Origin of the sequence: Neisseria weaveri (assembly GCF_900638685.1) — a bacterium.
In the GTDB taxonomy this organism is placed as follows: Bacteria; Pseudomonadota; Gammaproteobacteria; order Burkholderiales; family Neisseriaceae; genus Neisseria; species Neisseria weaveri.
In genome coordinates, this window is the sequence record NZ_LR134533.1 from 576,717 (window position 1) to 1,038,089 (window position 461,373).

The following is a 461,373-nucleotide window of genomic DNA, read 5'->3' on the forward strand; positions in this document are numbered from 1 at the left end:
AATACTACCAACAATTACAGTTTCCCCCGCCCATCCTTTATCCCAACCGTAAAACCTGCCTGCCCAAGCAAACGAAAATGCTTTATAGGAAATACAAAGACCATTACACTAACGGCTGTTTTCTTTCTGCAAGCAGGAATTGGCCATGTCTGAATTATTGGAATTTTTTCAAACGGAAAACGCCGGCGATGTTGCCGAAACGCTGGATTTCTGGCTGTACGAATGCAGCATTGACGAAGCGCCCGATGCGGACGAAGTAGCGGTTTGGTGTGAAATTTTGGAAAAACGGGGCGGTAAGTTCGTGAAATTGGCCGATATGTGCCGCCAATGGCTGAAAGAGGAAACGGCATGATGCTCCCGCGCAACCGGTTTATGCTGATGGCCGTATTGTGGTTTGCCGCCGGCATTTACTTTTTGATTTTCCGCGAATCCGATTCGTCCAATCCGCCGCCCTTTCTGCATTTCGACAAATTCGCCCATTTTGCCCTGTTTTTCGCGCAATTCTGGCTTTTGGCCAAAGCGTTTTTTTCAGACGGCCTCACCATTCCCTACGGCAAATTGATGATTACCGCATTATGCTATGCCGTTGCCAGCGAGACGGCTCAAGCCTGGCTGACGGCCACGCGCGAAGGCAGTCTGTTGGACGGCGCGGCCGATCTGGCCGGAGCGGCAACGGCTTTGTGGACAGCGGCAAAAGTGGTAGCGGCAAAATCAACTTAATCAACAACATGCCCGGATTAAGGCCGTCTGAAATTTTCAGACGGCCTTAATTTTTCAGACGGCCTTAATTTTTCAGACGGCCTTAATTTTTCAGACGGCCTTAATTTTTCAGACGGCCTTTTTTTTCAGACGGCCTTTTTTTTCAGACGGCCTTTTTTTTTCAGACGGCCTTTTTTTTCAGACGGCCTTTTTTTCAGACGGCCTTTTTTTCAGACGGCCTTTTTTTCAGACGGCCTGTGCTTTCAAATACTCCGGTATCAAGTAAAGAAAAACGCGTTTAAGCCGGTAACTTAAACGCGTTTTTCTGTATTTCGACAATTTATTGTTCTGCCGTCAAGCCTTTGATGATGTTGTCAAATTCGGCAATATGTCTGTCCCGCAAATAAGGGCGCAGCAGGCTTAGGGTTCGGATAATGCCGCGTGTTTTGGAGTCTTCGCTTAGTTTCGCTCTGCCGCGCAGCGAGCCGTCGAAGTCAAACCAGTATTTGGTCACAATCCACATATTCATTGCCAAATCGGTCATGGCAACTTCGTCTGCGTCGATAACTTTCAATTCGTCCAGTTGTTTCAACAGCGTAACCAGCAACGGGGAAACTTTGGCATGGGTAAAGTTGTTGTGTTCGCCAAGCAGCTCGGCACTGCGCGCCAGCAGGGTGTTGACGTCGCTGAACAGAAAGCGGTAGCGCCACATGACATCGTATATGCCGGACATATAATCTACCGCTTCCGCTACGGTTTCAGGCAGGTTGGCTTTCTGCAGATAGCCGAGCAGGTCTTCGCTGTAGCGTTTGAACAGCTGGATGATGATTTCGTCTTTGTTTCTGAAATGGTAATACAGGTTGCCGGGGCTGATACCGAGGTGCGCCGCGATGTGGTTGGTGCTGATATTGCGCTCCCCTTCCTCGTTAAACAGCATTAATGAGGCATCGACGATGCGTGTATATGTGTTGATTTTTTCTTTTCCCACAATCTGTTTCCTTGTGTGTTCGTTGTTCTAATGTTGAATGGCGGCCTATTCGGATAGACTCCGATAAAGACGGTTTGTTAAGTCATTTTCTGTAAAGTTTTTCCGGCAGCCAGTTGGGCTCTGCAAACAGCGTTACGCCGAACTTTTCTCTGACTTCGCGGCAGATGTGTTCCGCCAACAGGCGCACGTCTTCAGCGCAGGCGTGGTTTTTGTTGACCAGCACCAAAGCCTGTTTTTCATGCACGGCGGCGCCTCCTATTTGGAAACCTTTCAGACGGCATTGGTCGATCAGCCAACCGGCGGCCAGCTTGACCGTGCCGTCTGCTTGCGGATAACGGGGCATATCGGGATATTGCCCGGCCAGTTTGTCTGCGGTTTCTTGACCGACTACGGGGTTTTTAAAAAAACTGCCTACATTGCCCAAGACTTTCGGATCGGGCAGCTTGCTCATGCGGATTGTGCAGACGGCATCGGAAACGTCTTTGGCAGTGGCTTCGCGTCCGGCACATTTTTCTTCCAATACGGCCGCCAAATCGCCATAGCGTACATTCGGGATAAACTGCTCTTTTAGGGCAAATACGACCGATGTAATCACATACCGGCCTTTGCCTTCCTGTTTAAACAGGCTTTCGCGGTAGGCAAAGCGGCAGTCGTCGTTACCCAACACCACAAACGACTGCGTATCCAAATCGAAGCAGCGCACGCTGTGGATCACGTCTTTCACTTCCACGCCGTACGCGCCGATATTCTGCACGGGCGAAGCGCCGACCGTACCGGGAATCAGGCTTAAGTTTTCCAATCCCGACAAACCGCTTTCCAGCGTTTTCAAGACAAAATCGTGCCACACTTCACCGGCTTGCGCTTCGACATAAACCAGGCCGTCCGAACGGGAAAGCTCGCGTATGCCTTTATTGCACATTCTGACTACCAATCCGTCGTAATCGCCCATCAGCAGAATATTGCTGCCGCCGCCCAACCACAACACGTCTTCACGGCTGAATTCGGGCAATGCCGCCACTTTGGGCAAGTCTTCTTCCGACTCGACCACCGCCACGCAAGACGCTTTGGCCTTCAGGCCGAAAGTATTCAAAGAAGTTAAGTCCACATCATGCATCAGCTTCATCAGCACATCCTTTTACGCGAAGCCACATCGCGGCTGCATTGTTCCAAACACCACACCAAAGCGATGGCCGCCGCCGTCAGCGACACGATCAACGCCGTCCAAAAACCGTTAATCCCCATATCCCAGCGGTAAGCCAGAAGATAGCCGGGAATCAGGCCGAAGCCCCAAAACGCCACCGCATGAATCACCATCGGAATTTTGGTGACCTTGTATCCGCGCAACGCATAAGAAGCCACGCATTGGGTTGCATCGCCCAATTGGAACACGGCGGCAAACAGCAACAAAGTTGCCGCGATTTCCAACACCACCGCATCATCGGTATACATCGAGGCCAAAGGATACCGCAGCAACACCAACATCAAAGCCGTCGCCACCGCCAAGCCCCAACACAATACCAGCGACACGCCGGAAATATACCGCGCCCGCACATATTCCCTGCCGCCGAGCGAATAGCCGATACGCACGGTCGAAGCCATGCCGACACTTTGCGGAATCATATAAATCACACTGGTCAGACTGATAACTACCTGCTGCGCGGCCACATAGTTTTCTCCCAGTCTGGCAACCAGAAACACAATACAGGAAAACAGGCTGACTTCGAGAAAAAACGACAAACCGATCGGCGCACCCAATTTCCAAAACTGCTTGAACACCGCCCAATCCGGTTTGCTGAATTTTTCCGTCAATTTAAACTGCTTGAAATAACCCTGTTTGGATACATACAGCCACAATGCCCCCGCATTGAACCAAAACACCAGCGCGCTGGCGATACCGCAACCGGCACCGCCCATTTGCGGCAAACCGAATTTACCGTATACAAACGCATAATTCAGCGGCACATTCAGCAAAAACGCCAAAAAGCTGACAATCATAATCACGCGCGGACGGTTTAAGCTGGACGCATAAGCATGCAGCGAACGGTGTATCATCGCAGCCGGCATCGCCAAGCCGGTAAACAGCATATATTGCGCCATCATGTCTTCAACATTTTCCGCCAAGCCCAACCAATGGCGGAACGGAATAATCAGCGCCCACATCAGCAGCATGCCGATAATGCCGAACATCACGCCGAACCAAATCCCCTGCCTGCCCATTTCACCGATTTCACCGGTTTTGCCCGAGCCGTGCAATTGGGAAAGAATCGGGTTTAACGCCGACATCACGCCCATAAAGGTAATGTAGATGGTCGAAAAAATACTGCTGCCCAAAGCCACGGCAGCCAAATCACCTTTCCCCGCACCGCCGGCCATCACGGTATCCACGAAACCGATACCGACTTGCGCCACCTGCGCCAACAACATGGGAAAAGCCAAAACAATTAATTTATTCATTTCCTTTTTAAAAACCGGAAACGAATAACGGTTGAGATCCAAAAGCATAAATTTACCAATAACCGACTGCCGCCAATATCAAGCCTCTCTTATGGTAAGGCCGTCTGAAAATAAGTTCCGTCAAAATAACCGCATAGTGTATCAAAAATCAGGCGTGAAACTGTACACTTTATTTTGGGTTTAACGAAATATCCTGCCTATGCAGATATCAGATAAAAAAAGGCCGTCTGAAATTTCAGACGGCCTGAATTAACCAAACAGGTTAAGGGATAAAAAGATTACAGGATGCCGTTGTTGGCTTGTGCAGCTTGGGCGATTTGGTCTTGCTGGTAACCGCCGTCCATGCCGTAGCCGGTTTCCAAAGCTGCTTTGATTTCTTTTTGGCCCCAAGTCGTACCGTTGTCGAAAACAAACTGTTCGATACGGTAGTCGCTGTCTTTGAACCAGTCTACAACTTTAACCTGATTGTCTTTGTCTGTGCTGATGATCAAGTCAGAGCCGGAACGCAGGTAGTTCAAATCGGTTATAGAAATGCCGGCACCGAATTTCAGAGTGTCGTGGCCGCCGGTGTCGCAGATAACATCCAGACCCCAGTTCGCATCGAACACGTAGGTATCGTTACCTTGGCCGCCTTCCAAGCGGTCGTTGCCGCTGCCGCCGTCCAGATAGTCGTTACCGTTTTTCGCCAGAATGAAGTCGTCGCCGCCCATACCCAGCAATACGTTGTTACCGCCGTTACCGGTAATTTCGTTGTTCAACTCGTTACCGATACCTTTCAAGTTGGCATTACCCATCAAGATCAGGTTTTCAACGTTGGCAGGCAATTCGTAGTCGATGAACGTGCGTACGGTATCGATACCGCCATTGCGGTCTTCCAACACCACGTCGCCGCGTTGTTCTACCAGGTAAACGTCATTGCCGTAGTAACCGCGCATGATGTCGTCGCCGGCACCGCCGTTCAGGTAGTCGTTGCCCATACCGCCGTTCAGGTAGTCTTTACCGGCTTGGCCGTACAGAGCGTCACCGCGGTCGTTACCGTAAAGGGTGTCGTTGCCCGCACCGCCGTAAATCACGTCGGTACCGTCTTTACCGTAAATCAGGTCTTCGCCGGCCGTACCGTAGATGGTGTCTTTTTCATCCGTACCGTGAATGGTGTTCACTTCGTCTCTGGTACCGCGGATGATGTTGCCCGGATCTTTATCTTTGCTGCCGAAGCTGTTGTTTTGATTGCTGTCGTCACCTTGGCACTCTACGCAATCGTCTTGCGGTTTTGGCTGAGGCTTAGGTTCGGGTTTCGGCTCAGGTTTCGGTTCCGGCTTAGGCTCGGGTTTTGGTTCCGGTTTCGGCTCGGGCTTAGGCTGAGGTTGCGGTTGTGGTTTTTGTCCGCCCTTGCTGCCATCATCATCACGGCCGTCATGTTTATCGTCATTGTCTTTATCGCGGCCTTTGTCTTTATCTTTGCCTTTTCCTTTGCCGCCTTTGTCATCATCGTCGCGGTCGTCGTCTTTGTCGCGGCCTTTGTCTTTATCTTTGCCTTTACCTTTTCCTTTGCCGCCTTTGTCGTCGTCATCGCGGTCATCGTCTTTGTCGCGGCCTTTGTTTTTATCTTTATCTTTGCCTTTTCCTTTGCCGCCTTTGTCGTCATCGTCGCGGTCGTCTCTGTCGTGGCCTTTATGTTTGTTTTTATCTTTGCCTTTTGAAGAGCCGCCCCATTCCGGGTATTTGTGTTTACCTTGCTCCGGAGGGCAGTATTTATTTGTCAAATCTTTAGATTTGTGACCGCCCCATGTGTAGTAACCGGAGTGAGAGGCTTTCACTACTTTAACTGAAGATACAGTGTAGCTGCCTTTAGTGTAAGCATTGGTAGAAGGCACGCAAACCGGTGTGCAGTACGCTTTGGCAGAAGAGCTGCCATAGCCTTTGGCTACTGCTGGTTGGTAACCGGTTGTCGTACCGTATCCGTAACCGTAATATCCGTAACCGTAATATCCGTAAGACATAATAATTGCTCCAATAAAGAAAATAATAAATAGTCAGAGGCAAGCCAAAATATGCAATATTCATAAATAGCCCGCATTTGCATTTTAAATATGTTCAAATCATAATTTTTTTTATTAGGCCAAACGGAAGGTATACATGACAAATGGCTGCATACTAACTATTATTAACTTTATTTAACCATTCCAAAACTTTTTCTCAATTTAAAAAAGGCCGTCTGAAAATTTCAGACGGCCTTGATTTATTTTATTCAATAAAAAACAATTAATTACCTTTAGCTACACGTCTCCAGTGGTGCAGCAGCGGTTCGGTATAGCCGTTCGGCTGTTCCGTGCCTTTAAACACCAAATCGCAGGCGGCGAGGAAGGCGGGGGAGGAGTCGAAACGGCCGACCATCGGCGTGTATGCGGCATCGCCTTCGTTTTGTTTGTCCACCACGCCGGCCATGCGTTCCAGCGTTTCGCGTACTTGCGCTTCGCTGACTACGCCGTGCAGCAGCCAGTTGGCGATGTGTTGGCTGGAAATGCGCAGGGTGGCGCGGTCTTCCATCAGGCCGACGTTGTGGATGTCGGGAACTTTCGAGCAGCCTACGCCTTGTTCTACCCAACGCACCACATAGCCGAGAATGCCTTGGCAGTTGTTGTCCAATTCTTGCTGGATGTCGGCGGCAGACCAGTTGCGTTCGGCGGCGAACGGAATGGTGAGCAGGTCGTCGGTGTAGTTTTTGGCGGGTTGTGCCAACAGGCTTTCTTGTACGTCAAACACGTTCACTTGGTGATAATGCATGGCGTGCAGGGTGGCGGCGGTGGGCGACGGCACCCAAGCGGTGGTGGCCCCTGATTTGGGGTGGCCGATTTTCTGCTTGAGCATTTCTGCCATCAGATCGGGCATCGCCCACATGCCTTTGCCGATTTGGGCTTTGCCGCGCAAGCCGCATTGCAGGCCGGTTTGGACGTTGTTCAGCTCGTAAGCGTTGATCCACTTGCTGGCTTTCATGTCGCCCTTGCGGATAAACGCGCCGCCGTGCATGGAGGTGTGCATTTCATCGCCGGTGCGGTCGAGGAAGCCGGTGTTGATGAACACGACGCGGTCTTTGGCGGCTTGGATACAGGAGGCGAGGTTGGCGGAGGTGCGGCGCTCTTCGTCCATAATACCCATTTTCAGGGTGTTGCGCGGCAGTTTGGTTAAGTCTTCAAACGCGGCAAACAGTTCGTTGGCAAACGCAACTTCTTCGGGGCCGTGCATTTTCGGTTTCACGATATAGACGGAACCGGAACGGCTGTTTTTGTTTTCGCTGCGGTTGAGGTCAAACGGGGCGATTAAGGCGGTCATCACGCCGTCGAGAATGCCTTCGGGGATTTCGTTGCCGTCTGAATCGAGCACGGCGGGCGTGGTCATCAGGTGGCCGACGTTACGGATAAACAGCAGCGAACGGCCGGGCAGTTTGAATTGGCCGCTGCCGTCGGGTTTGGTGTATTCGCGGTCGGCATTGAGTTTGCGGGTGAAGGTTTTACCGCCTTTTTCCACTTCTTCGGTGAGCGTGCCGGTCATCAGACCGAGCCAGTTGGCATATACCAATGCTTTGTCTTCGCCGTCGACGGCGGCTACGGAGTCTTCGCAGTCCATGATGGTGCTCAAGGCGGCTTCTAAGATGATGTCTTTCACGCCTGCCGGGTCTTGGCTGCCGATGGGGCTGTTTTTGTCGATTAAGATATCGAAATGTAAACCGTTGTGCAGGAACAATAAGGAAGTCGGTGCTTCGGCGCTGCCGTTATAGCCGACAAATAATTCGGGAGATGCCAGGCCGCTTTCGCTGCCGTCTTTCAATTTGGCTTTCAGACGGCCTTCGGCTACAGAATAAGCCAATACATCTTTGTGGCTGCCTTTGGCCAAAGGAATGCTGTTGTTTAAAAATTCGCGTGCAAACGCAATCACGGCATCGCCGCGTTTGGGGTTATAGCCTTTGCCGGGTGCCAAGTCGCCGCTTTGGTCAACGGCATCGGTACCGTAAAGCGCGTCATACAGGCTGCCCCAGCGGGCGTTGGCGGCGTTCAGAGCGTAGCGGGCGTTGTTGATCGGCACCACCAGTTGGGGGCCGGCCTGCTCGGAAAGCTCGCGGTCGACGTTTTGGGTAGAAATTTTGAATTCTTCAGGCACATCAACCAGATAGCCTAAGTCTTTCAAAAATGCTTTGTAGGTTTCAAAATCGGCACCGGCATTGTTTTTATGCCACTCGTCGATTTTTAATTGGATTTGGTCACGCTTCTCCAACAAGGCACGGTTGCGCGGTGCGAATTTTTGCACCAATTCGGTAAAGCCCTGCCAAAACTCATCTGCTTTGACATTCGGATGGTCGGCCAAAAGTTTTTCAACAAAATGAAACAGATGGTTGTCGACTTGCAAACCGGCTGCAGTTGTGTAGTTGTATGCCATGACAAAATTCTCCTGGAATATTTTATTCTGATGTTTACTTTGCTGGATATTGTTAACAAAGTCTGACTCAAACATACCACTATTTTCAAGAATAATCCATAGCGTTTAAAGCGATTTTCAATCAAACAGGCCGTCTGAAAATGTTTTCCGTTCAATCGGTTTCACCCGACTACACGAAATTTTTTCAGACGGCCTCATGCTTTGGACCTCATTTCCATATTCACATTACATGGCGAATAAATCTTAAATTTCAGCCGATTAAACTTCAAAAAGGCCGTCTGAAATTTTTATCATCCAACCGGAAACCGGCTTACCCGATTGCTTATTCCCCTGCCGACACCAATCCGTCCAAATATTCGATCCAATGCCGCACCGGTATGCCGCCGTTTTCCGCCAATTGGGTAATGCAGCCGATATTGGCCGTCAAAATCATGTCGGGTTGCAAGGCTGCCAGGTTTTGCCGTTTGGCTTGACCCAAATGCGCCGACAATTCGGGCTGGAAAAACGCATACGTTCCGGCAGAGCCGCAACACAAATGGGCATCGGCCGGCAGCATTAAGTTAATGCCCAACTCTGCAAACAGGCTTTCTACGCTGCCTTTGAGTTTTTGGCCGTGTTGCAGCGAGCAAGGCGGATGGTAGGCAAGCGTTTGAAATTCAAACGGCCTCAGCTTAATGTTTTCAACTTCTGCGCGTATGACTTCCACAATGTCTTTTGCCGACGCCGAAACCGCCGCCGCTTTTGCCGCATATTGCGGATCGTTTCTTAAATGATAGCCGTATTCCTTTACCGTGCTGCCGCAGCCGGAAGCGTTGATTAGCACCGCCTCCGCACCCTGCTCCAACAAAGGCAGCCACGCGTCGATATTGCGGCGCATATTGTCCAAAGCATCGTGTTCGGCATTCAAATGCAGGTTGACCGCACCGCAACAGCCTCCGCCTTCGGGAAAAACGGCACGGATACCGAGCTTGTCCAACACGCGCACGGTCGCCGCATCGATATTGGGCGACAAACTAGGCTGTACGCAGCCCGCCGGCATAATGACCTGACGCCCGTGCCGCTTGGCAGGAATGCAACCGGCCTTCTGCTTGGGCATGATTTTCTGCCGCCACGAAACCGGCAAAACAGGACGGACGGCCTGACCCAAACGGTAAGCCGGTTTGAACACCGACGGCGTATTGATCAAACGGCGCAAGGCCCAACGCTTTGCCGCTTCAAGCGGTTTGCGCCCGATTTGCCGCTCCACTTCCAATCTGCCGATTTCCACCAATTTGCCGTATTCGACTTTGGCCGGGCAAGTGGTTTCGCATGCACGGCAAGTTAGGCAGCGGTCGAGGTGTTTCTGTATCGATTCGGTGGCCGGCGCACCTTCCAAAACCTGTTTGATTTGATAAATGCGGCCGCGCGGGCTGTCGAGTTCGTCGCCCGTAAGCTGGTAAGTCGGACAAGTGGCGGTACACATACCGCAATGCACACAGCGGCGCAGGATTTCGTCTGCCACCGCTCCGGCAGGCGTGTTGTTGATAAAATCGGCTAATTTGGTTTGCATAATGGTTTGTGTTTTATCGGGGCCGTCTGAAAAAAGCGCACATTTTTCAGACGGCCTTTTATTATCTCGGTTTATCTTAAATATTTATTTCAACAGATGAATCGTCTGCACGGCCTGTTGCCTCAGGCCGTCTGAAAATAACGGCGGTTCGGGTTAAATATCCCTTGCGGATCGAAAGTCTGCTTCAACCGCTGCTGTACGGCGGCAACGGCCGGCGATACCGGCGTAAACACCGTTTCACCGTCTCCCAGCCCTCCGCGAAACAGCGTGGCATGACCGCCTGCATTCAACGCAGCAGTCCGGACGACTTTGGCCGGTTCATCGGTCTGATACCAGCGCAAACCGCCGCCCCACTCCATACAATACGAACCGTCCAACGCCAGTTCGGGCGCGGTGTCCGGTACGGAAACACGCCACAAGCGTTTGCCTTCGGCAGGACGGAACACCGGCAGCCATTGTTCGCGCACCGCCGTCCATACACCCGAAGCCGACGGTTCGGACAATACCACTCCGCCCAACTGCGCCACAGCGGCACGCACACCCGCCGCCGAACCGCCAAGCCGCACAAACAGCGCACCGTTCGCCCAAAAACTGCCCGTCAACGGCAGCGGCTTGCCCATCCAACCGTTTAACATACGGCGCGCTTCCGCCGCACTACATTCAAACTGCAACGTGGCTTCCGCCGCCGCTTGCGGACGCAGTGATACGGAAATTTCCGTCATCAAGCCCAATGTCCCCAAAGAACCGGCCATCAGTTTGTGCACGTCGAAACCGGCCACGTTTTTCACCACTCGGCCGCCGAAATTCAGCAAACGCCCCTGCCCGTCCAGCAGCTGCACACCGATAACGAAATCTTTTACCGCACCGGCATGCGCGCGCCGCGGCCCTGCCAAACCGGCGGCAACCGCACCGCCCAAAGTCGCACCTTCGCCGAAATGCGGCGGCTCGAACGGCAACATCTGCCTGCGCTCAGCCAACGCCGCTTCGATTTCCGCCAACGGCGTACCCGCTTTGGCAGTCAGCACCAACTCGTCGGCATCGTAGGCAACGATACCGGCATATCCGCGCGTATCCAGCACATCGGCCTGTTCCGCGCCAAACGGCTCGCCGTAAAAATCTTTCGTACCGCCGCCGCGAACCGACAACGGCAAACCGTACGCAGCGGCATGATGAATCTGCTCCTGAAAACGCAATAAACCAGCTTCCATATTCTTTCCATTACAAGGGCACTTTTTCAGACGGCCTCCATACCCGCAAAGGCCGTCTGAAAATATTAAAACCTTTCCAAATGCGGAAAACGCTCCGCCACGCTGCCGCCGCGCACCTGCCGGTATTCGGCGCAGCGCACTTTGGTCGGCAACACTTTATCCCGATTCAGCAGTTTCGGCGGATCAAATGCGGCTTTCACGCCCCAGAAAATTTCGCGTTCGGCTTCGGAAAACTGAGTACACATGCCGTTGATTTTTTCCAAGCCGACCCCGTGTTCGCCCGTAATCGTGCCGCCCAAGCGGACACATTCTTCCAAAATATCCGCCCCGAACGCTTCGGCCGCCGGCCATTCGCCTTTTTGGTTGTCAAACAGAATCAGCGGATGCATATTGCCGTCGCCCGCATGAAATACGTTGATGCACTGCAAACCGTATTTCTGCGACAAACCGGCGGTAAATGCCAACATCGCGCTGATTTTACGGCGCGGAATCGTGCCGTCCATACAGTAAGAATCGGGAGCCAGCCGCGCCGTTGCCGGAAACACCGCTTTGCGCCCGGCCCAAATCGCCGTCCGCTCGATTTCGTTGCGCGACACTTTCATATCGATTGCACCGCTGCGGCGGAAAATCGCCTGCATTTCCGCCACTTCGGCTTCCACTTCTTCCGCCATGCCGTCTGATTCGCACAGCAGCACTGCTTCGGCTTTGCGGTCGAAACCGGCATTCAGATAATCGTCCACCGCACGCGTAGCCGCACCGTCCATCATTTCCAAGCCTGCCGGAATAATCCCGGCGGCAATCACGTCTGCCACCGCATGGCCGGCCTTGCCCATATCGTCGAAGCTGACCTGAATCACTTTGGCCGTTTCCGGCAGGGGCACAAGCTTCAGCACCACTTCGGTAACCACCGCAAACATGCCTTCGCTGCCGATAAACAGCGGCAGCAATTCCAAACCCGGCGCGTCATACGCCTCTCCGCCCAATTCCAATATACTGCCGTCAATCGTTACCGCCCGGATTTTCAACACATTATGCGTAGTTAGTCCGTATTTCAAACAATGCAGGCCGCCTGAATTTTGCGCCACGTTGCCGCCGATACTGCAAGCCAGCTGGCTCGAAGGATCAGGCGCGTAAAACAAACCGTGCGGCGCGGCGGCTTCGGAAACTGCCAAATTGCGCACCCCCGGCTGAACCGTCGCCGTACGCGCCTGTTTGTCGATATTCAAAATCCGATTGAAACGGCTCATCGCCAGTACGATACCGTCCGGCGTGGGCATGGCGCTGCCGGTCAAACCTGTACCCGCACCGCGCGCCACCACCGGCACACCCAAACGCATACAGGTTTTCAATACCGTTTGCACCTGCGCTTCCGTTTCCGGCAATACCACTGCCAGCGGCAACCGGGTAAACGCCGCCAACGCATCGCATTCATAAGGCGTAATTTCCGACAATTCGGTTAAAACGCGCATCTCCGCCCATTCGCGCCGCAGCTTTTCCTGCAACCCGACACGTTGCCGCATACCCAATCCGCCTGTTTGTTCGCTTATCGACATAACACCATATTCTTTAATCATGTTGACTGAATCCGGGCAGGATAAAGGCCGTCTGAAAAACGGCTGTCTTTTTTCAGACGGCCTCACCCGAAACAGGAATTGTAAACGATTGCACATACCAACCATACCCCTGACGGACACAAAGCCGTTTCCGCCCCTGCCCTTGAAAGGCCGTCTGAAAAAACGGATAATTCCAACCTATTTCACAACCCAACCAAAAAGGCATTGCAACATGGCTTCCCAACTGGCAAACGCTATCCGTTTCCTCTCCGCAGACGCAGTACAAAAAGCCAATTCCGGCCACCCCGGCGCACCGATGGGCATGGCGGACATGGCAGAAGTATTGTGGCGCAGTTTTCTGAACCACAATCCGGCCAACCCGAAATTCTACAACCGCGACCGCTTCATTCTTTCCAACGGTCACGCTTCCATGCTGATTTACAGCCTGCTGCACCTGACAGGCTACAACGTCTCCATTGAAGATCTGAAAAACTTCCGCCAATTCCACAGCAAAACCCCCGGCCACCCCGAATACGGCTACACCGACGGCGTGGAAACCACCACCGGCCCGTTGGGGCAAGGCATTGCCAACGCAGTCGGCATGGCGTTGGCCGAAAAAATCCTCGCCGCCGAATTCAATAAAGACGGCCTTGATATCGTCGACCACCACACCTACGTATTCATGGGCGACGGCTGCCTGATGGAAGGCGTATCGCACGAAGCCTGCTCGCTGGCCGGCACTTTGGGCTTGGGCAAACTGATCGTGCTCTACGACGACAACAATATCTCCATCGACGGCAAAGTCGACGGCTGGTTTACCGAAAACATCCCGCAACGCTTCGAAAGCTACGGCTGGCATGTGGTGCCGAACGTAAACGGCCACGACACCGCCGCCATTCAGACGGCCATCGAAGCAGCCAAAGCCGAAACCGGCAAACCTTCCATCATCTGCTGCAAAACCCTGATCGGCAAAGGCGCGGCCACCAAAGAAGGCAGCCACAAAACCCACGGCGCACCGTTGGGAGCCGAAGAAATCGAAGCCACCCGCAAACATTTGGGCTGGAACCACGGCCCGTTTGAAATCCCGCAAGACATTTACGACGCGTGGAACGCCAAAGAAAAAGGCGCAAAACTCGAAGCCGAATGGAACGAGAAATTCGCCCGCTATCAGGAAAAATTCCCCGCCGAAGCCGCCGAGTTCGTGCGCCGCATGGACAACAAACTGCCGGAAAACTTCGATGCCTATGTTCAGACGGCCTTAAAAGAAGTGTGCGGTAAAGCCGAAAAAATCGCCACCCGCAAAGCCAGCCAAAACAGCATTGAAATTCTCGCCAAAGTCTTGCCCGAATTTGTCGGCGGTTCTGCCGACCTGACCCCGTCGAATCTGACGGATTGGTCAAACAGCAAAGCCGTCAGCAAAAACAGCGGCGGCAACTATATCCATTACGGTGTGCGCGAATTCGGCATGGCCGCCGTCATGAACGGCATGACCCTGCACGGCGGCGTAAAACCCTTCGGCGCCACCTTCCTGATGTTCAGCGAATACGCCCGCAACGCCCTGCGCATGGCTTCATTGATGAAAATCAACCCGATTTTCGTGTTTACCCACGACTCCATCGGCCTCGGCGAAGACGGCCCGACGCACCAACCCATCGAACAAACCGCCACCCTGCGCCTGATTCCGAATATGGACGTATGGCGTCCTTGCGACACCGCCGAATCACTGGTGGCATGGGCGGAAGCCGCCAAAGCCGCCGACCATCCGAGCTGTCTGATTTTCAGCCGCCAAAACCTGCCTTTTATCCCGCGCAACCAAGCCCAGTTGGATAACATCAAACGCGGCGGCTATGTCATCAGTGAAGCCGAAAACGGCCAAGCCCAAGCCGTGGTGATTGCCACCGGTTCCGAAGTCGAGCTGGCTTTGAACGCGCAAAAAGCATTGGCCGAACAAGGCATTGCCGTAAACGTCGTTTCCATGCCTTCCACCAACGTATTCGACCGGCAAGATGCCGCCTACCAAGCTGCCGTCTTGCCTGCGTCTCTGCCCAAAGTGGCGGTGGAAGCCGGTGTATCCGACGGTTGGTATAAATATGTAGGCTTAAACGGCAAAGTGATCGGCCTGAACCGCTTCGGCGAATCTGCTCCGGCCGAGCAGCTGTTCGAACATTTCGGCTTTACTGTCGATAATGTGGTAAACACCGTGAAATCTGTTTTGGCATAACCGCCTGAAAGCAAAAGGCCGTCTGAATTTTCAGACGGCCTTTTTTATATTTATTCCCGTTCACAAACACCGCAATTGACTGCTGTATGTTGAGTTATGAATTGATTGCGGCGTTCCAGTTTATTCAAACGCGCTTCCAATCGGGCAACATCATCGCGAAGCTGTTCGACGCCGTTGCGCCAACTCTCGAAAGTTTCTTTGCCGACGACGGGCGATTCCGGCTCTTGGGCGAAACTGCCGAGCTGCCCGGCCAAACCCCGGCCGATTTGTTTCAACGTCTGCCCCAACCGCTCCGCACGTGACGATACGCTGCCGGCTACGGCATCGCCGAACAGACGGCTCAAATCATCGTTGGCGTAATAACGCAGCTGTCCGACCAACGGCAGCACGGCCATGCCCAATGCGGTATCGCCGTTAACGGCGACATCACCGACACCGGGCTTTTGTCCGCTTAAGATTTTCTGCACGGCAGACGGACGGAACACGATTTCCGTTTCCGCCTGCCCGTCGAAATCCTGCAAAAAACCTTGCCGGTCAAACACGCCTTTAACGCGCAGGCCCGACGCTTCCAGCTGCAGGCTTCTGCCTGCAAACTCAGCCAAATCGGCCTGAATCTCGGTGTTTTGCTGTATCACATGGTTTAACAGCGGAAGCATTGCTGACATAGTTTTCTTTCCTGATGACGCCGCAAAAGCATCATGCCAAAACATTCAAAAAATCGTCGAAGGCCGTCTGAACCACTTTGCCGCCTCGGACATCAGCCATATCGAAGTCTGCCTCCGGCAAGCCCAGCTTTAAGGCTTCGGCACGGTAAAATTCGTGTTTGGGCGGATGTTGCGCTTCAACGATATTGCGGATACGGATGCCGTTTGGTCCGTTTACGGCCTGATACAGTGCGGCAACGGCACGGCCTTGATGTAAAACATTAACCGGCTGGTGCGCGCCGCCGTTTTGCTGCCGCTTAAGCAGACTGTTTAAAGGGTGCCGCTCTGCGGAATACAATCCGCCCAAACGCAAAATATCGATATTGGCCATGCCGCTGTTTAAAAACAGCTGCTCGGCGGCGGCGACTTTTTGCGAAGATGCAGTTTGCGGATTCAACGGACTGCGTTCATCGCAAATGCGCGCTTCACCGCCATACACGCCTATGCTGCTGCCGTATACGATATGCGCCACGCCGCACTGTTTGGCTGCGGTTATCCATTCTGTCAATACGCTTAGATAATCCGCAACGGCAGACGGCGGCAGCAAACAGATCCAAACCGGCTTGTCTGCCCAATGGTTCAAACAGGCCGTCTGAAATTGGCCGCTTTGATTCAAATCGACCGCATCCAGCCGTATCGGCAGATTCACGTCGTCCGAAGTGATGTTGCGTTTCACCGCCGCCACCTCGCGGCCGCTTTCAAACAGCTTCTCCGCCAACGGCCTACCCAAATAACCCATGCCTAAAATGGCGCAACCGTGTCGATTCATGTTTCAGACGGCCTCTTTCTCTTCTGCCAACAACCAAGCAGGTTTGTTCCATTTCGGCACATCGATAAAACGGTATGCCGCCATGCGCTCGAGCAATGCGCGCGGATCGTCGGCCTCGCACAGCAAATTCAAATTTTCAGACGGCATAAAGCCTGCTTCAACCGTCTGCTTCATCATCGCCAGCAAAGGATCGAAAAAACCGCCGATATTCAAAATACCGACAGGCTTGCTATGCAGCCTCAGCTGCGCCGACGACAATACTTCAAACAGCTCTTCATACGTTCCCAAACCGCCGGGCATGGCGATAAATGCATCCGCCAGCTCGATCATTTTATTGCGGCGGCTCGACATATCCGGCATTTCAACCAGCTCGGTCAACCCTCGGTGCGCCACTTCTTTCTCGCGTAAAAAAGTCGGAATCACGCCGACCACTTCGCCGCCGCCGGCCAATACCGCATCGGCAACCGTTCCCATCAGACCGATTTTTCCACCGCCGTACACCAAACGGCTGCCCCTTTCAGCCAATACGCCGCCCAAGTCTTGAGCCGCTTCGAAATACGCCCGTGTGTTTCCCAAATTGGAACCGCAATAAACCGCTATGTTTTTCATATTTAACTATTCTTACTGTTTCGAGTTCCACCAATGGTTAAAGTACGGCGTTCGGATAAGAGCCGATGATTTTCACAAAAGAAGCGCGCTCGCCCAACTCTTGTAAGGCCGTCTGAACTTTTGCGTCCTCGGCATGGCCTTCGATGTCGATAAAAAACAGATAGTCCCACAGGCCGGATTTGCTCGGTCGGCTTTCGAATTTGGTCATGGAAATACCCTGTTCGGTAAACGGTTTCAGCAGCGCGTTCATGGCACCGGCTTTGTTGGGCGTGGATACGACCAAAGACGTTTTGTCGCGGCTGGTGCTGGCGGTTTCCTGATGCCCCAACACCAAAAAGCGCGTGGTATTGTTCGGTTCGTCTTCGATATTGTCGGCCAACTTGATCAAGCCGTAGATTTCCGCAGCGGTTTGCCCTGCGATGGCGGCAACCGAGCCGTCTTGCGCTTCCGCCGCCAAACGTGCGGCTTCGGCATTGCTGGAAACGGAAATACGCACCGCATCGGGCAAATGGCGGTTCAACCACTCATGACATTGCGCCAATGCCTGTGCATGGGCATATACTTTGCCGATACTGTTTTTGTCTGCCGCCTGTTTGGACAATAAATGATGATGGATACGCAACACCACTTCGCCGCAGGCTTTCAACGGCGATACCGACAACAAATCCAGCGTTCTGCCGACCGAGCCTTCGGTCGAGTTTTCAACCGGCGCCACCACATAATCGGCTTGACGCGCTTCCACCATACGGAAACATTCGTCTATGGTCGTGCAGGCCAGCGTATGGGCGGCATGGCCGAAATGCTTGATGGCCGCCTGCTGTGTAAACGTGCCTTGCGGGCCGAGATAAGCAATGGTGAGCGGGCGCTCCACCGCCAAACATTCGCTCATGATTTCGCGGAACAGTCTGGCAACCGATTCGTCGGGCAGCGGCCCTTGGTTCAAATTCTGGATACGCTGCAACACTGCCGCTTCGCGCTCGGGACGGTATACCACGCCGGTTCCCTTCAATTCCCCGATCGCACGCGCGTGCCCGGCGCGTTGGTTTAACAGCTGCAGAATCTGGGCGTCAATTTCATCAATCGCACGACGGTGCGGCAGCAACTTATCATCGGCAGACATAGTTTTCCTTTATTCTCATTTCATCCGGATATAACGGTATGGATTTTAACATTATTGAGGCCGTCTGAAATCACGTTTTCAGACGGCCTCAAGGCTTCTTCGGCATAATCTGCCGTTTTTTCAGGCGGCCTCAGACACTATTGCGGAACAGATCCGTTTTTATGGCTATTCCATGTTTTACCCGAAAAGAACAACAGCAAAATAATGCCGCTCACCGTCGAGGCCAACATCATGCCCGACATCACATTTGCCGTACCGTTGTGCAACCAAGTCGTCAACATCCCCACAGATGCGCCGATAACCGACTGGCATACGCCCAACACCGCATTGGCACTGCCGCCCTCGCGTCGGAAATACATCATAAAACACGCCTGTGTGTTTGCGGTTACCAAACCCTGCGTCCCCACCGAAGTCATCACGCATGCCACCAGCAAAGCCAGCGGCGGAAGCTGCCAAATCAATACCGACGCATACATCAGCATATTGGCCGCCAACTGTACGCCGACGCCCCACTTCAAAATATCCTGAGCATCGCTGCCGGTTTTCAAACGCCAAGCCGTAATGCGGTTAAACAGCGCCATCATCACGATATTCAAGCCGAATATCCAAGCATAGGTATGCGCCGACACGCCGTACAGTTCCATATAAACGAACGAAGATTCGGTAATAAAAGCAAACATCGAAGAAAAACTGAATGCTTGGAAAAACAGATAACCCAATGCCGGTTTGGTAGTCAAAACACGGTAATAACGCTCACCGACATTGCGGAAAATACGGCTGTCGATTTTATCCGTCTGCACCGGCTTGGCCAAAAAACGGAACAGCAAAATCCAAACCGCCGCGCCATAAACCGCCAAAAACACAAAAATCGAACGCCAACCGCCCAAACTCTGCAAAGCCGCCCCGACCACCGGCCCGATCAAAGGCGCAACCATCATAATGATACCGATGAGGGCAAACATCTGCGCCGCTTTACGGCCTTCGTAATAATCGCGTACGGTCGCACCGACAATCACCACCGTCATTCCGCCGCCAAAGGCCTGCACCAAACGCAGAAACAGCAGCTGTTCGGCCGTCTGAATCAAAGTCAAACCGATTACGGCGGCTATATAAACCGCCAAGCCGGTCAAACCGACAATCCGCCGCCCTTTCAAATCGGAAATCGAACCGCCGACAATCTGCCCGAAAGCCACACCGAACAGAAACGTACTCAAACTCTGCTCGATCCGGTGGATATCGGCATTTAACGCGGCCGACATAGAAGGAATTGCAGGCAGATAAGTGTCCACAGAAAACGGCATAATCGCCACCAGCATGGCAAGCAAAACCGCCATCTGTTTATCGCTGAGTGATGAGGGAGGTGTGTGCATAAAAGCTTTCCAAACGGCAAACCGCCCTATTCGGGGCGGTTTTTATAATATATTAACGAGCCGATTATACGCTTGTTTTTACTCGCAATCAAAACAGCACGGCAGAAAAAAAACGGCGATACTGTAAAGTATCGCCCAAGCTGCTTTGTTCTAAGTAGACAACCTCAGAGGAAACTGAAACAAATATTATTTGGCACAGCGGAAGCCCAAATTATTCAGGACAAATCTGGCCTGAAGGCTGGTTCGGATGCCATAGCGCATAAACGCTGCATAATCACTCGGATCGGCCGAACCTGTTGCCGCACCACTGCAAAACATATTGTTGCCGGTATCGTTGGAAGTTAGCAGGCTGCTGTTAAAATCTTCAGTCCACTCCCAAATCAAACCGTGCATATCGTGAATGCCCCAATAGTTGGCACTCCCTTGCGCCACATTCCGCAGACCCCGGCTGCTGCCTTCTGCATACCAGTCCAAAATAGCGCGGTTATAGCCTTTTTCGGCAGTACCGTTTTTCTGCGTTGCCGAAGCCTGTCCGGCAAATTCCCATTCGTCGATGGTCGGCAGGCGTTTGCCCTGTGCCGAACAGTAAGCATTGGCGGCAAACCAGGAAACATTGGTTACCGGTTTTTTCAAATCCGCGGCTTTCGGCGCAAAGCCTTTACCTTCTTTCACCCAATGGCGCAGATAGCCTTGCTCGGCCTGACGGGTTTTGACCGCCCCACGCTGCCATTGCGGATTTTTGCTTACAAATTCGGCAAAATCGGCATTGGTTACCGGCAGTTTGTCGAGTTTGTAAGGCTTAACCGAAATCATCGGCGTATCTTTTTTCAGATACAGAGGACGGTACAAACCGCCACTGATTGCAGCCATGTCGGATGCCGCCGCTATACAGCAAGGCAACGCCAGCAATAAGGCCAACTGCTTTTTCGCTTTCATCTGTATCCTCCTGCGTTTTTTCAGACGGCCTTTATCAAGGCTGATTATGTGTGCCCGAGAGGCCATCTGAAAAAATTATTATGCTTGGTTGATATTTAAGGCCGTCTGAAAACCACACTGCTTTTTTCAGACGGCCTCTCCGATTATTTACCGCGTTCTTTGGCAACGTCTGCTGCGGTAATCTGACCGCCGTTGTTGCCGAAGCTGTTCAGAATGTAAGTCAGAACATTGGCAGTATCTTCATCGTTCAGGGCGATTGAAGGCATTACGCTGTTGTATTCTTTACCGTTAACCGTAATCTTGCCGCTCACACCTTTCAAGATTGCATGAATACCGCGTTTCGGGTCTTTCAGCAGATAGTCGGATTGCGCCAGCGGAGGGAATGCACCTTCCACACCCTTACCTTCTGCACCGTGACAAGCCAAGCAGTTGGAATCGTAAACAGTTTTACCTAATTTGATTTGATCGTCTTTGCTTGCCGCTTTAGCAGGACCGGCTTCTACTTTGGCTTTTTCTTCTTCCGTCAACGGAACGGTTTGGATTGCACCACCTTCAGGTTGGTAAATCGTATCGCTGATCTTACCGGAGTAAATTTCTTTATTCTCCGGGCCTTCCACTTTCAACTGACCCAACGCACCTTTGTTAAACGCACGGAAGATAGAGTGGTCAACCAAAGTAAAACTACCCGGAACATCCAGCTTGAAGTCTACAATTGCAGCACCACCGGCAGGAATCAACGTAGTTTGGATATTTTCGTTAATCAGTTTACCGCCTTCAACATAAACCTTGTCGAAGATTTCGCCGATAACGTGGAAAGACGATACCAAGTTCGGGCCGCCGTTACCGACAAACATACGCACGGTTTCGCCTACTTTGGCTTTCAGGGCGTTGTCACCGGCAATCGCACCTACGTGACCGTTAAATACCACATAATCAGGCTGTTCTTTAATGGCTTTTTCCATATCAAACGGTTGCAAGCCCGGCTCGCCGTATTTGCCTTTGGTATAGAAGTCACCTTGAACCACGTAGAATTCTTTATCCACTTTCGGCAAACCTTCTTTAGGCTCAACCAAGATCAAACCGTACATACCGTTGGCAATGTGCATACCCACAGGTGCAGTCGCGCAGTGATAGATGTACAGACCCGGCTGCAACGCTTTAAAGCTGAACGTAGAAGTGTGACCCGGAGCCGTAAAGGTTGCTTCAGCACCGCCACCCGGGCCGGTTACCGCATGGAAGTCCACGTTGTGCGGAACAGTCGAGTCAGCACGGTTGGAGAATTGCACTTCAACTTGGTCGCCTTCGCGTACACGGATCATCTGACCCGGAACTTGTCCGCCGAACGTCCAATATTTATAGTCCACGCCGTCAGCCATTTTCATGACTTTTTCTACCACTTCCATCTTCACAACTACTTTGGCAGGATAGTCGCGGTCGATAGGAGGAGGCGCTTCCGGAGCGTGCGTCATAACCGCATCGACAACAGGCAGCTCGCCTTGTGTTTCTTGTGTAGCAGCTGTTTGCTCGCTAGCAGCAGGAGCAGGCGTATCAGCCGCTTTTTCCGCTGCCTGTTGTCCGCAGGCAGCCAGAGCAAATATAGAGGTAATCAATGCAGCTAAAGTATGGCGTTTCATGGTTGTTCCCTTTTTTACTGTAAGCCGGCAATTCCGGCCGATTTCACATTTTCGTTGGATTCATTATCTTTTAAGAGGTACATACATTCTTTGACCTAAATCAATAAATTCATAAAATATGAATCTTAAAAGAACAAAAACACTCTAAATCATACCTAATCATAAAATAAAAAATGGTTTATTAATATAAAATCGTTAAATACAGAGTAAAAACCCCAGTTTATTGCAATTTAAAAATAAAAACCGTTATCAAATACACACAAAAATTAATATACCCATTTTATTTTTACCGTGCTACAATTCTTAACATTCATATTTTATGAATTTTTTAAGACACATTCTCACTTCCTAAAGGAGTTCAAAATGGGACAGTATAAAAAGCTGTGGTTCATGCTTCTGGCTGTGCTGCTGACCACCTTCACTATCCTGGGCTATATGGGTAGCGAAGTTTATAAAAAAGCACCGCCCTATCCGGAAAAGTTCGTTACCTCTTCCGGAGAAACCTTTATCAGTAAAGACGACATCCTTGCCGGTCAAACGGCTTGGCAAACCACAGGCGGTATGGAAGTCGGCTCTATTCTCGGACACGGTGCGTATCAGGCACCGGACTGGACGGCCGATTGGCTGCACCGCGAATTGGTGGCTTGGTTGGACATCACCGCCCAACAAGAGCACGGCAAAAAGTTTGATGAGCTGAATCATGAGCAACAAGCCGTGTTAAAAGCACGTTTGTCAGACGAGTACCGTGAAAAAGGCCGCGTCCGCGACGACGGCACGGTATTGTTGAGCGACACACGCGTCAAAGCCATCGAAGCCGTTGCCCCCTACTACATTACCCTGTACGGCGACGATCCTTCCATGGTAACCACACGCGAACACTTCGCAATGAAAAACAATACCTTGCCAAGTGAAGAAGCACGCAAGAAATTAACCAATTTCTTCTTTTGGACCGCATGGTCGGCTTCTGCCAACCGTCCGGGCGAAACCTTTACCTATACCAACAACTGGCCGCACGAACCTTTGATTAACAATGTTCCGACAACGGAAAACTATGTTTGGTCGTTTACAAGTATCGTGCTGTTGCTGGCAGGTATCGGTTTGCTGATGTGGGGCTACTCTTTCTTGACCAAACATGAAGAAGTCCAAGCGCCTACCGAAGATCCGCTGTCCAAATTCCAGCTCACGCCTTCGCAAAAAGCTTTGGGTAAATATGTCTTCTTAACTGTGGCGCTGTTTGTCGCACAAGTTCTGCTGGGCGGCGTAACTGCACACTACACGGTTGAAGGCCAGCATTTCTACGGCATCAATATTTCCGACTGGTTCCCGTATGCCTTGGTGCGTACATGGCACATCCAATCTGCCATCTTCTGGATTGCCACCGGTTTCCTGACTGCCGGTTTGTTCCTCGCCCCGATTGTCAACGGCGGAAAAGATCCGAAATTCCAACGTGCCGGCGTGAACTTCCTCTACATCGCCTTGTTTATCGTAGTTGTCGGCTCTTACGGCGGTAACTTCCTGGCCTTGTCTCACGCCATCCCGAGCCATCTGAATTTCTGGTTCGGCCATCAAGGCTACGAATATCTGGACTTAGGCCGTTTCTGGCAGATTCTGCTGATGGTAGGTCTGTTGTTGTGGCTGTTCCTGATGTTGCGCTGCACCGTCAACGCATTTAAAGAAAAAGGAACGGATAAAAACCTGTTGGCCATCTTTGTGGCTTCTATGGTCGGTGTCGGCGTATTCTATGCTCCCGGTCTGTTCTACGGCGAACATTCGCCGATTGCCGTAATGGAATACTGGCGCTGGTGGGTGGTACACCTGTGGGTAGAAGGCTTCTTCGAAGTATTTGCCACCGCTTCCTTTGCCTTCATCTTCTACAACATGGGCTTTATCCGCCGTACAACGGCAACCGCCGCAACCCTTGCTTCTGCTGCCATCTTTATGTTGGGCGGCGTACCCGGCACGCTGCACCACCTGTACTTTACAGGTACGACCTCTGCAGCTATGGCCATCGGTGCTTGTTTCTCTGCACTGGAAGTTGTACCGCTGATCCTGCTCGGCCGTGAAGCTTACGAACACTGGTCTTACCAAAATGCCGCACCTTGGGCGAAACGTCTACGCTGGCCGCTGATGTGCTTCGTAGCCGTTGCATTCTGGAACATGGTTGGTGCCGGCGTATTCGGCTTCATGATCAACCCGCCGATTTCCCTGTTCTACATCCAAGGTTTGAACACCACCGCGGTACACGCACACGCAGCCTTGTTCGGCGTATACGGTTTCTTGGCACTGGGCTTCGTTCTGCTGGTGGCCGGATACCTGAAACCACAAGCCCAATTTGACGAAAAACTGATGACTTGGGCATTTTGGCTGCTCAACGGCGGCTTGGCTGGCATGATTGTCATGAGCTTGCTGCCTGTCGGCATTATCCAAACTTACGCCAGCATCACTCACGGTTTATGGTATGCCCGCAGCGAAGAATTTATGCAGATTGAAATTTTGGATACCCTGCGCTGGATCCGCACTGCAGCAGACTTAGTCTTCATCGGCGGTGCAGTCTGCATCGCATGGCAAGCAACCAAAATGGTATTCAGCCGTAACAAATAACAGATACCCTAACCTCTCTTCACAAGCATAAAAAGAGGCCGTCTGAAATTTTCAGACGGCCTCTTCCGTTTTAACACTTAAATATCCAAATCATCACTCAAATAAACCTTTTCACTATGGTCGGCAGGCATAATCAGATTCATCACCAGCGCAGCCACACCACCCATACAGATCGGATTTTGGAACAACTCTTTCAAAGGCAGCAAAGCAAACACTTCAGGCTTGAAACTCACTCCCAAACCCAAACCAATCGCGGTCGCAGCAATAATCGTTTCACGGCGGTTAATACCGTTGGTCATCATAATGCGCACACCGGCCACCGTAATCATACCGAACATCAGCACCATCGCACCGCCCAGTACCGGACTCGGAATCGTGGTAAATGCACGCCCTACCACAGGAAACAAACCCAACAACACCAAAATCACCGCAATATATTTACCTACATGACGAGAAGCCACGCCCGTCATCTGAATCACACCGTTATTTTGTGCAAAAGTCGTCAACGGCAGCGATCCCAAAGCCGTCGCAATCACCGACACCAAACCGTCGGCAAACACACCGCCACGCAAGCGTTTCTGAAATTCATCACCTTCATAAGGTTCGCCCGACACCATTGCCGTTGCCGTCAAATCACCCACCGCCTCGAAAATACTCAGCAGATAAACCAAACCGGCCACCAAAAAAGGAACAAACTGAAAATCAAAACCGTATTTAAACGGAACCGGCATCGTCATCACCGGCAGATTTTCCAAAACCGAAAAATCCACCATACCCAAAAACAGCGCCACCACATAACCCGACACCATACCGACTGCAATCCCGCTCATACGCAGCAACGGATTTTTCAGAGTATTGAAAAACAGCACCACAGCCAACACAAAAGCCGCCAAACCGATATTCTGCCAAGAACCGAACGAACCGTTGCCCAATGCCGCAAAACCGCCGCCGAATTCCGTAATCGCCACACCGATCAGACTCAAACCGATCATCATCACCACCACACCGCTCACTGTCGGCGTAATCACTTTTTTCAAATAAGGCAGCAACCAAGCCGAACCTGCCACCAAAAACGCACCGACAAACCCGATACCCATCAGCGCCGACAACATCGCATGCTCGTCCATACCATGCTCTTTCATGCCTGCGCCCAAAGCAATCATCACGCCGACAAAAGAAAAGTTTACCGACTGGATAGACAACATCCCCGAACCCACCGGTCCGAAGCGGTTGACTTGCAGATACGTCCCGATACCCGATGCCACCATTGCCATCGAAACCAGATAAGCCGTCATTTCCGCAGGCAGCTTCAATGCACCGCCCACAATCAGCGCAGGCGTAATCATCGGCACAAAAATCGCCAACAAATGCGTTACCGCACTCAACAACGCATTAACAAAAGGAGGTTTATCCTCCAAACGGTAGACCAAATCAGGCATATCGCCGGTTTTACGGACAGGAGTTGCCATATTCTTAAATCCTTTTAATATTAAATACCAACAAAAAGCTAAAATTTGTAAACCCGGATTGTATACAATTTAACCGAACCCCTCAATTTCCCCAAACACTTTAATATTTCCATAATATTTCCATTACAACTTTTAAAAACAAAGGCCGTCTGAAAAACAATCACCATTTCACACAGCGGATAAAGTAAGCTACAATCGCAATCATTTAGATGTTTCGAGAGAATATAAAGGTTTTATCATGTTACAAGGCAGCTTAGTTGCACTCGTTACGCCTATGCATCAAGACGGCAGCGTAAACTACGGACAACTCAAAAACCTCATCGACTGGCATATCGAAAACGGAACCGACGGCATCGTAGCAGTCGGCACCACAGGCGAAAGCGCCACCTTATCGGTTGAAGAACATCTCGCCGTTATCGAAGCAGCAGTAAAATACGTCGGCAAACGCGTACCCCTTATCGCCGGTACCGGTGCCAACAACACCCGCGAAGCCATCGAGCTTTCCAAAGCTGCCGAAGCCTTGGGCGCAGACTACACGCTGTCAGTCGTACCCTACTACAACAAACCCTCCCAAGAAGGTATCTACCGGCATTTCAAAGCGATTGCCGAAGCCACCACCATCCCGATGATCATCTACAACGTACCGGGACGTACCGTGGTTAACATGAGCAACGACACCATTCTGCGGTTAGCCGAAATTCCCAATATCGTCGGCGTTAAAGAAGCCAGCGGCGACATCGGACGCGAAATCGACCTGATCAACCGCGCACCCGAAGGATTTGCCGTGTACTCCGGCGACGATCCCACAGGCCTCGCATTTATGCTGTGCGGCGGACACGGCGTGATTACCGTTGCCGCCAATGTTGCGCCCAAACTGTTTGCCGATATGTGCCGCGCCGCTTTGGCCGGCGACCTTGCTAAAGCACGCGAACTCAATAAAGCCCTGATTCCCGTTTACGACGTCATGTTTTGCGAACCCAGCCCTGCCGCACCGAAATGGGCACTATCGGTCTTGGACCAATGCGACGCGCATGTACGCCTTCCCATCATCGAATTGTCAGAAAACGGCCAAGCCCAAGTACGCCAAGCATTGGCCGCAGCCAATCTGATTTAATACAGGAAATCAAAATGAAACGTATCCATCCAATCGTATTAACCCTGGCTGCCGTAGGTTTGGCTGCCTGCTCGACCGGAAAAAGCGAGCAACCCAAACTGGATTACCAAACCCAAAACCGTAAAATCGTCAACTTGGAAGTACCGCCGGACTTAACCAATCCCAATCAGGGCAATCTCTACCAAGTGCCGGCAGGCAACGGAGCAGTCCGCGCCAGCGACATTATGCGCACACCTAAAGTACAGAAACCTGCCGACCAAGCCGTCTTAAAAAACGTTAAAGGCGTGCATCTGGAGCGCGACGGCAGCCAACGCTGGTTGGTAGTCGAAGGCAAACAACCTGCCGAATTATGGCCGCTGCTCAAAGCCTTCTGGCAGGAAAGCGGCTTCGACATCAAATCCGAAGAACCCGCCATCGGCCAAATGGAAACCGAATGGGCGCAAAACCGTGCAAAAATCCCTCAAGACGGCTTGAGAAGCCTGTTTGAAAAAGTCGGTCTCGGCGGTATTTACTCAACCAGCGAACGCGATAAGTTCATCATCCGTATCGAACAAGGCAAAAACGGTTCGACTGACGTATTCTTTGCCCATAAAGGCATGAAAGAAATTTATGCCGATAAAAACAAAGACACCACCATGTGGCAGCCTCGTCCGAACGATCCCAATCTCGAAGCCGCATTCTTGGCGCGCTTCATGCAATATTTGGGCGTTGACGCCAAACAAGCCGAAAAAGCCGTCGGTAACAGCCTAAGCAGTAAAAACAGTGCCAACGAATTGGCCAAACTGGAAAACCATACCGTTTTAGTCAGCGGTGATTATGAGCGCAACTGGCGCCGTACTGCCTTGGCACTGGACCGCATCGGCCTGACCGTATTGGGTCAAAACACCGAACGCCATGCATTCCTGGTTCAAATCGCACCACAGGAAAGCGAATCGGTAACCAACACCAAACCCGGCCTGCTGAAACGCTGGTTCGGCAAAGCCAAGGAAAACGCAGCGGCTGCTCCGCAAGAAATGATTGTTTACGCCGAGCCGGTACAAAACGGCATGCGCCTGCATCTGTTAAACAAAGACGGCAGTGCTTACAAAGGCAATGACGCTTCGTCTTGGCTGAACCGCCTGCATATGGAGTTGCGCTGATTCCACCCATCCCCTGCATACCGCAGGGGATTTTTTATTACCGATAAACTTTTTGTTTTGTTGCGAACGGGCACCCCATCATCCGCAGCCTGCACCCCAAGCCCGCAAGCATCCGTTTATCGTCTATACCACCCTTTACCTTCCCTTAAGTTTAGAGGCCGTCTGAAAATTTTCAGACGGCCTGATTCTTCACAACATCAAAAAACTTTCTCCTTTTACCTACAACACCGAGTCTTCCGTCTTCCTCCAACACACAGCCATACCATCATTTATGACCGATATTGCCCGCTTCACCATCCACTCCCAGGCCGTCTGAAAATTTCAGACGGCCTATTTTCCCATCCCGGTAAAATTGACTTTTAATTCTCCGTCCCGTGCAATGTTCCGCTTTTATCAAAAGTGCTTTTGTTTGCTATATAATACCGCTTTCTTTTTTATATCAACGGCATCATGAGCAAACGTAAACTTTATCTGCTGGGCATTGCTTTTTCCACCCTGCTGTTCATCAGCCTGGTTATGGCCGGCAGTTATCTGATTTCTATCGGCAGCAAACAATTCGGCATCGCCTGCTTTCTGTTTGCTTTCGGCGCCGTATTTGTCCAAATCGCTTTTTTAGCCCTATACATCCGCCTGATTGTCTATCAAAAAGCCATGAAAGAACTGGCCGCACAGCAACAAAACAGCAATAAGGAAAAACCGAATCATGTTTGAGCGTATCGTTCTGGCCAGTGGCAATCAAGGAAAATTGCGTGAGTTTTCAAAGCTTTTTGCAGAATACAATATCCAAATCCAACCGCAATCCGATTTCAACGTTCCCGAATGCCCCGAACCGCACTGCACTTTTGTTGAAAATGCGATTGCCAAAGCCCGTCATGCCGCCAAGCACAGCGGTTTGCCGGCTTTAGCCGACGATTCCGGCATTTGCGCCGAGGCTTTAAACGGCGCACCCGGCGTATTATCCGCGCGTTTTGCCGGAGACAACCCGAAATCCGATGCTGCCAACAATACCAAGCTGTCTGCCGAGCTGGCGGATAAAAGCAACAAACGCTGCTATTACGTCTGCATTTTAGTTTTGGTACGCCACGAGCATGATCCTCAACCCATCATTGCCGAAGGTATTTGGCACGGCACATGGCAGGCGCAGCCTTCGGGTGGCAACGGCTTCGGCTACGACCCTCATTTTTATTTGGCTGATCAAGGCTGTACAGCCGCAGAGCTTGATCCCGAAACCAAAAACCGCCTCAGCCACCGCGGTTTGGCATTGCAAGAATTAATGAAAAAAATCCGGCAATCCTTCTCCGAGTAAACCGTATCCGACCGTGTGTCATTTCCATCTTACAACGGTACCGGTCTTATTCTCCGTCATATAAACCGCTTCCGATTATCCTTTATTATGCAGACGGCCAAACCAATACCGCCTCTTAACGCCACAATCCCTGAGGCCGTCTGAAAAACAATCCGTAAATACCATGTCTGAAATCAGCTTTTCCCGTCCGGGCCAACTTTCCGCCCTCCCGCCCCTATCGCTTTACATCCATATTCCGTGGTGTATCCGAAAATGCCCTTATTGCGATTTTAATTCACACCAAGCAAAATCAGAGTTAAATGAACAGGCCTATATCGAGGCGCTGCTTGCCGACCTGCAATCCGAGCTGCCTTATGTATGGGGGCGGCCCGTAGAAACGGTTTTTATCGGCGGAGGCACGCCCAGCCTGTTTCAAGCCGAATCCATCGACAAACTGCTCAGCGGCATCCGCGCCCTAATCAAAATCCAACCGCAAGCAGAAATCACGCTGGAAGCCAATCCCGGCACTTTTGAAAAAGAAAAATTCAAAGGCTTCAAAGAAGCCGGCATCAACCGACTTTCAATCGGCGTACAAAGCTTCAATAACCAAGCCCTGCAAAAACTCGGCCGCGTCCACAATGCCGAAGAAGCCCTGACCGCCATCGAAACCGCACTGAATCTGTTTGACAAAGTCAATATCGACTTGATGTATGCCCTGCCCGGTCAAACCGTTCAGACGGCCTATGCAGACATCCGTACTGCCATTGAAACCGGTGCCAAACACATCAGCGCCTACCACCTGACAATGGAACCGAACACGCCGTTCGGGCATACGCCTCCGCCCGGATTACCGCAAGACGAAGCCGCTATCGATATCGAAGAAACCGTCCACCAAGCTTTGGCCGAAGCCGGTTTCCGACACTACGAAACTTCAGCTTTCGCCCAGGCCGGCCATGAATGCCGCCACAATATCAACTATTGGCAGTTCGGCGACTACATCGGCATCGGCGCCGGAGCACACGGCAAGATTTCCTATCCGACACACATAGAACGCACCACCCGCCGCCGCCATCCCAACGATTACCTGCAGGCTATGGCTTCGCAATCGGACAAGGCTATCGAACGCCATTCCATTGCAGCCGAAGACCTTGCTTTTGAATTTATGATGAATGCCCTGCGGCTCAGCGACGGCGTACCCTCCTCCTGGCTTCAAGAACGCACCGGCATCAACCCGGCAAGCCTGTCCGCCCAAATTCGCGAAGCACAAACCCAAGGCCTGCTCGATCACGACCCCGCTGCATTCAGGCCGTCTGAAAAAGGCAGAAGGTTTCTCAACAACCTTTTACAGTGTTTTCTGTAATGAACCCAAAGCTGCCTACCCGCAGCTTTTTTTGTCCGCACAAAAATCAAAACGGCCGGGAATAACCGTTTATCAACAAAACCACGCAATTTTTGACACTTTATTTACCAAACAGCCTATTGGCAGTTACCATTGCCGCCACCATATCAACCTACCCCACATATCAACCAAGATAGGAATGGCAACATCATGAATTGGAACAATCTGCTCAACCAAGTCCTCAACACCGTTCAAAACAAACAAGGCCACCACCGCAGCCGCCAAAGCAATCCGCTCGGCAGTTTGGGAGGCAGCGCATTGGCAGCCGGTTTGGCCGGTATGTTTATGAAAAAGAAAAACACCAAATCGCTGGTTAAAATCGGCTCGATGGCCGCCATCGGCATGTTGGCCTACAAAGCCTATCAAAATTGGCAAAGCAGTAATCAAAATGTCACAATTCCGGCGCAAAATACCTTCGAGCCGACCGGCATGATTGCAGAAGACCAAAGCCGTATCATCTTGCGCGCCATGATTGCCGCCGCCGCTTCAGACGGCCTTATCGATGATGCGGAAAAACAAATCATTCTGCAGGAAAGCAGCAACGATCCCCAAGCCCAACAGTGGCTTGAAACCGAATTGAACCATCCGGCCACACCGCAGGCTTTGGCACAAGCCGTTAACGGCAACGCCGCACTTGCCGCCGAAGTGTATCTGGCGGCACGCATCGTCTGCGCAGACTTGGACCGCAAAGAAATCATCTTCCTTGCCCAACTCGCCCAAGCCCTGAATCTGGACAATACCTTGGTGGATCACTTGGAACAGCAGGCCGGTTTCTAATGGCGGCACACCGGTGTTTCGCCATTTATGCCCAAACGGCATATAGCCAGACACCGGTGTTTATACGATAATACTGTCCCGATTTTTTACCCGAACAGGAAAAAGATATGTCCAAAACCATTATTCACACCGACAAAGCCCCTGCGGCCATCGGCGCATACAGCCAAGCCGTCCGCGCAGGCAACACCGTTTACATGAGCGGCCAAATCCCCTTGGATCCTGCCACCATGACCATCGTAGGCGAAGGCGACTTCCGTGCCGAAACCCACCAAGTTTTCAAAAACCTGAAAGCCGTTGCCGAAGCTGCCGGCGGCAGCTTGAACGACATCGTCAAAGTTAACGCCTACCTGACCGACTTAGGCAACTTCGCCATCTTCAACGAAGTCATGGCCGAATACTTCGCCCAACCTTTCCCCGCACGTGCCGCCGTCGGCGTTGCCGCACTGCCCAAAGGCGTACAGGTTGAAGCCGAAGCCGTATTAATATTAAACGATTAATTGATAACTCAGTTTTTCAGACGGCCTCCTCTCAACAAGGCCGTCTGAAACGGACACACACATGGCACATTACGCAATCGGCGACGTTCAAGGCTGTTTCGACGAATTGTCCGCCTTATTACAAAAATTAGATTTCAACCATGGCACCGATACATTGTGGCTGACCGGAGACATCGTCAACCGCGGCCCCAAATCACTGGAAACCCTCCAATTCGTCATGGCACACGAAAGCAGTATCCAAACCGTCTTGGGCAATCATGACCTGCACCTGCTTGCCGTATCCTACGGATTCGGCAAAATCAAACGCAACGATACCATCCAATCCATCCTGCTTCACGACGACAGACAAAAAATGCTGGATTGGCTGGCACACCGCCCTTTACTGATCCGCAACGACACCCATACTCTGGTTCACGCCGGACTTCTGCCGCAATGGAGCGTCAACAAAGCCGCCGGACTGGCCGAAGAAGTCGAATGCGAGCTGACCGGCCCGCGCACACGCAAATATTTTGCCAATATGTACGGCGATAAACCGACTTCATGGAGCAACAAGCTCGAAGGCTACGACCGCCTGCGCATGATTACCAACGTATTTACCCGTATGCGCGCACTCAATGCCAAAAACGAATTGAACTACGACTTCAAATCCGGATTGGCCGATATGCCCGGCAAACTGCGCGCTTGGTTTGAAGCCCCGAAGCGCGAAAACCTCGACACCAAAATCGTTTTCGGACATTGGTCGGCACTCGGCTACCAAAACCGCAACAACATTATTGCGCTGGATACCGGCGCATTATGGGGCGGCTCGCTGACCGCCATCAACTTGGATACGGAAGAAGTAACGCAAGTCAAATCCCTAAACGGATTCGCATTGGACTGGAAAAAAGCCTAACCGTCCGATTTTCATATAACATCAAAACCACAGGCCGTCTGAATTTTCAGACGGCCTCATTCATTCCAAGCTGACACACCAGCCTGACGGATACGGCAAACAAACTGATGTTTGATATAACACAGCAAACCGCACAATAAAATTTGTACAAAAACTCTAAAACAAATTTTTTAGAGTATAATGCCTAAAATTTTTCACATCCGCGATACCACTCCGAAACATCAGAGGAATTGCTATGCAAAATGAATTTAATCCATTGATTATCCGTGGAAAATCACTCATTCCCATTGTACAGGGCGGCATGGGTGTCGGCATTTCCGCCTCCAAACTTTCCAGCGCCGTTGCCCGCCAAAACGGCATCGGCACCATCGCCAGCGTCGATTTACGCCACTTGCACGAAGACTTGCTAACCGAATCCCAAATCAATCCGACCGAAGAAAAATATGCCAAACTGAACCATATCGCTTTGGATAGGGAAATTCAGACGGCCAAAGCAGCTGCCGACGGCAAAGGCATGATTGCCGTCAACGTGATGAAAGCCGTTAAAGACCATCAGGCATTGGTTCGCCAAGCCTGCGAATCGGGAGCAGACGCAATCGTAATGGGCGCTGGTCTGCCGCTGGATTTGCCCGAAATGACCGAAGGCTACCCCGATGTCGCCCTGTTGCCGATTTTGTCCGAATCACGCGGCATCGGCATTGTTTTAAAGCGTTGGATGAAAAAAGGCGTGCTGCCCGACGCCATCGTTATAGAACATCCGGCACATGCCGCCGGGCATTTGGGTTCGGCAACCGTCGAGGGCGTCAACGATTCAAAATTCGAGTTTAAACGGGTTATCGAAGAAACTTTCGAGCTGTTTAAAAAACTGGATTTGGAAAAAGAAAAAATTCCGCTGATTTTGGCCGGCGGCATGGCAAATTTTGAAAAAGTCACCACCGCTCTGAAAGATTGGGGTGCTTCAGCCGTTCAAATCGGTACCGCTTTCGCCGTTACCGAAGAAAGCGACGCCCACATCAACTTCAAAAAAACCCTGGCCGGTGCGGAATCCGAACAAATCGTCGAATTCATGTCGGTGGCCGGCCTGCCCGCACGCGGCGTACGCACCAAATTTTTGGACAGCTACATCAAACGCGAAGCCAAGCTGCAGGCTAATGCCAAAGCCGACCCGCGCCGCTGCACCCAAGGTATCAATTGTCTGTCCGTATGCGGACTGCGCGACGGCTTGGAAAAAGTCGGACAATTCTGCATCGATATCCAGCTTGCCGCGGCATTACGCGGAGAAGTCGACAAAGGGCTGTTTTTCCGAGGCAAAGATCCGCTGCCGTTCGGCAAAGCCATACGCAGCGTACAGGAAACCATCCAATATCTGCTATACGGACATCATCCGGAGCGGGCCTAAGCAATACAAAAAACGATATATCCGATAAAGACAAGGCCGTCTGAAATTTTCAGACGGCCTCAATCATCATCAAACCAATCTTATATTAACCAAAGACTGGAATCTCCTCCAACTTAAGGGCATTACACTCAAAATACCGCTTCCAAGCGCAGCTGAGTACCGACATGGTGCGGACGGTCCAGCTTTTTATTGTTGTAATAGCTAACCTCGGTTTGCACAAAAAGCCATTTTTTCCAAACCGGCTGACGCCAGCCTGCAAACGGGCCGTAGCTGTTCAAACTGGGCTTACTGTTGTCGATATCTCCGCCTGCATAGACACCGTAATTCAAACGCTTGTTGCCGTCGAAATCATGCTGACGGTACAAACTATTACCCCAAGTCCACTGCTCGGATTTTTTATCGTGCGCATATTGTGCATGAAGGTGGTTGGCAATCATCGGTTTGTTTTCCGGCGCATACTTCACTTCCCAATTGGTGCGGGCATGATGGCGACTGCGGATACCGTAGCGGTAAACCTGCTCCAAACGCGTACTGTAATCGTTGCCCAAATCCCAATCCTTCGCCGCTTTCCAGCGCACATAAAGATCACGGCCGGAGCGGATACCCAAGTCAATATCGTTTTCGATGCTCAGGCTTTCTGAAAAATCGGAAAAACGTACCGCCAAAGACGCGTTGTCTTTCCTACTTTGCTTGCGGCTGAAACCTTTCTTGTTTTCCTGCTCTTGCGCCACTTCGGGGCTAATGTGGTTTTCATTGTAAATCGCATCGTCCAGCGATTCGTCACCAAACACAACGCTGACTTTTTTCTCCAGCGTAGGCAACTTCACCCGGCCTCTGACTTTCGGCTTATACGATACGCCGTCGTATTTGTTCCATTCGCTGTCTAAAATCAAACGCAGGTTTGCCGTAGCAGGATTGTCGGGATCAGGCTCGCCGAACCAGTCGTCCATGCCGTGCGCCCAACCGTTGATTTTCTTTTGAACGCCGTTATGCTGCTTATCCACCCACTGACCCGAATCCGCAGGCTGCTCTACTTCCGCAGCATAAATACCCGATGCCAAAAACACACCGGAAAGCCCCGCAACATATTGCAATATCTTTCTTTTTTCCATTAACTGACTCCCCACAACCGAATAATTAATCAAACAGGTTAAACAGTATACGGATAAATGCCCGGAAATAACAAGAAGGCCGTCTGAAAAGAGTTTTCAGACGGCCTAACGGCATACTTATTGTTTGTTGATTCTGATTTCAATCATCGGAAAAGCGGTGATAATCTCGATACCGCAGGCGAGTTTGGGCTTCTGACCTTGTGCAAGTGATTTCGAGCCTTGCCCGACACTTACTTCAACCGGGTATATTGCTTTAATGTACTGTTCATTTTCTTTTCATCCGTTCTTCGATAAAACCTCCATAAACAATTCTTATTTGCCGCGCAGCTATTGGGTTACCGTCAGATACCGAGCACCGCTTATCTGTTTGACCGGATACAGTTTTGCGGTTTTTTTATCAAGTAAAAAAACGCCTGCTTAAACGCAGACGTTTTTTATAACAGTTTAAATTATTGAAATACTAATATTTTCCTGTTGATTTTTCTGCTACTTAATAGCCGATTTTCGATTTACTCTTCATACGCGCTCATCGGCGGGCAAGAACAAACCAAATTCCTGTCGCCGTACACATCGTCCACCCTGTTCACGCTCGGCCAGAATTTGTTTTCGCGCACATACGGCAGCGGGAACACGGCTTCTTCGCGGGTGTAGGCGCGGTTCCATTCTCCGGCCACGTTAAAGGCGGTGTGCGGGGCGTTCACCAGTGGGTTGTCGTCTTTCGGCCATACGCCGTTTTGTACTTTCAGCACTTCCTGTTTGATGGATTTCAGCGCGGCGATGAAGCGGTCGAGTTCGGCTTTGCTTTCGCTTTCGGTCGGCTCGATCATCAGTGTACCGGCCACGGGGAATGACACGGTGGGGGCGTGGAAGCCGTAGTCCATCAGGCGTTTGGCGATGTCGGTTTCGGTGATGCCGCTTTCGGCTTTGAGCGGACGCAAATCGACGATACATTCGTGCGCGACGCGGCCGTTTTTGCCGGTGTAGAGAATCGGGTAATCCGCGCTCAATTCTTTGGCGACATAGTTGGCGTTCAGCAATGCCCATTGGGTGGCCTGCTCCATGCCGGTTTTGCCCATCATGGTGATGTACATCCAAGTAATCGGCAGGATGCTGGCGGAGCCGTAAGGCGCGGCGGATACGGCACTCATGCCGTCGGTTGCGCCTTCCACCGGCGATACGGTGTGGCTCGGGGCGAACGGGGCGAGATGCGCTTTCAAGCCGATGGGACCCATGCCGGGGCCGCCGCCGCCGTGCGGGATGCAGAAGGTTTTGTGCAGGTTCATGTGCAACACGTCTGCGCCCACTTCGGCGGGCTGCATGATGCCGATTTGGGCGTTCATGTTCGCGCCGTCCATATACACTTGGCCGCCGTGGTCGTGGATGATTTGGCAGATGTCGCGGATGCCTTCTTCATACACGCCGTGGGTGGACGGATAGGTAATCATCAGCGCGCCTAAGTTTTGCTGATGTTCGGCGGCTTTGGCTTTCAGGTCTTCGATATCGACGTTGCCTTGCTCGTCGGTTTTCACCACCACCACTTTCATGCCCAACATTTGCGCGGTGGCGGGGTTGGTGCCGTGTGCGGATTGGGGAATCAGGCACACGTCGCGGTTAGGCTGGCCGTTGGCTTCGTGATAGCGGCGGATAGACAGCAAGCCGGTGTATTCGCCTTGCGCGCCGGAGTTCGGCTGGATGGAAATCGCGTCAAATCCGGTGATGGCTTTGAGCTGCTCCTGCAAATCGGTGAGCATCTGCATGTAGCCTGCCACTTGGTCGCGCGGGGCGAAGGGGTGGATGCTGCTGAACTCTGGCCAGGTAATCGGCAGCATTTCGCTGGTGGCGTTCAGCTTCATGGTGCAGCTGCCGAGCGAAATCATGCTGCGGTTCATCGCCAAGTCGCGCTCTTCCAGCTTTTTCAGATAACGCAGCATTTCGTGTTCGGTGTGGTAGCTGTTGAACACGGGGTGCTGCAGGATGGCGTCTTTTCTCAAGAGGCCGTCTGAAAGTTTGCTTGAGGCTTTTTCAGACAGGCATTGTGCTTTGCCGGTGAAGAGTTCCACCAGCTTGGCAAAATCGTCGGCGGACGTTTCCTCGTGGAACGCCACGGCCAACACGTTTTCATTCACTTGACGCAGGTTGTAGCCCGCATTTAAGGCGGCCTGATAAATCTCTTTGGCTTTCGCGCCGCAATCTACGGCCACGGTGTCGAAGAACACTTCATGCACCACTTTGAGGCCGTCTGAAACCACCGCGTCGGCAAACGCAGCCGCCAGCGCGTGAATGCGCTTGGCAATGCGTTTCACACCTTCCGGGCCGTGGTAAACGGCGTACATGCCCGCCAAATTGGCCAGCAGAGCCTGCGCGGTACAGATGTTGGAAGTCGCCTTTTCGCGACGGATGTGCTGCTCGCGGGTCGATAAGGCCATGCGCAGCGCGGGTTTGCCCGAAGCGTCTTTCGATACGCCGATAATGCGGCCGGGCGCCGAGCGTTTGAATTCGTCTTTAAACGCAAAATAAGCCGCGTGCGGGCCGCCGAAACCCATCGGCACGCCGAAACGCTGGGTGTTGCCCAAAGCAATGTCCGCGCCCAAAGAAGCAGGCGATTTCAGCAGCACCAAGCTCATCACGTCGGCCGCCACCGCCACAATCACGCCTTGCTCTTTCAGACGGCCTATCACGGCTTCCAAATCCGCTACGTCGCCGTCTTTGCCGACATATTGGAACAGCGCGCCGAAGAAATCGCCTTCGGAGGCCGTCTGAAAATTGCCCACCACCAGTTCGAAACCGAAATATTTGGCGCGGGTTTGCATCACGTCCAAAGTTTGCGGATACACACGCTCGTCCACAAAAAATTGATTCGATTTAGACTTACCCACGCGCTTGGCCATCGCCATCGCCTCGGCCGCCGCCGTCGCCTCATCCAACAACGACGCGCCCGCTACTTCAAAGCCGGTGAGGTCGATACACATTTGCTGGAAGTTCAGCAAAGCCTGCAAACGGCCTTGCGCCACTTCCGACTGATAAGGCGTATAAGCCGTGTACCAGCCCGGGTTTTCCAGCACATTGCGCAAAATCACATTCGGCAGGCGGGTCGGGTAATAGCCTAAGCCGATATAGCTTTTGTTTACCCTGTTTTTCGCCGCCACAGCTTTGAGCTTCGCCAACGCATCGGCCTCGCTCAAGGCTTCGGGCAGATTGAGTTCGGACGGCATACGGATGCTTTGCGGCACAGTGTTGTCGATAAAACTTTCCATGCTGCTTTCGCCGAGAGCTTCCAGCAAAGCCGCTTCGTCTTTAAAGCTGATGTGGCGTGCGGAAAACTCCGCAGCATTGAATAAGTCTTTGAAATTCATTTTCTTTCCTTTGTGGATGAATGCAAACTTGATGGGAGGCCGTCTGAAAATTTCCGATTGTTTCAGACGGCCTGATTCTTTAATAAGCCGGTATCCGGTTGTTATTCTTTCTTTTTCAGACGACCATACAGCCAGCCGAATAACGCAAGCAGCATGCCGCCTGCTGCAACCCAAAGCGCCGGTTGCATATGCTTCCGCAACGTTCGCTCGAAAACCGCCGCTTCCTGCAACACATTATGTCTGTTATCGACATGCAGTGTTTCACCGCCGGACGGTAATGCATATCGGGCGCGGACGACACGGTATTCGCGCCGCTGAAAACGTGCCAAAGTCAAATCCACTTGCGTCAATTCGACATTTCTCATACTTTCGCTGCACAGCGTATCTTCAAGACCGTGACAGGCAACCGGTACGGCACCGCCTTCCGGCAGATACCAACGCAAAAAGTGTGTGCAGCCGCTTTTATTGCATTGAAACACGCTGCCAAGCCGCGCATCGGATTGGCTGATTTCCGTAATATTCAGGCCGTGCCGCAACGTTTGCCTGTTCACGGCATACTGAAAACCGTAAACCGCCAAAGCACATACGGCAACCGCCAGCCCCAACACCATCATTCCGACAGCATGATTGCTTTTGGTCGGAGCAGGCTGCACATAGACCAAACGCAAACCCAAACGGCTGCATAAATTTTTTACCAGCGAAACCATCTTTTTTTGCGATATAAAACCTTCGCAAGCAAACCATTCGCCTTTTTCGCCCTGCTGCGCATGAGTCAGATGAACCACCCCAATGCCGCACCATAAACCGTATTGTCCGTCCAGCCGGTATGCTTCATCCAAACGGCCTTTGGTGTAATAAGCAACGGTTTTTTCCTGAAAATCCAAGCAGATACACCGCTTCGGATTCCTATTCCAACCCACATAAAAAAACCACAGCAAGCCCGCAAACACTATCTTGTCTAAAAACGGCCAAACCATACCGCCCGGCGGCACCAACACACCGAACCAAAACAAAGCGTCCAATATCCAGCAAACAGCAAAAAACAGATTGATGCCGCGCAAAACCGCCGCGCTCGCCATAGGCGGATACATGGAAAACCAAAGCAGTGTTTTGCCTTCGGCCAACTCTGCATTCAAACGCTCAAGCATTCGGCGGCTGTTTTCCCGAAACACATATTCGGGAATCTGCCGAGCGGGAATGTTTAAGCTGTCTGTTGATTTATCCATTTTTCAGACGGCCTTTAAAGGTTTGATGGCCGCTCCCTCAGGCGACACTTCCAAATACCCGCCCTGCGCTCCATACCAATCCGGCAATACATAACGCTTCACCGTTCTGCCGTTGAAAACATGCTCGTGTACATCCGGCCGGTGCGTATGGCCGTGAATAATCGCCTGCACCTGCGGATAACGGCTTAAGGCCGTCTGAACACCTTGTTCGGTAACGTCGGAAATCGGGTTGTATCCCATTTGGCGTTTTTTCTGTTTGCTGGCCGCACGGATTTTCGCTGCAACTTCGCTGCGTTTTTTTCTGGGCAGCCACAACATGATTTTTTGCAGCAGCGGATGGCGCATAAAGCGGCGGAAGCGTTGGTACGACACATCATCGGTACACATCTCGTCGCCGTGGCTGAGCAGATAGGGTTTGCCGTACAGCTCGGTCGGATACACTTCCGGCAGCAACACCATACCGGCTTTGTCCGCATAATGCCGTCCCAGCAAAAAATCACGGTTGCCGCAAATAAAGTAAACCGGCGCGCTGCGGCTGAAAGCCTTTAATGCCGACGCCGCTTCTGCGGCAATCAGGCTGCCGTCGTCATCGCCCAACCAAACTTCAAACAAATCGCCCAAAATATATAAGGCATCAACCCGGCCCCGCCAGCTTTCCAAAGCTTGGAAAAACAGGCGGTTCAGCTCCGGCGTTTCGTCGGACAAATGCAGGTCGGCAATAAAAACGGTTTGCTGCTTCATAGGTTAGGATAACGGTTTTTGTGGGTTTTAGCGGCCAATCCGGCTGATTTTCCGCTGTATGCGGGAAATAAACAGGATTGGCCGGCTATGCTTTAAACGACTGCCGGAAGCTGCAAATTTTCAGGCGGCCTTATGCAGCCTGCGCTTTTCCTGCTGTTTTTCCGCCAGCTGCGCCACCAGCTTACGGATATCTTCCTGTTCCGGTACTTCGTGTTTGTGCCAGCGGATTAATTTCAAGCCTGCATCAAACAAGGCTTTGTTTTTACGGCGGTCGGCTTCTGCCCTGTCGGGTTCTTCATGCGTGGCGTCGTCCAACTCGATCACTGCCAACGGATAACTGTTTTTGTGGCAAATCACATAATCATAGCTCATCCGATTGACACGGTTAATCCAATACATCGGGTTGCGGCTATGTTTCACTTTCAATATCCGCGAGGCCTGAACTTGAGCCAAAACAATATAATCAGGCAAAGCCTGTATCAATTTCCAATACACTTCCTGCTCGGCAATACTCATGGCATAAGCCGGATAGAAAGGCCAGGTTTCTTCATAATTCAACGGTTCCGAACGCGATTTTCCGTCTGCGGAAGAGCTGCGCCTGCGGCTGCCGGAATGCTGTTTGCGCGACTGCGCCCGTTTTCTGTTTGAAGCCAAAGCAACAAAAATCATGCCTGCAACAATGCCCAGGCAGATCAGAGCCAAAACGATTTCCATAAATTATCCCGTAAATACTTATTTGATTATTAATAGTTATATTTTTGTTTGAATATATTTTTCAGACGGCCTTTTTCGCCGCTTTTGTTTTTATCATCCCCTTTCCGGCAACCAGCAGCGCCAAAAACTGTACGCACACAAGCACCCAAACCACGCCTTGCCAGCCGTTGTAACGGTATGCCAATCCGCACAGCCACGCGCCGAATGTGCCGCCGCTGTAATAAGCCAGATAATACAGACCGGAAGCCAGCGAACGGCCCTCTTTAACATTTACGGCGATATAGCTGATAGTAGCCGCCTGCGCCACAAATACGCCCGACGACATCAATACCAACGCAGCCACCACGCCTGCCAACGGTTCGGCCAAAGTAGCCAGCATACCGGCCACAGAGCACACCAACGCAATCATCACCGTGCGCGCCCCGCCGATACGGTTAATCAGCCGGGCCGACAAAGGCGTAATCACCATACCGATTAAATAAACGGTAAAAATATTGGCCAAACCGCCGCTGTCCAAACGATACGGTTCGTCGGCCAAATGCAGATTGATATAAGTAAAACAGCCGACCAGCGAACACAGCAAACACGCGCCGATGGCGCAAGCCGTCAACACATAGCGGTTATGCAGATGTCCGCTCAAAGTATTTAAGGCCGTCTGAAAATTCGGCTTGGCAACAAATCTTTTTGAGCCCGGCAACTGCTTCCACACAAAAAACGCACCGGCCAAACTCAGCCCTGCCATCACATAAAACGCCGCGCGCCAACCCACCATTTCACTGAGATGACCGAGCAGAAACCGCCCCGAAAAACCGCCCAACACCGTCCCCGTTACATACAGCGACATCAAACGCGCCAGCGCCGTACCGACAAACTCCTCACCGATATAGGCAATCAGCACCACCGTAATTCCCGGCACGGCAACGCCTTGCAAAAAGCGGTAAAACATCATCTGCTCGATGGTTTGCGACATCGCCAATAAAGCCGTCGGCACGCCGAGAAACAGCAGCGAACCGACAATAAAGATTTTCCGCCCCACCGCATCGGAAAGCATGCCCATAAACGGCGATATCAATGCCACGCCCAACACCGTCGCCCCCACCGCCAAGCCTGCCTGCACTTCGGTTGCATGCAAATCGTGTATCAGCACCGGCAAAATAGCCTGTACGGAATACACCTGCAAAAAAGCAAATACACCGACCAACATGATGGCAAGCATCAATAAAAGGTTGGGTTCGGAATAAGAAGCATCGGTATTCATGAAATCCGCTTTAATCGGTTGGGCACAGCGTTTTGCCTGACTCGGTCAGCGTTCCGCCCATTTCGGCTTATGCCGCAATACTTCCGCATAAACCGGGCAACTTTCCGTATGCGCGCCTTGCAAATAACCCGTACTCATTAAAAACTCGTTTACAATCTCGCCGCCGACAAATTTAAAATGCCGTTTAAACAGCTTCACCCACTCCGGCAAACTCTGCGGATGATGGCAATCGAGCCAATTTTTAAAAGAACCGTACTCGCGCTGCAATGCCTCAATCTGCCGGGCGTTATAAATGGCGGCACGGATTTTCAAACGGTTGCGGACAATGCCTGCATCATTCAACAATCGTTCGCAGTCGGCATCGGTATAGGTGGCAACGGCGGCAATATCGAAACCCGAATAGGCCGTCTGAAAAGCCTGCCGTTTTTTCAATATCAATGTCCAACTCAAACCGGCTTGATTGATTTCCAACACCAGCCGTTCAAACAATTCATTGTCATCATCAATCGGAAAGCCGTAAACCCGATCATGGTAATGCTTATTCGGATTATCCGTATCCTGTGGCAACGCATTGGCAAAATCACAGTAGCTCATTTTTTCAGACGGCCTACTCCCATGCCCAACCCACCGCAATCGGCGCATAAATATTTACACGGTCAAACAGCGGCAGCGGGCAACCGTTTCTTTCAAGATTTAAAATTCTATAAATGCGTTACGAACTTGATTCGAACAACGGTAAAACCAACTCCGTACCGCACTCTGAAATACTTGGACAAAGGCCGTCTGAAAATTTAAATTTCAGACGGCCTATCTCCGTTAGCCGATTTCCGCAGCGTATTGCTCGGCAGTCAGCAAACCGTCCAAATCAGCAGCATTGGCCGGTTTGATTTTGAAGAACCAGCCTGCACCGTAAGGCTCGCTGTTGGCCGTTTCGGGCGCGTCTACCAAAGCTTCGTTGATTTCTACCACTTCACCGGCAATCGGCGCGTACACATCGGAAGCCGCTTTTACGGATTCCACCACACCGGCCTGCTCTTCCGCAGCCAGATTCGCACCCACTTCGGGCAGCTCTACAAATACGATGTCGCCCAACAACTCTTGCGCGTGCTCGGTAATGCCCACGGTTACGGTGCCGTCGGCTTCCAAACGCAGCCATTCGTGGCTGGACACATATTTCAATTCAGCGGGGATATTGCTCATGGTTTGTTCTCCATAGGTTTCAAAATTAATACTGCCGTTATTTCTCGCATTGCTTGGTGGTTTCATTATAGCTGCCGCCTTGATCCAAGCAAGCGTCTTTCGCATCGCAGCCGGTTAAAGCCAGCGACGACAAAACAGCAGCCAAAAATAATATCTTACGCATCGTGCGAATCCTCTTGTATTCGGCCTTATGGTCAGCCTGTTTGAAAATACCGTTTTATCTTTTTCAGACGGCCTCTTGGTTTGGAGGCCGTCTGAAAACGCAGGATTATATCTGTTTATCGGCAGGCGCCAATTTATCCAAGCATTGCACGGTATTTTTCTTTAACGACCCGTCCGGCTCGATAATGTCGTCTATCAGGCAAGCGCCTTGATTGCAGGATAAAACGTAATCCAACACCCGCGCCTCGCCGAAATTCTCAAAAGAAACATAAACCCGCCTGCTTTTCGTCAGCTTGTATTGAATCGTGCGGGCGATTTCCTGCCCGTCGAAATCCTGCCCTTGAATCACATAATCATAATCCATGCAGGCCACACCTTCTGCTTCCGCCGCTTTGGAGTCGCGGTTAAGCACGGCGCGGAAATCGGGCGTAAAAAACTGATCCGGCTTAATCTCTTCCGCTCCGTCTCCTTCCGTATAGTGCGTATACAGTTTTTTCACTAAGTCCAACTTGGCCTCATCAGCCGCATGGCTTTGTTGGGAACAAGCCGCCAAAGCAAACGGCAATAAAACAAACGGGAGTATTTTCCACATAAAGGTTTTCATCATTTCTGCTTTTTATTTAGCCGGATAGCTTATCCGATAAAACGCATATCGTCGGCACCAACCTAACAGGCCGTCTGAATGCGGCACTTCGTTACAAAAGAGAACGAAGTGCCGCGCGCTTCAAATTAAATATTGGTTTCCAAATAAACCATCTGCGTTTGCAGATACTCTTCCAAACCGTGTTTGCCGTCGGCACCGCCGATACCCGATTTTTTCCAACCGGCATGGAAACCCTGCATGGCCTCGAAGTTTTCTCGGTTGATGTAGGTTTCGCCGAATTGCAGGCGGCGGGTTACGTAGAAGGCTTCGTTCAGATTGGTGGTGTACACCGAGCTGGTGAGGCCGAATTCGCAATCGTTCGCCAACGAAACGGCTTCGTCCAGCGTTTCAAAAGTGGCAATCGGCAGCACGGGGCCGAAGGTTTCCTCTTTCATGATGTCCATGCTGTTATCGACATCAGTCAACACCGTCGGCTCGAAGAAATAGCCTTTGCCCTCGGCACGTTTGCCGCCGCACACCAGCGTCGCACCTTGAGAAACGGCGCGCTGCACTTTTTCCGCCACTTCTTTCACCGCGCGCTCTTCAATCAGCGGGCCCATTTCCAACGCACCTTCAGCCGCTTCGGCAGGATTGCCGAAACGCACCGTTTTCATGGCGGCGGTCATCTTCTCGATAAATGCGTCTTTAACGCTCTTATGCACATACACGCGTTCGGCGCAGTTGCAGATTTGGCCGGTATTGCCCACGCGCGAAGCCACGATCGACTTAACCGCCAAATCCAAATCGGCATCTTTCAGCACTAACGCAGGCGCTTTGCCGCCCAATTCCAGCGACACTTTGGTGATGTTTGCCGAAGCCGCTTCCATCACTTGGCGGCCGGCTTCCACCGAACCGGTGAGGCTCACCATCGCCACTTGCGGATGCGATGCCAACGCATTGCCTATTTCCGCGCCCGGGCCGTTCACCACGTTAAACACGCCCGCAGGCAGGCCGACGCTGTGCACGATTTCGGCAAAAATATGGCAGTTGACCGGCGTAACGCTGCTGGGCTTAACCACAATCGTATTGCCCGTAACCAGCGCCGGCCCCATTTTGCGGGCAATCAGGAAAAACGGGAAATTCCACGGCAAAATACCGCCGATCACGCCCAACGGACGCTTAAACAGGAAAATATTTTCTTTCGGACGGTCGCTCTGAATAATCTCGCCCTCATAACGGCGCGCCCATTCCGCCTGATAATCCAGATAATCAGCGGTAAACATCACTTCGATACGCGCCAAATCTTTGGTTTTGCCGCCTTCGGCCACAATCGTATCCGTCAACTCGTCGGCACGCTCGCGGATGCCCGCCGCGATTTTACGCAGATACGCACCGCGCTCCACTGCCGGCACACGTTCCCACGCAGGCTGCGCCGCATACGCCGCCGCCACCGCTTTTTCCACATCGGCACGGCTGCCCTTCGGCTCCTGCGCAATCACCGCTTCGGTAGCCGGGTTCAACACATCGCGGTAGCTGCCTGCAAAATCAGACACAAACGCACCATTGATATACATTGCTAATTGTTTCATGCTGTTACTCCTTTTTCCTTTGTAGTGTCGGATGATTTTTATAGGTATGTGTGGTTTGGGCGTAAAGCGCAAACGACTCTTTTTCTTGTAAATCTTTTTCTTATAAAGTGATTCAAGCTGTTTTCAGACGGCATCTTAGGAACAGATAGATATAGGTTTCGTTAAGAGGCCGTCTGAAAATTTGGTGTGGGTCAAACAACTTATCCCTTATCAACGCAGCAAGCGTGTGGTGGCACACACTTTTTCTTTTTTAGCTGTAAAGAACTATTTGCTTTTAGTTATAACTGATTGTTTCTTTTCTAGCGGTATAATTAGGAACAATGTATTGTCCACTTAAGGGTTGTATGAATTCACTATTAATAGTGAGACATTTTTCAGCTAAAATTTTATTTTTTTCTATATCCTTCGTAAATTTTACATGTTGCGGGCAAAATACTTTAATATTACCCAGATTCCATGCCATATAGCCATACAAAGCATTTTGTCTTTGATTGAGAATATCTGAACAAGGGTTCTTTTTGTTTGGACGACAACGAAAAAAATTTGTTTTCAGTCTTTCTAAATCATAAGTATTTATTCCATTAATTTCTCTATATTTATTATTTATCTGATAGTTATTATGCAAAATATACCAAGAAGAATCCTCAGCAATTTCAACAAATCTTGCCGGATAAAGTAACTTTTGATGAATTCCTGTAACCATCTTGGAAATGACTACAAAAAAGCAAAAAGCTAAAAGCAAGGGAAAACCAAAAACAGCTCCACCTTTTGTAGGAGAATCTCTGTAAAGCAAAAAAGATGCAAGGACTGAGTTTAAAAACATTACAACAATAGATATTCCTAAAATCCACCATTGCAAGTCTTCATCTTCAATCCAAAAACCAATCATCGGTACGAAAATTAAAAAGATAGAAAATACGGTTGTAAACGAGACTAAAAAATTATCAAATGCTATTTCCATTCCTTCATTGAAAGTAAATTTATTCTTGAAATGCCTAAGCTTAACCTTATCAACACTTCCTCCGTTCCTTTTTTTTTCCTGACGAATTTTACTAATAATTTTTTTTGTTTTATGCCATTCTATAAGCCATAAAATACTAAAAATAATAAATGAAGAAAATACTCCTAATAAAAATAATATCGCGGCTATTAAATTTCTGAGCTCCTTTTCCCAAAATTCACAATAAAATATTAACAATATTAAGCATGACATCAATATTGCAATAATACTGGGCAAAAGAAATACCCAAAACAATTTACTTTTGAAATGTATTAAGAATTTTTTATCAATATTTTTCTGTAAAGACAAATAAATGTTATTTTCTTTATAGCTTAATGCAAGTTTATATGGTGTACAAAATCCAAGAAAAAATAAAAAAACAATTAGAGAGAAAACAAAAATTATTGTTACAAAACTTGCAGGCTGGCTAAGGACATTTACAAAAAGACTTTTATGCTGAATAAAATCCAAATACGCATAAGCAACTAACAGACCAAATACAACACCAACTGCAGTAGTTATAGCAATAATTTTCGTTAAACTATCTAAATATTTACTAAATTTATTCATAAATTTATTCTTTAAATAAATTCTTATCATATGTAGCGGGAAGTTCCCGCTACATAATAATAGTTCATTTAAATAAATACTTTTTCAATCAATTCAATCAAACTGCTTCTGCCCATTCCGCACAAACGGCAGTTTCAACACGCGCACGTCCACTTCCTTGCCGCGAATCACCACTTTGGCCGCGTCGCCTTCAAAGTCTTTGGGCACGCGGGCGATGGCGATGGATTGTTTCAGGCTGGGGGAAAACACGCCGCTGGTGGTGATGCCTTTGCCTTGTTCGGTAACGACTTCCATGCCTTCGCGCAATACGCCGCCTTTGGCCAGCAGCAGGCCGACTTGTTTCACGTCCACGCCTTTTTCTTTGAGGGCGACAAGGGCGGTTTTGCCGATGAAGTCGCGGTTTTCGTCTTTCAAATCCACCGTCCAGCCCATGCCGGCTTGCAGGGGGCTGGTTTCGTCGTTCATGTCGTGGCCGTAGAGGTTCATGCCGGCTTCCATGCGCAGGGTGTCGCGTGCGCCGAGGCCGCAGGGTTGTACGCCGGCTTCGCGCAGGGCGGAGAAGAAGGCGGTGGCTTCGGTGCCGGGCAGAATCACTTCTACGCCGTCTTCGCCGGTGTAGCCGGTGCGGGCGACAAACCAGTCGTTGCCTAGGTCTGCGCCTTGGAAGGGTTTGAGCGCGTTAACGGTTTCGGCCCATTCGGGTTTGACGGCGAGCAGTTTTTCAATGGCTTTTGGGCCTTGCACGGCGAGCATGGCGAGGTCGTAGCGGGGGGTGATTTCGATGCCGAACGCTTCGCCCACTTTGGCAAATTGTGCCAAGTCTTTTTCGCGGGTGGCGGCGTTGGATACGATGCGGTATTGGGTTTCGGCTTCGTTGGTGCGGTAAACGATGAGGTCGTCCATCACGCCGCCGTTGTCGTTGAGCATGGCGGAATAGAGGGCTTTGCCGACGAATGAAAGTTTGGCTACGTCGTTGGCGAGCAGTTTTTGCAGCCATTGCTTGGCTTGGCTGCCTTTGATGTCGGAAACGAGCATGTGGGATACGTCGAACATGCCTGCGTCGGTGCGCACGGCTTCGTGTTCTTGGATTTGCGAGCCGTAGTTGACGGGCAGCTCCCAGCCGGCAAAATCAACAAGTTTGCCGCCTGCGTTTTTATGGGCTTGGTTGAACGGGGTGGTTTTGAGGGTAGTCATTGCTCTGGTTCTCCATAGGTTAAGGGCTGCGATGCTTTTCACGCGCCCCTATCTGTCCTTGAACCTGAGATTTTCGGCAACAGGCCGTCTGAATCGAATGCCTGTGTGTCCGCCCGAATGTTTTCAGACGGCCTTTTTCCCTTCGGTGGGCACAGCCGCGCCGCTCTCCAGATGATTTGTGATGAAATGCAGTCCTTTTACCTGAGCGATTTAAGGGTGTCTGCGCCTTCGGTGGCTTGCCGTGTAATACGGTGTAGCACTCTCCTGCATTCGGGAAGATTATGGCTTTATTTTCGACATAGGGCAAGCGATTCTTTACAAACTTCACAATCCTTTCGTCATATTGTTTGCGAAGCAGTTTTTTTGCCGTTCTACACAACATGCCGCCTGTAAATGAAGATTCTCCGCACTCTTAATTTAAAAAATTATGTTTTTTAAACTATTGTGCGTTAAGCCAAATTAGAATATATTTGGGGCGTATTCAAAAATAAATACACACACCAAGTTTGGTTATCTATAAGAAAAAAGGGAAATAGCATGGCACAAATTACATTAGACAAAACCGATTTGAAAATTTTGCAGGTTCTACAGGAAAACGGAAGATTGACCAATGTCGAGCTTTCCGAGCGCGTGGCGCTTTCTCCTTCTCCTTGTCTGCGCCGTCTCAAGCAGCTTGAAGATGCCGGTATTATCCGAAAATATGCCGCTTTGTTGTCGCCTGTAGCAGTTCAATTGGGTTTGCAGGCCTTTATCCGTGTTTCTATCGATAAAGCTAGCGAAGCGCGTGAAGATTTTGCTTCTGCGGTTCAAACTTGGCCTGAAGTACTCAGCTGTTTCGCACTCACCGGTGAAACGGATTACCTGCTGCACACGTTTTTTACGGATATGAACGCGTTTTCCCATTTCGTTTTGGATACCCTGCTCTCACATCCGGGGGTTCAAGATGCGAAATCGAGCTTCGTATTGAAAGAAATTAAGAATACGACTGCGCTGCCTTTGGGTCATTTGCAACAGCAGGATTAAAATCCGTATACCTAAAAGCCCACTGCCTGATCAGCGGTGGGCTTTTGTTTATCTCAATCTTTTTCAGACGGCCTATTTTTGTTATGATTGACAGCCGTTCTCATCTGTAAGTCCGATAATGAATCTTTCCGACGAAACCATCATCCAAAACACCCGGCAATGGCTTGAAAAAGCCGTTATCGGTTTGAATCTCTGTCCGTTTGCCAAAGCGCCTTATGTGAAAGGACGGGTTCGCATTGCCGTCAGCCATGCCAAACATCTTGATGGTTTTCTTGAAGATTTGGATAAAGAACTGCTGTTGTTGTCGGAAACGCCGTCTGAAAAAATCGAAACTTCCTTATTGATCCATCCCACGCTGTTTACTGATTTTATGGTATTCAATGATTTGATGGACATTGCCGATCATGCCGTTATTGAAAACGGTTTGGAGGGCATAATTCAAATTGCCCCCTTCCACCCTGATTTTCAGTTTGAAGGCACAGAAGAAAACGATATCGGCAATTACACCAATCGTTCGCCTTACCCTACACTGCATTTAATCCGGGAAGACAGTATCGCCAAAGCTGCCGAAGTTTTCCCCGATGCTTCCGTAATATTCGAACGCAATATCGCCTTGCTGCAAGATATGGGACAAAAAGGCTGGGACGAATTGGCCATTCCGCGCTGTCCTTTTCCGCACCAATCTCAGGAAGAATCATGATTATTCGCTCGGTATTTTGGCTGTTTGGCGCTCTGGCTCTCTTACTGGGCATTTTGGGCATTTTTCTTCCTATTCTGCCGACAACGCCTTTTGTGTTGCTTGCCGCCGCCTGCTGGGCAAAAGCCTCCCCCCGTTTTCACCGTTGGTTGCACCAACACCGCTACTTCGGTCCGATGGTACAAGACTGGGAAACGCGCCGTGCTGTGCCTAAAAAAGCAAAGCTGTTCGCTTTTACCATGATGACGTTCTCTTGTCTGTTGATGTTGTGGCAATTTCCCGAACGCTGGTGGGTTGCTGCGGTTTCTGCCGTATTCTGCTTATGCGTCGCCATTTGGATGTGGCGTCTTCCCCATGCCTGAATCATCAGCCCAATCGGGCTGTTTTTCATTTTCGGATAAAAAAACCTATCCATGAACGGCTTTTAATTACCGGTTTTTAAAAGCCGTCAAAATCTTCTAAAAACAAGAAATTTATTAACAAAAACCGATAAAACTGGAATACACCTTGTTTTTCTTTTACAATCGGCTGCAAATTAGATGAAATTTCATCTGTTTTTTCAAATCAGCAGGCCGGTTTTTCAGACGGCCTGAAACGCTATCTCAAGAAAAGGAAGGAATGCCTATGCGCCTCCAGTTATCCATGATCCCCCTCTTATTGGCACCGGTCTTGGCACATGCAGCCGATTTCAACGGTGCCGATTTAAGCCTGCTTTGGGGTATCCCTTTTGCATTAATCCTTTTATCCATTGCCACAGGTCCTCTGTTGGTACCCCATTTATGGCATCACCATTTCGGTAAAATTACCGCTTTATGGACCATTATTTTCTTGGTTCCGTTTGTTGCCGTTTTCGGTTTAAGTACCGGTATCCACACCGTCGCCCATGCTTTGGTGGAAGAATACATTCCTTTCATCGCTTTATTATTGGCGCTGTACACGATCTCCGGCGGTATCTTGGTATGGGGTAATCTGCACGGCAGCCCTAAGCTGAATACTGCTATCTTGGCCATCGGCACGGTTTTAGCGTCGTTTATGGGTACGACAGGCGCAGCCATGCTGCTTATCCGCCCGCTCTTGAAAGCCAACGACAACCGTAAACACCGCGTACACGTTGTCGTGTTTTTCATCTTCCTCGTTGCCAATATCGGCGGTGGTCTGACACCTTTGGGTGATCCTCCCTTGTTCTTGGGCTTCTTAAAAGGCGTTGACTTCATGTGGACTGTACAACATATGTTTGCGCCGGTTTTAATCAGCTCCGTTATCCTATTGCTGCTGTTTTATGCTTTGGACAGTTATTTCTATGCACGTGAAGACGAACTGACACCCAAAGATCCGACTCCGGACAGCAAGCTGCAAATTTTCGGCAAATGGAATTTCCTGCTGTTATTGGGCGTAATCAGTGCCGTTTTGATGTCGGGCATTTGGAAACCCAACCATCCCGGTTTTGAAATTTTGGGCAGTACCTATCTGCTGCAAAACCTGGTTCGCGATCTGATTTTATTGGGTCTGACTTTTGTTTCTTTGGCCATTACACCTAAACAGGTTCGTGCCGGAAACGAATTCAACTGGGATCCGATTTTAGAAGTCGGCAAACTGTTCTTGGGTATTTTCATTACCATCGCGCCGGTATTGGCCATCTTAAAAGCGGGCGAAGCCGGCGCGTTCCGTCCGCTAATCGCTATGGTTCACGACAGCTCCGGTGCGCCGATCAATACCATGTATTTCTGGATGACCGGCCTGTTGTCTGCATTCTTGGATAATGCACCTACCTATCTGGTATTCTTCAACTTGGCCGGAGGCGATGCGGCAAGCCTGATGAGTGGTCCGCTGTTCCATACACTGTTGGCCATCTCTATGGGTTCGGTGTTTATGGGTGCCTTAAGCTATATCGGTAACGCACCGAACTTCATGGTTAAAGCCATTGCAGAACAGCGCAAGGTAAAAATGCCCAGCTTCTTCGGCTATATGGCGTGGTCGTTCGGCATTTTGATTCCGGTATTTATTTTGCATACCTTTATCTTCTTTATCTACCAATTACTCTAAGCAATAAACATCAAAGGCCGTCTGAAAATTTCAGACGGCCTTTTTTTATCAAGGTGATCAAACACCTGCCAAACAAAGACTACCACAACCAAATAGGAGGCGCAGGCGTTTCCACGCCCCATTCTTCAGGATAATCTACTCCGGTCAAATACAAACCATCAGGCATAAAAGTCGGCGGCGCTTTCAGACGGCTTTTCTCATCAATCAGGTTGGCAAAACCTTCCACACTTAAGCGGCCGTTACCCACATAAACCAACGCCCCCATAATATTCCGCACCATATGATGCAGAAACGCATTACCGTGCAAATCCAAGGCCATCAGCTCAGCAGAGCCGGACAATTTGGCACTGTAAATCGTTTTAACCGGCGATTTGGCTTGACATTCTGCCGCCCGAAAACTGGAAAAATCCTGCTCCCCTACCAAATATGCCGCCGCCTGCTGCATTAGCGCCATATCCAAAGGCGTATGCGTCCAACCGACTTTTCCGATTAACAACGGAGAGCGCACCGGAGAAGACTGCAAAACATAACGGTAACGCCGCCCGAAAGCATCAAACCTTGCATGAAAGCGATTGCTGACTTTTTGCGCGCGCCACACCGAAACACCTTCAGGCAAAAACGCATTTACACCGCGTATCCATGCCTGCTCGAGACGATTGGCACGCGTATCGAAATGCACAATCTGAGCCGTTGCATGAACGCCTGTATCGGTTCTGCCGGCGACAACCGTGTTGATTTTTTCTCCGGCAATTTGCAATAACGCAGATTCCAATGCTTCCTGCACAGTAGGCAATCCGTCAGCCTGCTTCTGCCAACCGTAAAAACGGCTGCCGTCATAAGCAACCGTTAAAGCCCAACGCTGCAAATTACTGCATAAAATATCGTCTCTATTTTCAGACGGCCTATTGCTGCTTTCCAGCTTTTCTTTCTCAAACATGAATGCCGTTTTTTAACCTATCGTACTTACACTTAAACACCGACCAATAAAAATGCCGTCTGAACGACGGCATTTTTTGTCAGATTCAAGCGTCCAATTCTTCAAGAAGCTTTTTGGCCTTGGCCAAAATCGCACCATCGGACTCTTCTATCAATTCCAACAGAGTATCGCGGGCAGCCTCGGGATCCTGAATCTCAATATACATTTTCGCCAGTTCATACTTCGCCTCCAACGGTGCAGTCATACCGACAGATTCGGAAATAAAGCCGGCACCGCCGTCTGCGGTTGAAACATTCAGGTCTTCCCATTCAACCAGCTCCACTTTTCTATTGGCAGCCTGTTGGTCAATTTGAGCATGAACGGTATCGAAATCTACCGGCTCAAACTCGGAAGAACCGCTGTCTTCTTCTGCCATTTTCAGCCAAGAATTGTCGTCATCCTCATTATCGCCGTACACAACGGCTTCTTCGGTATTCTGAGACGCCTCCTCAACAGAAGGCATAACAAATTCCAAAGGCTCATCGTCTTGCGCAGGATCTACCTCAGCTTCCGCATTAGCACTGTTCCATTGCTCCAAGGCGGCAACTGTTTCGGTTGCACCAACCGCTTCAACGGTTTGATAAGCAATTTCCTCAACAGGCTGATATACCGGCTCGGGATCAGGCTCGTATACGCTCTCTGTAGATTCGATATTGTCCCAATCAGCCTCTTCTCTGGCTTTAGTTTCCGCATCATTGGTCAACGCACCGGTCAAAATACCGGTTTGCTGATTATCGATCCGCCCCATATCCAAATTGATGTCATCGGCACAGCCTTCTGATTTTAATGAAGTTTCCTCAATGAACACATCATCAAAATCGTCTTCAATCTCTAGTTCGCTGGCCGGCTGTTGGGCAGCTGCAGCATTAGTTTTACCGGCAACAGCACCTGCAGCCATAACGGCAGCCGCTTCGGCTTTAGTCAACGGTTTGGATTCGGTGGGACGAGCCACAGGCTGTTCGGTTTTAATGCCATAGTCGTTTTCGATGGCGGAAGAAACCATATCATCGAAAATTTTGGTTTCATCTTCCTCAGGTTCTGCAACAGCAGGAACCACAGCTGCATGCTCTGATTTCTTTGGAGAACGGCGTGCCAGCAGCAACAATGCCAATGCACCTGCCAAACCTCCAATCAGCAACCACTTCCACCAACCGAAACCTTCTTCACCGCCGTCCGTTTCATTCACTGCAACAGGAGCTTCAGGTTTCTCCGCTTCCTCTACAACCACTGCCACTTCTTCCGATGCGGCAACTTCCTGTTCGGCCTGCACTTCCGAAGCGGCTAACTCCTCCATTGGCTGCTGAACTGCAGAAGCTTGGACTTCAGGAGCGCTTGCCGGCTGCTCGGGCTGCTGCAATGCTGCCTGTGCTTCTTGAGCAACAGTAATTTGCTCTACTTGAGTTTGCTCTACTTGCGCAGCTTGGGTTTCAACCGCAGGTTTAGACGCGTCTGCAATATTTTCAGACGGCGTTGCAGCTTGGGGGATTTCCGTTTGTAGTTTGGCACCGGAAGCAGCCAAGCCTTTCAGCTCGTTTGCCGTAGGAATATTTAAAACATTACCGGGCCAAATCTTATCGGCATTGTGTGCGCTGAATAATTCCGGGTTTGCTGCCACCAATGCCTGAACCGTTTGGTATGTAGTCAAACCGCTCGGACGGATGCGTGCGGCAATTTGCGTCAAAGTTTCACCGGAACGGATGATGTGTTTGCCACCGTAAGCAATACGGGCAGGCGCAGCAGCTTTGGCCGCCTGCTTTTTAACTTCCTTATCGGAATCTTTCTTGTTCTCTGCACGGTTAGAGGTATTTTGTTTGGCCGACGAACGTCCGCCGACTACTTCGGCTACACGCTCTTTGGCGATTTTATGCACATTGATATTGGTTGAAGGCGGATTCTTGGAACCCTGTGCCTGCGTTTGCAAAGGCTGGGCATGATACCCGGGAGGGTCAATAATCGCAGTATATTGGCGTGTTTGAGAACCTACGCCCATCTGAAAAATCAAAACGGGTTCTTGAACTGCTTTATTGGAACGGATATTGATAACGGCTTTATCACCGGATGCACTTACCGTACCTTTCAGACTGCCGTCTGAAAATTCGGCCTTACCGCCATCCAATAAATATTTGGCTTCTTCACCGGTTACCGTTACTGTAGCCGAGAAAGGTTCGCCCAAACTTGACTTAATATTCAATCCCCCCAATCCCGCTACGGCAGAAAAAGAGGCAGCCATAGCAACAGACAAAGCAATCAGTTTGATTTGATAATTTTTTTTCAAGATTTATATCCCCCGATTTTGTATTGGAGCATGATAGCCAACACTATTTTTCATCAGCCTACATGATATATTCTAATTGCACATTGTGCCAAGTATTCCGAAGCTTTTATATCAAAAGAAAATAACACTTGCAACTTTATAACCACGTTGACAAATCAAACAAATGACCAACCTTTTGACTTTGAATGTCATGCCGCAATATTTTCAGACGGCCTTTGCAGCCGCAGAAGTGCTACGGATAGCAACGGGTAATAAATAGTGTCAAAGCTTTCCGCAATCAGGTATGATTGTCGGTTACCGATAACCGTTTTCAATAAACCATGAAAATACTCAGTGATTTAATTGCCGTTATTTTATTTTTCATTACTTACACCGTTACCAAAAACATATTTTGGGCAACTGCCGTTGCTCTCGTTATCGGCGTGCTCCAGGCCGGCTTTACTTGGCTGAAATACAAAAAACTGGATACGATGCAGTGGGTCAGTCTGATTTTGATCACTGTATTAGGTGGTGCGACCCTGCTTTTCCAAGACGACCGTTTTATCAAATGGAAGCCCACCCTGTTATTTTGGTTCGGTTCGGCAGCCCTATTAACCGGACACCTGCTCGGCAAAAGCGGATTGAAAGCCTTGATGGGCAAAGAAATGACGCTACCCGACGGCATTTGGCGCAACCTGACTTTTGCCTGGATTGTATTTTTTGCCCTGATGGGCTTGATTAACCTGCTGGTCGCCTACAACTTTACCCAAGCCCAATGGGTTAACTACAAGCTTTTCGGCTCAACCATATTAATGATTATTTTCTTTATCGGACAAGGTTTTTACCTGAGCCGACACTTACCCAATAAGGAATAACTTATGGAATACTTCATGCTTTTGGCAACCGACGGCGAAGAAGTTTACGAAGCACGCAAAGCCGCCCGTCCGCAACATTTGAAAAGATTGGAAGATTTAAAGGCACAAGGCCGTCTGCTGACCGCAGGCCCCAATCCGCTTCCCGATAATCCCGAACAAGTATCGGGCAGCCTGATTATCGCCCAATTCGCTTCTTTGGATGACGCGCAAAGCTGGGCTGAAGACGACCCTTACGTCCATTCCGGTGTTTATGACGAGATTCTGATTAAGCCGTTTAAAGCCGTATTTAAATAAAACTATGGATACCAAACAAGAAATCGAAACCCGCCTGCAAGCCCTACGTCCGACCCTATTACAGCTTCGCGACGACAGCCATCTGCACATCGGACATGCCGGCAACAAAGGCGGGGGACACTACCACATCTTGGTTGTCAGCCCCGCATTCGAAGGCATCAGCCGCATAAACCGCCAACGCATGGTTAAAGATCCCCTGCACGATTTATTTTCAGACGGCCTTATTCATGCCTTAAGCATTAAAGCCGTTACTCCCGACGAACATACCGGTTAATCCGCCCCATTATTGGAGAATATTCATGAAAAAAACCCATTTCGCTTCCGCACTGGTATTGGCTGCTTTATCAACCGGACTTTCCGCAGCCACATTGGTAACCGTTAACGGCACCAAAATCGACAGCAAAGAAATCGATGCACAAATCAAACAAATCACACAACAAACGCAAGGCAAAGTCCAAGACAGTCCGGAGTTGCGTAACGAACTGATTCAAGACCGCATCACTTCCGTTTTGGTCGCCCAAGAAGCCAAACGCCTGAAAATCGACCAAATTCCCGAATTCAAAAAAGCTTTGGAGCAATCACGCGCCCAAGCCAAAAAACAGGGCGCGGACAAACGTCCTACATTCAAGCAGGAATGGGCGGAATATGAATCCGCAATGCTGAACCGCGCCTACATCACCCACGTATTAATGCAAAACCCCTTAAGCGAAGCTGATCTGAAAAACGCCTATAAAGACTTCAACCAATTCTACAAAGGTTCGCAAGAAGTCCAATTGGGCGAAATCTTCACCCAGTCGGCAGAAAAAGCCCAACAAGCCGTCAACGACCTCAAAGCCAAAAAAGACTTCAAATCCGTAGCCCGCCAATACAGCGTTGACCCCGAAGTCCAAAAAACCGGCGGCATCAATCAAGGCTACATCCGCCTGAAAGATCTGGAACAAGGTGCACCCGAAGTTTACAACGCCGTACGCAATCTGAAAAAAGGCAGCTTCACAGAAACACCGATGCGTGAAGAACCCAACTTATTCGGCGTATTCTATATTCACGACAAACGCGAAGTAAAAGTACCTCCTTACGAGCAAATCAAAGACAATCTGACCGAGCAGATCCAAGGTGCGAAAATCAATGAAGCCATCGGCGCTTTATACCAAAAAGCCACCATTCAGCCGGCAAAATAACATCTTGGAAACCCTATCATGATCACAAGAAAAAACCGTATCGCCGTTTCCCTGCTGACACTGGCCGCCCTAACTGCCGGCACCGTTGCAGCCAAAGCCCCTGAAATCGAAACCGCCCGTATCGACAGCATGGTCAGCCAAATCATGAAACAGGCCGATGCCGATCCGCACCTGACCCAAAAACCGGACGGTGCCGCCATCCGCAAAGACGTACTGCTGCAACTGCAAAGCTTTGAAATCCTGAAAAACGAAGCCTTAAAACTCGGTTTAGACAAAGAACCGGACGTGCAAAACCAATGGAAAAACGTCGAAGCACAGTTTTACGCACAGCAATACAGCCAATATTTAGAGCGCAATACCGAAGTTGACGAAGCGGAAATCCGCGCCGTTTACGACCGCGAAACCCGTGTAATCCGCCTGCAGCAGGTCCACTTCGATACAAAAGAAGCGGCAGCCGAAGCACAAAGCCTGCTGTTGAAAGGCTTGAGCTTCGAAGAACTGATGAAGCGCTACCCCAACCCCGAGCAACAGGCTTTAAACGAACTGATCTCACCAAGCCAACTGCCCGGCAACTTGAGCGGACTGGTCGCCCAAATGTCGCGCGGACAAGTTACCGCCGAACCGGTAGAATTGGACGGTAAATACTATCTATTCAAACTTGCCGCTTCGGAACGCGCCGCCGACGCACCTCCGTTTGAGCAAATCAAATACCAATTGACCATGCACGCTAAAGCCCAAAAGGTACAGGAAAAAATTGAAAACTTATTGAAGGAAAACGGAATCCACCCCGACAATCCCAAATAAGCAATACATATTTGACACAAAGGCCGTCTGAAAATTTCAGACGGCCTTAATACATCATACATACATCTAAAAAAACAATCATTTAAAAACTATTAAAGAAGCTGTTTCCGAGCAGTTTGAAATTCGAACAAGACATTAATATTCGGATCTTCTTATCGCTTCAAACCATATAGATTGCGATTTATTTAAAAGAGCCGTTTACACAACATGCTTGCAGGCCGTCTGAAATTTTCAGACGGCCTTAGATTCGCATCAAATCAGCATTGAGCGATTAAGCGGGATCGAATGCTGCTTCGTAGATGCCGATAATCTGCTCTTTGTTGGCTTGAATCGGGTTGGTGAAGCCGCAAACGTCTTTCAAAGCGTTGTCGGCCAACACGCCGAAGTCTTCCTGTTTCACGCCCAGCTCTTTCAAAGATTTGGGGATGCCGACGATACGGGCCAGTTTGGTAATCGCGTCGATCACGTCCAAGCCTTTCAAATCGCTGTTGTATTTACCTAAAATGGCGCCGATTTCGTCCAAACGCTCTTTAGCGGCCTGTTGATTGAAACGCTCAACGTGAGGCAGCAGCAGCGCGTTACACACACCGTGCGGCAGGTCGTAGAAACCGCCCAATTGGTGCGCCATCGCGTGTACATAGCCCAAAGAAGCGTTGTTGAACGCCATACCTGCCAAGAATTGGGCGTAAGCCATTTTTTCGCGGGCTTCTTTGTTTTTCGGCTCGTGAACGGCAGTGGGCAGATAGCCCGCAATCAGTTCGATGGCTTTCAGCGCGCAAGCGTCGGTAATCGGTGAAGCGATGGTAGAAACATAAGCTTCCACCGCGTGGGTCAAGGCATCCATACCGGTAGCTGCGGTCAGCGGAGCGGGCATACCTTCCATCAAAGAAGGATCGTTTACCGACAGCAGCGGCGTTACGTTTTTATCGACAATCGCCATTTTCACATGACGGGCTTCGTCGGTAATCACGGCAAAGCGGGTCATTTCCGAAGCCGTACCGGCAGTGGTATTGATGGCAATCAAAGGCAGTTGCGGTTTTTTCGATTTATCCAAACCTTCGTAGTCTTCGATTTTGCCGCCGTTGGTGGTCACAATCGCTACTGCTTTGGCGCAGTCGTGTGAAGAGCCGCCGCCCAAAGAGACGATGAAATCCGCACCGGCTTCTTTCAAGGCTGCCAAACCGTCGTTGACGTTGGTAACGGTCGGGTTGGGCTGTGCTTTGTCGAATACTGCGTAATCAATGTTTTTTTCTTTCAACAAACCGCCGATTTTGTCGGCAACGCCCATTTTGCTCAAACCGCCGTCGGTAACGATTAATGCTTTTTTCAAGCCCAAAGCGCTAATCACATCCATCGCTTCGGCCAAGGCGTTTTCGCCCAAGATGTTTTGAACGGGCATAAAGAATTGTGTTGCCATGATTGTGCTCCTTTGTGTTGTCGTTATTCATAACCGTTTAAGGTTGTCCGGCTGAAATATTTAAAACTTAATATTTTTAATATTTACTTCCGGTAGCTTCAATCTGCCATAAATAAATTTGGCACTCAATATATGTAAAGATTTATTTGCAAATTTTTCCACAAATCTTTTCCCTAAGGATTAATTCAATACAAAAATATTTTATTATTACCAATTATTAACCATTTTTAAAAGCAATTAACAATTTAAACAGCCACAATACTTATTAGGCATCACGTTTTCTTCGAATATTTAAACGGTTTCTATGGCGTTTTAATCCGCTGGAAGTTTAAAAAATATATGCAAGCATTAAAAAATTAATTACTGCCCGCCAATTTATTTATCTGAGATTCTGAAAAGCCGGATTATGAGCCTGTTAAAATCCAAAACTTTAAGCGAGCAAATTTGCGGCATTATCGAAAAACGCATTATTTCAGGCGAATATCCCGTTTCCACTAAACTTCCGCCGGAAAGAAAACTGGCCGAAGAATTTGATGTTTCCCGCCCTTCCATCAGAGCTGCATTAAAAATGCTGGTGGCACGCAATATGCTCGCTGCCAGACAAGGCGACGGCTATTATGTTTCCCTACAATATCAGGAAGATTTTTTACACAGTTGGAAAAACCTGCTTGGCAGCCACCCCGACTGGGAATCCGACGTATTCGACTTCAACCGCAGCATCGAAGGCTGTATGGCGGCTTTGGCCGCCAAAAGGCGTACCGATACCGACTTGGAACGCATCGAATTTTGGGTAAATAAGTTTGAAGAAGCCTATGTCAAACAAAACCGCGAGCAGCAAGAAGAAGCCGATGTCTGTTTTCATCAGGCCATTGCCGAAGCCTCTCACAATATTCTGTTTTCCCATCTCTCCAACAGCCTGCTGAATATGCTGTATTACCAAACCCGCAGCCGTATCATGTATACGGAGGGCATCGAAGACCCGCGACCCGCACTCATCAGCCAACACAGAGCCATCTGCGAAGCCATTAAAGCGGAAGACTCCAAACAAGCTTCTTTTCATGCGGAACAGCATTTGAATTATGTTGCAGACTGCATCCGCCAAAATCAGGAATACCGCAGCCGCAGCGAATATGCCGGCACACTGGCACAAAACGACCGGCAAAAAACCGATAAATGGTGAACCATCTACTGAAAACATCCGCTGTTATTTTATCCGCATATTTCATTCCCAAGCTCTTAGGCCGTCTGAAAACCGGCTTGACGGGTTTCGCGAAAACCATCCGTCTCCTGAATCCGGCACCGATTTATGGCATAATACGCATACATCTTAAACGGCCGGTAAACCTGCTGCTGCCCATGGCAACCCAAAGCATTATCACAGCAACAAACGTGTTTACCCGCCCGACCTATTCATACAGCATTCCGGCCATGCCCGGAATACATACTCGGAATTTTCAGACGGCCTCCTCTTCTCAATCTCTATTTCGGGTCGTCTTCCACAGAAAGACTGAACATGAACCCTTTTGCCTCACTCGGCCTTGGCAATGAAATCGTTTCCGCGTTAAGCGAACAAGGCTACGAACAACCCACACCGATTCAAGCGGCCGCCATTCCCAAAGCTTTGGCCGGACATGACCTGCTTGCCGCCGCACAAACCGGAACGGGTAAAACCGCCGCATTTATGTTGCCCAGCTTGGAGCGTCTGAAACGCTACGCCAATGCCAGCACTTCACCGGCCATGCACCCTGTCCGTATGCTGGTTTTAACGCCCACCCGCGAATTGGCGGACCAAATCGACCAGAATATCCGCTCGTACATCAAAAACCTGCCGCTTCGCCATACCGTACTGTTCGGCGGCGTAAATATGGATAACCAAACCAAAGAGTTACGCTCCGGCTGTGAAATCGTCGTCGCCACCGTCGGCCGTTTACTCGACCACATCAAACAAAAAAACATCAATTTAAACAAAGTCGAGATTGTCGTTTTAGATGAAGCCGACCGTATGCTCGATATGGGCTTTATCGACGACATCCGCAAAATCATGCAGATGCTGCCCAAACAGCGTCAAACCCTACTGTTTTCAGCCACTTTCGCGCCCCCTATCCGCAAGCTGGCCCAAGACTTCATGCACAGTCCGGAGCAAGTGGAAGTAGCCGCACAAAACACCACCAATGCAAATGTGGAACAACACATTATTGCCGTCGACACCATGCGCAAACGCAGCCTGTTGGAACGGCTGATTTTGGACTTGGACATCAGCCAAGTCATCGTCTTCTGCAAAACCAAACAAAGCGTAGAGCATGTAACCCGAGATTTACAGCGCCGCAACATCAGTGCGCAAGCCATTCACGGCGATAAATCCCAACAGCTCCGCTTAGAAACGCTCAATGCGTTCAAAGAAGGCAAGCTGCGTGTTTTAGTGGCCACAGATGTCGCCGCACGCGGATTGGATATTGCCGAACTGCCGTTTGTAATCAATTACGAATTGCCGACCCAGCCCGAAGATTATGTACACCGTATCGGCCGAACCGGACGCGCCGGCGCAGACGGCATCGCCATTTCGCTAATGGATGAAACCGAACAGAAAATGTTTGAATCCATTCAAGAGTTGATCGGCAAAAGCTTGCAAATAGAAAGAATCGAAGGCTTTGAACCCAAATGGTGGCCGAACGGTCATACCGATCAAACTTCAGAGCCGGCAAAAGAGCAAGCCAAAACACATAACAATAGAGAGCGCCAAACCAAAACACGTCCACATACAGACGACAAACAGCTTGATCCCGGCAGCGCCTGCGGCAAGATTGCCGGACGTTCGCGCCGAAGCCGGAAAGAGCGTGTAACCTGCGCACTTTTACAGCCCAATTTCGGGGCGTAAACGTAAAGTAGCGGAATAATAAAAATATTGATGAAATGATTATTCCAATACTAAAAAACAAAAGGCCGTCTGAAATTTTCAGACGGCCTTTTTACCAACTCAATACTTTAGAACAGGAAGATTGCTGCAACAACCACTGCAATCACACCATAGATAAACATCGGGATAACGGTTTTCTTCAAAATCGCACCTTCTTGGTTATGTACGTCCAATACCGTGCTTACCGCAATAATATTATTGATACACACCATGTTACCCATCGCGCCGCCGACAGACTGCAGAGCCAAAATCAAGGTAACCGACAAACCGGTATCCAAAGCGATTTGCTGTTGAATCGGACCGAAAGTCAGGTTGGATACAGTGTTCGAACCGGAGAAGAAAGCGCCGATCGCACCCAAGTAAGGCGCAAAATAAACCCAATGCTCGCCGGCCATGTGTGCAAACTCACGACCGATGGTTTTCACCATAGAAGCGTCACCGCCGACCAACATCAATTTCACCATTACCAACGCGCCCATCAGAGCCAACAACGGCTTTTTGGTCTGATTAAAGGTAGCAACATAAAACGCTTTAGCATCGGAGAATTTGATACGGTATACCCAAATCGCAATCAATACCGTAATCACAAACGGGATCCACGCCGGAACGTATAAAGTTTGGTAACGGTCGTTTACCGCTTCACCGAGAATATTTTTGAACACAAAAGTCAGCGAACGGGTTACTTCCAAATCAAACACGCCCAAAGGAACATTGAACAAAGGCGTCATATCAGTCAACAACCCTTTGATACCCAATTGTTTGATACGGGTAATAACCAAGAAACCGATCAACATGCCCAACGGTGCCAATGCTTTGGCTACAACGGCAAAAGGCAGCTTTTCGGCATTCGGATCTTTCGGATAATCTTTACTCAAACCAATGCCTTTATTGGCAACGGCAACAGAAATCATCAAACCGATCGCACCACCCACCAAAGACGGAAACTCTTCGTTAACCGTAGCCAACAATACATAAGGAATGGTACAGGACATCACGCTGATGCCGATAAACAGGAAGTTTTTACGGATTTCCTGCCAAGACGTGATAAAGCTCAAACCGATCAAAGGAATCACAAATGCAGCGAAGAAGTGGATAAAGCCGGTTTGACGACCGATATCCAAAATATCAGACTGAGACAATTCCAAAGGCGCAAAACCGAACCAAGTCGGGGTACCTACCGCACCGAACGATACCGGAACCGAGTTCATCACCAACGTGAAAATAGCCACACGCAAAGGATTAAAACCCAAACCCATCAGAATCGGGGCCGCAATCGCAGCCGGTGTACCGAAGCCGCTCGCACCTTCAATCATAAATGCAAACGCCCAACCGATAATCATCAGCTGTGCGACGGGGTTCGGGCTGATATTACCCAACCACTTGCGGATAACATCGATACAGCCCGTGGTTTCCATCATGCGGTTAAACATAATGGCACCAAAAATAACCGTAATCGGCGTCAGTGTAGAAATCAAACCTGAGACTACGTTTGCATTCAGCAACATGAAATCATTGCCGAAATAAGTAATCTGTAAAACGTAAATCAACGCGGCAATCAGCGGCAAAGCAATATAAGACGGCATCCCGTTTTTCTTGACCATCAGCCAAATCAGCAGCGCTATTGGAAAAATGCTGAGAAATAAAGCCATTTTTTTCAATCCTTTGAGGTAAAACTTTTTTGTGTTTGTATCGTCTGTCACCCCGACACATTATATAAAAACGGTAACCTTCTCTCATGAAAAGGCTACTGCCTAATACAGCAACCCTTACAGGTTGCCGTTATCCAAATACCGGCCTGAACGGGCATTGCATTGCTTGCTTTAAACAATGCACCACCCTATCAGGCCGTCTGAATTTTTATCAAACAATCAAGATTGCTTTTGCTTTTCCGCCACCATTTCATGCAGCGTTTTAGTCGCCGGCTTCAACGGTACACGGTTTTGCGTCCAACTCAACTGTTTACCCGGTGTCAATGTACGGAATTTCGTAGCCGCCCAGCCGAAAGCACGGTAAGCTTTTTTACCGCTGAAAATACCATTGAAGGTTCGCCAAGCCATATCTTCGGTAAAGGTATGAGATGCACCCTGACCTTTAATCGGATAAGGCACTACTTCGCTCGGAGAACGCTGTGCTTCAGTACGCAAACGGATCATCTGCTCGGTAATCGGTATCCGAACCGGACAAACTTCATTACACGCACCGCACAATGTACAGGCAGTCGGCAGATCACGTGTCGCATCCAAGCCCAACATATGCGGTGATACGATTTCACCGATAGGACCCGGATAAGTCGTGCCGTATGCCGCACCGCCGATACGTGTATAAACCGGACAGTGGTTCATACAGGCACCGCAGCGGATACATTGCAGCGTGCGGCGCATTTGCTCTTCACCGTAGGCTTGAGAACGGCCGTTATCCAACAACACCAAGTGCATTTCCTGCGGTCCGTCCAACTCCTCACTTCTGCGCGGGCCGGTAATCATATTGAAATAAGTGGTAATGTTCTGACCGATGGCCGAACGCGGTAACAAACTGTACAAAGGCGGGATATCCGACAGCTTGGCCACCACTTTTTCAATACCGGTAATAGCAATATGCACGGGCGGAACCGTTGTAGTCAGACGACCGTTACCTTCGTTCTCAACCAAACACAAAGTACCCGTTTCCGCAACGGCAAAGTTTACGCCGGACAAACCGACATCTGCAGTACGGTACACATCACGTAACGCACGGCGGGCAATCCCGGTTAACTCATCCACATCATCGGTTTTAGGCGTACCTAAATGATTATGGAACAATTCGCTAACCTGCTCCTTGGTTTTATGAATAGCCGGCATCACGATATGAGTCGGCTTCTCACCGGCCATTTGAACGATGTACTCGCCCAAATCGCTTTCAACCGCTTGAATGCCCTGCCCTTCTAAATAATGGTTCAGCTCGATTTCTTCGCTGACCATTGATTTACCTTTTACCATCAATTTACCGTTACGGGCGGTAATGATATTGTGAATAATGGTACAGGCTTCTTCCGGCGTTTCCGCCCAATGTACTTTAACACCCAAGCGGGTCAAATTGCTTTCAAGCTGTTCCAACAAATCAGGCAGTTTTGCCAGTGACCGCTGGCGGATATGTTCGCAAAGGGTACGCAAACCCTGTAATTCAACTTCATCCGACAAAACATTTTTGCGTTTTGTCATCAACATATCCATGGCTGTACGAAGACTCTTGCGCAGCGGTTTGTCTGCCAGCGCTTTGCGTGCATTTTCTTTAAAAGTTTCCGGCTTGGGGTGGATGTGGATAATTTGCTCGGTCATGCTGCGTCCTCCAAATCGGCAGGAGAAATATAGTCAGGCAACAAAGCCAACACCACCATATCGCGTGGGCCGTGTGCGCCATAAGCCAAAGTCAACTGGATATCGGCCGTTTTGGAAGGGCCGGACACCAATACAACATTAGTCGGCATACCGCCCGCCATTTTTTCACCCTCTACCGCTTCATAAAAGTTGTTGTACATTTTCGTGGTATCAAACAAACAGATATGAACAGGAGGAACCAGGCTTTGGCTTCTCGGTTCTGCCGGAGTCGGCCACAACACCAACGTTCCGGTATGTGCAATGCCGCACTTAACCGCTGTAAACCCTGCATCCACATCTTGGAAAAACTCGTCTTTCCAATCTTCTATCGGTTTATCAAACGCTTTTACCTCAATTTCTGAGGCCGTCTGAAAAATTTCTGCCGCTCGCGCACCGTGTTCGGTCTGCAAAGGCAAAACAATATTTCGCAACTGCTTTTCTTTAGCAACGCCGAGCAATGTTTCTGCCCAATTCTGCGCATTTACCCAATAAATTTCCGTTTTAACCGCACGCATGGTTTTTGCCCAATGTTTCAGGCGTTCCACTTCGCTTTCCCACACGGGAGTCATTTCACGGTAATAATCAACGGTATCCGGTTCGCGCATCGGGTAGGCATTGGCCTTGCGCAATTTCGCCAAAATATTTTCACGTGCGCTCATGCTTTGCCTCCCGTTCTTTCCAGAAGGAAAGTAGCAATGTGCTTCGGACGCGGCATTCCCGGCTCGTCTTTAGCGATTTTTCCGCCGATATTCAGCATACAACCGGCATCGGCACTGATGATTTCTACCGCTTCGGTCGCTTTTAGCGAAGAAACTTTATCCGTAACCATCGCGCCGGAAATATCGGGCTGCTTCACAGAAAACGTGCCGCCGAAACCGCAGCATTCGCTTTCGTGGCTGTGAACCACACGCTCCACATTTTCCAAACTGTCTACCAATGCCCAACCCGTCAGGTGAACACCCATCTCTCTGCGTGCCGAACATGAAGTATGTACAGCTACTTTGGCAGGCGCACCGACATCTTTCGGCTGATAACCGATATCAACCAGGAAGTTGGTAAATTCCACCACCCTTCCGGCAATATTACTGGCCGTCGCTTCGTGTTCGGTATGCTTAAACATGGTCGGCCAATGGTGTTTCATCATGCCGCCGCAAGAACCGGACGGAACCACGATAGGCCAATTTTCCGGAAATAAATCCAGCTGCGCTTTAGCAACATCAAACGCTTCCTCCGGATGCCCTGAAGAAAAAGCGGGCTGTCCGCAGCAGCTCTGTTCCATTGGGAAATGAACGCGGATACCTTGCTGCTCCAGCAAAGTCATCGCATCCATCCCTGCTTCCGGCATAAAGATATCCAACAGACAGGTACCGAAAAAATACACGTCCGTAGGCTTACTGCCGCCTGATTGAGGTTGAGTAATAGTAGTTTGAGTCATTTTGGTTTGTGTTTTTTGGTTAATTGGTCAGACCAATTTATGGTTAAAGTAAGCTTACTTTAAGTAATTGTTTGTAGGCGGTCAAGTATGATTTATCAACCCGCCATTAATATAATCAATCAAAACAATCAAATAATAACAAATATTTACAATTAAAATTCAAAATAAAGATAACTTGACTTTTAAAGTGGCTGAAATGATAGAATTTTTTTGAACAATCTTTCAAAAAACACGGGGAGCAGTCTCTTTTACCGCTACCCGTTTGAATATTTTGACATTAATATCTGCTGAAACAAGCCTTACCGACCGCTGCACTCGATAGCAAAACAAAAATTAATTACGGTGAAAACATTTTTTGTTTTGAACACGCAACAACACTTTTTTGCTTCATGTTTTAAGTCAACACCGCTCCATTGATATAGTGCTGAATGCCGTTTGCAATCGCCTGTGCACTACGCAAACGGAATGAGGAACTGGCCAGCAGTTTTTCTTCCACCGGATTGGAAAGAAACGCGGTTTCCACCAAAATCGACGGAATTTCAGGCGCTTTCAAAACGGCAAAGCCTGCCTGATCGACATGACCTTTATGCAAGGTATTGATTTTACCTAATTCTTTCAAAACCTTGCTGCCCAACACCAAGCTGTCTTTAATCGTGGCCGTCTGAACCATATCAAACAATGTATCGTCAATCTGCTTGTTGCCCACTTTTCTCACACCGCCGATAGAGTCGGCACTGTTTTGGGTTTTGGCTAAGAAACTTGCCGCCGCACTGGTCGCGCCTTTAGTGCTGAGGGCATAGACGCCCGTACCGCGTGCGCTCGGGCTGGTAAAAGAATCGGCGTGAATGGAAACAAATACATCCGCTTTCAGTTTGCGTGCTTTCGCCACCCGCACCCCCAAGGGAATAAACACATCTTCGTTCCGGGTCATATAGGTTTTATAACCCATTGCATCCAAGCGTTTTTTCACTTCCCGTGCTATCGACAACACCACATGCTTCTCATACACACCTCCCGGGCTGATAGCACCCGGATCTTCGCCGCCGTGACCGGGATCCAATACCACAATCGGTGCACGTTTTCTTCTTCCCTGAGAAGGCGGTGTATAAGGTTCGGATTCAGGTTCTTTTCTTTTGGCCATGCTGCCTGAAGTCGAGCCGTCTTTACGGATTTTTCCTTGCGAATAATCCTTGAGCAGCGCCATTAAAGGGTCATCTGCTTCGGCAACCACATCGGCAGAAGGATAAAGATCCACTACTAAACGGTTTTTAAACGTCGAAACCGGAGGCAGGGTAAATACTTGCGGATTTACGGCCTGCTTCAAGTCAATCACGATACGGACGGTATTCGGCGTATTCTGTCCCACCCGCACGCCTTGGATATAAGGATCGCTCCTTTGGACTTTGCTGCCGATTTTCTGCAAAACGTCATTGAGCGTTACCCCTTCGATGTCCACCACCAAACGTGAAGGATTATCCAAAATAAAATGCTTATATTTCAACGCTTGCGTGGCTTCCAAAGTAATGCGGGTATAAGCGGAGGCAGGCCAAATTCTGACTGCTACAAATTTTTGCGCGGCAACTTTCGCCAACGCGGCAACCGGGGTAACGGTAAACAGCAAACCTGCGGCGGCGCGGCGCAGAATTGTTCTTCTTGTTAACTTAACCATGCTTCCAAAATCTCCCGTCCGCGCTCCGTGCAGGCTTCGACTGAACAGCTGCGGCCGTTTTCAACATTTTCCAATCTGACGGACAAATCGGCGGCCGGCGCAAACCCTTCGCCCTGCTGCGGCCATTCGATCAGACACACGCTGTCTTCCGTCAATAAATCGTCCAATCCCGCATCCTCCCACTCTTGCGGAGCGGTAAACCGATACAGGTCAAAGTGGTGAACCGTTTTACCCGATAAGGGATAAGACTCGACAATCGCATAAGTCGGGCTTTTTACCGAGCCGGCATGCCCCAATCCGCGCAGCAAACCCCGCGTAAACGTGGTTTTTCCCGCACCCAAATCTCCTTGAAGATAAATCACCAGCGGCGCATCCAACACAGCGGCCAAACTGCCGCCGAATGCCAGCGTAGCTTCTTCATCGGCAAGAAAACGCGGAAATTGTGCGTTTGGGTTCATTTTGTTCACAACCTTTAAACAGAATGTTTAATTATGCTTTAATTCGAAAATCTTGCAAACCTCGCCGGAGTAAATTTCATTTAACGTGCCGATTGCACGCCGGAATCCCGAAACAACGGCATAAAATCAGTTTTATAAGGGCTGGAAAAGATTCCGGTGTCGTGCAGCGCAAAGATACAGGCCGTCTGAAAAGCGGTGTACAATAAGCGCTTCCGGCACAAGCACTCCGCCGGTTTGAAACCGCGCCGTTTTTTTCAGACGGCCTCATGCTGACCTAAAGCAGATTGAAACGGATAACCCGCTATTTCAATATGCAACATCCGAAACCTTATGGATATGAGTATCAACAAACAACGCCCCATCGGGGTTTTCGATTCCGGCGTCGGCGGTTTGACCGTCGTCCGCGCCTTAATGGAACGCCTGCCGATGGAAAACATCGTTTACTTCGGCGACACCGCGCGCGTGCCTTACGGTGTCAAATCACGGGCAACCATCGAAACCTTTACCGCACAAATCGTCGATTTCCTGCTGCAAAACGAAGTCAAAGCCCTCGTCATCGCCTGCAACACCATCGCCGCCGTAGCCGGACAGAAAGTACGTCAAATGGCAGGCAATATGCCCGTTTTAGACGTGATTGCCGCCGGCGCCGAAGCTGCTTTGAAAACCACCAAAAACGACCACATCGGCATTATCGCCACCAGTACGACGGTCAACAGTAACGCTTATGCCCGTGCCATACACAGCATGAACCCCAATGCCCGCGTACAATCGCAGGCTTGCCCGCTGCTGGTGCCGTTGGTGGAAGAAGGCTGGCTGGACCACGAAGTTACCCGCCTGACGGCACGCGAATATCTGAAACCGCTTTTGGCCGACGATATCGACACGCTGGTTTTGGGCTGCACGCATTATCCGCTGCTCAAACCGCTGATCCGCAGCGAAGCGCCGCAATTGGCTTTGGTTGACTCCGCCATTACTACTGCCGAAGCCACCGCGCAGGCATTGGCTGAAGCCGATTTGCTCAATACCGGCAACACGGCAGCCGATTACCGCTTTTACGTCAGCGATATCCCGCTGCGCTTCCGCACCATCGGCGAACGCTTCTTAGGCCGCAGCATGGAGCAGATTGAAATGGTACATTTGGGCTGATGGCTTCTGCCCGCTATAAACAAGGCCGTCTGAAAATTTCTGTATTTTTCAGACGGCCTTTTGCTGTTTTCAGCCGATAATCATCAAACGGCTGAATAAAACAGATTCAAAAGTCCGTTAATCCGTTTAAACCGGTTGCTTTCATCTGCTTGTCAAAACAATAAACAAGGCCGTCTGAAAATTTCCGCATTTTTTCAGACGGCCTTTCAAGCAGTCGGATTGATTGGGCGTTTATGCTTAACGGATATTTTTCCAACCTGTCTGCAACGCCCATTCCATCGCGCCGAAGTAAGCCGGTTTGCGTTCGGGAACGCTCAAGCCGTTGCGGTACAAAACACGGTAGCGGTCGGCATACCAATTGGGCACGGCAATATATTGATGGCGGATCACGCGGTCGAGCGCGCGCGACACGGCAACCAATTCTTCACGGCTGTCGAAATGCTCGAAACGCTTCAGCAGTTTTTCTACTGCCGGATCGCATACGCCCGCCCAATTGCGGCTGCCTTCGGTTTTGGCGGATTGGCAGCCGAAATAAAGCTGCTGCTCGTTGCCCGGGCTTTCACTGTTGCCGTACACCACTACCGTAATGTCGAAATCAAAACCGTTCATGCGCTTCTGATAAACCGCCGAATCTGCCAAACGGATATTCAGCCGCACGCCGATTTTTTCCAAATCCCGCTGCCATTTGACGATAACCTGTTCATATACTTTAGACGGTGCCAAAAACTCCAACACCAGCGGCTTGCCTTGCCGGTCGGTTAATACGCCGTTTTGATAACGGAATCCGGCCTGCAGCAATAATGCTCTTGCTTTCAACAAATTCGGGCGCACACCGAGCTTCGGATCAATTTCAGGCGGCCTCGGTGCATTTTCGGTAAACACGGCGGCCGGAAGTTGTTTGCGGACGGTGTCCAACACCGCCAGCTCCGCTCCTTCAGGTTTGCCCGAGGCCGCCAGACTGCTGTTGGTAAACAGGCTGTCGCTGCGGCGGTACAGGCCGTAAAACACGCGGCGGTTGACGCTTTCGAAATCAAAACTCCACACCAAAGCCTGCCGTACGCGGATATCGTTCAGCGGTATGCGGCGCATATTCATGACAAAACCCTGCAAACCGGCCGTACTTTGATGTTTCCATTCGTATTTTTTCAAACCGCGTTTGTTCAGAATCGAATCGGGATAGGCACGCGACCAGTTTTTCGCCACATTTTCCTGCACAAAATCATATTGGCCGCCTTTTATGCCTTCCAAGCGGATGCTGTCGTCGCGGTAATATTTGAAGCGCACGGTATCGAAATTGAAAAAACCTTTGCGGACATTCAAATCCGCCGCCCAATACGCTTTATCGCGCTTAAACTCGCTCAAGCGGTTGCTGTCGGTTTTGTGCAGCCGGTAAGGACCGGAGCCGATGGGCGGTTTGTTCGGATCGGCCGCCAATCCTTTGGGGTAACTTTTTCGTGAAAACACCGGCAGGCTGCCCAAAATCAAATGCAGTTCGGCGTTTTTCTGCTTGAAACGGAAGCGTACCGTGCGTTTGTCCGGCGTTTCCACCGCCGCTACGTCCGACCAATAAAAACGGTACATCGGTGCCGCGTCTTTATCCTGCGTCAGCAAGCGGAACGAAGCCGCCACGTCTTCCGCCAACACGGGGTCGCCGTTGTGAAACCGTGCCTTTGGGTTTAATCTGAATGTAACGGAAAGGCCGTCTGAAGCCAAGCTGATGTCTTCGGCCAGCAGGCCGTACATGGCAAACGGTTCGTCCTGCCCTTTTTCCAGCAAAGTATCCAAAGTCAGCGTGCTTATGCCCACTTCGCTGCTGCCTTTCAGCATGAAAGGATTCAGGCTGTCGAAGCTGCCGGGTACCGGCAAGGTAAACGTGCCGCCTTTGGGTGCGTTCGGATTGGCGTAAGGAAACGAATCGAAACCGGCCGGATAACGCACGGGCTGCCCCAAACTCATGCCGTGTGCCGCCCATACCGGCAAAGATGCCGCCGCCAGCCAACAGGCAACGGCATAAACCATTTTATTTTTCAGACGGCCTCTGAAATCCATCATCACATTCCTCTACGACAATCTACTAAGCTATTGTTTTCATAATTTTTCATCTAACCAACCGGCTCTATTTAACTACGGCTTAAGGTTTGCTTCGGTACGTCTGCACAATCCGTGTCACCAAAGCATCCAATTCTTCCAGCAAACCGCCTGCTCTCGGGCTGTTCAACAGCACCACCACCGCCAAAGGACGTTTGTCGTCGAGATAATAACCTGCCAATGCCCGCACATTTTTCAGCGTGCCTGTTTTCAGGCGCAGCGGTGGGCCGATATGTTTGAAACGGGTTTTCAGCGTCCCGTCCGTCCCCGCGATCGGCAAACTGTCGACAAAGGCCGTCTGAAAAGGACTGCGGTAGGCTTTGCCGAGCATCTGTCCCAACATTTTCGCCGTAATCCGCTCGCGGCGCGACAAGCCCGAACCATTTTCCAACACCAATGCCTCATCGTCCAAACCGGCGGATGCCAGCTCACGGCGAACTGCCGCTTCCGAGTGTTGCGCCGTCAAACCGTCGGCAGAGCGCTCGCCCATCTTCAAAAAGACCGTGCGCGCAATCAGATTGTTGGAAAACTTGTTCATATCCGACAACACTTCCGCCAAACGTTTGGAACGGTGCCGCGCCACCACTTTGGCTCCCGATTCCGCCCTACCCAATCTCAGGCCATCTGAAATACTGCCGCCCGCCGCACGCCATTGATTGATAAAACTGTGTTGCGCAAACTCTTTCGGCTCGAGCATATTGATAAACATTTCCTTGCCCAAGCAGCTTTCCGGCAGACTGCCGCTGAACGACAACACGCCTTTACCGTATACCGCATTCATGTAGCGTGACAACGAACCGCAAGCGGAAGCCGAACCGCTCAAACTCACACGGTTATCAAAGGCAATATTGGGCAAAGGCGGATTGGTGCGTATCGCCACACCGCCCGATTCATTCCGTTCGGGCACGGCCCACACCACTTTATAGGCCAGCATATGCGGATCAGGCGCCGTCATAAACGGCTCGCCCGAATCGTCCGAAAAACCGTCCGCACTGTCGCGGCCGTTCCAAACGCTGCCGTCCAACACCAGCTGGCCGTTAATCCGGCTAATACCGCCGTCGCGAAGCTGCTGCTGCATTGCCGTCAAGCCGTCCTGATCCAACACGGGATCGCCGCTGCCGACCCAATAAATATCGCCGTCCAACACACCGTTGCGCTGTCCGGCTGCCGTTTTCAACTCCGTTTGCCAACGGTAATCCGAACCCAAGCTACGCAGTGCGGCGAAAGCCGTAACCAGCTTCATCGCCGAAGCCGGATTCAATGCCACGTCTTCCCGATGCGCTTCCAACACTTCGCCGCTGTTCAAATCCTGAACATACACCGCCACTTCTTCGGCGCGGATACGCCCCAAATCCACCGCAGCCGCCTGCAAAACCGTTAAACCCAACAGTAAAGAAACTACGCTTCTCAAATCTTTCAAAACCATATATCCGCATCCGTTATCTGCCTGCACAATACGCAGGCCCTCTCTTATTTATTTTAACTTTTATTCCACTTGCAAGCATTAAGGCCGTCTGAAAATTTCAGACGGCCTTTCTGTATTCTTTCTAAATACAAAACAATCCTTTTCGAAATTAACACAACATCATAAAAACTTTTTCCAAGTTGAAATATCCAAAAAAAATCAAAAAAGTAACTGAATATACCAAAAATCCCAACTGCGCCTTACGTGAAGGAGACAACAAAAATGAGCAGCATGGTTACCCATAAAAATATTTTATCCGACATCCATCTTAATGCAGCAGGCATCGAATTAACCCAACCGTTCAAATCCGCTTCCGTAAGCCGGTACTTCGGCACACCCAAAGACGACGTTTACCATATCTCTTTCCCGTCCGAACACATCATCGAAAAGCAGTATCACGGCATCGACACCGTATACAGCTACACCCGCCACTACACCCTGCCCAAATATGTAGAAAACCTTATCCTGATTCACACCGCACCGAAACTGCCATTAACCCAGCAAGACGGCAGCGGCAATGAAGAAAACAATACGATTACCGGCAACAAATTAAACAACCGCCTGTACGGCTTAGCCGGCAAAGACACCCTCACAGGAGAAGGCGGAGACGACATACTCGACGGAGGTACGGACATCGACACGTTAATCGGCGGCACCGGCAACGACATTTATTATGCCGACCACAGCAAAGACACCGTCACCGAACGCGCCGGCGAAGGCAACGACACCGTATACAGCAACGTCCACTACACCCTGCCCGCCCATGTCGAAAACCTGACCCTCACCGGCAACGGCAAAGTCAACGGCTACGGCAACCGTGACAACAACACCCTGACCGGCAACAACAACGACAACTACCTATACGGCGGCGAAGGTCGCGACACCATCATCGGCAACGGCGGTCATGACGTAATAGACGGCGGTCACGGTGCCGACATCATGGACGGCGGTACGGGCAACGACATCTATTATGTCGACAACCGCCACGACACCATCAACGAAAAAGCCGGCGAAGGCAACGACACCGTATACAGCTCCACCCATTACGCAGCACACAGCCACATCGAAAACATCACGCTTACCGGTAAAGACAACCTGCATGCCATCGGCAACGACCAAGACAATATCCTCATCGGCAACGAAGGCGTCAACCGACTCGAAGGCGGCAAAGGCAACGACACCCTATACGCAGGCAACAGCGGCGACCAGCTGATTGGCGGCGAAGGTGACGACATCTATAAAATCGACGGCACCGTCAAAGGCTTCAATCTGGATATCCACAAAATCTCCGTTCACGAATACGGCAACAACGGTACCGATACCATCCATTTAGGCGTTCCGGCCCAGAAAGTCGAACGCATTGCCGACCTCCCCCCCTATATCCTGCACGGCAACGTAGAAAACCTGTTTGTATCCGGGCACAGCAGCCACATACAGGGCAATAACGCCTCCAACGTCTTACGCGGCGGCAAACACGCCGACTATCTGAAAGGCGGCAGAGGCAACGACAACCTGTACGGACACGACGGTGACGATATTCTCGACGGCGAAGCAGGCAAAGACAAAATGGTCGGCGGCAAAGGCAACGATACTTTTTATGTCGACCACATCAACGATACCGCTCACGAAGCCGCCGGCGAAGGTAAAGACACCGTATTTGCCGGCGTCAGCTACACACTCGGCCAACACATCGAAAACCTGACCCTGCTCCCCAAACACACCGCCCTGAATGCAAGCGGCAACCATATGGACAACACCATCAACGGCAACCGTTTCAACAACCATATTCACGGCGGTCAAGGAGACGACACCCTTTACGGTCATGAAGGCGACGACACCCTCAACGGCGGCTTAGGCATCGACACTCTGGTCGGCGGCAAAGGCAACGATACATACATACTTGAAGACACTTGGGATTCCATTACCGAAAATCCAAACGAAGGCACAGACACCGTTCTCAGCAGTCTGGACGCCAACATCCTTAAAGACAATCTGGAAAACCTGACCCTAACCGGCAATGCCGATGCCAAAGCCCACGGCAACGATGCCGACAACATCCTCACCGGCAACACAGGAAACAACCGCCTGTCGGGCGGCGACGGTCATGACAAGCTCTACGGCAAACAAGGCGACGACAAACTGGAAGGCGAATACGGCAACGACTTTTTATACGGGGGCGACGGCGACGACACCATTTACGGCGACTTAGAAAACGTTCCGACTCCTACCGTATTCAACCAAGAAAACCAAGACGACTTTATCGAAGGCGGTAAAGGCAACGACAAGCTCAACGGCGGCTTAGGCAACGACACCTATCTGTTCGGCAGGGACGACGGCCACGACACCATCACCGAATACAACATGGAAACCCTCCAAGCGGATCACGCCTTCTATATCGGCACCAACAAAGTCAAATTCAAAGAAGGCATCACACCCCAAGACATCCTGTGGGATGCCGCCACCTCCACCATCAGCATCAAAGGTTCAAATGACAAATTAACCATACTCAACCAAGATCAGGCACCAAGCAAATGGAAAGGTCCGGCCGTCGCGCTCTTTGAATTTTCTTCCGGCTTCACCATGACCGCCGCCGAACTGACACCGCCCGGCATTCTGACTCCCAAAGTCGAATCGCGCGCCATCAACCGTTATTCGTCTTACCAGATTGCAAAAAAAGAAACCGCCGACCAAATCATTAAGATCAACAGCATCGAAGGCGGCAGGCTGTTTGTCGAAGATTCGCCCTACAACCCCTATGTTCAGGCTGCCAACACCAACAAACTGAATATTCCGATCAATACGGGCGTCTGGTTTGCTCCGGATACCGATGCAAAATCCGCATCCATACACTACCAAGTGGTGGATACCTACAATTCCACTTACCCCGATATCAACAGAAAAATCCTGTTCAATATAACGGATAATCCCGACCGCACACCCGGCAACCGCTTCGGCGGCAAAACCGACGACACCATTACCGCCTCTTCCGGCGACGACATCGTATACGGCTTAAACGGGAACGACACCTTATCGGGATTCAGCGGCGACGACCGCTTAATCGGCGGCAACGGAGACGATAAATTGTTCGGCCACGAAGGCAGCGACGTATTGAGCGGCGGCAACGGCAACGACATTTTAGACGGCGGAACCGGCAACGACAGGCTGTACGGCAGCGACTACAACGCCCAACTGCCCGACAACGATATCTTTATCTTCGGCAAAAACTACGGCCGCGACACCATCAGCGACATCCACGGCGAAAACAGCGTCCATTTCCGCGAAGGCATTACCGCCGCCGACTTGTCCGTCCGCAGCTTTAAACCTGAAAGCGTATGGCTGGACAACGCCGTCAAAACCGGTTGGGAAATCAGCATCAAAGGCACTGCCGACGTGTTAACCATCGAAAACCAAGACAACAGCAAAGCCGCTTCGGTCACTTCCTTCGTATTTAAAGACGGCACAACGCTGACCAATGCCGAATTGTTCGAAACGGTCACCCGCCCACCTTTCCGTTCCGCCGTTGCGCCTGAAACCGACCAAACCGCGCCCCAACCGTTGACCGTGTTGAATAAAAACATCCCCGCTTCCATTCCCGGCCTCTTGGAAAACAGCAACGCCGAACTGCTTTCCGGCAATCCATATTCAGACGGCCTCACCGGTTTTAGCGGCAGCCAAGTACCGTCTTATGCTATTACCGAGCAGGCCAAAACGGACGATACCGCCGTTATCAACATTATCTGAACTTTTTGATTAAACTTAACAACCCGCCCCGAAAGGCCGTCTGAAAATTTTCAGACGGCCTTTGCCAAGCCGGCCCGACGGTTTTCCAACAGCCTCAGGTGTTTCAATAATAAAAACCGCCCGCCGCAAAGTTCATACGGCACAGGCTTGGCGTTTTGCCGCAAAACGGATATAATGCCCACTTTCTATGGCGGGTCTCCCTGCATGATAATTTGAAGCAACGGGTCAGGTGCGGAAGCAAGCAGCCCACTTTGATAAGTCAGTGCCAGGGGTTAGGCTCGCCCCCTCATTCAAAAAAGCATTACCGGTTTTCGGTAATGCTTTTATTTTTATCTTTTGCGGAAACAGACCCGTACCCACAAAAGCCTGCATAATCCGCACAATTCCCCTACAATATAGCCCTGTTTCCCACAAGGCCGCCTTATGCCCAAACTGCATCAAATTATCGAGCGGCACTGGCAGCAACCCGATTTTTTGCTGACCTTGCTGCTGAAGCCCTTGTCGGTGCTGTTCGGTTGTCTGGCCCGGCACCGGCGCAACCGCTACCTGTCCGGCAAGACCAAAAGCATCCGCCTGCCCGTTCCCGTTGTCATTATCGGCAACATCCACGCCGGCGGCGTCGGCAAAACCCCGATTGCCGCCGCACTGGTGTCCGCCCTGATGAAACAAGGCATCACAGTCGGCATCGTCAGCCGCGGATACGGGCGCAAGCAAACCGGAGTCCACCTTCTCCACCGGAACAGCACCGCAGCCGAAGCAGGAGACGAACCGCTGCTTCTATACCGGAAAACCGGAGCTCCGACAGCCGTCGGCAGCAACCGCCCCGAAGCGGCACAAGCCCTGCTCGATGCCCATCCGGATATTCAACTGATTGTCGCCGACGACGGCCTGCAACATTACGCCCTGCACCGCGATTTGGAAATCATCGTCTTTCCGGCGGCCGATACGGGCAGACTCAACTTGGATCTCTTGCCCAACGGCAGCCTGCGCGAACCGCTCGAACGTCTGCAAACGGCAGATGCGGTCGTAATCAGCGGCAACGGCGAAACTTACGACAACTTCAGGCCGTCTGAAAATATATTCCGCAGCCGTATCGCTTACGGCGGTATTTACCGTTTCAGACGGCCTGAAGAAAAATGGCACTCAGGCCGTCTGAAAAACAGCCGTCCTTATCTGGCCGCCGTTGCCGGCATTGCCAAACCGCAGCGTTTCTTCGATGCCCTTGCCCAATCGGATATCCGTTTGAACGAAACCGTTGCGCTTGCCGACCACGCGGACATACATGCCGGGCTGCTGCCGAAAGCCGATGCCGTATTCATTACCGAGAAAGACGCCGTCAAATTTTCAGACGGCCCGGAATTAGAAAATGTGTGGGTTCTGCCTGTTTATGCGATAATCGAGCCTGACTTGGCCGTATGGATTGCAGGCCGTCTGAAAATAAAACCTCAGGAGAAAAATAAATGAAAACAAAAAGCGCATTATTCCTCGGCTTATGCTTAAGCGCCGCTGCCGCTTATGCCGAAACCCCCAGCCGCGAATCATTGGAAAAACTGTTTGAAGTCCAACAATTCGATAAAATTTTCGATGAATCGACACAAGCCATTCCCTCTGCAACTTTGCAATCCTTACAAGCTCAAGAATGGTTCCGGCGTGAGATTCCCGAAAGCAAACGCCCGGCAGTCTTGGCCAAAGCCCGAATTTATACCGAAAACATGACAGCCGGCATCAACACGCCGAAATTCCGTGAACAGCTGCGCCAACTCGCCATCAGCGGCGGTGCGGCCGTTTACACCCAAGAAGAAGTGGATGCCATGATTCAGTTTTACAGCTCGCCGATCGGCCGCTCCATCAACGATAAAACACCGAAATACCTGTCGGCGGTTATGGCGGATATGGGCATGATGATTGACGCAAAAGTAAAAGAATACGAGCAGAAAAACCTTCCCAAATTCATCCGCGAAGTCAACTTGTTGGTTTGCGGTAAACCCCGATGCACAATAAAAGGCAAATAATTTAATGGAAAAGAAATTTTTAGACATCTTGGTCTGCCCCGTCAGCAAAGCGCCTTTGGAATACAAGCCGGAGTTGCAGGAGCTTTGGTGCCGCGAAAGCAAGCTCGCCTATCCGGTTAAAGACGGCATTCCCTATATGCTCGAAAACGAAGCCCGCCGGCTGAACGAAGAAGAGTTAAGCGCATGACTGCTTTTACCGTACTGATTCCCGCACGCCTCTCCTCATCGCGCCTGCCGCAAAAAGCCTTGGCCGATATTCACGGCAAGCCGATGGTAGTCCGCGTTGCCGAACAAGCGGCCAAAAGCCGGGCGGCGCGTGTTATCGTTGCCACCGACCATCTCGATATTCAGACGGCCTGCCAAGCGCACGGCGTTGAAGTTGTAATGACTTCGGATCAGCATGAAAGCGGCACCACCCGCTTGGCCGAAGCCGCCGCCAAACTCGGTTTGTCTGACGATACCGTTATCGTCAACGTTCAAGGCGACGAACCGCTGATTGCACCGGAGCTGATCAATCAAACCGCAGCAATCTTATTGGCCAACCAAGTCGAAATGGCAACTGCTGCCCACCCCATCCGCGAGTTTGAAGAATTTGCCAACCCCAACGCCGTCAAAGTCGTTTTGGACAAAAACGGCAACGCCCTGTATTTCAGCCGAGCGCCGATTGCTTATCCGCGCGACAGTATGCAGGCAGGCAGCAAAGTCTTGCCGGAATCGGCACCGCCGTTGCGCCACATCGGCATTTACGCCTACCGCGTCGGCTTTTTGCACCGTTACGCCGAGATGGAAGCTTCGCCGCTCGAACAGATTGAATCTTTAGAACAATTGCGCGTCCTATGGCACGGCTTTCCCATCGCAGTGGAAATCACCGGCAACGCTCCGGCCGCAGGCGTGGATACACAAGAAGACTTAGACCGCGTCCGCCGATTGTTTGAGGCCGTCTGAAAAATAAGCGCAACGCAAAAAATATCAAACATACAATAACGATATCTCTACAAAAGGAAGAAATATGAAGATTAAACAGCCGATAAAACACAATACCGCCGCCCGCCCGGATACCCCGTGCCGCGGCCGTACCGCTTCATAAAAAACCACAAACCAAAGCCCGCCTGACGAAACCTGCATTGCACCGTCAGGCGGAAAAACGAATCAATCATTCCAATTGTTTCATCATCAATCCACAGAGGGACAAAATATGAAAGTTTTATTATTAGGCGCACCCGGTGCAGGCAAAGGCACTCAGGCACAATTCATCACTGCCGCTTTCGGCATTCCCCAAATTTCCACCGGCGACATGCTGCGCGCAGCCATCAAAGCCGGCACTCCTCTGGGTTTGGAAGCCAAAAAAATCATTGACGAAGGCGGCTTGGTTCGCGACGACATCATCATCGGCATGGTGAAAGAGCGTATCGCCCAAGACGACTGCAAAAACGGTTTCCTGTTCGACGGTTTCCCCAGAACATTGGCGCAAGCCGAAGCAATGGTTGAAGCCGGCGTAGACTTAGATGCCGTTGTCGAAATCGACGTACCCGACAGCGTAATCGTAGACCGCATGAGCGGCCGCCGCGTACACCTGTCTTCAGGCCGCACCTACCACATCAGCTACAATCCGCCGAAAGTGGAAGGCAAAGACGACGTTACCGGCGAAGACCTGATCCAACGCGACGACGATAAAGAAGAAACCGTTAAAAAACGCTTGGCCGTTTACCACGACCAAACCGCCGTATTAATCGGCTTTTACAGCAAGCTGACCGGCGAACACGCACCGAAATACATCAAAGTGGACGGCACGCAAGCCGTTGACGCGGTTAAAGCCGAAGTATTGAGCGCATTAGGTAAATAAACCTTCGCATCCACTTCATTTTTAACCCCAAGAGGCCGTCTGAAATTTTCAGACGGCCTCTTGCTGCTTATTTACTGTTCCCAACCGAAACAAGCATAAAAAAACGCCCCGATAATCGGAGCGTTTTGCTTTATTTTCAAACCGATATTACTTGGCAGCAGAAGCGGTAGAAGCAGCTTCGGCGGCCGCACCTTCCACAGCCTGCTCACCCCAGGCAGCCGGATATTTGTAACCGGCAAAGCGTTGTTTGGCGTAAGATTTGAACTCGTCTGAATTGTAGGCTTCATTCACATCTTTCAACCATGCGCTGTCTTTATCCGCAGTTTTTACGGCAGACCAGTTCACATAAGCAAAGCTCGGCTCTTGGAACAGGGTTTCGGTCAGCTTCATGCCGCTGCTCATCGCATAGTTGCCGTTTACGATGGCAAAATCAACGTCGGCACGGCTGCGCGGCAATTGAGCGGCTTCCAACTCAACGATTTTGATGTTTTTCAGGTTTTCGGCAATGTCGTTTTTAGAAGCGGTCAACGGGTTCACGCCTTCTTTCAATTTAACCCAACCCAATTGATCCAACATTACCAAAGCACGGGCGAAGTTTGAAGGATCGTTCGGAGCAGATACGGTTACGCCGTCTTTCACTTCATCCAAAGAATTCAATTTTCCGGGATACAGACCCAGAGGTGCAGTCGGTACTTGGAACACTTCGGTAATATCCAAGTTGTGTTCTTTTTTGAAGTCGTCCAAATAAGGTTTGTGTTGGAATACGTTGATGTCCAACTCACCTTCGGCCAATGCCAGGTTAGGACGGACATAATCGGTAAACTCAACCAGTTTTACAGCGTAGCCTTTTTTCTCCAAAGCAGGTTGGATTTGGTCTTTAACCATATCGCCGAAGTCACCGACAGTCGTACCGAATACGATTTCTTTTTTCTCGGTGGCAACGGCAGCGGAAGCAGCAGCTTCAGAAGCGGCTGCAGGTGCTTGCGCTTCCTGTTTTTGACCGCCGCAGGCAGCCAGAGCCAACGCCAACGCGCTCAGAGAGAAAGTTTTAAATAAAATATTTGCTTGCATAATTCAAAGTCTCCTTAAAGTTATATTCAAGCCGCCGAAACAATCCCTTATTTTTCAGACGGCCTCATATCCATTCAAACCAACATTAACGCTTATCCAGCTTACGGGCGATAAAATTACCCGTAGTCTGCATCAAAATCACCAGCAACACCAAAATGGCAACAATAAAAATAATGACTTCGGTCTGGTAGCGGTAATAACCGTAACGGATGGCCAAATCGCCCAAACCGCCGCCGCCGATCATACCGGCCGCCGCGCTGTAAGAAAGCAGACCGATGGCCAACACCGTAATACTCGACACCATACCCGCACGCGCTTCATTCAACAAAACTTTGCGGATAATCGCCAACGGCGTCGCACCCATGCTGCTGGCCGCCTCAATCACACCGCGCGGCACTTCGCGCAGGTTTTGTTCGACCAAACGGGCAAAATAAAACAAACCGGAAACACTCAAAACCAAAGATGCCGCCACCGGCCCGATAGTGCTGCCCACAATCGCCCGCGTTGCAGGAATCATGGCAATCATCAGAATCACAAACGGGAAAGCCCGCATCAGGTTGACAATATTATCCAAGACAAAATTCAGCTTACGGCTGTAATGAAGCTGTCGGTTGGCGGTAACAAACAGCAACACGCCCAAAGCCGTGCCGAATACGGTTGCAAACGTGGTCGACAAACCGACCATAATAAAGGTTTCCCACAAAGCCTGAACAATCTCGCCGCGCATCGCAGTAATATTTTGTACGGCCTGAGCAAAAGTCAAATCCGCCATTTCAGTCCTCCCGAATCAGTTCCTGCCCGATTTCGGACTGTGCATGAATTTGATTGTTGTTCACTTCCACCACTTCCAGCAACTTGCCCTGATGCAGCAAAGCCGCACGGTCGCACAAACGTCTCAACACGCTCATTTCGTGCGTCACGATGACAATGGTCACATTGAAACGCTTATTAATGTCTTCCAAGCATTCCAATACGCTGCGCGTCGTTGCCGGATCCAAAGCCGAAGTCGGCTCGTCGGCCAAAATGACTTTAGGGTTGGAAGCCAAAGCGCGGGCAATGCCGACACGCTGCTTTTGTCCGCCCGACAACTGGGCCGGATAATGCCCGGCACGGTTAGACAAACCCACGATTTCCAAACACTCGGCCACACGCTGGCTGATTTTTTCAGACGGCCATCCTGCAATCTCCAAAGGAAAAGCCACATTATCTTCAACCGTGCGGTTACTCAACAGATTAAACTGCTGAAACACCATACCGATATTCTGTCTTGCCAACCGCAAATCGGCGGCACCCATCGCCGTCAAATCCTGACCGTCGACAATCACACGCCCCTGCTCCGGACGTTCCAACAAATTAATCAGGCGCAGCAAAGTCGATTTTCCGGCACCGGAATAGCCCATCAAGCCGAAAATCTCGCCCTGCTTCACTTCCAAGCTGATGGGCTCGACCGCAGTAAACCAAGACTTATCTCTATGCTGATAACGCTTGGATACATTATCCAAAATAATCATATATTTCTTGCTTCTTTCAAATACAACAAAGCCCGATGTGCAAACACAACGGGCAACAATCACTATCGCTTTAATACATTGGAAAATGAATTACGCTTTAGCTGTTTTACGCCCGCAAGCTGTGTCAAATCGGCGAATAAGTTAGGTAGGGAATTAAACTTGAATTTCACCTATAAGTCAAGGAGAAAATAACCGCACTTTCCAACCTCCCTTCCAAACCGACCCGACTGCGTATCCGCAGGATTTCCGGGGCTGCTTTCCGCTTTCAGACGGCCTGACGGTGTCATTCCCGATAAATATTGTAAACAATATACATCAAATAAAACCATCACACCAAACTGAAAACAATACAAAAAATAAAAACAACATCATGTTTTAAATAAATAAATCCTGCATAAAACCAACGCAAACCAATCAAAACCGCCCAACCGGCCACGCTGAAAAACAGGTTATTTAAAACAATAAAAAAGTTCCTGTAATCCCCAACTTCCTTTAAAATAACGGCCTGCCAATGAAAAATATGATTTTCGGAACCAAACCATGACCACAACGACACAGCAACGATTACGCGAAATTCCCTACAATTACACCTCTTATTCCGACCGTGAAATTGTCATCCGTATTTTGGGCGAAGACGCATGGTTGATCTTGCAAGATTTGCGTACGCAGCGCCGAACCGGCCGTTCTGCGCGTATGCTGTTCGAAGTTTTGGGCGATATTTGGGTGATGACGCGCAATCCTTATTTGGTAGACGACCTGCTCGAACATCCAAACCGCCGCACTGCTCTGGTTAAGGAAATGCGCCACCGGCTCAACGAAATTCAAAAACGCCGCGACGACAATCCCCAAGTCAACCGCCTGTTGCAATTGGCGGAAGCCGCTGTCGTAAAATTTGACGAAAGCTTCGAAACCACCCGCAAAAAGCGCGAACAGATTCTGGCGCGCCTCTCCAAAATCACCAAAAAACACAACATCATGTTCGACGGGCTCGCCCGCGTGGTACACGTTACCGACGCTACCGACTGGCGCGTGGAATATCCGTTTGTGGTGGTGAATCCCGACACCGAAGCCGAAGTCGCACCTTTGGTGAAAGCCTTAATCGAACTCGATTTAACCATCATTCCGCGCGGCGGCGGCACAGGCTATACCGGCGGCGCAGTGCCGCTCGATGCCATGAGCGCGGTCATCAACACCGAAAAACTCGACAAACACAACGGCGTGGAATATGTGGAACTGCCCGGTTTGGAAGGCAAACACCCGATTATCCATTGCGGCGCGGGCGTGGTAACGCGGCGGGTGGAGGAAACCGCCACCGCCTCCAAACTGGTATTCGCGGTTGACCCGACCTCCGCCGATGCTTCCTGCGTAGGCGGCAACGTGGCCATGAACGCGGGCGGCAAAAAAGCCGTATTGTGGGGCACTGCTCTGGACAATCTTGCCTACTGGAAAATGGTCAACCCGCAAGGCGAGTGGCTGAAAATCGAGCGCGTGCGCCACAACTTCGGCAAAATCCACGACGAAAAAACCGCCGTTTTCGATGTACATACATTGGATTCAGACGGCCTCAACATCGTTAAAACCGAACGCTTGGAAATCGACGGCCACAAATTCCGCAAAGTCGGCCTCGGCAAAGACGTTACCGACAAATTCCTCAGCGGCCTGCCCGGCGTGCAAAAAGAAGGCACCGACGGCATCATCACCAGCGTGGCCTTTGTGCTGCACACCATGCCGAAACACATCCGCACCATTTGTTTGGAGTTTTTCGGCACCGTTGCCAACGCCACGCCGTCTATCGTAGAAATCCGTGATTATCTGCTCGGCCACGAACAGGTACAACTGGCCGGTTTGGAACATCTCGACTGGCGCTATGTGCGCGCGGTTGGTTATGCCACCAAAGCGGCGGGCAAAGGCCGCCCGAAAATGGTGCTGATTGCCGACATTGTGAGCGACGATGAAGCCGCCGTTATCGAAGCGGCCGAGCATATCGTCAAACTGGCGCAAGCCCGCGACGGCGAAGGCTTTATCGCCGTTACCCCCGAAGCGCGCAAAACCTTCTGGCTCGACCGCAGCCGCACCGCCGCCATCGCCAAGCACACCAACGCCTTTAAAATCAATGAAGACGTGGTGATTCCTCTGGAGCGTTTGGGCGAGTATTCAGACGGCATCGAGCGCATCAACATCGAACTGTCGATTAAAAACAAACTCGCCTTGTGCGAAGCCTTAATCCAATATCTGCAAGGCAACCTGCCCGTCGATAAAATGGGCACCGACCTGCCCAGCAGCGAATTGCTGGGCGAACGCGCCAAACACGCATTGGCACACGTTCAATCGGTTAAAGAGCGTTGGGAATGGCTGCTTATCAACCTCGACGCGCCTTTGACCGAATACAAACAACGTTACGGCCATGCCGTCCACGCCGCGCCCGAAGCGCGAGACGAAGAAAGCTGCTTCATCGCCTTCCGCGATTTCCGCCTGCGCGTGTCGATTAAAGCCGACGTAATGAAACCCCTGTCTGAAATTTTCAGCGGTAAGGCCGACACCAAAATCATGGAAGGTTTGGCCAAGATTCACAGCCGCGTGGTGCGCGGGCGCGTGTTCGTTGCTCTGCACATGCACGCGGGCGACGGCAACGTCCATACCAATATCCCTGTCAATTCAGACGACTACGACATGCTGCAAACCGCCCACAAAGCGGTGGAACGCATCATGAACATCGCCCGCAGCTTAAACGGTGTGATTTCCGGCGAACACGGCATCGGCATTACCAAACTCGAATTTTTAACCGACGAAGAAATGCAGCCCTTCTGGGACTACAAAGCCAAAGTCGATCCGCAAGGCCGCTTCAACCGCCACAAGCTGATGAAAGGCTCGGATTTACGCAACGCCTATACGCCTTCGTTCGAGCTGCTCGGCGTGGAATCGCTGATTATGGAGCAGTCCGACCTCGGCACCATCGCCGAATCGGTGAAAGACTGCCTGCGCTGCGGCAAATGCAAACCCGTGTGCAGCACCCATGTGCCGCGTGCCAACCTGCTGTACAGTCCGCGCAACAAAATTCTCGGTGTCGGCTTGCTAACCGAAGCGTTTTTATACGAAGAACAAACCCGCCGCGGCGTATCGCTGCGCCATTTCGACGAACTGAACGATGTCGGCGACCACTGCACCGTGTGCCACCGCTGCGTGAAGCCCTGCCCCGTCAACATCGACTTCGGCGACGTAACCGTGGCCATCCGCAACTATCTGCGCAAAGCCGGTAAACGCAAATTCAACCCAGCCGTAGCCGCCGGCATGGCTTTTCTCAACGCCAAAGACCCGCGCACCATCCAAGTATTGCGCAAAGGCGTGGTGGAAGCCGGTTTCAAATTTCAGAATATGGCATACAACTGGGGCAAGAAAGCCCATATCGGTGCAGGCCGTCTGAAAAAAGCCCCCAAAGCCACCACGGGCGGCTCGCCGATTAAAGAGCAAGTGGTGCATTTCATCAACCGCCCGCTGCCGCGCCATGTGCCGATAAAAACCGCCCGCGCTTGGTTGAACATCGAAGACAACAAAACCGTGCCGATTATCCGCAACCCGCAGCTTTCCGAAGACAGCGAAGCCGTGTTCTACTTCCCCGGCTGCGGCTCCGAGCGGCTGTTCAGCCAAGTCGGTTTGGCTACGCAAGCGATGCTCTGGCATGCCGGCGTACAAACCGTGCTGCCGCCGGGCTACCTCTGCTGCGGCTATCCGCAAGACGCAGGCGGCAACAAAGACAAAGCCGAACAGATGACCACCGAAAACCGCGTGCTCTTCCACCGTTTGGCCAACACCTTAAACTACCTCGATATCAAAACCGTGGTCGTGAGCTGTGGCACCTGCTACGACCAGCTGGAAAAATACCGCTTCGAAGACATTTTCCCCGGCTGCCGCATCATTGATATTCATGAGTTTTTATTGGAAAAAGGCATCAAGCTCGACGGCGTGAGCGGCCAGCAATACCTGTATCACGACCCCTGCCACAGCCCAATCAAAACCATGAACGCCACCAAAATGACCAGCGAGCTGATGGGCAAAGAAGTGGTGTTGAGCGACCGCTGCTGCGGCGAATCGGGCATGTTTGCCGTCAAACGACCCGACATCGCCACGCAAGTGAAATTCCGCAAGCAGGAAGAAATCGAGAAAAACCTCAAGCAGCTGCCGCAGGGCGAACCGGTCAAAATGCTCACCTCCTGCCCCGCCTGCCTGCAAGGTTTGAGCCGCTACACCGACGACAACGCCATGCCCGCCGACTACATCGTGGTGGAAATGGCGAAACACATCCTCGGCGACAACTGGCAAAACGAGTTCGTTGAAAAAGCCAATAACGGCGGCATCGAGAAAGTGTTGCTGTAAGCCGCTTAATTAAGCCATAAAAAGGCCGTCTGAATTTTCAGACGGCCTTTTTATAATCCAAGTTTAATGTCAAACACCGCAAGCGGCTTTATCCATTATCGCCGACCGATTCTGCCGCTTGCGGCCGGGTTTTGCCGACATAACACCACAACACCAAGACAAACAACGCCAGCAATACCGACAACACCAGCAGCAGATACGCGGCATCGGCAAACGGCGTACCGATTTGGTTGAAGCGCACCGAAGCTTGAATGCCCGCCGTGCTCGGAATCAGCCAGCGCAACCATTGCAACGGCAGCGGCAGCAATTCGGCAGGCCAAGCATAGCCGCTGAGGAAAAACATCGGAATCGACGTGAACATCAACAACTGCAAAGAACGCTCACGCTTTTGAAACCACAGCCCGAACAAACAGCCGAGCGTGGCAACCGTAGGTGCGAACAGCAGTGTGAACGCCAGCATGCCGCCGATATTCTGTCCGCGCCCGTAGTCTTGGATATAAAACACCCAGCCGAAGTAAAACAGCGACATCAGCCAGCCCATCACCGAAAGTGCGGCAATTCTGCCCGCCCACGCCTGCATGGTGGCATATTGCCGTTTCTGTTCGCGCCATGTACCCACCAGCAACGCCGAACCCATCATCAAAAGCTGCTGCACAATCAGCACCGCCACGCCCGGCACGACATAATTGCCGTAGCCTTGAGTCGGGTTGTATTGCACCTGCATCACAAACGGTATCGGATTTTGCGCGGCCAAAGCTTGTTCCGGAGTCATACCGCCCGCTTGCAGGCGTTTGATTTGAATGCCTGCCGAAACCGTGCCGACCACTTCGGCAAAACCGGTTTGCACTTCTTTGCTGACTAAGAGGTAACTGCCGTTGGCCAACACCTCCGCCCGTGCGGGACGCTGCATCATCACATCGTTTTTCAAACCGGCTGGCAGCACCATATAGCCGCCGATTTCCCCTTCCCACAAGGCTGTTTTCGCATCGTTCTCGCTAGGCATCACCCGAACGTCCAAACGCGGGCTGGCTTCTGCCATGCGGATGATGCGCTGCGACAAAGTGCTTTTGTCGTAATCGATGATTGCCGCCGGAATCCGCCGCGCCGCCTGCGTGCTGTACGGCCACGGATAGAAAAAGCCGTAAAGCACAGGTGCGATTACCAACATCAGCAGCACGCCTTTGTCGGAAAAGATGTTGCGGACAGTGTCGATAAATGCGGCGGTGAAGATTTTCTGTTTCATGTTCGGGAAAGTTTTGCAGTTTGTTTTTGGTACAAGGCACAGCAGAAACTAGAGTCCATTGGTCATCGCGTTTTCAGACGGCCTCCAAGCTGAGGAGGCCGTCTGAAAAACTATCGTGCGCCCCAACGTTCGGGCAGCCGGTAGGCACGTTGCGACAATTTGGTTGCAACCGACAACAGCAGAACGGCGGCCAATGCCGACCACAACAGCGGCGCGGCCGACCATTGCCACGGTATGCCCATTTCCAGCAACCCTTGCTGTAATTCCAGATAATGCGTGAGCGGCAATATGTCCGACCAATTCCGCGCCCATTGGGGCATGGCGATACGCGGAAACGCAATACCCGAAAAGGCGAAAGCGGGCGCGGTAATGAAGCCGGTGGCAGACAGCCCCATACGCAGCGACATCGGCAAAGCGGTGGCGATCACGCCCAGCCACAACGACACCAGCATCATCAAACACAGCCCTAAAAACGCGGCCAGCCACGACAACCCGCCGACATCATGCGTTTGCGCCAGCAGCCACAACAGCATGCCGCTCCATACGGTAAAGGCCAGCGCCGGCCACAGCAGCTTGCCGCACAGTGCGGACATGGCATCGCCAAAGCGGATATGGCCGTCTTTCAGACGGCAGCCTGCCGCCGTCAGCCAATCGTGCAGGCTTTTATCGCGGATTTCCCGTCCGAAAGCCACCGCACCGGCGGTCATGGCCAAAATGTGCAGCAGCCCCGGAATCAGCGTGGCGGCCAGAAATTGCTGGTAGTCGGTGGAAATATTGAACAGCGCGGAAGTGCTCGTGCGTATCGGGCTGAACGTATTTTCCGCCTGTTGCGGCGAAGCGCCGCGTTTGTTGAGGGCTTTCATTTCCACCCCTGCCGAGAGCGTGCCCGCCACGGCCTGCACGTCGCGCACCAATACGCCGGAAAACGAACCGAACTGCCCGTTGAGCTGCAAAATCAACGGTGAAGCCCCGCCTTGCTTGAGCTGTCGGGAAAAACCGTCGGGAATCACCACCACGCCGTATACGTCGATTCTGTCCAAACCCTGTTGTGCGGCGCGTTCGTCGGTGTAAGTCTGCACCACTTTCAAAGCCGGTGCGCCGTCGAGATAACGCACCACTTGGCGCGATAAGGCGCTGTGGTCTTTATCCAGCACGCCGACGGGCAGGTCGGTGATGGCCGCGCGGGCAAACATCCACCACACCAGCAATACGCCGGCAAGCGGCAGCCACAGCAGCAGCGAAAGCTCCCAGCGTTCACGGCGCAGATAGTGCCATTCCAAACGCGCACTTTGCCAAAAGATGTCGGTGAGTTTATTCATAGGTATCTTGGTTTTTCAGACGGCCTCTCCAGCTTGGAGGCCGTCTGAAAATCATTCTTGCCGCAAATAAAGCTGAAAATCCGGTTTGTGTTCATATTAACTTTTTTCAGACGGCCTGTTTTTCCTTTTTAAACAAACAGTCTGCCTGAAAAACAATCAAAAAATCATATCATCAATACCATCTTACCGCACGAAACAAATTAAACTGTTTATTCAAAAGCAATAAATAAGCCCATGCCGATATTGACGTAAAACAAAGCCGTCTGAAAATCCGCGCCTGCCGCCCGTCAAACAACTTTCCTCTTCATAAACAAAGTGATAAATTTAAAACATAAGCCTATGCAATACCCAACAAGCGTTTTCAAGGAGACATCATGACCTATTACGCCGACATCAAAAAAATCCAAGACACCGCCTCCCGCCGCCGCACCGTCGAAGGCCTGCAACGCTTGCGCAGAGCCTTAGCCGAACAGATTCCCACCCGCACCGTTTCCGACACCCTGCTGCTTGCCACATGGAACATCCGCGAGTTCGATTCCGGCAAATACGGCTACCGCAGCGAAGAAGCCTATTACTACATTGCCGAAATCCTCAACCATTTCGACCTGATTTCCATTCAAGAAGTGCGCGACGGCCTCTACCCGCTGCAACACCTGCAACGGCTGCTCGGCGACAACTGGCAGTTTCTCGTTACCGACGTCACCCTCGGCACGTCCGGCAACTCCGAGCGCATGGCCTATCTCTATGACCGCCGCAAAGTCAGCTTCACCGGCTTGGCCGCCGAACTCGTACTGCCCAAAGACAAAAACGCCGAACAGGAACCCTTGCAGCTCGCCCGTTCGCCCTATGTGGCAGGCTTCAAAGCAGGCTGGGCCTACCTCACCCTCGCCACCGTACACATCTACTACGGCAAAGGCGTGGCCGTCGATCCGCGCCGATTCGACGAAATCAAATCGTTCAGCCGCACCATCGCCAAACACGCCGCCAAACTTTCCGGCGCACCACAATATAAGCCCGGCGCAGAAGTGAAGCCCGACAACCTCATCATGCTCGGCGACTTCAACATCTTCAACCGCAGCGACGTCACCATGCAGGCGATTACCGAAGCCGGATTCGTCGTTCCCGAAGAACTCAAAACCATCCCCGGCTCCAACGTCGCCAAAGACCGCCACTACGACCAAATCGCCTACTACAAACAGCTTGCCAAACTCAAGCCCACCGGACGCGCAGGCGTATTCGACTTCTTCGAACACGTTTACCGCTTGGAAGACGAAGCCGCCTACGCCCGAGAACGCGAAACCAAGCCCGGCCGCAGCTTCAAAGACTGGCGCACCTACCGCATGAGCGACCACCTGCCGATGTGGATTGAATTGGGGATTGACGACAGCGATACTTATTTGAGCGGATTGAAATAGTTTTTAAAAAGCCGAAAGCAAGAGGCCGTCTGAAAATTTCAGACGGCCTTAAGTATATATTCGGCAATTAAACGCGATGCATTCATCAAAATTTTGCAAACTATCATTATCTTCTAAATTAACATTTTTTAAAATTACTTAATTCCTAACATAACAGTGATCGACCATGAGCCTTTTTGAAATTGAAAATACCCTAGACAATATCAAAATTGCCAAGCCGGTTAATCAAAAAACATTTATACACTACGGGATGCTGGAAGACGAAATTCAAAAAATCATCATCGGCAGATTAAAACAAGAAGTCGATGAAAAAAGAAGCGATGCACCGAAAATCTTGGGAGAGGAACTGTTATTCATTGCCGAAGAATATTCAGGTTGGCAAGATTCCCGCAAACACTTAGATATCTTGGCACTCGATAAAAAAGGCAATCTTGTTGTCATCGGACTAAAGAGGAATGAAAACGGTTTGCACATGGACTTGCAGACTATCCGCTATGCAGCGATGGTCTCACAAATGACACCCAACGATGTTTATTCCGTTTATGCAAAAACATACGAATGCTCGGAGGAAGACGCCAAATCCAAAATTGAAGAATGGTTCGAAACAACCGAAGACCAAGGAGAAAGCGGTGAACAGGAAGATGTTCTGAACAGCGACGATTTCTTAAAAGATGTCCGCATTATTCTGGTCAATCAAAATTTCAGCTCCGAGCTTACTTCATGTGTTTTATGGCTGCTGGAAAAAGAAATCGATATTTCCTGCATCAAAATTACGCCGTATCAGTTAAACGGCCAATATTTGTGGGATATGGATAAGATTATTCCATTGGCAGAAGCTAATGATTTCAGGCTGAAGCAGAAACAAAAGAAAGAAGAAATTAAAGAACAAAAACAACACAATAGGGATTACACAAAATACAAATTCAAGGACACTAAAAATCCTCTAAAAGAACAATTAATTAACAACCTCCCAAAAAATCAATTGGTTTTCCATATAGTAAAAGAATATGTGAAGAGAGAATCAGGGATAACTTTTGAAAAACTACATGAAAAATTCCCCGATTCTTTGCACAGAATAAAAAGATTCGGTGTTATCCGAAAAATCGAAAATATTGAAGAAAAATACCTAAACCGGTATTTCAGTGAGACTATCTTTCTTGACGATAGAACTGAAATTGCCGTCTGTAATCAATGGGCTGCCGACAGAATATCGGGTTTTATTGCAGCAGCGCATCAGCTCGGATTTGAGATTGAAGCCATGCCGAAGCCTTAACTTATACCAATAATTTTCACAATAAGGCCGTCTGAAATTTTCAGACGGCCTGTTTGCTTCCAATCCCTACCCTTTTGCTATTCCGCAACCACCAGCACGCTCATGCCGGGGCGGACGTTTTGCAAAGGCTGTACGGGGCGGGCTTTGATTTCGAAGGTGCGCATATCGAAGCCGTCGTTATTGCGGGTGGCGCGCCATGTGGCGTAGTCGGCCAGCACTTTGCTGGCAAACACTTTGAAGCGCACGGGCTGACCGCCCAAAGCGGGAATCGTGCCTTCGAATTCTTTTCCCAAAGCGAAAGCGTTTAAATAATCTTCGCGCACGTTCAACACCAGCCATTGGTCTTTCAAATCCACCAACGTAACCACCGGCACGCCTTGCGGCACAACGGTGCCTTCTTCTGCCATCACATCGGCCACTTGGCCTTTAATCGGGCTTTTCAGGTTGGCTTCGGCTTGGGCGGCTTCGGCTTCTTCCACTTTGGCGGCCACTTGTTTGGCTTGGGCTTCGGCGGCTTCTTTGTCTTCTGTACGCGCGCCGGTTTTGGCCATGTCGTATTGGGCTTTGGCGGCGGCGGCCTGTTCTCGGCCGGCGATGTAGTTGGTGTAGGCTTCATCGCGTTTTTGGCGCGACATCAGGCCTTCGTCGGCGAGATTTTTCACGCGGCGGTAGGAGATTTCCGCCAATTCGGCCGCGGCTTGGGCGCGTTTCCATTGCGCGCGCGCCATTTCGATTTCCTGCGGGCGCGCACCGTGTTCGGCTTTGCGGGCTACGGCTTCGGCGGCTTCCTGCGCGGCTTTGGCCTGTTTGATTTTGGCGGTGATTTCGGGGCTGTCCATCTCGATCAGCTGTGTACCGGCTTCGATGTTTTGGCCTTCTTTGACGAAAATTCTGCTGATGCGGCCGGGTACTTTGGCGGCAATATCGGTTTCTTTGGCTTCCATCTGCCCTTGCAGCACGACGGGCGTGGGTTTGGCTGCCAGCCATACGCCGTAGGCCACCGCGCAGGCGAGTATCAGTAAGGCCGCAATTAAGGCGGCGGAGCGGTTTTTGTTTTTGCTTTCTGTCATGGTTATGCTTTCTTTTTTTTCAGACGGCCTCTTGGGCGGGAGCCGGGCTTGCCTGATTGTATTGGTGATTTTCAGACGGCCTTTTTTTCAGACGGCCTGTATTTGACCGGACAGGCCGTCTGAAATTATTGGACGATGCCGTTTTTCATAAACAGTTTGACATCGGCCTGCCGTTCGTAATCGGGCAGCCGTTCGGGAATGCCGCTGCTTTCCAGCAGCTGTGCCAGCGACTGCACATAATCGTTGGCGGCTTTGGCGCGCTCGGTTTTGGCTTTGGTAAACTCGGTTTCGGCTTTCATCAGCTCCGCCACGGTATTCATGCCTTCGCGCAGCCCGGCTTTTTTCAGGCGCAGCACTTCTTTGGCCAGATTGACGTTGCTGCCGCGACGCAGATATTCCATGCGGGCGTTTTCGACATTGCGCCAATGTTTTTCCACCAGCAGCAAAATATTGTCGCGCAAATCTTCACCGCTTTTTTCGGCTTGAATCATTTGCTGTGCGGAAGCGCGCCCCATCGCTTTGCGGTCGATTTGGCTGTATAGCGTCCAATGCAGATTGACGCCTGCCACCCAGTTGGCTTTGTTTTTGATTTCGTATGCGCCGAAAAGATTGAGATTGGGCTTGTAGCGTGCGTGTCCGGCTTTGTGCAGGGCTTCGGCCTGATGTTTTTTGGCGTTCACTTTGCCGAATGCGGGATGTTTTCCCAAGGCAAGCTGTTGGAAATGGGACAGCGGCTCAATGGGCTTGGTATGCAGGAAAATCGGCGTGGCCGGTTTTACCGCCCTTTCGCTGCCGAGCAGGCGGCGCAAGGCGGTTTCGGCTAAAGCGGCATCATGGTGCGCTTTTTCGGCTTCGCGTTTGGCATTTTCAAATGCGGCCTGCGCTTCCAAACGCTCCACTTTGGCAATCAGGCCTTCTTCCAATGCGCGTTTGGCGGTGTAGTCGTAGCGCGAAAGGGTGTTCACGGCCTGATCGTGCAGACCGGCGGCCATGCGTGCAAGCTGTGCGCCGAAATAACGCTCGGCCAAGGTGCTGTTTAAGCCGTTGGCGGTCAGAGAAGTGTCGGCTCCGGCTTCGTCGGCACGGGCTTTGAGAAAATCCTTAGCCGCTCCGGCCGCACCGCCGTTGTAAACCGGCCATACCGCCAGCAGCGCGGCATTGCGGCCGGTCTGCTTGACATCGTAAGGCAATTCGTCGGGAATACCGGCCACCATGCCTTTCGCGCCGGCATTCATCAATGCCAGCATGGAAGGATCAACGCCGGGAATTTTGATGCCGGCTTGGGTATGCTCCGCCGCTTTCTGCTTCAAATCGGCGATGTCGATATCGCCACGTACGCGGTAACGGGCGGCATTGGCCTCCAACATCACGCTCGGCCCGCCCAAATTGGAAGCGGCCTCGCTCTGCAAACGGCGCGCCTGTTCAAACGCTTGTGCAGACGCAAGCTTGGGCGACGAAGCCAGCAAAGCCTGCCTGGCCTGCTCAAAACTAAATACGCTTTCATTCGCCGGTCGGGAGGCCGTCTGAATGTTGTCGGCCGCTCCGTCCGAATCGTGGGAAGCCGCCACCAACGGTGCATATACACACGCAGACAAGGCAAGCGGTAGCAATATTTTTTTCATGAATATCTATACGAAAATGTTTAATAAAGTATTTTTAATATTGGAATTATAGGTTTAGCCCCACAAAGCAGCAATGTTTCAAATAGTGTACAACCTCTATTTGTAAACAGTTTATGCAGCCACCCGTTTGAAAAGCCAATTTTTTCAGACGGCCTCTTAGGCGTACCGTCATCTACACAAAGCATTTCCTGTTTTCTTTAACATCAAACCTGAAATGCCCTGTTCGGCATCCGTGTAAAATTGAAAACAATCTGCCAATTTCCCCACACCCCGCGCAAGCCTGTAAAGCAGGCGCTGCCGAGTTGGTTACTTTAGAACAAATGAACCTTGTATTATGTGTAAAAAATAGTAATAATGCTTCATTCAGCCGATTCCGCCATGCCGGAAAAGTTCCTGAACAGCATAAGCAAAAATTTCTAAAAGCTGCGTCTGCCTTTCCGCCGCAGCTTTTAAAAATCCCGAATATTGCTCCGAAAAGATTTCAAACAGTTATATAAAACCAATCAAGAAAGCACGAAAAATGGCGTTAATCGTACAAAAATACGGCGGCACTTCTGTCGGCTCGGCAGAACGCATTAAAAATGTCGCCAAGCGTGTTGCCAAAGCCCGCGCAGAAGGGCACGACGTAGTCGTGGTGGTTTCGGCCATGAGCGGTGAAACCAACCGACTGGTCGCACTGGCACACGAAATGCAGGATATTCCCGATCCCCGCGAGTTGGACGTTGTCCTCTCCACCGGCGAACAAGTCACCATCGGCCTTTTGGCCATGGCGCTGAAAAACATCGGCGTTCCCGCCAAGAGCTACACCGGCTGGCAAGTTGCCGTGAAAACCGATAACGCCCACACCAAAGCCCGTATCGAAGAAATCGACGATGCTGCCATGCGCGCCGATTTGAAAGAAGGCAAAGTCGTGATTGTGGCCGGTTTCCAAGGCATCAACGAAAAAGGCGATATTTCCACATTGGGCCGCGGCGGCTCGGATACTTCCGCCGTTGCTTTGGCTGCCGCTTTAAAAGCCGACGAATGCCAGATTTACACCGATGTGGACGGCGTATACACCACCGATCCGCGCGTTGTGCCCGAAGCACGCCGTTTGGAAACGGTCACTTTCGAAGAAATGCTGGAATTGGCCAGCCTCGGTTCGAAAGTTTTACAGATCCGCTCCGTAGAGTTTGCGGGCAAATACAAAGTCCGCCTGCGCGTATTGAGCAGCCTGCAGGAAGGCGGCGACGGTACATTAATTACCTTTGAAGAGGACAACAACATGGAAAGAGCTGCCGTATCCGGTATCGCATTCGATAAAAACCAAGCCCGTATCAACGTGCGCGGCGTACCCGACAAACCGGGCATTGCCTACCAAATTTTGGGTGCCGTGGCCAACGCCAATATCGAAGTGGATATGATCATTCAAAACGTCGGTGCGGAAGGCACGACCGACTTTTCATTCACCGTACCTCGCGGCGACTATAAACCGACTCTGGAGCTGCTGAACCAGCTGAAAGACAGCATCGGTGCGGCCGAAATCGACGGCGACGATACCGTATGCAAAGTATCCATCGTCGGCTTGGGTATGCGTTCGCACGTCGGCGTGGCTTCGAAAATGTTCCGCACGCTGGCTGAAGAAGGCATCAATATCCAGATGATTTCGACTTCCGAAATCAAAGTTTCCGTATTGATCGACGAAAAATACATGGAACTGGCCACCCGCATCCTGCACAAAGCATTCGAGTTGGATCAATAAGCATTCGCCCAACCATTGCTCCAAAGGCCGTCTGAAAATTTCAGACGGCCTTATTCAATCAGAATCCCATGCTAAAAATGCTACAATAGCTTTTTAGCTAACAATAACACCGAAAAGATATGAATCCGACTATCGACCATGTTCAAGCCGTAGCTTTCGATTTGGACGGCACGCTCTGCGACTCCATTCCCGATTTGGCCGCTTCCGCCAACGCCATGCGCGGACATCTCGGCCTGCCTCCCCTGCCCCGAGACACCGTAGAAAGTTATGTCGGCGACGGCATCGGCATACTCGTCCACCGCGTGTTAACCGACCGGCGCGACGGTCAAGCCGAAGCCGCTCTGTGGGAGCAGGGCTTTACCTTTTTCGTGCACTACTACCGCGAACATTTGAGCGATTTCACCTGCGCCTATCCCGAAACCGAAACCGGCTTAGGCCTGCTGAAAAGCCTCGGTATTCCATTGGTCGTGATTACCAATAAAAACGAAATTTTGGCCGTCGAACTCTTAAAACAGCTCGGCTTGGCCGACTACTTCAGCCTGATTCTCGGCGGAGACAGCCTGCCCGAGAAGAAACCCAGCGCGCTGCCGCTGAAACACGCCGCCGAAGTTTTGAATATCGACGTTGCCAATATGCTGATGGTCGGCGATTCGCACAACGACATTCTCGCCGCGAAAGCCGCAGGCTGTTTAAGCGTCGGCGTTACGTTCGGCTACGGCGACATGACCGAACTCTCGCAAAACCCGGCCACCAAACCGGACTGGCTGATCGGTTCGCTGCCGGAAATCTACGAAAACCTGCAACCGCAAAAAGAAAACGACGACGAATAATCCCAATATACAGGCCGTCTGAAAAACTCCTTCATTTTCAGACGGCCTCATCCGTATTTATGAAGCCGCAAAAATCACTACGCGCCCGCGCCATGGACATACTTTCCCGACAGGAAATCAGCCGCGCCGAGCTCAAACGCAAACTGTTGCGATACAGCGAAGACGAAGAAGAAATCGACCGGGTTTTGGCAGAGTTTGCCGAACGCAATTGGCAGTCCGACCAACGCTTCGCCGAATCCTATATCCACAGCAAAAGTAAACAACACGGCCGCCTGCGTCTTAAGCATGCCCTCAACGCCAAAGGCGTCAGCGAAGAAGACGCACGCGCCTTCCTGCCCGACCGTCGGCAGGAACTGCAAACCGCCATCAGCGTTTTACGCAAAAAATTCAAACACCCCGACAAAGACCCGAAAGAAATCCAAAAACAAATGCGCTTTCTCGCCTATCGCGGTTTCGATATGGACACCATCCATACCGCCATCAAAAGCGACTGGGCGGAAACCGAAGAGTAAGGCCGTCTGAAGAATAAGGCCGTCTGAAAAAAAGAACACCAAATGAAAGAAACGCTCAACCATATCGACATCGCCCTCAACACCTACGGCAGCCGCGACAACCCCACCCTGATTCTGATACACGGCCTGCTCGGCAACCGCACCTCGCTCGCCCCGTTGGCACAACAATTAAGCAGCCGTTACTTCACCGTTACCTACGATTGCCGCGGACACGGGCAAAGCAGCAAACCGCAACACTATACCTTAGCCGACCACGCCGCAGACCTGGCCGCCCTAATCGACCGTTTCGGCGGCCAAGCCCACGTGTTCGGCTATTCGATGGGTTCGTATATTGCCGCCCAAGCCGCCATCAATACCCCGCAAAAAATCCGCCGCCTGATTCTGGCCGTGACCAAACCGAAAGATGACGGCAACGGCTCCTCCATTGCCCGATTGCTCCAAGCGCACGGCCTGACGCCGAAAACCGCAACGGAAACCCAAATCCAAGCCGTTTTGCAGGCCGCATTGTGGTCACCGCACACATCTCAAGCCCGACGCGATGCCCTCAACGCCGAAGCCGACCGGCGCGGACGCGAAGCCCGCATTCCCATACTCACCGCTGCACAACGCCACGCCGTCAACCAAGCCTTAGTCGGCTTTGATCTCAGCGGCAAACTGCCCGATATCCAAGCCCCGACTCTGGTTATCGCCGGCAAATACGACGGCATTAATCCGCCCGAAACCGTCCGTACCGTCGCCGATCTCATTCCCCGCAGCCGGTTCGAGTTATTCGAACACTCCGGCCATCTTATCCACCGCGAAGAGCCGGAAAAGCTGCTGCAAACCGTTGAAACCTTTCTTACCGAATCTTAAATCACTTGAGGCCGTCTGAAATTTTCAGACGGCCTCATCAACTTCAATCAGCGGCAACCGGCAAAAAAATCTATTTACCGTTACTCTGCCACCCTTCATGGCATGCTTCATACAAAGGCTGCAACAAACGCACCGCCGACACAATCCGCCCGACTGCATCCGTATGCGCTAAATCATCACGCCCGACATGGCAACCGATGCGGAAAAAATCCTTTCCGCCTGCCAACACTTCTTCTTTCCAAGCAAACAGAGCCGATGAGTTTAAATGATCGTCATATTCGCTGTCGCTGCCCAGCCAAACCTCAAAACCCGGAAGCCCGTCTTCGGGTAAAGCCTCTGTCCAACGGTGGTAATCCGCCAATCCGATCACCGACTGTGCGGCGCGGTAAGCATGCCAATCCAAAGCAACCGTCAGACGGCGGCGGTTCAGCAGCAGCGAAAAAATGGCCGCCGACTGCCGGTAACGATGGTATTTGAAATACGCGAAAAAGTGCGCCCTTACCTGCCAGCCGTTACACCAACGCTCGATATGCGGTTCTGCAAACTCCGCACCCAAACGTCCGTAAACCTGCATAACCACATCGCGCCAAACCGCCCAAGCCGCTTTGTATTCCGCTTTCACGGCTTCCACCGAATCCGGCGCATATTTCTTCATTTGTGCAAACTGGAAAAAAGTGCGGTTAAACACATCACAACTTTCAGGACGCAACATATATATCTCCACCGGCGGCATCAAGCCGCCCAATCCCAATCCGACAAAAAAGGAACCTTAAAGGCTCCTTTTTATCCGTTAGTGCATTACCTGCTGCAAAAACTGTTTGGCACGCTCATGCTTCGGATTTCTAAAGAACTCTTCCGGCGTCGCTTCTTCGATAATCTGCCCGTGATCAACAAAAATCACACGGTCGGCTACCTCGCGCGCAAAACCCATCTCATGCGTTACGCACATCATGGTAATACCGGTCGTTGCCAAATCCTTCATCACGCGCAGCACTTCGCCGACCATTTCCGGATCAAGCGCAGATGTCGGCTCGTCAAACAGCATCACGCGCGGTTCCATCGCCAAACCGCGTGCAATCGCCACACGCTGCTGCTGGCCGCCTGAAAGCTGTCCGGGCAGCGCGTCTTTTTTATGCTTCAAGCCGACACGCTCCAACAGCTCCATCGCTTTTTTCTCCGCCTGCTCGCGGCTCTGTTTCTTCACTTTCATCGGCGACAGAATAATGTTTTCCAATACCGTCAAATGCGGATACAGATTGAAGCTTTGGAACACAAAGCCCACCTCTTCACGGATTTTGTTCAAATCGGTTTTCGGGTCGGCCACGTTTACGCCGTCCACCCAAATCTCACCGCTTTCGATGGTTTCAAGTTGGTTGACCGTACGGATAAGCGTCGATTTTCCGCTGCCCGAAGGACCGCACACCACCACCACTTCGCCCTGCTTCACTTCCAGATTGACGCCGTTGATTACATGCAGGTCTTTAAAATATTTATGTACGTTTTTAAACTTAATCATGCTTGTTTCCTACGTTTTTTCAGACGGCCTTTTCAACCAGATAATTACTCAACTCAACATATTTTTCCGGCGCGATATGTTCTGCACGGTCTTGCGGATCGATGCCCACCGCCAGTAAATCCCCATCCGCGGCCACTTCTTTCAAATTATTGCGGATGGTCTTGCGCCGCTGATGAAACGCCAGTTTCACCAGTTTGGCAAAATGGTCGAAATCTAAAGCTTCACCCAAACGGTGTTTTACCGGAATCATACGCACAACTGCCGAATCGACTTTAGGTGCGGGATCAAAAGATTCAGGCGGCACATCCAGCAGATATTCCATATCGAAAAAATACTGCAACATCACGCCCAAGCGGCCGTAATCATTGGTTTTCGGCTCTGCCACCATGCGCTCGACCACTTCTTTTTGCAGCATAAAATGCATATCTGCAACTTCGTCCGCCACTTCGCTCAACCGGAACAGCAGCGGCGTGGAAATATTATACGGCAGATTACCGACAATCTTTTTCATGCCCGGCACGCTGCGGAAATCAAACTGCAATACGTCGCCTTCGTGAATCTCCAACTTACCGGCAAACGGCAGGGTTTTCAAACGCTTGATAATATCTCTGTCGATTTCCACCACATGCAGCTTGTCCAACCGTTTGGCCAAAGGCTCCGTAATCGCCGCCAAACCCGGGCCGATTTCGATTACCGTATCGCCGGGCTGCGGGCGGACGGCGTTAACGATATCGCTGATAATACGCGTATCCTGCAGGAAATTCTGCCCGAAGCGTTTTCGTGCTTTATGTTCTTTCATCATCTTTATTAATATCCGTCGGATTCAGGCGGTATTGTAACTGAAAACCTGCAAAGCCGTCTGAATTTCACACACCGTCTCAAGCTTGGAAACACGGCTTTCAAACAAAGCAAACCGCCGCCGAAACGCCCCCATGCCACATGGAAAAATCCGTATAAAACCGGAAAATTTTTAATTAATATAAAAATAAGTTATTGGAAAAATTTTATAAAATTTTAATAAAATACTTTATTTTCAATAAATTAAATAGAAAAAACAAATTCATTTATTCATACTTTATCCCATCAGGTTTTTTGATGAATCCCATCAGAATTTTGAATTTTACAGACCCATGCTTCATGGATAAACTCAAACGCACAAGAAAAATATCAACACTTTGGAGACTATATTATGACCCTACCTTCTGCCGGTCTGAAATTCCGTCAAGCAGTTCAAGAATCGAATCCTTTAGCCGTTGTCGGCTGTGTTAACGCCTATTTCGCCCGCTTGGCTACGCAAAGCGGCTTTAAAGCCATCTATCTTTCCGGCGGCGGTGTCGCTGCCTGTTCGTGCGGCATTCCCGACTTGGGCATTACCACGATGGAAGACGTGCTGATCGATGCACGACGCATTACCGACAATGTCGACACGCCTCTGCTGGTGGATATCGATGTGGGTTGGGGCGGCGCATTCAATATCGCCCGTACCATCCGCAACTTCGAACGCGCGGGGGTAGCTGCCGTCCATATCGAAGACCAAGTGGCTCAAAAACGCTGCGGTCACCGCCCGAACAAAGCCATCGTTTCCCAAGCGGAAATGGTTGACCGAATCAAAGCAGCCGTTGATGCGCGTGTTGATGAAAACTTTGTCATCATGGCCCGTACCGACGCTTTGGCCGTTGAAGGTTTGGATGCTGCCATCGAGCGCGCGCAGGCCTGCGTGGAAGCCGGTGCCGACATGATTTTCCCCGAAGCCATGACCGAACTGGGCATGTACAAAAAATTTGCCGATGCCGTCAAAGTTCCGGTATTGGCCAACATCACCGAATTTGGCGCAACGCCGCTTTACACTCAGCAGGAACTGGCTGAAAACGGCGTTTCCCTAGTTCTTTATCCGCTTTCTTCTTTCCGTGCAGCCAGCAAAGCCGCATTGAATGTTTACCAATCCATTATGCGTGACGGTACTCAAGCCAACGTGGTAGATACCATGCAAACCCGTGCCGAGCTGTACGAACATCTGAATTACCACGATTTCGAGCAAAAACTGGATAAGCTGTTCAGCCAAAACAAATAAACAACCAATCGGAATAAATGCGAAACAGATGCCGTCTGAAAACGGCGTCGGTTTCGCCCTACCCGAAAAATTTAAGACGGCCTCATCATTTGAATCAGAAACATTTGAATTATTTGATTTAAATAGAGTCCACAATAAGGCTTAAACCATAACGATTGTTTACCTAGGAGAAATAACATGACTACCGAAACCCCAGTAACACCGAAACCGAAAAAATCCGTTGCCCTCTCAGGCGTACCTGCCGGCAATACCGCACTGTGTACCGTGGGTCGCAGCGGCAACGATTTGAGCTACCGCGGCTACGACATTCTCGACTTGGCCAAACATTGCGAATTCGAAGAAGTGGCACACTTGCTGATTCACGGCCATCTGCCGAACAAATTCGAGCTGGCCGCATACAAGAAAAAACTCCAATCACTGCGCGGTTTGCCTATCCGCGTGATTCAAGTGCTGGAAAGCCTGCCTGCGCACACTCACCCGATGGACGTATTGCGTACCGGCGTTTCCATGCTCGGCTGCGTTCATCCCGAGCGTGAAAGCCAACCGGCCAGCGAAGCGCGCGATATTGCCGACAAACTGATTGCCTGCTTGGGCAGTATGCTGCTGTATTGGTACCAATACTCGCACAACGGCAAACGCATTAAAGTAGAAAGCAAAGAAGACAGCATCGGCGGTCACTTCCTGCATCTGCTGCACGGCAAGCGCCCGAAAAAATCCCACGTTAAAGCCATGCACATTTCATTGATTCTGTATGCAGAACACGAATTCAATGCTTCTACTTTCACTTCGCGCGTGATTGCCGGTACGGGCTCCGACCTCTACTCTGCCATTACCGGTGCTATCGGCGCATTGAAAGGCCCGAAACACGGCGGTGCCAACGAAGTGGCTTACGACATCCAAAAACGCTACCGCAATGCCGACGAAGCTGAAGCGGATATCCGCGAACGCATCGGCCGCAAAGAAATCGTTATCGGCTTCGGTCACCCTGTTTACACCGTTTCCGATCCCCGCAACGTTGTGATTAAAGAAGTGGCACGCGAATTGAGCCAAGAAACCGGCGATATGCGCTTGTTTGATGTGGCCGAGCGTCTGGAAACCCTGATGTGGAACGAGAAAAAAATGTTCCCGAATCTCGACTGGTTCTCTGCCGTTTCTTACCAAAAACTGGGCGTGCCCACCGCCATGTTCACACCGCTATTTGTGATTTCGCGCACTACCGGCTGGTCTGCCCACGTTCTTGAGCAACGCCAAGACGGCAAGATTATCCGCCCGAGCGCGAACTACACCGGCCCGGATGATTTGGCTTTCGTTCCGATGGAAGAGCGCTAATTAAATGTTGTAAGGTACGGTCGGTTTTACCAACCGTACCTTTTTGATTTTCAGACAGCTTTTTTTAAACGGGCCGTCTGAAAATAAACTACTCAAGCAAATTAACAACCAAGCCGAAAAAAATTCAGACGGCCTGATTGCAAACAGCGCAAAATAAAACCGTTCTTTATATAATCAATCAAATAACAATAAAAATTCCCAACGCTTCGCTTCATAGAAACCGATAAGCTTAATGCAGAGAATTTTTTTTCAGACGGCCTCCCCTCAATACAGGCCGTCTGAAAACTGAAACGCAAAATTGAAAAGAAAAACACTAAGGAGCAATTTTATGAGCACCAACCAAATCTACCGCAAACCCCTACCCGATTCCGATTTGGAATACTACGATGCCCGCGCGGCGTGTGAAGATATCCAACCCGGTTCTTACGATACGCTGCCGTACACCTCGCGCATTTTGGCCGAAAACCTGGTTAACCGTGCCGACAAGGTGGACTTGCCCACGCTGCAAAGCTGGTTGCGCCAACTGATTGAGCGCAAGCAGGAAATCGACTTTCCGTGGTTTCCTGCGCGCGTGGTGTGCCACGATATTTTGGGGCAGACCGCGCTGGTGGATTTGGCCGGTTTGCGTGATGCGATTGCCGAAAAAGGCGGCGATCCTTCCAAAGTCAACCCCGTAGTGCAAACCCAGCTGATTGTCGACCACTCGCTTGCCGTGGAATGCGGCGGCTATGATCCCGATGCGTTTGCCAAAAACCGTGCCATCGAAGACCGCCGCAACGAAGATCGCTTCCACTTTATCAACTGGACGAAAACCGCTTTTGAAAATGTGGATGTGATTCCCGCGGGCAACGGCATCATGCACCAAATCAACTTGGAAAAAATGTCGCCCGTGATTCAGGTAAAAGACGGCGTGGCCTTCCCCGACACCTGCGTCGGCACCGACAGCCACACGCCGCATGTGGACGCGCTGGGCGTGATTTCCGTAGGCGTGGGCGGCTTGGAAGCCGAAACCGTGATGCTCGGCCGCGCTTCAATGATGCGCCTGCCCGATATTGTGGGCGTGGAGCTGACCGGCAAACGCCAGCCCGGCATTACTGCTACCGATATCGTGTTGGCTTTGACTGAATTTTTGCGTAAAGAGCGTGTGGTTGGCGCATTTGTTGAGTTCTTCGGCGAAGGCGCGCGCAGCCTGTCGATTGGCGACCGCGCCACCATTTCCAACATGACGCCCGAATTCGGTGCCACCGCCGCGATGTTCTCGATTGACGAACAAACCATTGATTATCTGAAACTCACCGGCCGCGATGACGAACAAGTTAAATTGGTGGAAAACTACGCCAAAACCGCAGGCCTGTGGTCGGATGCTTTGGCCAAAGCCGAATATCCGCGCGTGTTGAAGTTCGACTTATCCACCGTTACCCGCAACATGGCCGGCCCGTCCAACCCGCACGCCCGTTTCTCGACCACCGATTTGGCCGCCAAAGGTATCGCCGCGCCTTACGAAGTGCCCTCAGACGGCAAAATGCCCGACGGCGCAGTCATCATCGCGGCGATTACATCGTGCACCAACACCTCCAACCCGCGCAACGTCGTGGCCGCCGCCCTGTTGGCGCGCAATGCCAACAAACTGGGCTTAACCCGCAAGCCGTGGGTGAAATCTTCGTTTGCACCCGGCTCCAAAGTAGCGGAAATCTATCTGAAAGAAGCCGGCTTGTTGCCCGAATTGGAGCAACTCGGTTTCGGTATCGTTGCCTTTGCCTGCACCACATGTAACGGCATGTCCGGCGCGCTCGATCCGAAAATCCAACAGGAAATCATCGACCGCGATTTGTACGCCACCGCCGTATTGTCGGGCAACCGCAACTTCGACGGCCGCATCCACCCCTACGCCAAACAAGCCTTCCTCGCCTCGCCGCCGCTGGTGGTGGCCTACGCGATTGCAGGCAGCATCCGTTTCGATATTGAAAACGACGTATTGGGCGTTTCAGACGGCAAAGAAATCCGCCTGAAAGACATTTGGCCGACCGACGAGGAAATCGACGAAATCGTTGCCAAACATGTGAAACCGCAGCAATTCCGCGACGTGTACATCCCCATGTTCGACACCGGTACCGCCGAAAAAGCGCCCAGCCCGCTGTACGACTGGCGCCCCATGTCCACCTACATCCGCCGTCCGCCATACTGGGAAGGCGCGTTGGCAGGCGAGCGCACCTTAAAAGGCATGCGCCCGCTGGCGATTCTGCCCGACAATATCACCACCGACCACTTGTCGCCTTCCAACGCCATTCTGCCGACCAGCGCGGCAGGCGAATACCTCGCGAAAATGGGCCTGCCTGAAGAGGACTTCAACTCTTACGCCACCCACCGCGGCGACCACTTGACCGCCCAACGCGCCACCTTCGCCAACCCCAAACTCTTCAACGAAATGGTGAAAAACGAAGACGGCACCACTAAACAAGGCTCACTCGCCCGCGTAGAGCCCGAAGGCCAAGTGATGCGCATGTGGGAAGCGATTGAAACCTATATGAACCGCAAACAGCCGCTGATTATCGTGGCCGGTGCCGACTACGGCCAAGGCTCCAGCCGCGACTGGGCCGCCAAAGGCGTGCGCCTCGCCGGCGTGGAAGCCATTGTGGCCGAAGGCTTCGAGCGCATCCACCGCACCAACCTCATCGGCATGGGCGTGCTGCCGCTGCAATTCAAAGAAGGCGTTAACCGCCACACCTTAGAACTGGACGGCACCGAAACCTACGATGTGATCGGCAAACGCGAACCGCGCTGCGACTTAACGCTGGTTATCCACCGCAAAAACGGCGAAACGGTTGAAGTGCCCGTAACCTGCCGTTTGGACACCGCCGAAGAAGTGCTGATCTACGAAGCCGGCGGCGTGCTGCAACGCTTCGCGCAAGACTTCTTGGAAGGTAACGCGGCTTGAGAGATTGATTATTTTATTTAAAATAATTTAATTAAATTCAGGTTATCTCTGATATTAAGAGATAGCCTGAATTTTTAGATTCGGTATTTTCACAAATGATTAGTTTGAAACAGACAGATATTTCCCAAGTGGTTGCCTCTTATAACTCGAATGATTCGATTCATCATCGCTATAAGAGTTTTGATTTTTGCTATGCTCATTTTCATCCTCAATCAAAGGGCAAAAATGATAATGATCTAGAAAAGAGTTGCTATGTACTATGGGGGTATTTAGCGAGCTGGGGAATGCTCCGAGGTTCAAGTCATTTGCTTAACCTAAATCCTGCTTATCTTAAACCTCTAGTAAAATTTATTAATAAACAAAAAGAATCACTTTGGGATATTGATGTTCCAAACTATCCTAAAAATTTTGAAACTATTACAGATCTCTATAACAGAGTGACAGAAAAGCTCAATTGGAATGATAAAAGACATGTGACCTTAGTGACAAAGATCATTTTGGGTGTTTTTGGTATTGTTCCTGCATATGACCAAAATTTTCGAAACACGTTTAAGTGTATAACATCTTGTGGATTTAGCTCATTTAATAAAAAATCATTAGATACTATCTACAGATTTTATGTTGAAAATCAGATGGATATTGATAATTTACATATGCAATGTGTGGTTGTTGATTTTGAGGGTAATTCAACTCTGATTAAATATCCTAGGGCTAAAATTATTGACATGTATGGCTTCCAAAGAGCTGAGACTCATAGATAAACCTTATTCTATTACTATATTCAGTAAAACACCGCCAACCAAATCGTAACTTCCTCTTGATCCGTCATCACCACCCTATGCCTGCAATGCGCCGGAATATGCACATAATCCCCGGTTTGCAGGCTGATTTCTTTGCTGTTTTCAAAACCCAGCACCGCGCTGCCTTGCAATAAAATCACCCATTCGGCTTCGTCTTGGTCGTACCAACCCTCTTCGGGAGAGGATTGTCCGTGCGAAACGATACGTTCGATGCGGATATTAGGCGTGCGCAAGATGTCTTCAAAGGTTTCTATATCGGTGCGTTCGGGCAGCGGGTGGAAGATATTGTGCTTGTTCATGGCGGCTTCCTGTTTTCAGACGGCCTGATGATTGCCTCTAAATATAAATTTTAAGAATAATCAAACAAATCCGGCTGTTTGTGTTCGCTGGTTACGCGCACGTCGGTTTCGCCGTCTGCAAAGGTAATGTGCAGCTTCTGGCCTTGCTTCAAAGCATGGGCGCTGCGGATGACTTGGCCGCGGCTGTTTTTAACCACGCTGAAGCCGCGTTCCAAAATGTGCTGCGGCGACACGGCTTCGAGCAGGGCGGCCTGTTTCTCGAGGCGTTGGCGGTACAGCGCGAACAAAGACAAACGGCTTTGCTGTAAGGCCGTCTGAAAACGCATTACGTCTCGTTTGGACGCCGAAATATCGGGGCGCAGATGGGCGAGGGTTTGCTGCTGGCGGGCGAGCTTCTGCACATTGAAACGATGGTTGTTTTGCATGGAGAAGCGCAGCGATTGTTGTAAGGCGGCAAGTTGGTTGCGTTGTTCGTTTAACTTTTGCTGCGGATGGCGGATTTGGCGGGCGAACCAATCCACTTTTTGGCTGGCATCGTAATAACGCTGCTCCAATGCCGTTTTCAGACGGCCTTGTGCCTGTGCGAGCTTATGCAGCGATTCCAAGCGGTTGGGGCTGACCAGTTCCGCCGCGCCCGTGGGCGTGGGTGCGCGCACGTCGGCGACAAAATCCGCCAGCGTGAAATCGGTTTCATGCCCGACACCGCTGACCACGGGGATTTCACACGCTTCAATCGCCCGCACCACAGGCTCTTCGTTAAACGCCCACAAGTCTTCGATGCTACCGCCGCCGCGGCACACGATTAATACATCTGCTTCGGCACGCGCAGAGGCCGTCTGAATCGCTTGGGCGATCTGCAATTCGCTGCCCGCACCTTGCACGGCGGTCGGGTACACAATCACGGGGATTTCCGGCGCACGGCGTTTTAGTGTGCTGACCACGTCGCGCAAAGCTGCCGCGGCAAGGCTGGTTACGATGCCGATGGTGCTCGGATGGGCGGGTAGCGGTTTTTTGCGTTCCGCCGCAAACACGCCCTCGGCCTGCAATTGGGCTTTCAGTTTTTCATAGGCTTCGTAAAGCTGCCCCAAACCTTTCAGGCGCACTTCGTTCACGGTGATTTGAAACTCGCCGCGCGCTTCGTAAATGCTGATTTTGCCGGTCAGCTCGATGTGGTCGCCTTCTTTCAAAGGGGCGGCCAACTTTGCCGCCGTGCCTTTAAACATGGCGCAGCGCACTTGGGCGCGGCTGTCTTTGAGCGAAAAATAGTAATGCCCACTGGCGGCGCGGGTAAGGTTGGACACTTCGCCCGCCACCCACAGCCCGAACAGGTTGTCTTCCAGCAGGCTTCTGGCTAGGGCGTTCAATTCGGAAACGGAAATGGCGGCAGGGGCGAAGAGTTCGGACATGGCTCAATAATTTATAAATAAAGTCAAATATTATAAGTGGTTCAAGATTGAATTTGTAGCCACGTCCCTATTCTCATACCGTAACCGCCTATTCAGCCTGAAAATGAGAGTTGAGAAATCATGCCCAATGAATGAACTTTTATCTGACCAAATCATCGAATTGATTAATCTAGAATCAATTAAGATCTCTATTATTTTAAAATACGCTTCTTAACAAACCTACCTATTGCAGAGCCAAAGTGCCGGCGGTAACCAATAATTCAGCCTTATTTAGCTTATTTAGGCTTATCCAATAAATATTTACCGCTTTCAGGCGGCTTCTGCAATAAACACAAGAATGGGAAAAACATGAAATATCGCCACGAAATTGACGGGCTGCGGGCCGTGGCCGTTTTGCCTGTGATTTTATTCCATGCAGGCTGGTCAGTATTTAAAGGCGGTTTTATCGGTGTGGATATCTTTTTCGTGATCAGCGGTTATCTGATTACCTCAATCATTTTGTCGGACATGGAAGCCGGCAGGTTTTCCTTGAGAGACTTCTACGAACGCCGCTTCCGGCGTATTCTCCCCGCCCTGTTTTTCGTTTTAATCTGCGTGACTCCGTTTGCCTACGCATGGCTGATTCCCAATGAGATGAAAGCTTACAGCCAAAGTTTGGTCAGCGTTGCCGCATTTTCATCAAACATTCTTTTTTGGTTGACAAGCGGCTACTTCGAAACCGCAACCGAGCTCAAACCGCTGCTGCATACTTGGAGCCTCGGAGTAGAAGAACAGTATTATTTATTCTTTCCGCTGATCATGATGCTGCTGTGGAAAAAAGGCAGAGCCTTGCTGGTGCCTTTCATGTTGCTGCTGATGATTGCCAGCTTTGCGGCTTCCGAATGGGCCGTCCGCCATTATCCGACTGCTGCTTTTTATCTGCTGCCTTTTCGGGCATGGGAACTGTTTTCCGGTGCTGCGGTTGCCTATTATTTTTCAAAATACGACCGCCATGCGCAAAACCAGACCTTAAACCAAATCGGCAGTTTGTCCGGCTTGGCGATGATTGCGGTTTCTATCTTCACCTACTCCAAACACACACCGTTTCCGGGCATTTATGCCATTCTGCCTGTTTTAGGCACGGTTTTGGTTATCGTCTTTACCAATCAAAAAACTTGGGTCGGCAAACTTTTATCCAACAAAATCATGGTACAAATCGGCTTAATCAGCTATAGCGCGTATTTGTGGCACAACCCTTTATTCGCTTTCGCACGCATACGCTCGGAATTCCATGTCGAATTTTCATGGTTGATGATCGGTTTGTCGGCGCTATCACTGATTCTCGCCTATTTTACTTGGAAATATGTCGAAGCCCCTTTCCGCAACCGCAGCAAATACAATCGCAGCTACATCTTCAAACTGTCTCTGCTCGGCAGCGTAATGATGGGCTGCACCGGTCTGGCCGGCCACTTTTATTTCAAAAGCAAAGAACCCCATATCGACTACAAATGGGATCAACTTGCACGCCGCCACGAATGTCTGCTTCAAGACGATCATCAACATATCCATGCAGAAAGCTGTTATGAAAACGGCAACAACAATGTTTTACTATGGGGCGACAGCCACAGTGCCGCCTTATATCAAGGCTTGTCGGACTTTGCAGAAACCAACGGCATTGCCCTGACACAGCTTACCCAATCCGCCTGCATGCCCGTATTGAACGACCGGTTTGCCGACTACTCCACACGCAAAAACTGCCTGATGATCAACCGCCAGATTCTGGAGCATATCAAAGTCAAAAAATACCAAACGATTATATTGCACAGCTTATGGCTGAACGCTCTCAATACCGACGACTACAGCCCGGTTCCCGTTTATTTGGATGACACCGTCAAGCAAATCAAAGCCGCTTCCCCCGACAGCAAAATCGTAATTATTTCCATGATACCGCGCTGGTATGTTTCCGTTGAACGCGCCTATGCCAAACGCCTCAATGAGACCGCCTCCGACGGCACAGCCGGACAACCGGTGTTTGCCAAAGCCATTGCTCCCGAAGCCTTGGCACAAGCGATACGCAAAACCGCAACCGACAACAGCGTTACCCTCATCGAGCCTTTAAAATACCTTTGCCAACCTCAAGCCGAAGATCCGAATCATCCTTACTGCCTGATATCAACAGACGGTACACGAGAAAAAATGCTCTACATCGATGCTGACCACCTCAGCAACCTCGGTGCGGACACCTTAGTGAAAAAAATGGATCAAACGCTTAAACAAATCTTGTTGAAACCCTAACTCCACCGTTTTAAGCCAATCATAAAAAAGAGGCCGTCTGAAAATTTCAGACGGCCTCTTTTATGACGCGTATGACGCGCTGCCGATTATCGGTTTACGCCAAAATTTTGCCCACAATCTCGGCCACATCTTTCGACAAACCTTCTTGTGCCCGAACCCGTTGCAGTTGCGCCTTCACCAACCCGCGGCGGTTCGGCTCGAGCTTATTGCAGATATTGAACGCCTGTACCAAACGGGCGGCCACTTGCGGGTTGAAGCGGTCGATTTCCATCACCTTTCCGGCGATAAATTCATAACCGCTGCCGTCTTCGGCATGGAAATGCGGCACGTTGCGCGAGAAGCTGCCCAGCAGCGAACGGGCTTTGTTCGGATTTTCCAAGCTGAATTTCGGATGGTTTAAGGCCGTCTGAACCTGTTGCAGGGTATCGCTGCGGTGGCTGCAGCCGATCAAAGCAAAATATTTGTCCATTACCAGCGCATCATCGGCATAACGTTCGGCAAACTGATCAAGCAGACGGTTGCGGCCTTCTTCTTCAATATGGTTGACGGTATTGAGAATGCTCATTTCATGAGTCATATTGCGGGTAAGCTGCTCGTAGCGCGTGATGTAGTCTTTCAGGCGCGCGCCTTCGACTTTTTCCACTAATCCCGTTTGCGCCCTGCGTTCGCCGTCATAGGCGGCGGTATTAATCATGGAATGACGCTCTTCGCGGATGGTCAGCAAGCGCACGGCCGCCAACAGGCTGCGCACGCCGGCCAATTCAGGGTGGTATTCGTAAGGCTTGTCGATACCGCCGGCTTCTTCCTGCGCCAACGCCCATGTGCGTACGGCCACCAATTCGTTGATACAGGATTTGGCCAAGGTATTGAGCAAGGCTTCGCGCGCTTGGTAGTAGTGTTGCGGATTAATGTTTTCCGCACCGTCCCACAGCTCGGATTCAGACGGCACGCCCAACAGCACGGCTTTGAATGCGGGGTCTAAATCCTGTTGCCGCAACACCTGTTTCACCGCCGCAGCCAAACCTTCATGCGCGGGCATGGCGGTTTGATTCCCAATGGCCTGCAAATTGGCCTGCACCGCGCGGCGGTAAAGGGTCTGGCCGGCTTCCCAACGGGCAAAGGCATCGGTATCGTGCGCCAGCAGCAAGGTTAAATCTTCGTCGCTGTACGGATAATTTAAATGAACCGGCGCGCTGAATCCGCGCAGCAGCGACGGCACCACGGCTTCGGTTACACCGTGCAACACAAATTCCTGCTCGGCCTGCTGCAGCAACAGCACGGCTTCGGTTTGCGCTTCGGCATTTTCAGACGGCCTGAATGCCACCGCTTCACCGTTGCGGTTCAGCAAACCGATTTTCACCGGCATCATCATCGGCTGTTTTTCCGCCATATCGGGCGTGGCGGGAACGGTTTGTTTGATGTTTAAAACAAACGTGTCGTCAGCCTGATTCAGACGGCCTGACACATCCAGCACGGGCGTTCCGGCTTGGCTGTACCACAAGGCGAATTGGTCGAGGTTGATACCGTTAGCATCGGCCATCGCCGCACGGAAATCATCGCAGGTAACCGCCTGTCCGTCGTGGCGTTTGAAATACAGCGCCATGCCTTTCTGAAAACCTTCTTCACCCAGCAAGGTGTGGTACATACGCACCACTTCCGCGCCCTTTTCATAAACGGTCATGGTGTAGAAGTTGTTCATCTCTTCATAAGAAGCGGGGCGGACGGGATGTGCCGTCGGACCGGCATCTTCGGGAAACTGATGCTGGCGCAGCATACGCACGTTGTCGATACGCCGCACGGCACGGCTGGCGCGGTCGCCGGAAAATTCCTGATCGCGGAATACGGTAAGGCCTTCTTTAAGCGAAAGTTGGAACCAGTCGCGGCAGGTTACGCGGTTGCCGGTGTAGTTGTGGAAATATTCATGCCCGATCACCGATTCGATGCCTTCAAAGTCGAAATCGGTGGCGGTGCGGCTGTCGGCAAGCACATATTTGGTGTTGAAAATGTTCAAGCCTTTGTTTTCCATCGCACCCATATTGAAGTCGCCTACCGCCACGACCATGTAGATATCCAAGTCGTATTCGAGACCGAAACGGGTTTCGTCCCAACGCATGGCATTTTTCAGCGACTCGACCGCAAAACCGACTTTGCTCTTGTCGGCTTCCGTGGTGTAAAACTCAATCGCTACGTTTTTGCCGCTGCTCGTGGTAAAGGTGTCTGCGGTCAAAGCCAAATCGCCCGCCACCAGCGCGAACAGATAACTCGGCTTGGCAAACGGATCCAGCCATTTCACCCAATGGCGGCCGTCTGAAAGCTCTCCGCCGTCAATCTTGTTGCCGTTGGAAAGCAGCACGGGGTAACGTTTTTTGTCCGCCACGATGGTGGTGGTGAATTTCGACATCACATCGGGGCGGTCGGGATAGAACGTGATTTTGCGGAAACCTTCCGGCTCACATTGGGTAAACAGATTGCCGCCCGAAGCATACAAACCCATCAACGATTTGTTTTCAGACGGCTTCATGCGCGTTTCGATTTCAATAATAAAATTTTCAGACGGCATATCGGCAATCGTGAGCTTTTCATCGGCCAACGTGTAGTTTTCCACGGCTTCTCCGTCGATTTTCACGGAAACCAGCTCGGCCGAACCGTCCAACACCAAAGGCTCTCCCGCCCGCTTCGGCTCGACCACCAAACGCGCTTTCACGGTGGTATACGGCTCCTGAATATCGAAATGCAAATCGGTTTTGCGGATATGGTAAGCAGGCGGTTGGTAATCTTTCAGATAATGAACGGTTTTAGTCATAATGTTTTTCCCAATTATTATTCGGTCAATCCCACGCTATATGGTTTCAGACGGCCTTTATTCAATAGAGACCGTCTGAAAAACAAAGCATAACGCAGTTTTTAATCAGTCGAAACGGTTTATCCGCCGATTTATGCCGTCATCACTCAATCCCCGCCCATTTATGCGTTTGCACGCTCAATTGCCAATGTACGGGGGCATCGGAGCGGCTGTTGAGCAGACCGATTTGGCGGATGGTATCGTAAATATTCATTTCGCCATTTTGCTCGCAGGGCGAAAGATAGTAATGCTTGGCACGGATTTTGTGCTCCATACGTTCGCAAAACGCCAGCACGTCGCCGTCGGCCACGATGCGCACTTCGTCGGCGGTTGCGATGCACTGCTTTTCGTATTTTTCGGCGTAGCAGGCTTTGGGGCTGGCGGTGACAAAATCAATCTGCGGCGGCGCAGGGTTGAGGCCGTTGGTTTCGATACAGAGCGTGTAGCCTTCGGCTTTCAGCGTATCGAGCAGGATATCGAGATGCGGCTGGATGGTGGGTTCGCCGCCGGTGATGATGATGTTGCGGGCTGTGTAGCTTTTCAGACGGCCTAAAATATCCTGCAAACTCATCATATTGAATGTGAGGTAGTCGGTATCGCACCACGAACAGGCGAGGTTGCACTTGCCGAGGCGGATGAACACCGCGGGCATGCCGGTGTTGTATCCTTCCCCTTGCAGGCTTTCGAAGATTTCAACGATGCGGTATTGCGGGTTTTCGGGGCGGATTTCGGTCATGGCTTTATTCCCCTTCGTATTCCGCGCAAGACGTAGGTGTTTCCCACAAGCGGATCAGGCTCACGGGCAGGCCGGCGTTTTTCAGACGACCGAACATTTCCACCGTCATGTTTTCGGCGGTGGTGCGGAAACCGAGCCGTAGGGTTTTCATGTTCCAGCTTTCGAGCAGGGCGGCGATTTGGCTTTCGCGCGGGTTGTTGCCGTTGTAGATAAAGGCGTGGTCGAACGGTTCGATAATGGTGCGTTTGACGATGGTTTTAAGGTCGGAAAAGTCCATCACCATACCGTCTTTTGTGCCGCCTTGAATGAGGCCGTCTGAAACCGTGACTTCGAGCTTATAGGTGTGGCCGTGCAGGTTTTGGCATTTGCCGTCGTGTCCGTCGAGCATGTGCGACGAATCGAATGTGAAGATTTTGGTGATTTTCATGATTTGCTGTGTGAGGCCGTCTGAAATTTCAGACGGCCTTGTATTTGTTTTCAGTATTGTTAAATCGGCATATAACCTTGAAAACCGATTTCGTCGGGCTTGCCGTCGGGATTGGGAACAAGGTGGATATGCAGGCCGCCGACTTCGCTTAATTCGAGCAGGTTGTCGACATCTTTCAAGTTGTCTTTATGCTGTTGGCAATAATCGGGCAGCAACGATTTCAGTGCTTTCTGTTTGGCTTCTGCCGGGCTTTCTGCGACAAACAAACCGAAAGCGTGGGCTTCGGCCAAACTGTTTTTGATATAACCGCCGACGTTGACAAAATAAAGCCGCGCCTGATTTTCAGACGGCCTGTCCGACAATCGGACATCATAGCCGTCCGCCCAACCGACCGTCTGCCAGCCGTCGATGTGGATTTTATCGGCATCACCGAACCATGCGGCTTTGAGCGCGGGCAAGGCTTCCCGGTAATCGCTGCATACGGCAAACTGCACGTCGTGTACTTCAATATTCGAGCGGCCTGCGTTGCCGCCGAGATAAAACATATACAGCTGTTTCATGGTTGTTCCTTAAAATAGATGGATTAGGGCTTGGTTGCCGAAACGGTTCGCGCATCAAGGCCTTTGGTCCGCCAAATATTCCGCCAGCCCGCGTTCGCGCAGCACGCAGCTCGGGCATTCGCCGCAGCCACCGGTTACGCCGTGGTAGCAGGTGTGTGTGTGTTCGCGGATGTAGTCGAGGCAGCCCAACCGGTCGGCCAGCGCCCACGTTTGCGCTTTGGTGAGATACATCAGCGGCGTGTGGATTTGGAAGGCGTAGTCCATGGCCAGATTGAGGGTAACGTTCATGGATTTCACGAATACGTCGCGGCAATCGGGGTAGCCGGAAAAGTCGGTTTCGCACACGCCCGTGATGATGTGTTTGATATTTTGGCTTTTGGCGTAAATGGCGGCGTAAAGCAGAAACAGGGCGTTGCGGCCGTCGACAAAAGTGTTCGGCACGCCGTTTGAGGCTGTCTGAATTTCGGCGGTGTCATCCATTAAAGCGTTGTGGGTGATTTGCTGCATCAGGCTGAGGTCGAGCACGGTTTGTGCGATGCCTAAGTCTTCGGCAATCCGGCGGGCGCAGTCCAGCTCGACGGCATGGCGTTGGCCGTATTGGAAAGTGACGGCGTGCACGTTTTCGCGGCCGTAGGTGTGAATCGCCTGAATCAGGCAGGTGGTGGAGTCTTGGCCGCCTGAAAAGATGACCAGTGCTTGTTCGTTTTGCATTTGAGTTCCTAGTTTTGGTATCGCGGGAGGATTTCGAACCGCGTTTGAAAAGAAGCGGTAAATTATACACGAAAAGGCTTAAGGCCGTCTGAATGCAAAACGCCTGTTTAATTAAAACGGCTTATGTTGTCCGAATAAACTGCCGTAACCGCTGTGCCGCCACGAAAACCGGCTATTGAAGTTGCATTCGGTCATATATTTGTTTGAAAATGATAATATCGATATACGGTGATATTTTTTCAGACGGCCTCCTTTTCCAACCGATTGGTTTTTCTATGAGCATCTACGCCCTCAAACCCAAATTTCAAAATCTGTTGCGCCCGCTGGTGCGCCTCCTGTATGCACGGGGTGTAACCGCCAATCAGGTAACGCTGTTTGCCTGTGCGGTTTCGATTGCGCTCGGCGTGTGGCTGAGTATTTTTGCCGATACGCCGGCATGGTTTTGGCTGCTGCCGGTGTGGCTGTTTGTGCGCATGGCTTTGAATGCAATCGACGGCATGCTGGCGCGTGAGTTCGGCCAGCAGTCGAAACTGGGCGGTTATTTGAACGAAGTGACCGATGTGGCCGCCGATGCTGCGCTGTATCTGCCGTTTGCGTTTATCGCTCCGTTTGGCGGTGTGCAGATCAGCTTATTTATCTGGCTGGCGGCAATGAGCGAATTATGCGGCGTGCTCGGTCAGGTGCACGGCAACGGCCGCCGTTACGACGGGCCGGTGGGCAAAAGCGACCGCGCATTTGTGTTCGGCGCTTTGGGGTTGTGGTATGCGCTTTCAGACGGCTTGCCGCAATGGTTGGAGTGGGGTATGTGGCTGTTGGCGGCATTGCTGGTTTATACCTGCGTGCGGCGTATCCGTAACGGTTTGCAAGAGGCCGTCTGAAAACCCGATTTAATTTCTCCGAAAAAGTGGAAACATGATGGAATTTTTCAAGAAAAAGCTGGCTTGGCTGACCGACCAAGCGTTGTGCCTGTTTGTATCCTTTATTACCGGCGTGCGCCCCAAAGCGGCCAACAGCCTCAAATTTTCTCCCGCTAAAAAAGTGTATTACGCCAACCACGGCAGCCACGGCGATTTTGTGCTGGTGTGGATTTCACTGCCGCGCCGCTGGCGGGCATGCGTTCGGCCGGTTGCCGGAGCCGATTACTGGCTGGGAAACAAAGTCAAACGCTTTATTATCCGAAACGTATTCAACGCCCTGCTGATTGACCGCGACGGCAGCGATCCCCGCGCGGTAACAGGGCAGATGTCTGCCGCACTGCAAAACGGCGATTCGCTGATTATTTTCCCCGAAGGTACCCGCAATACCGACGACGATACCGTGCTGCTGCCGTTCAAAAGCGGTATCTACCATTTGGCGCGCGAAAATCCCAATGTCCGTTTCGTACCGATGTGGATCGACAACATCAACCATGTGCTGCCGAAAGGCACGTTTCTGCCCGTTCCGTTATTGTGCAATGTGAACATCGGCGAAGAAATCGCCCTGCAGGAAAACGAAGACAAAGAGGCATTTCTACTGCGCACCCGTGCTGCGTTATTGGCACTGGCGCCGTCTGAAAAACAGCAAAAAGCCTTGTTTCACGATAATCAGGAGAACGCAGCATGAATCCGTTTGTTTCCACCGTTTCCACGCACGCCATCCCGCCGCAGGCCGGTTACATTTTCATGGTGATTTTTGCCGTTTTGGTCTTGGCCGGTGTGATCGGGCAATGGCTGAAGCGTAAAAAAGGTGCGGATAATCCGACTATCGCCAACCTGAACGCCCGCGTTTATGCGTGGTGGATTATGACCATCGTGCTGCTGCTGGCTTTTTGGTTCGGCAAAACCGGCACGGTGATTCTGTTTTTCCTGATTTCCTTTGCCGCCTTGCGCGAGTTTCTCACGCTGGTTTACCAACGCCGCAGCGATTATGCGGTTATGGTGATGTGTTTTTACCTGCTGCTGCCGGTGCAATATTATTTCGTGTTTACCGAATGGTACGGTATGTTTTCCATTTTCATTCCGGTTTACGGCTTTCTGCTGCTGCCGATTATCGCCAGTCTGAGCGGTAAAACCGAACAGTTTTTGGAGCGCACCGCCAAAACGCAATGGGCGGCAATGATTTCGATTTTCTGTCTGTCGCACGTACCGGCGCTGATGAATCTGCATTTGGATGATTTTCCGCACGAGCAGAATGTGTTGCTGTTGATTTTTATGATTGCAGTAGTGCAGTCGAGCGACGTGCTGCAATATGTGTGGGGCAAAACCGTCGGCAAACGCAAAATCATGCCGTCGCTGTCGCCCTCCAAAACCGTGGCCGGCACGGTGGGCGGCATTGCTTCGGCAACGGTAGTCGCGGTGTTGATGTCGCCGATTACGCCGTTTTCTCCGGTTCAGGCGGCCTTAATCGGGCTGGTGATTTGTTTGATGGGCTTTTTCGGCGGTCTGGTGATGTCGGCCATCAAACGCGATTACGGTGTGAAAGACTGGGGCAATATGATTCAGGGCCACGGCGGTATGTTGGACCGGGTGGATTCGGTCTGTTTTGCCGCACCGGTGTTTTTCCATATCGTGCGTTATTTTTGGCACGGCTGACGCTGCCTCTTACCGCCTTTCAGACAAACGCATTATTTTTCGCTAAAATAATGCGTTCATTTTTTCAGACGGCCTCAATTTAAATATGTTAGTTCTCGGCATTGAATCTTCCTGTGATGAAACCGGCGTTGCCCTATATGATTTGGAACACGGTTTAATCGGCAACCAACTGCACACCCAAATGGCTATGCACGCCGAATACGGCGGCGTTGTACCGGAATTGGCCAGCCGCGACCATATCCGCCGTCTGGTTCCCCTAACCGAAAGCTGTTTGGCCGAAGCAGGCAAAACCTATGCCGATATCGATGCCGTTGCCTTTACCCAAGGCCCCGGTTTGGGCGGCGCGTTATTGGCCGGTTCCAGCTATGCCAACGCCCTCGCCTTTTCGCTCGATAAGCCGGTGATTCCCGTCCATCATCTTGAAGGACACTTGCTGTCGCCGCTGTTGGCCGATGAAAAACCCGAATTCCCGTTTGTCGCCCTGCTCGTTTCGGGCGGACATACACAATTTATGGCAGTGCGCGGTATCGGCGATTACACCCTGCTCGGCGAAAGTGTCGATGATGCCGCCGGCGAAGCTTTTGACAAAACCGCCAAGTTGCTCGGCCTGCCCTACCCCGGCGGCGCAAAATTGTCCGAATTGGCCAAACTCGGCTCGCCCGACGCATTCTCTTTCCCCCGCCCCATGCTGCATTCCCATGACTTGCAGATGAGTTTTTCCGGCTTGAAAACCGCCGTGTTAACCGCCGTTGAAAAAGTACGTGCCGAAAACAACGGCAGTATTCCCGAACCGACGCGCAACGACATTTGCCGCGCGTTTCAAGATGCGGTGGTCGACGTATTGACCGCCAAAGCACAAAAAGCCTTATCGGATACAGGATTCCGTACTTTAGTTGTGGCCGGAGGCGTGGGGGCGAACTGGAAATTACGCGAGACCTTAGGCCGTCTGAAAATTTTACCGCCCGCCGTCAAAGGCCGGCCGAAACCCCAACCCGAAGCCGTACGCGTATTCTTCCCGCCTATGGCCTACTGCACGGATAACGGTGCCATGATTGCTTTTGCCGGCACCATGCGCCTGAAGCACGCCCAAACGGCAGGCAGCTTCAACGTCAAACCCAGATGGCCGTTAACCGATATTGTCGATAAACCTAATATTTAGATCTTAAAGAAAAAAGGGATGACTATTCATCCCTTTTTTCCTATCTTCCACACGCTGAAAAACCATACTGATTTTCAGACGGCCTGCCAGATAAACAATATTTACAATAAATAATAAAATACTAACAAACTTTATTATATTAATAATACCTAATTAAATGATACGGAGTTTTTTTTAACTTTGTATTACATAAGAAAGGTGATTTTTAATAAATGCTTAAAGGAGTTAGTGATGAGTGCAGTAAACACAATCAGCGCAAAAGAAATTGATGTTACCGCCAAACTAGACGAGAAATTATCGGTTGATTCCTTCGAAGGACAACCTGCCCTCGCCGTTTCCAGCGAACCTAAAGTCGATACCTTTATCGGCACCCCCAAAGACGATACCTACACTGTCGACCATACCGGAGATACCATCGTCGAGCGCATGTATCACGGCAACGATACCGTTCTCAGTTCCGTCGACTACACCCTACCCGACAATGTGGAAAATTTGGAGCTGACCGGCGACGAGATTCTTAGCGGCTACGGCAACAACCTGAACAACGAACTGCGCGGCAACGAAGCCAATAACGAACTTTTCGGCTTAAACGGCAACGACCGTTTGTTCGGCGGCAAAGGCGATGACGCATTATACGGCGGCAACGGTGCCGACCATATGGAAGGCGGCGAAGGCAGCGACCGCTATTATGTCGACCATGAAGCCGACGCCGTTATCGAAGTGGCCGACGAAGGCACAGACACGGTATACAGCAACATTACGCACACATTGGCCGACAATGTTGAAAATCTGGTGTTAACCGGTTCAGGCCGTCTGAAAGGCTACGGCAACGACTTGGACAACCACATTACCAGCAACAACCGCGACAACTACCTTTTCGGCGGCGCAGGTTCCGACACCCTAATCGGCAACAGCGGTCATGACATTTTGGACGGCGGCACCGAAAACGACATCATGAGAGGCGGTGCCGGTAACGATACTTATTATGTAGACGACAGCGGCGACGTAGCAGTAGAAAATTTTGGTGCAGGCAAAGATACTGTTTACAGTTCCGTTGATTACACTGCACACGACAACATTGAAAATGTCGTGTTGACCGGAGACCAAGACCTGAATGCGGCCGGCAACGATTTAGACAACACCCTTACCGGCAACAGCGGTAAAAACATTTTGGCCGGCGGCGACGGCGACGACGTTTACTATGCCGACAGCAAGGATACCGTGGTTGAAGAAGCAGACGGCGGCATCGATACGGTGCACAGCGACGGCGATTTCACCTTATCCGACAACGTGGAATATCTGTTCCTGAAGAGCGGCAACGGTACCGGCAATGACGGCGAAAACGTGTTGCGCGGCGGCGATGACGACAGCCGCTTGAACGGCGGTAAAGGCAACGACAGCCTGTACGGCCACAAAGGCAACGATATTTTGGACGGCGGCGAAGGCCGTGACAAAATGGTCGGCGGAGAAGGCAACGACACTTATTATGTAGACAATGCCAACGATACCGTTCATGAAAAAGACGGAGAAGGTATCGATTTGGTGATTTCAAACGGCAGCTACACCTTGTCCGACAATGTGGAATATCTGTTCCTGAAGAGCGGCGACGGTGTCGGCAACGATATCGAAAACGTGTTGCGCGGCGGCAATGACGACAGCTACCTGAGAGCAGGCAAAGGCAACGACAGCCTGTACGGCCACAAAGGCAACGACATCTTAGACGGTGAAGAAGGTAAAGACAAAATGGTTGGTGGCGAAGGCGACGACATTTACCATGTCGACCACATCAACGACACCGTTAACGAAGAAAAAGATGAAGGTATCGACAGCGTATTCTCCAGCGTTAACTACGCTTTGGCCGATCATGCCGAGAATCTGACCCTGAAATCCAACGAAGCCGCACTCAAAGCAAGCGGCAACGATTTGGACAACATTCTGACCGGTAACGAATTCTACAACACCCTAGACGGCAAAGACGGCAACGACACCCTCTACGGTGGCGGCGGAAACGACGTTCTCGATGGCGGCAAAGGCGACGACCTTTTAGATGGCGGCAGTGATAACGACCTGTTGAGCGGCGGCGAAGGCAAAGATACATATTACTTTGCCAAAGGCTACCATCATGACGTGGTTTCAGACGGCTCTAACGACAACGTCGTACGCTTTGGCGAAGGCATCACTGCCGACGGCTTGAGCATCGTCGAGTCCGGCTCTGACTGGGTAATTACCATCAAAGAAACCGGCGACACCCTGACCATTCAAAATCAAGCTGCCGGCAGCGTAGCACAATTTGAATTTTCAGACGGCCTCTCTTATAGCGCCGCTGATTTGCTGAAAGCCGTCAACGGCACAACCGTGCCGCAACCGGAGCCTGAAGAAGGGCTGACGCTGGTTGGCGACGATAACGACAACGTATTGAACGGCGGCAACAAAAACGACGTACTGCAAGGTTTGAAAGGCAACGATACCTTGCGCGGCGGCGCGGGCGCGGATAAGGCCGAAGGCGGTATGGGTGACGACAAATTCATTGCCGTCGGCAACGCCACTTCCGGTATCCAAACCGACAACAAAGCATACGATGACGTTTTAGGCAGCGCCGCAAGCAACCTGAACGGCAAAGATTGGGCGGAAGTCGTTAACGGCGACGTATTCGACGGCGGCGAAGGCAACGACACGCTGTATGTATTCGGCACCACTGACCTGAGCGTTGCTGCGCTTCAAAGCATTGAAAAAGTCGACATGCCTTCCGATGTGACTTTCGCTGCTTCCCAATTGGACAAACTGGAGATCAACGGCGACGGTGTGGGCGTATTGAGAATCAAAGGCCAAAGCGCACCTGCGACCGTTGTCTTTGATGCAGGCCAGTTAAACGGCGTGAAACAAATCGATATCGGCGGCAACATCACCGTTAAAGTTAAAAACCTCGATGTTCTCAAAGGCGTGGAAATCATCAGTGGCACAGGCACTCTGATTTTTGAAGAGCCGAGCCAACTGACTGCCGAGCACTCCGTGACTTCTTCGGTAAAAGTAATCAATGCCGACAACAGCCCTGCTGCCGGCAAAGCCGAAGTGTTGGATAACATCGTTTCCGCTTCCGAAGGCAATGCCGAAACCAAAAACGTGCAAGATCTCGACTACCGCGATCTGCTTGCCGACAATGTGAAAAAAGACGGTGCTACCGTGATTTCGCTTAAAGGCTCGCCAGGTAACGACTACATTTCTGGCGGCAACAGCGGCGATGAACTCAACGGAGCAGACGGCGATGACGTTTTAGTCGGCCGTAACGGCAACGATATTTTCGTTATCGAAGGTGCAGGCAAAAAAACCGTTATTGACGGCGGCAGCAGCCAAGACACCGACACCATCGCATTCGGCAACGCCAAACAAGGCGTAGAAATCGATCTGAGTAAATTTGAAGGCCGTATCGGAAGCGATACCGTCATTCAAATCGGTGCAGGCAGCAGCGGCGGTGTTGCAGGCGGCGCAGGCGATAAAACCAACCTGATGCTGATCATCGACACCTCGGGCAGTATGTGGGGCACAAATATGAAGAATGCCCAAAAAGCCGCTATTGAGCTGATTGAGAAATACAGCCAAACCGGCGGCACGGCCATCCGCATTATCGGCTTCAGCGATTATGGTTATGTCGTGTTCAACGGCATGAACAAATGGATGAATAAGGCAGAGGCAATTTCAGCCATCAACACCTTATATGCAGGCGGCGGCACCAACTACTATGGCGCTCTGGATACCGCAGAAACTGCATTTGTAACCAACCGTGGCGATGTGTTTAACGAAAAAGGCCAAAACTTCTCTATGTTCCTTTCAGACGGCGAGCCTAACAGCTATTTAAGTATGACCCGTCAAGCAGAGTGGGAAAACTTTGTCATCAAACACAAAATCGTTTCACACGCCATCGGTTTCGGCGGTATTTACTCCACACACGCCCTTGAACCGATTGCATTTGACGGTACCAAAGTTGCCGATATTGCTGCCGACCACGCGCCCGGCCAAATCGATCCGATTCTGCAAGGCGATATTCACAAACTGACCACAACGGTAAGCAGCACGGCCAAAACCGACTTTATCGAAAACGTGGCAGGTACCGCATTTGACGACAAGATCACCGGCAACAGCCTGAACAACGAAATCCGTTCCGGCGCAGGCGACGACACACTCAACGGCTTGGGTGGTGACGACCGTCTGCATGGCGGTGCCGGCAACGATACCTACTACTTCGGCAAAGACTACGGCCATGACGTGATTTACGACACACAAGGCAGCAATACCGTTGTCTTGAAAGGTGTTTCTCAAGGCGAAGTCAGTCTTCAGGCAGTAGACAAACCTGACGGTACACAAGATTGGGTGATTTCGCTCAACAGCGGTGCCGATACCCTGACCATTGCCGGTCAAACGAATGACGACAAAGCAGCCGTAACCAAATTCGTGTTTGACGACGGTGAAGTCGACAATAGCCAGCTGGCCAAACTGCTTGGCGGTCATTCGGCTGACGATACTTCTGTTGAAGTCATCGACGACTCAGAAATTATCCCGGTATTGGGTGCAGACACAGTTACCGAAGGTAACGCGGCTGCCGTCGAAGTCCGCAGCGACAATCTGCCTGCAACAGCAGACAACACTGCCGACAGCGTTTCAGACGGCCTGCTCGACAGCGGCAACAACCCGCTGGACAGCGCACTCGACAGCCTGCTGCCCGCCTCTTCCGCCGTCGCCGGTACCGGCATGGCAGATACCGCGGTTTACCCGGTTGCCGAAACGATTGCCTACACCGAAGATGCTGCAAACACTACTGCGATTGTGTAATACCGCACCATACAGGCATATCGTTTGGTCAAGTCACATAATTAATGCCTGTATCTAAAGCAGAAGGCCGTCTGAAAATTTTCAGACGGCCTTTTTTCAAACTTCCATGCAAACAAAACTTAAATACCCATTCAACACAACTTAACGGCTGACCTGTGCCATTTAAGCCTGCTGCTTCGGATAATACGACAATCCTACCGACAAACTGTCAACCTCCAAAACATATCCCTGCAAAAATTCCGCCAATATAAAGCCTTTGTAGATGAAGAGGGAGTTTGGTTTTACTGTGGGCTTTTCCCCTGGACACGCGGCATTCGCGGAGTAAGGTGGGAAAATTTTGATCAGGCTCAATTCCGGCCGGGCATGTTCAGTTGGCTGTTTTGTACTTATACTGTTTATCTTAATGACCGTTACGGCCGAACCGTAGTGATAAAGAACCTGTTTAACGGCAGGGAGTGGAGTGGACGGGTAAATGATGCAGTATTCGGTCGGTTAAAAGAATAGGAGATTATCATGCGTTATATTGTCACATTACTACTTGCTATGGCTTGCGCTATGGTAGTAAGGTTTTTCCCCGATTGGTATTTCTCGGCATGATTTTTGCACCAATTGCGCCGCCCTCCTCTGACTATGACGATCGTCCTGCACCCATTTACCGAAACGGACGTCGAATAAACTGATTTTTTGATTATCACTTCGATGCCTGCCTGATTTTATCCGGCAGGCATTTCTTATTTAGAAAGGCAGTCTGATGAAAAAAAACATTACTCGTCTTAGCCACTGTTTCATTTGTTTTCGGGTGTTCCACGAAAGCACCTAAACCTTCCGGCACCCCTTTTCCGATTAATAAAACTTTAGAGGTCAAAAATGCTAGGTAAATTCTTCTCAAAAAAACCGAAAACTGCTGCGGAACGCAAAGAAGCGGCAGAAAAAAACGGGAGCAAAGTGTTAATAAACAAACAGATCAAATGATGCAGATGTCTGCTGATTTTGAAAAATCAAAGGTTGAATCTGCGCTGTCCCAAGCCAAAAGCTGGAAAAAAGGCTTTTTTGGAAGTTTGGCTGTAAGCGCTTTGGCCGTTGGTGCCGTTATGGGACTTACTCCGTTGAAAGAGGCAGTTTCGTTTGTACAGCGGGTAAACGATACAACAGGTGCGGTGGATATCATCACCACGGTTAAAAATAAAGAAATGCACTATGACGAAGTGATCAATAAATATTGGCTGTCACAATATGTGCGTTATCGTGAAAGTTATGATTGGGATTTGATTCAGGCAACTTATGATGCCACGACGCTGATGAGTTCACCGGCAGTTAAATCTGAGTTTACGGCTTTCTATAATCAACCAACCGGAAAGCGGAATTTGACAAGCATTTTGATTTTATTTCGGCATACGGAAAACCGACATTGGCAGATTTTTTCCGTGTGAACGGATTAAATCGAATGGGATTTTTCGATGAGGCTACGGAATACCTCAAGCAGATGTTTGATTCGGCAAACAATACAGATGATCCTGGCTATCTGAAACCTTTGGCTTACATGGGTATGATTTACGGACTTGTTGATGATGCCGGTTACGTTATCGAACGTTTGAAACGGATGGAATCGTTGGAGCCAAACTACCAAGATGACTTGGAAAGAATTTATCTGCTGTTGAAAGATACCGAAGTTTCTCAATCTGCAATGGTTCAGGCTATTTTAGCCGCCAAGAAACTTCTTGCAGAAAAAGGTTTGCAGATCCCAACCTACTCTTTTGGTTATTCAGTGGAATACGATATTTTTATTGAGTTAAAAATGCTCTGTTTTGAAACCGATGTAGAACGGCTCGCCGAAGCAGATGAATCCCTATCCCGCCTATTAGTGGATATGGAAGAATCTGTTGATAAAAATCTGATTAATTTTAATATTTCGTGCCGCCCTTATAATCCGAGTTATGGCATAGGCAGTTGATTATGATTGACCCAAAAGATTTTGTAGATAGTGCAAAAACTATGATAGGTGAAAATGAAATAGGCAACCGTAATGCAGTCAGTCGGATGTATTACGGTGTTTATCATACAGGTTTGCAGTTTGCTTTTAATTGTTTGGGATTTACATATACATCTGGTTACTCCATGCACAAACAGCTTATTGATTTTTTCAAGCAGCAAAACCGAAGAGACTTAAAGGTTATCGGTCGTCAGATGGAAAAACTGAGAAATGCTAGAAATGAAGCTGATTATACGCTTGAGACCTATGTTTCTCCTGAAGATGCCAAACTTGATTTAAGAATGGCGTTTCAGACTATTTCGCAAATCCAACAGTTACAAGAGCGTCCCTAATACTAATATCTTATGTTGCTAAAGGCCGTCTGAAAATTTCAGACGGCCTTTGGTTTGAAAGGATTAAAAATGCCATACATCAACAAAATCGAAGTAATGGGCAACTTGGCCAAAGACCCGGAGCTACGTTACATGCCCGATGGTACGCCGATGACTAAAATCACAGTGGCCGTTGCCGAAAAATGGACAGAAAAAAAACGAAGGAGCTTAAAGAGCATGTCGAATGGTTCCCTGTCTTGCTATACGGTCGGCACGCTGAGGTCGTGTGCCAGTATATGAAAAAAGGCGACTGCATTTTGGTGTACGGTAAGTTGCGGTCGCGAACATTTACCGACAACAGCGGTATCGAGCGCAACGTAACCGAAGTGGTGTGTAACGAAATGCAGATGATCCATACGACCAACCGCCATACACAATCCGGTAATGCCGCTTCACCGGAAGGCGGTATTTACAACATGATTTAAGGCCGTCTGAAAACAAGATATGAGCAGATATTCCCTATCTATCCGATTGCTTTTTCTCCCTGTGGAAACTAAAATGTTCGGACAACTTGATCAAAGGTTGGGAGAATACCATATGAAAACCAAGCAATTACTGCGTTCCATATTGGTTGCTTTCAGTTTGTCGGGTACTGTATTTTGACCGCTGACTTCTGTTTATGCTGCACCATATTTCCCCACAACGGCTGCCGCAACGCGGGCAGCAGAGAAACTCGGTTATAAAAAGACCGGGCAAATTTCTAATGGGCAGGCTGTGTATGAAGCAACGAAATCTGCAAAGGTTAAAGGATTGCCGTATATTACTCCTGATGTGGACAGCCACAAAGGTGGAGCTTGGAAAGCTGCCAAGACCGTTGCGGCTCTTGGCAGCAAGCAAACCAGGTTAGGCACTTACAACGAAGATTTATCAGTACGCGTAGGAGATTAAAAATGAGCGGAACAACAGAATGGGAAGACCGGCAGAAAAGTATTGCCCAAACTATTCAAGAGCTTCAAACCTTTGAAGACCAAGAACTTATCGTTGTGGTAACGGATGATGAAGGGCAAACGTTCAAAACAGTGAAACTGGTAAGTAAAGGTTTTGATGGCGATAAAGTGTATTGTGCTTTACACATTTAACCAATAAAGTAAGCATAGGCAGTCTGAAAACGGTTTTCAGACTGCCTTTCTGTTTTCGGACGCGCCTATATACCGACAACAGCGGTATCGAGCGCAACGTAACTGAAGTAATCGCCAACGAAATGCAAATAATCCATACTGCAAACCGTCATACTCATTCCGGTAATGATGTCTCGCAGGATGGCAGTATTTACAACATGATGTAAGCTGAGCTTGTTTTTTTTAGGCCGTCTGAAATTTTCAGACGGCCTTTGCTTTGGAGTTTGTCCATGAAGAAATATTTGGTAGCGGCTCTGTTGTTTGGCCTGTTGATGGTAGTAGCCGTCTGCGGAGGTTTGTATATCGGAGCCATGCTTTATACACAATGGCTGGGATTAAAAACCGAACCGTCGGTATCTCTGCTTATCAAATATTGGCAGCATATAGAACAGTTGCCTAAAGGCATGGTTTGGCGGCTGCACGTCTCCACCGTTGCCGCTGCCTTATTGCCGGTTTTCGTTGTGGTATTGTTTCTGACAGCGTTGTTTTCCCGTCCGAAAAAAGAACTACACGGCTCGGCTCGCTTTGCGAACCTTCGGGAAATAAAGAAGACCGGGCTGTTTAAAAACGATTTTAAAGATTCAGATCCACCCGATTTGCTGATAGGCAAATATAAAGACGAATACTTGCGTTGGGCAAACGATGGTTTCGTCTATCTAGCCGCGCGAACCCGGAGCGGTAAGGGTGTCGGCTTTGTGATTCCAAACTGTCTGCACTATCGGCACAGCATGGCCGTTAATGATCCTAAAAAAGAAAACTTCCTGATCACGGCGGGCTTCCGCGCCCGCTGCGGTCACAAGGTGTTTTTCTTCAATCCTTCGGGCACCATGCCGTACCACGACCGCGATCCAAATGCTCCCCTTATAAGTCATCGGTGGAACCCGTTGACTTATGTGCGCCGAAACCCGATCAATACCTACAAGGATGCGCTCGCGGTAGCAGCGGTATTTTACCCGTTACCGACGGAAGACCGCGGTAGCGCCAAGTTTTTCCAGCAGGAGGCGCAGAAGTTGTTTACCGGGCTGTTACTTTATTTGATCGAGACTGAAAAGGAGCGTGATTTAAGCCAGCCGGAAAACAAAACCACGATGGCCAACCTGTTTCGGCTTACTGCCCCTACTGACGGCAAGACCCTGCAAGAGTGGATACAGGCAGAGTTTGAATTGCGGGCAGCGCAGCCGGAGACAACACAACTCAGCAGTAACTGCCGAACACTGTTGATGGGCTTCGCTAATGGTAACGCAAAGACCGGCGGTGATGTTTTGTCCACCATGACCGCGCCGCTGGCGATTTTTCTTGACCCTGCGGTTGAAGCGGCCACCGGCGGCGATGATTTTTACCTGGATAATGTGCGCCGTGAACTTACCACGATTTATTTAGGCATTTCGCCGGAAGAAATCAAAGTGTACGGCACGCTGCTGAATCTGTTTTTCAGCCAGTTGTGTGATGTCAACGTGCGACAAGGGCTGCCAAAGGACAATAAGGCGCTTAAATACCAGTGCCTTTTGATGTTGGATGAATTTACGGCACTCGGCCGCATTCCGGCTATCGAAGAGGGTGTCGGCTACTTGGCCGGTTACGGTATCCGCCCAACCATCGTATTTCAGACACCCGGACAAGTTGAGAAGGTTTACGGCAGAACCGGCCGTCAAACGTTTTTCAGTAACTTCACTTGCCGCTTGGTGTTTGCCCCGCGTGAACAGGATGAGGCTGAAGAACTCAGCAAGCTGATCGGTTACTATACCTACAAAGCCAAGTCGTCCTCGCGTTCACGAGGCAAAAACAGCAGTAGCAGCAGTAACAGTGTGAGCGATCAAAAACGCGCGGTCATGAATCCCGACGAGCTCAAAATCATGCCCGATAGTGATGTGATTATCAACATGACCGGTATCCGGCCTATCTATGCCGACAAAATCATCTACCACGAAGACCCGATTTTGCGTGAACGTGCCAATTTACCGGTTCCCCATGTGCCTGAATTGCAACTCACCCTTACCCGGAAGCAACCGCCGAAAGTGATAACACCGGATTATGTTTCGCCTGAAGATATGGCGAGCTTCAAGTGGGAGGAAGCAGCCAACAACGAAGAGATTGCCCGTGCGCTGATTACGGCACTGATTCCGCCGGACAGCAAGCCGGAGTTTGTGGCCGAAGTGGTGCCGGTGATCATCCAAAATTGGGGCGCAGGCAGAATGTCCATCGTGTCGGAAATCCTGAAAAACACTTCGACAGGCAGCAATAATCAACAGCCGGAAGCGGCTTAATAATTAAAGGTAATACACAGGCCGTCTGAAAATTTCAGACGGCCGTTTTAATTTTGGAGAACAGTTATGAGCAACTACGATGACATCCGTAATGCACTAACTTATATCGATGCCCATGACCGCGACACATGGATACAGATTGGCTCAGCCCTGAAAGACGAGCTGGGCGAAGAAGGTTTTAACCTGTGGGACAGCTGGTCTCAAGGAGCGGATAACTATAATGCCCGTGATGCTAAAACAGCTTGGAAATCATTCAAACCCGGGCTGGTGCACATTGGCTCTCTGTTTTATCACGCCCGTGCCAACGGCTACCGTTCCGACAAACCCTATACGCCGCCGTCGCCCGAAGAACAGGCGCGGATTCAGGCAGAGCGGGAAGCGGTGCGTTTGGCTGAAGAACAAGCCCGCGCCGAACGCCGCGAACAGGTCAAACAGCTAGCCCAACGTATTTGGGCGCAGGCATCGCCTGCCGAAGCCCGCCATCCTTACTTGGCGGCCAAAGGCATTACCGGTGCTGCCGCTATCGCCGGGCTGCGCCAAAACCTGTATCAGGGCGACAATAATCTGTTGGTACCGGTGTATTTCAACCGCGAGATTGTCAACGTCCAGTCCATCAATCAGGACGGCAGCAAGCGGTTTTTGGCCGACGGCCAAGTACAAGGCGGTTTTGCGGTAGTGGGCGACGCCGCCAACACCCAAAACGGTATCGTAATCGCCGAAGGTTTTGCGACGGCCGCAAGTATCCACCAAGCCACGGGTAAAACCGTTATCGTGGCGTTCCATGCCGGAAATATGGTAACGGTATCGGAACGTTTATCCAAAAGTTTGCCTGAAAACGTACCTGTTACGCTTGCAGTAGATAACGATGCCAGTCAGACAGGTATGAAAAAGGCTTTACAGGCAGCGGCATACTTCGGCGGTCGGGCACAGGTTGTCGAACCGGAATTTACCATGACCCAAATCAGACAATACCAGCAGGAAAACGGCATGGACGAACAAGGCCGCCCCAAGCTGCCGAGCGATTTTAACGACTTGCACCATTTGGCCGGTATCGAAGCCGTTCGCGAAAAAATGGAAGCGGCTTTCAGACGGCCTGAAGCGGAACTCGCTGTCGCGCCGGAAGTCGGGCAACCGCGCCCCGCCGCCGCATCCGCCATGACAGATGAAGAGTGGGCAGCCGTAGTTGCCGAAGAAGCCCGCTTGTCGGGCTATTCCGCTCCACCGCCCGCCGAACCGCCACACCAAGCCGCCCAAACTGAGGCGGCTTCTGTTTTACAGGAGCAGGAGATGAACAGTAACGAACATGATGCAGTTGGGACGGAAGCCGCAGCGGAAAAGCCGTCTGAAAACGCCGCCCTGTCGGAAAACATCATCGAATACGCCGCGCTGCGCCGGGGAAAAGAACCCGAACCCTATCAGGGTGTGGATCCCGATCACGTTTTCGGCAGAGGCCGTACCGCCGACGGGGTATCCGGCCATTCGTATTATGAAGGCGATTTCAAGCATTATGAAATGTATGATCCGCGCACCGATACCCAGTATTTGCAGGATACACCGGAAAAAATCCAAGCCGATTTGGATAAAGCGGGCGATATAGGCGAGTATGAAGGCGTAACCCACGACGGTGAATTGATTACATTCCGTAAAACAGAAGCGGGCTGGGAATCGCCCCTTCCGGGTAACGCCCCGGAGAAAAACGAAGGGATACCCGAACATGATGCCGCATCAGTCAAAAAGCCCGTAACCGATTTGAATTACCGTATCCCGCCGGAAAGCATTGAGAGCCGTTACGTTGTTGCCGGTGGCAAATATTTGTCGGCGGCCAACCACACTACCGTGATGTTCACGGATGCGGGTAAAAAAATCAGTACCGCCAAGACTGATATGCAAACCATCAACGATATGCTGGAAGTGGCCAAAGAGAAAGGCTGGGACAGCATCAAAATCAGCGGCAGCCAAGAGTTTAAGGCCATGATGTATGTGGCGGCTGAAAGCCGGGGTATCCGCACCACCGGATACCGCCCCAAACCCGAAGACTTGGCCTTGTTGGAGCGGATGCGGCAGGAGCGTTCGTTGAATGCCATCGAACCGCAGCCCGAACGCGCACCGGCAATAGAGCCGGTAAAGGAAAAGGTTGCGCCCGCCCCATATCCCGGCGATAAACGGCAAAAGCCGTCTGAAACCCAAGCGGGTGCAGCGACCAAAACCGCAGCGGCCGCAGAAGTGGGCGAACGGATTGTGGATGTCGGCATGGCACATTACCGCCACAACCCTAAAGAGCAACTCAGTCCGTATATCGTGCTGGAAAGGGAGGGCAAGGAGCGCACTGTATGGGGCGTGGATATTCCCGATGCAATGGCACGCAGCGGAGCCGAAGTCGGCGACCGCATCCACTTGCACAAGTTGGGTAAACAACCGGTTGAGATTGAAGTAGCTGTCCGTGATGAAAACGGCCAAGTTACCGGTACCGAGAAAAAAGAAGTCGAGCGCAACCTGTTTCGCATGGAAATCGTGCAAGACAACCGGCAGCAGCAGGAGAAAGAAACGCCGGCTAAAGGCGAGCAAAAGGTGTCCACCAAGCCCGACGTGGAGATGCTGTCGAAGGCAGATAAGATGATGGCACAGAACGAGTTGCCGTCTGACGCTACGATCAACTCTTCCCATGCCGCCGACACGCAACCGGGTGTGCCCTTGCAAGCCGTCGGACAATCCGAAATCCGCTCCGAAGTGGTCGTACAGGCCAACCGTATGAAAACGGCTGCTTTGGAAACGAACTATCTGTCGGCCAAAGCGGTTTACGCGGATAAGGCAGCCAAGTTGTCTAAAGCGAACAAGCAGCACCTGCAATGGCACGAGCGAAATGTTCTAGACACCATCCGCGGTCTGAAAGGTGATGCCCGCACGTTGGCATTGACCAACTATTATGAGCATACGGCCAAACAGATGAGCGGAAGCAAGCTGAAACTGCCCAAGCCGATAAAGCCCGCCCATCAGCAAACGCCTACCCAGCAAACAACCGAACGAAATCAACGGCATGAACGTTCGCAAGGCAAAGAAATGGAAGTGGAACGTTAACGAAAAGGAGAGTGTATGTCGGAAAATGATCTGTTGCTTGAATTGCAGCAAAAGGAGCCGCTGGAGAATTTCTTCACGCCGGAAGAGGCTGAAGTGTTTTTTAGTTTAAGCCCCGATGAGCAGCAACGCTATTTAGATGCTTGCACTTCAGAAGAAAGCATACAGGCTTATTTGGACAATCCCGACGAGCCGCAGTCAGCAAAACAACTGCTTTCAGACGGCCAGCGGTAAAACCGGTTGAAACATACCCCCGTACTTAAACAGTGCGGGGTATTTTGTTTGGAGGAAGAAATGAGCAAAGAGCAACAGAATACGCAAAATGCACAAGAGCAATACGCCGAAGCCATTGCCGCAGAACTTATCGCGCATTTGAAAAGCGGAACGGCTCCGTGGCAAAAGCCGTGGGAGCCTACCATGAGCGGTCTGCCGTATAACCATCTCACCGGCAAAACCTATTCGGGCAGTAATACGCTGAAATTGATGATGCAGCCGTATAATGACCCGCGCTGGCTGACTTACAAACAGGCGCAGTCGGTCGGCGCACAAGTCCGCAAAGGCGAAAAAGGCGTACCGCTGATACGGTTGATTACCCATGTCGAGCGAACGGTTAAGGACGAAAACGGCAAGCCGGCCTTGGACGACCAGGGCGAGCCGCAGAAGGAGTTTGTCAAACTCGACTTTCCCTATATCAAAACGTTCAGCGTTTTCAATGCGGAGCAAATAGACGGTCTGCCCGAATGGAAACCCATACACTCCCCGCAGCATGAATGGGAAAACCACCAACGTGCTGAAGCTCTTCTCGCCGCCTCGGGCGCGGAAATCAAACACCGTTATGGAGATGCCGCCTATTACTGGCCGTCTGAAGATCATATCGTGCTGCCGCACAAAGAGCAGTTTCCGAATGCCGGTCTGTATTACGCCACCGCTTTGCACGAACTAGGGCATTGGACGGGGCATGAAAGCCGGTTAAACCGCGAGCTTTCCGGCGGTTACGGCACTCTGTCTTATGCCCGGGAAGAGTTACGAGCCGAAATCGCATCCATGATGTTGACGCGGCAGCTTGGATTGCCGCATGACCCGAGCCGCCATGCGGCCTACGTCGGCACATGGATACAGATTTTGACCGACGAACCTACCGAAATCCTTAAAGCCGCCCGTGATGCCGACAAAATTCAGGGCTATGTGATGGGACTTGAAAAAGAGATCAGTCAGGAACCGAAGAAGGCTCCGGCCGCACCGCCGGAGCCGGTCGAAAAAACTACCAACAACACAGCCAGGCCGTCTGAAACCGTTCAGACGGCCTTTTCCAATGATGGGGCGGAGCCAAGCCGTCACGGCAGTCTGAATATGTTGAAACACCAATACCTGATGCAGACGGCCACGTTGTCAACGGCAGACAAACAGCACCGCACCGTTTTGGAACATGCGTTGGAAAAAACCATATCCGGCCTGCCTGCCGATGTGCAGTTGCAGGCAAGGATTAATTTTTACCGTTCGCAAACGCAGGCAGCCGCAAACAAATATGAGGTTACGGCGGAGCGGCAAGCCGAAACCGGCTTAGATCGGTGATTCTGAATAGCGTTTGTAGATTAGCCTGCATCTATACGCGATGCAGGCTTTTTCGGGATGTATGATTTATGAATGAAACAGCTAACCAAGCGAAATCAATACCTGTCAGGGTGTTTGGTCTAAAAGAACACGAATTACAATCTCTTCGCGAAGTGGCCTTTAAACGTTTCGGGAAAGCCAGTGTATCTTTATTGGCCAAAAAACTGTTGCAGGCGGAGTTGGAAGCCGCCGCCGAACCCGATCCGGTACAACTGCCGCCGCCCAAATGTAAAAAGCGCATCACCCTGCGCCTACCGGATAAAGACCGCGCCTATCTTGAGGTGGCAGCGGATACACGTCGCGGCTCCATCAATGATGTCGTCAGAGATATTATCCAATCCCATATCTCGCATCATCCGATTTTATCGGCATTTGAAGCCGATGTGCTGTCGCAGTCTAACTACCAGTTGGTCATGATAGGCAGAAACCTCAACCAAATCGCCCGCCGCCTGAATGCGGGCGAAAACGTATCTTTGAGCAGCCAACAGATTGCTGAACTTAAAAAGTTCATTGATGCCCACGTCGTCAGGGTAAACCATGTGCTGCAAACCAACCGCCGCCGCAAGCGCGAGTAAGCCATTAAGGAGCGTAGATCGATGCACCGTAAAATAGACGATTGGTTTTTAGGCTATAAAACTCGTGCCGTCAAAGCCAAAAAAGACGGCGGGCTGTATTTCGGCAGTAGCCGCCGCAGCAACGCCAAGCCGTTGAAGCCCGGCAGCGGTTTGGCCAACTTGCGCGCCGCCGCACTTAAACATCCCGAAGTGATGGTTAAAATCCCCAAGCGGCTCAGTAACAACTCCAAAGGTATGAAAGGTGTCCGCAACCATTTGGATTATGTTTCGAGAAACGGCGAAGTGCCGCTGGAAACGCAATCCGGCGAAAAGCTGATCGGCAAACGCGCGGTCATGGATTTTGCAGACGACTGGCGCAAACTCGGTATCCCCGAGGAAAGCAAGCACAAAGAAGCCTTGAACATCGTTTTATCCATGCCCGAAGGCACACCGCCGGACGCGGTGTTGAATGCCGCCCGCAACTTCGCTGCCGAACAATTTGCCGGGCATCAATATGTGTTCGGCCTGCACCATGACAGCCACGATCCCGACGAGCCTAAACATCCCCACGTCCATTTGTGCGTATTGATGCGCGACGAGTTCGGGCAGCGGCTCAACCCGCGCAAAGCCGATCTGTTTGAATGGCGTGTCCGGTTTGCAGAAAAGTTGCGCGAAGAAGGCGTGATGTGCGCGGCCACCAAGCGCATACACCGGGGCAAAGTCCAAAAACCGGAAAACAGCCTGTTGCGGGCCATGCGCCAACGTGGTGCGTTGTCCAATGTTGCAAAGCAGCAGGCCGTTGAATTGATAGAAGCCTTGAAAAACAATGACCGCCCCAAGCATCCTTTTTTGCGGGAAACCATGCAGACGCGCGGTATTGTCCTGGAGCAATACGGCCTAATAGCCAAAGAGCTTTATAAGATGGGCAATAAAACCGAAGCCCGCATCATCAGCCAACTGGCAAAAGATGTGGCCGGGCAATCGTTTGATACCAAAGCGCAAAGCAGCTTTGACCGAATACATGGCAATCATAGGTTCGAAAAGTTAGAGCATCCATCGGCGGTGATGGAGAAAGGACACGAAGACGGTATTTCTCGTTGACTTATCGTTTCATTTTCTTAAGTAAAAACTTTTCTTTATTTATACTGTCTGTATTGTTCAATGAATTAAATTCATTGGAGATTGTTCATGCAAAGGATTAAATGATGAAGCTAAATTTATATACTCTAACGGTTTTGGTAGCGGCATTATATTCAACATCCGTATCTGCTCAATGGTCGAAGTATGAATCATGCAACCGCCAGCATAATGCCGATATAGCAGCGTGTAACAAGGTAAAAAATAGTACGAAAAGAGCAGTTTGTTGGTCATCTGCAAACGAACGCCTTGCATACTGTACCAAAAATAACGGGAAAATAGGTTTTCCGGCTTTATTGAATAAGTAATGGATAGGTCAAATCATGAGCGAGAAAATAACCAAAGATACTTGCATTGCACACAGAACACTGGCTGTTGCCGGTTCTCCCGAAACATTGGTAGATGTATTTATTGCCCAACCAGAGAAAGTGCATGAAGAAGAGTGGATTTGCCGGTATCGAATTGTTGGTGCAGGAGAAGACATGAATTTTCAAGTGCATGGAATAGATGCCGTTCAAGCTCTCAAACATGTTTTTGTGATGATAGACGCTTCCCTTGTCAGTACGGGTCTGTCTCTGACATGGCTTGGTGAAAAAGATTTAGGGTTCCTATCTGCTTAAACTAATTGGTAATCATGTATAAACCCGCCCACATTTAAGTGGGCGGGTTTTATTTCATTGGAACAAACCAGTATGGAATATAAAAAATCCAACAATACCTTGTTTACCGGCGACTGCCGCCTTGTGCTGCCCCAGCTGGCCCAACAAGGCGTAAAAGTTCAAACCTGCATTACCTCACCGCCGTATTACGGTTTGCGTGATTACGGTTGTGACGGACAAATCGGCTTGGAGCCGACCGTGAATGAGTATGTTGCCAACTTGGTGGAAGTATTCCGCAGGGTGCGTGAAGTATTGGCCGATGACGGAACCTTATGGCTCAACCTCGGCGACAGTTATGCAGGCAGCGGCAAAGGCCGTAATGCCGACGGCAGCCCGTTTAGCGGGTATCAAGATTCATTTCAGACGAACACCCAACTGGCAGGCCGTCTGAAAAGCACACCGCTGTCAGACGGCCTTAAAGCCAAAGACCTTATCGGCATTCCGTGGCGTGTCGCCCTTGCTTTGCAGGCAGACGGCTGGTATTTGCGCCAAGACATTATTTGGACAAACCAACCCGATGCCCGAATCCGTCACCGACCGCTGTGTCCGCTCACACGAATATCTCTTTTTGTTATCCAAAAACAGCCGTTACTACTTCGATCACGAAGCCATCCGGGAGCCTTCGGACAGTTACGAACGCCCCGGTGCAAACCGGCAAAATGATTTCTGTCGGACGAAAGGAAAATATACGGCGACGCCGAATCCCGGCCAACGTGCAACCCAACACCGCAGTAACCGTGAGCACACCCCTGCCCGGCCGCTGCGTAACAAACGCAGCGTATGGCCGGTATCCACCGTAGCCGCACGCCACGACCATTTGGCGGCTTTCCCGCCGAAGCTGATCGAGCCGTGTATTTTGGCCGGTTCCCGCCCGGGTGATTTGGTGCTGGATCCGTTTTCGGGCAGCGGCACGGTGGCGGAAACGGCCAACCGTTTAGGGCGAAAGTGGATAGGTATTGAATTGAATCCTGCTTTCGTCAATCTGCACGAACAGCGGACGGCACAGCAGGCAATCGGTTTTTAATATTTGGGGAATTTTTATGGCCAACAGCAATATCGAATGGACGGAACGTACATGGAATCCCATAACCGGCTGTACCAAAATATCGCCCGGATGCAAAAACTGCTATGCCGAATCAATGGCGAAGCGTTTGCAGTCCATGAACACGCCCGGTTATGAAAACGGTTTTGCCCTTACCCTGATGGAAGGCCGTCTGAAAGAACCCGCCGACAGAAAAAAGCCGGCGGTTTATTTTGTGAACTCCATGTCCGACACGTTTCACGAAAACGTACCGTTTGCTTACATCGACCGTATTTTTGAAACCGTCCGGCAGACACCACAGCACACTTATCAGGTGCTGACCAAGCGGGCGGAAAGAATGGCGGAATACTTCGCTACGCGAACCGTTCCTGAAAACGTATGGCTCGGCGTATCGGTAGAAGACCGGCGTTACGGCCTGCCCCGGATCGAATTGTTGAGAAACATTCCGGCAACCGTCCGCTTTATTTCCTGCGAACCGCTGCTGGAAGATTTGGGGCCTCTAAACCTTACAAACATCGAGTGGGTTGTCGTCGGCGGGGAATCCGGCTCCAAAGCAAGGCAGATGCAGCCCGCATGGGTGGATAACATCCGGCAACAATGCGAAGCTACCGGAGCCGCGTTTTTCTTCAAACAATGGGGCAGCTGGGGAGCAGACGGCATAAAGCGCAGTAAGCGTGCCAACGGTTGTTTGCTCAACGGAAGTGTCCGGCAGGAATTTCCCATGTCTTTGCACAGGAAGTAAAAATGACCAAACAATACACACTAGACTTGAGATACAAACAAATCGGCGACTTGTTCGCCGGGGGCGGTGGAGCAAGCTGCGCCATCGAGCAGGCCACCGGCCTCTATATTGATTTTGCGGTTAACCATGATGCACAAGCCATTTCCATGCACACCGCCAACCATCCGCAGACGATACATTATCAAACCGATGTGTATGAAGTCGATCCTTATGAAGCCTGCCGTGGCCGCCCTGTCGGTCTGCTGCATCTCAGCCCGGATTGTACCCATCACAGCCAAGCCGCAGGCGGCCAGCCGCGTGACAATGCAACCCGCTCATTGAGTTGGGCGGGTAAAAGATGGGCGGCACAAGTCCGGCCTGATGTTATTACGCTCGAGAACGTCGAGCAGATTACCCGGTGGGGCCGGTTGGTGGCCAAACGCGACAAAGCTACAGGGCGCGTGATTAAGTTGGATAAAACCGTGGCGGCTCCCGGCGAAAGAGTGCCGGTGCAACAGCAATACTTGGTGCCTGACCCTAAACACGCTGGAGAAAGATGGCGGAAATTCGTGCGGGAGCTGGAAAAACTGGGCTACGTCGTCGAGTGGCGGACGTTGGTTGCCGCCGATTACGGCGCACCCACTACCCGCAAGCGGCTGTTTATGGTTGCGCGGAGAGACGGTTTGCCGATAGTGTGGCCGGAAGCTACCCATTTTAAAAATCCCAAGCCCGGCCAGAAGAAATGGCGGGCCGCCGCCGAATGTATCGATTGGTCCGTGCCCGGCAAATCCATATTCGACCGCGAAAAGCCGCTGGCCGAAGCCACCATGCGCCGGATTGCCAAAGGCATCAAAAAGTTTGTCCTGGATAATCCCGAACCTTTTATCGTCAAATTTGGTGGAGAAAGTACGAGCGGCGGCAATCCCGAACGACCGGCTGGTCGTGCCCATGCTTTGGGTGGCGGTTTCCGCCTTAGCCCCCATCATCAGCCATTATCATGCTCCGAAGAATAACGAGTGCAGGGCATCCGATATGTCTGCGCCGTTGAAAACACAAACGACTGAAAACCGGCACGGTTTGGTTTCGGCGGTTTTGGTCAACGCTGCTCACGGAGAAGGAAGCGGCCGCACCAAACGGCGCGGTATCGGCAGCCGGGATATTACCGATGCCCTCGGCACAGTAACCGCTTCCGGCAGCGGCGGACACGCCATAGCCGCCGCATATCTGATGCAGGCAAACGGCGGCTTCAACACCGTACACGGCAAAGACGCAACCGAGCCGATGACGACGATTACCAACAGCGGCAGCCAGCAACAACTGGTATCAGCCTGCTTAATACGCCAGTTCGGAGCCAGCACCGGCAGCGACATTGCCGCACCTATGGGTACGGTGATGACCGACGGTGGCGGCGGTAAAACGTCGTTGGCCGTTTGCGAGCTGGGAGATGCTGAAGACCGCGCCCTGAAGGTTGCCGCATTCCTGATCAACTATTACGGAAACGGTGATGCCCGCAACTTATCGGCTCCGCTGGATACCATAACGACCAAAGAAAAATTGGCTTTGGTTACAGTTTATGTACAAGGCGTACCCCATTACATAGTGGATATTACGCTGCGTATGCTGTTGCCCAAGGAGCTTTATAAAGCTCAGGGTTTTCCTGACGATTACGTCTTTGACAGAGACCATACCGGCAAACCGCTTACCAAAACCGCCCAAGTGCGGATGTGTGGTAACTCGGTGTCGCCGCCGCCGATGGCCGCGCTGATACGCGCCAACTGGCGGCCCGAGCCGGCAGAAATGGCCTGTGCCGCCTAGGTCGGATACCTATAAATATGGAAAGGAATAAATATGATAGGTGAAACAGATAACGAATCAGAAAACAGGCGGAAACTGCCTGATTCTGCGCTGTGGCTGCTCATCGTCTTAAATGCTTTGTTAGTTCTGCTGTTCCTGATAATTGCCGCCTGCACCTTTTACGCCGTTATTTTTTCGGACAGGGCGGCTGATTCCCCCGCCTTCCAATCCGGATTGTTGGATAATTTGATGATTGCATTTTTCGTATTTGGGTTTTCCGTTTACCTTTGGCAGTCATCCCGCTGTTTTGGGTTGCCTATATCTGCTTGATAATCGCCAATTAAGTTAATATCATCTATCGCCCCGCCGCAGCGCAACTTCATGTGCTGCGGCGGGGCTTTTTTGTGTCTGCCACCACTGTTGCTCGTTCTATTTTTTGACAGTAAAGATAGAATTTTACGGATTGGGCTGATAATATAAAAAACCATCGTGTAAATTAGGTGATACTGTCATGAAAAAACTGATTTTATCGGCATTTGTGTCTTTGGGTTTGGTTAGCTTGTCCGCACCGAGCCATGCTTTCAATTGTTTGGAATATAAAACATTTGCCAGCCATCTGAGCGGGAAAGAAGCGGCAAAAGATGCTCCCAGCTGGGTGAGGCAGGCAGGATTAAAGCCGTGCAAAAACCCCAATGAAAGCGGTACCCAGTTTGCAAAACGTGTTTTGGATGCCAAATACGGCGCAGGGAAATGGAAAACCGGCCCGGCGACAGAGCATAATCAAATTAAAAAATACGGCGACAGAGCTTTTAACTAATTGAAAGGTATAGAAAAATGTTTACATTGGATACAGTTTATGTTCTCTACCATACGCGAATAGACGCTCTAGGTCATGAAAATGATAAGTGCTTGGGTGTGTTTTCAAGTCCGGAAGAGGTAGAGAAGGCTAAAGAATACGCATTAAAACAGAAAGGTTTTAAAGATTATCCCGACGGTTTTTCTGCCGTTGAGTATGAAATCAACAAACAAGAGTGGTTGGAAGGCTTCGGAGACTGATATTATTTGAAGCCGCCATGACAAATAAAAGCCCTGCCGCAGCACATGGGATGATGTGCTGCGGCAGGGCTTTTTTGCTTTTGGCAGATGCAAAGCGTATCGTTTTCAACAGATTAGGCGTATATGGTATAATCGGTACCGGTAAAACTTCTCAACAGGAGAACCGGTAATGTGCACCTTGATGCAAAAAGACGCACTGATCGAACGTGTGGCGTCGGTGCAGGCTTTGATTGCCCGCAAAACCCCGCGCACCGGAAAGCGTTCCGCAGACCAAGACAGAATCGTTTCGCTGCGCCGTTTCCTTTATGCTTCGTCTCCCGAAAGCATAGACTTTGAGGCTGTGGCGGATGAATGTAATGCCCTCCATCAAAAATATTCGGCGTTGCCAAAACCGGAGGCGGCCGCATAAATGATGCCCGCACGGGAAGCAGCTGCATTTGAAATGATTTGGGACGACCTGATTTCCGAAAACCAGGTTCGTCCCTCTTCTTTGCCTAAAGGATTCGTGCTGGGCGGGCAGCCCGGCGCAGGAAAATCCAACCTTGTTCGTAAAATCAATGCGGAGCTTGGCGGGAATCTGCTGGTGGTAAACGGTGACGAGTTCCGCCGCTACCATCCTGATTTTGACGATATTCAGGCTCAATATGGCAAGGATGCTCCCAAATATACGGCCGCTTTTTCAGGAATGATGACAGAAAGGGTTATAGCAAAGGCTCTTGCTGAAGGATATAACGTGAGTGTCGAGGGTACTTTTCGCACAGCCGACGTGCCGATGAAAACCTTAGATGATATGCGCCGCCACGGTTATGAAACGGCCGTCTATATCCAAACTACACCGACAGAAGTGAGCTGGCAAAGCACACTCGAGCGATACGAACAAATGGAATTGTTAGGCGAAATGCCCCGATACACCGACAAAGCGCATCATGATTTGGTGGTGGAATTGCTGCCGAAAAATGCGGATACCGTTTTTCTATCCGGCAAAGCCGATCATTTCAGGGTATATAACAGGGACGGCTTGGTTTTTGATGACCGTATCCATGTCGGGCAGATACCCGGCACAACTATCGATTATGAATTACACCGCAATGAGCGGGAACTCGGGAAAATTCGGGAGGGTTTCCAAAAGAACACCCATCTTTTATCCCCTGCCCAAAAGCAAGTGATACAGGCGGGCGAAGCCGTAATCAAAGGGCTTTCGCCTGCCGAACAGATGCAGGCACGGATTAATCTGTATGGGAGTTTGTTAGCCCAAATTAAAGAGCGGCATCCTTCATTGGACGGCTCCGAACCCGAACGTTGAAAGCTGCCGGAACCTTTTCACGCTGCTTTCTTCACTTCATATGTTTCAACAAAGAAGTAACGGTAATAACAATAATCCTCCCGCAGGAGGGGGCAAGTCGGGCTTGGGCTTGCCGGTTGCGTAGGTTGCCGCAGGTGCCGGAGCGGTCGGCATGGTCAAGTCCGGCTTGGGGGCGTGGGGACGTTTCGGGCGGAGGTACGGAGCCGGGAACGGGGCTGCTGCGGGATGGATTTTGACAAACGGGCTTTCCCATCTGCCATATTCAGGCCGTCTGAAACCGTCTCTTTCAGACGGCCTGCTATATTAAAAATTGGAGATTACTTGCTCGATTGTCCACCAAGTCTTAGGGTAGGCTTCCCTAAATTCATCAATTCCCCATTGATTTTCTTCATCATCAATCCCTGAATCATAAATAAATTTTCCATCAGAGCCTATGAAATGTGTTGCTCTTATACAACCATTCCTTATACTGGCCTCCACATTGGCGACATTTTCCAGCATCAGCAGATTAGTTAAAGCTACCGTATCCAGCCTTGTATTGGGAGGAATATCCCCTTTCAAACAGTCTGAAAACAGCTTGTCATACATTGGTCGGGGCAATAACGCAAATGTTTCTGTCATTGTGCCGACCTCGTAATCCGCACATGTTTGAGCCAGTAAGTCGTAAGTAAAATCGGAACTGCCTTTTAAGGCCGAAGCAAAAATTTCTATGCAGTCGTCCGCGGTTAAACCATCGTTTAAACTGTCCATATTGCGCCACATCGTCATAAATACTTCCCGCATTTGCTTCGGGTGAAGTTCTGATATTTGAGTGAGAATGTGGTCAACATTGTTTATTTCCATTGTTCCGCCTCCATAACTTCTTCAACGTTTTGAATCCCTTTCGCTGCAATCTCTTTTTCAAACCATGCTGCGGGGTCAGCGTAAAACTGATTCGGCATGTTTAGATACACACCAAAATCAATCAAAGCTCCATCGCACCACCATCTCGCATCAAGATTCAAATCTCCCTTGTAATAAACTTCTATAAATGTGCCGCGTATTTTGTAGGTTTCGGCCGCGCTCTTACTTTCAATATCCGCTGTCATCTGCACCCGTCCAAATCCGGCATCAATTTCTTTCAGGGGTTTCAGAAGCTGCATCAGCCGTAAATAGCGGTCTATATCGAACGTAACCGTTAAATCTTGATAAACCCGTATATCTCCATCATCATCAGCCCATATGTTGTCTTTTAATGCTGCTTCATCTAAAAAAATAACCATCTCGCGCGTACCTGTGTATCCATATTGAAAGTGGTATTTCATCGCTGCTTCCTTTCTTTCAGACAGCCTGAAGGCGGTCTGAATCATTTGTTGCAAAAATCAGTCTTGCCACAATCGGATTCGGCAAAGTCCGTTATTGACGGCAGATTGAACGGCGTAATATTCAGAGAAACCTTCTTCTTCAGCCCAAGCAAGGTATTTGAACAGCCTGTTTTTAATATCGCTTTTGATTTTCATCAGCCCGCTTTCAGTTAAGACAAGGGGCATACTGCACACCATCCCGCGCTCCAATGTCATTTCATCCACAATCTGAAAGAAATGGCGGATACAGTTTCTGCTCTGAGGTGTCAGCTTTATCAGACAACCCTCCTGTCTGTGATTCGGACGGCCGATATAACAACGTGTACCCATCTCAAATGCCTCTCGATTTGGACGTTTTCATGTATGCGTCGGACAGGTAGCGACTGAAATCGCTGAAACGCCCCCGTACCCATTCATTGTCTGTATTGCATCGCCCCTGTTTAGCCAGCAGTTGCTTTGCCCATGTTTTCATCATCGGGAATTTCTCTGCAAATGCTTCGTTATAACCCACTTGTTTCTCAAAGAAATGTCCGTTTTTCTTGTCGAGGTCAATAAAGAAACAGGCGAGTTCCCGATGGTCGGGGTATTTTCGGTTTTGAATCAGCAGGGTCAGTTTGCCGCCTTTGAGACGGTAATCGGCAATGAAGAAGCGCAGGTCTTCGTACAATGTCGGGTTGTATTTTTTCGATAAGCCCAAACCCCACTCTAGGGTGTACCAGCAATCTTCAAATGCCGCTTTCAGGTTTTTTCCTGCGGTATGACATGCTATCCAGCCCATGATTTTTTTCCTTTTCTGATATATTCTGCTTTTCGGACGGCTACAACAGGCCGTCCGAAACTTGGTTAACGATTACCACCAACTGTCATAAAAGACTGCCAAGCCGTTTGCTATGGCATCGCGAGCGGTTGCAATAAATTTCTTGGTCTCTTCTATGTCTTCGGGGTACACCTCTTCTCCACCGAAGAAAAAGCCCGGCGTATATTCCAGTTCGTCTTTTTCTAACTCCTGCTCTAACCGTTCCAAGTCCTCTAGCTCCAGCCTTACCGTTCGGCAGTTAAACACTTCGTCTTGCCCGCCTTTTTCTCGGTAAAGCTCTTCCATCCATCCGTGCAGGTGGTTGAATTTGCGCCAGTAGGCTATGTCGGTTAGCTGCGCTTGCTCGCGCTCTTCATCGGTTTGCGGCATCACATCGGTTTGTCGGTCGCCCGCAAACTCGGCGCGCATGGTGTAGCCGTACATGTCCAATCCCATAGTCATTCCTTTCATGCGAAATAATTAACAATGCAACGATACAACCATCGGGGGCGGTCGCCGCCGTGTTGTGATGTCGTTAAAAATTTCAAAGCGCAAAAAGTCCAGACTGGCTTTGTGCGGCTTTCATCTTTGTCCGGTGCGCCCGTGGCGTGGTGGAAAAGGTGGAAGACGTGCAAAGACACTCGTCTTGGTCTGGACTTTTTGCGCTTTGAAATTTAGACATCTAGAGGCAACACGGCGGCGACCGCCCCCGATGGTTGTTTACGGGACAGCCGCTTGCGGCGTTTCCGCCTTTGGGCGGAATTTTTAAAAACGCTTTAGGGCGTTTTTTGGCACTCGTTGCCTATCCTGCGTCTAGTTTAAAAATAGGTTTATTTAGGAAATTTTGCGTTTTTAGCAGGGGTGAGGTACGCGCGGACTTGGATAGTAACGTTTGCAATTTTGGATTGCATTAGTTACAAATAGTTTTATATGGATATTAATTAGATAATGCTAGATATTAGTTAGATTATTATTGGTATTTGTTAGATATTTTGCTAGACAAAAATAGATATTAATTGGTATATTTATAGATAACTATAGACTTTATTAGATTAATTTAGATAATAATTGGATAGGATTAGTATGCCGAAAATATCAGCAGCCGAATTTATTCAAGCTCATCAGAAAAAAGGTCGGAGCTCAAAGCTGGAACCGTACCGAGAAGATATTCTGCTGCTTAAATCTCAAGGTTTCACTCAGCAGCAAATACTAGATTTTTTAAAGATGAATGGCATTACTGTGGGGATGACTACGTTAAACTGGTTTATCCGTAGCCGGACAGAAACTGATGAAAAAAAATCTGTGCGGCAGAATCAGAAATTTCCTAGTCATGTGCCTTCGGAAAAACCGGAAATAACCGAGCATTCCTCGGCACAAAATCAGCAGCAAGAAAAAGTGCGAAAATCTCAACTAGATGTAGCGCAACAAACTGAAAAAAACGCTGGTACTGTTGAGCCAAAGAATGCGGCTAATTCAGAAACCCCCTGAAACTCCGCCGGGTGAGCCTCGGAAATTTAAATTTAAACCTTCTGAAGTTGATGCAAAAAAATTGATGTAAATAAGGCCGTCTGAATCTTTTCAGACGGCCTCTTCAAAAAAACTTGTACCTAACGTCCATAGTGAAAGCGGCAAGCATAAACTGTTACCGTATCTTCTTCTACGGAGTAAACCAGTCTGTGTTCCCGATCTATCCTACGCGACCACAAACCTGATTTCTGATGCCTAAGTGCTGTAACTTCATATTGATATTCCGTTTGGTTCGTATCTACATTGTGGATACTTTTAGCTTGAAGCGTCAAAAATATGTCTTCCTAAACCAAATTATCCACAAAAAACGTGAATATCCCCCTGCTAAACACCTTAAACGTCTATTTCTAAATTAAAAAATAATTTGCACAAAAAATTATCAGGCCGAATGGCCTTATTAATATCTGTAATTGGTCTCTGATGTGATCTCTGTATAGATATTGTCCGTCGCGTACAAACAACTTTGCCCGATTTGAGCAAGGTACAATGTACAAATTGTACAAAGATATGATTTATAATGATTTTTTAGATTGGAAAAAATGATTATAGAAATATCTGAAATCGGCTTTTCAGACGGCCTCAAACCTTAGAACCATCAAAAAGGCATAAAAAAACGGCTGACACAGGGTATCAGCCGTAAAAAACTGCTCGAGCAAGGCTCAAAAGCAGGGTGAAGACAGGTTTTGAATGTGTTTGGCCAGCACTAAGGTGCAATAAGGTTTCAGTCCTTATTGTGCTTATTTTCAGCCTTTTTTCCTCAGGTATTGCAGTATGTTTTGATAGTTTTTGTTTTTGCTTATATCGGGCTTGTCGGATGAAGATTGGGTTGTTCGTTCACGCTCTGCCAACTGCTCGGCTAGTTCGCGTTCAATTTGCTTGCGCTGTTCCTGTATGCTTTTTTCAGTGGGCTTGTAGGGTTGGTTTCGATCATCTGCAAAGAAACCTATCCAGCCTTTGAGAATGGATTTTTCCATAATAGGCCGTAGGTCTAGATTTTGATTGTGGAGAGCTGCCAGTTGTTTGATGGCGGTTTTTTTCATGGAATTACCCGTTGTCTTGCCTTTTTCGGCCACCATGTCTAGCCAAGCCTGCCACAGCTTGAGCGGAATAAATTTGGGAATGCGGAAGTTGTCTCTGTCGTAGTGGTAGTTGCTGACGGCTTCCGGTACGGGAACGCCACGCATTTTGCAGATTTTGGCGAGTAATGCTTCGCGATTGATATACCAGTGCATTTTCCCGTGCACGCCGCCACGCCGGTATTGCACCAAGCCTTGTTCGAGCAAGATACGGCGCGCTTTCTCATAGCCGCGTCGGGTGAGGCTAAGTTCTTTTTTCAAATCGTTTGCGGTCTTGTAAATCCAGCCTTTCTTGTGTGGTTCTTTATCGGCTACGTCGCTCCACCAAAACAAATTGGACAGGAACGAGGCCGTCTGAAAATCGTTGGCACACAGTGGCATAAATTCATCAAAGACTTGGATGAATTTGTTTTCAAGGAAATGGCGCAGGTCGGCGATTTGCATAACTAGATTACTCTGAATTCTTCACGATTTTATGAAGTTCCAATAAAGCCGTTCCAGTTTCAAAGGAAATGGCCTTTTTGCTTTTTGTATTTTGAGTTCGATAGTAATTATTTTTGACCTGTGAAATAAAGCCTTGTGAACAACCACAAAAGTCAGCAATTTGCTTTTGTGAATATCCCGCGTCTTGTATATCTTGAATAATCTGTGTCCAGTCCATGAAAAATCCTTTCGATTACGCAAACTATTTTAATTAGAAAGCTAATTTTTATCAATAACCAAACTAATTAAGTAAAACCATAGACTAATCTTTTTGCTAGAGAGCAAGCTATGGAACATATTGGAGATAGAATTAGAGCAGCTCGATTGAATTTGGAGTTAAGTCAAGCTGAATTGGCTAAACGTGCAAATGTCAGCCAGGGGACTATTGGCCAGTTGGAAAGTGGACGTAATCAGAGTTCCGCAAAAATAATAGAGTTGGCTGCTGCTCTCAATGTTTCGCCTGAGTGGTTGCTTTATGGGAAAAATCCCCCGTCTATTGTTCAAAAACCAGAAAACATTGAGAATACGGATTCATATATTACGTCTGAACATTCATCAATAGCTTTGAAAAAAGACTTTTTAAAAGCAAATGGATTTGATGCGGGATATGTTGATTTCATCAAATGTAAAGATGAAAGTATGTCTCCAACCATAAGTATTTTTGATGACGTGGCTTTTAGTCGATTAGATAAAGTAAAACATGAGAATGGGGTTTTTGTGATCAAGCGAAGCTCTGGACTAATATTTATACGTAGAACAATTCTAGATTCATCTCAAAAATGGATTTATCGTTGTGATAATTTGGATAAAACTCGATTCTCAGATGTTGATGCCATAGAATCGGATGAAATTTTGGGGAGAGTAATATGGAGAGGGGGGATTAATTCGTTTAATCTTTGATTGAAACAACCTTATCCAATCAGGTTAGTTTATTTGCCGTCTGAATTGTTTCAGGCGGCTTTTATTTTTTGTTTTGAAGGCTTCTAGGGAGATATAAGAAAGTAAGTATTGCTAAAATTACCATGCTAATAAAATTTTATACTAAATTATTAGAATACTATTTACTAATTAAAATTAGTTTGCTAATATTTATCCAAGCTTTAGATGGACTGCTCTTTAACAGCTTGGTAACGTTGCAACCGACCTTCGGAGTCAAATCCGTATTTTGAGAAGTCATGCAGACTTCAGATTCAAAAACGGCAAGGCAGGCGTAGAAAAGGCGTAGCAGCCTTTGGGTAAATCGGATAAACGGTTGCAGGTATCGTCAACATACCAAAAAGAAAAAAGCCGACTAACCGGGTAGCGCGGGTGCGTCCGGGTTAAGCGGCTAGTTGAACGGAAAGAATCGGAACGTAATTCCGATGTTGAGCAAATCCACGGAGGAGCTCTGACTGACAATTTCACTTTATTAAACTGCCTCTTGTGGGCAGATGTAGGGCGATAATGCCCTGAGCGTGTTCCCTAACACGCATTTTTTCAGACGGCCTCGCACGCCGTCTGAGATCTGTACTCAGACCCAAGCCCGTTTGAAAAAGCGGGCTTCAATCTGCGTATCGTCATTATAACACTAAGACTTGTTGAAATAATGACAAAAGTAATCTTAATTTCTATTGAGAAGATAGTTTCCCCATGTGAATGAATTTCATAATGGCCGGCAACTCAGTGGCTGGGCAACAAAAGACTGAGCGGTTACGATACCGTAGCGTGTGTGATGTCCTGAACAAGCACTTTGGCCGTGAATCAATTATCAGTAGCGGCAGCCTTGGAACAATCGCGGTTTCAGGTCTTATCAGCCTGTTGCCGTTATGCTCATGATGCTCTGATAAGGCTGACTATCGGCAATAGCGTCGGGGAGCAGGTGGGAGCCCTGCTTTTTTATTTCTTCAAGAAAGGAAAAATGATGAAAGCTATCCCTAAAACAACGAAACAGATTCAGGTGGGAATTTATGACAGCCTGAAAGCAGCGTCCAAACAGGTTGATATGCTGTTGAAACGCAATGGTGATTTGTGTGTGAATATCGTCCGACACGGCAGTAAGTTTCAGGTCAATACGGTGGTGTGGCAATAAGAAAACCGCTTTGTTTCCAAAGCGGCCTTTTGTTTGAAAGGATAATTATCCATAGGGTATGGCGATTATCCTTTTCTTACGGCATTAAGTCAAATGGAGATATGTTGATGAAGAAAATCCTTGCAAGTTTGGCGGCATCAGCCGCTATTTTTACATCTCTCCCTGCTCAAGCGGGAGATGTACTGACCGGCGACACGAAATTGGCGTGTGAAGCCATTTTGTGTTTATCCACCGGCGATCGACCGCATGAGTGCGCAGCATCAATTAAACGTTACTTCAATATTCGCCACAAAAAATTCCATAAAACGCTTGAGGCACGCCGGAATTTCCTGAATCTTTGTCCGAGCAGTAATGAATCAAATATGCCCGGCTTGATTGACGTATTGGTCAACGGTGCCGGTCGTTGCGATGCTGCCGAGTTGAACCGTATTAATCGTGCAACCTATACAAAAAAAATCAGAGAAACTGGGGGGCGTTACGCAGATAGATCATGGATTACAGTTGAAGTGCCTTATATCAGAAATGCTAAACCTTCATATTGTTCTGCATATTTTGAACACAGTTGGACGACCGCAGGCGACCATGTGAAGTATGTGGGAGAAGAAAAAGAAGGCGGGCGTTGGGTAAATGTGAAATAGTTCACTCGGCTCCGGTTTCATTCCTCCATCCAGTCCTACCGGAGCAACTTCAACCGGCGGAGTTAGCATTCTCCGCCGGTCTTTTTACAGACTAAAGCGCGCCTGATTTAAGGCGTTTTTTAATGTGTAAAAAGATTGGTCGATAGGCCGTTTTAAAAAGGAAATAAAATGAAAGAAGCACATTTGATTGTCCAGGGCAAGGGTGGAGTTGGTAAATCGTTTACAGCCATGATTATTGCCCAATATTTGGCTGCTGAAGCAAAAAATGAGGTTCCAGTTGTTTGCTTCGATACCGACCCGGTAAACCAAACTTTTAGCAGGTATGCTTCACTGAAACCTGAAATCATTAACATCCTTACAGCAGACAATACTATTGATACCCGTATGTTTGATGGTTTGATTGAAAAGCTAATTGAAACTGATGGCATTGCAGTAGTGGACAACGGGGCTGCAACGTTTGTACCTCTAATGAGTTATATGGCTGAGAACCATGTGGACGAATTACTGAAAGAAAACGGTGTGCGTCTGATTCTCCATGTGCCGATTATGGGCGGGCAAGCATTGGAAGATTGCGTTGTAGGTTTATCTCAAACCATCAATGCCATAGATGCAGATGTTGTTGTTTGGTTGAATGAATATAACGGTGCTATTAAATCTTCCGATAACAAGGTATTTACTGATTTTTCGGTTTATAAAGACAATAAGTCTAAGATTATTGGAATTATTAAAGTCGCACATCGTAATCCTGATACTTACGAAAAAGATATTCAGGCTATGACTTCAGCAAATCTAACCTTTTCTGAAATTGAGGCATCGTCCGATTGGGGCATCATGCCACGCCAACGCTTGCGTACTGTAAAACGCGACTTATTCGCTCAACTAAAAAATCTTCCCATTTGGGTGAATCAGCAAAACGGTGCGGCCGATGAGTAGTGAAACTGACCACATCATATCTGAAGTATTCCGCCTTACAGGTCTTCGTATTTCCAAAGATGATCCGGTAATGGCGGTTCTTCTTATGCAACAGCAGATGTTTGATAAAGCTTTCGCCGAGCTTTCATCTCATCAAGAGCAATACACCGAAGCTATTGCTGCCCATGCCGAAAACATCACGGCAGCCGCCACAAAACTTGAAACCTACCGCGAGCAGCTTTTGGTTGAGCTGGCACAGCAAGCCAACAATAGGATAAAAGAAACTGAAGATCGTGTTTATGCGTCGGTTTCTGAACGTGTTATTCGGGATGTAGAGAAAGCTAATACAGCCTTTATAGACCGTCTGAAAAAGCTGTTGATGCTTGTTTCTGCCGCATGGGGTATAGGATTACTACTTCTTTTAGTAGTTTTGAATCTTAAATAAACATTATTGGTATAGGGAGTAAAGTATGAGAGTCTCTATAATCCTTGTTATGTTATTGGCAGGCGTCGTTTTTACTATTGTTTTATTAGACAGTGTTTTAAGCATTGCAAATGGAGAATCAGATTGGGGCAGTGAAACATTTAAGATGTTGTTAGTAGGCGGAATTTTTGCATTTATGGTGTTAGGTTCTTGGCTTGCAATTTATTCAAAAGCATCCGACGGAAAAAATGACCGTTCAAACGTTGATTTATGAATATCTAAAGTCTTTCCTTACTTTTTATGAAGGCGTATTTATGTTAAGCGAAGCTACTCCGGTAATCCGAACTATAAAAGTCCCGCCAGGCTTTACTCCGCCGGAAAACAACTACCCGCACTACCGGCTGTTGCCGGTACAAACAGAAACAGGCAGATTTTACTGCCTGTTTTTTTACATTACGAGCAATGATTTTTTAATACTGGAGCCAAAAATCAAACGGCATCTTGCCATTGGAAAACTGGCCGAATTTCTGAAAACAGCAACGTACACGGTGTATGAAACAGTATATGAGTGAACAGCTATGAATACATATGATGTTGAAGAGGCTGCTGCGTATTGCAAATGCCATCCCGAAACGATTCGAGAGCATATCCGTGAAGGCCGTCTGAATGCCTCAAAACCAGGACGAAAATATTGCATTACACAGCGTGCACTTGACGCATTCCTTTCTAATCAAGAGAATGAGCAATTGCAGGCTTCACTTGCTAATAGGAGTGAAGAAAAATGCTTAAAAATGAAGGATTATATCGCCGTGGGAACGGCGTTTGGTACATTGACTTTACAACACCCAGCGGAAAAAGAGTTAGACGCTCTGCTCGCACAAAAGACAAAAAATCAGCCGAAGAACTGAGAGATAAACTCAAGCATGATGCTTGGCGGGTTTCTCAACTTGGCGAAAAGCCTAAGCGTTTATGGGATGAAGCCGCTTTAAAGTGGCTTAAAGAAAAGGCAGCAAAAAGAAGTATAGATGACGATAAGTCAAAAATACGAATGCTGACACAATTCAGAGGCGTTTATTTGCATCACATTGATAACGAGTTCGTGATGAATGTGGTAGGCAATCTGAAATGCAAAGACAGCACGAAGAACCGCTATTTATCTCTTATCATTTCTATTTTGAATGCAGCTGCAAAAAAATGGAAATGGATAGACAAAGCACCATTCATTGAAAAATATAAGGAGAATGCAGGACGAGTACGCTGGTTAAAGCCTGCTGAAGCTCAAAGGCTGATAGGGGTGGCAAAACCACGATACTTTGCTGATTTGATTATATTTAGTCTCAATACTGGTTTAAGACAAAGCAATGTTTTAAATCTTAAGTGGGACCAAATAGATTTAGATCGTAAAGTTGCTTGGTGCCATCCTGATGAGGTGAAAGCTGGAAAAGCTTTGGGTGTTGTTTTGAATGATGCCGCAATTGAGGTTTTAAAGCGGCAGATAGGAAAACATTCCGAGTACGTTTTCGTAAACAAACGTGGAAATCCTATTGTTGGTATAAATAGTAGGTACTGGAAGAAAAGTCTTGAGTTGGCCAACATAACAGATTTCACATGGCACGATTTGAGACACACATGGGCAAGTTGGTTAGTTCAACGCGGAGTGCCATTGAGGGTGTTACAAGAGATGGGTGGATGGCAAACACTATCTATGGTTCAACGCTATGCTCACCTGTCATCGGAGCATTTGCAGTCACATGCTAAGATACTGTCTGATTTGGTGAGACATTCGCAAAATGACGACACAAATTTGTCACAGTAACTTTAACCGAAATGTTTTTTGTTCGAGGATTATTTGATACGAGAAGATAATTTTCTTAGGAAAATCATGATGGTTATGGTGCCCGGAGCCGGAATCGAACCGGCACGACCTGTTTAGGGTCGACGGATTTTAAGTCCGTTGTGTCTACCTATTTCACCACCCGGGCTTTTACCTTCAATCCACAAACGGACAAAAGATAAAAAACTTGGAGGCGGGGGCGCGGATTTTAACCGGCCTACATAAGAGTTGCACCTCTTATGGCATAAACACTCTGCCACCCCGCCATGGGATATTATTAAATTAATTTGGAGGCGGGAGTCGGAATCGAACCGGCGTAGACGGCTTTGCAGGCCGCTGCATAACCACTTTGCTATCCCGCCTTAAGGCGTAACAAGCCACTTAAATGGTGTAAACGGCTTGGTGTTTGGAGCGGGAAACGAGTCTCGAACTCGCGACCTCAACCTTGGCAAGGTTGCGCTCTACCAACTGAGCTATTCCCGCATAGGTCAAATGTGTTTTTTGGAGCGGGAAACGAGTCTCGAACTCGCGACCTCAACCTTGGCAAGGTTGCGCTCTACCAACTGAGCTATTCCCGCATTGAAATTACATTTGATTCGGTAAACTGTGGAGCGGGAAACGAGTCTCGAACTCGCGACCTCAACCTTGGCAAGGTTGCGCTCTACCAACTGAGCTATTCCCGCTTAAATTTGTTTTTCTTGCTTTGCTGCATCAGCAAGAGAACGCCATTATAATCCCTGTTTTTTTTATGTCAAGTCTTTTGTAAAAAATTATTCTTTAAATTCTTTCCAAGCCATTTTCAGATAATAAAACATAGACCAAATGGTTAAAACAGATGCTATAAACATCAATATGTTACCTAAATAAATCAGATTCACTCCGTAAAAATCGTGCAATCCGGCGAGCAATAGGAAAATGGCGACCATTTGCGCCGCAGTTTTGAATTTGCCGATTGTGGCAACGGCCACGCTTCCTCTTTTGCCCATCTGCGCCATCCACTCACGCAAAGCGGAGATGGTGATTTCACGACCGATGATAATGATGGCAAAAATAACATAAGTCCGATTCAAACTGACCAAAAGCAGCAACGCTACGGCCACCATAAGTTTGTCGGCTACCGGATCCAAAAAGGCACCGAAATCGGAGGTTTGTTTCCACAAACGTGCCAAAAAGCCGTCGAACCAGTCTGTTATGGCTGCCAACGCAAAAATAAAAGCGGCCGCCCAATTGACGGTTTGCGGGTCAAGCCAGTTTTCGGGCAGATAAAACAATACTGTAAATACCGGAATCAATAAGACTCGGATCCACGTAAGGAAAATAGGGATGTTCCAAGGCATAGTTAGCGCAGCTTTCTTTTATCGTTGTCGTTTCAGACGGCCTGTTCTCTTGGGGCTGCTGAAAGTTTTTCATTATATCTAATTTGATAAGAGGCTTGAAGTTCAATAAGGTTTTATCGAGGCTAAAACAAACCTTATTTTAGAGCCTGTCCGACCTGCATTCTCCATCTTTGTTTTTCATCACAAACAAGCACGATAATTTTGTTACAATAACATGACAATTCTTTCATTATTCAACATCTTTTGCTTTTTGCGAATGTAAGTTATGAAAACGATAAAAATAAGATCTATTCTGATCGGCTTGTTGTTGGCTGCATTGGCTTATAGTTTTTGGTACAGCCCTTCATGGCTGAAACTCTGCTACGGTTTGGCCCTGTTTTTATTCGGTATGCAATGTATTGAGGAAGGCTTGCATAATACGGCCGGCGGCACATTGGAGAAATTGATAGCTAAAAGTACGGCTTCTTCCGGCAAAGGCCTGCTGTTCGGTATCGGAGCGACGTTTATCCTCCAATCCAGTACTTTGGTTTCTTTATTGACCATCGCTTTTTTAAGCACGGGTTTGATTACTTTGGCAGGCGGTATCGCCATTATTCTCGGCACCAACCTCGGTGCGACCAGCGGCATCTGGCTGCTGGCTCTGGCGGGACAAAGCATCAGCTTGAGTCCGATTGCCATACCGGTTGTGGTTTTCGGTATTTTGGCGAGCTTTTTCAACAACAAAACCAAAGCCGTCGGACGGGTTTTAGTCGGAATTGCCTTGATTTTTATCGGTATTGACGCGATTAAAGAAGGTTTCCAGGCTTTCGGCGGCACCATGGATTTCGCTTCGTTCCGTTCGGGCGGTATCACCGAAATCGCGATTTTCTGCGGTATCGGTCTGCTGCTGACCATTGTGCTCCAGTCTTCACACGCTACGCTGATTCTGACTTTGGCCGCATTGGCCGGCGGTCAAATCAGCTTGGCTCAGGGTTTTGCCATCGCCATCGGCTCCAACGTCGGCAGCAGCGCTTCGACTGCTTTTGTCGGCATGTTGGGCAGCAACCGCAACGGTCAACGTTTGGCTCTGGCGCATTTGGTGTTCAATACGGTAACAGCCGTACTGTCTTTGATCTTATGGATACCGCTGACAAAAGCCGTAACCGGATTGGCCGGGCTGACGGGCATGAGCCAACTGCTGCAACTGGCACTGTTCCACACCTTATTCAACTTACTCGGCCTGGCCACATTCTGGAAACTGCAGGACCGTCTTGCCGACCGTCTTATCAGCTGGCTGCCGGAAAAACAGGAAGCCGAGCTGTTGGCCGTTTCCGACGCCGTTGTAACGCCGCGCCATCTCCACAGCAATATGCTGCGATCCGGCGACACCGCTTTGCGCGCGCTGACTCAAGAAGTCCGCCACTTAAACGCATTGGGCTTGGAAGTGATCTGTCACGTTCTCTTTATCCCTGCCCACGAGCTTTATAGCGGCAGCGCGGATGACGGCAAAAAACTGCCGCCGCCTACCCTGCCTTTGGAATTGGACGCGCAAAAACTGTACGAACAACAAATCAAACCTCTGTACAGCCAGATTTTGGACTTTACCAGTAAAATCGACATCGACGGCGAAATGCAGCAGCAACAATTGGCTGCCGTGCATACCGCCGCACTGAATATGATCGACATCATCAAAGAAAGCAAACATTTGCAGAAAAACATGCAGCGTTATCTGCAAGAGCCCGAGTCTCCCGTTTATCAAGACTATATGCGTTTGCGCCGCCACCTGTTCCGCAGCCTGCAGCTGTTCCGCAAAATGTCCGAGCTGAAAGGATGTTCGGAAGAATGGAAAGAGCAATCCGCCCTGCTGACCAAGCATATCGATTCTCTGGAAACCTTCCGCGCACGCATTATGGAAAAACTGCGCAACAACGAAATCAGCGGCTGGGAAACCTCTTCCCTGATGAACGACACCAACTATGCCGGCCGTATCGGTTGGGGCATACAGGAAATCCTACAAACCATGTGTCTGAACCCGGCGGAAGAAAAAAACACCGAGGAAGAAGCTGCAAAAGCTGCTTAAACATCGGCTTTTTCAACACACAGGCCGTCTGAAAATTTCAGACGGCCTTAATTTTCAGACGGCCATTCGGAAAAAACCATGCCTGTCCGAGTATCCGTTCGGGCAGGCATGGTGTATTGCCGGTTAAATCAAATACAGGCGTTTAGTGATGCGTGCAGCCGCAGCTTTTCTTCATGTCGATAACCATACGGCCTTGGATTTTACCGTCGCGCATTTCTTGGAAAATGTCGTTGGTTTCGTCGAGCGTACGGGTTTGTACGACAGGAACGACAATGCCTTCCGCGCCGAATTGGAATGCTTCTTCCAAGTCTTTACGCGTGCCTACCAGCGAGCCGACGATTTCGATGCCGTCCAACACGATGCGGGGGATGGATAAATCCATGGTTTCGGGCGGCAAACCTATGGCTACGACGCGCCCGCCAGCGCGCACGCAGTCTACGGAAGAGTTGAAGGCCGCACGGGAAACGGCGGTAACGACTGCGGCATGTGCGCCTCCGACTTTTTCCTGTATCACTTTGGCTGCGTCTTCTTTGGCGGCGTTAATCACGATGTCTGCGCCCACTTCTTTTGCCAAAGCCAGTTTGTCGTCGTTGATGTCGATGGCGATCACATGTGCGCCGAACACTTTTTTAGCGTATTGCACACCCAAATTGCCCAAACCGCCGGCGCCGTAAACGGCAATCCATTGTCCGGGGCGGACGCCGGAAACTTTGATGCCTTTATAAGTGGTTACGCCTGCGCAGGTAATGCTGCTGGCTTGGGCGGGGTCTAAGCCGTCGGGTACTTTAACGGCATAATCGGCATCTACGATACAGTGCGTGGCCATGCCGCCGTCGGCAGTGTAGCCGGCGTTTAATACGGTGCGGCAAAGGGTTTCGCGGCCGGTATTGCAGTATTCGCACGAACCGCAGCTTTTATACAGCCAAGCGATGCTGACGCGGTCGCCTTTTTTGAGACGGGTTACGCCGGGAGCGGTTTCGGTTACGATGCCGATACCTTCGTGGCCGAGTACGCGGCCGGGTTTCTGGCCGTAATCGCCGGCGGCAACGTGCAAGTCGGTATGGCACACGCCGCAATATTCTACTTCTACCAATGCTTCGCCGTTTTCAAGAGGGCGGATTTCGCGTTCGATAATTTCTACGTTACCGTTGCTGTCGGGGGTGACCACTGCTGCTTTCATTTTCATGATGCTTCTCCTGATTGGGGTGGACGGATGAAAGACGCGCCGGTTTGATGTCAGACGTGAAACCGGCTTCGTCTTGATTGATAATCATGAAATAAGTATGCGCCTGATGTTGGATGAAAGTCAAATGATTTTCATTCCTAAGTCTTTGAAATTAAATAGAATTGTTATACTATAACATTCATTTAGACATTAATGGCGGCAGACTGTGCCTACTGTTTTCTTTTCGCTGTTGTCGGTTTGTCTTTCATCGCTAAAACCAACTGCCGGGGCCGTCTGAAAAATACAATATTTTCAGACGGCCCCGGTTTTCCGAATGATCTCAACTGCAAACTTTACCGCCCAATCCGAAACATACCGTAAAACAGCAGGCAGAATCGCTGTTTTCCGCCCACAAAATCATGGAATGATGGTTCGTGCCTTGTTATGATGCGTTTATTTATCCGCCGGTACGACACCATGTCTCCTAGCCCGTCCTTATTCAAAAACCTGCCTTTCCTGATTACGCCGCCGCTGCTCTGGGCGGGCAATGTGATTGTTGCGAGAATGGTGCGCAACGATATTCCGCCGTTTACGCTTTCGTTCGGACGTTGGGTGATTTCGCTGCTGATTCTGCTGCCGTTTGCCTGGGCGGCAATGCGGCGGGACAAAAATCTCTACCGCCGGCATGCCAAGCCGGTTATCGGTACGGCGCTGACAGGCGTGGCGGCGTTCAACACGTTGGTTTATACGGGGCTGCACAATACGACAAGCACCAATGCGCTCTTGCTCAATTCGTGTATTCCCGTATTGATTATGCTGATCGGTGCGGTATTTTACGGACAAACGCTAAACCGTTTTCAGGTATCGGGTTTATTGCTGTCATTGTGCGGCGTGCTGGCGATTATCCTGCGCGGCGATTTGGAAAACTTGTGGGCGTTGCGGTTTAACTCGGGCGATTTGTGGGTGTTTGCAGCGGTGGTCTGCTGGGCGTTTTATACTTTGTGGATGCGGCATATGCCGTCTGAAATCAACCGTACGGGGCTGACGGCAGTACAAATCATGCTGGGTTTGCCGGTGCTGCTGCCTTTGTGGTTATGGGAACGTGCAGGCGGAGCGCAGGTGAATTGGAATACGGACGCGCTGCTGGGATTTGCGTATGTAGGCGTGTTTCCTTCGGTGGTGGCGTATTTGTGTTACACGGCAGCCATCGCACGTGTAGGAGCGGTGCGTGCCGGATTAAGCATCCATCTGATGCCGGTATTCGGCACGCTGCTGGCGGTAACGCTGTTGGGCGAAGCATTCCACCTTTACCACTTTATCGGTATTCTGGCGATTTTCGGCGGCATTTTGCTGAGCAACCGCCGTTCCGCTTAAACTGTTTCCATCACGACCGACAGAGGCCGTCTGAAAAATCACCATAATTTTCAGACGGCCTCTGTCTTTTTCCGCGCTTCCAATCACAAGCATTCATGAAAAATAAATATTTACCGCTTTTATCACGATAAAAAGGCTTTTGTTCCGCTATGTTTTTCTTTAGAATCGGTGTACAAATAATCGACAGCCAACCGACAGCGGTTGCGCCGGTAAAACAATAAATTCAAGGAGAATAACCCCATGCAGATTAAAATTCCTGCAGTCTACTACCGTGGCGGCACGTCCAAAGGTGTCTTTTTCAAACGCAGCGACCTGCCCGAAGCGGCGCAAAATCCCGGCGAAGCACGCGACAAAATCTTATTGCGCGTTTTAGGCAGCCCCGATCCCTACGGCAAACAGATCGACGGTTTGGGCAACGCCAGCTCTTCCACCAGTAAAGCCGTTATTCTCGATAAAAGCAGCAAAGAAGGCCATGACGTCGACTATCTGTTCGGACAGGTGTCCATCGACAAACCGTTTGTCGACTGGAGCGGCAACTGCGGCAACCTCACCGCCGCCGTCGGCGCATTCGCCATCAGCAACGGCTTGGTCTATCCGGGCAAAATTCCTTCAGACGGCATCTGCACCGTTTATATCTGGCAAAAAAACATCAGCAAAACCATCATTGCCCACGTTCCCATGAAAAACGGCGAAGTTCAGGAAACCGGCGATTTCGAGCTGGACGGCGTAACCTTCCCGGCTGCAGAAGTGCAAATCGAATTTCTTGATCCGGCCGACGGTGAAGGCAGCATGTTCCCGACCGGAAACTTGGTTGACGAGCTGGACGTTCCCGGCGTCGGCAAACTGCAAGCCACATTAATCAACGCCGGAATTCCGACTGTATTCGTCAACGCCGCCGACATCGGTTACACCGGCAAAGAGCTGCAAGACGACATCAACAACAGCACCGAAAAACTGGAATTTTTTGAAAAAATCCGTGCATACGGCGCACTGAAAATGGGTCTGATTCAAGATTTGGGCGAAGCGGCCATCCGCCAACACACACCTAAAGTCGCTTTTGTCGCACCGCCGCAAGATTACGTTTCTTCCAGCGGCAAAGAAGTCAAAGCGGACGATATCGATCTTTTGGTACGCGCACTGTCTATGGGTAAACTGCACCACGCCATGATGGGTACGGCTTCCGTAGCCATCGCAACCGCCGCGGCCGTTCCCGGCACATTGGTGAATTTGGCCGCCGGCGGCGGAGAACGCGAAGCCGTGCGCTTCGGCCATCCTTCCGGAACATTGCGCGTCGGTGCGGCCGCCGTATTGGAAAACGGCCAATGGACGGCGAAAAAAGCCGTGATGAGCCGCAGCGCGCGCATCATCATGGAAGGTTGGGTGCGCGTTCCCGAAGACTGCTTCTGATCTTCCGTCTCCGTCAGACCGTTTTTTTTTCAGACGGCCTGACGGAAACGTTCTGCTGTTTAATGCTTCCGACAAGCAAAAACGGAACAGGCCGGACACTGCGCAGCTTGCCCGAAACGGGCATTCATGTTGTAGAATCAGACGGTCTATCCACAACAAAAACCATGTACCACAAGGAGAAATAGTAATGTCTAATCAATTGATTCTGGTTTTAAACTGCGGCAGCTCTTCTCTGAAAGCAGCCTTGATCGATCACGCCAGCGGCGAGTTGATCTTAAGCTGTCTGGCTGAAAAACTGACATCCAACGATGCTTTCGTTACCTTTAAATATTTCGAACATCCGCATGTTCAGCCTATCGACCGCCGCTCTTGGTTCGTCGGCAAATCCGACGGCGAAAAACACCAGATCGAAATGGGCGAAAACAACGACCATAAGAGCGTGGTACAGGCTTTGCTCGACGAATTGAAAGCCCACGACCTGCACACCATGATCAAAGCCATCGGCCACCGCGCGGTACACGCCGGTGAAAAATACAATTCTTCCGTTTTGGTGGACGACAATGTTATCGCCGCTTTGGAAGAATGTATCCCGTTGGCACCGCTGCACAATCCGGCCAACCTGATCGGTATCCGCGCCGCTCAGGAAGTCTTCCCCGACCTGCCGAACGTTTGCGTGTTCGACACTGCTTTCCACCAAACCCTGCCCGAATACGCTTATACCTATGCCGTACCGCAAGAGCTGTATAAAAAATACGGTTTCCGCCGTTACGGCTTCCACGGCACCAGCTTCCGTTATGTAGCACCGACCGCTGCCGAACTGTTGGGCAAAGATGTCAACAACTGCTCGATGGTCATCGCCCACTTGGGCAACGGCGCATCGGTTTGCGCAGTGAAAAACGGTCAATCCGTCGACACCAGCATGGGCATCACGCCGTTGGAAGGCTTGGTGATGGGTACGCGAAGCGGCGACGTTGATGCCAGTGCCTATCCGTTCCTGGCGGAAAACGCAGGCATGGACATCAAACAAGTCAACGACTTGCTGAACAAAAAATCGGGCCTGTTGGGCATTTCGGGTTTGTCTAACGACTGCCGCACGTTGCAGGAAGCCGCTGCCGAAGGCCACGAAGGTGCGAAATTGGCATTGGAAGTGATGACTTACCGCTTAGCCAAATACATCGCCGCCATGAGCATTGCCACCGGCGGCATCGACGCTTTGGTGTTTACCGGCGGCATCGGCGAAAACTCCGACCTCGTCCGCAGCAAAACCGTTGCCCGTCTGCGCTCAATGGGCTTGGAAATCGACGAAGCGGCCAACCAAGACGTACGCTTCGGCAAAGCCGGTTTCATCAGCCCGAAAGGCAAAACCCCGGCAGTATTGGTGGTACCGACCAACGAAGAACGCATGATCGCCATCGATACCGCCCGTTTGGCCAAACTGTAATCTTTCATTGATACAGGCATAGCAAGAGGCCGTCTGAAATTTTCAGACGGCCTCTTGCTTGTTTTCAACCCAATCCGTTGATATCCCCATATACAAACGCAATTCAAAACAACGCCCGGGCCGCACCCAACAAAAAACCGTAGCGCAAAAACTTGCCTGCTACCAAAACCACACTGCTCAACCACGGATTCAGACGCAGCCAGCCGGCAGCCAAAGGCAAACCGTCGCCGACCACCGGCACCCACGCCAACAACAAAGTCCACACGCCCCATTTCTGCAAATAAGCCATGATTTTTTCAGACGGCCTTTTTTTAACCGGCAGCCAATATCCCATCGCATACGACACCATACTGCCCAATCCGTTGAATAATCCGGCAACCAGCAAAGCCGCCAACCAATGTTGCGGATAGGCGTGCAGAAACGCCAAAAACGCCGCTTCGGATGTTCCGGGCAGCACCGTGGCCGATGTAAACGCCGAAGCGGCCAACGCACCGTATTGCCACCACAATTCCACGCCCTACTCCGCCGTCGGCCGGTTGGCCAGACGCAAAAGCAAAACCATACAGAGCGAACCGATCAAACACCACAACATATCCGACTGCGTATCCCAAACATAACCCTGCGTTCCCAAAAACGCATCGGCCGCCTGCTTGCTCAACACCGCCACCAGCCACTCAATCAATTCATACACCGCGCTGACCGCCATGCACACGCACACCGTCAAAAACGCCAGCCAACCGCGGCTGCGCACCACCTGCCGCTTCCACAAAATCTCCGCCGCAATCACCGCCGGCGAAAAACCCTGCATAAAATGCCCTACCTTATCGTAATTGTTCCGGCTCCAGCCCATCGGCTCGCGCAGCCAGTCAAACAGCGGCACTTCCGCATAAGTGTAATGACCGCCGACCAGCAAAACCACGGCATGCACCCACATCACAACATAGGCAAAATCGCTGAAACGGAAACGCCGGTATGTCGCCGACAGCAGCACCGCACCGATAACCGCAGGCGACACTTCCAATGCCCAGACAGCATAATCTTTAGGCTGAATGCCCGACCACACCAGCACCGCCGCAAACAGCAGCAACATTCCGACATAACGGTTCATCATTTTCAGACGGCCTCATACAATAAAAGGCCGTCTGAAAAAATATTTAAAATTTCAGACGGCCTGTTGTTGTCAAAAATTACATCACTTCCAAAGTCTCGATACCGAGCAATTCCAAGCCCTGCTTCAAAATACCGCCGGTCAGTTTGGCCAACTGCAAGCGCGTATTGCGCACACTGCCTTCCGCTTTCAAAATCGGGCAGGCTTCATAGAAGCGGCTGAACAGGGTTGCCACTTGGTAGAGATACGCCGCCAGATAATGCGGATAAGACGTTTCCGCCACGCTTTGCAGCACGTCTTCGAATTTCAGCAACTCAACGGCAAGCTGCTTTTCCAAAGGCTCGTTCAGCTGCAGCGGCGCGTCGGCATTCCATTCGCCCGCTTTCTTGAACACGCTTTGCACGCGCGTATAAGCATATTGCAGATAAGGCGCGGTATTGCCTTCGAAACTCAACATCGAATCCCAGTCAAACACATAATCGCTGGTGCGGTTTTTACTCAAATCCGCATATTTCACCGCACCGATACCGACGGTTTTACCGATGTTTGCCGCTTCTTCTCCGCTCAAATCCGGATTTTTCGCTTTAACCAAAGCGGTGGCGCGTTCTTGTGCCTCGTCCAACAACTCGACCAATTTCACCGTATCGCCCGAACGGGTTTTAAACGGCTTGCCGTCTTTGCCCATCATCGTACCGAACGCAATATGCTCGGCAGCCACCTGTTCCGGCAACCAGCCCGCCTTACGCGCAACCGTAAACATCTGCTGGAAATGCAAGGCTTGGCGCGCGTCAACCACATACAGCAGACGGTCGGCATTCAGACGGCCTACACGATAACGCACACAAGCCAAGTCGGTGGAAGAATAAAGGAAACCGCCGCCTTTTTTCTGCACGATAAACGCCGCAGGCTCGCCTTCTTTATTTTTGAACTCATCCAAAAACACCACTTTGGCGCCGTCGTCCTCAACCGCCAAGCCTTTTTCAGACAACTCATCAATCACCGGCTGCAAATCGTCGTTATACATCGATTCGCCTGCCACATCTTCCGGAGTCAGCTTCAAGCCCAAAGTATCGTAAACATTTTGCGCGTGGCTCAAAGAAATTTCTACAAACTGTTTCCACAAAGCCAAAACGGCTTCATCACCGCCCTGCAACTTCACCACATACTCGCGCGACGTATCGGCAAAGGCTTCGTCTTCGTCAAAGCGTACTTTGGCATTGCGGTAAAACTGTTCCAAATCCGCCAGCTTGAATTCGGCGTCGGCTTTTTGCTGCTCCACCATATACGCCACCAGCATACCGAACTGCGTGCCCCAGTCGCCCACATGGTTTTGCGCCACCACGCGGTGTCCCATATAAGCCAGCACGCGGGCGATGCTGTCACCGATAATGCTGGAGCGCAAATGGCCGACGTGCATTTCTTTGGCCAGATTGGGAGAAGAATAGTCAATCACCACAGTTTGGCTCTGTGCCGTTTCTTTCACACCGAAACGGCTGTCATTTAAGGCCGTCTGAATATTTTCAGCCAAGAAATCCGCATGCAAACGCAAATTGATAAAACCGGGGCCGGCTACTTCGGCGCTTTCAATCACGCTGCTGCCGGATAAGGCAGCGGCGACGGTTTGCGCCAACTCGCGCGGATTTTGCTTGGCCTGTTTGGCGGTTCCCATCACGCCGTTGATCTGAAAATCGCCGAAATCGGCATTTTTGGCAGGCTGCAACACCACCGGCGCGCCGCCGATACCGGCAGCTTCAAAAGCTTTCGCCGCTTCTGCGGCGACGGTTTGGTATAAATTCATTTGATTTTCTCTAATCACTTCTAAACTATCGTCTGTTAAAGCCGTCTAACGCAAACTAACCGAACATTTCAATCGGCACGGCTGTTCCCTGTCAGGGCATAAAAATTCATTAAGGCGGTATTTTAAAATAAATTACCGATATGAAACACCTTTTTATATCGCTGCACCGGCCTGCCGGAAATGGAAATAATCGGCTGTTTGCCAGCAAAATAAACCGGCTTCAACAGCTTATGCGCAAAGAAAATGTACTTATAATGAAAAATTATTATTTATTAAATAAAAATTACTTATATAATCAATTTTGATTTAGAATTATGCAATTATGATAAATATTTCACTCATCAGCGAATCCGCCATCTGCTGCACGCTCCCTCCGCCTGCGGCTTTAGACAAACAGCAACGCTTATGGGTGTTTGCCGACCGTATCGGGCAGCTGGCCGAAACCGCCGAAGTCGTGGTCGGCATGAATAATCTGACCGTATTCATACAAGGCGGTACGGATATCCGCCGTTTTTCAGACGGCCTGCCGAAGCTGTGGCAGCAAACCCAAGCAGGCAACCATAAAGGCAAACATATCGATATCCCCGTGTATTACGGCGGAGAATACGGCCCGGATTTAGCCGAAGTTGCGGCTTACCATTCAACCGGAATCCGCGAAATCGTAAAGCGTCATACCGAACCGCTTTACACCGTATTCATGATGGGTTTTCAGCCCGGATTCCCGTATTTGGGCGGACTGCCCGAACATCTCCATACGCCGCGCCGCGACAATCCGCGTACTTCGCTGCCTGCCGGTTCGGTGGGTATCGGCGGCGTCCAAACCGGCATTTATCCTTTCGCTTCGCCGGGCGGTTGGCAGATTATCGGTCGCACCGAAACCGCTTTATTCCGTGCCGACCTTTATCCGCCTACCCTGTTGGCGGCAGGCGATACCGTGCGTTTTGTAGCGGAAAGGATTGAAGCATGATGTATATACGCTCCATTCAAGCCCACGCGCACATTCAGGATAACGGCCGCTACGGGCTGCGCCGCTACGGCATAGGCCATGCCGGTGCTATGGATATTCTGGCGCTGCAGGCCGGTAATACGCTATTGGGCAACGACGAAAATGCACCGGCCGTTGAAATTGCTTTGGGCGGTATGCGTATCGAATTCGGTTGCGACACGGTTTTCTGCCTGACCGGTGCGCTCTATGAGGCGGAATTGGACGGACAAGCCATCCATTCTTATTGGCGCTACCCCGTCAAACGCGGACAAACTCTGACACTGACCCGTGCCATACAAGGTATGTACGGTTATCTGTGCGTGGCAGGCGGCGTTGAAGTACCTGAAGTTTTGGGCTCGCGCAGCACGGATTTGAAAGCAGGCTTCGGCGGCTTTAACGGCAGACTGCTGCAAAGCGGTGACGAACTCCCCATCCGCCCTGCCGACTTTTCATGCAAACCGTTAGGTATTGCGCCCATCGCGTTCACCAAAACCATACATGCCCTGCCGTCTTCGGAATACGGGCATTTTACCCTGCGCAGCCATTACCGTTTTTGGCAGAACCTATGGACATTGCAAAGCGACAGCAACCGCATGGGCTACCGCTTCGATGGCGACGGCTTGGAATTGTCCCAGCCTTTGGAAATGTTGTCGCATGCAGTGCAGGCCGGAACCGTCCAAGTGCCGCCCAACGGCAAACCCATTATTTTGATGGCCGATGCGCAAACGACCGGCGGTTATCCTAAAATTGCCAGCATTGCCGCTGCAGACTTAGGCAGATTGGCACAAAACCGATTCGGCAGCAAAATCCATTTCCGCATGGTCAGCCACCATGAAGCGGCGCAACTGCAACAAAAAAACCGTATTTACCTCAACCAGATTAAAAGGATAGTCGAACATGCACGTTGATTTAAATGCCGATTTGGCCGAAGGCTGCGGCAACGACGAACTGCTGATGCAGCGGATTTCTTCCGCCAATATCGCCTGCGCCCTGCATGCCGGCAGTGCGGCCGATATGCAGAAAGCTTTATTGTGTGCCAAACAAAACGGCATCCGTATCGGCGCCCATCCCGGCTATCCCGACCGCGAAAATTTCGGCCGAACCGATATGCAGCTTCCCGAAAACGAATTGCGTGCCTGGCTGCTGTACCAACTGGGGGCATTAAAAGCATTGTGCGATGCGAACGATTTGCCCCTCAGCTATGTCAAACCGCATGGCGCACTGTACAACCGTGCTGCCAAAGACCGCAGGCTGGCCGACGTGATTGCCGATACCGTCCGCCGTTTTGATCCCGACTTAAAACTGATGGCATTGTCCGGCAGCCTGCTGCTGGAAGCCGGAAAAGCCGCCGGACTGAGCGTCATTTCGGAAGTATTCGCGGACCGCCGCTATATGCCCGACGGCTCGTTAGTACCGCGCAGCCGCCCCGATGCGCAAATCGACAGCGACGACGAAGCCGCCGCACAAGTACTGCAAATGATACGCGACCACTGCGTAACGGCTGTTGACGGCTCGAGCGTACCGGTGCGTGCAGACAGTATCTGCCTGCACGGCGACGGAGGACACGCTCTGGCGTTTGCCGACCATATCCGAAAAGCATTGAAAGAAAACGGGATTGATATTCAGGCCGTCTGAAAAAATCCGACAAGCAAAAATCGAAATAAGGAGAAAACAATGTCTTTAAACAACCGTAAAAGTGCTTTGGCAGGTGCGGCGTTCCTGATGGCCACTTCCGCCATCGGGCCGGGATTCCTGACCCAAACGGCCACTTTTACCCAAAGCCTGATGGCCAGCTTCGGCTTCGTGATCCTGATTTCCATTTTGTTGGACATCGGCGCACAGCTGAACATCTGGCGCATCATCACCGTAGCCGAAAAACGGGCGCAAGACATTGCCAATCAGGTTTTGCCCGGGGCGGGTTATTTTTTGGCCGCCTTAATCGTGATGGGCGGTCTGGCATTCAATATCGGCAACGTCGGCGGTGCCGGTTTGGGCTTGAACCTGCTGATCGGCATTTCTCCCGAAATGGGCGCCATTCTCAGCGGCTTGATTGCCATCGGTATTTTCCTGTTTAAAGAAGCCGGACGCGCCATGGACAGGCTGGCGCAAATTCTCGGCTTCATCATGATTGCGCTGACGGTTTTTGTCGCATGGAAAGCCTCTCCGCCCTTGGGCGAAGCTGCCGTACGTACATTTATTCCCGAAAAACTCGACGTAATCGCCATCGTTACACTGGTCGGCGGAACGGTCGGCGGCTACATTACCTTTGCCGGTGCACACCGTCTGCTGGACGCAGGTATCAAAGGCCGAGAATCTTTGCCCGAAGTAAACAAAAGCTCGGTTTCGGCCATTCTGATTGCATCCATCATGCGCGTTATCCTGTTTTTGGCCGTATTGGGCGTGGTATCGCAAGGCATAACGCTCGACCCGAAAAATCCGGCTTCCACACCGTTCGAATACATCGCCGGAAACTTCGGTCTGGTTATTTTCGGTGTGGTAATTTGGGCCGCCTCCATCACTTCGGTTATCGGTGCAGCCTATACTTCCGTATCGTTTATTTCCAGTTTCCACGCCTCCATCGAACAAAACCGCAACCGTTGGATTATCGGCTTCATCATCGTTTCCACTGCAGTCTTGGCCACCATCGGCCGTCCGGCGCAGGTATTGGTATTCGTAGGCACGCTCAACGGCCTGATTCTGCCGGTTTCACTGGGCTTGATTCTGCTGGCTGCCTATAAAACCAAAATCGTCGGCGACTACAAGCACCCGGCTTGGATGACGGTTTGCGGCATTATCGTGGTAATTTCCATGGCGGTATTGAGCGGCATGACCTTAATCAAATACATCAACGGCTTAATCGGTTAATCATTACCCCGATGATGTTCCGGCAATAGTAAGAGGCCGTCTGAAAATCTTCAGACGGCCTTTAGGTTTTTATCGGCAATATCATTTAAATAAACCCTATTAACAGCTTAATCGATGAATCCTTGCTCCAAATAATGTTCCGGCAATACAAAAGGCCGTCTGAAAATTTTCAGACGGCCTCATACGCTTAATCCGTTAAGGATTCATAATCCGCGCAACCAAAGCTTTTTCTTTACCCTGCATATTCGGGATTTTGACTTGAATGCCGTTGCCCGGTGCCACATCCACCGCTTCGCCTTTCCGCTCGATGGCTTCCAATACGATGGTTTGGTTGCCGCTCGGATGGATGATTTCCAAAGTATCGCCGACGGCAAAACGGTTTTTCACCTCGATGGTCGCCCAACCGTTTTCATCGATATCGACTGCCTGGCCGACATATTGGCTCTGCTTCGCCAAAGAATGGCCGTTCAAATAATTTTGATATTCTTGGGTTTGATGGCGCTCCAAAAAGCCTGAAGTATAACCGCGGTTTGCCAAACCTTCCAATTCTGCCAGCAAACCGTAATCAAACGGACGGCCTGCCACCGCATCGTCAATCGCTTTACGGTAAGACTGCGCCACGCGGGCAACGTAATAAATCGACTTGGTACGACCTTCGACTTTCAAACTGTCCACGCCGATTTCCGCCAGCTTCGCCACCTGCTCGATTGCACGCAAATCTTTCGAGTTCATGATATAAGTGCCGTGCTCGTCTTCCATAATCGGCATCAGCTCGCCCGGGCGGTTGGCTTCTTCAATCAGGAACACTTTGTTGGCTTCGGGATGGCGGACTTGACCGTTGATGCCTTCAAATGCAGAGTCCGCTTCTTCTTGGGCGCGGTTGAAATTAAAGCCCTGCAATAATTTTGCATCGCCCATTTCATCGGTTTCCGCATCATGCACTTTATAATCCCAGCGGCATGAATTGGTACAGGTTCCCTGATTGGGGTCGCGATGGTTGAAATAGCCCGACAGCAAACAACGGCCCGAGTAGGCAATACACAATGCACCGTGAACAAACACTTCCAGTTCGATATCCGGGCATTCTTGGCGGATTTCCGCAATTTCTTCCATCGACAGTTCGCGCGACAGGATAATGCGCTCCACCCCCATTTTCTGCCAGAATTTCACCCCCCAATAATTGGTGGTGTTGGCCTGCACGGAAAGGTGAATCGGCATATTCGGCCATTTTTCGCGAACCGTCATAATCAAACCCGGATCGGCCATAATCAGGGCGTCCGGATTCATCGCAATCAGCGGCTCCATATCGGCCACAAAGGTTTTCAGCTTGGAATTGTGCGGTAAGGTATTTACGGTCAGAAAGAATTTTTTACCGCGTGCATGCGCTTCCTGAATACCTTGTTCCAACACCGGCAATTTGGCAAATTCGTTGTTACGGGCGCGCAGCGAATAGCGCGGACTGCCGGCATAAACGGCATCGGCACCGTAGTCATAAGCGGCGCGCATACGCTCCAAGCCGCCGGCAGGAAGAAGAAGTTCGGGTGATTTCATAAGTTTCTTTATCGGATAAAACATTTCAGACGGCCTGATGAACAACAGGCCGTCTGAAATTACATTAGGTTTAAAACATTGAAATTATCCGCTTTTTATTGCGGATTTACAACCTCTGCAACCTGAAAAACCGTTTCCGCGCCCACAGGCTCTACGGCATATCCTGCCTGACGCAGATAGCTGATTAAGCCGTCTTTGCCGAACAAATGCGCCGCACCGACCGCAATCAAAACTTCTTCTTTCGGCAACAGCCTGTTCAAATGCCCCATCCACAAACGGTTGCGCTTTTTCAGCAGAATTTCATAAAAATAATGCGTCCAAAACGCATGATCCTGTTTATCGACGAAACGCATCTGCTTTTCAGAATCTTGAATATCGCGCCAAATCTTGCCGACCTGCTGCGTATGGTAATCGTCTATCAGCAGGATTTCTTCGCGCCACACATCTTCATGATGGCGGATAAAGCTGTCCACACCGCGCTGAATGACCTCTGCAGGAATTTTGGCCATATCCGCCATCGGTTCCACCGTTTCCAAAGCCACCACCGGCTTATCCGCTTTTTTCGCCTCGCCGATCAACAGGGCGTCAATACCCGTATCCAACGAATAACCCTTAGGCACAACCGCCGTATACAGTGAAATCCACGTTACCCACGGCTTCATATAATCGTTGCCGTCGATCTCAAAAGTGGTATTGCCTTTTGCCAACGCCGCCTGAAGCGCGGCTATCCTGTCACTGCCCAAAGATTCGGCCAAAGTCTGCTTGCTGCCCATCAAATTAAACAAAATCAAACGCTTCAACGGCGGCAGTTCATCAATATCATCGGCATCCGATTCCACCACCAACATCCGGCTTTGCGCCAAAGCCCGGGCATAATGTTGCGGCAGGGTTCCGTTTTCTTTTCCGAAATGAACCGTACCCAACAAATACGCACCCGGAATGTTTTTACCGCTGACTTTCCATAAAAATGTTTCCGCTTCAGGCAGATCTTGTGCCCAAACCGGTAAACAGAAACACATCAGCAAACACACCGAAACCCAACGGTAAAAACGATTTTTCATAACCATCCGCTTCCATCGACGGCAAACAGCTTCATACGAACCATTGAGCCGTCCACCTGATACACAAATTTCAGACGGCCTTTATTCCGATATAAAGGCCGTCTGAAAATATTACCGATACCTACCAACGATACCAGGGACGGTAAAACCACGGATGATAACCATCGTCCCAATACCGCCAACGGTAAGCCTGTTCCAGCTGCTGCTGGGAAATATAATTCTGCCAAGCCATACGGTAGCAAGCCTGGAACATCGAATCCGATGTTTTATCGACATATTTCAAGCGGAATGCCTGCCGCTCTTTTTCCGTCGCACCCGTATTGCCGTCAAAATGATCACGCAACAGCCGTGCCGTTTCCGTGTCGCACTGTGCCGCCAACGCCACCTGCAAATCCTGCTGCTGACGCAACGCCAAAGCCTCTCTGGCCATTTTTTGCTCCGGCGTGACCGCACAAGCCGTCAACCCGAGCAAAGCCAAACACACCCAACCAGTCAGTTTCATCACAGCTCCTTTCGTACTAAACCGCTTAAAACAACACCGATACAGGTTAGTAAGATAGCTCAGATAAAAATAAAATCCGTCCGGCCGGCAATATTTACAAACAAAAAAACAACATACCGGATAAATTTTATGCCACCTGAAAATGCCGAGCTTTCCATACCGTTTTCAGCCGGCAGCGCAAATCATCATACACCAATTAAGTATACTTGTATTGACAGTAACATATATTATTTTTATATTGTACTGAAAAGTAAAAAAACCTAACAAAAAATACATAAAAAAACGATTCACCAAACAACGGAAAAACTTTTTTATTCACTACAAACTCTTGCGGAGGCCGGAATGCTTAACCGTTTCGTACCCATCTTCGCCGTTATCGGCTTTTTATCCACCATCGGCTACTTAGGGCTGATTTTCTGGACTGTTTACAGCAGGCTGAAAAAATACCGTCATCCTGCGGTCTATAACCGTATCAATAATAAAACACACTAAGCCAAACACATACACGTAAAAAGGCCGTCTGAAATTTCAGACGGCCTCCGACCCTTTATTTCTTACTTTGACTGATTCTGCAGCTTAACGGCAACCGCCCGTTCAATCACTGCTTCCCGAAGCTGCGCCAAACCCAGCCCTTCCGTTACCGAAATATTGACTGCGGCGGCAACCCCTTCCGCATCACGCAGAATGCCCGGTGCCCGCGGCAAATCAGACGGCAAATCGATTTTGTTGTACACCACCAGCTGCGGCACTTTGTCTGCACCGATTTCTTTCAACACCAAATTTACATCGTCCATCTGCCGTTCAAAATCAGCATTGGACGCATCGACCACATGCAGCAAAACATCGGCCAAAGCCGTTTCTTCCAAAGTGGCCGAAAAAGCGGAAACCAATTTATGCGGCAAATCGCGGACAAAGCCGACCGTATCGGTCAGAATCACGCTGGCTTCGGGAGAAAGATACAGCCGCCGCGCCGTCGTGTCCAAAGTGGCGAAAAGCTGGTCTTTGGCCAACACATCCGCTTTGGTCAAACGGTTAAACAGGCTTGATTTGCCCGCATTGGTGTAGCCGACCAGAGCAAAAGTCGGCAATGCTCCCGACAAGCGCGATTTCCGTCGGGTTGCACGCTGCTTCTGCACGTTTTGCAGCTGTTTTTTCAATGCGGTAATTTTTTGACCGATCAAGCGGCGGTCGGTTTCCAACTGGGTTTCGCCCGGACCTTTTAAACCGATACCGCCCTTCTGGCTTTTCAGATGGCCGTAACCGCGCACTAGACGCCCGCTCAAATGCGTCAACTGCGCCAATTCGACCTGCAGCTTGCCTTCCTGCGACTGCGCCCGACGGGCAAAAATCGCCAGAATCAAACCGACGCGGTCCAACACCCGGCATTGCAGCGTTTTCTCCAAATTGCGCTCTTGGGTCGGGGTCAATTCATGGTTAAACACCACCAATTCGATTTCATGCCGAGCCACCGCATCGGCCAACTCCTCGGCCTTACCCGTACCGACAAACAGCGCAGTATGCGGCTTATCGCGCTTGGCCGTTTCAATATGCACCAAATCGCCGCCGGAAGCACGAACCAAATCCGCCGCTTCATCTAAGGCCGTCTGAAAAGAACGCTCCCGCGTTTCGTTCGCACCCGAAAAATCGGCACTCAACATCACGCCGACCAGCATAACCCGCTCGGGCTTTTCCAACGACTTATCCACTTGAAACAATGCCGGACCCGCCATAAAACCTTCTCCTATTTTTCAGACGGCCTTTTCAAACTTTCAGACGGCCTTATCCAAACACAAAGCCGCCCGACACACTTTATTTCACTGCCCAAACACAAAACCTGAAAAACAGGATTTATCGGCCATATAAACAAAAAAGGTTTTCAGGCCGTCTGAAAACCTTTTTAACGCTCGGAAAATTATTGCTTGCCGAACTCTTTTTCCACTGCCGCACGGACTTTGTCGGCAGAAGCTTCAATCTGTTCCTGTGCCACTTCGACACCCGTTTCTGCAACCGCATTCACACTTTCAACCGCTTCGGCTGCCGGTACGGCTGCGGCCGACGGCCGAACAACGGTTTCAACCTGGCTCTCTAGCGGTGACTGTTCCGGAGCAGTTAAAGGCAAGCGTGCCAAAATCGTGCTGCTGGCAGAAACTTTATCGCCAATCGCTACATTTGCCTGCGCGTCCAACGGCAGATAAACGTCTACGCGCGAACCGAAGCGGATAAAGCCGTAACGCTCGCCGCGCGCCAACGATTCGCCCGCTTTGGTGTAGCACAGAATGCGGCGTGCCACCAAACCGGCCACTTGGACAAACGTAACTTCCCTGCCGCTGCGCGTGGTTGCCAACACCGCATTGCGCTCGTTTTCTGTGCTGGCCTTATCCAAAGCGGCATTCACAAATTTACCGGCATTGTATTCGACACGGGTTACCGTACCGTCAATCGGAGAACGTTGCGAGTGGACGTTAAACACGTTCATAAATACGCTGATTTTCAAAGCATCGACATTGCGGTACGGGTCGCGTGCACGCTCAACCACCACGATACGTCCGTCTGCCGGACACAAAACGGCATCGGCATCTTGCGGAATGGGACGCGAAGGATCGCGGAAAAACTGCAGTGCAAACACCGTAAACACCCAAAAAGGCAGCGACCACCAGCCGGCACACGCCGTAACCAAAATACTCAGAATCAGGCCGCCGGTAATAAACGGCCAGCCTTCGCGCGCAATGATGGGATGCGGATAGAAACGGGGCATAGTTATGTCCTTATTGTTCATTCTATGGTTAATGGCACGATTATAGCCGATAACCCGGCAAAAGGATAACCGCCCACTCAAGCGGCTGTAATGTTTTCGCCGTCAAAACGCAAAGCTATCTGTCGAATTCCCGACTTCTCCAGAGCCTGATACACCTCGTCAACCGTCCGCTCCGGCAAAGCATAGTAGCGGTTTTCCAACCTAAAGCAAGTAACGCCGACATTCGGGATATGCTGCAAATGCAGGGCTGAAGAACTGAAAAAGGTATAAAGTTCAAATCCGACATCGGGATGCTGTTCGATTTGACCGATAATATAATCTTCTATCAGCAGCGGCGTATGGATGCACGGAATTTCAGACGGCATCTGCTGCTGTTCTCTCGGATGGGGAACGCAAGCCGTCATTCCGTATTGTGCAAACAGTTGCTGCAACATTTCATGATAGGCAAGCGGGGATTCGGTACTCAATATGCCCGGTTGGCTGACAAACAGTTTGCGCGTTTCTTTAACCGACTTATTTTTTTCAGACGGCCTCTTCCATAGTGTTAACGCTTCCAAAGGCTCGGCAATATTGCCCAAACCCGGATACAGCGTGTAATGTTTTGAAGAAAGTTTGCGCAGGGTTTCAACATTGTGTTTACCTTTTAGCCAATGACAAAACCGCTGCCATTTTCTGCGGCGCGGAGCTTTATACAGAAAACTGCCGGGACATAAATTGGCCGTACCGTCATCAAATGTTTCCAACACATCGAAATGCAGCTTCCTAATCAGCTCCTGCCCGAACGGCTCATGTATCGCACCGATGAGAACCGTTTGATAGTTTGAACGGGGAAGTGCTTTCAAACACGCCCTAACCGCTGCCTGCTCGTTCTGCCAACCGGATAAAATCCATTTGCTGCCGTATTGGTAATCGCCGACAAACTTCTCGTAATAAAAACAGATTTTCTCCGTCTCCACATGGCTTGCCATTACCAAATGAAATGTTTCATCCGGTTTTTTATTCATAATCTGCCGGGCAATCAACAGATGCAGAGGCGTAAACGCAATCACTAAATTCATTTGTATCTCTCCGGTTCAGGCAGAAACAGGGAAACAGTAAAACATTAAGCCCTAAAAATACGGCGCAGGATCAGCCGGATTCAAGGGCTTAGAATCTTATTTATCTGTCCGACCCGATCACTCTGCCACATCGGCTTTTTTCAACTGCGTGCCTTTGGGAATATCACGCGCTGCGGTTTTGCCGAATAAGACTTCATAATCACCGGCATTGAAATCCCCCGTTCCCGGACGTTTGACCCACAGATTTTCCGCCGTAAACACTTCGCCTTGACGGATTTCCTTATCGGCCACCACAGAAGCAAACGCAAAATCTTTAGTCGGTTTTTCGCCTGCGATTACCGTATCTTTTCTGCCGCCGCGTGCTTTCTTCAAAATACCGGCACCCTGCTTCAGCTCTTGAAATGCCTGCGGATCCATCGAACATACGATATCCGGCCCGGGGCGGTTCATATGGTCGGTAAAATGACGTTCCAGAATACTTGCTCCCAATGCAACGGCTCCCAAACAGGCGTAATTGTCCAAAGTATGGTCAGACAGCCCGACAACCGCATCGGGAAAAGCTTGAGCCAATTCAGTCATCGCTCCCAAGCGTACGTCTTCGTAAGGTGTAGGATAAATGTTGGTACAGTGCAGTAAAGCATAAGGCACGCCTGCTTCACGGATAATGTCCACTGACTTACGGATACTCTCAACCGTATTCATACCGGTAGACAGGATAATCGGCTTGCCAAATGATGCGATTAATTTAATCAGCGGATAGTTATTGCACTCCCCCGAGCCGATTTTATAAGCGGGAATATCCATTTTCTGCAAACGCAGCGCAGCCGCACGGGAAAACGGCGTACTGATGAAAATCATGCCCTTCGATTCGACATATTCTTTCAGTTTGATTTCATCTTCCTCGCTGAGCGCACACCGTTCCATAATTTCATAAATCGAAACGTCGGCATTACCCGGAATCACCTGCTTGGCCTCATCAGACATCTCGTCTTCCACCACATGGGTTTGATGCTTGATGATTTCCGCACCGGCTCGATGTGCCGCATCCACCATCTCAAAAGCCGTCTGCAGCGAACCTTCGTGGTTAATGCCGATTTCGCAAATAATCAAAGGCTCGTGCATAGCACCCACGCTGCGATGGCCGATTTTGAATTCGTTTTGGTTATTCATAAAAAATTTATCCTTTTTGTTGCAATATCCGTTCCGCCCGCTGCAAATCCGCTTCCACATCGATATCGACGGAATCTTCGGCCGACATGGGATAAAAATGCAAAGGCTGTGCAAAAAAATGACGGTTTTGCAATAATGTTTCGATATCGTTGATGTAAACGGCACCGTTCGGCCGATACGCTTTAGGCAGCTGCTGGCGTGCCTGTTCGAGATCCGGCCAACTGCCGACCGGATAATATTGTCCGGTTTCTGAAAGCAGAAGCATTTTCAAGGGATGGTGTTCCGCTTCGCAAACCGACACCACCGCTCCTTGGTCTCCAAATTGTCTGAATAATGTAAAAGCTTCACGGATGTGGTTTGCGTTTCGTAACGGACTGGTCGGCTGCAGCAAAGTTACCGAGCCCGATTCAGCCGCCAATGCTTCCAAAACATGGATTACGCCTGAAATCGAGCTGGCATGGTCATCGGATAATTCAGACGGCCTCATTAGTGTTTCCGCACCGTATTTGGCAGCTTCTTCCAGTATATCCGCACCGTCACTCGACACAATAATCCTGTCAAAACACGCCGACTCCACAGCCGCCGAGACCGCCCGCCCCACTAAAGACAGCCCGCCGACCTGTCTCAGGTTTTTCAACGGCAGGCCTTTGGAATGACGCCGTGCCAAAATCACGGCAATATTTTGTTCGGACAACTTCATTTTAAAATCTATCTATAAATTGTTTTTGCGCCGGTGTGGACCAAAGCTCGGGTAACAACATCACTTCTTTAAAGCGCTCAACGCTGCTTTTCCCGTTTCCGCCTTGAAAAGTATGGTCCGGCTCGCTCCTGCGGCAATGTCCGGCCTGTCTGACGGCATTCAAAATTTGTGCTTTTTCATAACCGCTGTGAATAATCGAGCTGCCCGAATGGCGGTTACGCTGCCGCGTTCCGACATCTATGCTGGGAATGCCGTATAAAGGTGCTTCCCTGATGCCCGCGCTGGAATTGCCGATGATAAATTCGGCGTGCTTCAACAACACCAAGAAAAACTCGAAACGCAACGATGGGAAAATTTTCCATTTCGGCGATTTGATTTTACCCAACTCCGCTTGGATATATTCGGTTCCCAAATCATTATTCGGATAGATGGCAATAATGTTTTTCCCGCTCTCCTGCAAAGCTTCAAAATACATCTGGGCATGATACGCCGTCCGCTCCACTTCAGTCGTAACGGGGTGGAAAATCGAAATACCGTACTGCTCGAATTCAATACCGTAATGCTGCTTTGCCGCAGCCAGAGAAGGCAGCTTATCTTCGTTCATTACATCCAAATCCGGCGAACCGATGATATGTATGTTTTCCTTTTTCTCGCCCAATTGCACCAAACGCCCGACGGCCTGCTCGTTGGCAACCAAATGCAGATGGGAAAGCTTGGTAACGGCATGGCGTATGGAATCGTCTATCGTTCCAGACACTTCGCCGCCTTCGATATGACAGACCAGACAGTTATTCAACGCACCGACCGAAGCCCCGGCCAACGCCTCCACGCGATCGCCGTGTATGATAATCATGTCGGGCCGCAATTCTTCGACCAATCTGGAAATCAAAGAAACCGTATTGCCCAACACCATACTCATAGAATCATTTTGCGTTTGATTCGATAATAAATAATAGTGTTTGTATTTCTCTTGAATCACTTCGTGATAAGTGTAGCCATATGTTTTCAACATATGCATACCGGTTATCACCAAATGCATTTCAAAGTCAGAATGCTGCTCCAAGAACGCCAGTAACGGCTTAAGTTTGCCAAAATCAGCTCTTGTTCCGGTAATACAAAGAATTTTTTTCTTCGGCATCAATATTCCAACATAGACAAATTCACCCACAAACGAAAACGGGGATATTCCGCTATCCCCATTTTTGCAACTCAATAACCATTGATCGAAATTATAAACCAAATAAGCATTAAAGCAATCTACAGCATAAGATTTATTTGACATATACAAATAGGCCGTCTGAAATTTCAGACGGCCTCAATACGTTTATTCCTTATCAAACTTCATCTCGAAGATGTTTACTCTCCGGGGCACTCGGAACAATCGCTATGCTTGGTACCCAAATTCAATTTGGCCATGACGTCACGCAATGCCGTACGCAAACCTTCCTCGATAACCGGATGATAGAAAGGCATATCCAGCATTTGCGGAATCGTCATTTTCTGTTGGTGCGCCCATGCCAGCAAATGTGCCAAATGTTCGGCTGCCGGGCCCACAATTTCCGCGCCGATGAATCTTCCGGTACCGTGTTCGGCATAAACGCGCATATGTCCTTTGTTTACCAACATCACACGGCTTCGGCCTTGATTGCGGAAGGATACCTCGCCGACTGCCACACAATCGGCAAAGTTTTTATACCGTGCCTGTACCTGAACAAATTTCAAACCGACGGAAGCAATTTGCGGGCTGGTAAACACCACACCGATCACGCTTCGGCGCAAGCCGGGTTGAATATCCGGGTAACGGCCCGCATTGTCACCGGCAATCTTGCCCTGATCGCTGGCCTCATGCAGCAAAGGCAGCTGATTAGACGCATCACCGGCGATAAAGATATGCGGAATACTGGTCTGCATGGTTAACGGATGGGATTTCGGCACACCCCTTTCGTCCAAATCGATATTCAGGTTTTCCAAACCGATTTTATCCACATTCGGCGTGCGGCCGATGGCTGCCAACAGATATTGCGCCGTGAAACTGTGGTTTTGGCCGTCCTCAACCCAAGTAACTTCAACATCACCGTTTTCATTCAAACACGTTGTCGTAACCGCATCCAAATGCAAAGACAACTCTTCACCGAATACCGTCTTGGCTTCTTCCAAAACTACCGGATCGCTAATGCCGCCCAAAGCGCCGCCACGACCGAAAATATGCACTTTAACACCCAAACGGTGCAACGCTTGCCCCAATTCCAAACCGATAACGCCCGGACCGAACACGGCAACGCTTTCCGGCAAAGTATCCCATGAGAATACATCGTCATTGATAATCAGACGGTCACCCAACTCCTGCCATTGCGGCAAAATAATCGGACGCGAGCCGGTTGCAATCACAATGCGTTCGGCTTTAATTTGGGTATGGTCGTCAACCTGAACAGTATGCTCATCGATAAATTTAGCCGCACCCATAATGCGCTTGTCTGCAGGCCATTCTTCTACGTCACCCACCACAAAACCGACAAAACGATCACGCTCGAATTTCACTCGATCCATTACCGCTTTACCGTCGACAGTTACACTGTTTTTATCGACATGCACGCCAAACGGCTCGGTATGCAAGGCATGATGACGTGCTTCCGACGCGGCAATCAATAGTTTTGAAGGCATACAGCCTACACGGGCGCAAGTAGTTCCGAATACATGGCTTTCAACCAAATATACATTGTCGGTATGCAAACGCGCATTACGAAATGCACCCATACCGGCCGTACCGCCGCCGATTACGACAACATCAGCTTGAATCTGTTTCATATCGCTTTTTCCTTCTTCAATTTATCCGTTGATATTAATTTCGAGAGATCCGCAAAACTACTCAAATATTGTTTCTTCGGAAAAACATTATTTGAACAGTCTTCAATCCTTTCCTGAAACTCGGTCAGCTATGTCTATATAGAAAGGCTGCTATATAAGCAGCCTTATCAGTTTGAACCGATTTTACACTTAAACCGATTTTACAGAGAATCAGTTAGCCGCCAAATAGGCTTCCAACTCTTCGCTGCCACCGATGTATTTACCGCCGATAAACACTTGGGGAGCAGTGGTTTTACCGGTAATCGCACGAACCGAAACGGTAGTCGCATCTTTGCCCAAAACGATTTCTTCGTAAGACAAACCTTTATCTTCCAGCGCTTGTTTGGCTTTGGCGCAGAATTGGCAACCGGGCTTGGTAAATACGGCAATAGACTCTTGCTCTTTCCAGCTCGGATCTACGAATTTCAACATGGTATCGGCATCGGAAACTTCAAACGGATCGCCTTCTTTTTCCGGCTCGATAAACATTTTTTCGATTTTGCCGTCGTTAACCAGCATTGAATAACGCCAAGAACGGTCACCGAAGCCCAAACCTTCTTTGCTTACCAACATGCCCATGCCTTTGGTAAATTCGCCGTTACCATCAGGTACAACGATAATGTTTTCAGCTTCTTGGTCAGCCAACCATGCGTTCATTACGAAAGTATCGTTTACAGATACGCACAAAATGCTGTCTACGCCGCGTGCTTTAAACTCTTTAGCCAACTCGTTGTAGCGTGGCAAGTGGGTAGAAGAACAAGTAGGAGTAAACGCACCCGGCAGAGAGAATACAACTACTTTCTTACCTTTGAACAAATCATCGGTAGAAACATCTTTCCAAGAATCACCGGCACGGGTGTGGAATACTACGCTCGGTACTTGTTGACCTGTACGATCTACTAAAGCCATTTTTTTCTCCTGATGGATTGATTAAAGTGGGTGATTAAACTTAAACTGCGTTATTATAGCCCATCCTTTTAACACTTGGATAAGCCATTAATAATCTAAATATCTGCTATAAATATAATCTACCGTAAAAACATATTTATTCAAAACAAACTATATTCTGATGCCGACATAACTATTTGAATATATAAAGCCATCGGCAAACTATCCAACGCCCTTTACTGAAATTTACACTCACACATAAATCATAAATATAGATAAAAGGCCGTCTGAAAATTTCAGACGGCCTTTTATCTTACATTAATTATATGTTTACGCCCAACCGGTTGTTTCCGTTTTCTACAGCCGGACTGTCTTCCAAAACTTTTTGCTGAACAAAATTTTCTGCCAAATCCTTCAATTCATAGCGGTCCAAACCATTATTTTCCAACGTATGAATCAGCGGAGCAAAATCCATCTTAACCGTCAATTCATTCAAGGAAACGATCCGCCACAATGTTGCAAAAAGATTGGCCTTACCTGCGTAAGAAGGCTCTGCCGTTCTCCTGCCGGAGCAATCATAATAACGCAATGCCACCGCCTGAACCGGCGCACTGGCATCTATCGCCGATTGAAACAATGCGGCCTTAAACGGCAAAACGGTTTCTCCCGACGACGTTTTCGCTTCAGGAAAAAAGCTGACATTCTGTCCGTTTTTCAAAGCAGCAGTAATGGCCTGATTAATCGGCTCGACATCTTTGCGAGAATTGCGGTTAATAAAAATCGTACCGGCATTGCGCCCCATTTTTCCGAAAACCGGCCACGAGCTGATTTCTTTTTTTGCAATAAAACTGCTTGGATACACGGCACTCATAGCAAAAATATCCAACCATGAAACATGGTTCGACACCACCAAGACCCCGCTTTCCACTAAGCCTTCCTTCAGCCCGGACGATTCGATACGGATATCCAGAGCAGTCAGCGCACTTCTTCCTAAATGCAAAAGTGCCTCATTCCGCTGCATCTCGTTGCAACCGTTCAAGCGGCTGAGATTGCGGCAGGTCTTCACCAACCAAACAGCCAAACGGCTGATTCGTGTCAAGCGGATAAAAATAGGGGCTTTATTAACGGACATCTCATTCATTTTGCCAACAAAAGAAGCGCTATACTACCGACATTTATTCTGCACGCCAAGTTTTCAAATACTGCAAAACCAAGATTTTCAGACGGCCTTTTCAAAAGCAATACAAATAAAAACAAATCATCACCCAACCATTTACCATAGAAAACAAAAAGGCTGTTTATCCTATTGGATAAACAGCCTTTTATTCCGATACATCAGCCTAGCAAAGCCACCAAAACCGCTTTGATAGTATGCATACGGTTTTCCGCCTGATCAAACACAATCGACGCTTCGCTTTCAAACACATCTTCGGTCACTTCCACGCCGTCCAAGCCGAAAGTTTGGTAAATCCATTCTCCGACTTTAGTTTCACGGTTGTGGAATGCAGGCAGGCAGTGCATAAATTTCACATTCGGATTACCCGAAGCAGCCATCAATGCCTTATTGACTTGGAACGGTTTGAGCAAACTGATGCGCTCTTTCCACACTTCTTCAGGCTCGCCCATAGAAACCCAAACATCTGTATGAATATAATCGACGCCGCGTACCGCTTCTTCAGCATTGTCCGTCAACAAAATGCGCGCACCGCTGGTTTTGGCGATTCGTTTTGCTTCCGCAATCAGATTTTCAGACGGCCACAAATGTTTAGGCGCACCGATACGCACATCCATACCCAAAACCGCGCCAATCAGAAGCAACGAATTACCCATGTTGTAACGCGCATCGCCCACATAGGCATACACAATATCTTTCAAAGGCTTATTACAATGTTCGCGCATGGTTAACACGTCTGCCAGCATTTGCGTAGGGTGAAATTCATCCGTCAAACCGTTAAATACCGGTACGCCGGCATACTTGGCCAGTTCTTCCACGATCTCCTGACCGAAACCGCGATACTCGATACCGTCATACATACGGCCCAATACGCGGGCGGTATCTTTGATACTTTCCTTATGCCCGATTTGACTGCCGCTCGGTTCCAGATACGTCACACCGGCACCTTGGTCTCTGGCCGCCACTTCAAAAGCGCAACGGGTACGGGTAGAGGTTTTTTCAAAAATCAAAGCAATATTTTTGCCTTTTAATTTCTGCTCTTCCCTGCCGGCCTTTTTCGCCGCCTTCAGTTCCGCAGCCAAATCCAACAGATAATGGATTTCTTCGGCAGAATAATCCAACAGCTTCAAAAAATGACGGTTATTCAAAATCATAGTCTTCTTTTCATCCTTTGCAATACAAAACAGAAACCGGAAAACCGAAAATAGCAAGCTGCCGCAACGGGCAGACTTTAAAACAGCTAAATAATCATTCTATAATAAAACGGCAATGTTTAGGAGGTAACATATGCCGTTCAAACCCGGCACACTCTCCCTTTTTTCCGTTATCCAAACCATAAGGCCGTCTGAAAATCCAAACCTACTTTTACAGACGGCATCAATAATTTCAACTTAAAAATCATTCATTCATGATATTTGATATTATAATTACTTAAATTACCGTATGATGAAACGGTAAATATCCATAACAATATCTTACAAACCACTTAAAAACATACAAAAACAACCATGACACAAAACCACATTCACAAATTGCTTCCCCATACCAAGCAAATCTCTTCATTATTTAAATCAATTTCCAATCCGCACCGTTTTATGATTTTATGCCTACTGGCAGAAAGCGAAAAAAACGTCAGCGAACTCATGCAGGAAATCGGTATCAACCAAACGGCAATATCCAATCATCTGGCCAAGCTGCGCAGCGAAGGGTTGGTTGATTTCACACGCTACCACCGCGTTTTACAATACCGCATCCTATCTCCGGAAATCACCCGGCTGCTGCTGGCCCTGCAAGGTATCTACTGCCCCGTTACCGAACCTGCTCAAGCAATGGAAAAAATATGAAAATCGCAACTTGGAACGTCAACTCATTAAACGTACGCCTGCCGCAAGTGCAAGACTGGCTGCAGCAGCACCAACCCGATATCCTGGTTTTACAGGAACTGAAACTGGATCAAGACAAATACCCGGCCGCCACTTTTCAAATGAGCGGCTGGCAAACAGTTTGGAGCGGCCAAAAAACCTACAACGGTGTGGCCGTTATCAGTAAAAACACTCCTGAAGACGTGCACACCGGATTGCCTGGCCTGCCCGACGACCCGCAACGCCGCGTGATTGCAGCTACCATTAACGGCGTGCGTGTCGTCAATGTTTACTGCGTCAACGGCGAAGCCTTAGACAGTCCGAAATTCCAATATAAAGAACAATGGTTTGCCGCACTAACCGACTTCATTCGAGATGAAATGGGCAAACATGAGAAATTGGTTTTGCTGGGCGATTTCAATATCGCTCCCGCTGATGAAGACTGCTACGATCCGGTAAAATGGCACGAAAAAATCCATTGCTCCGCCATCGAGCGTTCGTGGTTTCAAAAACTGCTGGATTTAGGTTTAACCGACAGCCTGCGCCATATCCACCCCGACGGCGCACACTACACATGGTGGGATTACCGCGGTGCCATGTTCCAACGCAAACAAGGCCTGCGTATCGACCATATTTTGGTTACACCGGCTATGCGCGATGCCCTGACGAACGTTACCGTTGATTTGAAAACACGCGCACTGGAACGCCCGAGCGACCACGCTCCGGTTTATGCCGAATTTACCTTCTAATCCGACACAGACCTCTTTATGCAAACCATTTATCTCGCCTCAGGCAGCCCGCGCCGTCGGGAAATCTTAGAAAACTTAGGCTATACCGTTTTACGCTTACCCGCAGAAATCGACGAAACACCGTTTGAACAGGAAAACGCGCAAGATTACGTGGAACGTATGGCACGTGAAAAAAACACCGCCACACTGACCCAATGGCGCGATACCCATGCCGACGAACCCGTTTATCCGATTCTGACCGCCGATACCACCGTTGCCTACAAAGGGCAAATATTAGGCAAACCCGAATCGGAAAAACATGCCGCCGAAATGTTGTCGATGTTGTCGGACAGCACACATCAAGTCTTAACGGCCGTCTGCATTTACTGGAAAGGCCAAACCGAAGCCCTGGTACAGCAAAGCGATGTCCGTTTCCGCAAAATCGACGAAGAAGAAATCGAAGCCTACGTTGCCTGCGGCGAACCGATGGACAAAGCCGGCGCTTACGGCATTCAAGGCTTAGGCGGAATTTTTGTCGACCATCTCCACGGCAGTTTTACCGGTGTCATGGGCTTACCGGTATCCGAGACCGCCCTGCTGCTGAAAAAGCTCGGTTTAACCACTCCGCCTTTTTCAGACGGCCTTAAATTTTCAGACGGCCTCAAATAACACCGACACACCAAAAACAAAGGCAGGATAACCCTGCCTTTTTCCGTTCCTGCAAATACTTTAAATACCTAAAAGCGGCACAATAATCGGCGCCAGCGCCGCCGTCAGCACACCGTTAAAGATCAAACCCAAACTGGCATAAGCAGCAAACTTACGGCTGCGGTCCAAAGCTGCGGCAATTCCCATCGCATGAGAAGCCGAGCCCATCGAAATGCCCTGCGAAGTCGGCGTTTTAATCGTACTCGCACTCAACAGTTTGAAACCGATCATCTGCCCCATCATACCGGCCAAAATCACGGTTGCCGCGGTAATCGCAGGAATACCGCCTATCGCACGGGTAATCTCAATCGCAATCGGGTTGGTTACCGACTTAGCCGCCAACGACAACACCACATCACGATCCGCCCCCATCCATTTGGCGATATAAACACCGGTAATAATCCCGGTCAAACTGCCTGCCGCTTGGGAAGCCACAATCGGCAGCCACTGACTGCGGATTTTGGTCCAATTGACATACAAAGGCACAGCCAAACACACCACCGCCGGTTTCAACCAAAAATCAATCATACCGCCGGCTTTGTAATAAGTCGCATAGTCGATATCGAACGTCTTTAAATATGTAATCACCACCACCGTACTCAGCACAACCGGATTACACAAAATATTTCCGGTACGCGCACGGACCACCGTAGTAATCCAATAAACCGTTACCGTTAAAAACAGCAGCAACGCAGGATGCGACAACATTTCCATTACCAAAACCTCCGCACCAACTCATGCACTTTACCGGTAACAAACAGCACCAAAAACGTACTGACCAACGTCGCCGTTACAATCGACCACAAATCACGCTGCACCAAATCCAGATAACTCATCACAGCCACACAAGGCGGAACCAGGAACAGCGACAGATTACCCATCAGCACATCCACCATCTGCTGCAACCAGGACACTTTCACCCAACCCGCATGCAGCGCGGCAAACAGCAAACCCATACCGATAATACTACCCGGCAGTTTCACACCGCTGAAAAACACCACCGCCTCGCCGACAGCCAAAAAACCGAAAATAACACTAAAAGCCCTAATCACTTGACCGATTCCTAAATTATTTTGTTCTTATCCATCTCACGCTTCAGCCACACCGCAAAATTTTTAGACGGCCTCAAACAAGAAAACCATGAAGATGTTAACTTAAGTAAATCATAACCCCTGTCATGCCGTCTGAAAAGACCTTTTCCCAATCAGGCGCAAAAAAGCGGAACCATTACCCAAACGGTTCCGCCCCATCAAACAGCTTCACAATCACACGCTGCGGTAAGGATTATCCAAAGCATCCATCAAACTGTGCAGATAGTTCCGCACCTGAGATTCCGAGCAACCCATCAGCAACGCATCCTCAAACGCATCTTGTGCCGTCTGAAAAAGCTCGTCCATATTTTCATCCATAACCTTGATTTTTTCCGTACAGGAAACAATCTCACCGTTATCGCTATACCATTTCGGCATTTCCGGCTTGCTCATACAGATCCTTCCCAAACTGAATCACTTAAGAAAACGGGACGGGTCGTTTTTCTTCACCCTGCGGCCAAACGCATACTTAGCACCCCAATACTTATTGCTCAAACTCGTAATTTCAATGGTTTTACCCGTTCGCGGCGCATGGATGAATTTATTGTTGCCGATATAAAGACCGACATGGGAAATCCTGCTCTTTACCGTTCGGAAAAACACCAAATCCCCCGGCTGCAGCCCCGCCCTATCGACATGAACCCCCATTTTTGCCTGCTCGGCGGAGGTTCTCGGCAAATTAATCTGCATACTCCTGCGGAAAATATGCTGCATAAAACCGCTGCAGTCAAAACCCGTACTGACGGAAGTTCCTCCGTAGCGGTAGGCCACACCCAGCAAACCCATCGCGCTCTTAATCAAATCATCGGCATCGCCGCGACTGATCGGACGGCTGTCTTCCGCCGCCTGCACCACTTTCTGCTTAATCAACTCTTCCAATTCATCCGCATGCGCAGATTCCCCCGAAACGGAAAGAAGAAGAACGGCAGTCAATACAGAAAAACATAACTTTTTAAAATGATTCATGTACTAAAATCCGTTTGTTTTCATCATTTTCAGACGGCCTCGGGTTATTCCGACACCCAGAACGGCGGCCAACTTGCCGCAACCGTCTTCTTAAAATACCTAATATTGCAATCTGCACGGGCAGAAATATTCATCCGGCCTGCCCCGTTATAACGCGAACATCCGATCCGTTTCCCCGAATCCGGTTTTCATATTATACATTCGGATGCGGCTGCCCACCGCATTTTCTCCCTATCTGCATACGATACAACAAAAGCGGAAATGATTCCAATTTTATTGCTTTAAGCGTTTTTTCCCTGCAAAAACCGCTCGTTCCGCCTGTTTATTCCGCTATTTTATGTTTCACCGCCGGCCTACACCGTACATCCGCAACAACCGTCCGCACATTTTTCCGGCTGCTTGTCGGCATTGTCATGAAACGTACACAAAAACACGTTATACTCAATATCTTAAGCTTGAATAATAAATAATAAAACGGAGTGAATTATGCCGGATCAAAATCGTCTGCTGTGCCGCGAACTCAGCCTGCTGGCGTTTAACCGCCGCGTTCTCGCGCAAGCCCAAGACACACGTATTCCATTATTGGAACGCTTACGCTTTTTATGTATCGTTTCCTCAAACTTAGACGAATTCTTCGAAGTCCGCATGGCCTATCTGAAACGCGAACAGAAAATGCGGCCGAATATGATTCTGGACGGCGGCAGAACGCCGTCTGAAACCATCGCCCTTGCCGCTGCGGAAGCCAAAAAGCTGATTCGCGAACAATACGACCTGTTCAACCAAGAACTCCAGCCCGAATTAAGCCGCGAAGGCATCCACTTCTACCGCCGCCGCAACTGGACGCCCGAGCAGCGCGAGTGGATTGAAAACTACTTCATGCACGAATTGTTCCCGATCCTGACCCCCATCGGTCTGGATCCGTCGCACCCCTTCCCGCGCCCGATCAACAAATCGCTTAACTTCGCCGTCGAATTGCTCGGCACCGACGCCTTCGGCCGCGCTTCCGGCATGGCCATCGTCCAAGCACCGCGCATTCTGCCCCGCGTAGTCAAACTGCCGGCCGACATCTGCAACGGCGACCACGGCTTCGTATTCCTGTCTTCCATTCTGCACGAATACGTTTACAAACTCTTCCCGGGCATGGAAGTAAAAGGCTGCCACCAATTCCGTCTGACGCGCGACAGCGACCTGACCGTAGACGAAGAAGACCTGAAAAACCTGCGCGCCGCAATCCAAAGCGAACTGCACGACCGCGATTACGGCGACGGCGTACGCTTGGAAGTAGCGGAAACCTGCCCCGACCACATTGCCGACTTCCTGCTCAGCCACTTCAAACTGAAACCGTCCGAACTTTACCAAGTACGCGGACCGGTAAACCTAGTGCGCCTGATGTCCGTACCGGATATGGTTGACCGCCCCGACTTGAAATTTCCCCCGCGCAGCGGCAGCCTGCCGAAATATCTTCGGCAAGGATTGTCCGTTATCGATGCCGCAGCCAGGCAAGACATCCTGCTGCACCACCCCTACCAATCCTTCGAGCCTGTGGTCCGTTTTATCCGCGAAGCTTCGGTCGATCCTGACGTCGTTGCGATCAAAATGACCATCTACCGAACCGGTACCGATTCCGAATTGGCCAAAGCACTGATGAACGCGGCTTTAGCCGGCAAACAGGTTACCGTTGTCGTAGAGCTGATGGCCCGTTTCGACGAAGCCAACAACGTCAACTGGGCACAACGGCTGGAAGACGCAGGTGCACACGTCGTATACGGCGTATTCGGCTATAAAGTACACGCCAAAATGGCCTTGGTTATCCGCCGCGAAGACGGCATTCTCAAACGCTACGCACATTTGGGAACGGGCAACTACCACCAAGGCACTTCGCGCATCTACACCGACTTCGGCCTGATTACCGCCGACGAAGACATTACCGCCGACGTCAACGCCCTGTTTATGGAAATCACCGGCTTAGGACAACCCAGCCGCCTGAACAAGCTCTATCAAAGCCCGTTTACCCTACACACCATGCTGCTGGAAGGCATTCAGCGCGAAGCCGACAACGCCCGCGCCGGACGTCCCGCCCGCATCATCGCCAAGATGAACTCGCTGATCGAGCCGGGCATTATCGAAGCCCTATACGAAGCCAGTGCCGCAGGCGTACAAATCGACCTGATCGTACGCGGCATGTGTTCGCTGCGCCCCGAAGTACCCGGATTGTCCGACAACATCCGCGTACGCTCGATTATCGGCCGCCAACTGGAACATTCGCGCGTGTACTACTTCTATAACGACGGCGAAGAAAACACCTACATTTCCAGCGCCGACTGGATGAGCCGCAACCTCTTCCGCCGCATCGAAACCTGCACGCCGATCGAACATCCCGAGCTGAAAAAACGCGTCATTCACGAAGGCCTGACGCTGGCTCTGGCCGACAACCGCCAAGCATGGCTGATGCAGCCCGACGGCGTCTATGTCCGCGCCGTCCACTCGTCCACCGAAGAAACCGTCGGCTTACAGGATACTTTGTGGAAAGAATACGAAAACCGCTAAATTTTCAGACGGCCTTTGGCCCCAACTTCTGAAGCGGCAAACGGCATAGCGAAACATTTTCCCTATGCCGTTTTCTTAATTCCGGCCATCCGTTTTGATTTCAGACAGCCTAACTTCAGGAGGCCTAATTTTCAGACGGCCTTAATTTTCAGACGGCCTTATCTTGCCGAAAACTTCTTCACACCGATTGGTCTAATTTAATTATCCTGCGGGTTAACCATGACCCCGATTTCATTTTTAAAAACAGTTTAAACCCCATGCTAAAGAAAACTTTTACCTTACTGCTTTTCATCATCGTCACTTTAATCATCACGGCGTTCGCAACCTATAAAAAATTGCCCGACAACAGCCGGCGCAAGCCTTCGCACTATCTGCTGCCCCAATCTGAAAGTGCGCTGGTGCGGCATTTGCTGCCGCAAGCGGAGGCGCATCCCGGTCTTTCGGGTATTTATGCGCTGCGAGACGGGCGTGATGCGTTTTTGGCTCGGTTGGCACTGGCGGAAACGGCGCAGCACACGCTGGATGTGCAGTATTACATTTGGCATGACGATATTTCCGGCCGTTTGCTGATGCAGAGTTTGTACAAAGCAGCCGAGCGCGGTGTGCGCGTACGTCTTTTGCTTGACGATAACAACACCAGCGGCATGGACGAGCTGCTGTCGGCAGTCAATGCCCACCCCAATATCGAAATACGCCTGTTTAACCCTTTCATGCAGCGCGGTTTTCGGCCTTTGGGCTATTTGAGCGACTTTTTCCGTCTCAACCGCCGCATGCACAATAAATCTTTCACTGCAGACGGCATCGTTACCATTATCGGCGGTCGCAATGTCGGTGATGAATACTTCGGTGCAGGCACGGGCGTGATGTTTGCCGACTTGGATGTGGCTGCCGTCGGTGCCGCCGCGAATGATGTCGAGCAAGACTTCGACCGCTATTGGGCGAGCGAATCCAGCTACCCGGCCGAACTGATTTTGGAAAACCATGTCAACACCACATTCGACACCACGCCGTCTGCCAATGCGGAAACCCAAGACTACTTGAAAGCCTTTGCCCAACAGTTGCAAACCGGTACTTTGCCGCTTATCTGGTCGAAAACCCAGCTCGTGAGCGACGACCCCGCCAAAGGCTTGGGCAAAGCTTTGCCGGGCAACACCGTGGTGGCGCACATCAGCCCTGTGATGGCGGCGGCCGAAAAAGAACTGCTTATCGTGTCGCCTTATTTTGTGCCGACGAAAAAAGGGGCTGAACTGCTCAGTAACATTGCCCGAAGCGGTAAAAACGTACAGGTGCTGACCAATTCGCTCTCCGCTACCGACGTTGCGCCCGTTCACGCGGGCTATACCAAATACCGCAAAGACTTGCTTGCCGCCGGTGTGAAACTGTTTGAATTGAAACCGGATGCCACCGTTACCACAGACGACCACGGCGGATTAATCCACGGCAGCAGCGGTGCCAGCCTGCATGCCAAAACTTTTGCGGTGGACGGCAAAAAGCTTTTTGTCGGCTCGTTCAATATGGATCCGCGTTCGGCCGCCTTGAATACCGAGATGGGCTTTATTATCGACAGCCCCGAGCTGGCAACACAGCTTTCAGACGGCCTCAAGCAGCATCACGCCGTGCATACCTACACCGTAACCGAACTTTCCGAAGGCGGCCTGCAATGGCAAACCGAAGAAAACGGCAAAACGCTTGTCTATCAGCAAGAGCCGAAAAGCAGCGTGTTCAAACGGTTTTCGGTGTGGTTCTGCTCGCTGCTGCCGATTGAGTGGTTGCTGTAAACAGCAGAGGCCGTCTGAAAAAACGTTTCTAAAAAATGGCGCTAAAACCAGATGCAGACAGCTCAAGTACGCAAGCCTGTAAAAGCACTCAAGCCCTACTCCGCTCTTCTTTTCAAACCGCAGTCAAACTACCCGTCATGGTCATTATTTAGCGTCTTTCGGGTAGATGAAGATGCCTTTTAAGGCTATAATTCGCGTTCAGACGGCCTGAAGCAACACAGGCCGTCTGAAAATGTATCTAACCTGCCAAAGCCTGCCTGAAACCCTAACCATGCACATATATTCAGCTTGTGTGCATCATTAGTGTTTTAGCGGCTGCGGCATTTACCGAAAGGAACGAAATGTTCAACAAACACGTTAAATCTTTCCAATACGGCGAACACACCGTTACCCTCGAAACCGGCGAAATCGCCCGCCAAGCCGCGGCAGCCGTAAAAGTTTCTATGGGCGACACCGTGGTTTTGGTAGCCGTTACCGCCAATAAAGACGTTAAAGAAGGCCAAGACTTTTTCCCGCTGACGGTTGACTATCTCGAGCGCACTTACGCTGCGGGTAAAATCCCCGGCGGTTTCTTCAAACGCGAAGGCAAGCAAAGCGAAAAAGAAATCCTGACCAGCCGCTTGATCGACCGCCCCATCCGCCCGCTGTTCCCCGAAGGTTTCTACCACGACATTCAAATCGTAGCGATGGTTGTTTCCGTTGACCCCGAAATCGACTCCGACATCCCCGCCATGATCGGTGCTTCTGCTGCGCTGGTGTTGAGCGGCGTGCCGTTTGCCGGCCCGATCGGTGCCGCACGCGTGGGTTATGTGAACGGCAACTATGTTTTGAATCCGAACAAATCTGTGCTGGAACAATCCCAATTGGACTTGGTGGTTGCCGGTACTGCCAAAGCCGTATTGATGGTGGAATCCGAAGCACAAGTTCTGCCTGAAGACATCATGTTGGGCGCAGTGGTTTACGGTCATGAACAAATGCAGGCCGTAATCAATGCCATCAATGAATTTGCCGATGCCGTCAACCCCGAAGTATGGGACTGGAAAGCACCGGAAACCAACGAAGAATTGGTGGCCAAAGTTCGTGAAATTTCCGGCGCCACGATTGCCGAAGCGTTCAAAATCCGCCAAAAACAAGCCCGTTCTGCTAAATTGGACGAAGCTTGGGCAGCCGTGAAAGACGCTTTGATTACCGAAGAAACCGACACGCTCACCGCCAACGAAATCAAAGGCATTTTCAAACAATTGGAAGCCGACGTTGTGCGCGGCCAGATTTTGGACGGCCAACCGCGTATCGACGGCCGCGATACCCGTACCGTGCGCCCGATCAACATCCAAACCGGCGTATTGCCGCGCACCCACGGTTCCGCCCTGTTTACCCGCGGCGAAACCCAAGCTTTGGCGGTGGCCACTTTGGGTACCCAGCGCGACGAGCAAATCATTGATGCCTTGAGCGGCGAATACACCGACCGCTTCATGCTGCACTACAACTTCCCGCCGTACTCTACCGGCGAAGTGGGCCGCATGGGTGCGCCGAAACGCCGAGAAATCGGCCACGGCCGTTTGGCCAAACGCGCGCTGGTTGCCGTGTTGCCTTCGCCGGAAGAATTCAGCTACACCATGCGCGTGGTTTCCGAAATTACCGAGTCTAACGGTTCGTCTTCGATGGCTTCCGTGTGCGGCGGCTGTTTGAGCCTGCTGTCTGCCGGTGTGCCGCTGAAAGCGCACGTTGCCGGTATCGCCATGGGCTTGATTTTGGAAAACAACAAATTCGCCGTGTTGACCGACATTTTGGGCGACGAAGACCACTTGGGCGATATGGACTTCAAAGTGGCCGGCACCACCGAAGGCGTTACCGCGCTGCAAATGGACATTAAGATTCAAGGTATTACCAAAGAAATCATGCAGATTGCTTTGGAGCAGGCCAAAGAAGCGCGTCTGCACATTTTGGCGCAAATGAAAGAAGCCGTTGACGGCCCGCAAGAGCTGTCGCAACACGCTCCGCGCCTGTTTACCATGAAGATCAACCAAGACAAAATCCGCGATGTGATCGGCAAAGGCGGCGAAACCATTCGCAGCATCACTGCCGATACCGGCACCGAAATCAATATTGCCGAAGACGGCACGGTAACCATTGCCGCCACCACTCAAGAAGCGGGCGATGCGGCGAAAAAACGCATCGAAGAAATCACCGCCGAAGTGGAAGTGGGCAAAGTGTACGACGGTACCGTATTGAAACTGTTGGATAACAACGTCGGCGCCATCGTTTCCGTGATTCCGGGTAAAGACGGTTTGGTACACATCAGCCAAATCGCCCACGAGCGCGTGAAAAACGTGAGCGACTACCTGCAAGTCGGCCAAAACGTGAAAGTGAAAGCATTGGAAGTGGACGACCGCGGCCGCGTACGCCTGTCTATCAAAGCCTTGCTGGAAGCACCCGAACGCGAACAACGCGCCGAACCTGCTGCCGAATAACCGGGTTTTACATTAGCTTCAAAGGCCGTCTGAATTTTCAGACGGCCTTTCCTTTTCCAATACTGCAATGATTTAAAAATTTATACCAACAAAATCAAACTATTTAAATTTTTTGACATTTTTTAACCACTAACCTAATATAAGCGGTCTTTTCAAAGCGTGGTTTCCGTATCCACATAAAAAACAACGGCTTGACGCTTCAGCCTGCCTACGCGGCAGCAATTCGGCAAGATGTTATCTCAACTAACACAAGGGCTATATTATGGAACCGATTGTTATCGACCCCTTCTACACCCTCATTGTGGCCACACTGGTATTATTGGTCGGCCGTCTGATGGTAAACAAAATCAGTTTTCTGCAAAACTTCAATATTCCTGAGCCGGTTGCCGGCGGTCTGTTGGCTGCAGCCATCATTTATATCCTATACACCAGCACCGGAATGTCTTTCGCTTTCGACAAGGGCCTGCAAACTGCTTTCATGCTGATTTTCTTCTCATCGATCGGTTTGAGCGCAGACTTTTCGCGCTTGAAAGCCGGCGGTATCGGCTTGGTGATTTTCCTGGCTTTGGTGAGCGTATTCATTCTCGTACAGAATGCTTTGGGCGTCAGCCTGGCTACAGCTTTGGGCTTGGATCCGATAATCGGTCTCGTAACCGGTTCGATTACTTTGGTCGGCGGTCACGGTACGGCCGGTGCATGGGGTAAAGTATTGGAAGAAAAATACAATATCGTCGGCGCCACCGACTTGGGCATGGCCAGCGCAACCTTTGGCTTGGTATTGGGCGGCCTGATCGGCGGTCCGGTTGCCCGTAAGCTGGTAAACAAAATGGGCATGAAGCCGATGACCGCCAACGGCGACAGCGAGCTGAACGATAAAGACGCCAGCAAAGACATCGACGATGCATTCGAGCACGCCGACCAAAAACGCCTGATTACCGCCAACTCCGCTATCGAAACCATGGCTCTGTTTGCAGGCTGTTTGGCATTCTCCGCTTTAATGTCTACTCCGGAAGTGAAATCTTTCTTCCCTGAAAAATTCACTCTGCCGCAATTCGTATGGGCGCTGTTCTTCGGCGTGGTATTGCGCAACGTCTTAACCATCGGCTTCAAATTCAATATGTTCGACCGTGCCATCGACGTATTCGGCAACGCTTCTTTGAGCTTGTTCTTGGGTATTGCGCTGCTGAACCTGAAACTGTGGCAACTGTTGGATTTGGCGCTGCCGATGCTGATTATCTTGGCCGCACAAACCGCTTTGATGGCTCTGTTTGCCTACTTCATTACCTTCCGTGTTATGGGTAAAAACTACGACGCCGCCGTATTGGCCACCGGTCATTGCGGTTTCGGTATGGGCGCAACACCTACCGCCGTTGCCAATATGCAGTCGGTTACCGAACGCTTCGGCCCTTCGCACAAAGCCTTCCTGATTGTGCCTATGGTCGGCGCATTCTTCATCGACTTTGTCAATACTTTCATCTTAACCGCTTTTGCCAACTTCCTCGGCAGCTAATCCCGGCGGAATAAAAGCATAACGAAAAGAGCCTGAACAACTTACCAGTTTCAGGCTCTTTTGCTATCATGCAGACTTGCTAAAAAATCATGAAGCAGGTATTGAGCATGTATCAAAAATTCATCGCTGTCGGCGCAGCCGCCTTTCTCCTTGCCGCGTGCAGCGAACCCCGAAACGAAGCGAAACCGGAAATGGTGTGTCACGACGCCGGCGTTACGCAAAACATCCAAACCAATATTCAGGAAATCATCAAACAAGAAGCGCGAAATTTTGCCGCCGGCGACAGTCGCCAGCTGGTTGATGCCGACAAAGTCATTGCCGCCGCCAGCCAACTTTCCATCAATCTGGCCGACATCCGTCTCGAATATCAGAACAACCAACCTTTCTGTGCCGCCACGCTGAGCATACAAACTCCGTCTGCCATTGCCGCGACCGCAGAAGCCAACAGCCCCCTGCTCTACGGCACACAAACCATTACTCAACTGATTCAGCACCGCACCAACGGCAGCAATCTCAGCTACAACGCAGGCAACCATACTTTCAACACGCCCCTGCAATACACAACCTCCCCGTCGACGGGCCAGCTCAACATCAGCTACCGCGACAACAGCCTGGTTCATACCGCACAAACCCTGTCGGCCGCCTTACTGCCCTACGGCATTAAAGATATTTTGGTCATCAGCGGCGAACCGGTAACCCGCGCCGATGCCTTACAGCAATTAACCAACCCTCCGGCCTCCGAACCCGAGCCTCCGGTTGCCGTTGCGTCTGCCGAAGTCGTCCCGATCCCGGCCGACCTGACCGCATTTCCGGCCGAAGCGCCCGAAATTCTCACACCGGCCAAACCGCAGCAGGAAGAAATCCTGTTATCCGCGGGCGAACTCGACTATGCGCGCAGCAACAACCGTGCCGCAAACGAAGAAATCAATGCCATTTGGCACCGCCTCGACCAACCGGTACAGCAAAGTCTGTTGGCAGAACAACGCAATTGGATAGACAACAAAACCGAAAACTGCCGCCAAGCCGCCGCGCGTGCCAACAGCAGCGTACAGGCCGAATACCTGCAACTGCAGTGCGACACACGGATTACCCGCGAACGCAGCCAATACCTGCGCGGCTATACCATCAACTGATTCCGTTATATTGTGAACCCAAAGGCCGTCTGAAAATTTTCAGACGGCTTCAAACCATCAGCCCGATCTGTCTGCACGCTCAAAAATCCGCAATGATTCCGCCGCATCAGTTCAGACGGCATCTCCGCAGCCTCCCGCATAACCCAACCCCATTTATCCGACACCCAACCTAAAACCCGAATCAACATTTCTGCCTAATCATTCAATCTGTTAAAATACCCCGTTTCGATTTTGAGTCTGCCCGAGCATGAACCCCACACCAGCCGAACGCATCAATGCCGTTCTACCGCAAACCCAATGCCGCGAATGCGGCTATTCCGGCTGTCTGCCCTATGCCGAAGCCTTGGTCTCCGACAACGCCGCCGTCAACCTGTGCGCGCCCGGCGGAGAAACCGTTATGCTCGACATCGCCAACCTGCTCGGCAAACCCCCGCTGGCACCGCAAAAAATCCAACCCAAAGCCCTTGCCTGGATAGACGAAGCCGTCTGCATCGGCTGCACCGCCTGTATCCGCGCCTGCCCGGTTGATGCCATTATGGGCGCGTCCAAACTCATGCACACCATCATCGCCGACGAATGTACCGGCTGCGGTTTATGCATTCCGCCCTGCCCGGTCGACTGCATCCATATGCACCCCGTCGAAACCGACTATCTGCCGGCCGCACGTTTCCTGTCCGACACCGACGACAGCCGTTTTGCCGCCGCATCCCATGCCAAAGCGCGTTACGAATGGCAGCAGCAGCGCAAAGTCCGCGATGCCGAAGAGCGCAAAGCCCATTTGGCAGAACGCGAAGCCGCAACCAAAGCCAAGCTGCAGGCTCAAGCCGCTCAAGCGGCTACGAAACCTCAAGCCGCCCCATTCAATCCCGCCAACTTAATCGCCAAAGCAATGGCACGCGCACAAGCGCAGCAGTCTCAACGGGTCGTACCGGCCAATCGGGAGGACTACCAAGCCAAACAATTGGAAGAAGCCCGGCAACGCTCCACCTACCGCCGCGCCCAACGCGATTTGAAATACGGCACGGAAGCCGAAAAAGCCGCCGCCATCGAATGGCTGCGCGCATATAAAGCCGAACAGGAAGCCAAAGCCGTCGGGAAGTGATTGAATATGCAAGATAAATATTTAAGGCCGTCTGAAAATTTCAGACGGCCTTAAAGTTTGTCTTAAATCAAATTCCCATTAACTATTTAATATATTAATTAAACTTTAACCTGACTTTCCTTCTCTAAGCCCCGTCTCCCGACACGGGATAAAAACCGAAATTTCCCGCCTGTTTGCCCTTAGGGAAAACCATAAGGTTTCATCACAACAGCAATCCGACCCGCTTTAATCGCCGTCGGTTTGCCATACAAACTTTCTCATTACAAAGGAAATGTCATGAAAACAGCTTTACTTCTACCTCTTTCCCTGTGCGCGTGCGTGATTCCCGTCGCCCTTCCGCTGCCGCTGACAAACCCCCAACCGATGCAGATTTACGGTCAATGGCAGCTGACCGAAGTCAACCGCAAGCAGGTCGATTACGCCGATGCCGTCATGACCATCTTAAGCACCGACCGCCAATTCAATATCCGCACCAACTGCAACCATGTTTTCGGCCAATACCAAAACGATTCGGCCGCCAAAAAGCTGTCGTTTCAAGGTCTTTCTTCCACATTGAAAGCCTGCCCGGATATGCGTCTCGAACAACAGCTTTCGCAAACGCTGCCCAAAGTCGGCAGCTACCGTTTCAACGGTAAATTTATAGAAATGACCGACAATGAAAACCGCGTCATTCTTCAGGCACGCCGTATCAACGACCAAGCACCGAAGCTGAAATAATGCGGAAGGCCGTCTGAATTTTCAGACGGCCTCTCTTATCAGCCCGGGAAATACGGTTTACAAACAGCGGTGTGCCAACGCAGGCAAACGGGTACGCACACTGTTTAAGCGCACCGAATCCACATCCGCCACCACCACGCCCTCGCCTTCGGGCAGCTCTGCCACAATATCGCCCCACGGATCGATAATCATACTGTGGCCGAACGTTTTCCGACCGCTTTCATGCAAACCGCCTTGTGCCGAAGCCACCACATAACATTGGTTTTCCACCGCCCGCGCGCGCAACAGCAACGTCCAGTGCGCCTTGCCCGTCGTATACGTAAACGCCGCCGGCAACATCAACACTTCAAACGGCTGCTGCGCCCTGAACAATTCGGGAAAGCGCACATCGTAGCAAATTCCGGCCGCCACATTCATGCCGTCTGCCGCCAGTTTCGGCACGGTTTTACCCGCTGCAATCGTATCCGCTTCGGCATAGCGTTCGCTCAAACCCGAATAGCCGAACAAATGTATTTTGTCGTATAAGCCGATCTGCGCACCGTCCCTGCCGTACACCAGCATGGTATTCAACACTTTGCCCTCTTCGCCGCTTTGCAAAGGAACCGTACCGCCGAACAACACCACACCGTTTTCGCGCGCGGCTTCACTCATGGCCGTCTGCAACACACCCTTACCCAAAGTTTCGGCAAAAGCGAGTTTGTCGGTATCCTTCTCACCCATCACCGGCCAATATTCGGGCAACAATACCCACTGCGCGCCCTGTTCCGCCGCCTGTCTCACCAAACGGTGCATGGTTTCGATATTTTCCTGCGGGCGGGTAGTCGACACCATCTGCACCGCCGCCACCTTGAATGTACGCATCTTTTCTCCTGTCATCGCCAAACAGCCTGTATCCGTAACGGTCAAGCCGCATCAGGCCGTCTGAAAATTTTTAATACCTTACCTGCCTGATTTCGGCTTTATTATGATTTATTTACATCGGATTCTGTTAAACTTTTTTCGTTTATATCCCAAGGATCGTTGCAAATATGAAAGCCTTTGTTCTGTCTGCCGCCGTTTTATCGGCCTCTGCCCTCGCCGACACCCAAATTTACGGCAGCATTCAAAGCGGCATCACCTTTTCCAAAACCGATACCGCCACACAAAAACATACCGCCACTTCCATCAGCGACCTCGGCAGCCATATCGGCATACGCGGCAGCCATCCCATCGGCGGCAACCGCCTGATTTGGCAGTTCGAACAAGATACGCCGGTCGGCAACGGCTCCATGCGCGAATATTTCCGCAATAAAAAAGAAACTGCCCGCTCCGGCAAATAAACCCGCTTCCGCCAAGCGGCAACAGAATTAACGGTAAAACCCATCCGAAAGGCCGTCTGGAATCATCGGCTTGCCAACTTTCAGACGGCCTGAAACCTTGCTATGATAGGCCGTCTGAAATTTCCACTGCCTATCCGCCATGCAAATCATCGACCACGCCCGCCGCCACTCCCAATATCTGTCACGCCATCTCGACAACGGCAATCTCGACACCGCCATACTGCTGCCCATGGCGGATAAAGTACTCGACACCGGAGATTTTCAAAAATTCGCCGACTGGGAAAGCCTTCAAGCAGCCGATAACGAAGCGGAAATCGCACGCCAGCTGCGCATTCTGCGCCGCTATGTCATGGCACAAATCATCATCCGCGACATCAACCGCATCAGCGATTTAAACGAAGTAACCCGCACCATCACCCTGTTTGCCGACTTCGCCGTCAACACCGCCTTAAACTACGCCCATGCCTACTATCAAGACCTTTACGGGACGCCGCTGGGCCGCTACACCCAAACACCGCAACACCTGAGCGTGATTGCAATGGGTAAAGCCGGCGGATATGAATTGAATGTTTCTTCAGACATCGACCTGATTTTCATCTACCCCGAATCAGGCCAAACCGACGGCAAACGCGAACGCGACAATCAGGAATTTTTCACCAAAGTTGGCCAAAAACTCATCGGCCTGCTCGACAACATCACCGCCGACGGACAAGTCTTCCGTGTCGATATGCGGCTGCGCCCCGACGGCGACAGCGGCCCGCTCGTACTCAGTGAAACCGCACTCGAACAATACCTGATCGCACACGGCCGCGAATGGGAACGCTACGCATGGTGCAAAGGCCGCGTGGTCACGCCCTATCCCAACGACATCCGCAGCTTGGTCCGCCCGTTTGTATTCCGCAAATACCTCGACTTCAACGCCTACGAAGCCATGCGCGGCCTGCACCGCCAAATCCGGGCCGAAGTCAGCCGCAAAGGCATGGCCGACAACATCAAACTCGGCGCGGGCGGCATCCGTGAAATCGAATTTATCGCCCAAATTTTCCAAATGATACGCGGCGGACAAAACCGCAGCCTGCAGTTAAAAGGCACACAGGAAACCCTATTGAAGCTGGCCGAACTCGGCATCATCGAATCCGCAACCTGCGACACGCTGCTGGCCGCCTACCGCTTCCTGCGCGATGTCGAACACCGCCTGCAATACTGGGACGACCAGCAAACCCAAACCCTGCCTACCCAACCCGAACAGCAGCAGCGCTTGGCAGAAAGCATGGGCTTTGCCGATTACGTCGCTTTTTCAGACGGCCTCAACCGGCACCGCAGCCAAGTCAACGCCATCTTCAACGAAACCCTGAGCGAACCGGAAGAACAAACCGAAGGCGATGCACACGAATGGCAATGGGTTTGGCAAAACAACCACGACGACGAACAACGCAAAGGCCGTCTGAAAACTCACGGTTTTGATGCCGACAGCATCAGCCTGCGTCTCGACCAATTGCGCCAAAGCCCCAAATACCGGCATTTGTCCAGCCGTGCGCAACCCCGTTTCGATGCCGTACTGCCCATGCTCGCACAAGCCGCCGCCGAACAGCCCAACCCGACCGAAACCCTGCGCCGCCTGCTTGATTTTCTCGAAGCCATCAGCCGCCGCTCTTCCTATCTCGCTTTTCTGCACGAACATCCGCAGGTGGTCAAACAATTGGCAGGCATCATGAGCCAAAGCTCGTGGGTGGCCACCTATCTGATGCAGCACCCGATTCTGTTGGACGAACTGCTCAGCGCACAATTAATGAACACCGAATACGATTGGAACAAGCTGGCACAAGAGCTGGAAGGCCGTCTGAAATCCGTTCAAGGCGATACCGAAGCGCAAATGGACGTACTGCGTCATTTTCAACACGCACAGGTTTTCCGGCTCGCCATTCAAGACTTAGCCGGATTGTGGAAAGTGGAGGCCCTGTCCGACCAGCTTTCCGCCCTGTCCGACACCATACTCGCCGCCGCGCTGCCCGCCGTTTGGGCAGATATGCCGAAAACCCATACCGACACCCCGAATTTCGCCGTACTCGGTTACGGCAAACTCGGCGGCAAAGAACTCGGCTACACCTCCGATTTGGATTTGGTCTATCTCTATGACGACCCCCACCCCGATGCCCCCGACATCTACACCCGCTTCTCCCGCCGCCTCACCAACTGGCTGTCCGCCGCCACCGGAGCAGGTACGCTGTATGAAGTCGACCTCCGTCTGCGTCCCAACGGCGACAGCGGCTTTTTGGCACACAGTATCGGCGCATTTGAAAAATACCAACGCGAAAACGCTTGGACATGGGAACACCAATCCCTCACCCGCGCCCGCTATATCTGCGGCACACCGTCTATCGGACTCGCGTTTGACGCGCTGCGTAAAGAAATCCTGACCCGTCCGCGAAACGGCACCGAATTGGCACGCGAAATCATCGATATGCGCGAAAAAATGTTCCCCACCCATCCGCCGGCCGATACCGATATCAAATACGCACGCGGCGGCGTGGTCGATGTGGAATTTATCGTCCAATATCTGGTGTTGGCCAAATCCGCCGAATGCCCGGAGCTGCTGGAAAACTACGGCAACATCGCTTTATTGAAAATGGCAGCGGAACGCGGCCTGATTGATGCAGGACAAGCAAGACTGTGCCGCCGTGCCTACCGCTATTTCCGTAAACAGCAACACAACACCAAGCTCAGAGATGCCGCCAAAACCGAAGTCAATGAGGAGCTAACCGCGCATTACGCCGCCGTACGCAAACTTTGGCGGCAGGTATTCGGCGAAGAAGTCACATTTTCCTAACCCCCGGCAGCGGAAAAGCAATTGATCCGGCAATAAAAACCGGCGGATACTTCCGCCGGTTTTTATTGCCCTGCAACCATCATTCAAACAGCCGCCCTTGCGCCAGTAAAGCGCGTATCGGCGCGAAGTCGCAGCGGTGCTCCGCCAACACGCCAAATTCCTGCAACGCAGCCAAATGTGCCGCCGTGCCGTAACCTTTGTGTTTGTCGAAACCGTATTGCGGATAGCGTTCCGCCAAAGCATACATTTCCGCATCCCGTGCCGTTTTCGCCAACACCGAAGCTGCCGAAATCTCAATGATTTTACTGTCGCCTTTTACCACCGCTTCGGCATCGACACCCAAATTTTCCGGCACACGGTTGCCGTCGATCCACACCTTAACCGGCTTCACGTTCAAACCGCGTACGGCACGGGTCATCGCCAGCATAGTGGCATGCAGGATATTCAATTCGGCAATTTCCGCCACACTGGCCGAAGCCACGCACCATGCCACCGCCTGCTGCTTAATCCGCACCGCCAATTCGTCGCGCTTCTTTTCCGACAGTTTTTTAGAGTCGGTCAACCCCGGCAAGTCGCAATCGGGCGGCAACACCACCGCCGCCGCAAACACGCTGCCGACCAAAGGCCCGCGCCCGGCTTCGTCCACACCTGCCGTCCAATGCCCGTTTATTGCATTCATGACCGGACACCTGCTTCCGCCAAAACGTTTTCCGCCGCCAAAGCCGCCGTATCTTTGCGCAACATATGGTGCAAACGGTAAAAATCTTGCTGCAGCTCTGCCGTATCCCGCGGCGACTCATACCATTCCGCCACCGCCGCCGCCAGCAGTTCCGGCTTGGCTTTGCCTTGCAGCAGCTCGGGCACCGCGCCCTTGCCCAAAAGAATATTCGGCAAACCGACATGCGGCACTTTAATCTTACCCTTCACATACGCATAAGTCAGCGGAGAGATTTTATAACTGATCACCATCGGCCGCTTGCACAGCGCCACTTCCAACGTCGCCGTGCCGCTGGTTACCAACACCACATCCGACGCCGTGCAGGCCAAATCGGCATGAGCCGACATCAGCTGCACCGGCAAGCCGCTAAACTCCGGCTTAGACAAAATATCCAGCAAACGCAGGCGCGTTGCCACCGTTGCCACCGGCAGTAAGAAACGTGCGCTCGGATAACGCGCCAACAGCAATTTGGCCGTCTTAAAAAACAAAGGCGCCATATACTCGATTTCACTCACCCGGCTGCCCGGCATTAAGGTAAACACGGTTTCCCAAAGCTCGATCCGCATTTTCAAACGCGCCGCTTTCTGATCTGCATCCAGCGGCATGGTCTGCGCCATCGGATGGCCGACAAACTCCGCCTGCCCGCCCGCTTCGCGATACAGCTGCGGTTCCATCGGAAACAGGCACAACACGCGGTTAACCTGATGAATGATGGTATTTACCCGCTCGCGCCGCCACGCCCATACCGAAGGACTGACATAATGTACGGTCGGAATACCGGCTTTTTTCAGCTTTTCCGCCACGCCGAGATTGAAATCGGGTGCATCGATACCGACAAACACATCCGGACGCATGTCCGTCAAATCCCGAACCAGTCCTTTGCGGATTTTCAAAATTTCCGGCAAACGCTTGACCACTTCGGCAAAACCGCGCACCGCCAGTTTTTCCTGCTCATATAAGCTCTCAAAACCTTGCGCAATCATACGCGGCCCGCCGATACCCACAAAACGGGCATTCGGACAACGCTTCTTCAAAGCCTCGATCAAATGCGCACCAAGCAAATCGCCCGATGCTTCTCCGGCACACAGGGCGATTGTCAGCGGTTTACTGGAAGATTGCGGTATGTTCATCTTTGTAACAATTTTTACGGTAAGCGCGTATTGTACCGAAAAAAGCCGCCGTTATGTCGGCAGCTTGCGGCTATTTTTCAGACGGCCTGCTATCGATAAGACCCTGTTTCCGGCATCGGTATTTAAACGGTTTAAACCCGGTATTGGTTTTACCTTCGGAGGCTATGCAAAAGACTCCGGATATCTGCGCCACTTTCATCAAATCCATTCGAGCTTCTTACATCACGCTGCCACGGCCCACAACCGCGACAGGCAATCGGTTCGGTCTGTTTGAAAAAGGCCGTCTGAAAATTCAGACGGCCTTGAAAAAATTGCAGCAATAAAAAATGCCGCTCATCGAGCGGCATTCGGCATAAATAGAATTATTTACGCAGACCCAGACGGGTAATCAGATTGCGGTAAGTATCCGGTTGGGTACGACGCAAGTAAGCCAGCAAACGACGGCGTTGGCTAACCATTTTCAACAAACCGCGACGGCTGTGATGGTCTTTGGCGTTGGCTTTGAAGTGCGGGGTCAAATCGTTGATGCGGAAAGTCAGCAAAGCAACTTGTACTTCAGAAGAACCGGTGTCGCCTTCTTTGCGTTGGAAATCTTTAACAATCTGTGCTTTTTGTTCTACGGTCAATGCCATGATAGAAAACTCCGAAATAAATAAGAACCTTGCGGTTCGGACAAGTTTGCCAAGCCGTAACCTGTGCAAACTCCTAAATTCGTTGCATAACGAACGGGCAATTATCCCACAACTGTTCTGCTTATAGCAACTAAACTTATTTCCGACAGCCGTCGGCAAGGCTTCAGCCCTGCCGCAGCAGAAATAAAGTTTATTTGCGGTATGGGCGGAAACAGACTTAATCGGCCGTATTCATCAAACGCAATACTTTCAACGTGCGGCTTTGCGCGCGGTATTCGACCAGCCCGATAAAGCGCCCGTCTTCGCCGTACGCGCGCAACGGGGCGTCTGTTTGTGAAAGGCCGTCTGAATATTCCGGCTGCCTGCCGTGTTTCAGCATCTGTTCTTGTTGCGGGTTTAACACGAGCTTGGGTAAATGTTGTACCAATACATCACAAGGCAGCAAAACGGCGTCCCGTCCGGCTTCGTCCATTTCGGCCAGTTTTTCCAACGTGTAACTCTGCCCGATAGAGAAGCCGGCGGTTTCGGTACGGCGCAAATCGGTCAGATGGGCAAACGTGCCGATGTATTTGGCAATGTCTTCGGACAAGGTACGGATGTATGTACCTTTGCTGCAACGCACGTCAATCACGGCTTTCGGTGCGTCAAATTCAGTTATTTCAATCGAATAAATCGTAATGTTTCTCGGCTTGCGTTCGATGACGATGCCTTTGCGTGCGTATTCGTACAAAGGTTTGCCTTCGTGCTTCAAAGCGGAAAACATGGGCGGCACTTGGCGGATGTTTCCGGTTAATGCCTGACAGGCCGTCTGAAATTCTTCGGCGGTAATGTCCGCTCTTGCCGTTTCAACCACTTCGCCCTCGGCATCGCCTGTGGTCGTAGCTTCACCCAACTTTAAAGTCGCGGTGTAGGCTTTGTCGGCGTCCAGCAAGTATTGGGCAAATTTGGTGGCTTCGCCGAAACAGACGGGCAGCAAACCGGTTGCCAACGGATCCAATACGCCGGTATGCCCGGCTTTTTCGGCGGCATACAGCCGGCGTGCTTTCTGCAGGGCGGTATTGCTGGAAAGGTTTTTCGGTTTGTCCAACAGCAATACGCCGTTTAATTTGCGTTTGGCAGTCATCGTTATTGTGTCCATTGGTTGTTGCGCAGTTTTTCGTCCGCACTCTGCATGCGCCATTGCAACTGTTTCAAATAAGGGGCCGCAGACGGGGTTTGGCTGATGATTTGGTTGCGGTCGAACTCGGCGGTTTCGCTGCCCGACAACATCACCGTACTTCCGCCTTGATTCATCATAATCGGCAAATCGTCCTGTTTCGGATTCAGCAGGCTTTGCCCGAATGTATAAACCGGCTGTTTCACACCGATAATATCGGCAAAAGTCGGCAGCAAATCATATTGCGAGGCCTGCCAACCGTAGCGCGCCGCTTGCTCGCCCGACTCGAAAATAATCAGCGGAATATGGAACCGCTCGACCGCTTTGCTGTCGGGCGTGCCGCTATTCAGGGTGTGGTCGGCGGTAATCACAAAAACCGTATCTTTATACCAAGTTTGCTGCTTGGCATATTCCATAAACTGGTGCAGCGACCAGTCGCTGTATTTCAAGGTATTCAAAAATCCTTGTTCGCTGCGGTTGTCATGCGGATGAAGATGGAATTCTTTGCCGGGATCGGCAAACGGCTCATGCGTGGTTCCGCTGAAGAAAAAGGCAAAAAACGGTTTGGGCTGTTCGCTGATTTTCTTACCCAAAAACATCAGACTGTCGTAATCCCAGCCGAAAGCCGGAGTCTCCTGCGGATATTCGCGCAGCAGGGGAATGTCTTCCTTACCGTAATACTCTTGAAAACCCAATGCTTTGGCGATACCGTCCATATGGAAAGAGCGGCGGTTGGACGACTGCACCATCAGCGTACGGTAGCCTTGCTTTCCCGCCAACTCGGCAATGCGGCTCATATTGTTCAACTCCAAGCCGAAGCCCAACGGCTGCCTGTCTGGCAGAGCGGGAACCGAACTTAACGATGCCTGAATGCCGATAATGCTGCGTTGCCCTGCCGCATAGAAATGATCCCAAACGCGGCTGTGTCTGATTAAATTATCGGTATACGGGGTCGCTTTGAAATTGTTGCCGGACAAGCCGTCGATAAAGCGGTAGCTCCAACTTTCCAATAAAATAAATACGACATTTTTCCCACCGGCTTGAGCGCTCGGCTGATAACGAAAAGCATCGGGATAGGCCGTCTGAAAATTTTGCATTTCTTTATCATCAAGATATTTCAGCGGAATCTGGTTTTGACGGTCTTTCACTGCGTCCAACGTCACCAATGCGCCGTTCAAAGTCAGATTGGCCTGCTGCTGGCCGGTTCCGTTAAACGCATCCACCGCATTCAGGGGTTTGCCGCTGACCACCATACCTCGGGCCAAAAACACATAACACACCAGTAAAACCGCACTTTGCGCCACACGAACAACAAAGCGGCTGGGCAAGCCGCCGTCTTCCGGCCGAACCACCCACTTCAGCCACAGCCACCACATAACGGCTAAAAACAGCACACCGCCGACGGTATATCCCAAACGCGAGCTGAAGGCCGTCTGAAAAATAAAGCCCACATCACCACCGATGTTCAGCAAATCGCCACCGATATGGCGGTTCACTTCACCGAAATAGGCAATATCCGCCATCTGCAGCCCGACCAATACCGTCAACACCACACCGCACACCAAAGCCGCCCAACGCCGCAAGCGTCTTCCCTGCACTTTTTGCCACGGCAAAACCAGCAACAACAAAAACGGCGAATAAGCCAATACGGCCAGTTTCAAATCAAATCTGCTGCCCGACAGCAAGGCAGCCGGCAAAGAGGCTTCTTGGAAATAATCGTGATGTACCGCAAAAAGTGCGCCGCGCATCAAAGCGAAAACAGCAACGGTAAACAATAAAATACGGAATGGTAGGCGAATCATAATCACACACACAAAACAGGCCGGTTTAAAGTAAGCAGGCCGTTTGAATATTTCAGACGGCCTCTATATACATCAAGCAAACATCGGTATCAATCTTCAACCGGTTTTTCGGCTGCAACCTGATCAATCAGGTGCGAAATACTCATACCGCGCTCCAATGATTCATCATAAATAAAATGCAGTTCGGGCGTACGGAACAATTTAATCCGCTTCGACAATTCACTGCGCAAAAAGCCTTTGGCATGCTCCAAAGCCTCTGCGGTTACCTCGCGCGTCGCATCGTCCAGCACCGTATAGTAAACGGTAGCATGGCTGTAATCGCGGGTTACCTCCACATCGTTAATCGTGATAAAACCGGCACGGGGATCTTTCAAACCCTTGCGGACAAGTTCTGCCAACTCGCGCATTACCTGCTCTTTAACCCGGTCGACCCGTGCATAACCTCGGGTATTCTTTCTCATGTTTTTTCCTTATATTCTGCAATTTTGCCGAAAGCCCTGCCAAAGCGGCCTTGACCGCTGCCGCCCGAACGCGCAACGGCTGATTTGCCGTGTTTGCCTGCGCAGTCAGCCACGCTTTTCTTTGTCCGCCACCAGCACAAAGATGATTCTTTTAAGCCAACTGCGGCAATATACATGGCTGCTTGAGCTTTACCGTATTTTTCAGACGGCCTCTGATTCGGGCTCTGTATTATATAGCATTTCCCCAACCGCCGAGACGGCTGAAATAAAACCGCACTTTTCCAAACAGACAAAGCCTGATGAAAAAGTGCAGTTTGTTCGGATTTTAAAGCCGATAATATCCGCCTGCTTACAGAGAACGTGCCACTTCGACGATTTCAAATACTTCCAATTGGTCGCCTTCGATAATGTCGTTATAGTTTTTCAACATCAAGCCGCACTCGTAGCCCATACGGACTTCTTTAACGTCGTCTTTGAAGCGTTTCAGAGAAGCCAGTTCGCCGGTGTGGATAACTACGTTGTTGCGGATCAAGCGTACATGCGAATCGCGCTTCACGATACCGTCGGTAACCATACAGCCGGCAATATTGCCCACTTTCGATACGGTAATTACCTGACGGATTTCCACTGAACCGATAACCTGTTCTTTCTCTTCCGGCGCCAACATACCGCTCATCGCCGCTTTCACATCATCGATGGCATCGTAGATGATGTTGTAGTAACGGATTTCGATGTCCTCGCCTTCTGCCAACTTACGCGCAGAAGCATCGGCACGGACGTTAAAGCCGATAATGAACGCCCCGGAAGCAATGGCCAAGTTCACATCGCTTTCAGTAATACCGCCCACACCGCTGTGCAATACGTTGACTTTAACTTCATCTGTAGACAGTTTTTTCAAGCTGCCGGCCAACGCTTCATACGAACCCTGAACATCGGCTTTGATAATCACAGACAAAGATTGAGCCTGGTTTTCGCCCATGTTGTTGAACATATTTTCCAACTTGGCGGCCTGCTGTTTGGCCAAACGTACATCGCGGTATTTACCTTGACGGAACAGGGCAATCTCGCGGGCTTTCTTCTCGTCGGTCAATACAATCGCATCTTCACCGGCATTCGGTACGTCCGACAAGCCGAGAATCTCAACCGGAATAGAAGGGCCGGCTTCTTCAATGGCATTGCCGTTTTCATCGGTCATGGCACGCACTTTACCGAAAGCCGTACCCGCCAACAGCATATCGCCCTTGCGTAAAGTACCGCTTTGAACCAGTAATGTCGCTACCGCACCGCGTCCTTTGTCCAAGCGCGCTTCTACGATAATGCCTTTTGCAGGCGCTTCTACCGGTGCTTTCAGCTCCAATACTTCCGCTTCCAACAATACAGCCTCCAGCAAAGCATCGATATTCAAGCCTTGTTTGGCCGATACGTTGACAAACTGAACATCACCGCCCCATTCGTCCGGCACCACTTCGTGTGCGGTCAATTCCTGGCGGATACGTTCCGGATTGGCTGACTCTTTATCAATTTTGTTGACTGCCACCACAATCGGCACACCTGCCGCTTTGGCATGGGCAATCGCTTCAATGGTTTGCGGCATTACGCCGTCATCGGCAGCCACCACCAAAATCACAATATCGGTCGCTTTCGCACCGCGTGCACGCATGGCGGTAAACGCTTCGTGACCCGGTGTATCCAAGAAAGTTACCACGCCGCGCGGCGTTTCGACATGATATGCACCGATATGCTGGGTAATACCGCCGGCCTCGCCTTGTACCACTTTAGAGCGGCGGATGAAGTCCAGCAATGAAGTTTTACCGTGGTCAACGTGACCCATTACCGTGACAACCGGCGGACGGCTTACTTCTGCCACCTCAGCCAATTCGGCACCGTCATCCAAGAATGCTTCAGGATCATCTGCGGCGGCAGGTTTACCGATGTGGCCCAGTTCTTCTACCACAATCAGAGCCGTATCTTGGTCGATAGATTGGTTGATGGTTACCATCATGCCCATTTTCATCAAGGCCTTAACCACTTCTACGCCTTTTACTGCCATTTTGTGTGCCAAATCGGCTACGGTAATGGTTTCCGGCACCAATACTTCATGCACTACCGGCTCGGTCGGTGTTTGGAACGCATGTTGGTTCGGCTCCAGCTTCAACTGTTTTTTGCCTTTTTTGCCGCCACGTGTACGCTCTTCGTCACGGCCTGCGTTTCGGTCGCGGTTCTTACCGTTTTTCGCATTGCGCGGACGCATTTCTTCGTCACGGTTGTGGCGGTCTTCTTTTTTATTACGTGCCGGATTGGCCGGAGCCGCTTTTGCGCTTTCACTCACTACAGGTGCGGGTTTGGCAGTAGGCTTGGCCGAACGCTGTTCAAGCTGCTTCGCTTCTTTGGCCGTCTTGGCTTCCTGTTGCGCCTGCTGCTTCATCGCATCGCGACGTGCCTGACGCTCCTGTTTTTCTTTCAGCAAAGCTTCCTGATGGGCGCGCAAAGCGGCAGCCCTGCGGGCTTCTTCATCACGTTGCGCCTGCTCTGCTTCGCTGACAACAGGCTGAGGTGCAGCGTTTTCATTTTTCGCTTGCGGCTTGTTGTGTTTCGCTTTAGCAGGCTTGGCCGCTTTCTCAGCTTTGTCTGATTTTTCAGACGGCCTTTCTTCGCCAGACTTCTCAGCCTGCGGCTTTTCGGTTTTTTCAACAGCCTTGGACGCTTCTTCGGCTTTGCGCACCGCTTCCGCTTCGGCTTTAGCTTTGGCCGCCGCTTCCTCGGCTTCACGCTCGGCACGCGCTTTTGCTTCGGCTTCCTCCGCAGCTTTGCGGGCTTGCGCCTGTTCGGCTTCTAATTTGGCTTTGGCTTGTGCAGCCAATTCTTCTGCCGACGGAATGGTTACGGAACGGCCGCGACGACGGGTTTCTACCTGAACACCGCCTACCGTGCTGACTTCGGCTTTTTTACGGCTGATACTGATCGTACCGCTGTCACTACCGTGGGATTTCTGCAAATAAGCCAACAACAACTGTTTGTCATCGGAAGTAATCACATCGCTGCCGCTGTTTTTTTCCACACCGGCACTTTTTAATTGTTTCAGCAAATCGGCAACCGGCTTTTTCAGCTCGGCCGCAAATTGTTCTACGGTTGTGTTGCTCATGCATTACCCTCCGTACTTTCTTCATTGAACCAATGTTCACGGGCCGCCAAAATCACTTTTTTAGCATCTTCCTCATGTACACCGGTAATTTCGATTAATTCATCTACAGACAGCTCAGCCAAATCGTCACGGGTCGTCACACCGGCTTGTGCCAAATTGCGCAACATATCCTGATCGATGCCTTCCAATTCGCGCATATCGTCTGCTACATCTTCTAATTTTTCTTCGGAAGCAATCGCCTGAGTCAGCAATGCATCACGTGCACGGTTTCTCAACATTTCAACAACCTGTTCGTCAAAACCGTCGATTTCCAGCAATTCTTCGGCAGGCACGTAAGCCACTTCTTCCAATGTTGCAAAACCTTCCTGAACCAGAATATTGGCAGTTTCCGTATCCACATTCAGATTTTCGATAAACAGATTGCGGATTGCTTCATCTTCAGCCGCATGGCGCTCTTCCGCTTCGGCAACCGTCATGATATTCAACTGCCAACCGGTCAAATCCGCAGCCAAACGCACATTTTGACCGCCTCTGCCAATTGCCAAAGCCAGTTGGTCTTCAGCAACTATCACATCCACCGAATGTTTATCTTCATCGATCAAAATACGGGTCACTTCGGCAGGAGACAATGCGTTAATCACAAACTGCGCTGTTTCCGGAGACCATAAAACCACATCGATACGCTCGCCGGCCAACTCATTGGTTACCGCATTGACACGCGAACCGCGTACACCGATACACGTTCCTTGCGGATCGATACGCTGGTCGTTTGCTTTAACTGCGATTTTGGCACGTTGGCCCGGGTCTCTGGCCACTTCTTTAATTTCCAGCAAGCCGTCTTCGATTTCCGGCACTTCCATCGCAAACAGTTTCACCAGGAAATCGTTTGAAGTACGACTTACCACAACCTGTTTACGGCCGGAATTACCGATTTCATCCACACGTAAAAACGCAACGCGAACACGGTCGCCGTTACGGAAATTCTCACGAGGAATCATTTGATCGCGCGGTAACAATGCGTCCAAGCGGTTGATTTCCAAAATCACACCGTGACGCTCGACGCGTTTAACGGTACCCATAATGATGTCGTCTTTGCGGACCAAAAATTCACCCAGAATCTGTTCGCGCTCCGCATCACGGATACGCTGCAGAATGATTTGTTTCGCAGTTTGCGCAGCCTGACGGCCGAAGCCCTCGTTCTCAAGCTGCTCTTCGTAATATTCGCCGATTTGGATCGTTGTACCCGGAATTTCCTCTTGAATCTCTTCAATGGTTTTTTCCACATCCGGATAAGTGTAGTCTTCGTCGGCCACAATCAGCCAACGGCGGAAAGTACGGTATTCCCCGGTGTTGCGGTCGATTTCGACGCGCACATCCATATGTTCTCTATCTGCTTTTTTCTTTGCAGCAGTACTCAACGCAAACTCAAGCGCTTCGAAAACCACTTCTGTATTAACGTTTTTTTCGCTGGCCAGTGCTTCTGCCAACAGCAGCATTTCACGACTCATGGTTAAAATTCTCCATTAATCTCATTAATAGTATTTTTAAAATTTAAATTCGGGGCGCAGGCGGGCTTTATCGATATTGCCCAACTCGATATCGACGGTTTTACCGTCAAAAGCAACGCGCACAATGTCGTTTTCACAATTTTCGATAGTGCCGATAAAGTTTTTTTGGCCGTCTATCGGCAAGCGCGTTTTGATTTTGGCCTGCTGTCCGCTAAAACGAACAAAATCTGAAGCTTTTTTCAACGGACGATCCAATCCCGGGCTGGAGATTTCCAAGCGTTTATAATCTACGTCTTCCACCATAAACAAGCGGCTGAGATGGTTGCTGACTGTTGCACAGTCTTCAACCGTAATGCCGCCTTCTTTATCGATAAACACACGCAGATCGCCTTGAGCGGTCAACTCGAAATCCACTAATTCGTAACCCAAGCCGGGCAGGGTTTTATCCAAGATGGTTTGAATATCCATTTTGCTCCACTGAAAAATAAAAAAATGGCCCGATGGCCATTTTTCCTGAAATTGAAAAATTTATTTATTATAACCTGTTTATCTGTAAAAGAAAAGTACGAAATCGATATATTCTTTTTTCTCAAGGCCGTCTGAAATCCGGTTTCCCGGAATCAGCTTCTTCAAACGCCCTTTCCGCCAGCCTGCTTTCTAAAACATTTCCACCTATCCGATCTAACCCCACGCTAGTTGCCGAAATACGCCCATACATTTTTAAAGAAGAAAATTAAGTGTTATTCACTGCAAAATTACAATAAATAGTGAATAACACTTATTTATAATTTAAAAATCCAAATTTTTATTATTAATCACTAAGACAAATTAGCGGGATTAGATACGGAATCAGCATAAGCCGGGTTGCAGAAAACGCTGCCGAAGTCTAGAATCAAACGCTAACATTTATATATTAAAGCTGCTGATCATTCTCAATATGGTTTGGCATAACCGATAATCTATAAAGGACAAGCAACCATGCTGCCGACACCGATTTACAATTTTTCAGCCGGGCCTGCTATTTTGCCGGAATCTGTTTTACGTACTGCACAAAGCGAAATGTTTGACTATAACGGTACGGGCTTCTCCGTAATGACGATGAGCCACCGCTCGGAAGTGTTTATGAGCATTCTTTACCATGCCGAACAAGATCTTCGTCAATTAATGAATATTCCCGACAATTACAAAGTTTTGTTTCTGCAAGGCGGTGCCAGCGCACAATTCAACCAAGTAGTCATGAACTTTGCCAACGGTTTCAAACGTGTCGATTCGGTGGTTACTGGCAACTGGTCGCGCATTGCCCACTCGCAAATGGGTAAACTTTCGGATGCCGAAATCCATTTGGCGGCGCACGGCGGCGAAATGTACAACTACCAAAATCTGCCTCCCGTATCGTCTTGGGACATCAGCAAAGACTCTGCCTTTGTCCACTTCGTCATCAATGAGACCGTACACGGCCTGCAATACCGCGAAGTACCGAAATTGGAAGACGGCATGCCGCCACTGATTTGCGATATGTCTTCCGAATTGCTGTCGCGCAAAATCAATGTTGAAGACTTCGGCGTTATCTATGCCGGTGCACAAAAGAACATCGGCCCTTCCGGTGCAACAATCGTCATCATCCGCGAAGATCTGCTCGACCGCTGTTCCGACCGTATCCCCGACGTATGGAACTACAAATCGCATATTGAAAAACAAGGTATGTACAATACGCCGGCCACTTATCCGATTTACATTTCCGGCTTGGTATTCCGCTGGCTGCAATCCCAAGGCGGTGTAGCGCAAATGGAAACCATCAACACCCTGAAAGCCAAAACGCTGTACAACGCCATCGACGGCAGCGGCGGCTTCTATATCAACAATGTCCATCCCGGCGCGCGTTCCAAAATGAACGTGATTTTCACAACCGGCAATGCGGAACTGGACGAGCTGTTTGCCCAAGAATCCACCACACGCGGACTGCAACTGCTGCGCGGCTACAAATCCATGGGTGGCATGCGTGCCAGCATCTACAACGCCATGACTCTGCAAGGCGTAGAAGCATTAATCGATTTCATGAAAGAATTCCAACGTAGATACGGTTAATTTGCCGCAATCCAATACAGACAGCCGTTTCTCCATCATTTAAAGAGACGGCTGTTTTTTTATTGACATCCGATACTGCAAGCACTCTACCAGCTGCCTGAACATTTAGGCCGTCTGGAAATTAGGCCGTCTGAAATTTAGGCCGTCTGAAATTTAGGCCGTCTGAAATTTAGGCCGTCTGAAATTTAGGCCGTCTGAAATTTAGGCCGTCTGAAATTTAGGCCGTCTGAAATTTAGGCCGTCTGAAATTTAGGCCGTCTGAAATTTAGGCCGTCTGAAATTTAGGCCGTCTGAAATTTCAATATGCGCAGATTGACAGCTAATCGGCAAGGGCGTAAGTTGAAGCGAAACATACTATTCCAACAGAAAGCAAATTATGCGGCTTAACGATTCCAACCTACTGAAAAATCTGTGCTATATCAACGGCACATGGCATAACGAGGATAACGGAAAACGTATCCCCGTTATCAATCCTGCCAACGGCAACCTGCTTGCCGATGTTCCCGATATGGGCAAAGCAGAAACTAAAGCGGCAGTTACGTCTGCCCAAACCGCGCTTCCTGCTTGGTCAGCGCTTCCGGCTTCCGAACGCAGCCGTTTACTGAAGCGGTGGTTTGAGCTGGTGATGCAGCACCAAGAAGATCTGGCACACATTCTGACTTACGAACAAGGCAAACCGTTAGCCGAAGCGCGCGGCGAAATTGCCTACGGCGCATCTTATATCGAGTGGTTTGCCGAAGAAGCGAAACGGATTTACGGCGAAACCCTGCCCTCATCCAACAGCGACCAACGCCTAACCGTACTGCGCCAACCGGTTGGCGTTTGCGCCGCCATCACCCCGTGGAATTTTCCCAATGCCATGATTACCCGGAAAGTAGCGCCGGCATTGGCAGCAGGCTGTACTTTCATTCTCCGGCCGGCTTCCAAAACACCGCTTTCCGCGCTTGCACTCGCCGAATTGGCCGACCGTGCGGGCGTTCCGCCCGGCGTATTCAATGTGATTACCGGTAATGCCGCCGAAATCGGTTCAGTATTAACCGGTGATCAGCGCATACGTAAATTCAGCTTTACCGGCTCAACCGAAACCGGTAAAAAATTGATGGCTCAATGCTCGGCAACAGTAAAAAGGGTTTCTTTAGAACTAGGTGGTAACGCGCCTTTTATCGTATTTGACGACGCGGACTTGGATGCAGCCGTTGCGGGCGCCGTTGCCAGCAAATTCCGCAATGCCGGCCAAACCTGCGTCTGTACCAACCGTTTTTATGTGCAGGCAGATGTTTACGAAGCATTTATAGAAAAACTGACCCGTGCCGTACAACAGTTAAAAGTCGGCAACGGCTGGGATGAAGGCGTAACCATCGGCCCGGTTATCGACCGTCAATCGATAGAAAAAATACGGCAGCTTCTCGACAATGCTGTCGGACAAGGGGCTGATATTACATGCGGCGGTTTTTCAGACGGCCTCTTTTTCCAACCGACCGTAATTTCCGGTGCAACGCAAACAATGGCTGTGGCACATGAAGAAATCTTCGGCCCGCTTGCGCCCGTATTCCGTTTTACCGATGAGGCGGAAGCAGTAAAATTGGCAAACGATACCGAATACGGGCTCGCCGCCTATTTTTACAGCCGAGATATCGGACGCATCACCCGCGTCAGCGAAGCATTGGAATACGGCATGGTCGGTGTTAACACCGGTTTGATTTCCAATGCCGCTGCACCGTTCGGAGGCATCAAACAATCCGGTTTCGGCCGTGAAGGCTCGCGCCACGGCTTAGATGAATATTTGGAAATGAAATATATTGCTTTGGCAGGTGTTAATTCATAAATACAAAATACCCCATGGCTTGCAAGCCATAAAAAAGGCCGTCTGAAATTTCAGACGGCCTTCGATATATGCTGAATACGGTTTCGCTTTTATCCGGTAAAGCGTTTGAACACCAAAGTACCGTTGGTACCGCCAAAACCGAACGAGTTGGAAATCGCAACATCAATCTTCACGTCGCGCGCTTCGTTGGCACAATAATCCAAATCGCAACCTGACTCGATATCCTGCTCGAAAATATTGATGGTTGGCGGAGATTTTTGATCGTGAACGGCTAAAACACTATACACGGCTTCCACACCGCCGGCCGCACCCAATAAGTGGCCGGTCATAGATTTGGTAGAATTCACCACGACTTTCTTCGCATGATCACCCAATGCCAACTTAATGGCGTTGGTTTCGTTTGCATCACCCAAAGGCGTAGACGTGCCGTGTGCATTCACATAGTCGACACTGGTCGGATCCAAACCCGCATCTTTCAACGCACGGTTTACAGCCAAAGCAGGGCCTTCGACATTCGGCGCGGTAATATGGAAGGCATCGGAACTCATACCGAAACCCACCAACTCTGCATAAATTTTTGCACCGCGTTTTTTAGCGTGTTCCAATTCTTCCAACACCAGCACACCGGCGCCCTCACCCATCACAAAACCGTCGCGGCCTTTGTCCCACGGACGAGATGCGGTCAGCGGATCGTCGTTGCGCGTTGACAGGGCTTTCATTGCGGCAAAACCGCCCATACCCAAAGTACATACCGCACCTTCCGCACCGCCGGCAACCATTACATCGGCATCACCGTATTTGATCATGCGGGCCGAATCGCCGATAGAGTGCGCACCGGTGGTACAGGCAGAAACCATGCCGTAACTTGGGCCGCGATAGCCTTTCAAAATGGTTACATGACCTGCAATCAGGTTAATCAGCGAACCCGGAATAAAGAAAGGATTGATTTTGCGTGCACCGCTTTCCAAAACGACTTTGCCGGTCGCCTCAATGCTCGGCAAACCGCCGATGCCCGAACCGATATTCACGCCTACCCGGTCTTTATCCAAACCTTCCACATCGTCCAAACCCGAATCGGCGATGGCTTGCAGCGCAGCTGCGATACCGTAGTGGATAAACGCATCCATGCGACGGGCTTCTTTGGGGCTGATATAGTCGCCGATTTCAAAATCTTTTACTTCGCCTGCAATCTGGCAGGCCAAGTCAGAGGCATCAAAACGGGTAATTTTGCCGATACCGCTTTTACCTGCCAGCAAATTGCTCCATGCAGTGGCAACATCGTTACCAACAGGCGATACTTGACCCAAACCGGTGATGACTACTCTTCTCTGACTCATAATTATCTCGCTGAATAGAATCCGTAAACGCTGCATTCGGCCCAATACCGACCGTGGCCGTCTGAATTCTGTATTTATGAATGAAAAGCCTCTGTGGCAGGAAATCCCGCAGCAGAGGCTGTTCGGTATTAGACCACGATATTAAGCAGAGTGTGCTTGAACGTAGTCGATTGCCAATTGTACGGTAGTGATTTTTTCTGCTTCTTCATCAGGAATTTCGCAACCGAAAGCTTCTTCCAAAGCCATAACCAGCTCAACGGTATCCAGAGAGTCTGCGCCCAAATCATCTTGGAATGAAGATTCGTTTTTCACTTCAGCTTCATTTACACCCAATTGCTCAGCAACAATTTTCTTAACTTGTTGTTCGATATTTGACATGTTGGTCATTCCTTATATGCCTGTATACGGCGGGTTTGAAAAATGTGTTCCGGCACATTGTACCGAATCAATTTAGAGTTTTCCATCTAAAACACGGCTTTTTTTGCCTGCCTGCAGGAAAATCCAACCGTGTTTGTTTATCGCGCATATTATCATAGGCTTATTTTAACCTACAAGCAGCTTTTAATTTTAATTTAAAAACAATAAATTAAATTAAAAACCAGCTAAAATCGCAACAAAAATAACTAACGAAATTATCTTTACAGTATGCCGTTCGCTTTTTTTGCAACATCAAATTACGCGATGCTTTTCTTCAAAAATACCAAAACCGCCGCCAACTCTGCGGCCGTCTGTTCTTGGGTTCCGTTTCCCGTATGCCCTCCTGATGATGGGGCGTACAGTCTGCAATGCGGCGAATATTCTTTTAATTTGGCATAAAACTTCAAGGCATGAGCCGGATGGACGCGGTCGTCGCTCAAATTAGTCGTGATTAAAGCGGGCGGATAGTTTTTACCGGCTTCGATATGATGATAAGGCGACAATGCAGCTAAGGCCGTCTGAAATTTTTCATCCTCCGGATCGCCGTATTCTTCTATCCAACTGGCACCGGCCGATAAATAAGGATAGCGCAGCATATCGATCAGCGGCACTTCGCATACTAACGCGCCGACAGCTTCAGGCTTGCGGACAAAAGCCGAAGCGGTAACCAGGCCGCCGTTACTGCCGCCCTGCAAAGCGGTATGCTTAGGAGAACTTATCCCTCGGCGGTGGATATCGCCGACAACGGCCAATAAGTCATCAACGCTTTTATATTTATCGGTTCCCTGTGCCGCTTTATGCCACGACGGCCCGAACTCTCCGCCGCCCCGAATATTGGCCAATACGAAAGCGCCGCCTTCCGCCAACCAATGCCTGCCCATCGAACCGAGATAATGCGGCAATTCCGGAACGCCGAATCCGCCGTAAGCATAAACAATCACCGGCGTTTCCGGATTTGCCTGGCGGCCGACATAATAGTAAGGGATACGGATGCCGTCTGAAGATTCGGCATAATATTGGTTGACTTCGACACCAGCGGCATCAAACTGTTTCGGCTGGCGGCGCAACACCGTCAGTTCCATCACATTCAAATCCAACGCAAACAAAGTCAGTGGCGTAACAAAATTGCTGGTGGCAATATAAACCACATCGCCGCCCCACGGCTGGTCGGTCAGCTCCAGCGCACCGCCCGGCAAATCGGGTACTGCCTCCTCGCACCAGATGCCGTTGTGAAAACGCCAGGCTTTCAGACGGCCTGACACATTGTCCAGCAAGTTGGCGACAATAAACCGCTTGGTTGTTTCCACGCTTTCCAAAGCCTGATGCTCGTTTGGCGCAAATAACAAATGTGCCTCCCCCAATATACCTTTATTGAGCTTAACCGCCACCAGACTGCCCGCAGGATAGCTTTGATTCGCACGCTGCCAATCGCTACGCAAATGCAACAGCAGTTGCCCGGCCAAATAGCCCGATACTTCGCAATCTCTCGGCAAATTCAACGGTACCGCTTCTGCACCTTGAACAAACAGATAAGTTTTACTGAAGAAACCGTCGGCCGCTTCGATTAAGTCGATAGGAGCGCCCTGCGGATCCAAATACCGCCATGCATGCACCATCACACCGTCTGCGTCCATCCGATAAACCGGCGTTCCTTCGGCAAAACTCTGACCGCGCTCAATCAACCATACCTCACACGGATAACCCGATTTGGTTAATTGGCGTTCGTCCCAAGCCGGACACACCCAAACGCTGTCCGCATCACGCCAGGCAATGTGGTTTTTGCCGGCTGGAAAATGAAAACCGCCTTCCACAATACAACCGCTTTCCAAATCAAATTCCAGCGTATAAGCCGCATCCCCACCGGCCACACTTAACGTCAGCAACACTTGCGACGGGCGTTCCACATAATGCGACACCCCGTCCAGATACACATCGTCACCCAAAATCTCATCGAAATCGGCAACGGAAAACAAAATCTGCCAATCAGGCATACCGGCCCGATAAGAAGCTGCCGAACACACCCGGTATACGCCCTTCGGAAAGGCTTCGCTTTGATGAAAATGGTACATCCGCGCACGGTGTTCCTGACAAAACGGAATCTGACGTTCATCCTGAAGCAGCTTGCAGATATCGTCTTTTAAACGATGATAATCAGCCGAACCCGACAACTCACCCAACGTTTCCGCGTGTGCCGTTTCCGTAAAAGCCTGCGTTTCAGGTGCAGACAAATCCTCCAAATAGGCATAACAATCTTGCATGACCGATATCTTCATTCATAAAAACAAAGGCGGATTATATAGCAATGCCGTCTGAAACGTATTTTTCAGACGGCCTACGGCATATCAACCGACAAGCACTCTGCTATAATCCGTCAAAACAAAAACAACCTACTCCCCTTGACCCCCGATCGGACGGTAAAAATATGGATATCGAACAAAAATACCGACAAACCCAAGCAATGTTCCAAAATGCCGAACTACTGTTCGGCGAAGAAGAATGCCGGCAAGCCCTGCAGCGCGTTGCCGACGAAATCACCCGCGACCTGAGCGGAAAATACCCCCTGCTGCTGCCGGTGATGGGCGGAGCCGTCGTCTTTACCGGCCAACTCCTGCCCCTACTTAAATTCCCGCTCGACTTCGACTACGTCCACGTCTCACGCTACGGCGACAAGCTCCAAGGCGGCAACTTCAACTGGAAACGCATGCCCGATGCCGAACAAATCCGCGGCCGCCATATTGTCGTACTGGACGACATTCTCGACGAAGGCCACACTATGGCTGCCATAAAAGAAAAACTCTTGGAAATGGGCGCAGCCTCCTGCTCCGCAGCCGTGTTTGCCAACAAACTCATCAGCAAAGACAAACCGATTAAAGCAGACTATGTCGGCATCGACGTACCCGACCGCTACGTATTCGGCTACGGCATGGATGCCGCAGGCTGCTGGCGCAATCTCGGCGCAATCTACGCCTTAAACAACCCCAAATAATGACAACGAATCAATTAAACCCGGCTAAGCCACTGAATTTTCAGACGGCCTCACACACAAAGGCCGTCTGAAAAATACCATTCCATCCAAATAAAAACTTGCCCGCCGACCACCAAACAACGATAATTTTCCGGAAGGCAACCACAGGACACACCATGATCGGTTTACTGATTATTACCCACGAATCCATAGGCGAAGCCTACCGGAAACTGGCGCAACACTTCTTCCCCGACGGCATTCCCGGCAGCATCCATATGATCGGCGTCCGTCCCGACGAAGACCATGAAGACGTTATCCGCCGTGCCAACGAACAGATTCAAAATTTCACCGGCGGCAACGGCATATTGATACTCTCCGACATCTTCGGCGCCACCCCGTGCAATGCCGCAAGAAAACTGGTACACCCCGACCAAACCGCCATTCTGACAGGCTTAAACGCCCCCATGCTGATCAAAGCCATCCAGCATGCCCCGAATGCGGATAATCTGCAAACCTTTACCGAATCCGTCAAAAATGCCGCCGTTCAAGGCATCTTTGCCATCACCGACTCCAACGGCCTGCCCTGCAGCTCCTAAACCAAACCATAAGGCCGTCTGAAAAACAAAACGGAAACCGCCATGCAGAAACAAGAAATAGAGATCATCAACAAACTCGGCCTACACGCCCGCGCATCCAGCAAATTCACCCAAACCGCATCGCAATTCCAAAGCGAAGTCTGGGTATCGCGCAACGACCGCCGTGTTAACGGCAAAAGCATTATGGGACTGATGATGCTGGCCGCCGCACAAGGCACCACCGTCATTTTAGAAACCGAAGGTCCGGACGAAGTCGAAACCATGCAGGCCCTAACCGACTTAATCAACGACTACTTTGGCGAAGGCGAATAATCATGAGCATCGTGTTACACGGCGTAACCGCCGGCAAAGGCATAGCCATCGGACGGGCGCACCTGATTGCCCGCGGCATCAACGAAGTGCCGCAATACGACATTGCCGAAAAAGACCTCGATGCCGAAGTAACACGCTATGAAAACGCCGTCAAAGCCACCCGAAAAGAGTTGGAACAGCTTCGCAGTGCCATTCCTGAAAATGCCCCTACCGAGTTGGGCGCATTCATTTCCCTGCACTTGATGCTGCTGACCGACGTAACCCTATCGCGCGAGCCCGTCGACATTATCGAAGAACAATACATCAACGCCGAATGGGCGCTGAAACAGCAAACCGACAAACTCTCCGCCCAATTCGACGAAATCGACGACGCCTACCTGCGCGAACGCAAACAAGATATGCTGCAAGTCGTCAAGCGTATCCACAACAACCTGATCGGACAAGGCAACGAACTCAATCTCGAAGCCGACCTGCTCGACGATACCGTACTGATTGCGCACGATATTTCCCCCGCCGACACCGTCCATCTGAAAGACCAGCGCATTGCCGCTTTCGTTACCGATTTGGGCGGCCCCACCAGCCATACCGCCATTTTAGGCCGCAGTTTGGACATTCCCTCCGTTATCGGCCTGCACCACGCACGCAATCTTATTACCGAAAACGAGTGGGTAATTGTCGACGGCATCAACGGCGTACTCATCATCAATCCCGATGAAATCGTCTTAGCCGAATACCGGGCACTTGCAAGAGAATTCCGCAACCGCAAACGCGCGCTCAACAAACTGAAAAAAACCGCCGCCACCACCGAAGACGGCATCAATATCGAGCTGCTGGCCAATATCGAATCGCTGGACGACATCAAACAGCTACACAATATCGGTGCAGACGGTGTCGGACTGTTCCGCAGCGAGTTTCTCTATCTCAACCGCGACACCATGCCGTCTGAAGACGAGCAGTACGAAGTCTACAGCCAGTTTGTCAAAAAACTGAAAGATAAAAACCTGACCATACGGACCGTGGATCTCGGCGTCGATAAAAACCCGCGCTGGTTCGGGCAAAACGGCACGCCGAACTGCAGCCTGAACCCGGCTTTGGGTATGACCGGCATCCGCCTGTGTCTGGCAGAGCCGGTGATGTTCCGCACACAAATGCGTGCCATTCTGCGTGCCGCCGTACACGGGCCGGTTAAAATGATGTGGCCGATGATTACCTCACTGCCCGAATTGCGCCAATGCCTGACCCACTTCGAAACCGCCCAACGCCAATTGGACGAACGGGGCGTAGAATACGGCGAAGTTTCACTCGGCTGTATGATCGAAATCCCGTCCGCCGCACTCACTGTCGGCAGCCTGCTGAAACTGGTCGACTTTATCTCCATCGGCACCAACGACCTGATCCAATATACGCTTTCCGTAGACCGCGGCGACGACAGCGTCAGCTACCTTTACCAACCGGAACACCCGGCCGTCTTAAAATTGCTGCAGCACGTCATCCGCACGGCCAACCGCATGAACAAAACCGTATCGGTATGCGGCGAGATGGCAGGCGATACGACCTATACCAAAGTCTTGCTGGGCATGGGATTGCGCCGTTTTTCCATGAACCCCAACAACCTGTTGGCCGTTAAAGATGTGGTTTTACACAGCAATACGGTCGCCTTGGAAAACGATGTAGCCAAACTGATGCGCAATGAAGACCCCGAAAAATCAGCCAAGCTCATCAAACAGATCAACCTGACCAAAGAAACCGCCTGAAAACGCATTTCGAAAGGATAATCATGAACCTGATACTCTGGCGCCACGCCCAAGCAGAAGACCAAGCCGAAACCGATTTGGCGCGCATCCTGACCGCAACAGGCCATCAGCAAGCCGAAGAAATTGCCGGCTGGCTCAAACCGCGCCTGCCTGAAGAAACCGAAATCTGGGCTTCCGAAGCCGCACGCAGCCAACAAACCGCCGCACATCTCAGTCACAACTATACGGTCATGTCGGCACTCAATCCGCTAACCGATGCGGAAACCGTACTGCGTGTTTTGGCCGAAGCCAAGCAGAACAGCACCATCGTCATCGTCGGCCACCAACCGTGGCTGGGCGAACTGTGTTCGTTCCTACTCAACCAGCATTGGGACAGTGAACCGTGGTCGGTGAAAAAAGGCGGCTTCTGGTGGTTTAAAATCCAATTCGACAAACACGGCTTCCACAGCAAACTGCACGCCGCCCTGACTCCTAAAGCTCTGGAAACCAACGGACAAGACTAACCCTCTCCAACGGGCCGTCTGAAAATTTTCAGACGGCCTCAACCCATATGCACACACCCTAAGCCATTCGATAAACTGCTATAATCGCCAATCAACAATTTTCAATATTTTTTGAATCCTCAGAAGCAAAACATCATGCAAGAACAATACCAACCGTCTGCCGTCGAGCCGGCAGCACAAGCCAAATGGGATGAAGCCCGTTTGTTTAACGTGGCCGAAGACGCTTCCAAACCCAAATACTACTGTCTCTCCATGTTCCCCTACCCCAGCGGCAAGCTGCACATGGGGCATGTGCGCAACTACACCATCGGCGACGTATTGAGCCGTTACAAACTGCTCAACGGCTTCAACGTGCTGCAACCGATGGGCTGGGACGCTTTCGGCATGCCCGCCGAAAACGCCGCCATCGACCGCCAAGTCGCCCCCGCCAAATGGACTTACGAAAACATTGCCTACATGCGCAAGCAGCTGAAAAGCTTGGGTTTTGCGTTTGACTGGGAACGCGAACTGGCTACCTGCACCCCCGAATATTACCGCTGGGAGCAGCTTCTGTTTACCAAACTGTTTGAAAAAGGCGTGATTTACCGCAAAAACGGCACGGTAAACTGGGATCCGGTCGATCAAACCGTATTGGCCAACGAGCAAGTAATCGACGGTCGCGGTTGGCGTTCGGGCGCGTTGATCGAAAAACGCGAAATCCCGATGTATTACTTCAAAATCACCGATTACGCCGAGCAGCTTTTGAGCGATCTGGACGGCCTGAACTGGCCGGAGCAAGTGAAAACCATGCAGCGCAACTGGATCGGCAAATCGCGCGGCGTACAAGTGCGCTTTGCATTGGACAGCGGCAGCAAACAAGGCTTGGAAGGTGATTATGCCGAATACTTGCAGGTGTACACTACCCGCCCCGACACCTTGCTGGGCGTAACCTACGTTGCCGTGGCCGCCGAACATCCGCTGGCTACCGCCGCCGCACCCGACAAGCCCGAACTGCAAGCGTTTATCTCCGAATGCAAATCAGGCAGCGTGGCCGAGGCCGATATGGCGACGATGGAAAAAAAAGGCGTGCCGACCGGCCGCTATGTGATTAATCCGCTCAACGGCGACAAGCTGGAAGTGTGGATTGCCAACTATGTATTGTGGGGCTATGGCGACGGTGCGGTAATGGCCGTGCCCGGCCACGACGAGCGAGATTTCGAGTTCGCCAACAAATACCGGCTGCCTATTAAACAAGTTGTCGAATCCACTTTGGAACAACCTGCCTACAACCCGACCGAATGGCAGGATTGGTACGGCGACAAAGAAAACACCCGCCTGATCAACAGCGGCGAATTCGACGGCATGGACTTTCAGACGGCCTTTGATGCCACTTCCGCCAAACTGCAATCCCTAAACGCCGGCGCACCGAAAACCCAATACCGCCTGCGCGACTGGGGCATTTCGCGCCAACGCTACTGGGGCTGCCCGATTCCGATTATCCATTGCGAAAGCTGCGGCGACGTACCCGTACCGGTCGACCAGTTGCCCGTGGTGCTGCCCGAAGATGTCGTACCCGACGGCAGCGGTTCGCCTTTGGCCAAAATGCCCGAGTTCTACGAAACCACCTGCCCGCATTGCGGCGGCCCCGCCAAACGCGAAACCGATACCATGGATACCTTTATGGAATCGAGCTGGTATCAGTTCCGTTACATGTCGCCCCAGTTTTCAGACGGCATGGTTGCCCCCGAAGCCGCCCGATACTGGCAGCAGGCCGACCAATACATCGGCGGCATCGAACACGCCATCTTGCACCTCTTATACGCCCGCTTCTTCACCAAACTGATGAACGAAGAAGGCATCGTGCCGGTGAAAGAACCCTTCGCCAGCCTGCTCACGCAAGGCATGGTGCTGCAAGCCACCTACTACCGCGAAACCGAAGGCGGCAAAAAGCAATGGTTCAACCCCGCCGAAGTGGAAGTGCAAACTGACGACAAAGGCCGTCCTGTTGCAGCCGTCTTAAAAGCCGACGGCCAGCCGGTGGTAATCGGCGGCGTGGAAAAAATGTCGAAATCGAAAAACAACGGCGTCGACCCGCAAGAGCTGATCGAAGCCTACGGTGCCGACACCGCCCGCCTGTTTATGATGTTCGCCTCGCCGCCCGAACAATCGCTCGAATGGAGCGATGCCGGCGTAGAAGGCGCACACCGCTTCCTGCGCCGCCTGTGGCGCACCGTGTTTGAATACATCAACCGAGACGGCGCAGTCAACGCCTTTTCAGACGGCCACGACAGCCTAAGCAAAGAGCTGAAAGACCTGCGCCACAAACTACACGCCACCATCGCCAAAGTCAGCGACGACTACGGCCGCCGCCTGCAATTCAACACCGCCATCGCCGCCGTGATGGAATTGCTCAACCAATACGACAAAACCGATTGCACGTCCGAACAAGGCCGTGCCGTAGCGCAAGAAGTATTGGAAGCCGTTGTCCGCTTGCTGTGGCCGATTGTGCCGCACATCTGCGAAGCCTTGTGGAGCGAGTTGAGCAGCGATACCCCGCTGTGGCAAGCCGCTTGGCCGCAAGCCGATGCCGTCGCCTTGGTGAAATCCGAAATAGAAATCATGGTGCAGGTAAACGGCAAACTGCGCGGCAAAGTAACCGTGCCCGCCGATGCCGACAAAGCCGCCCTCGAAGCCGCCGCACTCGCCACCGAAGGCGCCGTGAAATTCATGGAAGGCAAAGAGCCGAAGAAAATCATCGTCGTCCCCGGCCGTTTGGTGAATATTGTTGTATAAATAGTGCAATAGTTTGTAAAAGGCCGTCTGAAAATTTTCAGACGGCCTTTTTATCGACTTTATATTTTACATCTAAAAAGGCAATTAAACGCCTACTAATGAATCATCTACCTAAAACTCAAATGAATAATATTAATTCATTATTAAAGCGAAACAATCAATTAACCGTTAATCACGCAAAAACAGCACTTGTCTAATATTAGATAGAATATACAATATCTTCCGTATTATACATATAGAGAATTATTTATACGAAAGACATCCTCATGAACAAAGATCAGGAGTTTATTACAAATAACGAAAATTCTGAAAATATTGAAAATATCAATACAGAAATAATAACAACAGAAGAAATAAATTTAATTCCGGATGCCCCTGCTTTGACGGAAGACGACGGGGTCAAACCAATCGAAGATTTGTTTCTGGCCACGCCCAACGAAAAAGCTAAAAAGCTGAAAAAACAGTTGCGCAAAAAAAATAAAGAAAAAAACAATAGTGAAGTCGAGACCGACGGCGAACCGGCAGCCATTCCCTTGGGAACAACCAAAGGCGTAGAAACTATGTTCCGCAATGCGTTCCGTACAGAAATGGAGCTGCTGGCTCTGGCTGCAACCAAAGCCAATATCATGATTTCCCTAAACGGCTTTATCGTATCCGCTCTGATGATTTCAGGCGCATTTATTTTTGCCTCATCACCCGAGTTTCTCGTGCCGGCAGGTATTTTCATGCTGACGGCAGCCGCCTCCATTATCTTTGCCTTACTGTCCGCCTCCCCCGATCGTGCCGGTAAATTACGGGAAACATGGCGCTGGCTTTGCGATTTTGTCAAAGGTAAAACATCATTTAAAGAATTCAAACCTAGAATTATGCGTCCGGAAGGCCACTTCTTCGGGAAAAACCCTAACATCTTGATTTACGAAGACCGCGTGAAAATCCCTAAAGAACGTTACTGGGAAATGATGCAAGATATCATGAGCGACCGCAATCAAGTGTATGAAAAAATGAGTGACGAGCTTTACTGGCTGGGCTTGATGGCCAATAAACAATTCAAATATCTGAATATGTCTTATGCAGCTTTCCGCTGGGGTCTTTTAGCCTCTCTGATTGCCTTCATCAGCGTGAAAACTTTACCCAATATCGTTCCATCTATGCAGGCGAGCCAACAGGCATCAGAGCTGCGTTCACAAGGCATCCATACTTTTAATACCGTTTACGAGCCGTCGGCCGTACAGCAGCTTCCTGACGGAAGGTTGCTGGTGGCAGAAGACGAATCTGCACGCGCCGTGAGCATTTTAAGTTTTGATGCCGAAGGTAATATCCAAGAAGACGATGCAGTCGACACCAGAGTGATGCGTGGCTTGAAACGTAAATTAAGCGATTTGGAAGCCTTAACCCGCGATAAAGATGGCTATGTATACGCAATCACTTCACATGCACGTAACCGCGAGGGGCTTCGCCGTCCGGATCGTGAACACTTCCTGCGCTTTAAAATCGTCGGTAATGATGTTCGTGAATTATCAGCATTTAATAAATTGACCGATGTTTTAGAGAATTCAGAACAACTGCAAAAACTGATTCAAGAAAAAAGCGGTGGCCAAAAAATCAATTTCTCCGCCATTAACATCGAAGGTTTAGCATACAACCCGAAAAATGATACTTTAATGCTGGGATTCAGGGACCCCGAATTGGATAATTGGGCCTTGGTTACCTACATTAGCAACTACAAGGAAGTATTTACTAAAGGTGCCACACCAAACTTTGCCGATGTTGCACTCATCGACATCAAAGGCGGCGGTATCCGCTCTCTAAACTATGATCCTGTATTGGAATCGTTTGTAATTACCAATGAAGTAAAAGATGAAGACGGAACCAAATACTCGCAATTATGGTTATGGAGTGGAGAATCTAATGCACAACCCAAAACCGTTTTGTTACCCAACCTGCGCCACATGACCAATGTCGAAGCAGTTGACTCGGTTGTCATTAATGGCCAACCCAGACTTATTCTGATGAGTGACGAAGGGGATGAAACCAAAAAGCTTTCGGCAAAATATATGATTGTTGATTACAACGAACTGTAATCTATATCCCATAAAAAACCTCTGAATCCTAATAAAGATTCAGAGGTTTTTTCATAATACATTCCGAACTCATATCATAAGGCCGTCTGAAAATACGAACCTTTAATTAATAACTGCTTCCCTTGTGATCACTTAAAATCTTTTCATAAACAGCAGGTGGCAAATAACGGTGAACAATATCACGCCAACCGTCAGGCCCTACCAATCCTTTTACCATAGTAGATGAAACTTCGGCAAATTCTCTTGGGGGCATAAGAAAAACTGTTGAAATTTGAGGTTGTAAATCGCCATTAATATAACGCATCGAACGCTCATATTCATAATCGGCGGCAGTGCGTATACCCCGCACAATATATCCTGCACCTATACTTTCAGCGTAATGAACTAAAAATCTGTTTTCAAAAACAGTAATACGCACATTTTCAAATTCAGCTGTAATCGCTTCAAGCATTACCCTACGCTCTGCGACAGAGTATGTGCTTCTTTTTTCAGGATTCACACCAATTGCTACCACCAACTCATCAAACATTGCTTGAGCTTGGCGTATCATCCATAAATGTCCATTCGTGGGGGGATCAAAACTACCTGCATAAACCGCACGACGCAAAGGTGAAATCTTCATAAATAATAAAAACCGATCAAATTCGCATTAGTATGTATACTAAATTGTAAAAATATTAAATTATTATACTATCTTTCTTTAACAAAATTTCTAGCGAGTTTTGTTATTGTTTATAATACACTTTTTAATAAAATTTAAAATGCAAAAAGCCAAGTCTTGAAACTTGGCTTTTATAATTTGGCTCCCCGACCTGGGCTCGAACCAGGGACCTGCGGATTAACAGTCCGTCGCTCTACCGACTGAGCTATCAGGGAATCGATTTTTAGAATTATAAAGAAGATAAATTATTCTGTCAATACTTTTTACGCTGAAATATCAACGATACTTATAAAATATCTGCAATATGCCGGGAGGCACGCTTGGCATCCAACAAAATCAATCCCAATTTACTGCTCTCTTTTGCCATTAATGCCAATACTGCTTTATTTCCCGCCTGACTCAACAAAACATAACCATGCTCACCTTTAACCATAACTTGATCTAATTCGCCACAAGCCAATTCATGCACGGCTCTCGTTCCCAAAGCCAACAATGTGGCAGACATTGCTCCCACTCTATCAGCATTTAAATGGCTTGGTAATAGGGTAGCCAACGGCAAACCATCCATTGAAATAACAGCAGAAGCCGTAATATCCGGCGAGGTATTGTTCAAATCACTTAATACAGAAATTAATAGCTGTTCACGCATAATTTATCCATTTATAAATAACAATTAAAACCAATCCAATCGATCATTACAAAGATGCATAGCGACCGTATAATGCTTTAACTAAAAAGACAAATTCATCTTTGTTTAAATCAGGCATACCGCCAACAACTAAAATAAGCTTGGTTTTCCCTATATATAACGGAAAAAAAGTCAGCTCACTCTGGCCACTCGGATCACAAATCCCCCAAGAACCATGATGAATATGTAAATTATTTTTTATCAACAACTGATGTTTATCAGATACAACAGCCATTTCACTGGCTAAAATACCCAATTCCTCTGCAGCTTCATGATGAAAACCAGCATTCGCAAAATACAATCCGTTTTCATCCGCCAATAATGCTTTACCTTCACTGGATAATTCAGCCAACAAATCAGGTAGCTGTTCATCCGGCATATATGTCTCTACAGGACTGTAATTATCTTCACCGTATAAAAACTCTAAGCGCTGCAAACGGTATAACAAATTTAACGCAGTTTCCAAATCATCTGTTTCAGTCCATTCCAATAGCTTTTCACTACTAATGGTTTCAGAGGGGTCGGCGCGTAATAAACCGTATAATAATGTCCGACTTGGACTGGGGGTATTAGCAGAAACAGCATAATACGCTCCAGCCGGTGTAACCCTAGGATATAAGTTTGACTGTAATGCAAGTGTTGGTTCCATCCTTATACCTCCAAACCCGGATCAATAGAAAACAACATTGCACTTACAAGCTGTTTTACGTCATTTTCTTGACGAGCATCAATTTCAAAAACCGGGACATTAAAATTATTTTGAGCCAAGTATTTCTGATACACATCTACTCCAGGCAATGAACGAATATCCATTTTAGTTACACCAACAACCAGAGGAGCAGTTTTCAACAACTCTTTAAAAGCATCTAAAAAGAACTGCAAATCTTTCAAAGGGTTAGTTCGTGTATTGTCTAACAGTAAAATCAACCCCATACTTCCCTGACTCAAAATCTCCCACATAAAGTTAAACCGTTCTTGACCGGGAGTACCGTACAGATGGACTTTAATATCTTCATCTAAATGGATTACACCATAATCCATTGCAACTGTTGTATGCCCTTTTCTTACCAAAGTCATATCAGATGCACTGGCATCCGTCTGAACCGGAGGCTCATCTGATAAAGCAGAAATAGCAGTCGTTTTCCCCACTCCTACTGGTCCGGTAAAGATAATTTTATTTTCTTTCACAATATATCCTTTTGTTAACCTCTACCCAATAATTTACGCATCAAGCGTTGCAACAAACTACGAGGTTGTTCTGCTGAAGGACTAACGGCTTTTTGGGCATCTTTAGCCATTTGGTTATCAGGAACATCACTGTTAACGCTCATTTTGTCTTCAACAGCAGTATTTTCTGCAGCAACAAACTCATTATCTGTTGCCAAGAAACCTGTAACGGAAGTTGCAGCCAAATAATTTAAAATATCTGGCATTTCTAAAGGCATAACTTTATACAGAATGTTCAAGTTCACAGAAGTTTTTGTCAAAAAAGCCGACAACCGCATTGACTCCGGCACAGGAGCTAATCGTGTTAAATTAGGCCATTTTTTCAAAGTGAAAACGGTTTGCGGTGTCATAGGATAAATCAAACGCCCTTGAGCAGTCCAAATTGCCATCTGCCACAAACAAGACATGATTGTTACTTTGGCTTTTTCTTTCCAGGCGGGATTATCCGGAACATTTTTGCACTCAACATGCAAATTATCATCTTTGCATAATTTTTCCAAGTCTGCAGCACCAACGGTCAATAAAACCCTCTGAATGCTTGGAAATACAATAAATACCGGTTTGCCGTTATGCAATACGGCAATATCTTGGTTGCTTTGGCTCGCATATTTTAATGCCCCCAACAAGCCCCGTTGAGGATTAAAACGCTTAATAGTCGTTTTTCTTACGGATGCATCCCCTTTTTCGCTGCACCCTTCACCTTTACAACTGGCATCAAATATACCACCACCTTGCGCCAGGGTACGCAAAATGGGAAACAAGGTATCAAACTTAATCGGCTTTGCCAAATACGGTGTCGTTTCTTCAGGATCTGCAGCAGAAAACATCACAACAGGAACAGACGGATATTTTCCCTTTAGCGCACGCCATTTTTGCACACCTTCATCCGCATCAGTATCTACCAAAATTAAATCCGGCTGCTCATCTGAATCTTCTCCAACAACCTGATAATTGGTTGTATTGTGCATTTTAAAGGCCATTCGGAACACAGCATCCTGCTGCTCGCCCATATTTTGTAACATTACCCGAACGGTTTTAACTTTCGGAAGCAGATTTTCCATTATTTGATACTCTTAACATTTATTGATTTCATCATCACGATTGTTGGTTGACACGTTTCAACAATCTACTCATCGCCAACACAACTTCTTCAGGTAAGCTCTCTACACGCTCACGCAGCAAGCGTAAAAATTGCTCCAAACGTCCCCATTCTTCACCGCGCTCATATAAATCAAACAACATTACATAAAGCTGGGATTCCTCAGGATATTGCAATACAGCTTGCTCAAGTGTGCCAATAGCCTGATCCAATTGACCGTACATCAACAATGCTTCAACTTCTTTGATTGCAGCTTCTTCGGGAGACATATCGATTTGGCCGTCTGAAAGATTTTTCTTAACCAAATCTCTATACTTTGCTTTAACCTGACGGGAGCTAGGCAACAAATACCCCTTTTCCAAACCGATTTCACGAATCCGCTGTTCGCTCGGACCTTGCTCCAAGTCATCGAAAACTTCATGATAGCCGAGGCTGTAACCCCAACCCAACATACGTTCTTTAACCTGGCGTCCGTATTGCCCTAAAGAGTAATATAACTTCCATAAATGCTTTGCAAATTGTCCGACTTCTTCATGTTGATAATCCAACTTCAAAGCATCAATAATCAGACTGGCAGGCTTGGGAGATTTTTGAATTGCACGATTATATTGCTCTAAAGCTGTCTTATAATCCGCTTTATTTTTAAGCAGCTTGACACCTTTTTCCGGCTTCACAAAACCGATGACCGCACTCATTTCTTCTTCGGTAAGAGAATTGATATCTGCTTTTCCAAGTACAATAGGATTTCTGCTTGCTTCTGCAGCAGGAGCAGCCGAACGGCCATCCACACCGATATTCAACACCGTATTTGCACTTTCCGCTTCTTCCAAGCCGGTTTTCTCACCGATTTGACGGGCAACTTCTTCAACAGACCACCCTAACTTAGCTTCTGCCAACACCCTTAAAGGAAGATGGGTAGAATCTGCCGTTAAGCCCGCTTTAACATACTCGGCCAAACCGTCACCAGACAAGATACTCCCATAACGATCCAAAGTATCTGCTAAAAGATCGATATTACCGATGCGCAAACTCAAACCGATTAATTCGTGCACCAATTTCTCCGGTGCACCGGCAGTCAGGCTGTTTAAATAACCCGATAATGACAACGCAGCTTTATCTTCATAGCCAAACTGCTTATAAACTTGATACTCTGTCAAAGGATCGACTTCTTGTGCAGAAACGGAAGTGGTGTAGCTGTCGACATTCGCATCACTGCCCCAATTCCAATCCTGCCCGTCGTCATCCGACACGGACTGATCCACCTGCTGAGCCCAATCACTGTTATCTTCCCCTTTTTGGACTTTGTGATTTTTCTTGGCAGCTGGTTTATTTTTTGTATTTTCGGCTTTATTTCCACCCTGCTTGGCGCGCATCAATATCAGCACAACCAGCAATAATATAAATAATGCCAGTAAGAGTGAGTAATTCAAAAAACATCTCCCGCTAAATATTATTAAGCAAACATTTATTAATCATGCTTCAGCTTTTACTACTTAATCTTATGAAATCAATTATGCACAATATTATTCTGACACCGGCTATAAAAGACTCGTTATTATGTTAGCATGTTTTTTTTATTTCTTACATTAAAAACCTTTCCCAAACCAATCAGATAATTAATGCTGCAATTCAAACCATCCTATCGATTCGACATGAGCGGTTTGAGCAAAAAGATTCATAATTCCGGCTCCTTTAAAGCTGTACCCCTTCCCGACCAAAACAGCGGCATCTCTGGCAAAAGTACCCGGATTACACGAAATATAAACAATACGCTGCGGCAAATAGGGGGCGTGTAACGCATTGACTACTGCAAATGCGCCACTTCTGGGAGGATCAAGCAGCATTTTGTCGAACTTTCCCCAAGCAGCTATATCTTTTTCAGTAATTTCAAACAAATCTGCTTTTAAAAATTGCGTATTTGATGAGCACCGGTTACGTTTGGCATTCTCAACCGCACGCTTGACTAAGTAATCCGCCCCCTCAATTCCGACAACTTGGGCAGCGTATCTGGCTAGCGGCAAACTGAAATTCCCCAAGCCGCAAAACAAATCTGCCACACGCTCACCCGGCCGGATATCAAGAAGCTTAACCGCCCTGCTGACCATCAATGCATTCGTATGCGGATTGTTTTGTGTAAAATCCCCCGGCCGGTAAGGCATAACCACATCAAACTCCGGCAAGCTGTAATCCAAATCAGGCATCCGGCTTGGATAAAATGGTTCGGACGGGTTATTGCCGATTTGCAGCCAAACCTGCCACTTCTTACCGTTTTGCCTGTTTATTTCATCGGTAAACGTTTTCAAAACACTCAACGATTTTTCAGACGGCCTCTGTTTAACAGAAATATTCAACACCGTCAGATTGTCTCCGTCCAAAAACTCTATAAATGTAATTAATGTTTTTAAGTTTACCATAAACTGTAAAACCATTTTCACATCATGTAAAGATTTTGAAATATGTTTTGGTAAAACGATACAGCTTCCGACATCAACCACATCATGACTTTTCTTCGCTTGAAAACCCAAAGTCAGTTGGTTTTCTTTACCGACGCGCACTGCCAAACGGCAACGGGAGCGATAATGCCGTGAAAAACCGTAAATTGGCGGCAGTATTTGTTCGGGAAACACTTTGCCAATCCGCAACAACTGCTCTTCCATCACCCGTTGTTTATATGCAACCTGCGCCTCATCCGAAGCATGTTGAAGCGCACATCCGCCACATGTATCAAAATAGCGACAAAACGGTTTCACCCGTTCCGGCGACGGCACAAGTACTTTTTCGACCACCGCTTCATCAAATTGTTTCTTACGTTGCGTTATCCGGCAAACTACTTTTTCAGACGGCAATGCCCCTTTAATAAAAACCGTTTTACCGTCCAGTCGGGCAATTCCGCGCCCTTCGTAATCTATAGAAACAACATCTGCTGTCCGCAGCTCATCTTCAACCGACATTACCGATACATCCTCGAAAGCATTTACCGTTTATCAACAAACGACAACCGAAACGGATATTTTCGCACAAAAAAAGGGAGTTTAAGGTATGATTTCAGGCTGTTTTAATCACACTACTTTGAATCAACAATGAAATTTTTAGGATTTGGTTTATTTTCGGCGTTATTGGCCGCCAACGCTGCTGCAACTACACCCGTGCCCGACGTTTCCCCTGCCGGCTCGGGTCAGCACGTATTTATCAATATTCCCCAGCAGCGTCTGTTTCTCTACACCGACGGCAAGCTGACCAAAGCCTATCCTGTTGCCGTAGGCAAAGCGATGACGCAAACCAATTTAGGCGAACACAAAATCGGTCCCAAAGCCTTCAATCCGACTTGGCACATTCCGAAAAGCATTCAAAAAGAACGCAACGACGGCGTAAAAACCGTCCCGCCCGGCCCGAACAATCCCTTGGGGCCGGTATTTGTCCGTCTCGGTAATCCGAAACTGGGCTTGGGCATCCACGGAACCAATGCACCGAGCAGCGTTCCCGGCGTCCGCAGCCACGGCTGTGTCCGCATGAAGTCGCCTGACGCAATGGAATTTGCCAAATCAATCACCACCGGCTCGCCGGCTTCGGTTATCTACCAAATGGCTACGTTAAATGTCGATGCCGACAAAAACTTATGGCTGGCCGCCTACCGCGACCCGTACAGCAAAAAAAATCTAGATACCGACTCATTGCGTAAAAGTATCGAAGCTTGGGCAAAAGCCAACGGCAAAAAAATCAGTACCAAGCGCATCAACGCCATTCTTAAAGCCAAAACAGGTTTGGCAAACTGCTTAACCTGTACAGGCAAAACCAAAGCGAAAGCCAAAGGCCCGCTGCAATCATTGGCTTGGACGCAAGGCCTGTCTTCGTACAGCAAGCCGACTCCTGTTGTCGTTACCCCGCCACCGGTAAAAGACGAAGTATTGCCTGAAGGCAGCGCTATCGAAGTGGATGCCGGAAACCAAACGCCGGAAGCCCCCGTTACCGCTCCGGTATCCGTACCGACTATTGATACGCCGGCTGTTGACGTACCGGTTTCTCCGCAAGCAGTTGAATCACCTCTTCAGTCTGTTGCACCGCAAGCTGCTGAAACGGTCGAGCCGGTTTATACCGACGTGACACCGACCGAAGTTCCGGCAACACCGCGCAGTATTGAACCTGAAGACATCCTGTTCTAAATACTTGGGAACAACGTTGAGGCCGTCTGAAATTTTCAGACGGCCTCAATAATTTCAATCTTATTTTTATTCGGCTAACGGATTTTCAGACGGCCTTAAGCATCCGTATCGTCCACCAAACCTTGGGCCACTTCATCCGGAGAGAAACGCACCGATTGCGGATACGGGTAAAAATCATCGTAAATACCCTGCATCAAGCGGTCTTTTTTACCTTGCCAGAATTCAGCCGTCAACAAATCACGGTGGTGCTGCAAAAATACCTGCCGCACGTCCGGCTCACCCAATAAAAACGGCCCGAACTCTTCCGGAAACACATCTCCCTTGTTTACCGGATACCAAACCTCGCCCGACATCTCATACTCGGGATTCGGCGCAGGCGGAATCTTGCGGAAATTACAGTCTGTCATATATTCGATTTCGTCATAATCATAGAAAATCACACGACCAAAGCGGGTCATACCGAAGTTTTTATACAGCATATCGCCCGGGAAAATATTGGCCGAAGCGAGCTCTTTCAACGCATAACCGTAATCGATGACCGCTGCGGCTTTTTCCGCCGGTTTGGCTTTCTGCATAAACAGATTCAGCGGCTTCAAGCGGTATTCCACATACACATGCTTGATAACGACCCTGTCTTCATCCTCCTCAAACTGACTCGGTGCCAACGTGCGCATTTCATTCAAAAATTCTTCATCACAGCGCGACTTCGGCAAAGCCACATTAGAAAACTCCAAAGTGTCCGCCATCCGCCCGACACGATCATGTTTTTTAACCAACAGATATTTCTGACGCACATATTGCTGATCGAAATCCTTATTCGGCCCGAACTTGTCTTTAATCACCTTAAACACATACGGGAAAGACGGCAAGGTAAACACGCTCATCACCAAGCCCTTGATACCCGGCGCCAAAATAAACTTATCCTGAGAATATTCCAAATGCTGGGTAAACTCGCGCCACCAAATATTCTTACCCTGCTTGTGCAGGCCCACCATCGTATAAAGATCGCCGCGCGAGCGCATCGGCAGCATTTCATGCAGAAAATGGATGTAACCGCTCGGCACAGGCATGTCCACCAAAAAATAAGCACGGGCAAACGAAAACAGCACCGCAATCTGACGCGTATCAAACAAAGCCGCGTCCACAATCAGACGGCCTTCATCGTCATGAACCACCGCCAACGCAAACGGATGGCGCGTACTGCCGTTGATAATACGCCCGAAAATATAAGCACTCTTATTGCGGTAAAAAGCCGAGTTCAACACCTGCACATGCAGATTCAATTCTTCAGGCGGCCACTCCGTTTGAAAATGCTGTCTGGCCGCACGCAAAATATTGCTGATATCCTTGCCCGCATGAGCAAACGGCACTTTCCAGTCAAAATGCTGCAAAATATCCCGCAAGCAACCGCGCAAACCCTGGCGGCTGGGATAGAACGAGCAGAAAGTCGGCGGATCCGAATCGATATATTCCGTGCTCGTCGAAGGCTTCACAAAGATAAACTGATTGTTGTAATACTCTTTGGCCAGCAGCTTGGTAGATACCGAATTAAAAAACGTTTCCGCCAATTCAGGCTGCTTGTGGTTCACCAATAAAGCAATATATTCCTTCTTCGCCGCCGCCCACACATCATCGCTCAAAGCATTCGCCGCATATTCGCGCCGCAGCAGCTCAGTCGACTCGCGAACACGCTGGTCATACATTTGGATACGCTCGGCAACCAAATCTTGAATACCCTTCCAATTACACTCTTCAAACAACGCCTTCGCACCGGCTGTGACATCGCGATACATACTGTAATGCTTGTTAAACCCGGCCAACATTGTTTCCGCCACCGCCCTGCCTTGAATCTGGGTCAACTGCTGTTTCATCCTACTCATCCTTTGCATTCGTTTTTTCAGACGGCCTCATCCGCTGCCGTTTCTTATATTTTCATATATATAGAGAGATAAAAAATCCACAATAACCTTATGATGTTTTGATGCGTTTGACAAGCCCAAACCCGGCAATGCAACCCACAATATTTGCACGCACAGCTTGAATATTTTTCAGACGGCCTTATATAAAATCCGAAAAATTTTACCTTACCCCCATAGGAACAACGACATGACAGACAAAAACCAAAACATCGAAGAAAACGAAGCAGAAACCGTAGAAACCCAAGCAGAAACCCAAACTGCCGAAGCAGAAGCCGTGCCCCCTTCTTACGAAGAACTCGAAGCCAAAGTAGCCGAACTCGAAGGCATGCTGAAAGACGAACAATTGCGCGGCTTAGCCAACGAACAAAACTTACGCCGCCGCCACCAAGAAGAAATCGTTGCCGCCCACAAATTCGCCGGCCAAAAATTCGCTGCCGAAATGTTGGTTGTCAAAGACTATCTGGAAATGGCCCTGCTGGATCAAAGCGGCAATTTCGACGCACTCAAAATGGGCGTGCAAATGACTTTGAACGAATTAAACAAAGCCTTTGACAACACCCATATCAAAGAAATCAACCCGCAACCGGGCGACAAACTCGATCCGCACCAACACCAAGCCATGCAGACCGTAGAAAGCGAGCAAGAGCCGAACACCATCGTCAGCGTGATGAAAAAAGGCTACCTGCTGTCAGACCGCGTATTGCGTCCGGCGATGGTAACCGTTGCAAAAGATAACAACGCCTGAAAAAACCGCATTGCCCGTTTCATAAAACACATGATTTTCAGACGGCCTCAAGCATAAAGCAAGGCTGTCTGAAAAATTCAAACTGTCTGTTGATAAATAATCTATCTATATGAATTACATGAAAAATAAATTCATAAAAAAATAGTTATCCACACTTGAAAACCGATAAAACAACCTTATCTAACAGACCAACGGGGCAGCAAGCCCGAAGCAACAAACAAATCATTCAAATATTATTAAGGAGCTATAAACAATGGCAAAAGTAATCGGTATCGACTTAGGTACAACCAACTCTTGTTTGGCGATTTCAGAAAACGGCCAAACCAAAGTAATTGAGAACGCCGAAGGCGCACGCACTACGCCCTCTGTTATCGCTTACCTGGACGGCGGTGAAATTCTGGTCGGCGCACCTGCCAAACGCCAAGCCGTAACCAACGCCAAAAACACCGTATATGCAGCAAAACGCCTGATCGGCCACAAATTCGACGATAAAGAAGTACAACGCGACATCGACTCTATGCCTTTCGAAATCATCAAAGCCGCCAACGGCGACGCATGGGTGAAAGCACAAGGCAAAGAATTATCTCCGCCGCAAATTTCTGCAGAAGTTCTTCGCAAAATGAAAGAGGCTGCCGAAGCTTACTTGGGCGAAAAAGTAACCGAAGCCGTGATTACCGTTCCGGCCTACTTTAACGACAGCCAACGCCAAGCCACCAAAGATGCAGGCCGTATCGCCGGCTTGGACGTTAAACGCATCATCAACGAGCCGACCGCAGCCGCTTTGGCATTCGGTATGGACAAAGTCAGCGGCGGCGACCGTAAAGTTGCGGTTTACGACTTGGGCGGCGGTACTTTCGATATTTCCATCATCGAAATCGCAGACGTTGACGGCGACAAACAGTTTGAAGTATTGGCCACCAACGGCGACACTTTCTTGGGCGGTGAAGACTTCGACCAACGCCTGATCGACTACATCATCGACGAGTTCAAGAAAGAACAAGGCATAGACCTGAAACAAGACGTAATGGCACTGCAACGCCTGAAAGAAGCGGCAGAAAAAGCCAAAATCGAATTGTCCAGCGGCCAACAAACCGAGATCAACCTGCCGTACATCACGATGGACGCAACCGGCCCGAAACACTTGGCACTGAAAATCACCCGTGCCAAATTCGAAAGCCTGGTTGAAGACCTGATCAACCGTTCTATCGAACCTTGCCGCATTGCTTTGAAAGACGCAGGCTTGAGCGCAAGCGATATCAATGACGTGATTCTAGTCGGCGGTCAAAGCCGTATGCCGAAAGTACAAGAAGCCGTTAAAGACTTCTTCGGCAAAGAGCCGCGCAAAGACGTGAACCCTGACGAAGCCGTTGCCGTAGGCGCAGCAATTCAAGGCGAAGTATTGGGCGGCGGCCGCAGCGACGTATTGCTGCTCGACGTAACCCCGCTGTCTTTGGGTATCGAAACCATGGGCGGCGTGATGACCAAGCTGATCCAAAAGAACACCACGATTCCGACCAAAGCATCACAAGTGTTCTCAACCGCAGAAGACAACCAGTCTGCCGTAACCATCCATGTATTACAAGGTGAACGCGAACGTGCTTCTGCCAACAAATCTTTGGGGCAATTCAACTTGGGCGACATCGCACCGGCTCCGCGCGGTATGCCGCAAATCGAAGTAACCTTCGACATTGATGCCAACGGTATCCTGCATGTTTCTGCCAAAGACAAAGGTACAGGCAAAGCAGCCAACATTACCATCCAAGGTTCTTCAGGCTTGAGCGAAGAAGAAATCGAACGCATGGTAAAAGATGCCGAAGCTAACGCCGAAGAAGATAAAAAACTGACCGAATTGGTAGCTTCACGCAACCAAGCCGAAGCCCTGATCCACTCAGTGAAGAAATCATTGGGCGAATACGGCGACAAACTGGATGCAGATGAAAAAGCCAAAATCGAGGACGCTTTGAAAGCCGCTGAAGAAGCCGTTAAAGGCGAAGACAAAGCCGACATCGACGCCAAAGCCGAAGCCCTGGGCGCAGCCAGCCAAAAATTAGGCGAAATGGTTTACGCACAAGCCCAAGCCGAAGCACAAGCAGGCGAAGCTTCTGCCGAAGAGTCAGCTAAAAAAGACGACGACGTAGTTGATGCGGAATTTGAAGAAGTCAAAGACGACAAGAAATAATTGCTGTCTTCGTAAAAAGCGCAAGCATAAAAGCTTGCGCTTTTTTATTACCGATACCCGGCTTGAGGCCGTCTGAAAAATTTTAGCCCGATACCGTTCTCACTCGGCCATGATATTTGGAATTCATCCTGCATTTCCATGATCTATTCAACCAGCTGTCGTCTGATCCGTATCAGCACAAACCAAAACATCATGCGATCCAAAAGATTACCGCACCGGCCTTCAGCCAGCTTTCCACCCGATTTACCGAGTCACGATTTATGACTCAAACAAACATCAAACCAAATATAAACCAATAGCAAAGGCCGTCTGAAAATTCAGACGGCCTTAAATCCTTTTATCAACCATTATTTTCCAAGTCAAACGACAAAACAGAGCAATAAACCACGCTTCCGCTTCATTTCCCCGCCCAACCAAGCCGGCTTCTGCAATTTTCACTATCTGCCAACTTTTATCGTTATAGCCAAGCCCATAAATAACGATAACACAATTTAATGTTAAAAGGCCGTCTGAATTTTCAGACGGCCTCCAACCTATCTGTGACATATTCAATAAAAAAGAGGCAGAATTCCATCTGCCTCTCTTTGCCAATGATATGCACTGTATCTTTTCGACTTACTTGGCAGAATCTTCGCTGCGTGTTTCCGTTACAAAACCGACTTTGCTGATACCGATTTCACGGGCGGCATTCAAGGCTTGGGCAACGTAGTCATATTCCACCGCTTTATCGGCCGCAATTGCTAAAATTGTGTCTTCATTAGCAGTTTTAGCCTGTTTCAGTTGCTCACCCACCTGCTCCAAACTTAATTTATTGGCAGATTCCGCACCCAGATAGTAATTGCCGTCCGGGTCAATGGTTAATCGCAGCGGCTCTTTAGGCTGTGCATCCTGCTTTGCCGTTTCCGATGCAGTCGGCAGCTGCAAAGGAATAGAGTGTGTCAAAACAGGCATGGTAATCATAAATACAATCAACAGCACCAACATCACATCCACCAAAGGCGTAACGTTGATTTCCGACATCGGTGCATCTTCATCCGAATTCATAGGGCCGAAAGCCATAATTTAATCCTTTTGGTTAACCAGTTGGATATGCAGGTCATGGGCAAATGCACGCATATCCTGCAACAGGGTCTTATTGGCACGGTTTAGGAAGTTGTATGCCAATACGGCGGGAATCGCCACAAACAAACCGGCGGCAGTCGCTACCAATGCTTCACCAATCGGGCCGGCTACGGCGGCAATGCTCATTTGACCGCTCTGACTGATATTGATCAAAGCATGGTAAATACCCCAAACCGTACCGAACAGGCCGATAAAAGGCGCGGTCGCACCGATAGAAGCCAAAGCAGTCATACCGCCGTCGAAACGGCGCATAATTTGGCTCATGCTGTGATAAATCTGGCTGGTCAGATATTTGTCCAAAGGCACGGCAGCGGCTTGTTGGGATTCTTGATGCTTAAAGTAGTTTTTACGCGCTTGGATACTTTCCAAAGCCAAATCGCTCATCGGAGATTCCACACCGCGCGCCTGCTTTTCAGCATCCGCCAAAGACGGTGCATTCCAAATCAAATCGCGTGCAGCTTGATTACCGCGCTTGGCTTTGCTCAATTTGATTGCACGCAGCACAATCACCGTCCAAGTCACGATACTCATCAACACCAGCAGCAAAAATACGCTAATCAGTACGAAATCGCCTGACTCAAATACCAATCCTAAATTCATCGCTTATTCCATTTACTCAAATAAATTACTAAAAATTAATCGATCTTAAATTCGACAGGAACCGTAAATTCCGTCCAAACCCTGGCTTGGAAGCGGCCGTTTCTCGCTGCTTTTTGAGCCGCGCTGTCCAAACGCTTAAAGCCGCTGCTTTTCGCCACCCGAACATTGGTCACCTTACCGTCAGGTGCAACCATCACTTTCAGCACAACCGTTCCTTCTTCTTCGTTTTCCAAAGAAAGCGGAGGATAAGGAGGACGCGGAATCGAGCCTGTGGCCTTAACGGCATTACCCGAACTGCTTCCCGGACCGCTGCCGCCACCGCCGTCGCCATGGCCGCTGCCGGTTTTGCTGCCGCTGCCGGTACCTTCGCCCGTACCGCGGCCGTCGCCTTTACCTTTGGTTCCGGTGCCTTTACCTTCTGCCGCCGTTCCTTCCCCACTGCCTTTACCTTCAGGTGAAACATTTTTAGGTGTTTTATCGGAAGCCGTTTCGGTTTTAGCTTCTTTTTGAGGCTCGGGCTTAGACTCCGGCTTGGGTTCGGGCTTCGGTTTCGGCTTAGGTTCTTCTTTTTTCTGACGTATATCGGCCTTATCGTCTTTCGTGATAACCGGCTTCAATACAGGTTTGGGTGCCTCCGCTTTCGGTTTCGGAGCCACTTTAGGCTTGACAGGTTCGGGAGCTGCGGCCTGCGCACCTTCTTCGCGCCCGTCGCCACCGCCGAAATCGCCCGCCAAATCGACAAATTCGATATGCTCGACCGGGGCTTGCTCCGGCGTGTATGCCCGCCACAACAGGGACATCAAACCGACGTGCAAAAGCGCGATCAAGGCAAATACGGATGAGTTTAAAATGCGTTCATTTTTCATAGCAAACAGATATTAATAGAAATTATTCCCGTTTGCAACCTATTAATGTTATTTTATATTAAAACAATGAAGATTATGTAAATCAGACATTCATCAATCAATTTATCGATTTTTAAAAGCAATATATTTCAATAAATTACTTGAATACAATTTTTCAAATCACGGTATCTAAGCCAAATATGATAAACAAAGTTATCTTCTTAACGAATTTTAAAATTTATCAATTCAGATTAACAATAAACCAAGGCCGTCTGAAAATTCAGACGGCCTTGGTTTATTGTTAATCGCAACCTTACGGCGACGGTGCACCGGCAGGATGTTTATAACGGTTGTAAGCAAACAGATACTGCTTGGGAAACTTACGGATCCAGTATTCAACATTTTGGTTCATGATAAGTGCATCTTGAGCTTTATCCCCCGTCAGTGTTCCTTTAAGCGGCTCGATATGCAGGACAAAGCCTTTACCGGACGGCAGTCTTTCTCCGCAAAAAAACAAAGGTTTCACATTCTTCACTTGCGCCAGCTTACCGGCCAAAGTCATGGTATAAGCGGGTTTGCCGAAAAATTCTACCCAAACACCGTCTCCCCCCTCCTCCGGAGAAGGCACATGATCAGGCAGAATAATGGTTGCCTCTCCGTTTCTTAAAGCCTTGATCAACTGTTTGACACCCTGAATATTGGTCGGTGCGGTCTTGCCTTTTCCTCGTACCCGCCCTGCCTGCATAATTTCATCCAAGGCTTTGATTTTTGGTGGCTTGTACATTGCGGTCAAAGGGAAAGGCAGTTTCTGGCTGATATAACGGCCTGCCAAGTCATAGCTGCCGATATGCGGTGTAATCAACAGCAAACCCTCGCCTTTATCCAATGCGTCCTGCACATATTCCCAACCGTAAACCGTTTTAAATAAGGTCTCAATCTGTTCAGGCCGTCTGAAAAAAGCGACCGGCAGCTCCAAACCGCCTTTGGCCGTTTCCCGCAATATTGCCTTGACCATATCGTCGTCGGATGGGAAACCGCCGATATCCAAATGACGGCGGATGCGTTCGCGCTCTTTGGGCAGCAACCTAAAACCGGCGCTCCCCAAAATACCGCCCAACCTGTGCAGCCAACTCAACGGCATGGCTGCCAGACAGCGGAATAAGAAAGAAAACAATATCTGCATATACGGCCAATGAAAAAATAATTCGAAAACATTGTAATGGAAAACCGCCTTACCCCAAAATCCCGCGCGGTTTCACTATGAAACGAACGTAGTAAAAAGCCTTTACCCCCTTGCCGACAGCCCTAAACCTTGTTACCATTCTGCCTGCATTAAGAGTTGGGAATCAATCCATGCCAACCTGCTTTTTACATGAAAAGGTAAGGTGGACGACTGATCAGTCGATGTGGCCCGCAGGGGCAATACGAACAACCCGCATCTTGATGTGGGATTTTTTTCGTCTGCACGAGCCGAAACAACGAAAACCCGAATAAAGTGCAACGGATCCTGCTGTTTTTTCAGACGGCCTCCGAATGTTATTACTCACCAATCGGCACAACTTACTGCCGGTGTTTTGTTTTACCAGCCACGCAGGCCGCTTCAAACGCCTGCCACTCAGGAAAAGTTAAAAATGAGCGAATATCTGTTTACCTCCGAATCCGTTTCCGAAGGCCATCCCGACAAAGTGGCCGACCAAATCTCCGACGCCATTCTCGATGCCATTTTGGCACAAGACCCGACTGCGCGCGTGGCTGCCGAAACTCTGGTTAACACAGGTTTGTGCGTCTTGGCCGGCGAAGTTACCACAACGGCGCAAGTAGACTATATCAAAATCGCGCGCGATACCATCAAACGCATCGGCTACAACTCTTCAGAATTGGGTTTTGATGCCAACGGTTGCGCCGTGATGATGTGCTACGACCAGCAATCTCCCGACATCGCCCAAGGCGTAAACGAAGGCGAAGGCTTGGATTTGGATCAAGGCGCGGGCGACCAAGGCCTGATGTTCGGCTATGCCTGCGACGAAACCCCGACCCTGATGCCGTTTGCCATTTATTACAGCCACCGTCTGATGCAGCGCCAAAGCGAATTGCGCCGCGACGGCCGTCTGCCTTGGCTGCGCCCTGACGCAAAAGCGCAAATTACTGCCGTTTACGATGCCGACACCGGCAAAGTAAAACGCATCGACACCGTTGTCTTATCCACACAGCACGACCCTGAAATCGGCTACGATGAATTGCGTGAAGCAGTCATCGAACAAATCATCAAACCGGTTTTGCCTGCCGACATGCTGACCGAAGACACCAAATACCTGATCAACCCGACAGGCCGTTTCGTCATCGGCGGCCCGCAAGGCGACTGCGGCTTAACCGGCCGTAAAATCATTGTCGATACATACGGCGGAGCCGCTCCGCACGGCGGCGGCGCCTTCTCCGGCAAAGATCCTTCCAAAGTCGACCGTTCCGCCGCTTATGCCTGCCGTTATGTTGCCAAAAATATCGTTGCCGCAGGTTTGGCGACACAATGCCAAGTACAAGTTTCCTATGCTATCGGTATTGCCGAACCGACTTCGATTTCCATTGATACGTTTGGCACCGGTAAAATCGATGAAGACAAATTAATCCAAATCGTGCGCGAACATTTCGACCTGCGTCCGAAAGGCATCGTACAAATGCTCGACCTGCTGCGCCCGATTTACAGCAAGTCCGCCGCTTACGGCCACTTCGGCCGTGAAGAGCCTGAATTCACTTGGGAGCGTACCGACAAAGCCGCTGCATTGAAAGCCGCTGCCGGTTTATAAACCCATTAACGATTGTGAGGCCGTCTGAAATTTTTCAGACGGCCTCTAACTTACAAGGACATCATCATGAGTACCGTTGTAGAACGCATCCGAACCTTGCGCGAAACCATGCAGCAACACCGTATCGACGCATGGATCATTCCCACTGCCGATCCCCATCTTTCCGAGTATCTGCCGGAACATTGGCAAAGCCGGGTCTATTTTTCAGGCTTTACCGGTTCGGCAGGTACATTAGTCGTAACCGCCAAGCAAGCCGGTTTGTGGGCGGACAGCCGTTACTGGGAACAAGCCGCACAACAATTGTCCGGCAGCGGCATTACCCTGCAGAAACTCGGCGCCGTACCTAATTACACCGAATGGCTGTCGCAACACCTGCCGGAACAAGCCGTTGTCGGCATTGCGCCCGATATGCTGTCGCTCAATGCCAAACAGCAATTACTTTCCGCATTTACCGACCGCCATATTCTGCTGCAACACGACCAAGATATTGCCGCCAATGTATGGCCGCAACGTCCGACGCTGCCGTCTTCAACCATTTTCGTACACAACCCCGAATACGTTGCGGAAAGCGCGGCCGCCAAACTCAACCGCATACGCTCTTTCATGCATCAGCAAGGCGTAGCACACCATCTGGTTTCCTCTCTTGACGATATTGCCTGGATTACCAACTTGCGCGGCAGCGACGTTTCCTACAACCCCGTATTCCTGTCTTTCCTGCTGATCAGCCATAATCGCGCCACCCTGTTTTTGGTTGACCAACAGCAGCTCAACGAAGAAGCACGCCAACTATTGGCTGAAGCACAAATCGACACTGCCGATTACCAAGATGCGGCTGCAGCACTTGCCCAACTTTCAGGCGGCCTGATGATTGACCCAGCGCGCACAGCAGTCAGCACGCTCCAATACCTGCCGAAAGACTTAAAAACGGTCGAGCATATCAATCCGAGTACATTATTCAAATCCATCAAATCGTCCGCCGATCTCGCCTACATCCGTACCACCATGGCGCAGGACGGTGCTGCATTATGCGGCTTCTTTGCCGAATTCGAACGCAAAATCGCCGCAGGCGAAGCCGTAACCGAATTGGATGTCGACACCATGCTGCTGGCGCACCGCAGCCGCCGCAACGGTTTCGTCTCCCCCAGCTTCGGCACCATCGCAGGCTTCAACCAAAACGGCGCCCTGCCCCATTACAGCGCCACACCCGAAGCCCACAGCATTATTACCGGCAACGGCTTATTGCTCATCGACTCCGGCGGCCAATATCACGGCGGCACCACCGACATTACCCGCGTTATTCCCATCGGCACGCCGTCTGAAGAACAAAAACGCGACTTCACCCTAGTCTTAAAGGCACATATCGCATTGGCTACCACCATTTTTCCGGAAAACATCCCCGGCCCGATGTTGGACGCCATCTGCCGCAAACCCCTATGGCAGGCCCAATGCAACTACGGACACGGCACCGGGCACGGCGTCGGCTACTTCCTCAACGTACACGAAGGCCCGCAAACCATCGCCTACATGGCACCGGTCAACCCGAACCACGCCATGAAAGCCGGTATGATTACCTCCAACGAACCCGGACTATACCGACCCGGCAAATGGGGTATCCGTATTGAAAACCTGGTTGCCAACGTTCCGGTCGACTCTCCGGCAGAAACCGAATTCGGCAACTATCTACGCTTCGAAACCCTAACCCTATGCCCGATAGACACACGCCTGATCGAAAAAACCTTATTAACGGCAGAAGAAACCGACTGGCTAAACAGCTATCACGCAGAAGTCAGAGAAAAATTGCTGCCTTTGGTTGAAGGCGAAGCCAAAGCTTGGTTGGAAGCACAAACCCAATCCATTTAACTTTTTAAATCAATAAACAAAGGCCGTCTGAAAATTTCAGACGGCCTCTCTTCTTATTTAATCAGAACCGCGTTTACTTGCGTGCCGCACCATAACCGCCGATCAGCTGAATCTTACCGGCTTGGTCTTTCAAACCGTACGTACCGCCGATCTCTGCCACGCTGGCACCATAGAATTTACCGTTTAACTCACCTTTCAAGCTCTTATCGGTACTGAACACATCTCCTTTAAAAGAATTACTGGAAGCTTCCCAGGTTGCATGACCGTATAAATTATACTTCTCCAGAGATTGTGATTCCCTAAAGCCTTGATCATTAATCCTATGTGTATGCGCATCAGATGTTGTGAAGCTAATGGCTTTTTTCGCAAAATCGGCCACTGCATTCACCCTTGCAGTCAAATGATTCATCGCACCGTTATCTGTCAAACGCGCAGTCGTGATGCCTGAGTAAGTTGCCGTTCCTTTATCCGGAACCGCGTCCTTCGGCGTTTCATCGCCGACGCTTTGGTAGCCGTAAATCACACCGTTTTTCGGATCGGTATAATAAGCAAAGGTTTGGTAATGCCAACCTGCAGCCGCAGAATCATGAAGAACAATATGCGTACCGTCTTCAAATTTTAACGAGTAGATCCCATCGAAATGACTCGGATCAAATACCAAACCGTTTTTATCTTTACGAATATAAGGCGTTTCTTCGGCTGTGATGTTCTCATAAGCATCTAATACAACCCGACGCATAATATGATCTGTAAATAACGGTTTATGCTTCTTAATCACTTCCCAAGCAGCAACATTGTTTTTGTCTTTAGACAGCCGTTCCCAAGCATCCCCAACTTCCTGAGCAATTGAATTCTGTTGTCTATACGCTGAAATTAACGATAACAAAGCACTTTTTGGCAAGCTGCGTTTTTCTAGCGTAAGTGCTTTTATTACTTGCTTCCCTAAGACCAATACCAAATCATAATCTATCTCTTTAGCATACCGAGGCTCATATTGCATAATTTTTTCTTTAGCAATTTCTTTATCTTTTGCCAATTGCTGCTTTGCTTTTTCAATCTCTAGTTTCTGCTTCCCCAATTCCTTTTTCTTCTGCTCCAGATCTTCCAATGGCAAAGATAATGAAGCTAATTTATCTAATTCAGCTTGATTATTTTTAGCTTCTTGAGCCTGTTCTTTTTCCGCTTGTTCAATCCTATCTATCTCGTCCCAAACATCCGAAACTTTATCAACCAGTGCTTTAATTTCTTCATCAAAGCTGGTCTTGGAAATAGAATAAACACCCTTGTCTTTACCCAACAAAGCACTAATATCTTCACCGGAATTACCCACTGATTTGGCTTTAGTGATTGCGGAATATGTTGTCAGATATTGCACATCTGTTGTCGGATTGCCCGGCTCTTTTGGAGAATTGTTTAAAATCACACCATCGACAATCACCGAATCATTTTTAACGATATCCAAGCTCTGAATCAAACGGGGTTGATTGCTAAGCAATGCTACTTTCCCATCCACCATGCGCTGCTGCATATGCGGGTTCTGCTGCTGAGCGGTTGCAGAACTGATAAATGCCGTGTGTTTCGGAGTCGGCAAATTTAAAGACGGCAAGCTGTCATTATCAAGTACAAAAGCACCCGAAAAACTTTCTACCGTTTTACCTGTCGAGGGAGACAACCAGGTTTTTTGCGCCACAGTTAAAGCATTGTATTGTCTGAGTGCTTGGAATAATTGTTGTCTTTCATCCGCCGTATCGATTTGATTTGCCGAAGGCAACTGGGCAATAATCTTATCCACTGTTGATGCGGCTTGTTTGTTGCCCTGAATCGTCAGCAATGCATTTTTCAGCTTCTCTACATTGTCTGAGGGAACGGATTTTTTGTCTTGTTCAGACAGCTTCTGATAATTCTGAAAAGCGGTTTTAATCCGGCCTTCATCGGCAACCGTCAATTCGTCTGCCGGTTTCAATTCTTGAATACTTTTTATTACACTTTGAAATTCAACATAATGCTTTAAATCGTCTTCCAAAGATGCACCGCCACTGCCGCAAGCAGACAATAAAGCGGCACAAACGGCAGCGCCGGCAATATATTTGACTTTGGCATTGAATTTTTTGTGAGTCCCAAACATTTTTTCTTCCCCTTTAACTTAGGTAATAATCACTTTACATAAGTTAAAAAGTATAGCCAAAAAATAACAATACGCCTACACAAAACCTATCTTTCACTTTAAAAATAATGCCGCCTGTAACATTTCTGTTTCAGACGGCTTTTCTATTTATACTGCTGGTTTATTCTTCTTCCGGTACTTTCGTAATTTTCACGCGTTCGATACGTTGTCCGGCTTTTTCGATAACCTCAAAACGCCAACCGTGAAATTCTGCAAAATCTCCAACATCGGGCAGACTCTGCAGTTCCTCCATAATCAAACCTGCAACGGTATGATAATCGGCATCTTCGTCTTGCGGCGGCAATCCCAATTGCGGGGCGAGTTCGACATACTCCAATGCACCGTCCACAGTCAGGCTGTGATCGGCATTGGCCTGCAAAGTCGGCTCTTCTTCGCGCTCAAACTCTTCCGGGAACTCTCCGGCAATGGTCTCCAATAAGTCTTTCATGGTTACCATGCCCAAAACTGCGCCGAATTCATCGACAACCAGCGCATAATCGGCACTGTTGTTACGGAAAAGCTCAATGGCATTCAACGCAGTTGTGGTTTCCGGCAGCACTAAGGGCTGTCTTAAGGCCGTCTGAATATTGATCTCACCGTTTTCCAATACCTGATTCAATAAATCTTTTTTGTTGATATAGCCCAAAGGTTCGTCGACACCTGCCTTACCGACTACCAACAGACGGGAATAAGGTGTTTCCTGCAGCTTGATATGCTGCTCTTCTTTGCTTTGGGAAATATCCAAACGCTCGATGTCGCGACGGGGAATCATCACACCTAAAATAGGACGCTCCGCCAAAGTCAGTACGCTGCGGATCATGGATTTTTCGTTTTCCTCAAAGTGCGTATCGTCCGAAGCTTTGTCGCCCGAAGCGGCCAATACGCTCTCCCTGATCCCCATCATACCCAGCACGTTTTCGGCCGTACGTTGGCGCCATGAGCTGCTGATGTAATCATTTTTGCGGGTATTCTTTTGCGAAATCTGGTTAAACATCTCAATCAGAATCGAGAAGCCGATTGCTGCATAGAGATAGCCTTTAGGAATATGGAAATGGAAAGCTTCTGCAATCAGGCTGAAACCGATCATCAACAGGAAGCCCAAACACAGCATCACCACAGTAGGGTGTTTATCTACAAATTCGGTGAGCGGTTTGCTGGCTAAAATCATCACCGTCATGGCCACCACGACGGCAGCCATCGCCACGACGATATGATCAACCATAGCAACGGCTGTAATCACCGAGTCGATGGAAAATACGGCGTCCAAAACCAAAATTTGTAATACGACCCCCCAAAAAGGTGCATGTGTTTTATGGGTATCGGCCACGGCAAAATGGTTGTGCCCTTCGAGCCGTTCATGCAATTCGGTCGTTGCCTTGTACAGCAAAAACAGTCCGCCGAACAACATAATCAAGTCTTTACCTGAAACCGCCCAGCCCGCAATGTGGAAAAAAGGTTGGGTCAGAGTAATGATGTGCGCCATAAAACCCAACATGATAATCCGCATGACGACAGCCAAACCCAAACCGGTAATCCTGGCTTTGTCTCGCAGTGACGGCTTGACCTTATTGGCCAAAATCGCCACAAATACCAAGTTATCAATCCCCAAAACCACTTCGAGGATCAGAAGCGTTGCAAAGCCTATCCAAGTATGCGGTTCGGCTAACCAACTGAAATCCATGATTTGCTATTCCCTTTTTTCAAACAATAAAAGGCAACCCGACCAAATCGGGCTGCCTGAATCAAAATCTTGCGAAAAGCGCGGTAAACCCGCTCTGCTCTCCGTCTTTCATAATATATAAATACCTGTATTTAAGAAGTGTTAAGTTTAACAGCTTGCAAAATTTTTCGCAAAATTGCCGCAGCATAATTTGAGGCCGTCTGAAAATTTTCAGACGGCCTCAAAAATCAATAATCAATAATCAAAGTTCGCCGTAGGAATGCAATCCGCTTAAGAACATATTGACGCCAATGAATGCAAAAGCCGTGATAAACAAACCGATGATCGCCCACCAAGCCAAAACTTTACCGCGCCAACCGGCAACCAAACGCAAATGCAGCCATACTGCATAATTCAGCCAAACGATAAACGCCCAAGTTTCTTTCGGATCCCAGCTCCAATAACGTCCCCAAGCATCCGCCGCCCACAATGCACCCAAAATCGTTGCAATGGTGAAAAACAGGAAACCGACTGCAATGGCTTTATACATGACCTCTTCGATGGTTTGAGAATCAGGCAGCCAAGATTTCTTACCGGCCGATTCACTGCGGATTGCCCACAACTCCGCCACACCCAGCATAGCGGCCATACAAAATGCGCCGTATCCGATAAAGTTGGCCGGAACATGTATCTTCATCCACCAAGACTGCAACGCCGGAATCAAGGGCTGAATCGTATGCGCATCTCGGGATACGCTGTACCACAGCACAAACGATACCACCACGACCATAAACGAAAAGACAAATCCGCCCAGCTTCTGCATGGCAAACTTTCCTTCGTAATACAGATACATCAAAGCGGTAATCACCAAAAACAAAATAAATACTTCATAAAGGTTTGAAACCGGAATATGGCCCGCATCGGGACGAAGCAGATAACTTTCATGCCAACGGACCAGCAAACCGGTAAAGCCTGCCAAGGCTCCCACCCAAGCCAACGCCGTACCCATGCCCAACAAAGTATTGGTTTCAGCCTGCTGTTTCTTCGCAATTACAGCACCGGCAATATAGCAAAACCATGCAAAGAAAACCGTTGCACATTGCCACATGATTGCCGACTGACTGCTTAAGAAATATTTCAGGAAAAAAGTATCCGAACGGGCAATATCTCCGGCATACAACTTTACTGCTCCGTAAGCCAACGCCATGCTGCCCAAAATAAACCATCTCATCGGCTTGAAAAACCAACCCAACCAAACGGCAATCAGCAAACTGCCCCATAAAATGGCCACTTCGTAGCCATCCATATGGTGCCCTGTAAAATTCTGAACGAATACGGCAACAGCAACCAAAACCGCTGCATACAGCCAGTCAGCCGCCATTAGGCTCTGCCAAAACGAACGGCCGTTTAATAATTCGTGGTTCTCGATACTTAAATGATTTTTTTGGGTAGTCATGGTTTCAAGTCCTTTGCCAACTTAGCCAACCGTTGGACATGCTCGGGAAATTCTTTTTGTACGTCGCGCTCGTTACGTGCCGCAGACATTGAGAAGCGTATTTTACCGTCATCAAACAATAGCCACGCCCGTTTTTCTCGAATATAAAACATAAAGATCGTTCCCAACACCAGCAAAACCGATCCTATATATACCAAAGCGGCACCGGGAGAACGAGTCATCTGCAATCCTGACGAACGGACTTCTTTAAATCCGTCCAACTGCAACAACACGGGCGCAGGATATTCGGTCAATCCCGTGTAGGCATCCATACCGTTAATCAAAAAACGCGCCCTTTGTTCGTCTGCAGGCCAGGCAGATAAACCGTATTTGGCAATTGCCTCATCCAAAGCCGTATTCATCGCACCGTATAAAATTTGGTAGAAATAGCCCTGCATTTTTTCCTGTTCGTCTGCCGGAATATTTTTTTCCATAAAATCATTGAGCGCCAAATAGCCGCCTTTGGCAAAAATAGCCAACGTATTTTCAGCACCGAGCCTGAACTGGCTGCGGATATTTTCAGACATGCCGACTGTAGATTTCTCCACTACTTTTTTGCGCGCGGATTCATCACCCAATAATTCACGCAAAGCCATGAAAGTTTCGATTTTACCCTGTTTGTCGGCAGGAATACGCAACCAACGATACTGCTGATCCAAGCCTTTGCGGGTGCCGGTAATGAAAAAATAATCTTCTTCCTGCTTCAACGGCAACATATAGTTTTTATACTCGACCGCCTGCCCTGCCTTATCGCGTATCCGGTAAACAATGGACGGGCCGATATTGGTAAAGGATTTGTCTTTCTTAACTTCACGGACATCTTTGATTTTATTCTGCAACGACTGTGCCGATTTATCTTCCGGCTCCGAAAAGTCTTCTACGTTCATTGCTGTAAATTGGTCAAACTCCAATTTATACTGGTGCTCGCCTAAATTTAACGGGAATTCACGCATAGACACAGCGTCTAAAGAAGCATGTTGCCGGCTGTTATTACCCAAATTCCAAGCTTTAAACCTCAAATCGGAACCGCCGTCTGCAAAGCTGGCCTGATAAATCGTGATACCGTGTAGGGTCAAAGGATGGTTAACACGGATGGTTTTTTCGATTTTTTCGCCGGTTTGTTTGTCGGTTACTTCCAAATCACTGGCAAAATCTTTCGGCATGCCCGTATTATAAAAATCAATATGGAATTTTTTCAGCTTAACCTCAAACGGCAAATCCTGAATCAACATACCCTTATCGGCATTCAAAAATACCACATCTGCACTTTGTCCCTCGGTTACATTCACATTACCCCTAAACGAGATATTGTTACTGCCCAAGGTACTTTCCGGCTTAAAGTCTCTGGCATAAAGAGACTGATTATCCGGCACGATTTTTCCGGTCAAAATGCCGAGTTTCAACAAAATATTACTGTCAATCAAGCCACCCAAGCAGATGACAATCAAAGCAGCATGGGCAAAAATATAGCCCCATTTGTTCATCGCACCTTTTTTTGCCGCAACCAATACGGAACCGTCTTCCCGTGCTACCAACTTGCTGCTGAAACCTTGCGCGTTTAGATAACGCTGGGCAATCTCGGGAGTAATCTCATGCTCCAGCATTGCCGTATGACGCATTGCAGCCAAAGACTTTTTACCGGCATTAATACGGTAAGATTTCATTTCCCGCCAAAACGGGGGAATATTACGAATCAGACACAAACTTGTAGAAACCACCAGAAACAGCATGATGACCACAAACCAACCCGACGCATAAACATCAAACAAACCGAGAAAACCGAATATTTCCGTCCAAAACGGACCAAACTTAACGATATAGCTCGCCTGCGGTTGGTTTTGCTGAAGCACCGTCCCGATAACGGAAGCAACTCCGAGTAAACTTAACAAAGCCACTGCAAAACGCATCGAGCTCAAAAAAGCAAACCACGGTCGGCGGGTCAGAGATACAGGTTTTTTTAACTGATTCATAATATGTAGATTTTATACAACAACCGCCCCAACAGGCATTGGTTTTATTCAATAGTAATTATAGACGCGCTTAATGCATCTATATGTCATACCCAACTTCGAAAACGACCATCCAGCCTAAATCAGTATTAAAGGCCGTCTGAAAAACCAATATTTTCAGACGGCCTTCATTAAATCGACTGATACCGTTAGGCTTTAATGCAAGCCTTGAATGAAGTTGGCTACGGCATCAACTTCTTCGTCAGACATGCGCTTGGCGATATCCACCATGATAGTATGGGTACGTTGGCCGTTTTTATAAGCCTTCATCTGATCAACAATATAAGCTTTGTGCTGGCCGCCTACGCGCGGATAAGCCACGATATCCGTGCCTCCGCCCGGAATACCGGCTCCGTTCGGTCCGTGGCAAGACATACATGCCGGGATTTTCTTCTCGGCAATACCGCCGCGGAAGATTTTCGCACCCAATTCAGGATTGTCTTTGGGATTGGTCTCACCCGGTTTCGGGAATTGTTTGGCATAGAATGCAGCCACATCAACGATATCCTGATCGGTCAGATTGGCAACCATCGGTGCCATTGCCGCCGATGCGCCTGTCGTACGCTTACCGTCCTTAATGGCAACGGTTTGCTGATAGATATATTTGGCATGTTGCGCAGACAATTTCGGATACATAGCGATACCGCTGTTACCGTCTGCGGCATGGCAAGATGCGCAAACGGTCGTTGCAATTTCTTTGCCTCTGGCCAAATCTGCCTTGGGTGCTGCATATGCTGCGCCTGCTGCTACAGCCAATGCCAACAAGGTGAAACGTTTCATGGATGTGCTCCTGATTACATTGCATTGCACAATTGCCTGCAATGCCCTTTTTCCTATACTCAATGCCGGATATTTTTACGCTCCGGCTAAACCGATAATTCTACAAACGTGATATTCTATACCAAACTCACATAATTTTACTACACATGAACCTATTTCAAAACGCAAAATTCTTTACCACGGTCAATCATTTGAAAGATTTACCCGATACTCCGGCCGAAATTGCTTTTGTCGGCCGAAGCAATGCAGGCAAATCCAGTGCAATCAACACATTGACCAATCATGTCCGCCTGGCTTACGTTTCAAAAACACCGGGCAGAACGCAGCATATCAACTTCTTCGAACTGACCAACGGCAGCTTTATGGTCGACCTGCCCGGTTACGGCTATGCCCAAGTACCGGAAGCCGTCCGCACACATTGGGTCAAACTGCTTGGTGACTATTTACAGCAACGCGCCCAACTGATCGGCTTGGTTTTGATTATGGACGCACGTCATCCGCTTAAAAATCTGGATATCCAAATGCTGGACTTTTTCCATATAACGGGAAGACCGGTTCATATTTTGCTGTCTAAAGCAGATAAATTATCCAAAAACGAGCAGATTAAAACTTTGAGTACCGTCAAGAAAATGCTGAAACCTTATATGGAACGCCAAAAAATCAGCGTACAGCTTTTCTCCAGCCTGAAAAAACAGGGCATTGAAGAAGTCAACGAAGTAGTCGGAAAATGGTTTGCAGAGCATGCCGAAATTGCCCGTTCCAACCTAATTGAATCACCCGATATCGAAGCATAAATTATCCGAAATCAAATATTAAGGCCGTCTGAAAATTTTCAGACGGCCTCTTTGGCTATGCAAACAATTAAAAAGAATCGACCTTATCGGCAAACCATTCAACGCCGACATCCCGGCATAACAACCAATCTAGGCGTTAAAGCCTGATAAGATCGGTATTGCCCGCCATACCGCTCCTCTAAAAATGCCTCTTCCAAACGGATCTGAATCTGTATTAATACATAAGCAACAACCGCCAAACAGAAGCTCAAAGCGTTCGGCAAAATCAAAAACAGCCCCGCCATAGTCATAATCATGCCTAGAAAAATCGGATTTCTGCTCAACGAAAACACCCCTCGTGTTACCAATTCCGACATGCTGTCCCGATCAATACCGATCCGCCAACTGTCGCCCATTTGATATTGGCTGACAACAATCCAAACCAAAGCCGTATGAACCATAATCAAGCCCAAAACAGTCCACACACCGGAAGTAAAATACGCAATAGGAATTAAATACCGATAGCCCTCTTCTCCGAAAACAAACAACAAAACCATCCCGGCTGACAAAACCAATATACACTTCATCACCCTACCGATGTAATTATGCGCCGTATCAGCCTGATCAAAAGTAATCGGATTGATTCCCGTCCTCCGATACAGCCGATAAGCCGGCCACAAAAAAACCACCAAAAAATACACTGTCAGATACAAAAGCAAATAGATTTTCAACCCTTTCTCCATTTTCTTCCCCTTAACTTTCCACTGCCCGTCTCAACATAAACAAACCGGAATAAAAAATAAGACAGCTAACAGCCGTCAAGTTCCATTTCACTCAAAACACCCCCGTCTTTTTTCAGACGGCCTCATATTTATCTTATAATGCACCCATTTCCCAACTCAGGCCGTCTGAAACTCCATTTATGAAATTCGCCTTTTTTATTCTTTACCTTATCCAACTGCTGCCGTTCAAAATAATACAGAAGCTGGCAGATTGGGTCGGCATTCTTGCATACCACACCGTATTACCGCGCAGACATGTCGGCGAGGTCAACCTGCGCAAATGCTATCCCGAATGGACGGAACAACAAAGAACAGCCGTCTTAAAACAGCATTTCAAACACATGGCCAAACTCATGCTCGAATACGGTCTCTACTGGTATGCTCCGGCAGAACGGTTAAGAAAATTCGTCCGCTATCAAGATAAATGCCATCTCGACAACGCGCTGGCAAACGGAGATAAAGTCATCATTCTCTATCCGCACTTCGCCGCATTTGAAATGGCTGTTTACACACTGAATCAAGACACCCCTTTAATCAGTATGTATTCCCACCAAAAAAACAAAAATCTCGACGAACAGATCTTAAAAGGCCGCCACCGTTACAACAACGTCTTCCTGATCGGGCGCAACGAAGGCTTACGCAGCATTATCAAACAACTGCGTAAAAACAACGCACCCTTTCTCTATTTACCCGACCAAGACTTCGGCAGGCAAGAATCTATTTTTGTCGATTTTTTCAACATCCCCACCGCAACCACTTCCGGCCTGGGCCGCATTGCCGCCATGACAGGCGCAAAAATCGTTCCCGCCATCCCGATTCGAAATTCAGACGGCCATGTTACCCTACGCTTCTACCCGGCATGGAACGACTTCCCCAGCGATGATATTGAAGCCGATACCCGACGCATGAACCGGTTTATCGAAGAGCGTATACGCGAACACCCCGAGCAATATTTTTGGCTGCACAAACGGTTTAAAACCCGACCGGAAGGCGAAAGCGGTTTCTACTAACGCTGACTACAACAAACTACAATCCAAACTCAAGCAGGCCGTCTGAAAAACGGCCTGATTTTTTAAAAAACAAATGAAAAATCAATTTCGATTGATAATATCTTAAAAATTAATTTTATTTAATTTCAATATTTTAAAATCAAACCAATAAAAGCCATCTGAAATTTAGAACCAAGATTGTTGACAATAAATAGCGTAAAACACCTATTTGCCAAACTAAAAATTGCTTATTCGTTTATATTTAATCAAAAAATTCCAAAAAACAGCTTTTGCACAACTATCCGACAACCCTTATATAAATCAGAACCTTGTATCTCAGGGGTTGGCAAGGATGGCAAAAGGGAGTAAATTTTAGATTACACCAAATTACAGAGAAATTAACGCCGGAGCGTGTTAAACAGTCTCTGTTTGGTTATCCAAAAATCAAGCGAGAACAAAGGAGTAGCAATAAATGGCAAATTACCAAAACGAGATTAAAGTTGCAGACGAGCTGAAACAGAAAAACGGCAACGGCTGGCACAACATCACCCCCGAATATGTTGCCCGCATGCGTTTGCAAAACCGCTTCAAAACAGGCTTGGACATCGCAAAATACACTGCCGCTATTATGCGTAAAGACATGGCCGAATACGATGCCGACCACGGCAAATACACCCAATCGCTGGGCTGCTGGCACGGTTTCGTTGCTCAACAAAAATTAATTTCCATCAAAAAACACCAAAAAACCACCGACAAACGCTATTTATACCTCTCAGGCTGGATGGTTGCCGGCTTGCGTTCCAAATTCGGCCCGCTGCCCGACCAATCTATGCACGAAAAAACTTCCGTGCCTGAGTTGATCGAAGAAATCTACACCTTCCTGCGCCAAGCCGACGCCCGCGAGCTGGACTTGCTGTTTACCGCGCTGGATGATGCCAACAAAGCCGGCGATTCTGCCAAAGCCAAAGAAATCCAAAACCAAATCGACAACTACGAAACTCACGTTGTGCCGATTATTGCCGATATCGATGCCGGTTTCGGTAACGCAGAAGCCACTTACCTGTTGGCGAAAAAACTGATTGAAGCCGGTGCTTGCTGTATCCAAATCGAAAACCAAGTATCCGACGAGAAACAATGTGGTCACCAAGACGGTAAAGTAACCGTACCGCACTCTGATTTCTTGGCGAAAATCAATGCCGTACGCTACGCATTTTTGGAGCTGGGCGTTGACGACGGCGTAATCGTTGCCCGTACCGACTCTTTGGGCGCCGGTCTGACCAAACAAATCGCGTTCTCTGCCGAAAAAGGCGACTTGGGCGACCAATACAACAGCTTCTTGGACGGCGAAGAAATCACCGACCTGAGCCAAGTGAAACCCGGCGACGTGATCGTGAACACCAACGGCAAAACCATCAAGCCGACCCGCTTGGCCAGCAACCTGTTCCAATTCCGCAAAGGCACCGGTATCGACCGCGTAGTGTTGGATTGTATTACCTCTCTGCAAAACGGTGCCGATCTGCTGTGGATTGAAACCGAAAAACCGCACGTCGGCCAAATCAAAGAGATGATGGACAAAATCCGTGCCGTTATCCCGAACGCCAAGCTGGTGTACAACAACAGCCCGTCGTTCAACTGGACGCTGAACTTCCGTCAACAAGTGTTCGACGCTTGGAAAGAAGCCGGTAAAGACGTGTCTGCTTACGACCGCGACAAGCTGATGAGCGCCGATTACGACGATACCGATTTGGCTAAAGAAGCTGATGAGAAAATCCGCACCTTCCAACGTGATGCTTCACGCGAAGCCGGTATTTTCCACCACCTCATCACTCTGCCGACTTACCACACTGCCGCCTTGTCTACCGACACGCTGGCAAAAGGCTACTTCGCCGACGAAGGTATGCTGGCTTATGTGAAGAACGTTCAACGTCAAGAAATCCGCAACGGCATCGCATGTGTGAAACACCAAAACATGGCCGGTTCGGACATTGGCGACAACCACAAAGAATACTTTGCCGGTGAAGCTGCGTTGAAAGCAGGTGGTAAAGACAACACCATGAATCAATTCTCTTAATATCAGAATCGTTTCAGACGGCCTGCTGCAGCAATAGGCCGTCTGAAACAAAGCAAATCCCCAAATCCAAAACGATTAACCGGATTTGCTTAACTCCTTTACTTGTGCAGAGTTGAGCTGCATAGGTAGAGACAGGCGAAAGCCTGTATTGTTTGTGAAGCGTAAATCTCTGATTTGAGGTATTTGGGCAATCCTTTCCGGATTGCCCTTTTTTTCATAATGCTTATTCCGATTCATTTTTCTCTCCACTGTTATTCTGACAGTAAACATCTCCCAAACGCTTACCATAAAAGCCGAACCACCCTGATACGGCAACTGCTACGACTGCATACAATACTAAGCATGACCGAATAAAAAAAAACCGGGAATATCCCGGTTTCTCAGTATTTTTCAGACGGCCTTGTTTAATGCAAAACGATAACGCTATTCCTGTTCGTCCAACATGAGCTGTTCTTCCGGCTGCAATGCTTGGGCAGCAAGATTTTTATCCAATTGCTTACTGGCTTTAACACCCAATTTTCTCAGTTTTTCCGCACGGTTAATCAGATTGCCCCGGCCTTCATAAAGCTGCCGGTAAGCCTGTTGGAAATACACTTGAGCTTGGTCGATATTTTTACCGACACTTTCCAAAGTCGTCACAAAACCGACAAATTTGTCATACAGTTTGCCGCCTTCATCAGCAATTGCCAAAGCATTCTGATTTTGCTGCTCGTTGCGCCAAATATTAGCCACTGTACGCAAAGTCGCCAACAATGTACTCGGGCCGACCAGCATAATCCGCTTGTCGAAGCATTCCTGAAACAGCCCGTTGTCGTGCTGCAAGGCCAATAAATAAGCAGGCTCGACCGGAATAAACATAAAGACGAAATCCAAAGTATTCACGCCTTCCAAACTGCTGTATTCCTTCAGCGACAGCCCTTTGATATGCGTACGGATACTGGTGATATGGGCGGCCAGTTCTTTTTCGGCTTCTTCACGGCTTTGAGCCTGCGTATAGCGCACATAAGCATTCAAAGATACTTTGGAGTCGATCACAATCTGCTTGTTATCCGGCAGATTGACCAACACATCCGGCTGCAAACGCCGCGTACTGCCGTCTTCCTCCTTACGGACTGACGCAGCCTGAACGACATATTCGCGGCCTTTGGCCAAGCCCGAATTTTCCAACACGGTTTCCAAAATCATCTCGCCCCAGTTGCCCTGCGCCTTATTCTGCACGCCGACCAAAGCATCGGTCAGCGCTTTCGCATCCGTATGCAACTGGTTGTTCAAGGATTGCAGGCGCTTCAATTCGTTTTCCAAAGTTACCCGCTCTTTGGATTCTTTTTCATAAGTATTTTGTACCAGCTGGCTAAACTGCCCCATACGTTCGTGTAAAGGTGTCAGCAATTGGTTCAAGCTCTGCGCATTCTGTTCTGAAAAACGTTTGCTTTTTTCTTCCAAAATATTGTTGGCCAGATTTTGAAACTGCTCGCCCAAACTTTGACGCGCCTCCGCCAACAAAGTCAGTTTTTCTTCACCGGCCAAACGCTCCTGTTCCAACTGCGTATGCAGCCGCTCATTTCGCACCTGAACATCAGCCAAACGCTGCTGCAAATCCTGATAATCATTTTTCAGACGGCCATATTCATCTTCTTGAACCGACAAATGATCAATATGTTGGCGCGCGGCAGCCAGGCTGCTTTGCACTTCCTGAATTCGTGCCTGCAACGATTCCGCATGCTGACGGCTGCTTTGCAATTCTTCCCGTAAAGGGTGAATTTGCAGATTCAAAGTTTCGGCCGCCGCTAAACTTTGCTGGGTCAATTGCAAAGTTTCGCGCAATGCCGTCAAAGCCGTTTCCGCTTCGTATTGTTCCTGTTCTGCAAAACGGCACTGCTGTGTTTTCTCCGCCAACTCTGTCGCCAAAGCGGCTTGCTCTGCCTGATAACGGTTTCTCGACAACAACCAAGTCAGCAATATACTCAATAAAGAAGCAGCCAATACCGCAGCTGCCCAAATCATCTGTTCGCGCCCCATAATATCCATTGTATCCACTGTCATTAACGACGGTACTATATCACGATTCACACCCTATTTATCCGCTGTTTACCACCTTATTAGCCCTATCCGCTTATTTACGGAAAACCCGAAATCATTCATTATCCCGATACCTTTTCCCCTAATAAAAAAGGCCGTCTGAATTTTCAGACGGCCTTTTACACTTTTGCTTACACACCTAAAACACCGGCCAGTTGCAGCAAAAACAAGACGGCAAATCCGGCCAGATAAATCAAACCCAACCAAGAAAACAATATCAGCAAACCGCCGATTTTATGTTCGGCTTTACGCGCCAACACCAAGTTCAACCATGCGAAAACCGGCGTAGTTAAGAAGGCGGTAATCATAGCAAACTTCAACATCGGCGCCAGCGAACCCTTGAAAAACAGGATCACAATCATACCTGCCACACAACCGATCACAATCCATACGTTCAAAGCACGGGTACTGTAACTGTCTTCCTTCATCAACAGACGGAAAGCCTCGGTATTCGCACGGGAATAGCCGTCCACCGCCGTCAAAGTCGTGCCGAACATACAGGCGAATGCAATAAACGCCACCAGCCAACGCGACCACTCGCCAATCGTACGGGCATACATTTCAATCAACTGGGCAATGTAAGCCGGCCCGGCCAATTTTACTTCCTCACCCGTGCCGAACTGCACCAAAGCACCCAAGGCCAAGAAAATCACCGCCAACACCGCCGAACCGACATAGCCGATATGAAAGTCCAGCAAACCGTCGCTATAAGAAACATTATCCAACTTACGCTTCACCGACACCCATAACGAATTAATCGCAGAAAACTCAATCGGAGCAGGCATCCAGCCCATCAAAGCAATAATGAAACCCAGTGCGGCCATATTCCAAGGCGACGGCTCGATAAAATCCGGTGCACGGGTTGCACCACCGTTTCCCGCGGCAATGGCCACCGCCAATACGGTTGCCACCGTCAAAGCCACCATCACAATTTTAGACACAACGTCCAAAGCATGATACTTACCTGCCAACAACACCAGCAACGTCACAGCCAATACCACCCCGGCCAGCAAATTAATCGGCACTCCCGGCAGCATAAAGCTAAGGATAACCGCCGTAATCAAGGCCACACCGGCAATATTCACCACCGTAGCAAACAAGTTCAATACAAAAAACGCCCAAAGATAAAACGGATGTTTATCCCGATAACCTTCCAACAAACTTTTGCCCGTGTCCAACGTATATTGGGCACCGAAACGGAAAAAAGGATATTTGAACAAATTTACCAAAATAATGATAACGGCCAACTGCCAACCATAAATCGCACCAGCCTGTGTAGAGGCAATGATATGCGAGCCGCCGACAGCTGCCGATGCCATTAACACACCCGGCCCGATGGCGCGGAGTTTAGACTGCCAAGTTGATTGAGAATGAGATACTGCTTCAGACATTTTAGACTCTCTGCTTCCATTAAAAGACTATTTGTCCAAATTATATAGACACAATTTAACCTTGCCTATCTTTTTTTAAAAAAATGTCTAAAAAAGTCTATTATGCTTAACAAAAAGCAAGAGGCCGTCTGAAAAATTTCAGACGGCCTCTTATTAAACACCGATTTTTATTTCAACTTAGCCAGTTGCGCTTGTACTTTCGCCATTTTGTCTTCCAACTCGGCCAGCTCCGCGCGGTCTTTTTCGACCAGATGCGCAGGGGCTTTGTCGGTGTAGCCGGGTTTGCTGAGTTTGGCGTTGAGTTTGTCCAACGCTTTTTGCAGCTTCTCGGCTTCTTTGTTCAGGCGGGCGGTTTCGGCGGCTTTGTCGATTTCCACTTTCAACATCAGACGCGCATTTTGGCAGACGGCCACCGGCGCATCTTCGCTTTCGGGCAGTTTGTCGACCAACTTGGCTTCGGTCAAACGCGCCATCATCGGCACATATTTCAGCAAGGCTTCCAAATCTTTGCCGCCTTCCACAAACAACGGTGCTTTCACGCTCGGTGCCAAGCCCATTTCGCCGCGCAGATTGCGCACCGCGCCGATTAAGTCTTGCAGTGCGGCCATTTTTTCAAACGCGGCAGGCACGATTTTTTCGTTGTCGGCAACCGGCCAAGCGGCCATCATGATGCTGTCGGTTTTCTTGGCGTTTGCCAGCGGCGCAACGGCCTGCCACAGCTCTTCGGTAATGAACGGCATAATCGGGTGCATCAGGCGCAGCACCACTTCCAACACGCGCACCAAAGTGCGGCGGGTGGCGCGCTGGGTGGATTCGCAGCCGGTTTGCAGCTGCACTTTCGCCAGCTCGATATACCAGTCGCAATACTCGTTCCACACAAATTCATACAGCGTTTGCGCCGCCAAATCAAAGCGGTAGGTATCGAATGCTTCGACAACGGCGGCCTCGGTTTGTTGCAGGCGGCCAATAATCCATTGGTCGACAAAGCTGTACGCCAGCGGCAGGGTTTCGTCTTGGCCGCAGTCTTTCTCTTCGGTGTTCATCAACACGAAGTTGGTGGCATTCCACAGCTTGTTGCAGAAATTGCGGTAGCCTTCGGCGCGTTTGAAATCGAAGTTGATGCTGCGGCCGAGGCTGGCGTAGCTCGCCATCGTGAAGCGCAGCGCGTCGGTACCAAACACGGGAATGCCTTCGGGGAACAGCTTTTCGGTGGCTTTTTTCACGTGCGGCGCTTTTTCGGGGCGGCGCAGGCCGGTGGTGCGTTTGACCAGCAGGCTTTCGAGATCGATACCGTCGATTAAGTCGACGGGGTCAATCACGTTGCCTTCGGACTTCGACATTTTCTTGCCTTCGTGATCGCGCACCATGCCGTGGATATACACGTCTTTAAACGGCACTTTGCCGGTGAAGTGGGTGGTCATCATAATCATGCGCGCCACCCAGAAGAAGATGATTTCGTAGCCGGTTACCAATACGTTGCTCGGCAAGAAGGCGTTCAATTCTTCGGTTTCAGACGGCCAGCCCAAAGTGGAGAACGGCACCAGCGCAGACGAGAACCAAGTGTCCAGCACGTCTTCGTCGCGGGTTAAACCGCTTGTGCCTGCCAATTTTTCCGCCTCTTCCTGATTGCGGGCAACGTAAACGCGGCCGTCTGAATCGTACCAAGCGGGAATTTGATGGCCCCACCACAGTTGGCGCGAAATACACCAGTCTTGGATATTGTTCATCCATTGGTTGTAGGTATTGACCCAGTTTTCGGGGATAAACTTCACTTGGCCGGAATCTACGGCGTGTTTGGCTTTTTCGGCCAAGCTCATGCCGGCAAACTCGCCAGCCGGTTCACCGCCTTCGGGCTTCGCGCTCATGGCAACAAACCATTGGCTGGTCAGCATCGGCTCGATTACGCTGCCCGTGCGGTCGCCTTTCGGGGTCATTAAGGTGTGCGGTTTCACTTCCACCAACAAACCTTGCGCTTCCAAATCGGCGACGATTTGCTTGCGGGCGGCGAAGCGGTCCAATCCTGCGTAGGCTTCAGGCAAAGCAATGCCTGTCTGAACCTCGCCTTTGTAGTTGAACACTTCGGTTTGGCTTAAAACTTTCGCTTCCAAATCAAATACATTGATTAAAGCCGTATCGTGGCGTTTACCGACTTCGTAGTCATTGAAATCGTGTGCGGGCGTAATCTTCACGCAGCCGGTGCCGAAATCTTTTTCTACATATTCGTCGGCAATAATCGGAATGCGGCGGTTCGCCAACGGCAGCAGCAATGCTTTGCCGATTAAGTGGGCATAGCGTTCGTCTTCGGGATGCACCGCCACCGCCACATCGCCCAATAAGGTTTCGGGGCGGGTAGTGGCAACGATAAGGCCGTCTGAAGGATTGTCGGCCAACGGATAGCGGATATGCCACATGCTGCCTTGCTCTTCCACGCTTTCCACCTCAAGGTCGGAAACGGCGGTGCCGAGCACGGGATCCCAGTTTACCAAGCGTTTGCCACGGTAAATCAAGCCCTGCTCAAACAGGCGCACGAACACTTCGGTAACCACTTCGGCGCGGGTGTCATCCATCGTGAAATATTCGCGGCTCCAGTCGGCAGAGCAGCCCATGCGGCGCATTTGTTCGGTAATCGTGCCGCCGGAAACATTTTTCCACTCCCACACTTTTTTCAAAAATCCTTCGCGACCCAAATCGTGGCGCGAAACACCCTGCTCGGCCAACTGCCGCTCCACCACAATCTGCGTGGCGATACCGGCGTGGTCGGTGCCGGGAATCCAGCAGGTGTTGCGGCCTTTCATGCGGTAATAACGCGTGAGGCCGTCCATAATCGTTTGGTTGAAGGCATGCCCCATGTGCAGGGTGCCGGTAACGTTGGGCGGGGGAAGCTGGATGGAGAACGATTCTGCTGCGGCCATATCCGGCTGGAAATAGCCTTGCGATTGCCAGTTTTGATAATGTTTGGCTTCGATTTCGGCGGGATTATATTTGTCTAGCATGATATATCAATGAGCTGTAATTTGAATGGATGGGATTATAACGCAAATAGCCGTCTGAAACCTACGGCATTCAGACGGCCAATACTTCACTAAAAATAAGAAGACGGCTTTTCTTTCAGAAAAACCCGTTAACCCCGATATTATTTGTTTGTTGCTTCTTCTTTAGCTTCGTTTTTCAGTTCTGCGTACAAATCGGGATGACGTTGTTTCAACAATGATGCAACAATCAGGTCTTCCCGGCTGACTTTGGATAAATCGATTTGCTCGATATGAACCAAACGCAACAGTTCGCGAACCGGTTTCGGCATATTCCGACCCGACTCATAACGCGAACCGCCGGACTGGGTTACACCGATTTTGCTCCAGAAATCCATTTGGTTTAAACCCAACTGCTTTCTGATTTCCCGGATATTTTCAATTTTATCAAACGTTTTCATTTTTAGTTCCCCTTACAAAATATAAAATTTAAGTTAGTTATGTATTAAATATTCCAGATAGGAAATTTAATATCGTTGACATTATAGTTACATTTGTCATTATAATCCAATTGAGATATTAAAAGATTTTTTAAATTATTGTGATTATCCGCAAGCAATCTTTTAAAATTACGCTTTTTATTGATATTTCATAAAATTTTGAGAGCCGGGAAGCGATTTTCCCGACTCTCAACTATTTTAAAAACTACCGGTTCAAACGTTTACGGTCTGCCTGTTGCCAGGCTAACCGTTAATATCTCATAGCCGGTTTCTGTTACCAAAACCTCGTGTTCCCATTGTGCGGAAAGCGATCGGTCTTTGGTTACCACCGTCCAGCCGTCGGCCAAAATTCTCAAATGGCGTTTGCCCTGGTTAATCATCGGCTCGATGGTAAAGATCATCCCCGGCTGCAAAACCATGCCTTGGCCTTTTTTGCCATAATGCAACACTTGCGGTTCTTCATGAAAGACGCGGCCGATACCGTGACCGCAAAATTCCTGCACAACGGAATAACCGGCATTTTCGGCAACCTGCTGGCAGGCATGACCGATATCGCCCAAAGTGGCACCCGGTTTTACTGCTTCGATACCGGCCATCATGCTGGCATGGGTCACATCAATCAGACGTTGTGCTTGCGGGCTGATCGTGCCGACTGCAAACATGCGGCTGGAGTCGCCGTGAAAACCGTCTTTTTTGATGGTCACGTCGATATTAATGATGTCGCCGTTTTTCAGCGGTTTGTCATCGGGAATACCGTGGCAGATGACATGGTTGACCGAAGTGCAGCAGGATTTCGGGTAAGGCGGATTGCCGTAATTCAACGGCGCGGGATAACCGCCCTGCACTTCGATATGGTAATCGTGAATCAGCTTGTCCAGCTCGTTGGTGGTGACGCCGGGTTTAACGAATTGTCCGATATAGTCCAGAGCTTCGGCAGCCAAGCGGCCGAGTTCGCGCATTTTTTCGATTTCTTCGGGAGTTTTGATAACTACTGCCATAACTGAAATTGTCCTTTGAATTTCAGACGGCCTCGGTTTTAGGCCGTCTGAAAAAATAGTGAATGCCGCATTATACGCGGTTTTACCGTATTGATAAAAATCAAGGCCGTCTGAAATTTTCAGACGGCCTCTCTGCTGTAAAACCGGCTGAAATTAGAACACGGCCTTCACGGCAGCTTCGATGTCGTCGGCACGCATAAATGTTTCGCCGATCAGGAAAGTGTTTACCTGATGTGAGCGCATAAAATCGACATCGGCTTTATCCCGAATGCCGCTTTCGGTAATAACGGTTTTATCTTGCAGATACGGCAACAAATCCAGCGTTTGCTGCAGGCTGACTTCAAAAGTGCGCAAATTGCGGTTGTTCACACCCCACAACGGCGTATTCAGACGGCTGCATTTTTGCAGCTCGCTTTTATCGTGCAATTCCAACAATACCGCCATGCCCAAATCATGGGCGGTTTTTTCAAACTGCTCCAGCTGCTCCGCTTCCAACGCCGCGGCAATCAGCAAAACGGCATCCGCCCCCCAGGCACGCGCCTGATAAATCTGGTACTCGTCGATAATGAAATCTTTGCGCAATACCGGCAAGGCAACAGCGGCTTTAACCTGTTTCAAATACTCCGACGAACCCTGGAAATACTGTTCGTCCGTCAATACGGACAAACACGCCGCACCGGCGCGTTCATAGGCCGAAGCGATATCGACGGGATTAAAGTCTGCCCGAATCAGCCCTTTTGAAGGGCTGGCTTTTTTCACTTCCGCAATCACCGCGGGCAAACCGGCCTGATGCTTGGCATGCAGGGCATCGACAAACGGTCGCGGCGGCTCGGCAGAGGCCGCCTGTTTTTTTATTTCTTCCAAAGATACTTCGGCTTTTGCCGCTTTTACTTCTTCGGCTTTCGTGGCCAAAATTTTATTGAGAATATCAGTCATACATATCTTTCATGCAATCAAGCGTTCAAACAGTAGGCAAACCGTTTGCCTATCTTCATTGTGAGGCCGTCTGAAAACAAATAGCCAAATAGTCTAAACATATGCGGTGAAGCACTTCAAACACGCATTGCGCGGTCTTCACTCCTGCTGCCGGAAATAAGCCAAAACGGTTTGAGGCAGCCAACGCAAATTTCCTTTGCCCGTACCGCTGACAAAGCCGACGTGTCCGCCATATTGCGGTTGCAGCAACATCACACAATCCGACACTTCTTTATCCGTAGGCAAAACGGAAGGCGGCATGAAAGGATCATTGACCGCATTCAGCAGCAGAGTGGGAATGCGTATTTCAGGCAGCAGCGGTTTGGAAGACGACTTGCGGTAATAATCATAGCGGTCGGCAAAACCGTGATACGGCGCAGTAAACCAATTGTCGAAATCGCCCAAAGTCTTACACAGCTTCAATTTATCGGGCGCATAACCAGACGCTTCGGCTTTCGGCAACAGAGAATCGAGAAAATAACGCGTATACAGCAGGCGCGTCATCCCTTTATCGAAACAGTCACCGGCCGCCACCAAATCAACCGGAGCGGAAACAACAGCTGCGGCCTGCGGAACGGCCGCACCGCCCTGCTCGCCTAAATATTTGGCTAACGCATTGCCGCCCAAAGACACGCCGACAGCATAAATTCTGGTATAACGCTGCGCCAAAGTATCCAACATAAAAGCAATTTCCGCCGAGTCTCCGGAGTGATAAAAAACAGGCGCAGTATTTGCCACGCCGCCGCAACTGCGGAAATGGGCAACGACACCATGCCAGCCTTGCTCTTTTACCGCTTTCATCAACTCAACTGCATAATGGCTTTTGCTGCTGCCTTCCAAACCGTGAAACAGCACCACCAAAGGCGCATCATGCGAATCGGCATCGATAAAATCATACGCCACCAGCGTTTTACCCGTACTGTCCGGCAGCAATTCGCGCCGATAAGCAGGCGCACTACCTTGCAGCATTTTGGCGTACAACGTTTCAACATGACCGTTTTTCAGCCAAAACGGCGTATCCAACAACGGAAAATTCATACCTTGCTCTCCGGCAGGCGGTTAAAAAAGCTCAAATACACCGCCAACACAGTTACCGAACCCGTTACCCAGCCTGCCAATACATCGGTCGGATAATGTACACCCAGAACCATTCTCGAAATGCCCATCAGAAACGCAAACAATACCGCAACAATACAGATTATGCGCCGATAGGGAGAATGCCAATAAACCAACACCAGCACCACCGCCAGCGATGCCGCAAACGTACTGTGCCCACTCGGAAACGAAGAATTCGCTTCCTCAATAATTCTCGGCCACAGCTCCGGGCGCGGCCGGTCGAATATCTGTTTTGCTACAGCCATCAATAAAGCGGGTAACGCAATCGCACATACCGTAAACACCGCATAGCCGCGATAACGGCGCATATACAGCCATACCGCCGCAAGCGCCGTCAACGGCGCAGCTGTCGCAAACTTACCCAAGTGATGCAGCACGACGGCAAAAGGCGTAAACCACGAACCGATATGTTCATGCAGCCAAAACATCACCGGCAACTCGAAAGCATAAACATAAGCGGAATGCTGCCAAATATTTTCCGCCACCCAGCCCAAGGCCAGCAAAGGCAGCAGCATACCCACAAACAACAGCAATAATTGATAAGGTCTCGGAATATAAGCTCTGGGCGGTAACATTATGCAGGCCGTCTGAAAAAACACCATCTTAACAGGTGCTGCCGCCGCTTGCCAAAAGCCGAACCGCACGATACACGCAAATCAGATAAAAAAAGATGATTAGTTTTCTCATTAGTTGTTGATAATTATTGACTTTTTCACACTGGAAAATCAGGTAAAACAGCCTGCCCCACTATGGCTGTCCGCGCTTCTTCTTGCTATCCTGCAACCGTTGTTCACAAAAAAATTTCGGAAGAAACCTTTTCTTCCGCACACCTTTTATACGGAGATAAAAAATAATGACTTTATTCTTTATGAACCTGATCGTCTGCTTCGGTATCACATCGCTGCTGACCATGACGGCCATTTGGCTTTGGAGCGAACTGCACTAAAAGCCGGACACAAACCACCCGACTACAATAATAAAAAGGCCGTCTGAAAATTCAGACGGCCTCATCATTACTACTAATCTTAAATACGCCATTGAGCCTATTGATTCATCAATCTATTCTTACCGAATCAAATGGTTTCATCCGTTTCCGAACTGCCCTCCATCAACGCTTTGACCTCTTGGAACAAAGCCCGGAAATTTTTCGGCGGTTTCGCAGCTTCCTGTTCTTTGCGCGCATTTCTGATCAACGTACGCAACTTGCCCGCATCGGCAGCAGGATAAGACTCCATAAATACAGTCAATGCCTGATCATCCGCAATCAAACGCTCGCGCATTTGCTCCACACGCTGCAAAAACGCATTGTGCGCCGCATTGTCTCCGCGCAACTTCGCCAAATAGCGTTCAATCGGTTCAGGATCAACATCGCGCATCAAACGGCCGATATATTGGACCTGACGCTTCAACGCACCGTTTGAAGTAATTTTTTTATGCTCCAACAAGGCGTCCAACAAATCCTCCGGCAACCCGATTTTTTTCAAAGTGTCTGCCGACAACTTGGTCAGTTGAACACCCAAATCCTGCAAATCGTTCATTTGCTTTTTTATTTGGGTTTTACTTACCCATTCTTGTTCGTTATTAGCCATATTCCAATCTCTTTAAACAACGGTACCTATTCTAGCACAGCCCCCGTCCCGGCAATCTTCCCGATTAAGACATTTTTACCGAGGCCGTCTGAAAAACAGTTAAAATACAATAAATGCCATTATCGGAAAACCTATGTTTAATCACAGCAAAAACGAATTGATCCAACTGTGCGCACAGGCTTTGGATTTAGCCAAACAAAACGGTGCCACCTCCGCCGAAGCCGATTTCAGCGAATCTATCGGACAAAGCGTCAGCGTCCGTCTCAGTGAAATCGAACAAATCGAATATCAGCAGGATAAATCTCTAGACATTACCGTTTATGTCGGCCAAAGAAAAGGCCGTGCCAGCACTGCTGACTTCTCCCCGCAAGCCTTGCAAGATACAGTTAAGGCAGCAGTAGACATTGCCAAATATACCGCAACGGACGATTGCGCAGGCTTGGCAGATGCGGCAATGATGGCAACACAATTCGGCGAGTTAGACAAATATCATGAATGGCAGCTTCCCACCGAAGAAGCGGTCGAGTTAGCCAAAAAATGCGAAGCTGCCGCCCTACAATATGACGAACGTATTCACAATTCCGAAGGAGCAGGCCTCCAAACCGGACACTACCAACATGTATACGGCAACTCGCACGGCTTTATGGCACACCAGCAAGGCACGCGCCACAGTATTTCGTGCAGCGTTGTCGCCGAAAATTCAGACGGCATGCAACGTGATTATTGGTATGACATGGCGTGTAGTCCCAACGATTTGGATAAACCGGAATCCATCGGACGAATTGCCGCCGAACGCACCGTCAAACGCTTGGGCAGCCGCAGCATTGCCACAGGTAACCATCCGGTTGTTTTTGATACCTCGATAGCCGGCAGCTTAATCGGTCATTTAATCGGAGGCTTAAGCGGCGGTGCCCTGTATCGCCAAAGCAGCTTCCTGCTCGACAGCTTGGGAAAAACCGTTTTGCCATCGTTTATTCATCTTCGGGAAGAGCCGCATATCCCCCGCGCATTCGGCAGTACTTATTTCGACGCAGAAGGTGTCGCCACCAAACCCCGTTATGTGATCGAAAACGGCGTAGTCCAAGGTTATTTCTTAGGCAGTTACAGCGCCCGTAAACTGGGAATGCAGTCAACAGGCAACGCCGGTGGTGCACACAATCTTCATTTGAACCATACTCATGCCACACAATCAGACTTACTGAAAACCATGGGTTCAGGCTTATTGATTACCGAGCTGATGGGGCAAGGTGTCAATATGCTGACTGGTGATTATTCACGAGGTGCGGCCGGCTTTTGGGTTGAAAACGGTATTATTGCTTATCCTGTTCAGGAAATTACCATTGCGGGCCGTTTGCAGGAGATGTATCAAAATATCATAGGCGTTGCTGATGATGCGCTTAAGCGTTCATCAAATAAAATCGGCTCGATTCTCATCAGCGACATGACGGTAGCCGGCTCTTAAAGCCGATAAAAAACGGAACTGTATAACAGCAGTTCCGTTTTTTATTTTAATTCCGTCTTTCCGATTAAATACGCTGGACGTCTTCCGACAACGGCTCTTCCTCTTCAGACGGCATCACATACTCTTCACTTGCCCAGGCGCCCAAATCAACAACTTTACAGCGCTGACTACAAAAAGGACGGTAACGGCTTTCAACAGTCCACTCCACCGGTGCTCCGCAAGTCGGGCATTTCACTATCGTAACCATTTGCCTTATGCCACCACAGGGTCAAAACTACACATAATCAATTTAAACGGAACGTCTTCAGTCATCTGTTTACCTCTTGCACTGACTTGTGAGGCATGTACAAAACGGATATGAGTGAAATATTTATTGGCAGAGACTTCCGGCAACGCATTGCGCGCCATATCCACTTCGATAGCCAACATATGGATATTTTGCGCCAAGCTATTGTGTTGGTAGTTCCCGTTTTTAGCTACGCAATCAACTGACCATGTGTTGCTTCGCAAAATTTTCAATAAAACCTGAATTGCATGATATGTCGGCATCAGAGTACTTATCCAATTCTGCAAATCATCCGATCGACGCTGATACGGTTGTTGCTGCCAAAAATAATAAGATGACGAATCTAAAGGACTGGTTCCTCCCGGTACCGCCATGCGTTGCTTAATGGCCATCAGCCATTCATTTTCACGCAAATGCTGCCCGAATTTCTGCTGGACTTCCTGCAAACAACCGGAAACTTGATGTAGTTTTTGCTCCAACCCGCTTCGGTCTTGGTCTGTTGAGCCGGAATCACGATGGGTATCCAAAAGCTGTTTCTGCCTTTCCAATTCCTGCAAGATATCCAGCTTAACTTCAGCCCGACCGGCACACTCCATAATTTCAAATAACGTAAACAAAGCCAAATGGTGCGGCCAAACACTATCCTCACGCTTGCATTCCATATGAAAGCGGTTAAATAAATGCTCTATACGTAAAAAACTGCGAACCCGTTCCGATAACGGATGTTCAAAACAAATCATGAATCTGCCTTGTCTAAATAGGTAAAACGAGCCTGATAATAATGGTGCAACCGCGCAATTTTCGCTTCAAAATCTAAAAATGAACCCTCATTACGCAAAACGTCGTCAGCATAAAGCAAACGCTCCATTCTTCCTGCTTGGGCTGCCATTATACGTTTAATCTCATTTTCAGATAAACCACTACGCAATTTTACCCGCTCAAGACGAACTTCATCATCAGCATCAACAACTAAAATACGTTGTATAAGGCCGCAAAACATTGGTTTTTCAATAAGCAGAGGAACATCGACTATTCCGTAAACCATATCGGAAAAACCTGCTTTTTGTCTCTCTATTTCTTTAAAAATCAGAGGAAACATCAATGCTTCCAATTCCAACTTTGCTTGAGGCCGTCTGAAAATTAGATCACGCATTGCGCTTCTATCCAAACTGCCGACTTCATCAAACACATCAGAACCGAACACACGCCTGATATCAGGTAGAGCCAAACCATTGTCTGCCGTTAAATTTCTACTGATTTCATCAGCATCAATAACCGGAACACCAAACTTCAAGAACTCAGCAGCAGCTTTTGATTTACCGCTGCCTATACCCCCGGTCAACCCTACCCAATATGCCATCTTAGAATCCCGAAGCGTTCAACCACCAATCTATAGCTTGTGATACATGGGTATTTGCAACAAAAACCAACCATCCCACTATCGCAAGACTCGGTCCAAAAGCAAAATGCTCGTTTTTTGCTACCTTCATCAGCAGACCGACCACTATACCGACCAAAGCAGACAAAAACACTATAACAGGCAAAGCTCCCACACCCAACCATGCACCTAAAGCGGCCAATAATTTCAAATCACCGCCACCCATGCCTATCTTACCTGTTAATAATCGGTAAACGTAACACAATAACCACAGAGCGGAATATCCCAACACCGCACCCAAAACAGCAGACTGCAAGGATATCAAACCATTGTCCCAATTAAATAATAAACCCAGCCATATGAGAGGTAATGTCAGCGAATCGGGCAAATATTGAGTATCGGCATCAATAAACGTCAAAGCAATCAAAAAAGCTGTAAGCACCAAACCACCTAGAGCGAACCAACTCACTCCATACTGCCAAACGACAATGACAAATAAAACCGATGTCAACAATTCAACCAACGGATACCGCTTACTGATCGGCGTGGCGCATTCGGCACATTTTCCTTTCAGAATACAATAGCTGATTACCGGAATATTCTGCCAAAATCTGACAGGTGTATGGCAAGTAGGGCAACGTGAATCAGGTTTAATCAAATCAAAACGCTGTTTTTCTTCTTTAGATAAGGGAAGCTCTAAGTGCTCCTTAGAAAATACAGTCCAACTCCGTTCCATCATCACCGGCAAACGATAAATGACAACATTTAAAAAACTGCCGACTAACAAACCGAAAACTGCTGCCACCCCCAATAACCAATAGATTGGCAAGTCGAGTTGATGCATATTTAACCTACCACATTACCCAAATTGAATAACGGTAAGTACATTGAAATCAATATGAATCCGATCATTAAACCCAATACGACCATAATAATCGGCTCCATCAAAGAAGAAAGCTGTGACACTGCATTATCTACTTCATCCTCGTAAAATTCCGCAGCTTTATTCAACATGTCGTCCAATGAACCTGATTCTTCACCAATGGAAGCCATTTGCAAAACCATATTTGGGAATAAATCTGTACTTTGCATACTTGAAGTCAAAGATAAACCTTGGGTTACCTTAGAACGGATATCATGCGTTGCTTCTTCATATAAAGCATTGCCCGCGGCTCCGGCAATAGAATCCAATGCTTCAACCAAAGGAACACCGGCAGCAAACAAGGTTGCCGTAGTGCGCGCCCAGCGGGCAATAATTGCTTTTCTGACGATTGGCCCGAAAATCGGTAATTTCAACAACAAGACATCGACTTTTCTTTGAAATGACGGAGAATGTTGATGCCATTTATACAGACCGAATCCAGCCAAAATCAAACCGATAATAATCAACCAGCCATTAGCAACAAAGAAATCCGACATCCCCATCACGATTTGGGTCATCCCCGGCAATTCTGCCCCCATATTGCTATATACTTCTTTAAAGGCCGGTAAAACAAACATCATCATAACGATCAAAAGTGCAACAGCAACCACAATCACCGCAACAGGATAAACCAACGCACTTTTTACTTTTTTCTTGATGGCTTGAGTCTTTTCTTTATAAAGAGCCAGTTTTTCCAACAAACCTTCCAAAACACCACCTGTTTCACCCGCAGCAATCAAATTGCAATAAAAACGGTCAAAATATTTAGGGTGTTTGCTAAATGCCTTGCTCAGCGAACTACCTTGCTCGACATCTGCACGAATCTGCATCAACATTTGCGTCATAGCTGGATTAGAATGCCCTCTTGCTACAATTTCAAAAGCCTGCATCAATAATAAGCCTGCTTTCATCATTGTTGCTAATTGACGCGTGAATACAGTAATATCGGCCTGAGTAATTCTACGTTGGCGCACTGCTTTTACTTTGCTCACACGTAACGGACGAATTCCTCTCCTTTGCAATTTAGCACGTGCTTCTTCCTCGTTTTTAGCAACTACCTCGCCACGCACAATTTGCTCAGTACTAATATTCTTACCTTCAAAAGTAAAACGTTTGCCTTTGTCTTTTCTAGTAAGCATCCGCTCCCCAAATTTAACTTGGTTCATGAATTCCCCTTAATTATTTTGATTTAATCATTAGTATTGGCTAAAACTTCTTCTAAAGAAGTAATACCCTGCATTACTTTTAGCAATCCTGATCTACGTAAATCAACCATGCCTTCCTGGTAGGCAATATTCGTTATATCAACCTCACTACCATTTTCCATAATCACACGTTGCATATTTTCGCTTATAGGCATCACTTCATACACACCAACCCGACCTTTATAGCCTTTACCTCTACAAGAGTCACATCCCACAGACCTATATAGCTTCCAATCGGAAGCCAAATCATTGTCGGTGAATCCCACCTTTTTCAATGCAGGCACAGGAGGTCGTTCCATTTCAGCCTTACAATGCGGACATAACCTTCTAAGCAAACGCTGTGCCATAATCACGCTAACAGAACTAGCGATGTTAAACGGCGCTACACCCATATTTAACATACGGGACAAAGTTGCCGGAGCATTATTCGTGTGCAAGGTAGAAAAAACCATATGGCCAGTCTGAGCTGCTTTAATGGCAATATCTGCAGTTTCCAAATCTCGTATCTCACCCACCATAATCACATCAGGATCCTGACGTAAAAATGCTTTCAACGCAGCCGCAAAAGTAAGTCCTTGCTTTTCATTAATGTTAACTTGATTAATTCCTGGCAGATTAATCTCTGCAGGATCCTCAGCCGTTGCAATATTAACATTTTCTGTATTTAAAATATTTAAACAAGTATATAAAGAAACTGTTTTACCTGAACCTGTAGGCCCAGTAACCAACACCATACCATACGGACGCTGAATAGCTTCTAATAAAATCTCTTTTTGAAATGTCTCCAAACCCAGTTGATTAATATTAAGCGTTCCTGCATCTGTATTTAAAATACGCATTACCACCTTTTCACCAAATAAAGTGGGTAATGTACTAACACGGAAGTCAATAGGTCTCCCATGCTTGTGAAAAGCGATTTGAATACGACCATCTTGGGGAATTCTTTTTTCAGAAATATCCAAGCGTGCCATCACTTTAATACGTGAAGCCAATTGTCCTCGCACTGCAACAGGAGGCTGAACCACTTCACGCAATTGCCCATCAACCCTAAAACGTACCCTGGCCATTTGTTCATAAAATTCAAAATGAATATCTGATGCACCTGCATTTAAAGCATCTGAAAGCGTTTTATGAATAAACCTTGCTATAGGCCCATCTTCAGCCTCTTCATTATCTATATATAATGTTTGAGACGGTGAAACAGATTCTTGCTCTTTACTGATTTCCTTTAAAATTGTTGTAGAACGCTGACTAATCCATTCCAATAATGCGCTTAACTGATCATCACGTACAATCAGCAAATCAATCGAAACATCCGCTGAAAAAGCAATTTTTTGAAAATTCTGAATTTGAGTGGGATCAGAAACAGCTAAATAGACTTTTCTACCCTTTTTAACAATAGGTACACATCTATTTTGGAGCATTTGTTCTTCTGTTAAGATGTCATTAACAATATTAATCTTCGGATAATGACGTAAGTCCAACAAAGGATAACTAAATACTCTAGCTAATAACTCGCTCAGTGTTTTCGGCGTTGTAATCCCATCTTCAAACAACATGGAAATAACATTCTTATGATTCTGAGCAGCATTCTGATACTTGGCAACTTTACTTTCATCCAAGATCTGGCTCTGAACCAAAACTCTCAACAAACCAACGCTCATAATAAATTACCCAGCCATTAAAATCTGAATTACAGATTTTATCTAAATTGCAAATTAAATGAAATATTCAAATACTATTACGATCCATACAAATTAGTATTCATAATTTAAAATATGACTTAATCAATATATTTAACACGCCATATAAAAGAATTAATCCGAAATAACCTATCCATATAACTAAAATAACTCTTATTAAATTTCAAAATAAAACTTATTAAAACTACTAAGGTTTTTTGCTTCCGTCTTTCTTCGCCAGCGGCTTCGCCTCCTTCTTCTTCACCCCCGCCACCGTCGCCTCATCCTTCAGACGGCCGTACACGCCTTCGCCTATCCCCTTCACCTTCTTCAAGTCCTCCACCGCTTTGAACGGACCGTTCGCACTGCGGTAGGCCACAATCGCCTCCGCCTTCGCCGGACCGATACCCGGCAGCGCCTTCAATTCCTCCGCCGTTGCGGTGTTGATGTTCACCGCCGCCAAGGACAGCGCCGACAGCAGCACTCCGGCCAAACCCAACAGATATCGTTTCATCGTCTTCCCCTTTCTTAAATCCGGTTGGCATCACGGTGCGCTTCCGGCATCGGTATGCAGAAACCGCACCTCAAGCCGTCTATCATAAAGAGATTCCGGTTCGGATTCAACCGTTTTATTCATTTCGGAAACTGTTACTCTAATTATCCAACACCGGACGGGGCTTCCGCCACGTTTTCACCACCTCACGGCCGTTTGCAGCACCCGCCCGCACGATAAGGACGGCACAGCACAGAAGAGAAGGTATGCAAATGAAGAAACCCCTGACGGCAAATGCAGTCAGGGGTTCGGAATGGGTGTCTGGCAGTGACCTACTTTCACATGGGTATCCACACTATCATCGGCGCTGAGTCGTTTCACGGTCCTGTTCGGGATGGGAAGGCGTGGGACCAACTCGCTATGGCCGCCAGACGTAAACTGTACAAATCGGTAAGCCGTCCGAATTACTTGAATTCAGAACCAACAATCAATATTCGGTAATGTTTGTATCGTATCCTGTCAGGATACAGTAAGCTTTCATCTGAAGTTCTTCAAATGATAGAGTCAAGCCTCACGAGCAATTAGTATCGGTTAGCTGCACGCATTACTGCGCTTCCACACCCGACCTATCAACGTCCTGGTCTCGAACGACTCTTTAGTGCGGTTAAACCGCAAGGGAAGTCTCATCTTCAGGCGAGTTTCGCGCTTAGATGCTTTCAGCGCTTATCTCTTCCGAACTTAGCTACCCGGCGATGCGACTGGCGTCACAACCGGTACACCAGAGGTTCGTCCACTCCGGTCCTCTCGTACTAGGAGCAGCCCCCGTCAAACTTCCAACGCCCACTGCAGATAGGGACCAAACTGTCTCACGACGTTTTAAACCCAGCTCACGTACCACTTTAAATGGCGAACAGCCATACCCTTGGGACCGACTACAGCCCCAGGATGTGATGAGCCGACATCGAGGTGCCAAACTCCGCCGTCGATATGAACTCTTGGGCGGAATCAGCCTGTTATCCCCGGAGTACCTTTTATCCGTTGAGCGATGGCCCTTCCATACAGAACCACCGGATCACTATGTCCTGCTTTCGCACCTGCTCGACTTGTCGGTCTCGCAGTTAAGCTACCTTTTGCCATTGCACTATCAGTCCGATTTCCGACCGGACCTAGGTAACCTTCGAACTCCTCCGTTACTCTTTGGGAGGAGACCGCCCCAGTCAAACTGCCTACCATGCACGGTCCCCGATCCGGATGACGGACCTGGGTTAGAACCTCAAAGACACCAGGGTGGTATTTCAAGGACGGCTCCACAGAAACTGGCGTCTCTGCTTCTAAGCCTCCCACCTATCCTACACAAGTGACTTCAAAGTCCAATGCAAAGCTACAGTAAAGGTTCACGGGGTCTTTCCGTCTAGCAGCGGGGAGATTGCATCTTCACAACCATTTCAACTTCGCTGAGTCTCGGGAGGAGACAGTGTGGCCATCGTTACGCCATTCGTGCGGGTCGGAACTTACCCGACAAGGAATTTCGCTACCTTAGGACCGTTATAGTTACGGCCGCCGTTTACTGGGGCTTCGATCCGATGCTTGCACATCTTCAATTAACCTTCCAGCACCGGGCAGGCGTCACACCCTATACGTCCACTTTCGTGTTAGCAGAGTGCTGTGTTTTTAATAAACAGTCGCAGCCACCGATTCTCTGCGACCCTCCAATGCTTACAGAGCAAGTCTTTCACATCGAAGGGCATACCTTCTCCCGAAGTTACGGTATCAATTTGCCGAGTTCCTTCTCCCGAGTTCTCTCAAGCGCCTTAGAATTCTCATCCTGCCCACCTGTGTCGGTTTGCGGTACGGTTCTGATTTAGCTGAAGCTTAGTGGCTTTTCCTGGAAGCGTGGTATCGGTTACTTCATGTCCGTAGACACTCGTCATCACTTCTCGGTGTTAAGAAGACCCGGATTTGCCTAAGTCTTCCACCTACCGGCTTAAACAAGCTATTCCAACAGCTTGCTAACCTAACCTTCTCCGTCCCCACATCGCACTAAATCAAAGTACGGGAATATTAACCCGTTTCCCATCGACTACGCATTTCTGCCTCGCCTTAGGGGCCGACTCACCCTACGCCGATGAACGTTGCGTAGGAAACCTTGGGCTTTCGGCGAGCGGGCTTTTCACCCGCTTTATCGCTACTCATGTCAACATTCGCACTTCTGATACCTCCAGCAACCTTCTCAAGTCACCTTCATCGGCCTACAGAACGCTCCCCTACCATGCACTAGGTGCATCCGCAGCTTCGGTTATAGATTTGAGCCCCGTTACATCTTCCGCGCAGGACGACTCGACCAGTGAGCTATTACGCTTTCTTTAAATGATGGCTGCTTCTAAGCCAACATCCTGGCTGTCTGGGCCTTCCCACTTCGTTTACCACTTAATCTATCATTTGGGACCTTAGCTGGCGGTCTGGGTTGTTTCCCTCTCGACAACGGACGTTAGCACCCGCTGTCTGTCTCCCATGATTGCACTTTCCGGTATTCTTAGTTTGCCATGGGTTGGTAAGTCGCAATGACCCCCTAGCCATAACAGTGCTTTACCCCCGGAAGTGATACATGAGGCACTACCTAAATAGTTTTCGGGGAGAACCAGCTATCTCCGAGTTTGTTTAGCCTTTCACCCCTATCCACAGCTCATCCCCGCATTTTGCAACATGCGTGGGTTCGGACCTCCAGTACCTGTTACGGCACCTTCATCCTGGCCATGGATAGATCACTCGGTTTCGGGTCTACACCCAGCAACTCAGCGCCCTATTAAGACTCGGTTTCCCTACGCCTCCCCTATCCGGTTAAGCTCGCTACTGAATGTAAGTCGTTGACCCATTATACAAAAGGTACGCAGTCACCCAATTAATAGGCTCCCACTGTTTGTATGCATCAGGTTTCAGGTTCTATTTCACTCCCCTCCCGGGGTTCTTTTCGCCTTTCCCTCACGGTACTGGTTCACTATCGGTCGATGATGAGTATTTAGCCTTGGAGGATGGTCCCCCCATCTTCGGACAGGATTCCACGTGTCCCGCCCTACTTTTCGTATACTTAGTACCACCAATTTGCTTTCGAATACGGGGCTGTCACCCACTATGGCCAAGCTTCCCAGCTTGTTCTTCTAGCATATCGGTTATTATATACAGGCTCCTCCGCGTTCGCTCGCCACTACTTACGGAATCTCGGTTGATTTCTTTTCCTCCGGGTACTTAGATGGTTCAGTTCTCCGGGTTCGCTTCGCTTATCCTATGTATTCAGATAAGGATACCGTACAGAATACGGTGGGTTTCCCCATTCGGACATCACCGGATCATAGCTTTATTGCCAGCTCCCCGATGCTTTTCGCAGGCTTACACGTCCTTCGTCGCCTATCATCGCCAAGGCATCCACCTGATGCACTTATTCACTTGACTCTATCATTTCAAGAACCTCTCTGACTTCGTTGTTTCGGCGTTGACTACCTACGCAACTTGAAGTCTCTACTTTGACAAAGCTTACTGCTTGTTGTGTACCGAACTGTGCCTTTTGTATTTCACAGTCCGGTCGATACAATCATCACCCAAATACTGTTCGTTTACTCCCTACTATTTAAAGTAGTAAGTAATCTGTTGCATCAGCTTACTTACAGGGTAAACCAACATTTTCTTTGTTTGTTGATTTCGGCTTTCCAATTTGTTAAAGATCGTATGCTTAGAAGATTTTTTTCTTCACTTCGCAAATCAAAACGAGCTAGCTATTATAGCACTTGACTTGTTAAAGTCAATAAACTTGTTAAGTATACTTTACTTAATATACTTAACCAGCCAACTTGTTTTGATTTGGGAAGTGGTGGAGGCAAACGGGATCGAACCGATGACCCCCTGCTTGCAAAGCAGGTGCTCTACCAACTGAGCTATGCCCCCATTGTAGATGGCTCAACCTAACCTGTCGTTTGGTGGGTCTGGGAGGACTTGAACCTCCGACCCCACGCTTATCAAGCGTGTGCTCTAACCAGCTGAGCTACAAACCCAAGGCCTTTGTTTTCTTCCTTGCTTCTTTAAATACAGTTTACCGATAAGTGTGAGTACAACCAAACCTCTTTTTCTCTAGAAAGGAGGTGATCCAGCCGCAGGTTCCCCTACGGCTACCTTGTTACGACTTCACCCCAGTCATGAAGCATACCGTGGTAAGCGGGCTCCTTGCGGTTACCCTACCTACTTCTGGTATCCCCCACTCCCATGGTGTGACGGGCGGTGTGTACAAGACCCGGGAACGTATTCACCGCAGTATGCTGACCTGCGATTACTAGCGATTCCGACTTCATGCACTCGAGTTGCAGAGTGCAATCCGGACTACGATCGGTTTTGTGAGATTGGCTCCACCTCGCGGCTTGGCTACCCTCTGTACCGACCATTGTATGACGTGTGAAGCCCTGGTCATAAGGGCCATGAGGACTTGACGTCATCCCCACCTTCCTCCGGTTTGTCACCGGCAGTCTCATTAGAGTGCCCAACTTAATGATGGCAACTAATGACAAGGGTTGCGCTCGTTGCGGGACTTAACCCAACATCTCACGACACGAGCTGACGACAGCCATGCAGCACCTGTGTTACGGCTCCCGAAGGCACTCCTCCGTCTCCGGAGGATTCCGTACATGTCAAGACCAGGTAAGGTTCTTCGCGTTGCATCGAATTAATCCACATCATCCACCGCTTGTGCGGGTCCCCGTCAATTCCTTTGAGTTTTAATCTTGCGACCGTACTCCCCAGGCGGTCAATTTCACGCGTTAGCTACGCTACTAAGCAATCAAGTTGCCCAACAGCTAATTGACATCGTTTAGGGCGTGGACTACCAGGGTATCTAATCCTGTTTGCTACCCACGCTTTCGAGCATGAACGTCAGTATTATCCCAGGGGGCTGCCTTCGCCATCGGTATTCCTCCACATCTCTACGCATTTCACTGCTACACGTGGAATTCTACCCCCCTCTGACATACTCTAGTCACCCAGTTCAGAACGCAGTTCCCAGGTTGAGCCCGGGGATTTCACATCCTGCTTAAGTAACCGTCTGCGCTCGCTTTACGCCCAGTAATTCCGATTAACGCTCGCACCCTACGTATTACCGCGGCTGCTGGCACGTAGTTAGCCGGTGCTTATTCTTCAGGTACCGTCATCAGTCATGGATATTAGCCACAACCTTTTCTTCCCTGACAAAAGTCCTTTACAACCCGAAGGCCTTCTTCAGACACGCGGCATGGCTGGATCAGGCTTGCGCCCATTGTCCAAAATTCCCCACTGCTGCCTCCCGTAGGAGTCTGGGCCGTGTCTCAGTCCCAGTGTGGCGGATCATCCTCTCAGACCCGCTACTGATCGTCGCCTTGGTAGGCCTTTACCCCACCAACTAGCTAATCAGATATTGGCCGCTCGAATAACGCAAGGCCCGAAGGTCCCCTGCTTTCCTCCTCAGAGCGTATGCGGTATTAGCTTACCTTTCGGCAAGTTATCCCCCATTACTCGGTACGTTCCAATATATTACTCACCCGTTCGCCACTCGCCACCCAAGAAGCAAGCTTCTCTGTGCTGCCGTCCGACTTGCATGTGTAAAGCATGCCGCCAGCGTTCAATCTGAGCCAGGATCAAACTCTTATGTTCAATCTCTAACTTTTTAACTTCTGGTCTGCTTCAAAGAAACCGACAAAAATTTTATCTTGTCTGTTTTTGTCGCAGTGTGAGGCTCAATTGCACTCACACTTATCGGTAATCTGTTTGTTAAAGAGCGGAGCAGAATTATACACCACCAAAACATCTTGTCAATACCCGGCCTCAAAAAACTTAAAACCAATCATCAACTGTGGTATAATCTTCTGTTCTTTTTGCTTCACCGCGTCAGCAGCGAAGAACCGAACTATACGCCAACAAAAAACAATCGTCAACCAAAAAAACGGAAAATCCCTTCCTTAAATATTTAACTTGTTATTTTATATTTAAATTTAATTAATAATTCACATTCATTTTTAAATTTATTTCTACAGTTTTACTTCAATTACTTTGGTAATTTAGACAATCATCATTCGACACTTAATTAAATATAGATTATACAAAGGATGATTTGGTATGATTTGTGCCAAAATGTTTCTTTGGGATTTTGAATATGTCTGTTTATACAATGGTATCGGATGATGATATTAAATCGTTTCTAGATTTATATGATTTAGGGGCATTTATATCTTTGCAAGGTATTGCTCAAGGTATTACAAATAGCAATTATTTCTTAACCACAGCTTCCGGTCGTTTTGTTTTAACCATTTTCGAAGCGCTGAAACAAGAAGAATTACCTTTTTTCTTACTGCTTAAACAGCACTTAAGCAAACAAGGTGTTGCCTGTCCTAAGCCTATACAAAAAAAAGACGGTCACTTTGACTCTACATTATTGGGCAAACCCGCATGCTTAGTCTCTTGCCTCAAAGGGAGTGACACAAGTTGGCCGTCTGAAACACAATGCTTTAATGTCGGTGCCATGTTGGCCAAGATGCACATAGCAGGTCAAGATTTTCCAATTAAAATGGAGAATCCCCGAGGACATCAATGGTGGTATGATGCTAGCAAAAAGCTTGAAACTGTTATGGATGAGCAAGACTCCTTACTGCTACAGGAAGAGATTTCTTTTTTAAGCAAATTTCAAGATCATAAACTTCCCTCGGGCATTATTCACGCAGATTTATTTAAAGATAATGTGTTACTTGATGGAGAAAAGGTAGCAGGATTTATTGATTTTTACTATGCCTGCCATGGCAACTTCATGTACGACCTAGCTATTGCCGTAAACGATTGGGCAAGAACTTCCGAAAACACACTCAATAAAGACTTGGAACGTGCTTTCTTGGAAGGATATGAAAGTATCCGAGCTATTTCTAATGAGGAAAAACAATATTATCCAATTGCACAACGCGCCGGGTGCATCCGGTTTTGGGTTTCCCGATTGCTGGACTTCCACTTTCCTGTCGAGGGCGAGTTAACTTTTATTAAAGATCCTAACGCCTTTAGGGATTTACTGCTAAATCTACGTTCACAATCCGAACTCAATAATTCTAAGTAATAAAAATCGCAGCCTGAAACCTTTGCAAAATTCCCCGCAATCCCCTAAATTCCCTCCCAAGACATTTAGGGGATTTTTCATGAGCACCTTCTTTCAGCAAACCGCCCAAGCTATGATTGCAAACACATCGGCCGCTTCCCCCTGTTGAAGTTGGAGCAGGTGATTGATTGGCAACCGATCGAGCATTACCTCAACCATCAAAGAACCCGTTACCTTCGAGACCACCGCGGTCGTCCAGCTTATCCCCTGCTGTCCATGTTCAAAGCCGTTTTACTCGGCCAATGGCACAGCCTTTCCGATCCCGAACTCGAACACAGCCTCATTACCCGCATCGATTTCCATCTGTTTTGCCGTTTTGACGAACTGAGCATCCCCGATCACAGCACCTTATGCCGTTACCGCAACCGGCCGGCGCAAGACAACACCTTGGCCGAATTACTGGATCTGATTAACCGCCAACTGACTGACAAGGGTTTAAAAGTAGAGAAAGCATCCGCCGCCATCGTTGACGCTACCATTATTCAGACGGCCGGCGGCAAACAGCGTCAGGCCATAGAAGTGGATGACGAAGGGAAGGTCAACAGCCAAACCACACCGAGTAAAGACAGCGATGCCCGTTGGGTAAAGAAAGACGGCCGCTTCCATCCGGGCTACAAACAACATACCCGTACCGATGCGGAAGGCTATATTGAGAAACTGCACATCACTGCCGCCAATGCCCATGAGTGCAAACACCTGCTGCCTTTGTTGGAAGGCCTAGTCAAAGGCACGACTGTCTATGCCGATAAAGGCTACGACAGTATGGAAAACCGGCAACATCTGGAAGAACATCAGTTGCGGGACGGCATCATGTGCAAATCCCACCGCAACCGGCCGCTGACGGAAGCGCAAACCAAACGTAACCGACACTTATCGAAAACCCGTTATGTGGTCGAACAAAGCTTTGGTACGTTGCACCGCAAATTCCGCTATGGACGGGCAGCCTATTTCGGGTTGGGCAAAGTGAGGGCGCAAAGCCACCTGAAGGCGATGTGTGTGAACCTGTTGAAGGCGGCCAACAGGCTACGTGCGCCTGTTGCCATCTGAAAGGCAGCTCAGATACCCGATTATCGGGTATTTGAGGGGAATAAAGGGGATATTTAGAACGGAAAACAGCCGAAATCCTGTGTTTGGGTTTCGGCTGTTGGGTAAAGGGGCTATTTTGCAAAGGTCTCGGCCTTTTTATATGAATAAACTCAATTATTCGAACTTACCTGATTAACTATTTGCTGTTACGGGCATATTTTTCAAAAATATCATCAATTAATCTATCTGCTTGTGCCCAATCAATACCCGGCAATTCCTGCACATAAGACTGATTAGGAACTTCTACCAGCATTTTTGCAGAACCATCTTTAATGGCAGTATTTATGGTGACATTCATACTCAAACCGGATTTGAGTGGATAAGCCTGCAATTCTTTTTGCTGTAACGCAATACGAACAGAAATTAATGACATCTCAGGCAGCTTTTTTTGCTTTAAATGATGATTACTGGAAAAACCAACTACCTTCCCTGTATAGACAATTTCGCTACCATATAAGTCTGCCGTAATCTCTGCAGCCTGCCCCATTCTGACTTGACTCAGTTGTTTGGGATTTAAAAATGCATTAACCCACAAGCCCTGTTGGGCAAACAGCTTCATAACAGGTTCGCCAGCCGAAATTCTTTGCCCCGCCTGAATCCCATATACACTAACCTGCCCGTCTATAGGGGCTCTAATTTGCGTATATTGGAGATTTAGCCAAGCTTTTTTCAAATTATTGACAGCTGCTTGAATTTCGGGCTGATTACGTATACCAAGCCCACCTGAAAAACCCGTTTTCTTGGCTTGCTCTTCTGCTTCAGCAATTCTTAAAGATGCTTGGGCTTGCACTACCGCCGCTCTTGCATGGCTCAATTCTTCGTTTGAAATCGCCTCCGTTCCCAATAATGATTCACGACGACGCAAATTGGCTTGAGCTCTTGCCAGATCTGCCTTATGGGCCAAAACATTAGCTCTCAATTTCGACAAAGAAGCTGTTTTACCTTTATTCGCCTGTATTTCTTTAATCAAAACATTTTGAGCATCTTCATAGGCCGTCTGAAATTCCGTGTCATCCAATACCAATAACAAATCATTCTTTTTAACCTTACTTCCGTCATTCGCAACAATTTTTTTCACCACTCCGGATGCCTGGGGAATTACATAGGCAGAAGGGCCTGCAACATAGGCTTTATGGGTCGAGGCTTTATTTTTTTCCATCAAAAAATAATAAAGCACAATACCCAAACCTATTGCTATCGCCAACAAAACTGTAACTGCAAAACTGCGTTTTGAAGAAGATACGCTTTTTCTTGATTGCTTATAATCAAATTGAGAAGAATTTTTACCCGAATTCGAATCCATATTTAATGTCTCCTAGGATTACATTCAGTTTTTTTAATAAATTTATTGAACGCAGATGTCAATAGTAAATCAGAAGCTGCCGCCCAACTGTAAATACAAATTGCTCCATGACTGAAGCAACTCTTTTCTCGTATCCACCAACTTCATCTTGAGCGTTAATGCTTCGGCCTGATATTTGTCATAAGCCAATTTGTTTTCCAACCCTGCCTGAAAACGCTGCTGCAACAAACGCACCCTCTTTTCTGCACTACCCAATACCTGAATTTGAAGTTTTTCCTGATATTTCAACATATTGTATTCATTAACAGCATCTGTAGCAACACGCATTGCATTCAGCACTACTTGTTCGTAGTGCGAAATTTGTTCGTTATAAGGCATTCTTTTTAACTGCTGCCACAACTTACCGCTTTCTGCCGACTGCCTGTTATTTACAGAATCCCCATCAGAATATACATGTTCAGTAAAATCAAATTTATTCTGCTGGTTTAATAATATATCCGATGTTGAATTCCAATTTTTAGACACTTTCAACAAATCCTTATTATGCTGTTTTCCTTTTAACAAGACTTGTTGGAATAAAGCAATATCAGGTCGCTGCGACAATAAACCTACTTTAATCTTGGCAACATTCAATTCAGACGGCAAAACCTGCTTTTTCGGTTGGAAATCATATAAAGAATGCGGCGGCAATCCACACAAAACAGCCAAGCTATGTCTAATCGACATTACCTTGCGTTCAAGCCCGATACTCTCAACCAACATTTGTTGATAACGGGTTTCTTCCGCATAAAGCTCATTACTTGCCATAATTCCTGCATTGCGGCGTTGTTGCAATAGTTTTTGATTGTCTTTTGACAAAGCCATCTGCATTTTCAGCAGCCTCTGCTTCTCCATTAAAGCCTGCCATTCTGTGTATTTCGAAAAAACAGTATGCGCCATAAGCTGGCGCAATTGCAGGTATTCGTAAAACCAGGCTGCCTGTTGTGCAGAAGATACTTGAAAATAAGCATTATCCTGCTTGGAAAAAGCTAAAAAAGTTTGCTGATCGATTTTTTCAGACGACACACTCTGATGACCGGTCAAACCGCCTTTCGGCACAGTAATATCGACAATTTCAAAATTCGGCATGATTTCTGCCTGCTGCAGGCGCATTTTCATCAGCCGGATATCCTGAGCCCCAAATAAAGCCCGTTCAACCAATCTATTGAGTGATTTATCTTTTAACGGAACCCACCATCCTCTTTCCGAAGACAACATGGCATTTTTATCAAGCAAAAAATGCGCCGCTGATTCCTCCAACGGCGCAGGTTTATTGTTTGATGCACATGCAGTCAAAAGGGACAGCGCCAATATTCCCGCGCCGAATGCCAATGAATACTTCATCGCAACTACCCTGAATAAATTGGTAATTATCACATCCTAAAGTCAGAATCAATTGCCCAATTTAGTTAACAATTGGGTTAACAGATCTTCCAAGCGGTCGTATTCTTCTTCAGAGAAATTATTCCAAACCTCGCCGCTGTTGCTGGAAACTTTAGGCCAAACCTGACGAATAAACGATTCGCCATCTTCAGTCAATTTTAAAACGATTTGACGACGGTCTTGCTGGTTGATATGACGCTCAACCCAACCCTTTTCAACCATTTCATCCGACAAGCGTGTTGCGCTGGTACGGGTCAGATCCATCAAATCACTTAAGCGGGACGGCAAGATTTCGCTATTCGGGCTTGCATAGACAGCCATCATAGCAAACCACAGGTTTTCATTAATGCCGAATTCTTTCAAGCCTTCGTTTAAGTGCCCGCTCAAACGCTCTGTTACGATACGGAGCAAACGTGCCAATTGAGCTTGCTGAGTAGAGAAACCTGGCAATCTCTGAGAAATAAGATTCAATACATCATTGAGTTCGTTTTGTGAAAATTTCATTATTTTGTTCTCAACCAAATAAAATGCTATTTAAATATTATGTCTTTATTTATAAGACGTTACCCATAATATGACTCTTAGATTTAAACCGAACGTTTAAAAATATTCAGCTTATCTCTTGACTGATATATTAAACAAAATGGTCAATTAAATTACTAAAACCAGACAATCGGCTTACAGTCATTACAAACGGCTTATTAGTGGTTTGAGATAACAACAAACCAGCCAACGGGCTATTATTGATACCGATTATCTTCATTTACAGACACTAAATTTTATTTTGATAACAAATCTCCAATAATTTGTGTCCCAAACATGACTTGAAAACCAAAACAACACATAAAAAACAAAAAACTCCTAATTTATGCAATACAAAATAATTTTCTTGAATTAAAATAGCGTTTTCTACTGTGGTTCGAAAACCTCCCACATTAAAAAACTAAGGAATTGATTATGACCCGCAATACCGAAGAATTGTCCGGACTTACACTGCTCGGCAATCAAAACACCTTATATAAGACAAGCTACGCTCCAGAAGTTCTGGAAACATTTGAAAATAAACATTTAGATAATGATTATTTTGTAAAATTTATTTGCCCGGAGTTCACCAGTTTATGCCCGATGACCGGACAGCCGGATTTCGCAACCATCCATATCCGTTACATTCCGGATATTAAAATGGTTGAAAGCAAGTCTTTAAAACTTTATCTATTCAGCTTCCGCAACCATGGGGACTTTCATGAAGATTGTGTCAACATTATCATGAAAGACTTAATCAGAATCATGCAGCCGAAATACATCGAAGTGTTCGGCGAATTCACACCCAGAGGCGGTATCGCCATCCATCCTTTTGCCAATTACGGAAAGCCGGAAACCGGCTTTGAAGCATTGGCACGCGAACGTCTGTTTGCGCACGATATGCAATAACTTGCTTTCTTAAATTAACAATTAAATAAGTATCCTTATATTTTTCAGACGGCCTGTTATGCTGAAATATTTCAGGCCGTCTGAACATTTTTCCTGAAAGAAACACCATGTATCGTTTTTCTACACAGCAACAGCACAAAGCTTTGCTTTGGCTGAGTTTTTTCCATATCCTCATTATTGCCGCCAGCAATTATCTCGTTCAGTTTCCGTTTGAATTATTCGGGTTCCACACGACATGGGGCGCATTTACTTTTCCCTTTATCTTTTTAACCACCGACCTAACCGTCCGCATTTTCGGCAGACAATTGGCCCGTAAAATTATTTTTTGGGTGATGTTTCCTGCGCTTTTGCTTTCTTATGTTGTGTCGGTTTTATTTACGGAAGGCAATTGGTCGGGCTGGCAGCAGCTTGCTGCGTTCAATACTTTTGTAGGCCGTATCGCACTCGCCAGTTTCTGCGCCTATATTTTCGGGCAATTGCTGGATATCGCCGTTTTCGACCGTTTACGCCGTCTGAAATCTTGGTGGATCGCACCGACTGCTTCAACATTCATCGGTAATGCTTTGGATACGCTGCTGTTTTTCGCTATCGCTTTTTACGCGAGCTCAGATGCGTTCATGGCAGAGCATTGGCCCGAAATCGCTTTTGTGGATTATTTGTTCAAGCTGGCTATCTGTACGCTGTTTTTCGTACCGGCCTATGGTTTGCTGTTGAAGTTTTTAACTGTCAAACTGACTTCTTTAAACCATCCCAAACCTCAACCAAGCTGATGCCAACCTTTTTTAGGGCTATAAAAAAGGCCGTCTGAAATTTTCAGACGGCCTTTTTAACAAACTATACTTAACCGAAGAAGCCCATTTTCACTTCTATCAGTTTTTCCAATTCTCTCAACACTCTGCGGCGGGATACGAAGAAAATAATATGGTCGCCATCTTCCATAACAACATTTTCCTTATGTCCCATAATCACTTCGTCACCTCTAACTAAAGCGGCAAAATGGCAGCCGGAAGGCCATTTGATATCAGACACCCGACGCCCGACCAACGCGGACGTATGTTTGTCGCCATGCACAATTACCTCAATGGCCTCAGCCGTGCCGCGCCGCAACGGATGCACCGCCACTACGTCTCCTCGGCGAACGTGAGCCAAAATCGAGCCGATGGTAATCAGATGGGGAGAAACCACAATATCGATTTTGTTACCTTCCAGCAAATCGACATAGCTGGAACGGTTCACAATGGTAATAACGCGCTTGGCTCCTAAATTTTTTGCCAACAGGCTCGACATAATATTGTTTTCGTCATCATTGGTCAGTGCGCAGAAGACATCAATTTCATCAATATATTCTTCGGTCAGCAGGCTTTCGTCGGTTGCCGAACCGTTCAACACCAAGGCATTATCCAAATTTTCCGCCAACCACTCGGCACGGTGGTGGTTAAATTCGATAATCTTAATATCGTATTGCGATTCCATTTGCTTGGCCAAGCGGTAGCCGATATTACCGCCGCCGGCAATCATCACGCGGCGTGTTCTATGCTCGGTCGGACGCAGTTCACGCATAATGACTTTTACATTTTCCGCCGCTGCAACAAAACAAACTTCATCACCCTCGACAATCACGGTTTTCGCCGTCGGCACAATCAAACGGTTATTGCGGTAGATCGCACTGATTTGGCAATCCACACCATCGGGCAAATGGCTGTTGATTTGCGAAATTTCCTTGTTAACCAGCAAACCGCCATGGTGTGCCTGCAGAATAACCATACAGGCTTTTTCATCGGCAAAACGCAAAACCTGCAAAGCACTGGTATAGCTCAGCAACCCGGCCAAACGCTCGGTAACCAACTGCTCCGGGCTGATGGATTCGGTAACCTGAAACCAAGACAAAGCATCGCCGACACCGCCGTCTTCGGTTGCAAATTCCAAATAATCGGAAGAGCGGACCCTTGCCAAGCGGCTTGGAATATTGAATAAGTCTCCGGCAATCTTACAGGCTACCAGATTGGTTTCATCGCTTCGCGTCAATGCCAGCAGCAAATCCGCATCACCAGCTCCCGCTTTTTCCAGCACCACGGGAGAAGCACCATTACCCTGAATGGTTTGCACATCCAACCTGCTGCTCAAGTGCCGCAACGCATTTTCATCAATATCGATAATCGTCACATCGTTATTCGGCATGGCTGCAAGATTCTGCGCCACCGTCGAACCGACCTGACCGCTACCCAAAATCAGTATTTTCATAAAACCTGTCAGACTCAAAACGAATGACGCTTATTGTAAAACAAAACCGCCCCGACCGTATGCTTGAATATTCCCGCACAGGCCGTCTGAAAATTTCAGACGGCCTGTCGATTAAAGTGATACAGACAGATTCAGTTAAGATATGTACACATGCTGAATAAAGTGTTTAAATAGCAACCGATTACACACAACAACAATCAGACCGCCCCAAACGGCGGCAAACAAACTGCAAGGAACACAACCATGACCGTTATCAAACAAGAAGACTTCATTCAAAGCATTGCCGATGCTTTCCAATTCATCAGCTACTACCACCCCGTCGATTACATCCAAGCCTTATATAAAGCGTGGCAGAAAGAAGAAAACCCTGCCGCTAAAGATGCGATGACGCAGATTCTGGTCAACAGCCGCATGTGTGCCGAAGGCCGCCGCCCCATCTGCCAAGATACCGGCATTGCCACCGTGTTTTTAAAAGTGGGCATGAACGTGCAATGGGACGCGCAAATGAGCGTGCAGGAAATGGTCAACGAAGGCGTACGCCGCGCCTACACCCACCCCGACAACACTTTACGCGCCTCGGTTTTGGCCGACCCTGCCGGCAAACGCCAAAACACCAAAGACAACACGCCGGCTGTAATCCACATGGAAATCGTAGCGGGCGATAAAGTGGAAGTAACCTGCGCGGCCAAAGGCGGCGGTTCGGAGAACAAATCCAAACTCGCCATGCTCAATCCTTCCGATTCGATTGTCGATTGGGTGCTGAAAACCATCCCCACAATGGGCGCAGGTTGGTGCCCGCCCGGCATCTTGGGCATCGGCATCGGCGGCACGCCCGAAAAAGCGGCTTTATTGGCGAAAGAATCGCTGATGAGCCACGTCGATATTCACGAATTGCAGGAAAAAGCCGCTTCGGGCGCGGAACTCTCCACCACCGAAGCCCTGCGTTTGGAATTGTTTGAAAAAGTGAACGCGTTGGGCATCGGCGCACAAGGCTTGGGCGGCCTGACTACCGTTCTCGACGTCAAAATCTTGGATTACCCCACCCACGCCGCATCCAAACCTGTGGCTATGATTCCGAACTGCGCCGCCACCCGCCACGTTGAATTTGAGTTGGACGGCTCCGGCCCCGTGAAACTCGACCCGCCTTCATTGGAAGACTGGCCGGACATCACATACAGCCCCGACAACGGCAAGCGCGTAGACGTAAACAAGCTCACCAAAGAAGAAGTTGCCACTTGGAAAATGGGCGATGTGCTGTTGCTCAACGGCAAAATCTACACCGGCCGCGATGCCGCCCACAAACGCATGGCCGATATGCTCAACAAAGGCGAAAAACTGCCGGTCGATTTCACCGACAAACTGATTTACTACGTCGGCCCGGTTGACCCCGTGCGCGACGAAGTAGTCGGCCCCGCCGGCCCCACCACCGCCACCCGCATGGACAAATTCACCCGCCAAATGCTGGAGCAAACCGGCTTACTCGGCATGATCGGCAAATCCGAACGCGGTGCCGCCGCCTGCGAAGCCATTGCCGACAACAAAGCGGTTTACCTGATGGCGGTAGGCGGTTCGGCCTACTTGGTGGCCAAAGCCATTAAAGAAGCCAAAGTGGTGGCCTTTGAAGACTTGGGTATGGAAGCGATTTACGAATTTGAAGTGAAAGACATGCCCGTAACCGTGGCGGTGGACAGCAGCGGCCAATCCGTGCACGCCATCGCGCCGAAACAATGGCAGGCGAAAATCGGTTTGATTCCTGTTGAAGCCTAAACCGCTTTTGTTTACATTAAAGGCCGTCTGAATATTTTTCAGACGGCCTTTATCATTGACTGCAAAGGAGAAAATCATGCCAGTTACAAAAGGATTCCAAGCACTGGTTAACGAAGCCATGAGCCAAATCACCACGCACAGCGTGGAAGAAGCCCGCCGCCGTGCCGAATCGGGAAAAGCTACCTTAATCGACATCCGCGACATCCGCGAACTCGAACACAGCGGCAGGGTACCGAATGCGTTTCATGCGCCGCGCGGAATGCTCGAATTTTGGGTTGATCCCGAATCGCCCTACCACAAACCGGTTTTTGCCAACGAAGATACCGAGTTTATCTTGTTTTGCGGTGCCGGCTGGCGCAGCGCCTTAGCTACCAAAACCCTACAAGATATGGGCATGACCAATGTTTCCCACATTGACGGCGGTTTTGCGGCATGGAAGGAAAGCAACTCCCCAATAGAGAAAAAATAACGTATAATCAAAATACTAAAATCAATCAGGCCGTCTGAAGATTTTCAGACGGCCTATTTAAACCCTTTATTTATTAACAAACACAATTGAAAATAAATTATCAATTTAAAATATAAATTTTTAATCAGTTTCATAGTTTTAATAGCTAAAATTTTAATGTATAGTTAGCTCCATAGAAAAAAACAAAAGAAATACAGCCACAATCCAAAACACGGAAGGCCTGTCGCAAGACAATTGTTTTTACGCTTTCAAACAAATTAACGATATAACTTATTGCTGAAAGGAGCAAACCATGTCCAAATGTCCCGTAACCCATTTAACCATGAACAACGGCGCGCCCGTTGTCGACAACCAAAACAGCCTCACCGCCGGCCCGCGCGGCCCCTTGTTGGCGCAAGATTTGTGGCTGAACGAAAAACTGGCGAACTTCGTGCGCGAAGTGATTCCCGAGCGTCGTATGCACGCTAAAGGTTCCGGTGCTTTCGGTACGTTCACCGTTACCCACGACATCACTCAATACACCAAAGCCAAAATTTTCAGCCAAGTAGGCAAAAAAACCGAAATGTTCGCCCGCTTTACCACAGTAGCCGGTGAGCGCGGTGCGGCCGATGCCGAGCGCGACATCCGCGGTTTCGCCTTGAAGTTCTACACTGAAGAAGGCAACTGGGATATGGTGGGTAACAACACGCCCGTATTCTTCATGCGTGACCCGCGTAAATTCCCCGACTTGAACAAAGCGGTAAAACGCGATCCGCGTACCAATATGCGTTCCGCCACCAACAACTGGGACTTCTGGACTCTTCTGCCCGAAGCCTTCCACCAAGTAACCGTTGTGATGAGCGACCGCGGTATTCCTGCTTCTTACCGTCACATGCACGGTTTCGGCAGCCATACTTACAGCTTCATTAATGCACAAAACGAGCGTTTCTGGGTGAAATTCCATTTCCGTACCCAACAAGGCATTAAAAACCTGACTAACGAAGAAGCTGCCGCAATCATTGCCAATGACCGCGAAAGCCATCAGCGCGACCTGTATGAGTCTATCGAGAAAGGCGATTTCCCGAAATGGACCATGTATATCCAAGTGATGCCTGAAGCAGATGCCGAAAAAGTGCCTTACCATCCGTTTGACTTGACCAAAGTATGGCCAAAAGGCGATTACCCGCTGATCGAAGTAGGTGAGTTCGAGCTGAACCGCAACCCTGAAAACTTCTTTGCCGATGTTGAGCAATCTGCCTTTGCACCGAGCAATCTGGTTCCCGGTATCAGCGTATCTCCCGACCGCATGTTGCAAGCCCGCTTGTTTAACTATGCCGACGCACAGCGTTACCGCTTGGGTGTGAACCACCATCAAATTCCGGTGAACGCACCGCGTTGCCCCGTACACAGCAATGCCCGCGACGGTCAAGGCCGTGTTGACGGCAACTACGGCAGCACCCTGCATTACGAGCCGAACAGCTTCGGCCAATGGCAAGACCAAGCCCAATACGCCGAGCCGCCTTTGAAAATCAACGGTGATGCGGCACATTGGAACTACCGCGAAGACGACGCAGACTACTTCAGCCAACCGCGCGCGCTGTTCAACCTGATGAGCTGCGAACAAAAAGAAACCCTGTTCAAAAACACTGCCGCGGGTATGGGCGATGCGCTGGACTTCATCAAATACCGCCACATCCGCAACTGCTACGCTTGCGACCCGGCTTACGGCGAAGGCGTTGCCAAAGCACTGGGCATGACTGTGGCCGACGCGATGGCTGCCTACAAAACCGACCCGGCCATGGGCCAACCCGGTTTGCTCGACTTCAGCGACTACAAAGCATAAGCCGTTGCATAGTTTGAAACCTTATTGAATTAAGGTTGATTGGAAAGGCCGTCTGAACATTTCAGACGGCCTTTGGCGTTGCAATAGCAATCCCGTAGGGCGGGCATCCCTGCCCGCCGTTTGCTTTGTTAAACCAAGATAATCCGAAAGGCCGTCTGAAAAGAAAATTCCATACTTTCAGACGGCCTTTGGCTTTGCAACCTCGTAGGGCGGGCATCCCTGCCCGCCGTTTGCTTGATGATTCAAACCAAGTAAGAGACAGGCAGGGATATCCAAACACAAATAGGAGAGGCCGTCTGAAAATTGGTTGATGAGTTTTCAAACGGATTCAGACGGCCTCTCGTCTTTTGGATATTTTGTTTGCTGTTTCCTGTAAACGACCTGCAACGGCAGGCAAGGATGCCCGCCCTACGCAGGCCGTCTGAAAACTTGCCGACAAACCTTTCAGACGGCCTCTGCTCTTGTATTCAAAATTATTTGGATTCCGCGCGGGTTCGTGAAAGCAAATGATGTTCCGCTCTATTTCAAACCAAACCGTTTCACACCAACCAAGCAAACCCTCAACCGTAGGGCGGGCATCCCTGCCCGCCATACCTGTGAAGAGGCCGTCTGAAAAGCATTTTTCAGACGGCCTCTTCCCATTCACTTCATTCTGCTAAACAGCTATAAACTCTCCCGCAATTTGGAATACCCCAACGCACACAAAAACAGTGCCGCCTGCAACAAAATAATCACCGGCCCTGTGGCGGCATCCAAATGGTAGCTCAATATCGTGCCGGCCAAACCAGTAATCACGGAGCACACCACCACGATAACCATCATGCGGTCGAAACGGTGGGTCAGCAGCGAAGCGGTAATGCCGGGAGAAATCAGCATGGCAATCACCAGCACCACGCCCGCAACCTGTATCGCGCTGATGATGGTTAACGCCAGCAGAATCAGCAGCCCGTAGTGGAGCAGTTGCGGCGGCAAACCGACAATCCGCGCCTGAACGGGGTCGAAGCAGTAGAGCATCAAATCCCTTCTCTTCAACATCACCACCGCAAAAACGAGGGCGCAGATAATCAGCGTGCGGATCAGCTCTTCATAGCTCACGCCGAGAATGTTGCCGAACAAAATATGCGTGAGGTGTTGGTCGGTTTCCACTTTGGTAAACAACACCAAGCCGAAAGCAAACATGCCCGAAAACACGATGCCCATCACCGTATCTTCTTTCAGACGGCTGTTGTTTTTCAGATAGCCCACACCCACGGCGCAGGCCAGCCCGGAAACGAATGCGCCCACCACCAAAGGGATGCCGGTTACAAAGGCAACGATGATGCCGGGCAATACGGCATGGGAAATGGCATCGCCCATCAGCGACCAGCCTTTCAGCACCAGATAGCACGATAAGATGCCGCACACCACCGACACCATCAGCGCGGTCAGCAGCGCGTATTGCATGAACGGAAAACTCAGCGGTTCGACAAACCAGTTGATGATGTCAGCCATGGCCGGTTTCTCCTTGCAACGCTGCAGTTTGTTTCTGTTTCAACAAGCCGTATTTGGGCGCGAAGATAAAGGCCAGCAGAAACAACGCCGTTTGCAGACAAACGATGATGCCGCCAGTGGCTCCGTCGAGAAAATAGCTGGCATACGCGCCGATGCCGCCGGTAAAAAAGCCCAACGCCACGGCAATGCCCACCAGCTTGCTGAATTTGTCGGTGAGCAGATAGGCGGTGGCACCCGGCGTAATCACCATGGCTATTACCAACACCGCACCCACGGTTTGCAGGGCGGCTACCACGCAGGCACTGAGCAAGGTGAAAAAGAGGATTTTATAACGCAGCGGCGACAAACCTACGGCCACCGCCTGAGTTTCGTCGAAAAACACCAGCAGCAGGTTCTTCCAAAACAGCAATAAAAAAGCCAGGCACACTGCCATAATGATGCCTACTTGAAAAACGTCTTCGTCGGCAATACCCAAAATATTGCCCAACACGATTTCCTGTACATTCACGGCGGTGGGGTTGATGGAAACGATAAACAGGCCGAGTGCAAAAAAGGTGGTGAAAATAAAGCCGATGATGGCATCTTCTTTCAATTTGCTCACCGCTTTAATCCACAAAATCGCCAATGCTGCCAAGATGCCTGAAATAAAAGCCCCCACCGAATAGGGCAGCGAGAGCGAATAAGTGATGGCTACGCCCGGCACCACCGAGTGCGACAAGGCATCGCCGATTAACGACCAGCCTTTGAGCATCAGATAGGCTGATAAAAACGCACATATCCCGCCCACGGCAGCACTGATCACAACGGCTTTCACCATATATTCGTAAGCGAGCGGCTCCAGTAACATATCCAGCATAATCAACGCTCCCCGCCGTTTTCCGTTTGCTCCTGCACGGTTTCTTCCTCACAGTTGCAGCCGCATTTTGCGATGGATGCGGGCGGGTCGATTTTGGTTTCGCCGTAAAACACCGCGGGTCGTTCGTCGTCGGTCAGCACCGTAACGGCGCGTTTGTCTTCATCGTCGTGCAAATCGCTGCCGGCCAGTTTGAAGTGACGCAGCACGCCGCCGAATGCGACTTCGAGATTGTGCTGGTTGAACGTGGATTCGGTAGAACCGGCCGCCAATACGGTGCGGTTGATCATCACCACGCGGTCGCAAAAGTCTGGCACAACGCCCAGATTGTGTGTGGAAACCAAAATCAGACGGCCTTCCGCACGCAACTGCCCCAGAAGATCCATAATCATGTTTTCGGTTTTCACGTCCACGCCCGTAAACGGTTCGTCGAGCAGAATCACTCTGCTTTCCTGAGCCAATGCGCGGGCGAGAAACACGCGCTTTTTCTGGCCGCCGGAAAGCTCGCCGATTTGCCGTTCGGCAAGATGGGCGATATCGACGCGTTCCATGGCCGTCTGAACTTTCTGTTTGTCGGTTTTACTCGGAATACGCAGAAAATTCATGTAGCCGTAACGGCCCTGCATCACCACATCGTAAACCGAAACGGGAAACTGCCAGTCCACTTCTTCGCTTTGCGGCACATAAGAAACCAGATTGCTTTTCAAAGCCTGCGCGATGGGCAGCCCGCACAGGCGGATATCGCCCTTGCGCGGCTTGAGCAAACCCATCAGGCTTTTAAACAATGTGGACTTGCCGCTGCCGTTCACACCGACCAGCGCACAGGTCATGCCGCCTTCCAAATCCAGCGAAAAATCATAAATGGCCGTGTGGCCGTTGTTGTAGCGCACGGTAACATCTTCGACACGAATCGAAGCAGCAGCGGGGGACATCATTATTTTCCAAATCCTTTAACAATCGTCGATACCGTTGTATTCAGCAGGTCGGTATAAGTGGGTACGGGGCCGTTTTTGGCGGAAAGCGAATCCACATAGAGCACGCCGCCGTATTTGGCACCGGTTTCTTTCGCCACCTGCTTCATCGGCTTGGGCGAAATGGTGCTTTCGCTGAACACCACCGGAATTTTGTTTTTGCGCACCACATCAATCACTTTGCGCACCTGTTGCGGCGTGCCTTGCTGTTCGGCATTAATCGGCCACAGGTAAACTTCTTTAAAACCGTAGTCTTTCGCCAGATAGCTGAACGCGCCTTCGCTGCTCACCAAGAAACGCTGGTTTTGCGGCACCTGCATCAGCTTGGTGCGCAAAGGCTTGTCGAGCTGCTTGATTTTGTTGCTGTATGCCGCCGCATTTTTGGTATAAACCGCCGCGTTTTTCGGGTCGTATTTCACCAGCGCGTTTTTAATGTTTTCGATGTACACCAACGCATTGCTGGTCGACATCCACGCGTGCGGGTTGGGCATGCCTTTGTAAGGGCCTTCGTGAATCGACATCGGGGTGATGCCTTTGGTAACCACCACCGCCGGTTTGTTTTTCACATTTTGGAAGAAGCGTTCAAACCAGCGTTCGAGATTCATGCCGTTCCACAGCACCAAATCGGCCGACTGCGCTTTGGCAATATCTTGAGGGGTGGGTTGGTAATCGTGAATTTCCGCTCCCGGCTTGGTAATCGATTCCACTGTTGCCGCATCGCCGGCCACGTTTTGGGCGATGTCCTGAATCACGGTAAAAGTGGTAACCACTTTAAATTTTGCGTAAGCGGGCGATGCCGAAAAAGCGGCCAAAACCAAACATGCAGTGGTTAAAAAACGGCGCATGATACATTCTCCTGATATAGATATGACATAAATTAAAGTGAAGCGGCAGCTGTGTTTGCCGGTTGGCTATACTATCAATAATGAGAACTATTTTCAATAATAGTATAGGATATAAGGATACCCGATTGAGAAAGGCTATTGCAAGGCCGATGAAGCCTTTGCAAAATTCCCGTCTGCGGCTTGCTGCTTTGAATTAAAAAAGAGCGGATTGACTGTAAGTTATATTCCCATACCGCTTGAGGCCGTCTGAAAAACACCCGCATGCTTTTTCAGACGGCCTTAAACCTTTGAGCAGCTTCGCCGTTTTTTTATAGTGAACCCACTTCACTTTTACTGCGAACGTTGCCGTGTTTTCGCTCCAAGAGAACGCTGGTGTAGGCCGTTTGCACACTCCGCGGTTTGCTGCTTTGAATTAAAAATTAAGTGAATTAACGAGACGCAAGGTCTCTGATGGAGAACGCACAGAACAATAAGTGCTTAAGCCGTTATTCTCCATACCGAAAAAAGCGCGCAGGGTTATAATCCTTTTATTTGAATATACAAAGGAACCCGCCATGCAATTCTCAGCCTTCGGCCAAAAATTCACCCGCAACAGCGGTATTCTGCAATTAATGGACGACTTGGGCAAAGCGCTCAACAGCGACCGCCCCGTGAATATGCTTGGCGGCGGCAATCCCGCGCGTATCGAAGCCGTTAACCAAACCTATCGGGAAATACTGCAAACGCTGGTGGATAACGACGCTGCCGTGGAGAGCGTGGGCAATTATTCCACACCGCAAGGCGATGCCAAATTGATTGATGCGTTGGTCGGCTTTTTCAACCGCGAATACGGCTGGGGCATCAGCGCAGACAATATCGTGCTGACCAACGGTTCGCAAAACGCCTTTTTCTATTTGTTCAACCTGTTCGGCGGCCGTTTCAACGACAACGGCGGCGAAACCGACAAAACCATCCTGCTGCCGCTCGCACCCGAATACATCGGTTATGCCGACGCACATGTCGACGGCAAACATTTCACCGCCGTGCCGCCGCGCATCGAAGCTGTCGAACACGAAGGCGAAAGCGGATTTTTCAAATACCGCGTCGATTTCGATGCGCTGGAAAACCTGCCCGAACTGAAAGCAGGCAAAATCGGTGCCATCTGCTGCTCGCGCCCCACCAACCCCACCGGCAACGTGTTAACCGACAACGAAATGGCTCGTTTGGACGCACTGGCCCAAGCACACGGCATCCCCTTGATTATCGACAACGCCTACGGCATGCCTTTTCCCAACATTATTTACAGCAAAGCCACACTGACTTGGCACGACAACATTATTCTCTGTTTCAGCTTATCCAAAATCGGCCTGCCTGGTGTGCGCACCGGCATCATCGTTGCCCACCCCGAAGTGGTGAAGGCCGTGAGCGCGTTGAATGCGATTGTGAACCTTGCCCCCACGCGCTTCGGTGCCGCCATCGCCACGCCGCTGATTCAAGACGGCCGTCTGAAAACCCTCTCCGATACCGTCGTACAACCGTTTTACCGCAAGCAGGCCGCCCTTGCCGTGTCGCTGCTGAAAAAAGAATTAGGCGGCTATCCGATGAAAATCCACAAACCCGAAGGCGCGATTTTCTTATGGATTTGGTTTGAGGGCCTGCCCGTTTCTTCGCATGAACTCTACGAACGCCTGAAAGCCGCCGGCACGCTGATTATTCCGAGCGAACTGTTTTTCGTGGGTATGGACACCGAAAACTACCGCCACGCCCACGAATGTATCCGCATGAGCATCGCGCAAGACGAAGAAACCTTACGCAAAGGCATCGCCGCCATCGGCGAAACCGTGCGGGCGGTTTACGACGAAGCGCGTTGAGGTTTTGCAATGCAGCTTGAACGAATATTGAGAAGCATGAATGAGGCCGTCTGAAAACCCGTTGTAAGGTTTTCAGACGGCCTGTTGTATGCGGCTTTTCTGTTCGCTATATAGAATAACCATGTAGGGCGGGCATCCCTGCCCGCCATTGCAGGTCGTTTACGGGAAACAGCAAACAAATATCCAAAAGATGAGAGGCCGTCTGAATCTGTTTGAAAACTCATCAACCAATTTTCAGACGGCCTCTCTTATTTGTGTTGGGATATCCTTGCATGCCTTTTACTTGGTTTGAATCATCAAGCAGTTACAGCGGGCAAGGATGCCCGCCTTACGGGATTGCTATTGCAACGCCAAAGGCCGTCTGAAATGTTCAGACGGCCTCCTTAATTTTTCCTAATTCTCTTCTAACTCTATGCCGTTAACATGCTGATTATTCCAAGCAGAATCCTTTTAAGGAGTAATCATGATCACCACACGCAAAATCTTAAACGGCTTGGCCTTAGCCGCCATTTTATCGGTTGTCGTCAGCGCACTGGCCGTTGCCTTTTCTTTCGGTATGTTTGCGGCAGTCTCAGGCAAAGAAGCAGCCGCCAACGCCCTTGCCGAAATCGGCGGTTATGCGAAAGAAGTCGACTTTGAATACGACTACCATACCGGCGGTCATTATGAAGTGGAAGTTTTGTCAAACGGGTTAAAACACGATGTTATCGTTGATGCCGACGACGGCAAAGTGTTGGCCGTGCAAACCAAAGGCTATAAAAAATATCCTTATCACGGCGAAAATATGCAGATTAAAATGCATAACCAATAAACTAAACTGCCTTTAAAAAATATTCAAATGAATTGCAGTTTGAGCCGGATAATATAATCAGGCCGTCTGAAAATTTTTCCATATTTTCAGACTGCCTTGTCATTAATGGCGGCATAACTGTCATGCCTTCACGCAATAAAAAACGGAATGGCCTAAAACCATTCCGTTTTATTTTTTTCAGACGGCCTATCGTCTTTGCTCAGGCCGTCTGAAAATCCGCATTACACGTTTACTTTTTCTGCTACTTCATTGTAGCTGTCGATTTCATTGAAGTTCATGTAACGATAGATTTGGTCGCCCTGCTCGTTGATGATACCGATATTGGCTTGGTATTCTTCAACTGTCGGGATTTTACCCAGTTTCGAGCAGATCGCTGCCAATTCCGCAGAACCCAAGAACACATTGGTGTTTTTACCCAAACGGTTCGGGAAGTTACGGGTTGAGGTTGACATCACGGTTGCACCTTCGCGCACTTGTGCTTGGTTACCCATACACAATGAGCAGCCCGGCATTTCCATGCGCGCACCGGCACGACCCAATACGCCGTAGTGTCCTTCGTTGGTCAGCTCTTGAGCATCCATCTTGGTCGGCGGAGCGACCCACAAGCGTACCGGAATATCGCTCTTGCCTTCCAACAGTTTGGAAGCCGCACGGAAGTGGCCGATGTTGGTCATACAAGAACCGATAAACACTTCGTCGATCACCGTGCCTGATTTTTCAGACATGAAGCATACGTCGTCCGGATCGTTCGGGCAGGCGATAATCGGCTCTTTGATGTCGTCCATATTGATTTCGATAACGGCAGCGTATTCGGCATCTTTATCGGCTTCCATCAATTGCGGATTAGCCAACCAAGCTTCCATGGCTTTGATGCGGCGCTCCAATGTGCGCGGATCTTTGTAGCCGTCTGCAATCATGTTCTTCATCAATACGATGTTGGACTTCATGTATTCGATGATCGGCTCTTCGTTCAATTTAACAGTACAGCCCGCAGCAGAACGCTCGGCAGAAGCGTCAGACAATTCAAACGCTTGCTCAACTTTCAGATCAGGCAGACCTTCGATTTCCAAGATGCGGCCTGAGAAGATGTTTTTCTTACCGGCTTTGGCCACGGTCAGCAAACCTTGTTTGATGGCGTACAACGGAATGGCGTTTACCAAATCGCGCAGGGTTACGCCCGGTTGCAGTTTGCCGCTGAAGCGTACCAATACAGACTCAGGCATATCCAAAGGCATTACGCCGGTTGCCGCGGCAAACGCCACCAAGCCCGAACCTGCCGGGAATGAAATACCCAATGGGAAACGGGTGTGCGAGTCGCCGCCGGTGCCGACAGTATCGGGCAGCAGCAGGCGGTTCAGCCATGAGTGGATCACGCCGTCTCCCGGACGTAAAGACACACCGCCGCGGGTAGAGATAAACTCAGGCAGCTCTTTGTGGGTTTTTACGTCAACCGGTTTCGGATAAGCGGCGGTATGACAGAAAGACTGCATTACCAAGTCGGCAGAGAAGCCCAAGCAAGCCAAGTCTTTCAGCTCGTCGCGGGTCATCGGGCCGGTGGTATCTTGAGAGCCGACGGTGGTCATGCGCGGTTCGCAGTAAGTGCCGGGGCGCACGCCTTGACCTTCAGGCAAGCCGCAGGCACGGCCGACCATTTTTTGAGCCAAAGTGAAACCTGCTTTGCTTTCGGCAGGCGCTTGCGGCAAGCGGAATTCGGTAGATGCGGGCAAGCCTAAAGCTTCGCGGGCTTTGGCAGTCAGGCCGCGACCGATAATCAGGTTAATACGGCCGCCGGCTTGTACTTCGTCCAGCAATACTTGTGATTTCAATTGGAATTCGGCAACGGTTTCGCCGTTTTTCACAATCTTGCCTTCGTAAGGCAGGATATCGACTACATCGCCCATTTTCAGTTGCGATACGTCAACCTCAATCGGCAATGCGCCCGAGTCTTCTTGAGTGTTGAAGAAAATCGGCGCGATTTTGCCGCCTAAGCATACGCCGCCGTAGCGTTTGTTCGGCACGAAAGGAATGTCCAAACCGGTGTGCCAGATTACAGAGTTGGTGGCAGATTTACGGGAAGAACCGGTACCCACTACGTCGCCGACATAAGCAACGGGATGGCCTTTGGCTTTCAATTCTTCCAGCAGTTTGATGGGGCCGACTTCACCGGGTTTGTCGGGATTGATACCGTCACGCGGGTTTTTCAACATCGCCAAAGCGTGCAGCGGAATGTCGGGGCGGCTCCATGCGTCGGGCGCGGGAGACAGGTCGTCGGTATTGGTTTCGCCGTCTACTTTGAATACGGTAACGGTAATTTTTTCAGGTACTTTTTCGCGTGAAGTGAACCATTCGGCGTTGGCCCAAGATTCCAATACGGCTTTGGCGTGTACATTGCCTTTTTCGGCTTTTTCTTGAACGTCGTGGAAAGAGTCGAACATCAACAAGGTGTGTTTCAGACCTTCGGCGGCAATGGGAGCCAGTTTGTCGTTGTCGAGAAGCTCAATCAGCGGGTGGATGTTGTAACCACCCAACATAGTACCCAACAGCTCAGTAGCATATTCGGGGGATACCAACGGGCTGCTTACGCTTCCTTCGGCAACTGCGGCCAAGAAAGATGCTTTAACTTTGGAAGCATCGTCTACACCGGGCGGTACACGGTTAGCGAGCAAATCAACTAAAAATTCGCCTTCGCCTGCTGGCGGGTTTTTCAACAACTCTACCAAGTCGGCGGTTTGTTGTGCAGTCAGCGGCAAGGCTGGGATACCGAGTGCTTCGCGCTCGGCTGCGGCTTTGCGATAGGCTTCTAACATCTCTTGTTCCTTTTCGTCTCGTGGTTTTTCTTCTGGATAAACTGCCGTGTAGCAGTTAGTAGTTTTGCAATCATAAACCAAATCTGCATAAATAGGAATATGCTTTTTATCGGTATTCCGTTGGTTTTACAATTAAAAGGGATTTATCTGAATCTCCGATGGCTTATAGGGTTTCAGAAAAAATACGTTATGGTTTGAGGATGCGGATTGTTTACATTTCGAATGTGAATAAACACTCATGGAAAATCATTTAAAGAGGCCGTCTGAAAATTTCAGACGGCCTCTTGATGTTTTCCTGATGCTTCATTATTTACGCCGGTTGCGCTCGTATACGGGCATTACCGACGGCAACATTCTCCTGATAGCTTCAATACGGGCGTTATTGGTCGGATGGGTAGAAGTAATGGCGCTCAATACGCTGTTGTTATTACTCACCCTGTTCATTTTATCCCATACGCTTACCGCTGCTTGGGGATTGTACCCTGCCAATGCCATCAGCATTACACCGCCGGCATCGGCTTCGGTTTCCTGACTGCGTGAAAACGGCATGTTTACGCCATACTCGCTCAACAAGCCGGTAGATAAATTGATCATATCACCGCTGATACCCGTACGCGCCTGCAAAACCGATCCGCCGATATTTGCAGCCAAACCGGTCAATACTTGTTGGCCGACGGCTTTTTTACTGTGCTCCAATAAAGCATGTGTCATTTCATGGCCGATAATGGCTGCAATTTCGTCGTCGGTCAGCTTTAAACGGTTGACTATGCCCGTATACATTGCCATTTTACCGCCCGGCATTGCCCAAGCATTCAAATCATCGGACTTGATCACACTCATCTGCCATTGGAAGGGTACGCCGGTTTTATTCATCCGCTCGGCATGCGGCTTCAAATGCTGAAACACCCGCTGTATCCGCTTGGCTGTTTCCGATGTCGTATCCAATGTATTTTGACTTTTTGCCTGCCTCACAACTTGAGCGTAATTTTTTGCCGCGCCTTCATTCAAAGTTGCCGTATCATAACCAACCGCATCGGCCACCACGGTACATCCCGTTAGCACCAACGCAGATGAAACGGCCAATGCCGCCCAACGAACCACCGCTTTTTTCATACTCTTAAACCCCTACAATCTTAATTTGCCCTGTTTGAATCTACAGAGGCCGTCTGAAAAATACAGCCTTACCGATAGTTATGCTATCCGTTACATTTGCACGGAACCGCTCACCGTGATACTGATTTCTTCCACGCCCGGACTGGGTACATCCGCCACCTCACCCATACTGTCGGACACTTTCGCAGCCCGCATAACCATAGGCGCATAAGCCATATTTTCGTTAACGGCATGATTACCAACCTGCCCCAAATTCAGGCGGACAATTTTATAACCGCTGAAACCCAATGTTTTACTGAGCGTATCAGCCCGATCTTTAAAACGCAGCAACGCAGCCTTGCTGACTTTATCGATCACTTCTTCACGCTTTTGCTTCGACACATAAAAACGCGACATCTCAAGATTCGCTTCGTTTTGCACTTCGGCAATCAATCGGTTTAACGCGGCAAAATCCTTACTTTCCACTTTGATTTCCGCACTTTCCAGCCAGCCAATCTGAATACGCTTACCGTTTTTATATTGATATTGCGGATAAGCATTTCTACCAAGCTGTTCGCTTTTAAACAAACGGTTAGCTTCAATACGCTTGGTCACGGCATTCAATTTACGGACAAACTCCCGATTCACTTCCGCCCGATCTTTACCTTCCTGACTTACTTCCAAACGGATACTCATCATATCCCGAGCCACTTCCATCGAAGCACTTTCGGAAAATTCCAACAAATTGTAATGCAGCGGTTCCGCCTGTGCAGAAAACGTTGACAACGACAATACCATAGCCGTTAAAACCCGTTTCACCATCTCAATCTCCATAACAATTCCATATTCAATTTAAATCGGAATAATCTAGCATAAGCCTTCGATAAAATATGTCAAAACAAGAAAAGGCCGTCTGAAAAATACACAGCATAGTCATCTCTTAATTTTAATGATAATATTTATCATTAAATACTGGTTTAATCAATTCAAAGGAGACTTTCATGACAACCCGTACCGAACACGACACCATGGGCAACGTAGAAGTACCTGCTGACGCCTACTGGGGCGCACAAACCCAACGCAGCTTGGAAAACTTCAAAATCGGCGGCGAAACCCTGCCACAACCCCTAATCGAAGCCATGGCTTTGGTTAAAAAAGCAGCCGCACATACCAATGCCGCTTTAGGCCGCATCCAACCGCAACAGGCCGAATTAATCATTCAAGCAGCCGATGACGTATTATCAGGCAAACTCCACGGACAATTCCCGTTAGTCGTATGGCAAACCGGCTCCGGCACACAATCCAACATGAACATGAACGAAGTGTTAGCAAACCGCGCCAACGAAATCGCCGGCACCGGCTTGGCCGCCTACCAACCTGTACATCCTAACGACCATGTCAACCACGCCCAATCGACCAATGATTCTTTCCCAACCGCGATTCATGTCGCCTCTGCCATTCAAATCAACCGGCTGCTGATTCCCGCCGTTAAAACCTTAAGAAACACCCTACACAAAAAAGCACAAGAATTTTCCGGCATCGTCAAAATCGGCAGAACCCATCTACAAGACGCAACCCCGCTCACTTTAGGTCAAGAATTTTCAGGCTACGTCAGCCAACTTGATCACGGCCTAGACCGGCTCAACCATGCCCTGCAAGGCCTATATGAATTACCGCTCGGCGGCACTGCAGTCGGAACCGGCCTAAACAGCCATCCCGATTACGCCGTTAAAGCAGCCGAACGCCTGGCCGAACTCTCCGGCTTACCGTTCGTGACCGCCCCAAACAAATTCGAAGCCCTCGCCGGCCGCGATGCCTGCGTATACGCATCCGGCGCACTCAAAACACTCGCAGCAAGCCTGAACAAAATTGCCAACGATATCCGCTGGCTTTCCAGTGGCCCGCGCTGCGGCTTAGGCGAAATCAAAATCCCTGAAAACGAACCCGGCTCATCCATCATGCCCGGTAAAGTCAATCCTACACAATGCGAAGCCATGACTATGGTATGCTGCCAAGTTTTCGGTAACGACGTCGCCATCGGCATGGCCGGTTCGTCAGGCAATTTCGAACTCAACGTTTATATGCCCGTTATCGGCTACAACCTGCTGCAATCCATCCGCCTGCTTGGCGATGCCTGCAACAGTTTCAACGAAAACTGCGCCGTCGGAATCGAACCCGTACCCGATAAAATCGACTATTTCCTACATCATTCATTAATGCTGGTAACTGCCCTGAACCGCAAAATCGGCTACGAAAATGCAGCAAAAGTTGCAAAAACCGCTTATAAAAACAATTCTTCACTCAGGGAAACCGCAATCGAACTCTCCTTATTAACCGGAGAGGAGTTTGACGAACTCGTCAAACCGGAAGAAATGGTCAGCCCGAAATAATCTGCCTGCAAATCATTTAAACAGAAAGGCCGTCTGAAATTTTCAGACGGCCTTTTATGATAAGAAATACAAACCGATATTCCATTCCGTTTAACAATATATCAACAACTGTCAAATAAATTAATGCTGCCGAAGTTCTTTATTAAACAGTCGTTTAACGGCATTTTTACGGTACTTTTTTAGCAATATTTTTCAGATACCGCAAAAGATACCGTAATTTTTTGGTTTATTCAATTAGACGGGATTTTACTGTATTGGATAATTAAGGCCGTCTGAAAACACCTTTAATCAGGCTGTAAGCCTTGCTATGCTTGAATCTTGATTTATGGCGTTAGACGACATCGAGACTTGAATCAGTCATTTAAATATTTGGTTTAATTGTAAATTTTATTTACATATTTGATAAATACCCCCAAATATACCCCCATATTGCAAAAGTCAAAGCGTTTTGAGGCTGATTTTGTGGTTTTCAGCACATTGGCCGCTATCCCGATTGTTCCCGATTTATCCCCATAAATCCCATTTCAATAACATGGTTTTTACTGATTTTACCGCGCTTTCAGGCTGTTTGGCGTATAGCGTTAAATATCATGCCGGATTTTTTGAAAATCGCCTTAAATGTTGCCGTTTCTTTTATTTTGAAAGTGTATATATATGCAAAAAGTAGCGGGTATGGCGGGTATGCGGGTATGATTGATTTAACCTTTTGATTTATATTGTTTAAAACATACCCGCTAATGACAATGTCAACGGGTATGATTGAATTGTAAACGGATATGCCTTTGTAACATATTGATTATTAAAGCATACCCGCATACCCGTTAACATACCCGTTAAAATTTGTTAAGCGGGTATGGTTTTTTATATATAAATCAATATGATATATAAAACATACCCGCATACCCGCTAATTTTGCGTTTTATCGCGCGTGTAGCATTTTTCAAGTCTAAGAATTTAACATTTTCTGCTTGATTTATTTATATTTATATATAAAAATTGCTTTATGTTTGCATGGGTGGGAAAAAAAGGCCGTCTGAATGTGTTTCAGACGGCCTTTATTCGCTTGGCTGTTCAATGGCTTGGCGGTGGCTCTATGCCTATCAATACATAAAAACGTCCTTTTCCGTATTTCTTGAATGTATAGCGGTTGTCTGTTTCATTGCGTTGCAGCCAGCCTATACCGTGCAAAACTTGGCAGGCTTTGTTTATGTCTGCGCCCGCCATGATTTCTTCAGAAAATACGGGCGGGATTATCCAGTATTCATCTAAACCTGCTTCATTCTCGGCGGCGGTTTGTGCGGGTCGCCTGTATCCTGCGTGTGCATGGTCTGTGTATGTACTGTTCCAGTTGGAAAAACGGGCAGTATCCGCAAACCGCGCCATAAATGCGGCGGTGGCTTCGATTATGCGGCGGTCTTCATATTTGCAAGCCCCGTTCAATTTATACCAGTCGTCAAAACATTGTTTTACCCCCGCCATGCCTACGCCTGCGGCAAGCCCCGTTATGTCGGTGGCAAGCTCTAAAGCGGCGGCGGTAATGGCAAAGCGGCGGGCAACGCGGGCGGCTTGGCTGTCTAAATCGGGCAGGGTTGCCATAAAGGCATTAAAGGCCGTCTGAATGGTTTTGCAGTCGGTGTTTTGTAGCTTGTTTATCCATTCTCTTGCAGCCGTGCCGTGATATTGCGCTGCGGCGGCTTGCAGGTGGTCGGATAATGCCGCGCCGCTTGGGTATCCGTGCAGGGTGTCGTAAATGCCGTAACGGGCGGCGGCGGGTATGCTGGGCAATCTTACGGCTTGCCCTGCTTCCCATTTTTCGCCCGCTCGTTCCATGTAATTTTGTAGGCTGTATTCCCCTGTGGAAAACAGCAAAATCCGCCATTCTTGGGCGGCGCGGTTGCCGCCGTCTTTTGCGCCTTGCAGTTTGCTTTTGCCGTTGATAACTGAATAAGCCGTTTTGCTAATGGTTTTTGGGTGTGCTTCGCCGATTTCGTCTAAGACAAGTAAGCCGTCATTACGGGAAAGGGCGGCATTGCTAAAGCCTAAATCCGTTCCCCGCCATGCCATTTTAATGGCGGCGGGGCTGCCCCATACGCTCAAGCCGACTAGTGCGGCGGTAGTTTTACCGTCGGAACTGTCTCCGTATAGGTGGAATCCGCCGTTTTGCTCATTCAAAAGGGATAGCAGGGGGGCGGCTAATGCTGTTCCTATGGCTAGGCATAAACGGCTGTTTCCCGCTGCTTTGGCGGCTATTTCGCGCTGCCATTGCTCAAGGCTTCCCGATACGGCATACGCGGCGGCTTGGCTGGTGTCTCCGTTGTAGATAACTTTTGCGGCGCGTTTGCCGTTTGGATTTGCCTGTATTACATCGCCATTTGGCAGGATATACGCCCCATCTATCCAGCCTGATTTGTCTGTTACGGTGTAGGGCGTGGTTTGGCCGTCTGTTTGCAGATAGTCGGCCAGCAATTCCCGCTTTCTGCGCCCGCTCATGATGGTTAGGCCGTAACTTTGCAGCCGCTGCCAGCTTGCAGGTGTGCCTATTTCCGCCATTGAAAGGGCGGCGGCTTTGCGCTGTCGGCTGATTGCGTCGCGCCATTGAATAACGCGGTAATGGCTGCCCTGCGTGTCCAATCCGCGCCCGATAATTTCAATACAATCAGATAGGCGCAATGGCGGCTTTTCGGTAATGTTCCCGTCTCTATTGCTTTCTACGGCGATATAAAAAACGCCGTTTTTATTGCATTCAAAATAGGGCTTGAGTGTTACTGCTTCAAACTCGGCAATTTCTGCGGTTTTTTCGTTTTTCATGCTGTGCTTTCTCTGAATGGTTATTCTGCGTTTCGGGCGGCTTGGCGGTGGTTCAGTTCGTCTAAAGCGTCAAAGCCTGCCGTTTCGGGCTGCCATATCCGCGCCTTGGTGCCTGCCTTGATGGCTCTTACTGCCAAGCTGTGGGCGGCTTTCATGCCCGTGCGGTTGTCGTCGTTGTCGGCGCAAATAAACAGTTCCTGCGTTTCAGACAGCCATACAAACGAAGCCATGCCGTAAGCGGATAAGGCGGCAATGGCAGGCAGGTCGAAAAGGGCGCGGGCGGCTATGGCTGTTTCTATGCCTTCGGCAACAATCAGGCGGCCTTGTGCGTCAGGTTGGAAAAGGTGTACCGCTGCGCCTTTCAGGGCATCGGGTAAGCGGGATTGCATCTTTTTGGCGGGCAACGGCTCGCCTGTGTGGGGGTGGGCGGCCTGTAATTTGCCGTAAAGGCCGTCTGAATCGGGTTGCAGATAGGTTTTATGCAAGCCCTGTAATTGCCCGTCGGCGGTGGTTACGGCGGCCAGCATGGCGGGGAAATAGCCGATTAACAGCGGTTTGGCCGTTTGGCCGTCGGTGTCGGTTGCCCATAGGGGTAATGCGGGGTGGTAACGGATATTGAAGGCCGTCTGAAAAGCGGTATCAGGTATGCCGCGCCCGTGCAGATACTGCGCGGCAGGGTCTTGGCCGCTGATGGGTATGGCTTCGTGCCATAGATTCAGCAAGGCGGCCTGTTTGTCTTTCGGCGGGGTGGCAGGCTTGGCAGGGGGCAACGGGGCGCGGGGCTGGTGTTGCCCTGCTTGGCCGTCTGAAAAACCCAATAAGGCGGCGGTTTCGTTGGCGGCGGTGGCAAAGTCGTAGCCAAACACCAGCATAAGCAAGTCAAAGCCGCTGCCGCCGTCGGGGGTGCATTGGTTGCAGATAAACGCGCCCGTGCCTTGATAGTCGGTATAGCGGTAACGGTCTTTGCCGCCGCAATAGGGGCAGGGGCAATGTTTGCGGGGGTTAAGGTATTCACGGGGAATGCCTAGCGCGGCATGGATTTCAGGCCAGCGGCCAGCGGCGGCGGCTTTCAGGTCGGATAGGTCGTAAGGTTTCATATTCACGGCATTTTTCCTTTCAGGCAGGCTTACCCCTATCCCCGCCGCCAATTGCGCGTATGGGCGGTCAGAAACGGGGTATGCACTGCGTATGGTTGCAGCCTGCCCGCCTATTGCCGTTTTCAGGCATAGGCAGGCGGGTTTCTGATTGGGGGTTAGGCGGATTGCGGGCGGGGTTTAATCGCTTGTTCTAGCAGTTCGCTGGAAAATGAAAGGGTGTTGAATAGCTGTTCTTCGCGCTTGTCTTGGCCGCGTGAAAAAGTCGAAATGGCGGCAAGCATATCTATCACGCGCTCGATTTGAAGATAGGCGGCTTCATTCAGCAAAAAGCCGTCATGGTTTGAAAGGCATTGCGGGGTGTCGGAATCGCGGAAAACTGCTAAGGTTTCAGATGCTGGGGAATGTTGAGAAACAGAAGTTTGATTTTTCATGATGTTTACCTTTCTATCTGGTCTTTCCGCCGCCGCTCACGTTCCTACGCGTGGGGCGGCAGACAAAGGGCAAAGGGTAGGAAACTGGCAGATAGTACCAGTGGGCATAAAGCCCGCTTTGCCCCCGCCTGCCATTGAAAAAGGTAAAACAAGGGGAATGCAAACAATAGAAACGCCGCTGATATTCGGGCTATCGGGTAGCTCTGATATTCGGGGCGGCTTGTTTGCCTATCTATTCAGCTTCCTACGGCTGGTTACTGGATTTACAGTAACGCGACCATTATTGCCCCCCGTTTTTTTCCTGTCAAGCGTTTTTTAACGATACGTCGCTAAAATGGCTCGCTCTGTGTCGGATAATGGCGGCTCTTGGGCGGGGGCAACAACGCCCGATAAATCCTTAATGGCGGCTTCCAATTCGTCCAATTCTGCTTGAAGTTGAGCGGCGCGGTCTTCTAAATCGGCTATGGTTTCGTGTCGCTCTGATACGCTGGGCAGGTCTTCATTGCCCCATTGATGGCCGCTTTGGTCGATAATGTCCATGATTTTCCCGTGTATCGCTTCGGGTATCAGCCAGCAAAGGGCGCGGCGCATGGTGCGGGTGTCGTCGGTGGTGTTGTTTAATACATTCGCCCTTGTTTCGCTGAAAATCCAGCCTAAGCCGCGCCCGTTTGCAGAAAGTTCTAAGTTTTCCATGCTAATCATGTTTGCTGCTTTATCCATAGACGATACGGGCGTAAACATGGCTTTCCCCATGTCATTTGTGTATTTGTCGGCTTCGGTTTGAATGTTTTTCATCAATAACGCGGAAAAATCGGCTTTTGATACGGGTAGCTCTTTCAAGCGTCTGATTTCGGCTTTGGCTTGATTCAGTTCGGCCAGCTTTTCGGCGTGTTGCTGCTTGATTTTGCTGGTTTCGCCTTTGATGCTTTCTAAAATACTTTTTACGCTGTTTTTCATGGTGGTTTTCTTTCGGTTTAATAATTGGTTTTATGCAGGCAAGCTCTTACGGCCTGTTCGTAACTTACGCCGTGTTCTTGCTGATACTGAATGGCTAGGCGGTGCAGTTTTTGCGATTCGTTGCCGCTGCTGTGTGTTTCTACTAACGCCCGTAAAAACTGTATTGCCTGCGCTTTCTCGTGGTCTTCGGCAAAACAAACGCCGCTTTCAATCGGCCTGCCGCTGCCCAATACGATATGCGCCGCTTTTTCATAGCTGATGCCGTGGCGGGCTGCGTAATACGTTACGCGCTCGTGGTCGCTTTGCGGCTCGCTGAAGTTCAGTTCTACCGCGCCGCCGCTTAGGCCGTCTGAAAAGTTTAGGGCTTCCATGTTTTTAACGGCGGGGTTGTTTAGAAAGGCTACATGGTCTAATACCATGCCAGCGGCTGCCCCTAATTGCGTAAACCCCGCTGAAACCGCCCGCAATGCGCCCCGCCGCACTTTGGATAATAGGCTGTCGTTGATATAGGCATGGGCGTATATCTTGCCGTTGTTAAATTCCAGCTTGTCGATTACGCCCATCGGCTCATGGCTACGGCGGGAATATTCGGGCGGGTGGTCGATATACAAAGGGGCATTTCTGGTTTCTCTGCTGTTGTATTCGTTTACAACGGATTCCAAAAGGCTATCGGGGTAAGTTCTTGTGATACCTTTGCTGCTTCTATGCGTTCCCGATTGGAAAATCTGAAAGCGTTTAAGAGTTAGGTTCATGCTTTTTACTCTTGATTATTTTGTAAATATGCGCCAAAGAAAGCCCGTATTTACGGGAAAGTTCGCCCGTTGAATAATTGCCGCTTTCAAAATCTTCAACAATGGCTAAGTTTCGCTCTTCTATTGAGTGCTTTTGCTGGATTTTGAAATAAACCAATTGCCCGCCAAACGCGGCGGCCATGCCATCTGCTAATGCAAGGCTTACAGATGCGATTACATTAGGCTTAATGCCAAAACCGCGCATAATTTCCGCGCTTTTATCGTGAATAAAATTTAATACATCGTCGCCAGTAAAGTTATTTGACATGCTATATCTCCAATTCGATATTAATCGTTTCGCCTGCTGGGATAATCTCCAGCCCATCAATCGGCTTGGCTTGCAGCGTGTCGATTTCCTGAAGAATTGCGGTTTTGTTGATTTCTTCTCGGCAGTAAATCCAGCGGCTTAAGCGGCGGCGTTTGATTGACTTGATAACGTCTTCAATATCGCCCGTAACCTTTACACTGGGGCGGCCTTTTCGCCATTTGATGCAGCCTGTGCCGATTTTGGCCGTCTGCCCTTTGCCGCCTGTAAGCTCGGATTTATGGCTTTCGGCGTATGCTTTGATTTTTGATTCTAAGTCTTGCAACGCGGCGGCATCGGCGGCGGTCGCTTCGTGGTGTTTGGCTTTCAATGCAGCGGTTTTTTCGGCCAGCTTGACTACGGCCTTGTCTAGCTTTCGGCTTAATGCGCCGTATTGTTTCATAGCGGCGTTAATGTCAAATGCAGCGGCATTCATGCTGTTTCCTTTCTTCTTTCTGCCAGTTTTTCAATGTATGCGGATATTTCGCTATCCAGCCAGCCCGTTACATTGGCCGAAACCTTAAACGGGCGGGGAAATGCGGGGTCATAAAGGCGGTGTTTTGGATTGGTTTTGTACCAAACGGCAGATGCGGAAATGCCAAGCCGCTCGGCCACGTCTTGTACGCGTATTACTTTTAGTTCCATTCGAGATAATCCCGTCCAATGCGGTAAAAGCCGTATTGTTTTAAAATAAATAGTCGCTTTCAAGTGCCGTATTTCACTGTGTGTAACGCCTTTTCACTATGTGAAACAGCTATGAAATGAAACATTGTTTCATTTTTAAAATTGGATATTTAAAAATTTGAAATAGCTGGTCTTTTTGATTTGTTTTAAATTAAATTTAATTTAAGAAAAATTGGGTAAAGAAATTTAAAATAAAAAAACCGACAAGGCGCGGGGCTTTGTCGGTTGTTGGATAATTCGTTTTCAGACGGCCTATTCTTATCGGGCTGCTTCACTCTCAATCATCGCGCGGGCTTGGTTATACCGTTCCCGCAAATAATCTGAATACCATTGCATCATTTCTACCCTATGCGGCCAGTATTCCGCCCGATTGTAGGCGGCGCGGATTTTGTCTTTCAGCACATGGGCAAGCTGCCGTTCTATGGCATCGGGGTTAAAGTTCTGTTCGTTTAATATACTGCTTGCCAAGCTGCGGAATCCGTGCGGCGTAGCCGTGCCTTTATATCCTAGCCGCTCGATAATTCGGTTTAGGGTGGCTTCGCTGATAAATCCTGCCGTTTTTGTGCGGCTGGGGAATAAATAGGGTGTTTGCCCCGTGTGGCCGTGTAGCTCTTGCAGTAATTCCAGCGTCCAATCTGAAAGCGGTATCACATGGGCGCGGGGTAGCTTCATTCGCTCGGCGGGGATAGTCCATGTTTTCGCCTGCCAGTCTATTTCATGCCATTGGCCGCCGCGTAATTCGGTGCTTCTTACGAACACCAGCATAACCAGCATTACAGCTATGCGGTTTTGCGGGTCAATATCGGCCAATATCAAGCGGCGGTAAAACTCGGCCAGCTCTTCACGGGGCAAGGCGGGTAAATGGCGGGTTTCCGCTTTGGCTAAAAAGCCGCGTAATGGTGCGGCGGGGTTACGGTCGGTTATTTCCAGCATGGCGGCATAGCCATATACGGCGGCTATCCATTGCCTGATTTTTTCAGCGGTGGCGGTTGCATTGCGGGCGGCTATGCGCTCGATTATGGCTTTCACGTCTGCTACGGCTATACCGTCTATCTGTTGCCCGCCGATATACGGGAAAACGTCTTTTGAAAAGTGATTGAGAATGCGGGTGGCATTGTCGGGCTTCCAGCGGTGCAGGTTCTCGCTATGCCATCGGCGCGTTATTGCTTCAAAGGTATTGAGTAGGGCTGCCTGCCGCTCTTGCTTGGCCTGTTGCTTGGCTGCGCTGGGGTCTTGCCCTGTTGCAATCAGGCGGCGGGCATTTTCGGCGGCTTCTCGGGCTTCGCTTAAAGAAACGGCGGGATATTTGCCGATTGAAAGTAATTTTTCTTTGCCGTCTATGCGGTATTTCAGCCGCCATAACTTCCCGCCCGCTGGTGTAACCTGTAAAAACATACCCTTGCCATCTGCCAGTTTGTATGGCTTGGCGGCGGGCTTGGCATTCTTTATTTGGCGGTCATTTAGCGGCATTTGGGGGTATTTTTTTAGGGGTGTTTTTCAGATACCCCTAAATATACCCCCGTTTTTTGGTTTATTCAATTAGACGGGATTTTACTGTATTGGATAATTAAGGCCGTCTGAAAACACCTTTAATCAGGCTGTAAGCCTTGCTATGCTTGAATCTTGGTTTATGGCGTTAGACGGTATTAGACGTAAAAAAAACAGCCCGAAAATCGGGCTGTTTTCTTTTGATGGTGCCGACATCGAGACTTGAACTCGAACGACCTACGGTCACTACCCCCTCAAGATAGCGTGTCTACCAATTCCACCATGTCGGCTAAAAATTTACTTTTGTTTAGGCAATTCAGCAGGCTGGCTTTGCTGCACGTTGCTAAAATCCAAACCATGTTTGTTTGAGTGACTATGGATATAGACCATAGCCAAACAAGTTGCAAAGAACACAGTAGCTGCTATTGCTGTGGCTCTGCTCAAAAAATTCGCATTACCGCTGGATCCGAATACACCTTGCGCACTCCCTGAGCCGGAGCCGAAAGTTGCACCTGCATCCGCGCCTTTGCCGTGCTGCATCAACACCAGCAGGATAACGCATAATGCGGAAAAAATATTAACGATCCAAATTGCGGTTTTAAAAGCTTCCATATGCTCTATGATTCTTGTGCGGCATTAATAATGGCAGTAAACGAATCATACGACAGTGACGCACCGCCAACCAATGCCCCGTCTACACAGGGTACGGAGAAGATATCTGCTGCATTTGCCGCATTGACGCTTCCACCGTAAAGAACGCGGATTTTAACATCATCACCGCACAAAGACAATATTTGCTGATAGATAAATTTGTGCATATCGGCAATCTGCTCGAGCGTCGCTACTTTGCCGGTTCCGATAGCCCAAACAGGCTCATAGGCAACGGCAATATTTTTTGTATTCAATCCCTCCAAAACCGACAGCTGATGCGCAATGACTTCTTGTTCTTTACCGGCTTCCCGTTCTTCCAAGCTTTCACCGACGCACAATAAAGGCAGCAGGCCGACATTCAATACATTTTCCATTTTCTGGCGCTGTATTTCGTTTTTCTCGCCAAAATACAGGCTGCGCTCGGAATGGCCGATCAAGACGATATCCACTCCGATATCTGCCATCATTTCGGCAGACACTTCTCCGGTATATGCACCGTTACCGGCAAAACGGCTGACATCTTGCGCACAAGTCAAAATACGGTTATTCAACACGATCTGCATGGCATTGTGCAGTTGCAACAGGTAAACGGTAGGCGCGGCCAAACCGATGGTAACCTTATCGGCTTCGGGTAAAATTCGGAAACGGTGCATCAAGGCGTTATTGTTTTGCAAACGCCCGTTCATCTTCCAGTTACCGATTACCCATTTTCTATCCCACATAACCGCATTCCTTTTAAAAACAATCTGCAAAGGTATTAAGACAACCTTAAAATCCGTCACAACCGACTATAGCCGGTGCAACTATGCACCATAGTATTATCATGCACCAAATGTAGCAAAGTGTAGTAAATTATGGCTGATTTAGCAATACTGCATGGCAAAGACCTATTTTCAGACGGCCTTGACCTTCATGATACGCACAGCCAAAATGTACGCTTTATTTTCTGTTTACCGTTATGCATACTTTCCATATTCACGCGACAGATAAAGCCGGCATTTATCAAGAAATTCTGCCGCAAATCCAATCCTTGATCGAAGACGAAACCAATCTGATTGCCAATTTGGCCAACATCACCGCCGTCTTAAAAGAAGCGTTCGGCTGGTTTTGGGTAGGCTTTTATTTAGTCGATACCGATAAAAAGCAATTGGTACTCGGCCCCTTCCAAGGCCCTTTGGCCTGCACACGCATTCCTTACGGACGTGGTGTCTGCGGCCAATCTTGGGCTCAAGAAATCCCCATTGTTGTCGAAGATGTCAACACTCACCCCGATCACATTGCCTGCTCGTCGCTTTCCCAATCCGAAATCGTTGTACCCGTCTTTAACCTCCGACACCAAGTCATTGCCGTTTTGGACGTTGATGCCGACAAAACCGCGCAATTTGACGACATTGATGCCGAATATTTAGGCAAGTTGGCGCAAATCATCACGACCCAACACGGTTGAACCGTCAACAGAGGCCGTCTGAAATATTGTTAAAGCCAATATAAATCTTTATAATTATCAGATTATGAAAACAAACCACCCTAAAATAGCGGAGCATGGCATGAATTTTGAAAAAGCACGTTTCAACATGGTCGAACAACAAATCCGTCCTTGGGACGTGTTGGACTTCGATATTCTGGACGCATTAAGCGATATTCCCCGCGAACACTTTGTTTCCGAAAACCTGCACGGCTTGGCCTATGCCGACCAAGCTTTGCCGCTGCCGAACGGCAGCAGCATGCTGGAACCGAAAATCGTTGCCCGACTGATTCAGGGCTTGGCATTGAAAGCCGGAGAAAAAGTTTTGGAAGTGGGTACCGGTTCCGGCTATGCAACGGCGGTTCTGTGCAAAATGTGCGGCGGCAATGTTGTAACCATCGATATTGATGCCGAACAGCAAGCGCGTGCCAAACAGGCTTTAGACGGTTTAGGCTTGGACTCCGTTACCTACCAAATCGGCGACGGTTTGGCAGGCGAAGCGGGGGGCGAACCGTTTGACGCAATCTACATCGGCGGCGGCGTTCCCGAAGCGCCTGAAGTATTGAAAAACCAATTGGCCGAAGGCGGACGTATGGTTGTTATCGTTGGCAGCGCACCGGTTCAACGCGCCTTGCTGATTACCCGCAAAGGCGGCAATTTTACCGAACAAGTCCTGTTCGACACATTGGTACCGAATTTACGCAGCAAAGCCGTTCGTTCTGCCAACCTGTTTAACTTCTAAACCGCTTTTCGCGAGATAATAATACCGATGCCGTCTGAAAATTTTCAGACGGCATCTTTAATACATTTATTCTATTCACAACACATCAAACCGATTGAACAAACATGAGCATTCCGCAACTCTCCCCCGCCGAACTCAAACAGTGGCTGGACGAAGGCCGAAACATAACCCTGCTGGATGTCAGAGAAGACGAAGAAGTCCAATTCTGTTCTCTTCCCAACCATCTGCACATCCCGATGAATCTGATACCTTTGCGCCAAAATGATATTCCTGACAATGTACCTATCGTAGTTTACTGTCATCACGGCATGCGCAGTCTGTACACCGCTATGTATCTGGAAAATGCAGGCTTCGAATCGGTATACAATCTGCAAGGCGGCATCGACGCTTGGTCTGATCAAATTGATCCTACCGTTCCGCGTTATTAAATTTTTCAGTCAACAAAAAAGCGGATAAACCTTATCCGCTTTTTTCATTACCAAACTTCGATGTTAAACGCCGCGCAGCAGTTCGTTTACGCTGGTTTTGGCGCGGGTTTGCGCATCCACTTTCTTCACGATTACCGCGCAATACAGGCTGTGGCTGCCGTCTTTGCTCGGCAGGCTGCCCGATACCACCACCGAACCGGCAGGCACGCGGCCGTAGTGGATTTCGCCGGTTTCGCGGTCGTAAATTTTGGTGGATTGGCCGATGTACACGCCCATGGAAATCACGCTGCCTTCTTCCACAATTACGCCTTCAACGATTTCCGAACGTGCGCCGATGAAGCAGTTGTCTTCAATAATGGTCGGGCTGGCCTGCAACGGCTCCAACACGCCGCCGATGCCGACGCCACCGCTCAAATGCACGTTTTTACCGATTTGCGCACACGAGCCGACAGTCGCCCAGGTGTCCACCATCGTACCTTCGTCCACATAAGCACCGATGTTCACGTAAGAAGGCATCAGCACCACATTCTTACCGATAAAACTGCCGCGACGGGCAACCGCACCCGGCACCGCACGGAAACCGGCCGCTTGGAATTGCTCATCGTTCCAATCGGCAAATTTGGTCGGCACTTTATCGAAATATTTGTTTACACCGTCATTTTGCACTTCGTTGTCTTGAATACGGAACGACAACAATACGGCTTTTTTTACCCATTCATTGACTTTCCACTGACCGACACCCAAACGCTCGGCCACACGCAATTCACCGCTATCCAACTGACGCAAAGTTTCCAAAACCGCTTCTTTCACCTCTGCAGTTACCGTTGACGGCGTAATTTCCGCACGGTTTTCAAATGCAGTTTCAATAATGTTTTGTAATGACATATTTTTTCCTAATTTCAATCAATAAAGTAAATCCACAGGCCGTCTGAAAATTCAGACGGCTGCCTCATTCAACCGATAAACTTGCAAACATCTGCATTGTGCCATGTAACTGCCGCTTATCCAATAAAGAAAATAGACCGCCGGCCGCCTTTCAAACCTTATCAAAATTATCTGCCAACACTTTCTGTGAAACGGCACAATCCAAAGGCAGCGCATTCAAACGCCGCAATTCGGTCTGGAAATCTCCAACGTCCATCAGCTCCGAACCGAAACGCGCCAAATGGTGGGTATCCTGCTGGCAGTCTATCAATTCAATACCGCATTCCGCCAAATACTTAACCGCATGGGCAAAAGCAATTTTCGAAGCGTCCGGCTGCAATGCAAACATGGATTCTCCGTAAAACACCCGTCCTATCTGCACACCGTACAAGCCGCCTGCAATAATTTCACCGCCTTTACCGTTTGGAAACCAACATTCAAACGAATGCACATGCCCCATATGGTGCAATTTCCGATAAGCCGTTATAAAGTCGTTTTTAATCCACGATCCCGACTGGTTAGGGCGGGGAACCCCGGCACAACCAGTCATCACCGTCTCAAACGCTTTATTCACCGTTACCCGATAAGGTTTGTTGCGCAGCGTTTTGGCCAACGATCTGCCGATATGAATTTCATACGGCCTTAATACGGCGCGCGGCGATGTGGCAAACCAATAAAACAAGCCTTTTTCCATAAACCACGGAAAAATCCCCAAACGGTATGCCGACAATATCCGCTCCGGAGCCAAATCACTGCTTACCGCCACCAAACCGTCATACTCATCCAATCCGCAAAGCTGTTCGGGAAAGCGGTAATCATTCGGCGGTAAAAAAGGAATGCGCATTTTCAGACGGCCTCAAATAAATTCAGACGGCCTTCTGCAAAACAAAGGCCGTCTGAAATTTCACAATATCGGTTAACGCTTGTCTTTTTTCTGGCAGGTATCGCAAACGCCATACATATACAAAGCATGATCGACAATACGATAGCCGTTTTCATCGGCAATTTTATCCTGCAATTTTTCGATTTCTTCGCTGTGGAATTCGGTTACCTTGCCACATTTCACACAAACAATATGGTCGTGATGACCGCCGGTATTCAATTCATAAACCGCTTTACCGGTTTCAAAATGGTGGCGCAGCAAAATGCCCGCCTGTTCAAATTGAGTCAAAACACGGTAAATCGTAGCCACACCGATTTCAATACCCTCGTCCAACAAGATACGGTAAACATCCTCGGCACTCAAATGCTCTTCAGCATGGCTCTCAAACAAATCCAAAATTTTCAAGCGCGGCCCGGTTACTTTCAGACCACTGTCCTTCAGCTGGGCAATATTACTGAATTGGTTGTCCATATTTCTCTTTCCATACCCGTATAATATAAATTACCGTTATAATACGCACTTTTAGCCGCTTTGCCCACTATTAGATGATAGAGGCTTTCAATTGCCCTATCCTTTACCGGAAGATTGGTGCATACTGACAATCCGCGACTACCCAGAAAGGCCGAATCATGAACAAATCTCTGTATTTTGCCCTGGCAGCCCTATTGGGACTCTCTGCCTGTACCGCAGAACGCGTTTCCTATTTCCCCTCTTATAAACTGAAAGTCATCCAGGGCAACCAGCTCGACGCACGTGCCGTCGTTTCCCTACAACCCGGCATGAGCCGCGACCAAGTACAGCTGCTGGTAGGCACACCGCTTTTACGCGATCCGTTCCACGCCGACCGATGGGACTATACCTATAACACTTCACGCAACGGCATCATCGACGAACAGCGCACCATGACTTTGTATTTCAAAGACGATGCACTGGTTAAAGCAGAAGGCAGCGCCATCGAATACGCAGTAGAACAAATCAAAGCAGAAAATGCCAACCGAGCATCTGCTGCCGAGGAATCGAAATGACCCCTTTGAAAATCGCCATTTCCGGAGCCAATGGCCGTATGGGCCGCGTATTAATCGAAGCAGTTAACAATCATCCGGAAACCGTCCTGAGCGGCGCACTGGAACACGACCAATCCGAAGCATTGGGCTTGGATGCAGGATACGCCATCGGCATTAAAACAGGTGTCGCCATTAGCAGTGATGTGGATGCCGTTTTGGCCGGCAGCGATGTCTTAATCGACTTTACCCGCCCCGAACCCAGCCTGCTCTACATTGAAAAATGCAGCCGAGCCGGCGTAAACATGATTATCGGCACGACCGGATTTGACGACGCAGGCAAAACGGCCATTAAAACGGCTTCCGAAAAAATCGGCATCGTATTCGCAGCCAACTACAGCATCGGCGTCAACCTGACTTTCCACATTCTCGATACCGTAGCCCGCGTATTGAACGAAGGCTACGACATCGAAATTATCGAAGCACACCACCGTCATAAAGTCGATGCCCCCAGCGGTACGGCATTGCGTATGGGCGAAGTTATTGCCAATGCTTTGGGACGCGATCTGAAAGAATGCGCCATATACGGCCGAGAAGGCCACACCGGTGCACGCGATCCGCAAACCATCGGTTTTGCCACCGTCCGCGCAGGCGATGTTGTCGGCGATCATACCGCCTTATTCGCCACCGACGGCGAGCGCGTGGAAATTACCCACAAAGCCAGCAGCCGTATGACTTTTGCCTCAGGCGCAGTTCGCGCCGCAGTATGGTTGAACAACCAACCGAACGGTTTATTTGATATGCAGGATGTATTGGGATTAAAAAACCAATAGCCCCGAAAATATTGCCAAGAGGCCATCTGAAATTTTCAGACGGCCTGAGACCTTTGCAAAATTCCCCGCAATCCCCTAAATTCCCTCCCAAGACATTTAGGGGATTTTTCATGAGCACCTTCTTTCAGCAAACCGCCCAAGCCATGATTGCCAAACACATCGACCGCTTTCCTCTACTGAAGCTGGAGCAGGTGATTGATTGGCAACCGATCGAGCATTACCTCAACCATCAAAGAACCCGTTACCTTCGAGACCACCGCGGCCGTCCCGCCTATCCCCTGCTGTCCATGTTCAAAGCCGTTTTACTCGGCCAATGGCACAGCCTTTCCGATCCCGAACTCGAACACAGCCTCATTACCCGCATCGATTTCCATCTGTTTTGCCGTTTTGACGAACTGAGCATCCCCGATCACAGCACCTTATGCCGTTACCGCAACCGGCCGGCGCAAGACAACACCTTGGCCGAATTACTGGATCTGATTAACCGCCAACTGACTGACAAGGGTTTAAAAGTAGAGAAAGCATCCGCCGCCATCGTTGACGCTACCATTATTCAGACGGCCGGCGGCAAACAACGTCAGGCCATAGAAGTGGATGACGAAGGGCAAGTCAACAGCCAAACCACACCGAGTAAAGACAGCGGTGCCCGTTGGGTGAAGAAAGACGGGCGATACAGGCTGGGCTACAAACAACACACCCGCACCGATGCGGAAGGCTATATTGAGAAACTGCACATCACTGCCGCCAATGCCCATGAGTGCAAACACCTGCTGCCTTTGTTGGAAGGCCTAGCCCAAGACACGACTGTCTATGCCGATAAAGGCTACGACAGTATGGAAAACCGGCAACATCTGGAAGAACATCAGTTGCGGGACGGCATCATGTGCAAATCCCACCGCAACCGGCCGTTGACGGAAGCTCAAACCAAACGTAACCGACACTTATCGAAAACCCGTTATGTGGTCGAACAAAGCTTTGGTACGCTGCACCGTAAATTCCGCCATGCCCGGGCAACTTATTTTGGTCTGAGCAAAGTGAGTGCGCAAAGCCATCTGAAGGCGATGTGTTTGAACCTGCTGAAAGCAGCCAACAGGCTACGTGCGCCTGTTGCCGTCTGAAAGGCAGCTCAGATACCCGATTATCGGGTATTTGAGGGAAATAAAGGGGATATTTAGAACGGAAAACAGCCGAAATCCTGTGTTTGGGTTTCGGCTGTTGGGTAAAGGGGCTATTTTGCAAAGGTCTCGGCCTCTTTCATATCACAAACCCAATATTGATATTTCTCACAATACACAGCAATCGCTGCCTAACGGCAGCAATACTTAATCCGAAACTGCGCTTCATAAACCATGGCAATACCAAAACCGGTCGGACAGCTTAACCGCTCGGTCTCGGAAAAACAGCCTGCGTCAGCATTTTTTCATCCGTTCTTTTTACGGACGCAAAAGACAAACATAAAAAATAAAGCTCCCGATATCTTGGGAGCTTTATTGGTAAAACACAAATTATTTCAATTTGGTTTCTTTGTAAAGAACATGCTTACGGGCTACAGGATCAAATTTTTTGATTTCCAATTTGCCGGGCATAGTGCGTTTATTTTTGGTAGTGGTATAAAAGTGGCCAGTACCTGCACTTGATTCCAATTTGATTTTATCGCGCATTGCAGTAATCCTTTATTCTGTTGAATTAAGCTTCACCGCGAGCACGCAAATCAGCCAATACGACATCAATGCCTACTTTATCGATAGTGCGCAATGCAGCGTTAGATACGCGCAGGCGAACCCAGCGGTTTTCACTCTCTACCCAAAAACGACGTGATTGCAAGTTAGGCAAAAAACGACGTTTGGTTTTGTTGTTGGCGTGTGATACGTTATTGCCAGACATCGGGCGCTTACCGGTCACTTTGCAAACTCGTGCCATGGTTAGTCTCCAAACTTCTAAAATAGTAAAACGCGATTTATACCATAAAAAACCGCTTCTTTTCAAGTACCTTTTTCGAAACGGTTGGATTTTTACGGCGATAAACCACCGAAAATGTTGTTTTCCCGAACAACTCGGCTTTATCGGGAAAAGGTTTTGATTATATCTGTTTTCTTGGCGGATTTGTACTACCGGGTTTAATTAAATCTGTCCGGCCTGACGGATTTTCCGCCAAGAAAACTGCAAATGCCGGAAATCGCGGCTGATATATTATGTAATGTGCTTGAGCCCTTAGGTGCTTTGCAACTCAAACGCTCTCAAACAAACGCCGTCTGAAACAGCCGGTTTTCAGACGGCATCGAAACATACAACTCACTTTCCGTTACCGATAACGCGGCTGCATTTTCCTTTGATTAAGCCGTCCCCTTCTCCGCCGGACACGCGGAATGAATTCTCCCCAAGCGTATCCAGACGGTAAATGTCTTTTGTATATGCTCCCTGTTGCTGCAACATACCTTGGAAAAGCGTCTGACCCAAATCCTCGGCCATTTGCCGTTCTTCTTCGCTCAATTCGCGCACAACCTGCGCACTTTCTTCGTGATCTTTTTCTCTTTTCACATCAAAAAGCGCAGAATGTGTATGTATCTCGTTGCCGGCAATGTTCCATGTGCCTTTTTCTTCTGAGGAAATGCGGAACAAATGCAAGGCGGATAGAACGCTTTTACTCGAAAAGGTATGATCCGAACGGTATTCGGTATTCGACAAACTGATAAAATCCTCATCTGCATCTTTAACCAAACACCACCACTCCCCGACCAAATAATCATCATTCAAAACCAGTCGGGTTTCTGCCGCCGCCATGCCGCAACAGGCTGCCAGCCAAATTGCAAAAGCGGTTTTTACCATACTGTCCATACTGCTTTCTTTCTTATCTTTTCCAAATATTGAAACCATATTTAGATAAGGCCGTCTGAAATTTTCAGACGGCCTCATCATCTCCAAAACACTTCGTCAAACTATTGCTGCACTGTTTGACGATGCAGGCCGCCGCCCAATGCTTTATACAAATCGGCCATATTTTCCAAGCGCGTCAACTGTGTCGACAACAAAGCCAAATCGGCACTGTAACTGCTGCGCTCTGCATCCAGCAAATCCAACGCGCTGGACACTCCGTGTTTATAACGCAGCTGCACCAAACGCAAGGTATGCGCATGTGCCTTACTTTGTTTTTGAACGCTGCCGTAACGCTTGTCCAATTGCTCCCGCGCAACAAGTGCATTGGAAATATCGCGGAACGCGGCCTGAACGGCGGCTTCATAATTGACAACCTGAATCTGCCGGCGAATCTTCGCCGCATCCAAATTGGCGGTCATACTGCCCCAGTTGAAAATCGGCAGATTAATCACCGGCATAAATGCCCATGTACTGTTACCGCCTTTAAACAAACCGCTTAACTCGGTCGAACCCGAACCCAATGTGCCGGTCAGGCTGATACTTGGGAAGAAAGCGGCGCGGGCTGCTCCGATATCGGCGTTAGCTTGTTTCAAAGCAAATTCGGCCGCACGGATATCGGGACGGTTTAATAAAACTTCGGACGCCAGCCCGGCAGGCAGCTTGCTGACGGCAAACTGTTTATGCAGCGGCAAAGCAGGTTCAAGATTGTCGGGAACGGGTTGGTTTATCAATAAGGCAAGCGCATTCTCCGCCAATTCTTTGGCTTGGACGGCTGAAGCATAATCGGCTTTGGCCGCTTCAATCAACGCTTCCTGGCGGTGCAAATCCAAAGCGGAAACCACACCTGCACGGTGCTTCAACTGCGTAAGCTTATAAGTATCCCGACGCGTTGCCAAAACATCTTGAGCCAGCTTCATGGCATTTTCGGCATACAAGCCGTTGAAATAGGCTTTTGCGACACCGGCAACCAAAGCCAGCTGCGCGGCATCTTGCGCGGCACGACTGCTGAAATAGCTTTGCAGCGCGGCTTCGGTATTGCTGCGCACGCGTCCGAACAAATCCAATTCGTATGCCGTTATCCCCAAGCCGACTTTATAAGCGGAGCTGACCGTTGATACGCCGCCGCTCAAATCGGCCGCTGAGCGTCCGCGACTGCCGTTGCCGCTGGCATTGATACCCGGCAACAGGTCGGCACGGGCAATCATGTACTGCCTGCGCACGGCTTCGGCATTCAATGCGGCTTTACGCAAATCGGTATTTTGCTTCAATGCCAATTCGATCAACTGATGCAGTCTGGGGTCGGCAAAATAATCTTGCCAACCGATTGAGGCCGTCTGAATTTTTTGCCCTTCTTCCTCCTGAACATCGTATTTGAAGGTTTGGGGAACAGCCACTTGCGGCTGTTCGTACTTCGGAATCATGGCACAGCCGGATAAAATCACGCCTGCAGCAACGGCAGCCCAAATCGGTTTTAATTTAATAGGTTTCATATTTAATCCTTGCTCTCGGGTAAGGCCGTCTGAATTTCCGGCAGAGGTTTGGAAGGCTGTTTGCCTTTAAACAGTTTCCGCACCACAACATAGAAAACCGGCACGAAAAACACCGACAATAACGTGCCAATCAACATGCCCCACAATACGGTCGTACCGATTGCACGTTGGCTGGCGGAGCTTGCACCCGAAGCCAGATAAAGCGGCACTACGCCCAAGATAAACGCAAAAGAGGTCATGATAATCGGGCGGAAACGCAAATGCGCCGCTTCCAATGCCGATTCCAGCAAACCTTTGCCTTGAGCCTGCAAATCTTTGGCAAACTCGATAATCAAAATGGCGTTTTTCGCACTCAAACCGATAACGGTAATCAAGCCTACTTTAAAGTAAATGTCGTTCAGATAAGACGGAGGCGCACCGAAGAAACCGCCGATCATATTCCTCAGGTTTACGCCCATCACAATACCCAAGAAACCCAACGGCACCACCAGAATCACAGCCAGCGGAATAGACCAGCTCTCATACAAAGCAGCCAACACCAGGAACACAGCCAAAATAGCCAAGCCGTACAGCAACATATCTTGCGCGCTGCCTTTGGCCTGTTCGCGCGATTGTCCCGCCCATTCCAAACTGTAACCGCCTTCAAGCTCGTCCACCATGCGCTGCACTTCGGCCATAACTTCGCCCGAAGAATAACCGCTTGCCGCCGCACCTTCGATTTTCATCGCTTTATAGCCGTTGAAACGAATGCTCTGCTCCATACCGTGTTCCCACGCCACCGTAGCAATCGCAGACAACGGCACGGCCACACCCTGGCTGTTCGGCACGGTCAGCATCAAAATATCAGACGGCTGCATACGCGCCGAGGCCTCTGCCTGCACAATCACCCGCTGCAGACGGCCTTGGTTCGGAAAATCGTTAACATACGAAGAACCCAGTGCCGTCGCCAGTACCGAACGCACGCTTGCCAAGCTGATACCTTGAGCGGCGGCGGCTTCACGGTTAATATCGATTTTCAGCTGCGGTGCATCTTCCAAACCCGAAGCGCGGACTTTGGAAGCATCAAACATCGGATTGGTACGCATTTTCTGCACCAACTCATTGCGTTTTGCCAATAAAGCGGCATGTCCCCTGCTGTTGCGGTCTTGCAGATACATCTCGAAACCCGAGCTGGTACCCAATTCCATAATTGCAGGCGGATTAATGACCAATGCAAACCCGTCGCGGACATTCATCATTAACGCGCCGGTCAGCTTACCGGCCACTGCCGCCGCAGAACTGCCGTGTCCCGGACGTTCGCTCCAGTCTTTCAAGGTTACAAAACCGAAACCCATATTCTGACCCGAACCGGCGAAACTGAAACCGGATACGCCGATAAAACTTTCCACTTCAGGCATGAAGGTAATAATCTGATTGGCGGTTGCCAAAGTCGCATCGGTGCGTTCTTTGGTTGCCCCGGCCGGCAGCTGAACCATCATCATCAGGCTGCCTTGGTCTTCGCTCGGCAGGAAAGAAGTCGGGATACGGACAAACAGCAATGCCGCCACGCCGCCCAACAATACATACACAGCCATAACACGAGCGGACTTACGCAGGAATTTGGCCACCCAACCTTCATACTTATGTGTGCCGTCTGAAAATTTTCGGTTAAACCAACCGAAGAAACCTTTTTTCTCGACATGATGGCCTTTGGGAACCGGCTTCAACAAAGTCGCACACAAAGCGGGGGTCAGCGATAAAGCCAAGAAAGCCGAGAAAGCAATCGCAATCGCCATGGTGACTGCAAACTGGTAATAAATCTTACCGGTCGCACCGGTAAACATAGCCAGCGGCACAAACACAGAAATCAAAACTGCCGTAATACCGATTACCGCGCCGGAAATCTGCCCCATGGCTTTTTTGGTTGCCTGAACGGGCGGCAAGCCTTCTTCCGACATAATCCGCTCGACGTTTTCCACCACCACAATGGCATCATCGACCACAATACCGATCACCAACACCATTGCAAACATAGTCAAGACGTTAATCGACATGCCCAAATACCAAATAGCCGCAAACGCACCCAACAGGGAAATCGGCACGACAATGGTCGGAATCAGCGTATAACGGAAGTTTTGCAGAAACAGATACATCACGACAAACACCAGCAACACGGCTTCCAGCAAAGTATGCACTACCTTCTCAATCGAAATGGAAACGAATTTGGAAGTATCGTAAGGTGCCGACCATTTCATATCGTGCGGAAAGAAACGCTCCAAATGCGCCATTTTGTCGCGCACCGCTTGAGCGGTCGCCATCGCATTACCGCTGTTTGACAACATCACCGCCATACCGACGGCAGGCTTGCCGTTCAAACGTGTAGACGCCGCATAACTCTGGCTGCCCAACTCAATCCGCGCCACATCTTTCAAATACACATTGGCTCCGCCCGCAGTCGAACGCAGAATAATGCTGCCGAATTCTTCGGGCGTACTCAGCTGGCCTTGAGCCGTGATGGTTGCAGAGATAGTCTGCCCCTGAACATTAGGCAAAGCACCGAGCGAACCCGCCGAAATCTGGATATTTTGCGAAGATATGGCAGAGGAAACATCTGCAAAAGACAAATTGTAGTTTTGCAGTTTTTTCGGGTCGACCCAAATACGCATAGCACGCTGCGAACCGAACAAACGTGCTTCGCCCACGCCTTCCACACGCTGGATTTCCGGCTTGATGTTACGCTCGACATAGTCGGCAATATCTTCGGTTGTCATGGTATCGGACGACATCATCAATACCATCAGGAAGTTGGATCGCGATTTGGCTACGGTCACACCGTTTTGCTGAACCGCCGCAGGCAGCAACGCCGTCACTTCCGACAGCTTGTTCTGCACTTCCACCTGCGCCAGATTTTCATCGGTATCAGGAGAAAAAGTCAGACTAACCGTACCGCCGCCGCTTGATGTCGCATTGGTACTCATATAATCCAAACCTTCGACACCGTTCATATTGCGTTCGATAACCGACAATACGCTGTCTTCCATCACCTGCGCCGATGCACCCGGATAAACGGCACTCAACGTAATAGTCGGCGCGCCGACAGAAGGATATTGCGAAACCGGTAAATTCTTGATACCGAAAATACCGGCCAATATGATGAATATGGAAATCACCCATGCAAAAATCGGGCGGTCAATAAAAAATTTAGCCATGTGTGTTCCTTACTGAGCCTGAGCAGGTTCGGAAGCGGCTTGAGAGGCCGTCTGAACATCTTCCGGTTTATCAGCGACCGCAGCTTCCGACTGACCGGCAGCCTCTGCCTGCACCGGCGGCGTCCACTCTTTCGGCGTCACTTTCTTCGCGCCCATCATGCCCGCAATAGACACACCGTCAACAATCACTTTATCCCCGTCTTTGAGGCCGTCTGAAATAATCCAATTGCTGCCCTGCTGCTGAACAACCGTGACCACGCGCGGCTCCATGCCGCCTTCGGCATTCACAATCAAAACAGTATCCTGCTGACCGCGCGTTACCGCCTGCTGCGGTACAACAAAAGCTTCAGCCATGCCGGCTTGCGACATCTTCGCGCGCACATACAAACCCGGTAGCAAAATGTTGTCGGGATTCGGAATGGCCACACGCAGCTTCACTTGTCCGGTGGCTTCGTCCACAGTCGGATCCGCATACAGCAGACGGCCTTTATGTGCATATTCTTTGCCGTTTTCCAGCATAATCGCAACTTCGATACCGCCGTTGACCGGCTGCAGCTTACCGTCGGCAATATCTTGACGCAGCTGCATAATTTCCGTCGCAGACTGAGTAATATTGATATACATCGGGTCGGTTTGCTGAATAGTGGCCAACTTCACTGCCGCACCCGGATTAACCAGCGTCCCTTCCGAGACAAACGATTGACCGATAAAACCGGAAATCGGCGCGGTTACACGCGAATAATTCAGGTTAATGCGCGACGATTTCACCGCAGCCGCAGCAGCCTTAACGCTTGCTTGGGCAGATAATTTCGCCGCCACCGCCGCATCATATTCCTGACGGCTGATGGCATCGGCTTCTACCAAAGGCTTATAACGGCTCAAGTCTGCATTGGCTTTGGCCAGAGCCGCTTCCGCGCCGGCCAGTTGCGCATAAGCGCTTTCCAAACCGGCGGCATAAGTTGCATCATCAATTTGATACAGCGGCTGGCCGGCACGGACATAAGTTCCTTCTTGAAACAGACGGCGTTTGATGATACCGCCCACTTGCGGACGCACTTCAGCCGAACGCACCGGCTCCAAACGGCCGGGTAATTCAACACTCAACGCCACCGGCTGCGCCTGTACGGTCACCACGCCCACCACAGGCGCAGGCGCTTGTCCACCGGCAGCACCGCCGCCATGCTTTGCACCCGCCGCACCGCCGCTTTCTCCTTTACCGCATGCAGACAAAGCCAAAGATGTCGCCACGGCTACTGCCGCAACTTTATACCACTGAGGATAGCTCTTCATTTTTCATTCCCAAATATCAAAACGACGCCTTTCCCGGCCACTGTCTGCACCGTATGCTAAAAAGCAGGCACAAAATTCCGGCGGAAAAACGGCAGAATATAATGTTTCGGTATTATACATACATACTTGCATGTATCAAAGTTCTTTCTTATAATCAACGGCATTATTTCTACGACAACAAACCCTACCCGATACCGAAAAAAATGAGAAAAACCAAAGCAGAAGCCTTAAAAACCAGAGAATATCTCATGCTTGCCGCGCTCGACACTTTCTATACGAAAGGCGTAGCGCGGGCATCCTTGAACGAAATCGCGCAAGCCGCAGGCGTAACGCGCGGCGCGCTGTATTGGCATTTCAAAAACAAAGAAGATTTATTCGACGCCCTGTTCCAACACATTTTCAACGACTTTTCCGGCCGTATGAGGGCAGACATTGAAAACGCCTCGCCCAATATGTGGGAAAACCTCCGCCAAACCCTGCTGAATCTGTACGAACGGCTCGAAACCAACGAAACGCACCGCAGATTCATCAGTATCCTGCATTTGAAATGCGAGCATATCGAGCAGAACAAGGCCATTGTCGAGCTGATGAGCAAATACAATATGATGTGGCACGAACAAATGACCAAAGCCATCGTCTTGTGCATATCGCAAGAAAAACTGCCGCAAAATCTCGATGTCAACCTAGCCAGCATTTACCTGAAATCCGTATGCACCGGTCTCACCCAAATCTGGCTGATCAATCCTGCCCGATTCGACCTGCAAAGTGCCGCACCCGCCATCATCGACACGGCACTGACTGCACTGCAGCATTGTCCGTCGCTGCAAAAAGACTATGCCGTCTGAAATCATATAGGCCGTCTGAATTTTCAGACGGCCTATTGCCACACCGGTTCGCAACAGCGTTTCACGCCATCCGAGCCGACCGAAAACCCCTTATCGGAAACACCGTCATGAATCCAGAAAACCGTCTTCCTCCTTTATTTGCCGCAGAAATAACCGTCCAAATCGGCGACATCAACTACGGCAACCACCTGGCCAACGACGCTGTTTTGCGTTTGTGCCACGAAGCCAGAATACGCTGGCTGGCACAACACAATCTGACCGAACTCGATATCGGCAGCCAAACCGGCATCATCATGACCGATGCCGCCCTGCAATACACCGCCCAAGCCCGCCACGGCGACATACTTTCCGTCCACCTGTCCGCATTTGCCAAAGGACGCAGCCGCTTTGCCATCACTTACCGGCTCATCCGAAACAGCGACGGCAAAACCATTGCCACCGCAGAAACAGGCATGGCCTGCTTCCACTACCAAAATCAAAAAGTCTGTAAAATACCCGAAACTTTCCTCGCCCTGCTTCAGGCCGTCTGAATTTCAGACTCCCCCGCAGGAACTGCAAACCGCTTATTTTTCAGACGGCCTGCCATGCAATCTTCCTTTTTCGACCATGTGGAAACCTTCCTAAATACATTAAACCGGCAAGGAAAATCCGCGCATACCGTCGCCGCATACCGCCGCGACCTGAACCAGCTGAAAACACTTCTGCCCGAAACAGAATCGGACGAACCGCTGCGCCGCCTTCACTTTGTCGCCGCACTCAAAAAATTGTCGCAGCGAAACAGCCACCCGCGCAGCATGGCCCGCAAACTTTCCGCATGGCGGCAATATGGCCAATGGCAGGTCAAACACCAACTGCTGGATTGCAACCCCTGCGAAAACCTCAAGCCGCCCAAACCGCCCCAACGCCTGCCCAAAGCCGTCGAACAGGAAACCTTAAACCGTCTGCTCGATGCCGGCAGTCTCGCTGCCGACAATGACGAAACGCTCGCCCTGCGCGACCAAGCTATCTTTGAACTTATGTACGGCAGCGGTTTGCGCCTAAGCGAAATACACCAGCTGGACTTAACCGACATCTCCCTTCAGGAAGGCTGGATAAAAGTAAGCGGTAAAGGCAATAAAGAACGCCATGTTCCGTTGGTTAAAAAAAGCATTGAGGCCGTGCAGCGCTATCTGCCGCAACGCTGCCAACACGGCAACGAAACCGCCCTGTTCACCAACCGGAACGGCAAACGTCTCAGCCAGCGGCAAATCCAACACCGCCTGCGCGACTGGGCGGTTCGCCGGGAAAGTCCGCAGCATCTTTCTCCGCACATGATGCGCCACAGCTATGCCAGCCACCTGCTTCAGTCCGCACGCGACATACGTGCCGTTCAAGAACTGCTCGGCCACAGCAATCTGTCGTCCACGCAAATTTATACCAAACTGGATTTCGACCATCTGGCACAGGTATACGACCAAACCCACCCTCGGGCGAAAAAAAAGAAGTAAACCGCCATATCCGTTTTATCTTTGCTATAAAAGGCCGTCTGAAATTTTCAGACGGCCTGTCCATTTACTCCGTACAAATCGGTTCGGGCAAAACCTGCCGCCAATCCCAATGGCGCACCGACCAATCCAATAAATCGGCAACCCTATCTGTCGGCGGAGCTGCGGGAATACCCAAATATCCCATTACTTGGCGCAACAAACGCACTTTGTCGCCCAAATCCAAAGCAGGCGCCAAAGTCTGCTTCGACCATTTTTGCCCCAAACGGTTAACCAACAACGGTAAATGCGCATAAACCGGCGCCTCATAACCCAAACAACGTTGCAGCCAAATCTGGCGCGGAGTCGATACCAGCAAATCCTGACCGCGCACAATATGGGTAATCCCCTGTTGCGCATCGTCCACCACCACAGCCAACTGATACGCCCAGAAACCGTCTGCACGCAACAACACAAAATCGCCGATATCACGCGCCAGCCGTTGTGCATAATGGCCGACCACCTTATCTTCAAAACCGATTTCTTCATCGGGCACACGCAAACGCCAAGCCGGTGTTTTGGCCTCAACGGGCGGAATAAAACCGGCAGCGGCACAATGCCCCCCGTACACAAAACCGTCCACTCCCGCCGTTGCCGCCGCCTGCCAGTCTTTCCTGCTGCAATAACACGGATACACCCGTTTCAATCCGCCCGTATCGTCTGCAGCCGCATTTTTGAGATAATCTAAAGCCTCGCGGTATAAATGATGGCGGCGGCTTTGGTATACCACTTCGCCGTCCCATTCAAAACCGAAAGCCTCCAATGTGCGCAGAATATCATCTGCCGCACCGGGCATTTCCCGCGGCGGATCCAAATCCTCCATGCGCACCAACCAACGGCCGCCATTGGCTTTCGCATCGGCGTAAGACGCCAGCGCCGTCAGCAGCGAGCCGATATGCAGCAAGCCCGTCGGGCTAGGCGCAAAACGCCCTACATACAATTTGCCATCACTTTGCGCAACCATGTCTACACCACCCATCCAAACGACCGAAACAAACACAGTCAATGTTATAATGCCGTCTGAAAAAACTGAACACATACTTATGAAACAACCAGACTTCTCCCAACCCGTATTGGCCATCGACACCAGCACCACATTTTTGTCTTTGGCCTTGTCGGCAAGCGGGCAAATCCTGCAATACCATCAAAACGTCGGCACCAAACAATCCGATTTCATTCTGCCTCAAATCCAAAATTTATTGGCAGAAGCCGGAATACGTGTAAAAGACTTGGGGTGCATCGTTTATTCGCAAGGTCCCGGCGCATTCACGGGATTACGTATCGGTATCGGAGTCGCACAAGGCTTGGCCGCACCGGCCGACTTGCCTTTAATCGGCATCCCCAGCTTGGACGCCGTCGCCTACCAACAGCAGGGGCGCTGTATTTTAGCCGCAACCGACGCCCGCATGGGAGAAGTATTTTACGCTTGGCTGGATACCGTGAACCACACCCGCCTCAGCCCTTATCAGGTCGGCAGTGCCGCCTCTATCCAAGCTCCGCATACAACAGACACCATGCAAGGCGTCGGCAATGCTTTTGCCTTGTCCGACAAACCGCCGTTTGACGGCATACCCGATATGCCCACGGCTGCCGATTACCTGAATCTTGCCCGCACCGGCCGTTATCCTGCAACTTCGGCAGGCGAAGCGGAATTGCTTTACGTGCGCGATAAAATTGCCTTAACCGCCAAAGAACAGGCGGAACGGAAATCAGGCTCATGATAATCAGACCGGCTATCGAAACAGACTGCTCCTTACTGGCGGAAATAGACCGGCAAAGCAACCCTTCGCCTTGGTCTGCCGCACAATTTCAGACGGCCTTGAATAACCGCTTCGACACTGTTTTAATCGGAGAATACCAACAACAAGCCGCCGGCTTTATTGTCTGGCAAACCATTCCCGACGAATCGGAACTGCATTTAATCGCCACTGCGCCACAATACCGCCGGATGGGCTTTGCCTCGCAATTATTGGAACGCTGGCTGGCCGATTCGGCTGAACATAAAATAGCCCGATTGTTTTTAGAAGTCCGTGCCGGCAATACCCCGGCACAAGAACTCTATAAAAAATACGGATTCCAAGCTTATGCCGTCCGTAAAAACTATTACGCCCTGCCAAACCATACCTACGAAGATGCCGTGTTAATGGAGAAAATATGCTGAGCAGCCGCTATCTACACCTGCACGAAGCCTTAGGTCTGGGCCCGATGTGGCTCCAACAAGGCGCTACCGTGCTGACTGCTGCCCGCGAAACCTCAGCAACTCCCCCATCTCGACACGAAATACCGCAACATTCTTCCGCCACACGTATCAGTGCCATGGCCGCAATGGGGATACATAAAACCCAATTTGCAACCGAAACCGAAAGGCCGTCTGAAAAAACCGCTGCCACTCCGGTTGCCGTTCCCGATATTTCACCTACTCCGCTCAACCAAAGCCTGATTGACCAAATCAAACCGGCCAAAATCATGGTGGTCAGTATCTGCACTGCCCCCGAAGACAACATTAACGGCGAACCGATTAGCGGAGAAGCCGGAGTCCTTCTTAAAAATATGCTGTCCGCCATCGGCATTCTTCCCGAAGAAACCTATAAAACCACTTGGATCAAATCCACCGATTTCTGTCCGACTCCCTCTGCAGAGCAAATTGCGGCAGCGCTGCCGCAACTGCAAGCCGAACTAAACGCCTCACAAGCACAAGCCGTATTATTTTTGGGCCAAATTTTCCAACAGCCCCAATCAGCCGATATTCCCGAACGGCTTTGTAACGGTGTCCGGCACATTATCCTGCCCCACCCGGCACGTTTACTCCGTCAACCCCAACTGAAAGCCAAAACTTGGCAAAGCCTGAAAACTTTGCGCCCGTTATTTATGCCGTCTTCCAATCCATAAACTTCAACGACCAAGCCCCCATCCGGACACATCATCACATAGCAATCAGTAATATGAACGCTTCCTATTTACCGGATTCCATAATTTTTACAGCACAACATATTTTCTCCGGCTGATTACCGGCATAAAAATGCCGCCCAAACAGGCGGCATCTGATTTGATTATTTAACCAATTTCAAAATTTTCTTTTTAGGCTTGCCGTCATCGGTTTCCGCCGTTTTTTCAGACGGCCTTTCAACTTCTTTTTCCCAATCGGACTTCACGCTCGGATCATAAATATCAATTTCAAATCCCATACCCTCACCCGTTTCACGAGCAAAAATACCGGTTACATGCCCGACAGGAATCCAAATCTCATGAGCTACGCCACCAAACCGCGCCGAAAAGCTTACCCAATCATTATCAATAACCAAATTGTGGCTGGCTGTCGGCCCAATATTTAAAACTATTTCATTATCACGAACATATTGCATGGGAACGCGGGTGTGTTCATTAACCCAAGCAACAATATGCGGTGTTTGCGCATTGTCTATACACCACTCATACAAAGCACGCAACAAATAAGGTTTGGTACTGGTCGTCATATCGGAAACCTTTTATTTTCAGACGGCCATTAACGGCGCATTGCCTTTTCGGCAGGCGTCAAAGCCTCAATAAACGCTTCGCGTTGGAAAATACGTTCTGCATACTTAAACAGCGGTGCCGCAGTCTTACCCAATTTGATGTCATAATAATCCAAGCGCCACAACAGCGGAGACAAAGCTACATCAATCATGGAGAAATCTTCGCCCAAAATATATTTGCTCTTTGCAAATGCCGGTGCCAAAGTAGTCAAACCATTACCGATCGCTTCACGCGCTTTAGCCTGATCTTTATTGCTTGCTTCAGGATTTTCCAATACTTGCACATGGCTGAACAATTCTTTTTCCATGCGGAACAAAACCAAACGACCGCGACCACGCATTACCGGATCACCGGGCATCAATTGCGGATGGGGAAAACGCTCGTCAATGTATTCATTAATAATATTGGATTCATGCAATACCAAATCCCGCTCAACCAGTACCGGAACCTGATTATATGGATTCATAATGGCCAAATCTTCGGGCTTATTAAAAATATCCACATCTTTAATTTCAAAATCCATACCTTTTTCATATAAAACGAAACGGCAGCGCTGGCTGAACGGGCAAGTAATACCCGAATACAAAGTCATCATAATCATCACCCCTAAAAAATTCGTCCTATATCAATGGGAAACAGTCCAAATACAGGAAGTTATAAAAAATCTGATTATAGCGGAACGTCTCAAACTTATCCACAAAACCAATCCAAGCTATTGTTTTAAATAGATTTAAAACCAAAAAAAAAGCAGAACTTTTAAAGTTCTGCTTTTTCATTCAACTAAGCTTAGTGAACATCTTTCCAATATTCTTTCTTCAGGAAGTATGCCAGAGGCAACATAACGGCCAATAAGAAGATCATAACCAAATAGCCGATACGCTTACGCTCCAATTGAGCCGGTTCACCCATATAAACCAAATAATTTACCAAATCGCGAACATAGTCATCATATTCTTTCTCGATAACCTTACCATTCGGTAAACGACGGCTATGCAAACCGGTAGATTCCCAATACAACTTAGGCTCTTTTACACCGTGTTCGTTTTCTACTAAAACAGGTTGGCCTTTGCTGTCTAACTCAACTGCTTTCACACCTTGCTGTTCCCATAAAGGATGAGGCATACCTACTTTATCGAACACGGTGTTATTCCAACCGGTAGGACGGGTAGGATCTTTATAGAAACCGCGCAGATAAGCATAGAGATAATCTGCACCGCGCGAACGGGCAATCAGAGTTAAATCAGGCGGCTCCGCACCAAACCATTTCGCTCCGTCTTTAGGATGCATTGCAGACTGCATAACATCGCCGACTTTATCCGTAGTGAACATTAGGTTTTTCTTGATTTCATCTTCCGTCAAACCAATGTCTTTCAAACGGTTGAAACGCATACCGGTTGCAGAGTGACAAGACAAGCAGTAGTTAGTAAAAATCTGAGCACCACGCTGCAGGCTTACTTGATCACCGAGATCGATATCGACTTTTTCATATTCTACATGACCGCCTGCTGCAACGGCCATGCCCAAAGGTGCTGCCAACAATAAGGCAGCAAACCAGTTTTTCAGTGCTTTTTTCATTTTCGCTGCCCTCATTAAATATTGGTTGCAAACAGATATGCACCCACAACGGTAATGGCAACATAAACAAAGAACATCAGTTTTTGTTTGCCGGTACTCATGGTTACACGCTCGGGAACCGGTTTGTTTTTATCCAGTTTGGTGTAGAACGGCATACCCAGGAAGAATGCAAAGTAAATAACGGACAGGATACGGGCTACGATCGTACGGGTATCGGTCGCAACCAAAGCACCCAAAATACCCAAACCGATGAAGGAAATGATGAACAATACCAACATGGTTTTAAAAATCGGGCCGCGGTAACGGATAGATTTTACAGGCGAACGGTCAAGCCACGGCAGCAAGGCAATCAATACCACAGCAGCACCCATACCGATTACACCCCAAACCTGTGTACCGAAGAATGAGGGAATAGCACGCAAAATCGCATAGAACGGTGTGAAATACCATACCGGTGCAATGTGCGCAGGTGTCTTCAATGGGTTGGCAGCATCAAAGTTTGGTTTTTCCAAGAAGTAACCGCCACCTTCAGGTGCGAAGAACATAATGGCACAGAATACGATCAGGAATACCACCACACCCAAGATGTCTTTCACGGTGTAGTAAGGATGGAATGGAATACCGTCCAAAGGAATACCGTTTTCGTCTTTCAGTTTTTTGATTTCAACGCCGTCAGGGTTGTTGGAACCTACTTCATGCAAAGCAATCAGGTGTGCTACAACCAAGCCTACCAATACCAAAGGTACGGCAATAACGTGCAGAGCGAAGAAACGGTTCAAGGTAACGTCGGATACGTTGAAGTCGCCTCGAATCCAAGTAGACAAATCCGGACCGATTACGGGAATGGCGGCAAATAGGTTAATAATTACCTGCGCGCCCCAGAACGACATTTGACCCCACGGCAACAGGTAGCCCATGAATGCTTCGGCCATCAAAGCCAAGAAAATCAATGATCCGAATACCCATACCAATTCGCGCGGCTTTTTGAAAGAACCGTAAATCAGGCCGCGGAACATATGCAGGTACACCACTACGAAGAACATAGACGCACCGGTAGAGTGCATATAACGGATAATCCAACCACCGGATACGTCGCGCATAATGTATTCGACAGCGGTAAACGCGGCAGGCAAGTGGTATGAATTCAAGTTACCGTCTGGTTTGTAGTTCATGGTCAGGAAAATACCGCTGACGATTTGAATCACCAACACCAGCATGGCTAACGAGCCGAAGAAATACCAGAAGTTGAAGTTTTTGGGCGCGTAATACTCGGTTACGTGCTCTTTCATCATTTTAGACAAAGGGAAACGTGCGTCTACCCAGCCTAACAATGATTTGTTTTCATTATTGGTTTGGTTTGCCATGATAAGTCCCTTTATTTGTCGTCGCCTACCAGAACGGTAGTATCGGACAAGTATTTATAAGGAGGAATGATCAGGTTGGTCGGAGCCGGAACACCTGCGAATACGCGGCCGGCCAAGTCAAATTTGGAACCGTGGCAAGGGCAGAAGAAACCGCCTTTCCAATCGGAACCCAAATCGGCAGGCGCTACGTCGGGACGGTAAGTCGGCGAACAACCCAAGTGTGTACAGATACCGATGGCGATAAAGATGTTCGGCTTAATCGAGCGCAAAGGATTCTTACAGTATTCCGGCTGCTGCTCCACTTCGGAGTTCGGGTCGGCCATTTTACCGTCCAAACTTGCCAAATCTTTTTGCTGCTGCTCCGTACGGTTCAGCACCCAAATCGGTTTGCCCTGCCATTCTACGGTCATCAGCTGACCGGCTTCGATTTTGCTGACGTCAACTTCAACGGCAGCACCGGCGGCTTTGGCTTTTTCCGAAGGGAAAAAGCTGGCTAAAAACGGGGTTGCTACGCCTAAAGCGGCCACACCGCCTGCACCCGCGGTCGCCAACGTCAAGAAACGACGGCGGCCTTGATTGATTTCTTGATTATCCATTATTCAGTCATCCTAACTATTGGGAATACCGAGCCATTAAACTCTGTAATTCTACCTGATTTTATAGGGATACTTAAAGCATTATTTAAAATAAGGTAAAGTTTTGCGACATTTTTTGACCTTAAGCAGGGTTTTGCTCGTCGAAAAAATCCACTTTCACATCAAATTTTTGTGCAATCTCTTTTCCCAATGCCTGAATGCCGTAACGTTCGGTTGCATGATGCCCGGCGCTGATAAATGCCGTTCCGGTTTCCTGCGCCAGGTGGAATTGTGCTTCCGAAATTTCTCCGGTGACATACACATCTACTCCTTCATCCGAGGCCGTCTGAAAAAATCCTTGCGCACCGCCGGTACACCATGCGATGCGTTTAACGGGCTTATCGGCACTGCCGATGACAACCGGCTTGCGTTGCAAGGTTTCGGATAATTTTTTTCCCAATCCAGCCAAGGTAATCGGTTCTACCGGCACGCCTATATTCAACAAATTCTGCTCGCCGCAGCAATATTCGGTTTTCCAGCCCATGATTGCCGCCAGCTGTGCGTTGTTTCCCAATTCGGGATGGGCGTCCAAAGGAAGATGATAACCGGCCATATTGATATCGTGCTTCAACAGGGCGGCAATGCGTTCCTTTTTCCAGCCGGTAACGGTTAACGGTTCACTTTTCCAAAACATACCGTGATGTACCAAAAGCATATCTGCCTGCTGTTCGACAGCATAATGAATGGCGGCGCGGCTTGCGGTAACGGCCGTAACGATGTGTTCTGTGTCTTCCCTACCCTCTACTTGCAGGCCGTTGGGGGCATAATCTTTGAAAGTGTGAGTCTGCAATATTTCATCACACCAATTTAATATCGCTTTTCTTGAGGCCATGATTCGGTATCCTTAATATTTTTCAGACGGCCTTTGTCGAACCCGTTCCGTCTGAATGTTCAATCCATTATTTGTTTGATAATTTAAAGCAGGCCGTCTGAAATTTCAGACGGCCTGCCCGAATAAAAACTATTTCTTAATCAGCCGGTAAGCTGGCGGGTAATCAGTTTTTTCAACGGCGGCAGATTATTGCTGGCACGCAATACCAAACCGCGCAGCAACTTCGCCGGCGGGGCTTCGTTGGTAAACAGTTTCAATATCATATTGGTTCCCAAATAAAGCGGTTTGGCGTGCAGCATATGTTTATGACTGTATTGTGCCAATAAGGTTTGCGAACCGATATCCTCTTGGCATTTGACCGCTTCGATAATCAACTTGGCCAAAATGTCGGCGCCCGACAAACCCAAATTGAAGCCGTGTGCGGTTACAGGGTGCATGCCAACCGCCGCATCACCCAATAAGGCGCAACGTGTGCCGTAAAAGCGTTCGGCCAACATACCGACCAAAGGATAAGTATGAACCGTGCTGACCAGTTCCATATCGCCCAAACGGCCGTTTAATTGTTTTTTCACGCTCTCGGCCAGTTCTTCAGGCTTCATATTCTGAATGCTTGCAGCCTGATCGCTGTCAACTGTCAAAACCGTGTTGGTAAGGTATTCTTCCAAAGGCAGCAAAGCAATGGTGCGGCCGTAATGGAAACATTCGTAAGCAGTATGTTGGTTGGAAACGGTATGCTTCATTCTGCATACAAACATAGTCCGGCTGTAATCATGCATATCGCTGGCAATGCCGAGCTGGCGGCGTGTTTGCGAAAAACGGCTGTCGGCGGCAATCAACAGGCGTGCGGTCAGCGTTTCGCCGTTATCCAACACCACCTGCGCTTCCTGCGCGGAAGTGTGGACGGTTTTCACACCGACACCGTTGAGAATACGTACATTATCCAAAACAGATACGGCTTGATAAGCCGCTTTACGGATATTGTGGTTGGAAATCAAAAAGCCCAAACAATCCGCCGGCGCACCTCTGGCTTGGGTCGGTTGGGGGAAATGCAGATAATAGGAAGAATGACCGTCTGCCACTTTGGCATCGCGTAAAGGATAAATTTCATTTTCGGGAATATGCTGCCAAATACCTGCCCGTTGCAGAATTTCTCTGGAAAAATGGGTAAGCGCAATCTCGCGACCGTCATAAGGCGGCTCTTGCAGCACATCCAAAGGCTGCTTCTCAATCATGGTCACGCTCAAACCGCTGCCGGCCAAACCTGCCGCAAAACTCAAACCTGCCGGACCTGCGCCGACAATAATAATATCGCTATGTGGGTTCATGAAAAGCATCCTTACTGTTTTAGCCGCCCGTTATCAACAAGCCTGCCCGAGATGCTTATTATCTATAACTTTCATCTGCAGGGAAACCTCTTTTATCCCTGATTTAATATAAATCAAACCAAAGGCCGTCTGAAAATTCAGACGGCCTCAAACTCAAACCCGTGTCTTAGATATTAGCCGGTATTACGCAAACCTTGTGCCACACCGTTGATAGTGAGATGAACCACCTGCAGCAGATGCGGATTTTCGGGATCTTTACGCAAGCGTTTCAGTAAGGCCACCTGCAAACTGTTCAACGCATTCAGATAAGGCATACGCAATGCCAAAGAACGCGCCAAGCTGCGGTTGTCGCTCAACAGCTCCCGGGTTTGCAGAATATCCAGTAAAGCTTTGCGGCTGCGCAAGTATTCGGCCTTAATCATGCTGAAAATTTCAGCTGCCTCTTCGGGATTGCTGCTCAAGCCTGCATAACTCTCCGCCAAAGTCAGGTCGGTTTTCGCCATGACTTGCTCCATATTTGAGAGCATGGCTTGGAAGAACGGATTATTCTGCGCATGTTGCTGCAAAGATTTCAGACGGCCTGAATCGGCTTTACACAACTCTTCCACCGCACTGCCGAAACTATACCAAGCAGGCAGCATCAGGCGGTTTTGCGTCCATGAAAACACCCACGGAATGGCGCGCAAATCCTGAATTCGCGCCAATGTTTTACGGCTGGCGGGACGGCTGCCGAGATTCAGCGTGGCAATTTCCTGAATCGGACTGGTTTGTAGGAAATAATCAATAAAACCATCGTAAGTGATCAACGCCCGATAATGCTTGAACGCGCTGTCCGACAAAGCCTGCATCAATTCGCTGTCGGGATCTTGGTGCGTCGGCAGCAGACTGGCTTCCAGCGTTGCAGCCACCAACGTTTCCAAATTGCGCTGCGCATTGCCGGCATCGGCATACTTGGCGGTAATGACTTCCCCCTGTTCGGTAATGCGGATTTGCCCGGCCACACTGCCTGCGGGTTGAGCCAAAATCGCCTGATAAGACGGGCCGCCGCCGCGACCGACACTGCCGCCGCGACCATGAAACAAACGCATTCTGATGCCATGCCGTCTGAAAAGTTCTACCAATTCCTGTTCGGCCTGATACAGCCCCCACGAACTGCTCACATAACCGCCGTCTTTATTGCTGTCGGAATAACCAAGCATGATTTCCTGCATATTGCCGCGGCTTTGCAGCAATTCGCGGTACCACGGCAGGCTAAACATGGTTTCCATCACGCTGCACGCGTTTTCCAAAGCTTCAATCGTTTCAAACAATGGCACGATATTCATACGGCTGAACGGCTTGCCGTCTGAAACTTTCAACAAACCGCATTCTTTCAGCAACAAGGCCAAAGCCAGTAGGTCGCTGGCATTTTCAGCATTGGAAATAATGCTTTGCGTAATGGCTTGTTCGCCCAATTCATCTTTGATTTTGCGCGCTTCGCAGAAAATATCCAATTCTTGACGGGTTTGCTCGCTGTATTGCAGATAGGGGTTGCACAAAGGACGGTTGTTGTTCAGCTCTCGCAGCAACACCGCCTGCTTGCCCGCCTCGTCCAACGCCGCATAATCTTCCAGACCGGCCTGTTCAAACAGCTCGGCAACCACATCGGCATGCTTTCCGCCATGCTGGCGCAAATCCAAAGGCATCATATAAAAACCGAATACCGAAGCGGTTCGGATAATGTCGGCCAGTCTGCCGTTAGCCAACAACGCGCTGCCGTTGTCCATCAACGACTGCTGCAACACTTTCAAATCACAGAGAAATGCCTCCGCATCGGGATAAGGCTGCAGCGTGCCGAAACGGCAGCCCAAAGTCAGGCCCAACTCATGCGCCTTACCGATCAAACGCGCCATAATATAAGCCACCGCCCTGCGGTAAGGCTCTTCCGAGCGCGCAATATCGGTATCCGGAGACAATGCCGACAAAGCCAATACACCATCACTCACTTTAACGCGGCGCACCGACAAAGGCAGATCCTGATACAGTTCGCCCAACTGGCGGCGGTAATAATGGAAAACCGTGTCCGCATGACGGGTAAACGCATGGCGCAGCGTTTCCGCCGATACAAACGGATTACCGTCACGGTCGCCGCCAATCCAACCGCCAATCTGTAAAACGTCGGGAATTTCGATTTCAGGCCAGGCCGTCTGAAAAACCTTTTCCATATTGCGGTAAAACTTGGGTAAGGCTTGGAAAAAACTCAACGGAAAAATCGACACACCGTTGTTGATTTCGTCTTTCACCGTCATTTTATAGTGGCGCGTTTCGCTCATCTGCCACAGTGACAGCAGCGCCGCATCAATTTCATTTTGCAGCTCGCCCAACGCATCGGCGCTGTTGCAGCATTCGCGCTTGGGCAACAAAAAGCGGATACGGCGATGGAAATTCAACGCCGCCTGACGTTGCACCTGAGTCGGATGGGCAGTCAACACCGCTGCCACATGCAGTTCCGACAGCTGTTTCTGCACCGTTTCGGCATCGATTCGGTTGGCACGCAATTTGCGTACGGTATCGGCCAAACTGCCCTCCGCAGCCTGACTGCCGGCACTTTCGTGAATTTGGCGGCGGCGTTCGTGATGCACGTCTTCCGCAATATTCAAAATCTGGGCAAACATACCGCAAGCCAAAGTCAAATCGTGAATCTGCTGCTCGTCCAACTTAGGCAAAACATTTTCGATTACCGCGCCGCAATCCGCAGCTTCCGACAAGGCCTGAACGGTTTCCAACACCAGCGGCGACGCCTCTTGCCGCAGCAAATCAAACAGGGACTGCTTTAAAAATTCGGCATCCGCCGCCAAAGGCGCGTCTTTGGGATTATTAAGGATATGAAGCTGCATAACATTCTCTTTATTTAAATTGTTATTAAACAAACTGACTGCTAAGGTATCCAAATTCAAAAAGATTGACAACAATGTAGCAAAATGTAATTTTTCAAGCCATTATTTTTTCAAAAATAAACTTCAAATACCGCCATGCCCTGCCGGTGATTACTTCATAAAAAACACCGGTCAAACAAGTCAAAGAAACAAAATAAAGGCCGCCTGAAAATTTCAGACGGCCTCCGACAAGCAAATCTTAATTTACCGCTTTGCCAAACCTTTACGGTTCAAGAACGGCAAAATATCGGGACGGACTTCTTGGCACAGAGTATTGTTCACTTGAGTAGTAAAATCCAAATCCAAATTGCTGCGGCGCTTGTAGTAATCTTTCACTACATTGTTATATTCCTCGTAAGCTGCAGCGTCCAACGGACGGTAAACATTCTCGGAAACCACGAAATCCAAAGGCATACGCGGTCTCAAAATCGGCTCTTGCGCCGGATGGCCCAAACACATACCGAACAAAGGCACGATGTTTTCAGGCAGATTCAGAATCTTATCGGTGGCATTGATATCGTCGCGCAGACAGCCGATATATACGCCGCCCAAGCCCAACGATTCCGCCGTCAACATAATATTTTGCGCCATGATGCCCGCATCCACCGCACCCATCAGCGTCATCTCCGTCCAATCGGTTTGGGCGCAGGCGGCGATTTGCTTGTGTTTGGCAAAATCGATACAGAACACCAAAAACTCGGCACAAGTTTCGATATAGTGCTGGTTGGCACCGACGGCGCGGAGCTGTTTACGCATATCGATGTCGGTGACGCGGATAATGTGCGTCGGCTGCATATAGCTTGATGTCGATGCGGCCTGACCGGCTTTCAAAATCGCCTCTAACATTTCCGGCGCAATCGGCTCGCCGGTAAACTTACGGATGGAACGGTGGTTCAACGCCGTTTCCAAAGCCGGTTTGCTTGAAAAATCCATAATCATCTCCCTGTCTGTTTGAGGCCGTCTGAATTTTCAGACGGCCTGTTGCATCAATAACGGCCTTTATCCGGCCAATTTAACTGCCAATTCCGCCAACCTTCTGCCCTGCGCAAAAGCCAGCTGCTCTTCCTCTTTGGTCAACGCGGCACGACTTTCCGCACCCGAAACATGCGACGAACCGTAAGGCGTACCGCCGCTTTGTGTCGAACTCAATCCAGCTTCGCTGAAAGGGATTCCGCTGATAACCATACCGTGATGCAGCAAGGGCAACATCATGGCCAGCAATGTACTTTCCTGCCCGCCGTGCATACTGGACGTGCTGGTAAACACCGTTGCCGGTTTGCCGATCAGCTCGCCGCCCAACCATTGCGGAACCGTACCGTCGATAAAATACTTCATCGCCGCCGCCATATTGCCGAAACGGGTCGGGCTGCCCAAAGCCAAGCCGGCACAGTTTTTCAAATCCTCCGCCGTGCAATACGGTGCGCCGCTGTCGGGAATATCGGATTCGACCGCTTCGCAAACAGTCGAAACTTTCGGAACGGTACGCAAAACCGCTTCGCAGCCTGCCACGCTTTCCACACCGCGCGCGATATGTCGGGCAAGATTCAGCGTACCGCCGTGCTGCGAGTAATACAACAGAAGAATTTTTAAGGTTTTTTGGCTCATTCGGCACTTTCCGCTACAATAGTTTGCAAATTCATGTATTTTTTAATCTGAATAAGGAAGATTATGCGCTTTTTTTCCCGTTTGCAAGCTCTGCGTCAAACACGCGTCGGCGGCTTTGCCCTGTTTCTCTACAAACGGTTTATGGAAATCAGGGTTCCCCAAGTTTCTGCAAGCCTGACCTTTACCACGCTGTTGGCGCTCGTGCCTGTTTTAACGGTGACTTTGGTGGTGGTTTCCGCCTTTCCGATGTTCGATTCCCTGTCTTCTTCTTTTGTCGAATTTGTCAATCAGACTATCGTACCGACCGGAGCCGATGCGGTATTCGGCTATATCAATGAGTTTAAAGGCAAAGCCAGCAATCTGACCACCATCGGTTTATTAATGTTGCTGGTCACTTCTCTGCTGCTGATTCAAACCATAGACCAAACTTTCAACAGAATCTGGCATGTCAAAACACCGCGCTCCATCTGGATGCAGTTTTTGGTGTATTGGGCCCTGCTGACATTCGGGCCGTTGGTCATCGGTATCGGGCTGTCTTCTTGGACAGTATTGTTGTCATACAGCGACTTCAAACAGCAGTTTCCGTTTTTGGCTCCGGTGGTAAAATTCTTTACTTCGATGATTTTCTCCACCGTACTGCTGTGGCTGCTGTACCACCTTGTCCCGAACCGTTTCGTACCGGCAAAACACGCTTTATTGGGTGCGCTGGTTACCGCCGTCTTATTGGAAATCGCCCGTTTCGGCTTTGCTTGGTATATCGGCAATTTCAACGGCTACGCTTCGATTTACGGCGCATTTTCGGCGATTCCGGTATTCCTGCTGTGGCTGAATCTGTTGTGGATGCTGGTTCTGACCGGAGCCGTGTTCACTTCTTCGCTGTCTTATTGGAAAGGCGAAGCTTTCCGCCGCAGCTCGGACGCACGGGGACGTTTCGACGATGTATTGAAAATCCTGCTGCTGTTAAACGAAGCGCAACAAAAAGGCCGTTCGCTCAAAGTGCAAGACTTCCGCAACCACATCAATATGGGCTACGACGAGTTGGGCGAGCTGCTCGATAAATTGGCCAAAAACGGCTACGTTTACAACGGCAAACAAGGCTGGGTGCTGAAAACCTTGGCGGAAAATATCAATTTGGAAGATTTGTTCAAACTGCTGATCTACCGCCCTGCACGCAGCAAAAACGATTACATCAGCGGCTCTGTCGACCAAATCATGCAAACTTCGCTGCAGTCTATGGATATTTCTTTAGCCGAGTTCGCCAATCTGGTCGAGAAAAACAAGGAACACCCGCTTCCTAATCCGTTTGAAGCTTGATATGTTCAATTGATCGGTTGCCAAATACACAAAGGCCGTCTGAAAATTTCAGACGGCCTTTTGATATTTATCTGGAAAAACATCACCATCGGGTCATATCCAATGTCAACCAATCGTGTTTTAAAAACTAAATCAATTTTAAGCGTGCGGACATTTCAAACCGATCCACTTCATCGATCCGTCTTTGTCGGTTTCCTTAACCGTCAATTCAAAACCGCCGATTTCGATACGGTCGCCCTCAACCGGAATATTGCCTTCAAAGCGTTTTTTAAACAAACCGCGCAAAGTCAGCTCCCGCTCCTCTTCGTCCAACTGCAAACCATAAGCCGCTGCCAAATCTCCGGCCAAGCTCGACGGATTTACCACAAATTCGCCGAAGAAATCCAAGTTCATGCGGGCGGTGTTGCCGGTTTCCGCAAAACGCTTGGCCAAAGGTTCGGCATCATCGGCAGACACCATGTACCAAGCCACATCATCCGCCTGCAAACGGGTATCCGCTGCCAAATCTTTACGCTTGTGATTGCGGATTAACGCAAAACAACGCCCGGGCTGCGAAGGCAAGTCGCTGCCGACTTCATCGGGATGCATGCCTTCGGCATCGGAATCGGCAATCACCTTATAAGCCGTCAACGGTACGGATTCGTTTTCCGCCAACCAAATTTCACGACTGTCGGCTGGCTCGGGTTTCGGCGGCACGGCAACTTTAAGCCAATGCGCCACAACGGGAATCGTTGCGCCCTGAATCAGCAACGATAAAATCACTACGGCAAACGCCACATCAAACAGCAAACGCGCATTCGGAACACCCATCATCAAGGGCATCATTGCCAAAGTAATCGGCACTGCACCGCGCAGTCCCACCCAACTGATATAAGCCAATTCGCGCGGATTGTAGTGAAACTTCCACAAACCGCTGACCACCGCCAACGGTCTGGCTACCAACATCAAAAACGCGGCAATCGCCAAAGCGTCCAAGCCGTGCTCCCACAAACGCGTCGGCGTTACCAACAAGCCCAAAACCACAAACATGACCGCTTGTGCCAACCAAGCCAAACCGTCCATCACGCGCAACACATGTTCGGTTGCATGGCTGTGTTGGTTGCCCACCAAGATTCCGGCCAAATACACTGCCAAAAAGCCGCTGCCGCCAATCAAATTGGTAAAGGCGAATACCAGCAACCCGCCGGATACAATCATCAGCGCATATAAGCCTTCGGCCAGATTCAAGCGGTGCACCAAACGCGCCAACACTTTTCCTCCGAAATAACCTGCCGCCAAACCAAAACCCAATTGCTGGAGCAACATTAAAATAAACGAGATTACGCCGGCATCTTCGGGATTCATGGTCAACGCAATCAATGCCGTTACCAAGAAAATCGCCATCGGGTCGTTGGCACCCGATTCGATTTCCAAAGTCGCCTGAACACGCTCATTCAAACGCACACCGCTGTTGCGCAACAAGCTGAATACCGCACCGGCATCGGTCGAGCCGACAATTGCCGCCATCAGCAAACCCAAACGCCAATCCACGCCCATATATATCGTAGCAAAAACACCCAATAACCCGACCGTTGCCACTACCCCCCAACTGGCCAATATCGAAGCCGGTTTCAAACCGATACGGAAACTTTCCAGTTTGGTGCGCAAACCACCGTCCAACAGAATCACCGCTAACGCCAGCTGACCGATCAGCGTAGCCGTAAAAAAGTTATCAAACTCGATACCGCCCACGCCCTGTTCGCCGGCCAACATACCGACGCCGAGAAACATCAATAACAGCGGCAGCCCCAAGCGCGCCGACAAAGTTGTCGAAATCACGCTGAGAAACAGCAGCAAGCCACCCAAAAGAAATAAACTGTTGATTCCGTCCATAGATTCTGAAATGAGTATTGGATTTTATTTTGTTGTAAACATCATGATCATTGCTAAAAGCTGTGGCATTTTAACATAAAAGGATAAGCCCAATCGTAGCGCCACCCTCTGTTTTCACTCATTTTTTCAGATTATTATCTGCCATTGATTTCCGTAACAGCCGATGTTTTCGGCCATTTTTCAGTTATAATGGCGAACTTCGCATTACACACACGATCTTTCCTCGCAAATCAATATTAGAATTTAGGAAATACACATGGCTTTTGCCTCTCTGTTTACTTTACTCGACGACATCACTACCGTTTTAGACGATGTTGCCACCATGACCAAAGTTGCCGCCAAAAAAACAGCCGGCGTTGTCGGTGATGATTTGGCATTAAACGCCAACCAAGTAACCGGCGTCAGCCCCGACCGCGAACTGCCCATTGTTTGGGCGGTAGCCAAAGGCTCGCTGGTCAACAAACTGATTTTGGTACCTCTGTCACTACTGCTTTCAGTATTCCTACCGAAACTGATTATACCCTTATTGATGATCGGCGGTGCTTTTCTCTGCTTCGAAGGCGTGGAAAAACTGCTCCATAAATTTCTCAACAAAGACCACCACGACGGCCACCAAGCCACAACAGACGAAATCTTCGATGAAAAAGCCAAAATCAAAGGTGCAATACGTACCGACTTCATTCTTTCCGCCGAAATCATCATTATCGCCTTAGGCGTAGTCGGCGCTTACAGCCTGCTGACCCAAACTTTGGTACTCAGCACCATCGGTTTAGGCATTACCATTTTAGTCTACGGCTTAGTCGGCGGCATTGTGAAAGCTGATGACTTCGGATTATGGTTAATGTCCAGCGACAAAGCCTCTGCCAGAACCATCGGTAAAGGCATTATTCTGTTTATGCCTTGGTTTATGCGCGGCCTGAGCATTGTCGGCACGTTAGCCATGTTTTTAGTCGGAGGCGGCATCATTGTTCACAATGTGGAATTCATTCACCACTTTTTACACGGCCACCATTGGGATACCGGCTGGCAAAACCTGATAGCCACACTGATTGTCGGCGTATTGACCGGTGCATTGGTGTGTGCCGTCATCTTGCCCCTAATGAAAATATTCGGCAAAAAAAATCCTCATTAAATCCAAACAGGCCGTCTGAAAAACAATCGTTTTTTTCAGGCGGCCTCATCAGCATACGCTTATTAAGTTTTACCATTCATACCGATTCGCAAGCCATACATGTCAAATCAATATCCATTCGAAAAATACTGGCAACAACCGGCAATCTACTGGGCATTGGTGATACTGCTCGCTGCAGCCACGCCTTTGACATTTGCCCCTTACTACCATTTCTGGCTGATGCCCCTGCTGTTTGCGGCTTTCATACGCCTAACCGAGCTGCGTCCGCACTATGCGGTACGCAGCGCCTACCTGTTCGGACTGACTGCCTACGCCACCCAATTTTACTGGATACACACTGCCCTACACGATGTTTCCGGCTTACCCAACATGTATGCCTTGCCGCTGACCCTGCTGCTCCCGGCATTTTTGGCACTCTATCCCGCGGCCTGTTTTTGGCTGTTGGAAAAATTCAATGCACCGCGTACCCTCAAAATCGGCTTTATCTTACCGGTGCTGTGGACGCTCACAGAATTCGCACGCGAGCGCCTGCTTACCGGATTCGGCTGGGGCGCACTCGGCTATTCACAAATCAGCAACCACAGCCCGCTGTCCGGCTTTGCCCCTATCGGCGGTATCCATCTGGTTACCTTAACAACCGCCTTCACCGCCGCATGGTTAGTTTTACTCGCATACGGCGCAGGTAGGAAAAAAATCCAAATCACAGCAACAGCCCTGATTGTCGCAATATTGGCCATTGGTTATACCGCCAACCAGACCGAATTTACCCGGCCCAACGGAGAAACCAACAGCGTTGCACTCCTACAGGGCAACATCAAGCAAACATTAAAGTGGAACGAAGACCAAATCATTCCCACCATCCAGCAATACTATGAACAAGTGGCACAAACACATGCCGACATCGTCATCATGCCGGAAACCGCCATTCCTGTTTTTCTGCAAGACCTGCCCGACGGTTTGATTAACCAGTTTGCCGATCAAGCCCAACGGAACGGCAGCGACCTTGCCATCGGTATCGCACGCTACACCGATAATGGAGACGGCTACCAAAATGCCGCCGTAAATCTAAGCGGCTACGATCCTGAGCAACCGGAGCCCCTACCCTACTACGCCAAAAACCATCTCGTACCTTTCGGCGAATACAAACCCCTACCGCAAATCACCGAACCGCTATACCGCTTAATGAATATGCCTTTGGCCGATTTCAAACGCGGCGGTACCGGGCAAACGCCTTTTCAAATGAAACAGCAGAAAGTTGCTTTTAACGTCTGCTATGAAGACGGCTTCGGCGACGAACTGATTGCCTCCGCCAAACAATCTACGCTGCTTGCCAACATCAGCAACATGGCTTGGTACGGCAAATCCAATGCCATGTACCAACACTTACAGCAATCACAAGCCCGCGCTTTGGAACTCGGCCGCTTTATGGTACGCTCCACCAATACCGGTGCAACCGCCATCATCAATCCGAAAGGCATGATAGTTGCAATTTCCGAACCCGATACCGCCACTATATTAGAAGGAAACATCGAAGGCTATACCGGAGAAACACCTTATATGAAGCTGGGCAGCTCTTGGCCGTTAATCATTATGCTCAGTTTAATGTCCGGCTTCCTGTTTATACGATACCGTAAGAAAAATACCGATGAATCGTCTAAACCTATATCCCGATAAAAACACTCAAATTTTAAAAAACAATCAATTCGAAAAAACTACAAAATTTAACCTATCAAGTGTAGAATAATACAAAGAATTCCTGTCTAATAAACAAGCGGTATCGGATTAGCGATGCCATCACAAAGGCTTAATGCCTGACACAAAAGGAAAAATGAATGACCATGAATCAAGCCTTCACATTACCCATCCCCAGCGGACACGGCAGTCTGGAGCAATACATTCATACCGTCAACAGCATTCCCATGCTGACACACGAAGAGGAAACCTCATTAGCAGAACGCCAACTTAAAGGCGATTTAGAAGCAGCAAAACAATTAATCTTGTCACACCTGCGCGTTGTAGTTTCCATCGCACGCGGCTATGACGGTTACGGCCTAAACCAAGCCGACCTGATTCAGGAAGGCAATATCGGGCTGATGAAAGCAGTCAAACGCTTCGAGCCTTCACGCGGAGCCCGTCTTTTCTCCTTTGCCGTACATTGGATCAAAGCGGAAATCCACGAATTCATCCTGCGCAACTGGCGTTTGGTGCGTGTTGCCACCACCAAACCGCAACGCAAACTGTTTTTTAATTTACGCAGCATGCGCAAAAGTCTGAGTGCCTTGTCTCCCAAAGAAGCGCAAGATATTGCCGATGATTTGGGCGTAAAACTTTCCGAAGTTTTGGAAATGGAACAACGCATGACAGGCCATGATATTGCCATTATGGCCGACAATAACGACGACGAAGACAGCTTCGCACCGATTGACTGGCTGGCCGACAACGATACCGAGCCTACCCAGCAAATCGCACAAAAAGCCCACTATGCCCTGCAAACCGAAGGTCTGCAAAACGCTTTGGCACAATTGGACGACCGGAGCAGACGCATCGTCGAAACCCGTTGGCTGCAAGACGACGGCGGTATGACCCTGCACGAATTGGCCGACGAATATGGCGTTTCTGCCGAACGCATCCGCCAAATCGAAGCCAAAGCCATGCAAAAACTGCGCGGCTTCTTAGCAGAAGCCGGTTAATTCCTATTGATACACACAAGGCCGTCTGAAAATTTCAGACGGCCTTTTCATATCAGAAAATCTGATTTAGGCAATATCACACTTACATCATATTAGCGTATTTAATATAGCTGCATTAAATCTCAAAAACATCGTGTAAAAGCCGGCATCACCCTAATCCGGATAAAACGGTTTTCATAAAAAATTCACCCGTTCGGGCTTGAATTTATCCATTCCAACCTTATGTTAGATTCCATTCATTCCCTGCGCGGCCGACAAGCCGGCGCGTTTTATTTTGAATCCTGATTCACAGGTATTTGTTTTGATTTTAAATTTAATATTCGGAGAACACACATGACTATTCGTCCTCTGCATGACCGCGTTGTTGTAAAACGCTTGGAAGCTGAAGAAAAAACCGCATCCGGCATCGTATTGCCGGGCGCCGCAGCCGAAAAACCCGACATGGGCGAAGTGATTGCCGTAGGTGCGGGCAAAGTTGGTAAAGACGGCCAACGCCGTGCGCTGGATGTGAAAATCGGCGATAAAGTGATCTTCGGCAAATACAGCGGCCAAACCGTTAAAGCAGACGGCGAAGAGTTGCTGGTAATGCGCGAAGAAGACATTTTCGGCATCATAGAATAAGTACTGTACATTAATGAAGAAAATTGTTTTTTCCCTGTTTACGCTGCTATCCGCTACAGTTTGCTACGCAGCGCCTCCCGCAAAAAATCCGTTTACCGGTTTTTATGCCGATGAAGGCTACGCCAAGCGTAAACAAGGCTATGATTGGGTGGGTGTACACGTTGAACCTTTAAAAAACCGACACTATCGTGTACTGATAAAATCTCGCAACGATATTAAAAAGCCGACTTGTTCCGGTTCGTTCATTGCCAAACCGGTGGGCAAGCACACTTTGTCGGCCGTTTCGAAAGCCGGACGTTTTTATTTGGTATTTGAAAAAAATAAGCTGGATATCTACTCAAAAAATAAAACCACTCTTCATTATTTCTGCTCCGGCGGCGGTTCGCTTGCGGGACAGTATAAAAAAATTCGATAATTTAATTTTATATATATTCAACATCTTAGGAGTAATCAACATGGCAGCAAAAGACGTACAGTTTGGCGCAGATGTGCGCCAGAAAATGGTCAACGGCGTAAACACCTTAGCCAATGCCGTTAAAGTAACTTTAGGCCCGAAAGGCCGCAACGTAGTGGTAGACCGTTCTTTCGGCGGCCCGCACATCACTAAAGACGGCGTTACCGTAGCCAAAGAAATCGAATTGAAAGACAAATTCGAAAACATGGGCGCGCAAATGGTGAAAGAAGTTGCCTCTAAAACCAACGACGTAGCCGGTGACGGTACCACCACCGCAACCGTTTTGGCACAAGCCATCGTAGCCGAAGGTATGAAATACGTTACCGCCGGCATGAACCCGACCGACCTGAAACGCGGTATCGACAAAGCCGTAAATGCTTTGGTTGAAGAGCTGAAAAACATCGCCAAGCCTTGCGACACTTCTAAAGAAATCGCCCAAGTGGGTTCGATTTCCGCCAACTCCGACGAGCAAGTGGGCGCCATCATTGCCGAAGCCATGGAAAAAGTGGGCAAAGAAGGCGTGATTACCGTTGAAGACGGCAAATCATTGGAAAACGAATTGGATGTAGTAGAAGGTATGCAGTTCGACCGCGGCTACCTGTCTCCTTACTTCATCAATGATGCCGAAAAACAATTGGCTGCGTTGGACAACCCGTTTGTATTGCTGTTCGACAAAAAAATCAGCAACATCCGCGACCTGTTGCCGGTATTGGAGCAAATCGCCAAAACCAGCCGTCCGCTGCTGATTATTGCCGAAGACGTTGAAGGCGAAGCGTTGGCCACTTTAGTTGTGAACAACCTGCGCGGCATCCTGAAAACCGTTGCCGTTAAAGCCCCGGGCTTCGGTGACCGCCGCAAAGCCATGCTGCAAGACATCGCCATTTTGACCGGCGGTACCGTGATTTCAGAAGAAGTCGGCTTGTCTTTGGAAAAAGCCACTTTGGAAGATTTGGGTCAAGCCAAACGCATCGAAATCGGTAAAGAAAACACCACCATTATCGACGGCTTCGGTGATGCAGGTACTATCGATGCACGAGTTGCCGAAATCCGCCAACAAATCGAAGTAGCAACCAGCGATTACGATAAAGAAAAACTGCAAGAGCGTGTTGCCAAATTGGCCGGCGGTGTTGCGGTCATCAAAGTCGGCGCGGCTACCGAAGTGGAAATGAAAGAGAAGAAAGACCGCGTAGAAGACGCGCTGCATGCAACCCGCGCTGCCGTGGAAGAGGGCGTAGTGGCCGGTGGCGGCGTGGCTCTGCTGCGTGCCCGTGCTTCTCTGTCTAAAGTGGAAACCTCCAACCCTGACCAAGACGCTGGCGTACAAATCGTATTGCGTGCGATTGAAGCCCCTCTTCGCCAAATCGTGGCCAATGCGGGCGGCGAACCGAGCGTTGTCGTGAACAAAGTATTGGAAGGTCAAGGCAACTTCGGCTTTAATGCCGGTTCAGGCGAATATGGCGATATGATTGAAATGGGTGTATTGGATCCTGCCAAAGTAACCCGTTCAGCATTGCAGCACGCTGCTTCGATTGCCGGCTTGATGCTGACAACCGATTGTATGATTGCAGAAATCCCTGAAGACAAACCTGCTATGCCGGACATGGGCGGCATGGGTGGTATGGGTGGCATGATGTAAAAGGCCGTCTGAAAAAACGAAAGTCCCGCATGAATGCGGGACTTTTTTGTTTTTATCTTACATATCGGTTTTTTTTCGAATGGTTAAAGAACATTCGTCTACAAGCCGTCTGAAAATCTAACTGCTTGGCTGATTCATTTCCCAACAGAAAATGCCTGTCAAAACTGCAAAAAGGCTAAGCCATCCGGCTTAGCCTTCCCCTTCATCATTTTAACCGTACTGCCAATTTTTCAGACGGCCTCCTAACGGATAATCCCTCTGGACGAAACTTCAAAGAAGTCTTTAAATACGGCCAATTCAGGTGCAGTCGAACTGAGTTTCAATACCTCTTCTTTAGCGGCTTCCAAACCCAAACCTTGGCGGTACAGAACTTTATAAACATTTTTAATGTTGGCAATCTGCTCGGCGGTAAAACCGCGACGGCGCAAGCCTTCGGTATTCAAACCGGCCGGTTCGGCACGATAACCCGCCGCCATCACATAAGGCGGAACGTCTTTATGAACACCTGCGGCAAAAGCAGTCATGGCATGATCACCAATAATACAAAACTGGTGAACCAGCGAATATCCGCCCAAAATCACCCAATCGCCAACGGTTACATGTCCGGCCAATGAAGCATTGTTGGCAAAAATCGTATGGTTGCCTATCACACAATCATGAGCCAGGTGGACATAGGCCATAATCCAGTTGTCGTCACCGATACGGGTTTCTCCGATGCCGGTTACCGTACCCAAATTAAATGTCGTAAATTCGCGAATGGTATTGTTGTTACCGATAATCAGCTTGGTTGGCTCATCACGGAATTTCTTGTCTTGCGGCACTGCACCCAAAGAGGCAAATTGGAAAATTTTATTATTTTCCCCTATGGTTGTATGGCCTTCAATTACAGTATGCGGGCCGATTTCCGTACCAGCACCGATCTGAACATTCGGGCCGATAACGGTATAAGCTCCGACTTTTACGGTGCTATCCAGTTCGGCCTTTGCATCAACAATTGCAGTCGGATGGATTAAGCTCATTTGGCTATCCTTTAAACAAAGGCCGTCTGAAACCGATTTTTTCAGACGGCCGCAAATTACATCTCTACTGTGCGTTTTGCACACATGATTTCAGCTTCTACCGCCACTTGTCCATCCACTTTGGCCACTGCTTTGAATTTGCCGATACCGCGTTTGCTGGTTAGCAATTCCACTTCAAAAACCAATTGGTCGCCCGGAACCACCTGACGTTTGAAACGGGCGTTGTCGATACCGGCAAAGAAATAAATTTCCTCTTCCTTGCGACCACCTTCGCTCAAAATAGCCAATGCACCGCAAGCCTGAGCCAGTGCTTCGATAATCAATACGCCGGGCATAACCGGAAAATCCGGAAAATGCCCTTGAAAGTGCGGTTCGTTCATGCTGACGTTTTTAATGGCAGTCAGCGTTTTCATAGATTCGAATGCAGTAATACGGTCGAGTAATAAAAACGGATAGCGGTGTGGAATCAGTTTCTGAATATCTTTGGCTTCAATAGGAAGGGTAATTTCCATGATTATTCCTTATTGTTGTCAGCGGATTGTGATGTTTCAAGTGCTTTCTCAAGCTGCTTGATGCGTTTGTTCATTTCGCTCAGATGGCGGATATGGACGGCGTTGCGCGCCCATTCTTTGTGCGTCTGCATCGGATACGGGCCGGCAATGTGCTGGCCGCTTTCTTTGATGCTGTGGGTAATGCTGCTGCCGCCGCCGATGGTGGTTTTATCGGCGATTTCGATATGGCCGACTGTGCCGACACCGCCGCCGATAATACAATAATTACCGATGGTAACGCTGCCTGAAATCCCTGTTTTGGCAGCAATAACCGTATGCGAGCCGATTTTACAGTTATGGCCGATTTGTACCTGATTGTCGATTTTCGTACCGTTGCCGACTACAGTATCGCTCATGGCTCCGCGGTCGATATTGCTGTTCGAACCGATTTCTACATCGTCGCCCAACGTTACGCCTCCGGTTTGCGGAATTTTAAACCAGGAATCGCCTGCAAAGGCCAAGCCGAAACCGTCGGCACCAATGACGGCACCCGAATGGATTTCCACCCGATTGCCCAATGTGCAACCGTGATAAACCACGGCTTTCGGATGCATAAATACGCCATCGCCAAGTTTACAGCCATGCTCGATAACAGCTCCTGCCAGAATCCGGCAACCTTCGCCCAATACAGTATCGGCACCGATATAAACATGCGCTCCGATTTCGCAACTATCGGGAACCACCGCACCCTCTTCAATTACCGCAGTCGGATGAATACCCGGAGCAGGTTCGACGATTGGGGAAAATAATCTGGCAACTTTTGCAAAATAAAGATAAGGATCTGGAGCAATAATCAGGCTCCTACCGGCAAAATCATCTGCCACTTTGGCACTGACGATAACGATACCCGCCAAACTTTCTTTAACTTCTGCCGTATATTTCGGATTTGCCAAAAAACTGATGTGGTTTTCCTTGGCTTCTGCCAACGGTTTTACCGCCTCAACGGCGATATCTGCACCGCGCTGCTCTCCACCCAATTTCCCGACAATTTGAGACAAGGTGTAGATTTGATTATTTGTTTTCATATTTTACTGAGAGGCCGTCTGAAATTTGCAGATACTTATTTTGCATTTAAAGCTTTAATCACACTGTCGGTAATATCAAACTTACTGTTTACATATACCGCATCCTGCAAGATTAAGTCATAGCCTTCTTTCTTGGCTAATTCGACAATGACCCGATTGGCATTTTGCTGTAAAGCGGCAAATTCTTCATTGCGGCGAAGGTTATATTCTTCCGCCAATTCAGCCTGTTGGTTTCTAAATACCCGAACCAATTCTTTCCATTCGGCGCTTAACTCTGCCCGCTCATTTTCCTGCAGCTTTCCTGATGTCAGTTTCTTCTCAAGATTCTCACCTTTTTCCTGCAACTTTTGTAAGGCTTGATAGCGGCTTTTAAATTCCCTATCCAGATTCTTTTGAATATTCTGCGCCTGAACGGATTCCAAATGGATACGCTCGGTGTTGATAAAGCCGAGTTTCTGCACACTTTCCGCCGCAAATGACGAAGCACTGATAACAAATCCTGCCATCAAAGAAGCAGTCAAATATGAAAAACGGGATACTGATTTCATAAATAATCCTTTTGCTTGTTTCGGCATCAAGGAAAACTCCTGTTCCAAATCTCTGCCTTGGAAACAGTTCACAAGGCAGAGAAATAAGGAATATTAATTTTTAGAATGTTGTACCCAACTGGAATTGGAAGCGTTGGATTTCATCATATTTTTTCTTCTTCAGCGGATAAGCATAACTGAATTTCATCGGCCCCAACGGAGACAACCACGTTAAAGCCGCACCGGAAGAGTAACGCAATTCGTTTTTGAACGTAGACTTATGGGTCGTACCTAAACCGTAGAAATTCTGCTTTTTACCGCCACGCAATTCGCTACTGTTGTCATCATAAGTTTTGCCGTCCCACACACTGCCGGCATCGGCAAACAGGCTCAAGCGGACAGTACGGGAATCTTTGATACCCGGCATCGGAAACAGCAATTCAGCAGACACATTGGCTTTTTTGTTACCACCGTAACTGATGACGCTGCCGTCTTCATCGAATACTTTCGGCCCTAAGGTACCGCTTTCATAACCACGTACCGATCCCAAGCCGCCACTATAGAAGTTTTCAAAGAACGGCAGTTCTTTGGTTTTACCGTATCCGTTGGCATAGCCGACTTCTCCGCCTAACATCAAAGTAAAGGTTTTATTGATTGGGAAGAACCAGTTTTGATTATGCACTAAGCTATAGTATTGCAAACGGCTGCCCGGCAAACCGACTTCACCGTTAATGCCGGTAATATAACCGCGTGTCGGCCATAAAGCACTGTCGGTTTTATTACGGCCCCAGCCGATATTACCTTTATATACCCAACCTTTGAATTTGCCGATGCCGCTGGCGTGGTCACCATAATCACGGATAAAGTCGCGGTAACGTTTCGGTGCGCTCTTGTAGGTGTTAACCGTCATATGTTCCGCACCTAAACCGAAATTAACACGGTCATACTCGGTTACAGGCACACCCATACGCAAACCTCCGCCGATAGAGGACGTTTTGTATTGCTGTACGGTTGAAGAAGCTTTACGCGGATCAAAAACCTTACCGTACACGTCGTAGCCCAAACTCACACCATCAGGCGTAAAATAGGGGTCGGTAAATGACAAAGAAACGTTTTGCGTGGTTTTACTTCTCGATGCACGGGCCGCAACGGATTTACCGGTACCGAACAAGTTGTCTTGCGCTACGCCCAAAGCCATCACCAAACCGGTTCCTTGAACCCAACCGGCACTCAAATCAATCGAGCCTGTCGAACGTTCGTTCACGCTCATGTCCAAATCTACTTGGTCGGGCGTACCGGCAACAGGGCGGGCTTCAAATTTCACGTCATCGAAATAACCCAACAATTCCACACGTTCTTTCGAGCGTTGCAGTTTTGAAGTGTCATAAGGTGCTGCTTCCATTTGACGCAGCTCGCGACGAATCACTTCATCGCGCGTTTTATTGTTACCGCTGATGTTGATTTCATTTACATAAACTTTGCGGCCGGGTTCGACATGCAATACAAAATCGACAACTTTGGTTTCCTGATTCGGCATAGGCTGTACATTAACTTCGCTAAACGCATAGCCTGCACTACCCATGGCCGTCTGAATTTCCTGAAGGCTGTCGACCATTTTTTCACGTTCGTACCATTTACCTTCTTTCATTGTCAGCAGCTTATATAAATCTTCTTTCGGTACTTCGCGCGTGTCGCCTTCAATTTTGACTTTACCCCAACGGAAACGCTCACCTTCGCTAACGGTTACTTTAATCGTCTGCTTAGTTTTGTCTTCATTGGTTTGGATATCCGTATCGACGATGTGGAAAGCAAAATAACCGTTGTTTTGATAAAAATCGGTGATTCTTTCCATATCTTGAGCGAATTTCTGCTCATTGAATTGGTTGCTCTTGGTTAACCAAGTAAAGAGACCGCCATCGCTCAAAGACATTTGGCGACGCAGTTTACTGTCTGAATAGCGTTCGTTACCTTCAAAATCAATTTCGGTAATTTTCGTACTTTCGCCTTCTTCGATTTTAATATCGACAGAAACACGGTTTCGTGCCAAACGGTTGACTTCAGGAGTGATTTTTACGGATTGCTTACCGCGCCCTAAATATTCCTGCTTCAAGCTGGCAATCGCTTGGTTCAATTTTGCCTGATCAAAAGGCTGGGATTGTCCCAAACCGAAAGCATCCAAATTTTTCTTAATCGCATCATTGGGCAGAATTTTTGCACCGCTGACGGTCAAGCTGTTAATGGTAGGACGTTCGACCACTGTCAACAACACTTGATTATTCATGGTTTCAACACGCACATCATCAAAGAAACCGGTTGCATACAGGTTTCTGATGATTTCATCGCTGAGGCCGTCTGTAAAAGTATCGCCTACTTTAACCGGAAGATAATTGAATACCGTACTCGGTTCGGTACGCTGCAAACCTTCAACACGAATATCCTGAATTGTAAAATCTGCCAAAGCCAAAGGAGAAAGGCTCAACAGCATTAAGGTTGAAGCAATGTGTTTTAGTTTCATAAGTTATCCAAACAAACGGTTTATATCGTTGAAAAAAGCCACCAACATCAACATTAACATAACCATTAAACCCAAGCGGGTACCTATCATCTGTATGCGCTCGCTTAACGGCCGTCCTCTAATCCACTCGAGGGTATAATACACCAAGTGCCCGCCGTCCAAAACGGGAACGGGCAACAAATTCATTACTCCGAGGCTAACGCTGACCAATGCCAAAAATTCCAAATAACTCTGTATTCCGATAGCCGCAGTCTTACCTGCCACATCTGCAATGGTCAAGGGGCCGGAAATATGATTCAGCGAAGCCTGTCCGGTAACCAGTTTACCGAAAAATTCCACCATCATCACAATATAACTGCGGGTTTTCTCTTCGGCCATCTGAAAAGCAGCGGTTACAGACGGCATATAACTGTAACTGATTTGTTTGTTCCAAGCTTCATCGGGCTTCGCTGCCAATCCTACCTTACCGATCAGCGTCCCGTCTGCCAGCTCTTCCGAATCGGGACGCAGTTGGGTTTGCAATATATTACCGTTGCGGCGGTAATCAACAGTTAAGGCTTTGCCGGGGCTGCTGCGGAAAACGGTAACCCAATCTGCCCAACCGCCGGAAGCCGCACCGTCAACAGCAAGCAATTCATCATTTTCTTTCAAGCCCGCTCTATCTGCCGCACTTTCAGGCACAACCGCGCCGATACGGTTGGTAATCTTAAACGGAGACAAACCGATATGGCCTTGTTGTTGGACAACTTTATCGGCCTCACTGCTGCCTGCAATGTCTATCGTCCGAACAGCTTCCTTACCCTGTTCAGTTTTAACGGCAACCTCTACTTTGGCAGATTCCAAGTTAAAAACAATTTCGGTTCTGGCATCTTGCCAAGTGCGCACCGGCTTATTATTAACGGCTACGATAGTATCGCCAACCTGAAAACCGGCCTTCGCAGCCACACTGACGGGCTCAACCGTTCCGACCACCGGCTTGATCTCGGTTACGCCGAATAAAAAACTGAAAGCAAACAGTAAAACAGCCAAAATCAAATTTGTCAGCGGGCCGGCTGCCACAATAGCAATCCGCTTGGCCGGGTGCTGTTTGTCGAAAGCATAGGGGATATCCGCTTCCGCAACATTTCCCTCACGGGTATCAACCATTTTCACATAACCGCCGAGCGGAATCGGTGCCAAGCACCATTCGGTATCACCACGCTTTTTCTTTAGAAACGGCGTACCGAAACCGACACTGAACCGAACCACTTTCACACCGCATAAACGCGCGACGATATAATGGCCGAACTCATGCAGACTGACTAAAATCAGAATGGCAACAACAAAAGCCAATACAGTAATCACAACTTCCATTTCCTTATCTGCCTAAAGCAGCAACATACTGCCGTGCCTGAATACGGGTTTGCGCATCTTGCGCCAACAAACTTTCTATATCCTTGAGGCCGTCTGAAAAATCTTGTGCCAAACAATGCGCCACAATACGGGCAATATCGGTAAAACGTGCTTTTCCCGCCAAAAATGCAGCCACCGCTTCTTCATTAGCGGCATTCAGCACGCACGGCGCACCGCCTCCCGCGTACATTGCATCATAAGCCAATTTCAAACAGGGAAAGCGGTTTAAATCAGGCTCTCGAAATGTAAGCGCCGACAATTTTCCAAAATCCAACGCCCCAACGCCCGATTCGATACGCTCGGGCAAACCCAAACAATAGGCAATCGGCGTACGCATATCGGGATTGCCCATTTGAGCCAATACCGAACCGTCCAAATAACGCACCATACTGTGGATCACACTTTGCGGATGTATCACAACTTCCAGCTTGTCGGGAGGGCAATTAAACAGCCAATGCGCCTCGATTAATTCCAAGCCCTTGTTCATCATTGTGGCCGAATCCACCGAAATTTTCTGCCCCATAGACCAGTTAGGGTGTTTGACCGCCTGCGCAGGCGTAATATCGTCAAACGTACTTAAATCCGTATCAAGAAAAGGACCGCCGGAAGCAGTCAAAATAATCGATTGAATGCCGTGAACATTCAGACGGCCTGAATAATCTTGAGGCAACACTTGGTAAACCGCATTATGCTCGCTGTCTACCGGCAATACTTTCGCTCCGTTTTCACGGGCGGTTTCCATAAACAACGCACCGGATACCACCAAAGTTTCTTTGTTGGCCAGATAAATGGTTTTACCCGCTTTAGCAGCAGCCAGCGCAGAAGGCAAACCTGCAGCACCGACAATAGCCGCCATCACGCCCGTCACTTCTGTGGCAGACGCCACATCAATCAAAGCCTGACCGCCGTACAATACTTCGGTTTGACAGCCGGCGGACTTCAAATACTGCTCCAACTGCCCTGCATGTTCCGCATCGGCCACAACGGCAAAACGCGGTTTAAACCGCTCGCATTGTCGAGCCAATTTAGCAACCTGTTTGTGTCCTGCCAAAGCAAAAATGCGGAATTTATCCGGATGGCGGGCAACCACGTCCAAGGTACTCTCACCTATGCTTCCCGTGCTGCCCAAAATGGTTAAGACTTGTTGTGTCATAATTTGTTTCTTTAAGAGGCCGTCTGAAAAAAAATCAGCCGAATATCGCCATCATTGCCGCATATACGCTCACCACTGCAATCAAACTGTCAATACGGTCAAATACACCGCCGTGCCCCGGCAATAAATGGCTGCTGTCTTTCATGCCGACAGCCCGCTTCAACATGCTTTCAAATAAGTCACCGCCGATGCTGACAACGGTCAACAACAACGACAGCAACATCACCGCAAACCAGGAAGCATCAAAACTCAGCCAACCCATACTGCGGACAATCGTCATATAAATCAGAACGCACAACGCGCCGCCAATGGCACCTTCCCAGCTTTTACCCGGACTAACGGAAGGAGCGATTTTATGCTTGCCGAAAGCCTTACCGAAAAAGTAGGCAAAAATATCGGCAACCCACACCAAACCCATCACAGCCAGCAATGACTCTGCCGTTTCAGGATAAGGTCTCAACTCAAGCAACCCGAACCAGAAAGGCAGCATCAAGCTCCAGCCTAAAGTATAACTGCGCCAATTACCATGCAGTTTCCAGCGTTTTACCAGCCATACAGGTACCAATACAAACCACAATAGCAACACGCCGAACCAAGCCGACGGTGAAAGTTTCCAACCGCCTGAAGCGGCAAAAAACATAAAAATAGCCGTACCGATCAAATAAGGAGCACGCTCATCAGGCTTGATCCTCGCTAAGCGGCTGAATTCCCACAGCGCCAGCAGCGCAATCAATCCGGAAAATACAGCCCATAAACCGCTTGATGCCGAGAACAGCATACCCAGCATCAACGGCAACAATATCAACGCAGTCAATACCCTTTGTTTCAACATAATTATTATCCCCGCTGCTGTTCCGCCGGCAATTGCTCCGATGTTCTGCCGAAACGCCTTTCTCTGGTCTGATACGACATAATGGCTTTATCCAACGCCTCCGAATCAAAGTCCGGCCATAAAGTATCGGTAAAATACAGTTCTGAATAGGCCAACTGCCATAGCAAGAAATTACTGATACGGGTTTCCCCACCCGTTCTGATAAACAAATCCGGCTCCGGTGCTTCCGACAGCATCAAATACCGACCGAGTTTTTCTTCCGTAATTTCCGTTTCACCGGCACGAACCAGCTTATTTACTGCCTGAAGAATATCCCAACGGCCGCCGTAATCGGCCGCAATCGCTAAAGTCAACCCCGTATTATTGGCCGTTAAGGCTTCAGCCTGCTCGATGCCGCGACGGATTTCTTCATTAAACCTCTCTCGGCTGCCCAATACCTTCAAGCGCATATTGTTTTCATGCAGACGGCCAACCTGTTTTTGCAAAGCCTGAAGGAACAGCCCCATTAAAAACGATACTTCTTCTTCAGGCCGTCGCCAGTTTTCAGTAGAAAAGGCAAATACGGTCAGATACTGCACACCCAACTCTGCACAGCGCCGCACCATTTTTTCCAACGCGTCCAAACCGCGTTTATGCCCCATAATGCGCGGCATAAAGCGTTTTTTCGCCCAACGTCCGTTGCCGTCCATAATGACGGCAATATGACGCGGTATATGCGTATGCTCCAAAATGGTTTGAGTGCTGCTTTTCATATCTGCCTCTACAATACCGGTTATCAGATAGCCATCAAATCTTCTTCTTTGGCGGCGAGCATTTTATCGACTTCGGCAATGTGCTTATCAGTCAACTTTTGGATCAATTCTTCACCGCGGCGCGCATCGTCTTCGGAAATTTCTTTATCTTTCAGCAAACGTTTGAAATCATTGTTGGCATCACGGCGGACATTGCGGATAGCGACACGACCTTCTTCCGCCTCACCGCGTACCACTTTAATCAGGTCTTTACGGCGCTCTTCAGTCAGCATCGGCATCGGAACGCGGATCAAATCACCGATAGATGCAGGGTTCAGACCCAAATGCGAATCACGAATGGCTTTTTCAACTTTGGCAGCCATATTGCTTTCAAAAGGCTTCACGCCAATCGTACGGGCATCCAACAAAGTTACGTTTGCCACTTGGCTCACAGGCACCATACTTCCCCAATATTCGACTTCCACCTGATCCAGCAGACCAGTATGCGCACGACCGGTGCGCACTTTAGACAGATTTTCTTTCAACACTTCCAAAGAACGCTGCATTTTACCTTCAGCGGTTTTTTGAATTTCATTAATCATTTTTCGCTCTCAAACATATCAAAATCAAAAGGGTATTATACAAGGCCGTCTGAAAAACAGTTTAGCCGGATTGAATCATTCAATAACCTTACATAGTACCGTTATTGAATGGTATAGACAAGATTAAACATTCAGACCACATTGTTTTATTTAAACAATTCATCTCAAGAAAAACGGTTTCAACTTGGCAGAAAGCAAAAAGGCCGTCTGAAAATTTTCAGACGGCCTCTCTATTCAATCTGTGTAACCATCACGATTAATAATGCACCAAAGTACCTTCATCCTCACCGGCAATCACGCGTTTCAATGCACCTTCTTTGGCAATACCGAACACCACAATATTCAACTTCTGTTCGCGACACAAAGCAAATGCGGTTGCATCCATCACACGTAAGTTTTTACTGATGGCTTCGTCAAAGGTAATGGTTTGATAACGGGTAGCCGAAGGATCTTTTTTCGGATCGGCTGTATAAACACCGTCAACATTAGTGGCTTTCAGCATAATGTCGCAGTTCATTTCCGCACCGCGCAACGAAGCCGCTGTATCTGTAGTAAAGAAAGGATTACCCGTACCGGCAGCGAAAATCACGACTTTTCCCTCTTCCAAATATTGAATGGCTTTGGGACGAGCGTAGGTTTCGGCAATCTGCTGCATGCTTAATGCGGATTGTACGCGGGCTTTAATGCCCAATGATTCAAACGCATCTTTCAAGGCCAACGCATTCATCACGGTAGCCATCATACCCATATAGTCGGCAGTTGCACGATCCATACCTTGGGCTTGGGTGGCAACACCGCGGAAAATATTACCGCCGCCAATTACAACGGCAACCTGCACGCCCATGTCCACAACTTCTTTCACTTGCCCGACAATCTGCATAATCGTTTCACGATTGATACCGAACGCATCCTTGCCCATCAGGGCTTCGCCGGAAAGTTTCAATAAAACACGTTTGTATTTAGTCTGTTGTACCATGGGAACACCTTACTTTTTGTGAGAAAATGATTGCAGGCCGTCTGAAAATAAATCATACCGCCTTAAGAAAACCAGAACGTCGCACTGACGTTTATTTTATCCATTTTGGATAAACAATTCAAAACAGCTTATTTATTTCAAATCAAAATAATTCAATAAACCGATTTGAAAACAGGTACTTTTTTCTGAAAGTGGCCAAACCGGACTGCATTATCCCGCTCACCACCCTCAAAAAAAAGCACCCCGATTCAATCATGAATCCGAGTGCTTTATTTTTACAAGCTATTAAACCTTAGCAGCAGCAGCAACTTCGGCAGCGTAGTCAACTACAGCTTTTTCGATACCGTCACCTACTTTGTAACGTACGAAGCTTACTACCTCTGCACCTTGCTCTTTCAAGAACTGGGCAACGGTTTGATCAGGATTCATAACAAAAGCCTGACCGTTCAATGTTACCTCAGCCAAGAATTTCTTAATGCGGCCTTCAACCATTTTTTCGGCGATTTCGGCAGGCTTGCCTGATTCAATGGCTTGTTGGGTGTAAATACGGCGTTCTTTTTCAACAGTTTCCGCATCCACTTCGTTTTCAGACACGCATTGGGGTTTAGCTGCAACGATGTGCATACCTACTTTGCGGGCAACATCTTCAGAGCCTTTGAACTCAACCAACACACCTTCGGTAGCCAAAGCACCATGGATGTAAGCGGTCAGGCTGTTGGCAGTTTCGATAACTTGGAAACGGCGCACAGACATGTTTTCGCCCAATTTGGCGATGATGGCTTTACGCTCTTCTTCAACCAAGTTGCTCAGCTCTTCAACAGAAGCAGGTTTTTTGGCAACGGCAGTTTTGGCAACAAAGTTGGCAAATTCTACGAAGCCGGCATCTTTGGCTACGAAGTCGGTTTCACAGTTAACTTCAACCAAAGCACCTACGTTGCCTTCGATAGCATAAGCCAATACCCCTTCGGCAGCGGTACGACCGGCCAGTTTACCGGCTTTGGCACCTGATTTAACACGCAGGATTTCTTCGGCTTTTTCCATGTTGCCTTCGGCTTCAACCAAAGCCTTTTTACATTCCATCATACCCAAACCGGTAGCGGCACGCAGATCGGCAACCATTTTAGCGGTAATTGCAGACATTCTTAACTCCTTGAATCTTTGGAAAAGTATGGCATTACCCATACTTTGAAAATTGTATGCTGCAGCTTTCAATTCAAGCCGCGCATTCTAAAAAAAGGGGCGTTAAGCCCCTCTTTATCGTATGCCTTACTCGGCAGCAGCTTGGGCAGCCGCTACAGTTTCTTGGATAGCTTGGTTTTTGCCTTCCAAAACCGCATCGGCCATACCGCGGCAGTACAGACGGATAGCTTTAGCAGAGTCATCGTTACCCGGGATAACGTGTTTTACACCGTCCGGGCTGTTGTTGGTATCCACAACGGCGATTACCGGAATACCTAATTTTTCAGCCTCAACCAGAGTACCTTTTTGGTAACCGGTATCGATAACGAAGATTGCGTCAGGCAGACCTTTCATGTTTTTGATACCGCCCAATGAACGCTCCAGTTTTTCAACTTCGCGTTGCATATCCAAGATTTCTTTTTTGTTGAAACCGCTCTCGGCAGCATTTTCCAAAATTGCCGCTTTTTCTTCCAGACGTTTGATAGACTGTTTAACGGTTTTGTAGTTGGTCAGCATACCGCCCAACCAACGGTAATCAACGTAAGGCATACCGGCACGGGTAGCTTCTTCACGGATGATTTCGCGGGCTTGACGTTTGGTACCTACGAACAGTACGGTACCTTTGTTAGCAACCAGACGGCGTACCACTTCTTGTGCTTCTTGGAACAGCGGCAGGGTTTTTTCCAAGTTTACGATATGGATTTTGTTGCGCGCGCCGAAAATGTATTGTTCCATTTTCGGGTTCCAGTAACGGGTTTGGTGACCAAAGTGAACGCCTGCTTCAATCATCTGGCGCATAGTAATTTGAGACATAATTTTCCTTCAAAGGGTTAAAGCAAACACTTCGACGCATAGAACTTAAAAAATTAAGCACCCTTTTGGCGTAAAGTGCGAGCATTGTCGATTTAAAAATAATTTTCCGCTTTGCAAAATCGGAAACCGAAGAATTATATAAGATTTCCGACATGATGAAAAGTTTTATTCGTTTTCATTCCTCACTTGTTGCTTTTCTTGTAATTTCATCAACTTATTCCGCCGGCGCACGCTTCTTGCCCAGAAGAAAAAAGCTGTCGGCAATACCGACCAAAACAGAAAATAAATCAATGCCCGTTCAATGCCGGGCTGCGCTGCGGAAAACAAAACGGTTACAAAAAGATAGCCGATAATAAAAATATGCGTCATTTATTGTCTTTCTGATGTCTTTCAAAATGGTCTGTGGTGAACCGGTAGTTTGTTTTTCAGACGGCCTCTTCCGGCTGCGGGTTGCCAACTGCCGGAGCTTTAAGCTAGCCTTTGTGCTTTGCCGTTTATTTTAAAGGCCGCTTTCTATGCTGTCTTCCGAAAAAAAATTACTCCGCCGCCACTTCCGTATGGCGAGAAAAAATTTAACACCCGAACAAAGGCTGAATGCGACCAAACGCATCAACCGCCTGTTGAAACCGTTTATCCGCAAAAACAAGCGCATCGGTGTGTATTGGCCTATAGGTTTCGAATTGCAGCTGGACATATTCAACAAAACGGCCGTCAGGCGCGGTGCCAAACTGTATTTGCCCTATATCGAGCCGCACTCTTTGCGTTTGTGGTTTTCGCCTTATCCTGAAAATGAAGCGGCAATGGAGCGAAAACGGGGTAACAGCCGCCTGTTTATCCCTCAATTTCAAGGTAAAAAAATCCGTGCGGAACAGCTGCATATTTTACTGGTGCCGTTGGTAGGCATCGACAGGCAGGGTTACCGGTTGGGACAAGGCGGCGGTTATTATGACGTATCGTTATCGCATACCCGATACCGTTTGCAGCCTTCTACCATCGGTGTCGGTTTCGGTTGCCAATTATGCGAATCTTTACCGCGCGAAAAACACGATATGCCTTTAAAAACGTTTGTTTGCGAGCAAGGTGTTCTACATTTCAAGCCCAAACGTGTAAGATAAGGCCGTCTGAAAAAACTTTGAGCTTGTAGAAACCAAAACGGTTTTTCGTGTTTTTACGAAAAACGGCCTTTAATTACCGGAAAAGCGCACTATTTTGTTTTGGTAACCCGTTCGATGACCTTACTGCAATCAAAAGGAAAAACCATGCACAACCAAGTTTCTTACGCCGCTTCTTATCCGCATACCTGCAACAAAGCTCTGTATGTGGCTATGGCCTTGCTGTTCGGTACGTTTGGCGTACACAAATTCTGTGCGGGCCGTGTGTGGATGGGAATTTTGTATTTTCTGCTGAGCTGGACGTTTATCCCGACCGTTATCGGCATTATCGAAGGCATTTTGGCTGCTTTCAAGCCTACGGATTCATTGGGCGCAATCATCGTTTAACCGCATTTGATTTTAATTATTCGGCAGAGGCCGTCTGAAATTTTCAGACGGCCTCTGCTTCTTTCTATTTAGCTCAACCTGAATACTCAAGCGGTATTTTTACGTTTTTTTACCGCATGACTTTTGATAAAACCGGTCTGGAAAATTCAATATAACCGTATGAAATAAATGAAAAATCAGATATTTAAAATATCACTCCGGTTCAAGGCGTCCCGACTCTTGAATCAACTTCCCCGATAAACCTTGAAACGGCCGTCTTTTATCGCTATGTTATTGGCTCACTTCAATAAGGAACCAAACACAATGCAATTTTTCGGTATCGGTTTTTTAGTCCTTCTGTTTTTGGAAATCATGTCCATCGTTTGGGTAGCCGACTGGCTGGGTGGCGGCGTAACCTTCGGCTTGATGGTGTTAAGCTTCATCTCCGGCATTTTCATGCTGCGCAACACCGGTGTATCGGGCGTATTGATGGCAGGCGCCGCCATGCGCAACGGCGGGCAAGTTTCCCTATACCAATTATTGTGGCCGATACGCTATACGGTTGCCGCTTTAATGCTGATGAGTCCCGGCTTTGTTTCCCTGATTTTAGCCGTTGTATTACTGCTGCCGTTTAAAGGCAAGCCGGTTGCCGATATGTCGAATACTTTTACTTACGGGCAAAATCCGTTCGAGCCGCACAACCCGAACCGCCAACCGCACGCCAACCGCCACGACGAAGACATTATAGAAGGCGAATACACGGTTGATCCCGACAACAACCAAGCAAAGCAGCGCAGTTATATCGAACACAAACACGATTAAACACAATTGCAAAAATCTGATTGATGAAACAAAAGGCCGTCTGAAATTTCAGACGGCCTTTTGCTGTGGCGGATAACCCGAATATTGCTCCGAATCCGGTTTAGTCGGCAATATTGCAGGTGAAATGATGGGCGCTGATTTTGAAACCGTTGATGAAATACAAACGGTGTGCCTGTGCACGTTCATCGCCCACATTGGAATCGATATGGATTTGGTGAATGCCTTCCTCACGGGCAATCTCTTTCACCCGCTCCAACAAACGCGAAGCATAACCTTTGCCGCGGCTTTGAGGAACGGTTACCACGTCATCGATATGGATATGGCGGCCGCTGACCAAATTGGTTTCTTCGCGGAAACCGCAAATTGCCACCGCATTGTTTTTGCCGTCTTCAAAAATCCCCAACAAACGGTAGCCCTGACTGCGCTGCATATTATTGACCTGTTCCACAAAACGGGAAACATCGGTCAACATCGGGCGCAAAATGCTCAATGCGGCAAAGGCGGTAATGGTTTCCTCAAACCCGATTTCGCGCAAAATACCGGTTTCCGTTGCAACAGCAGGCTGAACAGCCGTTTCCTGAACGGCTGCCGCAACAGTTTCTTGCACCGCCGTTTCTTGCGGTTCGGCCGAAGCGGCCACAGGCTGCTCTTCCGCCGCTTTAACCGCGCCTTCATGCTCGTCCAACAAAGTTTTGCAGTCCATCACACGTAAATCGTTGTCTGCGGCAAAATCCATCAGGAAGCGGAACATTGCCGGATTGATTTCTTCCAGCTGCTTGTCCACCGCTACGCAGCGCACTTTATCCACCAGCATGGGTCTGACCCATTTGTGGTAAGACAGGCGGTTGGTCTTGTCGAATGAAGAAAGAATACCGCACAGGCGTTCGGCCCAATCGCTCGGACGGAACGTCTTACCGTTGCTGGTTGTACCGTGAATCACAATTTCGTATGGATTACAAACTAACATGAGGTTCTCTGGAAACAATTTTTAGAATGGAAACTGAAAAACCGTGCACCGCCGTACAGATCACACCTGCCAACAATTACCGGTTAACTGTCAGATTATACCCGACAGCCGGACAACTCCCAAATTCCGCCCGACAGCAAACCGTATTTTCAGACGGCCCCAATCAAGCGACCACTCCCAATGTTTGGCGTAAACAGCAAGCCAAGCTAACATTTTGAGAATTTTATTCTTTTCCCACACGCTTTCTGCAAAGCGGACAACATAAAAAACCAATATTATTGAGTCAGGCCGTGAACATCCGAACATTGCAACAACCGGCAAACCTTATTTTTTCAGACGGCCTAATCAATGATTTTCTTTCCCAGCAGCACAATATCCGCCAACGAAGTTTCCAAATCACACACTTCCGGCAGCCTGCCCCATTCCTGAAAACCGAAAGAGTGAAACAGGTTGATACTGGCATGATTGTGGCCGAAAATCACGGCAATCACGTTTTTAATGCCCAACGACGGCGCACGCTCCAACATACTGCGCAACAACACTTTGCCGACGCCGACGCCGCGCATTCCCTGACGGACATAAATACTGATTTCCGCCGTGATATGGTAGGCATGGCGGGGATAATAATCGCTGAAACTACCCCACGCCCAAATTTCTCCGTCACGGTTTTTCAACACATACAACGGCCTTTTGCCGTGATGTGCATCAAACCATGCCTGCCTGTCGGCTACACTGACGGGCTGTAAATCCGCCGTCGACTGCCTGCCGGAAATCGTACTGTTATAAATGTCGACGATATCGGGCAAATCAGCCTGAACGGCTTCAATAATCTTATATTCTGTCATTTTTCAGACGGCCTCTTTCTCTCTGCGGCAAAATTACTGAATCAATTTGGAAACGGTTTTGAAAGCAGGATGTTTCGCATCCTTCATCAGCATAAACAAAATGCTTTCCACATTGCTGACCACCGCTCCGGCGGCCGCCATCTGTTTCAACGCATTGTCTTTATTCAACGGATTGCGCGAAGCGGTGCATTCAAACGGCACATACACGCTCAATCCGTGTTCGCGCATATCCAGAACCGTCTGCAACATACACACATGCGCCTCCGCACCGATCAACACCACATGCCCCGCCTGTTTGTCTTTAACAAAGGCCTCCACTTCGGGCAACCAAGCCGAAAAGCGGGTTTTCTCCACAACAGGCGCGTCGCCCAACAACAGCTTTACCGCCGGAACCGTCGCACCCAACCCTTTAGGATATTGTTCGGTAACCAACAAAGGCACAGACAAAGCCTGCAGACCCTGCAAAATCAAACGGCTTTTTTCCGCAAACTGCTCATGTTCGTGCAAAACGGGCGTCAAACGCTCTTGAATATCGACAACGATGCAAACGGTATTTTCGGCAGTCATCAAACGGCTCATCGCATTCTCCTTCAGGAATATCAAGTCAAGGCCGCAAATAATACGGCTTTTTCAAACTATAAAGACAAAAAGGCCGTCTGAAAACTATTTTTCAGACGGCCTCATCAAGCTTACCGTTTAAGAACGGTAATCGGCATTAATCGATACATACTCATGCGATAAGTCGCAGGTATAAATCACTGCCCGGGCACGACCGCGCTGCAAATCGACGCGTACGGTAATTTCACTTTCATTCATCACGCGCTGCCCCTGCTCTTCGGTGTAGCTGTCGGCGCGACCGCCATTTTCGGCAACCAGCACATCCCCCAACCACATTTTCACTTTGTCCGCATCCAACGGCACGCCCGAATAACCGATCGCGGCCAACAAACGGCCTAAGTTGGGATCACCGGCGAAGAAAGCCGTTTTCACCAAAGGGGAATGGGCAACGGCATACGCTACTTTACGCGCTTCTTCACTGCTTTCGGCATTTTCCACCTGAACCGTAATCAATTTGGTGGCGCCTTCACCGTCACGCACAATGGCCTGAGCCAACTCCAAAGCCAAGCTGCCGAGCAAAGCTTTAAGCTGCTCGTAGCGCGGGTCGGCAATATTGTCGATTTCGTTTTGACCGTTTTTACCTGTCGCCACAATGACAAAGCTGTCGTTGGTGCTGGTATCGCCGTCCACCGTAATGCTGTTGAACGACATATCCGCCACTTCTTGGGTCAGCAGCTGCAAAATCGGTTGCGAAACTTTGGCATCGCACACGATAAAGCCGAGCATGGTCGCCATATTCGGACAAATCATGCCCGCACCTTTGGAAATACCGGTTGCCCGAACCGTGTGGTTGTTACCGATTTTGCCTTCACGGCTGGCGGCTTTCGGTACGGTATCCGTCGTCATAATCGCGCGTGCCGCTTCATGCCAATGAACCGGACGCACTTTCGGCAACGCATCGATGATTCTGTCGTGCGGCAACGGCTCCAAAATCACGCCTGTGGAAAAAGGCAGAATCTGAGTAGGCTTACAGCCGACTTGCGCGGCAACCGCTTCACACACCGCCATCGCCCGCGCCCGGCCTTCCGCGCCCGTGCCGGCATTGGCGTTGCCGGTATTGATGACCAAAGCACGTACGCCGTCTTCGTCAAACAAATGCTCTTTGGCCAGATAAACCGGCGCGGCGCAAAAACGGTTTTGCGTAAACACCGCACCGACGGTGTTGTCTTTATTCAAAACCATCAGAGTCAAATCGTCGCGGGCCGCTTTTTTCACACCGGCTTGTCCGACAAAAACCTGAACACCGTCTACGCCCAGCAGCTCGGCTGCATCTTTCTCCCTCAAATTGACTGCCATTTATTGCTCCTTTTTATCTTTATCTGTTTGTGCAGGCGTCTGCACGATTTCATCGCGCACCGCTCCGGGTTTTCCCGTTTCGACGGCCTGAACCGGTTTGGCCGCATATTCTTCCTGCACGCGCTGCCTGAAACGCATGCCGGCCGCATGGTAAAACGGTTTCGGTGAAAATTGCCGTGATACCTGAGATGCAAAAATAGCACCAATCAACAACCAGAACAACAAATTCTGCCCGCCTGTCATTTCCATCACCACCACGCTGGACGTTAACGGCGACTGCGTTGCCGCTGCCAAAAATGCAGTCATACAGATCAACACCAGCACATTGACGCCCGTTTCCAGATTGGCAACAGCGGCAATATGCTCGCCCAACATCGCACCGATGGTCAGCGACGGTGTAAAGATGCCGCCCGGAATACCGGCCCAATAAGACAAAATCGTCGCCACCCATTTGGCAACCGCCACGCCGAACGGCGCATCATACATTCTGCGCAACGCACCCGATGCTTCATGATAGCCCGTACCGAAAGTCTGCCCTTGATACAGCGTACCCAGCGCCGCCAAAACCAAGCCGATAATACCGGCCAGCAAAACAGGATGACGGCGAATCCAACCGCGCCATTTCGTCGGCGCAAATGCTGCCATGCCTTTAAACAACATCCGTGCAAACAAACCGCCGGCGATGCCGCAAATCAGTGCACACGCCAACACCCACATCAGCATATTCGGCAATTCGGTACCGTGGAAACCGGAAAAATACGGGTTGTTACCCTGAATGGCCACCTGAATAAAACCGGCAGCCAGCACGCCGATAAAAATCTGACGTTCCCAACGCAGCAAAACATCACGACCCAATTCTTCAATGGCGAATACCACACCCGCCAAAGGCGCATTAAACGCCGCCGCCAAACCGCCGGCCGCACCGGCGGCAATCAAGTCGTTTTCCTGCATGCCTTTAAACGCCAAGTTGCGTTTTTTACACCAACTGCCCCAAGCCGCCATCACGGCCGCCCCGACCTGAACCGACGGCCCTTCCCGCCCGATTGATGCGCCGGCCAACATACCCATAAACGTGAGCGGAATTTTCAGCAGCGTCTGCCACAACGAAATCAAACGGGTTTTCTGCGGACCATAGGGCAAAGACAACGATGCCAAAACCTGCGGAATACCGCTTCCCGAAGTATAGGGCGCAAAACGCTGCGTCAGCCACACAATCAGCGGCAACCCAAACGGCAAAGCCACCCATGCAAACCAAGGATATTTCTGCACCCAATGTGCATTCAACTCCAAAGCATAATCCGCCACTTTGGCAAAACCGAGCGAAACGCCCGCCACCAAAGTCGCGCCCAGCAGCAGAAAAACAAAAGCCAGCGTCTTTTTCGACAACCGCTTGGTCTGCAAAGCTTTATGCGAAACGGAACGCCCGGCCGCATACATTTTTTCTTGCCATTTATTTTTTAGATTATTCATTTTCTGATAATTCGGAATAGTTTTGTAAGACGTAAAAAATCAGGAAACGGTTTCCCCTTCAACCGACAGCGCAAAGACCGGCATTTCATCACTGTTTTTTTCAGACGGCCTTGTAAAGATTCTGTCATTAAACCACCTTATGATGATACCGCATTACCCGCACCGCCAGGAAGCCGTTCGATGCAGGAGCGCAACCTCGGACGTTACGGCCGAAGTTCGTTTACACTACCTGAATACCACTGAATACAAACCATACCGGCCACACAAGCCCCCGAAGATTACATCATCGGAAAATTCCGCTAAACTTCAGCTTCAGGCCGCCTGAAAATTGTTGAAAAACAAAAACACAACCGACAAAGGAGAAAAATATGCCGACCATCCGAGCACTGGTTATCGAAGACGAAAGCGCCATCGCCCGGCTGATTCAAATCACATTGGAGCAGGCCGGCATGGAAGTCGATTGCACAGACAGCGTAGAGAACGCCAAACCGTTACTCAACCGCCAACTGCCGGACATCGTCCTGATAGACTGGATGCTTCCGGGACAATCCGGCATACAGTTTACCAAGCAACTGCGCAGCGACAGCCGTACGCAAGACCTACCGATTATTTTGCTTACCGCGCGTTGCGAAGAGAGCGACAAGGAGCAGGGATTAAATTTAGGCGCCGACGATTATGTCACCAAGCCCTTTTCACCGCGCGAACTGGTTGCCAGAATCAACGCCCTGCTGCGTCGCCGCGCACCGCAAAAAACCGCTCAACAAGTCAGCATACAGGGGTTAACCATCGACCCTGCACAGCAACGCGTTACCGGCAACGGTCAAAACATCGCTTTCGGCCCCACCGAATTCAAACTGCTGCACTTTTTCATGACCCACACCGACCGTATTTACAGCCGCCGCCAACTGCTCGACCAAATCTGGGGCGACCATATTTTTGTGGAAGAACGCACTGTCGACGTACACATCCGCCGCCTCCGTCGCGGGCTGGAAACCGTCGGACTGGAACATTTGATACAAACCATACGCGGCAGCGGCTACCGCTTTTCCGCCAACCCCGATGATTAACCGCCACGTCTGATTTTTTCAGACGGCCTCATATCCCGCACACCATGCACAGTCATTTCTCCACTATCCTGCTTTCCCTGCTCGCCGCCCTGCCGGTCGGATTTATTATCGGCGAAACCACCGGCCTGCTGACCTCATTCAGTCTTACCGTCTCATTCTGGCTGCTTATCCACCTTTACCACACCGCACGTCTGTACAACTGGCTGCAAAACCCCAAACTAAGCACCATTCCCAAAGGCAGGGGCATTTGGAAAGACATATCCGACACCCTGCTCCGCCAAGCCAAGAGCCGCAAAAAAAGCAAACAAAAGCGTGCCAAAGCACTATTCCGCCTCAACCGTATCGCCGAAGCCATGCCCAACGGCATTTTGGTTCTCGACTCAAACGGCCGCATCAAATGGATGAACCCGACGGCGGCCGGACACCTGAATCTTAATCCGCATCTCGACCGCAGCCGCATACTGAAAAGCCTGATTCACGCCCCCGAATTTCACGCCTTTCTCCACAGCGGCAACCGCCAAGCCCTGCCGGAAATCAGCCTGACCGTTCCCGACACATACGACGGATTGCGCACCGTTTTACTTTCCCGTACCGCATTCGGACAAGGCAACACCCTACTGGTTACCCAAGACATCACTTCCGCCGAACGGCTCAACACCGCCCGAGCAGACTTTGTCGCCAATGTTTCCCACGAACTGCGCACACCGCTGACCGTTATCAACGGCTTTTTGGAAACCCTGACCGACTTTCCCGATCTACCCGTCGAGCAGCGTCAGGAGTGCTTGGGTCTGATGCAGGATCAAGGCAAAAGAATGCTTGATCTCATCGCCGATTTGCTGACCCTCTCACGCTTGGAAGACAACCAACATACCGACCACAACCGGCAACCGGTCAACCTGTCCGAGCTGACTTACCGACTTTGTAAAGACGGTCTGAATTTTTCAGACGGCCTCCATCACTTCCACACCGATATCGCGCCCGATATTTGGGTAAACGGCATCAGCATGGATCTGTATAACGCCTTCAGCAATCTCGTTTTCAATGCCGTACGCTACACGCCCGAAGGCGGCAGCATTACGGTTTCGCTGCAAGCCTGCGGACCAAACCACAACGGACACGGCCAAGCACGTTTCAGCATTACCGATACCGGCCCCGGCATCGCGCCCGAACATTTTCCCCGGCTGACCGAACGCTTTTACCGCGTCGACCGAGGCAGAACCCGCCAACAAGGCGGAACCGGTCTCGGTTTGGCCATCACCAAACACGCTTTGGCCAAACACCAAAGCCTGCTGGAAGTCGAAAGCGAAGTCGGCAAAGGCAGCACCTTTTCCGCCAAACTCGACACCGTTCCCCCACCGGAAGCCCTGCCATAATCGGAAGGAATATGCTTCACAAGCAGTAAAACCCCGCCACCCGACCCGTTATCTGCAAAAAAAGCGCCATTTCCGAATCAACGCGGAAATGGCGGGATAACTCCGGCATAAACCGGAAAGCTCCTTTTAAATACAGCCTGGTGACAATCAAGGCCAAGTCAGCCCCGATGCCACCCCTAAAGCATAATCACTCTGAATATAAAATCCCAATCGTTTTATTTAATAAAACCCATCACGCAAAATAATACCCGAACACACATTGAACACAGCAAAAATCAGACGGCCTCCGTGAGGCCGTCTGAAAATAAAAACCACCCGAGCATACCTGTCGGACGGTTTTTATTACCTGTTTATTTCGGACAAATTTCGGCGGCAATCTTGCTGCTGTAAGGCGTTTCATGCCAAGCGGTTTCGGCAGGCATCTTGCCCGATGCCGTCGCATCTGCCTGTCTGCCTGTCGAACAATCCACCACCACCGCCCAAGTTTTCGCACTCATGCGGCGCTCGAAAAAATACAGATTGGTCTGTTTGTAGCGGCTATTGCCTTCCACATCCAACACCTTGGATTTATCTACCGCCACAAACTGCAAAATCTGCGGCTTGATATAAGTCCACGGTTTATACGGTGCGGTCGAAGGAACTTCCGTCACCACAACCACATTTTCAGACGGCAACAAAGTGCGGGTATGACCGTACCACGTATATTCGCTGTGTACCTGAAACCCCAACATACCCAATCCTGCCGCAGCCGGTACCAGCCACTTCGGCAGAAACTTAAAAACGCGGCGGATGATCAATGCCACACCGGCAGCACCCAAACCGGAAAATATCATGGCCAAAAATTCCCACAGCATGATGTCGTCCTCCCTCTACAAACCGAATAATAAAGCGGCTTGGTTTTCAGCCCAAGCCGCTGCTTTATATTATAAATACTGCTTAGTGGTCAATCGCCTTACCGGCACCGCGCGGGAAGCGTACGCTTTCCACCAGGTCTTGTACTTCTTGCGGAGGCGCTTTGCCCATAGAAGATACAATGAATGCCACAGTAAAGTTGATGATCGCACCTACGGTACCGAACGACAGCGGAGAGATACCGAACAACCAGTTTTCAGGTTTGTTTTCAAACATATTGGTGCCCGGGATAAAGAACCAGCCCAGATACAGGAAGATATACACACAAGTGGAAATCAAACCTGCCAACATACCTGCAATCGCACCTTTGTCGTTAATACGTTTGGAGAAGATACCCATCATCAGCACAGGGAACAGGGAAGCTGCCGCAATACCGAACGCCAGAGCCACCACTTGTGCCGCAAAGCCCGGAGGATTGATACCCAACCAAGTTGCCACCACAATTGCCACTGTCATAGATACGCGAGCGGCCAACAGTTCGCCTTTTTCGGTGATATCGGGTTTCAGCGTTTTCTTAATCAAGTCGTGCGAAACCGCTGAAGAGATGGCCAACAGCAGACCTGCCGCAGTAGACAATGCCGCTGCCAAACCGCCGGCTGCAATCAAACCGATTACCCAGCCCGGCAAGTTGGCGATTTCAGGATTGGCCAATACCAGGATGTCGTTGTTTACGGTCAACTCGTTACCGGCCCAACCGCGCTCGGTAGCAACTGCGTTAAATTGCTCGTTTTTGTCGTTGTAGTATTGGATTTTACCGTCGCCGTTTTTGTCTTCAAACTTCAGCAAACCGGTGGTTTCCCAGTTTTTCATCCATTGCGGACGGGCTTCGTAATCCAAAGCAGGCTGTTCAGAGCCGGCAGGATATATCGTGTTTACCAAGTTCATACGGGCCATAGAACCTACCGCAGGTGCAGTGGTATACAGCAGCGCGATAAACACCAGCGCCCAACCTGCAGAACTACGCGCGTCAGATACTTTAGGTACGGTGAAGAAACGGATAATTACGTGCGGCAAACCTGCAGTACCGATCATCAGAGACATCGTGAACAGCAACATATTCAATTTGTTCGGCTCGTCGGCGGTAAACGCTTTAAAGCCCAAATCGGTAATCAGCATATTCAGTTTGTGCAGTAAGGGCTCGCCGGAGCTGACTTCGTTGCCGAACATACCCAAAGGCGGAATCGCATTGCCGGTCAGGTTAAACGAAATGAACACGGCCGGAATGGTATAAGCGATGATCAAAACCACATACTGCGCAACTTGGGTATAGGTAATACCTTTCATACCGCCCAATACCGCGTAGAACAATACCACTACCGCAGCAATCAACAGACCGGTCGTATTGCTCACTTCCAGGAAGCGTGAGAACGCCACACCCGCACCGGTCATCTGACCGATTACATAAGTAGTAGAAGCAATAATCAAACAGGCCACCGCCACCAAGCGTGCGGTACGGCTGTAAAAACGGTCGCCGATGAAGTCCGGTACGGTAAATTTACCGAACTTACGCAAGTAAGGAGCCAACAGCAACGCCAACAATACATAACCGCCGGTCCAGCCCATCAGGTAGGCAGAAGCAGGATAACCGCTCATCGCGATAATACCCGCCATCGAAATGAACGAAGCCGCACTCATCCAGTCGGCAGCAGTCGCCATACCGTTCAACACCGGATGTACGCCGCCGCCGGCAACGTAGAACTCTTTGGTCGAGCCTGCGCGTGCCCAAATCGCAATACCGAAGTACAGCGCAAACGAAGCACCCACAAACAACAGGTTAATCATAAATTGGCTCATAGCATTACTCCTCTTTCACGCCGTATTTTTCGTCGAGCTTATTCATACGCCACGAATAGAAAAAGATAATAGCGATGAATACCAAAATCGAACCCTGTTGGGCAAACCAAAAGCCCAAATCAGCGCCGCCCACACTGATACCCATCAACGCAGGGCGGAAGATGATTGCGGCAAAATGCGAACATAATGCCCACACCACCAGACAGGTAAAGATAATGCGGACATTCGCTTTCCAGTAACCAGAGGTGTCTTGTTTTTTTTCTTCTGACATGACTGTGTCTCCTATTGTATTTAAAGGGAGGCCGGTAACGACAGGTAGTGCCTGCGTCCCAACAATTTCTATCAACGGCCTGCCGACATCCGCCTTTCCGGTCAAGCTTCGCAGATCCCGTCTATCCAACCGTTTTACGCCGCCGCTGCAAATCCGATTGAGCCGAAAACCCGGCAAAACCGCCCTTGTAACGGAAGGCAGGGCTATTTTTCAACAAATTTACAAAATTATCTAATCAGATTTTCAAATACCTTCCATCGGAACGGCTTAAGATAAGCCCGATTCGGTCTTATCCGCCCCATCCGGCAGTGCCTTTTTCCACGCCGTGACGTTAATATAAATTAACAAAAAAAAATATTCCCAATACAAACTTTACATTGCAGCGCAAAGCCTTAGCCCGCCTGAAATCCAATGCTTTCGCCACCCTTGCAGTTCCGTTCCGACCGCCCGGCAACATAAACATCTAAACAAATGCATAAACAAAGGCCGTCTGAAAATTTCAGACGGCCTGTTTTTCATATCACACAACAGTGTGACAAAATCAAACAATTTTCAAACCGGCTCGCAATTGCGTACCACAATATTATCGACCAAAGTCGCTTCGCCCATGATTTCACGCTCTTCATGCGCTACCAAAAAGCCATTGTGCTCGCGATAATAATCCGTTCCGACCTCGTTGCCGATGTTCCAGGTATAACGCCCGTTGCTGAAGCTGTTCAAATCCTCGTTGCTGCCTTCGTCACTGAACACCAAAGTCAAATCCACGCCTTCGGCCTTAACCTCGGCAGCCGGCTTGCCGTTTTCCAGAAAATAACGTGCTTCGGCAATTTTACCGTCCGCACACTGATACGATTTCCACGGCGCATTGGCAGCCGTACCCAATTTCGCAGCCGCAGTTTCACCGCCTTCGTTGGCATTGTCCTGCGCGTCGGCTGCAGCCGTTTGCCCGGCCGCGGCTTTTTCTTCCGCAGCTTTCTCACCGCCGCAAGCCGTCAATGCGGCAAGCGACAACAACGAACAAATCAATAAATTTTTCATGACTCAAACACTCCGTCCTTTAACTGAAAATATTCAACCAGTTTAACACGTTCGGGCTGCATGGCGGCCGCTTTTGCTTGCATAAACCATAAATTGCCGTTATTTCAGACGGCCTGCTGAAAAAGCTGTCGGTATGACAATCTCTTGCTATAATTCTCCGTTGCCTAGATAGACAAAGTCAGATAATAAAGACCGTACCATGAGCCAAACCCCTTTACTTGATACCATCGATCTGCCGGAAGACCTCCGCCTGCTGGATAAAAAACAATTGCCGCAAGTGGCGGCCGAGCTGCGTTCGTTTTTATTGGACTCGGTCGGTCAAACAGGCGGCCATTTTGCCAGCAATCTCGGTGCCGTCGAGTTGACGGTGGCTCTGCACTACGTCTACAACACGCCCGACGACAAACTGGTTTGGGATGTCGGTCATCAAAGCTATCCGCACAAAATCCTCACCGGCCGCAAAAACCGTATGCGCACCATGCGCCAATACGGCGGCTTGGCCGGATTCCCGAAACGCAGCGAATCAGATTACGACGCATTCGGTGTCGGCCATTCTTCCACTTCTATCGGCGCGGCGCTCGGTATGGCGGTGGCCGACAAATTAAACGGCAGCCCCAACCGCAGCGTAGCCATCATCGGCGACGGAGCCATGACGGCCGGACAGGCTTTTGAAGCGCTAAACTGCGCCGGCGACATGGAAGACGTCAATCTGTTGGTGATTCTCAACGACAACGAAATGTCGATTTCCCCCAATGTCGGCGCGCTGCCCAAATATCTGGCGCGTAACGTCGTGCGCGATATGCACGGCCTGCTCAGCACCATCAAAGCGCAATCCACCAAAGTGCTCGACAAGCTGCCCGGCGCGCTGGAAATCGCCCAAAAAGTCGAACACAAAATCAAAACCATCGCCGGCGAAGCGGAGCACGCCAAGCAGTCGCTGTCGTTATTCGAAAACTTCGGCTTCCAATACACCGGCCCCGTTGACGGCCATGATGTTGAAAATCTGGTTGACGTGCTGAAAGACTTGCGCGCCAAAAAAGGCCCGCAGATTCTGCATGTGATTACCAAAAAAGGCCAAGGCTACAAACTCGCCGAAAATGATCCGGTGAAATACCATGCTATCGGCAAAACCAACGCTCCGAGCGAAAAACCGGCCGTTCCCAAGCCCACCTACACGCAGATTTTCGGCAAATGGCTGTGCGATCAGGCCGCCGCCGACCCGCGCTTGGTTGCCATCACGCCCGCCATGCGCGAAGGCAGCGGTTTGGTCGAATACGAACAAAAATTCCCCGAGCGTTATTTCGATGTCGGCATCGCCGAGCAGCACGCCGTTACCTTTGCCGGCGGCTTGGCCTGTGAAGGCGCGAAACCGGTGGTGGCGATTTATTCCACTTTCCTGCAACGTGCCTACGACCAACTCGTCCACGACATCGCCCTGCAAAACCTGCCCGTGCTGTTTGCCATCGACCGCGCCGGCATTGTGGGTGCAGACGGCCCCACCCACGCCGGTTTGTATGATTTGAGCTTTTTGCGCTGTGTTCCGAATATGGTCATCGCCGCGCCGAGCGATGAAAACGAATGCCGCCTGCTGCTTTCCACCTGCTATCAACTCGATGCGCCGACCGCCGTGCGCTATCCGCGCGGTTCGGGCACCGGCGCAACGGTTTCAGACGGCCTCGATACCGTGCCCGTCGGCAAAGGCGTTGTCAGACGCGAAGGCCGCCAAACCGCCGTTTTCGCTTTCGGCAGCATGGTTCAGCCCGCACTGGAAGCGGCCGAAACGCTGGACGCAACCGTGGCCGATATGCGCTTCGTGAAACCGCTGGACGAAGAATTGATTTTAAAACTGGCACAGTCGCACGATTATCTGGTGAGCGTCGAAGAAAACGCGGTGCAAGGCGGTGCAGGCAGTGCGGTGCTGGAAACTTTGGCGAAGCACGGCATCACCAAACCCGTTTTGCTGTTGGGTGTAGACGATGTCGTTACCGAACACGGCGACCCGGGCAAACTGCTGGACGATTTGGGCTTAAGCGCCACGGCGGTATTGAAGCGGATTCAAAACTGGCTGCCTGCCTGAACCTTCCCCCAACAGGCCGTCTGAATATTCAGACGGCCTTAAATTTGCCTTGATTTGACCACCGTTCCGCTTCAAACTGAAAAACACACAATAAAACCGCTTCAGGCCGTCTGAATATTCAGACGGCCTCCCGCACACAATCTATGGAAAAAATATGAGCAAAACACACAGCTTGCGCTTATCCGAACCGGCTTTTGCCAACCTGCCCGACGTGTTTTACAGCCGCGTCCGCACCGAGCCTTTGGGCGAACCGTATTGGGTGGCGCAAAATCATGTATTGGCCGAAGAAATGGGCTTGAGGCCGTCTGAAATTTTTGATAACGCCGACAACCTGCTTTATTTGGCCGGCAGTGCCAAACAATATGATCCTGCGCCGATAGCTTCGGTGTACAGCGGCCATCAGTTCGGCGTGTATGTGCGCCAGTTGGGCGACGGACGCGCGGTGTTGATCGGCGATTCGGTCGGTTCAGACGGCCTGCGTTGGGAATGGCAGCTCAAAGGTGCGGGCAAAACGCCGTATTCGCGCTTTGCCGACGGGCGGGCGGTGTTGCGTTCCAGCATCCGCGAATATCTGTGCTCCGAAGCGATGCACGGCTTGGGCATTCCGACCACGCGCGCGCTGGCGATTACGGGCAGCAACGATGCCGTTTACCGCGAAGAAGCCGAAACGGCGGCGGTGGTTACGCGCATTGCGCCGAGTTTTATCCGTTTCGGCCATTTTGAATACATGTATCACACCGGCCAACATCATAATCTGCCCGTGTTGGCGGATTTTCTGATTGACCGCCATTTCCCCGAGTGCCGCGAAGCCGAAAATCCATACTTAGCTTTTTTCCAAACTGTTTCCCGCCGCACCGCCGAGTTGGTGGCCGCGTGGCAGAGCGTCGGCTTTTGCCACGGCGTGTTGAACACCGACAATATGTCGGCTCTAGGGCTGACCATCGACTACGGCCCGTTCGGTTTTCTCGATGCTTACGACCGCCGCCATGTGTGCAACCATTCCGACACGGGTGGCCGCTATGCCTACAACGAGCAGCCGTATGTGGTGCATTGGAACTTGTCGCGCTTTGCCTCGTGCCTGCTGCCGCTGGTGCCGCAAGACGATTTGGTGGCAGAGTTGGAGCGCTTCCCCGATATGTTTCAGACGGCCTATCTGCAAAAAATGCGCGCCAAACTCGGTTTGCAAACGCAAGAAAAAGGCGACGACGAGCTGATTGCCGATATGTTTACCGCCCTGCAAAGCCGCAAAGTCGATTTCACGCTGTTTTTCCGATATTTGAGCGAAGTGGGCAATGTCCACGGCGAACCGCTGCCCGAAAAGCTGTTGGCACTATTCCATGGCCCCACCGAAGCGTTTACCGCGTGGATAGGCCGTTACCGCGGCAGGCTGCGGGCGGAAAACAGCAACCCCGCCGAACGCGCCGAACGGATGAATGCCGTCAACCCGCTGTATGTGTTGCGAAACTATCTGCTGGAGCAGGCGATACAGTTGGCAAAAAGCGGCGACTTCCGCGAAATCGAGCGCCTGCACCGCTGTATGCAGAATCCGTTTGTCGAGCGTAAAGAATTTGCCGATTTTGCCGAACTGCCGCCGCAATGGGCGGAAGGGATTTGTGTGAGCTGTTCGAGTTGATGTTGAGGCCGTCTGAAAAAGTGCATGGCATGCCTGTTTTTCAGACGGCCTAACCTTTCTTCATGGTCAATCGACCCAACCTTTACGACGGGCTGCTTCGGCTTGCCGCTTTATTATGAATGCGGTTCGATTGGCTTTACCGCTGCCCCGCACCGCTGCTGTCGGGCAGATTGTGTCAAACCGCAAGGAAAAAGAAATGTTGCTTATTGTGTTGAGTTGTATGCTGCTGGGCGCGGTTGCCGGTTTTTTGGCCGGACTGTTCGGCATCGGCGGCGGGCTGGTGATTGTACCGGTCTTGTTTTATCTGCTGCCGCAAGCCGGGATTGCCGATAATCTGGCTATGCCGATTGCGTTGGGTACGTCTTTTTCCACCATCGTCATCACGGCATTTTCCGCCAGCCACCGCCATTACCGTTTCGGCAACATCAATTGGAAAGCGGCGAAATTCCTAGCACCTGCGCTGATTGCCGCCGTATTCGTTTCCGGCCTGTTGGCAGGCAGTCTGCCCAAAGCAGTGGTATCAAAGATTTTTGCCTGCCTGGTGATTTATCTGGCACTGAAAATGCTGTTGTCGCTGAAGCCGAAAACAGAAAGCAAACCGCTGACTGCTAAAATCTTGATTGCAGGCGGCCTGGTTATCGGCGCATTGTCGGGCATGGGCGGCATTTCCGGCGGCGCGTTTGTGGTGCCGTTTCTCAACGGCCGCGGCGTGGAAATCAAAAAAGCCATCGGTACGGCTTCATTGTGCGGCGGCCTGCTGGCGGTATCGGCAACCTTAAGCTTTATCGTCGGCGGCCGGAACGTATCCGGCCTGCCCGATTATTCGGTCGGTTATGTGTATCTGCCTGCCATGCTCGGAATTGTGTCGACTTCGTTTTTCACGTCCAAACTGGGGGCCAATGCCGTCCATGTTTTGCCGGTTATGGTATTGAAACGCGCGTTTGCCGTTTTCCTGCTGTTGATTGCTCTGCATATGCTGTTGGGGCATTGAATAATCCAAACCGCTTCCGAAAGGCCGTCTGAAATTTTCAGACGGCCTAAATTTATCTTCTTCAATATCACAAAAATTATGATTGGAAAAACTGCTTAAAAATTGTACAATTGCGCCTTTCCGTTTCCAGCCCCAACCATGATGCAAATCGGTGCCTATCCCGTTGACCCGCCCATCGCGCTCGCGCCGATGGCTGGCATTACCGACAACCCGTTCCGCAAATTGGCACGGCAGTTCGGTGCAGGCTGGGTGGTCGGCGAAATGCTCACCAGCGACCCGACGCTGCGCAATACCCGAAAAAGTTTGCACCGCAGCGACTTCGACGGCGAAACCGGCGTGCGCGTGGTACAGATTGCCGGCAGCGAACCGGCGCAGCTGGCCGAAGCGGCACGCTACAACGTCGAACAAGGTGCACAGGTTATCGATATCAATATGGGCTGCCCGGCAAAAAAAGTCTGCAACGTTTTGGCCGGCAGCGCGTTGCTGCAAAACGAAGCCTTGGTTGCCGACATTCTGCGCGCCGTCGTTCGAGCCGTTGACGTACCCGTTACCCTGAAAACGCGCTTGGGCTGGCACGACGAACATAAAAATATTCTAACCGTCGCCAAAATGGCCGAAGATGCCGGCATTGCCGCCATCGCCATTCACGGCCGCACACGCACACAAATGTATAAAGGCCAAGCCAGCTACGATCTGGTTGCCGAAGCCAAAGGCCGTCTGAATATTCCCGTTTGGGTCAACGGCGACATTACCTCGCCGCAAAAGGCGGCGGAAGTATTAAAGCAAACCGGCGCGGACGGCATTATGATCGGGCGCGGCTCACAAGGGCAGCCGTGGCTGTTTCGCGACGTCGGACATTTCCTTCGCCACGGCACACTGCCCGAAGCCTTGAATTTAAGCGAATGCAGCGCAACCGTTTTGCAGCATCTCGGCGGCATACACCGCTTTTACGGCAACTTCGCAGGCACACGGATTGCGCGCAAACACATCGGCTGGTATCTCGATCCCCTTCCCGGAGGAGAAGCCGTTCGGCGAGAAATCAACCGTATCGACGATGCCGCACAGCAATACGATGCCGTTGCCGCATTTTTGACACAACTGCCCGAACACACCGACCGCTGGGCATGCAGCTACCGTTAAACGGTAAAAAACCATGGTTTTCGGAACACTGCCCCGACAAAGGCCGTCTGAAAAAATAAAAGACACCCCGATTGCAAAGGCAAACCGAAAGCCCCGTCTCCGACACCATCAAGCACGGTGAAAATCGGGACATTTTGACTGCAAAGAGAAACATCATGGATTTTTGGCAAGGCTTTTGGATCATCACCGGCATCCATCTGCTGGCCGCCGCCTCACCCGGCCCCGACTTTGTTTTGGTGACACAACAATCACTTAGCCGCAACCGCCCAGCCGGTTTACTGACCAGTTTGGGCATTGCGCTCGGCTTTGCCGTACACGTGGTTTATTCTGTATTCGGGCTGGCTGCGGTAGTCGCCCACTCCGCCCATTTACTGACGGCAATCAAAGTTATCGGCGGTTTGTACCTGATCTATATCGGCATCAAAGGCCTGCGAGCCAAAGCAGGTCACCACGATGCCGGCGTAACGGCTGTAACGGCGGAAGAATCTCCGATGAAAACCGTTTTGCGCGGCTTTTTGTGCAATGTGCTCAATCCCAAAGCCGCCGTATTCATGCTGTCGCTGTTTGTAGTGGTACTGTCGCCCGACACGCCGCTTTGGCAGTTGGCGGCTTACGGAACTTGGATGGTTCTGACCCTGTTTTTATGGTTTGCCGGTGTGACGTTTGTTTTATCCGTACCGGCCGTCAACCGGCGTTTCCGCCGTATCGGCCATTGGATAGACCGCGTTTGCGGCGGCGTGTTGATGCTGCTCGGCATCAAAGTGCTGACCGGGCGTTGAACTTAAACAAACTTGCCCGAACCGCCGTCAGGCCGTCTGAAAACCGTAAGCTTGCTCGAAGCCGAAACAGATAACACTATAATAAGGATAACCCCATAATGAAAAACGATCTTCCCGACATTTACGACTGTATCGAAAAAAACCTGCAGCAGTATTTCCGCGATTTAAACGGCGAAACCCCCTGCGGCGTTTACGATATGGTTCTCCAGCAAGTAGAAAAACCCCTGCTGACCTGCGTCATGTCCGAATGCGGCGGCAACCAATCGAAAGCCGCAGCCATTCTCGGCCTGAACCGCAACACCCTGCGTAAAAAACTCCAGCAGCACGGTATGCTGGAAAGCTGACGCCGGCGCATTTTCGTACGGCCGAACCATTCCGAGGCCGCCTGAATTTCCAGACGGCCTCTTTTAAAGAAACCTTTTCTGAAACCGCAGCTTTTGCCAAAGGAATCTCTTATGACTGCTATCAAACGCGCCCTGATTAGCCTGTCCGACAAAACAGGCGTTGTTGAATTTGCCCAAGCGCTCAACCAACTGGGAGTGGAAATCCTGTCCACCGGCGGTACCGCCAAAATGCTGGCTGATGCCGGCGTGCCGGTAATCGAAGTGGCCGACTACACCGGCTTTCCCGAAATGCTGGACGGACGCGTCAAAACCCTGCACCCGAAAATCCACGGCGGCATCTTAGGCCGCCGCGATTTGGACGAGCATGTCGCCAAGATGAAAGAACACGATATCGGCAACATCGATTTGGTATGCGTTAACCTCTATCCGTTTGCCGCCACCATCGCCAAACCCGGCTGCACTCTGGAAGATGCAATTGAAAACATCGACATCGGCGGCCCGACCATGGTGCGTTCGGCAGCGAAAAACTGGAAACACGTTGCCATCGTTACCGACAATGCCGACTTTACCGCTGTGGTTGACGAACTGAAAGCCGACGGCTCATTAAGCGATAAAACCCGCTTCAACTTGTCACGCAAAGCCTTCAGCCACACCGCCCAATACGACGGCATGATCTCCAACTACCTGACCAGCGTTTCCGATGAAAAACTGAGCGGCGAGCCGCAAATGAACGAGTTCCCCGAGCAGTTCAACCAAAGCTGGGTCAAAGTCCAAGATATGCGCTACGGCGAAAACCCGCACCAGCAAGCTGCGTTCTACCGCGACATCTATCCTGCCGCCGGCAGTCTGAGTGCCTACAAACAGCTGCAAGGCAAAGAATTGTCATACAACAATATCGCCGACTCCGATGCTGCTTGGGAAGCCGTTAAAGCTTTCGAACAGCCGGCCTGCGTGATTGTTAAACACGCCAATCCGTGCGGCGTGGCCGTGGCTTCCAACACTCTGGACGCCTACAAGCTGGCTTATGCAACGGACACCACCAGCGCGTTCGGCGGCATTATCGCCTTCAACCGCGAAGTGGACGGCGAAACCGTCAAAGCCATTACCGACAACCAATTTATGGAAGTGCTGATGGCGCCGTCTTTCACGGCAGAAGCCTTGGAAATCGCCGCAGCCAAGAAAAACGTGCGTGTGTTGGAAGTACCGCTGCATGCCGGTGCGAACCGCTTCGAGCTGAAACGTGTCGGCGGCGGCCTGTTGGTACAGACGCCCGACATCCACCGCATCAGCCGCGAAGATTTGAAAGTCGTGTCCAAACGCCAACCGACCGAACAGGAATGGCAAGACTTGTTATTTGTGTGGAACGTAGCCAAGTATGTGAAATCGAACGCCATCGTATTCGGCAAAGGCGGCCAGACTTACGGCATCGGCGCCGGTCAAATGAGCCGCGTCGATTCCACCCGCATTGCCGCCCGTAAAGCGCAAGATGCCGGTTTGGATCTGAACGGTGCGTGTGCTGCTTCTGACGCGTTCTTCCCGTTCCGCGACGGCGTGGACGTGATTGCCGAACAAGGCATTAAAGCCATTATCCACCCTGCCGGTTCGATGCGCGACGAAGAAGTCTTCGCTGCCGCCGACGAACACGGCATTGCTATGGTGGTCACCGGTATCCGCCACTTCCGCCATTAATCCGATAACACGAAAACGGCTGTGTCATGCAGCCGTTTTTTTATCTGTCAATCGTGAAACAGAAGGCCGTCTGAAAATTTCAGACGGCCTTCTGCCCATTCATCTGCCAATAAGGGCCCACCCCCCCGATTCAAAACCGATTTATTCGCGGTGGTAAGGATGGTTATGCAGAATCGACACTGCCCGGTAAAGCTGTTCGGTCAGCAACACACGCACCATGCCGTGCGGCATGGTCAAGCTCGATAAACGCATCATCATTTTGGCCTGCTGTTTCAAATAATCGGTCATGCCGTCCGCACCACCGATGACAAAGCAGACATGTTCGCCGTTTTGCTGCCAATTTTTCAAATATCCGGCCAGCTCCACCGAAGTCGGCGCTTTGCCGCGTTCGTCCAACACCACCAGATACGCTCCCTGCGGCACGGCTTCCAAAATACGTTTTTCTTCCGCGGCCATGCCCTGCGCGGCATTGACACCCGCGCCCCGCTTTTCGGGTTTGATTTCTTTCAAACTGTAATTCACATCGCGACCGAACCGCTTTGCATATTCGTTTACCGCCTCATCTACCCAACGCGGCATTTTGGTGCCGACCGCCAATACGGTAATATTCATGGTTTCCTTTCATACCGACCGGAAAAACAAAAAGCCGCCTAAAAATTCAGACGGCCTCTGCAATGTGCGGAATCAGTTGTCCGCCGCATGCCAAGGTTTGTTGGCACCTTCGTGGAAAGAAGGCTTCTCTCCGCCCCACAAAGTGTCGATATCGTAAAAATCGCGCACGGCAGGCAGCATCACATGCACCACCAAGTCGCCTGCATCCACCAAAGCCCATTCTCCGCTGTCCTGACCTTCTGTACTCAGGATTTCAAAACCGGCTTCTTTCAAATCCACCGCCACATTGTTGGCCAACGCGCGCACTTGGCGGCTGCTGTCGCCGCTGGCTATAATCATGCGGGCAAACAATGAGGTTTTTTCCTGCGTTTCCAATACGGAAATGTCTTTGGCTTTGATGTCTTCCAAAGCGTTCACGGAAATTTCAACCATCTTTTGCAAATCTTGTAATTCTTGTTCGTTCATACTTCTTTCCTGTTTCAAAATTAAATCTGTGTGTAAACATCTCCGTTTTTTCAGACGGCCTTTGTGTCGTTTGGAGGCCGTCTGAAAAATCAACGGTATAAATGATGTTGCCTGATATATTGTTCGACTTTTCTGTCTAAAACGCCGCCCGTATCTCGGCCTGTGCATACCGCTTCCCGGATTTCTGTAGAGCTGATGTTGTACATCGGCGTTTGCAGCAGCTTCAGCGAGCCGTCCTGCAAAGCATTGCCCAACCAGGCGTGCAGAGCCTGCGGTGCCTGACTCAAATGGCTGTCTTGACGCGCCGCCACAGCAATGTTTACCTGCTTCACCAATGTCTGCCATTTGTGCCAAGTATGCAGTTGCAATAGGCTGTCCATGCCCATCAGCCACCACAATTCTGCCGACGGAAACTGCTGGCGGAATACCTGCACGGTGTCGAACGTATAGGTTTTGCCTTCACGCACAATATCGCAGTCGCTTACTGCAAAACGCTCATCGGCTTCGGCGGCCAGTGCCGTCATTTCCAAGCGGTGCTGCGCGGAAACGCCGGTCGGATCTTCCTTGTGGTAAGGATTGCCGGCCGGCAGCAACACCACCATATCCAATCCCACTTCATCGGCAAACGCCTGCGCAATCGCAAAGTGTCCGTTGTGAAAAGGATTGAAGGTACCGCCGAACAAACCGATTTTTTTCATACCACACCTATTCCGTTATTGAGGCCGTCTGAAAAACAGCCCGTTTTTTTACTGCGGCGCAACCGCACATTCCGTTTTACCGTCCACCACAACCGTCAATTTTCCGGTAGCGGGATGAATCACCAAACCGTGTACCGCAATCTCGGCAGGCATCAACGGATGGCGGCGGATAATGCTCACCGTATGGCGCACACTGTCTTCCACGTTATCGAAACCGGTCAGCCAACCGTCCAAATCGATACCGGCGTTACGCAAAGTCACCACCCTGTCATCGGGAATGCCGTGCTCGTGCGTGCGCTTCAAAAACTTTTCCGGATTCAAACCGCGCATACCGCAGTCATGGTGCGCAATCACCATAATTTCTTTTACTTTCAGCTCGAATACCGCCACCAACAAGCTGCGCATTACCGAACCCCAAGGATGCGTTACCAACGCACCGGCATTCTTGATCAGCTTGGCATCACCGTTTTTCAAACCCAAAGCCCTAGGCAGCAATTCCACCATACGCGCATCCATGCACGACAAAATAGCCAATTCTTTTTCTGGATATTTGTTGCTGAAGAACTGGGCATATTCGCCGGAATCGACAAACTCCCGGTTAAACGCCAATATTTTGTCCAACTCGCTCACGGTAGGTATTCCTTTCACTTCCTGATGTTTTATGGCAAACCGCTTTATTTTAATGCCTGTGAATGTGCCGATACCTGAAAACGGCACGGCAAAAGCAGCAAAAGTTTAAGTGGGTTTGCAATATAGATGCATCTTGTGCGTGGGCATTATAACCCGTTACGCACGCTTGCAGAAAGAAAGCTGCCCACAGGCAGCTTGCGACTCATCAGGCCAAATCCCGAAACCTTCTTCTAAAATACAGTAGCGCCGGATTATCCACTTGGGCGCACACGTGGATTTCATTCATTTCCACATAGAATACCCTATGCGTTCCGACTTCGTGTTGCGCCACAACCTGACCGTGCAGATGCGCCAATGCGCCTTCAACCTGCAGCTGCCCCAAGCGGCCGCGGTGCCAAATATGATACTCAAAACGCTCTTCCGGCGAGAGCTTAGTAATCCCGGCAAAATGTTCCGCCACATCTTGCTGCTTGGCTGACAAAACATTAATACACAAAGCCTGATTTTCTTCCAAAACCGGAATAATGGCCGACTTCCTGTTAATGCACAACATAACCGTTGGAGGCTCGTCAGTTACCGGCGCCACCGCCGTCATGGTAATTCCGTAGCGCCCTGCCGCGCCGTCAGTCGTAATCACATGAACGCCTGCGGCACACGAAGCCATAGCATTACGGAACTGCTGCTGCAAATTTTCAGGTAGTGTGTCGGTCATTCTTATCTTCGTTATTTCTAATAAGCTTCAGGATCGAGCCGTTGACCGATACCCGCCAACTCGGCCAGCAATTCCTGCAACTTGTGCAATTTGTCTTTCGAAAAAACACCTTCAATCGCATCATAGCGCTCGTCAACTTCCGCACGGATGCTGCCGTGCAGCTTTTCACCATCTCCGGTCAGCTTTAAATACACGCGGCGTTGGTCGTTTGAAGGTTTCAAACGGACAACCAATCCCGTTTTTTCCAATCTGGTCAGAATACCGGTCAGACTGGGACGCAGAATACAGGCTTGAGCTGCCAAATCCTGAAAATCCAATGTCCCGTTTTCTGCCAGCAGACGGATAATACGCCATTGCTGCTCGGTAATACCGGCATTATTCAGAATCGGCCTGAATTGTACCATCAAAGCTTCGCGGGCTTGAATCAAACTAATATTAATAGATGCATGTTTGGAATGGATACTCATGGTAACCTTCTCCCTTCTCAGGCTAATCTTTTCTTAACCGTATAAATTAACACAGACTTTCCAATGCGAATCATAAAGCGATATTATTATTCACATATTTACCAAATCTGTCGCCACCTATCTGTCTATTGTATCGCTTTTCAATTTAACTAAAATACTAACAAATTAAGTATATGTAAATGTTGGTTTAGTAAAGATAAAGCCTTGTTTAAACAGAAGTCGATTTCAACCATTTCGATAAATTATGACAATATCCTAAAACACCGAGCCTTTCAAGCAAATCAAGGGTTGCCAGCATGGCATCATTCATAAACAAACGGCTTGTCATCGCTTCAACCACTTCATCTAAGCCCATTAGGAAAAACTCAGAAACTTCACCATCTTGATTATCAGGTTTGTTTCTTTCTGGCAACACTATATCAAAAATGTACAGTTTTTCCATATGCAATCCGCGTGAGACCTTACGAACACTCATTCTCCGGCTACAATTTTCGGTAGTCGGCAAGATATTTTCCGACAATCCCGCCTCTTCCCAAGCCTCTCTGTGCATAGCTGCCAAAATGCTTTCGCCGTCTGCCACACCGCCTCCGACCAAATTATCAAGCTTGTCGGGATCCACCGCTTTAAAACGGCTGCGGCGGCCGATCCAAAACTTCCACTCTCCGTTTTCTTCCGTCAAACCGTTAACATGTACGGCTTTACTGCAGAGACCCAAAGGGCGGAAGGCCGAGCGTTCCAAACTGAATAAAATATTGCCGTCGTGATCTTCGACATCGAATTTTTCATTTCTCCATCCGCCAAACAAACCCAATCTATGCCAATTTTGCGTTATGCTTTGCAAACTGTCGGCCATTTCCAACCAACCGTCCGTTTCCAAAAACAAACCTTGTTCGTTATTTTTCAGACGGCCTGTCCAATCCTGCATCAATAGGTCTCGCCATCGGTCATCAAGCAAACCCAAACGTATGCCGTTCAACCACAAGGGCGTCCAGCCCGTGCTGTCGAACACAAACTGCTCCTGTACCACAGCCCACAGCCGGTCTAGTTCTTCCTGCGTCAAAAGTCTAAAAGATGGTTGGGGGTTCATAGAAAAGCTTTATGATTAGATGGAAAATAATGAAAGCAGTAAATATACCACAGTATTAAAAAATTTAAATGACATGGCGCAAAACAATTCAATCTTTTTGCGGATGATCGGGTAAATACACGTCAAAACGCGTACTTTTCCCTGTGTATTGATAAGCAGGGCGCTCCCCGTTTAAAAACCCACCCAAACGCGGACGTTTTACAACCACACGCTTTTTGGCAATCTGTTTCGCCGCCGCCAACAGCTCGGCTTCTTGTTGCTGAGTACCCACCAAGCCGTGAAAATACGCCATTTCTTTCTTTACGGCTGCTGATTTTTGCCGTTCGGGATACATGGGATCCAGATAAACCACATCCGGCCTATCTGTTTGGGCAGCCAATTCGGGCATTTTTTCACAAGTATTACCGACATACAGGCGTATTCTTTCGACAATATCCGCCGTTTCAATGCTTTGCGCCGCACGCTGCAAACCGTCTGCCAACAAGCAGGCAACGGCAGGGTGCTGTTCAAAAACAGTAACCTGCAATCCCAAAGAAGCCAATACGAACGCATCGCGCCCCAAGCCGCCTGTACCGTCCCACACAGTCGGTTGGACAGTATGGTTAACCGCTTTGGCAATCAGCTCCCCACCGCCTTTCAAACGACGGTATTGTGCGGCTCCTCCGGCAAAATCCACCCTGACTTTACCTTTTTCTCCGACTCTGGCTAGAAAAATGCCGTCTGAATCTGCCGATAAATATTCTCCGGTTTCCGGCTCATCAGCCACTGTCTCTAATCCGAATCGGACTGCCGTTTCTACCGCGCTCTCCGGCATGGCATCAGAAATGTAAAACACAGTCATTTTTTAGGTCTTTCCAAAATAATTCAGACGGCCTCATGAAATCAGGCCGTCTGAAAAAATTAATCTGCAAAATTCATGTTATTTACTGCACGTCCAAGCGCTCCATGCGGTAACGCATGGAACGGAAACTGATACCCAGTAATTTCGCCGCTTGAGTGCGGTTATAACGGGTCTGCTGCAAAGCCTGTTCGAGAATGATGCGCTCCACCTGATCCAAATAATCTTGGATTTGGGTTTTACCCAAAACAAAATCCGGAACGGGGCCGCTCGCATGCACTGAATCTGCAACCTGCTGTGCTATACCCGACCGCTCCGAAAACTCTTCATCTTCATGCATGGAGGATAAAGTATGCAGCTGCAAATCATCGGTTTGAATCACCGTTCCGACTGTCAGCGCAACCGCACGCTCCAAAATATTTTCCAGTTCGCGGAAATTGCCGGGATAGCTGTAATGCAGCAAGGCATCCTGTGCTTTCGGGCTAAGCTTATAGAGAATATTGCCGTTGCGGTACTTATAAAGCAGGCGCAAAATCAGACGGCCTAAATCTTCACGCATTTCCCGCAAAGGCGGCATAGTAATGGAAACCACATTTAGGCGGTAATATAAGTCTTGGCGGAATTTACCCGCTTCAACCAGCTTTTCCAGATTCTTATGCGTCGCACAGATAATCCGCACATCAACTGAAGTCTCATTGGCTTCACCGATACGGCGTACGGCTTTTTCTTGAATCGCACGCAATAACTTAACCTGCATAGACAGGGGCAAGTCCGCCACTTCGTCCAGAAACAGCGTTCCGCCGTGCGCATGCTGGAAAAAACCCAGTCTGTCGCTGTCCGCACCGGTAAAACTGCCTTTTTTGTAGCCGAAAAATTCGCTTTCCATTAAGTTTTCCGGAATTGCGCCGCAGTTTACGGCAATAAAAGGCTTATCTGCTCTGTCGGACAATTCGTGAATCGTACAAGCGGCCTGTTCTTTACCCGTACCCGATTCACCGGCGATATAAACCGGCACAGTGCTTTTCGACAAACGGCGGATCAAACTCCGAACTTCAACCATTTGCGGCGACATACCCAATAATCTGGGCATGTCGTCTTCACCGAATTCCGCATTGTCTCCCGACAAATCCGTAGGCGTACTGACAAACCGCTCTTTCAACGAACGCAGACCTTCAGGTACGCCGATGGGTTTATCGATTCTGGCTGGTGGAGACTTACGCGCCACCCGCGGATTGGCAATACCTGTCGAGGAAACAAAAGGCGGATCGGGAAGCGGCAGCGTTGCGGCAGCCAATTTTTCGATTACCGTCGGTGTCGGCGGATGGGGAACGGTTTGGTTATCGGGAATTTCATTGATTTTTACCGCAGATTTAACCAGCGAGCGCAATTGGGACAAAGTAATCGGTTTTTGCAGATAATCAAAAGCACCGGCTTTCAAGGCTTCTACCGCTTGATGGGCATTGCCGTAAGCCGTAATGACTGCCACAGGAATGTCCAATTCCAACTCATTGATATGGTTCACCACTTCCAAACCCGAACCGTCCGGCATCCGCATATCGGTCAAAACCAAAGCATAATCGTTGTTGGCCAACTTTTCTTTGGCATCTTCCACACCGACGGCCGTCTGAACCTGCAACCCCATTTTCAATAGGGTCATTTCCATCAAATCGCGAATATCAGCCTCATCATCCACTACCAGCACCGGATTTTGCAGACTTGCTTTATTCATTGTAATCCCTCGGTAAAATCAATTCGAAACCGTTCATTTCCGGATGGTAGTGGAGCTGGCCCATATTGGCATGAGCCAATTCACGCGCCACATACAAACCCAAACCCGTGCCGCGTTTTTCCGTTGTAAAGAAAGGCTCGAACAAACGTGTCCGGATATCCGGCGGCACGCCCATGCCACTGTCCATTACCAAAATCGATACATGCATGCGTCCGCTTGCTTTCACGGCAATCATGATGGCTTGAGCGTCTTTCTTGCTGTGCCGCCACGCGTTATTGCACAGGTTCCACATAATCTGCTGCAAGTGCATAGAATCGACGGCCACACTCAAATTACTCCGTTCCATGTTCAAATGTATGCAGCCTGACGCGGCAGGGTTATTCAAAATAAACTCCTGCTTGAATGCCAACCAGAACTTCATAATGTTGACCGTTTCTTTGCTTAAGCTATCGCGCTTGTTAATCAAAGAAATGTCTTCCAACATTTTATCAATTCTACCGATATTGCTGTCGATAATATTATGCAATTTGACTTTTGTCGGATCCATATCATCTTCTTGCAGCAAATCGTTGGCATGACGTATGGCCGACATGGGATTTCTGATTTCATGTGCCAGATTGGCCGTCAGCTGACCCAGAGAGGCCAGTTTTGTCGACATCACTTCCGCAGCAACTTCCCTCAAAGAACGGATATACAACATCAATAATTCGGTATCTTCCTGAATCAGCGGCACGGCACGGACATGCATGGCATGTTGGTAAATATGAATATCGATTTCGAATACACGGTCGGGCTGCTGCTGCCATTGTTCGATTAATTCTCCGAACACATTATGCTGGCGGTCAATTTCCAAATCGGGAAAATATGTTTTCGCCTGTCGGTTAAACAACCATACAGTCTGCTCGGTATCCAAAACCACGACGGCTTCCTGCACCCTGTTTAAAACCAAACGGTTCAAACCGCTCACCCGTCGATATGCCTGTTGGTTTTCGTTGGCTGACTCAGTTGCCTCCTGCAAGTAAGAAGCCAAAAAAGCCGTTAATGCCGCAACCAAAAAGCTGGCGCCCGATAAAAACGCAGCCATCACAACCGCAGTCACATTCCAGGAAGCCGGACTGCCCTGCATGTCTCCGTTAGCCAAAAGATTGACCAGCAGCAGCATCGTCGTATAACTGCCGTATAACAGCGGATACCTGCCGGCACTGATTAAGCATGACGTTACCACAAACGGCAGCACCAACACGCCCAAACCGCTGTTGATACCGCCTGCGATATACACAAGCCACATGATCATCGTAATATCGACGACCACCCAAGCGCTAGGCAAATCGTTTTCCCGACTCTGCCAAGTCGGATTAAGAATGCTGACAATAATAATGGCCGCATAAGCTGACAGCCACAAATAGAATTCGAAAGAGAAAAAAGCGGTAGATACGAAACCGCCGTCCGCATAGTTTCCCAGCCCTTGGAAAACCAGCAGCGACAAAACAATAGCTATCCGCGCGATGTTAACCAGTCCGGATATTTTTTCGCCTTGACCATCCCAGTTTTTATAGAGAACCGCTTTATCTCTACTCATGCTTTTTACGCCTTCCCAAACCGCTTCTTTTATTTAACCATTTATCAACAGATATATAATAACCTAATTAAACAGAATTGCTACCGCAAATAAACTTTATTTCTGCTTCACCGTTACCGTACCTTATCTTTCCTTTCACACCGTTTTTGCTTTTAGAGCCGGCATCAAAAGCACATTCATCTGCCGGTTTCAAACATACGGTTAATCCGAAGGCATAATATTTTTCAGACGGCCTGCCAAATCCAAAACCTTGCCTTTCCTGCCACGCTTGTTTTCAATATCACAAATACGCAATCTGTCTTTATGCAATGCACCGCGTCGGCCAACACTTTCCACTACAAACTCAGGCACGGACATCACGCTGATATGGCTCAAGGCATCGCCCTCATTCAAGCTCATCAGCTGTAATCCCCGACCTTTTGACATTACTTTCAGCTCGCCGACCGGGAAGGCCAGCAATCTGTTTTCGGCCGATACCGTTACAACTTTACAATCGGGATTAATCAAAGAAGAGGCATAAACCGCAACCGGCGGCAAAACCTTCTCCCCGTCTTCCAAGCTCATCACAGCCTTACCTGCTTTGACACGGCCGACCAAATCGCCCAGTTTTACGATGAATCCGTAAGCACCGCTGTTACTAAACAGATAGAGCTGCTCTGGCGTACCGGTCAGCATCGCCACTACTTCCGCATCAGCCTGCAATTCGATCAAAGAAGAAACCGGCACACCGTCTCCCCTTCCTCCCGGAATATCTGCTGCATCCAAAGTATAAGTCCGGCCTTTGGAATCCAAAACCACAACCGGCCAAACCGTACGGGTTTCCAATGTCTGTTTCAAACCGTCGCCTTCTTTGAAAACCGTTTGGCTCAAATCCAAATGATGGCCTGCACGGCTGCGTATCCAACCTTTATTGGAGAGAATCACGGTTACCGGCTCGTCTGCGGTCGCTTGGGTCAGAGTGGCACGTTCGGCGGCTTCGACCAAAGTACGGCGTTCGTCGCCGTATTGCTTCATATCCGACTGCATTTCTTTGATGATCAACTTACGTTTTTCATTTTCATCAGCCAATAAGATATTCAAACGGCCTCTTTCTTCCTGCAAGTCATTCAGTTCTTTTTCCAGCTTGAAACCTTCCAAACGAGCCAATTGACGCAGGCGGATTTCCAAAATATCTTCCGCTTGGATATCGCTTAATCCGAATGCCGCCATCAACTCTGTTTTCGGTTCGTCCGACTCCCTGATGACACGGATCACTTCATCGATATGCAGAAACGCCGTCATCCGGCCTTCCAGAATATGGATACGCTTTTCCACCTGCTCCAATCGGAATTTCAGACGGCGTGTTACCGTTGTTACACGGTATTCGAGCCATTCCTGCAAAATCGTTTTCAGATTCTTTTGCGCCGGCCGGCCATTCAAACCCATCATCACCAGGTTAACCGGAACATTGCCCTCCAAGCCGGTTTGTGCCATCAAAGTATTCATGAAACTTTCTGGCTCGATACGGCTGGACTTAGGCTCGAACACCAAACGCACCGGATGTTGTCCGTCGCTTTCATCCCTTACCTTTTCAATCAGATCCAGCATCAATTTTTTCGTATTCAACTGATCCTGGCTCAATTGTTTTTTACCGGCTTTTGGCTTGGGGTTGGTTTGCTCTTCGATTTCCGACAAGATTTTTTGGGCACTGGTATTGGGCGGCAATTCCGACACCACCACGCGCCATTGGCCGCGTGCCAGCTTTTCAACCTCATAACGCGCTCTGACGCGCACACTACCCTTGCCGGTTTCATACATCTGCCGCAAATCCCCGCCGGACGTAATAATCTGTCCGCCGCCGGCAAAATCCGGAGCAGGAACATACTGCATCAAATCAACAGTTTCCAAAGACGGCTTTTTCAGTAATGCAATGGCAGCTTGGGTAACTTCATTTAAATTATGTGAAGGTATTTCCGTTGCCAAGCCTACGGCAATGCCGGATGCTCCGTTCAATAACACCATAGGCAAACGCGCAGGCAATGACACGGGTTCTGTAAATGCACCGTCATAGTTAGGTGCAAAATCCACCGTACCCATATTGATTTCAGACAACAGCAACTCGGCAATCGGCGTCAAACGTGCTTCGGTGTAACGCATAGCAGCTGCCCCGTCTCCGTCTCGCGAACCAAAATTACCGATACCGTCGATTAACGGATAACGCAAAGTGAAATCCTGCGCCATACGCACCATCGCTTCATAAGCGGAACTGTCGCCATGAGGATGGTACTTACCGAGAATTTCCCCCACAACACGCGCAGATTTAACCGGCTTCGCCCCCGAAACCAAGCCCATATCACGCATCGCATACAAAATACGGCGCTGAACCGGCTTTTGGCCGTCTGAAACTTCGGGCAAGGCTCTTCCCTTAACCACGCTCATGGCATATTCCAAATACGCGCGCTCCGCGTACTGCCCCAATATCAAACAGTCATTGCCGTTTACCTGCGTTGAAATCTCGTTATCCATAAATACAGTTATTTCCCAATGTGCCCTGCATTGTAAAGCAATTTACCCCTTTTCGCTTCCCTGCATACACAATGCATATTAATTTTCAGACGGCCTCAATGTAAAACGGCCTGCACTTTCTATGCAGGCCGGTATCGAAACCTAAGCTTTAGTCTTGCTGTCTGCGCAACACTGCCGGAATTTCAAAATCATCTAAAACAGACTGGTTGGAAAAATCAGAAGCAGTCAGATTCATGCTGCGCGAACCGCGTCCGGAAACCAGCAAGCCTTCCAAACCAGGAGAACGTTCAACATCCAATACACGACCAGAACGGATATGAGACTGCACTCCACCATGCTCTTTCAAACCGGTGGCAATAATCGTAACCCGGATAGCATCTTCTTCCATGTTTTCATCTTCAGCCGTTCCGTATTTACGTTCGGCATCCGGATGGGCGTATTCATCCACCACTCTCATAATTTCACGGTATTCAGACATTTTCAAGCAACCCGGAGCAGTAGTGATGTTTACCAAAACACCGCGCGCACCGTCCAATGTCACATCATCCAACAGAGGACTGGAAATGGCATTTTCTGTAGCCAGGCGCGCACGGTCGATACCTTGCGCAAAACCCGAGCCCATCATGGCCATACCCATAATACCCATCACATTACGTACGTCGGCAAAGTCCAGGTTAATGAAACCGGGGCGGGTAACCACCTCGGAAATGCCGGCTACCGCATCACGCAACACGTTATCAGCGGCACGGAATGCTTCGCGAACAGTTACATCTTCGCCTAAAGCCGTCATTAATTTATCGTTCGGAATCACAATCAGGGAATCCACTTGGCTCTTCAAGTGATCCAAGCCTTCCTGAGCAATACTGATACGTTTTCCTTCATGGCTGAAAGGACGGGTTACAACGGCCACAGTCAAAATACCCAACTCTTTGGCAATCTCAGCCACAACCGGCGCTGCACCGGTACCCGTACCGCCACCCATGCCAGTCGTAATAAACAGCATATTTGCACCACGAATCGCTTCTGCAATAGTTTCACGTTCTTCTTGTGCAGCAGCACGACCGATTTCCGGGTTCGCACCTGCGCCCAAGCCTTTGGTCAGGTTGGTACCCAACTGAATGCGTTTTGTCGCACTATTTTTGCTCAAAGACTGTGCATCAGTATTCGCACTGATAAATTCAACACCTTGAACAGTGTTTTCAATCATATTGTTGATGGCATTGCAACCGCCGCCGCCGATACCGATAACCTTAATTACCGCAGGGCTTGCGGCGGGTTCCAAATCATAAACCAATTCCATGAACTACTCCTCTGCGCCCTGCGAAGTACGGGCAAATTAACTCAATTTCCAGCCTTATATTATATAAGATGCGTGAAACCGCTGGCAAAAACCTTCTTACAACTTTACGTTTATTTTAAAATGTATTTCTCAACCACTCTGTAATTCTTGCCAACAGGCTTTCCTTGCGCTCTTTCATGACGATTGCACTACCTGAAGAATTACCGTCGACATCACCGCAAGCAGTTTGCAGCAAACCGATCACAGTTGCATATCTCGGATTCCGGATGCGCTCCGAAACACCTGCCATTTCCTGAGGAACACCGATACGCGCCGGCAAACCGAACACATCTTCGGCCAATTCCACAATACCCGTCAGCAACGAGGCGCCACCGGTCAAGACCACTCCCGAAGTCAACACATCTTCCGGAAAGCCCGAACGACGCAATTCATTAAGCGTCAATTCCAAAATTTCTTCCACACGCGGACCGATAACACTGGCCAATACCCGGCGTGAAATCTGACGAGGCTGACGATCACCGACGCTCGGCACTTCCACCATTTCGTCCAAACCGTCCAAAGTCGGAATAGCCGCACCGTGATTGATCTTAATATACTCGGCCGCATTATGCGGAGTACGCAATGCTTGGGCCAAATCTTTGGTAATCAAATCTCCGGCCACGGGAATCACGGCAGTATGGCGGATGGCACCGTTGGTATAAACGGCGATATCTGTCGTACCGCCACCGATATCGATCACGCACACGCCCAAATCTTTTTCATCTTCTGTTAAGACGGCCTGACCGCTGGCCAGCGGCTGCAGCATGATTTGATCCATTTCCAAGCCGCAGCGTTCCACGCACTTATTAATGTTCTGCAAAGCAGTCATCGCGCCGGTAATAATATGAACGCGCGTATCCAACCGCACACCGCTCATACCGATGGGCTCTTTCACGCCCGGTTGATTATCAATGATATATTCTTGAACAACGGTATGCAAAATATTGTGGTCAGGCGGAATATTCACGGCCTTAGCGGTTTCAATCGCACGGTCGATATCCGCTTGCGAAACTTCGCCGTCTTTGATTTTTACCACACCTTGAGAATTGAAACTGCGGATATGGTTGCCCGCAATACCGGTTGTCACGCTTTCGATTCTGCAATCCGCCATCAATTCGGCTTCATTAACCGCTTGTTTGATAGCTTGAGCAGTTGCATCAATATTGGTCACCATGCCGGCTTTCAAACCGCGCGAAGGTGCCTGTCCCAAGCCGACGATATGAATTTCGTTGTCTTCCTGCACCTCGCCGATTAAGGCGATAACCTTGGAAGTGCCGATATCCAATGCACTGATATATTTACCTTTTACCATGCTATCCCATTCATTTTCATATTACTGTGAACTTTATTCTGCATCATTCATCCGAATGATTTTCAGACGGCATTCCTTCTCCGGCCTGCTGCGGACGGTAACGCACTGAAAAACCGTCTTTATAACGCATATCGACATATTCCAAGCGTTCTTTGTTCTGACGCAGTACCGAAGGCCAAACCTGTACAAACCGCTCCAAGCGCTCTACTTCGTCTGTGCGTCCCAAGCGTATGACCAAACCGCTTTCCAAAACCAACGACCATGCCGAACGTGGCGTATGCTGTAACTCGGCAATTTTCAGCCCCAACGGCTTCAAAGTGGTTTGAAACAGGTGGTAATGGCGCACCATATCTCCTGCCGATTCACTGTTGCCTTCAAAACGGGGAAAGTGCTCATCTGTCGGTGCTTGAAAAATCTTACCTTGCTCGTCAACCAAACCGGATTTATTCCAACGCGCTACCGGAACATGTTCTTCCAAAATAATTTCCACCGTATCCGGCAGACGGCGGCGGACCAATGCGCTCTGAATCCACGGCAAACTTTGAAATGCTTCTTGCGCGCCGTTCAAATCTGCCTTAAAAATATTTCCGCGAATATATTTCTGCGCAATCGTCTGCAGCTGCTTGCTGCCGACCCTCTGCAAATCTCCCTCGATTTTAACCTGCTTGATCGGAAAATAAGGCGAGTTATATAACCACACACCGCCTGCCGACAGCAATATCAAAACCGTCAGCAGCTTCAACCAACCGATCATGCGCGCCATAGCGCTTGCATTATCCCACATGAGCTGTCTTTAAAATCTCTAAACACAAATCTGCAAAGCCCATACCGGTAACGGCGGCGGATTTAGGCACCAGGCTGTGACTGGTCATACCGGGCAGCGTATTGATCTCCAAAAGATAGAGCTTGCCGTTTTCATCTTTCAGAAAATCCATTCTTGAGCATCCCTCCGCACCGATGGCTTCAGCACCTCTGGCTGCCAAATCGCGCATCAAGGCTTCATCCGCTTCGTTCAAATCCGAAGGACACTGATACACGGTGTCGTTACGGTTATACTTGGCTTCGTAATCATAAAATTCCGTTGCCGGGATAATGCGGATGCTGGGCATGCCTTTGCCGTGCAACACCGGACAGGAGTATTCGCCGCCGCCGACAAACCGCTCGGCAATCACTTCACCTTGCAAATGCTTCAATTCCTCGTAAACGGCTTTCAGACGGCCCGGTTCTTTAACTTTAACCACACCGACACTGCTGCCTTCCGCAGCAGGTTTGACAAACATCGGCAATCCCAGTTTCTTTTCCACCGCCTCAAAATCGCTGTCATCACGTAAAACGGCAAATTCCGGAACAGGCAGCCCCAAGGCTTGCCAAATCAATTTACAGCGGTATTTGTCCATACCGATGGCAGAAGCGGCAACTTTGCTTCCGGTATAGGGAATGCCCAGCAACTCAAGCGCACCTTGAACCGCACCGTCTTCACCGTATGTTCCGTGCAATATATTAAAGGCCGTCTGAAAACCTTGTGTTTTCAATTCACTTAACGGCATTTCTTTAGGGTCAAAGGCATGGGCGTCAACACCTTTGCTTCTCAAAGCTTCGACAATGGCGGCACCGCTTGCCAACGACACCTCGCGCTCGCTGGAGAAACCGCCCATTAATACTGCTACTTTGCCAAAATCGTTCATTTTAAAATACTTCTTTCTTTTTTCAGACGGCCTCAAACTGAAAGGCCCTCTGTTTCATTATGGTTTTTGGCACAAATCAACCAAAGCCTGAGGCACTTTGTTAATACTGCCCGCCCCCATAGTCAGCAACACATCACCGTCCTGCAAAACATTCAACAAAGTTTGCGGCAACGCATTGACATCTTCGCAATAAATCGGCTCAAGCTTGCCCAGCACACGGATGGCACGCGTCAATGCGCGCGAATCGGCAACATTAATCGGTTCTTCACCGGCGGCATAAACCTCAGTCAACACCACACTGTCGGCCGTGCTCAACACTTTAACGAAGTCTTCAAACAAATCGCGGGTTCGGGTGTAGCGGTGCGGCTGGAATGCCAATACCAAACGGTTATCGGGATATGCGCCTCTGGCTGCCGATAAAGTTGCTTCCATTTCAGCAGGATGATGACCGTAATCGTCGATCAGTAAAGCCTTGCCGCCTGAAGGTAAAGACAGTTCGCCGTAAGACTGGAAACGTCTGCCCACCCCGGCAAATCCTGCCAATCCCTGTTGGATGGCTTCAACCGAAGCCCCTACTTCCAAGGCCACGCCGATTGCAGCCAACGCATTCAACACATTATGACGGCCGGGCATATTCAAACGCACTTCAAACGGCTCGAGGCTGCCGTCTTTCACATGAACGGTAAACCACATTTGTGCACCGTTGGCACGGACATCGGAAGCATAAATATCGGCCGAATCGTCCAAGCCGTAAGTGGCAAAAGGCTTGCTGATGCGCGGTACAATCGCCCTCACATGTTCGCTGTCGATACAGAGAAATGCTTTACCGTAAAAAGGCATACGGTGGATAAAGGTTACAAACGCCTGATGCAGCTTTTCAACGCTGTGGTCGTAGGTGTCCATGTGGTCGGTATCGATATTGGTTACAACCGACATGATGGGCGTTAAGTGCAAGAAAGAAGCGTCCGATTCGTCGGCTTCGGCAACGATATACTCACCCGTGCCCAAGCGCGCATTGGTACCGGCGGCAGTCAATTTACCGCCGATTACGAAAGTGGGATCCAAACCTGCGGCAGCCAAAATGGAAGCCGTCAAACTGGTCGTGGTGGTTTTACCGTGCGTACCGGCAATAGCAATGCCGTCTTTGAAGCGCATCAATTCTGCCAGCATCAACGCTCGGGGAATAACGGGAATTTTTCTTTCACGCGCCGCAACCACTTCGGGATTGTCGGCCTTGACTGCAGTCGACGTAACCACAACATCCGCATCGGTTACATTCTCTGCGGCGTGTCCGTAATACACGCGGACACCCAATCCGCTCAAATGGCGGGTAACTGCGCTCTGCGCCTGATCGGAACCGGATACTTTAAAATCTAAATTGTGCAAAACTTCGGCAATTCCGTTCATACCCGAACCGCCGATACCTACAAAATGAATATTGCGTACTCTGTTTTTCATGATTTCTGTTCCGATAAAATTATTGTTGTCCGCGCAAAAGCGTTATTGTAAAGGGCTGCAATAATATATACCACGATTTTAATGTAAAGGATTCCGCACGACACTGCGGCTACCCAAACGGCATCGAATATTTTTCAGACGGCCTGATTCAAATACTTAATATTGTTCTTTTTTCTCAAGAAACCGTATGCACAGCCGCTTCCGCAACATCCGACGCGCTGTGCGGCAAAGCCAGCGTACGCGCGTTTTTCGCCCATTCCAAACACGTTTCGCGCGTCAACCCGCCCAAAACTTCAGACAGCTTTTCAGCCGTAAGCTGGGATTGCGGCAACAGCAAACCGGACTGCGAATGCACCATAAAACGCGCATTTGCAGTTTGATGATCGTCAACCGCATGGGGATACGGCACCAACAGCGCGCCCAAACCCGCCGCCGTCAACTCGGCAACCGTCAACGCTCCGGCACGGCAGATCACCAAATCGGCATCACGGTAAGCCGATACCATATCGTCGATAAACTCGACACATTCGGCCTGCACGCCGAGCGAATCGTAATCCGCCTGCAAATTACCCAATTTGTTTCTACCCGACTGATGGTACACGGTCGGACGCTGCGCTTCCGGCAATAAAGCCAATGCCTGCGGCACAGTCTTATTTAAGATATCCGCGCCCAAGCTGCCGCCCATTACCAAGATTTTCAGACGGCCTTGTCTGCCGGCAAAGCGTTGTTCGGGCTCAGGCAGATTGGCAATGTCCGCACGCACGGGATTGCCGACCAAGCCGTCCGGATTATCAAACACTTGCGGAAACGCATACAATACTCTGGCAGCCCAACGCGAAAGCTGCTTGTTGGCCAACCCGGCAATCGCATTCTGCTCATGAATCACAATCGGAATACCGGCGATTTTCGCCGCCACGCCGCCGGGAAAAGTCACAAAACCGCCGAAACCGATTACACCGTCCACACGGTGCTTTTTGATGATTTTCAAAGCCGCCTGAACGGTTTTCCACAATGTAAACGGCAACATCAGCTTGCGCTTCCAACCGTTGCCGCGCACGCCTTTAATCGCCAGCGTTTCCAACAGAATATCGTGTTGCGGCACAATACGGGTTTCCATCGCCCCTTCGCTGCCCAACCAAATCACATGATGACCGCGTCCGCGCAGCGCTTCGGCAACCGCCAATGCCGGGAAAATATGCCCGCCGGTACCGCCTGCCATCAACATAAATGTTTTTCCGCCCATTCCGGCCACCCTCCAACTCTAGTCTTGAACCTTATAACCGCGCATTTTCAGGCGGTTTTCATAATCGACCCGCAGCAGCAGCGCTACCGCCAGCAACATCATCACCAAAGACGAACCGCCGTAGGACATCAACGGCAACGTCAAACCTTTGGTCGGCAGCATCCCGATATTCACACCGATATTGAAAAAACTCTGGATACCGATCCAAATACCGATGCCTTTTGCCACATACGCATTGAAACTCAACTCCAAATCCAAAGCCTGTTTGCCGATGGAAAACGCACGCCAGACCAGCCAGCCATAACAAAATACCAGCATACTCAAGCCGAAAAAGCCGAATTCCTCGCCGACAATCGCCAAAATAAAGTCAGTATGCGCTTCAGGCAGATAAAAACGCTTCTCCAAGCTGGCACCCAAGCCGACACCGAACCACTCGCCGCGCGCAATCGCCATCAACGAATGGGTCAGTTGATAACCCTTGCCCATCGGATCTTCCCAAGGATCCATAAACGCCGCCACCCTCGCCATACGGTAAGGCGCCATCACAATCAGGCCGGCCATCGTAACCAAACCGAAGCAGATAATGGCAAAAAACCATTTCCACGGCAGGCCGGCCAAAAACAGCAGCCCCACCGCCACCACCGACACCACCACAAACGAACCGAAATCGGGCTGCAACATAATCAGCCCCAACCCGGCACCGACAGGCAGCGCAGGCCAAGCCACTTTTGACAGTTTCAACTGCGTCAACAGTTCCGCACGACGTGCGAAAAAGCTGGATAAATACAGGATGATCGCCAACTTAAACATTTCTGTCGGCTGCACATTGAACGCACCGAAACTCAGCCAACGCCGCGCGCCCTTAATGTCTTTGACCGCAAACAGCAAAACCGCAATCAGCATCAGCAGGCTGAACAGCAAAATAAACGGCGTCCATTTTTTCCACAACGCCATCGGAAACCTTGCCGCCACCAAGCCGATAATGCTGCCGCCGGCCAAAAACATAGCTTGTTTTTTCAGAAAACCCCAATGGGAATCGTAAGAAATGGTTGCCGAATAAATCATCAGCAGGCTGAACGCAGACATCAGGATAACCATCCACAGCAAAGACTGGTCGTATTTCCAACCATCTTTCAGAATCTTACGGTCCAAAATTTTCGATTCGGTTATCATGACGTTTCTCTATTATTGTTTTGCGGTAATTGATCAAATGACTTCAATAAAATCAGACGGCCTCAAGCAATGTCGCCTGTACGCACGCAAGCATTAGCACAAAACGGCCTGCACAACCGCTCTCTTTGCGCACAAACACATCAAAGCCGTGAAAATAGGGGTAAATCTTAAATTTTCAGACGGCCTCAATCATAAGGCCGTCTGAAAATGATCGGCAATTTCCATAAAAAGCAAGTTATGCCCGTCGTTTATGCCATCATAGCGCAAATTGCCGCAACAGATAGCAGACTTATCTTTGGTTTACGGCAATAAACTTATCTTGGCACAATGCAGCCTTCACATCATAATTTCAGACGGCCTATATGGCTTGAGGCCGTCTGAAAAACCTTATAAAGCCTCAAATGCCTCAACAAACACCTGCGCCCGATGCGCATAGCCTTCAAACATATCGAAGCTCGCGCAAGCCGGGCTGAGCAAAACGATATCGCCGCTTTGTGCCAGCTTGTAGGCCGTCTGAACGGCTTCTTCCAGCGTTGCGCAGTCAATCAAGTCCACACCGCAGCCGGCCAAATCGCGGCGGATCAGCGGCGCGTCCTCACCGATCAGCAGCACGGCGCGGGCTTTGTTGTGCAGCGCGGCTCGCAGGGGCGTGAAATCCTGCCCTTTGCCCTGCCCGCCCGCAATCAACACCAGCGGGCTTTGCAAACCGGCAATGGCGGCGGCGGTGGCACCGACATTGGTACCTTTGCTGTCGTCGATAAACGTGATGCCGTTTTTCTCGCCGACTTTTTCCACTCGGTGCGGCAAGCCTTTAAAGGTTTGAATATGTTGCAGCAATTCGGTTCGCGGCAGGCCGACGGCTTCGCACAAAGCCAAAGCCGCCAACACGTTCGCCGCGTTGTGCAAGCCTTGCAGGGGAATGGCGGCGGTGTCCAGCAAATCGTTTGCACCGGCTTTCAGACGGCCTGTCTGAACATCCGTCCAATAATCGGCCTGCCCTTCCAACGAAAACCATTTGATGTCGCGGTTCGGGCGTTTCATGGCGCGGCACATCGCGTCGTCGGCATTGAGCACCTGCACGCCGCTGCCGCGAAAAATTTTGTCTTTGGCGTGGGCATAATCGAGCAGGTCGTCGTAGCGGTCGAGATGGTCTTCGGAAATGTTCAGCACCACCGCGGCATCGGCGGCAAGATGGTCGGTGTTTTCAAGTTGGAAGCTGGATAACTCGAGCACCCACACGTCCGCCGCTTTGCCGCCGCGCTGCATATAGGCTTCCAACACGGGCGTGCCGATATTGCCCGCCACCACGGTGTCCAGCCCGCATTTTTCGCACAGATAACCGACCAAACTGGTAACGGTGGTTTTGCCGTTGCTGCCGGTGATGGCGATGATTTTGTCGCTTTTGCCTTTCAACTCGTGCGCCAGAATTTCCACGTCGCCCAACACCACGCCACCGCTTTGCTTGAACGCCTCGATTTCAGGCGTGCGCTCGCTGATGCCAGGGCTGAGGGCGAGAATATCGAAACCGTGTACCAAAGCATCGTTCAGACGGCCTGTATAGCAGCTCAAGCCGTTAAACCGCTGCTTCAACTCCGCCTCGCGTTCGGTTTTCAGACAGGCATCATAAGCCGCCACCTGCGCGCCCTGCCGCTGCAAAAACGCAATCATCGAAACACCCGTGCCGCCCAAGCCGGCGACTAGGATTTTTTTGTTTTGCCAGTTCATTGTTTATCTTCTTTTATATTTATTATTTTAAGCTGATTCCGACAGCCGTTTTTTACTAAGCCAACAATTTCATAGTCAGTGCAAACGGCAGCAACGCGCCGCTGACCCACACCAACAGCCACATCATCAGATTATCGGCAAACCTGCGCAATAAGGCGAAATAGCCCCAAGCATAAAGCCCGACCGCCAGCGAACCTATCAACATGCCCGACAAGCTCGCCGTAGCGGCCAACGTCCACAACGCCGTAAATCCGGCATAAGCCACCGCCCACTGCCAGGCGTGATATCGGTCGTAGTGATCCTGCAGTTTGCCAAAAACCAATAAGCTCAATATCTGTAACATCCGTTTTCTCCGTCAATCATGGCACTTGTTTTTAGCATATGGTTTTATGTGCCATGTGTTTTATACGCCTTACCGTATCGGCCTTATTTTTCAGACGGCCTGATCAACGGATCTTCAGCGTACTCAAACCCACCAATACCAACACGATGGTAATAATCCAAAAACGCACCACAACCTGCGTTTCCTTCCAGCCTTTTTGCTCGTAATGGTGGTGGATCGGCGCCATCAGGAAAATGCGTTTTTTCGTGCGTTTATACCAGCCGACCTGCAGCATTACCGACAAGGCTTCCACCACAAACAAACCGCCCATAATAAACAGCACGATTTCCTGGCGGACAATCACCGCAACCGTACCCAATGCCGCACCCAAAGCCAACGCGCCCACATCGCCCATAAACACTTGTGCCGGATGTGCGTTAAACCAAAGGAAACCGAGACACGCTCCACACATGGCCGCGCAGAAAATCACCACTTCGTTCGCACCGGCCACATAAGGCAGCTGCAAATAAGCGGCAAATTGGGAGTGTCCGCTCGCATAGGCAAACACAGCCAAGCCGCCGGCGACCAACACAATCGGAAACGCAGCCAGGCCGTCCAAGCCGTCAGTCAGGTTCACCGCATTCGACGTACCGACAATCACAAAATACGTCAGCACGATAAAGCCGATACCGCCCAAAGGATAAGCAATCTGTTTGAAAAACGGCACGATAAACGCGCTGCTCGAACTCAAGCCGGCGATATAAAACAAAAACACGCCGGCAAATAAAGCCACTGCCGACTGCCAAACCATTTTAAAACGCGCCGAAACGCCGTTCGGATCTTTATAAACCACCTTACGCCAGTCGTCGTAAAAGCCAAGCGCGCCGGTAGCCAGCAGCACCAGCAGCAAAATCCAAATATACGGATTCGCCCAATTGCCCCATAGCAGCGTGGAAACGGTAATCGCCGTTAAAATCAGCGATCCGCCCATCGTAGGCGTACCGGTTTTAATCAAATGGGTTTGCGGCCCGTCGTGACGTACGGCTTGGCCGACTTTCAACTCGGTCAGCTTACGGATGGTCCAAGGACCCAGCAGCAAAGAAAATCCCAAAGCCGTCAGCGCCGCCATCACGGCGCGGAAGGTGGTGTATTGGAAAACGTTTAGCGCAGAAATCCAATCACTGAAATGAGCTAACCATAAAAACATGGAAATCTTTCCTTTTTTATTGATATTTTTATTAAAGAGGCCGTCTGAAAAAAGCGGGTGCTCCCGTTTCTAAGCAGAATCAGTCAAATTATACAAAATCAGAACAGAGCAGCGCAGACCGCCCAACCGAATCCCGCACCCCAACATCAAAGCCTGTCGGCGTGCCATACAGACTTAATTCACACCGTTGCGTTCAATCACACATATCGGATAACCGCCCGGCTGCCTGCCACCGCCCAAATCCAGGCACAAATCATCATAAACATGGGCTTGGAATTTCATGCCTGCGTAAAAAGCGGCCGCCAGAGCGGTGAGGAAAATAACGGTTTTGAGTGTTTTGTTCATTGTAAAATATTGACTTACGAATGTATCTGTTTTCTCAACACAGGCCGTCTGAAGATTTCAGACGGCCTTATCCAACAACGCCTCAACCACTTCTTCCATCTTCATAAAGCGCGAGCCTTTTACCAGCACATTCGCCTCTTGCGGCAAATCATGTGCCAGCACTTGAATCAGAGGGTCTTTGTCGGCGAACCACAGGCCGTTGCCGCCGAAGGTTTCAGCCGCGTGCGCGCTGTCGTTGCCGACAAAATAGGCTGCTTCGATGCCTTTGCTGCGTGCGTATGCGCCCACTTCGGCGTGCATGGCGGCGGCTTCGTCTTCACCGAGTTCGCCCATATCGCCCATCACGAACACGCGCGGGGCGGGGAGTTGGGCGAGCACATCGATGGCAGCTTTCATGCTGTCGGGGTTGGCGTTGTAGGTATCGTCGAGCACGGTTGTGCCTTTGATGCCTTTTTTGATATTCAGACGGCCTTTGATGTTGGCAAAACCGGCAAGGCCGTCTGAAATTTCTTGCAGGCTCAATCCGGCTGCTTGGGCGAGCGCGGCGGCGGCCACGGCGTTGTGGACGTTGTGTTTGCCAGGCACGGGCAGTTTGACGGCGGCGCGCTGGTTGCCGCACACCAAATCAAATTCGCAGGAAAGCGGGTTCAACACGATATTTTCCGCGTGAATACCGCCCTCTTCTGCACCGAAAGTTTGGCATTTCAAGCCTTGTGTTGCGGCTTGGAAAACAGCGGCATTCGGGTCTTGGCAGGGAATCAGGGCGAGGCCGTCTGAATCCAGCCCTTGATAAATCTCGCTTTTGGCTTTGGCAATATCGCCCACACCGTCGAAACCGCAGCCGACATGGGCGCGCAGGGCGTTGTTGACCAAAGCCACATCGGGCTTGGCAATGCGGGTCAGCTCGGCCAACTCGCCGAAGTGGTTCATGCCCATTTCAATCACGGCATAGCGGTGCGCGGGCGTGAGCTTGAGCAGAATGAGCGGCAGGCCGATATGGTTGTTGAAATTGCCCGCCGTCGCCAGCACGGCCTCTTCGCCGAAACGGTGGCGCAACACGGCGGCCAGCATTTCTTTGACGGTAGTTTTGCCGGACGAACCGGTGATGCCGAACACAAACGGGTTGATATTTTCCCGCCACGCACGCGCCAAATCTTGCAGGGCTTTGAGCGTATCGGCCACTTTCAACGCACCCGGCAGCGCGGCGCAATCTTCGCGCGACACCACGGCGGCAAGCGCGCCTTTTGCCAATACGTCTGCCACAAAATCATGTGCGTCGAAGCGTTCGCCCGCCAGTGCGAAAAAGACATCGCCGCTTTGAATATCGCGGCTGTCGGTAACGATGCGTTTGACGGTTTGGTTGTCAGACGGCATCGGGAGGTTTAGGGTTTGGCAGATGAAGTTTAGGTTTAAGGGTTTCATGTTGGTTTAAATCTTTTCAGGAGACGACACTCTCGGTTCGGCCGCCTGTTGGTTTTTTATATGTTGAATGTTTTTTACAGCTAACCATATGAATAAAATAGCCAGAAAATTGATGCTGGTGGAATTCCCATTACTGCCGAAGCTGAAAGCAAACCTTAATACGCCACTCAAATCAAAGAAAAAACCATCGGCACGATATATTTGTATCAACCCGAGCCCATACACGATTAACATTTGTTTAAAGCCTGTTATTCTATATTTAAAGGCATTCCATGCTGCCGACAAAGTAAAACCGCTCAACGCCAACAGAATAAGAATATTCCACCATACCAAAGTTTGCGGTGCCACAACGGCCTGGAACATCAATTCAAGCGGCCACTTCATTCCTTGCAAAAAAGTGAGCCATGCTAAAAACTTACCGCTTTTGGGTAAGCGCGAATAATCGGGAAAAAAGTTTTTAAACCACTTCATTTTTCAGACGGCCTATCTACTCTGATCAATCAACGGATAAGGATTCACCGCACCGCTTGGCAAATAAACGCCGTAATGCAGATGCGGGCGGGTGTTTTTGGCATTGCCGGTTTTACCGACATAGCCGATAACTTCGCCTGCTTTCACGCGGCGGTAAAGTTTGCGGTTGGCGAATTTGTCCAAATGGGCGTAGTAATGCCACGCGCCCGGGCCTTGTATGCCGATCACTTTGCCGCCCAAACGGTTTTTGCCGAGTTTGGTCACGATGCCTGCGGTGGTGCTGCGTACCGGCGTGCCCGTTTTGGCGAAAATATCCACACCTTCGTGTTTGCGGCCGCCGCTACGCGGTGCATGCCAACTGTCGTCGAAGGAGTGGCCTTTTACCGGGTTGATCAGGCTTTGCTCGGTGGGCGCGGGCATGGCTCTGAGTGCGGCTAATTCTTGGGTGGGGCGTGTGGTGTGTTTGGTTTGGCAGCCCCATAGAAAGATTAAGCCGATAACACACAATATCTTGCCTGTATATTTCAACATCACGTGGTTAACATCCTTTCTTGCCATTCAGACGGCCTGCTAGCTAGGAAGAGGCCGTCTGAAAGTAAACTTTGTGAGCTTTTCCAAAACTATCTTCCCGCCAAAGCCTTTTGCGCTTCGTCGAAATCGGAAAAATAGTGTTTCTGACCCTGCACGTCCTGATAGGTTTCGTGGCCTTTGCCGGCAATCAGGATGATGTCGTTGGCGGCGGCGTGTTTAACCGCGTATTCGATCGCCGAGCGGCGGTCTGTTTCGACGTGTTCGGGTTGGGGCACGGCGGGGAGGATGTCGTTGATGATGTCGGCCGGTTCTTCCATGCGCGGGTTGTCGCTGGTTACGACGACTTTATCTGCGCCGGCCACGGCTGCCGCGCCCATCAGCGGGCGTTTGCCTTTGTCGCGGTTGCCGCCGCAACCGAACACGCACCACAGGTTTGCGTCTTGCGGTTTGATTTCCTGCAAGGTGGCAAGCGCTTTTTCGAGGGCATCGGGGGTGTGGGCGTAATCGACGACGACCAGCGGTTTGCCGGTGTTCATGATGCAGTCCATACGGCCGGTGGCGGGGCGGATTTGGGCAAGCACGCGCAATACTTCGGCCAACGGGTAGCCTGCCGAACACAATACGCCGACGCACGAGGCAAGGTTTTGTGCGTTGAAGCGGCCGAGCAAGCGGGTTTTGACTTCGCCGCTGCCCCACGGGGTGTCGAGCTGCACGGTCATGCCGTCTGAAGAGGCGGTAAATCGGGTGATGCGGATATCGGCCTGTTCTGCAAAGCCGTAGCCGTACACGTTTAATTCGGGGCGTTCTGTTTTCAGACGGCCTGCCAGTGTTTTGCCGAACGGGTCGTCCACATTAATCACGGCGTGTTGCAAACCTTGCCAGTAAAACAGGCGGGATTTGATTTCGCCGTAGGATTCCATGCTGCCGTGGTAATCGAGATGGTCGCGGGTGAGGTTGGTGAACACGGCCGTCTGAAAAGGCACGCCGTTAACGCGGAATTGGTCGAGGCCGTGGCTGGAGACTTCCATCGCTACGGCTTTTGCGCCTTGCTGTTTGAACCGGTGCAGCAGGGTTTGCACGGAAACGGGATCGGGCGTGGTGTGGGTGGCTTCTTCCAGCGCGCCCCAGAAGCCGTTGCCGACGGTGCCGATGATAGCGCATTTTTCGTCCAACAAATCCGCTGCTTGTGCCAGCCATTGGGTAACGGAGGTTTTCCCGTTGGTACCGGTTACGCCCCAAACTTTGAGGCCGTCTGAAAGATTGCCGTACACTTGGGCAGCTACGATTCCGGCGCGGGTTTTCAGGTTTTTAATGCCTTGATTGGGCACGTTCCATTCGGGATTCCACGCGAATTTGCCGTCGTCGTCCCAAAAAACAAAAGCCGCACCGTTGGCGACTGCTGACGGGATAAAATTCCGGCCATCCGTGTACTCTCCCTGGCAAGCAACAAATATGTCGCCTGCCTGCACTTTTCTACTATCCGAATGCAATACCGCCCCTGCTGCATATTCACGCAGCAGGGGTGGCAATTCGGATTCAGCTAAAGGTGTTTGTTTGCTGAACATGTCATTTTCTCTTTACTGACGAAACGATACCGATGAACATGTAAGTCGTCACAAACATCCCCACAAACACCGTTTCTTACCACTTAACACTCCGCGCCCGATGAGTGATTTTTTGGTAAATCTCATCTTGGTAAATTTCGCTTACCGGCACAACATAAAACAATTCGTTACTTCGGGTAAACCTATTAATCAGATCCCGTTCGAAATTAAACACCGCATGACGCAAACCGTTCAAACCGCGAAACAACATTACACGCCATGATGAGTAACCATCCGTATTCGGACGAATATCGTTCATCGCATCCAATGCCAACAATTTATCTTTTACGTCGTCAGCCGAAAGCGGATGCGAATAAATCGATTTAAAATAAAAAGGCTGCTCAAATTTAGGCGGCAAAGATAAAACCGAACCGACTTTACCTAAAGGATAATCATCATAAATATGATGCACGGTATGCAAAAATAGAGAGCCTTTACGGTAATCCAATTTTTTCATGGCTTCCAACACGGCAATGGTTGAAAACTGATGATCAGGATGCGTATCAATATTGGGAGCAGGCGCTATCACAATATCCGGCTGGAAACGGTCGACAATATAAGCCATATTATCAACCAGACTGTTCCAATTCGAACCGCCTGTCAAACCCTTGGCAAATTCAGAAGTATTACCGCTACGGAATACTTCAATATCCGCAGTATCCAACTTCATCGAAGGAATATTCTGCTCCGGATTCTGCTTCATCGCTTCCAAAGTACTGTCAAAAAAGCCCAATTGCAGAATCTGTTCAGACGGCACGCCGCCGAGCAGCGGAACAGCTAAACTGTTCCATACGCGTATCCGCCCTTTTTGCAGATAATGCTTATGAAATTCCTCAGGATTATTAGGGTTGTAAAGGTTGCTATAAGAAAAAGCCCCGTTTTCACCCGCCGTTACCGTAACCACAAAAGCCTTATCGGTCTGCTGACTGTAAATACCATATGCGGCGATTTCTGCATCGTCAGGATGCGGCGCAATAATCAGAACCTTTTTATTACCTAAATCTTCAGCAGGGTAAACAATTAAACCGCAGGTCTGATTGGGAATCGACACGCCCGAACCCGACAACTTGATTTCCTCACCCGTCATACTGAAAGTATGACTCAAATTCAGATAACGTAAGCCTTTAACACCATATTCCAAATACTGCTTGCGGACACCTTCGGATGTTTCGATTGAAACATAAGGCATCCGATAATGTCCTTTCAATGTGGAATACACGTTAACTTCCAACAAAACCGTCGAACCGGGTTCAATATCGCCGGGTAAAATCAGACGGCCTTCTGAAACTTCCACAAAACAGGTAGGCGTAACTTCAAAATTATAGTTACGCCTTACATCATAAGCAAACAATCTGGGATAGAAAAAGTAGAAGAAAGCCAATCCGCCGGCTACTGCAATACAAGCAAAAGCCAACAACCAAAGCAGCACTTCCATCGCCACTCCATTTCACAATCATTAATACACGATACAAACGTGAAATCATATAACATATGAAATCGGAATGGCTTAATTTTTACCCAAAATTAATATTTAACTAACAAATATATATAATTGATTTAATTGTAATTATGTTTATATTTATGGTGTTAACGGCTTAGTGGGTTCAACACCCAATACATTCAAACTGCTTGCCATGATATTTTTAAATACCGGGCCGGCAACCGTGCCGCCGTAATAGCCGTTAGCAGAAGGTTCGTCCACCGTTACCGCTACAATAACCCTCGGCTTCTCTGCCGGAGCGAAACCGATAAATGTTGCTACGTGTTTGTCACTGGCATAGCGTCCGCGAACCAATTTACGCGCCGTACCTGTTTTCGCCGCAACATCAAACCCTTCCACCGCACCGGCAGTACCGGTACCGCCTTTTTCAGTTACCGAAACCATGATTTTTCTGACTGCACGAGCCGTCTCGGGCTTGATTACACGGTAGCCGGTCGGCGCTACTTGTTGTTTTTCAAAGCTTACCGGCAACAATTCACCGTCATTGGTCAATACGGTATAGGACCGTGCCAATTGCAGCAAACTTACCTGCAAGCCATAACCGAACGACATGGTCGCCTGTTCGATCGGACGCCATTTCTCCCATTTTCTCAACAAACCTGCCGACTCCCCCGGGAAACCGGAATGCATACGCTGACCTATACCCAAACTACGGTAAAAATCATACATTTCTTGTGAAGAGAACATGGCAGACAATTTGCTGGTGCCGACATTCGAAGATTTCTGCATAATGCCCCGCACGTCCAAAGAAGGATAAACGTGGGTGTCGCGCACTGTTGCAGGGCCTATTTTATAAGGTTGCGTACTAAACCAACTGTTTACACTAACTTTGCCTGCATCCAAAGCTTTTGCAATCGGGAAAGGCTTGATGGTGGAACCCGGCTCAATCATATCCACCACAGCACGGTTTCGGCGCGACTCTTCAGAAGCGCGGGCAGGATTATGAGGATCGTAAGCCGGACTGTTGACCATTGCCAGGATTTCCCCGGTTTGCGCATCCAACACTACCACGCTTCCGGCTTTCGCTCTGTGATGGGCAACAGCTTTATTCAACTCTTCGTGAGCCAAAGTTTGAATACGTTGATCTAGAGACAAAACGATATCCCTACCGTTTTTAGGCTCGCGGTTACGCGGAGAATCCAAGCTGTCTACAATATTGCCTTTATTGTCGCGCAATACGACTTTGGCACCATTTTCCCCCCTTAAATCGTCCTCACGAGCCAGCTCCAAACCTTCCTGACCTTTACCGTCGATATTGGTAAATCCGATAATGTGGGAAAACAGATTACCCATAGGGTAATGACGCTTGGATTCGCTGTGAAATGCCAAACCTTTGATACCCAAAGCCTTAACTTCATCCGCTTCCTGCTTGCCCATCTGGCGCTTCAAATAAATGAAGTCTTTGTCTTTTTTCGATAAGCGCTTGGCAATCGTTTCGACAGACACACCTGTTAATTGGGAAAGCTTTGACAATTGTTCTTCAGACGGCATCTCCGTCATTGCAGAAGGCACTGCATATAGAGACTCCGCAGGCGCATTCAATGCCAAAGTGGCGCCGTTACGGTCAACAATAGAACCGCGTGAAGCAGGCTGGACAATGGTTCGGACAAAACGCTTTTTACCCTGCTCCTGCAAAAACGCATGCTGCTCGGTATGAAGATAGATACTTCTCGCCAATAAACCCGCAAAAGCCAACCCCATCAACGCCAAAACCGTCACAATACGGGTATTGGTTGTTTTAACGGGCTGTTTAGGCCGCCTTCCTGCCGATTTCATTCTCGGCTTATATTTATTCTCAATTAACATAGCAACTTCTCTAGAATTAAATTATTAGATTTTTATAACTAACGTACTTCTATTATTTGCGTGTCTGCAGCACTCGGCGGATGCAGATTCTGGCGATCCGCAGCCTGTTTGATCAGTTTGTGGCTCGCCAATTTGGCCTGTTCCAGCTTTAAACGGGCGTACTCCTGATCCAAATGCGCTTCCTGTTTTTCAGCTTTATCCAAAGCAATATAGTATTGTCGCGATTGGTTTTGCACACTTACTACGCCCAAACCCGAACCAAAAACCACCAGCAACAAAACAACATTCAGTTTATTGATCATTTTTCAGACGGCCTTTCTGTTTCAAAACAGCCATCCGTACGCTCCGCCACCCGCAAAATTGCCGAACGCGAACGGGGATTGGCACGAACTTCATCTTCTCCCGCCTTAATTGCTTTTCCTATTAACATCAAAGGCGGGACAGGTAAATCCTCCTCTTTCACCGCCACCCATTTTGGAAGCGCTTCATGCTGCGAATGCTTTTTCATAAACTGCTTCACAATACGGTCTTCCAAAGAATGAAAAGCAATCACAGCCAACCGTCCTCCGGATTTCAGACGGCCTACCACTTGGGGCAAGACACCCTCCACCTCTTCCAATTCGCGGTTGATAAAAATACGGATTGCCTGAAATGTCCGTGTTGCCGGATCCTGCCCGCGCTCTCTGGTGCGGACATTTTTTGCCACAAGCTCGGCAAGTTTGCGCGTCGTATCAATCGGCGCCTCCTCACGCTGCACCACAATCGCCCGGGCAATCTGACGGCTGAACCGCTCTTCTCCGTAGTTTTTAATCACTTCATGGATTTCCTGCTCGGTTGCGGAAGCCAGCCATTCAGCAGCCGACACTCCTCTGGTTGTATCCATGCGCATATCCAAAGGCGCATCAAAGCGAAAACTGAATCCACGCCGGCCATCGTCAATCTGCGGAGAAGAAATGCCTAAATCAAACATTGCCCCGTCAATCTTATCGATGCCCAATTCGCCCAAGGCCGTCTGAAAATTCACGAAACCATCATGAACTACACTCACACGTTCATCCTCGGCCGCCAAAGATTCAGCAACAGCAATCGCTTGGGGATCTTTGTCAAACACAACCAAACGGCCGTTTTTACCCAGCTTGGACAACAACAGCCTGGAGTGCCCTCCCCTGCCGAACGTACCGTCCACATAAATTCCATCGTTTTTTACTGCGAGTGAATCGACCGTTTCATGCAACAAAACCGTTATATGTTTAAATTCTTCCACTTCACTCACAGCTGCAAATCCGTCTGACTTAATTCAAATGCCAATTCATCAGGATCGATATCCAACGCACGATTGATTTCATCTTCCCAATGTTGCCGCCCCCACAATTCCATCCTATTGGCACGGCCAACCAGCGTTACCTCTTTATCGAAATCCACTCTGCGGCGCAAGTTTGCAGGAAGAAGAACCCGGCCCGATGCATCCAAATCCAAAGTATCCGCATTATGCAAAAGAAGATTTTGATAACTTTGCAACTTCGCGTTACCGGCCACTTTCAAAGCCAACAACTGACCTACCACCCGTTCCCACTCCGACTCAGGATAAACCAACAACCTTTGACGGGAATCGATGGTTACCACAACCGACGGCGTATATTTTTTCGACAACAAATCACGGAACTTGGCCGGAATAGCCAATCTTCCCTTGCTGTCGATAGTTAATTCATAAACGCCACCAAACACGAAAGCCACCTGAAATTATTTCAATTTGATTTCCATCTCTAAAACAGCAAAATGCACCACTTTACCCCACTTTGCCCCACATATCGACACTATAGGGAATTTTCAACATTCGGTCAAATTGCAAATGACTTAAAAAACAAAGCAGAGACAAACACTTAACTACCATTTAACCGACAAAAAAGCCGAACGACAGCAAGCCGGCGTCGACAAAAACCATGAAGAATTAAAAAATATTCATAAAAAACAAAAACCTGATTTAAAATACTGCCTTAGCATATCCAATGCAGCCAAACACATAACGGCGCTATAATACAACTCCCCTTTCATTAATAATTTACACATCCTAACAATTTCATGATTACCGATTTACCTCAACCCACTCCCGAAGCCCAAGCATCCAGCCAAGCCCTGCAAGCTTTAATCAAAACAGAAATACAGAAATCCGGTGGCTGGATTCCCTTTTCCCGATTCATGGAATTGGCACTCTACGCCCCCAGATACGGTTACTACACCGGAGGATCACACAAAATCGGTAACTCAGGTGACTTTATTACAGCCCCCACACTTACCCCATTGTTCGGGCAAACCATTGCCCGCCAACTCGGACCCTTGCTAAAGCAGACTTCCGGCAATATTTATGAATTCGGCGCAGGCACGGGAGAACTGGCAGCAACCATACTGAAAGAACTTAGCGAAGAAATTAACCACTACTACATCATCGAAGTTTCCCAAGAATTAGCCGAGCGCCAGCGGCAACATCTTCTGGAAAACATTCCGGAGGCACTGCCCAAAGTCCGTCATTTGAGCACTCTTCCGGATTTTTTTAACGGTATTGTGATCGGCAATGAAATATTAGATGCGATACCGTGCGAACTGATTTGCCATCAAAACGGTTCTTTTCTTCAAGTCGGCGTATCCGAAACCGCAGAAAGGCTGACTCAAGCCACCCGTGAAATCAGCGATGCCTCACTTTTCTCACTCGCCACCAAATATATTCCGCCACTCGAAGGCTACACCAGCGAACTACACCCGGCGCAATATGCTTTTATCCAAACCATAGGCCGAAAATTAGCACAAGGTGCCATGATATTCATTGACTACGGTTTCGACGCACAACAGTACTACCATCCCCAACGCCACATGGGAACATTTATCGGACATTACCGCCATCACAGCATACATGACCCTTTCTTCAATATCGGCCTGACCGACCTAACCAGCCATGTCAACTTTACCGATATCGCTCAGTCCGGCACGGATATCGGTTTGGATTTAATCGGCTATACTTCCCAAGCAAATTTTCTGTTAAATCTTGGTATTGCCGACTTGCTGACACAAACCGGCCGGCCCGATTCGGCTGAATACATACGGTCGGCCTCTGCCGTCCAAAAGCTCATTAACCAGCACGAAATGGGGGAATTATTTAAAGTTATAGCTTTCGGAAAAAATATTGATGTAGATTGGCAAGGCTTTGCCTATGGCGACATCTGCCACAAGCTTTAATTTTTTTTCATTAAAAAATCAAAGGACAAAGCAAAAATCATAAAAAAATGATTGCCCAAATCGGATTTTTCCGTATAATTGCGTTTTCATTCAACGGCGAATTAGCTCAGTCGGTTAGAGCAGAGGAATCATAATCCTTGTGTCCGGGGTTCGAGTCCCTGATTCGCCACCAAATTCTTCGGGGGTATAGCTCAGTTGGTAGAGCGCTTGCATGGCATGCAAGAGGTCAGCGGTTCGATCCCGCTTACCTCCACCACGATAAAAAGACTCAGAATTTTTTTCTGGGTCTTTTTATTTTTACTTTCCAATCAGTTCTGCTTGATAAAAAACAGAATCTTAAATCTCATCGAAAGCTATATTTCAGCTTTGAGGCCGTCTGAAATTTCAGACGGCCTCAAATATACACCATAGTTACCTTCTCCCGCTTCCAACCTAATCCGACTGACCTCTTCTTTGCCTGATTCTCCTTGAAAGAAGACAGATTTAGATTTAATCTTGCAAACCGAATATTAAACTTTCTTTATCAAGGAAAACTGCACCATGAGTACAACGGTTACCTTCCACCGCAATCAAATTTCAACAGCCAACCATTTACCTTTTACACTGTTTGGCGGCGTGAATGTTCTCGAAGACCTAGACTCCACATTATTTGCTTGCGAGAAGTATGTGGAAGTAACACAAAAACTCGGCATTCCTTACGTTTTCAAAGCTTCTTTCGACAAAGCAAACCGTTCCTCCATCCACTCTTTCCGCGGAGTAGGGCTAGATAAAGGCATGGAAATTTTTACAGCCGTAAAAAAAGAATTCGATGTTCCAGTAATTACGGATATCCACGAACCCTATCAATGCCAGCCGGTAGCTGAAGTATGCGATATCTTGCAGCTTCCTGCATTCCTTGCCCGTCAAACGGATCTGGTAGTGGCTATGGCAAAAACCGGACGCGTTATCAACGTCAAAAAACCGCAATTTCTCAGCCCTTCACAGATGAAAAATATCGTTGAGAAATTCAAGGAAGCCGGCAACAGCCAACTGATTTTATGCGAACGCGGAGCAAATTTCGGTTATGACAATTTAGTTGTCGATATGCTCGGCTTCGGCGTGATGAAAAAAACCTGCGGCAATACGCCGGTGATCTTCGATGTTACCCATGCTTTGCAACAGCGCGAAGCAGGCGCAGCAGCGTCCGGAGGACGCCGCAGTCAAGTTGTGGATTTGGCTTTAGCGGGAATGGCAACCGGCTTGGCAGGACTGTTTTTAGAATCACATCCCAACCCCGACCAGGCAAAATGCGACGGGCCGAGTGCCTTGCCTTTGGATAAACTGGAAGACTTTTTAGTGCGCGTCAAAGCCGTCGACGACCTAGTAAAATCTTTTCCTGCATTGGATATCGAATAATGCAAACATCGTCTTTAGTCACACTGATTATTCCGTTTTTCGAACCCGAAAGACACAACGGAATAACCGATGCGGCCAACATTCAGGATATTTACCGACAGATATCGCAAATCCAAGGCATTAATACGATTATCACCATAACCGATAACGCCGACCTTGCTGCCGAAATCGAAAATCTCGGCAAAACGGTAATGTTGGTTCAAACCGAAACCAATAAAGTCTATGCCGATATCCACAATCGATACCCTGCCGACATTTATATCCGGCTGGAACCGAAGCTATTTCCATTCGAGCCGGCCGGCATAGAAACATTCATTGCCAATATGGCGGCTTCGACCGAAACCGGCATAGGCACATTGTGTACACCGATATCCGAAGTCAACGCCCATAATCCCAATACCGTTAAAGTGGCATTGGATTGCAACAACCATGCTTTATATTTCAGCCCTTATCCGATTCCGTCTACAATCAACTACGAAAACAAGTCCTATCTCCGACACATCGATGTTTTTGCCTACCGTCATGCCATTTTTTCACAACTGTGCACTTTAGCAAAAACTGATAACGAGCAGCACACCTTAACTCCTCTTGCTATTTTGTCGTCAGGATTCCGAATCAAAGCATTTGAAACGCAAGTCCCTTTGCCATGCAGTACCATTTCACCATTATCCGCCGTCAAATTGGTCATTACCGATGTAGATGGCGTATTGACAGACGGCGGCATCATTTACGATGAAACGGGAGAGTGCCTCAAGCGCTTCCATGTCCGTGATGGTTTGGGCATACGTATGCTTGAAGAGTCAGGCATACGCGTTGCCGTTTTGTCGGGTCGCGATTCCGCAACACTGCGAAAACGGGTCAGCGACTTAGGTATTTCATTCTTTAAATTCGGTGTAAAAGACAAATTCGCTGCTTGCCGTGAATTAATGCAGCAAGCCGGTGTTTCTGCCGAAGAAACTGTCTGCATCGGTGACGACACCATCGACCTGCCCGCTTTTGCCGCCTGCGGATTCAGCTATGCCGTCGCCGACGCGCCGGAATATATCAAAAGCCAAGCAACAGGCCGTCTGAATACTCCGGGCGGCAACGGAGCATTGCGCGAATTGGCCGATGCCGTTTTAACCGCACAAAATAAAGCAGATGTCTTTTCAACAGCAGAAGGTTTTGCCAAAATTATGCATGGTGCGAAACAATAACCTACAAATCAATCATAGGAATACGTTTTTATGAAATCCGAAATTTTGCAGCACGCCCTGGCTACCATGCGTCAGGAAGCAGAAGCCATCGAAACCATGGCAACCCGTTTAAACGAGCAATTCGAGCAAGCCGTTCAAGCCATTATGGGCATGAAAGGACGCGTGATCGTTGTCGGTATGGGCAAATCGGGCATTATCGGACAGAAAATCGCCGCCACCATGGCCTCTACCGGCACCCCGGCATTTTTCGTCCACCCCGGAGAAGCCTTTCACGGCGATTTAGGAATGATTAAACCTGTCGATGTTACCCTGCTGATTTCCAACTCAGGAGAAACCGAAGAAGTTATCCGCATTCTTCCTTTCCTTCAGTACCAACAAAACAAAATCATCGCCATGACCGGCAACACGCATTCCACCTTAGCCGAAAACGCCGATATCGTTTTAGACATCAACGTTTCCCGTGAAGCGTGCAGCAACAACCTTGCACCCACTTCCTCAACCACATGCACATTGGTGATGGGTGACGCTTTGGCCATGGTTTTATCTTCACAGAAAAACTTCAAACCGGAAGACTTCGCCCGCTTCCACCCCGGCGGCAGCTTAGGTCGAAAACTGCTGACCCGCGTTTCAGACGTGATGAAGAAAAAAAACCTGCCCACCTGCACACCGGACGACCTGTTTAAAGACGTGGTACACAGCATCAACCGCGGCCAATCCGGGCTGGCACTGGTTATGGAAAATAACCGGCTGCAAGGCATCATTACCGACGGCGACATACGCCGCGCTTTCGACCGTGAAGACAACTTCACCACCCTGCGCGCCAAAGACATCATGACCCCAAATCCGAAATGGGTTGCCCCCGATGTCCGCTTTGGCGAAGCCGAAGCCTATATGCGTGCCTCGAAAATCAATTCGCTGGTTGTACAAAATACAGAAAAAGAAGTTGTCGGCATATTATGTATTTACGATTTAAAAGACGCGCCGCCGGCCGTCTGAAAATTTAAAACAAAACAGCAAATAAACCCGCATTCACCGCCAATATAGAAAACGATACAAGGCAACCGAATCAGAGTTTATTTGCTGCAAAGCTCATCAAAATATATCAATAAAAACACATTACACGGAAAACAAAATGAATACCCAACCGATGGACCAGCTGTTCCAACAAGCATTAGACATGCTCAACACCGAGCATCCCGACCTGACCCAAGCCACCTATCTCCTGCAAAAAGCCGCTTATGCCGGCCACATCGAAGCCGCATTCCAGCTTGCCGGCTGCCTGCTCAGCAGCACCCCGACCCAAGCCGACCTCAACCAAGCCGTTTACTGGCTCGATAAAGCAGCACAAACCGGACACACCTACGCCCGATACAATCTACTGCAAATGCACGAAGCCAACAAAGATCCCATAGAAAACCTAATCGGCGGCTATCTGAAACTGGCCGAAGAAGGCTTCGTCCCGGCACAAGTCCGTATGCTCCAATACTATCTGGCAACACACCAAGCCGAAAAAGCCCTGCATTGGGCCAAAACCGCAGCCGAGCAAAACCACCCCCAAGCCCAATACTACCTGGCACAACACTATCAATACGCCCAGCATCCCGACTTAGCACAAGCGCACCGCCTGTATCATGCCGCCGCCGAACAAGGCCTGGCCGCCGCGCACTGGCAGCTCGGCAACCAATACCGTTTCGGTCAAGGCACGGAAAAAAACCTCGAAACCGCACTTATCCACTTAAGACAAGCGGCCGAGCAAGGCATCGCACCCGCACAAAACGCCTTGGCAGAGCTACTGACAAACATCAAACCCCAAGAAGCCTTCGAGTGGTTTCAGACGGCCTCCGAACAAAACGACAGCGACGCCCACGCCGCTTTAGCACACATTTACCTGGTCGGCCAACTGACCGAACGCAACAGCGAAAAAGCCCGACAGCACGCCGAGGCAGCCGCACAGCAAAACCACCCCGAAGCCACACGCATACTCGGCGACATCTACCGCTACGGATTAGGCGTACCTGCCGACCACGAAACAGCACAACAACTCTACCGCCGCGCCTCCGACTTAGGCAGCAACGCCGCCATGCAGAAACTTTTGGCCGAAACCGCACTACAAACCCCCGAAGCCTACGAGACGCTCAAACAGCAGGCACTACAACGCCAACACACAGAGAAAACCTATCAAGAAGCCTTTGCCAACCACTACGGTCTCAGCCGCCCGCAAAACCACCAGCAAGCATTGGCACTCTACACCGAAGCCGCCGAAGCCGGCCATGCAAAAGCCCAAACCAATTTAGGCATGATGTATTACAACGGGCACGGCACCAAACAGGACGCCCAACAAGCAGCCAAATGGTTTCACGCCGCCGCCGACCAAAGCGACCCCACAGCCCAATACAACCTTGCCTGCCTCTACCGCCACGGACACGGTGTAGAGCAAGACAACTTCCGCGCCTGCCAATGGCTGCAAAACGCCATAAACAGCGGCCACGATCATCCCGACGCACTGCAACAACTGCTACACACATGGCAAACCGAATAAGCCCGCAAATCCATACCCATTAAAATTTCAGACGGCCTCCCCCACCCCGGAGGCCGTCTGAAATTTTATAAGCAATACAAAATCCACTCTTGAGTTTTCCCCACCCCGCCCACACCTTGAGCGCAATCCTTATAACACTATTCAGACAAACTACCGACTATGAGCAACAGAGATTTTTACGAAACGCTCGGCATTGCACGCAGCGCCAGTGACGACGACATCAAAAAAGCCTACCGCAAACTGGCGATGAAATATCATCCCGACCGCAATCCCGACAACAAAGAAGCCGAAGAAAAATTCAAAGAAGTCCAAAAAGCCTACGACATTCTTTCCGACAAAGAGAAACGCGCCGCCTACGACCAATACGGCCACGCCGGCGTTGATCCCAATATGGGCGGAGGCGGCTTCGGCGGAGGCTTCGGCGGCTTCGGCGGCGCGCAAGGTTTCGATTTCGGCGACATCTTCAGCCAAATGTTCGGCGGTGCCGCAGGCGGAGGACGCCAGCAAAACTATCAAGGCGCAGACCTGCAGTACGCCGTGGAAATCACCTTGGAAGAAGCCGCCAAAGGCATCAAAAAACGCATCACCATTCCGACACATGAAGAATGCGACGTCTGCCACGGCAGCGGTGCAAAACCCGGCACATCACCGACCACCTGTTCTACCTGTCACGGCTCCGGCACGATTCACGTCCGCCAAGCCATCTTCCAAATGCAGCAGACTTGTCCGTCGTGCCACGGTTCCGGCAAACAAATCAAAGACCCCTGCGTCAAATGTCGCGGTGTCGGCTTGGTGAAAACCAGCAAAACCGTTGAAGTCAACATTCCGGCCGGCATCGACGACGGCCAACGCATCCGTCTGAGCGGAGAGGGCGAACCCGGCACCAACGGCGCACCGGCCGGCGATTTATACGTTGTCGTTCATGTGAAAGAACACAAAACTTTCGAACGCAACGGCTTGGATTTGCACTTCGAAATGCCCATCAGCTTTGCTACCGCGGCCTTGGGCGGAGAAATCGAAGTGCCGACGCTGGACGGCAAGGTCAAACTCAGCATTCCGAAAGAAACCCAAACCGGCCGCCGCATGCGCGTCAAAGGCAAAGGCATCAAATCGCTGCGTTCCAGCGCAGTCGGCGATCTGTATTGCCATGTGGTTGTCGAAACCCCGGTTAACCTGACCGAACGCCAAAAAGAATTGCTGGAAGAGTTTGAGAAAATATCTACAGGCATGGATCGTGCGCAAACACCGCGCCAGAAATCCTTCTTCGACAAAGTGCGCGATATTTTTGAATAATGTGGCTAAACCCACAACCCAAGGCCGTCTGAAAAAAGCCGCAAGTGCCATGCCGATGCACAAACAAATAAAGTTTAGCGGCTGTATTTTCAGACGGCCTCAGCTTATGCGATAATCCGTTTACCGCAATACTTGGCAAAACCGTGAAAACCAACCGCGTTATCAACACCACCACAAGCCACGCTGCCGGAAGCAGCGGATTTGCCGTTTTCCTAAAAAACCAGCCCGTTTCTACGGGCTTTTTTACGGAGTCAACAAACAGCCATGCCTAATCCCCTATACCGTAAAAACGTCATTTCCATCTCCGATTTAACCGACGAACAACTCGAACTGCTGCTGCATACCGCCCTGAAATTAAAAGCAGAGCCGCGCGACGACCTGCTGGCAGGAAAACTGATCGGGTCGTGCTTTTTCGAACCGTCCACGCGTACCCGCTTGTCATTCGAAACCGCCGTACAACGCTTGGGAGGCCAAGTCATCGGCTTTGCCGACGGCGCCAACACCAGCGCGAAAAAAGGCGAAACCCTAGCCGATACCGCCCGAATTATCAGCAGCTATACCGACGCCATTATCCAACGGCACCCCAAAGACGGCGCAGCCCGTGTTTTAGCGGAATTCAGCAGCGTACCCGTCATCAATGCCGGTGACGGCACCAACCAACACCCCAGCCAAACCCTACTCGATCTGGTAACCATTTACGAAACACAAGGCCGTCTGAATAATTTGAAAATCGCCATGTGCGGCGACTTGAAATACGGACGCACCGTCCACTCTCTCGCCCAAGCACTCAAACGCTGGGGCTGCGAATTTGCCTTCGTTTCACCGCCCAGCCTGTCCATGCCCGAATACATTACCGAAGAGCTGGACGAAGCAGGCTGCGCCTACCAAGTCCTGCCGACATTGGAAGCAGCGGTAGAATGGGCCGACATTCTCTACATGACCCGCGTACAGCGCGAACGCTTCGACGAACAGGAGTTTGCCAAAATCCAAGGCAAATTCAATCTTGAAGCTGCCATGCTTACCAACGCCAAAAACAACCTGCGCATTCTGCATCCACTGCCGCGCGTCGACGAAATCCATCCCAATGTCGACGGCACGCCCTACGCCTACTACTTCGAGCAGGCCACCAACGGCGTTTATGCGCGCATGGCCATTTTGTCTTTGATTTTGAATGAAGAGGTTTAAAAGAATATCATGACGGACAAAAAACAATACAGCGTCGAAGCCATTGAAAACGGCACGGTCATCGACCATATCCCGGCAGGTAAAGGCCTGACCATTCTGCGTCAATTCAAACTGCTGCATTACGGCAGCGCCGTAACCGTAGGCTTCAATCTGCCCAGCAAAAACCACGGCAGCAAAGACATTATCAAAATCTCCGGCGTACGCTTCGACGAACAAGCCGCCAACCGCCTGGCACTGTTTGCTCCGGAAGCCACCGTCAACGTGATTGAAGACTTCAAAGTCGTGCAAAAAATGTTGTTGGAACTGCCCGATACGATTTCCGAAGTCTTCCGCTGCCCGAACCCGAACTGCGCCAGCCACGGCGAACCGGTTAAAAGCCGTTTTTACGTACGCCGCCACAACGGCCAAACCAAATTGAAATGCCACTACTGCGAGAAAACCTACTCGCGCGAATCGGTAACCGAATCTTAAACGCACACCGTGCAAACGGATTTATCCTTGCAGCTGAACGGCAAAATAATACGGCGGAGGCAACCCAGTCCTTACCGGCTGGTAAACCGCCAATCCGATACGGCCTGCCTGAAATATGTTATCCTTTCAGACAGGCCGTTATTGCGAACAGAAGAAACCCAACCGCCATAATATTTCCAGCAACCCCGATACCGCCGTATCGCCTCTCCGGAGAATCGGTTTACCAGTATGGCTCAAAATTTTCACAAACTCTTTGCCCCGATACTTTACGTCATCATTTTCCTCACCGGTTTTCTAACGGCGGCAATCTGGCTCTCACCCGATGCATATCTGGAACATTTAACCGATGTGCTTACCGCTTTTTCTCTGGCCGCCTTCGTCACTTTGGCATTTTTGTTCTGCCTGTTTTCTTTAAAGCGCAACACATTAAAACAACTGGAAATCCTACAACGAGAGCATATGCGCCCCATTCTGCGCGCCGCTTTGCAGCTTTCTCCCGAACATCCGAATCTGCTGGTCTGCCATCTGCATAACTACGGTAAAGGTTTTGCCAAACATATCCGCATTCGGGCCGAAGCCCTTACTTCCACGCCCGCAGCCGATTTGATAACAGAAAAACTGAACAGCCTGCCCGTTTTTTCAGACGGCCTCGATATGATGGCGGCAAACGAACCCCGCTCTTTCATCTTATTCGACCTAGATGATATGCCGGATCCGGCCGCTCCCGATTCAGACGGCCTCATCAAAATCCATACCGTCTGCAACGATATTTTCGGCTCGCTGCACAGCAACGAAACCACGCTCGACCTATCCGGACTGGTACGGCCGCATACGCCGAAGGCAAAAGCAAAACCCAAACTCTTGTACTAAAATAAGATTCAGATTCATCTCAAACGGACAACATCATGATTTCGCTCACAACACTGGTTATCGCCGCTACGTTTACCGTTCTCCTATTGCTGATCAGCATTTTTATGCCCAACCCCATCACTTGGCTGATGACCCTGATTCTCGGTGCCGTAACCGCACTGATTCTTTGGCCGCAATATCAAGGCCAGCAACAGGCCAAACAAAGCGGCACGGAAATTACCGCCGCCGTTCAAGAAGTACGGCAATGGACGCAAAAATCGGGTGAGCACTACATCGACAAATACGAAATTCTTGCCGTCGCGCCCAACCCGAACACCAGCCAAATGCAGACTTTCGTCAGCCCGCCCATGACCACCGATCCCTCCCCTTATTTAGGCAGCACCGTCAAAGTTACGGTAGATTGGCAAAATCCCAAAGCCTATATTATGGACTTATCCTTCCTGCCTTTTCCCGTCCATTAACTCAACCGACCAATGCATTCAGACGATATTTTTACCCTACTTTCACGCATGGTTAAAACGGCCGTGCTGTAGAAAATAAGCCGTCTGCCGGGCAACGGCCTGATCCACCAACATACCGGTATGCGTTACCGGCAGCACAATATGGTCACGCATACCCTCCACGCACGTTTCCGCCACCGTAACCGTACCGTCATTATCGCCCGGCAAACCGAGCACCCGACCCAAACCCAAAGGTTTGCACCCGGCAATACTGCCCAAACATACTGTCTCCGGCAACGGCGGCAGGCAACCGTCAAGCGCATGGTCATAAGCCTTGCCTAAAACAAAAGGCATCAAATTATTTAGCTTTTCCGCAGCCATGCTGCCCTGATGCGGCGTACCCAAAGTAACAATCTTCCCGGTTACCCATTGCGGATATGCCGCGGCAAAATATCTCAAGACCAAACCGCCCAAGCTGTGCCCGACAAAATGCAACGGCCCCTCGTCTTCCGCATAAAACCGTTGCACCCACTCCGCCAACGCACAGACATGATCGTCAAAACAACCCATAACGCTGTAATACCCAAACGTCCGCGCTTCAACATCACAAGATTTTAGCAAGTGCGCAAACGGCAGCAGCGACCAAGCGTGCATATGGATGCCGTGCAACAATACAACTTTATGCCGCATATAAACTTTTCCGCATAAAAACAGACTAATCAATCATATTGCATATAATAAACCGTATTTATTTTTTTATATAAAACAAAGAAATAATGTTATTCTTTCAAGAAGAAATTTTAATTAAAAAAATAATAATTCAATATATTTAAATTAAATCAAACACGGTTACTAAAAATGAAAATAAGCATAAAACAAAAATTTTTCTTATACCTGTTACGCAGTATAGGCGTTATTCTCCCTCCCTCATATTCGAAAATAGTCGGCCCGATTGCCAAAGCCATCCGCTACCGCATAGCCAAACAGATTTCTCCGCATTTGGGCAGAAACGTCAATATAGAACGGGGAGGATTCGTTTTGCCCGACACCGTCGTAGGCGACAATTCCGGCATCGGCACTTATTGCGAAGTCACCCAAAGCCTGATCATCGGCAAAGATGTCCTGATGGGGCCGGAATGCCTGTTTTACACCAAACAACATAAATTCAACCCGCAAACCCAAAGACTGGAAGGCTATACCGACATCAAGCCGATTACCATCGGCGACAGAGTCTGGCTCGGGCGTCGCTGCATCATTATGGGCGGCGTAACCATCGGCGAAGGCGCAATTATCGGAGCAGGCTCGGTCGTTACCAAAGACATTCCGCCTTATTGCATGGCCGCCGGTAATCCTGCCGTAGTCAAAAAACATCTGCTGGACAACCAAACCGAGCACCAACCGGACTGATATTCAAAATAGATTTACCGTTTATATGCTTGAACGTTGAAAACCATAAATACAAAACACATTCAAAATGAACATTAAAAAGGCCGTCTGAAAATTTCAGACGGCCTTTCAGCTTCAATCAGTTAATGATTCAGCAAACTCTGTGTTTCAATCAACCGCGCCGCCAAGTCGTGCCGCCCGCGCCGTCTTCGAGAATGATGTTTTCGGCATTGAGCAAATCGCGGATGCGGTCGGATTCCGCCCAGTTTTTCTCCGCACGCGCTTGTTTGCGCTGTTCAATCAGGCTTTCGATTTCTTCGTTGGAGAGGCCGTCTGAAACGCTGCCGCCCTGCAAAAATTCCTGCGGATCGCGTTGCAGCAAACCGATAATGCTGCCGAGTGCTTTCAGGCAGCCCGCCAGTTCGTTGCTGTTGGTTTTGTTGACTTCGTTGGCCAATTCAAACAACACGGCTATCGCTTCTACGGTGCCGAAGTCGTCGTTCATGGCGGCGAAGAAACGGCGGGTGTAGTCGTTGGCGTTTTCGTTTACGGCAAACTCGGCAGGCGGCGTGTTTTTCAGGGCGGTGTACAGGCGGGTTAACGCGCCTTTGGCATCGTTCAAATGGGCATCGGAATAGTTCAAGGGGCTGCGGTAGTGGGCGCGTAAAATAAAGAAACGCACCACTTCGGCATCGTATTTTTCCAACACTTCACGGATGGTAAAGAAGTTACCCAGCGATTTGGACATTTTCTCGTTATCCACGCGGATAAAGCCGTTGTGCAGCCAATATTTCACATGGCTTTCAATCGCTTTGCCGCCCGAACGGTTGTGGCCGCAACTGCCGCCGTGCGCGCCGCAGCTTTGGGCGATTTCGTTTTCATGATGCGGGAATTGCAAGTCTGCACCGCCGCCGTGAATATCGAAAGTGTCGCCGAACAACTCTTCGCTCATGGCCGAGCATTCGATATGCCAACCCGGGCGGCCCTGCCCCCACGGGCTTTCCCACGCCGGTTCGCCGGGCTTGGCGGCTTTCCACAAAACGAAGTCCAACGGGTCGCGTTTGAAACCGTCCACTTCCACGCGCTCGCCCGCGCGCAAATCGTCCAAAGATTTGCCGGAAAGCTGGCCGTATGTGGCAAATTCGCGCACGGCGTAGTAAACATCGCCGTTATCGGCGGCATAAGCCTTGCCGTTGTCGATCAGGCGTTGGATCATGCCCAACATCTGTTGCACATGCTCGGTGGCTTTCGGCTCCACATCGGGGCGGATCACGCCTAAAGCCGCCGCATCTTCATTCATGGCTCGGATAAAACGTTCGGTCAGCTCGCCGATGGTTTCGCCGTTTTCCGCGGCGCGGGCAATGATTTTGTCGTCGATGTCGGTGATATTACGCACATAAGTCAACGGATAGCCCTGCGCACGCAACCAACGGGCAATCATGTCGAACACTACCATCACGCGTGCGTGCCCCAAGTGGCAGTAGTCGTAAACGGTCATGCCGCAAACGTACATGCGCACGTTTTTCGAGTCGATGGGAATGAATTCTTCTTTTTGGCGGGTGAGGGTGTTATAAATGTTCAACATGTGAATGTGGCTCTCAATGATTTTTGCAGTTTAATGTTCAGTAGGATTAAACCAAGCCATCCTGCCTTGACCGGCAGCATGGTTGTCATGTTTCAAACAGCCTGCCCGATTTGCTTAATGCAAAACGCCGTGAGACCGTCTGAAAAAACAAGCGTTTTATAGCAAATCTGCCCGATTTCTGCCAGGGCATTTCCACCACCCCCTACCGCCTTGCATCAATGCCCGGACCGGTTATCGTGATTGGGGAAAATGGAGATTTTCAGCTCTGCGAAATCTTGGGCATCTAAGGTAATTTCCTGATCGAAGCAGAGTTTGCGTACTTTTTCCAAAGCTTCTTCTTTGCTTTCCGCGTTGATATAGACGATTCTGTTCAACACTTCCTGGATTTCGATTTTAAACCGTTGCATATTTCATCTCCGATACTGTGTTTATCAAGCGGTTCGTTTTGGGCCGTTGGTATTCGACCGTATCGGCCGGCGGAAATATCCCCGAAATCCAAAATTTTATACGCAGATTGAGCATAACTCTCTTGGAACATATACCCTGCTCCCGTTAAGCGGCTTATCTGCCCGATAACAGGCCGTCTGAAAATTTTAACCGATGCACTGTTTTTCAGACGGCCTCAACAACATTACTCGGCTTGGAATACCGAGGTATCGGTTTTCGGTTGGTTTTCAGCAATTTCAACCGCTTGGCTTTGCTTGGCCGCTTCTTCGGCTTCGGCGGCCAAACGTTTTTTCTCGGTGAGGTAGGTGTTGATTTGATACACCAGATCCTGCGTGCCTTGACGGGATAATGCGCTGATTTTAAACAGGCGCGGGGTGTTCATGTCGAAGCCGAAGCGGTCGTCGGGGGCGGGGTGGTTCCAGCCGATTTGTTTTAAAAATTCGGCGGCGCGCTCTTCGGCTTCTTCTTCGCTCAACATGTCGAGCTTGTTCAGCACCAGCCAGCGCGGTTTGTCGTAGAGTTCTTCGTCGTATTTGCGCAGTTCTTCCACAATCGCCAAGGCTTCTTCGGCGGGGTTGACGCTCTCGTCGAACGGTGCCAAGTCCACCACATGCAGCAGCAGGCCGGTGCGGGAGAGGTGTTTCAGGAAGCGGTGTCCCAAGCCCGCGCCTTCGGCAGCACCTTCGATGAGGCCGGGGATGTCGGCCATCACGAAGCTGTTGTTTTCGTCCATACGCACCACGCCCAGATTGGGGTGCAGGGTGGTAAACGGGTAGTTGGCGATTTTGGGGCGGGCGGCGGAAACGGCGGAAATCAGGGTGGATTTGCCGGCGTTCGGCATACCGAGCAGACCCACGTCGGCCAATACTTTCAGCTCAAGCTGCAAGCTGCGGGCTTCACCTTCTTCGCCGGGGGTGGCTTGTTTGGGGGCGCGGTTGACCGATGATTTGAAGTGGATGTTGCCCAAACCGCCTTTGCCGCCGCGGGCGAGGCATACTTTTTGGCCGTGGTGGGTAAGGTCGGCGATGATTTCGTCGGTGTCGATGTCGCGGATCAGGGTGCCGACGGGCATGTGCAGTTCGATGTCGTCCGCGCCTTTGCCGTAGCGGTCGGAACCGTGGCCTTTTTCGCCGTTTTTGGCTTGGTAGCGTTTGACGAAACGGTATTCGACAAGGGTGTTGATGTTTTCGTCGGCCACGGCGAACACGCTGCCGCCTTTGCCGCCGTCGCCGCCGTCAGGCCCGCCGCGCGGTACGAATTTTTCGCGGCGGAAGCTGACGGCTCCGTTACCGCCTTTGCCGGCAACTACTTCGATTTTTGCTTCATCAATAAATTTCATGGTGTTTCCGATAATTTTTCAGACGGCCTGTTGAGAAAGGCCGTCTGAATTTTAAATATTCAATGGATTGATATTATAAAGGATATGTCAATAGGCCGTCTGAAAAGTTTTCGGCCTGTGCTGTCGGGGCGCGATGAAAAGGGCTGCAACAGGATTTTCGCCGTATGCGCCGTCTTGCTGCGGAGGGTTTAGGGAAAGCCGATTCAGCGTATTTCGACCGTTGAATAGAGTTTGACTTGTTCGTAAACTTCGTCGGTAACGTTGATGCAGCCGTTGGTCATATTGCGGTCTGACGGATTGCCGGAAGCGATACGCTCCATGCGTTTTTCTGACGGTTTGAGCGTCCATACGCGGTGAATGGCAAAAATGAATTGGGGTTCTTCTTTGAATTTGATAACGTCTCCGCCGTAGCCGCGATGGGGCGTGCGTACCAATTCCAAATTATAACGGCCTTTCGGCGTAGTAGGGCCGACCAGGGCCGGATGGCAGGTTTGGATATCGGGAAAACACAATTCCGCTTTTTGTGTATCCACAATCACCGCCGGGCGTTCTACAAGGTCAAAAGCCTGAGCTTGGAAGCTCAGGCTCAGCAGCATAAAATATGCCGTTTTCTTCATTACTTACTCGCGGATACGTTTTACGGAAACCGGAGCGGCAACTTCGCGGATAATCACTTCGCGTACCACAGGAGCTTTGGCTTTAGGACCGCAGCCTGCAGGCAGCCAGTGGAAACTTTGCGCATCCATGTTTTTGTCGAACAGGATTTTGTATTGACAGGTTTTGTGCTGGCCGTTTTCACGGTAGTTGAACAAGTAATCCCATTCGCGTACGCCGTACAGACCTTCGTTGAAATGCGGGCGGCCGATCAAGTTGTAGATTTCGTCCTTGTTCATGCCCGCTTCAATCATGCGTACATTGTCCCAGTTCGGCCAAGAGCCGTGTTGGGTACCGCTGTGGCGCAGGGTGGTTTTTTCAGGATTCGGCCATACAGGATTGTCGGTCGTGCCTTCTTTTGTTACTTTGCTCAAATTGCCGCATGCAGCCAAAGCCAACGCAGCAACCAACGGCAACAACACTTTTGCAGATTTCATCATAATCATTATTCCTTATAAAACAGGTGTTTTCATGAGGCCGTCTGAAATTTCAGGCGGCCTGTGTGTCATAAACAGCTATCGGATTACCATTGATAACCAACGCTGCCACCCCAGTTCACGTGTTTTTGGCTGTTGATGCCCACACCGAATTTGGTTGACCATTTGTTGTTATCTGCATTACGCGCATAACCTACTGCCAAAGACTGTTCGCCGCGGTAACCGCCGACAGCCATAGACACCATGCTCTTACCCGGTTCATTAGGACGTTGCAGGAAAGCAATCGCAGTCGCACCGGCGATACCGGCACGCAGATCTTCATCCATTTCTGCAACACGATTACCCAAGTTTTGGATATTAACGGCATTACCGCCTACTTTTTCGGCAACAGCGTGCAGCTGACTGCCGTTGATTGCATCGGTGCTGGTCGCATTAATACGGCCTGCTGCCACATTGGTTAATGTGCGCGTCAAACCGGAAGCCGCACTACCGATGCTGACATTGCCAGAAGGTGCATTACCGGCAAATCCGCCATAGGTAACGCCGCCTACAGTTGCCTCATTGGTGCCAACCGCTTCATCTGTTTCAGAGAAACTGCCCAATGCTACGCCGCTCACATGATTGGCTTTTGCACCACGGCCAACCGCAACCGATTGGTATTTGTTAGCTTCAGATTGGGTACCGAATGCAATACTGTTGTTTCCTGCCGCCAATGCAGAGGAACCCATTGCAACCGCGTGTACTTTTTCAGCTTTAGCAGCACGGCCGATTGCAATCGTTTGGGTGTCTTGCGCACGGGATTGCGGCCCCACCGCAATGCTCATAACGCCACCGGCTGTAGAACCCGAACCCAAAGCCGTTGCACTACGTTTTTCTGCAGATGCGGCAGCACCCAAAGCCACACCGCTATCCGCACCTTTTGTCACTTGAGACAAGCGACCTACTGCAGTACCACGATCCGACTCTACGGACGCACCTTGACCTACTGCAGTCGTTTGTTTTCCTATTGCTTTAACATGTGAGCCAACCGCAGTTGCAGTCGAGCCTTCGGCAACAGTCTCCACACCGATGGAAATAGAGCCATTGCCTTTATTCGAAGAAAGCCTGCCCACAGAGATACCGCCTACATCTTGACTTGATGCTACCGTACCAATGGCAATACCGAATACCGCTTTCGCTCCATCACCTGCTTGGTTATCTCGAGTGATGCCTTTATCATTCACACTAAAATAAGGCTCAGCCGCAAAAGCTGATCCGGAAGCCAGCAAAGCCCCCGCCACTACTGCTGCCAATACTTTACGGCTTGTCGCCGGTTTAGTGAGTGGTAAAACCGTATCAATTTGATTCATAACAAACTCCTTATTATTAATTTTAAAGAAGCAAGCCGAATCCAAGTAATGTTTCCCAATTATCCTTATGGAACTTCCAGACAAGTAGGATGATGTTTTTATTTAATTTGTATATTTATGATATTAGCTTAAGTATGCTTGTTCAATAAAATGACACGCAAATGAAATAACTTTTATAAATATTATTAATAGTTATAGTCATTAAAATAATCTAGTCTTTTAAAAACAACAGATTACATTCCTTAACGCATTTAATTTTTTCCTTATATTTCAATAAATAACAAACGGTTTATTTATACTGAAAACAAAAATGGCCGTTAATTTTATTTAACGACCATTCCTTTTAAATACATTGTCATTTCTTAACAAGTGTGGTAAATACGCACAAATTTGTAAAAGATTCCACCTCAAGAAAGCATTTCACCCACACTTTCTATCCGCCAAACTTCCCCTTCAAACACCAATCTGCTGACAGAAGCATTAGGAACGCTTTGATAAGGGATACTGTCTTTATCAATACTTTTCAAAATCGACGTAATCGCCATACCGTGCGACACCATCAAAATACGGCCTTGTCCGGGTGCGCGGCAAACCAATTCCCGCATTCCCCTGCGTAAACGGCCGACAAACTGCGCTTCCGTTTCCGCCAAATCCAAAAAATCCAGTTCGCTGACGCTTTCCGCCAACAAATGCGTCTCTGCACTGCGGAAAACCTGCAACCAAGTATCTGCATCCGACAAGCCCCTGTGCCGTGCGACCGCCTGATGCACCGTCTGCACATATTCGCCCTCGAAACCTCCAAAACAGTATTCGCGCAAATCGGCAATCGTGCCGACTTCCAAACCGCGCATACCGGCCGCATGGAGAATCAGGTGTGCCGTATCGACGGCGCGCGGGCTGATACTGCTAAACGCCGCATCAAAAGTAATATTGCGTTCGGCCAAAGCCAAGCCGAGATTTTCCGCAACAGCCCTGCCCTCTTGCGTCAGCGGAGAATCGCTCCATCCCTGCAAACGGCCGACGGTATTGAAAACGGTTTTTCCGTGACGGACAAGATACACTTCCAACGACATCCTGTTTACTCCCAAGCTGAATCGGCACACACTTTTGTCTTTGTGCCGGTATTAAAGTTTTATTTGACGGCTTCAGGCCGTCTGAAATTTCAGACGGCCTGTTTTTATGCGGCTTCCCAATAATCGATATAAAGCTGCAACTCGACATTGTTGCGCCATTCGTTTGCCACCGGCCGGTACACGGTACGGATACGCGCCGGAATATCATCGGTGCAACGCCAAAACATCGCCTCAAACTCACAGCCTTCTTTTCTCAACCATGCTTTTTTGTGATTCACACCCATAGGCTGTTGGCGGACAACGGTAAATTCGTCAGTGAAGCTCGGCGGTGCAAACCCCTGCCCCCAAACCTGCAAAGCCAGATTTTGGGCTTGTGCCAAAGTCATTTCACCAACCGGCAAGCTGCCGTCGGTAACATAAGTTTGCGACAGATCGTCCTGATCCACCAAACCGCCCACCACTTCCTCAAAGGCCGTCTGAAAATCCGCCACATCTTGTTCGCGGATACTCAAACCCGCCGCCATGGCATGACCACCGAATTTCAAAATCAAATCGGGATGGCGTTTCGATACCAAATCCAAAGCGTCACGCAAATGCAAACCCGGAATCGAACGCCCTGAGCCGCGAACCTCACCGTTATCGGCTGGCGCAAAAACAATGGTCGGGCGGTAAAAACGGTCTTTCAAACGGCTGGCCACAATACCGACCACGCCTTGATGAAAGTCCTCACGGTAAGCCACCAGCGTAGTTTGGCCTTGGGGTAACGTTTCCGGAAACGCATTCAACGCATCTTGAAGCATAGACTGCTCGATTTCACGGCGCTCGATATTCAAATCGTTCAACTGCGCCGCCAGACTCTGCGCTTCTTCATCGTTATCGGCCAGCAAGCACGCAATTCCGACCGACATATCGTCCAAACGGCCGGCCGCATTGATACGCGGGCCCAATGCAAAACCCATATCGAAAGGCTGCGCCTTACGCCAATCCCGCCGCGCCACCTCAAACAAAGCACGGATACCCGGCCGCATTTTGCCCGCACGCATCCGCTTCAAACCTTTCGACACCAAAATACGGTTGTTGTGATCCAATGCAACCACATCCGCCACCGTACCCAACGCGACCAAATCCAACAATTCGCCCAAGTTCGGTTCGGGCAGGCCGTCTGAAAAATAACCGCGCTCGCGCAATACCGCACGCAAAGCCGTCAAGACATAAAAAATCACACCCACACCGGCCAGACTTTTGCTTGGAAAAGTGCACCCCTGCTGATTCGGATTCACAATAATACAGTCCGGCACCGTTTCCGCCGGCAAGTGGTGATCGGTAACGATCACATCCAAGCCCAACTCCTGTGCTTTAGCCACTCCGGCCAAACTGGCAATACCGTTATCCACCGTAACCAACAAATCCACACCTTGCCCAGCAGCGATTTCCGCCAATTCCGGCGTCAACCCGTAACCGTGTTCAAAACGGTTAGGCACCAAAAAATCGACTGTCGCGCCCATAGCCGCCAAGCCCTTCACACCGACCGCACACGCCGTTGCGCCGTCTGCATCATAATCGGCCACAATCAATATTTTCTGCCGCTTTTCCAAGGCATCGGCCAAACGCTCCGCCGCTTCGACACAGCCTTTCAAATCCCGAAAAGACAACAGGCTGCTCAACTTATCCTGCAACTCATCGGGCGAAGCCACCGCACGGGCGGCACACAAACGCGCCAACAAAGGATCGGCGCCGGCCTGAATCAAAGTTTGGCAAACACCGGCATCAACCGGACGGGTGTGGATTTTGACGGACATAAAAATTTCTAACACAAACAATCGTAAAAAAACGATTGTATAACAACCTGACAACGTCTTGTTAGCCCTAAAATTCAGACGGCCTCTCCATAAAAACACATCGAAAGGCCGTCTGAAAAACAATAACTCTGTAAAAAACTTGCCAAAACAACAAGCCCTTGCCATAATAGCCAGCTTCATTTTGAAGTATAGGCAAAATCCCTATACCCGCTAACCAAAGGAAACAGCATCATGAAAAAAGATATTCATCCGGATTACCACGAAGTTAACGTAACCTGCTCTTGCGGCAACAAATTCGTTACTCAATCAGTAATGGCAAAAGAAAACTTCTCTATCGAGGTTTGCTCTGAGTGCCATCCTTTCTACACCGGCCAACAAAAAATCGTTGACAGTACCGGTCGTGTTGACAAATTCAACCAAAAATTCGGCAACATGTTCAAACGCTAATAGCGAATGTAATGAATACAAAAAAGCAGCCCCCAAACAGGCTGCTTTTTTTATTTGCAAACCAAACCGGTACCCGATATACCAACCTTCTATCCGCCCAAACGTCCGGCAAACTGTTTTTGCCGTTTCCAAAACGCCCGGCCGGCTTTCGCCTTAACCAACAACTCTCCGCCTGCCTCACCGTCGGTCACCAGCTTCAACTGCTGCACGCTGCCGTCAGACAAGGCCTGCCACAAAGGCGCAAACCAACGCTGCTCCCATTGCTCCAAAATGTCTTTATAAGTCCAAACATCCGCCGTATGCGCCGTTGCTGCCAAATCATCTAAAAATAACAGGCCGTCTGAAAATTTCCCGCCGTTTTCAGACAACACCGCCTGCCATGCCGACCAATCATACGGCGCATCCAACTTCGTTCCCGGATAAAATTGCGCCCATACGCTGTCGCTGCCCAAAACAGACTGCGAAGACGCCTGACCGCAACAATCCGTCCACAGCCAAACGCCGTTGATTTCAGGCTGCTTGGCAGCCTGCCTGCGGCGGTTGACATCATGACCGTGCAACCACATCTGCATTTCGGTCTGCCATTGCAGCCACTGCACCGCGTCCGAACCCTCCGCCTTCACCGAACCGTCCATCTGCCCCAACATATCCAATACCGGCGGCACCTGCCAATCCGGCATGTTTTCCAAAACCAGCAACCATAAATCAGGACGGACAAGATAAAAACGCCAACCCAAGTCGCGATACAAATCCTCCAAGCCGCGGCACAACGCTTCGGCTTCATCCAAACCGATACCGATATCCTGACCGCCGACCATATTCACATGATGCATACCCATCTGCTGCCAAACCGGGCTGACCAACACGGCGGCACTGTGCTCTGCAATACCCGCCGCCTTTTTTGCCTCTGCCAAAAGACTGCCCTGCCACAAATAACGTCCATATAACTCCGACGCTTCGGCAGTAACGGCAGAAAAGCGGCCGAAGCGCATCAACTTATTCAAAGAAGGCACAAGCAAAGGCGGCAAACCGTCTCCCGAAAGACGGTTCAACGAAGGAATAACCAAAGTCAGATTCATACACAAACCACCAAAAAAGTAACAAAACCGGTCGGCGTTTACGATGTCCGCACGCCGTTCAAATACAAAACAGGCTATTTTAATGGTAAACTTAAAAACTAAGTAAAATTTAGAAATACCTGTTGAAATCAAAGCAATAGATGTCATAATTCTGCCCGGACAAACTTTTTATATCCAGGCATGGCCGTCTGAAAATACCGCCGGAGCAATTTGAACATTTCCTATTTCCGGCAAACGGCCTACGTTTTATCAGGATGAACAGCAGTGACCCGACAAACCTTTTCCACACTTAACCGCGTTTGGCGCAACAAACCGATACGCTGGTCTTTATTAGGCATTTTACTGCCTATCTCCGGCGTACTGACGGCCTATGCCGTTACCGAACCCTTACCGCAAACCCAACTGTACCGTGCGGAGCGCATTATCGAAGAACTGCCCGCCGTTTATATCGAGAGCACCTCATTTCACGGCAGCTACTGGATGGAAGAAACGCTGCAGCCCGGCGAAACGCTGCTGGAAGTTTTGAAGCGCACCGGCATTCCCGACGACAGCCTCCGGCAGACCCTCTCGAAAGGCAGTATCGGTCAAAAACTCAAACAGCTTAAAGCCGGGCAAAATATCAGTATGCGCATCAATGCCTCCGGCGACGTTACCGACATCCAGTTTTTTAACGACGACGATAACGGCGAACAGAACTTGGTTGCCATTGAAAAAATCAACGGCAAATGGCAGGCATCAACCTCTGCCATCGAGATGGAAACCATGCCGTCGCTGCGTTCCATCATTATCCGCACTTCTGCACGCGGTGCCATGGCACAAGCCGGCATTCCCGTTGAAATCCGCGAGTCGTTGAGCGAAATCTTCAGCAGCCAGTTTTCATTAAACTCATTGCAAAACGGTGATGTCATCCGCCTGCTGTACAACAGCATGTATTTCCGCGGCCAAGAAGTGGCAACGGGAGATATTCTTGCAGCGGAAGTTGTCAAACAGGGCAAAACCTACCGTGCTTATTATTACAGCGAGGCCAAAGGCGACGAAGAAAGCGGCAGCTATTACGACCAAAACGGCAAACCGCTGCGCCAACAAGACGGCTTTAATGTCCAACCGGTGCAATATACCCGCATTTCCTCTCCTTACGGCATCCGCGTCCATCCCGTTTTAGGCGTGGTTAAAATGCATACCGGTATCGATTATGCCGCACCGACCGGCACACCGATTAAAGCTTCCGCCGGCGGTATCGTTACCTTCACCGGCTGGAAAGGCGGTTACGGCAATACGGTGGTTCTGAAACACAGCAACGGTGTCGAAACTTTATATGCCCACATGAGCGCATTTGCTCCAATAGGCGACAAAGTACGCGCCGGCGATGTCATTGGCTATGTAGGCAGCACCGGCCGTTCTACCGGCCCGCACCTGCACTATGAAGCCCGCATCAACGGCCAACACGTTAACCCGTCCACCGTTGCACTGCCGACACCTAAACTGAATAAAATCAATATGGCCGCATTTCAAAAAGAATTGCAGCAAACCAATACGATTTTATCGACCGTGCGCGACCTACCGATTACCGTAGCCCAAATCGATTGATATCCATGTTGCGTTATCGATAGCCTGTCGGCTTCCAAGCATCAAAAAGGCCGT

The 461,373-nt window shown here is 49.6% G+C and carries 417 protein-coding genes, 11 tRNA genes, 3 rRNA genes, 1 other RNA gene, 3 pseudogenes and 3 riboswitches; of the genes and pseudogenes, 180 read left to right on the top strand and 255 right to left on the bottom strand.

Features of this window, described 5'->3' with window-relative positions:
* The first annotated feature begins 145 nt into the window (after nt 1-145).
* Nucleotides 146-352: a hypothetical protein gene (locus tag EL309_RS02915; protein WP_004282861.1), complete on the top strand. Its 207-nt coding sequence runs from the start codon at nt 146-148 to the stop codon at nt 350-352.
* Entirely contained in the window at nt 349-720 is a 372-nt protein-coding gene (locus tag EL309_RS02920; protein WP_004282862.1) for a VanZ family protein, read from the top strand. The genes EL309_RS02915 and EL309_RS02920 overlap by 4 nt, the downstream gene beginning before the upstream one ends.
* A 319-nt stretch (nt 721-1,039) precedes the next feature.
* Here EL309_RS02920 and EL309_RS02925 read toward each other — a convergent pair whose 3' ends face one another.
* The 8 genes from EL309_RS02925 to EL309_RS02960 all read right to left on the bottom strand — a co-directional run bounded on the left by EL309_RS02925 (nt 1,040) and on the right by EL309_RS02960 (nt 12,903).
* Entirely contained in the window at nt 1,040-1,687 is a 648-nt protein-coding gene (locus EL309_RS02925) for a TetR/AcrR family transcriptional regulator (RefSeq protein ID WP_004282855.1), read from the bottom strand.
* Between the two features lie 82 nt (nt 1,688-1,769).
* The gene (murB, locus tag EL309_RS02930; RefSeq protein WP_036494525.1) at nt 1,770-2,810 is read right to left on the bottom strand and encodes a UDP-N-acetylmuramate dehydrogenase; all 1,041 of its coding nucleotides are present in this window, start codon (nt 2,808-2,810) and stop codon (nt 1,770-1,772) included.
* Nucleotides 2,810-4,189 carry an MATE family efflux transporter gene (locus tag EL309_RS02935; protein WP_004282853.1) on the bottom strand — a complete coding sequence of 460 codons (1,380 nt, stop codon included), beginning with the start codon at nt 4,187-4,189 and terminating at the stop codon, nt 2,810-2,812. The genes murB and EL309_RS02935 overlap by 1 nt, the downstream gene beginning before the upstream one ends.
* Nucleotides 4,190-4,419: 230 nt before the next feature.
* Complete coding sequence (locus tag EL309_RS02940; RefSeq protein ID WP_231987900.1) at nt 4,420-6,141, bottom strand: calcium-binding protein; 1,722 nt, start codon at nt 6,139-6,141, stop codon at nt 4,420-4,422.
* Between the two features lie 262 nt (nt 6,142-6,403).
* Nucleotides 6,404-8,572: a malate synthase G gene (locus EL309_RS02945; protein WP_004282850.1), complete on the bottom strand. Its 2,169-nt coding sequence runs from the start codon at nt 8,570-8,572 to the stop codon at nt 6,404-6,406.
* 322 nt (nt 8,573-8,894) lie between these two features.
* On the bottom strand, nt 8,895-10,121 hold the full coding sequence (gene glcF / locus EL309_RS02950; RefSeq protein WP_004282849.1) for a glycolate oxidase subunit GlcF: 1,227 nt from the start codon (nt 10,119-10,121) through the stop codon (nt 8,895-8,897).
* A 122-nt stretch (nt 10,122-10,243) separates the two neighbouring features.
* Nucleotides 10,244-11,329 carry a glycolate oxidase subunit GlcE gene (gene glcE, locus EL309_RS02955; RefSeq protein WP_004282848.1) on the bottom strand — a complete coding sequence of 362 codons (1,086 nt, stop codon included), beginning with the start codon at nt 11,327-11,329 and terminating at the stop codon, nt 10,244-10,246.
* Nucleotides 11,330-11,394: 65 nt separating this feature from the next.
* Entirely contained in the window at nt 11,395-12,903 is a 1,509-nt protein-coding gene (locus tag EL309_RS02960) for an FAD-linked oxidase C-terminal domain-containing protein (protein ID WP_004282847.1), read from the bottom strand.
* A 211-nt stretch (nt 12,904-13,114) separates the two neighbouring features.
* Between EL309_RS02960 and tkt the strand changes: the two genes are divergently transcribed.
* Entirely contained in the window at nt 13,115-15,103 is a 1,989-nt protein-coding gene (gene tkt / locus EL309_RS02965) for a transketolase (RefSeq protein WP_040669502.1), read from the top strand.
* Between the two features lie 50 nt (nt 15,104-15,153).
* On the opposite strand, the gene EL309_RS02970 is transcribed toward tkt, so the two are convergent.
* The 7 genes from EL309_RS02970 to nirK form a co-directional block, all read right to left on the bottom strand.
* Complete coding sequence (locus tag EL309_RS02970; RefSeq protein ID WP_050793663.1) at nt 15,154-15,768, bottom strand: ubiquinone biosynthesis accessory factor UbiJ; 615 nt, start codon at nt 15,766-15,768, stop codon at nt 15,154-15,156.
* A 31-nt stretch (nt 15,769-15,799) separates the two neighbouring features.
* Nucleotides 15,800-16,576 carry an NAD-dependent epimerase/dehydratase family protein gene (locus tag EL309_RS02975; RefSeq protein WP_372512980.1) on the bottom strand — a complete coding sequence of 259 codons (777 nt, stop codon included), beginning with the start codon at nt 16,574-16,576 and terminating at the stop codon, nt 15,800-15,802.
* 3 nt (nt 16,577-16,579) lie between these two features.
* The gene (locus EL309_RS02980) at nt 16,580-17,185 is read right to left on the bottom strand and encodes an LOG family protein (protein WP_004282842.1); all 606 of its coding nucleotides are present in this window, start codon (nt 17,183-17,185) and stop codon (nt 16,580-16,582) included.
* A gap of 37 nt (nt 17,186-17,222) precedes the next feature.
* Nucleotides 17,223-18,305 (bottom strand): prephenate dehydratase, encoded by a 1,083-nt coding sequence (gene pheA, locus EL309_RS02985; RefSeq protein ID WP_004282841.1) that lies wholly within the window; start codon nt 18,303-18,305, stop codon nt 17,223-17,225.
* Between the two features lie 137 nt (nt 18,306-18,442).
* Nucleotides 18,443-19,675, bottom strand: coding sequence for a multidrug effflux MFS transporter (locus EL309_RS02990; RefSeq protein WP_231987901.1), 1,233 nt, complete (start codon nt 19,673-19,675; stop codon nt 18,443-18,445).
* Nucleotides 19,676-19,861: 186 nt separating this feature from the next.
* Nucleotides 19,862-20,611 carry a formylglycine-generating enzyme family protein gene (locus tag EL309_RS02995; RefSeq protein ID WP_004282839.1) on the bottom strand — a complete coding sequence of 250 codons (750 nt, stop codon included), beginning with the start codon at nt 20,609-20,611 and terminating at the stop codon, nt 19,862-19,864.
* Nucleotides 20,612-20,754: 143 nt separating this feature from the next.
* Nucleotides 20,755-22,245, bottom strand: a complete 1,491-nt coding sequence (gene nirK, locus EL309_RS03000) for a copper-containing nitrite reductase (protein ID WP_004282838.1) — start codon at nt 22,243-22,245, stop codon at nt 20,755-20,757.
* Nucleotides 22,246-22,608: 363 nt separating this feature from the next.
* Here nirK and EL309_RS03005 point away from each other — a divergent pair, with 363 nt between their 5' ends.
* On the top strand, nt 22,609-24,846 hold the full coding sequence (locus EL309_RS03005) for a nitric-oxide reductase large subunit (RefSeq protein WP_004282837.1): 2,238 nt from the start codon (nt 22,609-22,611) through the stop codon (nt 24,844-24,846).
* Nucleotides 24,847-24,923: 77 nt separating this feature from the next.
* Here EL309_RS03005 and EL309_RS03010 read toward each other — a convergent pair whose 3' ends face one another.
* Nucleotides 24,924-26,315, bottom strand: a complete 1,392-nt coding sequence (locus EL309_RS03010; protein ID WP_004282836.1) for a nucleobase:cation symporter-2 family protein — start codon at nt 26,313-26,315, stop codon at nt 24,924-24,926.
* A gap of 238 nt (nt 26,316-26,553) precedes the next feature.
* Between EL309_RS03010 and dapA the strand changes: the two genes are divergently transcribed.
* From dapA to EL309_RS03055, 9 genes are all read left to right on the top strand, one after another.
* Entirely contained in the window at nt 26,554-27,429 is an 876-nt protein-coding gene (dapA, locus tag EL309_RS03015; RefSeq protein ID WP_004282834.1) for a 4-hydroxy-tetrahydrodipicolinate synthase, read from the top strand.
* Nucleotides 27,430-27,443: 14 nt separating this feature from the next.
* Entirely contained in the window at nt 27,444-28,568 is a 1,125-nt protein-coding gene (bamC, locus tag EL309_RS03020; protein WP_004282833.1) for an outer membrane protein assembly factor BamC, read from the top strand.
* Nucleotides 28,569-29,018: 450 nt separating this feature from the next.
* The gene (locus EL309_RS03025) at nt 29,019-29,279 is read left to right on the top strand and encodes an NGO_0222 family membrane protein (protein WP_004282832.1); all 261 of its coding nucleotides are present in this window, start codon (nt 29,019-29,021) and stop codon (nt 29,277-29,279) included.
* A complete protein-coding gene (rdgB, locus tag EL309_RS03030) occupies nt 29,272-29,874 on the top strand; it encodes an RdgB/HAM1 family non-canonical purine NTP pyrophosphatase (protein WP_004282831.1) in 603 nt (200 codons plus the stop codon). The genes EL309_RS03025 and rdgB overlap by 8 nt, the downstream gene beginning before the upstream one ends.
* Nucleotides 29,875-30,037: 163 nt before the next feature.
* The gene (gene hemW, locus EL309_RS03035) at nt 30,038-31,213 is read left to right on the top strand and encodes a radical SAM family heme chaperone HemW (protein WP_004282830.1); all 1,176 of its coding nucleotides are present in this window, start codon (nt 30,038-30,040) and stop codon (nt 31,211-31,213) included.
* A gap of 189 nt (nt 31,214-31,402) precedes the next feature.
* On the top strand, nt 31,403-32,029 hold the full coding sequence (locus EL309_RS03040) for a tellurite resistance TerB family protein (protein WP_004282829.1): 627 nt from the start codon (nt 31,403-31,405) through the stop codon (nt 32,027-32,029).
* Between the two features lie 107 nt (nt 32,030-32,136).
* Nucleotides 32,137-32,526 carry a RidA family protein gene (locus EL309_RS03045; RefSeq protein ID WP_004282828.1) on the top strand — a complete coding sequence of 130 codons (390 nt, stop codon included), beginning with the start codon at nt 32,137-32,139 and terminating at the stop codon, nt 32,524-32,526.
* Nucleotides 32,527-32,587: 61 nt separating this feature from the next.
* Nucleotides 32,588-33,418 (top strand): symmetrical bis(5'-nucleosyl)-tetraphosphatase, encoded by an 831-nt coding sequence (locus EL309_RS03050; RefSeq protein ID WP_004285709.1) that lies wholly within the window; start codon nt 32,588-32,590, stop codon nt 33,416-33,418.
* Between the two features lie 235 nt (nt 33,419-33,653).
* Nucleotides 33,654-34,817 (top strand): NAD(P)H-dependent flavin oxidoreductase, encoded by a 1,164-nt coding sequence (locus EL309_RS03055; RefSeq protein ID WP_004282825.1) that lies wholly within the window; start codon nt 33,654-33,656, stop codon nt 34,815-34,817.
* Between the two features lie 128 nt (nt 34,818-34,945).
* On the opposite strand, the gene EL309_RS03060 is transcribed toward EL309_RS03055, so the two are convergent.
* The 13 genes from EL309_RS03060 to gcvT form a co-directional block, all read right to left on the bottom strand.
* Nucleotides 34,946-35,929 carry a hypothetical protein gene (locus EL309_RS03060; protein ID WP_004282824.1) on the bottom strand — a complete coding sequence of 328 codons (984 nt, stop codon included), beginning with the start codon at nt 35,927-35,929 and terminating at the stop codon, nt 34,946-34,948.
* A 509-nt stretch (nt 35,930-36,438) separates the two neighbouring features.
* Complete coding sequence (gene gcvP / locus EL309_RS03065; RefSeq protein WP_004282823.1) at nt 36,439-39,282, bottom strand: aminomethyl-transferring glycine dehydrogenase; 2,844 nt, start codon at nt 39,280-39,282, stop codon at nt 36,439-36,441.
* Between the two features lie 101 nt (nt 39,283-39,383).
* Nucleotides 39,384-40,508 (bottom strand): hypothetical protein, encoded by a 1,125-nt coding sequence (locus EL309_RS03070; RefSeq protein WP_004282822.1) that lies wholly within the window; start codon nt 40,506-40,508, stop codon nt 39,384-39,386.
* A 3-nt stretch (nt 40,509-40,511) separates the two neighbouring features.
* A complete protein-coding gene (locus tag EL309_RS03075; protein WP_004282821.1) occupies nt 40,512-41,249 on the bottom strand; it encodes a UDP-2,3-diacylglucosamine diphosphatase in 738 nt (245 codons plus the stop codon).
* A 120-nt stretch (nt 41,250-41,369) separates the two neighbouring features.
* Nucleotides 41,370-41,963 carry a DUF2726 domain-containing protein gene (locus EL309_RS03080; protein ID WP_004282820.1) on the bottom strand — a complete coding sequence of 198 codons (594 nt, stop codon included), beginning with the start codon at nt 41,961-41,963 and terminating at the stop codon, nt 41,370-41,372.
* A 61-nt stretch (nt 41,964-42,024) separates the two neighbouring features.
* Nucleotides 42,025-43,221 (bottom strand): MFS transporter, encoded by a 1,197-nt coding sequence (locus tag EL309_RS03085; protein ID WP_004282819.1) that lies wholly within the window; start codon nt 43,219-43,221, stop codon nt 42,025-42,027.
* Nucleotides 43,222-43,266: 45 nt separating this feature from the next.
* Nucleotides 43,267-43,815, bottom strand: a complete 549-nt coding sequence (locus EL309_RS03090) for a DNA-3-methyladenine glycosylase I (protein ID WP_004282818.1) — start codon at nt 43,813-43,815, stop codon at nt 43,267-43,269.
* Nucleotides 43,816-44,037: 222 nt separating this feature from the next.
* Nucleotides 44,038-44,421: a glycine cleavage system protein GcvH gene (gene gcvH, locus EL309_RS03100; RefSeq protein ID WP_040669495.1), complete on the bottom strand. Its 384-nt coding sequence runs from the start codon at nt 44,419-44,421 to the stop codon at nt 44,038-44,040.
* Between the two features lie 37 nt (nt 44,422-44,458).
* Nucleotides 44,459-44,584: a hypothetical protein gene (locus tag EL309_RS10800; RefSeq protein WP_004282815.1), complete on the bottom strand. Its 126-nt coding sequence runs from the start codon at nt 44,582-44,584 to the stop codon at nt 44,459-44,461.
* Between the two features lie 105 nt (nt 44,585-44,689).
* Nucleotides 44,690-45,190: a hypothetical protein gene (locus tag EL309_RS03105; protein ID WP_004282814.1), complete on the bottom strand. Its 501-nt coding sequence runs from the start codon at nt 45,188-45,190 to the stop codon at nt 44,690-44,692.
* Between the two features lie 122 nt (nt 45,191-45,312).
* Entirely contained in the window at nt 45,313-46,755 is a 1,443-nt protein-coding gene (gene aldA / locus EL309_RS03110) for an aldehyde dehydrogenase (protein ID WP_004282813.1), read from the bottom strand.
* A gap of 274 nt (nt 46,756-47,029) precedes the next feature.
* Nucleotides 47,030-48,325 carry a hypothetical protein gene (locus EL309_RS03115; RefSeq protein ID WP_040669491.1) on the bottom strand — a complete coding sequence of 432 codons (1,296 nt, stop codon included), beginning with the start codon at nt 48,323-48,325 and terminating at the stop codon, nt 47,030-47,032.
* 93 nt (nt 48,326-48,418) lie between these two features.
* A complete protein-coding gene (gene gcvT / locus EL309_RS03120; protein ID WP_004282811.1) occupies nt 48,419-49,519 on the bottom strand; it encodes a glycine cleavage system aminomethyltransferase GcvT in 1,101 nt (366 codons plus the stop codon).
* A 179-nt stretch (nt 49,520-49,698) separates the two neighbouring features.
* Nucleotides 49,699-49,796: riboswitch (glycine riboswitch) on the bottom strand.
* Nucleotides 49,797-50,056: 260 nt separating this feature from the next.
* Between gcvT and EL309_RS03125 the strand changes: the two genes are divergently transcribed.
* From EL309_RS03125 to EL309_RS03140, 4 genes are all read left to right on the top strand, one after another.
* Nucleotides 50,057-50,542, top strand: a complete 486-nt coding sequence (locus EL309_RS03125; RefSeq protein WP_004282810.1) for an Lrp/AsnC family transcriptional regulator — start codon at nt 50,057-50,059, stop codon at nt 50,540-50,542.
* A 118-nt stretch (nt 50,543-50,660) separates the two neighbouring features.
* Entirely contained in the window at nt 50,661-51,242 is a 582-nt protein-coding gene (locus tag EL309_RS03130) for a DUF1415 domain-containing protein (RefSeq protein WP_004282809.1), read from the top strand.
* Entirely contained in the window at nt 51,239-51,601 is a 363-nt protein-coding gene (locus EL309_RS03135) for a YbaN family protein (RefSeq protein WP_004282808.1), read from the top strand. The genes EL309_RS03130 and EL309_RS03135 overlap by 4 nt, the downstream gene beginning before the upstream one ends.
* 262 nt (nt 51,602-51,863) lie before the next feature.
* Complete coding sequence (locus EL309_RS03140; protein ID WP_372512978.1) at nt 51,864-53,282, top strand: sodium:proton antiporter; 1,419 nt, start codon at nt 51,864-51,866, stop codon at nt 53,280-53,282.
* A 79-nt stretch (nt 53,283-53,361) separates the two neighbouring features.
* Here EL309_RS03140 and truA read toward each other — a convergent pair whose 3' ends face one another.
* The gene (gene truA / locus EL309_RS03145) at nt 53,362-54,219 is read right to left on the bottom strand and encodes a tRNA pseudouridine(38-40) synthase TruA (protein WP_004282805.1); all 858 of its coding nucleotides are present in this window, start codon (nt 54,217-54,219) and stop codon (nt 53,362-53,364) included.
* 85 nt (nt 54,220-54,304) lie between these two features.
* Nucleotides 54,305-56,533, bottom strand: coding sequence for a FimV/HubP family polar landmark protein (locus EL309_RS03150; protein WP_004282804.1), 2,229 nt, complete (start codon nt 56,531-56,533; stop codon nt 54,305-54,307).
* A 320-nt stretch (nt 56,534-56,853) separates the two neighbouring features.
* Here EL309_RS03150 and EL309_RS03155 point away from each other — a divergent pair, with 320 nt between their 5' ends.
* Genes EL309_RS03155 through EL309_RS03175 form a run of 5 tightly spaced genes read left to right on the top strand, consistent with a single transcriptional unit; the run spans nt 56,854 to nt 59,663 of the window.
* Nucleotides 56,854-57,387, top strand: a complete 534-nt coding sequence (locus EL309_RS03155) for a septation protein A (protein WP_004282802.1) — start codon at nt 56,854-56,856, stop codon at nt 57,385-57,387.
* 3 nt (nt 57,388-57,390) lie between these two features.
* Nucleotides 57,391-57,681 carry a YciI family protein gene (locus EL309_RS03160; protein ID WP_036494536.1) on the top strand — a complete coding sequence of 97 codons (291 nt, stop codon included), beginning with the start codon at nt 57,391-57,393 and terminating at the stop codon, nt 57,679-57,681.
* Nucleotides 57,682-57,685: 4 nt separating this feature from the next.
* Nucleotides 57,686-57,955, top strand: coding sequence for a BolA family protein (locus EL309_RS03165; protein ID WP_004282800.1), 270 nt, complete (start codon nt 57,686-57,688; stop codon nt 57,953-57,955).
* A 25-nt stretch (nt 57,956-57,980) separates the two neighbouring features.
* On the top strand, nt 57,981-58,859 hold the full coding sequence (locus EL309_RS03170; RefSeq protein WP_004282799.1) for a peptidylprolyl isomerase: 879 nt from the start codon (nt 57,981-57,983) through the stop codon (nt 58,857-58,859).
* 18 nt (nt 58,860-58,877) lie between these two features.
* A complete protein-coding gene (locus tag EL309_RS03175) occupies nt 58,878-59,663 on the top strand; it encodes a peptidyl-prolyl cis-trans isomerase (RefSeq protein WP_004282798.1) in 786 nt (261 codons plus the stop codon).
* A gap of 271 nt (nt 59,664-59,934) precedes the next feature.
* Here the strand turns inward: EL309_RS03175 and EL309_RS03180 are convergent, their stop codons facing one another.
* Entirely contained in the window at nt 59,935-61,080 is a 1,146-nt protein-coding gene (locus EL309_RS03180) for an iron-containing alcohol dehydrogenase (RefSeq protein WP_004282797.1), read from the bottom strand.
* 406 nt (nt 61,081-61,486) lie between these two features.
* On the opposite strand from EL309_RS03180, the gene EL309_RS03185 reads away from it, so the two are divergent.
* Together EL309_RS03185 and EL309_RS03190 are read left to right on the top strand one after the other, a co-directional pair.
* Nucleotides 61,487-62,260: a FadR/GntR family transcriptional regulator gene (locus tag EL309_RS03185; RefSeq protein WP_004282796.1), complete on the top strand. Its 774-nt coding sequence runs from the start codon at nt 61,487-61,489 to the stop codon at nt 62,258-62,260.
* Between the two features lie 333 nt (nt 62,261-62,593).
* Entirely contained in the window at nt 62,594-63,955 is a 1,362-nt protein-coding gene (locus tag EL309_RS03190; protein WP_004282795.1) for a DEAD/DEAH box helicase, read from the top strand.
* 107 nt (nt 63,956-64,062) lie between these two features.
* On the opposite strand, the gene EL309_RS03195 is transcribed toward EL309_RS03190, so the two are convergent.
* The 6 genes from EL309_RS03195 to tsaE all read right to left on the bottom strand — a co-directional run bounded on the left by EL309_RS03195 (nt 64,063) and on the right by tsaE (nt 70,909).
* Complete coding sequence (locus tag EL309_RS03195) at nt 64,063-65,643, bottom strand: L-lactate permease (RefSeq protein ID WP_040669487.1); 1,581 nt, start codon at nt 65,641-65,643, stop codon at nt 64,063-64,065.
* 219 nt (nt 65,644-65,862) lie between these two features.
* Nucleotides 65,863-67,308 (bottom strand): LutB/LldF family L-lactate oxidation iron-sulfur protein, encoded by a 1,446-nt coding sequence (locus tag EL309_RS03200; protein WP_004282793.1) that lies wholly within the window; start codon nt 67,306-67,308, stop codon nt 65,863-65,865.
* Nucleotides 67,305-68,006 (bottom strand): LutC/YkgG family protein, encoded by a 702-nt coding sequence (locus EL309_RS03205; RefSeq protein WP_004282792.1) that lies wholly within the window; start codon nt 68,004-68,006, stop codon nt 67,305-67,307. Before EL309_RS03205 ends, EL309_RS03200 begins: the two co-directional genes overlap by 4 nt.
* Nucleotides 68,003-68,782 carry a (Fe-S)-binding protein gene (locus EL309_RS03210; protein WP_004282791.1) on the bottom strand — a complete coding sequence of 260 codons (780 nt, stop codon included), beginning with the start codon at nt 68,780-68,782 and terminating at the stop codon, nt 68,003-68,005. Before EL309_RS03210 ends, EL309_RS03205 begins: the two co-directional genes overlap by 4 nt.
* 394 nt (nt 68,783-69,176) lie before the next feature.
* Nucleotides 69,177-70,451 (bottom strand): N-acetylmuramoyl-L-alanine amidase, encoded by a 1,275-nt coding sequence (locus tag EL309_RS03215; RefSeq protein WP_004282790.1) that lies wholly within the window; start codon nt 70,449-70,451, stop codon nt 69,177-69,179.
* Nucleotides 70,439-70,909: a tRNA (adenosine(37)-N6)-threonylcarbamoyltransferase complex ATPase subunit type 1 TsaE gene (gene tsaE, locus EL309_RS03220; RefSeq protein ID WP_040669519.1), complete on the bottom strand. Its 471-nt coding sequence runs from the start codon at nt 70,907-70,909 to the stop codon at nt 70,439-70,441. The genes EL309_RS03215 and tsaE overlap by 13 nt, the downstream gene beginning before the upstream one ends.
* Nucleotides 70,910-71,245: 336 nt before the next feature.
* Here tsaE and murI point away from each other — a divergent pair, with 336 nt between their 5' ends.
* The gene (murI, locus tag EL309_RS03225; RefSeq protein ID WP_036494547.1) at nt 71,246-72,055 is read left to right on the top strand and encodes a glutamate racemase; all 810 of its coding nucleotides are present in this window, start codon (nt 71,246-71,248) and stop codon (nt 72,053-72,055) included.
* A 237-nt stretch (nt 72,056-72,292) separates the two neighbouring features.
* Here the strand turns inward: murI and EL309_RS03230 are convergent, their stop codons facing one another.
* The gene (locus EL309_RS03230) at nt 72,293-74,074 is read right to left on the bottom strand and encodes an extracellular solute-binding protein (RefSeq protein WP_081463183.1); all 1,782 of its coding nucleotides are present in this window, start codon (nt 74,072-74,074) and stop codon (nt 72,293-72,295) included.
* A gap of 112 nt (nt 74,075-74,186) precedes the next feature.
* The gene (dacB, locus tag EL309_RS03235) at nt 74,187-75,569 is read right to left on the bottom strand and encodes a D-alanyl-D-alanine carboxypeptidase/D-alanyl-D-alanine endopeptidase (protein WP_004282784.1); all 1,383 of its coding nucleotides are present in this window, start codon (nt 75,567-75,569) and stop codon (nt 74,187-74,189) included.
* 261 nt (nt 75,570-75,830) lie between these two features.
* On the opposite strand from dacB, the gene EL309_RS03240 reads away from it, so the two are divergent.
* The 7 genes from EL309_RS03240 to adk all read left to right on the top strand — a co-directional run bounded on the left by EL309_RS03240 (nt 75,831) and on the right by adk (nt 83,204).
* Nucleotides 75,831-79,349 carry a calcium-binding protein gene (locus EL309_RS03240; protein ID WP_004282783.1) on the top strand — a complete coding sequence of 1,173 codons (3,519 nt, stop codon included), beginning with the start codon at nt 75,831-75,833 and terminating at the stop codon, nt 79,347-79,349.
* 189 nt (nt 79,350-79,538) lie between these two features.
* Nucleotides 79,539-79,635: signal recognition particle sRNA small type (gene ffs, locus EL309_RS03245), an RNA gene on the top strand.
* A gap of 137 nt (nt 79,636-79,772) precedes the next feature.
* Entirely contained in the window at nt 79,773-80,813 is a 1,041-nt protein-coding gene (gene lpxK / locus EL309_RS03250; RefSeq protein ID WP_004282781.1) for a tetraacyldisaccharide 4'-kinase, read from the top strand.
* Nucleotides 80,810-81,361 carry a DUF2059 domain-containing protein gene (locus EL309_RS03255; protein ID WP_004282780.1) on the top strand — a complete coding sequence of 184 codons (552 nt, stop codon included), beginning with the start codon at nt 80,810-80,812 and terminating at the stop codon, nt 81,359-81,361. The genes lpxK and EL309_RS03255 overlap by 4 nt, the downstream gene beginning before the upstream one ends.
* Nucleotides 81,362-81,365: 4 nt before the next feature.
* Nucleotides 81,366-81,548 carry a Trm112 family protein gene (locus tag EL309_RS03260; protein ID WP_004282779.1) on the top strand — a complete coding sequence of 61 codons (183 nt, stop codon included), beginning with the start codon at nt 81,366-81,368 and terminating at the stop codon, nt 81,546-81,548.
* Complete coding sequence (kdsB, locus tag EL309_RS03265; RefSeq protein WP_004282778.1) at nt 81,545-82,306, top strand: 3-deoxy-manno-octulosonate cytidylyltransferase; 762 nt, start codon at nt 81,545-81,547, stop codon at nt 82,304-82,306. The genes EL309_RS03260 and kdsB overlap by 4 nt, the downstream gene beginning before the upstream one ends.
* A gap of 250 nt (nt 82,307-82,556) precedes the next feature.
* Entirely contained in the window at nt 82,557-83,204 is a 648-nt protein-coding gene (adk, locus tag EL309_RS03270; RefSeq protein WP_004282776.1) for an adenylate kinase, read from the top strand.
* Between the two features lie 147 nt (nt 83,205-83,351).
* Here the strand turns inward: adk and EL309_RS03275 are convergent, their stop codons facing one another.
* The 3 genes from EL309_RS03275 to EL309_RS03285 all read right to left on the bottom strand — a co-directional run bounded on the left by EL309_RS03275 (nt 83,352) and on the right by EL309_RS03285 (nt 85,786).
* Complete coding sequence (locus EL309_RS03275) at nt 83,352-84,275, bottom strand: MetQ/NlpA family ABC transporter substrate-binding protein (RefSeq protein WP_004282775.1); 924 nt, start codon at nt 84,273-84,275, stop codon at nt 83,352-83,354.
* An 85-nt stretch (nt 84,276-84,360) separates the two neighbouring features.
* Entirely contained in the window at nt 84,361-85,047 is a 687-nt protein-coding gene (locus EL309_RS03280) for a methionine ABC transporter permease (protein WP_004282774.1), read from the bottom strand.
* A gap of 1 nt (nt 85,048) precedes the next feature.
* Nucleotides 85,049-85,786, bottom strand: coding sequence for a methionine ABC transporter ATP-binding protein (locus EL309_RS03285; RefSeq protein WP_004282773.1), 738 nt, complete (start codon nt 85,784-85,786; stop codon nt 85,049-85,051).
* Between the two features lie 540 nt (nt 85,787-86,326).
* Between EL309_RS03285 and EL309_RS03295 the strand changes: the two genes are divergently transcribed.
* Nucleotides 86,327-90,157 (top strand): DUF3683 domain-containing protein, encoded by a 3,831-nt coding sequence (locus tag EL309_RS03295; RefSeq protein ID WP_004282770.1) that lies wholly within the window; start codon nt 86,327-86,329, stop codon nt 90,155-90,157.
* Between the two features lie 88 nt (nt 90,158-90,245).
* Here EL309_RS03295 and EL309_RS03300 read toward each other — a convergent pair whose 3' ends face one another.
* Nucleotides 90,246-91,400 carry an ABC transporter permease gene (locus tag EL309_RS03300; protein WP_004282769.1) on the bottom strand — a complete coding sequence of 385 codons (1,155 nt, stop codon included), beginning with the start codon at nt 91,398-91,400 and terminating at the stop codon, nt 90,246-90,248.
* A 110-nt stretch (nt 91,401-91,510) separates the two neighbouring features.
* Nucleotides 91,511-92,719: an ABC transporter permease gene (locus tag EL309_RS03305; RefSeq protein WP_004282768.1), complete on the bottom strand. Its 1,209-nt coding sequence runs from the start codon at nt 92,717-92,719 to the stop codon at nt 91,511-91,513.
* Between the two features lie 374 nt (nt 92,720-93,093).
* Between EL309_RS03305 and EL309_RS03310 the strand changes: the two genes are divergently transcribed.
* Nucleotides 93,094-94,134: an endonuclease/exonuclease/phosphatase family protein gene (locus EL309_RS03310; RefSeq protein ID WP_004282767.1), complete on the top strand. Its 1,041-nt coding sequence runs from the start codon at nt 93,094-93,096 to the stop codon at nt 94,132-94,134.
* A 166-nt stretch (nt 94,135-94,300) separates the two neighbouring features.
* A complete protein-coding gene (locus EL309_RS03315; RefSeq protein WP_004282766.1) occupies nt 94,301-95,407 on the top strand; it encodes a PDDEXK family nuclease in 1,107 nt (368 codons plus the stop codon).
* Nucleotides 95,408-95,484: 77 nt separating this feature from the next.
* Here EL309_RS03315 and EL309_RS03320 read toward each other — a convergent pair whose 3' ends face one another.
* Both EL309_RS03320 and EL309_RS03325 read right to left on the bottom strand, forming a co-directional pair.
* Nucleotides 95,485-96,477, bottom strand: coding sequence for an HlyD family secretion protein (locus EL309_RS03320; RefSeq protein ID WP_004282765.1), 993 nt, complete (start codon nt 96,475-96,477; stop codon nt 95,485-95,487).
* 125 nt (nt 96,478-96,602) lie between these two features.
* A complete protein-coding gene (locus EL309_RS03325; RefSeq protein ID WP_004282764.1) occupies nt 96,603-98,099 on the bottom strand; it encodes a TolC family protein in 1,497 nt (498 codons plus the stop codon).
* Between the two features lie 302 nt (nt 98,100-98,401).
* On the opposite strand from EL309_RS03325, the gene EL309_RS03330 reads away from it, so the two are divergent.
* The 5 genes from EL309_RS03330 to EL309_RS03350 all read left to right on the top strand — a co-directional run bounded on the left by EL309_RS03330 (nt 98,402) and on the right by EL309_RS03350 (nt 102,034).
* The gene (locus EL309_RS03330) at nt 98,402-98,596 is read left to right on the top strand and encodes a hypothetical protein (protein ID WP_004282763.1); all 195 of its coding nucleotides are present in this window, start codon (nt 98,402-98,404) and stop codon (nt 98,594-98,596) included.
* A 23-nt stretch (nt 98,597-98,619) separates the two neighbouring features.
* Nucleotides 98,620-99,840: an aspartate kinase gene (locus EL309_RS03335; RefSeq protein ID WP_004282762.1), complete on the top strand. Its 1,221-nt coding sequence runs from the start codon at nt 98,620-98,622 to the stop codon at nt 99,838-99,840.
* Between the two features lie 119 nt (nt 99,841-99,959).
* Nucleotides 99,960-100,670, top strand: a complete 711-nt coding sequence (locus EL309_RS03340; protein WP_004282761.1) for a phosphoglycolate phosphatase — start codon at nt 99,960-99,962, stop codon at nt 100,668-100,670.
* A gap of 59 nt (nt 100,671-100,729) precedes the next feature.
* Nucleotides 100,730-101,182 (top strand): recombination regulator RecX, encoded by a 453-nt coding sequence (gene recX, locus EL309_RS03345; RefSeq protein WP_004282760.1) that lies wholly within the window; start codon nt 100,730-100,732, stop codon nt 101,180-101,182.
* A 42-nt stretch (nt 101,183-101,224) separates the two neighbouring features.
* The gene (locus EL309_RS03350) at nt 101,225-102,034 is read left to right on the top strand and encodes an alpha/beta fold hydrolase (RefSeq protein ID WP_004282759.1); all 810 of its coding nucleotides are present in this window, start codon (nt 101,225-101,227) and stop codon (nt 102,032-102,034) included.
* A gap of 70 nt (nt 102,035-102,104) precedes the next feature.
* Here the strand turns inward: EL309_RS03350 and EL309_RS03355 are convergent, their stop codons facing one another.
* The 3 genes from EL309_RS03355 to rsmA all read right to left on the bottom strand — a co-directional run bounded on the left by EL309_RS03355 (nt 102,105) and on the right by rsmA (nt 104,349).
* Entirely contained in the window at nt 102,105-102,746 is a 642-nt protein-coding gene (locus EL309_RS03355; protein WP_036494638.1) for an HI_0552 family protein, read from the bottom strand.
* A 78-nt stretch (nt 102,747-102,824) separates the two neighbouring features.
* A complete protein-coding gene (locus EL309_RS03360) occupies nt 102,825-103,550 on the bottom strand; it encodes an amino acid ABC transporter ATP-binding protein (protein ID WP_004282757.1) in 726 nt (241 codons plus the stop codon).
* 19 nt (nt 103,551-103,569) lie between these two features.
* The gene (gene rsmA, locus EL309_RS03365; RefSeq protein ID WP_040669512.1) at nt 103,570-104,349 is read right to left on the bottom strand and encodes a 16S rRNA (adenine(1518)-N(6)/adenine(1519)-N(6))-dimethyltransferase RsmA; all 780 of its coding nucleotides are present in this window, start codon (nt 104,347-104,349) and stop codon (nt 103,570-103,572) included.
* Nucleotides 104,350-104,739: 390 nt separating this feature from the next.
* Between rsmA and prpB the strand changes: the two genes are divergently transcribed.
* The 4 genes from prpB (at nt 104,740) to EL309_RS03385 (ending at nt 110,646) form a co-directional block, all read left to right on the top strand.
* Nucleotides 104,740-105,621: a methylisocitrate lyase gene (prpB, locus tag EL309_RS03370; protein WP_004282755.1), complete on the top strand. Its 882-nt coding sequence runs from the start codon at nt 104,740-104,742 to the stop codon at nt 105,619-105,621.
* A gap of 177 nt (nt 105,622-105,798) precedes the next feature.
* The gene (gene prpC, locus EL309_RS03375; RefSeq protein WP_004282753.1) at nt 105,799-106,950 is read left to right on the top strand and encodes a bifunctional 2-methylcitrate synthase/citrate synthase; all 1,152 of its coding nucleotides are present in this window, start codon (nt 105,799-105,801) and stop codon (nt 106,948-106,950) included.
* Between the two features lie 328 nt (nt 106,951-107,278).
* A complete protein-coding gene (gene acnD, locus EL309_RS03380; protein WP_004282751.1) occupies nt 107,279-109,885 on the top strand; it encodes a Fe/S-dependent 2-methylisocitrate dehydratase AcnD in 2,607 nt (868 codons plus the stop codon).
* A gap of 95 nt (nt 109,886-109,980) precedes the next feature.
* The gene (locus EL309_RS03385; RefSeq protein WP_050793662.1) at nt 109,981-110,646 is read left to right on the top strand and encodes a hypothetical protein; all 666 of its coding nucleotides are present in this window, start codon (nt 109,981-109,983) and stop codon (nt 110,644-110,646) included.
* 20 nt (nt 110,647-110,666) lie between these two features.
* Here EL309_RS03385 and EL309_RS03390 read toward each other — a convergent pair whose 3' ends face one another.
* Together EL309_RS03390 and xseA are read right to left on the bottom strand one after the other, a co-directional pair.
* Nucleotides 110,667-110,984 carry a cupin domain-containing protein gene (locus EL309_RS03390; RefSeq protein WP_040669479.1) on the bottom strand — a complete coding sequence of 106 codons (318 nt, stop codon included), beginning with the start codon at nt 110,982-110,984 and terminating at the stop codon, nt 110,667-110,669.
* A gap of 50 nt (nt 110,985-111,034) precedes the next feature.
* The gene (gene xseA / locus EL309_RS03395; RefSeq protein ID WP_004282748.1) at nt 111,035-112,390 is read right to left on the bottom strand and encodes an exodeoxyribonuclease VII large subunit; all 1,356 of its coding nucleotides are present in this window, start codon (nt 112,388-112,390) and stop codon (nt 111,035-111,037) included.
* Nucleotides 112,391-112,738: 348 nt separating this feature from the next.
* Between xseA and EL309_RS03400 the strand changes: the two genes are divergently transcribed.
* Nucleotides 112,739-114,664 (top strand): acyltransferase family protein, encoded by a 1,926-nt coding sequence (locus EL309_RS03400; protein ID WP_004282747.1) that lies wholly within the window; start codon nt 112,739-112,741, stop codon nt 114,662-114,664.
* Between the two features lie 94 nt (nt 114,665-114,758).
* Here the strand turns inward: EL309_RS03400 and pepN are convergent, their stop codons facing one another.
* From pepN to queC, 5 genes are all read right to left on the bottom strand, one after another.
* Entirely contained in the window at nt 114,759-117,467 is a 2,709-nt protein-coding gene (pepN, locus tag EL309_RS03405) for an aminopeptidase N (RefSeq protein WP_004282746.1), read from the bottom strand.
* A 142-nt stretch (nt 117,468-117,609) separates the two neighbouring features.
* Nucleotides 117,610-118,242, bottom strand: a complete 633-nt coding sequence (locus EL309_RS03410) for a 7-carboxy-7-deazaguanine synthase QueE (protein WP_004282745.1) — start codon at nt 118,240-118,242, stop codon at nt 117,610-117,612.
* A gap of 4 nt (nt 118,243-118,246) precedes the next feature.
* A complete protein-coding gene (gene queD, locus EL309_RS03415) occupies nt 118,247-118,669 on the bottom strand; it encodes a 6-carboxytetrahydropterin synthase QueD (protein ID WP_004282744.1) in 423 nt (140 codons plus the stop codon).
* Nucleotides 118,670-118,728: 59 nt separating this feature from the next.
* A complete protein-coding gene (locus EL309_RS03420; RefSeq protein WP_004282743.1) occupies nt 118,729-119,229 on the bottom strand; it encodes a DUF1543 domain-containing protein in 501 nt (166 codons plus the stop codon).
* A gap of 54 nt (nt 119,230-119,283) precedes the next feature.
* Nucleotides 119,284-119,940, bottom strand: coding sequence for a 7-cyano-7-deazaguanine synthase QueC (gene queC / locus EL309_RS03425; protein WP_004282742.1), 657 nt, complete (start codon nt 119,938-119,940; stop codon nt 119,284-119,286).
* A gap of 275 nt (nt 119,941-120,215) precedes the next feature.
* Here queC and EL309_RS03430 point away from each other — a divergent pair, with 275 nt between their 5' ends.
* The 27 genes and pseudogenes from EL309_RS03430 (at nt 120,216) to EL309_RS03560 (ending at nt 147,185) form a co-directional block, all read left to right on the top strand.
* Entirely contained in the window at nt 120,216-120,818 is a 603-nt protein-coding gene (locus EL309_RS03430; RefSeq protein WP_004282741.1) for a CDP-alcohol phosphatidyltransferase family protein, read from the top strand.
* Between the two features lie 34 nt (nt 120,819-120,852).
* Nucleotides 120,853-121,542, top strand: coding sequence for a lysophospholipid acyltransferase family protein (locus EL309_RS03435; protein WP_004282740.1), 690 nt, complete (start codon nt 120,853-120,855; stop codon nt 121,540-121,542).
* Nucleotides 121,539-122,510, top strand: a complete 972-nt coding sequence (locus EL309_RS03440) for a phosphatidate cytidylyltransferase (RefSeq protein WP_004282739.1) — start codon at nt 121,539-121,541, stop codon at nt 122,508-122,510. Before EL309_RS03435 ends, EL309_RS03440 begins: the two co-directional genes overlap by 4 nt.
* Before the next feature lie 85 nt (nt 122,511-122,595).
* A complete protein-coding gene (tsaD, locus tag EL309_RS03445) occupies nt 122,596-123,669 on the top strand; it encodes a tRNA (adenosine(37)-N6)-threonylcarbamoyltransferase complex transferase subunit TsaD (protein WP_004282738.1) in 1,074 nt (357 codons plus the stop codon).
* A gap of 231 nt (nt 123,670-123,900) precedes the next feature.
* Nucleotides 123,901-128,493 carry a VWA domain-containing protein gene (locus EL309_RS03450; protein WP_004282737.1) on the top strand — a complete coding sequence of 1,531 codons (4,593 nt, stop codon included), beginning with the start codon at nt 123,901-123,903 and terminating at the stop codon, nt 128,491-128,493.
* 968 nt (nt 128,494-129,461) lie between these two features.
* On the top strand, nt 129,462-129,923 hold the full coding sequence (locus EL309_RS03455; protein ID WP_004282734.1) for a type IV secretion system protein: 462 nt from the start codon (nt 129,462-129,464) through the stop codon (nt 129,921-129,923).
* A 14-nt stretch (nt 129,924-129,937) separates the two neighbouring features.
* Nucleotides 129,938-130,444: a hypothetical protein gene (locus tag EL309_RS03460; RefSeq protein WP_004282733.1), complete on the top strand. Its 507-nt coding sequence runs from the start codon at nt 129,938-129,940 to the stop codon at nt 130,442-130,444.
* 2 nt (nt 130,445-130,446) lie between these two features.
* Complete coding sequence (locus EL309_RS03465; protein WP_004282732.1) at nt 130,447-130,815, top strand: hypothetical protein; 369 nt, start codon at nt 130,447-130,449, stop codon at nt 130,813-130,815.
* A gap of 69 nt (nt 130,816-130,884) precedes the next feature.
* Nucleotides 130,885-131,094, top strand: a complete 210-nt coding sequence (locus tag EL309_RS10835; protein WP_036494600.1) for a single-stranded DNA-binding protein — start codon at nt 130,885-130,887, stop codon at nt 131,092-131,094.
* On the top strand, nt 130,998-131,279 hold the full coding sequence (locus EL309_RS10770; protein ID WP_234395541.1) for a single-stranded DNA-binding protein: 282 nt from the start codon (nt 130,998-131,000) through the stop codon (nt 131,277-131,279). The genes EL309_RS10835 and EL309_RS10770 overlap by 97 nt, the downstream gene beginning before the upstream one ends.
* 181 nt (nt 131,280-131,460) lie before the next feature.
* Nucleotides 131,461-131,742 carry a toxin C-terminal domain-containing protein gene (locus EL309_RS10840; RefSeq protein WP_081463179.1) on the top strand — a complete coding sequence of 94 codons (282 nt, stop codon included), beginning with the start codon at nt 131,461-131,463 and terminating at the stop codon, nt 131,740-131,742.
* A 2-nt stretch (nt 131,743-131,744) separates the two neighbouring features.
* The gene (locus EL309_RS03485; protein WP_004282728.1) at nt 131,745-131,933 is read left to right on the top strand and encodes a hypothetical protein; all 189 of its coding nucleotides are present in this window, start codon (nt 131,745-131,747) and stop codon (nt 131,931-131,933) included.
* 269 nt (nt 131,934-132,202) lie between these two features.
* A complete protein-coding gene (locus EL309_RS03495; RefSeq protein ID WP_004282727.1) occupies nt 132,203-134,236 on the top strand; it encodes a type IV secretory system conjugative DNA transfer family protein in 2,034 nt (677 codons plus the stop codon).
* Nucleotides 134,237-134,302: 66 nt separating this feature from the next.
* Nucleotides 134,303-137,311 (top strand): LPD7 domain-containing protein, encoded by a 3,009-nt coding sequence (locus EL309_RS03500; protein WP_004282726.1) that lies wholly within the window; start codon nt 134,303-134,305, stop codon nt 137,309-137,311.
* 15 nt (nt 137,312-137,326) lie between these two features.
* Nucleotides 137,327-137,542: a hypothetical protein gene (locus EL309_RS03505; protein ID WP_004282725.1), complete on the top strand. Its 216-nt coding sequence runs from the start codon at nt 137,327-137,329 to the stop codon at nt 137,540-137,542.
* A 60-nt stretch (nt 137,543-137,602) separates the two neighbouring features.
* A complete protein-coding gene (locus EL309_RS03510; RefSeq protein WP_004282724.1) occupies nt 137,603-138,880 on the top strand; it encodes an ArdC family protein in 1,278 nt (425 codons plus the stop codon).
* Nucleotides 138,881-138,948: 68 nt separating this feature from the next.
* Entirely contained in the window at nt 138,949-139,494 is a 546-nt protein-coding gene (mobC, locus tag EL309_RS03515; protein ID WP_050793661.1) for a plasmid mobilization relaxosome protein MobC, read from the top strand.
* Between the two features lie 21 nt (nt 139,495-139,515).
* Nucleotides 139,516-140,574: a relaxase/mobilization nuclease domain-containing protein gene (locus tag EL309_RS03520; RefSeq protein WP_004282722.1), complete on the top strand. Its 1,059-nt coding sequence runs from the start codon at nt 139,516-139,518 to the stop codon at nt 140,572-140,574.
* Nucleotides 140,575-140,933: 359 nt separating this feature from the next.
* Nucleotides 140,934-141,230 carry a DUF6968 family protein gene (locus EL309_RS03525; protein ID WP_036494604.1) on the top strand — a complete coding sequence of 99 codons (297 nt, stop codon included), beginning with the start codon at nt 140,934-140,936 and terminating at the stop codon, nt 141,228-141,230.
* Nucleotides 141,231-141,302: 72 nt separating this feature from the next.
* Nucleotides 141,303-142,293: pseudogene (locus tag EL309_RS03530) on the top strand (DNA-methyltransferase).
* Between the two features lie 16 nt (nt 142,294-142,309).
* Entirely contained in the window at nt 142,310-143,053 is a 744-nt protein-coding gene (locus EL309_RS03535) for a phage Gp37/Gp68 family protein (RefSeq protein WP_004282719.1), read from the top strand.
* Between the two features lie 2 nt (nt 143,054-143,055).
* Nucleotides 143,056-144,045, top strand: a complete 990-nt coding sequence (locus EL309_RS10720) for a DNA cytosine methyltransferase (RefSeq protein WP_004282718.1) — start codon at nt 143,056-143,058, stop codon at nt 144,043-144,045.
* The gene (locus EL309_RS10775) at nt 143,981-144,847 is read left to right on the top strand and encodes a DNA cytosine methyltransferase (protein ID WP_232014430.1); all 867 of its coding nucleotides are present in this window, start codon (nt 143,981-143,983) and stop codon (nt 144,845-144,847) included. The genes EL309_RS10720 and EL309_RS10775 overlap by 65 nt, the downstream gene beginning before the upstream one ends.
* Nucleotides 144,848-145,337: 490 nt before the next feature.
* Nucleotides 145,338-145,643, top strand: a complete 306-nt coding sequence (locus EL309_RS03545; RefSeq protein WP_004282715.1) for a hypothetical protein — start codon at nt 145,338-145,340, stop codon at nt 145,641-145,643.
* A gap of 17 nt (nt 145,644-145,660) precedes the next feature.
* Nucleotides 145,661-145,882: a DUF7336 domain-containing protein gene (locus EL309_RS03550; protein WP_036494612.1), complete on the top strand. Its 222-nt coding sequence runs from the start codon at nt 145,661-145,663 to the stop codon at nt 145,880-145,882.
* A gap of 169 nt (nt 145,883-146,051) precedes the next feature.
* Nucleotides 146,052-146,291, top strand: coding sequence for a hypothetical protein (locus tag EL309_RS03555; protein ID WP_232014431.1), 240 nt, complete (start codon nt 146,052-146,054; stop codon nt 146,289-146,291).
* Nucleotides 146,292-147,185, top strand: coding sequence for a zeta toxin family protein (locus EL309_RS03560; RefSeq protein WP_004282711.1), 894 nt, complete (start codon nt 146,292-146,294; stop codon nt 147,183-147,185).
* Between the two features lie 31 nt (nt 147,186-147,216).
* Here EL309_RS03560 and EL309_RS03565 read toward each other — a convergent pair whose 3' ends face one another.
* The 5 genes from EL309_RS03565 to EL309_RS03585 form a co-directional block, all read right to left on the bottom strand.
* Complete coding sequence (locus EL309_RS03565) at nt 147,217-147,438, bottom strand: hypothetical protein (RefSeq protein ID WP_126382078.1); 222 nt, start codon at nt 147,436-147,438, stop codon at nt 147,217-147,219.
* Between the two features lie 50 nt (nt 147,439-147,488).
* Nucleotides 147,489-148,028 (bottom strand): hypothetical protein, encoded by a 540-nt coding sequence (locus EL309_RS03570; protein ID WP_036494615.1) that lies wholly within the window; start codon nt 148,026-148,028, stop codon nt 147,489-147,491.
* The gene (locus EL309_RS03575; protein ID WP_232014432.1) at nt 148,019-148,489 is read right to left on the bottom strand and encodes a hypothetical protein; all 471 of its coding nucleotides are present in this window, start codon (nt 148,487-148,489) and stop codon (nt 148,019-148,021) included. Before EL309_RS03575 ends, EL309_RS03570 begins: the two co-directional genes overlap by 10 nt.
* A 370-nt stretch (nt 148,490-148,859) precedes the next feature.
* The gene (locus tag EL309_RS03580) at nt 148,860-149,306 is read right to left on the bottom strand and encodes a hypothetical protein (RefSeq protein WP_081463177.1); all 447 of its coding nucleotides are present in this window, start codon (nt 149,304-149,306) and stop codon (nt 148,860-148,862) included.
* Between the two features lie 72 nt (nt 149,307-149,378).
* Nucleotides 149,379-149,780 carry a phosphoglycerate kinase gene (locus EL309_RS03585; RefSeq protein WP_193777268.1) on the bottom strand — a complete coding sequence of 134 codons (402 nt, stop codon included), beginning with the start codon at nt 149,778-149,780 and terminating at the stop codon, nt 149,379-149,381.
* Nucleotides 149,781-150,407: 627 nt separating this feature from the next.
* Here EL309_RS03585 and EL309_RS03595 point away from each other — a divergent pair.
* Nucleotides 150,408-150,812, top strand: coding sequence for a hypothetical protein (locus EL309_RS03595; protein WP_004282705.1), 405 nt, complete (start codon nt 150,408-150,410; stop codon nt 150,810-150,812).
* A 119-nt stretch (nt 150,813-150,931) separates the two neighbouring features.
* On the opposite strand, the gene EL309_RS10805 is transcribed toward EL309_RS03595, so the two are convergent.
* The 3 genes from EL309_RS10805 to EL309_RS03610 all read right to left on the bottom strand — a co-directional run bounded on the left by EL309_RS10805 (nt 150,932) and on the right by EL309_RS03610 (nt 152,588).
* On the bottom strand, nt 150,932-151,123 hold the full coding sequence (locus EL309_RS10805; RefSeq protein WP_267894594.1) for a Txe/YoeB family addiction module toxin: 192 nt from the start codon (nt 151,121-151,123) through the stop codon (nt 150,932-150,934).
* 471 nt (nt 151,124-151,594) lie between these two features.
* The gene (locus EL309_RS03605; protein WP_004282704.1) at nt 151,595-152,371 is read right to left on the bottom strand and encodes a hypothetical protein; all 777 of its coding nucleotides are present in this window, start codon (nt 152,369-152,371) and stop codon (nt 151,595-151,597) included.
* Nucleotides 152,372-152,378: 7 nt separating this feature from the next.
* On the bottom strand, nt 152,379-152,588 hold the full coding sequence (locus EL309_RS03610; protein WP_004282703.1) for a hypothetical protein: 210 nt from the start codon (nt 152,586-152,588) through the stop codon (nt 152,379-152,381).
* Nucleotides 152,589-152,698: 110 nt separating this feature from the next.
* On the opposite strand from EL309_RS03610, the gene EL309_RS03615 reads away from it, so the two are divergent.
* The 9 genes from EL309_RS03615 to EL309_RS03650 all read left to right on the top strand — a co-directional run bounded on the left by EL309_RS03615 (nt 152,699) and on the right by EL309_RS03650 (nt 158,268).
* Nucleotides 152,699-153,310 carry a helix-turn-helix domain-containing protein gene (locus tag EL309_RS03615; protein WP_036494619.1) on the top strand — a complete coding sequence of 204 codons (612 nt, stop codon included), beginning with the start codon at nt 152,699-152,701 and terminating at the stop codon, nt 153,308-153,310.
* A gap of 997 nt (nt 153,311-154,307) precedes the next feature.
* Nucleotides 154,308-154,478, top strand: coding sequence for a hypothetical protein (locus EL309_RS10655; protein ID WP_004282701.1), 171 nt, complete (start codon nt 154,308-154,310; stop codon nt 154,476-154,478).
* 107 nt (nt 154,479-154,585) lie between these two features.
* The gene (locus EL309_RS03620) at nt 154,586-155,116 is read left to right on the top strand and encodes a TrbM/KikA/MpfK family conjugal transfer protein (protein WP_193777267.1); all 531 of its coding nucleotides are present in this window, start codon (nt 154,586-154,588) and stop codon (nt 155,114-155,116) included.
* Nucleotides 155,117-155,284: 168 nt separating this feature from the next.
* The gene (locus EL309_RS03625) at nt 155,285-156,049 is read left to right on the top strand and encodes a nucleotide-binding protein (RefSeq protein WP_004282699.1); all 765 of its coding nucleotides are present in this window, start codon (nt 155,285-155,287) and stop codon (nt 156,047-156,049) included.
* On the top strand, nt 156,042-156,473 hold the full coding sequence (locus EL309_RS03630; RefSeq protein ID WP_231987908.1) for a hypothetical protein: 432 nt from the start codon (nt 156,042-156,044) through the stop codon (nt 156,471-156,473). Before EL309_RS03625 ends, EL309_RS03630 begins: the two co-directional genes overlap by 8 nt.
* 25 nt (nt 156,474-156,498) lie before the next feature.
* The gene (locus tag EL309_RS03635; protein ID WP_232014433.1) at nt 156,499-156,726 is read left to right on the top strand and encodes a hypothetical protein; all 228 of its coding nucleotides are present in this window, start codon (nt 156,499-156,501) and stop codon (nt 156,724-156,726) included.
* Between the two features lie 40 nt (nt 156,727-156,766).
* On the top strand, nt 156,767-157,024 hold the full coding sequence (locus EL309_RS03640) for a hypothetical protein (RefSeq protein ID WP_004282696.1): 258 nt from the start codon (nt 156,767-156,769) through the stop codon (nt 157,022-157,024).
* Between the two features lie 6 nt (nt 157,025-157,030).
* The gene (locus EL309_RS03645) at nt 157,031-157,360 is read left to right on the top strand and encodes a helix-turn-helix domain-containing protein (protein ID WP_081463176.1); all 330 of its coding nucleotides are present in this window, start codon (nt 157,031-157,033) and stop codon (nt 157,358-157,360) included.
* Nucleotides 157,282-158,268, top strand: a complete 987-nt coding sequence (locus EL309_RS03650; RefSeq protein WP_081463180.1) for a tyrosine-type recombinase/integrase — start codon at nt 157,282-157,284, stop codon at nt 158,266-158,268. Before EL309_RS03645 ends, EL309_RS03650 begins: the two co-directional genes overlap by 79 nt.
* A gap of 76 nt (nt 158,269-158,344) precedes the next feature.
* On the opposite strand, the gene EL309_RS03655 is transcribed toward EL309_RS03650, so the two are convergent.
* From EL309_RS03655 to pgsA, 6 genes are all read right to left on the bottom strand, one after another.
* Nucleotides 158,345-158,434 (bottom strand) — tRNA-Leu (locus EL309_RS03655).
* 140 nt (nt 158,435-158,574) lie between these two features.
* Nucleotides 158,575-158,648: transfer RNA gene (locus EL309_RS03660), tRNA-Cys, on the bottom strand.
* 45 nt (nt 158,649-158,693) lie between these two features.
* Nucleotides 158,694-158,769: transfer RNA gene (locus EL309_RS03665), tRNA-Gly, on the bottom strand.
* A 19-nt stretch (nt 158,770-158,788) separates the two neighbouring features.
* A tRNA-Gly gene (locus EL309_RS03670) sits at nt 158,789-158,864 on the bottom strand.
* A 29-nt stretch (nt 158,865-158,893) separates the two neighbouring features.
* Nucleotides 158,894-158,969 (bottom strand) — tRNA-Gly (locus EL309_RS03675).
* Between the two features lie 87 nt (nt 158,970-159,056).
* Entirely contained in the window at nt 159,057-159,623 is a 567-nt protein-coding gene (pgsA, locus tag EL309_RS03680) for a CDP-diacylglycerol--glycerol-3-phosphate 3-phosphatidyltransferase (RefSeq protein ID WP_036494621.1), read from the bottom strand.
* Nucleotides 159,624-159,888: 265 nt separating this feature from the next.
* On the opposite strand from pgsA, the gene EL309_RS03685 reads away from it, so the two are divergent.
* The gene (locus tag EL309_RS03685; protein ID WP_004282693.1) at nt 159,889-161,682 is read left to right on the top strand and encodes a Na/Pi cotransporter family protein; all 1,794 of its coding nucleotides are present in this window, start codon (nt 159,889-159,891) and stop codon (nt 161,680-161,682) included.
* A gap of 142 nt (nt 161,683-161,824) precedes the next feature.
* Here EL309_RS03685 and adhP read toward each other — a convergent pair whose 3' ends face one another.
* Nucleotides 161,825-162,868, bottom strand: a complete 1,044-nt coding sequence (adhP, locus tag EL309_RS03690) for an alcohol dehydrogenase AdhP (RefSeq protein ID WP_004282692.1) — start codon at nt 162,866-162,868, stop codon at nt 161,825-161,827.
* Nucleotides 162,825-162,992: a hypothetical protein gene (locus EL309_RS10660; RefSeq protein WP_159068481.1), complete on the bottom strand. Its 168-nt coding sequence runs from the start codon at nt 162,990-162,992 to the stop codon at nt 162,825-162,827. Before EL309_RS10660 ends, adhP begins: the two co-directional genes overlap by 44 nt.
* A gap of 332 nt (nt 162,993-163,324) precedes the next feature.
* On the opposite strand from EL309_RS10660, the gene EL309_RS03695 reads away from it, so the two are divergent.
* The 3 genes from EL309_RS03695 to EL309_RS03705 all read left to right on the top strand — a co-directional run bounded on the left by EL309_RS03695 (nt 163,325) and on the right by EL309_RS03705 (nt 167,069).
* Nucleotides 163,325-164,221, top strand: coding sequence for a DMT family transporter (locus EL309_RS03695; RefSeq protein ID WP_231987911.1), 897 nt, complete (start codon nt 163,325-163,327; stop codon nt 164,219-164,221).
* 240 nt (nt 164,222-164,461) lie between these two features.
* Nucleotides 164,462-165,628 carry a 2-methylaconitate cis-trans isomerase PrpF gene (gene prpF, locus EL309_RS03700; RefSeq protein WP_004282688.1) on the top strand — a complete coding sequence of 389 codons (1,167 nt, stop codon included), beginning with the start codon at nt 164,462-164,464 and terminating at the stop codon, nt 165,626-165,628.
* Between the two features lie 187 nt (nt 165,629-165,815).
* A complete protein-coding gene (locus EL309_RS03705; RefSeq protein ID WP_004282687.1) occupies nt 165,816-167,069 on the top strand; it encodes an acetate kinase in 1,254 nt (417 codons plus the stop codon).
* A gap of 103 nt (nt 167,070-167,172) precedes the next feature.
* Here the strand turns inward: EL309_RS03705 and EL309_RS03710 are convergent, their stop codons facing one another.
* From EL309_RS03710 to argS, 3 genes are all read right to left on the bottom strand, one after another.
* Complete coding sequence (locus tag EL309_RS03710; RefSeq protein ID WP_004282686.1) at nt 167,173-167,583, bottom strand: YqaA family protein; 411 nt, start codon at nt 167,581-167,583, stop codon at nt 167,173-167,175.
* A 3-nt stretch (nt 167,584-167,586) separates the two neighbouring features.
* A complete protein-coding gene (locus EL309_RS03715; RefSeq protein WP_004282685.1) occupies nt 167,587-168,180 on the bottom strand; it encodes a DUF2238 domain-containing protein in 594 nt (197 codons plus the stop codon).
* A 76-nt stretch (nt 168,181-168,256) separates the two neighbouring features.
* Nucleotides 168,257-169,975 (bottom strand): arginine--tRNA ligase, encoded by a 1,719-nt coding sequence (gene argS, locus EL309_RS03720; protein WP_004282684.1) that lies wholly within the window; start codon nt 169,973-169,975, stop codon nt 168,257-168,259.
* A 322-nt stretch (nt 169,976-170,297) separates the two neighbouring features.
* Between argS and pxpB the strand changes: the two genes are divergently transcribed.
* Genes pxpB through EL309_RS03740 form a run of 4 tightly spaced genes read left to right on the top strand, consistent with a single transcriptional unit; the run spans nt 170,298 to nt 173,825 of the window.
* Entirely contained in the window at nt 170,298-170,942 is a 645-nt protein-coding gene (gene pxpB, locus EL309_RS03725; RefSeq protein WP_004282682.1) for a 5-oxoprolinase subunit PxpB, read from the top strand.
* Nucleotides 170,939-171,868: a 5-oxoprolinase subunit C family protein gene (locus tag EL309_RS03730; RefSeq protein ID WP_004282681.1), complete on the top strand. Its 930-nt coding sequence runs from the start codon at nt 170,939-170,941 to the stop codon at nt 171,866-171,868. The genes pxpB and EL309_RS03730 overlap by 4 nt, the downstream gene beginning before the upstream one ends.
* Entirely contained in the window at nt 171,858-172,595 is a 738-nt protein-coding gene (pxpA, locus tag EL309_RS03735; protein WP_004282680.1) for a 5-oxoprolinase subunit PxpA, read from the top strand. Before EL309_RS03730 ends, pxpA begins: the two co-directional genes overlap by 11 nt.
* A 39-nt stretch (nt 172,596-172,634) precedes the next feature.
* On the top strand, nt 172,635-173,825 hold the full coding sequence (locus EL309_RS03740; protein WP_004282679.1) for an NRAMP family divalent metal transporter: 1,191 nt from the start codon (nt 172,635-172,637) through the stop codon (nt 173,823-173,825).
* A 195-nt stretch (nt 173,826-174,020) separates the two neighbouring features.
* On the opposite strand, the gene trhP is transcribed toward EL309_RS03740, so the two are convergent.
* The 4 genes from trhP to EL309_RS03755 all read right to left on the bottom strand — a co-directional run bounded on the left by trhP (nt 174,021) and on the right by EL309_RS03755 (nt 176,939).
* Nucleotides 174,021-175,376 carry a prephenate-dependent tRNA uridine(34) hydroxylase TrhP gene (gene trhP / locus EL309_RS03745; RefSeq protein WP_004282678.1) on the bottom strand — a complete coding sequence of 452 codons (1,356 nt, stop codon included), beginning with the start codon at nt 175,374-175,376 and terminating at the stop codon, nt 174,021-174,023.
* Nucleotides 175,377-175,471: 95 nt separating this feature from the next.
* On the bottom strand, nt 175,472-176,437 hold the full coding sequence (locus EL309_RS03750; RefSeq protein ID WP_004282677.1) for a TraB/GumN family protein: 966 nt from the start codon (nt 176,435-176,437) through the stop codon (nt 175,472-175,474).
* Nucleotides 176,434-176,589, bottom strand: coding sequence for a hypothetical protein (locus tag EL309_RS10665; RefSeq protein ID WP_004282676.1), 156 nt, complete (start codon nt 176,587-176,589; stop codon nt 176,434-176,436). The genes EL309_RS03750 and EL309_RS10665 overlap by 4 nt, the downstream gene beginning before the upstream one ends.
* Nucleotides 176,559-176,939: a hypothetical protein gene (locus tag EL309_RS03755; protein WP_004282675.1), complete on the bottom strand. Its 381-nt coding sequence runs from the start codon at nt 176,937-176,939 to the stop codon at nt 176,559-176,561. The genes EL309_RS10665 and EL309_RS03755 overlap by 31 nt, the downstream gene beginning before the upstream one ends.
* 342 nt (nt 176,940-177,281) lie before the next feature.
* On the opposite strand from EL309_RS03755, the gene EL309_RS10670 reads away from it, so the two are divergent.
* The gene (locus EL309_RS10670; protein ID WP_004282673.1) at nt 177,282-177,431 is read left to right on the top strand and encodes a hypothetical protein; all 150 of its coding nucleotides are present in this window, start codon (nt 177,282-177,284) and stop codon (nt 177,429-177,431) included.
* 62 nt (nt 177,432-177,493) lie between these two features.
* Here the strand turns inward: EL309_RS10670 and hflX are convergent, their stop codons facing one another.
* The 10 genes from hflX to EL309_RS03805 form a co-directional block, all read right to left on the bottom strand.
* Nucleotides 177,494-178,669, bottom strand: coding sequence for a GTPase HflX (hflX, locus tag EL309_RS03760; RefSeq protein ID WP_004282672.1), 1,176 nt, complete (start codon nt 178,667-178,669; stop codon nt 177,494-177,496).
* A gap of 182 nt (nt 178,670-178,851) precedes the next feature.
* Nucleotides 178,852-179,694, bottom strand: a complete 843-nt coding sequence (locus EL309_RS03765) for a phosphatidylserine decarboxylase (protein WP_004282671.1) — start codon at nt 179,692-179,694, stop codon at nt 178,852-178,854.
* Between the two features lie 77 nt (nt 179,695-179,771).
* Complete coding sequence (locus EL309_RS03770; protein WP_004282670.1) at nt 179,772-180,752, bottom strand: glycosyltransferase family 52; 981 nt, start codon at nt 180,750-180,752, stop codon at nt 179,772-179,774.
* 117 nt (nt 180,753-180,869) lie between these two features.
* Complete coding sequence (neuB, locus tag EL309_RS03775; RefSeq protein WP_004282669.1) at nt 180,870-181,922, bottom strand: N-acetylneuraminate synthase; 1,053 nt, start codon at nt 181,920-181,922, stop codon at nt 180,870-180,872.
* A 7-nt stretch (nt 181,923-181,929) separates the two neighbouring features.
* Nucleotides 181,930-182,622, bottom strand: coding sequence for an acylneuraminate cytidylyltransferase family protein (locus tag EL309_RS03780; RefSeq protein ID WP_004282668.1), 693 nt, complete (start codon nt 182,620-182,622; stop codon nt 181,930-181,932).
* Between the two features lies 1 nt (nt 182,623).
* Complete coding sequence (gene neuC / locus EL309_RS03785) at nt 182,624-183,760, bottom strand: UDP-N-acetylglucosamine 2-epimerase (RefSeq protein ID WP_004285847.1); 1,137 nt, start codon at nt 183,758-183,760, stop codon at nt 182,624-182,626.
* A 218-nt stretch (nt 183,761-183,978) separates the two neighbouring features.
* Nucleotides 183,979-185,427, bottom strand: coding sequence for a dihydrolipoyl dehydrogenase (locus EL309_RS03790; RefSeq protein WP_004282666.1), 1,449 nt, complete (start codon nt 185,425-185,427; stop codon nt 183,979-183,981).
* 210 nt (nt 185,428-185,637) lie between these two features.
* Entirely contained in the window at nt 185,638-186,375 is a 738-nt protein-coding gene (locus EL309_RS03795; RefSeq protein WP_004282665.1) for a glutathione peroxidase, read from the bottom strand.
* A gap of 301 nt (nt 186,376-186,676) precedes the next feature.
* Nucleotides 186,677-187,486, bottom strand: a complete 810-nt coding sequence (locus EL309_RS03800) for a 1-acylglycerol-3-phosphate O-acyltransferase (RefSeq protein WP_040669459.1) — start codon at nt 187,484-187,486, stop codon at nt 186,677-186,679.
* 203 nt (nt 187,487-187,689) lie between these two features.
* On the bottom strand, nt 187,690-188,682 hold the full coding sequence (locus EL309_RS03805; RefSeq protein ID WP_004282662.1) for an ornithine carbamoyltransferase: 993 nt from the start codon (nt 188,680-188,682) through the stop codon (nt 187,690-187,692).
* A gap of 354 nt (nt 188,683-189,036) precedes the next feature.
* Between EL309_RS03805 and EL309_RS03810 the strand changes: the two genes are divergently transcribed.
* The 3 genes from EL309_RS03810 to EL309_RS03820 are packed head-to-tail and all read left to right on the top strand — an operon-like array spanning nt 189,037 to nt 190,787.
* Nucleotides 189,037-189,372, top strand: a complete 336-nt coding sequence (locus EL309_RS03810) for an ArsR/SmtB family transcription factor (RefSeq protein WP_004282661.1) — start codon at nt 189,037-189,039, stop codon at nt 189,370-189,372.
* On the top strand, nt 189,369-190,139 hold the full coding sequence (gene xth / locus EL309_RS03815; RefSeq protein WP_004282660.1) for an exodeoxyribonuclease III: 771 nt from the start codon (nt 189,369-189,371) through the stop codon (nt 190,137-190,139). The genes EL309_RS03810 and xth overlap by 4 nt, the downstream gene beginning before the upstream one ends.
* An 18-nt stretch (nt 190,140-190,157) precedes the next feature.
* Nucleotides 190,158-190,787: a Maf family protein gene (locus EL309_RS03820; protein WP_004282659.1), complete on the top strand. Its 630-nt coding sequence runs from the start codon at nt 190,158-190,160 to the stop codon at nt 190,785-190,787.
* A gap of 60 nt (nt 190,788-190,847) precedes the next feature.
* Here EL309_RS03820 and EL309_RS03825 read toward each other — a convergent pair whose 3' ends face one another.
* From EL309_RS03825 to EL309_RS03840, 4 genes are all read right to left on the bottom strand, one after another.
* Nucleotides 190,848-191,540 (bottom strand): LrgB family protein, encoded by a 693-nt coding sequence (locus EL309_RS03825; protein WP_004282658.1) that lies wholly within the window; start codon nt 191,538-191,540, stop codon nt 190,848-190,850.
* Nucleotides 191,540-191,878, bottom strand: coding sequence for a CidA/LrgA family protein (locus EL309_RS03830; protein WP_004282657.1), 339 nt, complete (start codon nt 191,876-191,878; stop codon nt 191,540-191,542). The genes EL309_RS03825 and EL309_RS03830 overlap by 1 nt, the downstream gene beginning before the upstream one ends.
* Before the next feature lie 213 nt (nt 191,879-192,091).
* A complete protein-coding gene (locus EL309_RS03835; protein WP_004282656.1) occupies nt 192,092-192,310 on the bottom strand; it encodes a hypothetical protein in 219 nt (72 codons plus the stop codon).
* A gap of 21 nt (nt 192,311-192,331) precedes the next feature.
* Nucleotides 192,332-192,883 carry a C40 family peptidase gene (locus EL309_RS03840; RefSeq protein ID WP_004282655.1) on the bottom strand — a complete coding sequence of 184 codons (552 nt, stop codon included), beginning with the start codon at nt 192,881-192,883 and terminating at the stop codon, nt 192,332-192,334.
* 486 nt (nt 192,884-193,369) lie between these two features.
* Between EL309_RS03840 and ppk1 the strand changes: the two genes are divergently transcribed.
* From ppk1 to EL309_RS03875, 7 genes are all read left to right on the top strand, one after another.
* Nucleotides 193,370-195,430 carry a polyphosphate kinase 1 gene (gene ppk1, locus EL309_RS03845; RefSeq protein ID WP_004282654.1) on the top strand — a complete coding sequence of 687 codons (2,061 nt, stop codon included), beginning with the start codon at nt 193,370-193,372 and terminating at the stop codon, nt 195,428-195,430.
* Nucleotides 195,431-195,687: 257 nt separating this feature from the next.
* Entirely contained in the window at nt 195,688-197,208 is a 1,521-nt protein-coding gene (locus EL309_RS03850) for a phospholipase D family protein (RefSeq protein WP_004282653.1), read from the top strand.
* 341 nt (nt 197,209-197,549) lie between these two features.
* Nucleotides 197,550-199,679 carry a polyribonucleotide nucleotidyltransferase gene (pnp, locus tag EL309_RS03855; protein WP_040669454.1) on the top strand — a complete coding sequence of 710 codons (2,130 nt, stop codon included), beginning with the start codon at nt 197,550-197,552 and terminating at the stop codon, nt 199,677-199,679.
* Nucleotides 199,680-199,941: 262 nt separating this feature from the next.
* Nucleotides 199,942-201,189: a sodium/glutamate symporter gene (gene gltS, locus EL309_RS03860; protein WP_004282651.1), complete on the top strand. Its 1,248-nt coding sequence runs from the start codon at nt 199,942-199,944 to the stop codon at nt 201,187-201,189.
* Nucleotides 201,190-201,296: 107 nt separating this feature from the next.
* On the top strand, nt 201,297-202,322 hold the full coding sequence (locus EL309_RS03865) for a lysozyme inhibitor LprI family protein (RefSeq protein ID WP_231987912.1): 1,026 nt from the start codon (nt 201,297-201,299) through the stop codon (nt 202,320-202,322).
* Between the two features lie 247 nt (nt 202,323-202,569).
* Nucleotides 202,570-203,424 carry an RnfABCDGE type electron transport complex subunit B gene (locus EL309_RS03870; RefSeq protein WP_004282648.1) on the top strand — a complete coding sequence of 285 codons (855 nt, stop codon included), beginning with the start codon at nt 202,570-202,572 and terminating at the stop codon, nt 203,422-203,424.
* A gap of 276 nt (nt 203,425-203,700) precedes the next feature.
* Entirely contained in the window at nt 203,701-204,141 is a 441-nt protein-coding gene (locus tag EL309_RS03875) for an META domain-containing protein (RefSeq protein ID WP_232014434.1), read from the top strand.
* A 57-nt stretch (nt 204,142-204,198) separates the two neighbouring features.
* Here the strand turns inward: EL309_RS03875 and EL309_RS03880 are convergent, their stop codons facing one another.
* Nucleotides 204,199-205,002 (bottom strand): carbon-nitrogen hydrolase family protein, encoded by an 804-nt coding sequence (locus EL309_RS03880; RefSeq protein ID WP_004282646.1) that lies wholly within the window; start codon nt 205,000-205,002, stop codon nt 204,199-204,201.
* A gap of 167 nt (nt 205,003-205,169) precedes the next feature.
* Here EL309_RS03880 and EL309_RS03885 point away from each other — a divergent pair, with 167 nt between their 5' ends.
* Nucleotides 205,170-205,460 carry a porin gene (locus tag EL309_RS03885; RefSeq protein WP_004282645.1) on the top strand — a complete coding sequence of 97 codons (291 nt, stop codon included), beginning with the start codon at nt 205,170-205,172 and terminating at the stop codon, nt 205,458-205,460.
* 139 nt (nt 205,461-205,599) lie between these two features.
* On the top strand, nt 205,600-208,287 hold the full coding sequence (gene glnE, locus EL309_RS03890; RefSeq protein ID WP_004282643.1) for a bifunctional [glutamate--ammonia ligase]-adenylyl-L-tyrosine phosphorylase/[glutamate--ammonia-ligase] adenylyltransferase: 2,688 nt from the start codon (nt 205,600-205,602) through the stop codon (nt 208,285-208,287).
* Between the two features lie 79 nt (nt 208,288-208,366).
* Here glnE and rnhB read toward each other — a convergent pair whose 3' ends face one another.
* On the bottom strand, nt 208,367-208,966 hold the full coding sequence (gene rnhB / locus EL309_RS03895; RefSeq protein WP_004285859.1) for a ribonuclease HII: 600 nt from the start codon (nt 208,964-208,966) through the stop codon (nt 208,367-208,369).
* On the bottom strand, nt 208,963-210,135 hold the full coding sequence (gene lpxB / locus EL309_RS03900) for a lipid-A-disaccharide synthase (RefSeq protein WP_004282641.1): 1,173 nt from the start codon (nt 210,133-210,135) through the stop codon (nt 208,963-208,965). Before lpxB ends, rnhB begins: the two co-directional genes overlap by 4 nt.
* A gap of 164 nt (nt 210,136-210,299) precedes the next feature.
* Here lpxB and EL309_RS10675 point away from each other — a divergent pair, with 164 nt between their 5' ends.
* A complete protein-coding gene (locus tag EL309_RS10675) occupies nt 210,300-210,458 on the top strand; it encodes a hypothetical protein (protein ID WP_004282640.1) in 159 nt (52 codons plus the stop codon).
* A 39-nt stretch (nt 210,459-210,497) separates the two neighbouring features.
* Here EL309_RS10675 and rpsO read toward each other — a convergent pair whose 3' ends face one another.
* The 7 genes from rpsO to rimP form a co-directional block, all read right to left on the bottom strand.
* Nucleotides 210,498-210,767, bottom strand: a complete 270-nt coding sequence (gene rpsO, locus EL309_RS03905) for a 30S ribosomal protein S15 (RefSeq protein WP_004282639.1) — start codon at nt 210,765-210,767, stop codon at nt 210,498-210,500.
* Nucleotides 210,768-210,984: 217 nt separating this feature from the next.
* Nucleotides 210,985-211,890, bottom strand: coding sequence for a tRNA pseudouridine(55) synthase TruB (gene truB, locus EL309_RS03910; protein WP_004282638.1), 906 nt, complete (start codon nt 211,888-211,890; stop codon nt 210,985-210,987).
* Nucleotides 211,891-211,892: 2 nt separating this feature from the next.
* Nucleotides 211,893-213,725, bottom strand: a complete 1,833-nt coding sequence (locus tag EL309_RS03915; protein WP_050793660.1) for an LTA synthase family protein — start codon at nt 213,723-213,725, stop codon at nt 211,893-211,895.
* 89 nt (nt 213,726-213,814) lie between these two features.
* Nucleotides 213,815-214,186 carry a 30S ribosome-binding factor RbfA gene (gene rbfA / locus EL309_RS03920; protein WP_040669447.1) on the bottom strand — a complete coding sequence of 124 codons (372 nt, stop codon included), beginning with the start codon at nt 214,184-214,186 and terminating at the stop codon, nt 213,815-213,817.
* Between the two features lie 349 nt (nt 214,187-214,535).
* Nucleotides 214,536-217,328: a translation initiation factor IF-2 gene (gene infB, locus EL309_RS03930; protein WP_004282634.1), complete on the bottom strand. Its 2,793-nt coding sequence runs from the start codon at nt 217,326-217,328 to the stop codon at nt 214,536-214,538.
* Nucleotides 217,325-218,836 carry a transcription termination factor NusA gene (nusA, locus tag EL309_RS03935; protein ID WP_004282633.1) on the bottom strand — a complete coding sequence of 504 codons (1,512 nt, stop codon included), beginning with the start codon at nt 218,834-218,836 and terminating at the stop codon, nt 217,325-217,327. Before nusA ends, infB begins: the two co-directional genes overlap by 4 nt.
* A 36-nt stretch (nt 218,837-218,872) precedes the next feature.
* On the bottom strand, nt 218,873-219,304 hold the full coding sequence (gene rimP / locus EL309_RS03940) for a ribosome maturation factor RimP (protein ID WP_004282632.1): 432 nt from the start codon (nt 219,302-219,304) through the stop codon (nt 218,873-218,875).
* Between the two features lie 32 nt (nt 219,305-219,336).
* On the opposite strand from rimP, the gene EL309_RS03945 reads away from it, so the two are divergent.
* From EL309_RS03945 to EL309_RS03955, 3 genes are all read left to right on the top strand, one after another.
* Entirely contained in the window at nt 219,337-219,573 is a 237-nt protein-coding gene (locus EL309_RS03945; RefSeq protein ID WP_004282631.1) for a hypothetical protein, read from the top strand.
* 241 nt (nt 219,574-219,814) lie between these two features.
* Nucleotides 219,815-220,921 carry a phosphoserine transaminase gene (serC, locus tag EL309_RS03950; protein WP_004282630.1) on the top strand — a complete coding sequence of 369 codons (1,107 nt, stop codon included), beginning with the start codon at nt 219,815-219,817 and terminating at the stop codon, nt 220,919-220,921.
* A gap of 376 nt (nt 220,922-221,297) precedes the next feature.
* Nucleotides 221,298-222,746, top strand: a complete 1,449-nt coding sequence (locus tag EL309_RS03955) for an NAD-dependent succinate-semialdehyde dehydrogenase (RefSeq protein ID WP_004282629.1) — start codon at nt 221,298-221,300, stop codon at nt 222,744-222,746.
* Between the two features lie 89 nt (nt 222,747-222,835).
* On the opposite strand, the gene fabF is transcribed toward EL309_RS03955, so the two are convergent.
* The 3 genes from fabF to EL309_RS03970 form a co-directional block, all read right to left on the bottom strand.
* Nucleotides 222,836-224,083, bottom strand: coding sequence for a beta-ketoacyl-ACP synthase II (gene fabF / locus EL309_RS03960; protein WP_036494440.1), 1,248 nt, complete (start codon nt 224,081-224,083; stop codon nt 222,836-222,838).
* Between the two features lie 141 nt (nt 224,084-224,224).
* A complete protein-coding gene (acpP, locus tag EL309_RS03965; RefSeq protein ID WP_036494451.1) occupies nt 224,225-224,461 on the bottom strand; it encodes an acyl carrier protein in 237 nt (78 codons plus the stop codon).
* Between the two features lie 296 nt (nt 224,462-224,757).
* Nucleotides 224,758-226,767: a prolyl oligopeptidase family serine peptidase gene (locus tag EL309_RS03970; protein WP_372512968.1), complete on the bottom strand. Its 2,010-nt coding sequence runs from the start codon at nt 226,765-226,767 to the stop codon at nt 224,758-224,760.
* Between the two features lie 155 nt (nt 226,768-226,922).
* Here EL309_RS03970 and EL309_RS03975 point away from each other — a divergent pair, with 155 nt between their 5' ends.
* The 7 genes from EL309_RS03975 (at nt 226,923) to EL309_RS04005 (ending at nt 235,483) form a co-directional block, all read left to right on the top strand.
* The gene (locus EL309_RS03975) at nt 226,923-227,486 is read left to right on the top strand and encodes a hypoxanthine-guanine phosphoribosyltransferase (RefSeq protein ID WP_004282625.1); all 564 of its coding nucleotides are present in this window, start codon (nt 226,923-226,925) and stop codon (nt 227,484-227,486) included.
* A 155-nt stretch (nt 227,487-227,641) separates the two neighbouring features.
* Nucleotides 227,642-228,061 (top strand): PTS sugar transporter subunit IIA, encoded by a 420-nt coding sequence (locus EL309_RS03980; protein ID WP_004282623.1) that lies wholly within the window; start codon nt 227,642-227,644, stop codon nt 228,059-228,061.
* A 42-nt stretch (nt 228,062-228,103) separates the two neighbouring features.
* Nucleotides 228,104-228,373, top strand: coding sequence for an HPr family phosphocarrier protein (locus EL309_RS03985; protein ID WP_004282622.1), 270 nt, complete (start codon nt 228,104-228,106; stop codon nt 228,371-228,373).
* 2 nt (nt 228,374-228,375) lie between these two features.
* Nucleotides 228,376-230,127, top strand: a complete 1,752-nt coding sequence (gene ptsP / locus EL309_RS03990; RefSeq protein ID WP_004282621.1) for a phosphoenolpyruvate--protein phosphotransferase — start codon at nt 228,376-228,378, stop codon at nt 230,125-230,127.
* Between the two features lie 23 nt (nt 230,128-230,150).
* On the top strand, nt 230,151-230,630 hold the full coding sequence (locus EL309_RS03995) for a SixA phosphatase family protein (protein ID WP_004282620.1): 480 nt from the start codon (nt 230,151-230,153) through the stop codon (nt 230,628-230,630).
* Nucleotides 230,631-230,765: 135 nt separating this feature from the next.
* Nucleotides 230,766-233,402: a leucine--tRNA ligase gene (leuS, locus tag EL309_RS04000; protein ID WP_004282619.1), complete on the top strand. Its 2,637-nt coding sequence runs from the start codon at nt 230,766-230,768 to the stop codon at nt 233,400-233,402.
* 266 nt (nt 233,403-233,668) lie between these two features.
* Entirely contained in the window at nt 233,669-235,483 is a 1,815-nt protein-coding gene (locus tag EL309_RS04005) for a DUF3616 domain-containing protein (RefSeq protein WP_004282618.1), read from the top strand.
* Nucleotides 235,484-235,589: 106 nt separating this feature from the next.
* Here the strand turns inward: EL309_RS04005 and coaD are convergent, their stop codons facing one another.
* The 8 genes from coaD to rlmD all read right to left on the bottom strand — a co-directional run bounded on the left by coaD (nt 235,590) and on the right by rlmD (nt 242,109).
* Nucleotides 235,590-236,105, bottom strand: coding sequence for a pantetheine-phosphate adenylyltransferase (gene coaD, locus EL309_RS04010; protein WP_081463175.1), 516 nt, complete (start codon nt 236,103-236,105; stop codon nt 235,590-235,592).
* Between the two features lie 178 nt (nt 236,106-236,283).
* A tRNA-Asn gene (locus tag EL309_RS04015) sits at nt 236,284-236,359 on the bottom strand.
* Between the two features lie 71 nt (nt 236,360-236,430).
* Entirely contained in the window at nt 236,431-236,793 is a 363-nt protein-coding gene (locus tag EL309_RS04020) for a roadblock/LC7 domain-containing protein (protein WP_004282616.1), read from the bottom strand.
* Nucleotides 236,794-236,839: 46 nt separating this feature from the next.
* Nucleotides 236,840-237,481 (bottom strand): hypothetical protein, encoded by a 642-nt coding sequence (locus EL309_RS04025; RefSeq protein ID WP_036494443.1) that lies wholly within the window; start codon nt 237,479-237,481, stop codon nt 236,840-236,842.
* Nucleotides 237,482-237,483: 2 nt separating this feature from the next.
* On the bottom strand, nt 237,484-238,020 hold the full coding sequence (locus EL309_RS04030) for a GTP-binding protein (RefSeq protein WP_004282614.1): 537 nt from the start codon (nt 238,018-238,020) through the stop codon (nt 237,484-237,486).
* 14 nt (nt 238,021-238,034) lie between these two features.
* Nucleotides 238,035-239,120: a response regulator gene (locus EL309_RS04035; protein WP_004282613.1), complete on the bottom strand. Its 1,086-nt coding sequence runs from the start codon at nt 239,118-239,120 to the stop codon at nt 238,035-238,037.
* Between the two features lie 34 nt (nt 239,121-239,154).
* Nucleotides 239,155-240,531 carry a tetratricopeptide repeat protein gene (locus EL309_RS04040; protein ID WP_232014436.1) on the bottom strand — a complete coding sequence of 459 codons (1,377 nt, stop codon included), beginning with the start codon at nt 240,529-240,531 and terminating at the stop codon, nt 239,155-239,157.
* Between the two features lie 243 nt (nt 240,532-240,774).
* Nucleotides 240,775-242,109: a 23S rRNA (uracil(1939)-C(5))-methyltransferase RlmD gene (gene rlmD / locus EL309_RS04045; RefSeq protein WP_004282611.1), complete on the bottom strand. Its 1,335-nt coding sequence runs from the start codon at nt 242,107-242,109 to the stop codon at nt 240,775-240,777.
* A gap of 129 nt (nt 242,110-242,238) precedes the next feature.
* On the opposite strand from rlmD, the gene EL309_RS04050 reads away from it, so the two are divergent.
* Nucleotides 242,239-243,318 carry a L,D-transpeptidase gene (locus tag EL309_RS04050; protein WP_004282610.1) on the top strand — a complete coding sequence of 360 codons (1,080 nt, stop codon included), beginning with the start codon at nt 242,239-242,241 and terminating at the stop codon, nt 243,316-243,318.
* A gap of 95 nt (nt 243,319-243,413) precedes the next feature.
* Here EL309_RS04050 and aceK read toward each other — a convergent pair whose 3' ends face one another.
* A complete protein-coding gene (gene aceK / locus EL309_RS04055; RefSeq protein WP_004282609.1) occupies nt 243,414-245,189 on the bottom strand; it encodes a bifunctional isocitrate dehydrogenase kinase/phosphatase in 1,776 nt (591 codons plus the stop codon).
* 235 nt (nt 245,190-245,424) lie between these two features.
* Between aceK and grpE the strand changes: the two genes are divergently transcribed.
* Together grpE and dnaK are read left to right on the top strand one after the other, a co-directional pair.
* Entirely contained in the window at nt 245,425-245,982 is a 558-nt protein-coding gene (gene grpE / locus EL309_RS04060; protein ID WP_004282607.1) for a nucleotide exchange factor GrpE, read from the top strand.
* 253 nt (nt 245,983-246,235) lie between these two features.
* Complete coding sequence (gene dnaK, locus EL309_RS04065; RefSeq protein ID WP_004282606.1) at nt 246,236-248,161, top strand: molecular chaperone DnaK; 1,926 nt, start codon at nt 246,236-246,238, stop codon at nt 248,159-248,161.
* Between the two features lie 615 nt (nt 248,162-248,776).
* Here the strand turns inward: dnaK and EL309_RS04070 are convergent.
* From EL309_RS04070 to EL309_RS04085, 4 genes are all read right to left on the bottom strand, one after another.
* Nucleotides 248,777-249,220, bottom strand: coding sequence for an ExbD/TolR family protein (locus tag EL309_RS04070; protein WP_004282604.1), 444 nt, complete (start codon nt 249,218-249,220; stop codon nt 248,777-248,779).
* A 3-nt stretch (nt 249,221-249,223) separates the two neighbouring features.
* Nucleotides 249,224-249,883, bottom strand: coding sequence for a MotA/TolQ/ExbB proton channel family protein (locus EL309_RS04075; RefSeq protein WP_004282603.1), 660 nt, complete (start codon nt 249,881-249,883; stop codon nt 249,224-249,226).
* A 35-nt stretch (nt 249,884-249,918) separates the two neighbouring features.
* Nucleotides 249,919-250,749: an energy transducer TonB gene (locus EL309_RS04080; protein ID WP_004282602.1), complete on the bottom strand. Its 831-nt coding sequence runs from the start codon at nt 250,747-250,749 to the stop codon at nt 249,919-249,921.
* Between the two features lie 292 nt (nt 250,750-251,041).
* Nucleotides 251,042-251,911 carry a lysophospholipid acyltransferase family protein gene (locus EL309_RS04085; protein ID WP_004285606.1) on the bottom strand — a complete coding sequence of 290 codons (870 nt, stop codon included), beginning with the start codon at nt 251,909-251,911 and terminating at the stop codon, nt 251,042-251,044.
* A gap of 141 nt (nt 251,912-252,052) precedes the next feature.
* Nucleotides 252,053-252,166: riboswitch (SAM-I-IV-variant riboswitch) on the top strand.
* Between the two features lie 193 nt (nt 252,167-252,359).
* Here EL309_RS04085 and metK point away from each other — a divergent pair.
* Nucleotides 252,360-253,529, top strand: a complete 1,170-nt coding sequence (gene metK / locus EL309_RS04090) for a methionine adenosyltransferase (protein ID WP_004282600.1) — start codon at nt 252,360-252,362, stop codon at nt 253,527-253,529.
* Between the two features lie 66 nt (nt 253,530-253,595).
* A complete protein-coding gene (locus tag EL309_RS04095) occupies nt 253,596-255,389 on the top strand; it encodes an aminopeptidase P family protein (RefSeq protein ID WP_004282599.1) in 1,794 nt (597 codons plus the stop codon).
* A 73-nt stretch (nt 255,390-255,462) separates the two neighbouring features.
* Here the strand turns inward: EL309_RS04095 and EL309_RS04100 are convergent, their stop codons facing one another.
* The 5 genes and pseudogenes from EL309_RS04100 to EL309_RS04120 form a co-directional block, all read right to left on the bottom strand.
* On the bottom strand, nt 255,463-257,514 hold the full coding sequence (locus EL309_RS04100; RefSeq protein ID WP_004282598.1) for a transferrin-binding protein-like solute binding protein: 2,052 nt from the start codon (nt 257,512-257,514) through the stop codon (nt 255,463-255,465).
* Between the two features lie 160 nt (nt 257,515-257,674).
* The gene (locus tag EL309_RS04105; RefSeq protein ID WP_004282597.1) at nt 257,675-259,234 is read right to left on the bottom strand and encodes a TerC family protein; all 1,560 of its coding nucleotides are present in this window, start codon (nt 259,232-259,234) and stop codon (nt 257,675-257,677) included.
* Between the two features lie 241 nt (nt 259,235-259,475).
* On the bottom strand, nt 259,476-260,669 hold the full coding sequence (gene ccsB, locus EL309_RS04110; protein WP_004282596.1) for a c-type cytochrome biogenesis protein CcsB: 1,194 nt from the start codon (nt 260,667-260,669) through the stop codon (nt 259,476-259,478).
* Nucleotides 260,665-262,615: pseudogene (locus tag EL309_RS04115) on the bottom strand (cytochrome c biogenesis protein ResB); the annotation flags it as partial. The gene ccsB and the pseudogene EL309_RS04115, both read right to left, overlap by 5 nt.
* Nucleotides 262,616-262,873: 258 nt before the next feature.
* Nucleotides 262,874-263,497, bottom strand: coding sequence for a c-type cytochrome (locus tag EL309_RS04120; RefSeq protein WP_004282594.1), 624 nt, complete (start codon nt 263,495-263,497; stop codon nt 262,874-262,876).
* A 146-nt stretch (nt 263,498-263,643) separates the two neighbouring features.
* On the opposite strand from EL309_RS04120, the gene yihA reads away from it, so the two are divergent.
* Nucleotides 263,644-264,291 carry a ribosome biogenesis GTP-binding protein YihA/YsxC gene (gene yihA, locus EL309_RS04125; RefSeq protein WP_004282593.1) on the top strand — a complete coding sequence of 216 codons (648 nt, stop codon included), beginning with the start codon at nt 263,644-263,646 and terminating at the stop codon, nt 264,289-264,291.
* A gap of 98 nt (nt 264,292-264,389) precedes the next feature.
* Here the strand turns inward: yihA and EL309_RS04130 are convergent, their stop codons facing one another.
* On the bottom strand, nt 264,390-265,013 hold the full coding sequence (locus EL309_RS04130; protein ID WP_004282592.1) for a methyltransferase family protein: 624 nt from the start codon (nt 265,011-265,013) through the stop codon (nt 264,390-264,392).
* A 179-nt stretch (nt 265,014-265,192) separates the two neighbouring features.
* Here EL309_RS04130 and EL309_RS04135 point away from each other — a divergent pair, with 179 nt between their 5' ends.
* On the top strand, nt 265,193-266,062 hold the full coding sequence (locus EL309_RS04135) for a lipid A biosynthesis lauroyl acyltransferase (protein WP_004282591.1): 870 nt from the start codon (nt 265,193-265,195) through the stop codon (nt 266,060-266,062).
* A 451-nt stretch (nt 266,063-266,513) separates the two neighbouring features.
* Nucleotides 266,514-268,112: an isocitrate lyase gene (locus EL309_RS04140; protein WP_004282590.1), complete on the top strand. Its 1,599-nt coding sequence runs from the start codon at nt 266,514-266,516 to the stop codon at nt 268,110-268,112.
* A 423-nt stretch (nt 268,113-268,535) separates the two neighbouring features.
* On the opposite strand, the gene rmuC is transcribed toward EL309_RS04140, so the two are convergent.
* The 9 genes from rmuC to yjgA all read right to left on the bottom strand — a co-directional run bounded on the left by rmuC (nt 268,536) and on the right by yjgA (nt 279,729).
* On the bottom strand, nt 268,536-270,140 hold the full coding sequence (gene rmuC / locus EL309_RS04145; protein ID WP_004282589.1) for a DNA recombination protein RmuC: 1,605 nt from the start codon (nt 270,138-270,140) through the stop codon (nt 268,536-268,538).
* A 182-nt stretch (nt 270,141-270,322) separates the two neighbouring features.
* A complete protein-coding gene (locus EL309_RS04150; RefSeq protein WP_004282588.1) occupies nt 270,323-271,582 on the bottom strand; it encodes an NRAMP family divalent metal transporter in 1,260 nt (419 codons plus the stop codon).
* Nucleotides 271,583-271,749: 167 nt separating this feature from the next.
* Nucleotides 271,750-274,575 carry a valine--tRNA ligase gene (locus EL309_RS04155; RefSeq protein ID WP_004282587.1) on the bottom strand — a complete coding sequence of 942 codons (2,826 nt, stop codon included), beginning with the start codon at nt 274,573-274,575 and terminating at the stop codon, nt 271,750-271,752.
* A 140-nt stretch (nt 274,576-274,715) separates the two neighbouring features.
* Nucleotides 274,716-275,012: a helix-turn-helix domain-containing protein gene (locus tag EL309_RS04160; protein ID WP_004282586.1), complete on the bottom strand. Its 297-nt coding sequence runs from the start codon at nt 275,010-275,012 to the stop codon at nt 274,716-274,718.
* Between the two features lie 260 nt (nt 275,013-275,272).
* Entirely contained in the window at nt 275,273-276,049 is a 777-nt protein-coding gene (map, locus tag EL309_RS04165; RefSeq protein ID WP_004282585.1) for a type I methionyl aminopeptidase, read from the bottom strand.
* 153 nt (nt 276,050-276,202) lie between these two features.
* On the bottom strand, nt 276,203-276,985 hold the full coding sequence (gene trpC, locus EL309_RS04170; RefSeq protein ID WP_004282584.1) for an indole-3-glycerol phosphate synthase TrpC: 783 nt from the start codon (nt 276,983-276,985) through the stop codon (nt 276,203-276,205).
* A 138-nt stretch (nt 276,986-277,123) separates the two neighbouring features.
* Nucleotides 277,124-278,062 carry a YheT family hydrolase gene (locus tag EL309_RS04175; protein WP_004282583.1) on the bottom strand — a complete coding sequence of 313 codons (939 nt, stop codon included), beginning with the start codon at nt 278,060-278,062 and terminating at the stop codon, nt 277,124-277,126.
* On the bottom strand, nt 278,059-278,715 hold the full coding sequence (locus EL309_RS04180; protein WP_231987914.1) for a phosphatase PAP2 family protein: 657 nt from the start codon (nt 278,713-278,715) through the stop codon (nt 278,059-278,061). Before EL309_RS04180 ends, EL309_RS04175 begins: the two co-directional genes overlap by 4 nt.
* A gap of 498 nt (nt 278,716-279,213) precedes the next feature.
* Nucleotides 279,214-279,729 carry a ribosome biogenesis factor YjgA gene (gene yjgA / locus EL309_RS04185; RefSeq protein WP_004282581.1) on the bottom strand — a complete coding sequence of 172 codons (516 nt, stop codon included), beginning with the start codon at nt 279,727-279,729 and terminating at the stop codon, nt 279,214-279,216.
* Between the two features lie 133 nt (nt 279,730-279,862).
* Here yjgA and pmbA point away from each other — a divergent pair, with 133 nt between their 5' ends.
* A complete protein-coding gene (gene pmbA / locus EL309_RS04190) occupies nt 279,863-281,191 on the top strand; it encodes a metalloprotease PmbA (protein WP_004282580.1) in 1,329 nt (442 codons plus the stop codon).
* Between the two features lie 64 nt (nt 281,192-281,255).
* Here pmbA and yacG read toward each other — a convergent pair whose 3' ends face one another.
* From yacG to EL309_RS04250, 12 genes are all read right to left on the bottom strand, one after another.
* Nucleotides 281,256-281,438 carry a DNA gyrase inhibitor YacG gene (yacG, locus tag EL309_RS04195; protein WP_081463174.1) on the bottom strand — a complete coding sequence of 61 codons (183 nt, stop codon included), beginning with the start codon at nt 281,436-281,438 and terminating at the stop codon, nt 281,256-281,258.
* Nucleotides 281,439-281,443: 5 nt separating this feature from the next.
* Nucleotides 281,444-282,217, bottom strand: coding sequence for a cell division protein ZapD (gene zapD / locus EL309_RS04200; protein WP_004282578.1), 774 nt, complete (start codon nt 282,215-282,217; stop codon nt 281,444-281,446).
* Nucleotides 282,214-282,837, bottom strand: coding sequence for a dephospho-CoA kinase (gene coaE / locus EL309_RS04205; protein ID WP_004282577.1), 624 nt, complete (start codon nt 282,835-282,837; stop codon nt 282,214-282,216). The genes zapD and coaE overlap by 4 nt, the downstream gene beginning before the upstream one ends.
* Before the next feature lies 1 nt (nt 282,838).
* Nucleotides 282,839-283,699 (bottom strand): prepilin peptidase, encoded by an 861-nt coding sequence (locus EL309_RS04210; RefSeq protein WP_004285616.1) that lies wholly within the window; start codon nt 283,697-283,699, stop codon nt 282,839-282,841.
* Nucleotides 283,700-283,701: 2 nt separating this feature from the next.
* Nucleotides 283,702-284,943, bottom strand: coding sequence for a type II secretion system F family protein (locus tag EL309_RS04215; protein WP_004282575.1), 1,242 nt, complete (start codon nt 284,941-284,943; stop codon nt 283,702-283,704).
* A 23-nt stretch (nt 284,944-284,966) separates the two neighbouring features.
* Nucleotides 284,967-286,646 (bottom strand): type IV-A pilus assembly ATPase PilB, encoded by a 1,680-nt coding sequence (pilB, locus tag EL309_RS04220; RefSeq protein WP_004282574.1) that lies wholly within the window; start codon nt 286,644-286,646, stop codon nt 284,967-284,969.
* A 226-nt stretch (nt 286,647-286,872) separates the two neighbouring features.
* Nucleotides 286,873-287,178: a ComEA family DNA-binding protein gene (locus tag EL309_RS04225; protein WP_064130790.1), complete on the bottom strand. Its 306-nt coding sequence runs from the start codon at nt 287,176-287,178 to the stop codon at nt 286,873-286,875.
* A 298-nt stretch (nt 287,179-287,476) separates the two neighbouring features.
* A 5S ribosomal RNA gene (rrf, locus tag EL309_RS04230) occupies nt 287,477-287,589 on the bottom strand.
* A 128-nt stretch (nt 287,590-287,717) separates the two neighbouring features.
* A 23S ribosomal RNA gene (locus EL309_RS04235) occupies nt 287,718-290,604 on the bottom strand.
* 413 nt (nt 290,605-291,017) lie between these two features.
* A tRNA-Ala gene (locus EL309_RS04240) sits at nt 291,018-291,093 on the bottom strand.
* A 30-nt stretch (nt 291,094-291,123) separates the two neighbouring features.
* Nucleotides 291,124-291,200 (bottom strand) — tRNA-Ile (locus tag EL309_RS04245).
* An 80-nt stretch (nt 291,201-291,280) separates the two neighbouring features.
* Nucleotides 291,281-292,821: ribosomal RNA gene (locus tag EL309_RS04250) — 16S ribosomal RNA — on the bottom strand.
* Together the 16S, 23S and 5S rRNA genes with 2 tRNA genes alongside form the textbook arrangement of a ribosomal RNA operon.
* Nucleotides 292,822-293,320: 499 nt before the next feature.
* On the opposite strand from EL309_RS04250, the gene thrB reads away from it, so the two are divergent.
* The gene (thrB, locus tag EL309_RS04255) at nt 293,321-294,265 is read left to right on the top strand and encodes a homoserine kinase (RefSeq protein ID WP_036494171.1); all 945 of its coding nucleotides are present in this window, start codon (nt 293,321-293,323) and stop codon (nt 294,263-294,265) included.
* A gap of 79 nt (nt 294,266-294,344) precedes the next feature.
* Nucleotides 294,345-295,351: pseudogene (locus EL309_RS04260) on the top strand (IS5 family transposase).
* Between the two features lie 175 nt (nt 295,352-295,526).
* On the opposite strand, the gene EL309_RS04265 reads toward EL309_RS04260, so the two are convergent.
* From EL309_RS04265 to EL309_RS04275, 3 genes are all read right to left on the bottom strand, one after another.
* Nucleotides 295,527-296,693 carry an HlyD family efflux transporter periplasmic adaptor subunit gene (locus EL309_RS04265; protein ID WP_004283791.1) on the bottom strand — a complete coding sequence of 389 codons (1,167 nt, stop codon included), beginning with the start codon at nt 296,691-296,693 and terminating at the stop codon, nt 295,527-295,529.
* Between the two features lie 69 nt (nt 296,694-296,762).
* Nucleotides 296,763-298,076, bottom strand: a complete 1,314-nt coding sequence (locus EL309_RS04270; protein WP_004285428.1) for a TolC family protein — start codon at nt 298,074-298,076, stop codon at nt 296,763-296,765.
* A gap of 48 nt (nt 298,077-298,124) precedes the next feature.
* Nucleotides 298,125-298,619, bottom strand: coding sequence for a MarR family transcriptional regulator (locus tag EL309_RS04275; RefSeq protein WP_004283786.1), 495 nt, complete (start codon nt 298,617-298,619; stop codon nt 298,125-298,127).
* 404 nt (nt 298,620-299,023) lie between these two features.
* Nucleotides 299,024-299,068, top strand: a riboswitch (PreQ1 riboswitch).
* A gap of 4 nt (nt 299,069-299,072) precedes the next feature.
* Here EL309_RS04275 and queF point away from each other — a divergent pair.
* Nucleotides 299,073-299,546 carry a preQ(1) synthase gene (gene queF / locus EL309_RS04280; RefSeq protein ID WP_004283782.1) on the top strand — a complete coding sequence of 158 codons (474 nt, stop codon included), beginning with the start codon at nt 299,073-299,075 and terminating at the stop codon, nt 299,544-299,546.
* A gap of 107 nt (nt 299,547-299,653) precedes the next feature.
* Nucleotides 299,654-300,316 carry a 7-cyano-7-deazaguanine/7-aminomethyl-7-deazaguanine transporter gene (locus EL309_RS04285; RefSeq protein WP_004283780.1) on the top strand — a complete coding sequence of 221 codons (663 nt, stop codon included), beginning with the start codon at nt 299,654-299,656 and terminating at the stop codon, nt 300,314-300,316.
* Between the two features lie 70 nt (nt 300,317-300,386).
* On the opposite strand, the gene trkA is transcribed toward EL309_RS04285, so the two are convergent.
* A complete protein-coding gene (gene trkA, locus EL309_RS04290) occupies nt 300,387-301,787 on the bottom strand; it encodes a Trk system potassium transporter TrkA (protein ID WP_004283779.1) in 1,401 nt (466 codons plus the stop codon).
* A gap of 243 nt (nt 301,788-302,030) precedes the next feature.
* On the opposite strand from trkA, the gene EL309_RS04295 reads away from it, so the two are divergent.
* From EL309_RS04295 to EL309_RS10680, 4 genes are all read left to right on the top strand, one after another.
* Nucleotides 302,031-303,554, top strand: a complete 1,524-nt coding sequence (locus tag EL309_RS04295) for a fumarate hydratase (protein ID WP_004283777.1) — start codon at nt 302,031-302,033, stop codon at nt 303,552-303,554.
* Nucleotides 303,555-303,630: 76 nt separating this feature from the next.
* Nucleotides 303,631-304,023, top strand: a complete 393-nt coding sequence (locus tag EL309_RS04300) for a rhodanese-like domain-containing protein (RefSeq protein ID WP_004283776.1) — start codon at nt 303,631-303,633, stop codon at nt 304,021-304,023.
* 292 nt (nt 304,024-304,315) lie between these two features.
* Nucleotides 304,316-305,845, top strand: coding sequence for a catalase (locus tag EL309_RS04305; protein ID WP_040669769.1), 1,530 nt, complete (start codon nt 304,316-304,318; stop codon nt 305,843-305,845).
* Between the two features lie 506 nt (nt 305,846-306,351).
* Nucleotides 306,352-306,504 carry a hypothetical protein gene (locus EL309_RS10680; RefSeq protein WP_164717528.1) on the top strand — a complete coding sequence of 51 codons (153 nt, stop codon included), beginning with the start codon at nt 306,352-306,354 and terminating at the stop codon, nt 306,502-306,504.
* Between the two features lie 4 nt (nt 306,505-306,508).
* Here the strand turns inward: EL309_RS10680 and EL309_RS04310 are convergent, their stop codons facing one another.
* Genes EL309_RS04310 through EL309_RS04325 form a run of 4 tightly spaced genes read right to left on the bottom strand, consistent with a single transcriptional unit; the run spans nt 306,509 to nt 310,005 of the window.
* Complete coding sequence (locus tag EL309_RS04310) at nt 306,509-307,336, bottom strand: metal ABC transporter permease (protein WP_004283774.1); 828 nt, start codon at nt 307,334-307,336, stop codon at nt 306,509-306,511.
* The gene (locus EL309_RS04315; protein WP_004283773.1) at nt 307,329-308,192 is read right to left on the bottom strand and encodes a metal ABC transporter permease; all 864 of its coding nucleotides are present in this window, start codon (nt 308,190-308,192) and stop codon (nt 307,329-307,331) included. Before EL309_RS04315 ends, EL309_RS04310 begins: the two co-directional genes overlap by 8 nt.
* A gap of 2 nt (nt 308,193-308,194) precedes the next feature.
* Nucleotides 308,195-309,124 carry an ATP-binding cassette domain-containing protein gene (locus EL309_RS04320; RefSeq protein WP_004283772.1) on the bottom strand — a complete coding sequence of 310 codons (930 nt, stop codon included), beginning with the start codon at nt 309,122-309,124 and terminating at the stop codon, nt 308,195-308,197.
* Nucleotides 309,124-310,005, bottom strand: coding sequence for a metal ABC transporter substrate-binding protein (locus EL309_RS04325; protein WP_004283771.1), 882 nt, complete (start codon nt 310,003-310,005; stop codon nt 309,124-309,126). The genes EL309_RS04320 and EL309_RS04325 overlap by 1 nt, the downstream gene beginning before the upstream one ends.
* Nucleotides 310,006-310,559: 554 nt before the next feature.
* Between EL309_RS04325 and EL309_RS04330 the strand changes: the two genes are divergently transcribed.
* A complete protein-coding gene (locus tag EL309_RS04330; protein ID WP_004283770.1) occupies nt 310,560-311,855 on the top strand; it encodes a valine--pyruvate transaminase in 1,296 nt (431 codons plus the stop codon).
* 463 nt (nt 311,856-312,318) lie between these two features.
* Nucleotides 312,319-312,666, top strand: a complete 348-nt coding sequence (locus EL309_RS04335) for a PepSY domain-containing protein (RefSeq protein ID WP_004283769.1) — start codon at nt 312,319-312,321, stop codon at nt 312,664-312,666.
* Between the two features lie 221 nt (nt 312,667-312,887).
* Here the strand turns inward: EL309_RS04335 and acnB are convergent, their stop codons facing one another.
* From acnB to EL309_RS04350, 3 genes are all read right to left on the bottom strand, one after another.
* The gene (gene acnB, locus EL309_RS04340) at nt 312,888-315,473 is read right to left on the bottom strand and encodes a bifunctional aconitate hydratase 2/2-methylisocitrate dehydratase (RefSeq protein WP_004283767.1); all 2,586 of its coding nucleotides are present in this window, start codon (nt 315,471-315,473) and stop codon (nt 312,888-312,890) included.
* A gap of 306 nt (nt 315,474-315,779) precedes the next feature.
* Nucleotides 315,780-316,586 (bottom strand): M48 family metallopeptidase, encoded by an 807-nt coding sequence (locus tag EL309_RS04345; RefSeq protein ID WP_004283766.1) that lies wholly within the window; start codon nt 316,584-316,586, stop codon nt 315,780-315,782.
* Nucleotides 316,587-316,676: 90 nt separating this feature from the next.
* Nucleotides 316,677-317,384, bottom strand: a complete 708-nt coding sequence (locus EL309_RS04350; RefSeq protein ID WP_193777286.1) for an SIMPL domain-containing protein — start codon at nt 317,382-317,384, stop codon at nt 316,677-316,679.
* A 182-nt stretch (nt 317,385-317,566) separates the two neighbouring features.
* Here EL309_RS04350 and fumC point away from each other — a divergent pair, with 182 nt between their 5' ends.
* Entirely contained in the window at nt 317,567-318,955 is a 1,389-nt protein-coding gene (gene fumC / locus EL309_RS04355) for a class II fumarate hydratase (protein WP_004283764.1), read from the top strand.
* Between the two features lie 1,071 nt (nt 318,956-320,026).
* On the opposite strand, the gene EL309_RS04360 is transcribed toward fumC, so the two are convergent.
* The 12 genes from EL309_RS04360 to tpiA all read right to left on the bottom strand — a co-directional run bounded on the left by EL309_RS04360 (nt 320,027) and on the right by tpiA (nt 328,888).
* Nucleotides 320,027-321,763, bottom strand: coding sequence for a DUF927 domain-containing protein (locus EL309_RS04360; RefSeq protein ID WP_004283761.1), 1,737 nt, complete (start codon nt 321,761-321,763; stop codon nt 320,027-320,029).
* 20 nt (nt 321,764-321,783) lie between these two features.
* Nucleotides 321,784-322,860, bottom strand: a complete 1,077-nt coding sequence (locus EL309_RS04365; RefSeq protein ID WP_036494228.1) for a DUF7146 domain-containing protein — start codon at nt 322,858-322,860, stop codon at nt 321,784-321,786.
* 155 nt (nt 322,861-323,015) lie between these two features.
* Nucleotides 323,016-323,291: a hypothetical protein gene (locus tag EL309_RS04370; RefSeq protein WP_004283759.1), complete on the bottom strand. Its 276-nt coding sequence runs from the start codon at nt 323,289-323,291 to the stop codon at nt 323,016-323,018.
* 315 nt (nt 323,292-323,606) lie between these two features.
* Nucleotides 323,607-324,248, bottom strand: a complete 642-nt coding sequence (locus tag EL309_RS04375) for a hypothetical protein (protein ID WP_004283758.1) — start codon at nt 324,246-324,248, stop codon at nt 323,607-323,609.
* A gap of 17 nt (nt 324,249-324,265) precedes the next feature.
* Nucleotides 324,266-325,000, bottom strand: a complete 735-nt coding sequence (locus EL309_RS04380) for a hypothetical protein (protein ID WP_004285361.1) — start codon at nt 324,998-325,000, stop codon at nt 324,266-324,268.
* Nucleotides 324,984-325,307, bottom strand: a complete 324-nt coding sequence (locus EL309_RS04385) for a Mor transcription activator family protein (protein ID WP_004283754.1) — start codon at nt 325,305-325,307, stop codon at nt 324,984-324,986. The genes EL309_RS04380 and EL309_RS04385 overlap by 17 nt, the downstream gene beginning before the upstream one ends.
* A 1-nt stretch (nt 325,308) precedes the next feature.
* The gene (locus EL309_RS04390; protein ID WP_004283753.1) at nt 325,309-325,779 is read right to left on the bottom strand and encodes a host-nuclease inhibitor Gam family protein; all 471 of its coding nucleotides are present in this window, start codon (nt 325,777-325,779) and stop codon (nt 325,309-325,311) included.
* Complete coding sequence (locus EL309_RS04395) at nt 325,776-325,988, bottom strand: helix-turn-helix transcriptional regulator (protein ID WP_004285360.1); 213 nt, start codon at nt 325,986-325,988, stop codon at nt 325,776-325,778. The genes EL309_RS04390 and EL309_RS04395 overlap by 4 nt, the downstream gene beginning before the upstream one ends.
* A 297-nt stretch (nt 325,989-326,285) precedes the next feature.
* Nucleotides 326,286-327,497 (bottom strand): tyrosine-type recombinase/integrase, encoded by a 1,212-nt coding sequence (locus EL309_RS04400; RefSeq protein WP_004283751.1) that lies wholly within the window; start codon nt 327,495-327,497, stop codon nt 326,286-326,288.
* A 222-nt stretch (nt 327,498-327,719) separates the two neighbouring features.
* Nucleotides 327,720-327,805 (bottom strand) — tRNA-Leu (locus EL309_RS04405).
* A 7-nt stretch (nt 327,806-327,812) separates the two neighbouring features.
* A complete protein-coding gene (secG, locus tag EL309_RS04410; protein ID WP_004283750.1) occupies nt 327,813-328,127 on the bottom strand; it encodes a preprotein translocase subunit SecG in 315 nt (104 codons plus the stop codon).
* A gap of 5 nt (nt 328,128-328,132) precedes the next feature.
* Nucleotides 328,133-328,888 (bottom strand): triose-phosphate isomerase, encoded by a 756-nt coding sequence (gene tpiA / locus EL309_RS04415; protein WP_036494224.1) that lies wholly within the window; start codon nt 328,886-328,888, stop codon nt 328,133-328,135.
* A gap of 236 nt (nt 328,889-329,124) precedes the next feature.
* Between tpiA and EL309_RS04420 the strand changes: the two genes are divergently transcribed.
* The 3 genes from EL309_RS04420 to EL309_RS04430 all read left to right on the top strand — a co-directional run bounded on the left by EL309_RS04420 (nt 329,125) and on the right by EL309_RS04430 (nt 330,801).
* Nucleotides 329,125-329,613 (top strand): GAF domain-containing protein, encoded by a 489-nt coding sequence (locus EL309_RS04420; RefSeq protein WP_004283747.1) that lies wholly within the window; start codon nt 329,125-329,127, stop codon nt 329,611-329,613.
* A gap of 100 nt (nt 329,614-329,713) precedes the next feature.
* On the top strand, nt 329,714-330,373 hold the full coding sequence (locus EL309_RS04425; protein WP_004283745.1) for a protein-L-isoaspartate O-methyltransferase family protein: 660 nt from the start codon (nt 329,714-329,716) through the stop codon (nt 330,371-330,373).
* A 104-nt stretch (nt 330,374-330,477) separates the two neighbouring features.
* Nucleotides 330,478-330,801, top strand: coding sequence for a rhodanese-like domain-containing protein (locus EL309_RS04430; protein ID WP_040669763.1), 324 nt, complete (start codon nt 330,478-330,480; stop codon nt 330,799-330,801).
* Nucleotides 330,802-330,864: 63 nt separating this feature from the next.
* Here the strand turns inward: EL309_RS04430 and dapD are convergent, their stop codons facing one another.
* The 3 genes from dapD to fur all read right to left on the bottom strand — a co-directional run bounded on the left by dapD (nt 330,865) and on the right by fur (nt 333,079).
* Entirely contained in the window at nt 330,865-331,686 is an 822-nt protein-coding gene (gene dapD / locus EL309_RS04435; protein WP_004285356.1) for a 2,3,4,5-tetrahydropyridine-2,6-dicarboxylate N-succinyltransferase, read from the bottom strand.
* Nucleotides 331,687-331,837: 151 nt separating this feature from the next.
* On the bottom strand, nt 331,838-332,569 hold the full coding sequence (gene aat / locus EL309_RS04440; protein WP_004283742.1) for a leucyl/phenylalanyl-tRNA--protein transferase: 732 nt from the start codon (nt 332,567-332,569) through the stop codon (nt 331,838-331,840).
* Between the two features lie 72 nt (nt 332,570-332,641).
* A complete protein-coding gene (gene fur / locus EL309_RS04445; protein ID WP_004283740.1) occupies nt 332,642-333,079 on the bottom strand; it encodes a ferric iron uptake transcriptional regulator in 438 nt (145 codons plus the stop codon).
* Nucleotides 333,080-333,237: 158 nt separating this feature from the next.
* Between fur and EL309_RS04450 the strand changes: the two genes are divergently transcribed.
* The 3 genes from EL309_RS04450 to EL309_RS04460 all read left to right on the top strand — a co-directional run bounded on the left by EL309_RS04450 (nt 333,238) and on the right by EL309_RS04460 (nt 335,560).
* Entirely contained in the window at nt 333,238-333,633 is a 396-nt protein-coding gene (locus EL309_RS04450; protein WP_081463194.1) for an outer membrane protein assembly factor BamE, read from the top strand.
* Nucleotides 333,630-334,442 carry a 4-hydroxy-tetrahydrodipicolinate reductase gene (gene dapB / locus EL309_RS04455; protein ID WP_004283738.1) on the top strand — a complete coding sequence of 271 codons (813 nt, stop codon included), beginning with the start codon at nt 333,630-333,632 and terminating at the stop codon, nt 334,440-334,442. The genes EL309_RS04450 and dapB overlap by 4 nt, the downstream gene beginning before the upstream one ends.
* A gap of 110 nt (nt 334,443-334,552) precedes the next feature.
* Entirely contained in the window at nt 334,553-335,560 is a 1,008-nt protein-coding gene (locus EL309_RS04460) for an IS5 family transposase (RefSeq protein WP_126382084.1), read from the top strand.
* Nucleotides 335,561-335,947: 387 nt separating this feature from the next.
* Here EL309_RS04460 and rpmG read toward each other — a convergent pair whose 3' ends face one another.
* The 6 genes from rpmG to EL309_RS04490 all read right to left on the bottom strand — a co-directional run bounded on the left by rpmG (nt 335,948) and on the right by EL309_RS04490 (nt 343,284).
* Nucleotides 335,948-336,103 carry a 50S ribosomal protein L33 gene (rpmG, locus tag EL309_RS04465; protein ID WP_004283097.1) on the bottom strand — a complete coding sequence of 52 codons (156 nt, stop codon included), beginning with the start codon at nt 336,101-336,103 and terminating at the stop codon, nt 335,948-335,950.
* Nucleotides 336,104-336,128: 25 nt separating this feature from the next.
* Nucleotides 336,129-336,362: a 50S ribosomal protein L28 gene (rpmB, locus tag EL309_RS04470; protein WP_002216391.1), complete on the bottom strand. Its 234-nt coding sequence runs from the start codon at nt 336,360-336,362 to the stop codon at nt 336,129-336,131.
* A gap of 372 nt (nt 336,363-336,734) precedes the next feature.
* On the bottom strand, nt 336,735-337,277 hold the full coding sequence (locus EL309_RS04475) for a hypothetical protein (RefSeq protein ID WP_231987915.1): 543 nt from the start codon (nt 337,275-337,277) through the stop codon (nt 336,735-336,737).
* Nucleotides 337,278-337,378: 101 nt separating this feature from the next.
* Nucleotides 337,379-338,806, bottom strand: coding sequence for an efflux transporter outer membrane subunit (locus tag EL309_RS04480; protein WP_004283106.1), 1,428 nt, complete (start codon nt 338,804-338,806; stop codon nt 337,379-337,381).
* Between the two features lie 2 nt (nt 338,807-338,808).
* The gene (locus tag EL309_RS04485) at nt 338,809-341,994 is read right to left on the bottom strand and encodes an efflux RND transporter permease subunit (protein WP_004283108.1); all 3,186 of its coding nucleotides are present in this window, start codon (nt 341,992-341,994) and stop codon (nt 338,809-338,811) included.
* Between the two features lie 9 nt (nt 341,995-342,003).
* Nucleotides 342,004-343,284 (bottom strand): efflux RND transporter periplasmic adaptor subunit, encoded by a 1,281-nt coding sequence (locus EL309_RS04490; RefSeq protein ID WP_004285997.1) that lies wholly within the window; start codon nt 343,282-343,284, stop codon nt 342,004-342,006.
* A gap of 203 nt (nt 343,285-343,487) precedes the next feature.
* On the opposite strand from EL309_RS04490, the gene mtrR reads away from it, so the two are divergent.
* The 3 genes from mtrR to EL309_RS04505 all read left to right on the top strand — a co-directional run bounded on the left by mtrR (nt 343,488) and on the right by EL309_RS04505 (nt 345,616).
* Nucleotides 343,488-344,129, top strand: coding sequence for a multidrug efflux system transcriptional repressor MtrR (mtrR, locus tag EL309_RS04495; RefSeq protein WP_004285995.1), 642 nt, complete (start codon nt 343,488-343,490; stop codon nt 344,127-344,129).
* Nucleotides 344,130-344,236: 107 nt separating this feature from the next.
* Nucleotides 344,237-344,659, top strand: a complete 423-nt coding sequence (locus EL309_RS04500) for an acyl-CoA thioesterase (protein WP_004285994.1) — start codon at nt 344,237-344,239, stop codon at nt 344,657-344,659.
* A 54-nt stretch (nt 344,660-344,713) separates the two neighbouring features.
* A complete protein-coding gene (locus tag EL309_RS04505; protein WP_004283113.1) occupies nt 344,714-345,616 on the top strand; it encodes a tyrosine-type recombinase/integrase in 903 nt (300 codons plus the stop codon).
* Between the two features lie 64 nt (nt 345,617-345,680).
* Here the strand turns inward: EL309_RS04505 and gluQRS are convergent, their stop codons facing one another.
* Nucleotides 345,681-346,592, bottom strand: a complete 912-nt coding sequence (gene gluQRS, locus EL309_RS04510) for a tRNA glutamyl-Q(34) synthetase GluQRS (protein ID WP_036494744.1) — start codon at nt 346,590-346,592, stop codon at nt 345,681-345,683.
* Between the two features lie 103 nt (nt 346,593-346,695).
* Here gluQRS and tsaB point away from each other — a divergent pair, with 103 nt between their 5' ends.
* From tsaB to EL309_RS04525, 3 genes are read left to right on the top strand one after another with little or no spacing between them, the layout of a single operon-like run.
* Entirely contained in the window at nt 346,696-347,373 is a 678-nt protein-coding gene (tsaB, locus tag EL309_RS04515) for a tRNA (adenosine(37)-N6)-threonylcarbamoyltransferase complex dimerization subunit type 1 TsaB (protein WP_004285992.1), read from the top strand.
* A complete protein-coding gene (gene rimI, locus EL309_RS04520) occupies nt 347,370-347,813 on the top strand; it encodes a ribosomal protein S18-alanine N-acetyltransferase (RefSeq protein WP_004285990.1) in 444 nt (147 codons plus the stop codon). The genes tsaB and rimI overlap by 4 nt, the downstream gene beginning before the upstream one ends.
* Nucleotides 347,807-348,541 carry a uracil-DNA glycosylase family protein gene (locus EL309_RS04525; protein ID WP_231987916.1) on the top strand — a complete coding sequence of 245 codons (735 nt, stop codon included), beginning with the start codon at nt 347,807-347,809 and terminating at the stop codon, nt 348,539-348,541. Before rimI ends, EL309_RS04525 begins: the two co-directional genes overlap by 7 nt.
* A gap of 161 nt (nt 348,542-348,702) precedes the next feature.
* Here the strand turns inward: EL309_RS04525 and EL309_RS04530 are convergent, their stop codons facing one another.
* The 10 genes from EL309_RS04530 to wrbA all read right to left on the bottom strand — a co-directional run bounded on the left by EL309_RS04530 (nt 348,703) and on the right by wrbA (nt 359,416).
* Nucleotides 348,703-349,125 (bottom strand): ClpXP protease specificity-enhancing factor, encoded by a 423-nt coding sequence (locus EL309_RS04530; RefSeq protein ID WP_004283123.1) that lies wholly within the window; start codon nt 349,123-349,125, stop codon nt 348,703-348,705.
* A gap of 29 nt (nt 349,126-349,154) precedes the next feature.
* Nucleotides 349,155-349,760, bottom strand: a complete 606-nt coding sequence (locus EL309_RS04535; protein ID WP_036494742.1) for a glutathione S-transferase N-terminal domain-containing protein — start codon at nt 349,758-349,760, stop codon at nt 349,155-349,157.
* Between the two features lie 191 nt (nt 349,761-349,951).
* On the bottom strand, nt 349,952-350,740 hold the full coding sequence (locus EL309_RS04540; protein ID WP_004283127.1) for a cytochrome c1: 789 nt from the start codon (nt 350,738-350,740) through the stop codon (nt 349,952-349,954).
* Between the two features lie 14 nt (nt 350,741-350,754).
* On the bottom strand, nt 350,755-352,104 hold the full coding sequence (locus EL309_RS04545) for a cytochrome b (RefSeq protein WP_004283129.1): 1,350 nt from the start codon (nt 352,102-352,104) through the stop codon (nt 350,755-350,757).
* 11 nt (nt 352,105-352,115) lie between these two features.
* Nucleotides 352,116-352,700 (bottom strand): ubiquinol-cytochrome c reductase iron-sulfur subunit, encoded by a 585-nt coding sequence (gene petA / locus EL309_RS04550; RefSeq protein WP_004283131.1) that lies wholly within the window; start codon nt 352,698-352,700, stop codon nt 352,116-352,118.
* Between the two features lie 121 nt (nt 352,701-352,821).
* Complete coding sequence (locus EL309_RS04555; RefSeq protein WP_036494719.1) at nt 352,822-353,571, bottom strand: Nif3-like dinuclear metal center hexameric protein; 750 nt, start codon at nt 353,569-353,571, stop codon at nt 352,822-352,824.
* A 140-nt stretch (nt 353,572-353,711) separates the two neighbouring features.
* A complete protein-coding gene (ubiM, locus tag EL309_RS04560) occupies nt 353,712-354,896 on the bottom strand; it encodes a 5-demethoxyubiquinol-8 5-hydroxylase UbiM (protein ID WP_004283134.1) in 1,185 nt (394 codons plus the stop codon).
* Nucleotides 354,897-355,069: 173 nt separating this feature from the next.
* Nucleotides 355,070-357,772 carry a phosphoenolpyruvate carboxylase gene (gene ppc / locus EL309_RS04565; RefSeq protein ID WP_040669664.1) on the bottom strand — a complete coding sequence of 901 codons (2,703 nt, stop codon included), beginning with the start codon at nt 357,770-357,772 and terminating at the stop codon, nt 355,070-355,072.
* Nucleotides 357,773-358,015: 243 nt separating this feature from the next.
* Entirely contained in the window at nt 358,016-358,750 is a 735-nt protein-coding gene (nfsA, locus tag EL309_RS04570) for an oxygen-insensitive NADPH nitroreductase (protein WP_004283137.1), read from the bottom strand.
* 60 nt (nt 358,751-358,810) lie between these two features.
* Nucleotides 358,811-359,416, bottom strand: a complete 606-nt coding sequence (wrbA, locus tag EL309_RS04575; protein WP_004283138.1) for an NAD(P)H:quinone oxidoreductase — start codon at nt 359,414-359,416, stop codon at nt 358,811-358,813.
* A gap of 63 nt (nt 359,417-359,479) precedes the next feature.
* Between wrbA and EL309_RS04580 the strand changes: the two genes are divergently transcribed.
* Nucleotides 359,480-360,730, top strand: a complete 1,251-nt coding sequence (locus EL309_RS04580) for a YihY family inner membrane protein (RefSeq protein ID WP_004283139.1) — start codon at nt 359,480-359,482, stop codon at nt 360,728-360,730.
* Nucleotides 360,731-360,868: 138 nt separating this feature from the next.
* On the opposite strand, the gene EL309_RS04585 is transcribed toward EL309_RS04580, so the two are convergent.
* Nucleotides 360,869-362,602, bottom strand: a complete 1,734-nt coding sequence (locus tag EL309_RS04585) for a potassium/proton antiporter (RefSeq protein WP_004283140.1) — start codon at nt 362,600-362,602, stop codon at nt 360,869-360,871.
* 256 nt (nt 362,603-362,858) lie between these two features.
* Here EL309_RS04585 and EL309_RS04590 point away from each other — a divergent pair, with 256 nt between their 5' ends.
* The 6 genes from EL309_RS04590 (at nt 362,859) to groL (ending at nt 369,135) form a co-directional block, all read left to right on the top strand.
* Nucleotides 362,859-363,734, top strand: a complete 876-nt coding sequence (locus tag EL309_RS04590; protein WP_004283141.1) for a DUF808 domain-containing protein — start codon at nt 362,859-362,861, stop codon at nt 363,732-363,734.
* A 99-nt stretch (nt 363,735-363,833) separates the two neighbouring features.
* Entirely contained in the window at nt 363,834-365,408 is a 1,575-nt protein-coding gene (gene lnt, locus EL309_RS04595; RefSeq protein WP_004283142.1) for an apolipoprotein N-acyltransferase, read from the top strand.
* Between the two features lie 164 nt (nt 365,409-365,572).
* Nucleotides 365,573-366,424, top strand: a complete 852-nt coding sequence (rpoH, locus tag EL309_RS04600) for an RNA polymerase sigma factor RpoH (RefSeq protein ID WP_036494740.1) — start codon at nt 365,573-365,575, stop codon at nt 366,422-366,424.
* Nucleotides 366,425-366,757: 333 nt separating this feature from the next.
* Nucleotides 366,758-367,045: a co-chaperone GroES gene (gene groES, locus EL309_RS04605; RefSeq protein WP_004283144.1), complete on the top strand. Its 288-nt coding sequence runs from the start codon at nt 366,758-366,760 to the stop codon at nt 367,043-367,045.
* Between the two features lie 13 nt (nt 367,046-367,058).
* Nucleotides 367,059-367,460, top strand: a complete 402-nt coding sequence (locus tag EL309_RS04610; protein ID WP_004283145.1) for a hypothetical protein — start codon at nt 367,059-367,061, stop codon at nt 367,458-367,460.
* A gap of 40 nt (nt 367,461-367,500) precedes the next feature.
* The gene (gene groL, locus EL309_RS04615; protein ID WP_004283146.1) at nt 367,501-369,135 is read left to right on the top strand and encodes a chaperonin GroEL; all 1,635 of its coding nucleotides are present in this window, start codon (nt 367,501-367,503) and stop codon (nt 369,133-369,135) included.
* Between the two features lie 242 nt (nt 369,136-369,377).
* On the opposite strand, the gene lpxA is transcribed toward groL, so the two are convergent.
* The 14 genes from lpxA to EL309_RS04685 all read right to left on the bottom strand — a co-directional run bounded on the left by lpxA (nt 369,378) and on the right by EL309_RS04685 (nt 382,819).
* Nucleotides 369,378-370,154 (bottom strand): acyl-ACP--UDP-N-acetylglucosamine O-acyltransferase, encoded by a 777-nt coding sequence (lpxA, locus tag EL309_RS04620; RefSeq protein WP_004283147.1) that lies wholly within the window; start codon nt 370,152-370,154, stop codon nt 369,378-369,380.
* 56 nt (nt 370,155-370,210) lie between these two features.
* On the bottom strand, nt 370,211-370,666 hold the full coding sequence (gene fabZ, locus EL309_RS04625; RefSeq protein ID WP_004283148.1) for a 3-hydroxyacyl-ACP dehydratase FabZ: 456 nt from the start codon (nt 370,664-370,666) through the stop codon (nt 370,211-370,213).
* 2 nt (nt 370,667-370,668) lie between these two features.
* On the bottom strand, nt 370,669-371,730 hold the full coding sequence (gene lpxD / locus EL309_RS04630) for a UDP-3-O-(3-hydroxymyristoyl)glucosamine N-acyltransferase (RefSeq protein ID WP_004283149.1): 1,062 nt from the start codon (nt 371,728-371,730) through the stop codon (nt 370,669-370,671).
* Nucleotides 371,731-371,765: 35 nt separating this feature from the next.
* The gene (locus EL309_RS04635) at nt 371,766-372,278 is read right to left on the bottom strand and encodes an OmpH family outer membrane protein (RefSeq protein WP_036494738.1); all 513 of its coding nucleotides are present in this window, start codon (nt 372,276-372,278) and stop codon (nt 371,766-371,768) included.
* A gap of 100 nt (nt 372,279-372,378) precedes the next feature.
* Nucleotides 372,379-374,772 (bottom strand): outer membrane protein assembly factor BamA, encoded by a 2,394-nt coding sequence (gene bamA / locus EL309_RS04640; protein ID WP_004285983.1) that lies wholly within the window; start codon nt 374,770-374,772, stop codon nt 372,379-372,381.
* 3 nt (nt 374,773-374,775) lie between these two features.
* Nucleotides 374,776-376,116, bottom strand: coding sequence for an RIP metalloprotease RseP (gene rseP / locus EL309_RS04645; RefSeq protein ID WP_172795987.1), 1,341 nt, complete (start codon nt 376,114-376,116; stop codon nt 374,776-374,778).
* A 13-nt stretch (nt 376,117-376,129) separates the two neighbouring features.
* Nucleotides 376,130-377,317, bottom strand: a complete 1,188-nt coding sequence (gene ispC, locus EL309_RS04650) for a 1-deoxy-D-xylulose-5-phosphate reductoisomerase (RefSeq protein WP_004283153.1) — start codon at nt 377,315-377,317, stop codon at nt 376,130-376,132.
* Between the two features lie 34 nt (nt 377,318-377,351).
* Nucleotides 377,352-378,149, bottom strand: a complete 798-nt coding sequence (locus EL309_RS04655; protein ID WP_004283154.1) for a phosphatidate cytidylyltransferase — start codon at nt 378,147-378,149, stop codon at nt 377,352-377,354.
* Between the two features lie 5 nt (nt 378,150-378,154).
* Entirely contained in the window at nt 378,155-378,901 is a 747-nt protein-coding gene (locus EL309_RS04660; protein WP_004283155.1) for an isoprenyl transferase, read from the bottom strand.
* A gap of 23 nt (nt 378,902-378,924) precedes the next feature.
* The gene (gene frr / locus EL309_RS04665; protein ID WP_004283156.1) at nt 378,925-379,482 is read right to left on the bottom strand and encodes a ribosome recycling factor; all 558 of its coding nucleotides are present in this window, start codon (nt 379,480-379,482) and stop codon (nt 378,925-378,927) included.
* 256 nt (nt 379,483-379,738) lie between these two features.
* Complete coding sequence (gene pyrH, locus EL309_RS04670) at nt 379,739-380,458, bottom strand: UMP kinase (RefSeq protein WP_004283157.1); 720 nt, start codon at nt 380,456-380,458, stop codon at nt 379,739-379,741.
* Between the two features lie 285 nt (nt 380,459-380,743).
* On the bottom strand, nt 380,744-381,598 hold the full coding sequence (gene tsf / locus EL309_RS04675; RefSeq protein ID WP_004283159.1) for a translation elongation factor Ts: 855 nt from the start codon (nt 381,596-381,598) through the stop codon (nt 380,744-380,746).
* Nucleotides 381,599-381,724: 126 nt separating this feature from the next.
* Nucleotides 381,725-382,450: a 30S ribosomal protein S2 gene (gene rpsB / locus EL309_RS04680; RefSeq protein WP_004283160.1), complete on the bottom strand. Its 726-nt coding sequence runs from the start codon at nt 382,448-382,450 to the stop codon at nt 381,725-381,727.
* Nucleotides 382,451-382,615: 165 nt separating this feature from the next.
* Nucleotides 382,616-382,819, bottom strand: coding sequence for a hypothetical protein (locus EL309_RS04685; protein ID WP_004283161.1), 204 nt, complete (start codon nt 382,817-382,819; stop codon nt 382,616-382,618).
* Between the two features lie 146 nt (nt 382,820-382,965).
* On the opposite strand from EL309_RS04685, the gene EL309_RS04690 reads away from it, so the two are divergent.
* The 3 genes from EL309_RS04690 to EL309_RS04700 all read left to right on the top strand — a co-directional run bounded on the left by EL309_RS04690 (nt 382,966) and on the right by EL309_RS04700 (nt 384,750).
* A complete protein-coding gene (locus tag EL309_RS04690; protein WP_004283162.1) occupies nt 382,966-383,565 on the top strand; it encodes a 5-formyltetrahydrofolate cyclo-ligase in 600 nt (199 codons plus the stop codon).
* Nucleotides 383,566-383,709: 144 nt separating this feature from the next.
* On the top strand, nt 383,710-383,949 hold the full coding sequence (locus EL309_RS04695; RefSeq protein WP_172795943.1) for a TM2 domain-containing protein: 240 nt from the start codon (nt 383,710-383,712) through the stop codon (nt 383,947-383,949).
* A 303-nt stretch (nt 383,950-384,252) separates the two neighbouring features.
* Nucleotides 384,253-384,750, top strand: a complete 498-nt coding sequence (locus EL309_RS04700) for an FxsA family protein (protein WP_004283164.1) — start codon at nt 384,253-384,255, stop codon at nt 384,748-384,750.
* A 100-nt stretch (nt 384,751-384,850) separates the two neighbouring features.
* Here EL309_RS04700 and EL309_RS04705 read toward each other — a convergent pair whose 3' ends face one another.
* The 5 genes from EL309_RS04705 to EL309_RS04730 form a co-directional block, all read right to left on the bottom strand.
* Complete coding sequence (locus EL309_RS04705) at nt 384,851-385,717, bottom strand: GNAT family N-acetyltransferase (RefSeq protein WP_004283165.1); 867 nt, start codon at nt 385,715-385,717, stop codon at nt 384,851-384,853.
* A gap of 341 nt (nt 385,718-386,058) precedes the next feature.
* On the bottom strand, nt 386,059-386,562 hold the full coding sequence (locus EL309_RS04715) for a GNAT family N-acetyltransferase (RefSeq protein WP_004283168.1): 504 nt from the start codon (nt 386,560-386,562) through the stop codon (nt 386,059-386,061).
* A 33-nt stretch (nt 386,563-386,595) separates the two neighbouring features.
* Nucleotides 386,596-387,129: an isochorismatase family protein gene (locus EL309_RS04720; RefSeq protein WP_172795988.1), complete on the bottom strand. Its 534-nt coding sequence runs from the start codon at nt 387,127-387,129 to the stop codon at nt 386,596-386,598.
* A 129-nt stretch (nt 387,130-387,258) separates the two neighbouring features.
* A complete protein-coding gene (gene argJ, locus EL309_RS04725) occupies nt 387,259-388,476 on the bottom strand; it encodes a bifunctional glutamate N-acetyltransferase/amino-acid acetyltransferase ArgJ (protein WP_004283170.1) in 1,218 nt (405 codons plus the stop codon).
* Nucleotides 388,477-389,913, bottom strand: coding sequence for a chloride channel protein (locus EL309_RS04730; protein WP_372512989.1), 1,437 nt, complete (start codon nt 389,911-389,913; stop codon nt 388,477-388,479).
* A gap of 401 nt (nt 389,914-390,314) precedes the next feature.
* Here EL309_RS04730 and phoB point away from each other — a divergent pair, with 401 nt between their 5' ends.
* Nucleotides 390,315-391,013: a phosphate regulon transcriptional regulator PhoB gene (gene phoB, locus EL309_RS04735; protein ID WP_004283175.1), complete on the top strand. Its 699-nt coding sequence runs from the start codon at nt 390,315-390,317 to the stop codon at nt 391,011-391,013.
* A 44-nt stretch (nt 391,014-391,057) separates the two neighbouring features.
* Nucleotides 391,058-392,386, top strand: a complete 1,329-nt coding sequence (gene phoR, locus EL309_RS04740; protein ID WP_004283177.1) for a phosphate regulon sensor histidine kinase PhoR — start codon at nt 391,058-391,060, stop codon at nt 392,384-392,386.
* A 350-nt stretch (nt 392,387-392,736) separates the two neighbouring features.
* Here the strand turns inward: phoR and EL309_RS04745 are convergent, their stop codons facing one another.
* From EL309_RS04745 to EL309_RS04760, 4 genes are all read right to left on the bottom strand, one after another.
* Nucleotides 392,737-393,240 (bottom strand): hypothetical protein, encoded by a 504-nt coding sequence (locus tag EL309_RS04745; RefSeq protein ID WP_004283181.1) that lies wholly within the window; start codon nt 393,238-393,240, stop codon nt 392,737-392,739.
* Between the two features lie 82 nt (nt 393,241-393,322).
* Nucleotides 393,323-395,092, bottom strand: coding sequence for a sodium:solute symporter family protein (locus EL309_RS04750; protein WP_004283183.1), 1,770 nt, complete (start codon nt 395,090-395,092; stop codon nt 393,323-393,325).
* 4 nt (nt 395,093-395,096) lie between these two features.
* Nucleotides 395,097-395,363, bottom strand: a complete 267-nt coding sequence (locus EL309_RS04755; protein ID WP_004283185.1) for a DUF4212 domain-containing protein — start codon at nt 395,361-395,363, stop codon at nt 395,097-395,099.
* Between the two features lie 552 nt (nt 395,364-395,915).
* Nucleotides 395,916-396,401, bottom strand: coding sequence for a hypothetical protein (locus EL309_RS04760; RefSeq protein ID WP_004283189.1), 486 nt, complete (start codon nt 396,399-396,401; stop codon nt 395,916-395,918).
* A gap of 199 nt (nt 396,402-396,600) precedes the next feature.
* Here EL309_RS04760 and dxs point away from each other — a divergent pair, with 199 nt between their 5' ends.
* From dxs to purH, 7 genes are all read left to right on the top strand, one after another.
* Entirely contained in the window at nt 396,601-398,478 is a 1,878-nt protein-coding gene (dxs, locus tag EL309_RS04765; RefSeq protein WP_004283190.1) for a 1-deoxy-D-xylulose-5-phosphate synthase, read from the top strand.
* Nucleotides 398,479-398,632: 154 nt separating this feature from the next.
* Nucleotides 398,633-400,111, top strand: coding sequence for a protein adenylyltransferase SelO (locus EL309_RS04770; RefSeq protein WP_004283192.1), 1,479 nt, complete (start codon nt 398,633-398,635; stop codon nt 400,109-400,111).
* A 115-nt stretch (nt 400,112-400,226) separates the two neighbouring features.
* Nucleotides 400,227-401,102, top strand: a complete 876-nt coding sequence (locus tag EL309_RS04775; protein ID WP_004283193.1) for a sulfite exporter TauE/SafE family protein — start codon at nt 400,227-400,229, stop codon at nt 401,100-401,102.
* A gap of 141 nt (nt 401,103-401,243) precedes the next feature.
* Nucleotides 401,244-402,242, top strand: a complete 999-nt coding sequence (dusB, locus tag EL309_RS04780; RefSeq protein ID WP_050793672.1) for a tRNA dihydrouridine synthase DusB — start codon at nt 401,244-401,246, stop codon at nt 402,240-402,242.
* 155 nt (nt 402,243-402,397) lie between these two features.
* On the top strand, nt 402,398-403,021 hold the full coding sequence (locus EL309_RS04785) for a LysE family translocator (protein ID WP_004283197.1): 624 nt from the start codon (nt 402,398-402,400) through the stop codon (nt 403,019-403,021).
* A gap of 98 nt (nt 403,022-403,119) precedes the next feature.
* Nucleotides 403,120-403,365, top strand: a complete 246-nt coding sequence (locus EL309_RS04790) for a Fis family transcriptional regulator (protein ID WP_004283199.1) — start codon at nt 403,120-403,122, stop codon at nt 403,363-403,365.
* 111 nt (nt 403,366-403,476) lie between these two features.
* Complete coding sequence (gene purH / locus EL309_RS04795) at nt 403,477-405,054, top strand: bifunctional phosphoribosylaminoimidazolecarboxamide formyltransferase/IMP cyclohydrolase (RefSeq protein ID WP_004283200.1); 1,578 nt, start codon at nt 403,477-403,479, stop codon at nt 405,052-405,054.
* 141 nt (nt 405,055-405,195) lie between these two features.
* Here purH and rlmH read toward each other — a convergent pair whose 3' ends face one another.
* From rlmH to mraZ, 31 genes are all read right to left on the bottom strand, one after another.
* Complete coding sequence (rlmH, locus tag EL309_RS04800) at nt 405,196-405,666, bottom strand: 23S rRNA (pseudouridine(1915)-N(3))-methyltransferase RlmH (protein WP_004283201.1); 471 nt, start codon at nt 405,664-405,666, stop codon at nt 405,196-405,198.
* Nucleotides 405,667-405,738: 72 nt separating this feature from the next.
* Nucleotides 405,739-406,131 (bottom strand): ribosome silencing factor, encoded by a 393-nt coding sequence (gene rsfS, locus EL309_RS04805; protein ID WP_004283202.1) that lies wholly within the window; start codon nt 406,129-406,131, stop codon nt 405,739-405,741.
* An 89-nt stretch (nt 406,132-406,220) separates the two neighbouring features.
* The gene (nadD, locus tag EL309_RS04810) at nt 406,221-406,829 is read right to left on the bottom strand and encodes a nicotinate (nicotinamide) nucleotide adenylyltransferase (protein WP_004283203.1); all 609 of its coding nucleotides are present in this window, start codon (nt 406,827-406,829) and stop codon (nt 406,221-406,223) included.
* 48 nt (nt 406,830-406,877) lie between these two features.
* A complete protein-coding gene (locus EL309_RS04815) occupies nt 406,878-407,459 on the bottom strand; it encodes a beta-class carbonic anhydrase (RefSeq protein WP_036494712.1) in 582 nt (193 codons plus the stop codon).
* A gap of 205 nt (nt 407,460-407,664) precedes the next feature.
* On the bottom strand, nt 407,665-408,171 hold the full coding sequence (gene hpaC, locus EL309_RS04820) for a 4-hydroxyphenylacetate 3-monooxygenase, reductase component (protein WP_004283205.1): 507 nt from the start codon (nt 408,169-408,171) through the stop codon (nt 407,665-407,667).
* Between the two features lie 17 nt (nt 408,172-408,188).
* Nucleotides 408,189-408,638: a homoprotocatechuate degradation operon regulator HpaR gene (gene hpaR, locus EL309_RS04825; RefSeq protein WP_004283206.1), complete on the bottom strand. Its 450-nt coding sequence runs from the start codon at nt 408,636-408,638 to the stop codon at nt 408,189-408,191.
* Between the two features lie 208 nt (nt 408,639-408,846).
* A complete protein-coding gene (locus EL309_RS04830) occupies nt 408,847-409,725 on the bottom strand; it encodes an NUDIX hydrolase (protein ID WP_232014435.1) in 879 nt (292 codons plus the stop codon).
* 88 nt (nt 409,726-409,813) lie between these two features.
* Complete coding sequence (locus tag EL309_RS04835; protein ID WP_004283208.1) at nt 409,814-410,566, bottom strand: class I SAM-dependent methyltransferase; 753 nt, start codon at nt 410,564-410,566, stop codon at nt 409,814-409,816.
* 82 nt (nt 410,567-410,648) lie between these two features.
* Nucleotides 410,649-412,292 carry a sigma-54-dependent transcriptional regulator gene (locus EL309_RS04840; RefSeq protein ID WP_004283209.1) on the bottom strand — a complete coding sequence of 548 codons (1,644 nt, stop codon included), beginning with the start codon at nt 412,290-412,292 and terminating at the stop codon, nt 410,649-410,651.
* Complete coding sequence (locus EL309_RS04845; protein ID WP_004283210.1) at nt 412,285-413,871, bottom strand: ATP-binding protein; 1,587 nt, start codon at nt 413,869-413,871, stop codon at nt 412,285-412,287. Before EL309_RS04845 ends, EL309_RS04840 begins: the two co-directional genes overlap by 8 nt.
* 201 nt (nt 413,872-414,072) lie before the next feature.
* On the bottom strand, nt 414,073-416,376 hold the full coding sequence (gene parC / locus EL309_RS04850; RefSeq protein WP_004283212.1) for a DNA topoisomerase IV subunit A: 2,304 nt from the start codon (nt 416,374-416,376) through the stop codon (nt 414,073-414,075).
* A gap of 148 nt (nt 416,377-416,524) precedes the next feature.
* Nucleotides 416,525-417,676 (bottom strand): cell division protein FtsZ, encoded by a 1,152-nt coding sequence (gene ftsZ, locus EL309_RS04855; protein ID WP_004283213.1) that lies wholly within the window; start codon nt 417,674-417,676, stop codon nt 416,525-416,527.
* Nucleotides 417,677-417,791: 115 nt separating this feature from the next.
* The gene (gene ftsA, locus EL309_RS04860) at nt 417,792-419,027 is read right to left on the bottom strand and encodes a cell division protein FtsA (RefSeq protein ID WP_004283214.1); all 1,236 of its coding nucleotides are present in this window, start codon (nt 419,025-419,027) and stop codon (nt 417,792-417,794) included.
* 43 nt (nt 419,028-419,070) lie between these two features.
* Complete coding sequence (locus EL309_RS04865; protein ID WP_004283215.1) at nt 419,071-419,811, bottom strand: cell division protein FtsQ/DivIB; 741 nt, start codon at nt 419,809-419,811, stop codon at nt 419,071-419,073.
* Nucleotides 419,801-420,712 (bottom strand): D-alanine--D-alanine ligase, encoded by a 912-nt coding sequence (locus EL309_RS04870; protein ID WP_004283216.1) that lies wholly within the window; start codon nt 420,710-420,712, stop codon nt 419,801-419,803. The genes EL309_RS04865 and EL309_RS04870 overlap by 11 nt, the downstream gene beginning before the upstream one ends.
* Before the next feature lie 57 nt (nt 420,713-420,769).
* Nucleotides 420,770-422,173 carry a UDP-N-acetylmuramate--L-alanine ligase gene (gene murC, locus EL309_RS04875; protein ID WP_036494709.1) on the bottom strand — a complete coding sequence of 468 codons (1,404 nt, stop codon included), beginning with the start codon at nt 422,171-422,173 and terminating at the stop codon, nt 420,770-420,772.
* Nucleotides 422,174-422,345: 172 nt separating this feature from the next.
* Nucleotides 422,346-423,413, bottom strand: a complete 1,068-nt coding sequence (gene murG / locus EL309_RS04880; RefSeq protein ID WP_004283218.1) for an undecaprenyldiphospho-muramoylpentapeptide beta-N-acetylglucosaminyltransferase — start codon at nt 423,411-423,413, stop codon at nt 422,346-422,348.
* Between the two features lie 18 nt (nt 423,414-423,431).
* Nucleotides 423,432-424,586, bottom strand: coding sequence for a putative lipid II flippase FtsW (gene ftsW / locus EL309_RS04885; protein WP_004283219.1), 1,155 nt, complete (start codon nt 424,584-424,586; stop codon nt 423,432-423,434).
* A gap of 387 nt (nt 424,587-424,973) precedes the next feature.
* On the bottom strand, nt 424,974-426,311 hold the full coding sequence (gene murD / locus EL309_RS04890) for a UDP-N-acetylmuramoyl-L-alanine--D-glutamate ligase (RefSeq protein ID WP_004283220.1): 1,338 nt from the start codon (nt 426,309-426,311) through the stop codon (nt 424,974-424,976).
* A 55-nt stretch (nt 426,312-426,366) separates the two neighbouring features.
* The gene (locus tag EL309_RS04895; protein ID WP_004283221.1) at nt 426,367-426,654 is read right to left on the bottom strand and encodes a hypothetical protein; all 288 of its coding nucleotides are present in this window, start codon (nt 426,652-426,654) and stop codon (nt 426,367-426,369) included.
* A gap of 103 nt (nt 426,655-426,757) precedes the next feature.
* Nucleotides 426,758-427,840, bottom strand: coding sequence for a phospho-N-acetylmuramoyl-pentapeptide-transferase (mraY, locus tag EL309_RS04900; protein ID WP_004283223.1), 1,083 nt, complete (start codon nt 427,838-427,840; stop codon nt 426,758-426,760).
* 174 nt (nt 427,841-428,014) lie between these two features.
* Nucleotides 428,015-428,185 carry a hypothetical protein gene (locus EL309_RS10685; RefSeq protein ID WP_004283224.1) on the bottom strand — a complete coding sequence of 57 codons (171 nt, stop codon included), beginning with the start codon at nt 428,183-428,185 and terminating at the stop codon, nt 428,015-428,017.
* Nucleotides 428,186-428,242: 57 nt separating this feature from the next.
* The gene (locus EL309_RS04905; RefSeq protein WP_040669666.1) at nt 428,243-429,607 is read right to left on the bottom strand and encodes a UDP-N-acetylmuramoyl-tripeptide--D-alanyl-D-alanine ligase; all 1,365 of its coding nucleotides are present in this window, start codon (nt 429,605-429,607) and stop codon (nt 428,243-428,245) included.
* Between the two features lie 6 nt (nt 429,608-429,613).
* Nucleotides 429,614-430,078 carry a hypothetical protein gene (locus tag EL309_RS04910; protein WP_004283226.1) on the bottom strand — a complete coding sequence of 155 codons (465 nt, stop codon included), beginning with the start codon at nt 430,076-430,078 and terminating at the stop codon, nt 429,614-429,616.
* Nucleotides 430,079-430,090: 12 nt separating this feature from the next.
* Nucleotides 430,091-430,609: a M23 family metallopeptidase gene (locus tag EL309_RS04915; protein ID WP_193777276.1), complete on the bottom strand. Its 519-nt coding sequence runs from the start codon at nt 430,607-430,609 to the stop codon at nt 430,091-430,093.
* A gap of 89 nt (nt 430,610-430,698) precedes the next feature.
* The gene (locus EL309_RS04920; RefSeq protein ID WP_004283228.1) at nt 430,699-432,174 is read right to left on the bottom strand and encodes a UDP-N-acetylmuramoyl-L-alanyl-D-glutamate--2,6-diaminopimelate ligase; all 1,476 of its coding nucleotides are present in this window, start codon (nt 432,172-432,174) and stop codon (nt 430,699-430,701) included.
* Between the two features lie 76 nt (nt 432,175-432,250).
* Nucleotides 432,251-433,648 (bottom strand): PIG-L deacetylase family protein, encoded by a 1,398-nt coding sequence (locus tag EL309_RS04925; protein WP_004283229.1) that lies wholly within the window; start codon nt 433,646-433,648, stop codon nt 432,251-432,253.
* A 144-nt stretch (nt 433,649-433,792) separates the two neighbouring features.
* Nucleotides 433,793-435,520 carry a peptidoglycan D,D-transpeptidase FtsI family protein gene (locus EL309_RS04930; protein ID WP_004283230.1) on the bottom strand — a complete coding sequence of 576 codons (1,728 nt, stop codon included), beginning with the start codon at nt 435,518-435,520 and terminating at the stop codon, nt 433,793-433,795.
* A 38-nt stretch (nt 435,521-435,558) separates the two neighbouring features.
* The gene (ftsL, locus tag EL309_RS04935; protein WP_004283231.1) at nt 435,559-435,822 is read right to left on the bottom strand and encodes a cell division protein FtsL; all 264 of its coding nucleotides are present in this window, start codon (nt 435,820-435,822) and stop codon (nt 435,559-435,561) included.
* The gene (rsmH, locus tag EL309_RS04940; RefSeq protein WP_107726597.1) at nt 435,819-436,793 is read right to left on the bottom strand and encodes a 16S rRNA (cytosine(1402)-N(4))-methyltransferase RsmH; all 975 of its coding nucleotides are present in this window, start codon (nt 436,791-436,793) and stop codon (nt 435,819-435,821) included. Before rsmH ends, ftsL begins: the two co-directional genes overlap by 4 nt.
* Nucleotides 436,790-437,245, bottom strand: a complete 456-nt coding sequence (gene mraZ / locus EL309_RS04945) for a division/cell wall cluster transcriptional repressor MraZ (RefSeq protein WP_036494729.1) — start codon at nt 437,243-437,245, stop codon at nt 436,790-436,792. The genes rsmH and mraZ overlap by 4 nt, the downstream gene beginning before the upstream one ends.
* Before the next feature lie 354 nt (nt 437,246-437,599).
* Between mraZ and EL309_RS04950 the strand changes: the two genes are divergently transcribed.
* The 12 genes from EL309_RS04950 (at nt 437,600) to EL309_RS05005 (ending at nt 448,158) form a co-directional block, all read left to right on the top strand.
* Entirely contained in the window at nt 437,600-438,748 is a 1,149-nt protein-coding gene (locus tag EL309_RS04950) for a class I SAM-dependent methyltransferase (RefSeq protein WP_004283234.1), read from the top strand.
* A 95-nt stretch (nt 438,749-438,843) separates the two neighbouring features.
* A tRNA-Met gene (locus EL309_RS04955) sits at nt 438,844-438,920 on the top strand.
* A gap of 8 nt (nt 438,921-438,928) precedes the next feature.
* Nucleotides 438,929-439,004: transfer RNA gene (locus EL309_RS04960), tRNA-Ala, on the top strand.
* A gap of 284 nt (nt 439,005-439,288) precedes the next feature.
* Nucleotides 439,289-440,143, top strand: coding sequence for a 3-deoxy-8-phosphooctulonate synthase (gene kdsA / locus EL309_RS04965; RefSeq protein ID WP_036494703.1), 855 nt, complete (start codon nt 439,289-439,291; stop codon nt 440,141-440,143).
* Nucleotides 440,143-441,339: an HAD-IIIA family hydrolase gene (locus EL309_RS04970; RefSeq protein ID WP_004285959.1), complete on the top strand. Its 1,197-nt coding sequence runs from the start codon at nt 440,143-440,145 to the stop codon at nt 441,337-441,339. The genes kdsA and EL309_RS04970 overlap by 1 nt, the downstream gene beginning before the upstream one ends.
* A 30-nt stretch (nt 441,340-441,369) precedes the next feature.
* A complete protein-coding gene (locus EL309_RS04975; protein WP_004283239.1) occupies nt 441,370-442,335 on the top strand; it encodes a KpsF/GutQ family sugar-phosphate isomerase in 966 nt (321 codons plus the stop codon).
* 136 nt (nt 442,336-442,471) lie between these two features.
* Complete coding sequence (locus EL309_RS04980) at nt 442,472-443,878, top strand: SEL1-like repeat protein (RefSeq protein ID WP_004285957.1); 1,407 nt, start codon at nt 442,472-442,474, stop codon at nt 443,876-443,878.
* Between the two features lie 159 nt (nt 443,879-444,037).
* Nucleotides 444,038-445,171, top strand: coding sequence for a molecular chaperone DnaJ (dnaJ, locus tag EL309_RS04985; RefSeq protein WP_004283242.1), 1,134 nt, complete (start codon nt 444,038-444,040; stop codon nt 445,169-445,171).
* Between the two features lie 264 nt (nt 445,172-445,435).
* Nucleotides 445,436-446,356 carry an aspartate carbamoyltransferase gene (pyrB, locus tag EL309_RS04990; RefSeq protein WP_004283243.1) on the top strand — a complete coding sequence of 307 codons (921 nt, stop codon included), beginning with the start codon at nt 445,436-445,438 and terminating at the stop codon, nt 446,354-446,356.
* Nucleotides 446,357-446,365: 9 nt separating this feature from the next.
* Nucleotides 446,366-446,827, top strand: coding sequence for an aspartate carbamoyltransferase regulatory subunit (pyrI, locus tag EL309_RS04995; protein ID WP_004283244.1), 462 nt, complete (start codon nt 446,366-446,368; stop codon nt 446,825-446,827).
* A gap of 228 nt (nt 446,828-447,055) precedes the next feature.
* Nucleotides 447,056-447,697, top strand: coding sequence for a hypothetical protein (locus tag EL309_RS05000; protein WP_107726603.1), 642 nt, complete (start codon nt 447,056-447,058; stop codon nt 447,695-447,697).
* A 35-nt stretch (nt 447,698-447,732) separates the two neighbouring features.
* Nucleotides 447,733-448,158 carry a hypothetical protein gene (locus EL309_RS05005; protein WP_004283246.1) on the top strand — a complete coding sequence of 142 codons (426 nt, stop codon included), beginning with the start codon at nt 447,733-447,735 and terminating at the stop codon, nt 448,156-448,158.
* A 42-nt stretch (nt 448,159-448,200) separates the two neighbouring features.
* Here EL309_RS05005 and EL309_RS05010 read toward each other — a convergent pair whose 3' ends face one another.
* The gene (locus EL309_RS05010; RefSeq protein ID WP_004283247.1) at nt 448,201-448,827 is read right to left on the bottom strand and encodes a lipase/acyltransferase domain-containing protein; all 627 of its coding nucleotides are present in this window, start codon (nt 448,825-448,827) and stop codon (nt 448,201-448,203) included.
* Nucleotides 448,828-448,995: 168 nt separating this feature from the next.
* On the opposite strand from EL309_RS05010, the gene EL309_RS05015 reads away from it, so the two are divergent.
* The gene (locus tag EL309_RS05015) at nt 448,996-449,544 is read left to right on the top strand and encodes an acyltransferase (protein WP_050793670.1); all 549 of its coding nucleotides are present in this window, start codon (nt 448,996-448,998) and stop codon (nt 449,542-449,544) included.
* A 151-nt stretch (nt 449,545-449,695) separates the two neighbouring features.
* Here EL309_RS05015 and cysS read toward each other — a convergent pair whose 3' ends face one another.
* The 8 genes from cysS to recJ all read right to left on the bottom strand — a co-directional run bounded on the left by cysS (nt 449,696) and on the right by recJ (nt 458,206).
* Nucleotides 449,696-451,108 (bottom strand): cysteine--tRNA ligase, encoded by a 1,413-nt coding sequence (cysS, locus tag EL309_RS05020; protein ID WP_004283250.1) that lies wholly within the window; start codon nt 451,106-451,108, stop codon nt 449,696-449,698.
* A 215-nt stretch (nt 451,109-451,323) separates the two neighbouring features.
* Entirely contained in the window at nt 451,324-451,515 is a 192-nt protein-coding gene (locus EL309_RS05025) for a DpnD/PcfM family protein (RefSeq protein WP_004283252.1), read from the bottom strand.
* Nucleotides 451,516-451,739: 224 nt separating this feature from the next.
* Nucleotides 451,740-452,894, bottom strand: a complete 1,155-nt coding sequence (gene obgE, locus EL309_RS05030) for a GTPase ObgE (RefSeq protein WP_004283253.1) — start codon at nt 452,892-452,894, stop codon at nt 451,740-451,742.
* 203 nt (nt 452,895-453,097) lie between these two features.
* On the bottom strand, nt 453,098-453,511 hold the full coding sequence (locus tag EL309_RS05035) for a L,D-transpeptidase (protein WP_004283254.1): 414 nt from the start codon (nt 453,509-453,511) through the stop codon (nt 453,098-453,100).
* Nucleotides 453,512-453,514: 3 nt separating this feature from the next.
* On the bottom strand, nt 453,515-453,985 hold the full coding sequence (locus tag EL309_RS05040; protein ID WP_036494724.1) for an outer membrane protein assembly factor BamE: 471 nt from the start codon (nt 453,983-453,985) through the stop codon (nt 453,515-453,517).
* Between the two features lie 86 nt (nt 453,986-454,071).
* Entirely contained in the window at nt 454,072-455,334 is a 1,263-nt protein-coding gene (locus EL309_RS05045) for a YadA family autotransporter adhesin (RefSeq protein WP_004283256.1), read from the bottom strand.
* A 407-nt stretch (nt 455,335-455,741) separates the two neighbouring features.
* Nucleotides 455,742-456,407: a histidine phosphatase family protein gene (locus EL309_RS05050; RefSeq protein ID WP_004283257.1), complete on the bottom strand. Its 666-nt coding sequence runs from the start codon at nt 456,405-456,407 to the stop codon at nt 455,742-455,744.
* A 104-nt stretch (nt 456,408-456,511) separates the two neighbouring features.
* On the bottom strand, nt 456,512-458,206 hold the full coding sequence (gene recJ / locus EL309_RS05055; RefSeq protein WP_040669669.1) for a single-stranded-DNA-specific exonuclease RecJ: 1,695 nt from the start codon (nt 458,204-458,206) through the stop codon (nt 456,512-456,514).
* A 231-nt stretch (nt 458,207-458,437) separates the two neighbouring features.
* On the opposite strand from recJ, the gene rpmE reads away from it, so the two are divergent.
* Complete coding sequence (rpmE, locus tag EL309_RS05060) at nt 458,438-458,653, top strand: 50S ribosomal protein L31 (RefSeq protein WP_004283259.1); 216 nt, start codon at nt 458,438-458,440, stop codon at nt 458,651-458,653.
* An 89-nt stretch (nt 458,654-458,742) separates the two neighbouring features.
* On the opposite strand, the gene EL309_RS05065 is transcribed toward rpmE, so the two are convergent.
* On the bottom strand, nt 458,743-459,732 hold the full coding sequence (locus EL309_RS05065; RefSeq protein WP_004285945.1) for a hypothetical protein: 990 nt from the start codon (nt 459,730-459,732) through the stop codon (nt 458,743-458,745).
* Nucleotides 459,733-459,996: 264 nt separating this feature from the next.
* Here EL309_RS05065 and EL309_RS05070 point away from each other — a divergent pair, with 264 nt between their 5' ends.
* Nucleotides 459,997-461,319: a M23 family metallopeptidase gene (locus EL309_RS05070; RefSeq protein WP_004283261.1), complete on the top strand. Its 1,323-nt coding sequence runs from the start codon at nt 459,997-459,999 to the stop codon at nt 461,317-461,319.
* Nucleotides 461,320-461,373 lie beyond the last annotated feature (54 nt).

Coding starts and splice junctions, on each gene's coding strand:
- EL309_RS02915 (WP_004282861.1), top strand. CDS start 146: ATGTCTGAATTATTGGAATTTTTTCAAACGGAAAACGCCGGCGATGTT.
- EL309_RS02920 (WP_004282862.1), top strand. CDS start 349: ATGATGCTCCCGCGCAACCGGTTTATGCTGATGGCCGTATTGTGGTTT.
- murB (WP_036494525.1), bottom strand. CDS start 2,810: ATGAAGCTGATGCATGATGTGGACTTAACTTCTTTGAATACTTTCGGC.
- EL309_RS02935 (WP_004282853.1), bottom strand. CDS start 4,189: ATGCTTTTGGATCTCAACCGTTATTCGTTTCCGGTTTTTAAAAAGGAA.
- EL309_RS02940 (WP_231987900.1), bottom strand. CDS start 6,141: ATGTCTTACGGATATTACGGTTACGGATATTACGGTTACGGATACGGT.
- EL309_RS02945 (WP_004282850.1), bottom strand. CDS start 8,572: ATGGCATACAACTACACAACTGCAGCCGGTTTGCAAGTCGACAACCAT.
- glcF (WP_004282849.1), bottom strand. CDS start 10,121: ATGCAAACCAAATTAGCCGATTTTATCAACAACACGCCTGCCGGAGCG.
- glcE (WP_004282848.1), bottom strand. CDS start 11,329: ATGGAAGCTGGTTTATTGCGTTTTCAGGAGCAGATTCATCATGCCGCT.
- EL309_RS02960 (WP_004282847.1), bottom strand. CDS start 12,903: ATGATTAAAGAATATGGTGTTATGTCGATAAGCGAACAAACAGGCGGA.
- tkt (WP_040669502.1), top strand. CDS start 13,115: ATGGCTTCCCAACTGGCAAACGCTATCCGTTTCCTCTCCGCAGACGCA.
- EL309_RS02970 (WP_050793663.1), bottom strand. CDS start 15,768: ATGTCAGCAATGCTTCCGCTGTTAAACCATGTGATACAGCAAAACACC.
- EL309_RS02975 (WP_372512980.1), bottom strand. CDS start 16,576: ATGAATCGACACGGTTGCGCCATTTTAGGCATGGGTTATTTGGGTAGG.
- EL309_RS02980 (WP_004282842.1), bottom strand. CDS start 17,185: ATGAAAAACATAGCGGTTTATTGCGGTTCCAATTTGGGAAACACACGG.
- pheA (WP_004282841.1), bottom strand. CDS start 18,305: ATGTCTGCCGATGATAAGTTGCTGCCGCACCGTCGTGCGATTGATGAA.
- EL309_RS02990 (WP_231987901.1), bottom strand. CDS start 19,675: ATGCACACACCTCCCTCATCACTCAGCGATAAACAGATGGCGGTTTTG.
- EL309_RS02995 (WP_004282839.1), bottom strand. CDS start 20,611: ATGAAAGCGAAAAAGCAGTTGGCCTTATTGCTGGCGTTGCCTTGCTGT.
- nirK (WP_004282838.1), bottom strand. CDS start 22,245: ATGAAACGCCATACTTTAGCTGCATTGATTACCTCTATATTTGCTCTG.
- EL309_RS03005 (WP_004282837.1), top strand. CDS start 22,609: ATGGGACAGTATAAAAAGCTGTGGTTCATGCTTCTGGCTGTGCTGCTG.
- EL309_RS03010 (WP_004282836.1), bottom strand. CDS start 26,315: ATGGCAACTCCTGTCCGTAAAACCGGCGATATGCCTGATTTGGTCTAC.
- dapA (WP_004282834.1), top strand. CDS start 26,554: ATGTTACAAGGCAGCTTAGTTGCACTCGTTACGCCTATGCATCAAGAC.
- bamC (WP_004282833.1), top strand. CDS start 27,444: ATGAAACGTATCCATCCAATCGTATTAACCCTGGCTGCCGTAGGTTTG.
- EL309_RS03025 (WP_004282832.1), top strand. CDS start 29,019: ATGAGCAAACGTAAACTTTATCTGCTGGGCATTGCTTTTTCCACCCTG.
- rdgB (WP_004282831.1), top strand. CDS start 29,272: ATGTTTGAGCGTATCGTTCTGGCCAGTGGCAATCAAGGAAAATTGCGT.
- hemW (WP_004282830.1), top strand. CDS start 30,038: ATGTCTGAAATCAGCTTTTCCCGTCCGGGCCAACTTTCCGCCCTCCCG.
- EL309_RS03040 (WP_004282829.1), top strand. CDS start 31,403: ATGAATTGGAACAATCTGCTCAACCAAGTCCTCAACACCGTTCAAAAC.
- EL309_RS03045 (WP_004282828.1), top strand. CDS start 32,137: ATGTCCAAAACCATTATTCACACCGACAAAGCCCCTGCGGCCATCGGC.
- EL309_RS03050 (WP_004285709.1), top strand. CDS start 32,588: ATGGCACATTACGCAATCGGCGACGTTCAAGGCTGTTTCGACGAATTG.
- EL309_RS03055 (WP_004282825.1), top strand. CDS start 33,654: ATGCAAAATGAATTTAATCCATTGATTATCCGTGGAAAATCACTCATT.
- EL309_RS03060 (WP_004282824.1), bottom strand. CDS start 35,929: ATGGAAAAAAGAAAGATATTGCAATATGTTGCGGGGCTTTCCGGTGTG.
- gcvP (WP_004282823.1), bottom strand. CDS start 39,282: ATGAATTTCAAAGACTTATTCAATGCTGCGGAGTTTTCCGCACGCCAC.
- EL309_RS03070 (WP_004282822.1), bottom strand. CDS start 40,508: ATGGATAAATCAACAGACAGCTTAAACATTCCCGCTCGGCAGATTCCC.
- EL309_RS03075 (WP_004282821.1), bottom strand. CDS start 41,249: ATGAAGCAGCAAACCGTTTTTATTGCCGACCTGCATTTGTCCGACGAA.
- EL309_RS03080 (WP_004282820.1), bottom strand. CDS start 41,963: ATGGAAATCGTTTTGGCTCTGATCTGCCTGGGCATTGTTGCAGGCATG.
- EL309_RS03085 (WP_004282819.1), bottom strand. CDS start 43,221: ATGAATACCGATGCTTCTTATTCCGAACCCAACCTTTTATTGATGCTT.
- EL309_RS03090 (WP_004282818.1), bottom strand. CDS start 43,815: ATGAGCTACTGTGATTTTGCCAATGCGTTGCCACAGGATACGGATAAT.
- gcvH (WP_040669495.1), bottom strand. CDS start 44,421: ATGAGCAATATCCCCGCTGAATTGAAATATGTGTCCAGCCACGAATGG.
- EL309_RS10800 (WP_004282815.1), bottom strand. CDS start 44,584: ATGCGTAAGATATTATTTTTGGCTGCTGTTTTGTCGTCGCTGGCTTTA.
- EL309_RS03105 (WP_004282814.1), bottom strand. CDS start 45,190: ATGATGAAAACCTTTATGTGGAAAATACTCCCGTTTGTTTTATTGCCG.
- aldA (WP_004282813.1), bottom strand. CDS start 46,755: ATGAAACAATTAGCAATGTATATCAATGGTGCGTTTGTGTCTGATTTT.
- EL309_RS03115 (WP_040669491.1), bottom strand. CDS start 48,325: ATGAATAAATTTAGTAAATATTTAGATAGTTTAACGAAAATTATTGCT.
- gcvT (WP_004282811.1), bottom strand. CDS start 49,519: ATGACTACCCTCAAAACCACCCCGTTCAACCAAGCCCATAAAAACGCA.
- EL309_RS03125 (WP_004282810.1), top strand. CDS start 50,057: ATGGCACAAATTACATTAGACAAAACCGATTTGAAAATTTTGCAGGTT.
- EL309_RS03130 (WP_004282809.1), top strand. CDS start 50,661: ATGAATCTTTCCGACGAAACCATCATCCAAAACACCCGGCAATGGCTT.
- EL309_RS03135 (WP_004282808.1), top strand. CDS start 51,239: ATGATTATTCGCTCGGTATTTTGGCTGTTTGGCGCTCTGGCTCTCTTA.
- EL309_RS03140 (WP_372512978.1), top strand. CDS start 51,864: ATGCGCCTCCAGTTATCCATGATCCCCCTCTTATTGGCACCGGTCTTG.
- truA (WP_004282805.1), bottom strand. CDS start 54,219: ATGTTTGAGAAAGAAAAGCTGGAAAGCAGCAATAGGCCGTCTGAAAAT.
- EL309_RS03155 (WP_004282802.1), top strand. CDS start 56,854: ATGAAAATACTCAGTGATTTAATTGCCGTTATTTTATTTTTCATTACT.
- EL309_RS03160 (WP_036494536.1), top strand. CDS start 57,391: ATGGAATACTTCATGCTTTTGGCAACCGACGGCGAAGAAGTTTACGAA.
- EL309_RS03165 (WP_004282800.1), top strand. CDS start 57,686: ATGGATACCAAACAAGAAATCGAAACCCGCCTGCAAGCCCTACGTCCG.
- EL309_RS03170 (WP_004282799.1), top strand. CDS start 57,981: ATGAAAAAAACCCATTTCGCTTCCGCACTGGTATTGGCTGCTTTATCA.
- EL309_RS03175 (WP_004282798.1), top strand. CDS start 58,878: ATGATCACAAGAAAAAACCGTATCGCCGTTTCCCTGCTGACACTGGCC.
- EL309_RS03180 (WP_004282797.1), bottom strand. CDS start 61,080: ATGGCAACACAATTCTTTATGCCCGTTCAAAACATCTTGGGCGAAAAC.
- EL309_RS03185 (WP_004282796.1), top strand. CDS start 61,487: ATGAGCCTGTTAAAATCCAAAACTTTAAGCGAGCAAATTTGCGGCATT.
- EL309_RS03190 (WP_004282795.1), top strand. CDS start 62,594: ATGAACCCTTTTGCCTCACTCGGCCTTGGCAATGAAATCGTTTCCGCG.
- EL309_RS03195 (WP_040669487.1), bottom strand. CDS start 65,643: ATGGCTTTATTTCTCAGCATTTTTCCAATAGCGCTGCTGATTTGGCTG.
- EL309_RS03200 (WP_004282793.1), bottom strand. CDS start 67,308: ATGACCGAGCAAATTATCCACATCCACCCCAAGCCGGAAACTTTTAAA.
- EL309_RS03205 (WP_004282792.1), bottom strand. CDS start 68,006: ATGAGCGCACGTGAAAATATTTTGGCGAAATTGCGCAAGGCCAATGCC.
- EL309_RS03210 (WP_004282791.1), bottom strand. CDS start 68,782: ATGACTCAAACTACTATTACTCAACCTCAATCAGGCGGCAGTAAGCCT.
- EL309_RS03215 (WP_004282790.1), bottom strand. CDS start 70,451: ATGGTTAAGTTAACAAGAAGAACAATTCTGCGCCGCGCCGCCGCAGGT.
- tsaE (WP_040669519.1), bottom strand. CDS start 70,909: ATGAACCCAAACGCACAATTTCCGCGTTTTCTTGCCGATGAAGAAGCT.
- murI (WP_036494547.1), top strand. CDS start 71,246: ATGAGTATCAACAAACAACGCCCCATCGGGGTTTTCGATTCCGGCGTC.
- EL309_RS03230 (WP_081463183.1), bottom strand. CDS start 74,074: ATGGTTTATGCCGTTGCCTGTTGGCTGGCGGCGGCATCTTTGCCGGTA.
- dacB (WP_004282784.1), bottom strand. CDS start 75,569: ATGGTTTTGAAAGATTTGAGAAGCGTAGTTTCTTTACTGTTGGGTTTA.
- EL309_RS03240 (WP_004282783.1), top strand. CDS start 75,831: ATGAGCAGCATGGTTACCCATAAAAATATTTTATCCGACATCCATCTT.
- lpxK (WP_004282781.1), top strand. CDS start 79,773: ATGCCCAAACTGCATCAAATTATCGAGCGGCACTGGCAGCAACCCGAT.
- EL309_RS03255 (WP_004282780.1), top strand. CDS start 80,810: ATGAAAACAAAAAGCGCATTATTCCTCGGCTTATGCTTAAGCGCCGCT.
- EL309_RS03260 (WP_004282779.1), top strand. CDS start 81,366: ATGGAAAAGAAATTTTTAGACATCTTGGTCTGCCCCGTCAGCAAAGCG.
- kdsB (WP_004282778.1), top strand. CDS start 81,545: ATGACTGCTTTTACCGTACTGATTCCCGCACGCCTCTCCTCATCGCGC.
- adk (WP_004282776.1), top strand. CDS start 82,557: ATGAAAGTTTTATTATTAGGCGCACCCGGTGCAGGCAAAGGCACTCAG.
- EL309_RS03275 (WP_004282775.1), bottom strand. CDS start 84,275: ATGCAAGCAAATATTTTATTTAAAACTTTCTCTCTGAGCGCGTTGGCG.
- EL309_RS03280 (WP_004282774.1), bottom strand. CDS start 85,047: ATGGCGGATTTGACTTTTGCTCAGGCCGTACAAAATATTACTGCGATG.
- EL309_RS03285 (WP_004282773.1), bottom strand. CDS start 85,786: ATGATTATTTTGGATAATGTATCCAAGCGTTATCAGCATAGAGATAAG.
- EL309_RS03295 (WP_004282770.1), top strand. CDS start 86,327: ATGACCACAACGACACAGCAACGATTACGCGAAATTCCCTACAATTAC.
- EL309_RS03300 (WP_004282769.1), bottom strand. CDS start 91,400: ATGAAACAGAAAATCTTCACCGCCGCATTTATCGACACTGTCCGCAAC.
- EL309_RS03305 (WP_004282768.1), bottom strand. CDS start 92,719: ATGAATAAACTCACCGACATCTTTTGGCAAAGTGCGCGTTTGGAATGG.
- EL309_RS03310 (WP_004282767.1), top strand. CDS start 93,094: ATGACCTATTACGCCGACATCAAAAAAATCCAAGACACCGCCTCCCGC.
- EL309_RS03315 (WP_004282766.1), top strand. CDS start 94,301: ATGAGCCTTTTTGAAATTGAAAATACCCTAGACAATATCAAAATTGCC.
- EL309_RS03320 (WP_004282765.1), bottom strand. CDS start 96,477: ATGACAGAAAGCAAAAACAAAAACCGCTCCGCCGCCTTAATTGCGGCC.
- EL309_RS03325 (WP_004282764.1), bottom strand. CDS start 98,099: ATGAAAAAAATATTGCTACCGCTTGCCTTGTCTGCGTGTGTATATGCA.
- EL309_RS03335 (WP_004282762.1), top strand. CDS start 98,620: ATGGCGTTAATCGTACAAAAATACGGCGGCACTTCTGTCGGCTCGGCA.
- EL309_RS03340 (WP_004282761.1), top strand. CDS start 99,960: ATGAATCCGACTATCGACCATGTTCAAGCCGTAGCTTTCGATTTGGAC.
- recX (WP_004282760.1), top strand. CDS start 100,730: ATGAAGCCGCAAAAATCACTACGCGCCCGCGCCATGGACATACTTTCC.
- EL309_RS03350 (WP_004282759.1), top strand. CDS start 101,225: ATGAAAGAAACGCTCAACCATATCGACATCGCCCTCAACACCTACGGC.
- EL309_RS03355 (WP_036494638.1), bottom strand. CDS start 102,746: ATGTTGCGTCCTGAAAGTTGTGATGTGTTTAACCGCACTTTTTTCCAG.
- EL309_RS03360 (WP_004282757.1), bottom strand. CDS start 103,550: ATGATTAAGTTTAAAAACGTACATAAATATTTTAAAGACCTGCATGTA.
- rsmA (WP_040669512.1), bottom strand. CDS start 104,349: ATGAAAGAACATAAAGCACGAAAACGCTTCGGGCAGAATTTCCTGCAG.
- prpB (WP_004282755.1), top strand. CDS start 104,740: ATGACCCTACCTTCTGCCGGTCTGAAATTCCGTCAAGCAGTTCAAGAA.
- prpC (WP_004282753.1), top strand. CDS start 105,799: ATGACTACCGAAACCCCAGTAACACCGAAACCGAAAAAATCCGTTGCC.
- acnD (WP_004282751.1), top strand. CDS start 107,279: ATGAGCACCAACCAAATCTACCGCAAACCCCTACCCGATTCCGATTTG.
- EL309_RS03385 (WP_050793662.1), top strand. CDS start 109,981: ATGATTAGTTTGAAACAGACAGATATTTCCCAAGTGGTTGCCTCTTAT.
- EL309_RS03390 (WP_040669479.1), bottom strand. CDS start 110,984: ATGAACAAGCACAATATCTTCCACCCGCTGCCCGAACGCACCGATATA.
- xseA (WP_004282748.1), bottom strand. CDS start 112,390: ATGTCCGAACTCTTCGCCCCTGCCGCCATTTCCGTTTCCGAATTGAAC.
- EL309_RS03400 (WP_004282747.1), top strand. CDS start 112,739: ATGAAATATCGCCACGAAATTGACGGGCTGCGGGCCGTGGCCGTTTTG.
- pepN (WP_004282746.1), bottom strand. CDS start 117,467: ATGACTAAAACCGTTCATTATCTGAAAGATTACCAACCGCCTGCTTAC.
- EL309_RS03410 (WP_004282745.1), bottom strand. CDS start 118,242: ATGACCGAAATCCGCCCCGAAAACCCGCAATACCGCATCGTTGAAATC.
- queD (WP_004282744.1), bottom strand. CDS start 118,669: ATGAAAATCACCAAAATCTTCACATTCGATTCGTCGCACATGCTCGAC.
- EL309_RS03420 (WP_004282743.1), bottom strand. CDS start 119,229: ATGAAACAGCTGTATATGTTTTATCTCGGCGGCAACGCAGGCCGCTCG.
- queC (WP_004282742.1), bottom strand. CDS start 119,940: ATGCAAAACGAACAAGCACTGGTCATCTTTTCAGGCGGCCAAGACTCC.
- EL309_RS03430 (WP_004282741.1), top strand. CDS start 120,216: ATGAGCATCTACGCCCTCAAACCCAAATTTCAAAATCTGTTGCGCCCG.
- EL309_RS03435 (WP_004282740.1), top strand. CDS start 120,853: ATGATGGAATTTTTCAAGAAAAAGCTGGCTTGGCTGACCGACCAAGCG.
- EL309_RS03440 (WP_004282739.1), top strand. CDS start 121,539: ATGAATCCGTTTGTTTCCACCGTTTCCACGCACGCCATCCCGCCGCAG.
- tsaD (WP_004282738.1), top strand. CDS start 122,596: ATGTTAGTTCTCGGCATTGAATCTTCCTGTGATGAAACCGGCGTTGCC.
- EL309_RS03450 (WP_004282737.1), top strand. CDS start 123,901: ATGAGTGCAGTAAACACAATCAGCGCAAAAGAAATTGATGTTACCGCC.
- EL309_RS03455 (WP_004282734.1), top strand. CDS start 129,462: ATGATGCAGATGTCTGCTGATTTTGAAAAATCAAAGGTTGAATCTGCG.
- EL309_RS03460 (WP_004282733.1), top strand. CDS start 129,938: ATGGGATTTTTCGATGAGGCTACGGAATACCTCAAGCAGATGTTTGAT.
- EL309_RS03465 (WP_004282732.1), top strand. CDS start 130,447: ATGATTGACCCAAAAGATTTTGTAGATAGTGCAAAAACTATGATAGGT.
- EL309_RS10835 (WP_036494600.1), top strand. CDS start 130,885: ATGCCATACATCAACAAAATCGAAGTAATGGGCAACTTGGCCAAAGAC.
- EL309_RS10770 (WP_234395541.1), top strand. CDS start 130,998: ATGGACAGAAAAAAAACGAAGGAGCTTAAAGAGCATGTCGAATGGTTC.
- EL309_RS03485 (WP_004282728.1), top strand. CDS start 131,745: ATGAGCGGAACAACAGAATGGGAAGACCGGCAGAAAAGTATTGCCCAA.
- EL309_RS03495 (WP_004282727.1), top strand. CDS start 132,203: ATGAAGAAATATTTGGTAGCGGCTCTGTTGTTTGGCCTGTTGATGGTA.
- EL309_RS03500 (WP_004282726.1), top strand. CDS start 134,303: ATGAGCAACTACGATGACATCCGTAATGCACTAACTTATATCGATGCC.
- EL309_RS03505 (WP_004282725.1), top strand. CDS start 137,327: ATGTCGGAAAATGATCTGTTGCTTGAATTGCAGCAAAAGGAGCCGCTG.
- EL309_RS03510 (WP_004282724.1), top strand. CDS start 137,603: ATGAGCAAAGAGCAACAGAATACGCAAAATGCACAAGAGCAATACGCC.
- mobC (WP_050793661.1), top strand. CDS start 138,949: ATGAATGAAACAGCTAACCAAGCGAAATCAATACCTGTCAGGGTGTTT.
- EL309_RS03520 (WP_004282722.1), top strand. CDS start 139,516: ATGCACCGTAAAATAGACGATTGGTTTTTAGGCTATAAAACTCGTGCC.
- EL309_RS03525 (WP_036494604.1), top strand. CDS start 140,934: ATGAGCGAGAAAATAACCAAAGATACTTGCATTGCACACAGAACACTG.
- EL309_RS03535 (WP_004282719.1), top strand. CDS start 142,310: ATGGCCAACAGCAATATCGAATGGACGGAACGTACATGGAATCCCATA.
- EL309_RS10720 (WP_004282718.1), top strand. CDS start 143,056: ATGACCAAACAATACACACTAGACTTGAGATACAAACAAATCGGCGAC.
- EL309_RS10775 (WP_232014430.1), top strand. CDS start 143,981: ATGCTTTGGGTGGCGGTTTCCGCCTTAGCCCCCATCATCAGCCATTAT.
- EL309_RS03545 (WP_004282715.1), top strand. CDS start 145,338: ATGAAAAAACTGATTTTATCGGCATTTGTGTCTTTGGGTTTGGTTAGC.
- EL309_RS03550 (WP_036494612.1), top strand. CDS start 145,661: ATGTTTACATTGGATACAGTTTATGTTCTCTACCATACGCGAATAGAC.
- EL309_RS03555 (WP_232014431.1), top strand. CDS start 146,052: ATGTGCACCTTGATGCAAAAAGACGCACTGATCGAACGTGTGGCGTCG.
- EL309_RS03560 (WP_004282711.1), top strand. CDS start 146,292: ATGATGCCCGCACGGGAAGCAGCTGCATTTGAAATGATTTGGGACGAC.
- EL309_RS03565 (WP_126382078.1), bottom strand. CDS start 147,438: ATGGGAAAGCCCGTTTGTCAAAATCCATCCCGCAGCAGCCCCGTTCCC.
- EL309_RS03570 (WP_036494615.1), bottom strand. CDS start 148,028: ATGGAAATAAACAATGTTGACCACATTCTCACTCAAATATCAGAACTT.
- EL309_RS03575 (WP_232014432.1), bottom strand. CDS start 148,489: ATGAAATACCACTTTCAATATGGATACACAGGTACGCGCGAGATGGTT.
- EL309_RS03580 (WP_081463177.1), bottom strand. CDS start 149,306: ATGGGCTGGATAGCATGTCATACCGCAGGAAAAAACCTGAAAGCGGCA.
- EL309_RS03585 (WP_193777268.1), bottom strand. CDS start 149,780: ATGGGATTGGACATGTACGGCTACACCATGCGCGCCGAGTTTGCGGGC.
- EL309_RS03595 (WP_004282705.1), top strand. CDS start 150,408: ATGCCGAAAATATCAGCAGCCGAATTTATTCAAGCTCATCAGAAAAAA.
- EL309_RS03605 (WP_004282704.1), bottom strand. CDS start 152,371: ATGCAAATCGCCGACCTGCGCCATTTCCTTGAAAACAAATTCATCCAA.
- EL309_RS03610 (WP_004282703.1), bottom strand. CDS start 152,588: ATGGACTGGACACAGATTATTCAAGATATACAAGACGCGGGATATTCA.
- EL309_RS03615 (WP_036494619.1), top strand. CDS start 152,699: ATGGAACATATTGGAGATAGAATTAGAGCAGCTCGATTGAATTTGGAG.
- EL309_RS10655 (WP_004282701.1), top strand. CDS start 154,308: ATGATGAAAGCTATCCCTAAAACAACGAAACAGATTCAGGTGGGAATT.
- EL309_RS03620 (WP_193777267.1), top strand. CDS start 154,586: ATGAAGAAAATCCTTGCAAGTTTGGCGGCATCAGCCGCTATTTTTACA.
- EL309_RS03625 (WP_004282699.1), top strand. CDS start 155,285: ATGAAAGAAGCACATTTGATTGTCCAGGGCAAGGGTGGAGTTGGTAAA.
- EL309_RS03630 (WP_231987908.1), top strand. CDS start 156,042: ATGAGTAGTGAAACTGACCACATCATATCTGAAGTATTCCGCCTTACA.
- EL309_RS03635 (WP_232014433.1), top strand. CDS start 156,499: ATGAGAGTCTCTATAATCCTTGTTATGTTATTGGCAGGCGTCGTTTTT.
- EL309_RS03640 (WP_004282696.1), top strand. CDS start 156,767: ATGTTAAGCGAAGCTACTCCGGTAATCCGAACTATAAAAGTCCCGCCA.
- EL309_RS03645 (WP_081463176.1), top strand. CDS start 157,031: ATGAATACATATGATGTTGAAGAGGCTGCTGCGTATTGCAAATGCCAT.
- pgsA (WP_036494621.1), bottom strand. CDS start 159,623: ATGCCTTGGAACATCCCTATTTTCCTTACGTGGATCCGAGTCTTATTG.
- EL309_RS03685 (WP_004282693.1), top strand. CDS start 159,889: ATGAAAACGATAAAAATAAGATCTATTCTGATCGGCTTGTTGTTGGCT.
- adhP (WP_004282692.1), bottom strand. CDS start 162,868: ATGAAAATGAAAGCAGCAGTGGTCACCCCCGACAGCAACGGTAACGTA.
- EL309_RS03695 (WP_231987911.1), top strand. CDS start 163,325: ATGTCTCCTAGCCCGTCCTTATTCAAAAACCTGCCTTTCCTGATTACG.
- prpF (WP_004282688.1), top strand. CDS start 164,462: ATGCAGATTAAAATTCCTGCAGTCTACTACCGTGGCGGCACGTCCAAA.
- EL309_RS03705 (WP_004282687.1), top strand. CDS start 165,816: ATGTCTAATCAATTGATTCTGGTTTTAAACTGCGGCAGCTCTTCTCTG.
- EL309_RS03715 (WP_004282685.1), bottom strand. CDS start 168,180: ATGATGAACCGTTATGTCGGAATGTTGCTGCTGTTTGCGGCGGTGCTG.
- argS (WP_004282684.1), bottom strand. CDS start 169,975: ATGAATTTATACCAAACCGTCGCCGCAGAAGCGGCGAAAGCTTTTGAA.
- pxpB (WP_004282682.1), top strand. CDS start 170,298: ATGATAAATATTTCACTCATCAGCGAATCCGCCATCTGCTGCACGCTC.
- EL309_RS03730 (WP_004282681.1), top strand. CDS start 170,939: ATGATGTATATACGCTCCATTCAAGCCCACGCGCACATTCAGGATAAC.
- pxpA (WP_004282680.1), top strand. CDS start 171,858: ATGCACGTTGATTTAAATGCCGATTTGGCCGAAGGCTGCGGCAACGAC.
- EL309_RS03740 (WP_004282679.1), top strand. CDS start 172,635: ATGTCTTTAAACAACCGTAAAAGTGCTTTGGCAGGTGCGGCGTTCCTG.
- trhP (WP_004282678.1), bottom strand. CDS start 175,376: ATGAAATCACCCGAACTTCTTCTTCCTGCCGGCGGCTTGGAGCGTATG.
- EL309_RS03750 (WP_004282677.1), bottom strand. CDS start 176,437: ATGAAAAATCGTTTTTACCGTTGGGTTTCGGTGTGTTTGCTGATGTGT.
- EL309_RS03755 (WP_004282675.1), bottom strand. CDS start 176,939: ATGAAACTGACTGGTTGGGTGTGTTTGGCTTTGCTCGGGTTGACGGCT.
- EL309_RS10670 (WP_004282673.1), top strand. CDS start 177,282: ATGCTTAACCGTTTCGTACCCATCTTCGCCGTTATCGGCTTTTTATCC.
- hflX (WP_004282672.1), bottom strand. CDS start 178,669: ATGGCGGGTCCGGCATTGTTTCAAGTGGATAAGTCGTTGGAAAAGCCC.
- EL309_RS03765 (WP_004282671.1), bottom strand. CDS start 179,694: ATGCCCCGTTTCTATCCGCATCCCATCATTGCGCGCGAAGGCTGGCCG.
- EL309_RS03770 (WP_004282670.1), bottom strand. CDS start 180,752: ATGAATTTAGTGATTGCGTTTACGCCTCTGCATCTGTTGATTGCCCGG.
- neuB (WP_004282669.1), bottom strand. CDS start 181,922: ATGAATAACCAAAACGAATTCAAAATCGGCCATCGCAGCGTGGGTGCT.
- EL309_RS03780 (WP_004282668.1), bottom strand. CDS start 182,622: ATGAAGTTGTCCGAACAAAATATTGCCGTGATTTTGGCACGGCGTCAT.
- neuC (WP_004285847.1), bottom strand. CDS start 183,760: ATGCCGAAGAAAAAAATTCTTTGTATTACCGGAACAAGAGCTGATTTT.
- EL309_RS03790 (WP_004282666.1), bottom strand. CDS start 185,427: ATGAAACAGATTCAAGCTGATGTTGTCGTAATCGGCGGCGGTACGGCC.
- EL309_RS03795 (WP_004282665.1), bottom strand. CDS start 186,375: ATGGCTTTAGTAGATCGTACAGGTCAACAAGTACCGAGCGTAGTATTC.
- EL309_RS03800 (WP_040669459.1), bottom strand. CDS start 187,486: ATGTCCGTTAATAAAGCCCCTATTTTTATCCGCTTGACACGAATCAGC.
- EL309_RS03805 (WP_004282662.1), bottom strand. CDS start 188,682: ATGATTTTGAATAACCGTCATTTTTTGAAGCTGTTGGATTATTCTGCC.
- EL309_RS03810 (WP_004282661.1), top strand. CDS start 189,037: ATGACACAAAACCACATTCACAAATTGCTTCCCCATACCAAGCAAATC.
- xth (WP_004282660.1), top strand. CDS start 189,369: ATGAAAATCGCAACTTGGAACGTCAACTCATTAAACGTACGCCTGCCG.
- EL309_RS03820 (WP_004282659.1), top strand. CDS start 190,158: ATGCAAACCATTTATCTCGCCTCAGGCAGCCCGCGCCGTCGGGAAATC.
- EL309_RS03825 (WP_004282658.1), bottom strand. CDS start 191,540: ATGGAAATGTTGTCGCATCCTGCGTTGCTGCTGTTTTTAACGGTAACG.
- EL309_RS03835 (WP_004282656.1), bottom strand. CDS start 192,310: ATGAGCAAGCCGGAAATGCCGAAATGGTATAGCGATAACGGTGAGATT.
- EL309_RS03840 (WP_004282655.1), bottom strand. CDS start 192,883: ATGAATCATTTTAAAAAGTTATGTTTTTCTGTATTGACTGCCGTTCTT.
- ppk1 (WP_004282654.1), top strand. CDS start 193,370: ATGCCGGATCAAAATCGTCTGCTGTGCCGCGAACTCAGCCTGCTGGCG.
- EL309_RS03850 (WP_004282653.1), top strand. CDS start 195,688: ATGCTAAAGAAAACTTTTACCTTACTGCTTTTCATCATCGTCACTTTA.
- pnp (WP_040669454.1), top strand. CDS start 197,550: ATGTTCAACAAACACGTTAAATCTTTCCAATACGGCGAACACACCGTT.
- gltS (WP_004282651.1), top strand. CDS start 199,942: ATGGAACCGATTGTTATCGACCCCTTCTACACCCTCATTGTGGCCACA.
- EL309_RS03865 (WP_231987912.1), top strand. CDS start 201,297: ATGTATCAAAAATTCATCGCTGTCGGCGCAGCCGCCTTTCTCCTTGCC.
- EL309_RS03870 (WP_004282648.1), top strand. CDS start 202,570: ATGAACCCCACACCAGCCGAACGCATCAATGCCGTTCTACCGCAAACC.
- EL309_RS03875 (WP_232014434.1), top strand. CDS start 203,701: ATGAAAACAGCTTTACTTCTACCTCTTTCCCTGTGCGCGTGCGTGATT.
- EL309_RS03880 (WP_004282646.1), bottom strand. CDS start 205,002: ATGCGTACATTCAAGGTGGCGGCGGTGCAGATGGTGTCGACTACCCGC.
- EL309_RS03885 (WP_004282645.1), top strand. CDS start 205,170: ATGAAAGCCTTTGTTCTGTCTGCCGCCGTTTTATCGGCCTCTGCCCTC.
- glnE (WP_004282643.1), top strand. CDS start 205,600: ATGCAAATCATCGACCACGCCCGCCGCCACTCCCAATATCTGTCACGC.
- rnhB (WP_004285859.1), bottom strand. CDS start 208,966: ATGAATGCAATAAACGGGCATTGGACGGCAGGTGTGGACGAAGCCGGG.
- lpxB (WP_004282641.1), bottom strand. CDS start 210,135: ATGAACATACCGCAATCTTCCAGTAAACCGCTGACAATCGCCCTGTGT.
- EL309_RS10675 (WP_004282640.1), top strand. CDS start 210,300: ATGCAAAAGACTCCGGATATCTGCGCCACTTTCATCAAATCCATTCGA.
- rpsO (WP_004282639.1), bottom strand. CDS start 210,767: ATGGCATTGACCGTAGAACAAAAAGCACAGATTGTTAAAGATTTCCAA.
- truB (WP_004282638.1), bottom strand. CDS start 211,890: ATGACTGCCAAACGCAAATTAAACGGCGTATTGCTGTTGGACAAACCG.
- EL309_RS03915 (WP_050793660.1), bottom strand. CDS start 213,725: ATGATTCGCCTACCATTCCGTATTTTATTGTTTACCGTTGCTGTTTTC.
- rbfA (WP_040669447.1), bottom strand. CDS start 214,186: ATGAGAAAGAATACCCGAGGTTATGCACGGGTCGACCGGGTTAAAGAG.
- infB (WP_004282634.1), bottom strand. CDS start 217,328: ATGAGCAACACAACCGTAGAACAATTTGCGGCCGAGCTGAAAAAGCCG.
- nusA (WP_004282633.1), bottom strand. CDS start 218,836: ATGAGTCGTGAAATGCTGCTGTTGGCAGAAGCACTGGCCAGCGAAAAA.
- rimP (WP_004282632.1), bottom strand. CDS start 219,304: ATGGATATTCAAACCATCTTGGATAAAACCCTGCCCGGCTTGGGTTAC.
- EL309_RS03945 (WP_004282631.1), top strand. CDS start 219,337: ATGGCCATTTTTCCTGAAATTGAAAAATTTATTTATTATAACCTGTTT.
- serC (WP_004282630.1), top strand. CDS start 219,815: ATGCTGCCGACACCGATTTACAATTTTTCAGCCGGGCCTGCTATTTTG.
- EL309_RS03955 (WP_004282629.1), top strand. CDS start 221,298: ATGCGGCTTAACGATTCCAACCTACTGAAAAATCTGTGCTATATCAAC.
- fabF (WP_036494440.1), bottom strand. CDS start 224,083: ATGAGTCAGAGAAGAGTAGTCATCACCGGTTTGGGTCAAGTATCGCCT.
- acpP (WP_036494451.1), bottom strand. CDS start 224,461: ATGTCAAATATCGAACAACAAGTTAAGAAAATTGTTGCTGAGCAATTG.
- EL309_RS03975 (WP_004282625.1), top strand. CDS start 226,923: ATGGATATCGAACAAAAATACCGACAAACCCAAGCAATGTTCCAAAAT.
- EL309_RS03980 (WP_004282623.1), top strand. CDS start 227,642: ATGATCGGTTTACTGATTATTACCCACGAATCCATAGGCGAAGCCTAC.
- EL309_RS03985 (WP_004282622.1), top strand. CDS start 228,104: ATGCAGAAACAAGAAATAGAGATCATCAACAAACTCGGCCTACACGCC.
- ptsP (WP_004282621.1), top strand. CDS start 228,376: ATGAGCATCGTGTTACACGGCGTAACCGCCGGCAAAGGCATAGCCATC.
- EL309_RS03995 (WP_004282620.1), top strand. CDS start 230,151: ATGAACCTGATACTCTGGCGCCACGCCCAAGCAGAAGACCAAGCCGAA.
- leuS (WP_004282619.1), top strand. CDS start 230,766: ATGCAAGAACAATACCAACCGTCTGCCGTCGAGCCGGCAGCACAAGCC.
- EL309_RS04005 (WP_004282618.1), top strand. CDS start 233,669: ATGAACAAAGATCAGGAGTTTATTACAAATAACGAAAATTCTGAAAAT.
- coaD (WP_081463175.1), bottom strand. CDS start 236,105: ATGAAGATTTCACCTTTGCGTCGTGCGGTTTATGCAGGTAGTTTTGAT.
- EL309_RS04020 (WP_004282616.1), bottom strand. CDS start 236,793: ATGCGTGAACAGCTATTAATTTCTGTATTAAGTGATTTGAACAATACC.
- EL309_RS04025 (WP_036494443.1), bottom strand. CDS start 237,481: ATGGAACCAACACTTGCATTACAGTCAAACTTATATCCTAGGGTTACA.
- EL309_RS04035 (WP_004282613.1), bottom strand. CDS start 239,120: ATGGAAAATCTGCTTCCGAAAGTTAAAACCGTTCGGGTAATGTTACAA.
- EL309_RS04040 (WP_232014436.1), bottom strand. CDS start 240,531: ATGCGCGCCAAGCAGGGTGGAAATAAAGCCGAAAATACAAAAAATAAA.
- rlmD (WP_004282611.1), bottom strand. CDS start 242,109: ATGTCGGTTGAAGATGAGCTGCGGACAGCAGATGTTGTTTCTATAGAT.
- EL309_RS04050 (WP_004282610.1), top strand. CDS start 242,239: ATGAAATTTTTAGGATTTGGTTTATTTTCGGCGTTATTGGCCGCCAAC.
- aceK (WP_004282609.1), bottom strand. CDS start 245,189: ATGAAACAGCAGTTGACCCAGATTCAAGGCAGGGCGGTGGCGGAAACA.
- grpE (WP_004282607.1), top strand. CDS start 245,425: ATGACAGACAAAAACCAAAACATCGAAGAAAACGAAGCAGAAACCGTA.
- dnaK (WP_004282606.1), top strand. CDS start 246,236: ATGGCAAAAGTAATCGGTATCGACTTAGGTACAACCAACTCTTGTTTG.
- EL309_RS04070 (WP_004282604.1), bottom strand. CDS start 249,220: ATGGCTTTCGGCCCTATGAATTCGGATGAAGATGCACCGATGTCGGAA.
- EL309_RS04075 (WP_004282603.1), bottom strand. CDS start 249,883: ATGAATTTAGGATTGGTATTTGAGTCAGGCGATTTCGTACTGATTAGC.
- EL309_RS04080 (WP_004282602.1), bottom strand. CDS start 250,749: ATGAAAAATGAACGCATTTTAAACTCATCCGTATTTGCCTTGATCGCG.
- EL309_RS04085 (WP_004285606.1), bottom strand. CDS start 251,911: ATGCAGATATTGTTTTCTTTCTTATTCCGCTGTCTGGCAGCCATGCCG.
- metK (WP_004282600.1), top strand. CDS start 252,360: ATGAGCGAATATCTGTTTACCTCCGAATCCGTTTCCGAAGGCCATCCC.
- EL309_RS04095 (WP_004282599.1), top strand. CDS start 253,596: ATGAGTACCGTTGTAGAACGCATCCGAACCTTGCGCGAAACCATGCAG.
- EL309_RS04100 (WP_004282598.1), bottom strand. CDS start 257,514: ATGTTTGGGACTCACAAAAAATTCAATGCCAAAGTCAAATATATTGCC.
- EL309_RS04105 (WP_004282597.1), bottom strand. CDS start 259,234: ATGGATTTCAGTTGGTTAGCCGAACCGCATACTTGGATAGGCTTTGCA.
- ccsB (WP_004282596.1), bottom strand. CDS start 260,669: ATGACTACCCAAAAAAATCATTTAAGTATCGAGAACCACGAATTATTA.
- EL309_RS04120 (WP_004282594.1), bottom strand. CDS start 263,497: ATGAAACGTTTCACCTTGTTGGCATTGGCTGTAGCAGCAGGCGCAGCA.
- yihA (WP_004282593.1), top strand. CDS start 263,644: ATGAACCTATTTCAAAACGCAAAATTCTTTACCACGGTCAATCATTTG.
- EL309_RS04130 (WP_004282592.1), bottom strand. CDS start 265,013: ATGGAGAAAGGGTTGAAAATCTATTTGCTTTTGTATCTGACAGTGTAT.
- EL309_RS04135 (WP_004282591.1), top strand. CDS start 265,193: ATGAAATTCGCCTTTTTTATTCTTTACCTTATCCAACTGCTGCCGTTC.
- EL309_RS04140 (WP_004282590.1), top strand. CDS start 266,514: ATGGCAAATTACCAAAACGAGATTAAAGTTGCAGACGAGCTGAAACAG.
- rmuC (WP_004282589.1), bottom strand. CDS start 270,140: ATGGATATTATGGGGCGCGAACAGATGATTTGGGCAGCTGCGGTATTG.
- EL309_RS04150 (WP_004282588.1), bottom strand. CDS start 271,582: ATGTCTGAAGCAGTATCTCATTCTCAATCAACTTGGCAGTCTAAACTC.
- EL309_RS04155 (WP_004282587.1), bottom strand. CDS start 274,575: ATGCTAGACAAATATAATCCCGCCGAAATCGAAGCCAAACATTATCAA.
- EL309_RS04160 (WP_004282586.1), bottom strand. CDS start 275,012: ATGAAAACGTTTGATAAAATTGAAAATATCCGGGAAATCAGAAAGCAG.
- map (WP_004282585.1), bottom strand. CDS start 276,049: ATGGCAGTAGTTATCAAAACTCCCGAAGAAATCGAAAAAATGCGCGAA.
- trpC (WP_004282584.1), bottom strand. CDS start 276,985: ATGACTGATATTCTCAATAAAATTTTGGCCACGAAAGCCGAAGAAGTA.
- EL309_RS04175 (WP_004282583.1), bottom strand. CDS start 278,062: ATGAATTTTCCGTTGTTGGATACGCCGTTTTGGCTGAAAAACGGTCAT.
- EL309_RS04180 (WP_231987914.1), bottom strand. CDS start 278,715: ATGTTACCGCCCAGAGCTTATATTCCGAGACCTTATCAATTATTGCTG.
- yjgA (WP_004282581.1), bottom strand. CDS start 279,729: ATGGCTAATAACGAACAAGAATGGGTAAGTAAAACCCAAATAAAAAAG.
- pmbA (WP_004282580.1), top strand. CDS start 279,863: ATGTTTAATCACAGCAAAAACGAATTGATCCAACTGTGCGCACAGGCT.
- yacG (WP_081463174.1), bottom strand. CDS start 281,438: ATGGTTACGATAGTGAAATGCCCGACTTGCGGAGCACCGGTGGAGTGG.
- zapD (WP_004282578.1), bottom strand. CDS start 282,217: ATGATTTGTTTTGAACATCCGTTATCGGAACGGGTTCGCAGTTTTTTA.
- coaE (WP_004282577.1), bottom strand. CDS start 282,837: ATGGCATATTGGGTAGGGTTGACCGGGGGTATAGGCAGCGGTAAATCA.
- EL309_RS04210 (WP_004285616.1), bottom strand. CDS start 283,699: ATGCATCAACTCGACTTGCCAATCTATTGGTTATTGGGGGTGGCAGCA.
- EL309_RS04215 (WP_004282575.1), bottom strand. CDS start 284,943: ATGAACCAAGTTAAATTTGGGGAGCGGATGCTTACTAGAAAAGACAAA.
- pilB (WP_004282574.1), bottom strand. CDS start 286,646: ATGAGCGTTGGTTTGTTGAGAGTTTTGGTTCAGAGCCAGATCTTGGAT.
- EL309_RS04225 (WP_064130790.1), bottom strand. CDS start 287,178: ATGAAACGATATCTGTTGGGTTTGGCCGGAGTGCTGCTGTCGGCGCTG.
- thrB (WP_036494171.1), top strand. CDS start 293,321: ATGTCTGTTTATACAATGGTATCGGATGATGATATTAAATCGTTTCTA.
- EL309_RS04265 (WP_004283791.1), bottom strand. CDS start 296,693: ATGGATTCGAATTCGGGTAAAAATTCTTCTCAATTTGATTATAAGCAA.
- EL309_RS04270 (WP_004285428.1), bottom strand. CDS start 298,076: ATGAAGTATTCATTGGCATTCGGCGCGGGAATATTGGCGCTGTCCCTT.
- EL309_RS04275 (WP_004283786.1), bottom strand. CDS start 298,619: ATGAAATTTTCACAAAACGAACTCAATGATGTATTGAATCTTATTTCT.
- queF (WP_004283782.1), top strand. CDS start 299,073: ATGACCCGCAATACCGAAGAATTGTCCGGACTTACACTGCTCGGCAAT.
- EL309_RS04285 (WP_004283780.1), top strand. CDS start 299,654: ATGTATCGTTTTTCTACACAGCAACAGCACAAAGCTTTGCTTTGGCTG.
- trkA (WP_004283779.1), bottom strand. CDS start 301,787: ATGAAAATACTGATTTTGGGTAGCGGTCAGGTCGGTTCGACGGTGGCG.
- EL309_RS04295 (WP_004283777.1), top strand. CDS start 302,031: ATGACCGTTATCAAACAAGAAGACTTCATTCAAAGCATTGCCGATGCT.
- EL309_RS04300 (WP_004283776.1), top strand. CDS start 303,631: ATGCCAGTTACAAAAGGATTCCAAGCACTGGTTAACGAAGCCATGAGC.
- EL309_RS04305 (WP_040669769.1), top strand. CDS start 304,316: ATGTCCAAATGTCCCGTAACCCATTTAACCATGAACAACGGCGCGCCC.
- EL309_RS10680 (WP_164717528.1), top strand. CDS start 306,352: ATGATGTTCCGCTCTATTTCAAACCAAACCGTTTCACACCAACCAAGC.
- EL309_RS04310 (WP_004283774.1), bottom strand. CDS start 307,336: ATGGCTGACATCATCAACTGGTTTGTCGAACCGCTGAGTTTTCCGTTC.
- EL309_RS04315 (WP_004283773.1), bottom strand. CDS start 308,192: ATGCTGGATATGTTACTGGAGCCGCTCGCTTACGAATATATGGTGAAA.
- EL309_RS04320 (WP_004283772.1), bottom strand. CDS start 309,124: ATGATGTCCCCCGCTGCTGCTTCGATTCGTGTCGAAGATGTTACCGTG.
- EL309_RS04325 (WP_004283771.1), bottom strand. CDS start 310,005: ATGCGCCGTTTTTTAACCACTGCATGTTTGGTTTTGGCCGCTTTTTCG.
- EL309_RS04330 (WP_004283770.1), top strand. CDS start 310,560: ATGCAATTCTCAGCCTTCGGCCAAAAATTCACCCGCAACAGCGGTATT.
- EL309_RS04335 (WP_004283769.1), top strand. CDS start 312,319: ATGATCACCACACGCAAAATCTTAAACGGCTTGGCCTTAGCCGCCATT.
- acnB (WP_004283767.1), bottom strand. CDS start 315,473: ATGTTAGAAGCCTATCGCAAAGCCGCAGCCGAGCGCGAAGCACTCGGT.
- EL309_RS04345 (WP_004283766.1), bottom strand. CDS start 316,586: ATGAAAAAAGCGGTGGTTCGTTGGGCGGCATTGGCCGTTTCATCTGCG.
- fumC (WP_004283764.1), top strand. CDS start 317,567: ATGACAACCCGTACCGAACACGACACCATGGGCAACGTAGAAGTACCT.
- EL309_RS04360 (WP_004283761.1), bottom strand. CDS start 321,763: ATGAAAAACGAAAAAACCGCAGAAATTGCCGAGTTTGAAGCAGTAACA.
- EL309_RS04365 (WP_036494228.1), bottom strand. CDS start 322,860: ATGAAACCTTACGACCTATCCGACCTGAAAGCCGCCGCCGCTGGCCGC.
- EL309_RS04370 (WP_004283759.1), bottom strand. CDS start 323,291: ATGAAAAATCAAACTTCTGTTTCTCAACATTCCCCAGCATCTGAAACC.
- EL309_RS04375 (WP_004283758.1), bottom strand. CDS start 324,248: ATGAAAAACAGCGTAAAAAGTATTTTAGAAAGCATCAAAGGCGAAACC.
- EL309_RS04380 (WP_004285361.1), bottom strand. CDS start 325,000: ATGAACCTAACTCTTAAACGCTTTCAGATTTTCCAATCGGGAACGCAT.
- EL309_RS04385 (WP_004283754.1), bottom strand. CDS start 325,307: ATGTCAAATAACTTTACTGGCGACGATGTATTAAATTTTATTCACGAT.
- EL309_RS04390 (WP_004283753.1), bottom strand. CDS start 325,779: ATGAATGCCGCTGCATTTGACATTAACGCCGCTATGAAACAATACGGC.
- EL309_RS04395 (WP_004285360.1), bottom strand. CDS start 325,988: ATGGAACTAAAAGTAATACGCGTACAAGACGTGGCCGAGCGGCTTGGC.
- EL309_RS04400 (WP_004283751.1), bottom strand. CDS start 327,497: ATGCCGCTAAATGACCGCCAAATAAAGAATGCCAAGCCCGCCGCCAAG.
- secG (WP_004283750.1), bottom strand. CDS start 328,127: ATGGAAGCTTTTAAAACCGCAATTTGGATCGTTAATATTTTTTCCGCA.
- tpiA (WP_036494224.1), bottom strand. CDS start 328,888: ATGTGGGATAGAAAATGGGTAATCGGTAACTGGAAGATGAACGGGCGT.
- EL309_RS04420 (WP_004283747.1), top strand. CDS start 329,125: ATGCATACTTTCCATATTCACGCGACAGATAAAGCCGGCATTTATCAA.
- EL309_RS04425 (WP_004283745.1), top strand. CDS start 329,714: ATGAATTTTGAAAAAGCACGTTTCAACATGGTCGAACAACAAATCCGT.
- EL309_RS04430 (WP_040669763.1), top strand. CDS start 330,478: ATGAGCATTCCGCAACTCTCCCCCGCCGAACTCAAACAGTGGCTGGAC.
- dapD (WP_004285356.1), bottom strand. CDS start 331,686: ATGTCATTACAAAACATTATTGAAACTGCATTTGAAAACCGTGCGGAA.
- aat (WP_004283742.1), bottom strand. CDS start 332,569: ATGCGCATTCCTTTTTTACCGCCGAATGATTACCGCTTTCCCGAACAG.
- fur (WP_004283740.1), bottom strand. CDS start 333,079: ATGGACAACCAATTCAGTAATATTGCCCAGCTGAAGGACAGTGGTCTG.
- EL309_RS04450 (WP_081463194.1), top strand. CDS start 333,238: ATGAACAAATCTCTGTATTTTGCCCTGGCAGCCCTATTGGGACTCTCT.
- dapB (WP_004283738.1), top strand. CDS start 333,630: ATGACCCCTTTGAAAATCGCCATTTCCGGAGCCAATGGCCGTATGGGC.
- EL309_RS04460 (WP_126382084.1), top strand. CDS start 334,553: ATGAGCACCTTCTTTCAGCAAACCGCCCAAGCCATGATTGCCAAACAC.
- rpmG (WP_004283097.1), bottom strand. CDS start 336,103: ATGCGCGATAAAATCAAATTGGAATCAAGTGCAGGTACTGGCCACTTT.
- rpmB (WP_002216391.1), bottom strand. CDS start 336,362: ATGGCACGAGTTTGCAAAGTGACCGGTAAGCGCCCGATGTCTGGCAAT.
- EL309_RS04475 (WP_231987915.1), bottom strand. CDS start 337,277: ATGGACAGTATGGTAAAAACCGCTTTTGCAATTTGGCTGGCAGCCTGT.
- EL309_RS04480 (WP_004283106.1), bottom strand. CDS start 338,806: ATGAAACCTATTAAATTAAAACCGATTTGGGCTGCCGTTGCTGCAGGC.
- EL309_RS04485 (WP_004283108.1), bottom strand. CDS start 341,994: ATGGCTAAATTTTTTATTGACCGCCCGATTTTTGCATGGGTGATTTCC.
- EL309_RS04490 (WP_004285997.1), bottom strand. CDS start 343,284: ATGAAGAGCTATCCTCAGTGGTATAAAGTTGCGGCAGTAGCCGTGGCG.
- mtrR (WP_004285995.1), top strand. CDS start 343,488: ATGAGAAAAACCAAAGCAGAAGCCTTAAAAACCAGAGAATATCTCATG.
- EL309_RS04500 (WP_004285994.1), top strand. CDS start 344,237: ATGAATCCAGAAAACCGTCTTCCTCCTTTATTTGCCGCAGAAATAACC.
- EL309_RS04505 (WP_004283113.1), top strand. CDS start 344,714: ATGCAATCTTCCTTTTTCGACCATGTGGAAACCTTCCTAAATACATTA.
- tsaB (WP_004285992.1), top strand. CDS start 346,696: ATGAAACAACCAGACTTCTCCCAACCCGTATTGGCCATCGACACCAGC.
- rimI (WP_004285990.1), top strand. CDS start 347,370: ATGATAATCAGACCGGCTATCGAAACAGACTGCTCCTTACTGGCGGAA.
- EL309_RS04525 (WP_231987916.1), top strand. CDS start 347,807: ATGCTGAGCAGCCGCTATCTACACCTGCACGAAGCCTTAGGTCTGGGC.
- EL309_RS04530 (WP_004283123.1), bottom strand. CDS start 349,125: ATGACGACCAGTACCAAACCTTATTTGTTGCGTGCTTTGTATGAGTGG.
- EL309_RS04535 (WP_036494742.1), bottom strand. CDS start 349,760: ATGATGACTTTGTATTCGGGTATTACTTGCCCGTTCAGCCAGCGCTGC.
- EL309_RS04540 (WP_004283127.1), bottom strand. CDS start 350,740: ATGAAAAAAGCACTGAAAAACTGGTTTGCTGCCTTATTGTTGGCAGCA.
- EL309_RS04545 (WP_004283129.1), bottom strand. CDS start 352,104: ATGGCAAACCAAACCAATAATGAAAACAAATCATTGTTAGGCTGGGTA.
- petA (WP_004283131.1), bottom strand. CDS start 352,700: ATGGATAATCAAGAAATCAATCAAGGCCGCCGTCGTTTCTTGACGTTG.
- EL309_RS04555 (WP_036494719.1), bottom strand. CDS start 353,571: ATGGCCTCAAGAAAAGCGATATTAAATTGGTGTGATGAAATATTGCAG.
- ubiM (WP_004283134.1), bottom strand. CDS start 354,896: ATGAACCCACATAGCGATATTATTATTGTCGGCGCAGGTCCGGCAGGT.
- ppc (WP_040669664.1), bottom strand. CDS start 357,772: ATGCAGCTTCATATCCTTAATAATCCCAAAGACGCGCCTTTGGCGGCG.
- nfsA (WP_004283137.1), bottom strand. CDS start 358,750: ATGATTATGGATTTTTCAAGCAAACCGGCTTTGGAAACGGCGTTGAAC.
- wrbA (WP_004283138.1), bottom strand. CDS start 359,416: ATGAGCCAAAAAACCTTAAAAATTCTTCTGTTGTATTACTCGCAGCAC.
- EL309_RS04580 (WP_004283139.1), top strand. CDS start 359,480: ATGCGCTTTTTTTCCCGTTTGCAAGCTCTGCGTCAAACACGCGTCGGC.
- EL309_RS04585 (WP_004283140.1), bottom strand. CDS start 362,602: ATGGACGGAATCAACAGTTTATTTCTTTTGGGTGGCTTGCTGCTGTTT.
- EL309_RS04590 (WP_004283141.1), top strand. CDS start 362,859: ATGGCTTTTGCCTCTCTGTTTACTTTACTCGACGACATCACTACCGTT.
- lnt (WP_004283142.1), top strand. CDS start 363,834: ATGTCAAATCAATATCCATTCGAAAAATACTGGCAACAACCGGCAATC.
- rpoH (WP_036494740.1), top strand. CDS start 365,573: ATGAATCAAGCCTTCACATTACCCATCCCCAGCGGACACGGCAGTCTG.
- groES (WP_004283144.1), top strand. CDS start 366,758: ATGACTATTCGTCCTCTGCATGACCGCGTTGTTGTAAAACGCTTGGAA.
- EL309_RS04610 (WP_004283145.1), top strand. CDS start 367,059: ATGAAGAAAATTGTTTTTTCCCTGTTTACGCTGCTATCCGCTACAGTT.
- groL (WP_004283146.1), top strand. CDS start 367,501: ATGGCAGCAAAAGACGTACAGTTTGGCGCAGATGTGCGCCAGAAAATG.
- lpxA (WP_004283147.1), bottom strand. CDS start 370,154: ATGAGCTTAATCCATCCGACTGCAATTGTTGATGCAAAGGCCGAACTG.
- fabZ (WP_004283148.1), bottom strand. CDS start 370,666: ATGGAAATTACCCTTCCTATTGAAGCCAAAGATATTCAGAAACTGATT.
- lpxD (WP_004283149.1), bottom strand. CDS start 371,730: ATGAAAACAAATAATCAAATCTACACCTTGTCTCAAATTGTCGGGAAA.
- EL309_RS04635 (WP_036494738.1), bottom strand. CDS start 372,278: ATGAAATCAGTATCCCGTTTTTCATATTTGACTGCTTCTTTGATGGCA.
- bamA (WP_004285983.1), bottom strand. CDS start 374,772: ATGAAACTAAAACACATTGCTTCAACCTTAATGCTGTTGAGCCTTTCT.
- ispC (WP_004283153.1), bottom strand. CDS start 377,317: ATGACACAACAAGTCTTAACCATTTTGGGCAGCACGGGAAGCATAGGT.
- EL309_RS04655 (WP_004283154.1), bottom strand. CDS start 378,149: ATGTTGAAACAAAGGGTATTGACTGCGTTGATATTGTTGCCGTTGATG.
- EL309_RS04660 (WP_004283155.1), bottom strand. CDS start 378,901: ATGAAAAGCAGCACTCAAACCATTTTGGAGCATACGCATATACCGCGT.
- frr (WP_004283156.1), bottom strand. CDS start 379,482: ATGATTAATGAAATTCAAAAAACCGCTGAAGGTAAAATGCAGCGTTCT.
- pyrH (WP_004283157.1), bottom strand. CDS start 380,458: ATGGTACAACAGACTAAATACAAACGTGTTTTATTGAAACTTTCCGGC.
- tsf (WP_004283159.1), bottom strand. CDS start 381,598: ATGTCTGCAATTACCGCTAAAATGGTTGCCGATCTGCGTGCCGCTACC.
- rpsB (WP_004283160.1), bottom strand. CDS start 382,450: ATGTCTCAAATTACTATGCGCCAGATGATTGAAGCAGGCGTTCACTTT.
- EL309_RS04685 (WP_004283161.1), bottom strand. CDS start 382,819: ATGACGCATATTTTTATTATCGGCTATCTTTTTGTAACCGTTTTGTTT.
- EL309_RS04690 (WP_004283162.1), top strand. CDS start 382,966: ATGCTGTCTTCCGAAAAAAAATTACTCCGCCGCCACTTCCGTATGGCG.
- EL309_RS04695 (WP_172795943.1), top strand. CDS start 383,710: ATGCACAACCAAGTTTCTTACGCCGCTTCTTATCCGCATACCTGCAAC.
- EL309_RS04700 (WP_004283164.1), top strand. CDS start 384,253: ATGCAATTTTTCGGTATCGGTTTTTTAGTCCTTCTGTTTTTGGAAATC.
- EL309_RS04705 (WP_004283165.1), bottom strand. CDS start 385,717: ATGTTAGTTTGTAATCCATACGAAATTGTGATTCACGGTACAACCAGC.
- EL309_RS04715 (WP_004283168.1), bottom strand. CDS start 386,562: ATGACAGAATATAAGATTATTGAAGCCGTTCAGGCTGATTTGCCCGAT.
- EL309_RS04720 (WP_172795988.1), bottom strand. CDS start 387,129: ATGACTGCCGAAAATACCGTTTGCATCGTTGTCGATATTCAAGAGCGT.
- argJ (WP_004283170.1), bottom strand. CDS start 388,476: ATGGCAGTCAATTTGAGGGAGAAAGATGCAGCCGAGCTGCTGGGCGTA.
- EL309_RS04730 (WP_372512989.1), bottom strand. CDS start 389,913: ATGTATGCGGCCGGGCGTTCCGTTTCGCATAAAGCTTTGCAGACCAAG.
- phoB (WP_004283175.1), top strand. CDS start 390,315: ATGCCGACCATCCGAGCACTGGTTATCGAAGACGAAAGCGCCATCGCC.
- phoR (WP_004283177.1), top strand. CDS start 391,058: ATGCACAGTCATTTCTCCACTATCCTGCTTTCCCTGCTCGCCGCCCTG.
- EL309_RS04745 (WP_004283181.1), bottom strand. CDS start 393,240: ATGCTGTGGGAATTTTTGGCCATGATATTTTCCGGTTTGGGTGCTGCC.
- EL309_RS04750 (WP_004283183.1), bottom strand. CDS start 395,092: ATGAGCCAATTTATGATTAACCTGTTGTTTGTGGGTGCTTCGTTTGCG.
- EL309_RS04755 (WP_004283185.1), bottom strand. CDS start 395,363: ATGTCAGAAGAAAAAAAACAAGACACCTCTGGTTACTGGAAAGCGAAT.
- EL309_RS04760 (WP_004283189.1), bottom strand. CDS start 396,401: ATGAAAAATTTATTGATTTGTTCGTTGTTGTCGCTTGCCGCATTGACG.
- dxs (WP_004283190.1), top strand. CDS start 396,601: ATGAGCCAAACCCCTTTACTTGATACCATCGATCTGCCGGAAGACCTC.
- EL309_RS04770 (WP_004283192.1), top strand. CDS start 398,633: ATGAGCAAAACACACAGCTTGCGCTTATCCGAACCGGCTTTTGCCAAC.
- EL309_RS04775 (WP_004283193.1), top strand. CDS start 400,227: ATGAATGCGGTTCGATTGGCTTTACCGCTGCCCCGCACCGCTGCTGTC.
- dusB (WP_050793672.1), top strand. CDS start 401,244: ATGCAAATCGGTGCCTATCCCGTTGACCCGCCCATCGCGCTCGCGCCG.
- EL309_RS04785 (WP_004283197.1), top strand. CDS start 402,398: ATGGATTTTTGGCAAGGCTTTTGGATCATCACCGGCATCCATCTGCTG.
- EL309_RS04790 (WP_004283199.1), top strand. CDS start 403,120: ATGAAAAACGATCTTCCCGACATTTACGACTGTATCGAAAAAAACCTG.
- purH (WP_004283200.1), top strand. CDS start 403,477: ATGACTGCTATCAAACGCGCCCTGATTAGCCTGTCCGACAAAACAGGC.
- rlmH (WP_004283201.1), bottom strand. CDS start 405,666: ATGAATATTACCGTATTGGCGGTCGGCACCAAAATGCCGCGTTGGGTA.
- rsfS (WP_004283202.1), bottom strand. CDS start 406,131: ATGAACGAACAAGAATTACAAGATTTGCAAAAGATGGTTGAAATTTCC.
- nadD (WP_004283203.1), bottom strand. CDS start 406,829: ATGAAAAAAATCGGTTTGTTCGGCGGTACCTTCAATCCTTTTCACAAC.
- hpaC (WP_004283205.1), bottom strand. CDS start 408,171: ATGACCGACACACTACCTGAAAATTTGCAGCAGCAGTTCCGTAATGCT.
- hpaR (WP_004283206.1), bottom strand. CDS start 408,638: ATGAGTATCCATTCCAAACATGCATCTATTAATATTAGTTTGATTCAA.
- EL309_RS04830 (WP_232014435.1), bottom strand. CDS start 409,725: ATGAACCCCCAACCATCTTTTAGACTTTTGACGCAGGAAGAACTAGAC.
- EL309_RS04835 (WP_004283208.1), bottom strand. CDS start 410,566: ATGACTGTGTTTTACATTTCTGATGCCATGCCGGAGAGCGCGGTAGAA.
- EL309_RS04840 (WP_004283209.1), bottom strand. CDS start 412,292: ATGAATAAAGCAAGTCTGCAAAATCCGGTGCTGGTAGTGGATGATGAG.
- EL309_RS04845 (WP_004283210.1), bottom strand. CDS start 413,871: ATGAGTAGAGATAAAGCGGTTCTCTATAAAAACTGGGATGGTCAAGGC.
- parC (WP_004283212.1), bottom strand. CDS start 416,376: ATGGATAACGAGATTTCAACGCAGGTAAACGGCAATGACTGTTTGATA.
- ftsZ (WP_004283213.1), bottom strand. CDS start 417,676: ATGGAATTGGTTTATGATTTGGAACCCGCCGCAAGCCCTGCGGTAATT.
- ftsA (WP_004283214.1), bottom strand. CDS start 419,027: ATGGTAAAAGGTAAATATATCAGTGCATTGGATATCGGCACTTCCAAG.
- EL309_RS04865 (WP_004283215.1), bottom strand. CDS start 419,811: ATGTGGGATAATGCAAGCGCTATGGCGCGCATGATCGGTTGGTTGAAG.
- EL309_RS04870 (WP_004283216.1), bottom strand. CDS start 420,712: ATGAACGATTTTGGCAAAGTAGCAGTATTAATGGGCGGTTTCTCCAGC.
- murG (WP_004283218.1), bottom strand. CDS start 423,413: ATGGGCGGAAAAACATTTATGTTGATGGCAGGCGGTACCGGCGGGCAT.
- ftsW (WP_004283219.1), bottom strand. CDS start 424,586: ATGATAACCGAATCGAAAATTTTGGACCGTAAGATTCTGAAAGATGGT.
- murD (WP_004283220.1), bottom strand. CDS start 426,311: ATGAACTGGCAAAACAAAAAAATCCTAGTCGCCGGCTTGGGCGGCACG.
- EL309_RS04895 (WP_004283221.1), bottom strand. CDS start 426,654: ATGTTACAGATATTGAGCTTATTGGTTTTTGGCAAACTGCAGGATCAC.
- mraY (WP_004283223.1), bottom strand. CDS start 427,840: ATGTTTTTATGGTTAGCTCATTTCAGTGATTGGATTTCTGCGCTAAAC.
- EL309_RS10685 (WP_004283224.1), bottom strand. CDS start 428,185: ATGAACAAAACACTCAAAACCGTTATTTTCCTCACCGCTCTGGCGGCC.
- EL309_RS04905 (WP_040669666.1), bottom strand. CDS start 429,607: ATGAAACCCTTAAACCTAAACTTCATCTGCCAAACCCTAAACCTCCCG.
- EL309_RS04910 (WP_004283226.1), bottom strand. CDS start 430,078: ATGAAGTGGTTTAAAAACTTTTTTCCCGATTATTCGCGCTTACCCAAA.
- EL309_RS04915 (WP_193777276.1), bottom strand. CDS start 430,609: ATGTTGAAATATACAGGCAAGATATTGTGTGTTATCGGCTTAATCTTT.
- EL309_RS04920 (WP_004283228.1), bottom strand. CDS start 432,174: ATGTTCAGCAAACAAACACCTTTAGCTGAATCCGAATTGCCACCCCTG.
- EL309_RS04925 (WP_004283229.1), bottom strand. CDS start 433,648: ATGGAAGTGCTGCTTTGGTTGTTGGCTTTTGCTTGTATTGCAGTAGCC.
- EL309_RS04930 (WP_004283230.1), bottom strand. CDS start 435,520: ATGTTAATTGAGAATAAATATAAGCCGAGAATGAAATCGGCAGGAAGG.
- ftsL (WP_004283231.1), bottom strand. CDS start 435,822: ATGATCAATAAACTGAATGTTGTTTTGTTGCTGGTGGTTTTTGGTTCG.
- EL309_RS04950 (WP_004283234.1), top strand. CDS start 437,600: ATGATTACCGATTTACCTCAACCCACTCCCGAAGCCCAAGCATCCAGC.
- kdsA (WP_036494703.1), top strand. CDS start 439,289: ATGAGTACAACGGTTACCTTCCACCGCAATCAAATTTCAACAGCCAAC.
- EL309_RS04970 (WP_004285959.1), top strand. CDS start 440,143: ATGCAAACATCGTCTTTAGTCACACTGATTATTCCGTTTTTCGAACCC.
- EL309_RS04975 (WP_004283239.1), top strand. CDS start 441,370: ATGAAATCCGAAATTTTGCAGCACGCCCTGGCTACCATGCGTCAGGAA.
- EL309_RS04980 (WP_004285957.1), top strand. CDS start 442,472: ATGAATACCCAACCGATGGACCAGCTGTTCCAACAAGCATTAGACATG.
- dnaJ (WP_004283242.1), top strand. CDS start 444,038: ATGAGCAACAGAGATTTTTACGAAACGCTCGGCATTGCACGCAGCGCC.
- pyrB (WP_004283243.1), top strand. CDS start 445,436: ATGCCTAATCCCCTATACCGTAAAAACGTCATTTCCATCTCCGATTTA.
- pyrI (WP_004283244.1), top strand. CDS start 446,366: ATGACGGACAAAAAACAATACAGCGTCGAAGCCATTGAAAACGGCACG.
- EL309_RS05000 (WP_107726603.1), top strand. CDS start 447,056: ATGGCTCAAAATTTTCACAAACTCTTTGCCCCGATACTTTACGTCATC.
- EL309_RS05005 (WP_004283246.1), top strand. CDS start 447,733: ATGATTTCGCTCACAACACTGGTTATCGCCGCTACGTTTACCGTTCTC.
- EL309_RS05010 (WP_004283247.1), bottom strand. CDS start 448,827: ATGCGGCATAAAGTTGTATTGTTGCACGGCATCCATATGCACGCTTGG.
- EL309_RS05015 (WP_050793670.1), top strand. CDS start 448,996: ATGAAAATAAGCATAAAACAAAAATTTTTCTTATACCTGTTACGCAGT.
- cysS (WP_004283250.1), bottom strand. CDS start 451,108: ATGTTGAACATTTATAACACCCTCACCCGCCAAAAAGAAGAATTCATT.
- EL309_RS05025 (WP_004283252.1), bottom strand. CDS start 451,515: ATGCAACGGTTTAAAATCGAAATCCAGGAAGTGTTGAACAGAATCGTC.
- obgE (WP_004283253.1), bottom strand. CDS start 452,894: ATGAAATTTATTGATGAAGCAAAAATCGAAGTAGTTGCCGGCAAAGGC.
- EL309_RS05035 (WP_004283254.1), bottom strand. CDS start 453,511: ATGAAGAAAACGGCATATTTTATGCTGCTGAGCCTGAGCTTCCAAGCT.
- EL309_RS05040 (WP_036494724.1), bottom strand. CDS start 453,985: ATGAAATCTGCAAAAGTGTTGTTGCCGTTGGTTGCTGCGTTGGCTTTG.
- EL309_RS05045 (WP_004283256.1), bottom strand. CDS start 455,334: ATGAATCAAATTGATACGGTTTTACCACTCACTAAACCGGCGACAAGC.
- EL309_RS05050 (WP_004283257.1), bottom strand. CDS start 456,407: ATGTCGTTGGAAGTGTATCTTGTCCGTCACGGAAAAACCGTTTTCAAT.
- recJ (WP_040669669.1), bottom strand. CDS start 458,206: ATGTCCGTCAAAATCCACACCCGTCCGGTTGATGCCGGTGTTTGCCAA.
- rpmE (WP_004283259.1), top strand. CDS start 458,438: ATGAAAAAAGATATTCATCCGGATTACCACGAAGTTAACGTAACCTGC.
- EL309_RS05065 (WP_004285945.1), bottom strand. CDS start 459,732: ATGAATCTGACTTTGGTTATTCCTTCGTTGAACCGTCTTTCGGGAGAC.